General features: G+C 71.5%; 382 protein-coding genes, 2 tRNA genes, 1 other RNA gene, 3 pseudogenes and 1 riboswitch (2 of these 389 cut by a window edge). Of the genes and pseudogenes, 154 read left to right on the top strand and 234 right to left on the bottom strand.

Annotated elements, in window-relative coordinates:
- On the bottom strand, positions 1-263 hold the start of the coding sequence (locus ACGFIS_RS04315) for an SAM-dependent methyltransferase (protein ID WP_392900708.1). Its footprint begins 541 nt before the window's first position; the window shows 263 of its 804 coding nt (coding positions 1-263); it begins with the start codon at positions 261-263; its stop codon lies beyond the left edge, outside the window.
- Between the two features lie 320 nt (positions 264-583).
- Here ACGFIS_RS04315 and ACGFIS_RS04320 point away from each other — a divergent pair, with 320 nt between their 5' ends.
- The 6 genes from ACGFIS_RS04320 to ACGFIS_RS04345 all read left to right on the top strand — a co-directional run bounded on the left by ACGFIS_RS04320 (position 584) and on the right by ACGFIS_RS04345 (position 10,623).
- The gene (locus ACGFIS_RS04320) at positions 584-3,751 is read left to right on the top strand and encodes a glycosyl hydrolase 115 family protein (RefSeq protein WP_392969474.1); all 3,168 of its coding nucleotides are present in this window, start codon (positions 584-586) and stop codon (positions 3,749-3,751) included.
- A complete protein-coding gene (locus tag ACGFIS_RS04325; RefSeq protein ID WP_392969477.1) occupies positions 3,748-5,136 on the top strand; it encodes an endo-1,4-beta-xylanase in 1,389 nt (462 codons plus the stop codon). Before ACGFIS_RS04320 ends, ACGFIS_RS04325 begins: the two co-directional genes overlap by 4 nt.
- A 149-nt stretch (positions 5,137-5,285) precedes the next feature.
- Positions 5,286-7,091 carry a glycoside hydrolase family 15 protein gene (locus ACGFIS_RS04330; RefSeq protein ID WP_392969480.1) on the top strand — a complete coding sequence of 602 codons (1,806 nt, stop codon included), beginning with the start codon at positions 5,286-5,288 and terminating at the stop codon, positions 7,089-7,091.
- 18 nt (positions 7,092-7,109) lie between these two features.
- Positions 7,110-8,162 carry a glucose 1-dehydrogenase gene (locus ACGFIS_RS04335; protein WP_392900696.1) on the top strand — a complete coding sequence of 351 codons (1,053 nt, stop codon included), beginning with the start codon at positions 7,110-7,112 and terminating at the stop codon, positions 8,160-8,162.
- A 100-nt stretch (positions 8,163-8,262) separates the two neighbouring features.
- On the top strand, positions 8,263-9,534 hold the full coding sequence (locus tag ACGFIS_RS04340; RefSeq protein ID WP_392969483.1) for a cation:proton antiporter: 1,272 nt from the start codon (positions 8,263-8,265) through the stop codon (positions 9,532-9,534).
- A gap of 126 nt (positions 9,535-9,660) precedes the next feature.
- Positions 9,661-10,623 (top strand): DUF5954 family protein, encoded by a 963-nt coding sequence (locus tag ACGFIS_RS04345; protein WP_392900690.1) that lies wholly within the window; start codon positions 9,661-9,663, stop codon positions 10,621-10,623.
- A gap of 21 nt (positions 10,624-10,644) precedes the next feature.
- Here the strand turns inward: ACGFIS_RS04345 and ACGFIS_RS04350 are convergent, their stop codons facing one another.
- Positions 10,645-11,028, bottom strand: coding sequence for a hypothetical protein (locus ACGFIS_RS04350; RefSeq protein WP_392900687.1), 384 nt, complete (start codon positions 11,026-11,028; stop codon positions 10,645-10,647).
- Between the two features lie 168 nt (positions 11,029-11,196).
- Here ACGFIS_RS04350 and ACGFIS_RS04355 point away from each other — a divergent pair, with 168 nt between their 5' ends.
- Positions 11,197-13,323 (top strand): tetratricopeptide repeat protein, encoded by a 2,127-nt coding sequence (locus ACGFIS_RS04355; protein ID WP_392900684.1) that lies wholly within the window; start codon positions 11,197-11,199, stop codon positions 13,321-13,323.
- On the opposite strand, the gene ACGFIS_RS04360 is transcribed toward ACGFIS_RS04355, so the two are convergent.
- The 3 genes from ACGFIS_RS04360 to ACGFIS_RS04370 are packed head-to-tail and all read right to left on the bottom strand — an operon-like array spanning position 13,268 to position 16,147.
- Positions 13,268-13,765: a hypothetical protein gene (locus ACGFIS_RS04360; protein ID WP_392969486.1), complete on the bottom strand. Its 498-nt coding sequence runs from the start codon at positions 13,763-13,765 to the stop codon at positions 13,268-13,270. The genes ACGFIS_RS04355 and ACGFIS_RS04360 overlap by 56 nt on opposite strands.
- Positions 13,765-15,000: a hypothetical protein gene (locus tag ACGFIS_RS04365; RefSeq protein ID WP_392900678.1), complete on the bottom strand. Its 1,236-nt coding sequence runs from the start codon at positions 14,998-15,000 to the stop codon at positions 13,765-13,767. The genes ACGFIS_RS04360 and ACGFIS_RS04365 overlap by 1 nt, the downstream gene beginning before the upstream one ends.
- A 1-nt stretch (position 15,001) precedes the next feature.
- Positions 15,002-16,147 (bottom strand): hypothetical protein, encoded by a 1,146-nt coding sequence (locus ACGFIS_RS04370; protein ID WP_392969489.1) that lies wholly within the window; start codon positions 16,145-16,147, stop codon positions 15,002-15,004.
- Positions 16,148-16,376: 229 nt separating this feature from the next.
- Between ACGFIS_RS04370 and ACGFIS_RS04375 the strand changes: the two genes are divergently transcribed.
- Positions 16,377-19,514, top strand: coding sequence for a tetratricopeptide repeat protein (locus ACGFIS_RS04375; RefSeq protein ID WP_392969492.1), 3,138 nt, complete (start codon positions 16,377-16,379; stop codon positions 19,512-19,514).
- A 618-nt stretch (positions 19,515-20,132) separates the two neighbouring features.
- Here ACGFIS_RS04375 and ACGFIS_RS04380 read toward each other — a convergent pair.
- Positions 20,133-20,540 (bottom strand): ATP-binding protein, encoded by a 408-nt coding sequence (locus ACGFIS_RS04380; RefSeq protein WP_392969495.1) that lies wholly within the window; start codon positions 20,538-20,540, stop codon positions 20,133-20,135.
- 196 nt (positions 20,541-20,736) lie between these two features.
- Here ACGFIS_RS04380 and ACGFIS_RS04385 point away from each other — a divergent pair, with 196 nt between their 5' ends.
- Positions 20,737-21,552 carry a helix-turn-helix transcriptional regulator gene (locus ACGFIS_RS04385; protein WP_392969498.1) on the top strand — a complete coding sequence of 272 codons (816 nt, stop codon included), beginning with the start codon at positions 20,737-20,739 and terminating at the stop codon, positions 21,550-21,552.
- On the top strand, positions 21,549-21,740 hold the full coding sequence (locus tag ACGFIS_RS04390; protein WP_392900665.1) for a DUF397 domain-containing protein: 192 nt from the start codon (positions 21,549-21,551) through the stop codon (positions 21,738-21,740). The genes ACGFIS_RS04385 and ACGFIS_RS04390 overlap by 4 nt, the downstream gene beginning before the upstream one ends.
- A gap of 47 nt (positions 21,741-21,787) precedes the next feature.
- Here ACGFIS_RS04390 and ACGFIS_RS04395 read toward each other — a convergent pair whose 3' ends face one another.
- From ACGFIS_RS04395 to ACGFIS_RS04430, 8 genes are read right to left on the bottom strand one after another with little or no spacing between them, the layout of a single operon-like run.
- On the bottom strand, positions 21,788-22,783 hold the full coding sequence (locus ACGFIS_RS04395) for a glycosyltransferase family 2 protein (RefSeq protein ID WP_392969501.1): 996 nt from the start codon (positions 22,781-22,783) through the stop codon (positions 21,788-21,790).
- Positions 22,780-24,027 carry a glycosyltransferase family 4 protein gene (locus ACGFIS_RS04400; protein ID WP_392969504.1) on the bottom strand — a complete coding sequence of 416 codons (1,248 nt, stop codon included), beginning with the start codon at positions 24,025-24,027 and terminating at the stop codon, positions 22,780-22,782. Before ACGFIS_RS04400 ends, ACGFIS_RS04395 begins: the two co-directional genes overlap by 4 nt.
- Positions 24,024-25,325 carry a lipopolysaccharide biosynthesis protein gene (locus tag ACGFIS_RS04405; RefSeq protein WP_392900655.1) on the bottom strand — a complete coding sequence of 434 codons (1,302 nt, stop codon included), beginning with the start codon at positions 25,323-25,325 and terminating at the stop codon, positions 24,024-24,026. The genes ACGFIS_RS04400 and ACGFIS_RS04405 overlap by 4 nt, the downstream gene beginning before the upstream one ends.
- Positions 25,322-26,077, bottom strand: a complete 756-nt coding sequence (locus tag ACGFIS_RS04410) for an NTP transferase domain-containing protein (RefSeq protein ID WP_392969507.1) — start codon at positions 26,075-26,077, stop codon at positions 25,322-25,324. Before ACGFIS_RS04410 ends, ACGFIS_RS04405 begins: the two co-directional genes overlap by 4 nt.
- Positions 26,074-26,703 carry an HAD family hydrolase gene (locus tag ACGFIS_RS04415; RefSeq protein ID WP_392969510.1) on the bottom strand — a complete coding sequence of 210 codons (630 nt, stop codon included), beginning with the start codon at positions 26,701-26,703 and terminating at the stop codon, positions 26,074-26,076. The genes ACGFIS_RS04410 and ACGFIS_RS04415 overlap by 4 nt, the downstream gene beginning before the upstream one ends.
- Complete coding sequence (locus ACGFIS_RS04420) at positions 26,700-27,914, bottom strand: 2-phospho-L-lactate transferase CofD family protein (protein WP_392900646.1); 1,215 nt, start codon at positions 27,912-27,914, stop codon at positions 26,700-26,702. The genes ACGFIS_RS04415 and ACGFIS_RS04420 overlap by 4 nt, the downstream gene beginning before the upstream one ends.
- On the bottom strand, positions 27,911-28,708 hold the full coding sequence (locus tag ACGFIS_RS04425; protein WP_392900643.1) for a glycosyltransferase family 2 protein: 798 nt from the start codon (positions 28,706-28,708) through the stop codon (positions 27,911-27,913). Before ACGFIS_RS04425 ends, ACGFIS_RS04420 begins: the two co-directional genes overlap by 4 nt.
- Before the next feature lie 15 nt (positions 28,709-28,723).
- Positions 28,724-29,452, bottom strand: coding sequence for a hypothetical protein (locus ACGFIS_RS04430; protein ID WP_392969513.1), 729 nt, complete (start codon positions 29,450-29,452; stop codon positions 28,724-28,726).
- 280 nt (positions 29,453-29,732) lie between these two features.
- Between ACGFIS_RS04430 and ACGFIS_RS04435 the strand changes: the two genes are divergently transcribed.
- From ACGFIS_RS04435 to ACGFIS_RS04455, 5 genes are all read left to right on the top strand, one after another.
- Positions 29,733-31,277, top strand: a complete 1,545-nt coding sequence (locus ACGFIS_RS04435; protein ID WP_392969516.1) for a TIGR02677 family protein — start codon at positions 29,733-29,735, stop codon at positions 31,275-31,277.
- A complete protein-coding gene (locus ACGFIS_RS04440) occupies positions 31,274-32,437 on the top strand; it encodes a TIGR02678 family protein (protein WP_392900634.1) in 1,164 nt (387 codons plus the stop codon). The genes ACGFIS_RS04435 and ACGFIS_RS04440 overlap by 4 nt, the downstream gene beginning before the upstream one ends.
- Positions 32,438-32,454: 17 nt before the next feature.
- Positions 32,455-36,510: a TIGR02680 family protein gene (locus ACGFIS_RS04445; RefSeq protein ID WP_392969519.1), complete on the top strand. Its 4,056-nt coding sequence runs from the start codon at positions 32,455-32,457 to the stop codon at positions 36,508-36,510.
- Positions 36,507-37,724 carry a TIGR02679 family protein gene (locus tag ACGFIS_RS04450; RefSeq protein WP_392900628.1) on the top strand — a complete coding sequence of 406 codons (1,218 nt, stop codon included), beginning with the start codon at positions 36,507-36,509 and terminating at the stop codon, positions 37,722-37,724. Before ACGFIS_RS04445 ends, ACGFIS_RS04450 begins: the two co-directional genes overlap by 4 nt.
- A 78-nt stretch (positions 37,725-37,802) precedes the next feature.
- Positions 37,803-38,270, top strand: a complete 468-nt coding sequence (locus tag ACGFIS_RS04455; RefSeq protein ID WP_392900625.1) for a hypothetical protein — start codon at positions 37,803-37,805, stop codon at positions 38,268-38,270.
- 5 nt (positions 38,271-38,275) lie between these two features.
- On the opposite strand, the gene ACGFIS_RS04460 is transcribed toward ACGFIS_RS04455, so the two are convergent.
- Both ACGFIS_RS04460 and ACGFIS_RS04465 read right to left on the bottom strand, forming a co-directional pair.
- Positions 38,276-39,316, bottom strand: coding sequence for a phosphotransferase (locus ACGFIS_RS04460; RefSeq protein WP_392969522.1), 1,041 nt, complete (start codon positions 39,314-39,316; stop codon positions 38,276-38,278).
- Positions 39,313-40,287, bottom strand: a complete 975-nt coding sequence (locus tag ACGFIS_RS04465; protein ID WP_392900620.1) for a hypothetical protein — start codon at positions 40,285-40,287, stop codon at positions 39,313-39,315. The genes ACGFIS_RS04460 and ACGFIS_RS04465 overlap by 4 nt, the downstream gene beginning before the upstream one ends.
- Positions 40,288-40,452: 165 nt before the next feature.
- On the opposite strand from ACGFIS_RS04465, the gene ACGFIS_RS04470 reads away from it, so the two are divergent.
- The 3 genes from ACGFIS_RS04470 (at position 40,453) to ACGFIS_RS04480 (ending at position 43,544) form a co-directional block, all read left to right on the top strand.
- Positions 40,453-41,271: an SAM-dependent methyltransferase gene (locus tag ACGFIS_RS04470; RefSeq protein WP_392900619.1), complete on the top strand. Its 819-nt coding sequence runs from the start codon at positions 40,453-40,455 to the stop codon at positions 41,269-41,271.
- Between the two features lie 246 nt (positions 41,272-41,517).
- Positions 41,518-42,648 (top strand): acyl-CoA dehydrogenase family protein, encoded by a 1,131-nt coding sequence (locus tag ACGFIS_RS04475; RefSeq protein WP_392900616.1) that lies wholly within the window; start codon positions 41,518-41,520, stop codon positions 42,646-42,648.
- Complete coding sequence (locus tag ACGFIS_RS04480) at positions 42,645-43,544, top strand: acyl-CoA dehydrogenase family protein (RefSeq protein WP_392969525.1); 900 nt, start codon at positions 42,645-42,647, stop codon at positions 43,542-43,544. The genes ACGFIS_RS04475 and ACGFIS_RS04480 overlap by 4 nt, the downstream gene beginning before the upstream one ends.
- On the opposite strand, the gene ACGFIS_RS04485 is transcribed toward ACGFIS_RS04480, so the two are convergent.
- Positions 43,528-45,108, bottom strand: coding sequence for a FadD3 family acyl-CoA ligase (locus ACGFIS_RS04485; protein WP_392900610.1), 1,581 nt, complete (start codon positions 45,106-45,108; stop codon positions 43,528-43,530). The two genes, ACGFIS_RS04480 and ACGFIS_RS04485, sit on opposite strands and share 17 nt — an antisense overlap.
- A 193-nt stretch (positions 45,109-45,301) precedes the next feature.
- On the opposite strand from ACGFIS_RS04485, the gene ACGFIS_RS04490 reads away from it, so the two are divergent.
- Positions 45,302-46,930: a Coagulation factor 5/8 type domain-containing protein gene (locus ACGFIS_RS04490; protein ID WP_392900607.1), complete on the top strand. Its 1,629-nt coding sequence runs from the start codon at positions 45,302-45,304 to the stop codon at positions 46,928-46,930.
- Positions 46,931-46,963: 33 nt separating this feature from the next.
- Here the strand turns inward: ACGFIS_RS04490 and ACGFIS_RS04495 are convergent, their stop codons facing one another.
- Complete coding sequence (locus ACGFIS_RS04495; RefSeq protein ID WP_392900604.1) at positions 46,964-47,734, bottom strand: TioE family transcriptional regulator; 771 nt, start codon at positions 47,732-47,734, stop codon at positions 46,964-46,966.
- 58 nt (positions 47,735-47,792) lie between these two features.
- Here ACGFIS_RS04495 and ACGFIS_RS04500 point away from each other — a divergent pair, with 58 nt between their 5' ends.
- On the top strand, positions 47,793-49,043 hold the full coding sequence (locus ACGFIS_RS04500; protein WP_392969528.1) for an erythromycin esterase family protein: 1,251 nt from the start codon (positions 47,793-47,795) through the stop codon (positions 49,041-49,043).
- A 4-nt stretch (positions 49,044-49,047) separates the two neighbouring features.
- On the opposite strand, the gene ACGFIS_RS04505 is transcribed toward ACGFIS_RS04500, so the two are convergent.
- Both ACGFIS_RS04505 and ACGFIS_RS04510 read right to left on the bottom strand, forming a co-directional pair.
- Positions 49,048-49,413 carry a DUF1330 domain-containing protein gene (locus tag ACGFIS_RS04505; protein ID WP_392900598.1) on the bottom strand — a complete coding sequence of 122 codons (366 nt, stop codon included), beginning with the start codon at positions 49,411-49,413 and terminating at the stop codon, positions 49,048-49,050.
- Positions 49,414-49,846: 433 nt separating this feature from the next.
- The gene (locus tag ACGFIS_RS04510; protein WP_392900595.1) at positions 49,847-50,098 is read right to left on the bottom strand and encodes a hypothetical protein; all 252 of its coding nucleotides are present in this window, start codon (positions 50,096-50,098) and stop codon (positions 49,847-49,849) included.
- 296 nt (positions 50,099-50,394) lie between these two features.
- Between ACGFIS_RS04510 and ACGFIS_RS04515 the strand changes: the two genes are divergently transcribed.
- Entirely contained in the window at positions 50,395-50,817 is a 423-nt protein-coding gene (locus ACGFIS_RS04515) for a hypothetical protein (protein ID WP_392969531.1), read from the top strand.
- Positions 50,818-50,819: 2 nt separating this feature from the next.
- On the opposite strand, the gene ACGFIS_RS04520 is transcribed toward ACGFIS_RS04515, so the two are convergent.
- The 6 genes from ACGFIS_RS04520 to ACGFIS_RS04545 form a co-directional block, all read right to left on the bottom strand.
- The gene (locus ACGFIS_RS04520) at positions 50,820-52,640 is read right to left on the bottom strand and encodes a WD40 repeat domain-containing serine/threonine protein kinase (protein WP_392969534.1); all 1,821 of its coding nucleotides are present in this window, start codon (positions 52,638-52,640) and stop codon (positions 50,820-50,822) included.
- Entirely contained in the window at positions 52,640-54,637 is a 1,998-nt protein-coding gene (locus ACGFIS_RS04525) for a WD40 repeat domain-containing serine/threonine protein kinase (RefSeq protein WP_392969537.1), read from the bottom strand. Before ACGFIS_RS04525 ends, ACGFIS_RS04520 begins: the two co-directional genes overlap by 1 nt.
- 37 nt (positions 54,638-54,674) lie before the next feature.
- Positions 54,675-54,854 carry a hypothetical protein gene (locus ACGFIS_RS04530; protein ID WP_392900583.1) on the bottom strand — a complete coding sequence of 60 codons (180 nt, stop codon included), beginning with the start codon at positions 54,852-54,854 and terminating at the stop codon, positions 54,675-54,677.
- Positions 54,855-54,932: 78 nt separating this feature from the next.
- Positions 54,933-55,724 (bottom strand): SDR family NAD(P)-dependent oxidoreductase, encoded by a 792-nt coding sequence (locus tag ACGFIS_RS04535; RefSeq protein ID WP_392900579.1) that lies wholly within the window; start codon positions 55,722-55,724, stop codon positions 54,933-54,935.
- A gap of 138 nt (positions 55,725-55,862) precedes the next feature.
- The gene (locus ACGFIS_RS04540) at positions 55,863-56,492 is read right to left on the bottom strand and encodes an HNH endonuclease family protein (protein ID WP_392900576.1); all 630 of its coding nucleotides are present in this window, start codon (positions 56,490-56,492) and stop codon (positions 55,863-55,865) included.
- A gap of 327 nt (positions 56,493-56,819) precedes the next feature.
- Positions 56,820-57,365, bottom strand: a complete 546-nt coding sequence (locus ACGFIS_RS04545; RefSeq protein ID WP_392900573.1) for a DoxX family membrane protein — start codon at positions 57,363-57,365, stop codon at positions 56,820-56,822.
- 189 nt (positions 57,366-57,554) lie between these two features.
- Between ACGFIS_RS04545 and ACGFIS_RS04550 the strand changes: the two genes are divergently transcribed.
- A complete protein-coding gene (locus ACGFIS_RS04550) occupies positions 57,555-57,788 on the top strand; it encodes a hypothetical protein (RefSeq protein ID WP_392900570.1) in 234 nt (77 codons plus the stop codon).
- 106 nt (positions 57,789-57,894) lie between these two features.
- Here the strand turns inward: ACGFIS_RS04550 and ACGFIS_RS04555 are convergent, their stop codons facing one another.
- From ACGFIS_RS04555 to ACGFIS_RS04585, 7 genes are read right to left on the bottom strand one after another with little or no spacing between them, the layout of a single operon-like run.
- Positions 57,895-59,070, bottom strand: coding sequence for a lipid-transfer protein (locus ACGFIS_RS04555; protein WP_392900568.1), 1,176 nt, complete (start codon positions 59,068-59,070; stop codon positions 57,895-57,897).
- Positions 59,067-59,492: a MaoC family dehydratase gene (locus ACGFIS_RS04560; RefSeq protein ID WP_392969540.1), complete on the bottom strand. Its 426-nt coding sequence runs from the start codon at positions 59,490-59,492 to the stop codon at positions 59,067-59,069. The genes ACGFIS_RS04555 and ACGFIS_RS04560 overlap by 4 nt, the downstream gene beginning before the upstream one ends.
- A complete protein-coding gene (locus ACGFIS_RS04565; protein ID WP_392900563.1) occupies positions 59,489-60,553 on the bottom strand; it encodes an acyl-CoA dehydrogenase family protein in 1,065 nt (354 codons plus the stop codon). The genes ACGFIS_RS04560 and ACGFIS_RS04565 overlap by 4 nt, the downstream gene beginning before the upstream one ends.
- Complete coding sequence (locus ACGFIS_RS04570; RefSeq protein WP_392969543.1) at positions 60,553-61,524, bottom strand: bifunctional MaoC family dehydratase N-terminal/OB-fold nucleic acid binding domain-containing protein; 972 nt, start codon at positions 61,522-61,524, stop codon at positions 60,553-60,555. The genes ACGFIS_RS04565 and ACGFIS_RS04570 overlap by 1 nt, the downstream gene beginning before the upstream one ends.
- On the bottom strand, positions 61,521-62,684 hold the full coding sequence (locus tag ACGFIS_RS04575; protein ID WP_392900558.1) for an acyl-CoA dehydrogenase family protein: 1,164 nt from the start codon (positions 62,682-62,684) through the stop codon (positions 61,521-61,523). Before ACGFIS_RS04575 ends, ACGFIS_RS04570 begins: the two co-directional genes overlap by 4 nt.
- A gap of 34 nt (positions 62,685-62,718) precedes the next feature.
- Positions 62,719-64,398 carry an AMP-binding protein gene (locus ACGFIS_RS04580; protein ID WP_392969546.1) on the bottom strand — a complete coding sequence of 560 codons (1,680 nt, stop codon included), beginning with the start codon at positions 64,396-64,398 and terminating at the stop codon, positions 62,719-62,721.
- The gene (locus tag ACGFIS_RS04585) at positions 64,391-65,587 is read right to left on the bottom strand and encodes an NADH:flavin oxidoreductase (RefSeq protein ID WP_392969548.1); all 1,197 of its coding nucleotides are present in this window, start codon (positions 65,585-65,587) and stop codon (positions 64,391-64,393) included. Before ACGFIS_RS04585 ends, ACGFIS_RS04580 begins: the two co-directional genes overlap by 8 nt.
- A gap of 207 nt (positions 65,588-65,794) precedes the next feature.
- On the opposite strand from ACGFIS_RS04585, the gene ACGFIS_RS04590 reads away from it, so the two are divergent.
- On the top strand, positions 65,795-67,390 hold the full coding sequence (locus ACGFIS_RS04590; RefSeq protein ID WP_392969551.1) for a class I adenylate-forming enzyme family protein: 1,596 nt from the start codon (positions 65,795-65,797) through the stop codon (positions 67,388-67,390).
- Positions 67,391-67,475: 85 nt separating this feature from the next.
- On the opposite strand, the gene ACGFIS_RS04595 is transcribed toward ACGFIS_RS04590, so the two are convergent.
- The 7 genes from ACGFIS_RS04595 to ACGFIS_RS04625 all read right to left on the bottom strand — a co-directional run bounded on the left by ACGFIS_RS04595 (position 67,476) and on the right by ACGFIS_RS04625 (position 75,207).
- Positions 67,476-68,288 (bottom strand): SDR family oxidoreductase, encoded by an 813-nt coding sequence (locus ACGFIS_RS04595; RefSeq protein WP_392969554.1) that lies wholly within the window; start codon positions 68,286-68,288, stop codon positions 67,476-67,478.
- A gap of 111 nt (positions 68,289-68,399) precedes the next feature.
- Positions 68,400-69,401 (bottom strand): LysR family transcriptional regulator, encoded by a 1,002-nt coding sequence (locus ACGFIS_RS04600; RefSeq protein ID WP_392969557.1) that lies wholly within the window; start codon positions 69,399-69,401, stop codon positions 68,400-68,402.
- A gap of 51 nt (positions 69,402-69,452) precedes the next feature.
- Entirely contained in the window at positions 69,453-70,151 is a 699-nt protein-coding gene (locus ACGFIS_RS04605) for a Crp/Fnr family transcriptional regulator (protein ID WP_392900540.1), read from the bottom strand.
- Between the two features lie 331 nt (positions 70,152-70,482).
- Positions 70,483-71,253 carry a succinate dehydrogenase/fumarate reductase iron-sulfur subunit gene (locus ACGFIS_RS04610; RefSeq protein WP_392900537.1) on the bottom strand — a complete coding sequence of 257 codons (771 nt, stop codon included), beginning with the start codon at positions 71,251-71,253 and terminating at the stop codon, positions 70,483-70,485.
- The gene (locus tag ACGFIS_RS04615; protein WP_392900534.1) at positions 71,250-73,268 is read right to left on the bottom strand and encodes a fumarate reductase/succinate dehydrogenase flavoprotein subunit; all 2,019 of its coding nucleotides are present in this window, start codon (positions 73,266-73,268) and stop codon (positions 71,250-71,252) included. The genes ACGFIS_RS04610 and ACGFIS_RS04615 overlap by 4 nt, the downstream gene beginning before the upstream one ends.
- Before the next feature lie 12 nt (positions 73,269-73,280).
- A complete protein-coding gene (locus tag ACGFIS_RS04620) occupies positions 73,281-74,111 on the bottom strand; it encodes a hypothetical protein (RefSeq protein ID WP_392900532.1) in 831 nt (276 codons plus the stop codon).
- Between the two features lie 451 nt (positions 74,112-74,562).
- On the bottom strand, positions 74,563-75,207 hold the full coding sequence (locus tag ACGFIS_RS04625; RefSeq protein ID WP_392900529.1) for a DNA-binding protein: 645 nt from the start codon (positions 75,205-75,207) through the stop codon (positions 74,563-74,565).
- A 132-nt stretch (positions 75,208-75,339) separates the two neighbouring features.
- Between ACGFIS_RS04625 and ACGFIS_RS04630 the strand changes: the two genes are divergently transcribed.
- Genes ACGFIS_RS04630 through ACGFIS_RS04640 form a run of 3 tightly spaced genes read left to right on the top strand, consistent with a single transcriptional unit; the run spans position 75,340 to position 77,638 of the window.
- Positions 75,340-75,915 (top strand): hypothetical protein, encoded by a 576-nt coding sequence (locus ACGFIS_RS04630; RefSeq protein ID WP_392900526.1) that lies wholly within the window; start codon positions 75,340-75,342, stop codon positions 75,913-75,915.
- Between the two features lie 5 nt (positions 75,916-75,920).
- Entirely contained in the window at positions 75,921-76,478 is a 558-nt protein-coding gene (locus ACGFIS_RS04635) for an OmpA family protein (protein ID WP_392969560.1), read from the top strand.
- 14 nt (positions 76,479-76,492) lie between these two features.
- Positions 76,493-77,638, top strand: a complete 1,146-nt coding sequence (locus ACGFIS_RS04640; RefSeq protein ID WP_392900520.1) for an OmpA family protein — start codon at positions 76,493-76,495, stop codon at positions 77,636-77,638.
- Between the two features lie 136 nt (positions 77,639-77,774).
- Here the strand turns inward: ACGFIS_RS04640 and ACGFIS_RS04645 are convergent, their stop codons facing one another.
- Positions 77,775-78,623, bottom strand: a complete 849-nt coding sequence (locus ACGFIS_RS04645; RefSeq protein WP_392900517.1) for a serine/threonine-protein kinase — start codon at positions 78,621-78,623, stop codon at positions 77,775-77,777.
- Positions 78,624-78,817: 194 nt separating this feature from the next.
- Between ACGFIS_RS04645 and ACGFIS_RS04650 the strand changes: the two genes are divergently transcribed.
- Positions 78,818-80,614, top strand: coding sequence for an LCP family protein (locus tag ACGFIS_RS04650; protein ID WP_392969563.1), 1,797 nt, complete (start codon positions 78,818-78,820; stop codon positions 80,612-80,614).
- Positions 80,615-80,619: 5 nt separating this feature from the next.
- Here ACGFIS_RS04650 and ACGFIS_RS04655 read toward each other — a convergent pair whose 3' ends face one another.
- The gene (locus tag ACGFIS_RS04655) at positions 80,620-81,231 is read right to left on the bottom strand and encodes a prepilin peptidase (RefSeq protein ID WP_392900511.1); all 612 of its coding nucleotides are present in this window, start codon (positions 81,229-81,231) and stop codon (positions 80,620-80,622) included.
- Between the two features lie 300 nt (positions 81,232-81,531).
- Here ACGFIS_RS04655 and ACGFIS_RS04660 point away from each other — a divergent pair, with 300 nt between their 5' ends.
- From ACGFIS_RS04660 to ACGFIS_RS04680, 5 genes are all read left to right on the top strand, one after another.
- The gene (locus ACGFIS_RS04660) at positions 81,532-81,933 is read left to right on the top strand and encodes a hypothetical protein (protein ID WP_392969566.1); all 402 of its coding nucleotides are present in this window, start codon (positions 81,532-81,534) and stop codon (positions 81,931-81,933) included.
- 379 nt (positions 81,934-82,312) lie between these two features.
- Entirely contained in the window at positions 82,313-83,731 is a 1,419-nt protein-coding gene (locus ACGFIS_RS04665; RefSeq protein ID WP_392969569.1) for a hypothetical protein, read from the top strand.
- Positions 83,732-83,773: 42 nt separating this feature from the next.
- Positions 83,774-84,172 carry a DUF3592 domain-containing protein gene (locus ACGFIS_RS04670; RefSeq protein ID WP_392900502.1) on the top strand — a complete coding sequence of 133 codons (399 nt, stop codon included), beginning with the start codon at positions 83,774-83,776 and terminating at the stop codon, positions 84,170-84,172.
- A gap of 46 nt (positions 84,173-84,218) precedes the next feature.
- The gene (locus ACGFIS_RS04675; RefSeq protein WP_392969572.1) at positions 84,219-84,866 is read left to right on the top strand and encodes a hypothetical protein; all 648 of its coding nucleotides are present in this window, start codon (positions 84,219-84,221) and stop codon (positions 84,864-84,866) included.
- 21 nt (positions 84,867-84,887) lie between these two features.
- A complete protein-coding gene (locus tag ACGFIS_RS04680) occupies positions 84,888-85,304 on the top strand; it encodes a hypothetical protein (protein WP_392900496.1) in 417 nt (138 codons plus the stop codon).
- Positions 85,305-85,650: 346 nt separating this feature from the next.
- Here the strand turns inward: ACGFIS_RS04680 and ACGFIS_RS04685 are convergent, their stop codons facing one another.
- The 8 genes from ACGFIS_RS04685 to ACGFIS_RS04720 form a co-directional block, all read right to left on the bottom strand.
- Entirely contained in the window at positions 85,651-86,847 is a 1,197-nt protein-coding gene (locus ACGFIS_RS04685; protein ID WP_392969574.1) for a C40 family peptidase, read from the bottom strand.
- 105 nt (positions 86,848-86,952) lie between these two features.
- Positions 86,953-87,342 (bottom strand): hypothetical protein, encoded by a 390-nt coding sequence (locus ACGFIS_RS04690; RefSeq protein ID WP_392969577.1) that lies wholly within the window; start codon positions 87,340-87,342, stop codon positions 86,953-86,955.
- 41 nt (positions 87,343-87,383) lie between these two features.
- A complete protein-coding gene (locus tag ACGFIS_RS04695; protein WP_392900487.1) occupies positions 87,384-87,989 on the bottom strand; it encodes a hypothetical protein in 606 nt (201 codons plus the stop codon).
- 15 nt (positions 87,990-88,004) lie between these two features.
- The gene (locus ACGFIS_RS04700; protein WP_392900484.1) at positions 88,005-89,486 is read right to left on the bottom strand and encodes a hypothetical protein; all 1,482 of its coding nucleotides are present in this window, start codon (positions 89,484-89,486) and stop codon (positions 88,005-88,007) included.
- A 145-nt stretch (positions 89,487-89,631) separates the two neighbouring features.
- Positions 89,632-90,054: a DUF3592 domain-containing protein gene (locus ACGFIS_RS04705; protein ID WP_392969580.1), complete on the bottom strand. Its 423-nt coding sequence runs from the start codon at positions 90,052-90,054 to the stop codon at positions 89,632-89,634.
- Between the two features lie 52 nt (positions 90,055-90,106).
- Complete coding sequence (locus ACGFIS_RS04710) at positions 90,107-90,802, bottom strand: hypothetical protein (RefSeq protein WP_392900478.1); 696 nt, start codon at positions 90,800-90,802, stop codon at positions 90,107-90,109.
- Between the two features lie 25 nt (positions 90,803-90,827).
- A complete protein-coding gene (locus tag ACGFIS_RS04715) occupies positions 90,828-91,727 on the bottom strand; it encodes an ImmA/IrrE family metallo-endopeptidase (protein ID WP_392900475.1) in 900 nt (299 codons plus the stop codon).
- Positions 91,728-91,913: 186 nt separating this feature from the next.
- Entirely contained in the window at positions 91,914-92,345 is a 432-nt protein-coding gene (locus ACGFIS_RS04720; protein WP_392900473.1) for a hypothetical protein, read from the bottom strand.
- A 157-nt stretch (positions 92,346-92,502) separates the two neighbouring features.
- On the opposite strand from ACGFIS_RS04720, the gene ACGFIS_RS04725 reads away from it, so the two are divergent.
- Positions 92,503-94,107, top strand: a complete 1,605-nt coding sequence (locus ACGFIS_RS04725; protein WP_392900470.1) for a serine/threonine-protein kinase — start codon at positions 92,503-92,505, stop codon at positions 94,105-94,107.
- Here ACGFIS_RS04725 and ACGFIS_RS04730 read toward each other — a convergent pair.
- The 14 genes from ACGFIS_RS04730 to ACGFIS_RS04795 all read right to left on the bottom strand — a co-directional run bounded on the left by ACGFIS_RS04730 (position 94,088) and on the right by ACGFIS_RS04795 (position 109,900).
- On the bottom strand, positions 94,088-95,329 hold the full coding sequence (locus ACGFIS_RS04730) for a glycosyltransferase 87 family protein (RefSeq protein ID WP_392900467.1): 1,242 nt from the start codon (positions 95,327-95,329) through the stop codon (positions 94,088-94,090). The two genes, ACGFIS_RS04725 and ACGFIS_RS04730, sit on opposite strands and share 20 nt — an antisense overlap.
- 14 nt (positions 95,330-95,343) lie before the next feature.
- Entirely contained in the window at positions 95,344-96,813 is a 1,470-nt protein-coding gene (locus tag ACGFIS_RS04735; RefSeq protein ID WP_392900464.1) for a hypothetical protein, read from the bottom strand.
- Positions 96,814-96,945: 132 nt separating this feature from the next.
- Entirely contained in the window at positions 96,946-98,352 is a 1,407-nt protein-coding gene (locus ACGFIS_RS04740; RefSeq protein WP_392969583.1) for a hypothetical protein, read from the bottom strand.
- Between the two features lie 2 nt (positions 98,353-98,354).
- Entirely contained in the window at positions 98,355-99,899 is a 1,545-nt protein-coding gene (locus ACGFIS_RS04745) for an OmpA family protein (RefSeq protein ID WP_392900458.1), read from the bottom strand.
- 137 nt (positions 99,900-100,036) lie between these two features.
- On the bottom strand, positions 100,037-100,267 hold the full coding sequence (locus ACGFIS_RS04750; protein ID WP_392900455.1) for a hypothetical protein: 231 nt from the start codon (positions 100,265-100,267) through the stop codon (positions 100,037-100,039).
- A 171-nt stretch (positions 100,268-100,438) separates the two neighbouring features.
- Positions 100,439-101,185 carry a response regulator gene (locus tag ACGFIS_RS04755; protein WP_392900452.1) on the bottom strand — a complete coding sequence of 249 codons (747 nt, stop codon included), beginning with the start codon at positions 101,183-101,185 and terminating at the stop codon, positions 100,439-100,441.
- Between the two features lies 1 nt (position 101,186).
- The gene (locus ACGFIS_RS04760; protein ID WP_392900449.1) at positions 101,187-102,365 is read right to left on the bottom strand and encodes a sensor histidine kinase; all 1,179 of its coding nucleotides are present in this window, start codon (positions 102,363-102,365) and stop codon (positions 101,187-101,189) included.
- A gap of 10 nt (positions 102,366-102,375) precedes the next feature.
- Positions 102,376-103,263, bottom strand: a complete 888-nt coding sequence (locus ACGFIS_RS04765) for a type II secretion system F family protein (RefSeq protein WP_392900446.1) — start codon at positions 103,261-103,263, stop codon at positions 102,376-102,378.
- A gap of 7 nt (positions 103,264-103,270) precedes the next feature.
- Entirely contained in the window at positions 103,271-104,209 is a 939-nt protein-coding gene (locus ACGFIS_RS04770) for a type II secretion system F family protein (RefSeq protein ID WP_392900443.1), read from the bottom strand.
- A 25-nt stretch (positions 104,210-104,234) separates the two neighbouring features.
- The gene (locus ACGFIS_RS04775) at positions 104,235-105,578 is read right to left on the bottom strand and encodes a CpaF family protein (protein WP_392900441.1); all 1,344 of its coding nucleotides are present in this window, start codon (positions 105,576-105,578) and stop codon (positions 104,235-104,237) included.
- A 3-nt stretch (positions 105,579-105,581) separates the two neighbouring features.
- Positions 105,582-105,962 carry a TadE/TadG family type IV pilus assembly protein gene (locus tag ACGFIS_RS04780; protein ID WP_392900438.1) on the bottom strand — a complete coding sequence of 127 codons (381 nt, stop codon included), beginning with the start codon at positions 105,960-105,962 and terminating at the stop codon, positions 105,582-105,584.
- A gap of 5 nt (positions 105,963-105,967) precedes the next feature.
- Positions 105,968-107,548, bottom strand: a complete 1,581-nt coding sequence (locus tag ACGFIS_RS04785) for a CpaE family protein (RefSeq protein WP_392900435.1) — start codon at positions 107,546-107,548, stop codon at positions 105,968-105,970.
- A gap of 7 nt (positions 107,549-107,555) precedes the next feature.
- The gene (cpaB, locus tag ACGFIS_RS04790; RefSeq protein WP_392900432.1) at positions 107,556-108,230 is read right to left on the bottom strand and encodes a Flp pilus assembly protein CpaB; all 675 of its coding nucleotides are present in this window, start codon (positions 108,228-108,230) and stop codon (positions 107,556-107,558) included.
- A 68-nt stretch (positions 108,231-108,298) separates the two neighbouring features.
- A complete protein-coding gene (locus ACGFIS_RS04795; protein WP_392900429.1) occupies positions 108,299-109,900 on the bottom strand; it encodes a hypothetical protein in 1,602 nt (533 codons plus the stop codon).
- A gap of 709 nt (positions 109,901-110,609) precedes the next feature.
- Between ACGFIS_RS04795 and ACGFIS_RS04800 the strand changes: the two genes are divergently transcribed.
- From ACGFIS_RS04800 to ACGFIS_RS04820, 5 genes are all read left to right on the top strand, one after another.
- Positions 110,610-111,101 carry a DUF4282 domain-containing protein gene (locus ACGFIS_RS04800; protein ID WP_392900426.1) on the top strand — a complete coding sequence of 164 codons (492 nt, stop codon included), beginning with the start codon at positions 110,610-110,612 and terminating at the stop codon, positions 111,099-111,101.
- A gap of 12 nt (positions 111,102-111,113) precedes the next feature.
- Complete coding sequence (locus ACGFIS_RS04805; RefSeq protein ID WP_392900423.1) at positions 111,114-113,471, top strand: protein kinase; 2,358 nt, start codon at positions 111,114-111,116, stop codon at positions 113,469-113,471.
- Entirely contained in the window at positions 113,468-114,610 is a 1,143-nt protein-coding gene (locus ACGFIS_RS04810) for a response regulator receiver protein (RefSeq protein WP_392900420.1), read from the top strand. The genes ACGFIS_RS04805 and ACGFIS_RS04810 overlap by 4 nt, the downstream gene beginning before the upstream one ends.
- Positions 114,611-114,714: 104 nt before the next feature.
- Complete coding sequence (locus ACGFIS_RS04815; protein ID WP_392900417.1) at positions 114,715-116,646, top strand: AAA family ATPase; 1,932 nt, start codon at positions 114,715-114,717, stop codon at positions 116,644-116,646.
- A gap of 68 nt (positions 116,647-116,714) precedes the next feature.
- Entirely contained in the window at positions 116,715-117,392 is a 678-nt protein-coding gene (locus ACGFIS_RS04820; protein ID WP_392969586.1) for a 4Fe-4S single cluster domain-containing protein, read from the top strand.
- Here the strand turns inward: ACGFIS_RS04820 and ACGFIS_RS04825 are convergent.
- Positions 117,296-118,261: a hypothetical protein gene (locus tag ACGFIS_RS04825; protein ID WP_392969589.1), complete on the bottom strand. Its 966-nt coding sequence runs from the start codon at positions 118,259-118,261 to the stop codon at positions 117,296-117,298. The genes ACGFIS_RS04820 and ACGFIS_RS04825 overlap by 97 nt on opposite strands.
- On the opposite strand from ACGFIS_RS04825, the gene ACGFIS_RS04830 reads away from it, so the two are divergent.
- Positions 118,247-118,732, top strand: coding sequence for an FHA domain-containing protein (locus ACGFIS_RS04830; protein ID WP_392900408.1), 486 nt, complete (start codon positions 118,247-118,249; stop codon positions 118,730-118,732). The two genes, ACGFIS_RS04825 and ACGFIS_RS04830, sit on opposite strands and share 15 nt — an antisense overlap.
- A 139-nt stretch (positions 118,733-118,871) precedes the next feature.
- On the opposite strand, the gene typA is transcribed toward ACGFIS_RS04830, so the two are convergent.
- Entirely contained in the window at positions 118,872-120,725 is a 1,854-nt protein-coding gene (gene typA / locus ACGFIS_RS04835; RefSeq protein WP_392900405.1) for a translational GTPase TypA, read from the bottom strand.
- 192 nt (positions 120,726-120,917) lie between these two features.
- Positions 120,918-121,052, top strand: a riboswitch (cyclic di-AMP (ydaO/yuaA leader).
- A 7-nt stretch (positions 121,053-121,059) separates the two neighbouring features.
- Here typA and ACGFIS_RS04840 point away from each other — a divergent pair.
- Positions 121,060-122,073, top strand: coding sequence for an NlpC/P60 family protein (locus tag ACGFIS_RS04840; RefSeq protein ID WP_392969592.1), 1,014 nt, complete (start codon positions 121,060-121,062; stop codon positions 122,071-122,073).
- A gap of 284 nt (positions 122,074-122,357) precedes the next feature.
- On the opposite strand, the gene ACGFIS_RS04845 is transcribed toward ACGFIS_RS04840, so the two are convergent.
- Together ACGFIS_RS04845 and ACGFIS_RS04850 are read right to left on the bottom strand one after the other, a co-directional pair.
- Positions 122,358-122,750 (bottom strand): (deoxy)nucleoside triphosphate pyrophosphohydrolase, encoded by a 393-nt coding sequence (locus tag ACGFIS_RS04845; RefSeq protein WP_392900400.1) that lies wholly within the window; start codon positions 122,748-122,750, stop codon positions 122,358-122,360.
- Positions 122,751-122,781: 31 nt separating this feature from the next.
- A complete protein-coding gene (locus ACGFIS_RS04850) occupies positions 122,782-123,558 on the bottom strand; it encodes a Mut7-C RNAse domain-containing protein (RefSeq protein WP_392900397.1) in 777 nt (258 codons plus the stop codon).
- A gap of 138 nt (positions 123,559-123,696) precedes the next feature.
- Here ACGFIS_RS04850 and ACGFIS_RS04855 point away from each other — a divergent pair, with 138 nt between their 5' ends.
- Positions 123,697-123,819: a hypothetical protein gene (locus ACGFIS_RS04855; RefSeq protein WP_392900395.1), complete on the top strand. Its 123-nt coding sequence runs from the start codon at positions 123,697-123,699 to the stop codon at positions 123,817-123,819.
- Positions 123,820-123,843: 24 nt separating this feature from the next.
- Here ACGFIS_RS04855 and ACGFIS_RS04860 read toward each other — a convergent pair whose 3' ends face one another.
- From ACGFIS_RS04860 to ychF, 8 genes are all read right to left on the bottom strand, one after another.
- Positions 123,844-124,902, bottom strand: a complete 1,059-nt coding sequence (locus ACGFIS_RS04860) for an NlpC/P60 family protein (protein WP_392900393.1) — start codon at positions 124,900-124,902, stop codon at positions 123,844-123,846.
- Positions 124,899-125,531 carry a hypothetical protein gene (locus tag ACGFIS_RS04865; RefSeq protein WP_392969595.1) on the bottom strand — a complete coding sequence of 211 codons (633 nt, stop codon included), beginning with the start codon at positions 125,529-125,531 and terminating at the stop codon, positions 124,899-124,901. The genes ACGFIS_RS04860 and ACGFIS_RS04865 overlap by 4 nt, the downstream gene beginning before the upstream one ends.
- Positions 125,532-125,573: 42 nt before the next feature.
- The gene (locus tag ACGFIS_RS04870; protein ID WP_392900389.1) at positions 125,574-128,099 is read right to left on the bottom strand and encodes a type IV secretion system protein; all 2,526 of its coding nucleotides are present in this window, start codon (positions 128,097-128,099) and stop codon (positions 125,574-125,576) included.
- Complete coding sequence (locus tag ACGFIS_RS04875; protein ID WP_392900387.1) at positions 128,096-130,585, bottom strand: ATP-binding protein; 2,490 nt, start codon at positions 130,583-130,585, stop codon at positions 128,096-128,098. The genes ACGFIS_RS04870 and ACGFIS_RS04875 overlap by 4 nt, the downstream gene beginning before the upstream one ends.
- Before the next feature lie 157 nt (positions 130,586-130,742).
- Complete coding sequence (locus ACGFIS_RS04880; RefSeq protein ID WP_392969598.1) at positions 130,743-133,595, bottom strand: TcpE family conjugal transfer membrane protein; 2,853 nt, start codon at positions 133,593-133,595, stop codon at positions 130,743-130,745.
- 56 nt (positions 133,596-133,651) lie between these two features.
- Positions 133,652-133,930: a hypothetical protein gene (locus ACGFIS_RS04885; RefSeq protein WP_392900383.1), complete on the bottom strand. Its 279-nt coding sequence runs from the start codon at positions 133,928-133,930 to the stop codon at positions 133,652-133,654.
- Between the two features lie 62 nt (positions 133,931-133,992).
- Positions 133,993-135,021, bottom strand: coding sequence for a conjugal transfer protein (locus ACGFIS_RS04890; RefSeq protein WP_392900381.1), 1,029 nt, complete (start codon positions 135,019-135,021; stop codon positions 133,993-133,995).
- 484 nt (positions 135,022-135,505) lie between these two features.
- Positions 135,506-136,597: a redox-regulated ATPase YchF gene (gene ychF / locus ACGFIS_RS04895; RefSeq protein WP_392900379.1), complete on the bottom strand. Its 1,092-nt coding sequence runs from the start codon at positions 136,595-136,597 to the stop codon at positions 135,506-135,508.
- 154 nt (positions 136,598-136,751) lie between these two features.
- Here ychF and rmuC point away from each other — a divergent pair, with 154 nt between their 5' ends.
- Together rmuC and ACGFIS_RS04905 are read left to right on the top strand one after the other, a co-directional pair.
- A complete protein-coding gene (gene rmuC / locus ACGFIS_RS04900) occupies positions 136,752-138,134 on the top strand; it encodes a DNA recombination protein RmuC (protein WP_392969602.1) in 1,383 nt (460 codons plus the stop codon).
- Between the two features lie 125 nt (positions 138,135-138,259).
- On the top strand, positions 138,260-138,757 hold the full coding sequence (locus ACGFIS_RS04905; protein WP_392900375.1) for a DUF6542 domain-containing protein: 498 nt from the start codon (positions 138,260-138,262) through the stop codon (positions 138,755-138,757).
- Positions 138,758-138,780: 23 nt separating this feature from the next.
- On the opposite strand, the gene ACGFIS_RS04910 is transcribed toward ACGFIS_RS04905, so the two are convergent.
- Complete coding sequence (locus ACGFIS_RS04910) at positions 138,781-139,746, bottom strand: 4-hydroxy-3-methylbut-2-enyl diphosphate reductase (protein ID WP_392900373.1); 966 nt, start codon at positions 139,744-139,746, stop codon at positions 138,781-138,783.
- Between the two features lie 184 nt (positions 139,747-139,930).
- Between ACGFIS_RS04910 and ACGFIS_RS04915 the strand changes: the two genes are divergently transcribed.
- On the top strand, positions 139,931-141,010 hold the full coding sequence (locus tag ACGFIS_RS04915; protein ID WP_392900370.1) for a hypothetical protein: 1,080 nt from the start codon (positions 139,931-139,933) through the stop codon (positions 141,008-141,010).
- 73 nt (positions 141,011-141,083) lie between these two features.
- Here ACGFIS_RS04915 and ACGFIS_RS04920 read toward each other — a convergent pair whose 3' ends face one another.
- Positions 141,084-141,503, bottom strand: a complete 420-nt coding sequence (locus ACGFIS_RS04920; protein ID WP_392901433.1) for a MarR family winged helix-turn-helix transcriptional regulator — start codon at positions 141,501-141,503, stop codon at positions 141,084-141,086.
- Positions 141,504-141,553: 50 nt separating this feature from the next.
- Here ACGFIS_RS04920 and xseA point away from each other — a divergent pair, with 50 nt between their 5' ends.
- Positions 141,554-142,810, top strand: coding sequence for an exodeoxyribonuclease VII large subunit (gene xseA, locus ACGFIS_RS04925; RefSeq protein WP_392900368.1), 1,257 nt, complete (start codon positions 141,554-141,556; stop codon positions 142,808-142,810).
- A 50-nt stretch (positions 142,811-142,860) separates the two neighbouring features.
- Positions 142,861-143,097: an exodeoxyribonuclease VII small subunit gene (locus tag ACGFIS_RS04930; RefSeq protein ID WP_392900366.1), complete on the top strand. Its 237-nt coding sequence runs from the start codon at positions 142,861-142,863 to the stop codon at positions 143,095-143,097.
- A 6-nt stretch (positions 143,098-143,103) separates the two neighbouring features.
- Here the strand turns inward: ACGFIS_RS04930 and ACGFIS_RS04935 are convergent, their stop codons facing one another.
- The gene (locus ACGFIS_RS04935; RefSeq protein ID WP_392969605.1) at positions 143,104-143,787 is read right to left on the bottom strand and encodes a DUF4245 domain-containing protein; all 684 of its coding nucleotides are present in this window, start codon (positions 143,785-143,787) and stop codon (positions 143,104-143,106) included.
- A gap of 20 nt (positions 143,788-143,807) precedes the next feature.
- Positions 143,808-144,473, bottom strand: a complete 666-nt coding sequence (locus ACGFIS_RS04940) for a TetR/AcrR family transcriptional regulator (RefSeq protein WP_392900362.1) — start codon at positions 144,471-144,473, stop codon at positions 143,808-143,810.
- Between the two features lie 191 nt (positions 144,474-144,664).
- On the opposite strand from ACGFIS_RS04940, the gene glpX reads away from it, so the two are divergent.
- The gene (glpX, locus tag ACGFIS_RS04945; RefSeq protein ID WP_392900360.1) at positions 144,665-145,699 is read left to right on the top strand and encodes a class II fructose-bisphosphatase; all 1,035 of its coding nucleotides are present in this window, start codon (positions 144,665-144,667) and stop codon (positions 145,697-145,699) included.
- On the opposite strand, the gene ACGFIS_RS04950 is transcribed toward glpX, so the two are convergent.
- Positions 145,696-146,274 (bottom strand): DUF1707 domain-containing protein, encoded by a 579-nt coding sequence (locus ACGFIS_RS04950; protein WP_392969608.1) that lies wholly within the window; start codon positions 146,272-146,274, stop codon positions 145,696-145,698. The genes glpX and ACGFIS_RS04950 overlap by 4 nt on opposite strands.
- Before the next feature lie 126 nt (positions 146,275-146,400).
- On the opposite strand from ACGFIS_RS04950, the gene ACGFIS_RS04955 reads away from it, so the two are divergent.
- From ACGFIS_RS04955 to ACGFIS_RS04965, 3 genes are all read left to right on the top strand, one after another.
- Complete coding sequence (locus tag ACGFIS_RS04955; RefSeq protein ID WP_392900354.1) at positions 146,401-147,357, top strand: ABC transporter ATP-binding protein; 957 nt, start codon at positions 146,401-146,403, stop codon at positions 147,355-147,357.
- Positions 147,358-147,514: 157 nt separating this feature from the next.
- Positions 147,515-148,312: an ABC transporter permease gene (locus tag ACGFIS_RS04960; RefSeq protein ID WP_392900351.1), complete on the top strand. Its 798-nt coding sequence runs from the start codon at positions 147,515-147,517 to the stop codon at positions 148,310-148,312.
- 98 nt (positions 148,313-148,410) lie between these two features.
- Positions 148,411-149,640, top strand: coding sequence for an MFS transporter (locus ACGFIS_RS04965; RefSeq protein WP_392969611.1), 1,230 nt, complete (start codon positions 148,411-148,413; stop codon positions 149,638-149,640).
- A gap of 95 nt (positions 149,641-149,735) precedes the next feature.
- Here the strand turns inward: ACGFIS_RS04965 and ACGFIS_RS04970 are convergent, their stop codons facing one another.
- Complete coding sequence (locus tag ACGFIS_RS04970; protein WP_392900345.1) at positions 149,736-149,966, bottom strand: hypothetical protein; 231 nt, start codon at positions 149,964-149,966, stop codon at positions 149,736-149,738.
- 29 nt (positions 149,967-149,995) lie between these two features.
- The gene (locus tag ACGFIS_RS04975; protein ID WP_392969614.1) at positions 149,996-151,471 is read right to left on the bottom strand and encodes a PLP-dependent aminotransferase family protein; all 1,476 of its coding nucleotides are present in this window, start codon (positions 151,469-151,471) and stop codon (positions 149,996-149,998) included.
- 312 nt (positions 151,472-151,783) lie between these two features.
- Here ACGFIS_RS04975 and ACGFIS_RS04980 point away from each other — a divergent pair, with 312 nt between their 5' ends.
- From ACGFIS_RS04980 to ACGFIS_RS04990, 3 genes are all read left to right on the top strand, one after another.
- Positions 151,784-153,424, top strand: a complete 1,641-nt coding sequence (locus ACGFIS_RS04980; RefSeq protein ID WP_392969617.1) for a fumarate hydratase — start codon at positions 151,784-151,786, stop codon at positions 153,422-153,424.
- Between the two features lie 150 nt (positions 153,425-153,574).
- Positions 153,575-154,834 carry a serine/threonine-protein kinase gene (locus ACGFIS_RS04985; protein ID WP_392900337.1) on the top strand — a complete coding sequence of 420 codons (1,260 nt, stop codon included), beginning with the start codon at positions 153,575-153,577 and terminating at the stop codon, positions 154,832-154,834.
- A 98-nt stretch (positions 154,835-154,932) separates the two neighbouring features.
- The gene (locus ACGFIS_RS04990; protein ID WP_392969620.1) at positions 154,933-156,327 is read left to right on the top strand and encodes a class II fumarate hydratase; all 1,395 of its coding nucleotides are present in this window, start codon (positions 154,933-154,935) and stop codon (positions 156,325-156,327) included.
- A gap of 64 nt (positions 156,328-156,391) precedes the next feature.
- Here ACGFIS_RS04990 and ACGFIS_RS04995 read toward each other — a convergent pair whose 3' ends face one another.
- From ACGFIS_RS04995 to ACGFIS_RS05015, 5 genes are all read right to left on the bottom strand, one after another.
- A complete protein-coding gene (locus ACGFIS_RS04995; RefSeq protein WP_392969623.1) occupies positions 156,392-157,225 on the bottom strand; it encodes a lytic transglycosylase domain-containing protein in 834 nt (277 codons plus the stop codon).
- A 636-nt stretch (positions 157,226-157,861) separates the two neighbouring features.
- The gene (locus tag ACGFIS_RS05000; RefSeq protein ID WP_392900329.1) at positions 157,862-159,277 is read right to left on the bottom strand and encodes a PhoH family protein; all 1,416 of its coding nucleotides are present in this window, start codon (positions 159,275-159,277) and stop codon (positions 157,862-157,864) included.
- A gap of 159 nt (positions 159,278-159,436) precedes the next feature.
- A complete protein-coding gene (locus tag ACGFIS_RS05005; protein ID WP_392969626.1) occupies positions 159,437-160,261 on the bottom strand; it encodes an isoprenyl transferase in 825 nt (274 codons plus the stop codon).
- A 202-nt stretch (positions 160,262-160,463) separates the two neighbouring features.
- Positions 160,464-161,021 carry a hypothetical protein gene (locus ACGFIS_RS05010; RefSeq protein ID WP_392900324.1) on the bottom strand — a complete coding sequence of 186 codons (558 nt, stop codon included), beginning with the start codon at positions 161,019-161,021 and terminating at the stop codon, positions 160,464-160,466.
- A gap of 186 nt (positions 161,022-161,207) precedes the next feature.
- Entirely contained in the window at positions 161,208-161,729 is a 522-nt protein-coding gene (locus ACGFIS_RS05015; protein ID WP_392900322.1) for a hypothetical protein, read from the bottom strand.
- A gap of 97 nt (positions 161,730-161,826) precedes the next feature.
- Between ACGFIS_RS05015 and ACGFIS_RS05020 the strand changes: the two genes are divergently transcribed.
- Positions 161,827-162,462: a TetR family transcriptional regulator gene (locus ACGFIS_RS05020; RefSeq protein ID WP_392969629.1), complete on the top strand. Its 636-nt coding sequence runs from the start codon at positions 161,827-161,829 to the stop codon at positions 162,460-162,462.
- Positions 162,463-162,466: 4 nt separating this feature from the next.
- Here ACGFIS_RS05020 and ACGFIS_RS05025 read toward each other — a convergent pair whose 3' ends face one another.
- The 4 genes from ACGFIS_RS05025 to ACGFIS_RS05040 all read right to left on the bottom strand — a co-directional run bounded on the left by ACGFIS_RS05025 (position 162,467) and on the right by ACGFIS_RS05040 (position 168,208).
- Positions 162,467-163,642, bottom strand: coding sequence for a C40 family peptidase (locus ACGFIS_RS05025; RefSeq protein WP_392900317.1), 1,176 nt, complete (start codon positions 163,640-163,642; stop codon positions 162,467-162,469).
- Between the two features lie 210 nt (positions 163,643-163,852).
- Positions 163,853-165,838, bottom strand: a complete 1,986-nt coding sequence (locus ACGFIS_RS05030) for a thioredoxin domain-containing protein (RefSeq protein ID WP_392969632.1) — start codon at positions 165,836-165,838, stop codon at positions 163,853-163,855.
- 50 nt (positions 165,839-165,888) lie between these two features.
- Positions 165,889-167,247 (bottom strand): dihydrolipoyl dehydrogenase family protein, encoded by a 1,359-nt coding sequence (locus ACGFIS_RS05035; RefSeq protein ID WP_392969635.1) that lies wholly within the window; start codon positions 167,245-167,247, stop codon positions 165,889-165,891.
- Positions 167,240-168,208 carry a ribonuclease Z gene (locus tag ACGFIS_RS05040; protein WP_392900308.1) on the bottom strand — a complete coding sequence of 323 codons (969 nt, stop codon included), beginning with the start codon at positions 168,206-168,208 and terminating at the stop codon, positions 167,240-167,242. Before ACGFIS_RS05040 ends, ACGFIS_RS05035 begins: the two co-directional genes overlap by 8 nt.
- An 84-nt stretch (positions 168,209-168,292) precedes the next feature.
- On the opposite strand from ACGFIS_RS05040, the gene ACGFIS_RS05045 reads away from it, so the two are divergent.
- Complete coding sequence (locus ACGFIS_RS05045) at positions 168,293-168,772, top strand: pyridoxamine 5'-phosphate oxidase family protein (protein WP_392900305.1); 480 nt, start codon at positions 168,293-168,295, stop codon at positions 168,770-168,772.
- Between the two features lie 81 nt (positions 168,773-168,853).
- Here the strand turns inward: ACGFIS_RS05045 and ACGFIS_RS05050 are convergent, their stop codons facing one another.
- The 3 genes from ACGFIS_RS05050 to mca are packed head-to-tail and all read right to left on the bottom strand — an operon-like array spanning position 168,854 to position 170,617.
- A complete protein-coding gene (locus ACGFIS_RS05050; protein WP_392900302.1) occupies positions 168,854-169,459 on the bottom strand; it encodes a tetratricopeptide repeat protein in 606 nt (201 codons plus the stop codon).
- A gap of 46 nt (positions 169,460-169,505) precedes the next feature.
- A complete protein-coding gene (locus tag ACGFIS_RS05055) occupies positions 169,506-169,763 on the bottom strand; it encodes a hypothetical protein (RefSeq protein WP_392900299.1) in 258 nt (85 codons plus the stop codon).
- The gene (gene mca / locus ACGFIS_RS05060; protein ID WP_392901431.1) at positions 169,754-170,617 is read right to left on the bottom strand and encodes a mycothiol conjugate amidase Mca; all 864 of its coding nucleotides are present in this window, start codon (positions 170,615-170,617) and stop codon (positions 169,754-169,756) included. The genes ACGFIS_RS05055 and mca overlap by 10 nt, the downstream gene beginning before the upstream one ends.
- Before the next feature lie 178 nt (positions 170,618-170,795).
- Here mca and ACGFIS_RS05065 point away from each other — a divergent pair, with 178 nt between their 5' ends.
- On the top strand, positions 170,796-171,179 hold the full coding sequence (locus tag ACGFIS_RS05065; RefSeq protein WP_392900296.1) for a DUF4307 domain-containing protein: 384 nt from the start codon (positions 170,796-170,798) through the stop codon (positions 171,177-171,179).
- A gap of 238 nt (positions 171,180-171,417) precedes the next feature.
- On the top strand, positions 171,418-171,918 hold the full coding sequence (gene greA, locus ACGFIS_RS05070) for a transcription elongation factor GreA (RefSeq protein WP_358461839.1): 501 nt from the start codon (positions 171,418-171,420) through the stop codon (positions 171,916-171,918).
- An 84-nt stretch (positions 171,919-172,002) separates the two neighbouring features.
- On the opposite strand, the gene ACGFIS_RS05075 is transcribed toward greA, so the two are convergent.
- Positions 172,003-172,488: an Lrp/AsnC family transcriptional regulator gene (locus ACGFIS_RS05075; RefSeq protein ID WP_392900292.1), complete on the bottom strand. Its 486-nt coding sequence runs from the start codon at positions 172,486-172,488 to the stop codon at positions 172,003-172,005.
- Between the two features lie 128 nt (positions 172,489-172,616).
- Between ACGFIS_RS05075 and hppD the strand changes: the two genes are divergently transcribed.
- From hppD to ACGFIS_RS05100, 5 genes are all read left to right on the top strand, one after another.
- Positions 172,617-173,705 (top strand): 4-hydroxyphenylpyruvate dioxygenase, encoded by a 1,089-nt coding sequence (hppD, locus tag ACGFIS_RS05080; protein ID WP_392900290.1) that lies wholly within the window; start codon positions 172,617-172,619, stop codon positions 173,703-173,705.
- 105 nt (positions 173,706-173,810) lie between these two features.
- Complete coding sequence (locus tag ACGFIS_RS05085; RefSeq protein ID WP_392900287.1) at positions 173,811-174,707, top strand: RDD family protein; 897 nt, start codon at positions 173,811-173,813, stop codon at positions 174,705-174,707.
- A 76-nt stretch (positions 174,708-174,783) separates the two neighbouring features.
- Positions 174,784-175,626 (top strand): RDD family protein, encoded by an 843-nt coding sequence (locus ACGFIS_RS05090; protein ID WP_392969639.1) that lies wholly within the window; start codon positions 174,784-174,786, stop codon positions 175,624-175,626.
- A 59-nt stretch (positions 175,627-175,685) separates the two neighbouring features.
- On the top strand, positions 175,686-177,257 hold the full coding sequence (locus ACGFIS_RS05095; RefSeq protein ID WP_392901429.1) for a M1 family metallopeptidase: 1,572 nt from the start codon (positions 175,686-175,688) through the stop codon (positions 177,255-177,257).
- Positions 177,258-177,510: 253 nt separating this feature from the next.
- On the top strand, positions 177,511-178,932 hold the full coding sequence (locus tag ACGFIS_RS05100; RefSeq protein WP_392900282.1) for a M1 family metallopeptidase: 1,422 nt from the start codon (positions 177,511-177,513) through the stop codon (positions 178,930-178,932).
- Positions 178,933-179,001: 69 nt separating this feature from the next.
- Here ACGFIS_RS05100 and ilvA read toward each other — a convergent pair whose 3' ends face one another.
- The 3 genes from ilvA to ACGFIS_RS05115 form a co-directional block, all read right to left on the bottom strand.
- Positions 179,002-180,240 carry a threonine ammonia-lyase gene (ilvA, locus tag ACGFIS_RS05105; RefSeq protein WP_392900280.1) on the bottom strand — a complete coding sequence of 413 codons (1,239 nt, stop codon included), beginning with the start codon at positions 180,238-180,240 and terminating at the stop codon, positions 179,002-179,004.
- Between the two features lie 79 nt (positions 180,241-180,319).
- Positions 180,320-181,333, bottom strand: a complete 1,014-nt coding sequence (locus ACGFIS_RS05110) for an ROK family protein (RefSeq protein WP_392969642.1) — start codon at positions 181,331-181,333, stop codon at positions 180,320-180,322.
- Positions 181,330-182,493, bottom strand: a complete 1,164-nt coding sequence (locus ACGFIS_RS05115) for an FIST N-terminal domain-containing protein (RefSeq protein WP_392900275.1) — start codon at positions 182,491-182,493, stop codon at positions 181,330-181,332. The genes ACGFIS_RS05110 and ACGFIS_RS05115 overlap by 4 nt, the downstream gene beginning before the upstream one ends.
- A gap of 241 nt (positions 182,494-182,734) precedes the next feature.
- Here ACGFIS_RS05115 and ACGFIS_RS05120 point away from each other — a divergent pair, with 241 nt between their 5' ends.
- From ACGFIS_RS05120 to ACGFIS_RS05130, 3 genes are read left to right on the top strand one after another with little or no spacing between them, the layout of a single operon-like run.
- Positions 182,735-184,171 (top strand): sigma 54-interacting transcriptional regulator, encoded by a 1,437-nt coding sequence (locus ACGFIS_RS05120; RefSeq protein WP_392900273.1) that lies wholly within the window; start codon positions 182,735-182,737, stop codon positions 184,169-184,171.
- A 37-nt stretch (positions 184,172-184,208) separates the two neighbouring features.
- The gene (locus ACGFIS_RS05125; RefSeq protein ID WP_392900270.1) at positions 184,209-186,326 is read left to right on the top strand and encodes a VWA domain-containing protein; all 2,118 of its coding nucleotides are present in this window, start codon (positions 184,209-184,211) and stop codon (positions 186,324-186,326) included.
- Between the two features lie 25 nt (positions 186,327-186,351).
- Positions 186,352-186,885, top strand: coding sequence for a hypothetical protein (locus tag ACGFIS_RS05130; protein ID WP_392900267.1), 534 nt, complete (start codon positions 186,352-186,354; stop codon positions 186,883-186,885).
- A gap of 95 nt (positions 186,886-186,980) precedes the next feature.
- Here the strand turns inward: ACGFIS_RS05130 and ACGFIS_RS05135 are convergent, their stop codons facing one another.
- Entirely contained in the window at positions 186,981-188,090 is a 1,110-nt protein-coding gene (locus tag ACGFIS_RS05135) for an alpha/beta hydrolase (RefSeq protein WP_392969645.1), read from the bottom strand.
- A gap of 48 nt (positions 188,091-188,138) precedes the next feature.
- The gene (locus ACGFIS_RS05140) at positions 188,139-189,296 is read right to left on the bottom strand and encodes a cystathionine gamma-synthase (RefSeq protein WP_392900260.1); all 1,158 of its coding nucleotides are present in this window, start codon (positions 189,294-189,296) and stop codon (positions 188,139-188,141) included.
- A gap of 169 nt (positions 189,297-189,465) precedes the next feature.
- Here ACGFIS_RS05140 and ACGFIS_RS05145 point away from each other — a divergent pair, with 169 nt between their 5' ends.
- Positions 189,466-191,622 carry an MMPL family transporter gene (locus tag ACGFIS_RS05145; RefSeq protein ID WP_392900257.1) on the top strand — a complete coding sequence of 719 codons (2,157 nt, stop codon included), beginning with the start codon at positions 189,466-189,468 and terminating at the stop codon, positions 191,620-191,622.
- A 151-nt stretch (positions 191,623-191,773) separates the two neighbouring features.
- Here ACGFIS_RS05145 and ACGFIS_RS05150 read toward each other — a convergent pair whose 3' ends face one another.
- Positions 191,774-193,165: a cystathionine beta-synthase gene (locus ACGFIS_RS05150; RefSeq protein ID WP_392900254.1), complete on the bottom strand. Its 1,392-nt coding sequence runs from the start codon at positions 193,163-193,165 to the stop codon at positions 191,774-191,776.
- Between the two features lie 189 nt (positions 193,166-193,354).
- Between ACGFIS_RS05150 and ACGFIS_RS05155 the strand changes: the two genes are divergently transcribed.
- From ACGFIS_RS05155 to ACGFIS_RS05165, 3 genes are all read left to right on the top strand, one after another.
- A complete protein-coding gene (locus ACGFIS_RS05155) occupies positions 193,355-194,359 on the top strand; it encodes an SGNH/GDSL hydrolase family protein (protein ID WP_392900252.1) in 1,005 nt (334 codons plus the stop codon).
- A gap of 395 nt (positions 194,360-194,754) precedes the next feature.
- Positions 194,755-195,975, top strand: a complete 1,221-nt coding sequence (locus ACGFIS_RS05160) for an acetyl-CoA C-acetyltransferase (protein WP_392900249.1) — start codon at positions 194,755-194,757, stop codon at positions 195,973-195,975.
- Between the two features lie 203 nt (positions 195,976-196,178).
- Positions 196,179-196,406: a DUF4287 domain-containing protein gene (locus tag ACGFIS_RS05165; protein ID WP_392900246.1), complete on the top strand. Its 228-nt coding sequence runs from the start codon at positions 196,179-196,181 to the stop codon at positions 196,404-196,406.
- A 324-nt stretch (positions 196,407-196,730) separates the two neighbouring features.
- On the opposite strand, the gene ACGFIS_RS05170 is transcribed toward ACGFIS_RS05165, so the two are convergent.
- The 4 genes from ACGFIS_RS05170 to ACGFIS_RS05185 form a co-directional block, all read right to left on the bottom strand.
- Entirely contained in the window at positions 196,731-197,348 is a 618-nt protein-coding gene (locus ACGFIS_RS05170; protein WP_392969648.1) for a Bax inhibitor-1/YccA family protein, read from the bottom strand.
- Positions 197,349-197,638: 290 nt separating this feature from the next.
- Positions 197,639-197,714 (bottom strand) — tRNA-Leu (locus tag ACGFIS_RS05175).
- Positions 197,715-197,731: 17 nt separating this feature from the next.
- Positions 197,732-199,156 carry a class I SAM-dependent methyltransferase gene (locus ACGFIS_RS05180; RefSeq protein ID WP_392900240.1) on the bottom strand — a complete coding sequence of 475 codons (1,425 nt, stop codon included), beginning with the start codon at positions 199,154-199,156 and terminating at the stop codon, positions 197,732-197,734.
- 57 nt (positions 199,157-199,213) lie between these two features.
- On the bottom strand, positions 199,214-200,575 hold the full coding sequence (locus tag ACGFIS_RS05185) for an NAD(P)/FAD-dependent oxidoreductase (RefSeq protein ID WP_392900238.1): 1,362 nt from the start codon (positions 200,573-200,575) through the stop codon (positions 199,214-199,216).
- 243 nt (positions 200,576-200,818) lie between these two features.
- Between ACGFIS_RS05185 and ACGFIS_RS05190 the strand changes: the two genes are divergently transcribed.
- Positions 200,819-201,535, top strand: a complete 717-nt coding sequence (locus ACGFIS_RS05190; protein WP_392900235.1) for a DUF4232 domain-containing protein — start codon at positions 200,819-200,821, stop codon at positions 201,533-201,535.
- Here the strand turns inward: ACGFIS_RS05190 and ACGFIS_RS05195 are convergent.
- The gene (locus ACGFIS_RS05195; RefSeq protein ID WP_392900232.1) at positions 201,532-202,353 is read right to left on the bottom strand and encodes a uracil-DNA glycosylase; all 822 of its coding nucleotides are present in this window, start codon (positions 202,351-202,353) and stop codon (positions 201,532-201,534) included. The two genes, ACGFIS_RS05190 and ACGFIS_RS05195, sit on opposite strands and share 4 nt — an antisense overlap.
- Positions 202,354-202,491: 138 nt before the next feature.
- Here ACGFIS_RS05195 and ACGFIS_RS05200 point away from each other — a divergent pair, with 138 nt between their 5' ends.
- Entirely contained in the window at positions 202,492-203,292 is an 801-nt protein-coding gene (locus ACGFIS_RS05200) for a DUF2510 domain-containing protein (protein WP_392900229.1), read from the top strand.
- A 35-nt stretch (positions 203,293-203,327) separates the two neighbouring features.
- On the opposite strand, the gene ACGFIS_RS05205 is transcribed toward ACGFIS_RS05200, so the two are convergent.
- The 4 genes from ACGFIS_RS05205 to eno all read right to left on the bottom strand — a co-directional run bounded on the left by ACGFIS_RS05205 (position 203,328) and on the right by eno (position 206,731).
- Positions 203,328-204,278 (bottom strand): exopolyphosphatase, encoded by a 951-nt coding sequence (locus tag ACGFIS_RS05205; protein WP_392900226.1) that lies wholly within the window; start codon positions 204,276-204,278, stop codon positions 203,328-203,330.
- Positions 204,275-204,844 (bottom strand): DUF501 domain-containing protein, encoded by a 570-nt coding sequence (locus ACGFIS_RS05210; protein WP_392901428.1) that lies wholly within the window; start codon positions 204,842-204,844, stop codon positions 204,275-204,277. Before ACGFIS_RS05210 ends, ACGFIS_RS05205 begins: the two co-directional genes overlap by 4 nt.
- A gap of 82 nt (positions 204,845-204,926) precedes the next feature.
- Entirely contained in the window at positions 204,927-205,448 is a 522-nt protein-coding gene (locus ACGFIS_RS05215) for a septum formation initiator family protein (protein WP_392900223.1), read from the bottom strand.
- Positions 205,448-206,731 carry a phosphopyruvate hydratase gene (gene eno / locus ACGFIS_RS05220; RefSeq protein WP_392900220.1) on the bottom strand — a complete coding sequence of 428 codons (1,284 nt, stop codon included), beginning with the start codon at positions 206,729-206,731 and terminating at the stop codon, positions 205,448-205,450. The genes ACGFIS_RS05215 and eno overlap by 1 nt, the downstream gene beginning before the upstream one ends.
- 304 nt (positions 206,732-207,035) lie before the next feature.
- On the opposite strand from eno, the gene ACGFIS_RS05225 reads away from it, so the two are divergent.
- The gene (locus ACGFIS_RS05225) at positions 207,036-208,409 is read left to right on the top strand and encodes a sensor histidine kinase (protein ID WP_392969651.1); all 1,374 of its coding nucleotides are present in this window, start codon (positions 207,036-207,038) and stop codon (positions 208,407-208,409) included.
- 49 nt (positions 208,410-208,458) lie between these two features.
- On the opposite strand, the gene ACGFIS_RS05230 is transcribed toward ACGFIS_RS05225, so the two are convergent.
- From ACGFIS_RS05230 to mfd, 6 genes are all read right to left on the bottom strand, one after another.
- A complete protein-coding gene (locus tag ACGFIS_RS05230) occupies positions 208,459-208,719 on the bottom strand; it encodes a hypothetical protein (protein WP_392900215.1) in 261 nt (86 codons plus the stop codon).
- A 58-nt stretch (positions 208,720-208,777) separates the two neighbouring features.
- Entirely contained in the window at positions 208,778-209,722 is a 945-nt protein-coding gene (locus ACGFIS_RS05235) for an NADP-dependent oxidoreductase (protein ID WP_392900212.1), read from the bottom strand.
- 129 nt (positions 209,723-209,851) lie between these two features.
- Complete coding sequence (locus ACGFIS_RS05240) at positions 209,852-212,353, bottom strand: penicillin-binding protein (RefSeq protein ID WP_392969654.1); 2,502 nt, start codon at positions 212,351-212,353, stop codon at positions 209,852-209,854.
- Between the two features lie 82 nt (positions 212,354-212,435).
- On the bottom strand, positions 212,436-213,491 hold the full coding sequence (locus ACGFIS_RS05245) for a MazG family protein (RefSeq protein WP_392900207.1): 1,056 nt from the start codon (positions 213,489-213,491) through the stop codon (positions 212,436-212,438).
- Between the two features lie 5 nt (positions 213,492-213,496).
- Positions 213,497-214,153 (bottom strand): hypothetical protein, encoded by a 657-nt coding sequence (locus ACGFIS_RS05250; RefSeq protein ID WP_392900205.1) that lies wholly within the window; start codon positions 214,151-214,153, stop codon positions 213,497-213,499.
- A gap of 79 nt (positions 214,154-214,232) precedes the next feature.
- Complete coding sequence (gene mfd / locus ACGFIS_RS05255) at positions 214,233-217,877, bottom strand: transcription-repair coupling factor (protein ID WP_392969656.1); 3,645 nt, start codon at positions 217,875-217,877, stop codon at positions 214,233-214,235.
- 218 nt (positions 217,878-218,095) lie between these two features.
- On the opposite strand from mfd, the gene ACGFIS_RS05260 reads away from it, so the two are divergent.
- The 5 genes from ACGFIS_RS05260 to ACGFIS_RS05280 all read left to right on the top strand — a co-directional run bounded on the left by ACGFIS_RS05260 (position 218,096) and on the right by ACGFIS_RS05280 (position 223,609).
- On the top strand, positions 218,096-219,052 hold the full coding sequence (locus tag ACGFIS_RS05260; RefSeq protein ID WP_392969659.1) for a class I SAM-dependent methyltransferase: 957 nt from the start codon (positions 218,096-218,098) through the stop codon (positions 219,050-219,052).
- 119 nt (positions 219,053-219,171) lie between these two features.
- Positions 219,172-220,653 (top strand): adenylyl-sulfate kinase, encoded by a 1,482-nt coding sequence (gene cysC / locus ACGFIS_RS05265; protein WP_392969662.1) that lies wholly within the window; start codon positions 219,172-219,174, stop codon positions 220,651-220,653.
- A 150-nt stretch (positions 220,654-220,803) separates the two neighbouring features.
- Complete coding sequence (locus ACGFIS_RS05270; RefSeq protein ID WP_392900194.1) at positions 220,804-221,733, top strand: sulfite exporter TauE/SafE family protein; 930 nt, start codon at positions 220,804-220,806, stop codon at positions 221,731-221,733.
- Positions 221,734-221,858: 125 nt separating this feature from the next.
- Entirely contained in the window at positions 221,859-222,770 is a 912-nt protein-coding gene (locus ACGFIS_RS05275; protein ID WP_392900191.1) for a hypothetical protein, read from the top strand.
- Complete coding sequence (locus ACGFIS_RS05280) at positions 222,770-223,609, top strand: phosphatase PAP2 family protein (RefSeq protein WP_392900188.1); 840 nt, start codon at positions 222,770-222,772, stop codon at positions 223,607-223,609. Before ACGFIS_RS05275 ends, ACGFIS_RS05280 begins: the two co-directional genes overlap by 1 nt.
- Here ACGFIS_RS05280 and ACGFIS_RS05285 read toward each other — a convergent pair.
- Both ACGFIS_RS05285 and ACGFIS_RS05290 read right to left on the bottom strand, forming a co-directional pair.
- Positions 223,587-224,633, bottom strand: coding sequence for a hypothetical protein (locus ACGFIS_RS05285; protein ID WP_392900185.1), 1,047 nt, complete (start codon positions 224,631-224,633; stop codon positions 223,587-223,589). The two genes, ACGFIS_RS05280 and ACGFIS_RS05285, sit on opposite strands and share 23 nt — an antisense overlap.
- An 89-nt stretch (positions 224,634-224,722) precedes the next feature.
- Positions 224,723-226,672, bottom strand: coding sequence for a hypothetical protein (locus ACGFIS_RS05290; protein WP_392969665.1), 1,950 nt, complete (start codon positions 226,670-226,672; stop codon positions 224,723-224,725).
- A gap of 437 nt (positions 226,673-227,109) precedes the next feature.
- Between ACGFIS_RS05290 and ACGFIS_RS05295 the strand changes: the two genes are divergently transcribed.
- From ACGFIS_RS05295 to ACGFIS_RS05315, 5 genes are read left to right on the top strand one after another with little or no spacing between them, the layout of a single operon-like run.
- On the top strand, positions 227,110-229,041 hold the full coding sequence (locus tag ACGFIS_RS05295; RefSeq protein ID WP_392900180.1) for a Wzz/FepE/Etk N-terminal domain-containing protein: 1,932 nt from the start codon (positions 227,110-227,112) through the stop codon (positions 229,039-229,041).
- A 24-nt stretch (positions 229,042-229,065) separates the two neighbouring features.
- The gene (locus ACGFIS_RS05300; RefSeq protein WP_392969668.1) at positions 229,066-230,634 is read left to right on the top strand and encodes an O-antigen ligase family protein; all 1,569 of its coding nucleotides are present in this window, start codon (positions 229,066-229,068) and stop codon (positions 230,632-230,634) included.
- Complete coding sequence (locus ACGFIS_RS05305) at positions 230,597-231,802, top strand: hypothetical protein (protein WP_392900174.1); 1,206 nt, start codon at positions 230,597-230,599, stop codon at positions 231,800-231,802. Before ACGFIS_RS05300 ends, ACGFIS_RS05305 begins: the two co-directional genes overlap by 38 nt.
- On the top strand, positions 231,795-232,670 hold the full coding sequence (locus ACGFIS_RS05310; protein ID WP_392900171.1) for a sulfotransferase domain-containing protein: 876 nt from the start codon (positions 231,795-231,797) through the stop codon (positions 232,668-232,670). Before ACGFIS_RS05305 ends, ACGFIS_RS05310 begins: the two co-directional genes overlap by 8 nt.
- Positions 232,667-234,238 (top strand): oligosaccharide flippase family protein, encoded by a 1,572-nt coding sequence (locus ACGFIS_RS05315; RefSeq protein WP_392900168.1) that lies wholly within the window; start codon positions 232,667-232,669, stop codon positions 234,236-234,238. The genes ACGFIS_RS05310 and ACGFIS_RS05315 overlap by 4 nt, the downstream gene beginning before the upstream one ends.
- A 30-nt stretch (positions 234,239-234,268) precedes the next feature.
- On the opposite strand, the gene ACGFIS_RS05320 is transcribed toward ACGFIS_RS05315, so the two are convergent.
- From ACGFIS_RS05320 to glmU, 11 genes are all read right to left on the bottom strand, one after another.
- Positions 234,269-235,084: a WecB/TagA/CpsF family glycosyltransferase gene (locus tag ACGFIS_RS05320; RefSeq protein WP_392900165.1), complete on the bottom strand. Its 816-nt coding sequence runs from the start codon at positions 235,082-235,084 to the stop codon at positions 234,269-234,271.
- Positions 235,081-236,019 (bottom strand): glycosyltransferase family 2 protein, encoded by a 939-nt coding sequence (locus ACGFIS_RS05325; protein ID WP_392900163.1) that lies wholly within the window; start codon positions 236,017-236,019, stop codon positions 235,081-235,083. Before ACGFIS_RS05325 ends, ACGFIS_RS05320 begins: the two co-directional genes overlap by 4 nt.
- Positions 236,016-237,035, bottom strand: a complete 1,020-nt coding sequence (locus ACGFIS_RS05330; RefSeq protein WP_392900160.1) for a sulfotransferase — start codon at positions 237,033-237,035, stop codon at positions 236,016-236,018. The genes ACGFIS_RS05325 and ACGFIS_RS05330 overlap by 4 nt, the downstream gene beginning before the upstream one ends.
- Before the next feature lie 104 nt (positions 237,036-237,139).
- The gene (locus ACGFIS_RS05335) at positions 237,140-238,447 is read right to left on the bottom strand and encodes a sulfate adenylyltransferase subunit 1 (RefSeq protein WP_392969671.1); all 1,308 of its coding nucleotides are present in this window, start codon (positions 238,445-238,447) and stop codon (positions 237,140-237,142) included.
- Complete coding sequence (cysD, locus tag ACGFIS_RS05340; RefSeq protein WP_392900154.1) at positions 238,447-239,364, bottom strand: sulfate adenylyltransferase subunit CysD; 918 nt, start codon at positions 239,362-239,364, stop codon at positions 238,447-238,449. The genes ACGFIS_RS05335 and cysD overlap by 1 nt, the downstream gene beginning before the upstream one ends.
- A 124-nt stretch (positions 239,365-239,488) precedes the next feature.
- Positions 239,489-240,433 (bottom strand): inositol monophosphatase family protein, encoded by a 945-nt coding sequence (locus ACGFIS_RS05345; protein WP_392900151.1) that lies wholly within the window; start codon positions 240,431-240,433, stop codon positions 239,489-239,491.
- A 102-nt stretch (positions 240,434-240,535) separates the two neighbouring features.
- Entirely contained in the window at positions 240,536-242,011 is a 1,476-nt protein-coding gene (locus ACGFIS_RS05350; protein WP_392900148.1) for a sugar transferase, read from the bottom strand.
- Positions 242,012-242,251: 240 nt separating this feature from the next.
- Positions 242,252-242,842 carry an aminoacyl-tRNA hydrolase gene (gene pth / locus ACGFIS_RS05355; protein ID WP_392900145.1) on the bottom strand — a complete coding sequence of 197 codons (591 nt, stop codon included), beginning with the start codon at positions 242,840-242,842 and terminating at the stop codon, positions 242,252-242,254.
- 138 nt (positions 242,843-242,980) lie between these two features.
- Complete coding sequence (locus ACGFIS_RS05360; RefSeq protein WP_392969674.1) at positions 242,981-243,604, bottom strand: 50S ribosomal protein L25/general stress protein Ctc; 624 nt, start codon at positions 243,602-243,604, stop codon at positions 242,981-242,983.
- A 521-nt stretch (positions 243,605-244,125) separates the two neighbouring features.
- Positions 244,126-245,106 (bottom strand): ribose-phosphate diphosphokinase, encoded by a 981-nt coding sequence (locus ACGFIS_RS05365; RefSeq protein WP_392900139.1) that lies wholly within the window; start codon positions 245,104-245,106, stop codon positions 244,126-244,128.
- 165 nt (positions 245,107-245,271) lie between these two features.
- Positions 245,272-246,711 (bottom strand): bifunctional UDP-N-acetylglucosamine diphosphorylase/glucosamine-1-phosphate N-acetyltransferase GlmU, encoded by a 1,440-nt coding sequence (gene glmU, locus ACGFIS_RS05370; protein WP_392900136.1) that lies wholly within the window; start codon positions 246,709-246,711, stop codon positions 245,272-245,274.
- 240 nt (positions 246,712-246,951) lie between these two features.
- Here glmU and ACGFIS_RS05375 point away from each other — a divergent pair.
- Positions 246,952-247,022, top strand: a tRNA-Gln gene (locus ACGFIS_RS05375).
- Between the two features lie 319 nt (positions 247,023-247,341).
- Here ACGFIS_RS05375 and ACGFIS_RS05380 read toward each other — a convergent pair.
- Positions 247,342-247,491, bottom strand: coding sequence for a helix-turn-helix domain-containing protein (locus ACGFIS_RS05380; protein ID WP_392969677.1), 150 nt, complete (start codon positions 247,489-247,491; stop codon positions 247,342-247,344).
- A 458-nt stretch (positions 247,492-247,949) separates the two neighbouring features.
- Between ACGFIS_RS05380 and ACGFIS_RS05385 the strand changes: the two genes are divergently transcribed.
- Together ACGFIS_RS05385 and ACGFIS_RS05390 are read left to right on the top strand one after the other, a co-directional pair.
- Positions 247,950-248,903: an acyl-CoA desaturase gene (locus ACGFIS_RS05385; RefSeq protein ID WP_392900129.1), complete on the top strand. Its 954-nt coding sequence runs from the start codon at positions 247,950-247,952 to the stop codon at positions 248,901-248,903.
- 53 nt (positions 248,904-248,956) lie between these two features.
- Positions 248,957-249,709: a TetR/AcrR family transcriptional regulator gene (locus tag ACGFIS_RS05390; protein ID WP_392900126.1), complete on the top strand. Its 753-nt coding sequence runs from the start codon at positions 248,957-248,959 to the stop codon at positions 249,707-249,709.
- 244 nt (positions 249,710-249,953) lie between these two features.
- On the opposite strand, the gene ACGFIS_RS05395 is transcribed toward ACGFIS_RS05390, so the two are convergent.
- Positions 249,954-250,754, bottom strand: coding sequence for a trans-aconitate 2-methyltransferase (locus tag ACGFIS_RS05395; protein WP_392900123.1), 801 nt, complete (start codon positions 250,752-250,754; stop codon positions 249,954-249,956).
- Between the two features lie 102 nt (positions 250,755-250,856).
- On the opposite strand from ACGFIS_RS05395, the gene ACGFIS_RS05400 reads away from it, so the two are divergent.
- Positions 250,857-251,717: a patatin-like phospholipase family protein gene (locus tag ACGFIS_RS05400; protein WP_392900120.1), complete on the top strand. Its 861-nt coding sequence runs from the start codon at positions 250,857-250,859 to the stop codon at positions 251,715-251,717.
- On the opposite strand, the gene ACGFIS_RS05405 is transcribed toward ACGFIS_RS05400, so the two are convergent.
- Genes ACGFIS_RS05405 through ACGFIS_RS05415 form a run of 3 tightly spaced genes read right to left on the bottom strand, consistent with a single transcriptional unit; the run spans position 251,686 to position 255,763 of the window.
- Positions 251,686-252,345, bottom strand: a complete 660-nt coding sequence (locus tag ACGFIS_RS05405) for a response regulator (RefSeq protein WP_392900117.1) — start codon at positions 252,343-252,345, stop codon at positions 251,686-251,688. The genes ACGFIS_RS05400 and ACGFIS_RS05405 overlap by 32 nt on opposite strands.
- Positions 252,342-253,562, bottom strand: coding sequence for a sensor histidine kinase (locus tag ACGFIS_RS05410; protein ID WP_392969680.1), 1,221 nt, complete (start codon positions 253,560-253,562; stop codon positions 252,342-252,344). Before ACGFIS_RS05410 ends, ACGFIS_RS05405 begins: the two co-directional genes overlap by 4 nt.
- A 5-nt stretch (positions 253,563-253,567) precedes the next feature.
- A complete protein-coding gene (locus ACGFIS_RS05415; protein ID WP_392900112.1) occupies positions 253,568-255,763 on the bottom strand; it encodes an MMPL family transporter in 2,196 nt (731 codons plus the stop codon).
- A 130-nt stretch (positions 255,764-255,893) separates the two neighbouring features.
- On the opposite strand from ACGFIS_RS05415, the gene ACGFIS_RS05420 reads away from it, so the two are divergent.
- Positions 255,894-256,397 (top strand): MarR family winged helix-turn-helix transcriptional regulator, encoded by a 504-nt coding sequence (locus tag ACGFIS_RS05420; protein ID WP_392900109.1) that lies wholly within the window; start codon positions 255,894-255,896, stop codon positions 256,395-256,397.
- Between the two features lie 77 nt (positions 256,398-256,474).
- Here ACGFIS_RS05420 and ACGFIS_RS05425 read toward each other — a convergent pair whose 3' ends face one another.
- The 7 genes from ACGFIS_RS05425 to ACGFIS_RS05455 form a co-directional block, all read right to left on the bottom strand.
- Positions 256,475-257,605 carry an amidase gene (locus ACGFIS_RS05425; protein ID WP_392900106.1) on the bottom strand — a complete coding sequence of 377 codons (1,131 nt, stop codon included), beginning with the start codon at positions 257,603-257,605 and terminating at the stop codon, positions 256,475-256,477.
- Between the two features lie 42 nt (positions 257,606-257,647).
- Positions 257,648-259,489, bottom strand: coding sequence for an ABC-F family ATP-binding cassette domain-containing protein (locus tag ACGFIS_RS05430; RefSeq protein ID WP_392969683.1), 1,842 nt, complete (start codon positions 259,487-259,489; stop codon positions 257,648-257,650).
- A gap of 399 nt (positions 259,490-259,888) precedes the next feature.
- The gene (locus tag ACGFIS_RS05435) at positions 259,889-260,080 is read right to left on the bottom strand and encodes a hypothetical protein (protein ID WP_392900100.1); all 192 of its coding nucleotides are present in this window, start codon (positions 260,078-260,080) and stop codon (positions 259,889-259,891) included.
- A gap of 125 nt (positions 260,081-260,205) precedes the next feature.
- On the bottom strand, positions 260,206-261,126 hold the full coding sequence (locus ACGFIS_RS05440) for a 4-(cytidine 5'-diphospho)-2-C-methyl-D-erythritol kinase (RefSeq protein WP_392969814.1): 921 nt from the start codon (positions 261,124-261,126) through the stop codon (positions 260,206-260,208).
- Between the two features lie 76 nt (positions 261,127-261,202).
- Positions 261,203-262,318: a glycoside hydrolase family 26 protein gene (locus ACGFIS_RS05445; protein ID WP_392900097.1), complete on the bottom strand. Its 1,116-nt coding sequence runs from the start codon at positions 262,316-262,318 to the stop codon at positions 261,203-261,205.
- Positions 262,319-262,517: 199 nt separating this feature from the next.
- Positions 262,518-263,399: a 16S rRNA (adenine(1518)-N(6)/adenine(1519)-N(6))-dimethyltransferase RsmA gene (rsmA, locus tag ACGFIS_RS05450; RefSeq protein ID WP_392969686.1), complete on the bottom strand. Its 882-nt coding sequence runs from the start codon at positions 263,397-263,399 to the stop codon at positions 262,518-262,520.
- 17 nt (positions 263,400-263,416) lie between these two features.
- Positions 263,417-264,226 (bottom strand): transglycosylase family protein, encoded by an 810-nt coding sequence (locus ACGFIS_RS05455; protein ID WP_392969689.1) that lies wholly within the window; start codon positions 264,224-264,226, stop codon positions 263,417-263,419.
- Between the two features lie 264 nt (positions 264,227-264,490).
- On the opposite strand from ACGFIS_RS05455, the gene ACGFIS_RS05460 reads away from it, so the two are divergent.
- Entirely contained in the window at positions 264,491-265,465 is a 975-nt protein-coding gene (locus ACGFIS_RS05460; RefSeq protein WP_392900088.1) for a hypothetical protein, read from the top strand.
- A gap of 26 nt (positions 265,466-265,491) precedes the next feature.
- On the opposite strand, the gene ACGFIS_RS05465 is transcribed toward ACGFIS_RS05460, so the two are convergent.
- Together ACGFIS_RS05465 and metG are read right to left on the bottom strand one after the other, a co-directional pair.
- Complete coding sequence (locus tag ACGFIS_RS05465) at positions 265,492-266,316, bottom strand: TatD family hydrolase (protein ID WP_392900085.1); 825 nt, start codon at positions 266,314-266,316, stop codon at positions 265,492-265,494.
- Positions 266,313-268,115 carry a methionine--tRNA ligase gene (gene metG / locus ACGFIS_RS05470; RefSeq protein WP_392900082.1) on the bottom strand — a complete coding sequence of 601 codons (1,803 nt, stop codon included), beginning with the start codon at positions 268,113-268,115 and terminating at the stop codon, positions 266,313-266,315. The genes ACGFIS_RS05465 and metG overlap by 4 nt, the downstream gene beginning before the upstream one ends.
- A gap of 131 nt (positions 268,116-268,246) precedes the next feature.
- Here metG and ACGFIS_RS05475 point away from each other — a divergent pair, with 131 nt between their 5' ends.
- Complete coding sequence (locus ACGFIS_RS05475) at positions 268,247-269,890, top strand: ArnT family glycosyltransferase (protein ID WP_392900079.1); 1,644 nt, start codon at positions 268,247-268,249, stop codon at positions 269,888-269,890.
- On the opposite strand, the gene ACGFIS_RS05480 is transcribed toward ACGFIS_RS05475, so the two are convergent.
- A complete protein-coding gene (locus ACGFIS_RS05480) occupies positions 269,887-271,743 on the bottom strand; it encodes a hypothetical protein (RefSeq protein WP_392969692.1) in 1,857 nt (618 codons plus the stop codon). The genes ACGFIS_RS05475 and ACGFIS_RS05480 overlap by 4 nt on opposite strands.
- Before the next feature lie 41 nt (positions 271,744-271,784).
- Complete coding sequence (locus ACGFIS_RS05485; RefSeq protein ID WP_392900073.1) at positions 271,785-273,173, bottom strand: glycosyltransferase family 2 protein; 1,389 nt, start codon at positions 273,171-273,173, stop codon at positions 271,785-271,787.
- A gap of 641 nt (positions 273,174-273,814) precedes the next feature.
- On the opposite strand from ACGFIS_RS05485, the gene ACGFIS_RS05490 reads away from it, so the two are divergent.
- Positions 273,815-275,401 carry a hypothetical protein gene (locus ACGFIS_RS05490; protein ID WP_392900070.1) on the top strand — a complete coding sequence of 529 codons (1,587 nt, stop codon included), beginning with the start codon at positions 273,815-273,817 and terminating at the stop codon, positions 275,399-275,401.
- Positions 275,402-275,443: 42 nt separating this feature from the next.
- Here the strand turns inward: ACGFIS_RS05490 and ACGFIS_RS05495 are convergent, their stop codons facing one another.
- Together ACGFIS_RS05495 and rsmI are read right to left on the bottom strand one after the other, a co-directional pair.
- Positions 275,444-275,746, bottom strand: a complete 303-nt coding sequence (locus tag ACGFIS_RS05495) for a hypothetical protein (protein ID WP_392900067.1) — start codon at positions 275,744-275,746, stop codon at positions 275,444-275,446.
- An 85-nt stretch (positions 275,747-275,831) separates the two neighbouring features.
- Entirely contained in the window at positions 275,832-276,665 is an 834-nt protein-coding gene (gene rsmI, locus ACGFIS_RS05500; protein ID WP_392901425.1) for a 16S rRNA (cytidine(1402)-2'-O)-methyltransferase, read from the bottom strand.
- Between the two features lie 82 nt (positions 276,666-276,747).
- Here rsmI and ACGFIS_RS05505 point away from each other — a divergent pair, with 82 nt between their 5' ends.
- On the top strand, positions 276,748-278,352 hold the full coding sequence (locus tag ACGFIS_RS05505) for a dolichyl-phosphate-mannose--protein mannosyltransferase (RefSeq protein ID WP_392900064.1): 1,605 nt from the start codon (positions 276,748-276,750) through the stop codon (positions 278,350-278,352).
- Positions 278,353-278,391: 39 nt separating this feature from the next.
- Here the strand turns inward: ACGFIS_RS05505 and ACGFIS_RS05510 are convergent, their stop codons facing one another.
- The gene (locus ACGFIS_RS05510) at positions 278,392-279,594 is read right to left on the bottom strand and encodes an MFS transporter (protein WP_392900061.1); all 1,203 of its coding nucleotides are present in this window, start codon (positions 279,592-279,594) and stop codon (positions 278,392-278,394) included.
- A gap of 136 nt (positions 279,595-279,730) precedes the next feature.
- On the opposite strand from ACGFIS_RS05510, the gene ACGFIS_RS05515 reads away from it, so the two are divergent.
- From ACGFIS_RS05515 to ACGFIS_RS05530, 4 genes are all read left to right on the top strand, one after another.
- On the top strand, positions 279,731-280,825 hold the full coding sequence (locus ACGFIS_RS05515; RefSeq protein WP_392900058.1) for a LacI family DNA-binding transcriptional regulator: 1,095 nt from the start codon (positions 279,731-279,733) through the stop codon (positions 280,823-280,825).
- A 22-nt stretch (positions 280,826-280,847) separates the two neighbouring features.
- Positions 280,848-281,936 (top strand): magnesium transporter CorA family protein, encoded by a 1,089-nt coding sequence (locus tag ACGFIS_RS05520; protein WP_392900053.1) that lies wholly within the window; start codon positions 280,848-280,850, stop codon positions 281,934-281,936.
- Positions 281,937-282,043: 107 nt separating this feature from the next.
- Positions 282,044-283,027, top strand: a complete 984-nt coding sequence (gene bla, locus ACGFIS_RS05525; protein ID WP_392900050.1) for a class A beta-lactamase — start codon at positions 282,044-282,046, stop codon at positions 283,025-283,027.
- A 7-nt stretch (positions 283,028-283,034) separates the two neighbouring features.
- Entirely contained in the window at positions 283,035-284,459 is a 1,425-nt protein-coding gene (locus ACGFIS_RS05530; RefSeq protein ID WP_392900046.1) for an MFS transporter, read from the top strand.
- Here ACGFIS_RS05530 and ACGFIS_RS05535 read toward each other — a convergent pair.
- Complete coding sequence (locus ACGFIS_RS05535; RefSeq protein WP_392969695.1) at positions 284,386-286,035, bottom strand: penicillin-binding transpeptidase domain-containing protein; 1,650 nt, start codon at positions 286,033-286,035, stop codon at positions 284,386-284,388. The genes ACGFIS_RS05530 and ACGFIS_RS05535 overlap by 74 nt on opposite strands.
- Positions 286,036-286,172: 137 nt before the next feature.
- Here ACGFIS_RS05535 and ACGFIS_RS05540 point away from each other — a divergent pair, with 137 nt between their 5' ends.
- From ACGFIS_RS05540 to ACGFIS_RS05550, 3 genes are all read left to right on the top strand, one after another.
- Positions 286,173-287,216 carry a LysR substrate-binding domain-containing protein gene (locus ACGFIS_RS05540; protein WP_392969698.1) on the top strand — a complete coding sequence of 348 codons (1,044 nt, stop codon included), beginning with the start codon at positions 286,173-286,175 and terminating at the stop codon, positions 287,214-287,216.
- Between the two features lie 104 nt (positions 287,217-287,320).
- Complete coding sequence (locus ACGFIS_RS05545; RefSeq protein ID WP_392969702.1) at positions 287,321-288,247, top strand: serine hydrolase; 927 nt, start codon at positions 287,321-287,323, stop codon at positions 288,245-288,247.
- A 198-nt stretch (positions 288,248-288,445) separates the two neighbouring features.
- Positions 288,446-291,517 (top strand): AAA family ATPase, encoded by a 3,072-nt coding sequence (locus ACGFIS_RS05550; protein WP_392969705.1) that lies wholly within the window; start codon positions 288,446-288,448, stop codon positions 291,515-291,517.
- 23 nt (positions 291,518-291,540) lie between these two features.
- Here the strand turns inward: ACGFIS_RS05550 and ACGFIS_RS05555 are convergent, their stop codons facing one another.
- Positions 291,541-292,827 carry an amidase gene (locus ACGFIS_RS05555; protein ID WP_392969708.1) on the bottom strand — a complete coding sequence of 429 codons (1,287 nt, stop codon included), beginning with the start codon at positions 292,825-292,827 and terminating at the stop codon, positions 291,541-291,543.
- A 667-nt stretch (positions 292,828-293,494) separates the two neighbouring features.
- Between ACGFIS_RS05555 and ACGFIS_RS05560 the strand changes: the two genes are divergently transcribed.
- Both ACGFIS_RS05560 and ACGFIS_RS05565 read left to right on the top strand, forming a co-directional pair.
- Entirely contained in the window at positions 293,495-295,882 is a 2,388-nt protein-coding gene (locus ACGFIS_RS05560) for a phosphoketolase (RefSeq protein ID WP_392900028.1), read from the top strand.
- 74 nt (positions 295,883-295,956) lie between these two features.
- On the top strand, positions 295,957-297,024 hold the full coding sequence (locus ACGFIS_RS05565) for an acetate/propionate family kinase (protein WP_392900025.1): 1,068 nt from the start codon (positions 295,957-295,959) through the stop codon (positions 297,022-297,024).
- Positions 297,025-297,135: 111 nt separating this feature from the next.
- Here the strand turns inward: ACGFIS_RS05565 and ACGFIS_RS05570 are convergent, their stop codons facing one another.
- Positions 297,136-297,429 carry a hypothetical protein gene (locus ACGFIS_RS05570; protein WP_392969711.1) on the bottom strand — a complete coding sequence of 98 codons (294 nt, stop codon included), beginning with the start codon at positions 297,427-297,429 and terminating at the stop codon, positions 297,136-297,138.
- 32 nt (positions 297,430-297,461) lie between these two features.
- Positions 297,462-297,857, bottom strand: coding sequence for an ATP-binding protein (locus tag ACGFIS_RS05575; RefSeq protein ID WP_392900019.1), 396 nt, complete (start codon positions 297,855-297,857; stop codon positions 297,462-297,464).
- A gap of 207 nt (positions 297,858-298,064) precedes the next feature.
- Between ACGFIS_RS05575 and ACGFIS_RS05580 the strand changes: the two are divergent.
- The 5 genes and pseudogenes from ACGFIS_RS05580 to ACGFIS_RS05600 all read left to right on the top strand — a co-directional run bounded on the left by ACGFIS_RS05580 (position 298,065) and on the right by ACGFIS_RS05600 (position 302,407).
- Positions 298,065-298,876 (top strand): annotated as a pseudogene (locus tag ACGFIS_RS05580) (helix-turn-helix domain-containing protein).
- Positions 298,867-299,052: a DUF397 domain-containing protein gene (locus ACGFIS_RS05585; RefSeq protein WP_392900016.1), complete on the top strand. Its 186-nt coding sequence runs from the start codon at positions 298,867-298,869 to the stop codon at positions 299,050-299,052. The pseudogene ACGFIS_RS05580 and the gene ACGFIS_RS05585 overlap by 10 nt, the downstream one beginning before the upstream one ends.
- Before the next feature lie 569 nt (positions 299,053-299,621).
- Complete coding sequence (locus ACGFIS_RS05590; protein WP_392969713.1) at positions 299,622-300,884, top strand: DUF222 domain-containing protein; 1,263 nt, start codon at positions 299,622-299,624, stop codon at positions 300,882-300,884.
- 30 nt (positions 300,885-300,914) lie between these two features.
- Positions 300,915-301,613: pseudogene (locus tag ACGFIS_RS05595) on the top strand (IS3 family transposase); the annotation flags it as partial.
- A gap of 356 nt (positions 301,614-301,969) precedes the next feature.
- A complete protein-coding gene (locus ACGFIS_RS05600; RefSeq protein WP_392969715.1) occupies positions 301,970-302,407 on the top strand; it encodes a cytidine deaminase in 438 nt (145 codons plus the stop codon).
- Positions 302,408-302,790: 383 nt separating this feature from the next.
- Here ACGFIS_RS05600 and ACGFIS_RS05605 read toward each other — a convergent pair whose 3' ends face one another.
- From ACGFIS_RS05605 to galE, 9 genes are all read right to left on the bottom strand, one after another.
- The gene (locus ACGFIS_RS05605) at positions 302,791-303,576 is read right to left on the bottom strand and encodes an enoyl-CoA hydratase/isomerase family protein (protein WP_392900010.1); all 786 of its coding nucleotides are present in this window, start codon (positions 303,574-303,576) and stop codon (positions 302,791-302,793) included.
- Complete coding sequence (locus ACGFIS_RS05610; protein WP_392969718.1) at positions 303,576-304,736, bottom strand: acyl-CoA dehydrogenase family protein; 1,161 nt, start codon at positions 304,734-304,736, stop codon at positions 303,576-303,578. The genes ACGFIS_RS05605 and ACGFIS_RS05610 overlap by 1 nt, the downstream gene beginning before the upstream one ends.
- Entirely contained in the window at positions 304,733-305,941 is a 1,209-nt protein-coding gene (locus ACGFIS_RS05615; RefSeq protein WP_392969721.1) for an acyl-CoA dehydrogenase family protein, read from the bottom strand. Before ACGFIS_RS05615 ends, ACGFIS_RS05610 begins: the two co-directional genes overlap by 4 nt.
- A 23-nt stretch (positions 305,942-305,964) precedes the next feature.
- Positions 305,965-306,990, bottom strand: a complete 1,026-nt coding sequence (locus ACGFIS_RS05620; protein WP_392900002.1) for a phosphotransferase family protein — start codon at positions 306,988-306,990, stop codon at positions 305,965-305,967.
- A gap of 118 nt (positions 306,991-307,108) precedes the next feature.
- Complete coding sequence (locus ACGFIS_RS05625; RefSeq protein ID WP_392899999.1) at positions 307,109-307,687, bottom strand: enoyl-CoA hydratase/isomerase family protein; 579 nt, start codon at positions 307,685-307,687, stop codon at positions 307,109-307,111.
- A gap of 131 nt (positions 307,688-307,818) precedes the next feature.
- Positions 307,819-308,403 (bottom strand): TetR/AcrR family transcriptional regulator, encoded by a 585-nt coding sequence (locus ACGFIS_RS05630; protein ID WP_392899997.1) that lies wholly within the window; start codon positions 308,401-308,403, stop codon positions 307,819-307,821.
- A 4-nt stretch (positions 308,404-308,407) separates the two neighbouring features.
- Positions 308,408-309,667: an acyl-CoA dehydrogenase family protein gene (locus ACGFIS_RS05635; protein WP_392899994.1), complete on the bottom strand. Its 1,260-nt coding sequence runs from the start codon at positions 309,665-309,667 to the stop codon at positions 308,408-308,410.
- A gap of 101 nt (positions 309,668-309,768) precedes the next feature.
- Complete coding sequence (locus tag ACGFIS_RS05640) at positions 309,769-310,266, bottom strand: Lrp/AsnC family transcriptional regulator (protein WP_392899991.1); 498 nt, start codon at positions 310,264-310,266, stop codon at positions 309,769-309,771.
- 250 nt (positions 310,267-310,516) lie between these two features.
- On the bottom strand, positions 310,517-311,536 hold the full coding sequence (galE, locus tag ACGFIS_RS05645) for a UDP-glucose 4-epimerase GalE (protein WP_392899988.1): 1,020 nt from the start codon (positions 311,534-311,536) through the stop codon (positions 310,517-310,519).
- A 367-nt stretch (positions 311,537-311,903) separates the two neighbouring features.
- On the opposite strand from galE, the gene ACGFIS_RS05650 reads away from it, so the two are divergent.
- The 8 genes from ACGFIS_RS05650 (at position 311,904) to ACGFIS_RS05685 (ending at position 322,371) form a co-directional block, all read left to right on the top strand.
- The gene (locus tag ACGFIS_RS05650) at positions 311,904-312,566 is read left to right on the top strand and encodes a response regulator (protein WP_392899985.1); all 663 of its coding nucleotides are present in this window, start codon (positions 311,904-311,906) and stop codon (positions 312,564-312,566) included.
- Positions 312,567-312,762: 196 nt separating this feature from the next.
- Positions 312,763-314,256, top strand: a complete 1,494-nt coding sequence (locus ACGFIS_RS05655) for a hypothetical protein (RefSeq protein WP_392969724.1) — start codon at positions 312,763-312,765, stop codon at positions 314,254-314,256.
- Positions 314,257-314,260: 4 nt separating this feature from the next.
- Positions 314,261-315,409: a DegT/DnrJ/EryC1/StrS family aminotransferase gene (locus tag ACGFIS_RS05660; RefSeq protein WP_392899979.1), complete on the top strand. Its 1,149-nt coding sequence runs from the start codon at positions 314,261-314,263 to the stop codon at positions 315,407-315,409.
- Positions 315,410-315,411: 2 nt separating this feature from the next.
- The gene (locus ACGFIS_RS05665; RefSeq protein WP_392899976.1) at positions 315,412-316,626 is read left to right on the top strand and encodes a polysaccharide biosynthesis protein; all 1,215 of its coding nucleotides are present in this window, start codon (positions 315,412-315,414) and stop codon (positions 316,624-316,626) included.
- Between the two features lie 54 nt (positions 316,627-316,680).
- Positions 316,681-317,928, top strand: coding sequence for a glycosyltransferase (locus ACGFIS_RS05670; protein WP_392899974.1), 1,248 nt, complete (start codon positions 316,681-316,683; stop codon positions 317,926-317,928).
- Positions 317,925-320,687, top strand: coding sequence for an O-antigen ligase family protein (locus ACGFIS_RS05675; protein ID WP_392969727.1), 2,763 nt, complete (start codon positions 317,925-317,927; stop codon positions 320,685-320,687). Before ACGFIS_RS05670 ends, ACGFIS_RS05675 begins: the two co-directional genes overlap by 4 nt.
- Before the next feature lie 2 nt (positions 320,688-320,689).
- The gene (locus ACGFIS_RS05680) at positions 320,690-321,433 is read left to right on the top strand and encodes a sugar transferase (protein WP_392899969.1); all 744 of its coding nucleotides are present in this window, start codon (positions 320,690-320,692) and stop codon (positions 321,431-321,433) included.
- Positions 321,434-321,453: 20 nt separating this feature from the next.
- The gene (locus tag ACGFIS_RS05685) at positions 321,454-322,371 is read left to right on the top strand and encodes a hypothetical protein (RefSeq protein WP_392899968.1); all 918 of its coding nucleotides are present in this window, start codon (positions 321,454-321,456) and stop codon (positions 322,369-322,371) included.
- Between the two features lie 15 nt (positions 322,372-322,386).
- Here ACGFIS_RS05685 and ACGFIS_RS05690 read toward each other — a convergent pair whose 3' ends face one another.
- Positions 322,387-322,545, bottom strand: a complete 159-nt coding sequence (locus tag ACGFIS_RS05690) for a hypothetical protein (RefSeq protein ID WP_392899965.1) — start codon at positions 322,543-322,545, stop codon at positions 322,387-322,389.
- Positions 322,546-322,782: 237 nt separating this feature from the next.
- Positions 322,783-324,336, bottom strand: a complete 1,554-nt coding sequence (locus ACGFIS_RS05695) for a Rieske 2Fe-2S domain-containing protein (protein WP_392899962.1) — start codon at positions 324,334-324,336, stop codon at positions 322,783-322,785.
- A gap of 296 nt (positions 324,337-324,632) precedes the next feature.
- Here ACGFIS_RS05695 and ACGFIS_RS05700 point away from each other — a divergent pair, with 296 nt between their 5' ends.
- The 5 genes from ACGFIS_RS05700 to ACGFIS_RS05720 all read left to right on the top strand — a co-directional run bounded on the left by ACGFIS_RS05700 (position 324,633) and on the right by ACGFIS_RS05720 (position 329,001).
- Positions 324,633-325,442 carry a sensor histidine kinase gene (locus tag ACGFIS_RS05700; RefSeq protein ID WP_392899959.1) on the top strand — a complete coding sequence of 270 codons (810 nt, stop codon included), beginning with the start codon at positions 324,633-324,635 and terminating at the stop codon, positions 325,440-325,442.
- Positions 325,439-326,086 (top strand): response regulator, encoded by a 648-nt coding sequence (locus ACGFIS_RS05705; RefSeq protein ID WP_392899956.1) that lies wholly within the window; start codon positions 325,439-325,441, stop codon positions 326,084-326,086. The genes ACGFIS_RS05700 and ACGFIS_RS05705 overlap by 4 nt, the downstream gene beginning before the upstream one ends.
- A gap of 114 nt (positions 326,087-326,200) precedes the next feature.
- Positions 326,201-327,553, top strand: coding sequence for a sensor histidine kinase (locus ACGFIS_RS05710; protein ID WP_392899953.1), 1,353 nt, complete (start codon positions 326,201-326,203; stop codon positions 327,551-327,553).
- Positions 327,554-327,620: 67 nt separating this feature from the next.
- Positions 327,621-328,286 (top strand): response regulator, encoded by a 666-nt coding sequence (locus ACGFIS_RS05715; RefSeq protein ID WP_392901423.1) that lies wholly within the window; start codon positions 327,621-327,623, stop codon positions 328,284-328,286.
- 103 nt (positions 328,287-328,389) lie between these two features.
- Positions 328,390-329,001 carry a two-component system response regulator gene (locus ACGFIS_RS05720; protein WP_392899951.1) on the top strand — a complete coding sequence of 204 codons (612 nt, stop codon included), beginning with the start codon at positions 328,390-328,392 and terminating at the stop codon, positions 328,999-329,001.
- Positions 329,002-329,013: 12 nt separating this feature from the next.
- Here ACGFIS_RS05720 and ACGFIS_RS05725 read toward each other — a convergent pair whose 3' ends face one another.
- Genes ACGFIS_RS05725 through ACGFIS_RS05735 form a run of 3 tightly spaced genes read right to left on the bottom strand, consistent with a single transcriptional unit; the run spans position 329,014 to position 334,422 of the window.
- Positions 329,014-330,501, bottom strand: coding sequence for a serine/threonine-protein kinase (locus ACGFIS_RS05725; protein ID WP_392899948.1), 1,488 nt, complete (start codon positions 330,499-330,501; stop codon positions 329,014-329,016).
- A 22-nt stretch (positions 330,502-330,523) separates the two neighbouring features.
- On the bottom strand, positions 330,524-332,245 hold the full coding sequence (locus ACGFIS_RS05730) for a serine/threonine-protein kinase (protein WP_392969730.1): 1,722 nt from the start codon (positions 332,243-332,245) through the stop codon (positions 330,524-330,526).
- On the bottom strand, positions 332,245-334,422 hold the full coding sequence (locus tag ACGFIS_RS05735) for a serine/threonine-protein kinase (protein WP_392969733.1): 2,178 nt from the start codon (positions 334,420-334,422) through the stop codon (positions 332,245-332,247). Before ACGFIS_RS05735 ends, ACGFIS_RS05730 begins: the two co-directional genes overlap by 1 nt.
- Positions 334,423-334,766: 344 nt before the next feature.
- On the opposite strand from ACGFIS_RS05735, the gene lysX reads away from it, so the two are divergent.
- Complete coding sequence (lysX, locus tag ACGFIS_RS05740; protein ID WP_392969817.1) at positions 334,767-338,018, top strand: bifunctional lysylphosphatidylglycerol synthetase/lysine--tRNA ligase LysX; 3,252 nt, start codon at positions 334,767-334,769, stop codon at positions 338,016-338,018.
- Positions 338,019-338,030: 12 nt separating this feature from the next.
- On the opposite strand, the gene ACGFIS_RS05745 is transcribed toward lysX, so the two are convergent.
- From ACGFIS_RS05745 to ACGFIS_RS05770, 6 genes are all read right to left on the bottom strand, one after another.
- Entirely contained in the window at positions 338,031-338,531 is a 501-nt protein-coding gene (locus tag ACGFIS_RS05745) for a hypothetical protein (RefSeq protein ID WP_392899940.1), read from the bottom strand.
- A gap of 89 nt (positions 338,532-338,620) precedes the next feature.
- A complete protein-coding gene (locus tag ACGFIS_RS05750; protein ID WP_392899938.1) occupies positions 338,621-339,712 on the bottom strand; it encodes a winged helix DNA-binding domain-containing protein in 1,092 nt (363 codons plus the stop codon).
- Between the two features lie 106 nt (positions 339,713-339,818).
- Positions 339,819-343,811, bottom strand: coding sequence for a hypothetical protein (locus ACGFIS_RS05755; protein ID WP_392969736.1), 3,993 nt, complete (start codon positions 343,809-343,811; stop codon positions 339,819-339,821).
- Between the two features lie 156 nt (positions 343,812-343,967).
- On the bottom strand, positions 343,968-344,171 hold the full coding sequence (locus ACGFIS_RS05760) for a PspC domain-containing protein (protein ID WP_392899928.1): 204 nt from the start codon (positions 344,169-344,171) through the stop codon (positions 343,968-343,970).
- A 188-nt stretch (positions 344,172-344,359) separates the two neighbouring features.
- Positions 344,360-345,073: an HAD family hydrolase gene (locus ACGFIS_RS05765; RefSeq protein ID WP_392969739.1), complete on the bottom strand. Its 714-nt coding sequence runs from the start codon at positions 345,071-345,073 to the stop codon at positions 344,360-344,362.
- On the bottom strand, positions 345,070-345,720 hold the full coding sequence (locus ACGFIS_RS05770; protein WP_392969742.1) for an MBL fold metallo-hydrolase: 651 nt from the start codon (positions 345,718-345,720) through the stop codon (positions 345,070-345,072). The genes ACGFIS_RS05765 and ACGFIS_RS05770 overlap by 4 nt, the downstream gene beginning before the upstream one ends.
- A gap of 120 nt (positions 345,721-345,840) precedes the next feature.
- On the opposite strand from ACGFIS_RS05770, the gene ACGFIS_RS05775 reads away from it, so the two are divergent.
- From ACGFIS_RS05775 to ACGFIS_RS05785, 3 genes are read left to right on the top strand one after another with little or no spacing between them, the layout of a single operon-like run.
- The gene (locus tag ACGFIS_RS05775) at positions 345,841-346,908 is read left to right on the top strand and encodes a phosphotransferase family protein (RefSeq protein ID WP_392969745.1); all 1,068 of its coding nucleotides are present in this window, start codon (positions 345,841-345,843) and stop codon (positions 346,906-346,908) included.
- Entirely contained in the window at positions 346,905-348,005 is a 1,101-nt protein-coding gene (locus tag ACGFIS_RS05780; RefSeq protein ID WP_392899916.1) for a hypothetical protein, read from the top strand. Before ACGFIS_RS05775 ends, ACGFIS_RS05780 begins: the two co-directional genes overlap by 4 nt.
- Before the next feature lie 22 nt (positions 348,006-348,027).
- Entirely contained in the window at positions 348,028-348,228 is a 201-nt protein-coding gene (locus ACGFIS_RS05785; RefSeq protein ID WP_392899914.1) for a hypothetical protein, read from the top strand.
- A gap of 110 nt (positions 348,229-348,338) precedes the next feature.
- On the opposite strand, the gene ACGFIS_RS05790 is transcribed toward ACGFIS_RS05785, so the two are convergent.
- From ACGFIS_RS05790 to ACGFIS_RS05800, 3 genes are all read right to left on the bottom strand, one after another.
- Entirely contained in the window at positions 348,339-348,638 is a 300-nt protein-coding gene (locus ACGFIS_RS05790) for a Fe-S cluster assembly protein HesB (protein ID WP_392899911.1), read from the bottom strand.
- A 198-nt stretch (positions 348,639-348,836) separates the two neighbouring features.
- A complete protein-coding gene (locus tag ACGFIS_RS05795) occupies positions 348,837-349,811 on the bottom strand; it encodes an LLM class F420-dependent oxidoreductase (protein WP_392899909.1) in 975 nt (324 codons plus the stop codon).
- Positions 349,812-349,821: 10 nt separating this feature from the next.
- Positions 349,822-350,589, bottom strand: coding sequence for an SDR family oxidoreductase (locus ACGFIS_RS05800; RefSeq protein ID WP_358452659.1), 768 nt, complete (start codon positions 350,587-350,589; stop codon positions 349,822-349,824).
- A gap of 246 nt (positions 350,590-350,835) precedes the next feature.
- On the opposite strand from ACGFIS_RS05800, the gene ACGFIS_RS05805 reads away from it, so the two are divergent.
- Entirely contained in the window at positions 350,836-351,285 is a 450-nt protein-coding gene (locus ACGFIS_RS05805; RefSeq protein ID WP_392899906.1) for a Zn-ribbon domain-containing OB-fold protein, read from the top strand.
- Positions 351,282-352,472: a lipid-transfer protein gene (locus ACGFIS_RS05810; protein ID WP_392969748.1), complete on the top strand. Its 1,191-nt coding sequence runs from the start codon at positions 351,282-351,284 to the stop codon at positions 352,470-352,472. Before ACGFIS_RS05805 ends, ACGFIS_RS05810 begins: the two co-directional genes overlap by 4 nt.
- A 72-nt stretch (positions 352,473-352,544) precedes the next feature.
- Here ACGFIS_RS05810 and ACGFIS_RS05815 read toward each other — a convergent pair whose 3' ends face one another.
- The 7 genes from ACGFIS_RS05815 to ACGFIS_RS05845 form a co-directional block, all read right to left on the bottom strand.
- Positions 352,545-354,170, bottom strand: a complete 1,626-nt coding sequence (locus tag ACGFIS_RS05815) for a serine/threonine protein kinase (protein WP_392899900.1) — start codon at positions 354,168-354,170, stop codon at positions 352,545-352,547.
- Positions 354,171-354,586: 416 nt separating this feature from the next.
- Positions 354,587-355,066 carry a MarR family winged helix-turn-helix transcriptional regulator gene (locus ACGFIS_RS05820; RefSeq protein WP_392899897.1) on the bottom strand — a complete coding sequence of 160 codons (480 nt, stop codon included), beginning with the start codon at positions 355,064-355,066 and terminating at the stop codon, positions 354,587-354,589.
- A 272-nt stretch (positions 355,067-355,338) separates the two neighbouring features.
- Positions 355,339-356,925 carry an acyl-CoA synthetase gene (locus ACGFIS_RS05825; protein WP_392899894.1) on the bottom strand — a complete coding sequence of 529 codons (1,587 nt, stop codon included), beginning with the start codon at positions 356,923-356,925 and terminating at the stop codon, positions 355,339-355,341.
- Between the two features lie 20 nt (positions 356,926-356,945).
- A complete protein-coding gene (locus ACGFIS_RS05830) occupies positions 356,946-358,103 on the bottom strand; it encodes a thiolase domain-containing protein (RefSeq protein ID WP_392899892.1) in 1,158 nt (385 codons plus the stop codon).
- Positions 358,100-359,134 carry a thiolase domain-containing protein gene (locus ACGFIS_RS05835; RefSeq protein ID WP_392899889.1) on the bottom strand — a complete coding sequence of 345 codons (1,035 nt, stop codon included), beginning with the start codon at positions 359,132-359,134 and terminating at the stop codon, positions 358,100-358,102. Before ACGFIS_RS05835 ends, ACGFIS_RS05830 begins: the two co-directional genes overlap by 4 nt.
- Positions 359,134-360,078, bottom strand: a complete 945-nt coding sequence (locus tag ACGFIS_RS05840) for a Zn-ribbon domain-containing OB-fold protein (protein ID WP_392899888.1) — start codon at positions 360,076-360,078, stop codon at positions 359,134-359,136. The genes ACGFIS_RS05835 and ACGFIS_RS05840 overlap by 1 nt, the downstream gene beginning before the upstream one ends.
- Positions 360,068-361,627, bottom strand: a complete 1,560-nt coding sequence (locus ACGFIS_RS05845) for an acyl-CoA synthetase (protein WP_392899885.1) — start codon at positions 361,625-361,627, stop codon at positions 360,068-360,070. Before ACGFIS_RS05845 ends, ACGFIS_RS05840 begins: the two co-directional genes overlap by 11 nt.
- Positions 361,628-361,798: 171 nt before the next feature.
- Between ACGFIS_RS05845 and ACGFIS_RS05850 the strand changes: the two genes are divergently transcribed.
- Together ACGFIS_RS05850 and ACGFIS_RS05855 are read left to right on the top strand one after the other, a co-directional pair.
- Positions 361,799-362,611, top strand: coding sequence for a crotonase/enoyl-CoA hydratase family protein (locus ACGFIS_RS05850; protein WP_392969751.1), 813 nt, complete (start codon positions 361,799-361,801; stop codon positions 362,609-362,611).
- Positions 362,612-362,700: 89 nt separating this feature from the next.
- The gene (locus ACGFIS_RS05855) at positions 362,701-363,120 is read left to right on the top strand and encodes a hypothetical protein (protein ID WP_392899881.1); all 420 of its coding nucleotides are present in this window, start codon (positions 362,701-362,703) and stop codon (positions 363,118-363,120) included.
- 96 nt (positions 363,121-363,216) lie between these two features.
- Here ACGFIS_RS05855 and ACGFIS_RS05860 read toward each other — a convergent pair whose 3' ends face one another.
- The gene (locus ACGFIS_RS05860; RefSeq protein WP_392899878.1) at positions 363,217-364,329 is read right to left on the bottom strand and encodes an NAD(P)H-dependent flavin oxidoreductase; all 1,113 of its coding nucleotides are present in this window, start codon (positions 364,327-364,329) and stop codon (positions 363,217-363,219) included.
- 167 nt (positions 364,330-364,496) lie between these two features.
- On the bottom strand, positions 364,497-365,603 hold the full coding sequence (locus tag ACGFIS_RS05865) for a DUF3068 domain-containing protein (protein WP_392899875.1): 1,107 nt from the start codon (positions 365,601-365,603) through the stop codon (positions 364,497-364,499).
- Between the two features lie 243 nt (positions 365,604-365,846).
- Here ACGFIS_RS05865 and ACGFIS_RS05870 point away from each other — a divergent pair, with 243 nt between their 5' ends.
- Both ACGFIS_RS05870 and ACGFIS_RS05875 read left to right on the top strand, forming a co-directional pair.
- A complete protein-coding gene (locus ACGFIS_RS05870) occupies positions 365,847-366,638 on the top strand; it encodes a class I SAM-dependent methyltransferase (protein WP_392899872.1) in 792 nt (263 codons plus the stop codon).
- Positions 366,635-367,873 (top strand): acyltransferase family protein, encoded by a 1,239-nt coding sequence (locus ACGFIS_RS05875; protein ID WP_392899870.1) that lies wholly within the window; start codon positions 366,635-366,637, stop codon positions 367,871-367,873. The genes ACGFIS_RS05870 and ACGFIS_RS05875 overlap by 4 nt, the downstream gene beginning before the upstream one ends.
- 1,837 nt (positions 367,874-369,710) lie before the next feature.
- On the opposite strand, the pseudogene ACGFIS_RS05880 reads toward ACGFIS_RS05875, so the two are convergent.
- The 8 genes and pseudogenes from ACGFIS_RS05880 to ACGFIS_RS05915 form a co-directional block, all read right to left on the bottom strand.
- Positions 369,711-372,158: pseudogene (locus ACGFIS_RS05880) on the bottom strand (alpha-(1->3)-arabinofuranosyltransferase family protein); the annotation flags it as partial.
- Positions 372,159-372,210: 52 nt separating this feature from the next.
- Positions 372,211-373,455 carry a glycosyltransferase family 4 protein gene (locus tag ACGFIS_RS05885; RefSeq protein WP_392899868.1) on the bottom strand — a complete coding sequence of 415 codons (1,245 nt, stop codon included), beginning with the start codon at positions 373,453-373,455 and terminating at the stop codon, positions 372,211-372,213.
- Positions 373,456-373,517: 62 nt separating this feature from the next.
- Positions 373,518-374,369, bottom strand: a complete 852-nt coding sequence (locus ACGFIS_RS05890) for a glycosyltransferase (protein WP_392899866.1) — start codon at positions 374,367-374,369, stop codon at positions 373,518-373,520.
- Positions 374,370-374,382: 13 nt separating this feature from the next.
- The gene (locus ACGFIS_RS05895; RefSeq protein ID WP_392899863.1) at positions 374,383-374,514 is read right to left on the bottom strand and encodes a hypothetical protein; all 132 of its coding nucleotides are present in this window, start codon (positions 374,512-374,514) and stop codon (positions 374,383-374,385) included.
- The gene (locus tag ACGFIS_RS05900; RefSeq protein WP_392899860.1) at positions 374,514-376,241 is read right to left on the bottom strand and encodes a hypothetical protein; all 1,728 of its coding nucleotides are present in this window, start codon (positions 376,239-376,241) and stop codon (positions 374,514-374,516) included. The genes ACGFIS_RS05895 and ACGFIS_RS05900 overlap by 1 nt, the downstream gene beginning before the upstream one ends.
- A 39-nt stretch (positions 376,242-376,280) precedes the next feature.
- A complete protein-coding gene (locus ACGFIS_RS05905) occupies positions 376,281-378,464 on the bottom strand; it encodes an acyl-CoA dehydrogenase (protein WP_392899857.1) in 2,184 nt (727 codons plus the stop codon).
- A gap of 54 nt (positions 378,465-378,518) precedes the next feature.
- Entirely contained in the window at positions 378,519-379,700 is a 1,182-nt protein-coding gene (locus ACGFIS_RS05910) for a hypothetical protein (RefSeq protein ID WP_392899854.1), read from the bottom strand.
- 75 nt (positions 379,701-379,775) lie between these two features.
- Entirely contained in the window at positions 379,776-380,615 is an 840-nt protein-coding gene (locus tag ACGFIS_RS05915; RefSeq protein WP_392899851.1) for an EI24 domain-containing protein, read from the bottom strand.
- Between the two features lie 66 nt (positions 380,616-380,681).
- Between ACGFIS_RS05915 and ACGFIS_RS05920 the strand changes: the two genes are divergently transcribed.
- Both ACGFIS_RS05920 and ACGFIS_RS05925 read left to right on the top strand, forming a co-directional pair.
- Positions 380,682-381,548: a TIGR03619 family F420-dependent LLM class oxidoreductase gene (locus ACGFIS_RS05920; protein ID WP_392899848.1), complete on the top strand. Its 867-nt coding sequence runs from the start codon at positions 380,682-380,684 to the stop codon at positions 381,546-381,548.
- Between the two features lie 26 nt (positions 381,549-381,574).
- Positions 381,575-382,009: a nuclear transport factor 2 family protein gene (locus tag ACGFIS_RS05925; RefSeq protein ID WP_392899845.1), complete on the top strand. Its 435-nt coding sequence runs from the start codon at positions 381,575-381,577 to the stop codon at positions 382,007-382,009.
- 337 nt (positions 382,010-382,346) lie between these two features.
- Here the strand turns inward: ACGFIS_RS05925 and ssrA are convergent.
- The 6 genes from ssrA to ACGFIS_RS05955 all read right to left on the bottom strand — a co-directional run bounded on the left by ssrA (position 382,347) and on the right by ACGFIS_RS05955 (position 389,234).
- Positions 382,347-382,720: a transfer-messenger RNA gene (gene ssrA, locus ACGFIS_RS05930) on the bottom strand.
- Positions 382,721-383,054: 334 nt separating this feature from the next.
- Positions 383,055-384,935, bottom strand: coding sequence for a penicillin-binding transpeptidase domain-containing protein (locus tag ACGFIS_RS05935; RefSeq protein WP_392899842.1), 1,881 nt, complete (start codon positions 384,933-384,935; stop codon positions 383,055-383,057).
- A 54-nt stretch (positions 384,936-384,989) separates the two neighbouring features.
- A complete protein-coding gene (gene smpB / locus ACGFIS_RS05940) occupies positions 384,990-385,481 on the bottom strand; it encodes an SsrA-binding protein SmpB (protein WP_392899839.1) in 492 nt (163 codons plus the stop codon).
- 226 nt (positions 385,482-385,707) lie between these two features.
- Positions 385,708-386,613, bottom strand: a complete 906-nt coding sequence (gene ftsX / locus ACGFIS_RS05945) for a permease-like cell division protein FtsX (RefSeq protein ID WP_392899836.1) — start codon at positions 386,611-386,613, stop codon at positions 385,708-385,710.
- Positions 386,614-386,830: 217 nt separating this feature from the next.
- Positions 386,831-387,520 carry a cell division ATP-binding protein FtsE gene (ftsE, locus tag ACGFIS_RS05950; RefSeq protein ID WP_067453578.1) on the bottom strand — a complete coding sequence of 230 codons (690 nt, stop codon included), beginning with the start codon at positions 387,518-387,520 and terminating at the stop codon, positions 386,831-386,833.
- 655 nt (positions 387,521-388,175) lie between these two features.
- Positions 388,176-389,234 (bottom strand): hypothetical protein, encoded by a 1,059-nt coding sequence (locus ACGFIS_RS05955; protein ID WP_392899832.1) that lies wholly within the window; start codon positions 389,232-389,234, stop codon positions 388,176-388,178.
- Between the two features lie 199 nt (positions 389,235-389,433).
- On the opposite strand from ACGFIS_RS05955, the gene prfB reads away from it, so the two are divergent.
- A complete protein-coding gene (gene prfB / locus ACGFIS_RS05960; RefSeq protein ID WP_392899830.1) occupies positions 389,434-390,543 on the top strand; it encodes a peptide chain release factor 2 in 1,110 nt (369 codons plus the stop codon).
- A gap of 209 nt (positions 390,544-390,752) precedes the next feature.
- Entirely contained in the window at positions 390,753-391,733 is a 981-nt protein-coding gene (locus tag ACGFIS_RS05965) for a hypothetical protein (RefSeq protein WP_392899829.1), read from the top strand.
- Between the two features lie 136 nt (positions 391,734-391,869).
- Here the strand turns inward: ACGFIS_RS05965 and ACGFIS_RS05970 are convergent, their stop codons facing one another.
- Positions 391,870-396,747 carry an NAD-glutamate dehydrogenase gene (locus ACGFIS_RS05970; protein WP_392899826.1) on the bottom strand — a complete coding sequence of 1,626 codons (4,878 nt, stop codon included), beginning with the start codon at positions 396,745-396,747 and terminating at the stop codon, positions 391,870-391,872.
- Between the two features lie 257 nt (positions 396,748-397,004).
- A complete protein-coding gene (locus ACGFIS_RS05975; protein WP_392899823.1) occupies positions 397,005-398,672 on the bottom strand; it encodes a serine/threonine-protein kinase in 1,668 nt (555 codons plus the stop codon).
- 239 nt (positions 398,673-398,911) lie between these two features.
- Here ACGFIS_RS05975 and ACGFIS_RS05980 point away from each other — a divergent pair, with 239 nt between their 5' ends.
- Positions 398,912-399,508, top strand: a complete 597-nt coding sequence (locus tag ACGFIS_RS05980) for a hypothetical protein (protein ID WP_392969755.1) — start codon at positions 398,912-398,914, stop codon at positions 399,506-399,508.
- A gap of 79 nt (positions 399,509-399,587) precedes the next feature.
- Positions 399,588-400,244 (top strand): Uma2 family endonuclease, encoded by a 657-nt coding sequence (locus tag ACGFIS_RS05985; RefSeq protein ID WP_392969757.1) that lies wholly within the window; start codon positions 399,588-399,590, stop codon positions 400,242-400,244.
- Positions 400,245-400,247: 3 nt separating this feature from the next.
- Here ACGFIS_RS05985 and ACGFIS_RS05990 read toward each other — a convergent pair whose 3' ends face one another.
- The 7 genes from ACGFIS_RS05990 to ACGFIS_RS06020 all read right to left on the bottom strand — a co-directional run bounded on the left by ACGFIS_RS05990 (position 400,248) and on the right by ACGFIS_RS06020 (position 408,233).
- Positions 400,248-402,203 (bottom strand): acetoacetate--CoA ligase, encoded by a 1,956-nt coding sequence (locus ACGFIS_RS05990; RefSeq protein WP_392969760.1) that lies wholly within the window; start codon positions 402,201-402,203, stop codon positions 400,248-400,250.
- Between the two features lie 241 nt (positions 402,204-402,444).
- Positions 402,445-403,155 carry an HAD family hydrolase gene (locus ACGFIS_RS05995; protein ID WP_392969762.1) on the bottom strand — a complete coding sequence of 237 codons (711 nt, stop codon included), beginning with the start codon at positions 403,153-403,155 and terminating at the stop codon, positions 402,445-402,447.
- Between the two features lie 135 nt (positions 403,156-403,290).
- Positions 403,291-404,922, bottom strand: coding sequence for an L-glutamate gamma-semialdehyde dehydrogenase (gene pruA, locus ACGFIS_RS06000; RefSeq protein WP_392899811.1), 1,632 nt, complete (start codon positions 404,920-404,922; stop codon positions 403,291-403,293).
- Positions 404,923-405,069: 147 nt separating this feature from the next.
- Entirely contained in the window at positions 405,070-405,579 is a 510-nt protein-coding gene (locus tag ACGFIS_RS06005) for a DUF6912 family protein (protein WP_392899808.1), read from the bottom strand.
- Between the two features lie 40 nt (positions 405,580-405,619).
- Positions 405,620-406,255 (bottom strand): HAD family hydrolase, encoded by a 636-nt coding sequence (locus tag ACGFIS_RS06010; RefSeq protein ID WP_392899806.1) that lies wholly within the window; start codon positions 406,253-406,255, stop codon positions 405,620-405,622.
- A 95-nt stretch (positions 406,256-406,350) separates the two neighbouring features.
- A complete protein-coding gene (locus tag ACGFIS_RS06015) occupies positions 406,351-407,238 on the bottom strand; it encodes an N-acetylmuramic acid 6-phosphate etherase (protein ID WP_392899803.1) in 888 nt (295 codons plus the stop codon).
- Positions 407,235-408,233, bottom strand: coding sequence for a MurR/RpiR family transcriptional regulator (locus ACGFIS_RS06020; RefSeq protein WP_392899800.1), 999 nt, complete (start codon positions 408,231-408,233; stop codon positions 407,235-407,237). The genes ACGFIS_RS06015 and ACGFIS_RS06020 overlap by 4 nt, the downstream gene beginning before the upstream one ends.
- Before the next feature lie 61 nt (positions 408,234-408,294).
- Here ACGFIS_RS06020 and ACGFIS_RS06025 point away from each other — a divergent pair, with 61 nt between their 5' ends.
- The 3 genes from ACGFIS_RS06025 (at position 408,295) to ACGFIS_RS06035 (ending at position 412,192) form a co-directional block, all read left to right on the top strand.
- Positions 408,295-409,611, top strand: coding sequence for an N-acetylglucosamine kinase (locus tag ACGFIS_RS06025; RefSeq protein WP_392899797.1), 1,317 nt, complete (start codon positions 408,295-408,297; stop codon positions 409,609-409,611).
- Between the two features lie 343 nt (positions 409,612-409,954).
- Complete coding sequence (locus ACGFIS_RS06030) at positions 409,955-411,598, top strand: glycoside hydrolase family 3 protein (RefSeq protein ID WP_392899794.1); 1,644 nt, start codon at positions 409,955-409,957, stop codon at positions 411,596-411,598.
- Between the two features lie 66 nt (positions 411,599-411,664).
- Positions 411,665-412,192, top strand: coding sequence for a hypothetical protein (locus ACGFIS_RS06035; RefSeq protein WP_392899791.1), 528 nt, complete (start codon positions 411,665-411,667; stop codon positions 412,190-412,192).
- Between the two features lie 51 nt (positions 412,193-412,243).
- Here the strand turns inward: ACGFIS_RS06035 and ptsP are convergent, their stop codons facing one another.
- The 7 genes from ptsP to nagA form a co-directional block, all read right to left on the bottom strand.
- Complete coding sequence (gene ptsP / locus ACGFIS_RS06040) at positions 412,244-413,926, bottom strand: phosphoenolpyruvate--protein phosphotransferase (protein WP_392899790.1); 1,683 nt, start codon at positions 413,924-413,926, stop codon at positions 412,244-412,246.
- Positions 413,927-413,929: 3 nt separating this feature from the next.
- Positions 413,930-414,202 (bottom strand): HPr family phosphocarrier protein, encoded by a 273-nt coding sequence (locus ACGFIS_RS06045; RefSeq protein ID WP_392899788.1) that lies wholly within the window; start codon positions 414,200-414,202, stop codon positions 413,930-413,932.
- A 70-nt stretch (positions 414,203-414,272) separates the two neighbouring features.
- A complete protein-coding gene (locus tag ACGFIS_RS06050) occupies positions 414,273-414,950 on the bottom strand; it encodes an HAD family hydrolase (protein WP_392899786.1) in 678 nt (225 codons plus the stop codon).
- 39 nt (positions 414,951-414,989) lie between these two features.
- Entirely contained in the window at positions 414,990-415,439 is a 450-nt protein-coding gene (locus ACGFIS_RS06055) for a PTS glucose transporter subunit IIA (protein ID WP_392899782.1), read from the bottom strand.
- A 48-nt stretch (positions 415,440-415,487) separates the two neighbouring features.
- Positions 415,488-415,721, bottom strand: a complete 234-nt coding sequence (locus ACGFIS_RS06060; protein ID WP_131952497.1) for a glucose PTS transporter subunit EIIB — start codon at positions 415,719-415,721, stop codon at positions 415,488-415,490.
- Between the two features lie 49 nt (positions 415,722-415,770).
- Positions 415,771-416,811, bottom strand: coding sequence for an SIS domain-containing protein (locus ACGFIS_RS06065; protein ID WP_392969765.1), 1,041 nt, complete (start codon positions 416,809-416,811; stop codon positions 415,771-415,773).
- A complete protein-coding gene (gene nagA / locus ACGFIS_RS06070) occupies positions 416,808-417,968 on the bottom strand; it encodes an N-acetylglucosamine-6-phosphate deacetylase (protein ID WP_392969767.1) in 1,161 nt (386 codons plus the stop codon). Before nagA ends, ACGFIS_RS06065 begins: the two co-directional genes overlap by 4 nt.
- A gap of 436 nt (positions 417,969-418,404) precedes the next feature.
- Here nagA and ACGFIS_RS06075 point away from each other — a divergent pair, with 436 nt between their 5' ends.
- The 3 genes from ACGFIS_RS06075 to ACGFIS_RS06085 all read left to right on the top strand — a co-directional run bounded on the left by ACGFIS_RS06075 (position 418,405) and on the right by ACGFIS_RS06085 (position 421,289).
- Positions 418,405-419,145, top strand: a complete 741-nt coding sequence (locus tag ACGFIS_RS06075; RefSeq protein ID WP_392899772.1) for a GntR family transcriptional regulator — start codon at positions 418,405-418,407, stop codon at positions 419,143-419,145.
- A gap of 25 nt (positions 419,146-419,170) precedes the next feature.
- A complete protein-coding gene (locus tag ACGFIS_RS06080) occupies positions 419,171-420,559 on the top strand; it encodes a PTS transporter subunit EIIC (RefSeq protein ID WP_392899769.1) in 1,389 nt (462 codons plus the stop codon).
- Positions 420,560-420,803: 244 nt separating this feature from the next.
- Entirely contained in the window at positions 420,804-421,289 is a 486-nt protein-coding gene (locus ACGFIS_RS06085) for an Rv3235 family protein (protein WP_392899766.1), read from the top strand.
- Between the two features lie 65 nt (positions 421,290-421,354).
- Here the strand turns inward: ACGFIS_RS06085 and secA are convergent, their stop codons facing one another.
- The gene (secA, locus tag ACGFIS_RS06090; RefSeq protein ID WP_392899763.1) at positions 421,355-424,225 is read right to left on the bottom strand and encodes a preprotein translocase subunit SecA; all 2,871 of its coding nucleotides are present in this window, start codon (positions 424,223-424,225) and stop codon (positions 421,355-421,357) included.
- 182 nt (positions 424,226-424,407) lie between these two features.
- Here secA and ACGFIS_RS06095 point away from each other — a divergent pair, with 182 nt between their 5' ends.
- Positions 424,408-424,746 carry an HGxxPAAW family protein gene (locus ACGFIS_RS06095; RefSeq protein ID WP_392899761.1) on the top strand — a complete coding sequence of 113 codons (339 nt, stop codon included), beginning with the start codon at positions 424,408-424,410 and terminating at the stop codon, positions 424,744-424,746.
- Positions 424,747-424,865: 119 nt separating this feature from the next.
- On the opposite strand, the gene ACGFIS_RS06100 is transcribed toward ACGFIS_RS06095, so the two are convergent.
- From ACGFIS_RS06100 to mtrA, 7 genes are all read right to left on the bottom strand, one after another.
- Positions 424,866-426,167, bottom strand: a complete 1,302-nt coding sequence (locus tag ACGFIS_RS06100; protein ID WP_392899758.1) for a winged helix-turn-helix domain-containing protein — start codon at positions 426,165-426,167, stop codon at positions 424,866-424,868.
- 55 nt (positions 426,168-426,222) lie between these two features.
- Positions 426,223-426,879 carry a response regulator transcription factor gene (locus ACGFIS_RS06105; RefSeq protein WP_207933348.1) on the bottom strand — a complete coding sequence of 219 codons (657 nt, stop codon included), beginning with the start codon at positions 426,877-426,879 and terminating at the stop codon, positions 426,223-426,225.
- 496 nt (positions 426,880-427,375) lie between these two features.
- A complete protein-coding gene (hpf, locus tag ACGFIS_RS06110; protein WP_392899754.1) occupies positions 427,376-428,032 on the bottom strand; it encodes a ribosome hibernation-promoting factor, HPF/YfiA family in 657 nt (218 codons plus the stop codon).
- 736 nt (positions 428,033-428,768) lie between these two features.
- Complete coding sequence (locus ACGFIS_RS06115) at positions 428,769-429,521, bottom strand: ComF family protein (protein ID WP_392899751.1); 753 nt, start codon at positions 429,519-429,521, stop codon at positions 428,769-428,771.
- Positions 429,522-429,648: 127 nt separating this feature from the next.
- Positions 429,649-431,427 carry an LpqB family beta-propeller domain-containing protein gene (locus ACGFIS_RS06120; protein ID WP_392899748.1) on the bottom strand — a complete coding sequence of 593 codons (1,779 nt, stop codon included), beginning with the start codon at positions 431,425-431,427 and terminating at the stop codon, positions 429,649-429,651.
- Entirely contained in the window at positions 431,424-433,049 is a 1,626-nt protein-coding gene (mtrB, locus tag ACGFIS_RS06125; RefSeq protein WP_392899745.1) for an MtrAB system histidine kinase MtrB, read from the bottom strand. Before mtrB ends, ACGFIS_RS06120 begins: the two co-directional genes overlap by 4 nt.
- A 46-nt stretch (positions 433,050-433,095) precedes the next feature.
- A complete protein-coding gene (mtrA, locus tag ACGFIS_RS06130; protein ID WP_392899741.1) occupies positions 433,096-433,773 on the bottom strand; it encodes an MtrAB system response regulator MtrA in 678 nt (225 codons plus the stop codon).
- A 442-nt stretch (positions 433,774-434,215) separates the two neighbouring features.
- On the opposite strand from mtrA, the gene ACGFIS_RS06135 reads away from it, so the two are divergent.
- The 5 genes from ACGFIS_RS06135 (at position 434,216) to ACGFIS_RS06155 (ending at position 439,635) form a co-directional block, all read left to right on the top strand.
- Positions 434,216-435,331, top strand: coding sequence for a hypothetical protein (locus ACGFIS_RS06135; RefSeq protein WP_392969770.1), 1,116 nt, complete (start codon positions 434,216-434,218; stop codon positions 435,329-435,331).
- On the top strand, positions 435,328-436,041 hold the full coding sequence (locus ACGFIS_RS06140; protein ID WP_392899735.1) for a DUF4129 domain-containing protein: 714 nt from the start codon (positions 435,328-435,330) through the stop codon (positions 436,039-436,041). Before ACGFIS_RS06135 ends, ACGFIS_RS06140 begins: the two co-directional genes overlap by 4 nt.
- Positions 436,035-437,282, top strand: a complete 1,248-nt coding sequence (locus ACGFIS_RS06145; protein WP_392899732.1) for a DUF4350 domain-containing protein — start codon at positions 436,035-436,037, stop codon at positions 437,280-437,282. The genes ACGFIS_RS06140 and ACGFIS_RS06145 overlap by 7 nt, the downstream gene beginning before the upstream one ends.
- A gap of 92 nt (positions 437,283-437,374) precedes the next feature.
- A complete protein-coding gene (locus tag ACGFIS_RS06150; protein WP_392901418.1) occupies positions 437,375-438,343 on the top strand; it encodes an AAA family ATPase in 969 nt (322 codons plus the stop codon).
- The gene (locus ACGFIS_RS06155; protein ID WP_392899729.1) at positions 438,343-439,635 is read left to right on the top strand and encodes a DUF58 domain-containing protein; all 1,293 of its coding nucleotides are present in this window, start codon (positions 438,343-438,345) and stop codon (positions 439,633-439,635) included. The genes ACGFIS_RS06150 and ACGFIS_RS06155 overlap by 1 nt, the downstream gene beginning before the upstream one ends.
- Before the next feature lie 22 nt (positions 439,636-439,657).
- Here ACGFIS_RS06155 and ACGFIS_RS06160 read toward each other — a convergent pair whose 3' ends face one another.
- A complete protein-coding gene (locus ACGFIS_RS06160) occupies positions 439,658-440,653 on the bottom strand; it encodes a stage II sporulation protein M (RefSeq protein WP_392899726.1) in 996 nt (331 codons plus the stop codon).
- A 72-nt stretch (positions 440,654-440,725) separates the two neighbouring features.
- Between ACGFIS_RS06160 and ACGFIS_RS06165 the strand changes: the two genes are divergently transcribed.
- A complete protein-coding gene (locus ACGFIS_RS06165) occupies positions 440,726-441,817 on the top strand; it encodes an RDD family protein (RefSeq protein ID WP_392899723.1) in 1,092 nt (363 codons plus the stop codon).
- A gap of 37 nt (positions 441,818-441,854) precedes the next feature.
- Here ACGFIS_RS06165 and ACGFIS_RS06170 read toward each other — a convergent pair whose 3' ends face one another.
- The 3 genes from ACGFIS_RS06170 to ACGFIS_RS06180 form a co-directional block, all read right to left on the bottom strand.
- Positions 441,855-442,634, bottom strand: a complete 780-nt coding sequence (locus tag ACGFIS_RS06170; protein WP_392899720.1) for an enoyl-CoA hydratase/isomerase family protein — start codon at positions 442,632-442,634, stop codon at positions 441,855-441,857.
- A 176-nt stretch (positions 442,635-442,810) separates the two neighbouring features.
- On the bottom strand, positions 442,811-443,956 hold the full coding sequence (locus tag ACGFIS_RS06175) for an acetyl-CoA C-acetyltransferase (RefSeq protein WP_392899717.1): 1,146 nt from the start codon (positions 443,954-443,956) through the stop codon (positions 442,811-442,813).
- A gap of 140 nt (positions 443,957-444,096) precedes the next feature.
- Entirely contained in the window at positions 444,097-444,498 is a 402-nt protein-coding gene (locus ACGFIS_RS06180) for a hypothetical protein (RefSeq protein WP_392899714.1), read from the bottom strand.
- A gap of 102 nt (positions 444,499-444,600) precedes the next feature.
- On the opposite strand from ACGFIS_RS06180, the gene ACGFIS_RS06185 reads away from it, so the two are divergent.
- Positions 444,601-444,768 carry a hypothetical protein gene (locus ACGFIS_RS06185; protein WP_392901462.1) on the top strand — a complete coding sequence of 56 codons (168 nt, stop codon included), beginning with the start codon at positions 444,601-444,603 and terminating at the stop codon, positions 444,766-444,768.
- Positions 444,769-444,976: 208 nt separating this feature from the next.
- Entirely contained in the window at positions 444,977-445,819 is an 843-nt protein-coding gene (locus ACGFIS_RS06190) for a class I SAM-dependent methyltransferase (protein ID WP_392899710.1), read from the top strand.
- Positions 445,820-445,823: 4 nt separating this feature from the next.
- Here ACGFIS_RS06190 and ACGFIS_RS06195 read toward each other — a convergent pair whose 3' ends face one another.
- The 5 genes from ACGFIS_RS06195 to pdxH all read right to left on the bottom strand — a co-directional run bounded on the left by ACGFIS_RS06195 (position 445,824) and on the right by pdxH (position 452,381).
- Entirely contained in the window at positions 445,824-446,819 is a 996-nt protein-coding gene (locus ACGFIS_RS06195) for a zinc-dependent alcohol dehydrogenase family protein (RefSeq protein ID WP_392899707.1), read from the bottom strand.
- 5 nt (positions 446,820-446,824) lie between these two features.
- Entirely contained in the window at positions 446,825-449,212 is a 2,388-nt protein-coding gene (locus tag ACGFIS_RS06200; protein WP_392899704.1) for a SpoIIE family protein phosphatase, read from the bottom strand.
- Between the two features lie 213 nt (positions 449,213-449,425).
- The gene (locus tag ACGFIS_RS06205) at positions 449,426-450,130 is read right to left on the bottom strand and encodes a metal-dependent transcriptional regulator (RefSeq protein WP_392899701.1); all 705 of its coding nucleotides are present in this window, start codon (positions 450,128-450,130) and stop codon (positions 449,426-449,428) included.
- A 236-nt stretch (positions 450,131-450,366) separates the two neighbouring features.
- Positions 450,367-451,674: an MFS transporter gene (locus ACGFIS_RS06210; RefSeq protein WP_392969820.1), complete on the bottom strand. Its 1,308-nt coding sequence runs from the start codon at positions 451,672-451,674 to the stop codon at positions 450,367-450,369.
- Positions 451,671-452,381: a pyridoxamine 5'-phosphate oxidase gene (pdxH, locus tag ACGFIS_RS06215; RefSeq protein ID WP_392899697.1), complete on the bottom strand. Its 711-nt coding sequence runs from the start codon at positions 452,379-452,381 to the stop codon at positions 451,671-451,673. Before pdxH ends, ACGFIS_RS06210 begins: the two co-directional genes overlap by 4 nt.
- A 126-nt stretch (positions 452,382-452,507) precedes the next feature.
- On the opposite strand from pdxH, the gene ACGFIS_RS06220 reads away from it, so the two are divergent.
- Entirely contained in the window at positions 452,508-453,614 is a 1,107-nt protein-coding gene (locus ACGFIS_RS06220) for a citrate synthase 2 (protein ID WP_392899694.1), read from the top strand.
- Positions 453,615-453,736: 122 nt separating this feature from the next.
- Here ACGFIS_RS06220 and ACGFIS_RS06225 read toward each other — a convergent pair whose 3' ends face one another.
- Positions 453,737-456,622 carry an ABC transporter substrate-binding protein gene (locus ACGFIS_RS06225; protein WP_392969773.1) on the bottom strand — a complete coding sequence of 962 codons (2,886 nt, stop codon included), beginning with the start codon at positions 456,620-456,622 and terminating at the stop codon, positions 453,737-453,739.
- A gap of 180 nt (positions 456,623-456,802) precedes the next feature.
- On the opposite strand from ACGFIS_RS06225, the gene ACGFIS_RS06230 reads away from it, so the two are divergent.
- On the top strand, positions 456,803-457,180 hold the full coding sequence (locus tag ACGFIS_RS06230) for a hypothetical protein (protein WP_392899690.1): 378 nt from the start codon (positions 456,803-456,805) through the stop codon (positions 457,178-457,180).
- Between the two features lie 10 nt (positions 457,181-457,190).
- Positions 457,191-458,327 carry a phosphoserine transaminase gene (gene serC / locus ACGFIS_RS06235; protein ID WP_392969776.1) on the top strand — a complete coding sequence of 379 codons (1,137 nt, stop codon included), beginning with the start codon at positions 457,191-457,193 and terminating at the stop codon, positions 458,325-458,327.
- A gap of 19 nt (positions 458,328-458,346) precedes the next feature.
- Here the strand turns inward: serC and ACGFIS_RS06240 are convergent, their stop codons facing one another.
- The gene (locus ACGFIS_RS06240) at positions 458,347-459,273 is read right to left on the bottom strand and encodes a hypothetical protein (protein ID WP_392899687.1); all 927 of its coding nucleotides are present in this window, start codon (positions 459,271-459,273) and stop codon (positions 458,347-458,349) included.
- A gap of 247 nt (positions 459,274-459,520) precedes the next feature.
- On the opposite strand from ACGFIS_RS06240, the gene ACGFIS_RS06245 reads away from it, so the two are divergent.
- A complete protein-coding gene (locus tag ACGFIS_RS06245; protein WP_392899685.1) occupies positions 459,521-460,603 on the top strand; it encodes a hypothetical protein in 1,083 nt (360 codons plus the stop codon).
- Between the two features lie 100 nt (positions 460,604-460,703).
- Positions 460,704-461,373, top strand: partial view of a hypothetical protein gene (locus ACGFIS_RS06250; protein WP_392969779.1) — the beginning only. It continues 1,529 nt past the right edge of the window; only the first 670 of its 2,199 coding nucleotides appear in the window; its start codon is at positions 460,704-460,706; its stop codon lies off the right edge, out of view.

A 461,373-nucleotide genomic window follows, 5' to 3' on the forward strand; every position in this document is an offset into this window, starting at 1 on the left:
ACGTTGCGCTGGGTGGGGAGCCCGGCGCCGATGTCGAGGAACTGCCTGACCCCGGAGTCCACCAGGTGGCGGACGGCGCGGCGCAGGAAGGCGCGGTTCTCCTGCGCGATGGCGCGCAGTTCGGGCGCGGCCTCCAGGGACGCTTCGGCGGCCACGCGGTCGGCCTCGTAGTTGTCTTTTCCGCCCAGGTAGTAGTCGTACATCCGGGCGGGGTGAGCGACGTCCGCGTTGAGGTCAACGTGGGCCTGCTCGTCGTTGGTCACAGTCCGGGCCCTCTCGTGCGCTCGCCGACCCACCACCGCGAGAGATCGCGGCCACCTGCGACAGAGCCTAAGCGTTCAGATCTTGTAGCGAAATATGCGGACTTTGCCGTGCCCGGCACCGATGTGATCGCCCGTTCCTCCCTCGAAATGTTTCGAACGACGGGCCGCGACCGCAAGCGTCCAGATCAGAGCGCTTTGCCTCAGACAAGGGTGAAAGAGGTGGTTGACGAAAGAGGTTCCTGGGGTTACTTTCCTGTCGGCTCTCGAAATGTATCGAAATATTTCGAAGCCGCATTGCTCCCGCAGTGAGGAGACAGCCGATGGGCAGACCGCATCGGACATGGACGTTGCTCCTGGCCCTGATACCGACCGCCATCGCCTTCACCGCCCAGCCCGCCGCCGCGCTCCCCACCGCCCACGGAGGCCACGGCTGGGACAGGCCCGCCGACCCGTCCTCCTATATCTCGTTCCGGGACGGACGCGGATACTTCCCGCTCGTCGCCGGCGGAAAGGCCGCACCGCTGGTGGTCAGCGACGCCGACCACCCCGGCGTCGTACGGGCCGCCGGAGACCTGCGCGCCGACATCGAGCGGGTGACCGGCGAGCGCCCCGCGCTCTCCACCGGCGGCGACGTCCCGTCCGGACGGACCGCCGTCGTCATCGGCACGATCGGCGAGAGCCCGCTCATCGACCGGCTCATCGCCTCCGGGAAACTGGACGTGAAGGGCATCGCAGGCAAGTGGGAGACCACCCTCGAACAGGTGGTGGACCACCCCGTGCCGGGCGTACGCCGCGCGTTCGTCATCGCCGGCAGCGACCAGCGCGGCACCATCTACGGCGCCTACGACGTCTCCAGGAACATCGGAGTCTCCCCCTGGTACTTCTGGGACGACGTCCCGTCGCGGCACCGGGACGAGGTGTACGTGAAGCCGGGCCGCCACACCCAGGGCACACCGGCCGTGAAATACCGCGGCTTCTTCATCAACGACGAGAACCCCGCACTGAACCGGTGGGCGCCGAAGTTCTTCGGTGAGGGAAAGGCGCCCGGCCATCCCAACGGCTTCAACCACGAGTTCTACGCCAAGATCTTCGAGACGATGCTGCGGCTGAAGGCCAACTATCTGTGGCCGGCGGTCTGGGGACGGGCGTTCGCCGAGGACGACCCGCAGAACCACGCGACCGCGAAGAGGTACGGCGTCGTCATGGGGACGTCCCACGAGGCGCCGATGATGCGCGGCATCGAGGAGTGGAACCGGCACGCCGTCCCGGCGGAGCGCGACGAGGACGGGAACATCACCAAGCCGGGCCACGACCCGTACGGCGGGACGGGCGAGTGGAGTTTCCGCCGGAACTCCGAAGCCGTCAAGAAGTACTGGCGTGACGGCATCGAGCGGATGGTCGAGGACGACTTCGAGGGCGTCGTGACCATCGGCATGCGCGGCAACGGCGACGTCGGCCTGCCGGACGGCGACGGCATCGAACTGATGCAGAACATCATCGCCAATGAGCGCGACATTCTGGAGGAGGTCACCGGTAAGGAGGCGTCCGCCACCCCGCAGGTCTGGACCCTCTACAAGGAGGTGCAGCGGTACTGGGACCGGGGCATGCGCGTCCCCGATGACGTGACCGTCGTCTTCACCGACGACAACTGGGGGAACATGCGCAAGATGCCCGAGCGGGGGCTGCCGGAGCGCGCCGGCGGATACGGGCTCTACTACCACTTCGACTATGTGGGCGGCGGCCGCAACTACAAGTGGGTCGACACCGCGCAGCTCGGCAACACGTGGGAGCAGCTGCACCAGTCGTACCGGTACGGCATCCGGAACCTGTGGGTCGCGAACGTCGGCGACATGAAGTCGAATGAGCTGCCCTTGCAGTTCTTCCTCGACTACGCCTGGGACCCGGACCGCTGGCCGCTGCACAAGCTCGGCGAATGGGAACGGCTGTTCGCCGCGCAGAACTTCGGTTCCCGGCACGCGGACGAGATCGCCGAGGTGCTCAACGCCTACGGCGACCTCCAGGCGCTCCGCAAACCGGAACTGCTCAACCGCCGCATCACCGTCGACCCGGAGAAGGACCTGTCCACCGACCCGGCCGCGGTCGTCTACGACGACAAGGAAACGCCCTTCTACCTGAACCGGTACCGGGAGATGGACAGGGTCACCGCACGATGGCGGCGGCTCGCCGAGAAGGCCGAACGGATACGCCGGCGATTGCCGGAGGAATACCAGGACGCCTACTACCAGCTCGTCTACTACCGGGTGAAGGCGACGGCCAACCTGTACGAACTGCGTGAGGCCGAGTTCACGAACATCCTCTACGCGGAGCAGGGCCGGGCGGCCACCAACGACCAGGCCGAACTCGCCGAGGCCAGGTTCGACGAGGACCAGGCGATGTCGGACCACTACGACAACGGACTGGCCGGCGGTAAATGGAACGGCTTCCAGAGCCAGCCGAAGATCGGCTACGGGGACGTGGAGCGCTACGGCCCGAACGCGCCCTGGCAGCAGCCCGAGAAGGACTACATCGCCCTGCCGGACAAGATCTTCCCCGAGCTCAGGCGGATCGAGATACCGGACGGCTCCGAGATGGGCGTCGCCGTCGACGGCTCCGACAAGTGGTGGCCGAAGGAGGAGTCAGAGGCCGTCCTACCGGAATTCAGCCCGTACCAGTCGGCGCCCCGGCAGTACATCGAGGTGTTCAACCGAGGCTCCGATCCCTTCGACTACCGGATCTCGCCCGCCGAGCCGTGGGTGAAGGTCACCCGTGCGAGCGGCCGCGTCGACAAGCAGGTGCGGGCGACGGTGCGGGTCGACTGGCGGCAGGCGCCCAAGGGGACCAGCCGCGTGCCCATCGAAGTCTCCGGAGCCGACGGCCGCACCGTGACCGTCCAGGCCGTCGTCGACAACCCGGAATCGTTCAAGCCCCGCGGTTTCCTTGAGGCCGGCGGCTACGTCTCCATGGACGCCGACGGCTACACCCGCGCGACCCGCACGGGCGACGCCCACTGGAAACGCGTCCCGGGCGTCGGGCGGACGGGCGCCGGAATGGAGCCGTTCCCCGTCACCGCGCCCGGCCAGGAGCCCGGTGAGGGCCCGCGCCTCGAATACGACATGACGCTGACGACGACCGGACCGGTGAAGGTCTGGGCCTACCTGTCGCCGAGGAACAGCGTCCTGTCGGCCGGGGGCCTGAAGTACGCCGTCTCGATCGACGGCGACGAGCCGCAGGTCGTGAACATCACCGAGGCGACCGGCGCGAACGACACGACCATGAACAAGCAGTGGGAGAGGAACACCTCCGACAACGTCAACCGGACCGTCACCACGCACACCGTCACCGGACCGGGGACGCACACCCTGAAGTTCTGGATGGTCGACCCGACCGTCGTCCTGCAGAAGATCGTGGTCGACACCGGAGGACTCAGGACCTCCTATCTCGGGCCCCCCGAAAGCAGGCACCACCCCCAAGGAGGATCGAAACCATGAGAAGAGCACTCACCGCGGTGCTCGGAGCGGTCACACTGCTCCTGGCGATGCTGGTGGCCGGCGCGCTCCCCGCGTCGGCGGCTCCCACCACCCTGAAGGAGGCGGCCGCCGCCAAGGGCATCGTCTTCGGCACCGCCGCGGCTCAGAGCCACATGGGCGAGTCGGCGTACGTGAACACGCTCAACCGCGAGTTCAACCAGCTCACCCCCGAGAACGAGATGAAGTGGGAGACGACCGAGCCGTCCCGGAACTCGTTCAGCTACGGCGCGGCCGACCAGCTCGTCAGCCACGCCCGGTCGCAGGGCATGGCGGTGCGCGGGCACACCCTCGTCTGGCACAGCCAGCTCCCCGACTGGGTCGAAGGCATCTCCTCGCGCACCGAACTGCTCGACGTCATGAACAACCACATCTCGAACGTCGCGGGACACTTCCAGGGCGACATCGAGTACTGGGACGTCGTCAACGAAGCGTTCCAGGACGGGTCGGGCGCGCGGCGCGACACCGTCTTCCAGCGCGTCATCGGCGACGACTACATCGAGCAGGCCTTCCGGGCGGCCCGCCAGGCCGACCCCGGCGCCGAGCTCTGCTACAACGACTACAACATCGACGGCCGGAACGCGAAGAGCGACGCCGTCTACGCCATGGTCCAGGACTTCAAGGCCCGCGGCGTCCCGATCGACTGCGTCGGACTCCAGGCGCACCTGATCGTGGGCAGCCTCCCGGGTGACATCCAGGCCAACATCCAGCGCTTCGCGGACCTGGGCGTGAACGTCTACATCACGGAGCTGGACATCCGGATGCAGACCCCGCCGGACAGCTCCAAGCTCGCCCAGCAGGCCGCCGACTACCGCGCGGTGACCTCCGCGTGCCTGGCCGTGCCGCGCTGCAAGGGCATCACCGTCTGGGGCGTGACCGACAAGTACTCCTGGGTTCCGGACGTCTTCGAGGGCGAGGGCGCGGCGCTGCTCTTCGACGACGCCTACGCCAAGAAGCCGGCGTACGACGCGACGCTCGAAGCTCTGGGCGGCACCCCCGGTGACGGAGACGGCGACGGCGACGGAGATGGCGACGGGGACAACGACGGCACCGTCACCTGCACCTACACCCGCACCGCGCAGTGGAACAACGGGTTCAACGGCCAGGTCACCATCACCGCCGGCAGCGGCGCGGTCAGCTCGTGGACGGCCGTCCTGACCATGAACTCCGGCCAGGACCTGCAGGCGATCTGGAACGGCAGCCCGACGGAGAACGGCGACGTCATCACGGTGAAGCCGGTGGGCTGGAACTCCAGCCTGGCACCGGGGGCGTCCGCCTCGTTCGGGTTCACCGTGAGCGCCCCGGGCGGGAACGTGGCCGACCCCGCACTCACCTGCAGCACGCCCTGACCCCGACCCCACCCCCTGACAACCGGCACGGCGGCAGCTCCCAGGTCGCCGTGCCGGTGCCTTTCTGCGGGAAGCGCCGACCGGCGCTACATACATCCACTATCACGGGTACTTCGCAGGAGTCGGATGGGACGAGAGCGGGGTGCGCCTTGGCGTTGCGGATCGAGGACTACGGGCTGCTGGGGGACACGCAGACGGCGGCACTGGTGGGGCGGGACGGGTCGATCGACTGGCTGTGCCTGCCGAGCTTCGACTCCCCCGCGTGCTTCGCGTCCCTGCTGGACGACGAGAAGGCGGGGTTCTGGCGGCTCGCGCCCGCGGCGGGCGGGCTGTGCACGCGGCGCCGCTACCGGGACGACACGCTGATCCTGGAGTCGGAGTGGGAGACGCCGGAGGGCACCGTCCGGGTGATCGACTTCATGCCGCCGCGCGGGGAGGCGGCCGACCTCGTCCGGATCGTGGAGGGCGTCAGCGGGCGGGTCCCGATGCGCATGGCGCTGCGGCTGCGGTTCGACTACGGGCGGATCGTGCCATGGGTACGGCACCGCGAAGGGGAGCACAACGCGATCGCGGGCCCGGACGCCGTCTGGCTGAAGACGCCCGTCGAGCTGGAGGGGCGCGACCTGACCACGTACGGCGACTTCACCGTGGCGGCCGGCGACCGGGTCCCGTTCGTCCTGACGTACCAGCGGTCGCATGAGCGGCGTCCGCAGGCGGTCGAGGCCGAACGGGCGCTGGAGGAAACGGAGCTGTTCTGGTCGGAGTGGATGCGCGGCTACGACTACGACGGGCGGTGGGACGAGGCCGTCCGCCGGTCCCTGATCACGCTGAAGGCGCTCACCTACGCGCCCACGGGCGGCATCGTCGCCGCCGCGACCACGTCCCTGCCGGAGCAGCTCGGCGGGCCGCGCAACTGGGACTACCGGTTCTGCTGGCTGCGCGACGCGACGTTCACGCTGCAGGCCCTGCTCGGCACCGGGTTCGTCGCCGAGGCGAAGGCGTGGCGGGAGTGGCTGCTGCGCGCCGTCGCCGGCGACCCCGCCGAGCTGCAGATCATGTACGGCATCGACGGGACGCGCCGCCTCACCGAGTTCACCGTGGACTGGCTGGCCGGGTACGAGGGGTCGTCGCCGGTCCGGGTCGGCAACGCGGCGTCCGACCAGTTCCAGCTCGACACGTGGGGGGAGGTGCTGGACGGCCTGCATCTGGCGCGGGAGGCCGGCATCGGGGCGGACGAGAACGCCTGGGACATGCAGCTCGCCCTGATGGACTTCCTCGAAGGGCACTGGAGCGACCCCGACAACAGCCTGTGGGAGGTGCGGGGCGACCGGCGCCACTTCGTCCATTCCAAGGTGCTCGCGTGGACGGGCGTCGACCGGGCCGTCCAGGCGGTCGAGCGGTTCGGGCTGGACGGGCCCGTCGACACCTGGAGGGCGCTGCGCGAACGGATCCACGCCGACGTGTGCGAGCACGGCTACGACGCGGACCGCGGAACGTTCACCCAGTTCTACGGCTCCCGCGGCCTGGACGCGGCGCTGCTGCTCCTCCCGCAGGTCGGCTTCCTGCCGTGGAACGACCCGCGCGTCGTCGGGACGGTCGACGCGGTGCAGCGGGAGCTGTACAGCGACGGGTTCGTGCTGCGCTACGACACGGGCTCGGACGGCGGCGTCGACGGGCTGCCCGGAGACGAGGGCGCGTTCCTGGTGTGCACGTTCTGGCTCGCGGACGCCCTGCACGGCATCGGCCGGACCAAGCAGGCCACCGACCTGTTCGTCCGGCTGCTGGATCTGCGCAACGACCTGGGGCTGCTCAGCGAGGAGTACGACACGGCCGCGGGACGGCAGGTCGGCAACACCCCGCAGGCGTACTCCCATGTCGGGCTCGTCAACACCGCCCGGCATCTCAGCGGGACGCGCCCCGCCTGGCTGGAACGTGCTCAGGCATCACGCCCGTAGTCGTGGAAGGAGAGCGCCATGCGCGCCTTGACCGTCCTGCCGGGCAAGCCCGGCTCGCTCGCCGTCACGGACGCCCCCGACCCGGAGCCCGCCGAGCACGAGCTGCTCGTGGACGGGCTCGGCGTCGGGGTGTGCGGCACCGACAAGGAGATCGTCGCCGGCGAGTTCGGCTCCGCCCCGCCCGGCCGCGAGCGGCTGGTCATCGGGCATGAGTCGCTGGGCCGGGTGCGGCACGCCCCGTCCGGCAGCGGCTTCTCCCCCGGCGACCTCGTCGTCGGGGTCGTGCGGCGGCCGGACCCGGTGCCGTGCGGGGCGTGCGCGCACGGCGAGTTCGACATGTGCCGCAACGGCCGCTACACCGAGCGCGGCATCAAGGAACTCGACGGCTTCGCGAGCCGGGTGTGGACGGTGGAGGCGGACTACGCCGTCGCGCTCGATCCGCGGCTGGCGGAGGTGGGCGTGCTCATGGAGCCGGCCACGGTCGTCGCGAAGGCGTGGGACCAGATCGAGAAGGTCGGCGGGCGGGCCTGGTGGGAGCCGCGCAGGGCGCTGGTGACGGGCGCGGGCCCGATCGGGCTGCTGGCAGCGCTGCTGGGCGTGCAGCGCGGCCTGGACGTGCGCGTCCTCGACCAGGTCACCGACGGGCCGAAGCCGCGGCTGGTCGCCGATCTCGGCGCCGCCTACCATCACGACGGCCTGGAGAACGCCGTCGCCGGGTGGGTGCCGGACGTGGTCATCGAGGCGACCGGCGCGTCCGAGCTCGTGCTCGGGGCGGTGAGGTGCAACGCCGCCTACGGTGTCGTGTGCCTGACCGGGGTGTCGTCGGCCGGCCGCCACGTGGCCATGGACGCGGGCGGCCTCAACCGCGACATCGTCCTGGAGAACGACGCGATCATCGGGTCGGTCAACGCCGGCTTCGGCCACTACGAGGACGCGGCGCGGGCCCTGGCGCGGGCCGACCTGGACTGGCTCGGACGGCTGATCTCCCGCCGCGTTCCACTGGAGGACTTCGAGGACGCGTTCACGTCCAGGCCCGACGACGTCAAGGTCGTCATCACCCTGGACGAATGACCGATTTACATCTGTAGAGGCCGGGCCGTTAAGATTTCGGCCGGTGCGCCGGGAGCATTCGGTCCGCGGCACGTTCGCCGATCTGTGAAAGGGCCCGGTGATGACGAACCTCCTCCTGGTGTTCGCCGCTCTGCTGCTGCTGGCCGTGCTGGTGTCGAGCCTCGCGCACCGCACCGTCCTGTCGACCGCGGCGCTGTTCCTCATAGGCGGATTCCTGCTGGGCGACGGCGTCAGCGACGTCATCACGCTCAGCCCGGACGACGAGATCGTCAACACGCTGGCCGAGCTGGCGCTGTTCGCGGTGCTGTTCACCGACGGCATGCACGCGGGCTGGAAGGAAGTGCGGAGCGCCTGGCGGCTGCCGGGACGGGCACTGGCGGGGGGCCTGCCGCTCACACTGATCATCACGGCGGCTCTCGCGCACTACGTGGTGGGTCTCGGGTGGATCGAGTCGCTGCTGATCGGGGCGGTGCTCGCCCCGACCGACCCGGTGTTCGCGGCGGCGCTGATCGGCAACGAGAAGGTGCCGCCGCGGCTGCGCCGCCTGCTGAACGTGGAGTCCGGCGTCAACGACGGCCTCGCGCTTCCGTTCGTCATCGTGTTCCTGGCGATCGCCCAGGGTTCGGGCGATCTGCACATCGACGACCTGGCCCTCGAACTGGCTTTGGGGGTGGCCATCGGCGTGGTGATCCCGCTGGTCGCGCTCATGCTGGAACGCACCCGGCTGTTCGCGGTCGCACCGAAGTTCGAGCCGCTGAACGCCCTCGCGATCGGGCTGCTCGTGCTCGCGGTGGCGCAGGCCACGCACGGCAACCTCTACCTCGCCGCGTTCGCGGCCGGTGTGACGGTCGCGACGGTCGGCGACCACTACAAGGAGCAGTTCGAGGAGTTCGGCGAGTTGATCGCCGAGATGTTCAAGCTCGCGGCGCTCCTGGTGTTCGGCGCGCTGCTGTCCCCGGCGTTCCTCGGCGACGTCGGCTGGTCCGGCTGGGTGTTCGCGGTGCTGGCACTGGTCGTCGCGCGGCCGGTGGCGATCTGGGTGTCGTTCCTGCGGTCGAAGCTGACCGCCCGCGAGCAGGCCGCGGTGATGTGGTTCGGCCCCAAGGGGTTCGCCTCGGTCGTCTACGGGTTGATCGTCCTGAAATCGGGGATCTCGGCCGGCGACCAGATCTTCCACCTCGTCGCCGCGACGATCGCGCTGTCGATCTTGGCGCACTCGTCCACCGACGTCCTCGTGGCGCGCGGCTTCGACACCGAACGCGAGGTACCCGCGTGGTTCGATCATCCGGGTGACTCCGGCGGCGAGACGGACGACGGGCCGCCATCCGAACAATCCGAATCGTCCGAACCACCGAAATCGTCCGGGCGCTGAGCCGGCGGACGTCCCCGGCAAGAACGGACGTCGCACAAATCTCCTTTTCCGGTTAATTGCCGCGGGCGGTCGGCGGATCTCGCGAAAATCATGCGGGCATCCCGGCCGTCCGGCCAGGATGCGGGCATGACCTTCCCGCTGATGCACGGGTACGACTACATCAATGTGGTCGCCGAACTCGATCCCGTCGCGGCGGTGCGCGACCGGGAACTCGGTGAGCGAATTCTGCGGTACCCCAAGATTCTTCCCGCCGGCTCCCCCAGTTTTGGGCATGCAGTACAAATGGGAAAAGAGTGGCGAATTGGATCCCTGTGCTCCGATGATCCGTCCGCCGCCCGGTACGGCCTCGCCATGGACCTGCGGTCGGGAGCGGCCGAGGAGCAGGACCCGGAGACCGCCGAGGCCATGCTGGCGGCGGCCGCCCGGCTCGACCCCGAGGAGGGCGAGCAGCTCGCCAAGGACGAGTGGGAGATCGCCGACCGCCGGTACCGGATCATCCGGGTCGAGAAGTTCGTCCTGATCGGCGACCGGGTCATGGAGCCGCCCCGCTCCACCGACGCCGACCTCGCCGGAGACGACTTCCTCCGCGGCCACCTGCTCGACCCGCCGGCGCCGTGCGGGCAGTGGGAGGCGCAGCTCCGGCTGAACCTCGTCGCGCGCATGCCCGTCCCCGGCACCGTCCCCGACATGGTGCGCGCGGAGGCGCACCACGCGATCCAGACGCACCCCGGGGTCGTGCTGCTCCCGCCCACCTTCGTCGTCGTGGAGATCGACGGCGGCTCCTGGGCGCCCGTCACCGGCGGCGACGATCCCGCCGAGGCCCGCGACCGGCTGGCCCGGCACTTCACCGACCTTCTCCCCCGGCTCCGCGAGTTCCAGGGCGACCCCGCCACCCCCGCCGAACTCGCCGAGTGGACCGCGCTCGCCGCGGACATCCGGTCGGCGCCCGGCCACCACATCACCGCACGCGGCCGCGAGTTCCGCACCGTCCGCGTCTCCCGGATGCTGCGCCTCGGCCGCGACGGCCCCGAGGCTCCCCGCCCCTGCGACCAGGAACGCTACGGCCTCACGGGTGCCACCGAAGCCTGACCTCCCGCCCCCGAACCCGCGTCAGCCGAGGTTCACGTCTCCGTGCACGTCGCGGAGCTGAACGACCCGGCCCGCCTGGCCGTTGAGCACGTTGACCACGCCGTCGCCCGTCGCGGCGGCGTTGGTCTGCGCCTGGTTCCAGAGGCTGCGCGCCTCCGCCCCGAACCCTGGGTCGTCGGCCAGGAGGTGCTCGATGGCGGAGGCGAGGGTCGCGACCCTCTCGGGCGTCGGGTCGCCGGCGGCCCTCTCCAGGGCCTCCTCGTCGGACGGACGCCCCCGGAGACGCTCGCGGACCCGCCGGGACAGCTCGGCGACGGCGGCCCGGACCGGCTCGCCCGCCACCTCCACGGCCTTGCCGGCCATGGCGGTCGCGATGGCGACGGTCATCGGATCTGTCACCGCCATAGTTCATCACGCTGGGACAGGTGCGAACAATCTCCATTCTGACCCGTACCCCATAAATGGCATGGCCGAATTGCAATTACCATCTATGTGACTTGAACCGGACGTCCGGGTACGTTAACCGTAAAGCGGGCGATCAACGCGCCACCGAACCAATGGGATGGATAGAACGTGCAGTCTCCCGACGAGCGGGACCGGTGGACCAACGAGCTGACGGGGCGGATCGCGGGTTCCAGCGTTCAGGCCGGGTCCATCGCCGGCGGGGTGCACATCACCGCGCCCGCCGCGACGCGTCTTCCCGCCCCCGCGCAGCTGCCGCCGCCCGGACTGTTCGCCAACCGGCTCAGCGAGCTGCGGCAACTGTCGGCGCTCGCGGAACACCCGGGGCCCGTGGTCCTCACCGGGCCGGGCGGCGTCGGCAAGACCACGCTGGCATCGCGGTGGCTGCACGGCATCAAGGACCGCTACGAAGGCCAGCTGTTCGTCGACCTGCGCGGCTTCTCCGGCGCCGAGCCGCTCCCGCCCGACGAGCCGCTCGAACGCTTCCTGCGCGCCCTCGGCGCTGCGCCGGAGAGCATCCCGGCCGGCGCCGACGAGCAGTCCGCGCTGTACAGATCCATGACCACCGGGCGCCGCCTGGTCGTCATGCTCGACAACGCCGTCTCGGCGGCACAGGTCCGCCCGCTGCTGCCCGGTGCCGGAGCGTCGCTGGTCGTGGTCACCTCGCGCCACCGCCTGACCGGGCTCGTGGTGGACGGCGCGCGGTTCCTGGACGTCGCCCCGCTCGGCGAGCCGGGGGCACTGGAACTGCTGGAGCATCTGATCGGGGCGGACCGGATCGGAGCCGAACGCGATCACGCCCGATCACTGGTCGCGCTCTGCGGCACCCTGCCGCTGGCCGTCTGCGCGTCCGGCGCCCGCCTGGCGGCGCGGCGGCGCCGGCCGATCGCCCACGCGGTGGCCGAACTCGGCGACGAAGCGAGGCGGCTCTCCGCGCTGCGCACCGGCGAGGGCGACATCTCGGTGAGCGCCGTCTTCAACACCTCCTACCAGGCGCTCGACCCGGAGCACGCGACGGCCTACCGGCTGCTCGGCGTCCATCCGGGGCCCGATCTGTGCGCCGCCGCCGCGGCGGCCCTCATCGGGACAGGGGAGGAGCGCGCCGCCGAACTCCTGGACGGTCTGTTGGACGCCAGCCTGCTCCTCGAAGTCCCCGGCGACCGGTACGGCTTCCACGACCTGGTGCGCCTGCACGCGCGGGACGCGTCCCTCGCACCGGCCCCGGCGCCGGACCGCGGGGCCGCGTTCGCGCGGCTCGCCGGCTGGTACCTGACGACCGCCGTCGCCGCCGACCTCACGCTGATGCCGGGACGGTGGCACCTCGGCGAACGGTACGCGGCGCCGCCGGGCGACCTGTTCGCGTCCCGCCCGGCGGCACTGGAGTGGCTCGAACGGGAACGGCCGAACCTGGAGGCGGTCGCACGGCAGGCACACGAGAACGGGCTGCACTCCATCACATGGCAGCTCTCCGAGGCGATGTGGCCGCTCTTCCTGCAACGCAGGCACTACCCGTCATGGATCCGGATGTACGAGCTGGGGCTCGCCGCCGCCGAGTCCGACGCCGACTTCAAAGCACAGGCACGGATGCTGGAGGGGCTCGGGGTCATCCGCCTCAACCTCCAGGAGCACGCCACGGCCGCCGGCCACTACGAGACCGCCCTCGCCATGGAGCGGCGGGCCGGCCACCGGCTCGGCGAGGCGTCGGCGCTCGAAGGACTCGGCGTCGTGGCGCTCGCCACCGGTGCCCCGTCCCGCGCGACCGAGCTGTTCGTCCTGGCGCGGGACGTGCACGCCGATCTCGGACGTCCGCGCGGGATCGCGCTGATGGACCGGCACATCGGCGAGGCGCTCAGTGCCGCCGGCCGGCACGCCGAGGCGGAGTCGACGCTGACCGGCGCGCTGGAGACGTTCACCCGTCTGGACGAGCCCTACCACCGGGCGCGGACGCTGACGTGCCTCGGCCAGGCCCGGCTGCGGTCCGGACACCCCGACGAGGCCGCCACCGCCCTCCACGAGGCGCGGGACGTCGCGCGGGAGATGGACGCACCGCATGTTGAGGCCGACACGCTGCGCGAACTGGCCCGGATCGCGCAGTACCGGGGTGATCCGGCGGCCGAGCGCCCGCTGCTGGAGCGGGCACTCGCCCTCTACACCGCGCTGGGGTCGCCGCAGGCGGCCCAGGTCACAGCGCGGCTCGCCGATCTTCCGGCCGCACCGCCCGGCGATGCCGGACCCTGACCAACGTGGCCGTGTTGCCGCGGACGAGGGTGAGCCGGGTGAGCGCGCCCACCGGCCGTCCGCCCGCCACGAGCCAGGCGTGGAGGGCGGACGCGTACAAGACCGCGTCGGCGGGTGGGCATATCCCGCCGAGCACCGGGTCGAGCCGCCCGTACAGACCGCCGGCCGCGACCAGGCAGCCCCGCCCGGTGACGGTCGCCGCGACGAGGCACCCCGGGTGGGCCGCCAGGAGGCGGGACGGGTCCCCCGCCCGGCCGACGATCACGTCCGCGCACGCCCGCCAGGCCCGCGAGGTCTCCTCCTGCCGTGCGACGAGATGCTCGTCGCACGGCGGCAGCTCGCGCCCGTCGGCGGGCGAGCGCCGCAGTGCCAGCGTCCGCCCGCCGACGAGCACGCGCACCGGTCCCGGCTGATCGTCCCAGACTCTGACCAGCGTGACCATCACGCCGCCCTCGGAAGGCCGGGGACCGGGAGCGGGACGGGCTCGACGTCCGGCGGGCGGTCCCGGTCGGGCAGCCGCAGCAGCCTGTACATCTCCCCGCGGATGAGGCGGGCCGCCTCCCCCGGCCGGGAGCTGATGGCGCTCCGCATCGCGGCATGGACCCGTCCGGAGAAGGCGTGCACGGCCTCCTCCAGTTGCGGGGCCAGCGGCCGGTCCCAGTCGACGCGCGGCGCGAACGCGCCGAGCCCGGCGACATGGGTCCCGGGCGCCACGGCGTCCTCCGGGAAGGCGCCGAGCAGCACCGGTACCCCGATCGCGGCGCCATAGCAGGTGACGGACCCGTGATCACCGAGCAGCACGTCGGCGGCGACCAGCCCGGCGCGCCACCCCTCCTCCGGCGGGAACAGCCGGACACCGAGCCGCCGGCAGTCTGCGTTCCAGGCCATGACCTGGCGCTTTCCGTAGAAGGACCACACGTTCGGGTGCAGCGCGGCGACGACCTGGTACCTGTCACGCGGGAGCCCCGCCGCAACGCGCAGTAGCAGGTCGGGATGGCGGCCGAGCAGCGAGTCCTCGTTCCATGTGGAGCTGACGAACACCAGCCGCCGGCCGGGCCGCACGCCGAGCGCGCGGCGGTACTCCTTCCGGTAGGGCAGGCTCGCCACCAGCCGGTCCAGGCACGGGTCGCCGCCTGCGAACGCCACCGGACGCGCCTCGGGGCACTCCTGTTCGAGCATCTCCAGGTGCCGGTCGTGCGGCAGGACGATCGACGACGGCACGACCCGCCCGCCGACGACGAGCCGTTCCCTGATCAGGCCGCTGACCGAACGCGCGGCGGGCGGTCCGGAGCCGGCGTTGCGAGGATGGAGCTTGCCCGGACCGGCGCCGTGCGACACGGTCATGACCGGCCCGTGCAGCTTCTCCAGCATCCCGTGGCCCGCCGCAACGACGAGGTCCCACCTGGTGCTGATCGCCTGCCGCCAGGGCAGCACCAGCCCGCCGAGGTCGCGCAGATGCACGTCCAAGCCGCCGGTGTTTGCCGACGCCGGCGCGGCCGTGTACGCGACCGCGACCCGCCGGTCGGTCTCCAGCAGCGGCATGACGTCGGCAAGCCGGGTCGCCGCCGTCACGTGGTGCGCGACGGCGAGAACCGCCCGTCCCGCCTGCACCGTCGACCCCTTCAGGGCGTCCAGCCCGAACGGGCCCGGCACCCACCCGTCCCCCGGGAAGCTCACCTCAGCCTCCCCGGGTGAGGTGGCCGAGCGGCTCCCCGTCCCGGCAGCCGATGCGGAACGGCGGCGAGACCGGGTCCGCCACGGGGATCGTGGCGGGCTGCGGCAGCCGCATCAGCCCGTACATCAGGCTGCGGATGTTGCGGTCGAACCGTCCAGGCTCGGACGTGATCCGGCCGGCGACCGGCCGGACCCGCTCCGGCCGCCACCGCGCCGCCGCCTCGGCCAGCTGCGGGTGGACGGGCCGATGCGCCGTGAACCGGACGGCCAGCAGGCGCAGCGCGTCCCCGGGCGGCGGCCCGGTGATGAGCACCGGGACCCCGATGATCGTCCCGTATCTCGTCACCGGGCCCGGCGGCCCGATGATCCAGTCGGCGGCGACGAGGGCGGCGCGCCAGTCCGCATCGGGCGGCATGAGGCCCAGGCCGGCCCGCAGGTGGCCGACGAGCCCCGGCCCGCTCGAGCACCGGTCGCCGCCCGGCTCGGGAACGCCGAGAACGTGGTACCTGTCGGGCGGCAGTTCGGCGAGCAGGCGGCGCACGACGTCCAGGGACCCGCAGCGGGTGCACGGACCGGTGCCGCCGGCCGCGGGCAGGGCCACCACGACGAGCCCGCGCCGCCCGCCGACGCCCAGCGCGCGCCGGTAGAAGTCGCGCAGCGGCAGGCTCGCCACCAGCCTGTCGTGGTCGGAGTCGCCGACCACGACCGCATGACCGCCCCCGGCATCGGGGGGACGGTCCAGGTGGTGGGCATAGGTGTACACGGCGGGCGCGGGCCGGTGCGCGACCCCGGCCGGGATCGTTCCCGGCAGCGCGATGAGCGGCGCACCCGGCGGGCACGCGGGTATCCGCTGCGCGGCGACGACCAGGCCGACATCACCGTCCGCGATGTCGGACCAGCGCAGCGGTGCCGCGCCCGCGTCCCTGAGCATCATCTCCACGGCGGCCGAGGACGACCCGGGGGCCGCTGCGAAGAGCACGCGCAGCCGCGGGTCGGTTCCCGCGAGCCGCGCCACGTCCAGTGCGGGCTGCCCCGGTACGGGCGAGCCCACCACAACCAGCACTGTGCGCCGGTCCCCCAGCCGTCCCCACCAGCCGGGGTCGAACCCGGTCAGGGCCCGACGCCATTCGAAGCCGGTCATTGCCGTCAACGAACCCCCTTTGACCTTGGATGCGAACATCCGTCCCTCCGTCGCAGATCGAAATGACCTGCCTCCGGAATCGAGTGTCGATCGGAAATCTTGACGAAAGCTTGCAATCGTCCTGACTCGGTGAGTAGTGGGACACGGGGAAGCCGCGGGAAAAACGCCCGCGCTCTGGCCATTCGGTACGCATGATGCCAAAATCGGCTCAGGAGGATATTTTCACAAAGGGGAACCGGTGGAGTTCCGCATCATCGGCCCCGTCGAGCTGTGGATTGACGGCCGGCGGCGCGACCTCGGAACGCCCAAGGAACGGTGCGTGCTGGCCGTGCTGCTCCTCGGCCGGCGGCAGCCGGTGTCCACCGAGACCATCATCCGCCGGGTCTGGGACGACGCCCCGCCGGCCAAGGCCCGGCAGGGCCTGCAGGTCTACATGACGCGGCTGCGCCGTCGGCTGGAGGACGCGGAGGGCGCCGCGTTGATCTCCCGGCAGGGGTCTTATCTGCTCGATGTCGACGATGAATCGGTCGACCTGCACCGGTTCCGGCGGCTGCGCGACCAGGCCCGGGCGATCGCCGAAAGCGGCGACGACGAATACGCCCTCGACCACCATCGCCAGGCGGCGGAGCTGTGCCGGGCCGAACCGCTCGCCGACCTGTCCGGGGGCTGGGCTGAACGCGCCCGGCACACTCTGGAGCAGGAACTGCTGTCCGCCGCGTTCGCACGCATCGACCTGGAACTGAAGTACGGCAACCACACCGACGTCCTTCGCGAATTATCGGACCTCACCGATCGCCATTCGCTGGACGAACGGCCCGTCGAACGGCTCATGATGGCGCTCTACCGCTGCGGGCGGCAGGCTGAGGCACTGGAGGTCTACCGGCGCACGCACGACCTCTTCGCGGCGGAGTCGGGAACCGACCCGGGCCCCGGGCTGCGGCGGCTCCAGCAGCAGATCCTGCGCGGCGACCCGGAGCTGCTGCGGGTCCCCGGCACGCAGCTGAGCGTGGACCGGCGCCCGCACACCCTGCCGCACCACGCGCGGGTGTTCGTCGGACGCGACGACGAGATGCGGCAACTGATGGACACGGTGCCGGGCATCGCGGGTCCACCGGCCGGTGACGCGGTGACCGTCGTCGCCATCGACGGCATGGCCGGCGTCGGGAAGTCGGCGCTCGCCGTCCACCTCGCGCACCGGCTGGCCGAGCACTACCCCGACGGCGCCATGTACCTGGAACTGCACGCGCACGACGCCCGGCAGAAGCCCGTCGACCCGGCGGACGCGCTCGACATGCTGCTCCGCACGATCGGCGTCCCGGTAACGCGGGTACCGCGGGCGCTGGACGAGCGCGCCGCGCTCTGGCGGTCCGAGCTGGCGGGCAGCCGCGCGATCATCGTGCTGGACGACGCCGCAGGACGCGACCAGGTCGAACCGCTGCTCCCGGCCTCCCCCGGCTGCCTGGTGATCGTGACCAGCCGCCGCCGGCTGACCGGGCTGCACGACGCCTGGCCGCTGTCGCTGGAAATCCTGCCCGTCCGGGACGCGATCGTCCTGTTCACCGGCATCGCGGGCCCCGGCCGCGCGGAGGCCGACACCGACGTCGCCGCGGTGGTGGAACGCTGCGGACGGCTGCCGCTCGCGGTGAGCATGGCGGCGAGCCGCCTGCGCCACCGCCGCGCCTGGGACACCCGCGACCTGCTGGCCCGGCTGACCGCCGACGACCGGCGGCTGGACGAGCTGCGCGGCGAGGACCGCGAGATCACCACCGTGTTCGAGGTCTCCTACCGCGGCCTCCCGGCGGCACTGCGGGATGCGTTCCGCGCGTTCGCCCTGCACCCAGGCCCCGACCTGACGGCACTCGTCGCGGCGGCCGCCCTGGGCCGTCCCGTCCGGGAGGCCGAGCGGATCCTGGAGGACCTCCTCGACCGCCATCTGATCACCGAGCCCGCCCGGGGCCGCTACCGCTTCCACGACCTCGTCCACGACTACGCCCGCCGCCTGGCCCGCGAGATCGACACCGACGAGGAGCGGCGCCGAACCGTCCACCGAATCCTCGACTTCTACCTCGCGGCGGCCGACCACGCGAACCACGTGCTGTCCCCGCACCGCCCGGACAGCATTGAGCCCGACCTACCGCCGGACTTGCCGCCCCTGGCTGACGAGGGGGAGGCCGCCAAATGGTTCGCCACCGAGCACGCCTGCCTCCTGAACGCTGCCGCCGAGGCCGACCGAATCGGCTCAGCGGCGCACACCGCCCGCTTCTCCCGCATACTCGCCGGACATCTGGAGTCGCGCGGCCACTGGGACGCCGCCGCGCGACTGCACAGCATGGCGGTCGAGGCGCTCCAGGGCCTGGACGACGATCCGGGCACCGCCCGCGCCTTGGCCGAGTTGAGCCATATCCGTTTCCGTGTCGGCGACTACGACACCGCGATGGAAGAGGCGGAAAAGGCGCTGGCAATCCAGCGTTCGACTGGTGACCGTCACGGAGAGGCCCATATTCTCGGCCGCATAAGCCTCATCCACTGGCACCGGTCCCGCTTCCCGGAGGCATTGGCCCGCGGCCGGGAGGCGCTGGAGATCCACCGCTCGCTCGGCAACCGGCACGGCGAGGCCGAGAGCCTCGACCGCATCGCGATCATCCTGGAGTTCACCGGCGGCTACCGGCGGGCCGAACGACTCCGCCTCGAAGCACTGGCGATCCTCACTGAGATCGACGCCCCGCACCTCCGGACGATGGCGCTCAACAACATGGGCGACCTGATGATCCGCATGGGCGACGTCGACCGCGCCGCCGAGTACTACGCGCAGACCGCCGGCGTCGCCGAACTGAGCCGCCAGCACGAGGCCATCGTGCTCATCAACACAGCCAACGTCCACCGCCGGTACGGCGCTTACGAAACAGCTCTGATCAATTACCGCGCGGCACTCGCGATAGCGATGGAATTAGGCGATCGGCGAACCCAGGTCGACACTCTCATCGGCATCGGCGCCGCCTTCCACGACACCGGGCACTACGGTGAGGCCATCATTCACCACGAACGCGCTCTGGCCATTTCGCGCTCCATCAGCGAGCGTTATGAGGAGACAGTTGCCCTCCGCCATCTAGGCGAAGCACTCACCGCCTCCGGCCGCTACCCAGCCGCTGTTGAGCACCTCCGGCAGGCTTATGCCCTATCCACCGAAATAGATGTTCCCGACGAGATGGCAAGAACCTTGGCAAGCCTGGGCGCAGCTCTCCTCCACGTCCAGGGCAGCGAGGCCACCCGCCGCCCGTGGGAGGAGGCTCTCCGGCTCTTCACCACCCTGAACCTCCCGGAGGCGCAGGATCTGAGAGCCCGGCTCCAGTCCCTCGACCACGCCACCGGAACCTGACCCTGCACTGGAACCGATTTCATTTTCCGCCGGACACATCCCTCGAACACCTTGCCGTACAGCGCCGAACATCAGATAGGAAACCGGTTCTAATCTGCAGCGCACCGCGCGCATGCGTGCCACCGAACCGGACGTGCCGGCTCCGCCCTCCCGCACAATGCAGCATCTCGGTCTGCCGACTACGAGATTCGCGGATGTTGCCACACAGAACCATCCGGGCTTATAGGCTCTCTCACCAGAAATCCGGACGGACCGGGTTGTTTGCCGTCTAGTGGATGGGGTTTACATGACCCGTCTTTTGTATAGAGCCCTGGGCCCCGCCCTGGTGGTCGCCGTGGCGCCGATCGTCCTGGTGGTGTGCATTCACATGACCGGGTGAGGTCGTGATAAGGGGTCAGGTGGGCCAAAGGAGGCCCAGCCGACCCGCCGCTCGCAGAGGCGCCGCATCAGCGGCGCCTCTGTCGCGTTGTCGACCGGGAACAACAGGGCGCCCGGTGCTCTTGGCGGTGGAGTGACTTTGACACCGGGTCGAGCTGGTCGCCGCCCGCCCTGCGGGCGTTGGGAAACCCACCGCGCTGGGGGAGCCGGTGGGGAGGCGCTCCGCAGGGCGGGGGCAGTCTATGCGTGCAACTGCGCGCCTGGCCTGTTCACGTGACGAAGGGGCCCGACGATCGGACAGCCCGCCCTACGTGCGGCACCCAACATGTATCCGTGGTCGATCGCGATCCGCGCCCACACGACTTTGCCCTCGTACAGCTCGAACCACCCGCAGCCGCCGGACGCGAACGCCTGGACGAGGATCAGACCGCGTCCGGACGTGCAGAACTGGTGGGGCTGCTGGATCACGGGCCGGCCGGGGTGGTCGTCCCACACGCACATGTCGACACCCTGGTCGATCCGGCTGATCCATACGCGGATGTGCCTGCCCTCGCAGAGCCGGGCCGCGTTGGACGCGATCTCGCTCATGATCTGCACGGCGTCACCCTCGAAGGCGCCGAGCCCCCAGGAGGCGAGTGCGCTCTTCACGAGTTCGCGTGCGAGATAGACGGTTTCGGGATAAGCCCGAAAGGTCTCACTGAATATATTCTGTGGGTTTGTGTCCATTATGGGTGTCGCGAACATCGGCTGGCCTCTCGCGGTCTGCGTTTTCTATCCACAGCGTGAGCGCCGGCGACTACACTTGTCTCCTTTCGTTCATGAATATCAAGGTTAAGGATCTTGAATGGCGAAGGCCGACCGACTCGACCCGGACAACAACCCATGGCATTGGCTAGCTGTTGATCTGCGGATATGGCGCATCGAACGCAACCTTTCACAGGCGCAGCTAGCCGAGATCTTGAGGGTCGACAACTCTACGGTTTCGAACTACGAATCGGGCACCTCAAAAGTGCCCGAAAGCAAGACCGAAACTCTTGACCAGCTTTGGCGTACTCGCGGCCACTTCTCCCGAATTCGCCGGTATGCCGAGTCAGCTCATGACCCGGACTGGCGCCATCAGAACGTGGAGAACGAAGCAAAGGCGTCTGTCATCAGGGCCTACGAGAGTTTGTGGGTTCCTGGCCTCATCCAGACGGAGGGATACGCGCGGGCCGGGTTCAGCTCCGCGGGCATCAGCAGCACGGAAGCGGACGAGCTATGGGAACAGCGGTCGGCGCGCCAGGCGATCCTGAATCGCCCCGGCCCACCACAGCTTTACGTATTGCTTGATCAGGCAGTGATCGCCCGCCGTGTCGGCGGGCCGGACGTCATGCGTGATCAGCTCGCCCGACTCCTGGAGGTTGCCGACTGGCCGCACGCCATGGTGCGCATCATCCCTTGGGAAGCCGGGGCGCATATGGGACAAGACGGCTCGTTCAAGCTGATGACAGTCAGAGCGAGCGACGTGGTCTACATCGAGGCTGCGATCGAGGGAAGATTGATCACTGACCCGGCAAAGGTCGCTGATGTAGGGCTACGGTGGGAACGGATCGGGGCGCGGGCGCTGCCCGAGCCCCTGACCCGTAGGTTAATCGCCGATCAGATGGAGACCACGCGATGACCGAACCCGCCTGGCGTAAGGCGAGCCGCTCCAGTTCCACGGGCGGTGACTGCGTCGAGGTCGCGAGCCTCAACACCGTGATCGGTGTGCGTGATAGCAAGGCCCCCGGCGCCGGACACCTCGCGCTCTCCCCGGAGGGTTTCGCCCGGCTCGTCACCGCTGTGAAGCGGGGAGAGCTGCACCTGTAGTCCCTGCCCCCACGAGAACGGATCGGCCTCGCCTTCGGGCGGGGCCGTCACCACGTCTCCGGGGAGGGCGGGGGCCGCCGCAGGCCCGGGAGGAGGCGGAGGGACCCGAAGGCCAGTCCGGAGACCAGCACCACGTGGACCGCGAGGTGCACCGCCACGAAGTAGGCGGTGAACGCGGGCCCGCGGTGCCGGTGGACGAAGCGCAGCAGGCCCGGGTCGGCGGCGGCGAAGCAGACCAGCAGGGCGAAGGGCAGCGCGACGAGTGCCGGGTGCAGCAGGCCCAGCGGCAGGGAGGCCATCGCCAGCGCGCACGCGAGGATGCCGGCGGGACGGTTGGCGTGCTCCGGCTGCCCGCCGCCGCGCCTGGACGCGGTGAGCGCGAGCGGAATGAGCGGGACTGCCCGGCGCCACTGCTCGGCGAGGATCGGCAGCAGGCGGCTCGCGTCGTCGTGGCGCCCCCGCACCTCGTCGGTGAGGACGACGCGGCACGTGCCCGCGAGCCGGCCGCCGTATTCGACGTCCTCGCAGTCGCGCAGCGTCTCGTCGAACCCGCCCACGGCGCGCAGCACGTCGCGGCGGATGGCGGCGAGCGCGAACACGACGCCGGTGACGTCGCCGAGATGGCGGCGGCGCCAGTACGCGGCGTGCAGGACGCGGTACCACTCGGCCGGCCCGTCGTCGATGAGGGGCTCGGGTTCGTAGACGCCCTGGACGCATCCGCATTCCGCATCGCCTTCCAGGATCCGCAGCGCGTTCGCCACCGCGTCGGGGCGCAGTTCCACGTCGGAGTCGAGGAAGAACACGACGTCCCCCGTGGTGGCGCCGACGCCCGCGTTCCGGGCGGCCGAGACGCCGCGGTTCACGGGCAGCCGCACGACACGGCAGCCGAGCCCCGCCGCGATCGCGGCGGAGTCGTCGCCGCTCGCGTCGTCGACCACGACGATCTCGTCCGGGCGGCGCGTCTGGGCCAGCACCGCCTCCAGGCACGGCCGCAGCGTCTTCGCCGCGTTGTAGCAGGGGACGATCAGCGAGACGGTCGTCATGGCCGGCCGCCCAGCGCCGCGCGGTAGACGTCGAGGGTCTCGCGAGCCGTCCGCGCCCAGCTCAGCCGTTCCCGGACGAGCCGTTCCCCATGCTCGGCGAGCGCCGCCCGGAGCTCCGGGCCGGTCAGCACACCGGTGACGGCGTCGGCGATGGCGTCCGGGCCGGTGCCGTCGATGAAGCGTGCCGCGGACCGGTCGGCGTCGCCGAGGAAGACCCGGGAGAACCCGGCGCCGAGGACCGTCGGCTTGCCCATCGCCATCGATTCGGTCGCGACCAGGCCGAACGGCTCGAAGAGGGAGGGGAACACGCAGGCGTCGGCCATCTCGTAGTACTCCAGCAGCGCCCGCCCGCCGACGAACCCGCCGGAGGTGAGGACGTGCCCGTGCAGTCCCGTCTCGGCGACGATGCGCGCGACCACCGCGTCGTCTCCCTCCCCGACGAGCACCAGGCGCACCCCGGGGACGTCCTTGCGGATGCTCCGCATCGCCTCCAGCAGCTCGTAGATCCCCTTCTGCCGTTCGAGGCGTCCGACGAAGAGGAGAACCGGGTCCTGCGCCGGGATCGCGAGGCGTGCCCGCAGGGCGGCGGCGCCGAGGCGCAGTTCGTCCCGGTCGAGCGCGGTGTCGGCGAGGACCTGCTCGAACGTGCCGCCCAGGCACACGACGTCGATCGGCGTGCGGTCCCAGCCGGCGGCGGTCAACTGGTCGCGCACCTCCGGGGTGGGGACGACGACACGCCGCGCGACCCGGGCCAGCCACCGCTCGACCGCCGCGAACACGTTCAGCGGATCGGTGATGCTGCGCTGCGGGGCCACCCCGTACTCGGTGGTGTGGACGTGGAGCACGACCGGCAGCCGCAGCACGTAGTGGCAGAGCAGCCCGCACAGGAAGTTCGTCGTGTCGTGGACGGCGACCAGGTCGGGCCGCTCGTCCGGGCCGAGGCGCCGCAACCGCAGGAAGTACCGCCAGTTGCTCACCACGACGTTCAGGGTGAGCAGCAGGAACTCGATCCCGCGGGTGCGGTTGAGCCGCCGCCGGCGGCCGACCGCGCCGAGGACGCGGCCGGACGGCCGGTACACGGTGACCGTTCCGCTCCCGTGGTGCACGGGCTGCCGGCCGTCGTTCAGCGTGCACACGGCGAGCCGGTGCTCGCGCGCCAGATGCGGCGTGATCAGCTCGGCGTACCGGCCGAGCCCGGTGGCGACGCTCGGCGGGAACTGGTTGACGATGTACGCGATCCTCACCGCTGCGCCTCCACGCGTTCGGTTTCCGCCGCTTGCGCGGCGTGCCGCCGGGATGGGCCCGGCGGCCGGTACGTCCTGGCCGCGGCGGCGCCCACCACCGCCACGAGGACCGCGTTGCCCAGCGCGAAGCCGGCCAGCGCCCCGGTCAGCCCCCACCAGGCGGTGCACGCCGCCAGGCAGGCGAGCGCGGCGGGCGTGCCGGCCGCGAGGCAGCGGACCAGGAGCCGCGCGCCCCGCACTCCGTCCATGGACAGGGCGACGGAGTACAGGTTGAAGACGGTGTGCACGCCGATGCCCGCCGATGACAGCGCCATCAGCCCGAGCGAGTACGGGTACCCGCCGCCCAGCAGGACGAAGAACACGGTGCTCGCCGCGAACGACACGGCCGCCGTCCCCGCCGCGACCAGCGGCGCGATCCGCGCGATGCGCCGCATCACGGCCGGTTTCTCCGCCACCGCCAGGGCCGGCAGCAGCACCAGTCCGATCCCGTCGGTGAACAGCACGCCGAGCAGCCGTTTGGGGAAGCCGTTGTAGACGGAGTACACGCCGACGTCCCCCTTCCCCGCCCAGTGGTTCAGGAAGATCACGTCGATCCCGAAAAGGACGCCGGTCAGCGCGGCGATCACGGTCATGTAGGCGCCGAGCCGGTACTGCGAGCGCGCCGGCGTCCACGACCACGAACGCGGGACGATCCCCAGGCTCGGCACCGCCACCAGGACGAAGACGACGTTCGTGGCGATCAGCGCGAGAAGGTAGACCTCGGCGTCGCGGATGCCGAGGACCAGCAGGCAGAACGACGAACCGGCCAGGTACGCCACGGCGACGGCCAGCTTCAGGGTGGCCACGAACGCGTACCGCTTCAGCCCGCGCAGGAGGCCGTCGGTCAGCTGGTTCAACGCCAGAGACAGCCCGAGCGCGAACGAGAAGCACAGCGTCCGGGCGTCGACGCCCACCGGAACGGCGAGGACCGGGGAGAGCAGGGCCCCGGCCGCGGTGAGGCCGCCGCCGAGCGCCAGCGTGGACAGGAACGCCGTCGCCACCAGGGCCGGACGGTCCGCGGGCTCGGCGCGCGGCAACTCCTGGAGCATCACGTAGTGCAGGCTCATCAGCATGCCCACGGCGACGATCAGCGCGATCGTCAGGACCAGGGTGAAGTGCCCGAACTCCCGCGGGCCCGCGCCCCGGGCGATGACGAGCGTGGTGCCCGCGGCCGTGCCGCTGGCCAGGCCGCTCAGCAGCGTCGGCCCGGCCGCCCATCCGTGCCCGCCGAGCAGCGACCCCGCCCGCGCGAACTTCACCCCGCACGCCCCGCGTGGACCCGCCGGGCGAACGCCAGGTCCTCCGCGGTGTTGATGCCGCGCGCTTCGTCCGGATCGTCCACGTGCACCGGGTTGACGTCGCGGCCGCGGACCTGCGACAGGTAGGCGAGGAACGGCAGGAAGTTGACCTCTCCGGTCACCGTGCCCCGGGCGGCGCCGGCGAGGTAGTCCCGCCAGGCCGTTTCGAGCCCGTCCGTTCCCAGGCAGAACACGCCGACGTCGCTGAGCCCGCCGGGACGGCAGTCGTCGCCCTCGCGGGACTGCCGTACCCGCAGCAGCCGGCCGCCCGCGAGCTCGTACTCGACGTACGGATCGGGCATCGGCACGAGCGGAACGGTGAGGCCCGGCACCCGCAGGTGGGCGTCCACGACGCGGCGCACCGTCGTCTCGGACAGGTTCGCCTGGTCGCCCCAGACCACCAGGATCCCGTCATGGGACTCCCAGTACCCGGAGGCCCCGAAAACGGCGTCGCCCATACCGGTCGGCTCGTGCTGGACGCTCACGGACACGGTGCCGCGGCCGATGTCGCCGGCGGCCAGGCGCCGGAACGGCCCCTCCGCCTCGGGCGCCACGATCACGTGGACGTGGCCGGTGGACGGCCGCAGCCGGCGGTGCAGCAGATGCCACACGGTGACGCCGTCGGCGACCTCCAGCATGATCTTCGGAACGTCCAGTCCGAGGCGCGTCCCGCGTCCCGCCGCCGGGATCACCGCGCAGACCGAGCCGGTCACCGCCGGGCCGCCATGTCGGCGAGGGCCGCGAGGTCGTCGAGTCCGCCCACGGAGACGGCGCCCGGGGCGGCCTCGGCCGCGTGCACCTGGTACGTCACCAGCCCGGCTCCGACTGCGGAGGCGACCCCGTGGACGGAGTCCTCCACGGCCGCCGCATCGGCCCGCCCGATGCCCCACCGTTCGCAGGCGTGCAGGTAGAACGCCGGATCCGGTTTGCTCACCGGGACGTCGTCGCCGGTGAGGACGCCGCGGAAGCACCCGTCCAGCGAGCAGGCCGCCAGCACCCGCTCCACCGAGCCGCGGCTGCCGCTCGTCACCAGGTACACGGGGTGACCGCGCCGGGCCAGCACCGCGAGGAACCGGTGCGCCCCCGGGAACACCGCCACCTTCCCCGCGTCGACGTGGGCGCGGTAGTGCCGCCGCTTGCTCCGGATCAGCCGCCCGGCGTCATCGGCGCCGAGCCCCAGGACGGCCGCGACCTCGTCGGTGCCCGCCCCCGCATGGTCGTCGTACCGGAACGAGCCCAGCAGGTCGGGGGCGATCTCCGCGAGTGCGGCGCGGAAGGCCGCGTCGTGGGCGGGGGCGGAGTCGACGAGCGTCCCGTCCAGGTCACAGAGCCAGATCATCCGGCCTCCTCCAGCGGCGTTTCGGCGGGAATGCCCGCCAGGGCGGTGAGGACGTCCACGGTGCGCCGCCCGCTGTGCGTCCCCGGACGCGCGGAGTCCTCCAGGTCCGCGCTGATCCACCGGGCCCTCGCCCGCGCGCCGCCCTCCGGAACGTCCACCGGCACCGCCGGGACGCCCGCCGCCGCGTTCTCATGGCACAGGACATGGGTGACGGTCCGCCGCTCGTTGAACGGGTCGCCGAGGTGGAGCAGTGCGCGGCCGACATGCCCCGACGCGCTCAGCCCCCGGACGTCGTGGTCCTCCCGGATGTTGACGACCAGCACCTTCGCCGCGGCGCGGCTCGCCGCGACGGCGTCCGCGACGCCCGGCGTCAGGTAGCTCGGAAACAGCGACGAATGCGGGGTGCCGGGCCCGTACACGATCAGGCGGGCGTCCCGGATCGCCTCCAGCGCCTCCGGGTTCGGCGACACCTCGGCGCGGCGTCCGGCCAGGACCCGCCGCAGCCGCCCGGTGGGCATCGCCTCCAGCTCGTCTCGGTCGCGGACCGGCTCGCGGAGCAGGAACAGGCCGGTGATCGGCGACGGGTCCTGCGGCGCGACGATCTCCGCCTCGTCCGCCAGCAGCCGCCCGTCCTCCTTGAGCGCCACCAGGTGGGCGTTCTCACCGCCGGTCACGTTCAGCATCCGCACCGGGGACCCGAACGTCCGGGCGCACGAGCGGACCGCCGCGTTGAAGTCCTCCCCCAGCCGCAGGTAGGCGCCGGCGAACACCAGGTTGCCGAGCGCGCAGTCGGCGAGGTCGAAGCGTCCGGCGCCGGCGCCGAGGCGGTCCAGGAAGACCGCCAGGTCCCGGGCGATCGCCAGGCGCGGCCGCCGGGGCAGCGCATGGCATCCCTCGACGAGGTCGACGGCGAGCCCGTCGACGAGCTCGGCGAGATCGCGGGGCGTCGTCCCGTCCGGGAGGCGGTGCTCCAGGACGGAGGCCAGCGCCGCCTGCTCCGGATGGCGGGGGTCCAGATGCAGCAGGAGGTTCTTGCGGAAGTCCGACGGCCCGAGCATCCCCGGCAGGTAGCGGCGGAGCGCGCCGGTGGACATCCCGTTGTCATAGCCGTTGATCAGCAGGGACAGCCGGATGCCGGGCGTGCGCAGCAGCCGGCGGGCGATCGCGGCGCCGCCCCGCCCGCCGCTGAACATCGCGACCGCGGTGGTCACCGGGCCTCCCCGGCGGCCCGCCGCTCCGGCTCGACGGCGGACGGGGCGCGCAGCACGCCCCGCCGCTGCAGCCAGTGCCGGTAGCCGAGGTAGCCGACGAGCAGCGCCCGGTCGCGGGCGCCGCGCCAGTACCGCCAGCCGCGTCCGCCGCCGGCCCGCGCCCGGTGCTCGATCGGGATCTCCACCCAGGTGCGGCCGAGTTCGACGACCCGGGCGGTGATCTCGGTCGAGCAGTTCATCCCGCCGGCCTCCAGCGGCAGCGCGCGCAGCAGCGGGCCGTGCACCAGCTTGAAGATCGAGTTGAAGTCGCGGTAGCGGGTGCGGTGCAGCACGTTGCTGACCGCGCCGCTCGCCGCCGAGCCCCACCGGTAGGCGGCGCCGTCGGCCTTCCGGATCCGGGCGCCGGAGAAGGCCGTCCCCTCCCCGGCCCGGACGGGTCCGAGGAACCGGTCGAGGTTGGCGATCGGGAACTGGCCGTCTGAGTCCAGGAGCAGCACCCACTCCATCCGCGTGTGCGCGATCGCGGCGCGGATCGCGGCGCCCGCCCCCCGGTTGCGGTCGAACCGCACGACGACCAGTTCGGGGCAGTCCCGGCGCAGCTCCTCCAGGATGTCCCCGGTCGCGTCGGTGCTGCCGTCGTCGCAGACGACGATCTCCCATGCGGCGATCGCCGTGTCGCGTTCCAGGTAGGTCCGCCATTCGGTCACCGCCGCGGCGATGTTCTCCGCCTCGTTGTAGGCGGGCGCCGCCACGGAGATCTCGATGGCGGCGGACGCGTCCCCGTACGTAGGCATGGTGTCCCTTCCCGCTCAGGTACGGACCCGTCCGGTGCCGAGCAGGCGCCCGATCCAGCGGTCCAGAGGCAGCAGGTTGAACCCGGCGATGATCGGAAGATGGGCCAGTGCGAAGACGACCGTCGCGCCGAACGAGATCGGGCCGCCGGTGATCAGGTTGATGTGCGGGGCGTCGATCTCCTGCGGGATGCCGATCGGGTTGACGACGTACCACATGAGGTCGAGGAAGCCGGAGAAGATGATGAGGATTCCGGTGAAGACGACCTTCAGGCACCGTCCGGGCGTCCCGCCGCCGAGCCGGTACGCGGCGGCGATGGTGAGTACGACGCCCGGATAGAGCAGCAGGTAGAGATGGGTGTAGAAACTGTCGCCGTGTGCCCGTTCGCCGTCCAGATAGTAGAAGCCGCTGATCCGCGGAACGAGGTAGCCGGTAAAGAAGAGGAACGGCGCGTACAGCACCCAATGGGGAAGCTTGGACGGCCAGGGGAACAGCGCGATTCCGCAGGCCAGGCAACCGAAGACGAGCAGCTTGACCGGCAGTTCCCACACCGCCCCGATCTCGCGGCCATGGGGCAGGAACAGCCACACGGCCGATGCGCCGGTCACTCCGGCGGCAAAGGCGATCCACCACAGGTGAGCGCCCCACCGGCCCGGTGGGGCCTGCACCTCGTCATCGCCCGCCGAGCCCGGCCCACCGTCGCCGGATGGCGCCTCAGAGAGCGACGCCCCGCCACTTACGGTCATTGCCCGACACCTTTCCCACGGCATCACGCGAAGGCGGACACCGAGCCCAGTGATCCCATTTTCGACTAGTCATGGGAGCGCTCCCATACCGCACGAACGTGACGGCGGCCATTATTTTTGGGAGCGCTTCCAGTAGATTGGACGGCGTCTATTCATGTCAAGGCGAAACCCGAAAACAGGGCCCCAGGGCCCAGGCCCGCCCGGCGGCCGGATGCGGGCACGGCGTCCCGGCCGTACCGGATCGGCCCTCTCACTCCCGACGAGGCGTCAGAATGGTGCGGTGACGGATCTGGACTCGGGGGCTGACGGACCGCAGCCGTTCGCCCATCTCAGCACTCCGAACGCGGCGCTCTACCGGACGGTGCTGCTGTCGTTCGCGAGGGCCAAGGAGCGGTTCATCGTCCATCTGCGTCCCGAGGACGTGGCCGCCGAGCTGCGCCGCGACAGCGACGAGCAGCTCGCGCAGACGCTGGACAAGCTGGTCGAGTGGGGCAACCTGCGGGCCGACGCCGACACCGGGCGCGTCACCACCGTCGAGGACTTCCACCGCAAGCGGTTCCTGTTCCAGCTCACCGCGGCGGGGCAGGCGGCCGAGCAGGCCATCGCGTTCTACGAGGAGGCGATCGGGCGCCGGGGCGTGCTGCAGTCGGTGGCACTCACCGACATCGCCGGGCATCTCGCGGCCCTGTCGGCGCTGGCGGACGAGGACGACCCCGACCCGGGCAAGGTCCATCTGCTGCTGCTGACGCTGGCCGAGCGGTTCTCCTCGCTCGCCGACAACGCGCAGGCGTTCATGGCATCGCTGCGCAGGGCGATCGACTTCTCCGACGGCGACGTCGAGGGCTTCATCGCCTACAAGGAACGCCTGATCGACTACATCAACCGGTTCATCGCCGACCTCGCCAACTCGGGGGCGCGGATCGCGGCGCTGCTGGACGAGGTGGAGTCGCGGGGCCATGAGCGGCTGCTGACCCTCGCCGCCCGGCGGGAGGCGTCCGACGCGGTCCCGGCGGGGACCGACGCCGCCGAGGCGTTCGCGCGTGCCGAGGCGGGCGCGCTGGAGTCGTGGCGCAACCGGTGGCGGGGGCTGCGGGACTGGTTCGTGTCCGCGGGGACCGGGCGCCCGTCGCAGGCGAGGCTGCTGCGGCAGTCGGCGGTGACGGCGATCAAGCAGCTCGTCGACACGGTCGGGCTGCTCAACGAGCGTCGTTCGGGCCGTTCGGACCGGTCGGCCGACTTCCGGGCGCTGGCCCGCTGGTTCTCCGAGGCCCCGGACGACGCGGCGATGCACCGGCTGTGGCGGGCGGCGTTCGGGCTGACCCCGGCGCGGCACCTCACCGTCACCGCCGCGACCGTGGCGGCCTGGGAGGACGAGGCGCCGCAGGGCGTGCCGTGGGCGGAGGCGCCGCCGGTGCGGATCTCCCCGCAGCTGCGCCGCACCGGCTCCTACGAGCGGCGCGGCAAGCCGAACCGGGTGCGGGACCGGACGGAGATGCGCCGGCTGCTGCGCGAGCAGACCGACCGGGAGGCGGCCGAGACGGCGGCGGCGCGGGCGCGGCTGCGCACCGGCGGCCCCGTCCTGCTGTCCGAGCTGGGCGTCCTGGACCCGAAGGCGTTCCGGCTGTTCCTGGCACTGCTGGGCGACGCGCTCGCGGCGCGGCTGCCGGGCGACACCGAGGTGAAGGCCATCACGGGCGACGGGTCGATGGAGGTGCGGCTGTCGCTCGTCCCGGACAGCGGTGAGGTGCGGATCGTGACCGAGGACGGCGTCCTCACGGGACCCGAGCACCTCATCGAGATCACCGACCTGGTGGGGAGCCTGTGAACGACGAGGATGCGGCGCGGCGGCGGGCCGCGTTGCGGACGTTGCTGCGGCGCCCGCTGCTGACCGCCGAGTCCGACCCGCAGGACCTCGTGCTCGTCCGCCGGCACCAGGCGGAGCTGCGCGACTGGCTGAGCCGGGAGACGGGATGGCGGCTGCAGGTGGACGCCGAGACGGCCCGGCTGTTCAAGACGGCGCCGACGCTGGACGACGGGACGCATCCGGCGCGTGGCAAGGCCGGGGAGCCGTTCGGCCGCCGCCGCTACGTCGTGCTGTGCCTGGCGCTGGCGGTGCTGGAACGCGCCGACGCGCAGACCACGCTCGGCAGGCTGGCCGAGGAGGTCCTGAACGCGGCCGCCGAACCCGACCTGGCTTTCCCGTTCACACTGGACGGCCGGGCCGAGCGCGCCGACCTCGTCGCGGTGGTGCGGATGCTGCTCGGCTGGGGTGTGCTGCGGCGGGTGTCGGGTGACGAGGAGTCCTACCTGTCGGCGACCGGGGACGTCCTGTACGACGTGCGCCGGGTCGTCCTCGCGGCGTTGCTCACCGGGGTGCGCGGCCCGTCGACGGTGACCGCGGCGGGGTTCGAGGACAGGCTCGCCGAACTCACCGACGAACCCGTGCCCGACACCGACGACCTGCGCAACCGGGCGCTGCGGCGCAGCCTGACCCGGCGGCTGCTGGACGACCCGGTCGTCTACTACGAGGACCTCGACGACACCGAACGCGCCTATCTGGTATCGCAGCGCGCCGCGATCACCCGCCGGATCGAAGAGGCGGCCGGCCTGGTCCCCGAGCTGCGGGCCGAGGGCGTCGCGATGGTCGACCCGGACGACGAGCTGACCGATGTGCGGATGCCCGAGCAGCGCACCGACGGGCATGTGACACTGCTGGTCGCCGAGTACCTGGCCGGCCGGGCCGAGGCCGGATGGGACGAGCTGGCCGCTTTCGTCCGGGACGCGGCGGCGCGGCACACGTCGTACTGGCGCAAGGGCGTCACGGAGCCGGGCGCCGAGAAGGAGCTTCTGGCCGTCGCGCTCGGGAAGCTGGCGGCGCTGCGGCTGGTGGAGGTGCTGCCGGACCGGGTCCGGGCACGTCCGGCGATCGCGCGCTATGCCGTGGAGGAACCGACCATCCGCGAGACGAGGAAGGCCGTGCAGTGAGCCGGGAGTCGACTTCGGTGCCCGTTCCGACGTCCGAGCGCTGGAAGCCGCTGCGCGCCGGGCTCGTCGACATGTTCTACTACGACGTCGAGGAGTTCCGGTTCCATGACGGGCGGCTGCTGCTGCGCGGCAACAACGGCACCGGGAAGTCGAAGGTGCTGGCGCTGACGCTGCCGTTCCTGCTGGACGGCGAGCTGTCCCCGCACCGGGTCGAGCCGGACGGCGACCGGCAGAAGCGGATGGAGTGGAACCTGCTGCTCGGCGGCAAGCACCCGCATCCGGAGAGGCTCGGCTACACGTGGCTGGAGTTCGGGCGCGTCCACCCGGACGGGACGCACGAGTACCGGACGCTGGGCTGCGGGCTGAAGGCGGTGAAGGACCGCGGCATCGTCCGGCACTGGTTCTTCGTCACCACGCGCCGCATCGGCGTCGACCTCGCCCTGGTCTCGGAGGGCGGCGTGTCGCTGACGAGGGAGAAGCTGCGTGAGGCCGTGGACGGCCACGGCATGGTCTACGACCGGGCGACCGACTACCGGCGGGCCGTGGACGAGGCGCTGTTCGGGCTGGGCGAGCACCGCTACGAGGCCCTGGTCAACCTGCTGATCCAGCTCAGGCAGCCGCAGCTGTCGAAGAAGCCGGACGAGCGGCTGCTGTCGCGTGCGCTGACCGAGGCGCTGCCGCCGCTCAGCCCCGCCCTGATCACGACGGTGGCGGAGGCGTTCCGGGGCCTGGACGAGGAACGGGACGCGCTGCGTGCCCTGGAGGAGGCGCACAAGGCCGCCACCGACTTCCTCGGGCACTACGTCCGGTATGCCCGGATCGCCGCGAAAAGGAAGGCCGCCGGGCCGCGCCTCACGCAGAGCAAGTACGAGCATCTGAACCGGGACCTCACCGAGGCGGAGGCGCGGTTCGCCGCAGCGGAGACCGACCTCGCGGAGACCGGCCGGCTGCTGGCCGATCTGGCTGCGGACAAGATCCGGCTTGACGCGCGCCGGCAAGCCCTGGAGGCCAGCCCGGAGATGCGCGACGCCAAGCGCATCGAGGAGATGGGCGAGGAGGCGCGACGCCGCGACGCGTACGCGACGCGCCTCGAACGCGACCGCGACGGCCTGTCCGGCGAGGCCGCGCGCAAGCAGTCCCGGGCCGAGACGACACGGACGCGGGCGGATGAGGCCGATGCGTCCTTCGGCACCGTCCGAGACCGTTCGGCGGCACTGGCGTCGGCCGCCGGATGCGGGTCCGCCCACGCGGAGGCCATGGCGGGCTGGGAGACCGATCCCGCCGGGGCGCGCCGCGTCACCGGTGCGCTGGCCGACGACCGGTCCCGCGCCCTCGCCGAACTGGACCGGCTGATGGCCGCGGTCACCGCCGCGCGGGCCCGGCTGGAGACCGCGACCGCCGAAGCGGAACGCCTGCGCGGCGAGTTGCAGGCGGCGGCCGAGCGGATCAGCGCGGCAGAGGCGCAGACCCGGGCCGGCGCGGCGGAACTGCTGGAGGAATACGTCGCCTACCTGGCGGGTCTGGCCGAGATCCGGATGGACGACCCGGACGCGGTGCTGGCGAAGCTGGACGAATGGGCCCAGACCGCCGAGGGACGCAACCCGGCCGCGACCGCCGTGGACGACGCCGCCCGCGAGGCCACGGCGGCGCTCGGCGGCCGGGTCGCCGACGCGGAGTCGCGGCTGCGGGCCGAACACGCGGCCGAGACCTCGCTGCTGGAGGAGATCGAGCGGCTGGAGTCGGGCGGGCACGACGTCCCGCCCGCCCCGTACACGCGCATCGCCTCCCGCGAAGGCCGGCCGGGCGCTCCGCTGTGGAAGGTCGTCGACTTCACCGACGCCGTGCCGGACGACCACCGGGCCGGGCTGGAGGCCGCGCTGGAGGCGTCCGGCGTCCTGGACGCCTGGGTGACGCCGGACGGCACGCTCCTCAGCGCGGACGACACGTTCGTACTGACCGGCGAGCCCGTCCAGGGGCCGGCGTGCACGCTGCTGCTGCGTCCCGCGATCGACCGCGCCGACCCCGGAGCCGCCGCACTGTCCGACGACGCGGTGCACGCCGTCCTCGCCGGGCTGGGCCTCGGCCCGGGGGCGCGGACCTGGGTCGCGGTGGACGGCCGCTGGGCGAACGGCGTCCTCGGCGGCTCCTGGCACAAGGTCAGCGCCGACTTCATCGGGGAGGGCGCCCGCGAGGCGGCCCGCCGCACCCGCATCGCCCGGCTCCGCGCCGACCTCGCCGAGACCCGGTCCCGGATCGCGGCACTCGGCACGGAACTGGACGGGCTGGCGGAACGCCGGAAGGCGCTGACCGGCGAGCACCGGGCCGTCCCCCGCGACACCGCACTGCGCGAGGCCCACGTCCGGCTCGCCGGGGAGCACCGCAGGAGGCGGGAACTGGACGGTGAGCACACGAGCGCGCAGGAGATCGTGACACGCCGCCGCGCCGAGGTCACGGACGCGGCGGAACGGGCCGCCGAGTTCGCCTCCGACGTCGGCCTTCCGGACGGCGAACCAGAACTCGCGCGCGTGCGCGAGGCGGTCGGCGGCTACCGGCTGGCACTGGCCGAGCTATGGCCCGCCGCGCAGTCCCTGCTGTCGGCGCGGGAGGCGGCCCGGGACGCGGCCGAGGAGCTGACGCACGTCCGGGAGCGGCTCGGCGAGGCGGCGGAACGGGCCGCGGAGGCGCGCGGGCAGGCCGACGCCGCCGCCGAGGAGCACCGGGCGCTGCTGGAGACGGCGGGAGCCGCCGTCGACGAGCTGTTCCGGCGGCTGGAGGAGGTCAAGCAGTCGCTCGACGACCGGGACGGCGCCGAATCCCGGGCACGCGACCGGGAACGGTCGGCGCTGGAAGAGCGCGGCAAGGCCGAAGGGGCCCGCGACGGGCTGCACGAGCAGATCACCGAGGCGGCCGAGGTCCGGGACAAGGCGGTGGCGGAGTTCCGCGCGTTCGCCGCCACCGGCCTGCTGCCCGTCGCGCTGCCGGATCTCGACGTCCCCGACCCGTCCGAGGAGTGGGCGGCCAGCCGCGCCGTCCTCCTGGCCCGCGCCGTCAACACCGAACTCGACACGGTCGACGACGGCGACGGCCCGTGGGACCGCGTCCAGAAGAAGGTCACCGAGGAGCACAAGCTGCTGTCGGACGCGATGTCCCGGCATGGGCACTCGGTCGGCCTCACCCTCCGCGAAGGGATCATGGTCGTGGACGTGCTGTTCCAGGGCCGTACCCGCGACGTCCCCGGCCTGGCGGACGCGCTCGATGCGGAGACCGGGCACCGGGCGCACCTGCTGTCGGCCCGCGAACGGGAGATCCTGGAGAACCACCTGCTGAACGAGGTCGCCGGCACCCTCCAGGAGCTCATCGCCGCAGCCGAGGACGAGGTGCGCGAGATGAACACCGAACTGACGTCCCGCCCCACCTCCACCGGTATGCGGCTGCGGCTCGTCTGGAAGCCCGCGCGGGACGCTCCCGAGGGGCTCGACCGCGTCCGGGAGAAGCTGCGGCAGACCATCGACGCCTGGTCGGTCGACGACCGCGCCGCCGTCGGCCGGTTCCTGCAGGAGCAGATCGCCCGCGAGCACGCCGACAACCCGGCGTCCGGCTGGACCGAGCAGCTCACCCGCGCGCTGGACTACCGGTCCTGGCACGCGTTCACGATCCAGCGCCTCCAGGACGGCCAGTGGCGTCCCGCGACCGGCCCGGCGTCCGGCGGCGAACGCGTCCTCGCGGCCTCGGTCCCCCTGTTCGCCGCCGCGTCCGCGCACTACAAGTCGGCGGGCAACCCTCACGCGCCCCGCCTGGTCGCCCTGGACGAGGCGTTCGCGGGGGTGGACGACGACTCCCGCGCCAAATGCCTCGGCCTCCTCGCCACCTTCGACATGGACGTCGTCATGACGAGCGAACGCGAATGGGGCTGCTACCCGCAGGTGCCGGGCCTGTCCATCTGCCAGCTGTCGCGCCGGGACGGCATCGACGCCGTCCTGGTGACCCCGTGGCGATGGGACGGCCGCGAACGCACCCGCGCCGACCTGCCCGAACCCGAGCCCGCGTCCGGGCAGGCGGACATCTTCGGATGACGGACGACCGCCTGCGGCGCCTGCTGGGCGGGCCGGACACCGCCTGGCTCGTCCAGCGCGTCCGCTCCCGCCTGGAACGTGGCGGCTCCCCCACCGGCAAGGTCACCCTGCCCGAGGCGACCCCGTCCCAGCGGCGCGCGATCGAACTCCTCCTGGGCCGCCGCGCCGGTACCGGGACGTCCCTGTCGGTGTCGCTGGACGAGGTCGACCGCGTCCTGCGCACCAGCGGCGCGTCCCCGCACGGCCTCGCCGCAGCCGTCGAGTTCTTGGACGGCCCCGTCCGCGACCTGACCCGGGAGAACGCCGAGACCGCCGCCGCCTGGGCCTCGGCCTTCACCCCACTGGACGAGGCCGTCGCCTCCCGTCCCGAACTGGCCGAGTGGCGCGCCTGGCTGGACGCGACCGGCCTGGTCCGCCGCCTGACTTCCGGCCCCGCCGAAGCGGCCGAGATCCTCCATCACCTCGCAGCCGTGGTGAGGCGCCTCCCCTCCCCCGACATCCCCCTCGGCCGGTTCGCCGCGGAAACCGGCGGACACGCCCACGCCCTGGACGACGGCCCGCTCGCCACCCTCGCCCTCTCGTCCGCCCGCGCCCTCACCGGGCTCCCTTTCCCCTCTGACGGGGGCGCCGAGTCACGCCGCGAAACCTGGGCCATGGTCGGCGTGCATCTGGACGAACTGTCCTCCACCGTCCTGTGCCTCGGCCTCCTCGGCGATGCGGACACCCCCACCGGCAGAATGCTCGCCGCGATGCACGGCGAACCCGTGTCGCTCACCCTGCGCCAACTGCGCCGGCACGCCGCCCCCATGCGAAGCACCTTGGTCCGCATCTGCGAGAACCCCGTCGTAGTGGCCGCCGCAGCCGACGCCCTGGGACGGGACTGCCCTCCCCTGGTCTGCTGCAATGGCCGTCCATCCACAGCCGTGTGGCGCCTCCTGGAACTCCTCGCCGAAGGCGGCGCCGAGTTCGCCTACCACGGCGACTTCGACTGGGGCGGCGTGGCGATCGCCGCCGCCGTCCACGACCGCATCGGCTGGCGCTCCTGGCGCTACGACGCGGCCGCCTACCGCAAGGCGACCTCGGACACCCCCCTCACCGGCCGCCCGACCCCCACCCCCTGGGACCCGCCCCTGGCCACGGCGATGAAGGACCGCGCAGTCCGCGTGGAGGAAGAACAGGTCCTCACCGACCTCCTCACCGACCTGGCCTCCTGACTACGGAGCTCGACGTTGCGCCGGGACCGGTCCCGGGCGGGATGCGCGACATTGGCCTTGTCAACGGAAAGGAATCCCATGGCCCGGCCACCGCTCCTCGCCACCCTTGCCCTGCTCCCCGCTGCCGCGATGACGCTCGCGGCGTGCGGGAGCGACGACGCGAACCCCTCGGCGGCCAGGACGACTGCGTCCGCCAGTGCCACGCCGGCGGCCACGACCTCCGCGCCGCCCCCACCCCCCGCGGCCGAACCGCCGTCGATCGCCACGGCAGCGGACGGGAGGAAGCTGTCCGCCTGCAAGGACGGCGAATGCGAGGTCATCGTCGAGGAAGGGGACGTGCTCCGGTTCGGCGACGCGGTTCAGGCCGAGCCGGAGATCGACCGGCTGACGGTCGTCGGCATGGGCGAGGCAGGCCCGGTACTCGCGCTCCCCTCCGGCATGACCACCACCGCCAACGGCGGCATCGAGATCAACGGCGGGCTCAGCATCGAAAGCGGCGTGCCTGAGAAGGGCCGTGTCGCGATCAGGATCTCCCGGATCGGCTAGCCGGTTCAGGCGGTGAGGGTCAGGGACTCCAGGTCGCGGGCGTGGTGGGCGTGGCGGGTGGTCATGGTGCGGAACATCTCGTCGCCGCGGTCGGTTCGTTCGACGATCATGGAGGCGCCGATCGCCATGACGATGCCGTGGAAGGCGTGGCGGCGGTAGGCGTTCCAGCAGTCGTCCCAGGTGAGGGTGACGCCGCGGGCGGTGAGGGCCCGGTGGTAGCGCTCGACGAGTGCGTGTTCGTGGGTGCGGCGGGACTCGGTGGGGAGGCTGGAGCCGAGGAGGTAGGCGAGGTCGGCCGGACCCGGGCCGTAGGCGCAGGTCTGCCAGTCCAGGACGGCGGTGCGCGGCCCGCCGAACAGGAGGTTGTCGGCGCGGAAGTCGCCGTGGAAGAGGGTGGACGGGCCTTCCCGGTCGGCCAGGTAGGCGCCGATCGAGGGGAGGAAGTCCTCGATCAGGGTGACGACGCCGGGGTCCAGGTCGGCGGCGTAGCGTTCCTTGAAGCCGTCGTACAGGCCGGTGACCATCGCGGCGGTGAAGGCGGCCGAGTCGGCGTCGTGGCGGTTGAGCCAGGGCAGGGCGGCGAGCGCGGGGTCGTCCCAGCCGGCGGCGTGCAGCGCGGCCATCTCGTCGATCGCGCCGGCGGCGTCCTCGGGGGTGATGCCGGCGAGCTGGTCGCCCGGCAGCGCGGGCGCGAGGTCCTCCAGGAGGACGGCGTACTCGTCCGGTTCGGGGTCGTAGGCGGCGAAGTAGCAGGCAGGGATGCCCGCGTCGAGACGGCCGGCGATCTCGGCGTAGAAGCTCGACTCGACCTCGTAGGTGCGGATGGCGCGGGCGGCGGCGCGGCTGGACGGGTCGGCGGCGGGGACCTTGGCGACCATGGTGGCCGGGAGGTCCGTGGGGCCGGCGTAGGTGAGGAAGAGGCGGAGGCTGTCGGACACCTGGCCGGTGCCGACGGGCTCGGTGCGGACGGCGGTGACCTTCGTGGCGAGGGCGTCGCTCAGCCAGGACGCCGTCAGGTCGCCGGCGCCGGAGACCGGTCGGGTCATGGGTTCTCCTGGACGAGATGGGACCAGCCGTGGTCCTGCCAGCCGGGGGGTTGGTGCCATTCCGTCCAGCCGTGGCCGGTGCGGCCGTCCTCGGTGTCGAAGCGGCACAGGGCGCGGGGAAAACGGGCGGGGCGGCCGTCGGGCGAGGTGACCGCGACGGGCGCGAAGGCCACCGGGGTCACGGTCGTGGGGGCGCCGGGGAAGCGCAGGCCGGAGCGGGCGGGCAGGCCGCCGGCGAAGGTCGTCTCGGCGGAGAAGCCGTCGCGGTGCTCGATCTCGCCGCCCGGCGGGACGGCGAAGCACGGCCAGGGGATCGGGAAGCCGATGTTGGCCTGCATGCCGTGGACGAAGGTGCCGTCGCCGAGGCGGCCGGACGTCCAGAGCCAGGACACCTTCCACCAGTCGCGTTCGCCCCAGCTGTGGTCGCGTTCCCCGTGGGCGTCGATCGCGAAGGTCTCGCCGCCGGCCGTGACGGTGCCGGAGACGGTGCACGGGATCTCGTAGCGCGGGATGTCCTTGTAGGGGTAGGCACCGCTGACCGTGTCCCATCGCAGGTCGAAGGTGAGGGGGGTCGTTTCGGCGGCGCCGTGCTCGCCGTAGGCGGCCGCGGGGTCGGGGAGTACCGAGGCCGTCGCGTCCAGGGTGATGAGGGCCGGGCCGAAGGGCTCGGTGATCCGCTGGGTCGCCGTGTAGGCGTCGGCGCGGACGTCGGCCGTGCCGGGCCCGGGGAGCGGTGCGTCGTTGTCGGCGACGAGGATGAGCGGACGGCCGGGGCGGACCAGCGCGGCCCAGTACCAGGCGCGGTCCCAGTTCGGGTACAGGCCGAGCCGCACGTAGCCCGCGATGGAGCCGTCCGGCGCGGCGAAGTCGAAGTAGTACGACTCGTTCCACAGCAGTTCCGGGCCAGGGTCGTGCAGGTCCTCGTCGACGGGTTCCAGGTGCCAGGTGCCGTGCTCGATGATCTTCGCCATGACCCCTCCGGCACACCCGAATCGGATTCTAGATCGCGATCCTAGCCCCGGTCCGGCCGCTTCGGCAGGGGTGCCGGCCGGAAGACTGCGCATCCGACGGAAAGTCAGCACGGCGGAAAGTATGATCACCCACAGACCGCGACAATCTCGGCATTGGAGGGTCCCATGGCCGGGCAGCCACAGATCGACTCGTCCGTCCCGCATTCGGCGCGCATCTGGAACTACTGGTTGGACGGCAAGGAGAACTACCCCGTCGACCGGGAGGTCGGCGACGAGTTCCTGCGGATCTTCCCGGGGCAGGCGGACATCGCCCGGCACTCGCGGGCCTTCCTCGGCCGCGCCGTCCGGTATCTGGCGGGCGAGGCCGGTATCCGGCAGTTCCTCGATGTGGGCACCGGGCTGCCGACGGTCGACAACACGCACGAGGTCGCGCAGCGGGCCGCGCCGGACGCGCGGATCGTGTACGTCGACAACGACCCGCTCGTCCTCACCCATGCCCGCGCGCTGCTCACCTCCTCGCCGGAGGGCGCCACCTCCTACATCGACGCCGACATCCGCGAGCCGGACGTGATCCTGGCCAAGGCCGCCGAGACGCTCGACTTCGGCCGCCCGGTCGCGCTGCTGCTGCTCGGCATCCTCGGGCACCTCACCGACGAGGAGGACCCGGAGGGCGTCCTCGCCCGGCTGGTGGCGCCGCTCGCGCCGGGCAGCCACGTGGTGATCAACGACGGCACCAACGTCTTCGGGATGCCGGGGGGGGACGGTGTGGACGACACCGCCCGCGCCCGCGCGATCGCCCGCTACGTCGAGGCGGGCGGCGTCGCCTACAACCTGCGCTCCCCCGACCGGATCGCCGGCTTCTTCACCGGCATGGACCTGGTGGAGCCGGGGGTCGTCACCGTGTCCCGATGGCGCACCGAGCCGTCCCCGTTCGCCGAACCACCCGAGCTCGACGCCTTCTGCGGCGTGGCGAGGATCCGCTAGCCCCCGAGCGGACGATCACGAAAGTCACTACATCGACGGCCACGGCCGCGCCGGTGACGGCACCGTGGACGTCCCGTCCACCCATCGGGAGGCGGTCGCGGTCGCCTCGGCGCGGTGATCGGGCGCGGCAGGTGACGCCGCATTCCCGGGGAACGCCGGCGGATCCGACTGGGCGGGACGCCGTGGCGGCGGCGGGCGGGAGAACCGTTACTCTACCAAACAGTTGTTAGAAAGAAGGGAGGCGAGATGGATCTCGAGTTCGGGCCGGCGGACGAGGCGTTCCGCGCCGAGGTGCGGGCATGGCTGCGCGAGCACGTCCCGGCGGAACCGCTGCCGTCGCTGGAGACCGAGGAGGGCTTCGCCGCGCACCGGGAGTGGGAGCGGGCGCTCGGCGCGGCACGGCTCGGGGTGGTCTCGTGGCCCGAGGAGTACGGCGGGCGCGGCGTCTCCGTCCTGCAGTGGCTGGTCTTCGAGGAGGAGTACTACGCGGCGGGCGCGCCGGGGCGGGTCAGCCAGAACGGCATCAACCTCCTCGCGCCGACGCTGCTGAAGCACGGCACGCCGGAGCAGCTCACCCGGATCCTGCCGCCGATGGCCGCCGGGGAGGTCATCTGGGCGCAGGCGTGGTCGGAGCCCGGCGCGGGCAGCGACCTGGCGGCGCTGCGCTCGACCGCCACCCGGACGGACGGCGGCTGGCTGCTGAACGGGCAGAAGACGTGGAGTTCCCGGGCGGCGTTCGCCGACCGCGGTTTCGGGCTGTTCCGCTCCGACCCGGAGTCGGCGCGGCACAAGGGGCTGACGTACCTGATGTTCCCGCTGGACGCGGAGGGCGTGACGGTCCGTCCGATCGGGCGGCTGGACGGCAAGCCCGCGTTCGCCGAACTGTTCCTCGACAAGGTGTTCGTCCCCGACGAGGACGTCATCGGGGCGGCCGGGGACGGGTGGCGCGTCGCGATGGCCACCGCCGGCAACGAGCGCGGCCTCACGCTGCGCAGCCCCGGCCGGTTCACGGCCGCGGCCGGGCGGCTCGTCGAGCTGTGGCGGGAGCGCGCCGACCCGTCCGACACGGCGCTGCGCGACCGGGTCGCCGACATCTGGATCAGGTCGCGGGCCTACCGGCTCAAGGGCTTCGAGACGATCTCGCGGAGCGAGGACGTCGGGTCCGAGTCGAGCCTCAACAAGATCTACTGGTCGGAGCTGGACGTGGCGCTGCACGAGACGGCCCTCGACCTGCTCGGCGCGGACGGCGAGCTGGAGTCGGAGTGGCTGGAGAACTACGTGTTCTCGCTCGCCGGCCCGATATACGCGGGCACCAACGAGATCCAGCGCAACGTGATCGCCGAGCGGCTGCTCGGCCTGCCGAGGGGGTCCCGGTGAAGTTCGTTCTCTCCGCCGAGCAGCGGATGTTCGGCGAGACCCTGCGCAAGCTCCTCGCCGAGGCCGGTACCGCCAAGATCGTCCGCGCCTGGGCCGCGGGGGACACCGGTCCGGGGTGCGCGCTGTGGTCGTCGGTCGCCGAGGCCGGCGTGTTCGCGGTGGCCGTCCCCGAGACGCACGGCGGCGCCGGCCTCCTGCCGGTCGAGCTGGTCGTCGCCGTCGAGGAGCTGGGACGCGCCGCCGCGCCCGGCCCCTACGTCGAGACACTCGCCGCCGCCGAACTGCTGGGCGACTCCCCCTGGCTCTCCCGGATCGCGGAAGGGGAGGCGATCGTGTCGATGGCCGTCCCGCACGCGCTGGACGCCGACGTCGCCGACCTGGTCCTCACCGCGGACGGCACCGAACGCGAGACCGGAGAGCGCCTCACCTCCCTCGACCCGGCCCGGCGGCTCTTCCGCGTCGAGGGCGGCGGCGGGTTCACCGGATTCGGTGCGCTGCTGTGCGCGGCGCAGCAGGTCGGGGTCGGGCAGGCGCTGCTGGACGTGTCCGTGGAATACGCCAAGACGCGTGAGCAGTTCGGCCGCCCGATCGGCGAATACCAGGCGATCAAGCACCATCTGGCGAGCGCGCTGGTCGAGCTGGAGTTCGCCCGCCCGCTCCTGTACGGGGCGGCGCTGTCATACGGGACGCCGGACTTCGCGCGGGACGTGTCGGCCGCGAAGGCCGCCGCGTCCGAGGCGTCCTACGGGCTGGCGAAGACCGCCCTGCAGGTGCACGGCGCGATCGGCTACACCGACGAGTACGACCCGTCGCTGTGGATCCGCAAGGCGCGGGCCCTGTACTCGGCGTGGGGCTCACCGTCCGAGCACAGGGCGCGCGTCATGTCCGGTCTGTGAGTTCCGCCGCGTCTTTGAGCTCGACGCGGCGGACCTTGCCGGACGCGGTCTTCGGGAGGTCGTCCACGAAGACGATCTCCCGGGGGACCTTGAAGTTGGCGAGCAGTTCCCGGCAGTGCGCGATGAGGTCCTCGGCCGTGGCCTCCCGCTCCGGGCGCAGCCGGACGTAGGCGCGGCCCACCTCGCCCATCCGGGCGTCGGGGACGCCGACGACACCGGACTCGGCGACGGCGTCGTGGCGTGCGAGGACGTCCTCGACCTCGGCCGGGTACACGTTGAACCCGCCGACGACGAACATCTCCTTCGTCCGGCCGGTGATGGCGAGGTTGCCGCGCTCGTCCAGGCGTCCGCGGTCGCCGGTGTCGAGCCAGCCGTCGCGGACGGCCTCGGCCGTGGCCTCCGGGTCGTCCAGGTACCCGGCCATCACGTTGTAGCCGCGGACGAGGACCTCGCCGTCCGTGCCCGCCGGGACCCGCTCGCCCTTCTCGTCGACGATGGCGACCTCGACGTCCGCGATCGGCCTGCCGCAGGTGGTGGCTATGGTCTCGGCGTCGTCGTCCAGCGAGCACGCGGTCACCGTGCCGGACGACTCCGTCAGCCCGTACGCGGTGACGACCTGCGGGAACAGTTCGGCCTTGATCCGCTGCACCAGCGCGACGGGCACGTCCGCCGCGCCGGTCACGGCCAGCCGCAGGGACGACAGGTCGCGCTCGTCGCGGCCGGGGGCGTCCAGCAGCGACGTGTAGATCGTCGGCGGGCCGGGCAGGACGGTGATCTTCTCCTGCTCGATCAGCCGCAGTGTCTCCGGGACGTCGAAGGTCCGCTGGAGCACCATCGTGGCGCCTTTCAGCACGCACGCCAGCACGCCCGCCTTGTAGCCGAACGAGTGGAACATCGGGTTGACGATGAGGTACCGGTCGCCGGCCCTGACGCCCGTCCGTCCCGTCCACGCGTTGTAGGTGCGGACGTTCTGCTCGTGGGTGCACATGACGCCCTTGGGACGCCCGGTCGTCCCGGACGTGAACAGGATGTCGGCGACGTCCCCGGGCTTGACGGCCGCCGCCCGGGCGTCGGCCTCCTCTTCCGAGGCGGCCCTGCCCGCGAACTCGTCCCAGGTGATGACGCCCGGCCGCGCCGCCCCGTTGAACGTGACGACCGCCTCCAGTTCGGGCAACCCGGGGATCGTGCCCGCCTCGTCCAGGCCGAGCATGGCCGGGTAGTCGATGCCGAGGAACCCGTCCTCGACGAACAGCATCTTCACCTGCGCCTTGGACAGCGGCCACCGGGCCTCGTCCCCCTTGAACCGGGTGTTGAGCGGCACGAGCGTCGCCCCCGCACCCAGGGCGCCCAGCACGGTGACGATCCACGACAGGCTGTTCGGCGCCCAGATCGCGATGCGGTCCCCCGGCCCGACGCCGGCGCCGATGAACGCGCCCGTCGCCTCGCGCACCCGATTCCGCAACTCCGCGTAGGTCACCCGGACGTCTCCGTCCACGACGGCCTCCATGTCCGGAGACTCCTCGGCGGCCCGCGCCAGCACTCCCGCGATCGTCAGCTCGCTCATAACCCTCCATAGTGGCCACCGCGCGCCCGTATGGGCCACACCGTCCCGCTCATCGGTACCGCCCCGGCGGACCATCCGGCGGCTGGGGCCGGACCCGGACGAATAACGTGAAGTTCGTTCAGTTTCAGGCGGGACCGGGCATATAGCAGGCACCTCAGCCCCCGACGACCGCTCCCCCCGCGCGAGGTGCCGGATGTCCCTCCCCCACCCCCTCCGGCGTTCGGCATCACTGCCGCTCGTCCTCCTCCTCATCGCCTCCTTCCTGACACCCGCCGCACACGCGGCGGCACCCTCCGGTGCCCCGCCCACCCCGACGGCCACCGACGGCGAGGTACGCGGCTATATCGACGCGCACACCCACCTGATGTCGTACGAGGCGTTCGGCGGGCAGCTGATGTGCGGCAAGCCGTTCGACCCGCGCGGGATCCAGGAGGCGCTGCGCGACTGCCCCGACCACGCGGGCAACGGGGTGCTCGCCTGGTTCGAGAACTTCACCAGGCACGGCACACCGTTCGGCACCCACGACCCCACCGGCTGGCCCACGTTCAAGGACTGGCCCGCATGGGACTCCCGCACCCACCAGCAGGCCCACTACACCTGGCTGGAACGCTCCTGGCGCGCCGGCCAGCGCATCCTCGTCAACCACCTGGTGGCGAACCGGCAGCTCTGCGACATCTACCCGCTCAAGCGCAACCCGTGCGACGAGATGGACGTCATCCGGCTCCAAGCGCAGCGGATGCGGGAGATGGAAGAGGGCATCGACCGGCGCAGCGGCGGACCCGGCGAGGGCTGGTTCCGGATCGTGCGCGACTCCGCGGAGGCCCGCCGGGTGATCGAGGCGGGCAAGCTCGCCGTCGTCCTCGGCGTCGAGACCTCCGAGCCGTTCGGCTGCCGTGTGATCAACGGTGAGCCGCAGTGCACCCGCAAGGACATCAACCGGGGCCTGGACGAGATGAAGCGCCTGGGCGTGTCGTCCATGTTCGTGTGCCACAAGTACGACAACGCGCTGTGCGGCGTCCGCTTCGACGGCGGCACCACGGGCGCGTTCGTCAACGCGGGCAACTTCCTGGGGACGGGACGCTTCTGGCAGGCCGAGACCTGCACCGGTCGCGCCCACGACCACACCATCGAACCGGCCGGCGCGGTCAACGACCAGGTCGCGCGGCTCCTGCGCCTGCTCGGGCAGGCGGGCATCACCCTGCCGCTGTATCCGGAGGCGCCGCACTGCAACGTCAACGGACTCAGCGACCTCGGCGAGCACATGGTGCGCGGCATGATGGAACGCCACATGATCGTCGAGATCGACCACATGAGCGTCAAGGCCGCCGACGAGACCCTGGGCCTGCTGGAGGAGGCGCGCTACCCGGGCGTCATCTCGTCCCACAGCTGGATGGACGACACCTACAAGCCGCGCGTCTACGCCCTCGGCGGCATGATCACCGGCTACGGGCACGCGGCGGACGGCTTCGTCCAGCAGTGGAGGCGTAACAAGGCCCACCACGCCCCGGGAACCGCCTTCGGCTACGGCTACGGCCTCGACGCCAACGGCATGGGCGCCCTTCCTCCCCCGCGCGGCGACGCCGACGACCCGCTGCGCTACCCGTACACCTCACCGTTCGACCCGGCCGTGAAGCTCGACCGCCTGCGCACCGGGACGCGGACCTGGGACCTCAACACCGACGGCGTCGCCAACTACGGCCTCGTCCCCGACTGGCTCGCCGACGTCGGCACCGTAGGCGGCCAGGAGATCATCGACGACCTGGCCCGGGGCGCCGAGACCTACCTCCGGATGTGGCACCGCACCGAAACCGGATCGGGGTGACAGGGCAGGCCGGCCGCAGCCCGGAGGTGCATGTCATCCGCGTTCGCGCAGGTAGGCGTCCAGCTCGGCGGCCCCGGCCAGCATCGCGCGCCCGCGGGCGGACAGCCGGCCGTGCCAGTCGCGCAGGGCGGCCTCCAGCGGCTCCAGCCCGCCGGCCGCCCGCACCTGGGCGATCAGCGGGGCGATCTGCTCCAGCAGGTAGCCGCCCCTCCTCAGCTGGTGGGCCAGCCGGGCGTCCCGCACGTCGGATTCGTCGTAGACGCGGTAGCCGGTCCGCGGGTCGCGGCGCGGGCGCACCAGCCCGGCACCCTCCCACTTGCGCAGCGTCGCGGGCCGGATTCCGAGCCGGTCCGCCAGCGGCCCGATGAAGGTGCCACCGGGTTCGGACGCCGCGTCGCCGGGCCCGGACGCCGTGGTCCGCTCGGACGCCGTGGTGCGCCCGGACGCCGCGCCGGGCTCCAGGTCGCGGAGGGCGCTCTCCACGGCCCGGAGGGTCCGGCGGTCGTCGAGGAGCTGGGCGTGACTCATGTCGATGAGGCGGAACGCCTCCTCGGCCGCGTCCTCGTTCACCGCCCGCATGATCGACGTCGCCGTCTGGTGGCCATGGCCGGGCACCAGGGCGAGGAACGCGCTCAGGGCCTGCGCGTGCAGCGGCGTATAGGTGCGGTAGCCGTGGGCCGTGCGAGCGGCGGCGGGGAGGATGCCGGCCTCCTCATAGTTCCGGATCGCCTGCGTGGACAGACCGTGCCCGCGCGCCAGGTCGATCGGCCTGAGCCGCACACCGTTTTGAAGGTTTCGTCCCATAATCCTGCCGATATCGCGGTGAAGTTTAACCCGAAGGTTCAACGATACCGTTGAAGGCATGGCAATCGGTATCAAGGACAGCACCCACCCCGTCGAAGCCGCCGCCGTCATGAGGCTGCTTCCGGCCCGGCCGCGGCTCCTCGCCCTGGGCGAGCCCGCCCACCGCGAGGACACCCTGCTCGACCTGCGCAACGAGCTCTTCCGGCAGCTCGTCGAGCAGGAGGGCTACCGGTCGATCTCCATCGAGAGCGACTGCATGATGGGCCTGGTCGTGGACGACTACGTCACCTCGGGCACCGGCACCCTCGACGAGGTCATGGAGCACGGCTTCAGCCACGAGTGGGGCGAGCAGGCGGGCAACCGCGAGCTCGTGCGCTGGATGCGAGCCCACAACGACGGCCGGCCCGCGTCCGAGCACGTGCGCTTCGCGGGCATCGACGGCCCGCTGGAGTACTGGGCCGCGAGCCCCAGGCAGGCACTCACCGCACTCCACGGCTACCTCGCCGCCCAGGTGGAGCCGGACCTGCTCCCCTGCACCGCGGAAACGCTCGACCGCCTCCTCGGCGGCGACGACCAATGGTCCAACCCCGCCACGGTGATGGACCCGTCCCAGTCCATGGGCCGGTCGACCGAGGCCAGGCAACTGCGGGTACTCGCCGACGACCTGGTGGCGCTGCTGGACGCGCAGACGCCGCACCTGATCGCGTCGACCTCGCGGCACGACTGGGACCGGGCGCGCCTGTACGGCCGCACCGCCACCGGCCTGCTCGGCTACCACTTCTGGATGGCCGACACGTCCCCGGCCCGCGTGACGCGGATGTGCGCCCAGCGGGATTCGATGATGGCCGCCAACCTCCTCGCCGTCACCGAGTGGGGCCCGGCGCTGGTCCACGCCCACAACAGCCATCTCCAGCGGGACAAGAGCTCCATGCGGATGGGCGACCTGCCGCTGGAATGGTGGAGCGCCGGCGCGATCGTCAACTCGCACCTGGGCGAGGAGTACGCGTTCGTCGCCACGGCCCTCGGCACGATCCGGCACCAAGGCGTGGACGCCCCGCCACCGGACACCCTCGAAGGGCTCCTGTACGCGCTCCCGGAGGACCGCTACGTCGTCGACGCCGGCCGTCTGGCCGCCGCCCTCGGCGACACACTCCCCGCCGCCCGCGTGTCGCCCTGGTTCGGCTACGCCTCACTGGACCCGGCCCACCTGACCGAGATCGACGGGCTCGTGTTCATCAAGGACGTCCGGCAGAGCCAGACCCCTCAGCGGCACAGCGGGGCCGGGCGACGACCCGGCAGCGCTTCATGAACCGTCAGCCGACGGGGATGGTCGCCTGGAGGACGGCGTCGCTCAGCGCCTCCGTGCGGAAGTGCGCGACGGCCTGGAAATCGGGATCGGCGACCATCTGGGAGAACACCTCCCGAGACGGGTAGCGCACGAGGAGGACGGCGTCCCAGCCCCGCCCGTCCTCCGCGACGAGCGCCGTCGAGCCCTTGCCGTAGAACAGCACCTCGGAGCCGTACCGCTTGAGAATCGTCTCGCTGAGCACCCGGGAGTACCGGGCATAGCTCGCCTGCCCGCCCTCACGGAAGCGCAGCAGGTTCAGCATCACCACCGGGCCCCCGGGGTCTTCGGCGAGATACCGCTTCATCCCGTCACCGGTCGGATCGACCGCCATCCGGCCACCTCCCCTTCGCAAGCGTGGCCCCCGACTCTAGGGCCCGCCCGGCAGGCCATCGAGAGAAAGAGCCATCGCCTCGCCCCGACCACCGGAACGCTGTGCGGCTCGACACTCAGCCCTTATGCCGACTGTCGACTAACACAATCCTTAGCCTCGTGCCCCACTATTCGCCGCAGCTCGACGGGGTGTTCGCCACCCTCGGCGACCCGACGCGCCGCACGGTCGTCCGGCCGCCGTCCTCCGGACCCGCCGATGGCCGCTGACCGGCGCGGGCACCCCGGCCGGCCTCCGCCTGCTCCACCACGAGGCCACACCGAACGGCCTGCTCCTTCTGGAATACGGCTTTGACCGGCGACGCCCGCCAAGCCGAAGACCGAGGCGTCGCCGCCGTCATATGAGCAACGCTGCCGGGACCCGGCGGCCTCAAGTGTCAGGTGAAGATCTCGTCGAGGGATGAGGCGGTCGCCGCGTGCCGGGCCCAGGTGTGGATCTGTTCCAGGTCCTGGCAGGAAGTGACACGGCGGCGAAGGTCATCGTCGATCGTGAAGCCGCGCGACTCCAGGACGATGAGGAGCAGCTCGATCTCTCCCTCGACCTTTCCTTCGACCTTGCCCTCGATCTTGCCTTCGGCGATGTGCTTGAGGGCGAAGTCGCTCTGCCATTCGTAGACGCCTGCTTGCATGATCTCCTCCAGGCAGTGTCGTGCGGCTTGGGGGGTGAAAGCTATCGGCAATCGTTCAGTCACGGAGGGTCAAAGACGTTACGTCAGACTATGACTGAGGTGTTCGGATTGTCTGCATACCGACCCTCAAGGCGTCGATGCCGCACCGTTGTGCGGCCCTTTTGCCTGTTAATAACGGTGCACGTTCTCCCAAATCACCCTTAAAGAGGCAGTTGATCCGGGTTTGCACCCTCCCTGCAAAGGGGGAGCTTTCGGTCACCGAGTTGGCGGCCCAGGCCGCCAAGAGGGGGGTTTCGATGACGACAAAGATGGCCCACGGCTCTGCCTCAACGCGGCAGCGCCAAGGCACCTCGGGGTGGCTGACCTTCGCCGGCACGCTCGCCCTGGTGGTCGGCGCGTTCAACGTCATCGCCGGACTGGTTGCGCTGTTCAACGACGACTATTACCTCGTCGGCGAGAACCAGATCCTGGTGTTCGACTTCACGGCCTGGGGCTGGATCTGGCTCATGCTGGGCATCGTCCAGATCGCGGTCGGCGCGGGCGTTGTGGCGGGCCAGATGTGGGCCCGCGCGGCCGGCGTGCTCTTGGCCGTCCTGGCGGCGATCGGGCACCTGGCCTTTCTCCAGGCGTTTCCCATGTGGTCGGTGCTCACCATCGCCCTGTGCGTGCTGCTGATCTACGCGCTCACCGCTCCGCCGGCCGGAGCGAGGGGCGACTGAATTCATCGGTAGCTCCAGAGGCGGGTCGCTCCGCTTCCGGAGCCCGCGGCGGCGGCGAGCATCGTGCCGTCGGGTGCGAACGCGACCGTGGAGACTTCGGTGGTGTGGCCGCTCAGGGTGCCGATGGGCTCGGCCGTCCGCGTGTTCCATAGGCGGACGGAGTTGTCTTTCGAGCCGCTGGCCAGGACCCGCCCGTCCGGGCTGAACGCCAGGCTCAGGACGGCGCCTTCGTGGCCCTCGAGAACGGTGGGCGACTGTCCGGCTTCCACGTTCCAGAGATGGACGGCCCAGTTGCCGTCGTCGACGCCCGCGGCCAGCGAGCCGTCCGGGGAGAACGTCACGGTTTCCGTCGTGCCGCCCGACAGCGTGCCCGCCGGCCGGCCGGACGCCGTGTCCCAGAGGTTCGCGACACCGCCGCTGTAGCGGTTCACGGCCGCGATGAGCCGTCCGTCCGGGCTGAATTCCAGGGAGGTGGGGTCGGTCTCTCCGTAGGCGATCTCGCGGACGGCCCGGCCCGTGCGGGCATCGAGAATCCGGATCTTGCCCGCGCCCGCCGTGCCGACCCTTCCGGCGTCGTGGCTGAGGCCGAGAGCGTAGAAGCCGGCGCCGACCTTGATGACGCCGGTGACGCGGCCGGTCGCGGCGTCCCGGAGTTCGATGCCGGCGTCGCTCTTGACGGCGACGACCCGTGCGTCCCCGCTCAGCCCCGCGTAGTCGCGTCCCCTGAGCGCTTCGCCGACCTCGGTGGAGCCGCCCTTTCCGGTGGTGAGGTCCCAGCGCCAGAGGCTCTCGAACCCGACTCCGACGAGCGTCCGGCTGTCCGGGGTGAAAGCGATGTCGAACATGTCCACCGGGCCGCCCGGCAGGAGGCGGGACGCGCCGGGGACGTCGAGGGGCGTGGGCGGGAAGGTCTTCGCCTTGCTCTCGCCGGACGGCCACAGCAGCACGGCCGCCGGGGCGGCGATGGCGGCCACCGCGGCTCCGGCGGCCCCCGCGATGACCGCGCGGCGGGGGACGCGGCGGGGCGCGGCGGTGAGGCCGGCGCCGATCTGCGGGAGGGGCGGGCGTGCGGCCGGATCCTTGGCCAGGCACGGGACGATCGCGCCCTGGAGGCCGGTGTCCATGCCGCCCAGGTCGGGTGGGGAGGACGTGATGCGGTGCACGATCGCGGGGATGGAGCCGGCGTCGAACGGGCCGCGGCCGGTCGCGGCGAACACGAGGACGCAGCCGAGCGCGAACACGTCCGCGGGCGGGCCGGCCTCGTCGGCGCGGATCTGCTCGGGCGCCATGTACGCGAAGGTGCCGACGGCCGCGCCGGTGGCGGTGAGCGTCGAGGCGTCGGCGGCGCGGGCGATGCCGAAGTCGATGATGCGGGGACCGTCCGGCGACATGATCACGTTGCCGGGTTTGAGGTCGCGGTGCACCAGCCCGCACGCGTGGATCGCCGCCAGGCCCTCCACCAGGCCCCGGCCCAGCGACCGGACGCCGCCGGGGTCGAGCGGTCCCTCGCGGGTGACGAGTTCCCGCAGGGACGGGCCGGGGACGAACGCCGTCACCATCCAGGGCTCGTCGGCCGCCGGGTCGGCGTCCACGACCTGCGCGGTGTAGAAGCCGCCGACCTTGCGGGCGGCGTCGACCTCCCGCGCGAACCGGGCCCGGAACTGCGGGTTGCCGGCGTGTTCGGCGCGTATCAGCTTCACCGCCACCTGCCGGCCGCCGGGCGTCGAGCCGAGGAACACCTGCCCCATGCCGCCCTCGCCGAGCCGCGCCTCCAGCCGGTACGGGCCGACCTGCCGGGGATCTCCCCGTCGCAGCGTCTCCATCAGGGCAGCCTCCACAGTCGCACGGTCGTTTCACCGGAGACGCCGCTGCCGGCCGCCACGGTCGTGCCGTCGCCGCTGATCGCGACCGACGAGACGAGGCCGTTGAGCCCGCTCAGGACGGCGGTCGCGCGGCGGGCGGCGACGTCCCACACCCGGATCTCCCGGTCCTGGCTGCCGCTGACGAGCGTGCCGTCCGCGCTGAACGCGACCTGGGTGATCCTGGCGGCGTGGCCGGGGAGGGAGGCCACGATCTTGCCGGACGCCACATTCCACACCGTGACCTCCGCGCTCTTGCAGCTGGTGGCGACGGTCCTGCCGTCCGGGGCGAACGCGAGCGACGACATGGCGCCCTCGGGGCTGCGGAGCACGCCGATGCGGCGGCGGGTCGCGGCGTTCCACATCCACACGGCACCGCGGTTGCCGGAATCCCCGGCCCCGTCGCAGGCGGCGGCGACGATCTTCCCGTCGCGGCTGAACCGCACGCAGCGGACGCCGGACGCCTCCCTGTCGAACCCGGCGACGAGCCGGCCGGTCCGGACGTCCCAGAGCCTGACGTCGGGGTTGCCCGCGGCGAGGATCCGCCCGTCCGGGCTGAAGTCGACCGAGCCGACGTTGAACGCCTCGACCGGAAACGTGCGGATCCGGCGGCCGGTCGCGACGTCCCACACCGTGGCGCTCGCGCTCATGTTCCCGGTGGCGAGCCGCCGCCCGTCCCGGCTGAACGCGACCGCGGCGGCCCCGCCCTCGACCCGCAGCGTCCGGTGCCGGGCGCGGCGCCCCACGTCCCAGATGAACACCTTCTCGTCGTTGAGGGAGACGCTGGCGGCGAACCGGCCGTCCCGGCTGATCGCCACCTCCTCGATGCCCGCCTCATGGCCGCTGAGCGTGGCGAACGGCGCCAGCGGCGCGTCCGGGGCGGGGGCGGCGGCGTTCGCGGGCGGGGGCTCCTCGTCGCCGTCGCCGCGCAGCAGGAGGACGGCGGGGACGGCGGTCATGGCGGCGGCGGCCGCGCCGGCGGCGCCGAGGACGACGGCGCGCCGCGACACCCGGCTGCCGGGCGTGCTCGGGGACGTCACGTCGCCGACGCCCTCCGCCTTGGTCACGGCCATCGTCCCGCGGAGCCGCGTCGGCGCGTCGGGAGCGGCGGGCGGTGCCGGGACGGCGGCGTGCGCCGTGGCGTCCGGCAGCGGGTTCCCGGCGGGATCGGCGAGGTGCTCCAGGATCGCGGACGTCGCCGGGCGGGCCGCCGGGTCCTTGGCGAGACACGCGGTGACGAGCGTCCGCAGATCGTCGGCCACTCCGTCGAGCCGCGGTTCCTCCTCCAGGACGCGGTGCACGATCGCCGGGATCGTCGTCGCGTCGAACGGGCTCCTCCCGGTGGCGGCGAACGCCAGCACGCAGCCCAGCGCGAACACGTCGCACGGCGATTCCGCCTGGTCCCCGAGGACCTGCTCGGGCGCCATGAACGCGTACGTGCCGATGACCGCGCCGTCCGACGTCATGGGCGCCGCGTCGGCGGCGCGGGCGATGCCGAAGTCGATGATGCGGGGGCCGTCCGGCGAAATGATCACGTTGCCGGGTTTGAGGTCGCGGTGCACCAGCCCGCACGCGTGGATCGCGGCCAGGCCCTCGGCGAGCGCGGCGCCCAGCGTCCGCACCCGGTCCGGGGGGAGGGGGCCGCCGCGGATCACCTCGTCGCGCAGGGACGCGCCCGGGACGAACGCGGTCGCCATCCAGGGCGTCGCGGCTGCGGGATCGGCGTCGACGACCTGGGCGGTGTGGAAACCGCCGACCCTTCGCGCGGCCTCCACCTCCCGCGCGAACCGTTCCCGGAAGCGGGCGTCGCCTGCGTGCTCGGGGCGGATCAGCTTCACCGCCACCTGGCGTCCGCCGGGCGACTCCCCCAGGAACACCTGGCCCATGCCGCCCTCGCCGAGGCGGGCGCCGAGCCGGTAGGGGCCGATCGTGCGGGGGTCGTCGGGACGCAGAGGGGTCATGTGTCACCTGTTCGTCGGGAGCCGGGGAGTCAGGGAGTCAGGGCTGGAGCGACCGCCAGATGCGGGGCGGGAGGACGTCGGCGGCCTCGTCCAGGTCGATGGCGGGGTCGCACGACAGCCAGCGGCGGGCGGTCTCGGCGACGGGGCCGATGAGGAGCATCTCCATCGTCGCGGGCGAGAGCGGGGCCACCTCACCCGCCTTGATGTGCGGGACCATCCATGCGACGAGACGCGCGATGCGGGGTGCCTTCAAGCGTCGAGGACCCGGGCGACGGTCTCGTCCGTGCCCTGGTGCCTACGCGACATCGACGGCCTTCACGGCGTCGTCCCAGAGCCGCCGGGCGAGGGCGGTGTCGCGGGCGACGGGCTTGAGCCGCTGCTCCTTGCGCCCGTGGAAGTACCGGCCGGTGCCTTCGGCGGTCAGCAGGTTCACCACGGGCTCGGCGCCTGCCTCGGCGGACTTGAGCGTCCGCTTGACGGTCCGCAGCAGCAGTCCTTGGAATCCGCCGCGTTCGCCCAGGCCGGTCCGCAGGACGCCCGGGTGCACGGCATCGATCGTCACACCGGCATCTTTCCACCTCTCCGCGAACAGCGGCACCATCAGCAGGTTGGCGAGCTTGGTGTTGGCGTAGGTCCTGGTGGCGCTGAAGTCCGCGCCGGCCGGGGTCCGCTCCGGATCTGCCCTCCCCATGACGTACAGGCCGGCGCTGACCTGCACGACGCGCCGCAGCTGCCGCTCCAGCAGCCGGTTCAGCAGGAACGGCGCGAGATGGTTGGTGAAGAACGCCTGCTCGTATCCGTCCTCGTTGACGTCGCGGCGGCTGGGCCAGACCGCCGCGTTGTGGACGAGCGCGTCGATCGCGGGGACCGCCGCGGCGATCTCCCCGGCGGCGGCCCGCGCCGTGCGGAGGCTCGACAGGTCCCCGACGACGAGTTCCGCGCCGATCTCCCGCGCGGCGGCCCGTCCCTCGTCCGGCCGCCGCGCCATGATCGTCACCCGGTGGCCGCGCCGGACGGCCTCCGCCGCCACGGCCCGCCCCACCCCGCGGTTCCCACCCGTCACCACCACGTTCAGCGCCTCGTCCACGGCACGGGAGCGTAGCGTCCCACGAGAAGCTCTCTAGAGAGTTTCTCTAGAATTCACCGAGCGGCGGGCAGCGCGGCCGTCATGTCGGGACGGACCCGCCGCCCCGCCCGCGTGGGAACGGGGCGGCGGTGTCCGCACTCAGCAGGTGCCGAGCATCCCCGAGAGGGCGCTCTTCTCGGCACTGTCGACGGTGAGGTCGTAGTACCACTTCACCTGGATCCAGGCGCGGGCGTAGGTGCAGCGGAACGCGGAACGCGGCGGCTGCCATTCGGCGGGGTCCTTGTGCCCCTTGGCCTGGTTGACGTTGTCGGTGACGGCCCACAGCTCGGGGCCGCCGAGGTCGTTGGCGTAGGTCTGGCGGCGGGACGTCGACCAGGCCCAGGCGCCCGACGCCCACGCCTCTGCGAGGGGCACCATGTGGTCGATGTCCACGTCGGACGCCGCGTACCACGTGGCGCCGTCGAACGGCGAGTACCAGGAGCCGGACGTCGGGTAGCAGGAGGAGTTGGTGGAGACGTTCCGGCCGTCCCGCTTGAGGACGGTCTCGCGGGTGTTGCACGACCCGGAGATCGTGATCCAGTGCGGGAACAGGTCGCGGTCGTAGCTGCCGGCGTGCGACTCGGCGGCGACGGTGAGCGCGGCCAGCCGGGACGCGGCGGTGGAGGCGGACGGGATGTTGGGCGGGGTCGCGGACGCCGGCGCGGCGGGAACGCCGATCAGCGCCGCGGCCAGCACGGCGGGTAGCAGGAGCAGGAACGGTCGTCGCATCGGGGGGAGCCCTTCTGCGGCCGTTCCCTGCCAGGGCCGGGAGCGCCCTGAGCGGGGCGGGAACGGCGGCACTGCGACGGTGACATTTGGAACAAATCCCAATAAATGTCACGCATTGCCCAGCCGCGCCCCCGCCTTTGGTCGGAAGCTGCCGTCCGACCCCGCCCCACCCCCCTCTGGCCTGCCATGACGGCGCGGGCGGCGGACCCGTCGCGGCAGATGAAAACTCACTGAACCCCGTCCGGACCCGAGGAGTCGCACCTCCGAACGCCCGGGCCGGGCCGGGCCGGCCCGGGCGTGTCCGGGTTCAGGCGTCCGCGCCCACGGTCAGGACACCGGGCGGGACACCCGTTCGGGCGGTGACGAGGGCAGGGCGGACGCGGCCCGTCCGGCAGGCCCCACCCCCACCGCGCCCGGCGCCCGGCGTGCCTCCCGCGCGTGGTGCGCGACCACGGCGAGAGCGGCGGCCAGGAAGATCACCTGCATCGCGGTCCTGGGGGCCAGGCGGTCGTCCCACGGGATGTCCGTCCCATTGAGGGCCAGGTGCACGTTCGCCGGGAACATCCCGACCAGCATCAGGCCGAGCCCGCCCGCGGCCCACGGCGCGGTCCGCCCCCAGAGGAGCCCCGCCGCGCCGGCGAGCTCCAGCACGCCGGTCACGGTCACCAGGAACCCCGGTGCGGGCAGCGCGGGCGGAACCATGTCGATCAGCTCTTGGCGCATGCCGACGAAGTGCGCGATCCCGGTCACCGTGAACATCAGGGCGAGCCCGGCGCGCAGCGGCACCGGCCACCGCCGCAGCCGCCGCACGCCCAGACGGCCCGCCACCAGCCCGGCCAGCGTGCCCCCGATCAAGAACATCAGTGGTGCCATGTCGATCCCCCTTGAACTTGTCACTGTCAAGTTTCGCCCCGCACGGCCATCTTGTCAATGCCTAGTTTCGATCCGGCCGGAAGTCGGCGTGGCCGCGCCGGCACGTACGTGGTTTCCCGGATACCGGCCGCAGACCCTCCGAGCACACACTGCAGTCGTACGACCACTCAGAGTAATCAGGGAGGAATCGTGAGAATCAGGAAAGCCGCCCTCGCCGCCGTGGTCGCGGGCTCCGCACTGACCGTCGGCGCGACCGCCACCCCGGCGCTCGCCGCGTCGTGGCACAACACCGGCCAGACCTTCTACTGGTACTCCAGCTGCGCCGCGGCGGGCAAGGCCGGGGTGGCGTCCGGCTGGCAGGCCTACGACTGCAAGGGCAGCTCCGCACCGTGGGCCACCTACGAGCTGTGGGGCCTGTACTGATCAAGCACTGATCGAGTACCGGACGAGTCCGGACGGCACGACACCGCCCCCGCCCACCGCGGCGGGGGCGGTTTCCATGCTCCGCCAGGGCCTCGTTGGCCTCCGGTCACGCGTCGGCGCCGAGGAGCAGGCCGCTGGTCGGGACGCCCGTGCCCGCCGTGACGAGGACGTTGTGGACGTCGCCCGGCTGGTTCACCGACGTTCCCCGCACGAGGCGGACGCCCTCGGCGATGCCGTTCATGCCGTGGATGTACGCCTCGCCCAGCTGACCGCCGTGGGTGTTGAACGGGAGGCGTCCGCCGAGTTCGAGGTTGCCGTCCGCGACGAAGTCCTTGGCCTCGCCCCTGGCGCAGAAGCCGAGTTCTTCGAGCTGCGGCAGGACGAGCGGCGTGAAGTGGTCGTAGAGGATCGCGGCCTGAACATCGGCGGGGGTGAGGCGTGACTGTGCGTAGAGCTGCCGTCCCACCAGGCCCATCTCCGGGATGCCGCTGATCTCCGAGCGGTAGTAGCTCGTCATCATGTGCTGGTCGTTGCCGGATCCCTGCGCGGCGCCCCAGATCAGGGCGGGGTGGTGCGGGAGGTCGCGGGCCCGTTCGGCGGAGACGATGACCAGGGCCTGGCCGCCGTCGCTCTCCTGGCAGCAGTCCAGGAGGCGGAGGGGTTCGGCGATCCAGCGGGACGCCTGGTGGTCCTCCAGGGTGATGGGGCGGCCGTAGAACCACGCGGCGGGGTTCTTCGCGGCGTGCGCCCGGTCGACGACGGCGACGCGGCCGAAGTCTTCGCTCGTCGCGCCGTACTCGTGCATGTAGCGGCGGGCGAACATCGCGACCCACTGGGCGGGGGTGGCCAGGCCGAACGGTGTCATCCACGAGTAGGCGGCGCGGTCGGCGCTGACGTCCATCGGGCGGTCCGCCTGGCCGAGGCCGTAGCGGACGCCGGAGCGCTCGTTGAACGCGCGGTAGCAGACGACGACGTCGGCGACGCCGGTCGCGACGGCCATCGCGGCCTGCTGGACGGTGGCGCAGGCGGCGCCGCCGCCGTGGCCGATGCGGGAGAAGAACGTCAGCTCGCCGATGCCGAGGTTGCGGGCGATGTGGATCTCGGAGCTGGTGTCGGCGGTGAACGTCACCATGCCGTCCACGTCGGACGGCTGGAGCCCGGCGTCGGTGATGGCGGCGAGGACCGCCTCGCAGGCCAGCCGCAGTTCGCTGCGGCCCGACTCCTTGGAGAACTCGGTGGCGCCGATCCCGGCGATCGCGGCGGCCCCTGGGAGCACGCTCATGAGTCCCCTCCATGCGGTTGGAGAACGGGCAGTTGGACGACGACCGTGCCCGTCACGTGCGGGCCGAGGGCGTTGGCGCCGCGCACCGAGATCTCGACGCGGCCGTCGTCGTGCTTGGCCTTGACGGTGCCGGTGAGGACCATCGTGTCGCCCGGGTAGTTCGGCGCCCCGAGCCGGATCTTGATCGCCTTCACCACGGCGGCGGGCCCGGCCCAGCCGGTGACGTACCGGTCGACGAGCCCGTTGGTCGTCAGGATGTTCATGAAGACGTCCTTGGAGCCGCGCTCGACGGCGAGCGACGGGTCGTGGTGGACGTCCTGGTAGTCGCGGCTGGCGAGGGCGGTCGCGACGATCATCGTGCGGGTGAGCGGGATGCTCAGCTCGGGGAGCTCCTCCCCCACCGCCACGTCGTCATGGTTCACAGTCTCGCTCCGAGGAGGTCGAGGTCGAAGGAGGCACCGCCGAGCGTCCCGGAGATCTGCTTGCCCCACAGGAAGTGGCGGTGCACCGGGTAGTCGACGTCCACGCCGATGCCGCCGTGCAGGTGCTGGACGCGGTGGACGACGTTCAGCCCGCCCTGGTCCGACCACCATTTGGCGACCAGGACGGCGCTCTCGGCGTCCTCCCCTGCGGCGATCAGGGAGATCGCGTGCCAGAGGCAGACGCGGAGCGCGTCGATCTCGATGTAGCAGTCGGCGAGCTGGTGCTGCACGGCCTGGAACGTGGCGAGCGGCCGTCCGAACTGCTCGCGTCCGGTGAGGTGGTCGGCGGCCAGGCGGAGGGCGCCTTCGGCCACGCCGATCTGGACGGCCGCCAAGGAGACGCGGGCGAGCCGGAGCGCGGTCGCCAGGGCCCCGTCTCCGAGGGGCCGGCCGGGGGCGCCGTCGAGGGTGAGGTGCCCGGCCTTGTCGCGGGTGGTGGTCTCGGCGCGTTCCCAGGACGTCCCGGCCGCTGAGGTCTCGACCAGGAACAGGCCGGGGCCGTCCGGGGAGGAGGCCGCCACCAGGACGTGGCTCGTCCCGGACGGCGCCGGGACGACGGCCTTCGTGCCGGTCAGCAGCCAGCCGTCCCCGTCGCGGACGGCGGTGCAGCGCGGCGCGGCGGGGTCGGCCGCCCCGAACTCCTCCAGCGCGACGGTCAGCCGGGCCGGCCCGGCCAGGACGTCCCGCTGGGCGGGCGTCCCGTGCTCGGCGATCGTCAGGGCGGCGACGACGGACGGCCAGATCGGGACGGGCGCGACCGTGCGGCCCTGTTCCTCCAGCAGGACGGCCAGCCCGGCGGCGCCGAGCCCGGCCCCGCCGGCGTCCTCCGGGAGCGCGACGCCGAGCAGGCCCGTCTCCCCCAGCTCGGCCCACAGGCTCTCGTCGAACCCCGCCTCCGACTCCTCGGCGGCCTTGATCCGCGCCTGCGTGGCCCGGTCGGCGAAGATCTGCCGGGCCAGATCGCGGACGGCCTCCAGCTCTTCGCCCAGTGTGAAGTCCATCAGCGCTCCTTGGCCTCGGCCGGGCGGAACGCCGGCAGCGACAGGTCGGGGTCCGGGTCGATCCAGTCGAGGACGACGGGCATGCCGACCTCGACGTCCTCGGGCGCGACCCCGGTCATGTTCGTGATCAGCCGGGTGCCCTCGGTCAGCTCGATCAGCGCGACGACCAGCGGGTAGTCGAACGCCGGGTGGCGCGGGTGGTGGTTGACCACGTAGCTGTGGACGTGCCCCTCGCCCTGTGCCTCGATCGTGTCCCAGTCGAACGAGCCGCACTGCGGGCAGCACGGGCCGGGCGGATGCCGCAGCGACTTGCAGTCGGCGCACCGCTGGATGACGAGCCGGTGCTCGCGGGCCGCGTCGAACCAGAACGCGTTGTCGGGGTTGATCGCGGGCCTCGGCCGCAGGGCCTTCGGCGCGGGTTTCCCGGCGGGACGGAAGCGGAGCAGCCGCCACCTCTGGGTGGCGACGATCTCGCCGGACGCGTCCCGGTACGTCTTGACCGTGCTGACGAAACGTCCCGCGCCGAGCGCCGTCCGCTTCTCCGGGGAGATCGACTCGACGGTCTCCTCGACGCTGACGTGGTCGCCCGGCACCAGCTCGCGGTGGAACTCGAACTCCGAGTCGGTGGCGACGACGGAGGTGTACCCGCCCTCGGCGAGCAGCGCGGTCAGCTCGTCGGGGCCGGCGGGATCCTCGTCCGCGCGGACGGACGCGGCGTACCCGCGCATCACCCACGCCTGCATCATCGACGCGGGCGCCACGACGCCGTCGCGCCCGTTCGCCCTGGCGGCCTCGTCGTCCAGGTAGACCGGGTTGCCGTCCGCCATCGCCTCGACCCAGTGGCGGATCATGGGGACGTTGACCGGGTCCGGTCCGGGGCGGCGCCCGACCAGTTCCCGTCCCGCCCAGGCCCGCAGCCTCGCCTCATAGTCGTCCGAGACTGCGGAGTCGTCCGGGAGTGCGTCGCTCATGATCGCCTCGACCTCGGCAGTCCCAGCCCCTGGACGGCGACCATGTCGCGCAGCACCTCGTTGACGCCGCCGCCGAAGGTGTTCACGATGCCCTGCCGCGACAGCTGCTCGATCTGCCCGTACAGCACCGCGCCCGGCGACTCGGGACGGATCCGCCCCGCCGCGCCGAGGATGCCGGTCAGCGTGCGCTGCACGTCGATGTGCGTCTCCGTCCCGTAGGACTTCGCGGCCCCGGCCTGCGCGCCGGTCAGCGTCCCCGCGTCGACGGCCATGGTCATCTTCCAGTTCATCAGCCGCATCGCCTCCAGCCTGGCGTGCGTGCGGGCGAGGTCGGCGCGCACCCACGGCAGGTCGATGGCGCCGTTGTCGCGGGCCCAGTCCCGCACGTCCTCCCACAGCCGGATCATCCGGCCGCCGAGCGCGGCGAGCCCGATGCGCTCGTGGTTGAGCTGGGTGGTGATCAGGCCCCAGCCGCCGTCGACGTCCCCGACGACCGCGGACGCGGGCACCCGGACGCCGTTGTAGTACGTCGTCGTCACGACCATCCCGCCGACGGTCTGGATCGGGCTCCAGGAGAACCCGTCGGCGTCGGTCGGGACGATCAGGATCGAGATGCCCTTGTGCTTCGGCGCGTCCGGGTTCGTGCGGGCGGCGAGCCAGACGTGGTCGGCGGTGTTGGCGCCGCTGGTGAAGACCTTGCTGCCGTCGACGACGAACGTGTCGCCGTCCCGGACGGCCTTGGTCCGCAGCGACGCGAGGTCGGTGCCGGCGTCGGGTTCGGTGTAGCCGATCGCGAACACGATGTCGCCGGAAAGGATGCCCGGGAGGAACCGCTTCTTCTGCTCGTCCGTCCCGAAGCGCATCAGCGTCGGGCCGACCGTGTTGACGGTGACGAACGGGAACGGCAGCCCGGCCCGCTGCACCTCGTCGAAGAACACGTACTGCTCGGCGATCGACCTGCCCTGCCCGCCGTACTCCTCCGGCCAGCCGTAGCCGAGCCAGCCGTCGTTGCCGAGCATCTTGACGATCTCGCGGAACCGGTCGCCGCCCACGCCCTGCTCACCGGCGCGGCGCCGCACGTCCTCGGGCAGCAGGCCCGCGAAGTACGCCCTCAGTTCCGCGCGCAGCCTGCGATGCGCGTCGGACTCACGCAGATCCATACATGCCCTTTCCTTGTCAAGGGAGGAAGCGGATTCATGGGAGGAAGCGGATGCGGCCGGCGGCGGCGAACTCCTCGCGGAGCGCCGCCTTGTCCGCCTCGGTCATCAGGACGTACTCGGGTGCGCCCCGCACCGCGCGGCCCGCCCACCGGTACACGGGGTCGGTGGTCCGCCAGCCTTCGAGCTGCATCTCCTTCTTCCTGAGCTTGCCCGAACCGGTCGTCGGCAGCGCGTGCGAGACGCGCACGAAGCGCGGCGCGCCCTTGGTGCCGAGATCGTCCTGGGCGGCGAGGAACGCCGGGAGGCCGAGGTCCTCGAACGTGACGCCCGCGGGGGTCTCGATCGCCGCCATCACCTGGTCGCCGGAGCGCGGGTCGGGGACGCCGAACGCGACCGCGTCCACGATCTTCGGATGGCGGCGGACGACGTTCTGGGTGAGCAGCGCGGAGATGTTCTCCGAGTCGACCCGGATCCAGTCGCCGGACCGGCCGCCGAAGTACAGGAACCCGTCGACGTCGACGTAGCCGAGGTCGCCCGTCCAGTACCAGCCGTGCCTGACCCGCTCGGCGTCGGCGCCGGGGTCGTTGTAGTAGCCCTCGAACTTCGCGGCGCCGTGCACGTCGACGATCTCGCCGACGGCGGCCTCGGCGTTGGTGACGCGGCCGTGCTCGTCCAGGATCGCGGGGGCACAGGTCTCCCGGGTGTCCGGGTGGACGATCCGGACGCCGTCGTGGGCGGGGCGCCCGAACGCGGTCGGCGGTGCCTCCGGGTCGCGTTCGATCATGCCGGCGCTCTCGCTGGAGCCGTAGCCCTCGACGAGCTCCGCACCGAAGCGTCGCAGGAACCCGGCCTTGTCCTCCGGGGACGCCTCCGTCCCGAAGCCGTGCGTGAGCGTGTTGTCGCCGTCGTCCGGCCGCTCCGGCGTGGCGAGGACGTAGCCGATCGCCTTGCCGACGTAGGTGAAGAACGTCGCGCCGTAGAACCGCACGTCCGGCAGGAACCCGGACGCGGAGAACTTCGGCGCCAGCACGACGGTCGCTCCGGCGGCGAGCGCCGGCGCCCACAGCGCCATCAGCGCGTTGCCGTGGAACAGCGGCATCGGGCAGTAGCAGACGTCGTCGCGTTTCACGTCGTACTTCGCGCTGTTGTTGCGGCCCAGCTCGGCGAGCCTGCCCTGCGAGCAGCGCGCCGCCTTCGACTTCCCGGTCGTCCCGGACGTGAACAGCAGGAGCATCTGCGTGACCGGGGTGATCGACTCATCGGGTTTCGGCTCGCACACGCGGTCCGCGACCTGTGCCGCGTAGCCGTCGTCGTCGATCAGGAGGAACCGGTCGCGCGGGACGCCGATGTCGAGACCGTCCAGCAGTTCCAGCCCGGCCCGATCGGTGACGAGAAGCTGAAGGTCGGTGTGCCGGACCTCCTGCTCCAGGTAGGCGCCGGTCCGGGTCGAGTTGATGCCGACGATCGTCGCGCCGCTCAGCGCCGCCGCCCCCAGCCACAGGACGTACTCCGGGACGTTCTCCAGCAGCACGCCGATGTGGAACGGCCCGTCCCGGCGCAGGTCGCGCGCCAGCGACGCGCGGGCGGCGCTCTCCCGGACGACCTCGTCCCACGTCCAGGTCCGTTCGCGGCTGCGCAGGCCCGGACGGTCGTCGTTCAGCCGCGCCAGCAGCAGACCGGCGATCGTCTCGTCACGCCCGCGCGCATCAGGCACCGGCGCTCCCCCAGGGCGGTTCGGTGGACAGGACGCAGTGGGTGCCGCCGTAGATCGCGGTCATGCACTTGTTGCAGTGGATGCACAGCGACCCGGTCGCGGGCTCGTCCTTGATCCGGTTGATCAGGTCGGGCTCGCGCAGCAGGGCGCGGGCCATCGCGACGAACTCGAAGCCCTCCGCCATGGCGGTGTCCATGCCGGCCTTGTCGGTGACGCCGCCGAGCAGGATCATCGGCAGCTTCACCGCGGCGCGGATCTGCCGGGCGTCCCTGAGCAGGTAGAGGTCCTCGTATGGGTAGGACTTCAGGAAGTGCCTGCCGACGAGTTTGATCCCGAGCTTCGTCGGCTGCTTCATGACGGCGGCGAACTCGTGCAGCGGCGCGTCACCCTTGAACAGGTACATGGGGTTGAGGAGTGAACTGCCGGCGGTCATCTGGAGGGCGTCGACCGAGCCGTCGGCCTCCAGCCAACGCGCGACCTGGACCGCCTCGTCCACCCAGAAGCCGCCGGGCACGCCGTCGTCCATGTTCAGCTTCGCGGTGACCGCGATGCGGTCGCCGACGGCGTCGCGGACGGCGCGGCCGATGTCGCGCGCCAGCCGGGCGCGGTTCTCCAGCGACCCGCCGTACTCGTCCTTGCGGTGGTTGACCTTCGGGCTGAGGAACGCGCTCGTCAGGTAGTTGTGCCCCATGTGGATCTCGACCGAGTCGAAACCGGCCTCGATCGCCATCCGGCCCGCCTGGCCGTGCGCCTCGACGACGCGCGCCAGGTCCGCGTGCGTGGCGGCCCTGGCGACGGTCTGCGTGGTGAGGTGGAAGCGGCGGCTGGGCGCGAGCGCGGGCAGCTTGTTGCTCTTGGGGTTCGCGACCGGGCCGGCGTGCCCGATCTGCGCCTGGACGGCGGCCCCCTCGGCGTGCACGGCGTCGGTCAGCTTGCGCAGGCCGGGCATCGCCTCGTCCCGCCAGTAGATCTGCCTGCGGTCGGTGCGGCCCTCCGGCGCGACCGCACAGTACGCGACGGTCGTCATCCCGGCGCCGCGCGCGTGCCGGACGTGGAAGTCGATCAGCGCGTCGGTGACCTGGCCGTTCTTGGTCAGCCCCTCGTACGTCGCCGCCTTGATGATGCGGTTCCGCAGTGTGACCGGCCCCAGCCTGCCCGGGGCGAACACGTCGGGCTTCTGGTTGTTCATTCGAAGTCCTCCATCATGACCAGACGTTAATCAGCGGGATGTCCGGGCACTCCGGACATCCCGCTGACCGGGAGCACCCCACCGCGTTGATCTGCGGCGTATCGCCCTGTCGAGGGGCGGGCCTCCGCCGTCCCGCTGAGCGGAATGTGCTGGTGGCGCCCTCGATGGGCCGCGGAGAATGGGCCGTCGGCGACGAGGAGGGGTTCGATGGACATCGAGAAGCTCACCGGCCCGGGCGGCGACTTCGAGTTGCGGGAGGAGAACGTGCTGGGCACCCGGCTTCCCGTGTTCGCCAACCGCGCCCGCAGCCTCGGCGAGGTGCTCGCCCGCTCGGCGTCCCACGGCGACCGCGACTACATCGTCACCGCGTCCCGCCGCATGAGCTTCACCGGGCACGCCTCCGCCGCCGCGTCCATGGCGAAGGCGCTGCGGGACGACCTGGGCGTGCGGCCCGGCGACCGCATCGCGATCAACGCGGCGAACTCCCCCGAATGGATCGTGTCGTTCTGGGCGGCGGTCGCGGCCGGGGCCGTCCCGGTCGGCTACAACGCCTGGTGGGCGCCGCAGGAGATCGAGTACGCGCTCGGCCACACCGACCCGAAGATCGTCATCGCGGACGAGAGGCGGGCCGCGCTGATCTCCGAGGACGTGCTGACGGCCGAGAAGGACGTCCCGTCCCTGATGGGGCGCTACCCGGGCGCCGAACTGGACATCCCGGACGTCGCCGAGGACGACCCGGCGGTCATCCTCTACACGAGCGGCACGTCGGGACGCCCCAAGGGCGCCGTCCACTCCCACCGCAACCTGACCTCGGTGATCGAGTACCACCGGTTCAACGACGCGATGATGGAGATGTTCGGCATCGATCCGTCGACGCGCCGGTACCTGCTCGCGCTGCCGCTGTTCCACATCGCGTCCCTGCACAACCTGGCCGTCCCGCGGCTCGCCACCGGCACCGCCGTGATCATGACCGAGGGCGCGTTCGACGTGGACAAGGTGCTCACCCTGGTCGAGAGGGAACGGGTGACGAACTGGGGCGCCGTCCCGACGATGGCGAACCGCATCATGGAGCACGGCGACCTGGCGAAGTACGACGTGTCGTCCCTCACCGCGTTCGCGCTGGCCTCCGCGCCGTCGTCGCCCGTTTTCAAGGAGCGGCTCCGGTCGGTGTTCCCGCCCGCGCGCGGCGCCCTCGTCGACAGCTACGGGCTGACGGAGTCGTGCACCGCCATCTCCGTCGCCACCCCCATGGACCTCGCCGAGGCGCCGGGGACGCTCGGCCGCCCCAACCTCGGCGTCCAGGTGGAGATCCGCGACCCCGAGGGCAGGCCGGTCCCGGAGGGCGTCGAGGGCGAGGTGTGCGCCCGCAGCGCCTACAACATGACGGGCTACTGGCGGGACCCCGAGGCCACCGCCCGCACCATCGGCGACCGCTGGCTGCACACCGGCGACATCGGCGTCATGGAGCAGGGGCGGCTGCGGCTCACCACCCGCCGCTCCGACCTGATCATCCGCGGCGGCGAGAACATCTACCCGATCGAGATCGAGAACGTCCTCGCCGAGTATCCGGGGCTCCGGGAATGCGCCGTCGTCGGCGTCGCCCACCCGGATCTGGGCCAGGAGGTCGCGGCGGTCGCCGTGTTCGCGGGCACGCCGCCCTCCGCCGAGGAGCTGACGGCGTACGCCCAGGAACGGCTCGCCTACTTCAAGGTCCCGTCACGCTGGCATGTGACGACCGACCCGCTTCCCCGGAACGCGACCGGCAAGGTGCTGCGCAGGCAGGTCGAGACCGAGATCTCCTAACGCGCGCCCCCCTCAGGCGGTGGACGGGCGTTCCCGGACGTGAACGAGCCCCGGCCACGACCGGGGCTCGATGAGCGGGTGGGGTTCAGCCGCTGCCGGGCGACAGGCTGTGGGCCGGCGCTCGTGTACTCCCCGCCTGCCCGAGCCGCTCGTCCAGGAAGTCCTCCCAGGTCCGGGTCCCGTGGTCGGCGCCGTCCAGGGCCAGGTTGTCGCCGGCGCGGTAGGCGCGGCCGGCCTTTCCCGGTATGCGGACGGGCATCATCGGGCGGCGCCTGCCGCGCGCCCCGAGGTATCCGCGGACCAGCTCGTCCATCCCGTAGACCTTCGGGCCGGCGAGGTCGGGGACCCGCCCGGCCGGCTCACCGAGCACCAGTCCGGCGATCCGCGCGGCGACGTCGCGCGCGTCGACCGGCTGGAACCGCAGACCGCCCGGGTTCGGGACGACCGGGAACTTCGCCATGCTCTGCACGGCCTTCAGGACGAGGTCATGGAACTGGGCAGCACGCTGGATCGTCCACGGCACGCCCGAGTCGATCACGGCCTGCTCCGCGTCCGACTGCGTCTTGAGCCACGACAGCGGGACCCTGTCGGAGCCGATCACCGAGATGAACACCAGGTGCTGCACGCCCGCCCGCGCCGCGGCCCGCACCAGGTTCCGGGCGGCCTCGTCGTCGCCCTTGGCGCCGCCCGCGAGATGGACGACGATCCCGGCGGCCCCGATCGCCTCCTCGATCCCCTCGTTCTTGAGCAGATCACCGGTCACGTACTCGACACCGTCCGCGGGCTCACGACCGCGCCGGCTGAGCACCCGCACGTCACGTCCGGCCTCGCGCAGCAGCGGGACGACGTGCCGCCCGAGCGTGCCCGTACCGCCGGTGACCAGGATGGGTGATGCCATGACTCCTCCAAACGCGCCCGGCCCGAAAGCCGCATGAGCTTGTTTCCGCATGTGCCCTCACGACTCCCGGGACGCCTGGAACGTGACATCGCCGGCGCGGCCGCCGCGGACTCAGTCGTGGACGAGGGTCTCCACGCCGGGCGGGAGGCTGCCGGCCAGGCCCGCTTCCACGAGGAAGGTCTCCAAGGTGTCCTGGAAGGCGCGGGCGGCGTGGGTCAGTTCGACGTCCTTGCGGTGGGCGAGGGCGATCGTGCGGAGCAGGCCGGGGCCGTGGCGGCCGCGGCGCGCCTCGTCGTCGGCCAGGACGAGCGGGGTTCCGCGCAGGCCGGGCCGTCCTGCGAGAACCATGCTCGGGACGACCGCGATGCCGAGACCGACCTCGACGAAGCGCAGGACGGCGTCCATTTCGCCGCCCTCGACCGCGAACCTGGGCTCGAACCCGGCGGCCCGGCATGCGCTGATGGTCGCCTCACGCAGGTCGTAGCCGGGACGGAACATCACCAGCGGGCGGTTCCGCAGGTCCTCGATGCGCAGGTACGAACGGCGCGGCAGCTTCGCCGGCTTCAGGGAACCCTCCGGGACGGCCGGGTCGGCGCCCGTCGGGGAGGCCACCACCAGGAACTCGCGCAGTATCGGGGTCGTGTCCAGCGGCGGGTCGCCCTGAAGCGGGAGGATGACCAGGGCCATGTCCAGGGAGCCGCGGGTCAGCTCCCGGACGAGGTCGCGCGAGCCGCCTTCCTCGACGAGGAGCTGAATCCCCGGGTACGCGTCGTGGAAGCGGCGCAGGACGTCCGCCAGCAGGCCGGCGCAGAGGGACGGTGTAGCGCCGAGCCGTACCCGGCCGCGTCTGAGCCCGGCGAGCTCCTGCACTTCCAGGCGGGCGGTGTCGACGTCGGCCAGTATGCGTTTGGCCAGTGGCAGCAGGGCCTCACCCGCGGGTGTCATGGTGATGTTCCCCCGGGCGCGGCTGAACAGGGAGACGTTCAGCTCCGCTTCCAGCGCGCGGATCTGCTTCGACAGCGAAGGCTGCGCCACCCGCAGAATCTCGGCGGCCTGCGTGAAGTGGCGTACCTCCGCGACCGCGACGAAGTAGGCGAGCTGCTGCAACTGCATCCTGCACAGGGTACGCATCACCGTTCTGCGCGCTCGCACGCGCCCGCCCGGTCAGCGGGCGTGGCGGCGGAGAGCCTGCAGGTCGTGGACGATCAGGCGCCGCCGTCCCGTCTCGATCCAGCCGTGCGCACGCAACGTCCGCAGCGCCTTGCTGACCGCCTCACGGGACGCGCCGACCCAGCCGGCCAGCTCCTCCTGCGACAGGTTCAGCGTGATGCGGACGCTCTGGCTCTCCTCCCCCGTGCCCGTCCGGCGGTCGTACGGCACCCCGAACCGCTCGGCCAGCTCGACGAGGCGCTGCGCGACGCGGCCGGTGGCGTCGAACATGCCGAACTCGGCGCGTTTGCGGTCGGCGTCACGCCAGCGCTGGCACAGCATCCGCATGATGATGATGGAGACGCGGCCGTGGGCCTGCAGGAACGCCATGAACTCGTCCGCCGTGACCGCGATCGCCCGCACCGGTTCGAGGGCGGCGACCGACGCCGAGCGCGGCAGCCCGTCGATCGCGGCGACCTCCCCGAGGAGCGCCCCCGGCCCGCGCACCGCCAGCAGCGCCTCACCGCCCTGCTCGCGGTAGGAGAACGCCTTGACCCGGCCCTTCAGCAGGACGGCGACCCAGCCGGGCTGCTCCCCTTCGACGAAGAGCGTGTCCCCCCGTTCGAAGTCGCGGACGCGGCCACGGGACTCCAGGTCCGCACGTTCCGCCGGGGTGAGATCGGCAAGGAACGAACCCTGTTCGAGGGCGCTCATGTCCACCACGCTAAAGGGCCCCGGGCTTTACGGGGCCCCGGGAAACAATCACGAATCCATCACGCGTTGTGTGCACTATTCCCTGTTCGCATGGCGGGGAGTGCATGAGTGTTGGTCGCGGCGTGTGCGGTCGGCAGGCCGTCCAGCGTCCACGGCGTTCATGGGAACGGCGGAACGGCGGGCGGCGGTCCGGGGGCACGCCGCCCGCCGTGTTCGGGGAGCGCCGCTTGCCAGAGCGCCGTTTCCACGGCGGAACGTGAACGTCCCCCACCGCGCGGGGCGGTGGGGGACGTTCACGAAAGCGCCGGGGCCGGCCGGGGCCGGGAGCCCGTCAGGCAGACGGGGTGTCCTGGCCCTTCTTGACGATGCCGAGCTTGCTGCCGAGCCACACCACCGGGTCGTACTTGCGGCCCGCGACCCGCTCCTTCATCGGAATCAGGGCGTTGTCGGTGATCTTGATGTGCTCGGGGCAGACCTCGGTGCAGCACTTGGTGATGTTGCAGAAGCCGAGGCCATGGTCGTCCTGCGCGATGTTGCGCCGGTCGGCCACGTCCGCCGGGTGCATCTCCAGCTCGCTGATCCGCATCAGGAAACGCGGGCCGGCGTAGTTCTCCTTGTTCTCGTCGTGGTCACGGATGACGTGGCAGACGTCCTGGCACAGGAAGCACTCGATGCACTTGCGGAACTCCTGCGAACGCTCCACGTCCACCTGCTGCATGCGCAGCTCACCGGGCTTGACATCGCCCGGGTCGAACGACGGGATCTCCCGCGCCTTCTGGTAGTTGTACGACACGTCCGTGACCAGGTCGCGGATGACCGGGAACGTCAGGACCGGCGTGACCGTGACCGTCTCGTCCGGGTCGAACGTCGACATCCGGGTCATGCACAGCAGCCGCGGCCTGCCGTTGATCTCCGCGGAGCACGAGCCGCACTTGCCCGCCTTGCAGTTCCACCGGACGGCGAGGTCGGGGGCCTGCGTGGCCTGCAGCCGGTGGATGATGTCGAGGACGACCTCGCCCTCGTTCACCTCGACGGTGTAGTCGACGAGTTCCCCGTCGCCGTCGTCACCGCGCCAGACCTTGAACTTGGCCTCATAGCTCATCGGTCGCCCTCCTCGTCCTTCTCCTCGGTGGCGTCCGCGGCGGTCGCGGCGGTCGCGCCGGACCCGGCCGCGGCCTCCGCCTCCTCCGTCTTGACCTCATCGGCCAGGGCGGCCGGCAGCTCCTCGGCGGTCAGGTACTTCTTCAGTTCGTCGTTCTCGAACAGTTCGAGCAGGTCGTCGCGCATCGGCATCATCGGCTGCCGCTTCAGCTCGACGTGCGGGGAGGACGGGTCGCCGGCCAGCGAGCAGACCAGGTTGACCTTCCGCCAGTCCGCCGACATCTGCGGGTAGTCGTCGCGGGTGTGGCCGCCGCGGCTCTCCTGCCGCTCCAGCGCCGCCTTGGCGACCGCCTCCGACACCAGGAGCATGTTGCGCAGGTCCAGCGCGAGGTGCCAGCCCGGGTGGTAGCCGCGCCCGTCGTTCACCGCGACGGGGTCGACGCTGACGTTCGCGACCCGCTCACGGAGCTTGCCGAGCGCCTCGAGCGCCTGCTTCAGCTCCTCTTCCTTGCGGATGATGCCGACCAGCTCGTTCATCGTCTGCTGGAGCTCGGCGTGGACGGCGTAGGGGTTCTCGCCGCCCTCCCGCTCGAACGGCGCGAGCGCCTCCGCCGCGGCCGCCTCGATCTCGGCGTCGGAGGCGGCGGGACGCGCCGGCAGCCCGTCCACGTACTCGGCCGCGCCGAGCCCCGCCCGCCGGCCGAACACCAGCAGGTCCGACAGCGAGTTGCCGCCGAGCCGGTTCGAGCCGTGCATGCCGCCGGAGACCTCGCCCGCGGCGAACAGCCCCGGCACCAGCGCCGCCCCCGTGTCGGGGTCGACCTCCACGCCGCCCATCACGTAGTGGCAGGTCGGGCCGACCTCCATCGCCTCCTTGGTGATGTCGACGTCCGCCAGCTCCTTGAACTGGTGGTACATCGACGGGAGCCGCTTGACGATCTCGGCGGCGCCGCCCGGCATCCGGTCGACGACGGTGAGGAACACCCCGCCGTGCGGCGAACCCCGCCCGGCCTTCACCTCCGAGTTGATCGCGCGGGCCACCTCGTCACGCGGCAGGAGCTCGGGGGGGCGCTTGTTGTTCGCGGGGTCGTCGTACCAGCGGTCACCCTCCTCCTCGGTGGTGGCGTACTGGTCCTTGAACACCTCGGGGATGTAGTCGAACATGAACCGCTTGCCCTCGGAGTTCCGCAGGACGCCGCGGTCACCGCGCACCGACTCGGTCACCAGGATGCCCTTGACGGACGGCGGCCAGACCATGCCGGTCGGGTGGAACTGCACGAACTCCATGTTCAGCAGCGTCCCGCCCGCCAGCAGGGCCAGCGCGTGGCCGTCCCCGGTGTACTCCCACGAGTTGGACGTGACCTTGAACGCCTTGCCGATGCCGCCGGTCGCCAGCACCACGGCGGGCGCCTCGAACACGACGAACTTGCCGGTCTCGCGGACGTAGCCGAACGCGCCGCAGATCTTGCCGTCGTCGTCCTTCAGCAGGCGGGTGACCGTCGTCTCGGCCCACACCTTGAGGTTGGCCTCGTAGTCGCCGTGCTCGGCGTGGTCCTCCTGCTGGAGGGCGACGATCTTCTGCTGGGCGGTGCGGATCAGCTCCAGGCCCGTCCGGTCGCCGACATGCGCCAGCCGCGGATACTCGTGCCCGCCGAAGTTGCGCTGGCTGATCTTGCCGTCCTTGGTGCGGTCGAACAGCGCGCCCCACAGCTCCAGCTCCCACACCCGGTCCGGAGACTCCTTGGCGTGCAGCTCGGCCATCCGCCAGCTGTTCATGAACTTGCCGCCGCGCATCGTGTCGCGGAAGTGAACCATCCAGTTGTCGTTGGAGTTCACGTTGCCCATCGCGGCCGCGGCGCCGCCCTCGGCCATCACCGTGTGCGCCTTGCCGAACAGCGACTTGGAGATGATCGCGGTCTTCTTGCCCTGGAGGCGCGCCTCGATCGCCGCGCGCAGCCCGGCACCGCCGGCGCCGATCACCACGACGTCGTACGAGTGCCTCTCGATCTCAGTCATGATTCCTTGGCCTCAGTTGAAGATACGCAGGTCGGAGATGGTCTCGCTGGCGACCAGCATCACGTAGAGGTCGGCCACCACCAGCGAGCCCAGGGTGATCAGCGCGTAGGTGCCGTGCCGCTCGTTCATCTTGGACACCCAGCCCCACATCCGGTACCGGAACGGGTGCTTGGAGAAGTTCTTCAGCCGCCCGCCGACGATGTGCCGGCACGAGTGGCACGACAGGGTGTACATCCAGAGCAGGATCACGTTCCCGACCAGGATGAGCGTGCCGAGCCCGATGCCGAACCCGCCGTCCTTGCCGTGGAAGGCGAGGATCGCGTCGTAGGTGTTGATGAGGGAGATCAGCACGGCCGCCATGAAGAAGTAGCGGTGCAGGTTCTGCCCGATCAGCGGGAAGCGCCGCTCACCGGTGTACTTGCTGTGCGGCTCCCGCACGGCGCAGGCGGACGGCGACGCCCAGAACGAGCGGTAGTACGCCTTGCGGTAGTAGTAGCAGGTCAGCCGGAACAGCAGCAGGAAGGGCAGCGAGATCGCCGCGAACGGGATCCAGCCTCGGGTGCCCGCCGGGAGGAACGTCCCGAACTCCGCGGCGCTGCCGGTGTGGCCGTTCACCGTGACGTTGTTGCAGATCTCGTTCAGGCACGGCGAGTAGAACGGCGTCAGATAGTGGAACTCCGGCACGTAGAACGCGGCCCCCCAGAAGGCCCGGACGGTCGCGTACACCACCCACGCGGTGAAGATCACGAAGATCGACACCGGATACAGGCGCCAGTTGTCCTTGCGGAGCGTACGTTCCTTGAACTGGGCGCGCGATTTCGCCGGCGCCTCCACAGTGCTCATCGATCGCTCTCCTGAGCTCGGGTCGTCGTGGCCCCGTACCACGGTCTGAGCGCACTCGTTCGGCCGTCGCGCCCGACCGCCGACCTCATGCGCGTGAGCCGCCGGCCCATGCGCCAGAGCCGATGGCCATGCGTCCGGCCCGGGCCACCCACCGGCGGCCGGAAGCCGTGCCGCATGCGGGCGGTGACGCCTCGTGTGCGCTTCTAGCGAAGCGACCCTACGCCACCTTCAAGCAGCTGTGACATACACAACAGCAAGACCCGCATGTGAGCCTGACCACAGACTTTAGCCCCCGGACCGCCCGGTGGCACCGTCCGCCATCCATAACCAGTTGTTATGGCCCAGCGGAATCGAGACGAGTGCACTGCGGCATGACCGCCCCCTACCGCCGATCACCACCATCCCGACCGGCGAGCTCCGGTCACGGATCGTGTGGAGCGGGCGTCCGGGACTACACCTGGCCGAGGATCGTCCGGACGAAGTGGGCCTCGGCCTCGCTCGCACGGCCGTTGCCGTACACGCGCAGCACCTCCGCGAGATCCGGGTAGCGCTCGGCGATCAGCGCGGCGGCGGCCTCGATCTCGGCCGCGGAGGCGACCTCCCGCAGGACGGTCTGGACGAGCCGGGCCGACTCGGCGGGCCTCCGGGCGCCCGCGGCAGGGTCGCCCGCCGCCCCCTCGCCGGAGGCGCGGGGACGCTCGCCGGAGGCCGGGGGGTGCTCACCGGTGCCGGGACCGGACGGGACGCGCTCGGGAGTGGTGAGTCGCAGCCCGGTGGTGGTGGCCGCGGACTCGCCACGGATCTCCTCCAGGCGCTCCTTGATCTCGGCGGCGGTCATCGCGCCGAACGCGGGCCCGGCGACCAGCTCTTCGACCGCCATCAGCCGGTGCAGCACGGCAGGGTTGCTGATCTTCGCCCGCTGGCCGGACATCAACTGGGAGAGCATCGGCGCGGACAGGCCGAGCACGCCTGCCAGACCGGACTGCGAGAGCGCGAGCCGGTCGAGGAGCGGGCGGACGCGGTCGCCGAGCGGCTCGCCGTACCACTCGGTCTGCAGCGCGCGGTTCCGGACCACGGTGTCCTCGGCGACGGCCAACCTTCATCAACCCCCTTGACGATTCACAAGTGCAAACACTATATTCGCGAACGCACACACGTTGCGGTGGTCACTGCCATGGTGCCACGGAAGATAACGTTTGCATATGCGACAAACCAGGAAGGACCGAACATGCGCCTCTCCCATCGCCTGGCGACCGCCGCGGCCGCGGCACTGCTCGTCACCGGGCTGACCGGCTGCTCCGTGCTGGAGGGCGGCTCCGACTCCACGTCCGCCGGAGGGCAGGCCGAAAGTAAGGCGGACGAGACCGTCGAGGGCGGCAAACCCGGCTTCGACGCCGCCGGCGAGCCGGTGACCAAGGCCACCTTCGACTCCCCGATCGCGGCCGGGGCCAAGGTCGACATCGCGATCATGGGCATCAAGGTCAGGGGCAGGCTGGCGACCCTCACCGCGCAGTTCACCCCGCACATCCCGCCCGGCGGCGAGGACAATCCCAACCCGTACGAACTGAACGGCAGGAACGCTCTCGGCACCTCGCTGATCGACCCGGTGAACCTCAAGCGGTACGTGGTCGTGAAGGACTCCAGCGGCGACGAGATGGAGACCGACGACATCTTCACCCACATCGCCAACAACCAGACCGGCAGCTTCTTCTTCAACTTCGCCGCCCCGCCGGAGAACGTGAAGTCCGTGGACGTGCAGATCGGTTCATGGCCCACCTTCCGCAACATCCCGGTCGAGCGGTGACCGGTATGCGGCGAACGATCCTCGTCGCCGGCGTCCTCGGCCTGGTGCTCGCCGTCCCGGCGGTGGCCGGAGCGGCCCCGGACGTCCCCGACTCCAACATCGCCAAGTCCGTGCGCACCGTCGATACGGCCAAGTCCGTGCGCGACATCGACCTGGCCAAGGCGGTCATCCCGCTGGAGACCGAGGAGGAGGACGGCCGGCACGTCACCGTGCGCATTTCGGCGGACGTCCTGTTCGACTTCGGCAAGGCGACCCTCACCGACGCCGCCGAACGGCGCGTCACCGAACTCGCGAAACGGTTGCGCGACGTCAGCGGCACCGTCCAGGTGTCCGGCCACACCGACTCGGTCGGTTCCGACGACTACAACATGACCCTCTCGAAGCAGCGCGCCGAGGCGGTCAAGGCCGGGCTGCAGCGCGCTCTGAAGGGGGCCGGCCCGCGCATCGAGGCCGAGGGCCGCGGCGAGACCGAACCCGTCGCGGACAACCAGAAGGGCGGCAAGGACGACCCCACAGGCCGCGCGAAGAACCGCCGGGTCGACATCACCTACGAAAAGGGCTGACCAACGTGAAGCGCGTGTCACGAATCCTCGTCGCGGCGGTGGCGGCCGGCCTGGCCGTCTCCGCGTGCGGCCTCGGGGACGGTGGCGATCCGAAGAACACGGCGGGCGGCGCGTCCACGGGCACCGCGCAGGTCTCCACGCCACCGCCCTCCCCCGGGCCTGAGCCGACGAGTTGCCCGAACGGCGGCCGGCTGATCGAGGCCGTCGACATCCCCGCCGTCCACGCCGACCCCGTGCACATCCCCGCAGCGACGGTCGGCGGCCAGAAGATCCCGGCCGTGACGATCCCGGGCGTCGACATCCCGGCCGACCACATCCCGGCGCAGTGCGTCGAGCGCAAGCCGGCTCCCGGCGGCTGCCTCGGCGCGGTCTCCATCCCGGGGACGTCGATCCCGGGCACGGCCATCCCGGCGGCGCGGATCCCCGGCGTCCAGGGCGCGAGCATCAATGCCGAGCCGGTGGAGGAACCGGCGGTGACACAGGCGGCGGTCACCCAGGCGGCGGTCGCGCAAGCGGAGGTCTGTCAGGGCAAGCCCTCCGAAGAGGGGCAGTACGTCGCCTCCGTGTACCGCCCCTCCGTCTACCGGCCGTCGCTCTACCGGCCATCCCTTTACCGGCCCGCGCTGTACCGTCCGCGCACCTGCAACGACAAGGGGGAATGCATCCCGTCCATCTCCGTCCCCTCCGTGTCGGTCCCGCCGGTCAGCGTCCGCTCGGTGAGCGTCCCGTCCGCATCCCTCAAGTCGTACGTCGCCGGCCCGGGCCAGGTCATCAAGGGAGGGGACAAGATCGCCTACAACATCGAAGCGGACGTCCTGTTCGACTTCGGCAAGGCCGGCATCAAGCCCGACGCCGCCGACGGGCTCGCCGAGGTGGCCCGGTCGATCCGCAAGGAGGTTCCGTCCGGCGCCCCGGTCCAGGTGGACGGCCACACCGACTCCAAGGGCGACCCCGCGTCCAACAGGACGCTCTCCGAACGCCGCGCGCAGGCCATCGTCGACTGGCTGGCCACCAAGGGCGGCATCGACCGCTCCCGCCTGAAGGCCACCGGCTACGGCGAGACCAAACCGGCCGCTCCCAACACCAGACCGGACGGCTCCGACGACCCGGAAGGCCGCGCGAAGAACCGCCGCGTGGTCATCTCTGCCGCCCACTCCTGACCCCGCCCCGCCACGGGCTCGACGAGCGCAACACCCACCGCCGGCACCGGCCGGCGGCTCAGCAGAGCGACGGGTCAGCGCGGTGGCGGGTCAGCGCGGTGGCGGCTCAGCGCGGTCGCTGCTCCAGCGCGACGAGTCAGCGCGGTGGCGGGCCCAGATGGTCGAAGATCTGCAGGCGCTCCCCGTCCAGCGTGCGGACGGGGAACTGCAACTGGAGGCCGCATGCGGCCAGCGGCCGGCGCGCGGCGTCGGCGTCCGCGGGACGCTGGGCCGGGTCGGCGGCGCACAGATGCGCGACGACCGCCCACAGCCTGGGCGGAACCCCGGCGGGCGGCGCCCCCACCCGCTGCCGCGGTTCGGGGTCGCCCGCACCGGTCAGCATCCGCCAGCAGACCATGCCGGCGGCGTACAGGTCCTGCCGTGGCCCCGGACGGTTCCAGTCGAGCACCTCGGGCGCCAGGTATCCCGGCGTGCCCACGGTGAAGCCCGTCGTGGTGAACCGCATCCCGTCGTTCCCCAGCGCGATCCCGAAGTCCGCCAGCCGGACATGCGGTGCCCCGACCGGGCTGGGCTCCAGTAGCAGGTTCGCGGGCTTCACATCCCTGTGCACGACGCCCGCCCCGTGGATGTGACTCAGGGCGGCCAGCAACTGGTCCAGAACCTCCGCCGCGTACGCCGGGGGAAGCCGGCCGTAGTCCCCGAGGAGCGTCTCCAGCGAGCCGCCGCTCACCAGGTCCATCGCCAGGAGCACGTCGTCGTCCGCCATGCATGACGCGTACGGTGTCAGCACATGCGGATGCGCCAGCCGCAGCGCCCGTTCGCGGACGACCCGCAGCATCGACGTGGGACCCCGCTCCCGGACGAGCTTGGCCGCGCAGTAGCGCCCCGCCCCGTGGTCGTACGCTCGCCACACACGGCTCGTCCCCCCCATCCCGATCCGGTCGAGCATGGTGAACCGACCACCGATCACCCACCCCGCGTTCACGGCAACGATCGTACGGAAATCCTCCGGCCGGCACCGCCCCCGCTGTCCAGTTTCCGCCTCTATGTGAACACATTGGGGGTGTCGCGTGTCCAATACGTGAAGGTGCACGCCCTCGTGGATCCCGCCGCCTTCATAGACTGACGAACCACGCAAACCACGCGCCCTGGACAGGGGCCCGCGCCGAGACGGGACCGATGAGCGACAACGAACCCGGCCGCGACGATCTCGCGGGGGACAAGGCCGCCCACACCACTCCCGGCGGCTCCCCGGCGGACTCCCCTCTCCCCGAATCACCGGCCGCCGACGACACGCCCCCGTCCGACCGTGACACCCCGGATCCGGAAAAGGGGAGCCCACAGCAGACCGACGAGAACGCTTTCCCGGACGGTGACGGTGAAAGCGCGCAGGAGCTGGGCGGTGATGCGGGGGCGAGCCCGGGGAGCAGCGAGGAGGCCGCCATCGGGAACTCGTCCGATCGGGGTGGCAGTGTCGGGGGGGCGGGGAACGGTGCCGGGTCGGTCAATGCGGCGCGGGCCGGTGACGCCGAGCCTGAGGACGGTGACGCCGAGCCTGAGGACGGTGACGCCGAGCCCGAGGACGGTGACGCCGGGCCCGAGGGCGGCGGGAAAGGGAAGCGGAGGTCGCGGCGGCGGAAGGTGCTGCGGCGGACCGCGCTCGGCTTGGCCGTCGTCATGCTGCTGGGAGGGGCGGGGGCCGCGTGGCTCTACCGCGATCTCATGGGCGGGATCGAGCAGAAGGACGTCAGCGACCAGCTCGGCGATGACCGGCCGGTGAAGCTGAACAAGTCGCTCAACATCCTGCTGCTCGGGTCCGACAGCCGGGAGGGCGACAACGCGGAGTACGCGACGGCCGGGATGTCGGGGGCGCGGTCGGACACGGCGATCCTGCTGCATCTGTCGCCGAACCGGGACCAGGCGGTCGGGATCAGCTTCCCGCGCGACTCGATGGTGAAGATCCCCGAGTGCAGGAAGGAGAAGGACGGGACCGTTCCAGCGAGGTTCGGAATGCTGAACTCCGCGTTCGCGTACGCTGGCCCCACCTGCACGTGGAAGACGCTGGAGTCGCTGACCGGCATCCACATCGACCATTTCGTGCAGATCGACTTCTCCGGGTTCAAGCGAATGGTGGACGCGCTGGGGGGCGTCGAAATCTGCGTCGACAAGCCGGTGAACGACCCGAGGGCCGAGCTTCATCTGAAGGCGGGCAAGCAGACCGTCAAGGGCGACCAGGCCCTCGGCTACGTGCGGGCCCGCTACTCGCTGGGGAACGGGTCCGACCTTGAGCGGATCGAGCGCCAGCAGAAGTTCATGGCCGCGGTCGTCGAGAAGGCCACCGATTCCGTTCTCGGTGATCCTGCGAAGACGTACAAGTTCCTCAAGGCCGCGACCAAGTCGATTACGACCGATGACGAACTCGACCTGTCGGCGATGCGGAAACTGGCCGACGGGCTCCGCGGGATGAGCGCGGGACAGGTGCGGTTCGTGACCGTCCCGGTCGAGCGGTACGCGCCGGACCCCAACCGCGTCCAGTGGAACCGGGAGCGGGCGAAGCCGCTGTTCGAGGCGCTCCGGCACGACAACGACCTGCCGGCGGAGCCGGTCGCACCCGTCCAGGCCAAGCAGGCGCCGCCCTCACCGGACGGGGTGAACGTCACCGTCGTCGCCGCCGGGGGTAAGGACGCGCTGGTCAAGCGGGTCGTGAAGCAGCTTGGACGGCGCGGTTACAAGGTGGCGAAGAAGGTCGAGAAGGCGGCGGCGGTGCCCGAGAGCCGCATCGTGTACGCGGGGCCGGCCGAGGCGCAGGCGTCCACGCTCGCGCGCGACGTCCCCAACGCTCTGCTGACTGCCGACGCCAAGGCCCCCGCGGGCGGTGTGCGGCTCGTCATCGGCGAGAACGGGCTCCGTCTCTCCCCACCGCCCATCAACAAGATCGGCGGGGGCGTCAAGGCCGGAGAGGACCTCTGCGACTGAACGTCTCAGCCGGCGGAGAACGAGAGAACGGCGATGAGCGCGCCGGCGAGCATGTAGGGGCCGAACGGGAACTCGCCCTTCCGGGTGCGGCGGACGATCATGATGCCGACGGCGACGAGTCCGCCGAAGAAATAGGTGGCCAGGAGGCCCAGCACCCAGGCGTCCTGGCCGAACCAGCCGAGGTAGAGGCCGAGGACTCCGGAGAGCTTCACGTCCCCCATCCCGATGCCGGAGGGGGCTATGAACGCCTGGACGAAGTAGAGGACGAACAGCAGCGCCATCCCGATGAGCGCGTGCTGGAAATGCCGCAGGCCATCGTCGGTGAAGGGGGCGGCCGCGGCCAGCAGCGCCGCCGCGATGCCGTACGAGGGCAGCGTGAAGCGGTCGGGCAGCCGTTTGACCTCGACGTCGATGAAGCCGAGCAGGGTCCCGATCGACGCGAGGTACAGCAGCGCCACCAGGACGGGCTCCGGCCCGACCCGCCATCCGAGGATGCCGTAGACGGCCGCGGTGACCAGGCCCATCAGGATCCGGCGGCGGCGCGGGACGTCGCCGACGAACGGTGCCGCCATCGGCGCCAGGAGCAGGCCGACAACGAGCCCCACGGGGAGCAACACCAACCCGACCATCGAACCTCGCCTTGATCCGGCACTGACTCCGGCACCATAACCCGGCCGGACCCGTACGGCGGGTCGCGATCCGATGGGCCGATCGTGCGACCGTCACAGATCACGTCGGGCTGCACAATCTCCGGCGTGGACTGTACCTGCGGATTCGTAGTAGAGCCAAGGGTCCTGGGACCCAGTTCGAGGCCCCCGAGTTGACGTGGGCCGGGTTGCGAACTCGCGCCGGCCACCCTTTTCGAAAAATGATCGCACCATATTCAGCCGACAATAGAACTTGGATATGATGATGGCGTGGGCTCCACAATTCTGCTGATCTCGGCCGAGCAGCCCGATCCCGAGACGTTTCTCGACCTGATCGACGATCTAGGCGGGGAGCGGCGTCCCAACGAATGGGTGAACGGGCATATTCGCCGGGACGACGCGCATATCTGGGTCACCGTCGATCCCGATTCGGTGCCCGAGATCGAGGCGGAGCACCGGCTGGAGTACGAGGAGAAGCTGGGGGTCACACCGCACGGGGTGGTGGAGGTGCGGATGTCGGGGGGCGTCCGGGCCGACGCCATCGCCATGGAGATCATCGAGGCGGCGGCGCGGCGTTGGCGTCTGATCGTCGATGACGATCACGGCGGGCTGCACACCGTGGCGGAACTGCGCGGATATCCCGAGGGCAAGCTGCCGTTCGGCGGTAAGTGACGCTCGGCTCGATAGTCGGCGGATCAGTTCAGGGCCGTGCACAGGAGAACGATTCCGAGGGCGGCGAAACCGACATCGCGTCAGCGCACCTTGATGTCCCATCCACCCGGGGCACATGGGCCCCAGGGCCCACTTGGAGCCGCTCCCCGGTTCGCCTGAGCGACCCGGCACCGGTGGGCCCAGGTCGGGGCGGCGGGGCCAGGCAGGGTCCGCGCTGGGTCTCCGGGCCCACCGAGAAGCCCGGCCCCCCGAATGCCACGAGGATTTCGAGCCCGAATGACTGGGCCTTTGATTTAGGTCTCCGTGCCCTGGCCCCTCCACCGGCCGGCGTCGTATCTTCGCACCTTCTCGACTGAATTATCGGTGAAGGGTGGCCGCGGTGGAACTCCCGCGCGAGCGACGTTCTGACGCCGGTGCGAGCGCCAAAGAGTACGCCGCACTCATCGCCATCGGGGCGCTGATGCTAGGCGTACTGTTCAGTGTCGTCTCGCCCGGCACGTTCGGGGCCGATGTCGAGTACGCGCTGTGCAAGTTGTTCACGACGGACGACAGCCAGTGCGAGTCGCGGCACGATCTGGCGCTCAAGCCGAAGTGCCTGGCCGGCCTGTCCAGTGACAGCTACGGCGGCTCCATCGATGTGGCCATCTTCTCGGTCGGCCGCGACTACGGGTTCTTGAAATACACCACGATCGGCCCCGACGGGAAGAAGACCATCAAGGTCATCGCCGTCAAGGGCGTCAGCGGCGGTGTGGGCACCGGAGTCGGCGTCGGCATCAACGCCGGGAAGGTCTTCAATGTCGGCGCGGACGCCAGTGTGGACGCCACACTCCGGGTCGGCGCGGGCGACGGCTGGGTGTTCGAGGGCCCGAACGCCGAGGACGACGCCAACGCCTTCATGAGCGACATCAAGGAGCAGTACTCCATCGATGCCGTGAAGGAGAACGGCGGTCTTCTCGGCTCGATCGGCGGCAACATCTACGACACGTTCGCCGGACCCGACATCCCCGAGTCGGAAATCGAGCGTTACGAGGGCCAGCTCGACGTCAGCGGCTCGCTCACCGCCGGCCTCGGCATCGGCCCCAAGGACAAGCCGGAGTACCAGGGCAGGCACCGCAAGGAGACCTGGCAGGACAAGGTCCCCGACTCCCGCGGCAGCAACGGGGTCACCCCCAACTTGAACGCCTACGTCGGCATCAGCGGCACCGAGAAGGTCATCTACGAGGACAACAAGAAGACCGGCGACACGTCCATGACCTTCATGCTGACGGGCGAGGTCAACTACGGCGAGAACCACCTGGTGCCCGGCGCGCAGGGCAGGGCGAACGCCACCGGCGCGATGACCATCACCAAGGACAAGAACGGCAAGATCAAGAGCGCCTCGTTCACCCAGGTCCACATCGTGAACGGCAAGGCCACCTCGATCACCACCACTCTGCCGATCACCAATGACGCCGAGCGCGCGGTCCTGGCCGAGTATCTGCTCAACCCGTTCAACACCGGCGGTCCCGGCGGCCAGGCGCTCAGCCTCACCTGGGACGACATGGCCCCGACGGACCCGCCGGGCGAGGGCGCCCACCCGTTGCAGCAACTGCTGTACGAGAACGGCAAGACGTCCAAGGTGACCTACGACTACGACCAGTCCGACGCCTCGTACGGGGCGAACGTCAAGCTGGGCCTCAAACTGGGCGCCAACTACGCCATCTCCAACTCCAACAGGGACGTCACCGAAGCCGAGTATCTGGGCGCCGAAGGTCCGGGGGGAACGAGAGAGTGGAAGGATTTCGAGGAGTGCCACTGACGCGCACGGCCACCGGCCGCACCCCACCGGAAGGTGAGAACGATGGGCAACCTGATCGGCGTCCTTCTCGGAGTCGCGCTCGTTGGCGGCGGCGTCTACGAAGTGGTGAAGCGGCTGCGGCTGCAGAGCCGGATGCTCCGGGCCGCCGGCGTCTTCGTCGGGCGGGACGATGTGCTGGGCCCGGGCGGTCCGAGCACCACGAGCCGCGTGGGGCGGTTCCGGTTCACCACCGCGCAGGGGCGGCCCGTCGAGGCCGGCAGCTCGCTGTACTCCTTTCCCGGCCCCAAGCCGGGGAGGTCCGTGACGGTGGTCTACGATCCCGCCCAACCCGAGGAAACAGCCGAGCGCCTCGGCGTGCACTACCTGCAACTGGTCGCGATCGGGCCGCTCCTCATGGCTGTCGGCGTCGCCGTGGCGGCGGTGAACGCGGCCGCTCTGTGACGATCGCGGTCTCCGGGTGCATGAGCTTCAGCCGTCGGGAACGACCATGAGAAAGCGGGCAAGGATGAACTCGGGTTCGGGCCGGCGAGCCGGCGGGCGGCGGGGGCCGTGCGTCGTACTGGCGGCCCTCCTCGCGACGACCGCTGCCGCCGGGTGCGCAGGCGGCGAGTCAAAGGACTCCGCGAAACCGCCGGCGTCCTCCTCCAAGACCGCGCAGGCGCAGGTTCCCCCCGGGTTCACCCGGGCCGCCTCGGGCGCGGTCAGGCTCGCCCACCCGTCCGCCTGGAAGCCGGCGAAGCCGCCGAAGGGCTGGTCGTTCCTGGCCGAGCTCACCGCCGAAGGCGAGGTCGAGGCCCGGATCGGCGTGATCACCGACGTGCCGCAGATTCCGAACGCCAAGCTGGTCACCGAGTCGGCGATCACCGTCGTCCAGATCAACCTGGGCAAGGTGCAGCGCGGCCCGAACCAGAAGATCGACGTCCCGGGGGCCGACGAGGCGTACCGCGTCGACTACTCCTACCCCAACCCCCAGGCCGTCGCCGGGACCGCCGCCGACGCGCCGGTCAGGGGCATCGACATCGGTCTGGTCATCGGCGACCGCCAGGCGGCCATCGTGCGGCTCACCGGGCTGCAGAGCAAACTCCCCCCGGCGCTGGTGGACCAGATCGTGCGCAGCGTCGCGGTCAAGGCCTGACCCCGAACGACGGAGACGGACATGGATCTTGTGAAAGCGTGGACCGCGGCCATCCTGGTCTTCGTCGTCGGCAGCATCGGCACCGCCGGAATCGCCGTCAGCGCGATCGTGTCCGAGGACGACCTGGAGTCGGTCACGGGCACGCTCCTGTGGACGGCCTTGCCGACCTTCATCGTTTTCGCGCTGATGGCCCTCGTCAGCGCGATCCTGCACCCCCTCCCGCAGCGGGAGAACACCGGCCGGCATGCCCTCGCCGTGCTGCTCGTCCCCGGCCTCGCGACGCTCCTCGGCATCGTCCTGGGTGTCGTCCAGAGCTCCCCCGCCCAGACCACCGCGGCCGGCGCGGCCGCCGGCCTCCTCGGCGCGATCCCGACGTGGTGGCTCCTCACCCGCCGCCGTGCGGGCAGCACCGCCAAGAACAGCTACACCGGCTACTGATCAACGCCACGACCTCGTCCTCGACTCGCCGCCAGGTGGGCCGGACGGGGTGTTGTGTCGTGCGGGTTCTCGCCGATCAGGCCCACGTCGACGCTCCCGCCAGGCACCCGCCCAAAAGCGTTGGACGACTACGCGCCCGCGCAGCCGACGACCCCGTGTTGAACGCCGCGCCCTGGACAAGGTCGAGCCCGCCCAGCGGCGACCCCCCGCATTGAGCGACGCCCCCCGAACGACTTGGCCTCCCCGTCCCAGCGGCGGCCCCTCGCGTGGAGCGCCCCGGGGTTTATCGGCCGTTCCGGGACGTGCCACGGGCCGGGGGCGCGCAGGTTCGATGGGCGACGTCCCGTCAGCCGAATCTCCGGGCGGCGTCCACTGTCCGCAGCGGGGAGATCTTCACGACGTCGCCGGTCTGCGGGGCCTCGACCATCTTGTTGTCGCCGTAATAGATGGCGACGTGGTGTGTCGGATTACCGAAGAACAGCAGGTCGCCCGGCTTGAGCTGGTCTGTCGGGACCGCCGTGCCCCGCGGGTCGGCGATCTGGTTGCCGGTGTAGTGCCCGAGCGCGATCCGTCCCCTGGACGCCTGGTAGACGGCGTACAGCGTCAGGCCACTGCAGTCGAAGCCGAAGTAGTTCCGTCCGTCATATCCGCCGGGTGAGCAGCAGATGCCTTGCGTGGGCCCGCTGTAGTTGCCGCCGCCCCACGCGTAGGGGGTCCCGAGCCAGCACAGCGACCAGGCGACCACCGCGGCGCCGAAGCTCAGATCCTCCGTCGGGGTCTTGCTCTCGTCCTTGGCGCAGTGGTTGACGACCGCGCCGCTGCCCCCGGACGTGAGCCCGTTCGGTGCCCCGTTGTAGGCGATCGGGTCCTCGTCGTCGACGAGCCGGATCTTGAACAGCCGGGTGACGCGGGCGCGGTCGCCGCTCGGGAAGACCTGCACGCCGTCGCAGACGACCCGGCGGACGGGGCCGAGGCCGGTCGCCTGCTCGACGGGGTCCCAGTAGTAGACGACGCAGTCCGGCGCGAACATCTTCGCGACGGCGGTCGCCGTCCCCGAGCGGCCGATGCCCTCTTCGCCGGTGCTGTCGGTGCACAGGTTGCGCCTGTTGCGAAGGTCCTCCTTCTCCTTCGCGGTCAGCTCGTCCTCGTTCTTGAGCTGGCACCATTTCGTGGCGGCCTTCACCATCGCGGTGTTGCCGGTCATGCCGCTGAGCCGGGTCTTGGTCACGCGTACGTTGTTCTCGTCGGCGAACTTCTTCGCGGCCGCCTCGGGGGGCGCGCCGACCGACCAGTAGCCCGCCGCCGACGGGTCGATGCCGCTCAGCGCCAGGTTGACGGCCTGGTCGCGCAGGGGGGCGAGGGTGCCGAGTGCCGCCGCGTCCGCGCCGATCTGGGCCTGGTTGCGCATGTCGCCGGCCTGGGCGATCCGGCCGAACGCCAGAAAGCCCGCGGCGAGGACCACGGCCATGCCCATGACCAGGACGGACGTGGCGACCCCCGCGTCGCCTCCGTACCTGCCGGCGGATCTGATCCGTTGCAGCATCTACGCCCCATCGTCACGAGATCGCGAATTTTCCCCGAATGAGGATTCTAAGGATCACTTGAATCAAGTGACAGGGCCCTGAGACCCAATTGAAAAATGGCGTTGTCAGCCGTAGGCCCACGTGGAGGTATGCGCCTTGGGTGTGATGCGCTTTCGATGCAGGACGACGGCGAAGCCGCCGCCGAGCGCGGCCTGAGCCGTCCACACCGGCAGTCCCAGAACGTCGCCGAGGCTGAATGCGGCGTTACCGCCGAGTGCGGCGAGCATGACCATCAATGATAGGAACAGCACGTATCCCACGGCGCCGGCGATCGCTCCGGCACCGGCCACCCGGCCTCTGCCGCCCGTCCGGATGCTCATGCGCGCGGCCACATAGCCGCCGACCGCCCGGATGATCGTTCCGAGAGTCCACGAGAGCGCCTCGGCGGCGCCGCCCGGTTCGGTCTCGGGGTCCTGCGCGAGGCCGAAGGCGACGATGAGCAGCAGCGTTCCCACGAATGTGACCGCGGCCCCGACCAGAACTGCCTTCCGCGGGATCACGAGCCGCCCCCGGAAATCCTCGCGGACGAGATGATGCGCTGCGCTCCCGCCTCGTCGAAGGCGGACTGGAGTCCTCCGTAACGAATGGTGTACTGGGGCCCGGCCGCCGTGCCGATGACGACATCGAACTGCTTGGAGGAAGCCCCTGGGTAGAGCGTCTCCATCACCACGGCCTCGGCCGCCCCCTTGATCTCGACCTCGCGTTTGGTGATCAGGGCGTCAGGCGCGTCGGCCTTGATCCGGCCTTCGATGAGCCCGACTCTGATGCTCACGTTGGCGAGATCCCGTCCGCCCTGGAACACCTGGACTCCGGGCGGCGGGACGTCCTGCCCCGGGTTCTCCGTCGCTCCGCCGACGGACATCTCCAGGACCACGTCCGCCTCCGTCGGCTCGATGCGGGCCATGCGGTCGGGCGGCACGAACGAGAGGGTCCCGACGGTCACCGCCCCCGGCTGCTGCGAACCCCGCGAGGCGTGCGCGCTCGCCGCCGGCTTCTCCGCCGCGGGCTCGCCACCTCCTCCGCAGCCCGCCGTCATCAGGACGGCTGTCACGAGGGCCGGCACGAACGCCTTGCGGCCCAGGATCACGCCAATAGAAGCCATTTCTGTGCCTTTCGGTCAGCCCTGGGGGCAGTTCGCCAAGGTCTGCCAGCCCATCTGCGGCGCCCTGTTGTCCCGGTACTTCCCGGAACGGTATTTCGCCCATGTCCGCTCATGGGTCACACCGACGCCGAAGCCTTTCCTTTTGAAACCGGTCTCATCGTTGGCGCCCGCGCCCTCGATGGTGTTGCCGCTCGTGTCGTACTCGAAATGAGCGATCTGCCCGTTCTTGGCGAACGCCCGGCCGTACTGATCAGCGGCGTCGCTCAAGTTCCCCGGAGTCTGCGGCCTGGGCACCGCCACCAACCCGCCGATGGTCATGTACATGCGGTCGAAGGCCGCACGATTCTCGGGCTGGTTGAGATCCAGGCTGTACAACGTGCTGGTCTTGTGCCCTTGCACCGCCTTGCCCTTCACCTTTCCCCCCTGGTTCTCCTTCCTGTTGCCCCCCACCGTGGTGGACAGACCGCCCTTCCATTCCTTGTCGAGCTGGATGGTGAACCGGATGGGTTTGCCGTTCCGGTCGAAGGTCACCGTCTGCGTCCCGGCGATGCCCGCACCGCCCTCCGCGGCGAGTTTGGGTCCGCCCTCCCACTCGCGGGGAAGCATCCTCTTGAGATCGAGACCGCCCTGAATCTTCCCGTTCGCGTCGAGCGTGAACTTCTGGGTGAAGATGCGCATGCCATTGTTCTCGGGCTTCTTCTTGTCGTCGACAACGATCGTGACATCGCCGGACGTGGTGGCCTTCCCCTCCGCGCCGACCTCGAGCCCCAGGTCGGCCTTGGGCTTGTTCGGGTTCTTGTCGTCGAGCCCCTTCCTGCCGCTCCACTTCCCGCCGACCATCGCCTCGCCCCCGACACGGAGGGTCACCGCCGAGGGCGTCAGGCCCTCCTTGTCGAGCTCCTTCGAGTCCTTGCCGCGCAGCCAGTTCCATCCCCGCTTGACGCCGTTGACCGCCGTGGCGATGCCGTTCTCCGCCGCTTGGCCCTGCGTCCCGCCGAGGCCTGCCAGCGGGCGCTTCCAGAGCCCTCCGCGCCGGCCGTCGAGGAACTTCTCCGCCCGGCGGTAGGGGTCGCCGCCCTCGGACTCATTGAAGTCGTACCGGAAGCCGAGTTCGTTGTTGAACCCCGCGAAGGCCGACATGTCGACCTTGCCGTTCTGACCGACCTTGAGCTTGTCGTTGAGGCCTTTGATGTTCCGGTCACCGGTCTCGACTCCCAACCCGCCCTTGCCGGTCAGAGTCACCTGTGCGCTCTTCTCACCCGTGGCCGGATTGATCTGGGTGACGATCTGGTCCTTCCCCCCCAGGTCACCCCTGATCCCGCGGAACACGGCGTTGAACCCCATGGAACTGTTCGCGTCGTTGACGTTGCATTTCGTCCAGTCGAGCGGTCTGGCCGTCTGCGCGGGCTGGCAGTCCCCGCCGAAAAGGCGGCACAGTCCGGTCTTTACTCCGTTATCGAACGTGCCGAGAACGGAGACCGCCAGAATGGCGGCCACGAGGGCCCCTACCGCGATCGCCGCACCGTACTCTACGCCCGACGCTCCACAGTCACCCCGTAAGCGAGAAAAGCGCCTTGTCATGGCCTTGAACCGTAGAACGCCCCCAATCCCGGTAACAGGGTCTCAGGACCTAAAAGGGGTCTCAGGACCTAAGAACGAACCACCAGAGGACGAAGGCGGCTGCGGCAGGGGCGAACAGCAGCATGAGCACCGCCAGGCCGGCCCCGCTCCCGCGGAACCCGGTCAGCCGGAAGTGCTCAGGCTGGGCCGGGTTGTACTTGACCTGGGCAGACTCTCCCATTTTCAAGATCAGGCCGGTCGACCAGTCTCCAAGGAGGTCATGGATCCGGCGACCGTCATGTGTCCAGAATTCAATAACCGGCGAATAGAGGATGTCGCGGCGGCCGTCCCGGTAGCGCGACTGCTCTCTGATCTCCACGGCAGTACCAGTCGTCTCCGGCCAGCGGCGCGATGGCCACATCCGTACGAAACCCACTAGGCAACTGACCCAGCCGGCCATGAACGCCGCCGCGATGAGGAACGCTAGTACCTTGAGCACAACCACAACCGGTTCCTTCCACAGAGGGCCGTGACGTCTCTGTGTACACCGTTCAGGATCAGAGTGTGTAGGGGACGGGGAGGTCGGGCACCAGAGTCTTCACGTCGTCCTCCACGGCGCCGTTCGGGGAGATCTTGATGACGTGGCGCTGAAGGGCCTCGCCCTTCACCGAGTAGACGGTCGCCGTGAAGCCCTTCCCGCCCGCGACGGCGGTGGGAGCCTTGATGCGCGGACGGTACTCGGCCACGATCGCGTCGCGCTGCCGGGCGTCGTCGCCGGTGATGCCGGGCCGGAACTTGATGTCCTCCACCCGCCCGACCACGTACGTAAGGATGCCGCTGGGACGGGTCGTCTCGACGTAGACGCGCGCCAGCGCCGCCGCGGCGGCGGCGTCCTCGACCGTTCCCCCGTCTGCGGCCATCACCTTTCCGAACGCCTTCGGTGAGCCGGTCAGCAACTCGACCTGGCCATGTGCGGTGGCGACGTGCAGCAGGACCGGATGGGAACTCTGCCGGTACACCACGCGGTAGATCTTCCAGTTCCCCAGGAAGGGCGCCTCGACCCGGCTCAGTCTGCTGCCGCCCAGCTTGACGATCCGCGCCTCCTCGCGCTTGCCGCTCTTCAGCAGACCCTCGCTGATCGTCTGGCGGGTCCCCTCGTCCGGCCGCGTGTTGCGCTCGGGCGTGCCGCCCGTTCCGGAGGCCGACGCGCACCCGGTGAGGAGCAGCGCCACGAGCGCCAGCGCCACGCCCATGGCGACGCGGCGAGAACGACGCCGGTCAGCAGAAGATCCACAGGAAACAGTCATGTGCGTCATCCCATGCCTCCCCATAGTTGTCGCCGTAGGTGTTGCCATCGACGGACGAAACGACCTCTCCGTTCTCGAATGCCTGCTCGACCCTCTCACGCCCCGCACGCTCGCCGACCTCGCGCGCGGCCTCGGCATCCAGCGCGGGAAGCCCGGCGGCGGAACGTGCGCGGTTCGCATCTGCGATGGCACTGTCATAGGCATCTTCGTACTCCTGCTGCAGCAGGGTATCGGGGGGGTTGTTCCCGCCCCTGTTCTGCTGCAGTTGCTGATTGTTCAAAATCGCCTCGACCGTTCCCTCGACCTCTTCGTCGATGGACTGCTCGATGAAGTCCTCGCGGCTGAGGTCGTCGATATCGGGCTCATCGCGGTGTTCGGCGTGGTTGACCTCGTGCACGAAGGTGTTCGCGCGCTCTTCCGGGGACTGGTTCGTGTCAACGTAGAAGACATTGGCGTCGCCGTCGTAGTAGGACCCGCCGCCGGCCCGGTAGACGACCCGGACACCGTGATCCTCCACCCATTCCAGCGCATCCCGGCCGAGCTGCGTCTCATTGAGCGCGGCCTCGGTCTCGAGTTCCTCCTGGGACGGCTCCGGCTGCGGGACGGGCGGCCCCGGGCTGGGACTCGGCTCCCTCGGCTGCGACTCCTCGCCGCCGCCGGCCGTGTTCCGGGTCTCGTCCCCGCACTCCGAGCCGAACAGACCGCATATCGCGCTCTGAATACGCCCCTCGGCGGTCGTGGAGATGAGCGACCCGAGCACGCCCACGGCAAGCGCCGCGACAACGACAAGGGCAGCGTATTCCAGGCTGCCCGCACCTCGGTCCCGACGTCTGCGGGCTTTCAGCGCGAGTCGTGAACGGTCGATCAGCATTTCTTGAAATTAAGGGCGCGCTGACCGCCGCGCCCAGAGTCCCAGGTCCCGCACCAGGCCTAATCTGTGGCCAATCGCCGATTGGGCCCCCACGCGGCATGGCGCCCGTGATTGGGCCCCTGGGCCAAGGCATGAGGGCCCATGGGCTCAAAGGAGACCCGGGCCCGCCGCGAATGCGCATTTCCATCAGCGGTTCTTCCGCCATTCGCCCCGTTCCCTGGCTTCGGCGCCTCCCGCGTCCCATCGCTGGGAGAGGGCCTTGGAAAGGGCCAGTCCGAGGATGATGCCGAGCACGGCCTCGATCAGGTGGAGGATCAGGCCCACCGGAGTGTCCGACGACGGGACGCCGACGAAGGCCGCGGCGAAGCTGCCGAGCACGGGGGCCGGGAACGCCACGAGGGCGAGCCCGAGTCCGCCGATCCGGTCCCGGACGTAACTTCCCGCGGCGACGGTCATGAGGACGCAGAACACCAGCCAGGGCAGATGGACGCGCATGACCTGCGCATACTCGTCGACCGGCCCGCCCCGTCCCTCCGCCGGCGCGAGCGCCTTCAGCGCGAGGAGGGCCATGACGGCGAGGGCGCCCGATGTCAGCCAGGCCGAGAACACAGCACGCATGGCCCAGCACGGTAGGTTTTGTGTCCGGAATTACCCAGGGTCCCCGGACCCCGGCCGAACCGCGTTCTCATCACGCACGATGGGTCCCTTCCTGGGCCTTAAGACCCATATCGGACGCCACTTGCCGCACCCTGCGAGCCTGGATAACGTCGACCGCATGACTTCGGCGGATACGGACGATGCCGCACTCCCCGGCCGCCAGGTCGGCCCTTACCGGCTGCTGCGCGAGCTGGGCAGAGGCGGAATGGGGACGGTCCATCTGGCCGAGGCCCCGGACGGCCGCCGCGTGGCGATCAAGATCATTAACCGGGAGATGACGGGTACCCCCGATTTCCGTGAGCGTTTTCGCCGGGAAGTGACCGCGGCACGCCAGGTCCGCCCGTTCTGCACGGCCCCCGTCCTGGACGCGAACATGGACGGCGAGCCTTTCTACGTGGTCACGGAGTACATTCAGGGCCCCACCCTGGAACGCGTCGTCTCCTCCCACGGACCCCTCAGCGGATCGGACCTGGACGGCCTGGCCGTCGGCGTGGCGACCGCACTGGCCGCCATCCACAGCGCGGGCGTCGTCCACCGCGACCTCAAGCCGGAGAACATCCTGCTGTCGCCGTTCGGGCCGCGCGTCATCGACTTCGGGATCGCGCGGAGGCTCGGCACCGACCACCGCATCACCCGCGCGGGCCAGAGCATGGGGACGCCCGCGTTCATGGCACCGGAAGGGCTCGTCGACGAACCGATCACGGCCGCGGCCGACGTGTTCTCCTGGGGCAGCGTCATGGCCTACGCGGGAACCGGGCGGCTTCCGTTCAACGGCGAGAACGTGGGCGAGGTCCTCTACAAGACCGTCTACGGGGAACCCCGCCTCGACGGCCTGAAGCCGCCTCTGCGCGACGTCGTCGCCCGCGCGCTGGCCAAAGACCCGGCGGCGCGTCCCACGTCGTCGCAACTGCTGCAGGACCTGACCGGCCAGACCGACACCGAGCAGGCCGCCCAGTCCGTGGGAATGGTCGGGCCGACGCTCCCGGAGTTCCCCAGGAGTGGGCCGACCCCGCCGTCGGACGGCCTCACCCGCCGCCTGAGACGCCTGCACGGGACCCGTTACCGGCTGGCCCTCGTGGGCGCCGTGGCGGCGCTGGCCGTCGCCGGAGGCCTGACCGCCGTCCTCTGGTCCGGCCAGGACGGTGCCTCGGGCGGCCTGCTGAAGGACGACTTCTCCGACCCGCAGTCAGGTTGGAAGACCGGCCACGTGAACGAAGAATACGAAGAATACAAAAACGGATCCTTCGCCGTTTCGCAGGTCGCGCACGGATACCACCAGGTTCAGCGGGCGCCCGTGTCGAAACCGCCGGAGAACGTCCAGGTCGCGGCCACGGTGCGCGTCGAGTCGCAGGACCCCGCCGACGAGGCCGGCGTGTTCTGCAGGAATGCCGGGCGGAGGCGCTACGACGTGCTGCTCATGCGGAACGGGCTGGTGAGGATCAGGAAAGGGGACGCGCGCTCCGGCACCGAACTGGCGAGGACCACGTCGCCGGCCGTCCCGGACGCCGGCTCCGGCGCGCGGATCACCGCGGTCTGCACGACGTCCGGATCGGGGGTCGAGATCAAGGCGCTGGTCGGTGGAGCGCAGGTGGCCGCGGCGACGGACGGCGATGACCCGCTGCCGTCCGGCGATGTGGGAATCGTGGCCGGCCGTGAAGGACGCCTGTCCACCGAACCGGCCACCCTGGCGACGTTCGACGACTTCAGCCTCGGCCGGCCCTGACCTCGTCCGCGCCGCTCGCCGCGCCGCTCGCCGGGCCGCTCGCCGGGCCCGCCCACAGCCTGCGGATCGAAACGGCGAGCGCGGCGATCAGGACGAGGTCGCGCACCGTCACGATGCCGATCGCCAGCGGATCACCGTCGCGGGCCGCGTGCCAGGCGATCGGGAACTCCAGATGGGTGATCGCGACCGCGGCCAGCACGAGCACCGCGACGGGACGCTGCCGGGTGTCGCGGTGAACGAGGCAGACGGCGGCGACACCGATGATCCAGATCATGTACTGCGGCGACAGGACACGGCTCGTGACCGTCACGATGAGCGTCGCGGCGAGCGCCAGGTCACAGCCGAACGCCGGGGTCCAGGCGTCCGGACGGCGCCGCCAGGCGATGACGGCGGCGAACGCCAGGCCGGCCAGCGTCAGTCCCATGCTGACTTCCCCGGCCGTCCGGACACCGGGGCCGAGCAGTTCCCAGGACCCGTACCGGTATTCGATCGACCCCGACCAGCCGAAGAGCCTCGCCACGTGGAACGGGACCGCCGGGACGGCCTCGATCTCGATCCCGCGGCCGCTCTGCCCTTGCAGAAAGCCCCACTGCCCGTCCGCGACCAGAGAAACCGCGCCCACGATGCCCGCGGCCGTCAACGCTGACGCGATGACGGCACGGAACCCGGACCTGTCACGTGGAAGGGACATGAGCAGGATCGCAGGCCAGACCTTGATCAGCACTCCCACCGCGACCACCGCGCCGAAGACCCGCGATCGCGCGATGACCAGCAGTGCGCACACCGCGACCGCCGTGACCAGCAGATCGAAGCGGAAGTAGCCGACGGGGCCGAGGAGGAACAGGCCGGCGGTCCAGTACCAGGCGCCCTTCGCGGCCCGGCCGCCACGGAGCAGAAGCCGCAGGACCAGCAGGTCGAGCAGCACGGCGAACAGCATGAACCAGAACGCGTAGGCGGTCCCGGGCAGATGCGGCGGGACGATCATCAGCGCGGCCAGCGGCGGGTACTGCCAGCGGTCGTCGTCCACGGGGAACTGCCCCGTGACCATCTGCTCGGCCCACTGCCGGTACAGCGTCGTGTCGCCGGTGACCGGGTCGGCCGGGTAGGCGGGCAGCAGGAGGATCACGAACATGGACAGGCGCGTGAGCGCCCAGACGATCGTGACCTGCCGCGGATGCGCATCGTCGAGCCAGGCCGGCGCCCGGCGTGCCCGTGTCAGCACCCGGCGTGCCCGTGTCAGCGCTTGACGAACACGGTCGCCTGCCGATCGCGGTAGATCCGGCGCCATCCCGGGTCCTGCGAGACCAACTCCGTCAACGGGGTCCCCGTCTCCCACATCACCACGGTCACCCGATACCGGTCGAACATCCCCCGCCACTCCGGACCCCCATCACGAACCTTCATGTACTCCTTGGTGAACGCCACCGGATACATGTCGTAGCGGTCGTCCATGAAGACTTTCTGACGCGGCCAATAGGCATGGATCACGTAAGCGTTCCATGTGTGCGTGGTGAACAGCCGCTGCCCCAGAAGGCCGTGCCGCTCGATCGCCTGCATGGCCCGGACCGGATATTCGTCGAAGGCGAACGCCGGTTTCGACAGGGTCGTACTGGAGAAGAGCGCCACCACCGTGAGAACCGCAGCGATGATGGTCAGATCGGTTCTTCCGCGCCGCGCCTCCCGCTCGTCCGGAACCGCGAGCAGGCGGGCGGCGATCGGCAACCCGACCAGCGGCGCGAGCGCGATGTTCCGCAGCGCCCAGAAACCGAGCAGCAGGAACGGGACGGCCACGACCAGGTCCCGCCGGGACGCCCTGCCGGGCGCCCGTGCGAGAACCGCGACGAACACCGCTATCCAGACGGCGAAGGTGACGCCGAGGGTGGACCTGAAGTCGGGTGACTGCCATTCCTGGACGTTCCTGAGGACCTCGCCCCTCGACAGCAACTCCACCGGGAAGAGCAGCAGGCGGTATCCGTAAGGATTGATGAGACAAGCCGCGACCCCCAGTACCGCGGCCAGGGTCAGATGACGTTCCCTGCCTTTCCACGGCGCCGCGCCGTCCAGCCGCCTACCGATCAGGTGCAGCGCGATATAGGTGAACCCCAGCGCGAAAGAGCCGTGGACGTTCACCCAGAGACACATCAGGACGGGCACGGCGACCAGTGGACGCCGCCCTGCCCAGGAATCGGGGACTTCGACGATCCACAGCAGGACGAGCATCGCCAGAACACCGAAGAGCAGCGGACGCTCGACCCAGAAATGCAGCGACACCGTGAGCGCCGGCAGCACGATGTGAGCGGTCCGCCCGCCGCCGCGCAACCGGTCGGCCAGCGCGAACGCCAGGTAGGCGAGGGCGGCGTTCACAAGGCCGTCCAGCACCAGAATGCCCGCCGGCCCGGTGACGTTGTCGAGCACCGCATAGAGCACCTCGACCAGCCAGGACTGGGCGATCCACGACGTGCCGGACGCGGTGTAGGAGTAGACATCCTCCCGCGGGATCCCGTGGTCGAGAATCCAGTGCCCGGTCCGCAGGTGCGTCAGGAAGGAATTGTCGTCGAGCGGATCCAGGCCGCTCATGAAAGCGAGCGCCATCCAGAGGACCGCGGAGCGGGTACGCGCGGACGGCAGCCGCAGACGCGGCCTCCACGCGCGCTCGTGACCACCGCCGGCGTCCTGCCGTTCGTCCTCCGAGACAAGCACATTCACCGCTCGCGCCTCTCACGCGGCCGGACAAAGAGCGGGCCAGTGAGTCAGCCCCCGCATGGCCACCGAAACTAACAACAGCGCTTCCGGCGGGAACAGGGCCCTGGGACCCAGGACGGGGCCCGACCTGCCCGTTTACCGGCGAATGAACACCGTGGCCTTCCCGTCCGCGTGCAAGGACCGCCAACCCGGGTCTGCGCGAAGAGTCTGCGTGAGCGGCTCATTCGTCGGCCAGACGACCACGTCGATCCGATACCGGTCCTGGAGAGAACGCCATTTCCCGGGCTGTTCCCGCGCCTGCAGATAATCCTCGATCAACGCTGTGGGGTACATGTCGTAACGGTCGTCCAGGAACACCTTCTGCCGATGCCGGTAGGCGTGGATGACATAGCCGGCCCACTGATCGGTGGTGAACAACCGGCGCCCGAGCAGTCCGTTGTCCGCGACCGCACGCATCGCGGCGACGGGATAGTCGTCCACGTTGTACGCCGGGCGTGTCAGATGACCCACCGTCCATTGCGCCGCGACGAGAAGCGCCACGGCCGCGAGCGCGAGAGAGAGGCGGCTCCGCGCGTCCTCGCGCCGCTCGGTCTGGAACATCCGGGCGGCGATCGGCAGGCCGATCAGCGGCGCGACCGCGATGTTCCGCATCGCCCACAACGAGATCAGCAGCGAGAACCCGAGGAGCAGGACGTCACGGCGGGACGGGCGGGTCCGCGCGAGGCCGAGCGCCGCAACGATCACGGCGATCCAGATGGCGAACGTGATGCCGAGCGGAGTGTGGAAGTCCGGGGACCTCCATTCGACGAGCTGCCCGAGGATGTCGCCCCTGCCGAGGAGCTCGACGGGGAAGAGCACGAGCGCGGGCCCATAGGGATTCACGAAAGCGGCCGCCGATCCGAGAACGGCCCCCTGCGTCAGACGCAACTCCCGGCCGCGCCACGGCGGATGGCCGTCCAGCCACCGTCCGGCGAGATGGACGAACACGTACGCGAGCCCCAGCATGAATGATCCGTGCACGTTCGCCCACACCCACATCAGGGGCGGCAGGAACGGCAGCGGCCGGCGACCGGCACGCGAGTCGGGGATCTCCACGATCCAGACGAGCGCGAGCATCGCGAGGACGCCGAAGAACAGCGGGCGTTCCACCCACAGCCGCGTCGCCGGCGCCAAGGCGGCGATGACGAGAAATGCCGACGCCCCGCGATCCCGCTGCACGCGATAGGCGAGGCGGTAGGCCAGCAGCGCAATCAGCCCGCCGGTCGCCATGTCCAGCAACTGGACGCCGTGCGGGCCCACCGACCGGTCGATGGCGGCGTAGACGGCCTCCGCGAGCCACGACTGGGCCACCCACGAAACACCTGGGGCGGTGAAGGAGTAGAGGTCCTCCCGCGGCACCCCGTGGTCGAGAATCCAATGCCCGGTCGCCAGGTGCACCATGAAGGAGTTGTCGCTCAACTCGCTGAACCCGAGCATCCATCCGAGGATGAGGAACAGCACGGAGAACAGCTCCGCCACGCCGGGAAGAAAGCGAGTGTCCACCTCTACTTGATCGTGAGTCCCTTCACGACGGCGTCGGCGCCCCGGTCCCACGGAACCTGCATTTCGAGGTTGGCCGCGTTCGCCGGCGGTTTATAGGCGTTCCAGTAGACGATGCTCTCCCCCGGCCCGATCACCTTCCGCGCCTCGTCCTCGCCCACGATGCTGCAGACGCAGGGACCGGTCTGAATGCTCAGCGAGTTGTAGCGGACCTGGTTGGCGGAGTCGAAAAGCATCACGCCACCGGAGCTGCCCAGCCTTCTCGGCTGCGGATCGGCGCCGTGAACGGGGGCGGTCTTCTCGAACTTCTGGCCGACGTCCGGCTTGCCCTGCCCGGTGTTGCGCAGCGTCCACACCAGGATCGTCAACCCGGACGAGTCGCGGTGCAGGCTGTTGACCTCGACCTTGAGGCCCTTGGCCTCGGCCGCCTGGAACGTCGCGGAGCCCAGCACGGCCGAGGAGCCTCGCTTGTACGGCTCACCCGTGGCGGGCGGCGGCGCGGGCGCCGGAGGGCGCGCGAACGTGACCGTGACCCGCCGGTTCTTGCGGCGCCCCTCTTCGGTGCCGTTGCTCGCGACCGGCTCCTTCGAGCCGTGCCCCGCCGGCTCATAGGTCACGCCCTGCCGGGTCACCAGGCTCTTCAGCCGGTCGGCGACCGCCTTCGCGCGGCGCTCCGAGAGCGGCTGGTTGATCGCGTCGTTCCCGGTCTTGTCCGCATGCCCGTCGACCTTGACCGTGGTGCCCTTGGAGGCGTCGATCTGCTTCGCGACCTCCTGGAGAAGCTGACCCGCCCGCGGGGTGAGGTCGGCCTTGTTGATGGCGAACAGGACGTCGGCGGACAACCGCACCGACCGGTCGTTCGGGTCGTCGTCCACCGACTTCTCGGTGCCCTCGGTGAGACTGCGCACGTTGAGGGCCCTCGGCTGCTTCAGTTCGACCTTGGTCGGGTCGGTCTGGGTCTTGAGCGGCTCGACGGGAGCGTCGGTGATCGGCACATCCGTGAAGGGAACGGAGAGCGGGACGATCAGCGTGGCCTTCTGGACGTTCGCTGGAGGCGACGGGAACGTCGCGTAGACGTTGATGTACCCGCCCGGCTTCACCGGGTTGTTGTGCAGCCGCGTGCAGACGCAGTTGTCCGAGTTCCCGTTCTTCTGCAGCGGGAAGTACATCTTCTCATTCCGGGCGTCCAGCAGCCCGATCCCGCTGGCCGACAGCGAGTCGCCGAGATTCGGGTCGTCGGACGGCCCGGGTTCGTTGAGGCTCGTCGTCAGGTCGATCGGGTTGTCCCCGTCATTGACGATCTTGAGCCGGGCGGTGACCGTGTTCCCCCCGGTCCGGCTCAGCGCGAGCAGATCGACATGCGCGGGACCGTCCTTGTCCTGCAATGGCATCGAGGCGATCGGCTTGAGTTCGCCGCCCGGCGTCGTCTTTCCCGGCGGCGGCGTCGATTTCCCGGCCTTGGGCTTGTCGTCGCCGCCGCAGCCGGAGAGGGCGAGAATGAGAGCGAGCGGCACCGCAGCATAACGAGCGGTGCGCCTTCCCGCGGTCATGCGATAAATCATGATTCCTCTCTAACAACGTGGACATGCGTCAACGCCCGATGGGGAGAACCGCAGTGGCTGCGGTTCTCCCCATCGGGCGTTGACGGATCGCTTCAGGCCGGTCCAGGCTCGCGGCCCCTCCAGGATCAGCTGGAGCCGCCACCCGGGTTGAACAGGTCGGAGATCGCCGTGGAGACCTTCTCCTTGACGGTGTCGTTGATGAGGCCGTACAGGATGCCGACGACCAGCGCGGCGACCACGATGAGGGCGCCGTACTCCAGCGCGCTGACACCCCGGTCGTGCCGGTCCTTGAGCTGCTGGGCGCGGTCCTGAACGAAAGTCTGGAGGGTGATGTAGAGAGGGATCAGCGAGTTCATCTGGGGCCTCCCGGCTGTTTCTGTCTCGCCCTGACACAGACAACATTAGGGAATCCAGATCGCCTTCCCCAGGGCCCAGCGGCCCAATTATGGCCACCTCTCGGACCCAACCGCGATGGGGTCTCTGGGCCCAAGATGACCGGCCCATTCCGATCGCGGCGACGGCCGGCATCACCCGTCCCCCTCTTCCGACGTGCCCATCCATTGGGCGATCGCCGCGGCCCGCGAGGTGACGCCGAGCTTGGCATAAATGCGGTTCACATGATTCTTGACGGTCTTCTCGGCGAGGAACAACTGCTGGGCGATCTGGCCGTTGGAGCGTCCCCGCGCGATGAGGCGCATGACATCGGCCTCACGGGCGGACAATCCGAAGTCGCCGGCTTTTCTCACCGCCGGAACGAACCTCTCGCGTGTCGGCGCATCCGGCGTCTGCCCGGGCCGCGAATCCTGCCCCGCCCGGGAGGGATCCCGGGCGCTCTCGGAGTCGCGGGCGCTCTCGGAATCGCGGCGGACCGCGCCGACCAATGCCGAGACCGCGGCCGGGGAGAGCGGGTTCGAGCCGTCCACCACGCCGTGGACGGCGGCCGTCAGTTCCTCGGGCGTGAAGGAGCCGTGCACCAGATAGCCGACGGCGCCGTTCCCGATGGCGGCCCTGACGACCTTCGGGTCTTCGGTGTAGGTGAGCATGATGACCCGCGTCTTGGCGCTGAGGACCTGGGCCGCGGCCACCCCGTCCATCAGCGGCATCTGCACGTCCAGCAGCACCAGGTCCGGATTCAGCCGGTCGACCAGCTCGATGGCCGTGCGCCCGTCCCCCGCCTCGCCGACGACCTCGGCGCCGGACGCCTCCACCAGGGAGACCAGGCCCGAGCGGACGACCACGTTGTCGTCGACCACCACCACGCGCGGAACTCCCATGTCAGCTCACCTCCGCCAGACGAACATCGCCGGACACGTCCACGGGAAGCCGGACGGAGACGGTGGTACCGGCCCCCGGCTCGGAGGAGATCGTCACCGTGCCGCCGACACGCTGGGCGCGTTCGTGCAGGCCGATCAGGCCGTAGTGACCTTCCCTCGCCAGGTCCGTCAGCTGCCGGGGCCGGAAACCCGCGCCGTCGTCGACGATCGTCAGCACGAGGTCATCCTGTTCCTTCACGAGCCTCACCTTCACCGAAGCCGCTTTCGCGTGCCGCTCGACATTGGTCAGCACTTCACGGAGAATCGCGACCGCCTCATGGCGCATGCGCAGCTCCGGCTCGACGCCGGCGTCGAGATCGCAGGTCACCGTGGTCCCGGACTCCTCCGCCCAGCGGTCCGCGGCCTCCCGCAGGGCCTCGTGCAGGGACCGTGTGATGGCATCGTCCCGCAGTTCCGTGAGCAGATCGCGCGCCTCATGGGACGCGACCGCCGCGGCGGTCGCGATCTGCTCGGCCTCCAACGCGGCGCGCGCCTGGTCCCGGGACGCCCACACCGGCAGCGCGGACGCCGCGAGCGCGATGCCGCGGAGCGTTTTGGCCAGGGAGTCGTGCATTTCGCGGGCGAGCCTGGCCCTCTCCTGGGACGCCGCCGCGAGGACCTGGGCCTGTCGCAGCGCGGCGTCCTTGGCCGCGTAATCGTCCAGCAGACGGCGAAGCGCAACCCCGGCGAATCCCGCGAGCGGGTAATAAAGGGGCTGGCCCAGCAGCGCCTGGAAGGTCATCTCTCCCACCTGGGACGCGGTCAGCGCGTACGTCAGGTAGTAGACCAGAATCTGGAGACCGGCCACGGCCAGCATTCCCTGCCACCGGTAAAGAAGCCCGGCCACGGTCGCCGTGGCGACGGTGGACAGGAAGTACGGGCCCGCTATCCCGCCGACGCTCAGGACCGCGAAGGAAAGGAACATGTCGAGCGTGTAGAGGGAAGGGTGGGCGGCGACGCGCGGGGCGACGACACGCCACTGCCGCGCCGTCCCCCAGGACAGCAGGACCATCGCGAACATGAGGACGAACACGCCGGCCGACAGGTTCTCACGTGGCAGCAGCAGCATGCTGAGCGCCGTGATGAGCATCCGGATCTCCATGAGCATCCGGAAGGCCGATCCGACGCGTTCAGGGAACACCCCGCCCCCGCTATCCGAGGATCCCACCTGCACCACCCATTCCCGAGCCGATGAACAGGGCACCGAGAACGACCATCATCAGTGCCGGGAGCGTCATCGACATCGTGATGGCGGTGATCTTCGGTGTGGTCCGCTGCGCCTTGCGCTTGGCCCACTGGGCGGCCTCGCGCCGCATGTCGCCGCCGATGTCGACCAGCGCGGTACCGAGGGGCGCGCCGAGTTCCTCCGCCTGCAGGATCGCCGTGACGAACAGGTTCACCGCCTCGGAGCTGTTGCGGTTCCGCAGGTCCTCGAACGCCTCCCGCCGTGGCGTGCCCAGTTCCATCTGCCGCAGCGCCACCATGAACTCCTCCGACAGCGGCCCCGGCATGCTCTCCGCGACGCGTGCCAGCGCCAGGCGGAAGCTCAGGCCCGCGCTGACCGTGACCGCCAGCACGTCCAGGAAGTCCGGCATCGACCGCTGGATGTTGTCCTGCCGCGCCACCCGCTTGCTGTAGAGGATCAGTTCCGTCTGCAGGCAGCCGAGGAAGGCGAGGATCCCGAACGGGACCTGGCCGTTGGCGATGAGCCCGAGGCCGAGCAGCCCGAACAGCATCGCGTAGCCCGCGGTCCGGCGGGCGTAGGTCTCCACGGTCATCCCGCCGGGGCGGCCCGCCGCGTCGATCCGCTTGCGGATCTTCAGCCGCCACGGGCCCAGCAGCTCCATCGTCATCCGGGCGAACGGGTTGCCCAGGAAGTCGGCGATGACGTCCAGGATGAACGTCTCGTCCTTGTCGGGCTTCTTGGCCAGCGGCACCGCGGACGTGGCGACCCGGTCCCCGGCGGTCAGCTGGGCCAGCCCGACGACGCCCATGAGCACGCACAGCGCCCCGCCGGCCGCCATTGCGTAGATGGCCACGTTCACCTCACACGTCGATCCGGGTCATCCTGCGGATGATCAGCAGGCTGGTGATGAACAGGCCGGCGGCGACGCCCAGGATGATCTGGCCCACGGGTTTGCCGCTCATCACCCGCAGCGCGTCCGGCATGATCACGTTGACCATCGCCAGCCCCGCGATCCCGAGCAGCCCGATCGCCCAGTTGGTGACGACCGCCTCACCCATGATCGTCTTGACCTCGCGGCGGATCTCCTTGCGTTCCTCCAGCGTGGCCGCGATCGTGCGCAGCGCGGTGACCAGGGAGCCGCCCGCCCGCGCGGACACCAGCAGGGTGCTGATCAGCACCCCGAGCTCCCGGGACGGGAGGCGATCGCCGAGGTCGCGGAGCGCGTCGTCCACGGGCTGGCCGAGCCGCAGCGCGTCCGCGGTGCGGCGCAGCTCCTCGCCGGCGGGGTCCGCGAGCTCGTCCGCGGCGATCTCGATGGCGGTGCGCATGACCAGGCCGGCATGGGTGGCGTTGGACAGCACCCGGGCCAGCTCCGGCAGCTGGGCGATGAACTCCTCCCGGCGCCGTTCCTCCCGCCGCCGGACATAGGACAGGAACGCGAAGGCGACACCGATCGCGGCGGCGATCCCGAAGATCGGCGCCATCCACCGGCCGATCAGGAAGATCGCGGCGACGCCGGTCGCCGTCATCAGCGTGAGGAACGTCGACACCCGGATCCGCATACCGGAGGCGGTGAGGCGCCGCGCGAGCGTCTTGCCCAGGGACGTCCGGCGGATCACGACGTCCAGCCGCCACATCAGGCCGCTCATGCTGTCGTCGGAGACCAGCGCGGAACGGGCGACCAGGCGGCTGCGCTGCCCCCACCCGATCATCAGGTCGCCGACGCCCCAGACGGCCAGCGCCAGGGTCGCCACCAGCATCAGCAGAATCACCGGCAGTGGCAGGCTCACAGCGGACACCCCCTCGTCTCCTCGTCGATGCGGCTCATGGGCCCACCCGCGGCCCGTGGCCGTTCGTCCCGCCGCCGCTCACGCGATGGGCGAACGCCGGCGGGACGCTCTCGCCCGCGTGGAACAGCCTGGTGAGCAGCGCGTCCGGCAGCGGCAGCGGCCGGAACACGCCCCGGACCTCGCGGTTCGGGCCGATCGGCTCCGACTCGAACCGCATGACGGGGCACAGCGCGGACGCCTCCCGCCGGGCCGGGTCCACCACCGCGACCTCCGTGATCCGGCGGGACCCGTCCGGGCCCCGGCTCAGCTGGACCACCGCGTCGACGGCGCTCGCGATCTGGTCGCGGATCGCCTCGAACGGCAGCTTGACGTCGCTCATGCTCGCCAGCGTCTGGAGGCGGTGCACGGTGTCCTCGGTCGAGTTGGCGTGCACCGTCACCAGCGAACCGTCATGGCCGGTGTTCATCGCCTGGAGCATGTCGAGCGTCTCGCCACCGCGGACCTCACCGACGATGATGCGGTCCGGACGCATGCGCAGCGCGTTGCGGACCAGGTCGCGGATCGTGATCGCGCCCTTGCCCTCGATGTTGGCCGGGCGCGATTCGAGCGGGATGATGTGCTCCTGCTTCAGCTGGAGCTCCGCGGAGTCCTCGATCGTGATGATGCGCTCGTGGTCCGGAACGAACGCCGACAGCGCGTTCAGCATCGTCGTCTTCCCCGTGCCCGTACCGCCCGAGATGACCAGGTTGAGCCGGGCCCGGACGAACGCGGCCAGCAGCATGCCGCTGGCCTGGTCCATCGACCCCATGCCGACCAGTTCCTCGACCGAGTACGCGCGGGGGAAGCGCCGGATCGTCAGGATCGGGCCGACGAGCGACAGCGGCGGCACGATGACGTTGACCCGCTCGCCGGTCGGCAGGCGCGCGTCCACCATCGGGCTCGACTCGTCCACACGCCGGTTGACCTGCGCGACGATCCGGTCGATGGTCTGGTAGAGCTGCTCCTCGCTGGCGAACCCGGTGTCCAGCCGGTGCACCCGGCCGGCCCGCTCCACGAAGATCGAGTCGGGGCCGTTCACCATGATCTCGGTGACGTTCGGGTCGGCGAGCAGCGGTTCCAGCACGCCGAGGCCGAGCGCCTCGTCCACCACCCGGCGGATCAGGTTGGCCCGCTCCCCGGCGGCGAGGACGGGCCCCTCCCGCGTCACCAGCAGCCCGACGACCTTCTCCAGCCGGGCACGCCGCTGCGCCATCGTCAGGCGCGCCATCTCGTCGAGGTTGATCTCCTCCAGCAGCCGCTGGCGCCAGTGCTGGACGGTGTTCTTACTGGTCCGGTCGTTGGCCGACCGGTCGTCTTCGAGGCGATCCTTGAGTGCCATCGCTCACCCCAGCGGCATCGTGACGGTGCGCTTCACGGTGTAGTCCAAGGGCACGCCCTTGAAGAGGAGCGGGAGCTTCGCCTCCACGTGGCAGTAGACGGCGTCGGCGCCGTCCACCGTGGTGGTTCCGCCCTCGATCTTGTAATCGTTCAGCCATGCGGGCCGGACGCTGTTGGCGTACGCGACGCACAGTCCCGGCTCGTACCGCTGGCTGGCCTCGCGGGCCCCGGTGCGGGCGATGTTCTCCACGCGCGACACCGTGGTGAAGGAGATGTAGGCCTGGAAGGAGAGGAAGATGATGAAGAACGCGATGGGCACCGAGCCCGCGAACTCCAGCGCCACCGCTCCCCTGTCGCGCCGGCGCCGGGAACCGCGCGCCGCCATGCCCCTCACTCCGAACCCTCGTCAACGATCTTGGTTCTGGTCTCGATCCCCCACGAGCTGCGCAGCCCCGGGATGAGGATCGGGGTGTCGATGGTGACGACGGCGTAGCCGTTCACGACATTGATCGTCAGATGCTCGCGGTCCTTCCAGTCGCCCTTGATACGGCTGATCGCGCGGCGCCGCACCTCCTCCCGGTTGGCCCTGGCCTCCGGGGTGTCGCGCTGGTCGTAGCCGATCACCGCCACCGCGCGGGCCGCCTCGTTCGCGGCGTGGCTGGAGTAGGTGGAGGTCAGCCCGATCAGGACGACCTGCCACACCAGCAGGAAGACGAGCGCGATGAGCGGGAGGATCCCGGCGAACTCCACCGCGACCGCGCCCGCGTCGCCCTGCTTCTGCGGGGGCGGTTGCGGAACGGCCTCCGGCTGCGGCACTGTGCCGAGCAGGCCCAGGTCGGCGGCGGCCCTGCCGACCGCCTTGCGGAAGTCGGAGTTCTTCACCGCCGTCGGCGAGCCGGTGTTCGCGGCCTCCTCCAGCGCCCGGAACACCGCCGGCACCACCACGCCGCGCAGCGGGGAGCCGACCATCTTGCGCGCCAGGTCGGGCTGGATCTCGTTGCGCTTGTCGTGCCGCGTGAGCAGGACGCTCATGTCCTCCTCCTTGCGGATCGCGAGCCGCGCGAACATCCGCGCCAGCCGCCGCGCGGACCGCAGCGACGGCACGTCCGGCGTGGCGACGATGACCGCCTCGTCCGCGAGTTCCACCGCCATCGCGTTGGCGTCGGCGACGTGCGTGCCGCCGTCCACGATCACCACGTCGTACCGGGACCGGACGACCGTGAGGATCTGCCGCACGGCCCGCGCGGAGATCTCCTCGGCGTCCTCGCCCTGCCCGGGCGCCAGCAGCAGGTGCGGTCCCGACGGGTGGACGAACAGCGCCTCGGCGACCACCGCCCCGTCCAGGTCGCCGGCCGCCGCGGCGAGGTCGGCGATGCTGTGCCGGTGCTGGACGTCCAGATAGCCCGGGATGTCGCCGTTCTGCAGGTCCATGTCGATCAGGCAGACCGTCTGCCCCGCGCTGGACGCCGCGATCGCGAGGTGGATCGCCAGGGTGGTCGTGCCGACGCCGCCCTTCGCCCCGCACAGGGTCACCAGCCGCGCCAGCCGGCCGCCCTGCCCCGGCGCCTCCGCGGAGGTGAAATGCCGCCGCATGGTGCGCGACCACTCCGACGCCTGGTGGACGCGGTTCTGCAGCTCCGACAGGGTCGGCTCGTTCGAGATGACCCCGCGGGCGCCGGCCGCCATCGCCCCCGACAGCGTCTCCGCGGTCGCCTCGTCGGCGATCAGGATGACGGCGAGCTGCGGCTGGCGGACCACCATGTCGCGGATCAGGTCGAGCGCCGGCAGCGGCCCGAGGCCCTGATGCACCAGCACGACGTCCAGTTGCGGGACGGTCGTGACCGTGCTCGCCAGATGGCTGGACGTCGTCTCCACCGCGATGACCTTGATGTCGGCCAGCTCGCGGAACTGGCCGGTCAGTGAGGCGGCGAGGTCGCGGTCCTCGATGCCGAGCAGGACTTGGATGGTCATCGCGGGTTCACCTCGCCGGGATCGTCTCGCAGACCGGGGGCAGCTTGACGCCGTCCACGCCGGTCCCCGATCCGCCGATGAGCGCGAGCCTGATCTTGTTCGCGAAGCTCTCCTCGCGGGTGAGCTTCAGGCTGTCCGCGGCGCTGAGCGCGAACGTCATCGGCACCTGCGACTGGGTCGCGGAGGAGTTCCGGTCGTCCTTGACCTTGGTCTCCTGGCCGATCTGGATGACCCGGGCCGCCCGGACGATCCGCGCCGCGCAGGACTGCTGCTTGTTGCCGTCCTGCTTCTGGTAGGTCGCGTAGATGTCGACGGGCATGCCCTCGTGGACCTTGCCGGCCACCCCCGTCTCGGCGTCGATCATGATGGCGATCTCGCGCTGGCCGGGCTGCAGCGTGGGGCCGGGGACGAGCATGCCGGTCTGCAGGTGGGACCCGGCCGGGAGGTCGGCCGCGGCGACCTTGCCCTCGAGTTGCGCGACATCGGTGACCATCGTGTCCGGTGACCACTTCTTCGGTACCCGGATGCGTTCGAGATCGTCCCCGGTGATCGGGGTGAACGCCTCGATAGGCCGTTTGAGCTTGAGCACGTCGGTCTTCACGCCGACCTCGGCCCGAACGGACCCGACGTAACCGATGATGCTGACGAATACGGCAACGGCGCCGAGCGCAGCCAAGATCATCAGCAGAACTCCACGACGCTGGCGCGGGTTCATGGGACTCCGTTTCTCTGGTCCGGGGGTCGGGAGGCTTAGCGGGGGTGCTGCGGACGGAACGTGACGGTGTCGGCGCGCGGCCAGTCGTCGTCGTCCGGCGCCGTCCGGGACATCCGCTCGGGGTCGGGTGGTTCCGCCTGCCTGGAGGCGGCACCGTTGAGGAGGCGCCCGATGGACGACGCGCCCTCGGACGGGGGCGCCTCGCCGGTGTCGGCCTCGGCATCGGCGGGTTCGGCGGGTTCGGCGGGTTCGGGAGTGTCCGTGGGGTCTTCGGGTTCGGAGGGACCGGCGGACGGGACCTCGTCGCCGGTCCGGCGGGATTCGGGCGTGGCGGGGTGATCCGGCGGGGCCGGATGGTCGGGTGAGGCGTTGCCCCATGAGTTCGGCGGTGTCTGTGCGCGCGTCCGGACCGGTGCCGCCAGGACGGGTTCCCGGCGCGTCGGCGGCGCCGGCGCCTCCTCCGCCTCCGAGACGGGCGTGACCGTGTGCGGGTCGTGCGGGTGCAGGGAACGCGGCCACTGGGGCCGCTGGGGCGCGCCCTCCTGTGGCTGCGGGATCTGCGGTCGCGTCGGCGGGGCCTCCGGGTACTCCGGCCGGGTGCCTTCCCGCGGGGGGACCTGCGGCGCGGGCGGCTGAGGCCGGGCGGCCGGCGCCTGAACAGGCTGCGGTTGCACGGCCGGCGCCTGAACGGGCTGCGGCTGGACGGGGTGGGAGTGCGGGCCCGGCTGCTGAGGACCCGGCTGCTGAGGGCTCGGCGGCTGAGGGCTCGGCGGCTGCGGCCGGCCACGGGAGGGCTGGGCGGCGGACGCGTGATCGTCGCCCCGCTGGACCATGAAGCAGAACGGGCACTCGGGGAGGGCGGTCGGCTCGCCGCACCATCCGCAGGGCCGGTAGTCGGCTCCGGCGAGCAGCCCCTGCAGCGCCTGCGGGTGCCCGCTGAAGGCCACGAACTCGGCGTATTTCTTGGCGCCCCAGTATTCGGCGCTCATCGGCTGCGCGGCGACCGGGGTCATCGAAACCGCCGCGATCGCCGGACTCAGCTTGTGCTGAAGCCAGTCGACATCGCCGTTCTCGTGGCTGAACAGCATCAGCACGGGATCGGCCGGGCGCGAGGGCGGCTCGGGGGCGGGCTTGGCCGAGGTGATGCGGTGGACCGCGGGCCGGGGCCCCGCCGACACCGAGAAACCGTTGCCCGGCAGATAGGACGACACATGCGCCGCGAGTCCGGTCTTGATGTGCTCCAGGCGGGCGACACTGTTCACCCAGGCCCCGGCGTAGACGCTCTCGCACAGTCGCGGGGCGAGGCTCGCGAGAACTCCGGGCCGGGCGTAGGAGGACGCGAACGTCAGCTGGTCGGCTATCAGCGAGAGTGCGAGCGGGGGAACGTCGAGCGGCATGCCGGCGATGCGGTCGGTGAGCAGGGCGGAGCGGGCCAGCCTGACCAGCCGGCGCGCCTCCGCGCCCTTCCACGACGGGTAGATCACCAGGACCGCGTCCCGGTGGCCGAGCGCGTACGCCATGTGATCGATGAAGGCGGGCGGCACGTCGCCGCCGCCCCCCAGGCCGAACCGCTGGGCCTCGGTGGCCTGCAGGATGCCCGTGCTCGGAAAGTCACCGGCGAGTACGACCGCTGTCACGGGCGCCTCGGCTCATTCTCGGGCCTCACCGGGCCGCCCCCTCCTGTTCTCCACAGCGGACGATCACCCGCGACCGCTTTCCGGTTGCGGGTACGCTGACGTTAGTCACCGCGGTTGTCACGACTCAAGCGATTACCCCTTCCGCGGGCGAATCGCAATTGAACCGTGGCACCGCATTCTTCGATGGCGTCCGCATTCCCCCGGTTCCACTCGCCCGGCAACAAGTTCGAGGAATCTCGATGCGGCCACGTGGCCTGGGGAGATGCCGGGCGCGGGACAGGCCGGAGCAGTCGGGGGACGGCGTCCGCGGGCTCTCTCGGTCACCAGCGGCAGGTACCTGACGTCCACGGTCACCTCCCGGGAGTGACACAACCCCAGAGCATTGTCCCGGAACGGGCGGAAATGATCAACATTCAGGCAGAAGTCCACAGTCGGCCAAGAAAATAGGTCCCAGGGCCCTGGACGTGAGCACACAGCGAAGTTCTCGCCACAATTAATTGAATAGTGGACCACTATGGTGCAGGTGGGGCGGTCGCGTCCCGCCGTGTGCCAGTGACAGAGCGTGCGGGGTGTGCGGCTGGGGCTCTTGATGCGGGGGCCGGGAACCCCGGTCTCCGTGGACGCCGTCGCCGCGCGGCTCGTTCCGGCGCGGGGCCGGGCGCAGGCTCTAGAGTCTCCTTGTAGGCGGCCCCAGACTGGAGCGACGGAGATGACGAACCCACCCGACCCCGGTTACCCACAGCGCCCGCCGGCGCCCGAGCAGCCGGGGGGCCCGGGTGGCCAGTACGGCCCGCCGCCCCAGCCGCAGCAGCCGGGCGGGATCCCCGGCCCCCGGCCGCCCGGCCCGGCGTACGGGCCGCAGGACCAGCAGCAGGGCTGGACGCCTCCCCCGCGTGATCCGACGGACAAGGGCGTGTTCGCGGCGTTGTTCGACATGAATTTCGACCACATGATCACCACCAGGCTCATCAAGATCGTCTACGTGATCGCGCTGGCCCTGATCACCCTGGTGGCGCTCTCCGTGGCGGGGTACGGGCTGGCGTGGCTCGCACAGGGCGCGACGTTCCTCGCGCTCCTGCTGCTCGTCGCGGCTCCGTTCCTGTGGGTGCTCCAGCTGCTGGCGGTCCGGATCTTCATGGAGTTCATGATCAACCAGTTCAAGATCAGCGAGTATCTGCGGGCCATCAAGGACAAGGACTAGACGGAGCCGACGGTGGGCGAGTTCGACGGGACCGGGCCCGGTGGCGGTCCCCCACCACGGGACACGCGGCGCGACGCCGGAGCGACGCGGCGCGAGTCGCGCGTGCCCGGGCCGCGCCCGGCCTCGGAGACGTGGCGGGACGGGGAGGCCGCCGGCGGTTCGCTGATGCGGCTCCCCGCGGTGCTCGGCGAGCGCTACGAGGCGGTCGCGGAGCTGCCGGTGCAGGGCGCCGAGTCGGATCTGCTGCTGGTGCGGGACGCGCGGGGCGACGAGTACGTGGCGAAGATCTTCCGCCGCGGGTACAACGCCGACCGGGAGGTGTGGGCCAAGCTGCCCGCGCTGGAATCACCGCACGTGCTGCGGATCCTGGAGACCGGGCATGCGGACGGGCGCGACTACGAGGTCGCCGCGTACGCGCCGGACGGCAATCTGCGGGCGCTGATGCAGGAGGGGCCGCTGCCGGCAGGGACGGCCGGTGAGATCGCGGCGCAGCTCGCGGCGGGGCTGACGGCGCTGCACCGGGCGGGCATCGTCCATCGTGACCTGAAACCGGAGAACGTCCTGGTGCTGGGCACCGAGCCGGTGCGGCTGGCGATCGCCGACTTCGGGCTGAGCAAGGTGCTCGACCAGAGCGTGGTGTTCGCGTCGTCGTCGCGGACGCTGGCCTACGCGGCGCCCGAGTCGCTGTCGGGCCAGGTGTCGCCCGCCCGTGACTGGTGGTCGCTCGGCATGATCGTCCGGGAGCTGGCCACGGGCCGGGCGCCCTTCGAGGGCCTGAGCGAGACCGTCGTGGTCGACCATCTGGCGACGCGTCCGGTGAGCGCGGACGACGTCGGCGACCCGAGGCTGCGGCTGCTGTGCCGGGGCCTGCTGGCCCGCGACCCGCGCAGAAGGTGGACGGGCGAGCAGGTCGGCGAGTGGCTGGACGGCGGTTCGCCGCACGTCGCCGAGGAGAGCGTCCAAGCGGAGGCGGGCAGCGGCCTCCCGTTCAGGGGACACCGCTACACCCGCCGGGACGAGCTGGCCCGCGCGCTCGTCGAGCACTGGGACCACGCCGCACAGTACTTCTTCGGCCGCGGAGAGTCGGGCGAGGCGTGGCGGAGCCTGCGCGAGTGGCTCGCGGAGATTCCGGACGACGGCCGCATCGGGCTCGTCGACGGCTACCTCATGACGGCTCTGCCCCCGGACGTGAAACTGCTGCATCTGGTGCGGTGGCTGGATCCGGCACTCCCCCCGCATTTCCTCGGGCGGCGGCTGACCGCCGGCGACCTGTCCGGCCTCGCCGTCCTCGCCGACGATCGCCGCCATGCCGACCATCGCACCGCCTGCCTCATCGGGCGGGCGCTCTGGGAGCACCACCTCCTGCACGTCCTGGCCGGGTTCGAGACCGGGGAGGACCTGGCCCGGGTCGACGACCAGTGGCGCGCCCATGTGTCGGCCTGGAACGATCTGGCGCGCTGGCTGCGCGACCAGGACTCGATGCCGCAGGGCCTCGCGAGGCGGCTGCCCGACGCCGGGTCCGAGGAGCCGCCCGCCGTCCTGCTCACGCTGCTCGCCCTGGCCGCGCGTCCCGCCGAGACGCACCGGCTCCTCGCCGAGGGCGCGGCGCGGGCGCGCGAGTCGATCGCCGAGCCGGTGCCGTGGTTCACGTGGCTGGCGGACGGCGCGGGCGACGATCCGCTGCGGCTGCTCGCGGTGACGCTCGCCGCGGCCGAGGCCGCCGTGGAGACCGAGGCGCGGGCACGCGAGCGGAGTGCCGCGCGGCAGCGGGACGAGGCGCTCCGCGCGCATTGGGAGGAGCGGGAACGGCAGCGGCTCGCCGGACGCGGTTCGGCGGTGACGCGGGCCGTGCTCTGGACGGTGCCGTTCCTGTTCCTCTGGCTACTCGGAAGCTGGGTGGTGGGCTCCCTGTTCGGCGGCGGCGGCGATGAGGGAACGGCCTCCGTCGGACTGCAGAAATCGTCCTCGGGCGTCTCGTTCGGCGTCCTGGCCGTCTTCTCCGTGCTCGCCTGGGCGGTCCACTGCGGCAGCGAAGTCTTCTTGGCGCGCGCGCAGGGCACGGACTATCTGCCCCAGGGGCCGTGGTCCATGATCTCCGGTTTCCTCGGCGCGAGCGGCCGCGGCCTGTCGAAGGCGTCTCAGACGATGACGGGCGCGGCGCAGAGCACCGGGCGGCGCGGTTGCGGGTTCCTGCTGCTCGCCGGGACGATTCCGCTGCTGCTGCTCTTGCTCCTGTTCGGGGCGCTGTCGTCCATCGCGAGCATGCTGTGGCTTCTCCTGCTCATCGTGGGGCCCGCCGCACACGCCGTGGGGGCGGGCGTCCGGCTGCACCAATGGCGCCAGGCGCGGACGACCGGAGGGACCTCGTGAGCAGCGGGATCGAAGCGGAGGTCGTCCTGGACGCCGCGGTGGTGCTCAGCCTGGGCATGAACCGTGTTCTCGGCGGCGGGGCGGGGCTGGCGGGGCGGGGCGCCGAGGCGCTCGCCGCGCTCGCCGCGGGACGCGCCGAGGCGCGGGCGGCGGCCCTGGCCGAGGTCGAGACCCACGAGCGGGCCCTGCGCGAGGTCGTGGAGCGCAACGCCCGCATCGCGGCGCTCGCCGAGACCGGTGCGAAGATCGGCGCGGAGGTGGCGCTTCCCGGGCGGCTCCAGCCCGGCGAGCAGTCCGCCGAGGAGCTGACCGCCTGGTGCGCCGCCACGGACCCCGTCCTGGACGCGGCCGAACGGAGCCTGTCGGAGCATCTCGCCGCCCAGGTCACCGCGCAGATCTTCACGGCCCCCGCCGAAGGCCTCCGGGCCGACACGGAGCGGAGCGCGCCGCCGCCGTCCCCAGAGGACGACGTCCGGGCGGACGACATCCGGACCGACCTCGAAAGGATCATGACGCGGCTGCTGCCCGACGTGGCCGAGGCGGAGCGGCGGGCGGTCGCGGAGGCCGCGGGGCTGCTCGCCGGGATCGGGACGGCGGAGGAGGCCGAGGGCGTCCTGCAAGAGGTGCGGCTGCGGATCCAGGCCGCCAACCGCCGCACCGAGGAGCACCGGGAGCAGGAGCGGCGCCGGGCCGCCGAACGCGACGCCGCCGAGCAGGCGGAGGCCGAGCGCCGCTACGTCCTCGACTCGATCACCACGGCGTTCGAGGACATGGGGTACGAGGTCCAGGCCGGGTTCGAGACGTTGACGGCGGAGGACGGCACCCTGACCCTGACGAAGGGCGGCTGGCCCGACCACAGCGTGCGGATGCGGGTCGACGACGCCGCGCACGTGCGGGCGTCGATGGTGCGCGAGCGGCCCGCGGAGAGCGAGGACGACCGGCGGGTGGACGTGGAGCGGGAGCAGGAGTGGTGTGAGGCGTTCGAGGCCGCCAGGGGCCGGCTGGCGGACGCCGGGGTCCGCTCGGACGTGGCGTGGCGGCTGGAGCCCGGGGTCCGCGAGCTGCCCGTTTCGGCCGGGCCGGGGCAGACTAGGGGCCGTGCGGGCCAACGCGAACGCCACCGGGAGCGTCACAAGTGAAGTGCCGGAACACGCCCGGGGGCGTGATCGGAGCGGAGCGGAGTTTCGGATGAGCGGTGTGAACCGGGGGGTGCGGGGGTTCGTCACCCCGCGAGGGAGTGTGCATGAGCATTGAATCGCCGACGCTCGGGGGGCGGCTGCAGGGCTGGCCGCCGTTCATCCGGGAGCTGGACGCGACCCTTTCGGTGCACTCCCAGTACGTCCTGTCGGGCAACCTGTACGACAGCTTCCTCGCGCCGCCGCTGGAGGGCGGCGGGGTGGCGCGGCTGCTGCCGCTGCGCATGCTTCTGTGGGAGACGCTGCGGTCCAGCGGCGCGGACTGCATGATCGTGTACGACCCGGTGGACGGCCTGCAGGTCTATCCGGGTGGCGGCGACGTGGGCGCGGACGATGCGGCCCAGGCGGCCGAGCGGCTGCTCGGCAAGATCAAGGCCGATGACAAGCCGTCGCTGGAGGGGCTGACCCGGCATCTGGCCGCGGTGGCCCGGCCGAAGGAGAACATCCGCGCCGCGTTCGTGATCGACTCGGCGTCCCGGATCGCCCGGAGCCCGACGGATCTGGAGCCCGCCGAACGCGACTTCTTCCGCGTCTGCGCGAAGCTGTCGCGCAGCGCCCGGCCCGTCCGGGTGACGGGGCCGCGGCCGAAGCCGCTCTACAACCCGATCGTGTGGCTGGTGGAGCGGCCCGGTGACCTGCCGCCGTGGCTGACGACCGACAACGAGTCCATCCGCGAGATCACGATCCCGCGCCCGCATCTCGGTGACCGGCAGGAGACCGCGCGGCTGCTGGCCCGTGCGTTCGGGGTGAGCGACGTCGGGGCGGACGAGGTGGCCGCGGCGGCGTGTGACGCGTTCGCCGAGCAGGCCGACGGGCTCACCCTCCAGTCGATGATCGAGGTGACCCGGCTGGCCAAGGAGCGGAACGTCGACCTGGCCGATCTGCCGGACGCGGTCCGCACCTACAAGCTCGGCGTGCTCGACAACCCGTGGAGCCGCGGCCACCTGCGGCGCCGCGTGCTGGAGGGCGAGAAGCGCGTTCCGGATCGGGTGATCGGGCAGCCGCAGGCGGTCACCAAGACCCTCGACATACTGAAGCGGGCGGTGCTCGGGCTGTCGGGCGCGCAGGCGACCCGGTCCGGCAGCCGTCCGCGCGGGGTGCTGTTCTTCGCGGGCCCGACCGGTACCGGCAAGACGGAGCTGGCCAAGGCGATCACCGAGCTGGTCTTCGGGGACGAGTCGGCCTATCTCCGGTTCGACATGAGCGAGTTCTCCGGCGAGGGCTCCGGCGACCGGCTGATCGGGTCGCCGCCCGGGTACGTGGGCCACGAGGCGGGCGGGGAGCTGACCAACGCCGTCCGCGAGGACCCGTTCCGGGTGATCCTCTTCGACGAGATCGAGAAGGCGCACCCGCGGATCCTGGACAAGTTCCTGCAGATCCTGGAGGACGGCAGGCTCACCGACGGGCGCGGCAACACCGTGCACTTCTCCGAGTCGATCCTGATCTTCACCTCGAACCTCGGGATGTTCGTCCCCGGCCGCGACCTGACGACCCGCGACGCGCCGGCGCACGGTGCGGCCGACAGGTTCTCGGTGGACAGAGTGCAGAACATCACACCGGGAATGTCGTACGAGGAGGTCGAGCAGCGCATCAAGAGCGCCGTCGCCGACCATTTCACCGAGGTGCTCAACCGGCCGGAGCTGCTCAACCGGTTCGGCGACAACATCGTGGTGTTCGACTTCATCTCCGGCGAGGCGGCACAGAAGATCTTCGACCTGCAGTTCGCGAACATCTGCAGGCGGGTGACCGACGAGCACCGGCTCGTCCTCGCCGTGAAGAGCGAGCCGCTGGAGACGCTCCGGGGGTGGTGCACCGAGGAGCTGGCCAAGGGCGGCCGCGGCATCGGCATGGCGCTGGAGTCGCACTTCGTCAACCCGCTGGCGCGCGCGCTGTTCGACCGTGAGCTCGTACCGGACGAGAAGGTCACCGTGACGGGAATCCGGCGCGAGGGCAGCATCGTCCATCTGGATCTCCAGTGACGTCCGGCCGTCCGGTGGCCGGAGGCGGCCCGGAGGAGACGCTGCTTCTCGCCAAGGCGCACTATCCGGTGACCACACTCGGCCCGGGTACCCGCGCGGGCATCTGGACGCAGGGGTGCACGCTGCACTGCCATGGCTGCCTGTCGCGGGACACGTGGGACGCCGACCCGGGCAGGGCCGTCCCCGTCGAGGCGGTGCTCGGCTGGCTGGACTCCCTGCCGGGACCGGTCGATGGGGTCACCGTCTCCGGTGGTGAGCCGTTCCAGCAGCCGGGCGCGCTGGCGGCTCTGCTGAGGGGGATCCGCGCGTGGCGAGACGACCGCGACCGTGAGACGATTGAGGTGGACATATTGGTTTACAGCGGATATGTCTACTCTCGGCTCGCCCGCATCGGAGAGACGCGCGAGATCCTGGGCATGTGCGATGCCGTGATCACGGGCCCGTACGTCGACCGGCTCAACCCTGGGGGGCGACACCCCGAGGGTGGCTCTCTACTCTGGAGAGGGTCGGCTAACCAGCGCGTCGTACCGCTGTCCTCACTGGGACGCGAACGGTACGGGGCACTGGCCGACATCGGGAAGACTGGAGATGAAACAGGGCCCCGAGTACAGGTGTCCGTGGACGAAGGGCCGGAGGGAAGGCGGGTGTACTACATCGGGATCCCGCGAAGGGGTGACATGGAGCACCTCACGTCGAGGCTCGACCGCGCCGGGGTGCGCTCGGGGGATGTGTCATGGCGACCTTGAACTGTCCTGTCTGTGACGAGCCGTTCCAGCAGGGAGACCTGCTGTGCATGAGCTGCGGGGCCAACCTGGCCCGCGCCGGCGGCGGCGCCCACCGGCAGGCACCGGGCGGGTACGACGACCAGCAGCGGCAGGGCTACCCGCCGCAGGGGGCGCAGGGCGGCCAGCCGTACGGAGCCCCGCCGCAGCACGGCCAGCCGTACCAGCAGGCGCCCCAGCACGACCCCTACCAGCAGCAGGCGCCCCAGCAGCAGGCCCCTCACCAGCCGCCGGGCCCGCCCGGCCAGTCGCAGGACCCGTGGGGGCCGCCGCAGCAACAGCAGCCGCAGCAGGACCCGTGGGGAGCGCCGCCCGTGCCCCAGGCTCCCGATCAGCACGGGCAGCCCCAGCACGGTCAGGCTCAGCACGGTCAGGCTCAGCACGGTCAGGCTCAGCACGGTCAGGCTCAGCACGGTCAGCCCCAGTACGGTCAGGCTCAGCACGGCCAGCCCCAGAACCAGCAGCACGGGGGTCAGCCGCAGCATGGCGGCGGCCAGCCGCCGATGCCGCAGCAGCAGGCGCCCGGGGACCCGTGGGGAATGCCCCAGCAGCAACCGCAGCAGCAAGACCCGTGGGGGCCTCCGCAGGGGCAGCAACAGCAGCCTCCGATGCCCGACCAGTACCAGCAGCCGGAGCAGCAGTACCCCCCGCAGGACCAGCAGTTCCCACCGCCCCAGGACCAGTACCAGCAGCGAGAGCCGCAGTACCCGCCGCAGGACCAGTACCAGCAGCAGGACCAGTACGGTGTGCCGCAGCCCGGCCCGGCCGACCACCAGTTCGGCCAGCCGCCTCAGCAGCACGGCGGCGGACAGCCGCCGATGCCGCCACCGCACGGCCGTGAGGCGACGCTGCTGCCGCCCGACCACAACCAGGGCCAGCAGCGTCCACCGGCCCCGGACAGCACGGCGTTCATGTGCCCCTACTGCGAGGCGGTGCTGAGCAACCCCGGCGCCGCGCAGTGCGACTCGTGCCTGCGCCCGCTGCCGCAGAAGGGCACGCCCATCCTGCGTGTGATGTTCCCCACGGGCGAGCTGAAGGTCTCCGTCGGGCAGCACCTGGTGCTCGGCCGGGACGCGGGCCAGTCGCCGGTGGCGGCCACGTTCACGCAGTACGACAACGTGTCGCGCCGCCACTCCACCGTGTGGCTCGACCCGTCCGGGACTGCGTGGGTGCGTGACGAGGGCTCCACCAACGGGACGTTCGTCAACGGCGAACGGCTCCCGCGCGGCGTGGAGGCCCCCCTCCGCAACGGGGACCAGCTTCGCCTGGCCGCCGACGTCACCGGGACCGTCCAGCTGAACTGAGCAGCACGGCAAAGGGCGGCCCCGCGGTTCTCACGACCGCGGGGCCGCCCTTTGTCTTCCGCCTGCCCGTCGCCTCGCCGGACCGCCGTGCTGCGCGACCGCCGCGCCGAGGGACGCCGCGCCGAGGGACGGAGACGAACTAGCCGGCGCGCTTGGTGCGGGCGCGCGTGCGCTCGCGCTCCTTCGCGGCCAGCACGACCTTGCGGATGCGGACGGCGCCCGGGGTGACCTCGACGCACTCGTCCTCGCGGCAGAACTCCAGGGCCTCCTCCAGCGACAGCAGCCGCGGCGGGGTGAGCCGCTCCAGCTCGTCACCGGTGGACGACCGCATGTTCGTGAGCTTCTTCTCCTTGGTGATGTTGACGTCCATGTCGTCGGCCCGGGAGTTCTCCCCGACGATCATGCCCTCGTACACCTCGGTCGTCGGCCCGACGAAGAACGTGCCGCGGTCCTGCAGGTTCGTGATCGCGTACGCGGTGGCGGCGCCGGAGCGGTCGGCGACGAGGGAACCCGACGGACGGGTGCGCAGCTCGCCGAACCAGGGCTCGTACGCCTCGAACACGTGGTGCGCCATGCCGGTGCCGCGGGTCTCGGTCATGAACTCGGTGCGGAACCCGATCAGGGCGCGCGCCGGAACCAGGAACTCCAGCCGGATCCAGCCGGTGCCGTGGTTGGTCATCTGCTCCATGCGGCCCTTGCGGACCGCCAGCAGCTGGGTCACGGCGCCGAGGTGCTCCTCGGGAATGTCGATGGTGAGCCGCTCGACCGGCTCGTGCTTCTTGCCGTCGACGACCTTGACGACCACCTGCGGCTTGCCGACGGTCAGCTCGTAGCCCTCGCGGCGCATGTTCTCGACCAGGATCGCCAGGGCCAGCTCGCCGCGGCCCTGCACCTCCCACGCGTCCGGACGCTCGGTCGGCAGCACCTTGATGGACACGTTGCCCACCAGTTCGCGCTCCAGCCGGTCCTTGACCATCCGGGCGGTGACCTTGGTGCCCTTCTCCCGTCCCGCCATCGGCCCGGTGTTGGTGCCGACCGTCATGGAGATCGCGGGCTCGTCCACGGTGATCAGCGGCAGCGGGCGCGGGTCGTCCGGGTCGGCGATGGTGTCGCCGATCATGATGTCGGGGATGCCGGCGATCGCGATGATGTCGCCGGGCCCCGCCTCCTGCGCGGGCTTGCGGGTGAGCGCGTCGGTCATCAGCAGCTCGGTGATCTTCACCCGCTCGATGCTGCCGTCGTGCCGGCACCAGGCGACCTGCTGGCCCTTCTTGATCGTCCCGGCGTGCACCCGGCACAGCGCGATGCGGCCGAGGTAACTGGAGGCGTCCAGGTTGGTGACGTGCGCCCGCAGCGGGACGTCCGGGTCGAAGGACGGCGCCGGGATCGTCTCGGTGATGACCTTGAACAGCGGCTCCAGGTCGTCGCTGCCGGGCATGGCGCCGTCGGCGGGCTTGTCCAGCGACGCCCGCCCGGCGCGGCCCGACGCGTACACGATCGGGAAGTCGATCTGCTCCTCGTCGGCGTCGAGGTCCATGAACAGCTCGTACGTCTCGTCCACGACCTCGTCGATGCGGGCGTCGGGACGGTCGGTCTTGTTCACGACCAGGATCACCGGCAGCCGCGCGGCGAGCGCCTTGCGCAGCACGAACCGCGTCTGCGGGAGCGGGCCCTCGCTGGCGTCCACCAGCAGGACGACGCCGTCCACCATGGACAGCCCGCGCTCCACCTCACCGCCGAAGTCCGCGTGCCCCGGGGTGTCGATGATGTTGATCGTCAGCCCGTTGTGCCGCACGGCGGTGTTCTTGGCGAGAATGGTGATCCCCTTCTCGCGCTCCAGATCGTCGGAGTCCATCACGCGGTCGTCGACGGTCTGGTTCTCCCGGAAGGCCCCGGACTGCCAGAGCATGGCGTCGACCAGCGTCGTCTTTCCGTGGTCGACGTGGGCGACGATCGCGACGTTCCGGAGGTCATCGCGCGTGGTGATGGGCATGCGGGGCTCGCCTTGGGGTGAGAGTTCGGGATCCGCCGCAGAACACGGCATCGGCCATTCTACTTGCCCGTGCCCGCAACCCGTTCGGCGAAGGCCTCCCCACCGGTCACAGGGACCCCGATTCGCCAACTTTGCTCGTTCTTTGTAATCTTTCCGAGATCCGGTCGTCCGAGGCCCCCTCTCCCCGGGGCTGCGACCGGAGCGCCGAATCTCCCGCGAACGGGAGAGCCGGGGACCCAGGTCCCTGGGGTGAATCGACACACGTCGTAGGGCGACTCCTGGCCCGAACCCGTCAGCTAACCCGGTAGGCGCGCGAGGAGAGGAGAACACCGGCTTGGCACCGGCCCCCCGACGGTGGCGGCGCGTCACGCCCGCCGCCACGGCCACGATGCTCCTGATCGGCCTCGGCGCCACCGCGCCCGTCGCCGCCCACGCCACGTCGCCGTTCCAGCTCGCCGCCGCGACCTCCCCGACCCCCACTCCGACGACGGAGGAGGGGCTGCGCAAAAGCCTCGACGCGCTGAACGAAGAGGCCGAGATCCTCACCGAGAAGTACAACAAGACCCGCGTCGACCTGGGCAAGGCCAAGAAGGCCGAGCAGGCCGCCGCCAAGGAGGCCGCGGCGTTGCGCGCCCAGGCCACCCCCGCCCGCGAGCGGCTCGGACGGATGGCGGCCGCGAACTACATGACCGGCGCCCCCGACGTGATCTTCGGTGCCGACGGCTCGGCCGAAGGGCTGGCCGAACGCGCCTACCTGACCCAGAGCCAGATCACCACCGTCCAGGCGCTGCAGAAGCAGATCGAGCAGGCCGAGACCGCGCAGCGCACCGCCGAGGCGAAGAAGGCGCAGGTCGAGAAGGCCGCCGCGGACGCCGAGAAGGCCCGCGAAGCGGCCAGGCAGAAGGTCGCCGAGGTCACGAAGCGGCTGGACAAGCTGACCACCACCCGGGTCAGCGACCCCCGCAGCGGCCTGCGCGCGACCGTGAAGGGATCGGGTGCGCCGGCCGACATGGCCCGCAAGGCGCTCACCAAACTCGGCTCGCCGTACGTGTGGGCCGCCGCCAGGCCGAACAGCTTCGACTGCTCAGGGCTCGTCGTCTGGGCGTACGCCCAGATCGGCAAGCGCGGGCTGCCGCACTACACCGGCGCCCTGTACGGACTCGGTTCCAAGGTCCCCCGGAACCAGCTCCGCTCCGGCGACCTGGTCTACTTCGGCGGCAGCCTCCACCACATGGGCATCTACCTCAGCGACGGCAAGTACCTGCACGCCCCGCAGACCGGTGATGTGGTGAAGATCTCCAAGATGTCCGACCGCTCCGACTACGCCGGCGCGAATCGCATCTCCTGAGAACGTCGGGGGCTTCCCGCGGCGCGGCGGGAAGCCCTCGTCCTTTTTTTGCAGTGCCCTTGGCGGTCGGGCCCTGGAGGGCCCTCCCTTCGGCGGGCACTGCGTGCGATCGCTGCATCGCTCCGGCTCGCCTTGCGGCTCGCTGCGCGATCAGGTTTCTTGCTTCGCTCGAAGCCTGCCTTCGGACGCGATCGCGACGGTTTGGGTCGTCGCGGGGTCGGGGTGGGGGCCGGGGTCGTCCGCCCCTTCGGACGGCGGGCGTCTTGCTTCTGCGGCGGGCCGTCTCAGGTGAGGCCCTGGTGGGCGAGGGCGTCGATTACGGGGAGGTCGCCGGGGAGCCAGGCGACGTCGTACAGCTCGTCCGGGGACAGCCAGCGGAGCGCCAGGTGTTCCAGGGCCTGCGGTTCGCCCTCGGTGATCTGCGCCGTCCACACCCGGAGCACGGCCTGCCCGCTGAGCCGCCAGTCGCCGCCGATCCGGTCTTTCAACCGGATCTTGATGGCGAGCTCCTCGTGGCACTCGCGCACCAGCGCGTCCTCGTCCGTCTCGCCCGGGTCGACCTTCCCGCCGGGCAGCTCCCAGCCGCCCGCCATGTGCGGCGGCTCGGCACGCTGGGCGCTCAGCAACCGCCCGTCGGAAATGATCGCCGCCCCGACCACCACGAGATCGTTCGCCACCGGCTCCTCTTCCCTGTCGTCCCCATCGGCGTCAGACGGCGCTTCCGGCCCGTCCGGTCTCCCGGATGGACTCGACCTGGCGTGTCGCGTCACGGACGATCTCCTCCAGGTGGCCGCCGTGCGCGCCGCGCCAGTAGAGCTGACCGCAGTCGGCGCAGCGGCCGTAGACGTCGTAGCTGCGGCGCGTGCCCAGCTCAAGGTCGCCTTCGATCTCCTGCTTGTCGACCGGGACGAGTTCACCGTTGCAGGCGGTGCAGCGCGTCCACGGGCGGAGCACGGGCGCGAACCGGTCCAGGAGGTCGCGGAGCTGGTCGTCCGGGCGTGAGCCGCGGACGTACGCGCCGAACCACAGTGCGCGGCGGCGGAGGAGCCCGCGGTCCTGGGTGAGCAGGACGCGGCGTTCCTCATTGGCCTGGACGACCAGCGCCGGGTCGTCCATGTCGTTGTGGTAGGCGGTGTCGAGGCCGAGGAGGCGCATCCGCCGGGCCAGCGTGCCCAGGTGCACGTCGAGCAGGAAGCGCGGGGCGGCCTGGCCCGGCTCCAGCGGGACGGGCTGCGGGCGCGGCACCGCCTCCACCCCCACCTCGGCGCCGGGGTCCGGGCGGGCGGCGGGACCGGCCGGTTCACCGTCGACGGTCATCGGACCGGCCTCGGGCAGCGGGACACCGAGCGACTCCACGAGGTGCCCCAGCGTCGAGGTTCCGTCGTAGGCCAGGCGGCTCACGGGCTCGCGCCGCGCGGCGGGCAGGAACATCAGCAGCTCGCCGGCGACTCGGATGGTTATCTCGTGCTCCACGCCGATCAGCATGCCACGCGTCCCGGCGGTTCCCCGCCGCATTTATCGCGTCAGAGGGCCGGGTACGTCGAGCGGGAGGCCAACACGGGGGACGCCCGAAGCCGCTTCGTCCAGCTCACCGAGGAGGGGCTGAGCGTCACCGGGCGTGCGATGGCGGCGTCGCGCGTGGCCCATGAGGAGATCATGGCGGGCGTGCCGCCCGAGGACGTCCGGGACGCCGCCGACGCGCTCCGGGACATCGTGCTGGTCGTCGGCAGGCGCCGGTTCCGGTGACGTCGCCCCGGGCAGGCCGGCGGATCAGCCGCCCGGCCGCCGCGCGGCCAGTTCGCCGACCTTCTTCTGGAAGTCGGGCCGGGCGAGGGGCCGGGTCACGCCCACCCAGTCGGAGCGCTTGTAGGGCTTCACGCCGATCGCCGGGACGCACGTCGAGCAGCTCGCCACGATCATCTTGTTGTCGGCGATCACCATCCCGACATGGCCGGGACTGTTCGACGAGGTCCCCGGACCGGAGTTGAAGAACACCAGGTCGCCGGGCTGCTCGTCACCCTTGTCGATCTTCACGCCGAACGGCCACTGCTGGAAGGTCGTGCGCGGGATGTCGAGGCCGACCTTCCGGTAGGCGGCCTGGAGGAGGCTGGAGCAGTCCCATGCGTCGGGGCCGTTGGCGCCGAACACGTACGGCTTGCCGCGCTGCGCCATCGCGAAGGAGATGATCTGCTTGACGATGTCGCCGGCGTTCGCGGGCAGCTCGTTGTCCTCGCAGTTGACGCCGGTCGCCTGAACGACTTTGAACTCGCCGCCGACGTACCGCTCGGCCCACTCCAGGACGAGGTCGACGTAGTCCCACGAGTGGTTGTAGGCGAAGATCGCGGTCCGCATCCGGTCCGGCGCGCCGGAGTGCTTGAGGTAGTTGGCGGCGGAGGGAATCGCGTCCTCCGGGTCGTAGCGGTCCTTGCGGCCGTCCTCGTTCCCGTCCACCGCGAACGACTTGAACGTCGCCGCGAGGAACTGCATGGGCCCGCCGGCGCCCGCGTAGTTCTCGCCGCTGCTCACGCCCGGGAGCGTCGACCGGCCATGGTCGGTCTCGACCTTGCCGACGGCCGCCAGCACGTTCCACGGAATGCGGTACTTCTCGCCCGCCTTCCGGTAAAGGTCCAGGTAGTTCGAGGGGATGGCCTGCGCGTCGCCGGCCGCTTCGGGCTGCGCCCCGGCCTCGGAGACGTCCACGCATCCGGCGCTCCCGCCACCGAACATGAACCGGTTCGCGCCGAACAGGATCGGAACGAAGGCCAGCCCCGCGAAGAGCGTCGCGGCGACGCCGAGCGCCCCGACGAGCAGCATGCGGCGGACGGTCATCCCGTGTCCCCCGCCTGGCCCACGTCCGCCGGCTGGAAGGCGTACACCCTCAGCGAGCCGCCCTCCCTCGCCACGGTCACCGCGTACCGCTTGCTGTCGCTGCTCTCGGTACCGCCCTCGGTGATCTGCTGCCGGCCGGTCACAACGAACACGATCGAGTTGGCCTCGATGTTGCGCACCTGGTCGATGGTGGCCGTGCTCTCCGCGACGACCTGGTCCCGTCGCCGGTCCTCCAGCAGCCCGGGCGTCGCCGCGTCCCGTTCGAGCTGCGCCTGCAGGTCGCCGGTGACCAGGCCCGACAGCCGCCCCGTGTAGGCCTGGGGCGTCTCGTCGAAGCGGTACGTCCCGTACTCGGCGACGAAGCGGCGCGCCAGGTCGGCGGCGGTGGCGAACTCCGCCCGGGAGAACGGCAGCAGCCGGTAGATGTCGAAGTCACCCGCGTCGACGGTGCCCTCGATCCCCGGTGGCGGTGACGCCGAGCCGGTCGAGGCGCCCGTGGCGGCGGGACTCGGGTCCGGATCGTCCGGCCCGCCCCCGGGCCCGGCGACCGTCAGGTAGACGCCGACGGCGGCGAGCACGACCACGAGCCCTCCGAAGAGAAGCCTGCGCCGGCGGTCGTTCAGGTTCATCGCTGAGTCTTCTTCATCCTTGGGAGGGCTGGTGGGTGAGACTCACTCGTCGTCCCGCTCACCGGACGGCCGGTCCGGTGGACGCAACCAGAACGGAAGCGGCGGGCCCTCCTGCGACTCTCGCCTGCCCCACAGCGGCGGAGGCTTCTGCCGTTCGCCCTGCGGCCGGGACGCCGAGGGTGCGCCGCTCGCATCGGCACGCGGCCGGGGGACGTTCGACCCGCGGTCGCCGGACCGGCCGGACCCACCGCCCGAACCACCCGATCCGCCGCCGGAACCACCGGAGCCGCCACCGGAACCACCGCCCGAGCGTCCGCGTCCGCGGTCGGCGGGACCGGACGAACGCCCGCCGCCACCGAACCAGCCGCCACCACCGGCACCCTTCCCGGAGCCGTTGCCGCCGGACCCGCCGGACGGGCCGCCGGAACCGCCCGAGCCGCCCGATGGGCCGTTGCCGCCAGAGCCGCCAGAGCCGCCAGAGCCTCCGCCTCCGCCTCCGCCGGTGATGCCGCCGCCACCGGTTCCGCCGCGTCCCGTCCACGAGGTCGGGCGGGCGGTCCCCGTGCCGGAGCCCGCACCGGGGGACTTCCTCCCGCCGCCGCCCGCTCTGGCACCGGCGACGCCGCCCGCGACGCCGCCCGGCCGTGCCGCCGCGTCCGCCGCGGCACCACCCGCGGCGCCGCCGTCCGAGCGCTGGTCGCCGAGCGCACCCGCGCGGGACGGCAGGTTCAGCGGAGGAGCACCCCGCCGGGAACGTCCCGCCTGCGCCGCCGCGGCACCCGCGCCGCGCGGCTTGGCCGCGAGCACCGGCGCGTCCTCCGGCGACGGGCCCTCCCCCTCGCCGGCGCCGCCCCGCCGGTCGGCCGCCACCGCCGTTCCCGGAGCCACATCGCCCTGCGTGGCCGGGGCCACCGCCTCGGAGGTCGCCTCCCGCCTGGCCCAGCGGGCCAAACCGGCACCGGCCGCGGCCGGTGCCGCCGAGGCGACCGCCATCGTGCTTCTCCGCGCCTCGGAGACGGACCTGTTGAGCTGTGCCTCGCTCTTCTCCCGCGCCCCCACCGCGCCGTATCCCACCGCGGAGAACAGATGCTGGAACGGCCTGCGGTAGACGAACGCCGCGAACGTCACCAGCGCGATGAGCAGGATCTGCAGACCCCACGGCAGTGCCTCACCGAGGATCAGCCCGTACGCCCACAGCAGCAGCGACAGCACGCCGATCAGCGCCGCCTGTTTGAGCAGCATGGACAGCAGCAACTCCAGCCATCGGATGGCGATCACCCGTCCGATGCCGGGATGGATTCCTATCCCGAGGAAGATCGGCCCCGCCACCAGCAGCAGCAGGAACGCGATCTTCACCACGATCAGCGCGATGGCGATGACCATGATGAGGATGCCCGCGATGAGCGCCGCGAACAGGCCGCCGAACGCGACCGCCAGCCGGTTCTCCCAGTTCTTGCCTTGGAAGAGCGCGTATGTCTCGGGATGCTCCTCCTTGATGTTCGCGGCCACGTCCTTGTATGCCTCGGCCTTCTTCCCGAGGTCGGCCTCGTTGTTGGGGCCGTGCGTCTCGGGCAGGTCGACCGCCTGCGACCAGAGGAGCTTGTCGGCGTTCTCCTTGACGATCTTCGCGTTGGGATCGGTGGTGCCGAACTCACCCTGCAGCCACGGCTTGCAGACCAGGGCCACCCAGAGCCTGTTCGCGTTGCGGGATGTCTCGTCCAGGTTCTCCGACGTGGCCGGATCCGGTTTGCCGTCGGGTCTCGGGATGCATATTCCGCCCTCGGTGTTGCTCTGCGGCAACGCGGCGTTGAACGCGGCGCTCGTCGCCTCCGACGTCTGCGTCCCGAGCGTGGTGAAGTCCGACGGCCGCGCGATCAGCCAGACGAGCGCCACCATCGCGACGACCATCCAGATCACGCCCTCGGTGACCTTGCTCGCCCGCTTGCGGACGAGGCCCCACCAGGCCAGCCACATCGCACCGAGGATGACCACCCAGGACCAGTAGCGCGCGTTGAACGTCTCGCCCATGTCGCTGATGACGCCGTCGACGGTGTCCTTCAGCCAGTCGAGCAGCGACGGCGACGCGGCCGCCTGGTAGACGCTGATCGTGGTCCGGTCGACCGCCCGGACGAGCGTGAACACGGTGTTGGCGATGGCGTTGCCCGTCATCGCCATCGCGTCCGAGCAGCCCATGTCGACCGCGTACCAGGACTGCCCGGCCATGCCGTACCGGTCGTAGTAGGTCAGGTTCTCGACCGGGGTGTTCCGCAGCTTCTCGCTCGGGTAGTCCGGCGGCTTGATCATGCCGTCCGTCCCCGAGCCGTACCGCTCCGGCGCCGGGTTGTCCGCCGGGCTGCACAGGTCGTTCGGAGTCCACGGGTCCGGGATCGACGCCGACGCGGGCGACAGCGGGCCCAGCATGAACAGCGACATGAAGAGCAGGAGCATCACGGAGCGGCGCGTGCGCGGGCGCCGCCGGCGCCGGGTCCGGCGGTCGAGGACCGCGCGGTCGAGCCCTTCGCCGGGTGAGCGCTGCAGGCGCGCCATCCGGCCGCGGGGACCCCTCATCGACTGACCTCCTCGACCTCGGCCCCCGCGGCGGTGAGTTCGGACGGACCCGGATGCGACCGGGTCGGGTTGGTGTCCAGCCAACGCTGCAGTTCCTCGGAGATCAGGTCGACGCCGATGCGCCCCGCTCGGCCGTCGAGGTCACGGAAAACGCACTCGCCGTTGCCGAGGTTGCGCAGCACGGCCTTGTGCTCGTCGGACGCCTCCACGCCGAGGAGCGACATGACGTCGCCGACCTCGACGCGTTCGGTGGAACGGAAGCAGAAAACCGACGACAGGCAGTTCGTCACCTGCTCGTTCAGCAGGTCCCCCGCGTTCTGGGAGACCAGGATCAACGCGGTGTTGCGGGACCGTCCCATCCGCGACACCTCGGGCACCAGCTTGGCGCCCTCGGGCGTCGCGGTGATGGCCCACGCCTCGTCCAGGAAGATCGCCTTGGGCAGCCGCCGGTCGAGCCCGTGCATGAGCCGCCGCGCGAACTGCGACACCAGGTACATCAACGCCACCGACAGCCGCTGCTCGTAGGAGTAGTCCTCCCGCGAGATCGCCACGTCCGGGAGGGTCAGGCCGCCGAGCGTGAACACCGTCGTCCACCCCGCGGTGTCGATGCGCTCGCCGCCGGACGGGTCGAAGCACAGCCGCGCCAGATGCATCTCCGACATCGAGCGGAGCACCGCGCCGAGGTTCTTGGACGCCGGATCGTCCATCGCCTCAAGATGGTCGACGACGCGTCCGAGCGAGGGCCGTTCCGCGTTCGCGACCGCGCTGACCGCCTGGATCATCGCGGACTCGCGCTCCTCCGACATCCTCGGCAGCAGCAGCCGCAGCGTCTCGGTCGCCATCATCTTCTTGGTGGCGAGGTCGTCGCCGAACGAGAACGGGTCGAGCAGGCCGGGCGCCGCCGAGCCGAGCGGCAGGATCCGCGCCTGGCGGCCCCGCGACTTCAGCAGCTCCACCAGCGACTCGGCGTCGCCCTTCGGGTCGATCGCCGCGATCGTCACGCCCCGCAGCGCCATCTGGTAGATCAGCAGCAGCGCGAGCGTGGTCTTGCCGCCGCCGGGCTCACCCGTGATCGCCACGGCGGTCGGACGGTTCCGCGCCGCGGCGACGAGCGGGTCGAAGTGCACGATGGCACGGGCCCGGCCGAGCGTCTCGCCGATGTACGGGCCGATCCAGCCCTCGTCGTGCTCGTCGGGACGGTCGCCCAGGTCGACCGTCGCGATCGGCATGCCGCCCGCGATCGTCCGCAGCGGCTGGCGCTGCGCGTAGGCGTTCAGCCTGATCTGGTCGCCGGGCAGCGACTCCAGGAACAGCGAGAACTGGTCGCCGGTCGAGTTGACCACGTCGATGCCGATGTCGCGGTAGTGCTCGACGACCGCGTCCACCCGCTGCGCGAGCAGGTCCTCGGTCGGCGCGGACACGATCAGCCGGTGCCACCCGTACACGAACGGCAGCCGCTCCTTGGTGATGCCGTGCTCCAGCATCCGCGCCGCGTCGATCTGCTCCGCGAGCGCGATCGGCGCCTCCGCGCCCGCCTCCCGGATGTGCTGGTCCATGTCGCGGGCGTGCGCCAGCTTCCGTGAGACGTCCTTGGACGCCTTCGCCGGCGGGATCAGCTTCATCCGCGCGCTGATCTCCACGGGGAACGGGAGGGCGTCGGCGTAGTGGAGCCACGGCTCGCCGTCCGGGAACGGCATCAGGTCCGGGAAGCGCGCGAACGACAGGTACGCGACGTACGACGCGGCCGTGGCGCCGCCGCCCGCACCCGTGAAGTTCGGCTGCTCGACCCTCAGGTAGGAGCGCCCGTTGTGGATGGCGCCCTCGACGAGCGACTCGATCTCGCCCTTGCCCCACGTCCGGCGCGGCACGGCGGACGGCGGCGGATCGGCCAGCGACCCCGACACCGCGTGCTGGAACAGCCACGCCACTTCGGTGGAGGTGGCGTGCCTGGCGTACAGCGCCGATCCGCCGAGTGCGCGCCCGACCCGCTCGGCCTGCTCCGTCCAGCGCGCGATCTCCTTCTTGTCGATCGCGTCGTCGTGGACGCCGAGGACGTTCTCGCTGCGCTTGTAGAAGCCGAGGAACTGCGACAGCACACCGCCGGACAGCTGCGCGCCCATGCCGCGCGGCCCGAGCCGGACCCCGAGGTAGACCTCTTTGGTCCAGAAGTCCTTGGCCCACACATGCGCGTAGGTTTCCTCCAGGTACTCCCGCCACCCGGGCCCGGCGTCGGACGTGCGGTCCAGCGCCAGTGCCCAGTCCGCCGCCGGGTACGTCCGGTGCGCGATCCGCAGATGCACCTCGGCGTCCTGCATCCGGATGCCGGCGAGCGCGATGGTGATGTTGGTGGCGAGCGCCTCGCGCTCCTCCCCGGTGGTGAACTCGTACGACACCGTGGGCAGCCGGAAGTACGTCCAGGCGGCGGTGTCGGTGAACAGTACGCGGTCGTCGAAGTACCGCACGGCCAGCCTGCTGGACTTGCTCACGCCCTCACCCCCACCGCGGTCCATTGTCCCGGTGCGCCGGCGACCGCGCAGGGTTGCCGGAGAGAGTCTTTCCCGTCCGGGCGGTCATCCAGGTCAGGCGCGCCCGCCAGCCGCGCCCGGCCCGTCCCGGTCTCCGCTCGATGCCCGCGAGGGGCGCTCATCGGGTGGCCTCCTGCTCCTGCTGAAGCTCCTGGTAACGCTCGGGCATGACGGTGAAACCACCGGCGACCACGCCGGCGAGCGCAAGATAGGCACGCCGCGTCGGCGTCCGCAACGACTTCAGCTCGTTGCGCGGGGCGCGGTCCATGCTCAGATGATCGTCCCATGGAATGCGCACCAGCGCCCGGCAACGCCCCCGCGCCACGGCCTCGGCCTGCTCGACGTCGTCCATGCTGCGGCGGCTCACCCCGTTGATGACCGTCACCGCACGGGACCGCAGTTCCTCGTAGCCGTGCCCGTCGAGCCACTCGAACGTCATCGCGACGGCGCGCGGCGCGTCGGCGCTGGCCGGTGCGACGAGCACGATCTGGTCGGCGTACGGCAGGACGCGCGCGACCACCGCGGCCGCCGAGTCGAGTAGCGTCACCGAATAGAACTTGTCGATGGTGCGGATCGCCAGCGCGTAGTCGCGGTCGTCGAGCGCCTGCAGCGGGTTCTTGCCCGCCGCGATCACATCGAGGCCCGACTTGGCCTGCGAGGTGTACCGGCGCATCGCGGTCAGGCTGCCGACCTGGTCGGCGCGCGTGATGAGCCCGGTCAGCGTCTCGTTGGTGTCGCTGCGCGTCCGGCGCGCCAGCGCGCCCGGCCCGGGGTTCACGTCGATGGCGACGACCGGCTCGCCGTTGTGCTGCGCGAACGTGTGCCCGAGCATCAGCGCGGTCACCGTCTGCCCCGCGCCGCCGGTGCACCCGAGCACGACGACGTGCCGCGTCCCGTGGAACGGCTGCTGCAGCCGCTGCTGGTACTCGGCGTCGACGTCGCCGTGCCCGCCGCCGACGGCGTGGAACAACCGCCGCAGCCCGCCGCCGCTGACCTCGTGCTCGGGATCCGGCGGCGTGATCGCCGGCCCGGACGGCGGCGGCGCGGGCGGCGGCGGCAACGGCCGCGGCCGCATCGGTGAGGCCGGCTGCGACCGCACCTCACGCGGCGGCGCCTGCTCCTCCGCCGGCGGCGGCTGCTCGACGGGGACGGGCCTGGTCTCCGGCGTGTGCCCCGTCTCGGGGGCGGAAGGCCACGCGGAACCGTCCGCCGACGCGGGGCGCGGCGGCTTGGACAGCCCCTCCGACCACGGCCTGGGCGCCTCCATCCGAGGCGGTCCGGGCGCAGGCGGCGCGGGCGGCGGCGCAGCCGCGGGCGGCGGTCCGGCCGCGGGCGGTGGTCCGGCCGCGGGCGGCGGCACAGCCGCGGGCGGCGCGGCCGGGCCGCTCGGCCGCGACCCGAAGGCCCCGGGCACCATGGGAATGTCCGGCCGGGTCGGCCCCGGAACCTGCGGCCGCACCGCAGGCGGCCGCTCGCCCTCCCGCCCGGTCTCCCGCTGCGGCGGCGCCCAGGGCCGCGGCAGATCCCGCCGCGTCTCCCGCACACCGCGGTCGTCGGACGGCGCCTGAGCCGCCGCGGGCGGAACGACCTGCTCCGGCTCCCGCCGCGGAGTGGACTTCTTCTCTCCGGCGACCTTCTTGTCACCGGCCTCACCACCGGACCGCCGCGCCGCGGGCACGCCGTCACCGGAACGCCCGCCGTCCCGGCTCCGCCGCTCCTCGGCCGCGGGCGTCCCCGACTCCTGCCGGACGTCCCGCCGCGGCTCCCCCTCCGACCACACCGGCTCACGACGCTCACGTCCGGCCGCACCGTCCGCGGCCTCAAGCTCACCCGGCTGCCCGGCGTCGCTCACCGGCACATCTCCACCGGAGGCAGGCGGCGGAACCTGGTGCGGCCGCCCGGCGCCGCTCACCGGCGCACCTCCACCCGACGCACGTCCGGGCACCCGGGCACCCGGCTCCTCACCGGAAGCAGGAGGCGGAACCCGGTGCGGCTGGGCGGGGCGGCTCGGTGCTTCTTCGCCGGGCGTTCGCCCGGCCGGCGGGGAGGCCTGGTCTTCACCGGACGCGGGAGGTGCGGGTGTGCCGTTCGCTATCTCCTCGGCGGCCCTGCGGACGTCGGCGCGGGGCCGCTGGGGGATGTCGGGTCGAGTGGGCTGCGGGTCGGCCTGCCAGAACTCGGCGGGGGCGCCGGGGCGGCGGATCCCGGAGGCCAGGGCACGCTTGCCGGACGGCGGGACCTCCAGCCGCGGGGTCGCCGGGGGGTGGTCGAGTTCGGCGGGGACCGGCTGGACATCGTCCTCGTGGGAGATGTCGCGCGTGGTGCGGCGCCACGCTTTGGGCGGTGCCCCCGGGGCCTCGGGGGCGGGGGACGCAACGTCAGGAGCGGGCACGTCGCGGTGGGCGGCGTAGTCGACCAGGGACGGTGGCGCGGAGGCGGTGGTGGGGCGCGCGAGCATGGCCGGTACGGGCATCGCGGCCAGCTGCACTGCGGCCGGCTGGACTGCGGCCGGCTGGGCGGCGGCCGGCTGGGCGGCGGCGGCCTTGCGCTTGCGGCGGGACTTGATCGCCGCACGTTCCACGGCTGCGACGGGGGCGGGGGCCTCGGCGCGGCGCCAGACACGGGCGACGATGACGACCTCGCGGGGTTCCCGGATCGGGGTGAGGCGGCACCAGGTGCGGGGCTCAGCGAGGTAGCGGCTCTGGGAGAGCAGCAGTTCGGTGAGCCTCTTGCCCTCGATGACCGGACGCGTGGCGAGCCAGGTCAGCACGCCCGGCGGGACGATGTACAGGACGTGCCAGGGGGATTCGAAGGGGATCCCGAACAGCCTGAGCAGCAGGATCCAGGGCACGAACACGCCAAGGAACACGCCGATCTGGACGAGCGGCAGCGGCATGGGCAGCCGCAGGTCGTACAGCTTGTACAGCCGCTTCTCGATACGCCAGATGTTCGTGTACGTGGGTAGATCCAAGCCCCTACTCCCCTAACTGCGCGAGCACGGGTCCGTCCGCCGACACCGGTCCGGGGTCAGGTGACGTCCACGCCGAGGGCCGTGGCTATCGCCTTGGCCGTGGTCTCGATGATGTTGGGCACGTAGAAGACCACTCCGATTCCGATCGCCAGCACGATGAACTGGACGAAACGCGTGATTTCGCGGGTGAACAGGAAGAAGATCGCCACAATGGAGACGATCACCAGGAAAAGCGGACCGAATATCTGCCGCAGCCAGTCGGCGAGCTGATCGGTCTTGAGTTCATCGGCCGCAAGGAGTTCGTAGGGAATAGACGCCATGATGTGGTTCAGCATCGACGGCTACCTTCCTTGGTCGGCGGATTCGCTGGGGGTCGATTCGTTCAAACCAGGGCCTTTCATGATGCGTTAGGTTGGGTGGTGCCGCGAATATCGCGGACGAGCCACTTGTTGCCCTTCTTCACCATGGCGAGCTGGTAGGTCTGCTCCAGCTCACCGCCGCCGCCCGCGGCCGGCTGCCATACGACGGTCGCGGTGACGGTGCGCTCGCCCGAGGATCCCTTCGGCGCGACGACCTCCTTGACCTGCATGAAGGTCACGGTGTTGGCCAGGCCGGCGATGGCCGCCCCGTCGGAGAAGCGCGACAGGGCCTCCTGGTTGCCGGTCGCGTACTCCTGGAAGAAGGTGCCGAGGAAGGGCTGGAGTTCGGTTTCGAGCGCGGAGTCGCGGTTGTCGACGCCACCCGGAGGAAGCTGCGCCTTGGTCGGCGGGGGAAGCAGCGCGGGACGGGCGGACACGACCAGGGAGCCGCTCTTGTCCGCGTACACGGGAACGGCGAGGCGCAGCCACTTGTCGGACGTGCTGGCGAGCAGCGTCACGGTCGCGTTGTTGGCGTCACGGGCGTCCACTCCGGCCACCTGGACGGACTGCACCTGCATCTTGCCGACGCCGTTCCAGCCGAATTGGGGGTCGGCGCCGTCGGGCAGGAACGTCCGCAATTGGGTCTCGCGGGCGGGGGCGTTCTTCTGGTCGTAGTTGAGATAGACGTTGGCGAACTGGATCGCGAACGCGCCGGCCGCGCTGCTGGGGAACGCCGCGCCCTTCGGGGGCTTGGCCCCGGGCGTGGTCCCCCCGGAGGTCTCTTCGGCGGTGAAGCGCTCGAACGGGGCGCGGACGCCGTTGACGAGGATGACGATGATCAGCGCCCAGAGCACGGCGCGTCCGGCCCACACCCACCAACGCCCGCCGGAGCCGCCCCAGCGGCCGCCTCCGCGGCCGCCGTCGCCGCCGCCCGAGCGCCCGCGGCGCTGGTCGCCCGCAGGCAGGTCCCACGGGTCGACGGCCGACGAGAGCGCCCTCCCGGGCGCCACCGTCTCCTCGACTACGGCGGTGTCACGGCCGCGTCGTACGGCCGACCTGCGAGCCATCCTGCCTCCGCTCGCGCCTCGCCCCCGGTCGGCGCGGTCATGTGTCCGGTCATGGTGCCGGTGGCCTTTTCTGAACCCACCTCGGGCCCAGCGTAACCACGAGCGTCAATTGTTCCAGCGCATCCCGGCGAAGCACAGCCCCGGCGCGCGGTTGTGGATAATGCAATCCACCTCAGCAGGAACGGGGAGGATTGCCAAACGGTGACGATCCCCTATCCAAGGCTCCGAACAGTGCGCAGGTCCAGGTTCCGGACAAGCGGCACGAGCCGGGAGTCATTTGGTTACCGGGTGACGGCGGCGACCGCACCTTGTTCCCAAAAGAAACCGTCATACTGTCAGATTCGGGACATCTGCCGACAGAACGCCCAGCTCAGTGGCCACTTCGCCACCTCTGGCACCTGCTGTTGCCAAAATCACACAGGTCACGGCACTGTCCGATTCCCGGCAGGGCCCGGACGCCGCGGCATCGCGGCTCCCGGCACGGTCAGACGTTGAAGCGGAACTCCACGACGTCGCCGTCCTGCATCACGTACTCCTTGCCCTCCATGCGGACCTTGCCGGCCGTGCGGGCGGACGCCATGGAGCCGGTGGCGGTGAGGTCGTCGAACGAGACGACCTCGGCCTTGATGAAGCCGCGCTGGAAGTCGGTGTGGATGACGCCGGCGGCCTCCGGGGCGGTGGCGCCCTTGCGGATCGTCCAGGCCCGCGCCTCCTTGGGGCCCGCCGTCAGGTACGTCTGCAGGCCGAGGGTCGCGAACCCGATTCGCACGAGCTGCGACAGCCCCGACTCCTCCTGGCCCATGCCCTGGAGCAGCTCCAGCGCCTCGTCGTCCGGCAGCTCGATCAGCTCGGCCTCGATCTTGGCGTCCAGGAAGATCGCCTCGGCGGGGGCGACGAGGTCGCGCAGCCGCGCGCGCATCGCCTCGTCGGTCAGCTCGCCCTCGTCGAGGTTGAAGACGTAGAGGAACGGCTTGGCGGTGAGCAGGTGCAGTTCGCGCAGGAGCGCCAGGTCGATCCCGGCCTTCTCGGCGCCCGCGAAGAGCGTGACGCCGTCGTCCAGGAGCTTCTGCGCGGCGTTCACGGCGTCGACGACGGCGAGCTTGTCCTTGTCCTTTTTGGTGCGGGCCTCCTTGTCGAGACGCGGCAGCGCCTTCTCGATCGTCTGGAGGTCGGCCAGGATCAGCTCGGTGTTGATCGTCTCGATGTCGCGGGACGGGGCCACCTCGCCGTCCACATGGGTGACGTCGGCGTCCTCGAAGGCCCGGATGACCTGGCAGATCGCACTGGTCTCCCGGATGTTGGCGAGGAACTTGTTGCCGAGGCCCTGCCCCTCGGACGCGCCCTTGACGATGCCGGCGATGTCGACGAACTCCATCGTCGCGGGGATGATCTTCTGCGAGCCGAAGATCTCCGCCAGCACGGCCAGCCGCGGGTCGGGCACCCCGACGACGCCGACATTGGGCTCGATCGTCGCGAACGGGTAGTTCGCGGCCAGTGCGTCGTTCTTGGTCAGCGCGTTGAACAGGGTGGACTTGCCGACGTTGGGCAGCCCAACGATTCCGATGGAGAGGCTCACGGCCGCCAAGTTTATGACCGTCCGCGGACCCCTCGGGCTGCCCGGATCGTCCGGCGGGCCACAAGCTGGTGAACGCTGAGCCAAATGTCCGGTGCCGTGGGGCGTCCCGGCGCGTCGCGATCGCTGTTCCGCGCCGCGCTGTCACGATGAACGGATGGACCTCGCGCTGTTCACCGGCCTCCTCATCGGAGCCGTGTTCGGCGCCGTCGCCGGGTACGCGCTCGCGACGGGCCGGCAGGGCGCGCTGATCGCGCGGGCGAGGGCGGCCGAGGAGAAACTCGCCTACGCCGAGGAGCGGATGGCCGAGCATTTCGAGAACCTGTCCGCGAAGGCGCTGGACGCCAGCAACCAGCGGTTCCTCGAACTGGCCGACGCCCGGCTCAAGGCGGCGGGGGTCGAGGCGGCGGGCGAGCTGCAGCGGCGGCAGCAGGCCGTCGAGCATCTGGTCGCGCCGCTCAAGGAGACGCTCGCCAAGGTGGAGGAGCAGCTCCGGGAGGTCGAGACGGGCCGCCGGGAGTCGCACGCGATGCTGGCCAAGCAGGTCGACTTCGTCCGGCAGAGCTCCGACCAGCTGCGCCGCGAGACGCAGTCGCTCGTCCGGGCGCTGCAGCGGCCCGAGGCGCGGGGGCGCTGGGGGGAGCTCCAGCTCCGCCGCGTCGTGGAACTGGCCGGGATGGCGCACCACTGCGACTTCGACGAGCAGGCCAGTTCCCACACGGTCGATGGCACCGTCCGTCCCGACATGGTGGTGCGGCTGGCCGGCGGCAAGAACATCGTGGTCGACTCCAAGGTGTCGCTGGCCGCGTACCTGCAGGCCGCGGAGAGCGGCGATCCGGTACGGCTGGACGCGCACGCCCGCCATCTGCGCGACCACGTCGACCGCCTGTCGGCGAAGTCGTACTGGCAGGCGTTCAGTCCCGCGCCGGAATTCGTCGTGCTGTTCATCCCCGGCGAGGCGTTCCTGGCGCCCGCCCTCGACCGCGACCCCGGTCTGCTGGAGTACGCGATGCGCCGCCGGGTGCACATCGCCACGCCCACGACCCTCATCACGATGCTCCGGACGGCGTCGTACGCCTGGCAGCAGGCCGCCCTCTCCCGCAACGCCCGCGCGGTCTTCGATCTGGGCAGGGAGCTGTACGAGCGGCTGGGCACGATGGGCCAGCACGTCGATGAACTGGGCCGCGCGCTCACCGGCGCCATCAAGTCCTACAACCGGACGGTCGGCTCGCTGGAGACACGCGTGCTGGTCAGTGCGCGCAAGCTGAACGAACTGGGCGTGGTCGACGACGACCTGGACGGCCCCCGCCCCGTCGAAGAAGGCCCCCGCTCGCTCTCCGCTGCCGAACTGACCGGACACGACGAGCCCTTCGAACCCCCTCTGGACGACCGTCACGTCCCCCTGCAGGACGACCACGACCCCGATGATGAGAGGTCTCAGCCTGACTCGGCCGCGGAACCGGTAGGTTTCGGCGGACGGGCCATCCCCGAGCAGATTGACCGGTTCGATCGGCGAGATCGGCGAAAGAGGTGGCCATGAGTTCATCGTCGGTACGCGACGCGCCCAGCGGGACGTCGCCGGCATCTGGGGGTCCAGTGCGAGGTCGGCGCGGCGCGTTCTCCCCGCGAGAGCACTCCCCGCGACCGCACTCGGCCGCCTCGCCGGTGAGCCCGATCACCCTGACCGGACGCGGCGGCATCGTCGTCATGTTCGGCACCGGGGTGGTGTGCGGGCTGCTGTCGCGCTGGTTCGGCGTGCCGCTGCTCGCCGGCGCCGGGTTCGCGATCGGCTGCGCGCTCGCCGCGTTCGCGACCCGTCCCGCCGACCTGCTCACGCTCGTCGTCAGCCCGCCGCTGGTCTTCTTCGCGGCGGCGTTCGCGGTCGAGTTCGCCACCACGCTCGGGAACGGGTCGCTGGTGCGCGGCATCACCGTCGGCCTGCTCACCACGCTCGCGTCGACGGCGCCGTGGCTGTTCTTCGGCACGCTGCTGGTGGCGGGGATCTGCCTGGCCCGCGGGCTGATGACGAACGTCAGAGAGCTGCGGGACAAGCTCGCCGGGATCCGTCTCTTCGAGAAGGAGGAGAACGAGAACCCCGTCCGGTGGGACGAGTCCCCCACCACGACGCAGGAGCGCCGCCTCCACCACGGCGACGTGGACTGACCCGCCGGATGCGGACCGGCCGTTCAGACCGGGGTGATCCGGAGGTCCTTGCGGAGTTCCTTCGGGAGCGAGAAGCGCATGTGCTCCTCGACGGACTCGATCTCCTCCGCCTCGCCGAAGCCCCGCTCCGACAGCCAGGCCAGGACGCCCTGGACCAGCTCGTCCGGGACGGAGGCGCCGCTGGTGACGCCGACAGTGGTGACGCCCTCCAGCCAGGCGGGGTCGATCTGCTCGGCGTAGTCGACGAGGTGGGCGTCGTCGGCTCCGTGCTCCTTGGCCACCTCGACCAGGCGGACGGAGTTGGACGAGTTCGTGGAGCCGACCACGATGACGAGCTGGGACTGCGCGGCCATGTCCTTCACTGCGGTCTGCCGGTTCTGCGTGGCGTAGCAGATGTCGTCGGACGGCGGGTCCATCAGCTTGGGGAACCGCTCACGGAGCTTCTCGACGGTGGCGATGGTCTCGTCCACCGACAGCGTGGTCTGCGACAGCCACGCCACCTTCTCGGGGTCGCGGACGTTGACGTTGGCGACGTCGCCGGGGCCGTCCACGAGGTGGATGTGGTCGGGGGCCTCGCCGGTGGTGCCGATGACCTCCTCGTGGCCCTCGTGGCCGATCAGCAGGATGTCGTAGTCGTCGGCGGCGAACCGCACGGCCTCCTTGTGGACCTTGGTGACCAGCGGGCAGGTCGCGTCGATGGTGCGCAGGTCCAGGCCCCTGGCCTCTTCGTGCACGGACGGCGCGACGCCGTGCGCGGAGAAGACGACGATCGCGCCCGCGGGGACCTCCTCGGTCTCGTCCACGAAGATCGCGCCGCGTTCCTCCAGCGTCTTGACGACGTGGACGTTGTGGACGATCTGCTTGCGGACGTAGATCGGGGCCCCGTACTTCTCCAGGGCGATCTCGACCGTCTCCACGGCGCGGTCGACGCCCGCGCAGTAACCACGCGGCTTTGCGAGCAGGACACGGCGCTGGCTGTTGGCGGTCATGCCTCTATCGTACGAGTGACCGCCGGGGGGCCGTACACGCGTGTGACCCACCGCACGCGGCTTTTGGACAGAAATCCATTAACCCGAGGTGACCGCACTCGCACCATGGGGCAGAGTGAGGTTCGACGAGACGAAGCCGCATGACCCGATCCGGTGATCAGGACGGCAAGGAAGAGGAAAGACGATGACGAGATCGCCGCGCCGCCTCAAGCAGCAGGTCCAGGACACGGTGGGCGAACAGGTCCGCGACCTTCCGCTGCACGCCGTCCGGCTGGCCATGTTCGGGGTCGGCCGGGCGCTGCTGCTCGGTGACCGGGTGACCCGGGACTACAAGGAGATCACCGAGGGCGGCGGCGTGAAGCCGGTGCTCGGACGGCTGCGCGACGACGTGCAGAACACCGCCGAGAACCTGTTCGGCCGGGTGACGGAGCGCGTCCGCGGCGAGGAGGCCGAGCCCGAGCCCGTCCGCCGGAGCCGGCCGGGGACGGCGACCGCGCGGAAGGCCGGCGAGGAGATCACGATCGGCAAGCCCGGAGCCGCGGCGCGCCACACGCCCAAGCACACCCGCCCGGGGCCTCCGCCGAAGCCGCCGAAGCCCGCCGCACCGGGCAAGCACCGGGCGGAGCCGGGCGTCCCCGCGGACGCGAACGGTGTTTCCAACAAGACAGGCGTTGCCGACAAGACCGACCCGGCGGACAAGGCCGGCCCCTTCGCCGAGCCCGCGCCGAAGCCCGCGCCGGCCGAGCCGAAGCCGGAGCCCGCACCGCAGGCTCAGCCCGCGCCGAGCCCGAAGGCCGCCGAGCCCGCCAAGCCCAAGCCGGCCGAGAAGCCCGCCGGCCGGCCTGCGGCCGAGCCGAAGGCCAAGACGAAGCCCGAGCCCAAGGCGAAGCCCGAGCCCAAGGCGAAGCCCGAGCCCAAGGCGAAGCCCGAGCCCAAGGCGAAGCCCGAGCCCAAGGCGAAGGCGGAGCCCAAGGCGAAGGACGACGCGAAGACGAAGGACGCGGCGAAGGCCGGGGACGACGCGGCGTTCGAGCCGAAGCCCGAGTCCAAGCCCGCCGCGCCCGCCGAGGCCGAGCACATCGCGGAGGACCTGCCCGTCCCGGACTACGACAGCGCCACGCTGCCGCAGCTGCGGGCACGCCTGCGAGGCCTGACCATCGACCAGGTGAAGCTGCTGCGCGAGTACGAGCGCAAGCACGCCGCCCGCGAGGACGTCATCCGCATGTACGAGCGCCGTATCGCGAAGCTCAACGGCCTCCGCTGAGCACAACGACCTGAGAAGGGCCCCCGGCAGACCGGGGGCCTTTCGCATGCGTGGGCGGCTCCCGCCCACGGGTTCACGGCGTGCCGAAGAGCTTGCCCAGGGCGGGCAGCGCCTCGGCGACCGCCGCACGCTCCTCGTCCGTCAGGTGCGCGAGCCGTTCCGCGAGGAATCCGATCCTGCGTTCGCGCCCGGCGGCCAGCCGGTCGCGTCCCGTTTCGGTGAGGCCGGCGGTGACGACGCGGGCGTCGGCGCCGTCCCGGCCGCGCGTGACGAGCCCGTCGCGCTCGAGCCGGTTGATCTGGGCGGTCATGGTCGGGAGCCGGACGCCGTGCTCGGCGGCCAGTTCCGTCATCCGGCGCGGCCCGTTCTCCAGGGAGCCCAGAACGGACAGCTGCTGGCTGGTGATCGGCTGGTCGGCGCTGACCCGGCGCAGCATCAGCACGACGTCGCGGAGCCGCTGGTTGAGCCCCTCGGCGAGCTCACGGTCGGACACGGTCAAGGTCACTCTCCTCGGAGTCACGGACATCACCGTAGGCTGCCCGCATGGCAATGGAGACCTCGGCCGAATCGCCCGTTCCCGTGCGGACGGTCCTGCAGGCCGTGAGCGGCTGGATCGGCAAGCTCGGCCGCATCTGGGTCGAAGGCCAGATCACCGACATCAACGCCCGCGGCGGAACGGTCTATCTGACGCTGCGCGATCCCGTCGCGAACATGTCGGTGCGGGTCGTCGGCCCGCGCGCGGTGTTCGAGGCGGCCGAGCTGGTCCCCGGCGGGGGGACGGCCCCCAACGCCCGGGGCGGACCGGTGGTGACCGACGGCGCCCGCGTCGTCGTGCACGCCAAGCCCGACTTCTGGATCAACCGGGGGACGTTCTCGCTGAGCGCCCTGGAGGTCAGGCCGGTCGGCGTCGGCGAGCTGCTGGCCCGGCTGGAGCGGCTCAAGCGGGTGCTGGCCGCCGAGGGCCTGTTCCGCCCCGAACGCAAGCGGCCGCTGCCGTTCCTGCCCGGCAGGATCGGGCTCATCACCGGGCGTGACTCCGACGCCGAGCACGACGTCCTGGAGAACGCGCGGCGGCGGTGGCCGGCGGTGGCGTTCCGGGTGGAGAACACCGCGGTGCAGGGTTCGTACGCGGTCGGCGAGGTGATGGAGGCGCTGCGGGCGCTGGACGCCGACCCCGAGATCGACGTGATCGTCATCGCGCGGGGCGGCGGCGCGATGGAGGACCTGCTGCCGTTCTCGGACGAGGCGCTGGTCCGCGCGGTCGCCGCGGCCCGCACACCGGTGGTCAGCGCGATCGGGCACGAGCAGGACGCGCCGATCCTGGACCTGGTCGCGGACGTGCGGGCGTCCACCCCGACCGACGCGGCGAAGAAGACCGTCCCGGACGTGCGTGAGCAGCTTCAGCTCGTCCGGCAGCTGCGCGACCGCGGGCGGCGCTGCCTGGCGGGCGGCGTGGAACGGGAACTGGCATGGCTGAAGGCGATCCGGTCGAGGCCGGCGCTGGCCGACCCGGTGCGGGAGGTCGAGCGGCAGTCGGAGCAGGTCCTCGCGCTGCGCGACCGGACGCGGCGCTGCCTGTCCGGCGCGCTGGACCGGGCCGGGGACGAGTTGTCGCACACCCGCGCCCGGCTGCTGGCCCTGTCGCCCGCCGCGACGCTGGAGCGCGGGTACGCGATCGTCCAGCGGGAGGACGCGTCGGTCGTGCGGGAGTCCGCGGCGGTCAAGGACGGTGAGCGCCTCCACGTCCGGCTGGCGGACGGCCGTCTCGGCGTCACGGTCGCCGACCGCGACGCGTCCTGAACGCTTCCGGGGATATGGGGGTTGTCCCCCAAGGATGAAAGGGTGGGGCGATGGCGGACGAGAAGGCGGCGGCGGACAAGCCGTCGTACGAGCAGGCACGGGACGAGCTGGCCGATGTCGTCAAGCGGCTGGAGACCGGCGGGCTGACGTTGGAGGAGTCCCTCGCCCTGTGGGAGCGGGGCGAGAAGCTCGCCGCGATCTGCGAGGAGTGGCTGGAGGGCGCGCGGGCGAGGCTGGCCGCGGCGATGGCCCGGCCCGGCGAGGACGAGGCCGGAGCGCCGTTCTGAGCCTCGTCAGGAGCGCGGCGTGGCCGCGCCCGAGGGGACGAGAGGCGTGTCCTTGCCGGTCTGCGGCTTGAGCGAGCCCGCCAGGATCGCGAGTTCCTGGTAGGTCGCCGTGCCGGTCACCACCAGGCTCGGCCCGTCCGGCAGCGTGAGGGCAAGGGAGTTGGCGTGCTTGTCCTTGCGGTGGTACTTGGTCCACGTCTGGCCGTTCACCTGCATCGTGCCGGTCGGCTTGCTGCTGTTGGCCATGCGCGGGACGAAATCGGACGCCTTCTCGTCGCTCTGCTCCAGCGCCGCGTACTGGTCGCCGGGCGTCAGGAACCCGAGGTGCCAGGCGACCGGCTCGCCGCCGCCGTCGCCGAGGCCGTGCAGCCGGGAACTGGTGGGACGCCAGGTCGCGGGGAGCCCCTCGGGCGCGTACGCGGTGTACGGCGCGTCGTTGGCCATCGCCCACAGCTGCGAGCTGTAGTCGACGGTCGGCAGGACCTCCTCGTCGCTGCGGGGCGTGACGGCGTAGATCGCCAGCACGAGCACCAGGCATGCGGCCATCGCCAGCGCGAAGCCGCCGAGCCCCGTGGTCAGCCGCTTGTGCACGGCGGGACTCACCTGCACCACGGGCCGCCCCGCAGGCACGTCCTGCTCGTGCGGGCTGTCCTCGGCTTCCGGGACGGAGGATGGGGTCTTGTCGGTCACCCCTCCAGGATCCCGCACGCTCAGCGCTGCTCGGTACGGGGGTTCCTGATCGTGCCGACGATGCTCATGATCTCGTCGGCGAGCTTGCGGGCGGCGTCCTCGTCGTCCATCAGCGAGATCTCCGACACGGCGCCCGCCATCGCGCCGGTCAGCACCATGACCAGGGCCTCGTCCACACCGCCGTCGGCGGTGTGGAACAGGGCGGCGTTGCGGCGCGCCCACTTGTTGAGCCGCTGCCGCATGACGCGGTCGAAGCCGGGCGGCCCGTCGCCGGAGATGAAGAGCCGGGCGACGTCCCGCTCCTCCAGGCAGCCGTTGAGGTAGGCGCCCGCACCGGCGATGAACTGCCGCATCGGGTCGGTCTCGCCCGCGTCCCGGACGGCGTTGATCGCCTCGCGGGTCCGCTCCTGCTGCCCGGCCTGGAACTCCTCGAACAGCGTCAGGTACAGGTCGGCCTTGCCGTTGAAGTGGTGGTACAGGCTGCCGACGCTGGCGCCCGCCTTGGCGACGATGTCGGTCACCGCGGCCTGGGCGAAGCCCGACTCACAGAAGACGTCCCTCGCCGCGGCCAGGAGGGCGCCGCGCGTGGCGGCCCCGCGGTCGGAGGTCCTCGCGGGGACGTCGGCGGGCCGCGCGTCCCCGTTCTGCGTCACCCCGCCGGACGGGACGTCGATGTGGCTGCTCATGACGCCTGAGATTACGCCCTCTCCCATGGGGAAACGATCCCCTGCCCGTGGGACCGTCAAATCTCGCCCTCACGCGGTACATGTTCACCGGCCGGAACGACCCGCGGCCCGGTTGGTCTGGTCCAATTTGTGGCAGGGCGTCCGGTCCACGGAGAATCCGAGTCACGACCGACCGAAGGGGCTACCGCGTCATGTCCGATGAGACCACCGTTTCCTCTCCGCTCACGACCGAGCCCGAGGCCCCGGACCGCAACCTGGCGATGGAGCTGGTCAGGGTGACCGAGGCCGCCGCCATGGCCGCGGCCCGCTGGGTCGGCCGGGGAGACAAGAACGGCGCCGACGGCGCCGCCGTCAACGCCATGCGCCAGCTGATCAACACGGTGTCCATGAAGGGCGTCGTGGTCATCGGCGAGGGTGAGAAGGACCACGCGCCGATGCTGTTCAACGGCGAGCAGGTCGGGGACGGCTCCGGCGCCGAGTGCGACGTCGCCGTCGACCCGGTGGACGGGACGCGGCTGACCGCGCTCGGCATGAACAACGCGATCGCGGTGCTGTCGGTGGCGCCGCGGGGGTCGATGTTCGACCCGTCCGCCGTGTTCTACATGGAGAAGCTCGTGACGGGCCCGGAGGCGGCCGACGTGGTCGACATCGAGCGTTCGATCGCCGACAACATCCGCGCGATCGCGCGGGCCAAGGGTTCCTCGCCCAACGACGTGACCGTCTGCATCCTGGACCGGCCGCGCCACGAGGGCATCGTCAAGGAGGTCCGCGAGGCCGGGGCCCGGATCAAGTTCATCATGGACGGCGACGTCGCCGGCGCGATCATGGCGTGCCGTCCCGGCACGGGCGTGGACCTGCTGCTCGGCATCGGCGGCACCCCGGAGGGCATCATCGCGGCCTGCGCGATCAGGGCGCTGGGCGGGGTGATCCAGGGCCGGTTGTGGCCGCAGGACGACGAGGAGCGGGAGAAGGCGGCGGCCGCCGGCCACGAGCCGGGCCGGGTGCTGACCACCGACGACCTGGTGACCTCGGACGACGTGTTCTTCGCCGCGACCGGCATCACCGACGGCGAGCTGGTCGACGGGGTCCGCTACGACAAGGGCACGGCGGTCACGCATTCGCTGGTCATGCGGTCCCGCAGCGGGACGATCCGGTCGATCTCCAGCGAGCACAAGCTGAACAAGCTCCGCGCCTACAGCGCGATCAACTTCGACACGGCGGTCTAACCGTTCCGCCCGCCGCGGGTGAGGCGGTTGCGGAAACGTGTGCGCAGCGGGAGCCGGGGGGCGCGGGCGCGCACGGAGCCGAAGACCATGGTGCCGGCGACCTCGATGGTCGGGCCCTCGGCCGCGGGGCGGGCGCGCACGTCCCGCGTGGTGAGGATGGTGCGGCCGGTGACGTCCACGCGGACCCCGTCGGGGACGAGGATGCGGATCCGGCCGCCGAGGATCAGGGAGTCGACCACGATGTGGCGGCGCTGCAGGACGGCTTCTCGCAGGTCCAGCTCGACCGTTCCGAACAGGGCGACCAGCGGGAGTTTCACCGGGACGACCCAGCGTCCGTCGCGGCGGGTGCGGCCGAAGAACACCGAGACCGGGCGGTCGTCCACGAGGATGGGCTGCGCCTCCTCGGGGCTGAGGTCGCCGGTGAGGCCGGTGAGTTCGCCGAGGGTGCGGGCGGCGTACGCGAGGGAGGTGCGGTCGCCGTGCTCGTCCATGGTGAGCCTGCCGTCCGCGAGGGCCTCGCCGAGGACGGCGACGACGCGTTCCCGGTCGGCGTCGGACGCGCGCAGGTCGCGCACGCGTGTCACCTTTTCGGCGGCCGGGCGATGGGGGACGTCCACACCTAGAGATTAACCGCCGGGCGGCGTGGCCCCGCCCGGAAAACCGTTGGGGTCGTCTCCGGCTTTCTTCGTACTGTGAGGGTTATGACGTTGCAACGTGCCCAGGTCGAGCCTGCCCGGCAGGATCCCGGCGCGGCGCCGGCGATCAGCCTTCGCGGCGTCGTCAAGCGCTTCGGCGACTTCACCGCCGTCGACGGGCTCGACCTCGAGGTGGCCGCGGGGGCCTGCATGGGGCTTCTCGGCCCGAACGGCGCCGGGAAGTCGACCACGATGAAGATGCTGACCGCGCAGGCGATCGCCGACGAGGGCGCCATCCGCGTGCTGGGCTTTCAGGTTCCGCGGGAGTCCAAGCGCGCGCGGGCCGTGATGGGCGTCGTCCCGCAGCAGGACAACCTCGACGAGGAGCTGACGGCCCGGGAGAACCTGGAGGTGTTCGCGCACCTGTACCGGGTGCCGCGCCGGTCACGGCGCCAGGCGGTGGACGACGCGCTGGCGTTGGCGCACCTGACCGGGAAGCAGCGCACCAAGGTCGACGACCTGTCCGGCGGCATGCGGCGGCGGCTGCTGATCGCGCGCGGGCTGGTGCACAGTCCCGCGCTGGTGCTGCTGGACGAGCCGACCGTCGGGCTCGATCCGCAGGTCAGGGCCGAGCTGTGGGGGCTGATCGACGGGCTGCGCGCCAGGGGCACGACCGTCCTGATGTCCACGCACTACATCGAGGAGGCCGAGCGGCTCGCCGACGAGTGCGCGCTGATGTCCCACGGCCGCGTCATCGCCCGGGGCTCCCCGTCGGCGCTGGTGGCCGAGTACGCGGGCGACCGGGTCGTCGAGCACCACGGGCCGCCCGACCGGCTGACGGAGGTGGAGCGGATCGCCAAGGGCGCCGGGCTGTCCACGCGCCGCACCGGCCCGTCGGTGTCGGTGCTGAAGGCCGAGACCATCCCGCCGTCCCTGGAGGACGAGCTCGGCCCGGACGGCGTGCGCCGCGCCGCCAACCTCGAAGACGTGTTCGTCGTTTTGACCGGGGAGCGTGTGGAATGAGCGGAGCGAACCGGGGGGCGCGGGGGGTCGCCCCCCCGCAGGGAGCGGGAATGAGCGGAGCGAACCGGGGGGCGCGGGGGGTCGCCCCCCCGCAGGGAGCGGGAATGAGCGGAGCGAACCGGGGGGCGCGGGGGTCGCCCCCCCGCAGGGAGCGGGAATGAGCGTCCAGGTGGAACGGGCGCCGCGGCTCCGGCGCTTCGAGTTCGCGCCGGTGGCAGGTATCTGGCGGCACGAGCTGGCCCTCTACAAGCGGTACTGGAAGTCGCAGTCGTTCGCCTCGATGGTGGAGCCGACGTTCTTCCTGCTCGCCTTCGGCTACGGGTTCGGCTCGATGATCGCGGTGATCGGCGACTACCGGTACCTGGACTTCGTCGCGACCGGCGTCGTCGGTGTGGCGGCGCTGTTCACATCGGTGTTCCCGGGCATGTTCAACGGCTACATCAGGCGCGTGTTCCAGCACACCTACGACGCGATGCTCACCACGCCCGTGGACGTCCACGAGCTGGTGACGGCCGAGGCGCTGTGGATCGCGGCCAAGTCGGCGGTGTACTCGTGCACGCCGCTCGTGGTGGCGCTGTTCTTCGGCCTCGACCCTTCGTTCGGGATGCTGCTCGTCCCGTTCGTGACGTTCTTCACCGCGCTCGGTTTCGGGCTGTTCGGGACGTGGACGTCGTCGGTGGTCCCGTCCATCAACTCGTTCGACTACGTGATCACCGGCGTGGTGACGCCGCTGTTCCTGATCGCCGGGACGTTCTTCCCGGTCGACGCGCTGCCGGACTGGGCGCAGAAGGTCTCCTACTTCAACCCGCTCTACCATTGCGTCGAGCTGGTCAGGGACGCGGTGTTCGGCCTGGACCCGCTGGCCGATCTCGGGCACCTCGGCGCTCTGGTGCTCTTCGCGGCCCTGATGTGGGTCATCGCCGTCCGCGGCATGCGCAAACGCCTCATCGACTGACGGGCGGGACGCGACGACCCGCCATTGACCAGGGACGTCCGCTGTCTCTACGCTGACGCGAATCTTCCTCACGTTCGTTGGCGCAGAGGAGCCGGGCCATGAGCAAGGGAATCACCGCGCGGGACCGGCAGGCCCGGTTCGCCGCCTACACGGCGTTCGCCGTCCAGGGGCTCTGCTTCGCGTCGCTCGTGACGCAGGTCCCGCAGATGCAGAAGGCCCACCACCTCAGCGACGCCACGCTCTCGCTGGTGCTGCTGATGGTCCCGCTGGTCGCCGGGGTGGGCAGCGTCGCGTCCGGTGCCCTGTTCCAGCGGTTCGGCAGCGGGCCGGTGCTGCGGGTGTCGCAGCCCGCGGTCGCCGTCACGATCGCGCTGATCGGTCTCACCGGCGACAACGACGTCGCCCTGTACGTCGCCGTCGCCGCGTTCGGCCTGTTCGTCGGCGCGGTGGACGCCTCCATGAACGCGCAGGCGGTCGCGGTCGAACGCCGGTACGGGGTCAGCCTGATCACCGGCTTCTACGCGGTGTGGAGCGTCGCCGGCATCCTCGGCGGCCTCTGGGCGGCCCTCTCCAACAAGATCGACCTGCCGCTGTTCGCGTGCTTCACGATCGCCGCCGCCGTCGCGGTCGCCGCCTCCGCCGCCACCGGCCACCGCCTCTACCGCCGCGCCGAGGAGGGCGACGGGCCGACCGCCGCCGAACTGAAGGCCGCGGGACGCAGCGTCCCCTGGCGTCCGATCCTCATCGTGGGCGCCGCGATGGCCGTCGCCTACCTCGCCGACGCGGCCATCTCCAACTACGGCGCCATTTACATCGACGACGAACTGTCCGGCGCCGACTGGGTCGCGCCGCTCGGCTACGTCGCGTACCAGGTCGCCATGGTGATCAGCCGCGGCGTCGCCGACCTCGCCGTCCGCCGCTCGGGTCCCGTGCGGGTCGTGCGGCTCGGCGGCGCGGTCGGCATCATCGGCATGGTGGGCGTGGTCGCCGCGCCGAACGCGGCGTTCGCCATCGCCGCGTTCGCGGTCGCCGGGCTCGGTCTCAGCGTGATCGCCCCGGTCTGCTTCACCGCCGCCGGGCGGGTCGACCCGACCGGGCTGGGCGTCGCCGTGGCCCGCGTGAACATCTTCAACTACGTCGGGTTCGTCCTGGGCGCCGCCATCGTCGGCGCCATCGCCCCCCTCAGCGCCGACAACGGCCTGCGCCTGGCGTTCATCGCCCCCACGGCCCTGATCCTCGTCGTATTCGTCACCGCGAAGGGCTTCGCCCCGGTTCCGGTGAAAGGCGCCCGACCGGACGCCCCCGCCATGGAACGCCCGACAGTCTGAACGTCAGCACAGTCTGAACGTCAGCACAGTCTGCACGTCAGCACAGTTTGAACCTCAGCCACCGGTGAACGGGCAGACGCGCGCCCCCTGGAGGATCAGGCGTCCTCCATGGCCGTGATGGCCTTCTCGCCTTCGGTCATGGCCTGCTCCGGGGTCAGGTCCTTCAGGGCGCGGCTGAGGGCGACTTCGGCGGCGTCGGCCGCGGCCCGGAGGGTCACTGCGTGCTCCTGTGCCCTTTCGAGGTCGCCAAGGCCGACACAGTCGAAGGCCACCTGCGCGTCGTGGCCGGCCATCTTCAGCTGCCGCGCGGCCTCTTCCAGACTCATGCGTACCTCCTACACGGGGAATGCTTGTCCTACCCCTCAGCACCGTGAGTAACCGCTTGACCAAGGAGTTCCGCGGCCTCGACCAGGCGGGTTTCGGTGAGCCTGGCGTAGCCGAGGACGAGTGCCGGCGGGGCGTGGCCCGCGCGGGCCGCGGACCACATGGGCCTGGCGCCCGCGACGGACACTCCGGCTTGTGCGGCGCGGGCCACGATCTCGTCCTCGCCGCGTCCGGCGGGTAGTTCCACATAGAGGTGGATGCCCGCTGAGACGCCGTGAACCGTGGCGCCCGGCAGGTTTTCGTTCAAAGCGGCGGCGAGGGCGTCCCGCCGGGTCCGGTAGCGCCGCCGCATCGTGCGCAGGTGCCGGTCGTATCCGCCGCCGCGCAGGAACTCGGCGAAGGCGTACTGCTCCAGGACGGGTCCCCCGAGGTCGGTGTTCTCGCGGTGCTCACACAGGCGCGCGGCGATGGCCGGTGGCGCGACGGCCCAGCCGAGGCGCAGTGCGGGGGCGAGGGACTTGCTCACCGAGCCGAGCAGGACGACGCGGTCCGGGTCGACTCCCTGGAGGCAGCCGACGGGCTCGCGGTCGTAGCGGAACTCGGCGTCGTAGTCGTCCTCCAGGATCAGGCCGTCGACGCCTCGCACCCAGGCGATCAGTTCGGCGCGGCGGGCCGGGGACAGGACGACGCCGGTCGGGTACTGGTGCGCGGGCGTGACGAGGACGGCGCGTGCCCCGGTGCCGGCGAGCGCGTCGACGTCCACGCCCTCGCCGTCGACGGGGACGCGGACGATCCGGAGGCCGGACGCCTCCAGCATGGGCACCTGCCGGACGCTGGTCGGGTCCTCGACGGCGAGGGTCGTGTGGCCGCCGGCGCGGAGCAGGCCCAGTAGGGCCGACAGCCCGTGCGCCACCCCGTTCATGATCACGACGCGGCCGGGGCCGGTGTGGGCGGCGCGGACGCGGGCGAGGTATCCGGCCAGTTCGGCGCGCAGGGCCGGCACGCCGCCGGGGTCGGGGTAGGTGAGCACGTCGTGCGGGAGTGTGCGCAGCGCGGCGCGGGCGGCGGCGATCCAGCGTTCGCGGGGGAAGGCGGACAGGTCGGGCCGGCTCGGCCACAGGTCGTACGGGAGCGCGGCCTCCGGCGGCGGCTCGGGCGACGGGGGCGGCTCGGGCGACGGGGGCGCGGCTCCGCGCGGCCGTGGCGCGGCACCGTCGCCGAGCCCGGCCGGCGGCGCGACGGGGGCGCCGTCGTCGGGCCTTGCCAGCGGCGCGATGCGGGTGCCGTCGCCGCGCCGCGCGATCAGGAAGCCCTCGGCGGTCAGCTGTTCGTAGGCGGCGACGACGACGCCGCGGGAGACGTCCAGGTCGCGGGCCAGGTCCCGGCTCGACGGCAGCCGCGTCCCCGCGGTCAGCCGGCCGGACCGCACGGCCGAGCGGAAACCGGCGGCGATCTGGGCCGCCAGCCGTCCGGTGGCCCGGTCGAGGGGGAGATGAAGGTCGGTCACATGACACTCAGCGCCGGGAGGGAGGCCGCGCGTCACGGGAATCTCATTGGTCCGGGTTCGCGAGGTCGAATTGGCTCTGTTTACAGTACCAAGCGGGTCATAGCGTCCCTTGTCATGAACCTGATCGCCACTCGCCCGCCCGGCGGGCTCGGTACGGCCGGCCCGGACCGGCGGATCTGGCCGGGGCCGCGCTGGTCGCGGCGGGGGTCGCGGTGGGCCTGCGCACCCGCGTCGCCCCCCGTCCGCCCGCGGCCGGCGAGTGCGTAACCTGTGATCCGGCCCCCATCGGAATCGCGCGAGGATCTGCCTGAGATGCCTGAGTTCTCCTACACCGACCTGCTGCCGCTCGGACCCGACGAGACCGACTACCGGCTGCTGACCTCCGGCGGCGTCTCCACGTTCGAAGCGAACGGGCGGACGTTCCTGCAGGTCGAGCCGGAGGCGCTCCGGCTGCTCACCGAGACCGCGATGCGCGACATCGCGCACCTGCTGCGTCCCGCGCACCTGGCGCAGCTCCGCCGGATCCTGGACGACCCGGAGGCGTCCCCCAACGACCGTTTCGTCGCGCTGGACCTGCTGAAGAACGCGGGCATCGCGTCCGGCGGCGTCCTGCCCATGTGCCAGGACACCGGCACCGCGATCGTGATGGGCAAGCGCGGCCAGCACGTCCTGACGGACGGCGGCGACGAGGAGCACATCTCCCGCGGCGTGTACGACGCGTACACGAAGCTGAACCTGCGCTACTCGCAGATGGCGCCGGTGACCATGTGGGACGAGAAGAACACCGGCAGCAACCTGCCCGCGCAGATCGAGCTGTACGCGACGCCCGGCGAGGCGTACAAGTTCCTGTTCATGGCCAAGGGCGGCGGCAGTGCGAACAAGTCGTTCCTCTACCAGGAGACCAAGGCCGTCCTGAACCCGACGCGGATGATGTCCTTCCTGGAGGAGAAGATCCGCTCACTCGGCACGGCCGCGTGCCCGCCCTACCACCTGGCGATCGTGGTCGGCGGCACGTCCGCCGAGCACGCGCTGAAGACGGCCAAGTACGCCTCCGCGCACTACCTGGACACGATGCCGACCGAGGGCTCGCCGCTCGGCCACGGCTTCCGCGACCTGGAGCTGGAACTCCAGGTGTTCGAGCTGACGCAGAGGCTCGGCATCGGCGCGCAGTTCGGCGGCAAGTACTTCTGCCACGACGTGCGGGTGATCCGGCTGCCGCGGCACGGCGCGTCCTGCCCGGTGGCCATGGCGGTGTCGTGCAGCGCCGACCGGCAGGCCCTCGCCAAGATCACCGCCGAGGGCGTGTTCCTGGAGCGGCTGGAGACCGACCCGGCGCAGTACATGCCCGACACCACCGACGATCATCTGGACGACCAGGTGGTCGCGATCGACCTGAACCGTCCCATGGCCGAGATCCGGGCCGAACTGACCAAGTACCCCGTGAAGACGCGGCTGTCGCTGACCGGGCCGCTCGTCGTCGCCCGCGACATCGCGCACGCCAAGATCAAGGAGCGGCTGGACGCGGGCGAGCCGATGCCGCAGTACATGCGCGACCACGCCGTCTACTACGCGGGACCGGCCAAGACGCCGGAGGGCTACGCGTCCGGTTCCTTCGGCCCGACCACGGCCGGGCGGATGGACTCCTACGTCGAGCAGTTCCAGGCCGCGGGCGGCTCGCTGGTCATGCTGGCCAAGGGCAACCGGTCGAAGCAGGTCACCGACGCCTGCAAGGAGCACGGCGGCTTCTACCTCGGCTCGATCGGCGGCCCCGCCGCCCGGCTCGCCCAGGACTGCATCAAGAAGGTGGAGGTCCTGGAGTACCCGGAACTCGGCATGGAGGCCGTCTGGAGGATCGAGGTGGAGGATTTCCCCGCGTTCATCGTGGTGGACAACAAGGGCGAGGACTTCTTCGCCGACACCACCGGGCCCGTCCTCACCATCGGCAGGCGCTGACGATCGGCAGCGGCTGACAGCCCCGCGGGAGGGCCGTCGGCCGCCCATTCCCTATGTTTCTGGCCGGTAGGTCACATTATCGGCCCAAAATCCAAGTTGGTAACGAGGTCTCCCCGATGACCGCCTGGCCACTCCGGTATCTTTTCCGCCATGTCACAGTCAGAGCGCCTCGTTCTAGCGACGCGCTACCGGCTGGTCTCGGAAATAGGTCAGGGCGCCAACGGCACGGTCTGGAGAGGGCATGACGAGCTCCTCGATCGGTCCGTGGCGGTCAAGGAGCTGCGCCTCCCCGAAGACCTCTCCGAGGACGACCGGGTGGTCTTCTACCGCCGTACCCTCCGAGAGGCGCGCGCGCCCGCCCAACTGCGCACGCACTCGATCGTCGAGGTGTACGACGTGGTCATCGAACAGGGTCGTCCCTGGATCGTGATGGAGATGATCGAGGCGCCCAGCCTCGAACACCTCCTCGAACGTTCGGGGCCGCTGCCGCCCGAACGCGTCGCGCACATCGGCCGTGCCCTCCTGGACGCCCTCAACACCGCGCACAAGGCCGGCATAGTGCACCGCGACCTCAAGCCCAGCAACGTGCTGCTGGACGGCGACCGCGTCGTCCTCACCGACTTCGGCCTCGCGTTCTCCTCGGGCTCGGCCAGCCTGACGAAGACGGGCCACTTCATGGGCTCGCCCGCGTACGTCGCGCCCGAGGTCGCCGCCGGGGAGAAGGCCACCCCGCGGTCCGACCTGTGGTCGCTCGGCGCGACGCTGTTCGCCGCGCTGGAGGGCCACCCGCCGTTCGAGCGCGACAACGTCATGGCGACGCTGAGCGCCCTGGCGAACGAGTCGACCCCCTCCCCGCAGAACGCCGGCGCGCTCGCACCGGTGATCATCGGGCTGCTGGAGAAGAACCCGACCCGCCGCCTCAGCCACGCCCGCGCGGTCGACCGGCTCGAACGCGCCCTGGCGGGTCCCCGGTCGGGACGCCGGCCGGCGACGCCGCGCTACCGGCTGATGGTCGTGATCGGGCTCATCGGCGCGACCGTCGCCTCCTGCGGCATCGGCGCAACCGCGCTCATCGTCGGCATGATGAAGGAGGGGCCCGGCCCCTCCCCCACGGCGACGACGTCCAGTCCCGCGGGCGGCGGCGCGCAGGCCCCGCCCGGCGTCGCGACCAACACGCTGGTCGTCCGGGCGCGCACCGACGCGTGCAAGATCTTCGTGTCGGTGCCGGGCGACGCGATGACCGTGCTCAGCGACGAGACGCTGAAGAAGAACGAGGCGCGGCAGTACGACCAGCCGCGCATCAACGCGGTGATCTACGACGCGTCCGCCTGCGACGTCTGGGTGAACGGAGAGCAGAAACCCGTCGGCCAGCCCGGAGAACGCAAGAACTACACCCTGAACAAGGAGTGACCCCGGTCCCAGATGCCTCCGCGCGGGAATCGGGTAACCCCCTGAGAAGCTGCCATGGAAGACGGCGGTGATGGTTTCCGGTTCGGAGGTGGCGTGCCATGGGTGAGCAGGAGTTCCGGGTCGAGCGTGACTCCATGGGTGAGGTCCGGGTACCGGCGGCGGCGAAATGGCGGGCGCAGACGCAGCGCGCGGTGGAGAACTTCCCGATCTCGGGACGGACGCTGGAGGCCGCGCACATCGCCGCGCTGGGCCAGATCAAGGCCGCGGCGGCGACGGTGAACGCCGAACTCGGCGTGCTCGACAAGGACCTCGCGGGCGCGATCACCGACGCCGCGCGGGAGGTCGCGGACGGCCGGTGGGACGACCAGTTCCCCATCGACGTGTTCCAGACCGGGTCCGGGACGTCGTCCAACATGAACGCCAACGAGGTCGTGGCGACGCTGGCGGCGGAGCGGCTCGGCCGTCCCGTGCACCCGAACGACCACGTGAACGCCTCTCAGTCGTCCAACGACGTGTTCCCGTCGTCCATCCACATCGCGGCGACCGGGGCCGTCCTGAACGATCTGATCCCCGCGCTGCGCCATCTGCGGGACGCGCTGGCACGCAAGGCGGACGAGTTCCGGGCGGTGGTGAAGTCGGGCCGCACCCACCTGATGGACGCGACGCCGGTGACGCTGGGCCAGGAGTTCGGCGGGTACGCGGCGCAGATCGGGCACGGCGTGGAACGGCTGGAGGCCGTCCTGCCCCGGCTGGCGGAGCTGCCGCTCGGCGGAACCGCGGTCGGCACCGGGATCAACACCCCGGACGGCTTCGGCGGCCGCGTCATCGCGGAGATCGCGCGGGTCACCGGGCTGCCGCTGACGGAGGCCCGCGACCATTTCGAGGCGCAGGGCGCGCGGGACGGCCTGGTCGAGGCGAGCGGCGCACTGCGCACCGTGGCGGTGAGCCTCACCAAGATCGCGAATGATCTGCGCTGGATGGGCTCCGGGCCGCGCACCGGGCTGGCCGAGATCCGGCTGCCGGACCTGCAGCCCGGTTCGTCGATCATGCCGGGGAAGGTGAACCCCGTGCTTCCCGAGGCGGTCACGCAGGTCGCCGCGCAGGTCATCGGCAACGACGCGGCGATCGCGTTCGGCGGCGCGTCCGGCAGCTTCGAGCTGAACGTGATGCTGCCGATGCTGGCCCGCAACGTCCTGGAGTCGGTCACGCTGCTGGCGAACGTGTCGCGGCTGTTCGCCGACCGCTGCGTGGACGGCATCGAGGCGGACGTGGAGCGGATGCGCGAGTACGCCGAGTCGTCGCCGTCGATCGTGACGCCGCTGAACCGCTACATCGGCTACGAGGAGGCGGCGAAGGTCGCCAAGCAGGCGCTCAGGGAACGCAGGACGATCCGCGAGGTCGTGCTGGAGCGCGGTTACGTGGACGACGGGAGACTGAGCGTCGAGCAACTGGACGAGGCCCTCGACGTGCTCGGGATGACGGGCTCGTCGTGACATGACGTCCAGCGCGCCCCAGGGCCTCACACGGCGCCTGGGACGCGTCCGCGACTCAGTCGACTCAGTACCAGCCGACGTTCTGGGAGTGCGACCACGCGCCGCACGGAGTGCCGTAGCGGTTCTTGATGTAGCCGAGACCCCACTTGATCTGCGTGGTGGCGTTGTTCTGCCAGTCGGGCCCAGCGGTGGCCATCTTGGAGCCGGGATTGGCCTGCGGGATGCCGTACGCCTCCGACGACGGGTTGTCGGCGTGGACGTTCCAGTGACTCTCCTTGTTCCAGAGTTTCACCAGGCAGCCGAACTGGCCGTCGCCGGTGAAGCCGAAGCTCGGCATCAGCTTCTTGGCGATCTCCTGCGCCTCACCGGCCGGGACCGGGTCGCCGGACGGGCCGCCGCCGCCACCGCCGTCGTCCTTCTTCTTCTCCGGCTTCTTGGTCGGGAGCGGCTCGCCCTTCGGGCGCAGGGCCGGTCCCTTGCCGTCGTCCGCGCGGGTCTCGCGGGAGGCGCGTTCCAGGGCCAGCCTGCGCCTCTGCTCCTCCAGGACCTTCGGGTCGACCTTCGGCGCGGCGTCCGCCGGCTGCCGGGTCGGCTTGACGGTCGCCCCGTCGTCGCCGGAGCCGCCGGTCAGCGCGAACGCCGCGACGGCGCCGCCGCCGACGGCGACCGCGGCGCCCGCGAGGACCGCGGCGACCCGCATGCCGTTGCGCCTGCCGGCGCCTCCCCGCGAGGCGGCGCCGCGCGGCGCGCGGTGACCGGACGCGACCTCGTCGCGGGGGGCCCCGGCGGGGGCGCCGGCGTGGGGCGGCGCGGCCTGGGGGGCCGGGGCGGCCTGGAAGCCGAGCGTGTCACCGGCCGACGTGCCGACGCGGGTCCGGTCGTCGCCGGCGACCCTCACGTCGTCCCCGTACGGTTCCGGCTGCGCGACCGCGGGCTGGGGCGCCGTGGGCTGGGGCGCGGCGGCGAACGGGTAGGGCGCCTGGGCCGGGTTCTGTGGGGCGGCCGCGGCGGGCCACGGCTCCTCGGGGGCAAAGCTCTGTCGTTCGTCTCGCCTAGGGGACCCGGGACGGTCTCCGTACAAGGCGGCCCTTCCGACGGTCGCACGCGCATGGGCACGCGGGCGAACTGTTTCCACCCCCGGTCCGGCCGGCCGCCCGCAGGCGGGGCGGTCTCCGGACCCGGGCGGGCGCCGTGTCCGTCGCGCGTGTTCAAGGGGGACGCGCTCGGGCCCGGCACCTTCCGGGGGGTGCTTACGGGGAGCCACAATGCCTGAGGCCGAGGGATGCTCCGCAACCGAAACGAGACAATTGCTGCGGGTGAGACACGTGTCAACTTGACCGGAACATTGCCGAAACCCCGCGGGACCAGGGGATCTTCATCATCGGGTGAGCGAATGTGACCTTCGCCACAAACCTACGGTACGGGGTTTAACGATCACTTTCCGTAGAGATTCCGGCGATGCCCCGGCGGCGCGAACCCGACCACGGCGAACCCCGGCGGCGCATCGGCCGCCGGAGTTCGCTGCGAACTCCTCTCAGGCCCCGACGTCCCCGAGCATGTCGGTGACCAGGGCGGCGATCGGCGACCGCTCCGACCGCGTCAGCGTCACGTGCGCGAACAGCGGATGCCCCTTGAGCCGCTCCACCACCGCCGCGACACCGTCATGCCGTCCGACCCGCAGGTTGTCGCGCTGCGCCACGTCATGGGTCAGCACCACCCGCGACCCCGTGCCGATCCGCGACAGGACGGTCAGCAGCACGCCGCGCTCCAGCGACTGCGCCTCGTCCACGATCACGAACGCGTCGTGCAGCGAACGTCCGCGGATGTGGGTGAGCGGCAGGACCTCCAACATGTCACGGTCCACGACCTCGTCGATGACCTCCGGTGTGGTCACCGCCGACAGGGTGTCGTAGACCGCCTGGCCCCACGGCGACATCTTCTCGTTCTCCGTGCCCGGCAGGTAGCCGAGCTCCTGCCCGCCGACCGCGTACAGCGGGCGGAACACCACGACCTTGCGGTGCCACCCGCGCTCCATCACGGCCTCCAGGCCCGCGCACAGGGCGAGGGCCGACTTGCCCGTGCCCGCCCGCCCGCCGAGCGAGACGATGCCGACGTCCTCGTCCATCAGCAGGTCGAGCGCGATGCGCTGCTCGGCGGAGCGGCCGCGCAGCCCGAACACCTCCCGGTCGCCCCGCACCAGCTTCACGGACTTGTCCGGCTGCGTCCGGCCGAGGGCCGAGCCCTTCTCCGACAGCAGCCGCAGCCCGGTGTGGCACGGCAGGTCCCGCGCCTCCTCCATGTCCGCGGTGCCCGTCTCGAACATCTCCTCGACGAGGTTCGCGGGCACCTCCAGCTCGCGCATTCCGGTCCAGCCGGACTCCACGACCGCCATTTCCGCCCGGTACTCCTCGGCGGCCAGGCCGACCGAGGACGCCTTCACCCGCATCGGCAGGTCCTTGGAGACCAGGACGACGTCGCGGCCCTCGTGGGCCAGCCACGCCGCCACCGACAGGATCCGGGTGTCGTTGTCGCCGAGCCGGAAACCGTCCGGCAGGACGCTCGGGTCGGAGTGGTTCAGCTCGACGCGGAGCGTGCCGCCCTGGTCGCCGTGCGGCCCCTCGACCGACACGGGCTCGTCCAGCCGGCCGTGCCGCAGGCGCAGGTCGTCGAGCGTGCGCAGGGCCTGCCGGGCGAAGTACCCGAGCTCGGGGTGGTGACGCTTGGCCTCGAGCTCGGAAATGACGACGATGGGGAGTACGACCTCGTGCTCGGCGAACCGGGTCATCGCCCCCGGGTCGGCGAGCAGGACGCTGGTGTCGAGGACGTACGTGCGCCGGTCCGATTCGCTGTGGGGGGACGACCCCCCACACCCGCCGGAAACACCCGGAACGTTCCTTCCGGAGGTGTTCTCGGAGGGGTTGCCGGGACGGCGCGCGGAGGTTGTGGCCACTCGATCTCCCTGACTATGGGGGACGTACCGGTGGCGCGACGGCCCCGGCCGCACTGCCCCGCAGGGCCCGGGGAACGGTCCCCCCGGAAGCGGCACGCCCCCACGCGGCCGGTCCCCCCGCTCGGGGAACGGCCGGGAGCGGTGATCGGAGGTCGGCGGTCAGGAACCGAAGCGCCGGTGCCGCGCGGCGTATGAGCGCATCGCCCGGAGGAAGTCCACCTTGCGGAAGTCCGGCCAGTGGACCTCGCAGAAGTGGAACTCCGAGTGGGCGCTCTGCCAGAGCATGAAGCCGGAGAGACGCTGCTCCCCCGAGGTGCGGATGACCAGGTCCGGATCCGGCTGGCCGCGCGTGTAGAGATGCTCCGCGATGTGCTCCACGTCGAGGGACTCGGCGAGTTCCTCGATGCTGGTGCCACGGCTCGCCTGCTCGACGAGCAGAGAGCGCACCGCATCAGCGATCTCACGCCTACCTCCATACCCAACGGCGACGTTCACAATCAGGCCGGGAGCACCAGATGTGGCCTCACCCGCATCTTTAAGGACGCGGGCGGTCTTATCGGGCAGCAGGTCGAGGGCGCCGACGGGCTTGACGTTCCAGCCGTCGGCGGCGAGCTTGCCGACGGTGTTCTCGATGATCTCCAGCAGCGGCTCCAGCTCGACCGCCGGGCGGTTCAGGTTGTCGGTGGACAGCAGCCACAGGGTGACGACCTCGACCCCCGCCTCCGCGCTCCACTGCAGCAACTCGGAGATCTTCGCGGCGCCGCGCTGGTGCCCCGAGTTGATGTCGGCCAGGCCCATCGCCCTGGCCCAGCGCCGGTTCCCGTCCAGTATCACGCCGACGTGCCGCGGCGTGACGTCGGTCGGCAGCGACGCCTCGACCCGGCGTTCGTACATCCGGTAGACGGCATCGCGGACGGCCGCGTACGGGCCGCTGCGGCGGACGGCGGTGGTGAGCCGTCCCCCCTCGGAAGGGCGGCGGCGCACGCCGTCCCTCCGAACACCGCGCGGCATCCCGCGCGGCTTTCCCGTACGCCGAACCCCCATGTGGGCTTCCCTTCGAGCGACCGTCTCTGACGGAAAGACGCTCAATTATGGCCCGAGGTTCGTACTTCTCCGCTCCGCCTTCCCACTTCCGCCTTCCGGTTCCGCCTTCCCGGTTCCGCCCTCTCCGCTCCGCGACGCCGGGTCAATGCGCGGGTGGCGCCGGGCGGACGCTCCGGCCCGCTCCGGCCCGCTCCGCCTCGGCGAGCACATCGGCGAGAAAGCGGGCCAGGTCGGCGGAGGTGAGCACGGCGCGGACGCCCCGCCCGCCCGCGCCCCACGCCTCCAGGACGGCCCGCCGTGCGACACGCCATCGCCCGGCGGCGGACTGCTGGCGGCCGACCCACATCGAGGACGTGCGGAGCGCGCAGCGCAGTTCGCCGGTGCTGACCACGTCACCGCGGTCGCGGTACCGGAACGCGAACAGCTCGGGTTCGCGGGCCGGGTCGCCGGGGGCCGGATCGGGGAACCGGTCGTCGGGATCGGGCCAGCGGGCGGCCTGCGGCGAACCGTCGGCCCGGGCGGCGGCCACCCGGGCGGCGAGGCCGGCCAGGAAGTAGCCGCATCGCTCCCCCACGGCGCCGAACGAGTCGCCGTCGCGCCACAGCTCCAGCGTGACCTCGAACGGGGTGCCGCCGCGGTCGAGGGACGCGACCGGCACGACCGCGAGGTCGGAGCCGTCCAGGCAGCGCAGCCCCCTCACCGCCGGCCACCCCCTCGCCGCGTCCCGTCCGCCTCCATGACGGCCTTCCAGGCACAGTAGGCGAGGCAGGCCCCATGATCACACCCGGTGATCATCGAGATCCGGTAATGATCGCGGCCGGACGCCGGACGCCGGACGGTGGCGCGGTGGCGCGGTGGCGCGGTGGCGCGGCGCGGGGGTCCTCGGTCAGGCCTGCGGGCCGGCGGCGCGGGCGCGTTCGACGTACTGCAGCGCGGTGCGCAGTTCGGCGAGCCACTCGTCGGTGTTCTTGCCGACGAGCCGCACGCACCAGGCGAGCGCGTCGCTGCGGCTGCGCGCGACCCCGGCCTCGACGAGGGTGTCCAGGACGCGTCGCTCCGGCTGCCGCAGCCGCGTCATGACCGGTACCGACAGCGTGGTGAACATCTCCCGCTCGCCGCCGCACTCGGCGCCCCAGGAGACCTTGTGGCCGAAGCGGTGCTCGGCTTCGCGGGCGATGCGGATGCGACGCTCGCGGGTCTCCTCGCGGAAGCGCTGGATGTGCCCGGCGATCACGCCGGCCCGCTCCGCCCCGGACGCCTCCGCCGCGGCGGCGGGTTCGGGCAGGCGGCCGACGACGCTGACCTCCTCGCGGTCGAGGACGACGTCGGGCGGGCCCTCGAACCACTCCTCGGGCAGCCGTCCGGAGAACCACCCGCGTAGCTGCTCCGCCGCTTCACTCGTATCCATGTAATCAAAATTACATCCCAAGGACGCGTTATGCCAGCCTTCCAGCCGGACGCGCGCGAAGATGCGGCTCCTGCCGCCGATGCCGGAGAATCGGCACATGAGCACGTCCAACCCTGAGCATCCGATCGACCGGCTGCAGGACCGGCTCTCCCGGCTCCCGCTGCGCGAGCGCAAGAAGCTGAGGACCCGGAGGGCCGTCCAGGCTCACGCGCTCCGGCTCTTCGGCGAGCAGGGCTACGATGCGACCACCGTCGAGCAGATCGCGGCGGCGGCGGAGATCTCGCCGAGCACGTTCTTCCGCTACTTCCCGACCAAGGAAGACGTCGTCATCACCGACGAGTACGACCCGATCATGGCGGAGGTGTTCCGCGACCAGCCGGCGGACCTGCCGCCCCTGGAGGCGCTGCGCGCCACGCTCCGCGAGATCCTCCCGCAGATGTTCGACGAGGACCTGGAGGTCATCAGGACCCGGATGCGGCTGGCCGCCGAGATCCCCGCCGTCCGGGCGCGCATGTTCGAGTCGATGAGCAAGGGCACCCACGCCGTGCTGACGGAACTCGTCTCCGAACGCACCGGAAGGCGCCGCGGCGACCCCGCCGTCGAAGCGTTCTGCTGGGCCGTCCTGGGCGTACTACAGGGGGCGATCTACCGGTGGCTGGACGCCCCGGGCAACGGCCTGGCGGACGTCATCGACCACGACCTGGAGTTCCTGAGCCGAGGCTGCCCGCTGTAGCCGCTCACCGGTTCCTGGAGGCCAGCAGCTTGGGGCTGACCCGGACGGCGCCGCGCATGTTGCGGGTGTAGACGTCCTGGACCTGCACCACGGTGCCCCTGCGCGGGGCGGCGATCATCTTGCCCTTGCCCAGGTAGAGGGCGATGTGCGAGATGTAGCCCGGCGCGGTCGGGTCGTTGGCCCAGATCAGCATGTCGCCCGGCTCGGCCTTGCTGTAGGGGATGACCCAGCCCGTCCGCGCCTGGTCGGCGGCGACTCGCGGCAGACGGATCCCGGCCTTGGCGAACGCGTACTGCATGAGGCCGGAGCAGTCGTAGCCGCCCTCGGCCTCGGACTCGCCGCCCCACACGTACGGCCAGTCGATCCGCGTGTAGGCGGCCTTGATCACGGTCCGCACCTGCTGGGCGGTCATGACCTGGCCGTCCGCGGTGGGCACGTCGCCGGCCGCCGGGAAGTCGATCTCCGGGTTGACCGCGACCGCCTTGGCGCCCTTCGGCAGTACCTTGCCGAGCTTCTTGATGAACGTCTTCGGCTCGGCCTTCGGGACGCTGATCAGCATCGCGTTGCCGGTGGGCATGCCGAGCGCCTGCGCGGTGGAGTGCGAGATGACGGCGTCGACGTCGCTGATGCCCATCGTCGCGTACGCGCCGACGCGCAGCCGCGACTGCTCCAGCTTGCCGCCGACGGGGACCTGGCTGCCGAGCTGGACGCCGCCGTCGTGGCCCATCGTGAACGAGATCGCCACGTCGCCGGACGCCACGTTGCGCCACAGCGCATCCGACTTGGCGGTCGGCTTCGGCGTGTAGTTGCGGAACGTGGACGGGTTGACGCCCATCAGCCCGACCTGCTTGCCGGCGACCATGCCCTGCACGGCGTCCACGACCTCGACGCCTTTCACGCCCTTGGCGCCGCGGACCTTCTGGACCAGGTCGGCGGGAAGCGTGGAGGACGCCGCGACCAGCACGTGCGGAGTGAGCCGCTTGCCGAGCGGCGTGATCGCGGCGGGCGACACGCTCGTGCTGCCGGACGCCGCCACGTACCGGGCGCGCTGCTCGCCGGGCGTCGTGGTCTCCGGGTCGTCGCCGCCTCGCGCGACCAGGACCGCGACGTTGGCGGCGAGGGTCGTGACGAGGGAGATGCCGATGATCGTCGGTAGAATCCGGCGGTTCGGCTTTCCCACTGCCACACTCCCTCGACGGTCGCCCTGCCCGCATCCCGGCCCGGCCTGAGACACGACTATGACTCAGTCGGCGGGCCATCGTCCAGATACCCGGCCGGACCACCCGCCACCCTCGCCTGCCGCGCCCCATAGGGTCAGCTCAAGCCCTGCTACTCAGTGGTAACACCAAGCGACGACGAGATCAAGGTCACACTGCCACAAAGTGGACCCTCAGTCCAATTGCGCACGTAGTTCGCGGGTCAGCTCCGACGTGGACGTCACGGGCAGCCGGCAGACGAACCCTCGGCACACGTACGCCGCCGGCACCTCGTCCACGAGACCGCGCCCCTCCAGCAGCGGGACGCCCTCCGCGTCCGGCGGGCCGACGCTCACCACCGCGCCCGGCGCGACCGCCATGAGCGCGGTCCGGTGCAGAGCCCGCGTGCGCTCATCGTCCCGGTCGCCGATCACCGCGATCTCCACCGGGCCCGTCGCGTGCGCCTCTGCGACGGCCAGCCCCCAGCCCGCGAACCGCGCGTGCTTGTCGGCCAGCGTCCCCGCCGGGCCGAGCGCCGCCTCGGCGGCCTGCCGGTGCCGGTCCGACGCGGTGAGAGCCGAGAACGACAGCAGCGCGCCCGCGGCCGCGAACTGCCCCGAAGGCGTCGCGTTGTCCGTCGGGTCCTGCGGACGCCGGAACAGCCGCTCCGCGTCGTCCGCGGTGTCGTAGAACCCGCCGGACCCGTCCCCGAACCGTTCCAGGACGGTGTTCAGCAACTCGCCCGCCAGCCGCAGGTAACGCGGATCCCCCGTGACACCGTGCAGGGCGAGCAGGCCCTCGGCCACATCGGCGTAGTCCTCCAGGACACCGGCGTTCGCGCCCGCCGCCCCGTCCTTGGACGTACGCGCAAGCCGCCCGTCCCGCACATGCACATCGACCAGCAGCCGCGCCGCCTCCTCGGCGGCGCGGACGAGGTCCGGCCGGTCGAACAACGCACCGCACTCGGCCAGCGCAGCGATCGCGAGCCCGTTCCACGCGGCGACGACCTTGTCGTCCCGAGCCGGAGGAACCCTGTGCGCGCGCGCCGACAACAAAGCCGTCCGCACGCGCTCGTACCGCTCAACGTCCTCGGGGTCGTGCAGAAGCTGCAGGACGGACGCCCCGTGCTCGAACGTCCCCGTCACCTCGAACAGGCTCGCCGCGAACGCCCCGTCCTCATCACCGAGCACCTCACGCAGCTGCTCCGGCGTCCACACGTAGTACTTGCCCTCGACGCCCTCACTGTCGGCGTCCAAGGCGGACGACAGGCCGCCCTCGTTCGTCCGCAGGTCACGCAGCATCCAGTCGCACGTCTCCAGCGCGACCCGCCGCGCGAACGGCGACCCGGCCAGCCGCCACCAGTGCGCGTACACCCGCGCCAGCAGCGCATTGTCGTAGAGCATCTTCTCGAAATGCGGGACGACCCATTGCGCGTCCACCGAGTACCGGGCGAAACCACCTCCGAGCTGGTCGTACAGCCCACCCCGGGCCATCGCCTCCAGGGTGTGCCCCGCCATCGCGAGCGACTCCTCATCACCCGTCCGCGCATGGTGCCGCAGCAGGAACTCCAGTGCCATCGACGGCGGGAACTTCGGCGCACCCCCGAACCCGCCGCGCACCGCGTCGTACGACCCGGCGAGCACCTTCACCGCATGGGCGAGCATCTCCTCACCGGGCGCCCGCGTCCCCGCCAGCCCCGAATCCCGCGAGGTGAGCGCCGCGACGACCTGCTGCCCCTGCCCGACCACGTCGTCCCGCTGCTCCGTCCACGCCTTGTGGACGGCCTGCAGCAACGCCCGGAACTGCGCCCGCGGAAAATACGTCCCGCAGTAGAACGGATGCCCCTCCGGCGTCATGAACACCGTCATCGGCCACCCGCCCTGGCCCGTCATGGCCTGGGTCGCCTCCATGTAGACGGCGTCGATGTCCGGACGTTCCTCCCGGTCCACCTTGATGTTCACGAACAGCTCGTTCATGATCCGCGCGGTCCCGTCGTCCTCGAACGACTGATGCGCCATCACATGACACCAATGGCAAGCCGCATATCCGACAGAAAGGAGAACTGGGACATCTCGCCGTCGCGCCTCGGCGAGCGCCTCGCCGCCCCACTCCCACCAGTCCACTGGATTGCCGGCGTGCTGCAGCAGGTACGGGCTTGTCGCGTCCTTGAGCCGGTTCATGCCACCGATCCTGCCCGATCCGGCTGCCGCCTCACTCCCCCTGACCGGGATCAGTCGGTGAGGTTGGTGAGGGCGGTTTCTATGGCTCGGTGGAAGGTGGGGTAGGCGTACATCATTTCGCGGAGGGCGGTCGTGGGGGCCTCGGTGTGGACGGCGACGGCGAGGGCGCCGAGGATTTCGCCGCCGGACGGGCCCACCGCGGTCGCGCCGACGAGGGTGCCCCATTCGGTGTTCTCGACGAGCTTGATGAAGCCGTCGTTGCCGGCCTTGTGGATCCAGCCGCGCGCCGACTCGGGGAGCTTGGCGATGCCGGTGCGGACGGGGAGGTTCTGGTCGCGGGCTTGGGCCTCGGTCAGGCCGACGGACGCGATCTCGGGGTCGGTGAAGGTGACGCGGGGGACGGCGCGGTAGACGGCGGGTGAGCCCTCCTGGCCGAGGATGTCGCGGACGGCGATGGCCGCCTGGTACATGGAGACGTGCGTGAACTGGCCCAGGCCGGTGATGTCGCCGATCGCCCACACGCCGTCGGCGGCGCGCATGTGGCCGTCCACCTGGATCTGGCGGGCGTTCTCGTCCAGGCCGACGTTCTCCAGGCCGAGGCCCTTGAGGTTGGGGCGGCGGCCGGTCGCCACGAGAAGGCGCTCGGCGCCGAGGGTCTCCTCGCCGAGGTTCACGCTGAACTCGTCGTTCTCGTGGGTGACGGCGGTGACGTTCACGCCGGTGCGGACGCCGATGCCCTCGCGTTCGAAGACGTCGCGGAGGACGGCGCTGGACTCCGGTTCCTCGTTGACGAGGACGCGGTCGGCGGCCTCGACCACGGTGACGCGGCTGTCGAAGCGGGAGAACACCTGCGCCATCTCGGCGCCGACGACGCCTCCGCCGAGGACGATGAGCGACTCGGGGACCTCGGTGGCCTTGACGGCTTCGCGGTTCGTCCAGAACGGGGTGCCGGCGAGGCCGTCGATGGGCGGGGCCGTGGGGGCGGTGCCGGTGTTGAGGACGATGCCGCGGCGGGCGTGGAAGACCCGGTCGTTCACCGTGACCTCGCGGGGGCCGGTGATGCGGCCCTCGCCCCGGACGAGTTCGGCGCCCTTGCCGGTGAGGCGGTCGGCCGCGACCTTGTCGTCCCACGAGTCGGTCGCCTCGTCGCGGATCCGGGCCGCCACGGGGGCCCAGTCGGGGCGGACCGCCGAACCGCCCGCCATCCCCGGGACGCGGCCGCCTTCGGCCAGGAGGCCGGCGGCGCGGACCATCATCTTCGTGGGCACACAGGCGTAGTACGGGCATTCGCCGCCCACCAGCCGGGACTCCACGGCGACGACGGACAGGCCCGCCTCGGCCAGCCTCCCTGCCGCGTCCTCTCCCCCTGGGCCCGTACCGATCACGACGACATCGACTTCATCAGCCATGCTGGGTGTCCTGCCCACCTCGCGATGCGGTTAGGCGGCGCGGTGGCATCGGAATGCGATCGAGGTCGTGAACGAGGGTGATGTCGCCGTCGAACACGGCGGACGCCTCGCCGGTGAACCGCGGCTCGTCCTCGGCGCGGTACCGCTCCGAGAAGTGCGTCAGGACCAGGTGCCGGACGCCGGCCTCGGCGGCGACCGCCGCCGCCTGGACCGAGGTCAGGTGGCCGTACTCGGCGGCCAGGGCGGCGTCCTCGTGCAGGAAGGTGGACTCGATGACCAGCATGTCCACACCGTCGGCCAGTTCCCGGACGCCGTCGCACAGGCGGGTGTCCATGACGAACGCGAACTTCTGCCCGGGACGGGGGACGCTGCACTCCTCGAGCGTGACCGTCCGGCCGTCCGGTGCGGTGACCCGGCCCTCCTCCTGGAGCCGCCTGACCAGCGGCCCCCGCACGCCTCGCGCGGCCAGTTCGGCGGGCAGCATCGTCCGGCCGCCGGGTTCCTCCAGCCGGTACCCGTACGCCTCGACGGGGTGCGACAGCCGCCGCGCGACCAGGGTGAACGGGGCGTCGCCGGTGTCGAGCGGCATCCGCTCACCCGAGACGGGCCGTTCGCGGATCACGTCGGTGTCGCGGAAGACGGCCGCGTTCCTCAGCCGTTCCCAGTAGCGTCCGCCGCTCGCCGGGAACGCCGCGTCCACCGGGTGCTCGACGCCGTCGCGGGCGATGCGCTGGACGACGCCGGGCACGCCGAGGCAGTGGTCGCCGTGGAAGTGGGTCACGCAGATCCAGGTCACGTCGGTGGCCGAGACCCCGGCGTGCGTCATCTGCCGCTGGGTGCCCTCGCCCGGGTCGAACAGCAGGCCGTGGCCGTCCCAGCGCAGCAGGTAGCCGTTGTGGTTGCGCGTTTTGGTGGGCACGGCGCTGGCGGAGCCGAGAACGATCAGATCGCGTACCGACATCCCCCCATGGTGCCGGTACCGAGCCGTTGCAAGCGCTTGGTTATTGTGGGCGCGTCGCAGGCGAGCAGCATCAGGGAGGGCCCGTTGGCCGGAAGCAGCAAGCGCGAGAAGATCAAGATGACGCCGGACGAGGTGGCGTCCTACCTCGCCTCCAATTTCAAGGTCCAGGTCGCCACGGTCGGCAAGGACGGCGAGCCGCACCTGGTGACGATGTTCTACGCGCTGCTCGACGGCAAGATCGCCTTCACCACGTACAAGTCATCGCAGAAGGTGCTGAACCTGCGCCGCAACCCCACCATGACGTGCCTGGTCGAGGACGGCGTGGAGTACAACGAGCTGCGCGGCGTCGCCCTCTACGGCCGCGGCCTCGTCATCGAGGACCCCGAGCCGAGGAGCAAGGTCGGCATGGTCGTCGGCTCCCGCATGGCGGGCCTGCCCGTCCCCGAGATGGGCGCCCCGGTCGACCCCGTCATCGCCGAGGGCATCGAGCAGGCGCTGGCCAAGCGCGTCCTCGTCATCATGGACCCCGACAAGGTCGTCAGCTGGGACCACGGCAAGGCCTGAGCCCTCGGGGCGCCCCCCGAACCCCCCGGCCGCGCGGCACGCGTCTCGCTCCGGTCGCCGGCGCTCGGGGTTCCACTCGCGTCAGCGGGCGAGGGTGGCGCGGCGTTCGGCCAGGGGGGCGGCCTCGGGGCTGGGAATGGACTCGTAGAGTTCGACGGCGCGGTCCAGTGCGGCGCCCTCGGCTGCGTGGTCGCCCCGCTGCCGGGCCGCGTCGGCGATGTGGACGAACATTCCGGCCTGCTGGTCGACGGCGTTCTCCTTGCGGAGGATCTCCAGGGCCTGGCCGAAGAAGTTGATGGCCGCGACGGGACGCCGCGCCCGCAGGTACGCCTCGCCGAGGCTCGACAGGGCGCGGGCGCGGTTGGCCTGGTCGGGTTCGGGGAGGGCGGCGAACTCGTCCGGGAGCGGGCCGAGCAGCTCGATCGCGCGGCCGGTGTCGCCCGTCCGGGTCAGTGCGCGGGCGAGGTTGTGGCGGGCCACCAGGACGGCGTGGCGGTCGCCGCCCTGGACGGCGAGGCGCAGGCCCTCTTCGAGGACCTCGGCCGCCTCGCTCCAGCGTTCCCGTTCCAGGAGCGCGAGGCCCTCGGCTTCGATGTCCCCCTCGCCGGCGGCCGCGGCGGCGAGATGGCCGTCGAGGGCGCGGTGGAGCGCGGCGTCCCGGTCGGAGTCCTCGAAGTTCACACGCACGTCGAGGGTCCTCCCCGGACGCGGCCGGATCCAACCGAGCCGCAGGTCAGGCTTCGTCGGCTGGCGGCGCCTTGGACTTCGCCGCCTTCTCCGCCTCCGCGCGCTCCCACTCCTGCTGCACCAGGTCGGCCTCCCGGGGCGCCTGGATCCTCTTCATCTGCTTGCCCATCGAGCGGATGAGGAAGACGGTCGCGACCACGAGCGCGAGGAAGACCGCGAACCCCAGGAAGCCCGGGCTGACCGTGTCGTCGTTGAGCGGGATGGCGCCGACCTGCACTGCGGTGAGCGAGAGCACTACAGACACACCTTCTCCCGGATGCCGGCGAACAGGTCGTCCTCCGGCAGTTCGGTGTCGATGAGGGACCTGGCCAAATGGTAGTCCTCGGTCGGCCATGCCTCGCGCTGGACGTCCAGCGGGACGACGAACCAGAAGCCGTTGGGGTCGATCTGGGTGGCGTGGGCGAGGAGGGCGCGGTCCCTGGTCTCGAAGTGGTCGGCGCAGGGGACGCGGGTGGTCACGTCCCACTTCGCGCGCTTGTCGCTCTCCTCGTCGAAGCGCTTGATCCAGTCGTTGTAGGGGGATTCCAGGCCGGCCTTCTCCATCGCGTTGTGCAGGGCGAGGATGCGTTCCTTGTTGAAGGTCAGGTGGTAGTAGAGCTTGAGCGGCTGCCAGGGCTCCCCGGTGCCGGGGTAGCGGTCCGGGTCGCCCGCGGCCTCGAACGCCTCCACCGACACCTCGTGGCATTTCACGTGGTCGGGGTGGGGGTAGCCGCCCTTCTCGTCGTAGGTGAGCATCACGTGCGGGCGGAAGTCGCGGACGGCGCGCACCAGCGGTTCGGTGGCGCTCTCCAGCGGCTCCAGCGCGAAGCAGCCCTCCGGAAGCGGCGGCGGCGGGTCGCCCTCGGGGAACCCGGAGTCGACGAAGCCGAGCCAGCTCTGCCGGACGCCGAGGATCTCGCGGGCCCGCGCCATCTCCGCCTCGCGGACCTTGCCGATGTCGGCCTTGACCTCGGGACGGTCCATCGCCGGGTTCAGGATGTCGCCGCGCTCGCCTCCCGTGCAGGTGACGACGAGGACCTCGACGCCTTCGGCGACGTACCGGGCCATCGTGGCCGCGCCCTTGCTGGACTCGTCGTCGGGGTGGGCGTGCACCGCCATGAGGCGCAGCGGCTCGTCGCCGCCGCAGGGTCGTTCGAGCGTCGTACCGTCGATGACCTCGGACACCTGGGGATCTCCTTGTCGGGCCGTGATGAGCGGACCCCGGTTCGAGGCACGCGCCATGACAGACGAGAATTGTCCCTGACAACGTCCGCACACCGCACGGAGATTCCCCGCCATGACGACGAGCGTGCCGAAGACAGCGGCTCCCGCAGGGCCCCGGCAGGGCCGGCTCGGGCTGGTGGTCATCGGTGTGCTGGTGGCGCTGGCCGCGGGCGGTTTCGGGATCCTCGCGATGAACACCGGGCAGACGCCCGGGATCGCGGCGCAAACGGTCACCTATGACATCACCGACACCTCGGTGGAGATCAACTTCCAGGTGGCCAAGGGAGAGGACGACGAGGTGCGCTGCACGGTCGACGCCTTCGACAAGAATTTCGAGGTGCTCGCGGCGAAAGAGGTGGTCGTGCCGGTGGGGACGTCCGGCATGAAGGGGACGGAGACGCTGCAGACGGCGCGGCGGGCGACCGGGGCGAGGATCCGCGACTGCCGCGTGGTCTGACGCGCCGGCCCGGCACCATCCGGCCCCGACCGGTATCGGCGCCGGCCGCGGCCACCTGGCCGCCGATACGCCGGGTGAATGCCAAAATACGATTGGCGGATTGCAGACGCCGAGTTCAGGGAACCTTTACCCGCACACACCGGATAGGCTAGAGGTTTCACCCGGCCGCACTTCATGTCGATGTAACACCCGTCTGCCACGGGCGGGCTAGATCGCAACATGTGGATGAGGAGTACCCGTGACCGAGACCCGCGCTGACAACGTCACCTGGCTGACCCAGGAGGCGTACGACCGGCTCAAGTCCGAGCTGGAGCATTTGTCGGGCCCGGGCCGCATCGAGATCGCTCAGAAGATCGAGGCGGCGCGGGAGGAAGGCGACCTGCGCGAGAACGGCGGCTACCACGCGGCCAAGGAGGAGCAAGGCAAAATCGAGGGCCGCATCCTCCAGCTTCAGGGCATCCTGGAGAACGCGCGCGTCGGCGAGGCGCCGCGCACCGAGGGCGTCGTCGGCCCCGGTATGACCGTCACGGTCTCGTTCGAGGGCGACGACGAAGAGGTCACGTTCCTGCTCGCCTCCCGCGAGGAGGTCGGCGCTCCCATCGACGTCTACTCGCCCAAGTCGCCGCTCGGCGCCGCCATCAACGGCAAGAAGGTGGGCGACAAGGCCACCTACTCGCTGCCGAACGGCCGCGGCATGACGGTCGAGATCCTCGACGCCACCCCCTACGGGGCCGCGTAGCCTCCGGAGACGTCCGAGAGCCTGTGGGGACGGGGTGCTGCCGGGCACTCCGTCCCCGGTTCAGTTCGGGGGGTGTTCCCCGGGTCAGGCGCCGGCCGCGGCGAGGACCAGCGGGAGGGTGCGGTAGGGGACCTGGGTGGCCAGCGAGATCACCGAGGACGCCCGTTCCACGCCCGCCACGTCCACGATCACGTCGATGACGCGCTGCAGGTCGGCGTTGCTGCGCGCGACGACACGGCACAGCATGTCGCCGGGGCCGGTGATGGTGTGCGCCTCCATCACCTCGGGCACCTGCGCGAGCCGCGCGGCGACGGGGTCGTGCCCGCTCTGCCCCGGCCCCCGGCTCTGCCGCAGTTGCAGCGTCACGAACGCCGTCACCCCGTAGCCGAGCGCGGCCGGGTCGATCTCGGGGCCATAGCCTGCGATGACGCCGTCGCGGGACAGCCGGTCCAGCCGTGCCTGGACGGTGCCGCGCGCGACCCCCAGCCGCCGGGACGCCTCCAGGACGCCGACGCGGGGTTCGGCGGTGAACAACGCTATGAGCCGGCCGTCCAGTTCGTCGATCGGCATGCCACCCTCCGGCGGTCATGGTCACCATGTACAGGGCGACCGGTCGGTATCGCGGTTCACTGTACAGATTGCCCAGTGTTTTAAGACACTCTTGCGCAGCTTGTAGGCGCCTGTCCAGATTGGGTGGCATGGATGAGTTTCCGGTCAAGGGCATGGACGCCGTCGTCTTCGCCGTCGGCAACGCCAAGCAGGCGGCGCACTACTACTCGACCGCGTTCGGCATGCGCAGGGTCGCCTACCGCGGCCCGGAGAACGGCAGCCCCGACGAGTCGGTGCACGTACTGGAGTCGGGCGGCGCACGGTTCGTGTTCCGGGGTCCGGTGAAGGCGGGAACGGAGATCGGCCGGCACATCGCCGAACACGGCGACGGCGTGGTCGACCTCGCGCTCGAGGTTCCCGACGTCGAGGCCGCCTACCGGCACGCGCTCGCGAACGGCGCCGCGGGCGTGCAGGAGCCGCAGGTCTTCGAGGACGAGCACGGCAAGGTGACGGTCGCGGCGATCGCGACCTACGGCGAGACCCGCCACTCGCTGGTCGACCGCTCCAACTACACCGGCCCGTACCTGCCGGGATACGCCCCCGCCGGCCCCGTCGTCGAGCCGGGCGAAAGGTTCTTCCAGGCGATCGACCACTGCGTCGGCAACGTCGAGCGCATGGACGAGTGGGCCGACTTCTACCACCGTGTCATGGGGTTCACCGACATGGCCGAGTTCGTCGGCGACGACATCGCGACCGAGTACTCGGCGCTGATGTCCAAGGTCGTCGCGGACGGGACGCGCAAGGTCAAGTTCCCGCTGAACGAGCCGGCGGAGAGCAGGCGCAAGTCGCAGATCGACGAGTACCTGGAGTTCTACGGCGGGCCGGGCGTGCAGCACATCGCGCTCGCCACGGGTGACATCCTCGCCACGGTCGACCGGATGCGGGCCGCGGGCGTGGAGTTCCTGGAGAGCCCCGACTCCTACTACGAGGACCCGGAGCTGCGGGAGCGCATCGGCGAGGTGCGCGTCCCGATCGAGGAGCTGCAGAAGCGCCGGATCCTGGTCGACCGGGACGAGGACGGCTATCTGCTGCAGATCTTCACCAAGCCCGTCCAGGACCGGCCGACGGTGTTCTTCGAGTTGATCGAGCGCCACGGCTCGCTGGGCTTCGGCAAGGGCAACTTCAAGGCGCTGTTCGAGGCGATCGAGCGGGAGCAGGAGCGCCGCGGCAACCTGTGAGACGCCCGCCGCCCGGGGATCCGGGCCCCGGACGCGCTCGCGTCCAGGGCCCGGGCCTGAGCATGGGGTGACCGTGCGCCCCCGGTAACCGGCACACTGTGGCTCATGAGCGAACCGCCGCAGAACCCCCAGCCCGCGGGCGGCGACTGGCAGGCCCCGGACCCGCAGGCCGCCGACACCCCCGCCCCCGACGCCCCGGACGCCCCCGCAGTTTCGAATGCCGAAGACGTCTCGGACGCCTCCCCCGAACGTCCGCCGCCGTACCAGGGCACTTACGGCGCCCAGCCCGGCCAGGCTCCTCCCGCTCCCGCGCCCGGGGCCGGTTACGCCCCGCCCGGACAGCCACAGCCCGGCTACGGACCGCCCGCACAGCCCGGATACGGACCTCCCGGATTGCCCTATCCCGGCTATACGCATCCGGGAGCGGGCGGCCCGCAGGACATGCTGGCGGGCCGCTGGGCGCGGCTCGGCGCCGGAGTCCTCGACTCCCTCATCCTCAGCTTCGTCGCCACGCCGGCGGTCCTGCTCTCCATCCGCTGGGACAAGATGCAGGAGTCCATGACGTCCGGTGAGCCGATCATCAACCCGATGGACCTCTACAACATTCCGCGACTGCTGGCCGGGTACGCGGTCGTGTTCCTGCTGGGCTTCGTGTACTTCACCGTCATGCACGCCAAGTGGGGCCAGACGCTTGGCAAGAAGGCCCTCGGCATCCGGGTGGTGAGCGCCGCCGACCAGTCCGCGGTGAGCTGGGGCCAGGCGATCGGCAGGCAGGCGTTCGTCTACGCCATCACGATCTCGACGGCTCTGGTCAACTTCCTGGTGCCGGCCGGGGCCCTCCTCGGCATGGTCGGCATGCTCGACAACGCCTGGATCCTGTGGGACGACCGGCGCCAGGCCCTGCACGACAAGGTGGCCGGGACGCTGGTGGTGAAGGCGCAGCCGTGGATGCCGAACCCGTACGCCCGGCCCGAGGCGCCCGCCGATCCCGGCAAGCTTTGATCATCCGCGGGTAAACACTGCAGGCCCCCCGGACGCGGCGAGGTTTGGACGGCAACGCTGCGGCCACCCTTCCGGCATGACGCAACCGCCGAACGACCCCGCGTCCGGGGGAGAGCCGGAAGACCGGCCGCACGGGCACCGGCCGCAGCCCGAGCAGCCAGGGCCGTACGGCGGCCGGCCCCCCGGCGGTCAGCAGCCCCCCGGACGGGAGGAGCCGTACGGGCAGCAGCCGGGATACGGACAGCGGCAGCCGGGATACGGGCAACAGCCTTACGGGCAGCCGCCCTACGGACAAGAGCAGCCCTACGGGCAGCAGCAGCCGTATGGGCAGCAGCCGGGGTACGGGCAGGAGCTGCCGAAGTACCCCGGACAGGGCGACCAGAGCGGATACGGTGCGGCGCCCGGTTACGGCGGCGGCGGGATGGGCGGCTACGCCGATCCGTCGCAGGGGCTCGCGAGCCGCTGGGCACGGCTGGGCGCCGCCCTCGTGGACCTCATCCTCGTCGGAATCGTCACCGGCCTGCTGTCGCTTCCGTTCGTCGACTGGAACCGCGTCTTCAACCCGGAAACGGGTGAGTCGATGTACAACGGCGCCCAGCTGTCGAGCAACGCGATCGGTGTGGTGCTGGGCTTCCTCTACTACTGGCTGACGCACGCCAAGTGGGGGCAGACGCTCGGCAAGAAGCTGCTGGGGATCCGGGTCGTCCGGCAGGACGACGGGCAGGCGATCACCACCGGCCAGGCCGCGGGGCGTTCCGCGTTCTACAGCGTGCTCGGCGGCATCTGCGGCTGCATCGGGCTGATCAACATCCTGTGGATCCTGTGGGACCCGCGGAAGCAGGCACTGCACTGCAAGGTGGCGCGGACCGTCGTCGTGAAGGCGGGCCCGCACGTCCCCGATCCCTACGCCCATCGCTGACCGGGGCCCATTGGAGTTGCTCTGCGCACCCCCTGCCGGGCAGGCTTGGCGGCGTGCATATGGCCGGAAAGTCCCCCAGCCCCCGCCGCCACGGCTCGCGGACGGCGTTCCGTGGTGCCGCGGGCCTGGCCGCTCTCGCCGTCGCGGGGTCGCTGACCGCGAGTTGTCAGCTGTCCCCGTTCGACGACCCGGAGCCGTCGGGTCCGGGCTCGGGGTCGGCCGCGTCCGGCCCGGTGGGGCCCACCACCGCGGGTGACGACTATGTCCCCGGCGACGGCAACGGCGGCTATGACGTCCAGCACTACGGGTTGAAGCTGAACATCGACCCGGACGGCGCGCAGCAGTTGGACGGCACCGCGACCATCACCGCGAAGGCGACCGAGCGGCTCGCCCGTTTCAACCTCGATCTGACCGGCCTCGAGGTCTCGGCGATCAAGGTGGACGGCAAGCCGGCGCGGCAGCAGCGCGGCGGCAGCGAGCTGGAGGTCACCCCGGCGCAGCCGCTGAAGAAGGGCGCGAAGTTCACCACCGTGGTCGAGTACGCGGGGACGCCGGAGCCGGTGTCGGACCCGGTGCTCGGCACATACGGCTGGATCCGCACCTCCGACGGCGTGTTCGTGGCGTGCCAGCCGAGCGGCGCGCACACCTGGTTCCCGAGCAACGACCATCCGAGCGACAAGGCCACGTTCGACTTCGAGATCACGGTGCCGGCCGGGTTGACGGCGATCGCCAACGGCGAGCCGGAGACGCCGCCCACCGGTTCCGGCGGCGGGACGCCCGGCCGGCCGGGCGTGCCGCCCAGCACGGGCCCGGGCGGCCCGCCGAGCACGGGACTGCCGGGAGTCGAGCCGATCGGGCATCGCGCGCAGACGACGTCGAAGTGGCACGTCAAGGCGCCGATGGCCACCTACCTGGCGACGGTCACCGTCGGCCGGTTCGAGGTGCGGACGAGCCGGACGCCGAGCGACGTCCAGGTCATCACCGCCGTCGACCCCTCCGTCTTCGCGGTGGACCTGGGCACCTTCCACAACCTGAACTCCAAGATCACCGAGGAGTTCGCGACGCTGTTCGGCCCGTACCCGTTCACCTCCTCGGGCGGGCTGATCGACAACGCGGAGGTCGGCTTCGCGCTGGAGACGCAGACCCGGCCGGTGTACGGGTCGTTCGGCCTCCAGCCGACGATCGTGGCGCACGAACTCGCGCACCAGTGGTTCGGCGACAGCGTCAGCGTCACCGAGTGGAAGGACATCTGGCTGAACGAGGGCTTCGCGACTTACGCCGAATGGCTGTGGGAGGAGAAGACGGGCGGCCAGACCGTCCAGGCGCAGTTCGACCAGCGCTACGAGAGCGGCGCCGCGAGGGAACTGTGGGACAACCCGCCCGGTGACCCGGGCCGCAAGCAGATGTTCGGCCGCTCGGTGTACGACCGCGGCGGGATGACGCTGGTCGCGCTGCGCGACAAGGTCGGCGAGGACACCTTCTACGACATCCTCAAGACGTGGACGAAGGAGCGCCGGCACTCCAGCGGGACGACGAAGCAGTTCATCGCGACGGCGAACAAGGTCTCCGGCAAGAAGCTCGACTCGTTCTTCGACGACTGGCTGTACGAGAAGGGCCGTCCTTCGAAGTAGCCGGCCAGGCTTCGACCAGGCCCCGGCCAAGGCGGGCAAAAGCCGGGGACCGCCCGGCGGGTCGGCGTGCCCTCCGGCCGTGCCCGCGTCACCATCGGGCGGCCGGGTGCCGGATCCGGCCACAGATTCCACCCCGTATCCACGGATTTGAGACCGGATCGCGCTTGAACCGGCCCAGATCACAGGAAAGTCTTGATCACGGCCGTCGCAACTTACCGGCGGCCGTCACCGAGGAGCACCGAGGACGAGGCCGATGAGCAGAACCCCCAGAGCCCTCGCCGCCGTGGCGCTGACCGTCACCGCGGCCCTCGCCGTGTCGGCGGCGCCCGCCGGCGCCACCGCGCGGTTCACGCCCGGCGCGCCGGGAGCGGGCGACGCCTACTTCCCCGACATGGGCAACGGCGGCTACGACGTCGCCCACTACGACATCGGGCTGAAGTACGACCCGGACACGAAGGGAATCCGGGCCGTCACCAAGATCAAGGCGCGGGCGACGCAGAACCTGTCCCGGTTCAACCTGGACTTCCTCGGCCCGCTCACCATCTCGTCGCTGAAGGTGGACGGGCACCGCGCGTCCTACGAGCGGACGGGTGCGCAGGAGCTGGTCATCACCCCGCCCAAGGGGCTGCGGAAGCACCGGCACTTCACCGTGACCGTCGCCTACTCCGGCGTCCCGCAGACGATCAACGACGCGACGCTGGGCACGTCCGGCTGGGTGCCGACGCCCGACGGCGCGGTGATGGTCAACCAGCCGTTCGGCGCCGCCACGGTCTTCCCCGTGAACGACCACCCGACCGACAAGGCGACGTACACGTTCACGCTTTCGGCGCCCAAGGGCACCACCACGCTGTCCAACGGCGACCTGCGCGGCACGTGGACCCGGGACGGCTGGACGACCACGCGCTGGGTCGTGCGGCACCCGATGGCCAGCGAGCTGTCGATGCTCGCGATCGGCAAGTACGACGTCCTCACCGGGCGGACGGACGGCGGTGTGCCGAACCTGACCGCCACCGACCACGCCATGGCGATCAAGCCGGAGGACGCGGAGAAGTTCCACCGGCAGACCGCCGAGGTCACCGACTTCCAGTCGTCGCTGTACGGCCGCTACCCGTTCACCTCGACGGGCGGGATCGTGGTCAACGGCGGGTTCCGGTACGCGCTGGAGACCCAGGGCCGCCCGGTGTACGACCTCGGCAGCCGGCTGGGCCGGATCCCGAGCGAGGCGCTCCTCGCGCACGAGCTGGGCCACCAGTGGTTCGGGGACTCGGTGTCGCCCGAGCGGTGGGCCGACATCTGGATGAACGAAGGCTTCGCGACGTACTCCGAATGGCTGTACGCCGAGAAGGTCGACGGCACACCCGTCCAGGACAGCTTCGACGCCGTCTACGCCACCCCGGCGGGTGACGACCTGTGGAAGGGCATCGTCTCCGACCCCGGCCGCGACCACATCTTCGACGGTCTCGTCTACGACCGCGGCGCGATGGCCGTCCACGTCCTGCGCACGATCATCGGTGACGAGACGTTCTACCGGCTGCTCAAGGCGTGGCCGGCCGAATACCGCTACGGCAACGCCTCGACTGAGGACCTCGTCCGCTTCGCCGAGCGGCTGTCCCACAAGAAGTTGGACGGCTGGGCCGATGCGTGGCTCTACTCCGAGGGCAAGCCCGCCCTTTGACGTCGGCCTGCGGCGTGTCGCCCTTGTGGAGCGTTTCATGAGGGCGACACGCCGCAGACGTCCGGAGGTTCAGCTCAGCGTGAGGGTGTAGCCCTTTTCGCGTAGGCGGCCTATCACGTCCTCCGAATGGCCGGTGCCGCGCGTCTCCAGGTGCATGAGGACCTCGGCCTCCTCGACGTGCAGGCGGGCCGCGACCCGCTCGTGCATCACGTCCAGGACGTTCACGCCCAGTTCGGCGAGTTCGCTGAGCAGCGTCACGAGGGCGCCGGGGCGGTCCTTCAGCCGGCAGCGGACGACGAGGTAGCGTCCAGCGCCCGCGAGGCCGTGCCGCAGCACCTTCGACAGCAGCAGCGGGTCGATGTTGCCGCCGGAGAGCAGCACCACCACGGGCGGCTCGACCGCGTACGAGTGCTCCAGGACCGCCGCCACCCCGGCGGCACCGGCGGGTTCGACGACCTGCTTGGCGCGTTCGAGGCACAGCAGCAGCGCCTGGGAGATGGACTCCTCGGTCACGGTGACGACCGCGTCGACCAGGTCGGTGAACATGTCGTAGGTCAGGTCGCCCGGGCGGCCGACGGCGATCCCGTCCGCCATCGTCGGCTCGATCTCGACCTGCACGGGCTTCCCGGCGGCGAGCGAAGGCGGGAACGCGGCTGCGCGCTTGGCCTGCGCGCCGAGCGTCTTGATCTCGCGCCCGCCGGTCTCCGCCGCCACGCCCTTGACGGCCGCGGCGATGCCGGCCATCAGGCCGCCGCCGCCGACCGGCGTCACGATCGTCCGGACGTCCGGGCACTGCTCCATGATCTCCAGGCCGATCGTGGCCTGCCCGGCGACGACGTCCGGATGGTCGAACGGGTGGATGAACACCGCGCCGCACTCGTCGGCGTACTCCTGCGCGGCGATGAGGCAGTCGTCGACGGTCGGTCCCGGGAAGACGACCTCGGCCCCGTAGCCGCGGGTCGCGGCGATCTTGGGGAGCGGCGCGCCGACCGGCATGAACACCGTCGCCTTGCAGCCGAGCATGGACGCGGCGAGCGCGACGCCCTGCGCATGGTTGCCGGCGCTGGCCGCGACGACGCCGCCCGCGCGTTCGGCCTCGCTCAGCCCGGCGATCCGCACATAGGCACCGCGGATCTTGAACGAGCCGGTGCGCTGCAGGTTCTCGCACTTCAGCAGGACGGGCCCGCCGATGTGCTCCGACAGCACCCGGGAGGGGATCATCGGCGTGGGAACGACCACGTCGCGGAGCAGTTCCCGGGCGGCGCGGACGTCGTCGACGCTGACGGCACTCACTCCGCGTTCGGTCATACCTGCCTCCTGTGGGGGGACGACCCCCCACACCCCCCGGTTCGCTTCGCTCATTCTTGGATCCTCGCACCCCCCGCGCTCAGCCCGCACTCCAATAGCGATCTTGTGCGAAGACCAGGGCGGCGGCGCCGACGAGCCCGGCGGTCTGGCCGAGCGCCGCGGGGACGATCCGGACACGGCGCGCGAACTCCATCCGGGCGTGCATGCGGAAGGCGTCCTCCAGGGGGTCGAACAACAGCGCCCCCGCCTGGGACAGGCCGCCGCCGATCGCCGCGACATCCAGGTCGCACAGGTGCGTGGCGGACGCGATCGCGACGCCGATGGCGTGCCCCGCTCGTCGCATGGCGGCGACGGCGACCGGGTGCGCCCGGCGGGCGTCGGCGGCCAGTTCGACGCCGGTCACGTCCCGGTTCCCCTGCCGCCAGCCCTGCTCCTGCGCCCAGGCGACCAGCCCGGGCCCGCGCGCGATCGCCTCAAGGCAGCCGCGGCCTCCGCACGCGCAGGGCGGCCCGTCGGGGTCGACGATGACATGCCCGATGTGCCCGGCGTTGCCGGTACCGCCGTTGATGAGCCTGCCGCCGAGGACGAGCCCGCCGCCGACACCCGTTGACACCACCATGCCGAGGACGTTGTCGCGGCCGCGTCCCGCACCGCGCCAATGCTCACCGACGGCGACGCAGATCGCGTCGTTGTGGATGCGGACGGGCAGGCCCGGATAGCGGTCGCGGAGCCTGGCCCGCAGCGGGAAACCGTTCCGCCACGCCGGGATGTTGAGCGGGGACACCTCGGCGGCGGGCCAGGTCATCGGCCCCCCGCAGCCCGCGCCGACGCCCGCGAGCGGCGGATCCCCCGCGTCGGCGACAAGCTTGGCGAGCAGCGCCTCCAGCGTCCTCCACAGCCCGTCGGCGTCCAGCCCGGGGCCGCTCGGCGTGGCGACGCGGTCGTAGGCGGCGATGCGCCCGCCGGGTTCGACGAGCGCGGCGGCCAGCTTCGTCCCGCCGACGTCCACGGCCAGCACAGGCGCGGCGTCCGCCGAAACGGTGTCCGGCCCGCTCAGGGCATCCGACTCGCTCGGGGCTTCCGGCCCGCTCAAATGGGATCCCCCGCCCTTCCGAACGCGAGGATGGACGCGGTGAAGCCGTGGACGTGGTTGCGCCCGGCGACGGGTCCGATCTCGCCCGCGCCGAAGAAGCCGCCGACCCCGGCGGGGCCGAACGCGCGGTCGAGGACGCGGGCGTCATGGTCGGAGTCGGGGAACATCGCCTGGCCTCGCCCGTTGCAGGAGAACAGCAGCGCGCCCTCGACCGGCGCCATGTCGAACCGGTCGAGCAGCGCGGCGAGGTCCTCGTCGGCGGCGCCGGCGTCGCGGACCTGGAACCGGACGGTGCGGCCCACGTCCACCACGTCGCCGATCGCGATGGCGCCGCTGTCGGTGTCGGCGCCCACCACTCCGCGGACGAGGAAGTCGCCGTGCTCGTGCTCGTCGGCGTACTCGTCCATGGCGACGCCGATCAGGAGCCCGCGCCCGGCCAGTTCCTGCTCGTCCTCCGGCAGTTCGAGGACGATCTGCTCCAGCTTCTCCAGTGCGGGGACGCCCGCCAGCTCGTACAGGACGTTCTCGTCGGCCCTGGTCACCACCATGTCGGGGCCGATCGGCCGGGCACCCTGGCTGACCACCGTCGCGGCGGCCACGGACCCGCCGATCACGATGCCGACCGCGCCGTCCTGGTAGACCTCGCCGCCGACGAACAGCCGCGCGTCGCCGCGCTCGCGGCCCTCCGCGAGGCCGCCGACCAGGGGGAGGCCGGGCAGCGCGTCGTCGGAGCGCTCGACGAACGCGTCCACCGGGAAGCTGTACGGGTCGGTCAGCAGCACGCCGACCACGTCGTCGGCCTGCGCCTCGGGCATGCCGACCACGATCAGGCGGTCGTCGGCCTTCAGCGTCTCCAGCCGGAAAGGGTCGAGCCGCGCGCCGGGCAGCACCGCCGCCCACGCGCTGACCGCGCCGGCGTCCTCCACGCCGCGCCCGGCGCCGATGACCCCGGACGCGGTGCAGCCCAGCAGTACCGCGGGCCCGGCCGCATGCGCCGCGGCCAGCGCCGCCGCCTCGAACGCCTCCGGGTCGTCGCCCGTCATGAAGACGCAGACCAGGTCGGGTGCCGCGCTGAGCGGAGCGAGCGCCTGCTCGACCGCCGAGACGGCCGCCTCACACAGGTCGGGTCCGAGGGCCAGGCCATCACCGAAACGCGCCATCGGCGCCGCCTCCCTCACTGGATATCGCCGGGTGCATCACACCCCCAGTCTCCCCCGCCGCGCGCCCTCCACCCAAACAACGCCCGATCCACGCAGGCCGGGACACGCCCGGACGAATCCTCCGGCGATTCCTGCGGCGATCCACCGGCGATCGCTGCGGCGATCGCTGCGGCGATCCAATCCTCCGGCGAATGCTCCGGCGGGGTGCGATTCCGCGTACCGGCGACGTAATGTCGATCGCGTGCGTTCATCCACACCGCGTGAATCCCCACCCAGCGAGACCACACTGGGCGAGCTGCGCACCAGTGGTCACGTCCAGCGCTCGGTGAAGGCCGAGATCCGCCACAACCTGCTCGTCCGGCTGCGATCCGGGGAGCCGCGCTTCCCCGGGATCCTCGGGTTCGACGACACCGTCCTGCCGCATCTCGAACGCGCCCTGCTCGCCGGGCACGACCTGGTGCTGCTGGGCGAGCGCGGTCAGGGCAAGACGCGGCTGATCCGCACCCTGGCCGGGCTGCTGGACGAGTGGACCCCCGTCGTGGCCGGCTGCGAGATCAACGACCACCCGTACGAACCGGTGTGCGTGCGCTGCCGCCGGCTGGCCGCCGAGACGGGCGACGACCTGCCGGTCGAGTGGCGGCACCGCGGCGACCGGTACGGGGAGAAGCTCGCCACACCCGACACCAGCGTCGGCGACCTCATCGGCGACGTCGACCCGATCAAGGTGGCGGAGGGCCGCACGCTCGGCGACCCGGAAACCGTCCACTTCGGGCTCGTCCCGCGCACCAACCGCGGCATCTTCTCCATCAACGAGCTGCCCGACCTGGCCGAACGGATCCAGGTGGCGCTGCTGAACGTCCTTGAGGAACGCGACGTGCAGATCCGCGGGTACGCGCTGCGGCTGCCGCTGGACGTGCTGCTCGTCGCGTCCGCCAACCCGGAGGACTACACCAACCGGGGCCGCATCATCACCCCGCTGAAGGACCGCTTCGGCGCCGAGATCCGCACGCACTACCCCCTGGAGCTGGACGCCGAGCTGGCGCTGATCCGCCAGGAGTCCGACTTCGCCGACCTGTCCGGCCTGCCCGCCGAGGTGCCCGACCATCTGGTCGAGATCATCGGACGTTTCACCCGCCTCGTCCGGGAGTCGACGGCGGTGGACGCCCGGTCCGGGGTGTCGGCGCGGTTCGCACTCGCCGGCGCCGAGACCGTCGCGGCGGGCGCGGTGCGGCGCGCGGCGCTGACCGGCGAGGAGCACGCCGTCGCGCGGGTCTGCGACCTGCCCGCCGTCGTCCCGTCGCTGATGGGCAAGGTGGAGTTCGAGGTCAGCGAGGAGGGCCGCGAGCAGGAGGTGCTGGAGCATCTGCTGCGCCGCGCCATCGCCGAGACCTACCGGCGGACGCTGGGTCCCGCCGACCTGAACGGGCTGCTGGACAAGTTCGACTCCGGCGAGAGCGTCGAGTCGGGCGAGCTGGTGGCGGCGACGGAACTGCTGCGCCGCATCGGCCGGGTTCCCGGCCTCGCCAAGATCATGGAGCGGCTCGGCATGAGCGGGGAGTCCCCCGGGCAGGCCGCGGCCGCGCTGGAGTTCGCCCTGGAGGGGCTGTTCCTCACCAGGCGGCTGTCCAAGGACGCCGCCGAGGGACGCTCCGACGGGACGGCCACCTACCGGACCTGATGTCCGGACCTGAATTCTCCACGCGCAAGGAGATTCGATGAGCCGATACCGCTACGGCGCCTACGAGGACGGGCCCGACCCGCTCGCCCCGCCCTACGACGTCCGTTCCGCCCTCGACGCGATGGGCGACTCGGTGCTGGACGGCACCCGCCCGGACGAGGCGCTGCGGGACCTGCTGCGGCGCGGCCTGCCGGGCGCGCAGGGCCGCCTGCCGAACAGCGGGCGGGGCCTCGACGACATGCTCCGCCAGGTGCGGGAGCGGCGCCGCGCCCTGCGCGACCGGGGCCGGCTCGACGGGACGCTGGAGCAGGCCCGCGCGCTGCTGGACACCGCGATCGGGCAGGAGCGGGCCGAACTGTTCCCCGATCCGAGCGACGAGGCGCGGCTGCGCGAGGCGGAACTGGACACCCTGCCGTCCGACACGTCCCAGGCGATCCGCCGCCTGTCGGACTACGACTGGCGCTCCGACGCCGCCCGGCAGACGTTCGAGCGGCTGAAGGACCTGCTGCGGCGCGAGGTGCTGGACGCGCAGTTCCAGGGCATGAAGCAGGCCCTGGAGAACCAGGACCCGGCCGCCATGGAACGGGTCAAGAACATGATGGGCGCGCTGAACCAGATGCTGGAGCGCGACGCCCGCGGCGAGCACACCCAGGACGACTTCGACCGCTTCATGGGCGAGTACGGGGACATGTTCCCCGACAACCCGCAGAACCTGGAGGAGCTGGTCGACTCCCTCGCCCGCCGCGCCGCCGCGATGGACCGCCTGCTCGCCTCGCTCAGCCCGGAGCAGCGCGCCGAGCTGGGCGGCCTGATGGAGCAGGCCATGCAGGACGCGGGCCTCGCCATGGAGATGACCCGGCTCGGCGACGCGCTGCGGACCCGCCGTCCCGACCTCGGCTGGGGCCAGTCCGAGCAGATGACCGGCGAGGACCCGCTCGGCATGGGCGACGCCACGACCGCGCTGGCGGAGCTGGCCGACCTCAGCGAGCTGGAGGCGGCGCTCGGGCAGGAGTATCCGGGGGCGCGGCTCGACGACATCGACGAGGACGCCGTCCGGCGGGCGCTCGGCCGGCAGGCCGTCGACGACCTGGCCGCGCTGCGCCGCATCGAGGCGGAGCTGGAGCGGCAGGGCTACCTGCGGCGCAACCGCGGCAAGCTGGAGCTGACCCCGAAGGCGGTGCGGCGGCTCGGTGAGACGGCGCTGCGCCGTGTGTTCGCGCAGCTCACGTCCGGGCGGCAGGGCGACCACGACCAGCGGGACGCCGGCCAGGCGGGCGAGCTGACCGGGGCGAGCCGGGAGTGGCGGTTCGGCGACGAGCAGCCCCTCGACGTGGTCCGGACGGTGAGCAACGCCATCCGCCGCAGCGCCATGGACGGCGGCGCCGCGGGTGTCGTGACCTCGAAGGTCGTGGAGCCGGGCACCGCCGACGTCATCGAGATCAACGGCACTGGATCACGGAGTCCCGATGGCGTGAAACCCGATGGTCTGAAACCCCGTGGCGTGAAACCCCGTGGTGTGAAACCCGGTGGCGTGAGACTCGGCGTGGACGACTTCGAGGTGCACGAGACCGAGCGGCGCACCGGCGCGGCCGTCTGCCTGCTCGTCGACCTGTCCTACTCGATGGTGCTGCGCGGCACATGGGCGGTCGCCAAACAGACCACCCTCGCCCTGCACACGCTCGTGACCAGCAAGTTCCCGCAGGACGCGATCCAGATCATCGGGTTCTCCAACTACGCGCGGGTCCTGCACCCGACGGAGATGGCGGGCCTGGACTGGGACATGGTGCAGGGCACCAACCTGCACCACGCCCTGATGATCGCCGGACGGCACCTGGACCGGCATCCCGACTTCGAGCCGATCGTCCTCGTCGTCACCGACGGCGAGCCGACCGCGCACCTGCGTCCGGACGGCCGCTCGCTGTTCGACTACCCGCCGTCCACCGACACGCTCGTCCTCACGCTCGCCGAGGTCGACAAGATGACCCGGCGGGGCGCCTGCATGAACTTCTTCATGCTCGCCGAGGACCGGCGCCTCGTCTCGTTCGTGGAGGAGGTCGCGCGGCGCAACGGCGGCCGTGTGTTCGCGCCCGACGCCGACCGGCTCGGCGAGTACGTCGTGAGCGACTACCTCCGGGTGCGCCGCGCCCGCCGGTAGAACGGGAGGGGCTAGGGTCGGCGTCATGTCGACTTCCGACCACCTGCTGCTGTTCTTCCACATCGGATTCGCGATCTTCACGCTGGGGCCGCTGACCGCCGCGACCATGTCCACCCCGCGCTACATCCGCAAGCGCAACGTGGTCGTGGTGCGCTACCTCCACCGGGTCACGCAGATCTACGGCGTCGCCACCCTGGGGATCTTCCTGTTCGGGCTGCTGCTGGCCCAGGGCGACCTGGCGGAGGTGTGGCTGTCGGCGTCGATGACGCTGTTCATCGTCGCGCTGGTGCTGCTGCTGATCGTCGAGCGCGACCAGCGCAAGGCGGCGCATCTGCTGGAGGTCGCCGCGGCCGAGGAGGCGGCCGTCCCGGTCAAGCCCGCCGCGGCGGTGGACAAGGACGGCAAGGACCGCGAAGACGGCGGCGGGGCCGAGAAGAAGCGGCCCGCCGCGGCGGACGGCGACATCGCCCAGGTGGAGCGCGGGAGGCTGGCCGCCATCTCCGGCGTCGTCGCGCTGATCTGGCTCGTGATCCTGCTGCTGATGGTCTGGAACGGCTGATGGTCTGGAACGGCTGACGGTCCGGAACGGTCAACGGGCCGGAACGGCCGGCGGTCGGAAGGGCCGGGCGCCGGCCCGGCCGCCGGCGCCGCCGGCTATTCGGGGGGGCCGGCCTTCAGGCGGTTCTTGAGCCAGCTCAGGATCGTCGGGTAGGTGTTCCCGTCCTCCAGCAGATGCGCGGCGTGCCCGCCGCCCTCGATGGTCTTGACCGTCACCGGGACGCCCGCGGCCCGCAGCCCGCCCGCCAGCCCGGCGCTCTGCGCGGTCGGAATGAAGTCGTCGCTGCCGTGCATGAGGAGCATCGGCGCGTCCCCCGCGGAGACGTGGGTGGAGGTGTCGGCGTCCTCCAGCCGGTCCCAGCAGTCCTTGGAAGCGGCGCCGGGGACGCACTGGACGAGGTCCACCACGGCCTGCCGCAGCTTCTGCTGACTGGGTGTGGCGGCCGGCTTCCCGCCCGTCTGGTAGGCCAGGTACGGGCTGATCGGCGGCGACATCGCGATCACGCCGCGGACCTGCGCGGTGCCCGTCCCGAACGTGCCGAGCTGCGTCGCGAGGTGCCCCCCGGCCGAGGAGCCGATCACGGCGATGCGCCGCGGGTCGACATTCCACGTCCGGGCGTGCTGCTTGATGAAGGTGAGGGCGGCCAGCGAGTCGACGCGCTGCGCCGGCCACTGCGCCTTGGGGGCCAGCCGGTAGTTCGCCGACATGACGACGAAGCCCTCTTCGGTGAGCCGGCGCGCGAAGTACTTCCAGCCGCCGCCCTTGTCGCCCGACAGCCAGTAGCCGCCGTGCAGGATCAGCACGGCCGGACGCGGCGTGGCCCTGGGCCCGGCCTCGCGCCAGTAGGCGTCGACCCGCTGGCTCGGGCCCTTGCCGTAGGCGTACGTGCGGAACTTCGGCAGCTCGGGGGTGACCATGACCGCCTGCGCCGTGACGGTGCCGTCGGGCTCGCCGTCCGGTGCCGCCTCCCCCTCGCGGGGATGCGACGTGGAGGACGTGGAGGGCGACTGCGACCCGGGGCCGCCGGCCGGGGGCGCGTCGGAGGGTGTGGTCGTCCCGGGCTCCCCGGTGGGCGGCGCGGACGGGACGGGCGACGACGTCGGCGGTGTCGGCGCCGGCGTCGTCGCCTGGGCTCCGCCCGGAACGGCTACGGCGGAGACACACGTCGCGGCGAACGCCGCACCACAGACCAGAATTTTGCGCACCCCGGGCCCCTTCTTTACGAACCTGGCGCGCTGAGTATAGATGTTTGATCAAGTGGCGTGGGGCAGAGCCCGCTCAAGATCCCGGAGAAGATCGTCGACGTCCTCGATCCCGACCGACAGCCGCACCAGGTCACCGGGGACCTCCAGCGGCGATCCGGCCGCCGAGGCGTGCGTCATCCGGCCCGGGTGCTCGATCAGCGACTCGACGCCGCCGAGCGACTCGCCGAGCGTGAACAGCTTCGTCCGCTCGCACACGAGGACGGCGGCCTCCTCCGACTCCATCCGGAACGAGACCATGCCGCCGAACGCCTTCATCTGCTTGGCGGCGACGTCGTGCCCCGGATGGCCGGGCAGCCCCGGGTACAGGACCCGCCGGACGGCCGGGTGCCGCTCCAGCATCTCGACGATCCGCTCCGCGTTGGAGCAGTGCCGGTCCATCCGCACGCCCAGCGTCTTGATCCCCCGAAGGGTGAGCCAGGCGTCGAACGGGCCCGCGACGGCGCCCATCGCGTTCTGGTGGAACGCAAGCCGCTCGCCCAGCTCCGGGTCCGACACGATCAGCGCGCCGCCGACGACGTCGGAGTGGCCGCCGATGTACTTGGTGGTGGAGTGGACGACCACGTCCGCGCCGAGTTCCAGCGGGCGCTGGAGATACGGGGAGGCGAACGTGTTGTCGACGACCAGCAGTGCGCCGGCGTCGTGGGCGACGGCCGCGAGCGACGCGATGTCGGCGATGCCGAGCAGCGGGTTCGTCGGCGTCTCCACCCAGATGATCTTCGTCTCGGGGCGGACCGCCCTCCGCGCGGCCTCGACGTCCCCGAGCGGCACCGAGTCGAACGCCACACCCCACGGCTCGGCCACCTTGGCGAACAGCCGGTAGGTGCCGCCGTAGGCGTCGTCCGGGATGATCACGTGGTCGCCGGGGCGGCAGACCGCGCGCAGCAGCGCGTCCTCGGCGGCGAGCCCGGAGGCGAACGCCAGCCCCCGCGAGCCGCCCTCCGCTTCGGCGAGGCATATTTCGAGCGCGGTACGGGTCGGGTTCGCCGACCGGGAGTATTCGTAGCCGCCGCGTAGGCCGCCGACACCGTCCTGTTTGTACGTTGATACCTGGTAGATCGGCGTGACGACCGCACCGGTGGTGGGGTCGGGCTCCTGCCCGGCGTGGATGGCCAGGGTCTCGAAGCCTCTCTGAACTTCGTTGTCCATGGGTACGAGGCTATCCACCCCGCTCCCCTCCTCGAGGAGGAGGCGCTCCCCCGCAGGTATCAGCCTTTATTTCAGCGCAGCGGGTGACCCCAACGCCCCATCCGTTCTCTACCGTTTTACACATACCCAATCGACCTTGATTCCCATCACCCTGAACTGAGGAAGCCCCATGTTCGCTCGGCTCGCGCGCTTCGTCGTGAGACACCCGTGGTGGACGATCGCGGCCTGGCTCGTGACCGCGATCCTCGTCATCACCCTGTCCCCCAAGCTCACCACCGAGTCCGACCAGGGCGAGTTCCTGCCGTCCGGCTACGAGTCCGTCCAGGCCGCCGAGATCGCCGAGAAGGCCTTCCCGGAGCAGGCGGGGCTGACGTCCCTGATCGTGGTGCAGCGCACCGACGGCGGGAAGATCACCCCGGCGGACAGCGCCAAGATCGCCGAGACGGCCAAGAATCTGACGGCCAAGAAGTACCCGACCGTCCAGGGCTTCATGACCGGCCCCGACGCGGTCGCCCCCAACAAGAGCATCCAGCTCATCAGCGTGCCGATGGAGATGGTCGCCGGGGACGCGGCCCTGGATCAGAGCCAGGCCATCAAGGACATCCGCACCGAACTGCCCAAGCAGCTCGGCGGCGGGCTGGAGGCCAAGGTCGGCGGTGAGGTCGCGGCGTGGGTGGACAACGAGGACTCCTTCACCCAGTCCTTCGCGCTCATCACCATCGCCACCTTCGCGCTGATCATCGGGCTGATCCTGGTGATCTTCCGGGCGCCGCTGGCGGCGATCCTGCCGATCATCGTGATCATCGCGACCGAGCAGATGGCGATGGGGCTGATCGGCGCCGCGTCCAAGGCGCTGGACTTCTCCGGTGACGACAGCCTGCAGATCATCCTGACCATCGTGATGTTCGGCGTCGGCGCCGACTACTACCTGTTCCTGCTGTTCCGCTACCGGGAGCGGCTGCGCGCCGGCGAGGACCGCAAGACCGCGCTGATCTCCGCGGTGGAGCGGGTCGGCGAGGTCATCACCTCCGCGGCGGCCGCGATCGCGGTCACGTTCCTGGTGCTGATGCTGGCGTCGTTCGGCATCTTCGCCGCCTGGGGCCCGTCGCTCGCCATCGGCGTCGTGGTGATGGGCATCACCTCGCTGACGCTGTTCCCCGCGATCCTGTCGCTGATCGGCCCCGCGGTGTTCTGGCCGTCCAAGTCCTGGAAGAAGCAGCCGAAGGCCACGACCTCGGCCCGGCTCGGCCGGATGGTCGGCGCGCGTCCGGCCCTGGTCGCGCTCGGGGCCGGCGCTCTGCTGGTCGCCCTGGCGTCCGGCGCGATCGGCTTCAAGTCCGATTACGACTTCCAGTCCAGCTTCCCGCAGGACACCGAGTCCGCCCAGGCCACCGAGGACATGAAGAAGGGCTTCCCGGCCGGGCAGAGCACGCCGGTGCAGGTGATGGTCCGCTCCACCGACGGGCAGCCGCTGACCGAGGCCGAGCTGAACGCCTTCGGGCAGCAGGCCAAGTCACTGCCCGGCGTCGGCGGCGTCGCACCGGCGCAACTCAGCAAGGCCGACCCGAAGCTGGGCCAGGTCGACCTGATCCTGAACGGCAACCCGGCCAACAACGAATCGATCAACCTGGTCAAGAACGACCTCGCGCCGGCGGTGCACGACATCGCGCCACAGGGTTCCGAGGTGTTCGTCGGCGGCGAGACCGCGATCTACAGCGACATCAACAAGGTGGTCAACCGGGACCTGTCGGTGATCCTGCCGGTCGCCGGGGTGCTCATCGCGCTGATCCTGCTGATGCTGCTGCGCTCCGTGGTCGCACCGCTGTACCTGGTCCCCGCGGTGCTGCTGGGCTTCGCCGCGACCATGGGATCCGCGGTGTACGTCTTCCAGGGACTGCTCGGCCAGCCCGGTGAGATCTTCCACCTGCCGATCATGCTGTACCTGTTCGTGCTGGCCATCGGGACCGACTACAACATCCTGATGACCGCGCGGCTGCGCGAGGAGGCCAAGGAGGGCCACGAGCCGCGCAAGGCCGCCGCGCTGGCGGTCCAGCACGGCGGGCCGACGGTCGCCGCGGCCGGGCTGATCCTGGCCGGCACGTTCTCGGTGATGCTGCTGGCCAAGGTGTCGATGCTGCAGCAGATGGGCTTCTCCATCGCGCTGGGGATCGCGCTGTCGGCCTTCATCATGGCGATCTTCCTGGTGCCGGGCATCACCGCGCTGCTGGGCCACAAGGCCTGGTGGCCGGGGCACGGGGACGAGCCGAAGAAGACGCTCAAGCCCGCCGACACGCGGGAGGACTTCATCCCGTCCGGGCAGCGGTAGCCCGGACATCCCACAGACGTCGGGTTGCGGAGCCCGGCCCGAAATGCCGCCCACCGGCCGGGCCCCGCAACCCGACACCCTTCCGCACAGAACGAGGCGCCGGAGACCGCAGCGGTCTCCGGCGCCTCGGCTCGTCCGGCCGCGGCGTCCGTCAGGGGGTGGACGCGGCCAGGAAGGCGAGGAGGTCCTGGCGGGTGACGAGGCCCTTGGGCTTGCCGTCCACGAGGACGACGGCCGCACCGGACTTCTCCAGCACGCCGACGGCCTTGCTGACCGGCTCGCCGGACCCGAGGGTCGGCAGCGGCTCCGACATGTGCATCTCGACCGGCTCGGCCAGCTTGGCGCGCTCCCTGACGAGGATGTCGAGCAGGTCGCTCTCCACCACGGAGCCGACCACCTCGGCCGCCATGACCGGCGGCTCCTCCTTCATCACCGGAAGCTGCGACACCTCGTACTCGCGCATGATCGAGATCGCGGTCTGCACGCTCTCGTGCGGGTGGACGTGCACGAACTCCGGCAGCGTCCGGCTCTTGCGGGTGAGCACCTCGCCGACCCGGGCCTCCTCGGTGGACGGAATGAGGAAGCCGTAGTCGGCCATCCACTCGTCGTTGAAGATCTTCGTGAGGTAGCCGCGGCCGCCGTCGGGCAGCAGCACCACGATCACCGCGTCCGGGTCGGCCTGCGCGGCGACGCGCAGCGCGGCGACGACGGCCATCCCGCAGGACCCGCCGACCAGCAGCGCCTCCTCGCGGGCCAGCCGCCGGGTCATGTTGAACGAGTCCTTGTCGGACACCGCGATGATCTCGTCGCAGATGTCCCGGTCGTAGGTCTCGGGCCAGATGTCCTCGCCGACGCCCTCGATGAGGTAGGGGCGGCCGGTGCCGCCGGAGTACACCGATCCCTCGGGGTCCACCCCGACGATCTTCACCCGCCCGCCGGAGACCTCCTTGAGGTACCGCCCGGTGCCGCTGATCGTCCCGCCGGTGCCGATGCCCGCCACGAAGTGCGTGACGCGGCCGTCGGTCTGCTCCCAGATCTCCGGCCCCGTCGTCTCGTAGTGCGAGCGCGGGTTCTCCTGGTTGGTGTACTGGTTCGGCTTCCACGCGCCGGGGATCTCCGCGGCCAGCCGGTCCGACACCGAGTAGTAGGAGTCGGGGTGCTCGGGCGACACCGCCGACGGGCAGACCACGACCTCCGCGCCGTACGCGCGCAGCACGTCGATCTTGTCCTTGGCGACCTTGTCGGGGCAGACGAAGACGCAGCGGTAGCCGCGCTCCTGCGCCACGATGGCGAGCCCGACCCCGGTGTTGCCGGACGTCGGCTCGACGATCGTGCCGCTGGGCGCGAGTTCGCCGGATTTCTCGGCCGCGTCGATCATGCGGACCGCGATGCGGTCCTTCACCGAGCCACCGGGGTTGAAGTACTCCACCTTGGCGAGCACCTGCGGCCGCCGGCCGCCGGTCGTGCTGTCGCCGATCACCTTGCGCAGTCGAACGAGCGGGGTGTTGCCCATCAGCTCGACGAGCGAGTCGTGTACGTGCACCGCGACATCCTTGTCGTTCAGTGTGTCGATCTGAGCGTCGCGTCCCTGCTCAGCCCGCCTGTTCGGGCGGGATGCCGGGCGCGGGGTCCGGATGGTTTCCCTCCTCCCGACGGTATCCGAGTCCGGTACCCGCAGGCATCAACCCCCGGGGCCGCGGGTAGGAACTTAATCACGGAGGGTCAGCGGAACATGTTGAGAGCATTCACGGCACGCCGGATCGCGGCGGCCGCGGCGTACGGGGGCGGGGGCATCACGGCCCTCGGCGGCATCACGTTCGGGCTCGTCGTGATGGAGGCCAGACTCGCCCGAAGAATGATCACGGCGACGCCGAGCGGCGACCCGCCGGTGGCCGACGGCCTGTACGGCGGGACGCTGGGCGGCGACCCGCTGTCCCTGGTCATGATCGGTGACTCCACCGCCGCCGGCCTGGGGGTGCACACCCCGGACGAGACCCCCGCCGCCCTTCTGGCGGCCGGGCTGTCGGCGATCGCGGACCGTCCCGTCCGGCTGACGAACGTCGCCCGCTCCGGGTCCCGCTCGCAGGCCCTCCGCGGCCAGGTCGACCGGGCGCTGCGAGCCCGCCCCGACATCGCCGTCATCATGATCGGCGGCAATGACGTGACCGCTCGGGTGCCGGCGGCCGAATCCGTCCGCCATCTCGCGGACGCCGTCGAACGGCTCCGTGCCAGGGGCAGCCACGTCGTCGTCGGCACCTGTCCCGACCTCGGCACCGTCAAGCCGCTGATGCAGCCGCTCAGGTTCATCGCCCGCCGCGCCAGCCGGCAGCTCGCCGCCGCCCAGACCATCGCGGCCGTCGAGCGCGGCGCCCGCTCGGTGTCGCTCGGCGACCTGCTCGGCCGCGAGTTCGCCGCCGACCCTCGCTCGATGTTCAGCGAGGACCGCTATCACCCGTCCGCCCGCGGGTACGCGTCCGCGTGCGCCGCGGTGCTGCCGTCGATGGCGTCCGCGCTGGGCCTGGAGCCCGACGTCGGCGACCTGCTCGGCGACGGCGTCCTGCCGGTCTACCTGGCCGCGGCCGAGGCCGCGGAGGTCTCGGGCACCGAGGTGAGCGGCGCCTCCGTGGAGGGCAGGGAACGCGGCCCCCGCGGCCGCTGGGCCACTCTGCTCCGCCGCCGCACCGTCCTGGCCGGTGATGCGCTCCCCACCCCGGCGACCAGCGACCCGGCCAAGTAACCCCCGAACAGGTAGCCCCCGCTCGTCGCGGCGGAAGAACAACCGGGGCCCGTCCGGTCACCGGTGACGAGCCCCGGCCGACTTGGTGGCCACCGGGCCGGCCGCCGCCCGCGCTTGCGGCGGCCGAGGCCGGTGGCGTGAGGTTCAGGGTCCGGCGGTCGCCGTCCCGCCCACATGGGACGGGTGTCATCACCGGTCCGGGAATCCGCAGGTCGATGAGTAAGTCAACACTTATTGTACTCATTGTCAACACTGTGCGGGGGCACATTGTACGTCGGCGGGGGCGGACGGTTAGATTGCTGGTGACCGGCGAGTAACAGCGTCACGGGAACACGCGTCCCGCGGACACGCTGCCCGCTCGCCGAAGAACGGCCGCTGAGACAGGAGACCCGCACATGCCCGAGGCAGTCATCGTCGCAACCGCGCGCTCGCCGATCGGCCGCGCATTCAAGGGGTCGCTCAAGGACATGCGGCCCGACGACCTCACCGCCCAGATGATCACGGCCGCGATGGCGAAGGTCCCGCAGCTGGACCCGAGCCAGATCGACGACCTCCTGCTCGGCTGCGGCCTCCCCGGCGGCGAGCAGGGCTACAACATGGGACGGGTCGTTTCCGTGCTGCTGGGCTGGGACAGCGTGCCCGGCGCCACCGTCACCCGGTACTGCTCGTCCTCGCTGCAGACGACCCGGATGGCGCTGCACGCGATCCGCTCGGGGGAGGCCGACGTCATCGTGTCGGCGGGCGTCGAGACCGTCAGCCGCTTCGCCAAGGGCAGCAGCGACGGCCTCCCCGACACGCAGAACCCGAAGTTCGCCGACGCCGAGGCCCGCACCGCGAAGGCCGGCGAGGGCGGCACGCCCGTGTGGCACGACCCGCGCGAGGACGGCAACCTGCCCGACATCTACATCGCGATGGGCCAGACCGCCGAGAACGTGGCCGGGATGCGAGGGGTGTCACGGCAGGCGCAGGACGAGTTCGGCGTCCGCTCGCAGAACCTCGCCGAGAAGGCCCTCGCCAACGGGTTCTGGGAGAAGGACATCACCCCGGTGACGCTGCCGGACGGCACCGTCGTCGCCAATGACGACGGCCCCCGCCCCGGCACCACCTACGAGAAGGTCTCGCAGCTCCAGCCGGTGTTCCGGCCGGACGGGACGGTCACCGCGGGCAACTGCTGCCCGCTGAACGACGGTGCGGCCGCGGTCGTCATCATGAGCGACACCAAGGCCGCCGAACTCGGTATCACCCCGCTGGCCCGGGTCGTGTCGACCGGCGTCACCGGCCTGTCCCCCGAGATCATGGGCCTCGGCCCGGTCGACGCGTCCCGCAAGGCCCTGGCCAAGGCCGGCATGACCATCGGCGACATCGACCTCGTCGAGATCAATGAGGCGTTCGCCGCGCAGGTGCTGCCGTCCGCCGAGGACCTCGGCATCGACATCGACAAGCTGAACGTCAACGGCGGCGCCATCGCCATCGGCCACCCGTTCGGCATGACCGGCGCGCGCATCACCTCCACGCTCCTCAACGGCCTGAAGTTCCACGACAAGCAGTTCGGGCTGGAGACGATGTGCGTGGGCGGCGGCCAGGGCATGGCGATGGTCCTGGAGCGCCTTTCCTGACGTCCTCCGCGGTGGCCTGCACGGCACTCGCCCGCCCACGATCACAGGGCGGCCGTCGTGCGGGCCACCTGCGCGTTTCCGGAGAACATCCCCGTTATTTGCGATCTACGTAACGTAATAGATAGGTGGCCGTTAGGGGGTTGTCACATCCGTTCTCCTGTTGCAGAGTCAGCAGGAAGAGCCCCGCGACCTGGAGGTGCCAATTGTCACTGAACCACTCGCCGGAGACGCACAGCAAGCTGCTAGCCCGCATTCCGCAAGTCACAGGACGTGACATCCCCGAGTGGTTCACCGCCATCGAGAACGGCCCGTCGTTCACCCGCTGCGAGGAACGCAGCTCCTGGCTGGCCGACGAGCACAACCTCTCCCACGGCTACGCGTCGGCCCTCGTGCGCGAGCACGAGCGCACCCGCCGCGCGCGGCACTACTGAGTCGCCCTCCGGCGCGTTCCGCCGATCGGCCGGCCCGCCGAGGCTGAGGACGACTCACCGAAGAACTTCATACGGACCTTCCTCATATGAATCCGCTTCATATGACCTGGTGGGATCCCGCCAACGGATGCCCCCGCCGTCGTGCCGCCATGCCGCGCCACGACCCTGGCGCAGAGATCCCACGCAGATCAGCCCCGCGCCGGACGGCGCGGGGCTGATCTGGGTCCCGGGGCGAGCGGCGCCCCAATGGCTGGGGCGCCCCAATGGCTGGTCCGTGCCGACTGGTCCGTGCTGGCTGGTCCGCGGGGGGCCGGTCGGTGGCGGCTAGTCCCTGCCTCCGTAGATGTAGCTGAGCAGCCGCAGCATCTCCAGGTAGATCCACACCAGGGCCAGTACCAGTCCGAACGCGCAGTACCAGGCGAACTTCTCCGGCGCCCCGGCGCGGACGCCCTCCTCGATCGAGTCGAAGTCCAGCAGGAGGAAGAAGCAGCCGACGAGGATCGCGACGACGCTGAACACGTAGGCGAGCGGGTTGCTCGGGTCGCGGATGCCGAGCCCCGCCTCGGAGCCGAACATGTTCATCAGCAGGTTGATGATCATCAGGCTGATCAGCGCCACGGCCGCCGCCATCGTGAACTTGGCGAACTTGGGCGTGACCCGGACGATCCGCAGCGCGTAGACGGCGAGCGTGGCGGCGAACGCCAGCGCCGTACCGATCACGGCCTGGAAGACCACGCCGTGGAAGAGGTCGTTGTAGGCGTGGCTGACGATCCCGACGATGACGCCGTAGACCGCCGCGAACGTCAGGACCGTCAGTGCGTTGGCCTTGCGGCCGAACGTGATGAACGCCCAGATCCCGAGTTGGGCGATGAACGCGACGACCAGAACGGGAATCGCGATGCCGGATGGCACCAGCACCCAGGCCGCGGCCGCGGCGAGCACGAGGGTGACCAGGTCATGAACCCGCGGACGACGACGTCGTCCATGGTCATCGGCCTGGTACTCGGTAGCGCGTAGCCCGGCGCCGGGTAACCCGCGCCTCCCTGCTGCTGCGTGCCGTACCCCGGGGCACCGTAGACCGGCGCGCCGTAGCCCGCGCCTCCGGCCCGCTGCCCGAAGGCGTTACCCCGGAACGCCGGGTTCCTGCTCTCCATCAGAGCCTCCACATTCGGCCGACCTGACCTTGCAGTCTATGCGTGGAAGCCCTTCACGATCAGCCGGACCCGCCGCAATGGTGCCCCTGGTCGGACTCGAACCGACACGTTGGCTCTTTTAGGGAGCCCGCCTCTGCCATTGGGCTACAGGGGCGGCGTCATCATATCGAGTCAGCGGCTCGTCACGGTGGGTCCCAACGCCCGGTCCATGCCCGAACGGGTGCCGCGGTCCTGGCGTTTCGCATGAATCTCATGCCTGCCGATCCGGCCGTTCTCGCAGGCCAGCGCGGACGTGACGAGGTACAGCAGCCAGACGCGGGCACGGCCGGGTCCGGCCAGCTCCGCACATTCGGCCCAGTGCCGCTGTAGGCCGGCGGCCCAGGCCCGCAGCGTCCGCGCGTGCTGCTCGCGCAGCGCCGCCACACCCCGCACTTCGAGGCCCGCCTCCTCCAGTTCGTCGGCGAGCGCGCCGAGCGGCCGCGGCTCGCCCTCGTCCGGGAACATGTAGCCGCTGGTGAACGTGCGCCGGGCCCGGGGCGGGCCGGGGCGGCGCACCGGCTGCTGGAGGACGAGTCGCCCGCCCGGCGCGAGCAGTCCGGACAGGCGGGCCGCGGGGCGGTCGAGGGACGCCACGTCCGCCAGCCCGACGATCGCGTCGTAGGGCCCGTCGCCCGCCTCGGCCAGGTCCCAGCCGCGGGCCTCGACGCCGGCTCCGGTGCCGGCGGCCATCGCGCGGACGTGGTCGGCCTGTTCAGAGGTGCGGGTCAGCCCCACGACCCTGGCGCCGTGCCGGACGGCGGCGTGCCGGGCGAACGCGCCCCAGCCGCAGTTCAGGTCGAGGAGCCGGGCGCCGGGATGCAGCCCGAGCCTCTCGGCGACGGCCTCGTGGGCGGCCGACTGGGCGGCGTCCAGGTCGCCGTCCAGGTGGCCGTGCGGGTCGGTGTGCGGGCCGGGGGGCGGGTCCCACGATCCGGTGCCGTGCGCCAGCCCGTCCCCGAAGAGCCGGGCGAAGAACGCGGCGGGCTCCCTCATTGGCCCCGCGTGCCCGTCCAGCCCGGTGCCCTGCCGTTCGGCGCGGCCGGGCGCCGACTCCTCGGGCGGCGGCTTCGGCTCGGGCCCGACGGCGCCGAGGGTGACCGCGGTGCGCACGATGTCGCGCTTGTCGTCGCCGCTCAGCCGGATCGGCTCGGCACCGCCGCCCATCACCCGCTGGACGGTGTCCAGAGCGGCGAAGACGTCCCCTTCGATGTCCAGCTCACCGGCGACGTAGGCGCGGACGAAGCCCAGCTCGCCGGGCTTCCACAGCAGCCGCCGCAGCGCCCGCCGGTGCTTGATGACGAACGCGGGGGCGCCGGGCGGGCCGATGGTGCTGCCGTCCCATGCCCGGACCCGGATCGGCAGCCCGTCCACCGGCTCCCGCCCCTCAGGCCCCCGCGCCCCCGGCACCATGATCTTGATGAGCAGGGGCGCCAGCCGGGCGGCGACCCCGGCCGCGCCGCCCGCCTGCCCGGCCTCCGCGGGCGGAGGCTCCGCGGGCGGGGCCGCGGCCTCGAGTTCCGCTCGCGCCTCGTTCCAGGTGGCATCTCCGTCGTGCATGGTGAGGGCACGCCTCCTCCGCGGACGGTGCCGGCCGGACGAGGGCCGGCCTTGCGGTCACTGGTCGCGGCGCCGGCCGGCGGCGAGCTCGAACTCATGGCGGGGCCGCTCCAGCTCGCCGAGCGAGACGATCTCGCGCCGGAAGAAGAAGGCGAGCGTCCAGTCCATGGTGATCCGGAGCTTGCGGTTGACGGTCGGCATCCGAGACAGATGGTAGGTGCGGTGCATGAACCATGCGGGGAGGCCGCGCAGCTTGATCCCATAGACGTTCGCCACGCCTTTGTGCAGGCCGAGGCTCGCCACCGAGCCGACGTAGGCGTGCACGTACCGCTTGCGGGGCCTTCCGCGCAGATCCGCCACGATGTTGTCACCGAGGCGCCTGGCCTGCCTGACCGCGTGCTGGGCGTTCGGCGCCGTGAACTCGCCGGAGTCGGTGAGGTCGGGGACGGCCGCGTTGTCCCCCGCCGTGTAGACGTGCTCCAGTCCCTCGACGGTCAGTTCGGCGGTCGCCTTGACGCGCCCCTTGTCGTCCAGCGGCAGGTCGCTGTCCTTGAGGACGGGGTGCGGTTTCACGCCGGCCGTCCACACGAGCGTCCCGGCGTCGAACGCGTCGCCGTCGCTCAGCACGATGTGCCGCCCCTCGGCGGACTCCAGCAGCGTGTCCAGCTTGACCTCGATTCCGCGGCGGCGCAGCGCCTCGGCGGTCCAGCGGCCCATCTCCGGCCCCACCTCGGGCAGGATCCGGCCGGTCGCCTCGACCATCAGCCACCGCATCTCGCCGGGGTCGATCGTCGGGTACCACTTGCAGGCGTCCCGTGCCAGGTCCTCCAGTTCGGCCATGGCCTCGACGCCCGCGAACCCCGCCCCGACGAACACGAACGTCAGCGCCCGCCTCCGCACCCGCTCGTCGCCCGCGTTGGACGCGGCGATGTCGAGCTGGTGCAGGACGTGGTTGCGCAGGAAGATCGCCTCTTCGACGGTCTTGAAGCCGATCCCGCATTCGGCGAGGCCCGGGATCGGCAGCGTCCGCGAGATGGAGCCGAGGGCGACCACGAGCATGTCGTAGTCGACGTCCCGCTCCGGAACGCCCGCGCTGTCCGTGCCCGCGGGACGCACCGTGACCCGCCTGGCGGCGTGGTCGATCCGCGTCACGTACCCGTTCATGATGCGGCAGCGTCCGAGGACCTTCCGCAGCGGCGCGACGACATGGCGGGGCTCCAGGTTCCCCGCCGCGGCCTCGGGGAGGAACGGCTGGTACGTCATGTAGGACTGCGGGTCGATGACGGTGACGGCGACCTCGCCGCGGCGCAGTTCGCCACGCAGCTTCCGCTGCAGGCGCAGGGCCGTGTACATGCCGACGTACCCGCCGCCGATGATCACGATGTGCTTCGCGGAGTCCGCGGTGCGCTCGGATGGCATGTCGAGGGCGATACCCGCATATGTGGCTCGCTCACCACTTCGCCCTATTCACGAACTTCATCGTCCGGTCTCGCATCTCACCCGATGTATCACCGAAGACGGTGGGACAGGGCCGGACGGGGGCGTCAAGCGGCCCTGGGCGGCGGGACCGGCAGGGGGCCGACCGCCGCCCGGGCCGCTCGGCCAGGCCCTGCCCCGCCGTCTGCGGGTTCACGGGGAGACGCGAGGACGGGGAACGCTCGAATGCCACGGATCATCTGGGGGACGCTGGCAGCAGCCGCCGTCACCGTCACGCTCACGGGATGCGGCCTCACCTCGAACGCGGGACCTGCCGCATCCGAGGTCGGCAGCTCGACGACACCGACCAGCACGGCGACGGCCGGAACCCAGGGATCGGCCACGGGATCGGACTCACCCGGCAAGGGATCGCCCTCCACCGGCTCGCCGGGCACCGGAAGCGGCACGGGGACCGGCACAGGGACGGAGACCGGCGAATCACCTGGAGGCGGGGTCGGCGGAGACGGTGCGGCGGACTATCCGCTCTGCACCAGCGCCGTGCTCAACGCACGCCTCTCCAACAGAAGCTTCGTGGAGACCAACCGCTACGTGACGCTCATCCTGACCAACACGTCCAAGACCACATGCAAACTCCGCGGCTTCGCCAGCCTGCAGCTGATCAACGCGGACGGGCTCGTCGAGACGAGGGTCAGCCGCCACGGCACGCCCCGGACGGTCACGCTCCGGGGCCACGACTGGGCCTACGAACGACTCCACTGGACGTCGGAGCCCGACGGCGGCGAGAGCGGCACCGGCCCCTGCCAGCCCACCGCGACCACCCTGCAGGTCTACACGCTGTACCAGACCCAGCCACTCACGGCGTCCTGGACCAACGGCCCGGTCTGCCACCACGGGAGGATCTGGCTCACCCCCATCACGCCGAACACGACGCCCGGCTACTAGCGATGGTCGCGGGCGCGGACGAGAACGGCGTCCAGCATCTCCTCCGTGACCCGCCCGGTGAAGGTGTTCTGCTGGCTCGGGTGGTAGCAGCCCAGCATCAGCACGGGGTCGCGCCGCGCCACCACAGGCGGCGGCACCAGTTCGACCTCGGCGCCGTGGCCGAACTTCGGCCGGGGACGCGGCACCCCGTACCCGGACTGCTTCAGCGCCGGCCACACGCCCTGCCAGGCGAACCCACCGAGGCACACGATGCAGCGGACGCTCGGCGCGACCATCTCGACCTCGCGGGACAGCCACGGCAGGCACGTCGTGCGCTCCAGCGGCGTCGGCTTGTTGTCGGGCGGGGCGCAGCGGACGGTCGCCGCCATCCGGGCGCCGATGAGCCGCTGCCCGTCGCCCGCGCGCACGCTGGTCGGCGACGCGGCGAGGCCGACCCGGTGCAGCGACGCGAACAGCCAGTCGCCCGAGCGGTCCCCGGTGAAGATCCGCCCGGTGCGGTTGCCGCCGTGCGCGGCCGGGGCCAGCCCGACGATCAGGATCCGCGGCTCCGGATCACCCCATCCGGCGATGGGACGGCCCCAGTACTCCTCGTCCGCGAACGCCCTGCGCCGCTGGACGGCGACCCTCTCCCGCCACTCCACCAGCCGGTCGCAGGCGCGGCACACCGACTGCCGGGCGCACAGCTCGTCCAGGTCCGGCGCCTTGGCCGCCAGCTCGACGACGTCGCCGGTGCCGTGGGCGACGGGGGTGTCCGGGGCGGCGGGATCTTCGGGCCACCCGGAGCCGGGCGGCACGAACGGGGCGTTGGCGGTCGGCATACCACCGATCGTCGCACGCCACAGGCGGTGGCCGGGTTCCGCCCATGTCTCTGCGGAACCGGTCTCGGTCGGTACGATGCGTTCGCCGGTCGGGGAGGCGGGTGTCCGGCACGCCGAAGGCGAATCGGAGGCAGGCAGTTGTCGCAACCGGGCTGGTATCCAGACCCCTACGGCACTGGCAGCCTGCGCTGGTGGGACGGCCAGAGCTGGACGGAGCGGCTCAACCCGGAGCCGTCCCGCCCGCCGCGGGTGCGGCTCCCCCGGCAGGAACAGCGTTCGCGGGGCCACGAGGAGCAGGAGCCGTGGACGATCTACGCGGCCCCGGAGCAGGCGAGCTGGGGCACCCGGCCCGCCGTCCGGCCGCTGGACGTGAACGTGCGCGGCCTGCACCTGCACGCCGACGACCAGATCGTGGCGTACGGGGGCACCTCGCTCGCCTGGCCGCATGTGGAGTGGGTGGCGTACTGGGCGGCGGAGCGACCGGCCGGATACGGCCACGTCCCCGGCACCCAGTGGGTCTTCCAGGCGGGCCGGTTCCCTTTCCGCAGCGGCCCCCGAGTCGAGGTCGTCATCGAACCGGACGCCCTGTCCCCGGGGACGAGCGGTCAGGCCGCGGCCGGGCAGGGCGAGCCCGAGTACGTGTGGGGCCGGCTGATCCAGCTGTGCCAGGAGCACGCCGAGCACCGTCTCGTGGCGGAACTGGCGAAACGGGTCCGGGCCGGCGAGTCGATCGACGTGGCGCAGGGGCTCACCGTCCATCCGGGCGGCGTCCGCGGCAACCGGGTGTCGCTGAGCTGGTCGGCGATCTCCGGCGCCACGGTGGACAGCGGCCGGGTGTGGATCCAGCAGTCCAGCAGCGCCTCGCCGATCCTCTACGTCCCCCAGCAGAACCCGAACGCGGTCCTGATCCCGGCCCTGCTGGCGCAGCTGAAACACTGAGCACCCGCGGCGGACGGCGGGTCACACCAGCGGGGTCACACCAGGGACCAGGCGATTCCGTCCAGGATGTCGTGTTCGCTCACGACGACGGCGCCGAAACCGTACTCCCGCATGATCCGGTCGAGGATCAGGGCGCCCGCGCCGATCACGTCGACCCGGCCCGGGTGCATGACGCCGAACTCGGCGCGTTCGGCGCGGGTGGCGTGCAGCAGCCGCCGGGTGACCTCGTGCACCTGGGATGCGGTGATCCGGGACAGGTGGATGCGGGACGCGTCGTACTCGGGCAGGTCGAGCGCGATACCGGCGACGGTGGTGACCGAGCCGGCGAGGCCGACGAGCGTGCGCGCCTCGTCCACCGGGACGGTCTCGCGGACGGTGGCGAGGGCCGTGTCGATGTCGGCGGCGGCGTTCGAGATCTGCAGCGGTGACGGCGGGTCGCCGTCCCTCAGGTGCCGCTCGGTCATCCGGACGCAGCCGATGTCGATCGAGCGGGCGGCGTCGGCCGACGAGCTGCCGACCACGAACTCGGTGGAGCCGCCGCCGATGTCGACGACCAGGTAGGGGCGGGCCGGGCGGAGCTCGGCCAGTTCCCGGGTGGCGCCGAGGAACGACAGTCCGGCCTCCTCGTCCCCGCTGATCACCTCGGGGACGACGCCGAAGATGTCGACGACGCCGTTGACGAAGTCGGCCCGGTTCTCCGCGTCGCGGGTGGCGCTGGTCGCCACGACCCTGGTCTTGACGGGGCCCTGCCGGGCGGGGGGTCCGTGCCGCTCGATCAGTTCCGCGTAGCCGCGCATCGCGGTGAAGGTGCGTTCCAGCGCGGCGGGCGACAGCCGCCCCGTCTCGTCGACGCCCTCCCCGAGCCGGACGATCTCCATCCGGCGTTCGACGTCGGTGAGCGTCCCGCCGCCCTCGCCGGGGACGATGTCGGCGATGAGGAGGCGGACGGAGTTCGTTCCGCAGTCGATGGCCGCGACACGCGTCACCGTGCCTCCCCCGCATCGGTGCCCGCGTGATCCGCCTGACCCGTCTGATCCGCGGGGACGCAGGGGCCGGAGCGCCACCATTCCGGGAGCGCGTCCAGCGCCTCGCGCCCAAGCGGGTTCACGCCGGGCACGGCCAGCTCGTGGGCGATGAGGGCGTGCAGGCATTTGACGCGTTCGGGCATGCCGCCCGCGCTCTGCATGTCCTCGGGCAGCGGCTCGAGGCCGTCCTCGCGGGCCGCCTCATCACGGCGGCGCAGGTAGTCCTCGTGGGCGGCGGTGTAGCGGGCCTTCAGCTCCGGGTCGGCGGCGAGCCGGTCCTGCATCTCCCGCATGAGGCCGCCGCCCTCCAGGGTCCCGATGGCCGAGGCGGCCTTCGGGCACGTCAGGTAGAACAGCGTCGGAAAGGGCGTCCCGTCGGGCAGCCTCGGCGCCGTCTCGATCACGGCGGGCCGCCCGCACGGGCAGCGGCTCGCCACGCCGCGCACGCCGCGCGGCTCCCGTCCGAGCTGAGCCGCTATCGCGGCCCGGTCATCGTCCCGTGCCACCCGGTCACCTGCCTGCATCATCTGCGTCCCACCCGCGGATCTCACGTCCGGCCCCTCCCGCCGGGCGTGTCCGGCATCGTCTCGCCGCGAGCCGCGCGACGGGTCAGCGCGGCCTGTCTGCCGCCTCCACCGACCGCCACAGCGTCTCGTACCACGGCGGCCTGCTCGTCGGCCCGCCCTTGCGGGCCTGCCGGCCGTCGCCGTCGCCACCGTCCAGCACGATGTAGCACTTTACGTCAGGACGGCAGTAATGGAGTCTTCGCGTCGCCTCACGCTCAATGTACGACTTATCCCCGAGTTGCTGCTTGCGTTGGGCGAGAATCTCCACCTGGCGGCGCGCCACCGCCTCCTTCTGCCGGAGGTCGGCGATCTCCTTGCGCTGCGCGATGTACTCCCGGACGGGATAGGCCAAGCTCAGCGCGATCGCGCACACCACCACGGCCAGGATGGCCGCGCGGCTGGTCAGCGCCGGGTTGCCGCGGCGCATGCCGCTCGCGCGGCCGTCCCGGTGGTCGTCGGCACGGTGGTCGTCGGCACGGTGGTCGTCGGCACGGTCGTCATCGGCGTCGCCGTGCCCTTCTCCGCGCCCGGCTCCGGGGCCCGGCCGGTGCTCGCCCCGCGTCATCAGTCCTGCGCGTCGAAGCGCGGGAACGCGGAGGCTCCGGCGTAGCGGGCGGCGTCGTCCAGCAGCTCCTCGATGCGCAGCAGCTGGTTGTACTTGGCGACGCGGTCGCTGCGGGCGGGGGCACCGGTCTTGATCTGGCCGCAGTTGGTGGCGACGGCCAGGTCGGCGATCGTGGTGTCCTCGGTCTCGCCGGACCGGTGGCTCATCATGCAGCGGAAGCCGCTGGTCTGCGCGAGCGAGACGGCGTCGAGGGTCTCGCTGAGCGTGCCGATCTGGTTGACCTTGACCAGCAGCGCGTTGGCGGCGCGGGCCTTGATGCCGCGGGCGAGCCGCTCGGGATTGGTGACGAACAGGTCGTCGCCGACGATCTGGACGCGCTCGCCGATCGCGGCGGTGAGGCCCTCCCAGCCGGCCCAGTCCTCCTCGTCGAGCGGGTCCTCGATGGAGACCAGCGGGTACTCCGAGACCAGCTCGCCGTAGTAGGCGGCCATGTCGTCGGAGCTCCTCTTGGTGCCCTCGAAGGTGTACTGGCCGCCCGCGTGGAACTCGCTGGCGGCCGCGTCCAGCGCGAGCGCGATGTCGCGTCCGGGGACGAAGCCGGCCTTGCGGATCCCCTCCATGATCAGGTCGAGCGCGTCCCGGTTGCTCGGCAGCTCGGGCGCGAACCCTCCCTCGTCGCCGAGGCCGGTGTTCAGGCCCTTGGCCTTCAGCACCGACTTCAGCGCGTGGTAGGTCTCGGCGCCCCAGCGCAGCGCCTCGGCGAAGGTGGCCGCGCCGATCGGCGCGATCATGAACTCCTGGATGTCGACGTTGGTGTCGGCGTGCGCGCCGCCGTTCAGGATGTTCATCATCGGGACGGGCAGCAGGTGCGCGTTCGGCCCGCCCACGTAGCGGAACAGCGGGAGACCGGCGGAGTCGGCGGCGGCCTTGGCGACGGCCAGGCTGACGCCGAGGATCGCGTTGGCGCCGAGCGCCGACTTGGCGGGCGTGCCGTCGAGGTCGACCAGCAGCCGGTCGATCAGCCGCTGGTCGGAGGCCGGGTAGCCGACGAGCTTCTCGTCGATGGTCTCGTTGACGGCCTTGACCGCGTTGCGGACGCCCTTGCCGCCGTAGCGCTCACCCCCGTCCCGCAGTTCGACGGCCTCGAACTGGCCGGTGGAGGCCCCGCTCGGCACGGCGGCGTGCGCCTCGGTCCCATCGGCGAGCAGGACCTCGACCTCGACGGTCGGATTGCCGCGGGAGTCAAGGATCTCCCGGGCGAGTACGGCCTCGATCGACGACACGGGGAACCCCCTGGTGGTGCGAGTGGTCTGGCATGCAGCGGTCTGGTGCGATCACCGAGCCTATCCGCGCGGCCCCCGCGCCGCCCAACTGGCTCGCCGTCGTCCGGCGGGACGGCCCACATATCGGACACGGCCGGGGCCGTCGGACACGGGCCTGCCGGACACGGGACGGGGCGAACTGAACGATCTTTTACCCGCCACCCACGGTCGTGTTTGCCCCGTTCAGGCAAGAAAACACGGGTACTGGCAGGAACGTGAGCGCACCCGGGAGGTCGTCATCCGCGTCCGGTCCCGCCGGCCGCCCGTGCAGCTGAGCCGCTGGATCTGGCGGGCCGTCCTCCGCAATCCCGAGATCCGGGTGCGCATGACGGTCACGGCCGTGCTGTTCATGCTGTTCCTCTCGACGGCATTGTGCGTGGCGGTGTTGGTCCAGGCCAGGCGGCAGGTCGCCAACGACGTAATCCAGGAGCTGTCGAGAGACGGCCGCAGCGTGATGAACGCTTACCACGCCGGCCAGCTGGATCAGGAGATCGACGCGCCCAACGACGAGCTTGAGCAGGTGGTGGACCGGCGGGGCCGGGTGATCGCGGCCACACCGCGAATGCAGGGCCGGCCGGCCGTGCCGTTCCCGCCTCCGCGCAGGGGCGCCGACCACCGCGAGGGCCGGATCTGCGGCATCGACTTGCCGGGCGGGGACTGCTTCCTCGTCGTCGTCAACCAGATCGGCCTCGGACAGTCCGCGCTGTTCGTCTACACCCTCGCACCCGCGCCGGGACTCTTCCCGCGCCCGCTGATAGCGACGCTGCTCATGCTCAGCATCCCGTTCTTCTCCGGCTTCGTCGGCTACGGAACGTGGCGTGCGGCGACCCGCACCCTGCGACCGGTCGCCATGATCCGCCGGGAACTGGACGAGATCACCGCCACGGACCTGGAACGCCGGGTTCCGTACCCGCCGCGCCGCGACGAGGTGGGGCTGCTCGCCGAGAGCATCAACGCGACCCTCGACCGGCTGGAGCAGGCGGTCGCGCGGCAGCGCGGGTTCGTCACCGACGTCTCCCACGAGCTGCGCAGCCCGCTCGCCGCGCTGCGGATGGAGCTGGAACTCGCGCTGTCGGCACCCGAGGAGACCGACATGGCCGAGACGCTGCAGGCCATCCTGGCCAACACCGACCGGCTGGCGGCGGTGGTGGACGACCTGCTGGCGCTGGCCCGCCTGGAAGCCGACAGGAACTTCCAGCGCGAGACGGTGGATCTGACCGAGCTGACGGATCAGGAGGTGCTGAGCCGTCCCCGCCGCGCCCAGGTGACCGTCCTGTCGGAGGGGGCGGTGACGGTGCAGGGCGGGCGCAGCGAGCTGGCGCGGCTGCTGACGAACCTGATCGACAACGCCGTCCGGCACGCGTCCCGCGAGGTCACGGTGATCCTCCGCCCGGAGTCGCCCACGACCGCGGTCGTCGAGGTGATCGACGACGGCACCGGCATCGCGCCGGAGGACCGCGAGCGGGTGTTCGAGCGCTTCACCCGGCTGGCCGAGGGCCAGCACCGCGACGCCGGCGGCACCGGCCTCGGCCTGGCGATCTCCCGCGACATCGCCGAGGCGCACCGCGGCTCACTGATCCTCACCGACCGCGTCGACGGCGTCCCCGGCGCCCGCTTCGTGTTGCGGCTGCCGCGGTGAACGGTCGTTCCCGTCCCCGGCGCGGCCCGCCGGAGACGGGAACGGTCCGTCAGGAGATCCCGAGGTCGGCGCGGAGTCGTTCGCGTTCGGACTCCAGGAGCTCGATCTGGCCTTCCAGCTCCTCGCGGGCGGCGAGGTACTGGCCGGAGTCGGCGAAGTCCGTGGCGTCGCCGGGCGGCGCGGGAAGTTCGGCGCGCAGCCGGGCGAGGGTCTCGTCGAGGTCGCGGAGCCGGGTCCGCCGGTCGTCGCCGCCGGCCTCGTTCATGCCGCTCTGGCTCATGTCGCCCTGATTCATGCCGCTCTGGTTCATGTGGTCCTCCCGTGGGTCTGCATGCCCGTGACGCGGTGGTCCTCACCCCAGCACGCGATCAGATGCGGATCACGGTCTTGCCCCGGGCGCCGCCGGCCCGGTTGGCGGCCAGCGCGTCCGGCGCGTCCTCCAGCGGCACCTCGCGTTCGACCCGGACCCGCAGCTCACCCGCGTCGATCAGGTCGGACAGCCGGTCCAACAGCTCGGCCGTCGGGTCGCTGTCGAGGTTGACCCCGCGCAGCCCCTGGGCCTCCATCGAGTCGGGGTTCACCGACCAGACGGAGCTGACGTACGTCCCGCCGGGGCGCAGCAACTGTGCGAGGACCTCGGTGCCCGCGGTGTCGCCGACCATGTCGAGGACGGCGTCGATCCCGCCGTCGTGGACGGCCAGCACCTGGGCGTTGAGGTCGCCCTTGGAGTGGTCGACGGTCTCGTCCGCGCCGAGCCTGCGCATCGTCCCGGCCATGTCGGCGCGGGCGGTCGCGATGACCTTCGCGCCCTCCCGCGCGGCGAGCTGCACCACGCCCTGCCCGACGCCGCCGGTCGCCCCCACGACGAGGACGGTCTGCCCGGCGTCCACCCGCGCCTCCTCGACGATGCCGAGCGCGGCCGTGCTCGCCGTCGGCACCGCCGCGGCATGCGTGTAGATCATGCCCTCCGGGATCTTGGCGACGGGGCCGTCGTCGCGGGCGAGGGCGTACTCGGCGAACGCGCCGAGGCCGCGGTCCTCCATGGCGAAGGTCCCGTAGACCTGCTCACCGTGCCGCAGCCGGGTCACGCCCTCGCCGACCGCCTCCACGACCCCGGCGCCGTCATGGCCCAGGATCAGCGGGAAGGACGCGTCGACGGAGTCCTTGAACATGCCGTCGGCGATTTTCCAGTCGGACGGGTTCAGCCCGGCCGCGATCATCTTCACGAGGATCTCGCCGGGCCCCGGCTCCGGACGCGGCAGGTTCATCGGCGCCGGCGTGGCGCCGTACTCGGACACGGCGATGGCTCGCATGACGATCGTCCCCCCGAACGGCTCAGCAGGGGCCCGACACCCCGCCACGTGATCTACCCGGCCGCCGGACGATCACACAGGCGATCACACCGACCCTCACACAGGCGATCACACAGGCGATCACACAGGTCAAGCGGGTTCCTGCTGCGCCGGGTCGGCGGGGGGCGGCGGGAGCGTCGGCGTGTTGGTCGGCCGCGGTGGGAGCGGTGGCGGCCGCTCGCCGTCACCGCCGCCCCCGCCGCCGTCGTCGCCGCCGTCGCGGCCGGGGCCCTTGCTGACGCGCAGCGTGATGGTGGCGCCGGGTTCGGCGGAACCGGGGCCGGGCGACATCTCCGCCACGGTGCCCTCGTCGTACTCGCGGGACTCGACGCGCCCGCCGACATCGGTCCGGAAACCGGCGCCGCGGAGCTTGCCGATGGCGTCGCGCAGCTTCATCCCGCGCACGTCGGGGATTTTGATCCGTTCCTCGCCCGAGCCCTTGCTGAAGTAGAACGACGGCGGCCGGCGGAACGAGGACGCGTCCGTGCCCTTCAGCGCCCCGCGCATGCTCTGCTGCCAGATCGGCGCGGGGATCGTCGCCCCGTACACGGCGCCGTAACACCGGCCGTTCATGCACAGGCTCGTCATCGGGTGCTTGTAGCCGCCGCGCGGGTCGCCGACCCACACCGCCGAGGCGAGGTCCGGGGTGTACCCGGCGAACCATGCGGCGGAGAAGTCGTCGACGGTGCCGGTCTTGCCGGCGGCGTCGCGGCCGAGGCCCATCCCGCGTGCGGTGCCCTTGGTGATGACGCCGCTCAGCACGTGGTTGACGGCGTCCGCGACGCCCTTGTCCATCACCTGCTCGCAGTCGCGCGGCGGGACCTTCAGCTTCTTCCCGGACGCGTCGGTGATCTCCTTGATGGCGATCGGCTCGCAGTACTCGCCGCGGGCGCCGAACGCCGCGTAGGCCGCCGCCAGCCGCAGCGGGGAGACGGCGTTGAAGCCGAGCGTGAACGCCGGATACTGCTCCAGCGGCTTGCCGCTGGCCTGCGTCATCCCGAGGCGTTCGGCCATCTTGACGGTGTCGCAGAGGCCGACCTCCTTCTCCAGCGCGAGGAAGAAGGTGTTGACCGAATGGTGGGTCCCCGTGACGATGCTGAACTGCTTGCCGCCCTCGCCGTCCGCGGCGTTGCCCAGCGACGCGGTCGGGTCGCCGACCTTCTCGCCGTCGCAGTTGCGGAAGCCGACCGGGGTGTACTCGCGCGGCGCCATCAGGCGGGTACCGAAAGGCATGCCCTCGTCCAGCGCCGCGGCCAGCGTGAACGCCTTGAACGTGGATCCGGCCTGCATGCCGATGCTGGAGCCGTGGCTGGCGTCGGCGGCGAAGTTGATCCAGGTCTTGCCGCGCTCCTCGTCCGGGCCGAGCTCGCGGTCGACGACCATGGCCTTGATCTCGCCGGTGCCGGGCTCGACCATCGCCTCGGCGGCGGCCTTGTGGGCGGAGTTCTTGGGCGGGACGTGCTCGTCCACGGCGCGCTGCGCCGCCTTCTGGGCCTGCCGGTCCATCGTGGTGCGGATCGTCAGCCCGCCCCGTTTGAGGAGTTTCTCCCGCTCCTTGGCGGTCTCGCCGAACACCGGGTTGATGAGGATCTCGCGCTGGACGTAGTCGCAGAAGAACGGGGCGTCGCTGGACACGCAGCCGCTCCGGACGTTCTGGACGTCCAGCTTGACGGGCTGCTCCTTGGTCTTCTCCGCCTTGCCGGGGTCGAGCCAGCCGAGCTCGGCCATCCGGTCCAGGACGACGTCGCGGCGCTGCCGGGCCGCGTCGGAATGCCGGGTCGGGTCGTAGGCGTAGGGGTAGCGGATGACGCCGGCGAGCAGCGCCGCCTCGGCGAGGTTCAGCTCGGAGGCGTGCTTGGAGAAGTAGTGCCGGGACGCCGCCTCGATGCCGTAGGCGCCGTCGCCGTAGTAGGCGATGTTGAGGTAGCGCCGCAGGATCTCGTCCTTGGTGAACCGCTCCTCCACCGCGACCGCGTACCGCAGCTCGCGGATCTTCCGCGCGGCGGTGATCTCCTTGGCCCGCTTGCGCTCCGTGTCGGAGTCGGCCTGGGCGAGCAGCAGGTTCTTCACGTACTGCTGGGTGATGCCGGAGCCGCCCTGCTCCACCGAGCCGTGGCTGAGGTTGCTGGCCAGCGCCCGCAGCGTGCCCTGCACGTCGATGGCGCCGTGCTCGTAGAAACGGCTGTCCTCGATGGCCAGGACGGCCTTCTGCAGGACCGGTGCGATCTTCTCCAGCGGGACGTCCACCCGGTTCTGGTAGAAGAACGTGGCGATGGTGCGGCCGTCCTCGGACAGAATCCTGGAGCGCTGCGGGACGCCGGAGGTCGTCAGCCCGTCCGGTTCGGTCTGGAACCAGTCCGCGGCGTCGCGGGCGCCGACGCCGGCCGTGCACGCGGTGGGCAGCAGCATGAGCGCGACGATGAAGCCGGCGAGACCGCCGAGCGCCCCCAGCCCGCGGACCGCGCGGGCCTTCTCTTCGCGCGTGGTGGACGCGGTGAGGATCCGGCGGGGGTGGCGAGGCCGCGCGGGACCGCCGAGGGGACCCTCTCCTGCATCCGGATTCCCTGCGTCATCTTCGGCCCCAGCCAGCACGCGCTTAGCGTAAACGTGCATCTCCGGCCGGACCACCCCATCTTCGATGTTCCGGTCGAAATCGCCCAGATTGCCGCCCGGGTCAGTCGTGCGGCGCTCGTCGCTCCCAGGCTCGGACACGATCGCGGAATACCCGAGATACCGCCCGCAATTCGGACTCCGGATCGAGTCCCCGCTCCGCGGCCTCCCGGACGAGCTCGAAAAGCCGGACGCCCAGGTCGGCCCCCGCGCCTTCGCCGTTCCCCGGCACGCCTCCGCCGTTCCCCGGCACGCCTTCCGGGGTGCCTTCGGACGCGCCGCCGGGGTCCGCCGCCGCGAGGTCGGCCGCGAGTCCGGCCGGGGCCTTCATCCGCGCGGCGCGGCGCTGGAGCTGCGCGGCCAGCGACAGCGCGGGCTGCCCCATCGGAACGCCGTCGAGCGCCGACGCCTCCGCGCCGCTCTTCTCCGCCCGCTCGGCCGCCTTGATCTGCTCCCAGTTGGCGTTGACCTCGTCGGCGCCGGAGACCGTCACGTCCCCGAACACGTGCGGATGGCGGCGGACGAGCTTGTCGACGATCCCGCCCGCCACGTCGTCGATGGTGAACGCGGTCTCGTCGTCGCGTTCGGCGGCCACCACCGAATGGAACGCGACCTGCATCAGCACGTCGCCCAGTTCCTCCCGCAACGCGCCGAGGTCGCCGGACTCGACGGTGTCGAGGACCTCGTACGCCTCTTCCAGCAGGTACGGGACGAGCGTGGCGTGGGTCTGCTTGCGGTCCCACGGGCACTCGCGGCGCAGCGTGTCCATCACCGACACCAGGTCGAGCAGCCGCGCGCCGGGCAGGTCGTAGGACCCGTGCAGAACCTCCACGTCCAGCGGGTCGTTCACGACCAGGGTGCCGATCTCGCGCATCAGCGGCTCGTCGCCCTCCGGCGCGGCCACCCACACGACGTCCCCGCTCCGCGCGTCCGCCACCAGCCGGGACGCGTCGGGCGCGTCGACCACCTCCGGGACGATCCCGGCGTCGAGGAGGGGCGCCAGCAGCGGGTGCCCGTCACGGAGCCGGACGGCACCGGCCGACCGGAGCGCGTCCCAGGCACGCCAGGTCAGCAGGCCCGGCGCCACCCGGTGCGTGGTGGCGAGCAGTGTCAGGCTCATTCGCCTCAGATACCCGAATCGGGGCTGGACAGCCGGTGCTCCGCAGGGTTGACCTCGAACTTGCCGGGGTCGTAGCTCCCGTACCGCGGGCTGATCTCGATCTTCATGCCGTCCGCGGTGCGCCGGAACAGGTCGTTCCACTTCTGCCCGGCCTGCTGCGTAGCCGGGTCGAACCGGTTGTTCAGGTTCGCCCCGAAGCGCTCCATCACCGCGATCTGCGTGGCGACCAGGCGCGCCAGGTCGCGGGTGCGCTCACGCGGCAGCCCGCTCGCCAGCGTGACCGACTCGGCACCGCCCTGCCGGTTCAGGCCCTCGACGGCCTGGTCGACCCGTCCCCGGGTGATCTCGACGCCCGTCTCCTCGGCCACCTCCTCGGCGACCCGGAAGTTGATCAGCAGGGTGAGCGCGCCCCGCAGGTCGGACTCGGAGTCGCCGGCGAGCTGCGGCGCCGGGTTCGCCGGGTTGGCGCGCAGCTCGTTGGCGGCCGGGTCCGTGCGGAACTGCTCCCGCCAGTCGCGGACGGTCTGGCTGAGGTCGGTGACGGTGATGCGGTCGCCGTCGACGAGGGCGGCGGTCCCCGCCTTCGGCGTCCCGCCGCAGCCGGCCAGCGCGCCGGCCGCCACCACGGCGGCCACCGCGACCTTCACGGACTTACCGAACACGGAAATTCCCATCTCATCGATCGATCGTCGGGGGCGCCTGAACACTACCGCCGTTGCCGGGGGGCGTCCCCCGGAGACGCTACCGCGCGGCGGTGGCCGGTGACGCCTCCAGGAACAGGGCCTCCACCAAGTCGGTGGCCCATCTCAGCAGTTCCTGGTCGCGCAGCGGCCGGCCGCCGAGCGGCGCGGTCTTCGGCGCCGGCACCAGCAGGGTGTCGGTCGCCGGCTTCAGGATGCTCTTCGGGTACAGCCGCTGCAGCCTGACCTGCTTGGAGTCGGCAAGGTGCACCGGCGTGAACTTGATGAAGCTGCCCTGGACGGTGACGTCGCCGAGCCCCGCCCTGCGCGCCTTCGCCCGGAACCGCGCCACCTCCAGCAGGTTCAGCACCGCGACGGGCAGCGGCCCGAACCGGTCCTTCAGCTCGTCGTGCACGGCGCCGATCTCGTCCTCGGACGTGATCGCGGCGATGCGCCGGTAGGCGTCCAGCCGGAGCCGCTCCCCCGGCACGTACTCGTGCGGCAGGTGCGCGTCCACGGGCAGCTCCACCTTCGTCTCGACGGCCTCCGGCTCCCGGCCGCCCTCCTTCAGGTCCCGGACGGCCTCCCCGACCATCCGCACGTACAGGTCGAACCCGACGCCCGCGACATGACCGGACTGCTCGGCGCCGAGGATGTTGCCGGCGCCGCGGATCTCCAGGTCCTTCATCGCGACGTACATGCCGGCGCCGATCTCGCTGTGCTGCGCCAGCGTCGCGAGCCGTTCGTGCGCGGTCTCGGTCAGCGGCTGCTCCGGCTGGTAGAGGAAGTAGGAGTACGCCCGCTCCCGGCCGCGCCCGACCCGTCCGCGCAGCTGGTGCAGCTGCGACAGCCCGTACATGTCGGCGCGGTCGACGATCAGCGTGTTGGCGTTCGGCACGTCCAGCCCGGACTCCACGATCGTCGTCGCGACCAGGACGTCGTAGTTGCGCTCCCAGAAGTCGACCATGACGCGTTCGAGTTCCTGCTCGTTCATCTGGCCGTGCGCGATGCCGATGCGCGCCTCCGGGACGAGGTTCGCCAGGTTCGCCGCGACCTTGTTGATCGAGCGGACCCGGTTGTGCACGAAGAACACCTGGCCCTCGCGCAGCAGCTCGCGGCGGATCGCGGCGGCGATCTGCTTCTCCTCGTACGGGCCGACGAACGTCAGGACGGGATGCCGCTCTTCCGGCGGGGTCAGGATCGTCGACATCTCACGGATGCCGGTCAGTCCCATCTCCAGCGTCCGCGGGATCGGCGTCGCCGACATCGCCAGGACGTCCACCTGCGTCCGGAGGCGCTTCAGCTCCTCCTTGTGCTCGACGCCGAACCGCTGCTCCTCGTCGATGATCACCAGGCCGAGGTTCTTGAACCGCGTCTGCGACGACAGGATGCGGTGCGTGCCGACGACCACGTCCACGGTGCCGTCCGACAGGCCGCGCAGCGTCTCCTCGATCTCCGTGCCGGACTGGAACCGGCTGATCGGCTTCATCACGACGGGGAACGCCGCGAACCGCTCGGTGAACGTCGACATGTGCTGCTGCACCAGCAGCGTCGTCGGCACCAGCACCGCGACCTGCTTGCCGTCCTGGACGGCCTTGAACGCGGCGCGCACCGCGATCTCGGTCTTGCCGTAGCCGACGTCGCCGCAGATCAGCCGGTCCATCGGGACGGGCCGCTCCATGTCCTGCTTCACCTCGTCGATGGCGGCGAGCTGGTCGGGCGTCTCCACGTAGGGGAACGCGTCCTCCAGCTCCCGCTGCCACGGGGTGTCGGCGCCGAACGGGTGACCGGGGCTCGCCATCCGCGCCGAGTACAGCCGGATCAGTTCCCCGGCGATCTGCTTGACGGCCTTGCGGGCGCGGGACTTGGCCTTCTGCCAGTCGGCGCCGCCGAGCCGGTGCAGGCTCGGCGCCTCACCGCCGACGTACCGGGTCAGCTCCTCCAGCTGGTCGGTCGGGACGAACAGCCGGTCGCTCTTGGCGTACTCCAGGATGAGGTACTCGCGGGTGGCGCCCTGCACCGTCCGGCTGACCATCTCCACGTACCGTCCGACGCCGTGCTGCTCGTGCACCACGTAGTCGCCGGCCTTGAGCTGCAGCGGGTCGATGCCGCCGCGCCGCCGCGACGGCATGCGCCGCGCGTCCTTGGTGGACGACTTCTGCCCGGACAGGTCGGTCTCGGTCAGCACGGCGAGCTTGACCGACTCCCAGATGAACCCGGTCTCCAGCAGCCCGGTCGCCACGTTGACCAGGGACGGCTCGGGCGGCCCGGCGACGTCGGTGAGCCGCGCGCCGAGGCCCTCCTCCCCGACGAGCTGGACGAGCCGCTCGGCGGGCCCGTGCCCGGCGGTGACCAGCACGACGCGCCAGCCGCCGTCGATCCAGCCCTTGAGGTCACCCACGACGCGCGTGGTGTCGCCCCGGTAGGCTTCCGCCGCCTGCACCCCGAGGTTCAGCGCGTCGCCTGTCTCTTCCAGGGGGGACGCCCCCCCTGACCCCGCCGTGCTTTCTTCGCCCCGCATTCCGGGGTTCAGAGCCGTCACGCTCCACCGCGGCAGACCCAGCTCCGCGCTGTGCGCGCGGACGTCCTCCAGTGACCGGAACGCGGCGGCGCCGAGGTCGATCGGCGCCTCTCCCCCGGCGGCGGCGTTGACCCAGCTCGCCTCCAGGAACTCCTGGCTCGTCCGGACCAGTTCGGCGGAGCGCGTGCGGATGCGCTCCGGCTCGCACACCAGCAGCACCGACCCGTCCGGGAGCAGGTCGGTCAGCAGCTCCATGCCCTCCGCGAGGACGGGCGAGAACGCCTCCATGCCCTCCACGGTGTCGCCGTCGGCGATCCGGCCGAGGATCTCCTCCAGGGCCGGGTGCTCCCCGGCGAGCCGCTTCGCCCGCTCCCGCACCTTCGCGGTCAGGGGCAGCTCCCGGCACGGAGGCGCCCACAGCCCGCCTTGCGCGACCTCGAGGGAACGCTGGTCGGCGGCTTTGAAGTAGCGGATCTCCTCGACCGTGTCGCCCCAGAACTCCACCCGCAGCGGGTGCTCCTCGGTGGGCGGGAACACGTCCAGGATGCCGCCGCGCACGGCGATCTCGCCGCGCTTCTCCACCAGGTCGACGCGGTGGTACCCGGCGTCCACGAGGTTCCGGACGGCGTCGTCCATGTCGGCGTCCTCGCCGGTCGCCAGCCGCACCGGCTCAAGGTCGGCGAGCCCGGACACGATCGGCTGGAGTACCGCGCGGATCGGCGTCACGACGACGTCCAGCGCGCCGCCCTTGCCGGTGTCCGGGGAGTCTCCGGCGGCGCCTGTGCGGGATGCGCCTGTGTGGGATGCGCCTGTGTGGACCGCGTCCGGGTGGACGAGGCGGCGCAGGACCGCCAGCCGCTGCCCGACCGTGTCCGACCGCGGCGACAGCTTCTCGTGCGGCAGCGTCTCCCACGCCGGGAAATGCGCCACCCGGCCCGGGTCGAGGAGGCTCGACAGCGCCGCCGTCAGGTCCTCGGCCTCGCGGCCGGTCGCGGTCACCGCGAGCACGGCGCCGCTGCTCGCCGGGGCGCCACCGCGTGCACGGATGGCACGGGTCAGCGCCGCGGCCAGGATCGGCCACAGGGAGGGGGGCGCGACGACCTCGGTGTCCACGCGCACCTGTTCGAGGGCGCGCTCCAGACCGGGATCGGTGCACGCAAGGTCAACAAGTCCAGAAAGCGTCATCTTCGCCCGCTAATTCGCCATTCACCCCGTAGCAGGGCAGCCCGAAAACCCGGAAACCCAGCCGGGCCCCCGGTAACCGCCTACCAGGGTACGCGCCCGTGGGCGCGTATGTTCAGGCGACCGTGCAGAGCACGGGGGTGCACGCAGGGCGACACGGGCGTTACCAAGGATAGGCAAATAGCAGACGGAGCGCAGTCAGGCGATTACGCTGCGAAACTGTGACCGAACTGCGTACGCCGCCGGTCAACGACGGCGATCTCTTCTCAGAACGCGCTCGCCAGTACGCCCTAGAGAAGCCCCTGCAGCGGATCCACATCCTGGAGGCGGGCTGCGGCTGGGGGACGAGCCTGGACCTCGGCGACCGCGAACACCACGTCACGGGGGTCGACATGGACGTCCCCGACCTCCGCGCCTACACCTGCGAGCGGCCCGACCTGGACGCCTGGCACCTCGGCGACCTGCGCACCGTCCCGCTGCCGCCGCGCACCTACGACATCGTGCACGCCTCTCACCTGATCGAGCGCATCCCGCACGCCGAGCTGGTGCTCGACCGGTTCGTCGCCGCGCTGAAACCCGGCGGGCTGCTGCTGGTGCACCTGCGCGACCGCAACACCGCGTTCGGCTTCCTGGACCGGGCGCTCCCGCGGTGGCTGCACGTCTCCGGCCGCCGCCGGCGGCGCACCCGTCCCGGACGGGGCCCGCGCGGCGCCCACGCCCGCATCGCGTACACGACCGGGGACGGCGTACCCGGGAGCGGGGGCAGCGCGTCCGGAGGCGGCGCATCCGGGAGCAGCGCACCCGGGAAGGGCGCTTCCGGGCACGGCATGTCCAGAGGGGGCGCCGAGCGCGGTGCCGGGCACGCCGAGATCGCGGGCACCGAGACCCCCGCACGGCCCGTGACCCGGCCGGCGGTCCGGACGAGCCCGCCCCCGGCCACCTACGACCGCGTCGCGTCCCGCTCGGGCATCCAGTGGTACTGCGTGATGCGCGGGCTGGTGATCTCCGAGGAGTACACGTCCCGGCAGGCCATCGACGCGCTCGGGGCCGGAACCGGCCCCGCCGAGCTGCTGTGCCGCCTGGTGTCGGCGCTCAGCCGGGGGCGCCTCACCGCAGACCACAGCGAGGTCACGTTCGTCATCCGCAAACCCGAGAACCGTTTCGCCCGGGTCATCTGAGCCCCCGCACGCGCGGGGCGAAGGTGCGTACTCCCAGGCCGGCGCAGTATTTTCCCTGCGGAGACTCCCATGCACACGGACCAGCCCGGCCTCCGCGCCGGGCGGGATCGGAGATCGCGGTGACCGCCGAAGCCGGCCTTTCCGACACGCTGCGCGACCTGCCCGTCTGGACACCGGATCCGGTGGAGCTCGCCGACCTGGAGCTGATCCTGGCCGGTGTGTACCGCCCGCTGACCGGCTTCCTCGGCTCGTTCGACGCCGCCATGGTGATCGCCGGCGGCCGGCTGGCCGACGGCACCCCGTGGCCGGTCCCGGTCACCCTGTCGGTCCCGAAGGAGCTGACCGAACACGAGCGGGTCGTCCTGCAGGACCCGGAGGGCGTGCCTCTCGCCGTCCTGCGGGTGGCCGAGGCGTGGCAGGACCCGACGAGCCAGGCCTGGCGGCTCGCCGGGCCGCTGGAGGCACTCCGCGCCCCCGCCCACGGGCCGTTCCACAGCCTGCGCCGCCGCCCCGACGAACTCACCCCCCGCGAGGGCACGGTCCTCGGAGTGGCCACCCGCGGCTTCCTGCACCGCAAGCAGCTCGGGCAGCTCCGGCAGGTCGCCGAGCGGCTCGACGCGGAGGTCCTCGTCCTGGCGATGCTGAGCGGCGAGCACGACGAGTCCCTCGTCCGGGCCCTGCTGGGCGTCCGCAGGGAACTGCCGGACGGCGCCCGGATCATCCCCGTTCCGCTCCCGGCCCGCGGCGGCGCGGACGTCCAGGACGAGCGCGACGTGCTCCTGCACGCGCACATCGCGGCCGCGTACGGCGCCACCCACCTGCTCGCCGACCGCGAGATCGAGGGCACCGCGATCCCGGTCGCGGTACCCGAGCCGTGGGCCTACGACGCCGACGTGGAGGTCTGGCGGCCGGTGGCGCGGATCGAGCCCGACCACGTCCAGGCGGAGCTGACGCCCGGGCGGCTCGGCGAGCTGCTGGACGCCGGTGAACCCGTCCCCGACTGGTTCACCCCGCCCGCCGTCGCGGCCGAACTGGCGCTGGCGCGTCCCCCCAAGCTCTCCCGCGGCATCACGGTGTTCTTCACCGGCCTGTCCGGCTCCGGGAAGTCCACGGTCGCGCGCGGCCTGGCCGACGCCCTGATCGAGCGCGGCGGCCGGACGGTCACGCTGCTGGACGGCGACGTCGTGCGGCGGATGCTGTCGGCGGGCCTGACCTTCTCCCGCGACGACCGGGACCTCAACATCCGGCGGATCGGTTTCGTCGCCGCGGAGATCACCCGGCACGGGGGCACCGCGATCTGCGCACCGATCGCGCCGTACGCGGCGACCCGCGCGGAGGTGCGCCGGATGGTGTCCGCCGTGGGCGACTTCATCCTCGTGCACGTCGCGACGCCGCTGGAGGAGTGCGAGCGCCGGGACCGCAAGGGCCTGTACGCCAAGGCGCGCGCGGGCCTGATCCCGGAGTTCACCGGCATCTCCGACCCCTACGAGGAGCCCGAGGACGCCGACCTGACCCTGGACACCTCGCGGCTGGCACCGGACGAGGCGGTCGGCAAGGTCCTCGATCTGCTGGTGGAGGGCGGCTGGGTGCGGCCCGCCTAGCGCCCCGGCCGCCCCGGCCGCCCCGGCCGCCCCATCGGACGCAGATCGTCCGACCCGTCCCGTTTGCACCTCCGAGCCCGGGTTACGACACCCGGGTCAGGTGCTTTAGGGTATACGCGAGTTTTCCTACATATCTGGTAGGTCATGCCGATGGACTTCGATTGGGCGATGGCGCTGGGCTCGTTCCTCGTCGCCATCATCGTCGGGCTGACCGGTATGGGCGGCGGCGCCCTGATGACGCCGATGCTCGTGACGTTCTTCGGCGTCAGCCCGCTTGCAGCCGTGTCCAGCGACCTGGTGGCCGCCGCGGTCATGAAGCCCGTCGGCAGCGCGGTGCACTACCGCCAGGGCACCATCGACATGCGGCTGGTCGGCTGGCTCTGCGCCGGGTCCGTGCCCGCCGCGTTCTCCGGCGTCCTGCTCGCCAAGGCCCTGGGCCGCGGCGGCTCGGTCGAGGACGTCATCAGCATCGCGATGGGCGTCGCGCTGATGGTCGCGGCGGGCGGGCTCGTGCTGCGCGCCTACATGTCCCACCGGCGGCGGGGCGAAGCCCCCGACGAGAAGGGGGAGGCCCCCGAGATCGAGGTCCGCCCACTGCCGACCCTGCTGGTCGGCCTGGTCGGCGGGCTCGTCGTCGGCATCACCTCGGTCGGCTCCGGCTCCCTGATCATCGTCGCGCTGCTCGCCCTCTACCCGGCGCTCAAGGCCAACCAACTCGTCGGCACCGACCTCCTCCAGGCCGTCCCGCTGGTCTTCGCGGCCGCCATCGGCCACCTGCTCTTCGGCGACTTCCGGATGGAGGTCACCACCGCCCTGCTCGCCGGCTCCATCCCCGGCGTCTACCTCGGCTCGAAGATCTCCGCACGCGCCCCGAGCACCCTCATCCGCCGCTTCCTGATCCTGGTCCTGGTCGCGTCCTCGCTGAAGATGTTCGGCATGGGCGCCGTCCCAATGGGATGGACCCTCCTCGCCCTGGTCACCGCCACGGTCGCCGCCCGGCTCTACCTGCGACGCCGCACCCCCGCCCCGGCCACCGGACCCACCGGGCCGCCGCGATCGCAATCACCCGCCGTCCGCTGAGGGCGGTCGATTTCCGATCGCGGGCGCCCGTCCGGCCGGGCAATGGCACGAATCGGCGATCGCACGGACGGCAAATCCGTAGAATCGCCCCATCAGCGCTGTTCATCCCCATCAGGAGGCCGTCCGTGCAAGCCCTGCCGGTCCGCCGCGTCGCGATCGCGATTGCGGCGGCGGCTCTACTTACGCCGCTGGGCGCCCCCGGCGCCGTCGCCGCGGCGCCTAGCGGCATCGATCTCGAGGACGTGGTCGTGAGCCTCGCCGAGAACGGCGGGCTCTACATCGCCCCCGGCGTCCAGGACCTCAGTGACGTCCAGCTCGACAAGCTGCGCAGCCCATTGGAGAGCGCCGACCTCCCGGTGTACATCGCGATCTTCCCAGCCGGGACGATCCCCGACCGGGCCACCGCCTACAACCGGCTGATCGTGGACATCCACGATGAGGTCAAGCGCAAGGGCACCTACGCCGTCGTGGTCGGCGGGAAGCTGCGGGCCTACTCGTGGAGCGTCCCGCCGCGCACGACCGCGAAGGCGTGGGCGGGCGCGAAGAAGAACGGCGGCGGGAGCCTGATCAACGAACTCTCGCTGTTCGCACGCAACGCGGGCGGCGCGAAGCCCGGCAAGCCCGGCCCGGGGCCGGACATCGGGACGGAGAGCCCCATGGCCACGCCCATGCCCGAGCTCGGCGAGGAGGTCACGGACAAGCCCGGCAGCGCGTCGGGGCCGATCGGCGAGGAGGGCGGCGCCCCGGTCGGCCTGATCGCCGGCGGCACGGCGGCCGTGGCCGCGGCCGCCGGCGGCGCGGTGTTCCTGCTCCGCCGCAGGCGGCGGCCGGCCGCGGCCGCGGCGGGCGGGCCCGCGCCCGGCGCCGGCCAACCGGGCGGCCCCCCCGGCACGCCGGGCCGGGACGGCACGGGTGGCCCCGATGCCGCCGCGCAGGCGCCGCCCGCACCGGGCACCGTGCCCCCGGACGCCCCGCGACCCGCCGGCCCCGCCTCCGGTGGTCCCACTACTGGCGACGACCTTCCGCCGACCGTCTGATGGCCGCGCTCATCGCCTTATGCGCCCTGGGCGTGGTCCTGGCGTTCGTCATCGGGTACGCCTGGGCGAGCCGTCCGTGGGGCACCCAGACGGCAGCGGCCGTGCGGCTGCGCGACGCCCGTACGCAGCTCGACGAAACCCTCGGCCCGATCGGCTCCTTCGTCGCCTTCCTCGGCGCGGGCGCGTTCCTGGTGACCGCGGCATCCCTGCTTCTCGGCGAGCTGTGCCAGCGGCTCCTCTCGGCTCATGACGTCCCGATGTTCAACCTCGCGCAGCGCACCGCCCGGTCCGGCGCGTGGACGGACGCGATGGAGGTCATCACCCAGTCGGGGAACGTGTGGCCGACCCGGTACGTCGGGTTGGCCGGGGCGCTCGTCCTCACGCTCGTCGCCATCCGGACGCGCCGCCGCCCGTGGGTGCCGATGCTGCTGATCGGCACGGTCATCCTGGTGGAGCGCTTCCAGCAGACCGCGCTCGGCGCACTGGTCGACCGCGGCCATCCGCCGACGACGTTGGGGACCTACCCGTCGGGCGGATGCGCCCGGCTGATCTCGATCTACGGCACGATCGTGCTGATGACGCTGTGCTACCTGCGGGCGGGTCCGCGGGTGCGCGCCCTCGTGTGGGGCATGCTCGCCGCCTTCGCGTTCCTGGAGGGGTACACGCGCTGGTACCTCAGCATGCACTGGATCACCGACGTGTACGGCGGCTGGATCTACGGCTACGCGCTGCTGGCCGTGGCCATGTTCGCAGGCCGGTCGCTGCTCGCCGAGAACGCGGACCGGGAGCCGTCCGGGCACGGCGAGCGCGAGCCGGTCAGGGCGGCGTCAGACGATTGAAGTCCGGCATTTTGGCGACCTGCCGAAATGCATGCGCCGAGGCGCCCGTGGTGTTCCACCTCGTGTCCCCCACGGGCGTCTTCGGCGACTCGAAATACAGGAGACCCTTCAGCCGCGGATAGTCGGGAAGCTGGCGCGGGACGGACGCGAAGAAGCGCCGGCTGAAATCGGGATCGTTCTTGCGGTTCACAGTGCCCCACTCGGCGAGCATGAGCGGCTTCGTCGGGAATCGCACCGACGCCCACGTATAAAATCCCGGCCATTTCGGATAATCCGGGCGCGTCTTGTTGACCAATGTCGCAAAATCGCTCACCCACTTGTCCGCGTACAGGTCGGCGGCCACCCAGTCGATCACGTCGTCGCCCGGATAGAGGTCGTTGAACCAGGGCTGCGACCCCCAGTTAGGGACCCCCATGTAGGCCATCACGGTCACCGCGTTGTCCGCGCCTCCGGCCCGCAGCCGCTTGATCACGTGCCGGACCATGGCGCGGTAGTCGCCGGCGGTGTACCCCGACCCGCGCGACGGCCGGACCTCCTCCTCGGGCTCATGGTGGACGGCGAGGAAGAACCGGTGCGGATGGGCGGCGCGGATGCGGCGGGCGATGTCGTCGATGTGCTCGTCGACCACCGGGTCTCCGGCGGCGACCTGCGCCCAGGTCCTCCCCATCTCGGGCTTCCAGTTGAGGAACAGCAGCCGGCGGCGGCCGCCCTCGCGCGCCATCGCGATCTCGCGGTCGGTCGGGAAGATCTCCCCGTCCCGATGGTACAGGTGCACGGCGTCGGCGGGGTGGCGGGTCTTGTCCTCGAAGTCGGCGAGGGCCTTCTCCGTCGACTTGTTCATGAAGACGCCCGGCGCGACGCCCCACCACCGGCCGCACTCGGGGACCAGCCGGTCGGAGACCGCGCAGCCGGGATCTTCGGCGGAGTCACCGCCGATGGAGACACCGATCCCGACGCCCGCGGCCAGGACGACCGCGCCCGCACCCGCGCCGAGCGCCCAACGCCCCATCCTTGTCATGGCCATCAGAAAACAGACTCCCCCCGTCGAACGCGAAGGCCAGGCGTCCCCCGTATTCGGGGGACGCCCGGCCCTGGATCACTGCCGCGCTCAGGTCAGCCGACGAAAAGACCGCCGCCCCGCCAGTCTGCTGTACTGATCACGGTGGAACTTCCGCTCGGGGCGCCGTCGACGAACTTCACCGTGTTCAGCTTGCCGTCGCTGGCGACGTAGTAAAGCTTATCACCAGAAACAAACATCCCTCGGACATTTGTCCAGCCAGAGGACGCCGCGGTGTACTCAATGGCGCCGAGGACTCCGCTTTCCGGTGTGAAGTAGCGGTAGTACAGCGCCGAACTCCCGGACCTGGTGTAGTACATCCGGCCGTTGTCGAAGAACATCCCGAGCGTCCGGCCACCCGACGTCGAGCTGTAGAACTGCGGCTCGTTGCCCTTCCAGCGCGGCTCATCGGCATCCCATTCCGCGTCGGCGTAGGGGTTGGCGAGCTGCTCGGCGCCGACGGACGTGCCATCGAACGTGCGCTTGTACAGCTTGCCGTCGGACTTGGCGTACCAGAGGGCGCCGTCGATCAGCATCGTGCCCCGCACGTCCGACCAGTCCATGCCGCCCGAGACCGACTCGGTGACCGCGTCGCCGGCCGTCGTGCCGTCGAACGTGCGCGAGAGGAGCTCGTTGCGCTGCACGAGCGTCCCCGGCGCGGCGACGTAGACCTTGCCCGGGAGCTGCCCGGTCGCGTCCGCGGGCAGTGTCTTCCCGCCCTCGAACGGGAAGAAGCCGATCTTCCCGCGGAACTTGTGCGACGACGGCGGCAGGAAGTAGTTGGTGTCGCTGCCCACCCACAGGCCCTCGGAGGTCACCAGCAGCGACCACGCGCCGTCGCCGCGGGGGTCGCGGCCCGGGTTCCAGGAGAGCGGGACGCCGTTGCGCGGGTCGAGGGCGGCCAGGCCGGGCCGGGTCACCGCGCCGGGACCGGCGCTGTCCCTGCCGTAGGGGTTGTTGGACCAGCGGGGGTGCCCCCCGGCGAACACGGCCGATGCGGAGACGGTGACCGAGTCGATCGTGTCGCCGCCCGTCCAGTTCACCCATGCCGGCCGCACGTCCGAGCCGGTGGTGTCGTTGTCCCAGCGGGTGACGCTGTCGCAGAGCTGGGACGTGCCGTACGGGCCGCCGGTCGTGCCGACCACGACGAACTTGCCGTCCGGCGACATCGCCATGTCGCGCACGTAGCTGTTGAAGACGGTGTTGCACGTGGTGGCGAACCCGCTGGTCTTCCAGGTCGTGTCGAGCGAGTCGGAGGAGTCGCCGAGGTTGAGCCGGGCGAACTGCCGCCGCTCCTCACCGCCGGCCGTGCGGAAGTTCCCGATCGCGTACATCTTCTCGCCGTCCGGGGTGGCGGCGATCCGCCGGACGCGCGTGATGCCGCCGTTGTGCACACCGGTGAACGGGACGGTGCCGTACTTGGTCGACAACCCGCCCGTCGTCGGGCTGAGCGCCGCGAAACCCTTGCGCTTGATGCCCGCGATCTTGGTGAACTGCCCGGCGATGTAGAGGCGCCCGTGCGCCAGCTCGATGTCGTAGACGGCGCCGTGGCGGACCCCCGGCGTCCTCCAGGTGCCGTTGGCGACCTCCTGGCCGGTGCTCACGTCGATCCGGGCGAGCTTGGGCCTGGCATTGCCGTTGACCGTGTTGAACTTGCCGCCGACGAACACCGACTTGCCGTCCGGCGCGGGCTCGAGCGCCTCGACCACGCCGTCGAGCTGCGGCCGGAAGCTGGTGTCGAGGTGCTTGTTCCGCACGTCGATCGCCAGCAGGTTCGTCACGGGGTATGTCGTCGTGCCCTGCTTGACCGACTTGAACTTCCCGCCGACGATGATCTTGTCGCCGACCTTGGCCATCGCATAGACCACGCCGGCCCAGCCGCCCTGGTTCGGCTCGATGTTCGGGGTTCCGCCGTAGGGAATCTCACTGGGCATCTTCCCGGCGGTTTGCGCGGCACTGGCAACTGCCGCGACCTGGTGGTCTCCGGCGAACTGCGGGATGGTCACTAGACCGATCCCAGCCAATACCGTCGCCACGACCGCCGTATCACGACGCAGACGCGACACTTATGCCTCCTCGGCGGGGAATCCTCAGAAATCAGAAGTATTGACCAATGCGCCCATCGTGTCGCGGGGTACGGCGTCATGGGACGAGAGTTACCCGACTGATACTTATGGGGGGAGCCTGCGGTAGCATAGCGGTGGGTCGGCTCGACCACCAGGCCGCACCCCGTACGCGAACGGCACGGCGCGACGGTCTCCGGTCCCCGTGCACCGGTTCCACCACTGATGCCCACCGGCACGGAGATTGTCTGAATCACGTCGTCGCTCGCTATAGTGACCGCGACGCCACGCCCCCATCTCACCCGGCGACTTCCGGCCGCCAGCTCTGGCAGCCCGGCGGTCCGCGCGGCGTCGGGGGCGGTGACCGCGAAGGGACTGAAGTGTCGTCTAGTCCAGCACCCGCCAAAGAGTTCGTCGACTACACGGGGTTGATACGGCGGCGTTGGGGGATCATCGTGTGCTGCGCCTCGCTCATCTTCGCCGGCGTCGCCGCGTACACGTTCACGGTGGCCAAAACCTACACCGCCGAGGCCCAAGTCCTCGTGGCGCCCACCGGGTTCGACGACTCCGCCCCCGCGGCGTCCAAGAGCAAGACGGACGTCAACCTCGACACCGAGGCCCAGGTCGCCAAGTCGCTCGAGGTCGCCAAAGAGGCCAAGCGCCTGCTCAAGTACGACGACACCGAGAACCACCTGCTGTCGCACGTCACGGTCTCAGTCCCCCCGAACTCGGGCGTCCTGACCATCGCTTACACCGACGACAACCCCCGTGGCGCCGCGAACGGCGCGAACCTCTTCGCGCAGGCGTACCTGAACCAGCGCACGGCGTCCGCGCAGGCGAACCTGACGGACCAGATCAACATCATCAGCAAGAAGATCGAGGATCTCAGCAACAAGAACAAGATCCTGCTGGACCGGATCCCGCAGTACAGCGGCGCCAACCGCACCTACGCCCGCAGCCAGCAGCAGGTCATCAGCCGCCAGATCACTGCGCTGACCGGCCGCGTGAACTCCCTCAGCACCACGACCATCAACCCCGGCCGCATCATCAGCAACGCCTCCACACCCACGCAGCCCAGCGGCCCGAACGTGCCGCTGTTCCTCACCGGCGGCCTCATGGCGGGGCTACTGGCCGGGTTCGGCGTCGCCGCCACCCGCGACCGCCTTGACACCCGCCTGCGCAGAGCGGCGGACGTGGAGCGGATGCTCGACATGCCCGTTCTGCTGGAGCTCCACCCGGCCGGCAAGGGCGACCGGCTCGGGCTGCTGCCCGCCCGCAGCCGCAACGGGCAGGAAGTGCACGAGCTGAGCCACCAGCTCAATGCCGTCCTCGGGCACGGCAACCACGTGATCCTGGTGACGAGCGCCACCGACGGGCCCGGCGCGGGCCTGTCGGCCGCGAACCTGGCCGCGGCGCTCGCCCGCACCCAGTCCCGCGTGGTGCTCGTCTGCGCCGACCTGCACTCCCGGGAGTCGGCGCGGCTGACGGAGGCCCCGGCGAGCCCTGGGCTCGCCGAGGTCCTGCTCGGGGCGCGCCCGCTCCGCGAGGCGATGGTCCGCTCGCCCGTGCAGAAGCGGCTGTGGGTCGTCCCGCCCGGCATCGACACCGACCTCGCCTACGAGCAGCTTCAGACGCGGCAGATGGTCCATATCGTGGACCAGCTCCGCTCCAACACCGACTACGTCGTGATCGACGCACCGTCGACCAGCGCCAGCGCCGACGCGCAGGCCATCGCCGAGGCCGCCGACACCGCGCTGGTCGTCGTGGAGGTCCCCCAGGTCAGGCGCAAGGACGTCGAGGAGTCGGTGCGCGCGCTCGACAGGATGAGCGTCACGGTGCTCGGCATGCTCGTCGTCCCGGCCCAGCCGCACTCCGACACCGCCCACCCGCAGCCGCGCCGCGCCGCGCGGCCCGGGAAGGCCCCTGGCGCGGCGGCCGGCTCGGCCAAGTCCGGCGGCGTGGACCTCGAGGCCTTCGGAACCGGACCTGCGGACCGCACCATCGTCGATCTCAAACCGGTCACCCCACCGGTGCTCGACTTCGACGCGGAGCCCGGCACGAACCGGGAGACGGGCTCCGCCCCGGGTTCCGGCGCCGGCCGGGAGACGGGCCGGAACACGGGCCACCGCGCCAACACCGGTGCGGGTAGGACGAGCCGCCGCGCCGCACGGCCGGGCGGGCCCGCCAAGTCCACCACTGACTCGGACACCGAGCACCACACAAAGACCAATGGCGATGAGCCGGACACGACGTCGGTGATACCCCGCTACGGTTTGCACTCCGACCCGGAAGACCAATCCGACCGTCCCTGAACCGTTCCGCCGCGATCCGAGTCGATGCCGTTGCCCTCCCTTTCCTCCACGAGTTGCGCGCTGAGCGGTCCCGTCCCCCCGTCACGGGCCGACGAACCGCTCCCGGCACGCCTGCGCGACCTGCCGCACACGACGTGGCCGCTGATCGCGCTGCTCGTCGGCTTCCCCATCTGGTGGATCGTCGGCCTCGGCGTGTTCAGCTTTGTCATCTGCGCGGTGCCGATGGCGCTCATCCTGCTCAACCGCCGCCCGCTGCGGCTCCCGCCCGGCTTCGGGCTATGGGTGCTGTTCCTGGTCTGGTACCTGGTCAGCCTCACCATGCTGGACGAGAACCCGGCGGGCGCATACGGCGATCTCGATTTCGGTCGGATCGTCTCGGTCGTGGTGCGGCTGGCCATCTACCTCGCGTCCGCGGTCATCGTGCTGTATGTCGGGAACCTCAGCGAGCGGGAGCTGCCGCGGCTCGCGCTCCTGCGGATGCTCGGGGCACTGTTCGTCACCACCACGCTCGGCGGGCTGCTCGGCGTCGTGTACCCGGACTTCCAGGTCCCGCCGCTGCTCGGGATGCTGCTGCCCGGGCGGATAAGCGGCAACCCGTTCGTGCAGAACATCATCGATCCCACCGCGGCGCAGATCACCTGGGTCGGCTCGGTCAAGGCGATCCGCCCCGAAGCCCCCTTCGAGTGGGCCAACACCTGGGGGAACAACTACTCGATCCTGCTGATCTGGTTCGTCCTCGGCTGGTGGGTGTACGCCTCGCGCAAGCGCCGGATGCTGGGCGCGGCGATCCTCGCGCTCTCCTTGGTCCCGGTGGTCTACGGGCTGAACCGCGGCCTGTGGGTCGGGATCGGGATCAGCATCGTCTACGTCCTCGTCCGGCTGGCGCTGCGCGGCCGGGTCATGGCGCTCGGCGTGGCGGCCACCGGGCTGGTGCTCGGCGGCGCCCTGTTCGCGATGTCGCCGCTGTACGCCCAGGTCGAGACCAGACTCGACAACCCGCAGAGCAACGGCATCCGCGCCTACACGCGCGCCAAGACGATCGAGGCGACGCTCACCTCCCCCATCATCGGCTACGGCAACACTCGGTACGCCGTCGGGAGCGACAAGACGGTCGTCACCGGCAAAACGGAGGCGTGCCCGGAGTGCAAGCACCCTCCGCTCGGCTCCGACGGCCAGCTGTGGCTGCTGCTGATCTCGCAGGGTTTCGTGGGGGCGGGCCTGTACATCCTGTTCTTCCTGAACGCGATGCGGCGGTACTGGCGGGATACCTCCCCGATCGCGACGGGCGGCGTCCTGACGATGCTGCTCGTGCTCTTCTACATGACGATCTACGACGGGCTCTACACCCCTATGCCCCTCTACCTGCTGTCCTTTGCGGTCATGTGGCGCAACGGCATGGACCTGAGCCCGCCGCGCCTCGAACCGGTCGCCGAGCGCGCCCTGCGGGCACGCGGTAGGACGCGTGCCGCCGCCCGCAGACGCCGGCTGCTGGAGACGAAGACACGTCAGGCCGCGCGGATGAACGGCGCGGCCATCAGGATTCGGGAGGGACAGCGTGAGCGACACGGCGGACCGGCTGACGGCGCTGAGTGAAACGACCCGGCTGCTCTGGCCCGAACCCGCACGCGTCACCTTCGGCTCCGGTGACCGCCTCCTCGCACCCGGCGCCCGTCGGCCCAGGATCCTGCTGCCCGCCGACCGGGCGGCCGCCGTCGCGGCGCTGCGCGCCTACGGCCGGGTCGAATCGCGCGCCGCGCGGCTGGTGACGGCCGGGCTGATCTGGTCGCTGCGCGGCGGGCTCGGGCACGCGGTGCTGCGCCGAGGCGTGCGCGTGGAAGTCCCGGACGGGGCCGAGACCGTGGAGACGTACCTGACCGCGGCCCTCGGGCGTCCGGTGTGCGCCGCGCTGTACGCGCGGCCCGCCGGCCGCGCCAACGACAAGCCTGTCCTGCAGGCGCTGTCCCCCGGATCGGACGGACCGCCGATCGCCTTCGTCAAGGTGGGGGTGGACGAGCTCACGGGGCGGCTCGTGCGGGCCGAGGCGGCGGCGCTGGCGCGGCTGCCGCGGACGGCGGGTGCCGTGGTGCGCGCGCCGGAGGTGCTGCACCACGGTTCGTGGCGAGGCCTGGACGTACTGGCGCTGACCCCGCTGCCGACGTGGGAGCCGGGCCGTCCCGTCACATCGCAGCTGCTGGCCGATGCGCTGCGGGAGATCGCCGCGGCGGCCGGGACACGGCGGCTCCGACTGGCGGCCTCCCCCTACTGGGCGGCGCTTCGCGACCGCGCCGCCGCGCTACCGGGCGGGGCGGCGGACCGGCTGCGCGCGGCACTCGCGGCGATCGGCGAACGGCACGGCGACGCCGAGATCGTCTTCGGTTCGTGGCACGGCGACTTCACGCCGTGGAACACCGGCGGCTCGGACGGCGGCCTGCTGGTGTGGGACTGGGAGCGGTTCGCCACCGGCGTCCCCGTGGGTTTCGACGCGCTGCACCACCTCCTCCAGCGGGCGGTCTCCGACCCGGCGGCCGACCCGGCGCGGGCGGCGGCCGACTGCGTGCGCGGCGCGGCCGGCGCGCTGGCCCCGTTCGCCGCCGAGGCCGCGCACGCCCGGCTCGTCGCGCGGCTGTACCTCGCCGAACTCGCCGCACGCTACCTCGCCGACCGGCAGGCCGAGGCGGGCGCCCGCCTCGGCGACGTCGGCGCGTGGCTCCTCCCCGCCCTCGCCGAGGGCGCGCAAGAAACGAAGGAAACGAATGGCTGACAAGCACCAGGCGGCGCGTCCCCCCAGGCACAAGCGGCTGGCCCAGGCCGCCGCCGTCACCGCGGGCAAGGCCACCCACCGTGCCCGCATCCTGCCCGGGTTCCTCATCGTCGGCGGGCAGCGCTGCGGCACGACGTCGATGTACCGGACGCTCAGCCAGCACCCGGCGCTGCTCAAGGCCCTGTGGCACAAGGGCGTCCACTACTTCGACACCGGCTACGGCAACGGGCTCGCCTGGTACCAGGCGCACTTCCCGCTGCGCGCGACGGCCGCGCGCGTCGAACACCGGTATGGAGTGGAACCGCTGGCGTTCGAGTCGTCGCCGTACTACGGGTTCCACCCGCTGGCGGGCGCGCGGATCGCCGCCGACCTGCCCGGCGTGAAGCTGCTGATGCTGGTGCGCGACCCGGTGGAGCGGGCGTACTCGGCGCACTCCCACGAGATGGGGCGCGGCTTCGAGACCGAGCCGTTCGAGCGGGCGGTGGAGCTGGAGGAGCAGCGGCTGGCGGGCGAGGCCGAGCGCCTCGCGGCCGACCCGTCCGCGACGAGCCGCGCCTACCAGCACAACGCCTACCTCGCGCGGGGACGCTACGTCGAGCAGATCGAACGGCTGGAGGGGCTCGTGGGCCGCGACCGCCTCCTCGTCGTGGACAGCCACGAGTTCTTCACCGAGCCTGAGCCCGTGTACAAGGGCATCCTGGACTTCCTGGACGTCCCGCCTCTCGGCTCTCCGGTGTTCGAGCGGCACAACGCGCGCAGCCGCTCGCCGCTCCCGGACGCGCTGAACGAGCGCCTCGACGAGTACTTCCGCCCGTACGACGAGCGGCTCGCGGAGTGGCTCGGCCGCACCCCGTCCTGGCGCCGATGAGCGCACCCGCGACCGGCGCGGCCGAGCCCGCGGCGAGAGGCGGCGCCGGCTCGGGATCGATGGGGTCCGACGTCGGCGCCCTCGCCCGCGGCGGCGCCCTGAGCATCGTGGGCGCGGCGATCTCGGCGCTGACCCAGCTCGCCGTCGTCGCCGTCATCACCAACGCGTTCTCCCAGGACGAGGCCGGCGTCTTCTTCGTCGCGACCTCCGTGTTCCTGCTGTTCGGCGCGATCTCCGAACTCGGTACCCAGACGAGCCTGGTTTACTTCATCGCCCGGTTCCGCTCGCGCGGCCGCTTCGAGCGGATCGGTCCGCTCGTCCGGCTGGCGCTGCGGCCGATGGTGCTGTTCTCCGCGGTGCTCGGCATCGCGCTCTTCACGGCGGCGCCGTGGGTGGCCGATGCGATGGTCCGCGGCGACCCTGGGGACGGCGCGACCTACCTGCGCGTGCTGGCGGTGTTCCTACCGGTGATGAACCTGTCGGGCGGGGCGCTGGCGGCGACTCAGGGGTTCCGGCGCATGCGGCCGTCGGTGCTGGTGGAGAACATCGGCCGCCCGGTGACGCAGCTCGCCGCGGTCGGCGCGGTGGCGGTCGCCGGGGCATCCGGGCTCGTCGCCGTCGCATGGGTCGGGCCGTACGTGCCCGCCGCCGTGCTGGCCGTGCTGGCGATGCTCGCGCTGGTCCGCCGCACCGCACCGGAAGGCGACGCCGCCCCGGATATCCCGCCCGACCTCGGCCGCCGGTTCTGGCGCTACGCACTACCGCGCGGCCTCGCGGCCATCACCCAGATCCTGCTGCAGCGCATGGACATCCTGCTGGTCGCGTCGATGCTCGGCGCGCGCGACGCGGCGATCTACACCGCGGCGTCCCGGCTGCGCGTCGTCGGGCAGCTCGCCAACCGGGCCATCTCGCAGGCGGTCCAGCCGCACCTGTCGGAGGTGCTCGCGCACGATGACCGGCGCTCGGCCAACACCCTCTACCAGACCGCCACGAGCTGGCTGATCCTGACGAACTGGCCGCTGTTCCTGCTTTCGGCGCTGTTCGCCGAGCAGCTGCTGCGGATGTTCGGGAACGGCTACCACAGCGGTGCTTCGGTGATCGTGGTGCTGGCGGCCGCGATGGTGCTCCGCGCAGGCACGGGCATGGTCGAGGTCGTCCTGATGATGGCGGGCAAGACCACCTGGAACCTCGGGAACATCGTGCTCGCGCTCGGCGTGAACGTCTGCGTCAGTGTGCTGCTCATCCCGCACATCGGGATCATGGGGGCGGCGCTCGGCAGCGCCGCCGCGCTGCTGACCCGCAACGTCATCCCGCTGCTGCAGCTGCGGCTGAAGCTGGGCCTGCACCCGTTCAGCCGGGGCTCACTGGCGGCGGCGGCGCTGACCGGCGTCTGCTTCGGCGCGGTGCCGCTGCTCGCGCGGCTGGCGGCGGGCCACGGGCTGTCCGAGCTGGCGGCCGCCGCAGTCGGTGCCGCCGGGTACGTCGCGGGCTGCTACCTGCTGCGCCGCCCGCTGCACCTGGACGAGGCGGCGCGCTCGATCCTGCGCCGCGGCCAGCCGCGGCGCTGACCGGCCGGCGCTCACACCCCGGCCGCGGGCCTAGCGGCGGTACCGGTCCAGCGCGCATCCGGTGAGAAACCGCGCCGCGAACGGAAGGTCGTGGAGGATGTAGCGGCTGAACAGGCGGCGGGGCTCGCCCGCCAGACGGTGCAGCCACTCCAGGCCCGTCCGCTGCATCCACTCCGGGGCGCGCTCCAGCTCGCCCGCCGCGAACGGGATCGCCGCGCCGCACCCCACGAACCACGCGCCGGGCAGCTCGGGCCGCAGCGCGGCGATGAGCCGGTCCTGGCGGGGGAACCCGAGGCCGACGAACACCAGGTCGGGCTTGCGGGCCGCGAGATCGGCGGCGATCGCGGCGACCTCGCGCTCGTCGCGGTCGAACCCCATCGGCGGCGCGGACGCCCCCGCGACGCGCAGCCCCGGATACCGCTCGGCGAGCACGGCGCCGGCGCGTTCGGGAACGCCGGGCGCGCCCCCGCCGAGCAGGTAGACCGACCGGCCGTCGCGTGCCATCGCCTCGCTCAGCGTCCAGATGAGGGACGCCCCGGTGACACGGGCGGGCAGCGGCCGGCCGGCGAGCCGCGCACCCCACAGGATCGGCGTCCCGTCGGCGACGACGAGAGCGGCGCCGGTGACGAGCGACCGCCCCTCACCGTCCCGCCGGGCGTGCCGCACGATGTCGATGTTCGGCGTCACCAGGTGGCCGCCCGCGCCGCGCGCGAGGCTGGCGGCGACGTGCTCGACCACCTGCGCCTCGGTCAGCGCATCGAACGGCACACCGCGCAGCACGACGCGCGGCGTGCCACCAGGGGCCGCGGCCTGCGCCGCGGGACCGGCCGCGATCTCGCCCGTCATATGCCGTGCCCCCGCGCGTGCAGGGTCCGCAGCACCCGTTCGTCGGAAACGAGCCCGGAGGCGACCGCCAGCGCGAACGGCACGCGCCGCTCCCGCCAGTTGGCGCGCAGAGCCCGCCGCGACCAGCTCAGCGCCTCCCGACGGCGGCCGAGGCCCGCGTTCCAGAATGCGATCTGGCCGTAGACGCGGGCCGCCCCGACCGGGTCCCCGGCCAGCTCCGGGTGCCGCCGCAGCATCCACCGCAGCCCGTCGATCTTGGTGTCGTACTCGCCGGCGAACAGCGACGTCCGCCCCCACAGCACCCGCACCAGCGGGCGGTCGACGTTCACGATCGGGTGCCGACGGGCGGCCCGCAGCGCGAGGTCCCAGTCCTCGTTCTGGCTCGCCGGGATGGTCTCGTCCACCAGCCCGATCCCGTCCCGCCCGGTCAGCGCCGCGCGGCGCACCAGGTACGTGGAGGAGTGGACCATCACCATCCGGGACCGCACGAGGTCGGCGTGGGTCACCTCCGCGGCGCCCGCGAGCCTCGCGTTGTCGCCGCCGCGGAACTCCACGAGGATGCCGCAGCTCGCCAGCACCGCGTCCGGCCGCGCCGCGAGCGCGGCCGTCTGCGCGGTCAGCTTCTCCGGCAGCCACCGGTCATCGTCATCGCAGAACGCCACCAGCTCGGTGTCCAGCGCGAGGATGCCGGTGTTGCGCGCCCCCGCCAGGCCCGGCGTGCGGTCGTTGGCGAGGACGGTCACGCGGCCGTCCGCGCCGGGCACGTCCGCGAGCGACGGGTCGGGCGCGGCGCGGTCGAACACGACCGCGACCCGCAGCCCGCCCGGATAGTCCTGGGCCAGGACGGCGTCCAGCGCCGCCCGCAGCAGTTCCGGACGGTCGTGCGTGGGGATCACCACGCCGACGGACGGGTGTCCACCCGGCTCCTCCGTCATACGTCGCCTCCTAGATAGCTGTAGTGGCGCAGCAGCGGCAAGGTCATGGCGGTGACCCTGCGCTGGTCGGCGGCCGGCAGCGCGGTCCGCCACCGGTCGTCGGACCGGACGTCGATGCGTCCGGTGCGGAAGCGCATCGGGTTGCCCGACGCCGTGTGGTTGACCGTCAGCTCCGCGCGGCCGTCGCCGACGAAGGCCAGCGCGGCGCCGTCGGCGGGGAGCCCCGCGAACCGGGCGATGTCGCGGAGCCGGGCACGCGGATCGGCGACGAAGTCCTCGTAGCGCATCCGCCGCACCCGCACGCCGCGCCGGGCGAGGAGCTGGTAGGCGCCGTTCTCGGCGTTCCAGTGGACGGCGGTGCGGGGGGGCGACCACTGCGTCATGTGCTCGTCGCCGCCCGCGTCGGCCTCCGGGCGCCGCACCTGGCGTGTCCACGAGTAGGCCACGCCGCGGCTGTCGCGCACGACGTGCAGCACCCGCAGGTCGAGGCGGCCGACGCGGGCCGCCCAGCGCAGGCAGAATGCGAGCGACGCCTGCTTGCTGGAGTCGATCAGGACCGTGGCGCCGGCCTCCGCGGCGACGGCGCGGTACAGGCGCAGGTAGTGCTCGACGTACTCGACGACTTGCGGCGCCCGGTCGGCCGGGAGCCGGTCGCGGGCGAGCATCGGGATGTGGCGGGTGCGGTCCACCGCGGCGCGCAGTTCGGCGAACCTGTCGAGGTCCACCGCGTCCCAGCCGCCGAACGCCGCCTCCCCGACTCGCCGCCAGACCGGGCACTCGCCGAACGGGACGCCGCAGCCGCAGCGCTCCCCCTCATGGACACCGCGCTCCCACAGATGGATGACCTCGCCGAGCGCCATCGCACCGGGCAGTTCACCGAGCAGGCGCTCGACCAGTGTTGTGCCGCTGCGGCCCAGTCCGCCGAGGAACAGGACGCGGGGCGGCGCCGTCCCGTCCGCGGGCCCGGCCGCACGCTCAGCGGACTCGTCCGCTCTCCGGTGGGGGACAGGCGTCATCGGCTGGACCTCGCGGGCATTCGGGGGATGGTGGTCCGGGGGTGGTCGGGAGACCACTGTTCCGCACCTTAGAGGACGTGACCGGCGCTCGCGGCGCCACCGGCCTACTTCACGCCGGTGATCATGCCGGCGGCGACGGTGTTGTTGGTGGCCTCGTCGACGAGGATGAAGCCGCCGGTGAGGCGGTTGCGGCCGTAGTCGTCGACGAACAGCGGCTGCGTCACGCGCAGGGAGACGCGGCCGATCTCGTTCAGGCCGAGCGCGTCCGCCTGCTCGTCGCGGTGCAGGGTGTTGACGTCCAGCCGGTAGTGCAGGTCCTTCACCAGGACCTTCGCGGTCCGGGTGGTGTGCTTGATCACCAGCTTGGAGCGCGGGGTGAGGGTGCGGTCCGGGGTCATCCAGCAGATCATCGCGTCGATGTCCTGCGCCACCTCGGGACGGTTGTTCGGGCGCGCGATCATGTCGCCGCGGGAGATGTCGATGTCGTCGGCGAAGCGGAGCGTCACCGACATCGGCGCGAACGCCTCGTCGACGGGACCGCGCGGGCCGTCGATCTGCGTGATCCGCGTGGTCAGCCCGGACGGCAGATGCACCACCTCGTCGCCGGGCTTGAGGACGCCGCCCGCGACCTGGCCGGCGTAGCCGCGGTAGTCGTGCAGGTCCGGGTCGGTGGACGCGTGCGGCCGGATCACGTACTGCACCGGGAACCGCACGTCGATCAGGTTCCGGTCGGACGCGATGTGCACGTGCTCCAGGTGGTGCAGCAGCGAAGAGCCCTCGTACCACGGCATGTTCACGCTGCGCTCCACGACGTTGTCGCCGTGCAGCGCCGAGATCGGCACGAACGTCATGTCCGTCACGGCGAGCTTGGAGGCGAACGCCGTGAACTCGTCCACGATCCGCTCGTACACGCTCCGGTCGTAGTCGACCAGGTCCATCTTGTTGACCGCCACGACCAGGTGCGGGACCTGCAGCAGCGTGGCGAGGAACGCGTGCCGCCGCGACTGCTCCAGGATGCCCTTGCGTGCGTCCACCAGGATGATCGCCAGGTCCGCGGTGGACGCGCCCGTCACCATGTTGCGGGTGTACTGGATGTGCCCCGGCGTGTCCGCGATGATGAACTTGCGGCGCGGCGTCGCGAAGTAGCGGTACGCGACATCGATCGTGATGCCCTGCTCCCGCTCGGCGCGCAGCCCGTCGGTCAGCAGCGCCAGGTTCGTGTACTCCTCGCCCCGCTCGGTGCTCGTCCGCTCCACCGACTCCAACTGGTCCTCGAAGATCGACTTCGAGTCGAACAGCAGCCGGCCGATCAGCGTCGACTTGCCGTCGTCGACGCTGCCGGCGGTCGCGAAGCGCAGGAGGTCCATGCTCTTGCCCGGGTGCTGGGCCTGGGCGGGCTCGTTCGCGGCCATCAGAAGTAGCCCTCCTTCTTGCGGTCCTCCATCGCGGCCTCGCTGGTGCGGTCATCGGCGCGGGTCTGCCCGCGCTCGGTGATCCGCGTCGCCGCGATCTCCTCGATCACCTCGTCGAGGGACGAGGCGCTCGACTTCACCGCGCCCGTGCAGGACGCGTCCCCGACCGTCCGGTACCGGACCGTCGCCTCGAACTCCGGCTCGTCGTCGCCGCGGTTGGCGAACCCGGTCTGGGCGTCCAGCAGCAGCCCGTCGCGCTCGAACACCCGGCGGGTGTGCGCGAAGTAGATCAGCGGAAGCTCCAGCTCCTCCCGCCGGACGTAGTCCCAGATATCCAGCTCCGTCCAGTTCGACAGCGGGAACACCCGCACATGCTCGCCCTGGACGATCCTGGTGTTGAACAGGTTCCACAGCTCCGGACGCTGGTTCTTCGGATCCCACTGCCCGAACTCGTCCCGGAACGACACCACCCGCTCCTTCGCCCGCGCCTTCTCCTCGTCGCGGCGCGCACCGCCGAACGCCGCGTCGAACTGGTGCTCCTCGATCGCGTCCAGCAGCGGCGTGATCTGCAGCCGGTTCCGCGACGCGCGCCGCCCCTTCTGCTCCACCACCCGGCCGCTGTCGATCGCGTCCTGCACCGACGCCACGACCAGCCGGACGCCCAGCTCCGCGACCCGCCGGTCACGGAACTCGATCACCTCGGGGAAGTTGTGCCCGGTGTCGACGTGCATCACCGGGAACGGGATCGGGGCGGGCCAGAACGCCTTCTCGGCCAGGCGCAGCATGACCAGGCTGTCCTTGCCGCCGGAGAACAGCAGCACCGGCCGTTCGAACTCGGCCGCCACCTCCCGGAAGATATGGATCGACTCCGCCTCGAGGACGTCCAGCTGGGACAACAGATAATCGGAACGCTGCATGGTCTGGGGCTTCTCTCCACGCTTTCTGGCAGATGCAACCGGTGGCACGCGACGGGCGCACGCCTCCCACCGGATCCGAACGTCGGCACGCCTCGATCGAGTCCCGCCGGGTCTCCGGGCAGGATCAGGGCAGGGCTCCACGCACTTCCCGTATGCCGGTCAGCAGCGTCGGCGCCGACACAGGGTGACACACCAGGATATCCGGCAGCCGCGGGTCCTTCCGGTTGTACTCCAGAACCGACCCGTCGATCCGGGACGCGTGCGCCCGCGCGGCGAGCGCCACCGCCGCCGGCGCGGCCGAATCCCACTCGAACTGGCCGCCCGCGTGCACGTACGCGTCGACCTCACCGAGCAGCACCGCGGAGATCTTCGCACCCGCCGACCCGATGGGCACCAGCTCCACGTCGAGTTCCATCCGGTCCGCCATCTGGCGCACGAACTCGGGCGGGCGCGTGCGGCTCACGGCGATGCGGAGCTTGCCCGCATCCGGTGCCGGGACGTGCAGCGGCACCTCGCGCGGCAGCGCCCCGCGGGCCGCCGCCGGCCCCGCCGTCACCGGGTCGGGCTCCCCCGGATCCACCCGGACGAGCGACGCCCCGCCCGTCGCGTCCGTCCGGAGCGTCAAGCCCTGCGCCGGAAGCGCCACCGCCCCGGCCGCCAGCCGTCCCCCACCGGACGCGTCACGCTCCCACAACGCCACATGAACGGCCCAGTCGCGGCGGCCCTCCTCGGAGAACTCACGGGTGCCGTCCAGCGGATCGACGATCCACACCCGCCCGGCCGTGAGCCGCTCGGCGTCGGCGGTGTTGCGGGTCGGGGCACGGTCATCACCCCGCGACCGCTTCCCCGCGACCGAGGAACGACCCTCCTCGGACAGGACGGCGTCACCGGGACAGCGCTCCGCCAGCGCCTCCATGAGGTACTCGTGCGCCCGCAGGTCGCCCGTGTCCTTGAGGACCCGCGCATCCGCGAACCCCACCTCGTCCCGCACCCCCAGCAGCAGCCGGCCCGCCGCACCGGCGAGCTCCGCCGCGAGCGCGTGGTCGTCCGCCGCCACTCCCGCTGTCATCCCTTGATCACATTCCCGACTCGACTGGTCTGTTCGGTCCACTTTCTCATGCGGCCCGCCCGCGCCCGCGGGCCAGGGTGCCCGCCGGCCGGTACCCGTCGCTCAGTAGGCGCCGGAACCGCGGAACACCGCCGACCAGGTCTTCCACATGATCTGCAGGTCCATGGCGAGCGTCCAGTTGTCCACATAGCGCAGGTCGAGCCGCACGGACTCCTCCCACGTGAGGTCCGAACGGCCGCTCACCTGCCACAGCCCCGTCAGGCCCGGCTTCACCACCAGCCGCCGGTACACGTCACCGCCGTACTGGGCGACCTCCTCCGGCAGCGGCGGACGGGGCCCCACCAGCGACATCTCGCCGCGCACCACATTGATGAGCTGCGGCAGCTCGTCCAGCGAGTACCGGCGCAGCCACCGCCCCACCCGCGTCACCCGCGGGTCCGCACGGATCTTGAACAGCACGCCGTCGTTCTCGTTGTTGTCCAGCAGCTCGACCTTGCGGGCCTCGGCGTCCTGCACCATCGTGCGGAACTTCAGCACCGTGAACTCCCGGCCGCCGCGTCCCACCCGGGACTGCCGGAACATCACCGGACCCGCGCTCGTCACCTTGATCAGGAACGCGACGACCAGCAGCAGCGGGCTCAGCAGCGCCAGCCCGGTCAGCGCGGCCGCGCGGTCGAACAGGCCCTTGAACACCTTCCGGCTGCCGTCCAGCTCCGGATGCTCCACATGCAGCAGCGGCAGCCCCGACACCGGCCGGATCGAGATCCGCGGGCCCGTCACGTCCATCAGCGCCGGCGCGACCACCAGCTCCACGTCGTCCCGCTCGATCTGCCATGCCAGCCTGCGCAGCGCCACCCCGTCCATCTCCGGGCACGCCAGCACCGCCACCGAGTCCGCGCCGATCCGGTCCGCCACCGCCGCCGCCTGGGAGAAGTCGCCCAGCACCGGCACGCCCTCCACCTCGGCGACCGCGTCGTCGCCCGACGCCATCGCCGGCGGCAGGCACACCGCGGCGATGTCCATCCCGTGGTACCGCTTCTTGCGAAGCAGCTTGATCAGATCCTCCACCGACGTGCGGTGCCCCACCGCGACCACACGCCGCATGCACTCGCCGTTCCACCGCTTCTTGTGCAGCCACTTGCGCAGCCGGTACCGCGCCACCAGATTCAGGAACGTCCCGAGCGGCAGCGCCATCACCACGTACCCGCGCGCCACCTCGGTCTTCGTCGCGTACGCCACGATCGCGACCGTCGCGGTGAGGATGAACCCGGCCCGCAGCACCCGGTGGAACTCCTCGTACCCGACGCCGACGTATCGCGGCTGGTAGGCCCGGCACAGCATCAGCGTCGGCATCCACACCACCGGAAGGACCACCGTCAGCGCCACGTACGGGGCGTTCAGCTCGCCCGGCACCCCCGGAAACCGCAGCACGAAGGCGATCACGCCCGCCATCAGCATGCTGAGGAAGTCCAGGCAGCGCGCCAGGCGGCGATAGGATCCGCTCCAGTTCTGCGACCCCGAGCGCTTGGGCTCATGGCGGATCGATGACTCGGCCTGGACCTTGTCAACGACTGCCATAGACCACTCACCAATCCCCTGTAACGCGCGCACCAACTGCGCGATTCACATCGAAGACGGTTGAACGCCACTTGAGGTTCACACACAACATGAACCTCACTCGGGGAGCATCCTACGATCTCTTTGCCGTGGTCACGGGCCGAACCTCGGCATGCACAGGACAACACCGGCGAACCTGGGCGAAACATCGCACGTCGGCATGATCACCCGCTCTGTACGGCACCTTCTGGCCGGATCCGGTCAACCGGCATGGAAGACGTTCTGCGCCGTGCCCAGCCCATCGGCGATCAACGCCTCCGCCGCGTCCGCGGCCCGGTCCACCTCCAGCTCCAGAACCTTCCGCTCCGCCGCCGAGAAGTCCTTCAACACGAACGCCGCCGCGTCCATCCGCCCCGGCGGCCTCCCCACCCCGAACCGGACCCGCAGATAGTCCCGCGTCCCCAGCGCACTCGTCACCGAACGCAGCCCGTTGTGGCCGTTGTCACCACCACCCCGCTTCAGGCGCACCGCGCCGAACGGGATGTCCAGCTCGTCATGGACGACGATCAGCCGCTCCACCGGGACCTTGTAGAAATCACACAGCCCCTTCACCGGCCCACCCGACACGTTCATGAACGAACGCGGCTTCGCCAGCACCGCACGCGCACCCGCCAAGCGCCCCTCAAGCACATCCGCCCGCGCCCCGAAGGCCTTCGAGCGGTGCGACTTGAACGTCCCCCCGACCCGGCCGGCCAGCACGTCCAGCACCATGAACCCCGCGTTATGCCGGTTCTTCGCATACGACGGCCCCGGATTGCCCAGCCCGACCACCAGCCAAAGATCAGCGCTCACCCGAACTCCTCCACCACGACCCCGCCGACGACCCTCGGAAACCAGCACGGCCCCCGCCGGTGCACACTGACTATGCGCACCCGCGGGGGCCATGGAAGAACACTGCGGCCGGCTACCCGGCGAACATCGGCGCCACCGTCACTCGGCGGCGCCCTCGCCCTCGCCCTCGGCGCCCTCCGCCGCGGCCTCGGCGCCCTCCGCCTCGGGCTCCGGCTCCGTCGCCGCGGTCGCGTCGAGGATCTGCAGAATCAGAATGTCCTCGTCCGCCGCCAGCGTCGTCCCCGGCGGGAGCCTCAGGTCCTTCGCCAGCACCTGGCTGTCGACCTCCAGCCCGCTGATGTCCAGCTCCACCGACTCGGGGATCTGGGTGGCCTCGGCCTCCACCGAGATCTCCACCGCGGTCTGCGCGACCTGACCGCCCGGCACCACGTCGCCGACCAGCTGCACCGGCAGCTCCACGACGACCTTCTCACCGCGCTTCACCAGCAGCAGATCGACGTGCTCCAGGAACCCCCTGATCGGGTCCCGCTGAACGTCCTTCGGCAGCGCCAGCTCCGCGCCGTTCCCGAGCCCCTCGATCGTGAGCAGCACGTTCGGCGTCTTCAGCGCCAGCATCAGAGCGTGACCCGGCAGCGAAATGTGCTGCGGGTCGGTGCCGTGACCATAGAGGACGGCGGGCACCTTGCCGGCCCGGCGGGTGCGCCGCGCGGCACCCTTACCGAACTCGGTGCGCGGCTCGGCGGCAATGCGTACCTCGGACACGGCGAAAACTCCTCGTTGTTGCGATCCACGGCCGTCCGGCACTGGACGTCCGCTACGGACAGAGCGAATCAGGCGATGCTCGATGCGGCAGGCGCCTCGAAGATTCTTTGCGTTCCCCGGGGAATGCGGCTCCACTACCGGCACCGCACTGACGACCCAGGCATACGCGGGTTAACCGAGTCTAGCAGTATTCATGGCAGTGCCCTTGGCGTCGGGCCCTGGATGGCCCTCCTTCGGCGGGCACTGAGTGCGATCGCTGCATCGCTTCGGCTCGCCTTGCGGCTCGCTGCGCGATCAGGTTTCTCGCACGCTCGGAACCTGCCTTCGGACGCGATCGCGATTCTTCAGGTTGCTGCGGGGTTTCGGTGGTGGCTGGGGTCGTCGGGGTCGTGGGTCACGAAAGTCCCCCGGGGGGTGACTGAGAAGGACTTGGGGTGCCTGAACCTCGCGATGCCGGGGGGTGCCCGGGCATCGCGACCGGAGGGGGTGCCTTATCTCACGCTCCCGGGGCTCGCCGGTGGTCAGCTGTGGCCGCCGAAGAGGCTCGTCACCGAGCCGTCACTGAAGACCTCGTTGATCGCACGGGCCACCAGGGGGGCGATCGACAGGACGGTCAGCTTGTCGAACTGCTTCTCCTCCGGGATCGGCAGCGTGTTCGTCAGCACCACCTCGGAGATCCGCGAGTTCTTCAACCGGTCCACAGCCGGGCCCGACAGCACACCGTGCGTCGCCGCGACCACCACCCGGCTCGCACCCTGGTCGAAGAGCGCGTCCGCCGCCTTCAGGATCGTGCCGCCGGTGTCGATCATGTCGTCGACGATCACACAGGTGCGGCCCTCGACCGCGCCGACGACGTCGAAGACCTTCACCTCGTTCGCCACGTCCGGGTCGCGCTTCTTGTGAATGATCGCCATCGGGACGCCGCCGAGCCGGTCCGACCAGCGCTCGGTCACCCGCACCCGTCCCGCGTCCGGCGCCACGACCGTCACCTGCGAAGTGTCCAGCCGGCTCTCGAAGTGCTGCGCCAGCAGATCCAGCGCGAACAGATGATCCACCGGGCCGTCGAAGAAACCCTGGATCTGAGCCGTGTGCAGGTCGACGGCCATCAACCGGTCCGCCCCCGCCGTCTTGAACAGATCCGCCATCAGCCGCGCCGAGATCGGCTCACGGCCCCGGTGCTTCTTGTCCTGCCTCGCATACCCGAAGAAGGGCGCCACCACGGTGATCCGCTTGGCCGACGCGCGCTTCAACGCGTCCACCATGATCAGCTGCTCCATGATCCACTGGTTGATGGGAGCGGTGTGGCTCTGGATCACGAAGGCATCGGAACCGCGGACCGACTCAAGGAACCGCACGAACGTCTCACCGTTCGCGAAGTCGTATGTGGACGTCGGCGTCAGTTCGACGTGGAGACTGTCGGCCACCTCCCTGGCCAGCTCCGGGTCGGCTCGGCCGGTGAAGAGCATCAGCTTCTTCTGGCCGCTCGCTTTGATCCCACTCACCTCTGACAACTCCCCCTCAATGGAACTGTGCTTCATGTGGGTTGTCGTCCCCACTCCCCGCGCACCACAAGACTCGGGCGCACGGATGCTCGGTTGTCCGCGGAGGACGACGCTGTCCTCCACCTCCCCGCCCTGCGGCGGGGCAGTCTCATCGGGCGCGCCGCGCTACGGCGCGTCCCCGTCCCGCGCCCGGCGAGCCGCCTCCGCCGCCGGCGAACCCGCCCGCCTGCGCTCCACCCAGCCCTCGACGTTGCGCTGCCGCGCCCGCGCGACCGCCATCGCCCCCGGCGGGACGTCCTGGACGATCACCGAACCCGCCGCGGTGTAGGCCCCGTCGCCCACCGTCACCGGCGCGACGATCATGTTGTCGCTGCCGACCTTCACATGCGAGCCGATCACGCTGCGATGCTTCTCGACACCGTCGTAGTTCACGAACACCGAGCTCGCGCCGATGTTGGAGCCCTCGCCGATCTCCGCGTCGCCCACGTAGGTCAGGTGCGGGACCTTCGTGCCCTCGCCGATGTCGGCGTTCTTCGTCTCGACGTAGGTACCGATCTTGGCCTTGCGCGCCAGGCGCGTCCCCGGCCGCAGATACGCGTACGGACCCACCGACGCGTCCGGGCCGATCTCCGCCTCCACGCAGACGGCATTGATCACGGACGCGCCTTCACCGACACGCGTGTCCGTCAGCGTGCAGCCCGGCCCGACCCGAGCGCCCTCGCCCAGGTGCGTCCGGCCGTGCAACTGCGTCCCGGGGTGGACCTCCGCGTCCTGATCCGCGGTCACCTCCACGTCGATCCACGTGGTGGCCGGATCCACGATCGTGACCCCGGCCCGCATGTGCGCCTCAAGGATCCGGTCGTTCAGCTGCCTGCGCGCCTGCGCGAGCTGGACCTTGTCGTTCACACCCTGGGTCTCCACCCAGTCGGCCGCGAGATGCGCGCCGGTCCGGTGACCGTCACCGCGCAGAATCGCCACCACATCGGTGAGATACTCCTCACCTTTGGCGTTGTCGGTGGTCACCCGCTTCAGCGCGTCCGCCAGCAGCGCGCCGTCGAAGGCGTACATGCCGACGTTGATCTCGTTGATGGCCCGCTGCTCTTCGGTGGCGTCCTTGTGCTCGACGATCGCCGTGACGCTCCCGTCCGCCGCCCGGACCATCCGCCCGTAACCGGTCGCGTCCGGAATCTCGGTCGTCAGGACGGTCGCCGCGTTCCCCTCGGCCTCGTGCGCCTGGACGAGCGCTTGGAGCGTCTCCCCCCGCAGCAGCGGATGATCGCCGTTGGTGACGACGACGGTCCCGTCCAGCGCGCCGGTCTGCTCCAGCGCCATCCGCACGGCGTGGCCCGTCCCGCTCTGGCGCTCCTGCACGGCCGCCTCGGCGTCCGGCGCGGTCTGGGCGAGATGCTCGACGACCTGCTCGCGCCGGTGCCCGACGACCACCACGAGCCGCTCGGGCTCCAGTTCCCGCGCGGCGGCCAGGACATGGCCGAGCATGGTGCGCCCGCATAGCTCATGCAGCACTTTCGAGGTGCGGGACTTCATCCGGGTGCCCTCGCCCGCGGCGAGGACGATGACGGCGGCCGTGCGGCTCGCAGCACTCACAAGGAGGCTCCTCGGCATCGCGGACGGGATCGGTGACGAGCGCGCCCACCTGCACCATCACGACATGACAGGCCCGGCGCACCCGACACGGGCAGGATACCGCCCAACCCCCACCTGTCACCCCGCCGCCCACCCCGGCCCGCACACCGCGTCAATGATGTGGGGTTCACGCCTCCGGCTCGGTATCGTTGCCTTCGGTGAAACGGGCGTTCACACCGGAGGGACGTCCGATTTGCCCCATCCCGGGTCGTCTAATGGCAGGACTGGGCGTTTTGGTCGCTCATATGGGGGTTCGAATCCTCCCCCGGGAGCACGTTTGCCCGAAGTTGTCGGACGCTGTAGAGCCTGACTCACTGAGACGGCGTTCGATCCGAAGCCGCCTCATCGCATCCTCTGAGCGGGCGGCCAGGCGAGCGAGGGCAGCCTCCTGGCCCAGCATGGCAGCGAAGGCCCACCCTTCGATTCGTCGATATAGGTCCGCACTCTGGTTGACGGTGATGAGCAGGCAACCCCCTCACCAGATCGGCCGTCTCGTGGATGTGCAACCGGAACCGGATGTGCCTGGTGGGTGCTCCGGCCACCCACAGGAAGCGAAGCATGCCGCCCAGGCGTGTAGGGACGACGAGGCGGTCAAGGAAGGTTCCGTAACCACAGCGAACAGGTGCTTTTAGAGATGCCGAGCGCCTGCGCGATCTCGGGATAGGTCCAGCCTGCCAGGCGGAGCTGGACGGCCTTGGGCTTGAGCTCGTTTCGGACCTCGTCCGACATTGGTCCAGCCATTAGGTGACCATAGCACTTTTTTACTCTTTGTGCTTGATCCGCTACTTATCGCAATGCCGCGGGTCGGCAGTTATGTCCGGGATCGGTTTAGAACGTCTGGTACGGGCAACTCGTCTTGCGTGGTGCCCGGCCCGCGGCCGGGGTGCGGGCGGCACACCGGCGTCCACGGGGACGTGCCGGTTGACAGCACCAGTTGAAAGCAGGGGCCGTTCGCGGGAGGCGGCGCCGGCCGGTGGGCCGGCGAGCGAACCTTCGTCGAGCGTCGAGCGTTGATGCTGGTGAGGGCCATTTCGTCACCCTTCCGCGACGGTCTGAGATTCATCTGTTCCGCAAGAGGGTTTTGTGGCCCATGAGGCAGTTTCCCACTTAATTTACGGTTCGGCAGGTGCTACCTACGGTTCCGTAGGTTACGTTGGCGTAGGTAAGACTGCCCCTAGTCGCACAGGAAGTGGTGACGCATGACAACGGCTCCAGCCATGGATCCCCCTCGTCCACAGCGGCGTCCAGAGATCGAACCCGAGCCCAGAGGCAACGCCGAACGCCTGCTCATCGCCGTGTTCACCGGTGTGCCGTTCCTGGCCTTGTTCGCGGCCGTGCCGCTGGCCTGGGGACACTTCCTCGGCTGGACGGACGTCGTGCTCGTCGCGGTGTTCTACGTGCTGTCCGCCGGGGGGATCACGGTCGGGTACCACCGGCACTTCACCCACGGATCGTTCAAGGCCAGGCGCGGCCTGAAGATCTTCATGGCGGTGGCGGGAAGCCTGGCCATGGAGGGGCCGGTCATCACGTGGGTCGCGGATCACCGGCGTCACCACAAGTACTCCGACAAGGAGATGGACCCGCACTCGCCGTGGCGGTTCGGCACCGACTGGAAGGCGCTGGCGAAGGGGCTGGCGTGGGCGCACTACGGCTGGCTGTTCGACGCCAACCGGACGTCCAAGGAGCGGTTCGCCAAGGACCTGCTGAACGACCGGGACCTCAAGCGCATCCACCTGGCGTTCCCCGGGCTGGTGGCGGTGTCGTTCCTGCTCCCGGCGGCCATCGGGGGCCTGGTGACGATGTCGTGGGCCGGGTTCCTGACGGCGCTGTTCTGGGCGGGTTTCGTGCGGATCACGCTCGTCCACCATGTCACGTGGTCGATCAACTCGATCTGTCACACGTTCGGCAATGAGGACTTCGAGGTTCGCGACAAGTCCCGGAACGTGTGGTGGCTGGCGATTCCGTCGCTGGGCGAGTCGTGGCACAACCTGCACCACTCGGACCCGACGTGTGCGCGTCACGGCGTGCTGAAGAGGCAGGTCGACATCAGCGCGCGCATCATCTGGGCGTTCGAGAAGCTGGGTCTGGCGTACGACGTGCGGTGGCCGAACGACGACCGGCTCGCGGCGAAGCGCACCAAGCAGGCGGTTTGACCGCCACAATTGATCCCGTGACGGAACCCGCCCCCAGGCCCCGCAGAAAGCGGATGACCGGCAAAGAACGCCGTGAGCAGCTCCTCGACATCGGCCGGGCGCTGTTCGCCGAGCGCGGCCTGGACGGCACGTCGGTGGAGGAGATCGCCTCCGCGGCCGGTGTGTCGAAGCCCGTGGTGTACGAGCACTTCGGCGGCAAGGAGGGGCTCTACGCGGTCGTCGTCGACCGGGAGTTCGAGAGCCTGCTGAGGCTCGTCACGGACGCGCTGAACTCGGCGATCCATTACCGGGGGAAGCTGGAGAAGGCCGCCCTGGCGCTCCTGGAGTACATCGAGGAGCATCCGGACGGGTTCCGGATTCTGGTGCGGGATTCTCATGGCGGGACGGGTACCGGCAGTTACGCGAGCCTGCTGAGCGAGATCGCCGGCGAGGTCGAGCATGTGCTCGCCCAGGAGTTCGACCGGCACGACTATGACGACAAGTTCGCGCCGATGTACGCGCAGATGCTGGTCGGCATGGTGGCGATGACGGGCCAGTGGTGGCTGGACGTCCGGAAGCCGCGTCGTGAGGATGTGGCGGCGCATGTGGTGAATCTGGCCTGGAACGGTTTGGCGGCGTTGGAGCCGAGGCCGTCGCTGGATCCGCGGCGTCGCCGCAAGGAGTTGGAGCGCCGGGAGCGGCGCGCGGAGAAGGCGGCCGCGAAGGCGGAGAAGGCCGAGGAGAAGGCCGCGGCGAAGGCGGAGAGGGCGCACCGCAGGGGCCGCCGCGAGGTCGAAATGGACGGTTTCGCCGATCCGCCGGTGTGATCCGTCAGTGTGATCCGTCAGTGTGATCTATCGGTGTGATCTATAGGTGTGACGAGGGGCCCGGTGGGACGGCGGCGCCGATGTGGCAACCGGTGGCCGCCCGGAGTTCGTCCGGGCGGCCGCCGGCCAGGGGTCGCCGGCTTCGGGTTGCGAGGCCGGGATTCGCCGGAAGCCGCCCGCCCGTCCGAGCTGGCACACCGCAGGGGAACGAGTAGCTTCCCTCGGCGGGCGGGCGGCGTCCCGTCTATGGGGTTGTCCGTCTGGCGATCACGAAGATCCTCCGGAACGGGTACACGGTGCCGTAGGGAGCGGCGGGGTAGGCCTGCCGCAGTGCTTCCCCGTAGGCGGTGAGGAATTCGGCTGTCTCGCCGGGGTCGAGGGCGGTGAGGACGGGGCGCAGCGTGGTGCCTTTGACCCACTCCAGGACGGGGTCGTCGCCGTGGAGGACCTGCGTGTAGGTGGTCTCCCAGGCGTCGACGGCGTATCCGTGGCGGGTGAGGAGGTCGAGGTAGCCGGCCGGGTCGAGGACGGGGGCGTCGTGCTGGAGGGCGCCCAGTTTGCGGCGCCATCTGTCCGAGCGGCCCAGTTCGCGGAGCAGGACGTGGCTGGGTGCGTCGAAGTTGCCGGGGACCTGGAAGGCGAGGCATCCGCCGGGTGCGAGGGCGCCGGCCCATCGGGGCAGGAGGTCGGTGTGCTCGGCAATCCATTGCAGGGCGGCGTTGCTGACGATGAGGTCGACGGGGCGTTCGGGTCGCCAGGTGGTGATGTCCGCGACGCGGAACCTGAGCCGTCCGGGGATCTCGTGTTCGCGGGCACGGGCGATCATTTCGGGTGAGCTGTCGAGGGCGTCGACGGCGGCGTGGGGCCATCGTCCGGCGAGGGTGGCGGTGAGTTCGCCGGTTCCGCATCCGAGGTCGGTGATGCGGGCGGGGTCGGTGCCCGCGGCGCCGAGGCGCGCGGTGAGTTCGGCGAACGGCCTGGCCCGTTCGCCGCCGAAGGCCCCGTACTGGGCGGGGTCCCATACGGCCGCGGCTTGTCTCGACATCAAGAGAGAGCATGCCCGACGTATATCTTGATGTCAAGAATTCTTGGGTCTAGGTCGAATGACGGATCCCTCGCCGGTGGGGGCGTTCGTAAGGTCGGTCTCATGGAACTCGGAGAAGGCGGATGGGCGCTGGTGCTCGGGCCCGGCGGGCCGGTGGGGACGGCGTGGCTGACGGGCCTCGCGGCCGGGCTGCGGCGGGCGGGCATGGATCCGGCGGCGGCGGATGTGATCGTCGGGACGTCGGCGGGCGCGATCGCCGGGGCGGCGATCGCCACCGGGCGTGACCTGGCGGAACTGGCGGAGCTTCCGCTCTCGGACATCCCGCGGGCGGCGCCGGACGGTTCGGTGATGGCCAGGGTGTTCGAGATCGGCCGTGCCTCCGATCTGGACCCGGACGAGATCAGGCGGCGGATCGGGCGGCTGGCCCTGGAGGCGGAGGCGCTGACGGAGGAGCGGCACCGGGCGAGTATGGAATTCCTGGTGGGCCGATCAGCCGTGGCCGGGCAGCCCGGAGGGGCGTCGCCCCGGAACCAGACGGACGAGTGGCCCTCGGGGCGGCTGCTCATCACTGCGGTGGACGTCGAGTCGGGCAAGCCGGTCGTGTGGGACGGGACGAGCGGTGTCCCGTTGACGGCGGCCGTGGCGGCGAGCAGCGCCGCGCCCGGGTTCGCGGAGCCGGTGACCATCGGTGGCCGGCGGTACATGGACGGCGCGTTCGGCGGCGGGTCCAACGTGGGTCTGGCGAAGGGCGCCGGCGCGGTGGTGCTGGTCGAGCCCATGGCGCACATGTCCGGCGGCGCGGAGGCCGACGTGCGAATCGTTCCCGATGAGGGGGCGCTGGAGGCGTTCGGGGAGAACGTCGGTGACCTGACGCGGTGGGCACCGGTCTACCGGGAGGGGTTCCGGCAGGCGGCGGAGGCGGCGGAGCGCATCAGGCCCGTGGCCGGTGTCCCGGGCGGGTGATGAGCCCGCGGTCGAGGGCGACGATGACGGCGTGGGTGCGGTCGCCGACGTCGAGTTTCGCGAAGACGCGCAGGAGGTGGGTCTTGACGGTGGCCTCGGCGATGACGAGGCGCCGGCCGATGTCGGCGTTGGAGAGCCCGTCGGCGACGGCGTTCAGCACGTCGATCTCCCGGGCGGTCAGCGCGGGCGCGGCGGGCCGCCGCATCCGGGCGACGAGTTTCTCGGCGACGCGGGGGGCGAGGACGGTCTCGCCGCGCGCGGCGGCGTGGATGGCGTCGACGAGCTGGTCGCGGGTGGTGTCCTTGAGGAGGTAGCCGATGGCGCCGGCCTCGATGGCGTGCTCGATGTCGTCGTCGGTGTCGTAGGTGGTGAGGACGAGGATCCGGGTGCCGGTGGTTCCGGCGGCGATCTCGGTGGTGGCGGCGACGCCGTCGAGGACGGGCATGCGCAGGTCGAGGAGCGCCACGTCGGGGCGGAGGCGTTGGACGAGCGCGATGGCCTCGCGGCCGTCGCCCGCCTCGCCGACGATGTCGATGGTGGGGTCGGCGGCCAGCAGCGCGACCACGCCGGCGCGCATGACGGTGTGGTCGTCCACGACGATGATCCGGACCCTGCCGCCGCCGGTCATGCGGTCTCCTCTGCGGTCTCCTCTGCGAGGACCTCTGCGCGGATCTCTGCGGGGATGGTGGCGAGGATGCGGGTGCCGTCGCCGGGTGAGCTGGTGACGGTGAGTTCGCCGCCGAGTTCGGCGAGGCGGCGGCGCATGCCGTCGAGGCCGAAGCCGCGGGAGTCCTCGACGGAGAATCCGCGTCCGTCGTCGGTGATCTCCAGTTCGATGCCGTGGGGGTGGCGTTCGAGGACGACGCCGACGGTGCCGGCGGCGGCGTGTTTGCGGACGTTGGCGAGGCTCTCCTGGGTGCAGCGCAGGAGCGCGATGCGGGTGGTCCGGTCGCAGTCGATGTCGGAAAGGTCGGCGGTGACGGTGAGCCCGGTGTCCTGGGTGAACCGGTCGAGGGTGCGGCGCAGCGTGCGGGCGACGGAGCCGGAGGCGACGCTGTCCTGGGCGGCCGAGCCGACGAGGACGCGCGCCTCGGCGAGGTTCTCGCGTGCGGTCCGCTCGATCGAGGTGAGCTGCTGGGCGGTCCTGCCGGGTGCGGTGGCGAGGCCGTTCCGGGCCGCCTCCGCGAGGACGACGATGGACGCGAAGCCCTGCGCGAGGGTGTCGTGGATCTCGCGGGCCAGCCGTTCGCGTTCGTCGGCGGCGCCCTGGCGGCGCTGCGCCTCGGCGAGCCGCCGCTGGGCGTCCTCAAGGTCGGCGGCCAGGAGGCGGGCGCGTTCGTCGCGCTGGCCGACGACGCGGTGCATCCAGAGTCCGAGGAGGACGGCGGCGGCGTAGCCGATGAGGGTGGCGATGGAGTTGCCGGTGAGGAGTTCGGCGAGGTGGCCCCGCCCGGCGGTGTCGCCGGCGACCGCGGCCGCGGCGGCGGCGCCGCTGAGGGCGACCGCGCGCCGCGGGCTCCCCGCGAAGATCCAGAAGTGCGGGAGCGACACGATGAGGAGGGAGGCGGCGCCGTCCATCAGGTAGGAGACGCCGCCGATGCCGGCGATGAGCAGGGTGAGGAACGTGTGGCGGCGGATCCCGGGGCGGCCGGGGAGCGTTCCCGTGATCGGGTAGCCGAGGGCGAGCACGGACAGCAGCGCCAGCGTGGTGGACCGGGTCGGGGCCGGCTGGTCCCAGACGCCGATGGCGGACGGGATCAGTCCCAGGAGCACCCAGAGGGCGGCGTACCACCGGATGAGCGCCTGTGTCTGGAGCCGGTCGCCGGGCTGTGGCCGTTGCTCCATGGAGGTCAGCCTACTTTTTCGAGGGGCGTCCCGCCCGCGGGGGATCCGGCGGTGGTGCCCGGTGCCGGGCGGGACGGCCACCAGCTCCTGTCGCCGAGGAGCAGCATCAGCGACGGCAGGATCACGATCCGGATGACGACGGCGTCCAGCAGGACGGCGACCGCGAGCGCGAAGCCCATCTGCTTCATCTCCAGGATGTGCAGGGGGACGAAGCTGGCGAACACCGTGACCATCACGAACGCGGCGCTGGTGACCACGGCGGCGGAGCCGCGGATCCCGCCGAGGACGGCGTCGCGGGTGGGGACGCCCCGCCGGGCCGCCTCCCTGATCCGGCTGATCACGAAGACCTGGTAGTCCATCGAGAGGCCGAACAGGATCACGAACAGGAACAGCGGGACCCGGGAGCCGATCGAGCCGGTGGAGGTGAAGTCGAGCAGGCCCTCCGCCCACGTTCCCTGGAAGACGAGGGTGAGCACGCCGAGCGACGCGCCGGCGGACAGGAGGTTCAGGACCACGCCGACCAGGCCGAGGGCGATCGAGCGGAACGCCAGCACGGTCATCGCGAACGTCGCCAGCAGCAGCGCGCCGACGACCAGCGGCAGCTTGCGTTTCTGGTGGTCGGGATAGTCGGCGTAGCGGGCGACGTCGCCGGTGACGGCGGTCTCCACGTCGAGTGTCCCGAGGGCTGCGGGCACGTGGTCGTGACGGAGCGTCTCCAGGGACGACTGCGCCTCGGCCGAGCTCACGTAGTGGGGGACGGCGAGTTCCAGGAGGCTGATCCGGCCGTCCGGTGAGGTGCGCAGCTCCGAAGTGCCGGCGAGCCGGGCGTCGTTCCTGGCGTGCCGGGCCAGGTCGCGGAGGGCGGCGGTCACCTCGTCCGTGCGGTCCGGGCCGGAGCGGACGACGATCTGGTGCATGGCCTTCAGGTCGGGGAACGCCGCGGTCAGCCGGTCGTAGGTCCGCATGGCCGGGATGTCCCGGGGGTGGGTTTCGCGGCCCATGTCGGTCAGGTTGATGCTCAGCAGCGGCGCGGCGAGGGCGAGCATCACCGCGACGCCGGCGAGGAGTGTCGCGGCGGGGTGCCGGCCGACGGGCCGCAGCATCGCGGACGTGATGCGGCCGCCGTCCTTCGACTTCGGCGCCCGGGCGGTCTTGCCCCGCCGGGCGCGGCGTGCGGCGCGGCGCTCCGCCTGCCGGCCGAGCACGGCGAGCAGTCCGGGCAGGACGGTCAGGGAGCTGACGACGGCGACGAGGGTGACGACGATGGCCGCTGTGGCGATGGAGGAGAAGATGACGTCGTCGGCGAGGTAGAGGGTGGCGCTCGAGACGGCGACCGCGAATCCTGACAGGACGACCGCCCGCCCGGACGTCGCCGCGGCGAGTTCGACGACGGCGCCGGCTGAGAGCCGCCCGCCGGACCGGACCCGTTCCTCCCGTTCCCGCTTGAGGTAGAAGAGGGTGTAGTCGACGCCGACGGCCATGCCGATGAGGAGGATGACGCTGGTGCCGATGCCCGCGTCCGGGAAGACGTGCGAGGCGAGCATCGACAGCCCGACGGCCGCCGTGATCGAGGTCAGCGCCAGCAGCAGCGGCACGGCGGCCAGCGACACCGACCCGAACACGACCAGCAGGGTGATCAGCGTGACGGGGAGCGCGATGACCTCGGTGCGGGACAGGTCCTCGCCGCGCAGTTTCTCGACGCCCTTGCTGATGGACGGGCCGCCCGTCTCCTCGACGCGGACGCCGGGATGGGCAACCTGGACCTCGGCGGTCTGCGCATGCAGGAGGTCGACGTGGTCCTTGCCGTCGAGTTCGGGGCCGCGCAGGGTGACCTCGACGCGGACGGCGGTCCCGTCGCCGGCCCGGACCGGCGCGGACACCGACTCGACCTCGGGCAGCCGTTCCATGCGGGCCGCGGCGTCGCGGGCGGCGGCGTCGGCGGCGGACGCGTCCAGGGGCCCGGTGCCGGGGCGGGCGGTGATCAGGATCTGCTCGACGGGCCTGCGCTGCAGACCGCCCTCGGCCGCCATCGCCTCCGCCCGGCCGGCCTCGCCGATCCGGAAGTCCTCGGTCGTGGCGGCCTGGCCGCCGATCGAGATGCCGGCGCCGAGGCACAGCGCCACGAACAGGAACCACCCGGCGATCGCTCGCCAGGGATGCCCGGCGCTCCACCGGGCCATGCGCACAGGAAGGTTCGTCATGACGTAAATGCTGGTCGCGGGGTCATGCCGACCGGCAGGCTCGTCCGGTTGAACCTGGTGTCCACCGATCGGTGGACATCGCCCCCGGTCGGGCAGTGTTTCTCGATATCAAGACAGGTAGGGTGTCGGCATGCACGATGAGGTGGACCGGCTGGTCGAAGCGTGGAACACCGAGCGTCCGGACCTTGACGTCCGGCCGCTGCAGATCCTCAGCCGCGTCTCCCGGCTGGCCCGGCACCTCGACCGCGCCCGGCGGGCGGTGTTCGTGGACCACGACCTGGAGTCGTGGGAGTTCGACGTCCTCACCGCGCTGCGCCGGGCCGGGGCCCCCTACCAGCTGAGCCCGGGGCGGCTGCTGCGGGCGACGCTGGTGACGTCCGGCACCATGACGAACCGCATCGACCGGCTCGCGGCGGCGGGCCTCGTCGAGCGGCACCCCGACCCGCAGGACAAGCGCGGCGTCCTGGTCCGCCTCACCGACGCGGGCCGGACGCGGGTGGACGCCGCGTTCGCCGACCTGCTGGGCCGGGAGCTGGCGATACTGGAGAGCCTGAGCCCCGACCAGCGCGACGTCCTCGCCGGCCTGCTCCGCACCCTCCTCATCCCGTTCGACAAGGACACCGAACGCCACTAGGCGGCGGCACCACGAACGACGGTGCACCCCGAACGACGGTGCACCCCGAACGACGGTGCACCCCGAACGGCGCGGCGTCATGACGCCAGGGCGGTCTCCAGGGCGGCGGCGAGGCCGCAGAGGCGTTCCTCGCCGCCCGCGGGGCCGATGAGCTGGACGGACGCGGGCAGATGCGACCCCGGCACCGGGACCGGCAGCGCGAACGCCGGGAGGCCCGCGACGTTGATCTGGCCGGTCAGCGTGGTGAGCAGAAGGTCGGAATGGTCGTCGTCGCCGGGTTCGGGCGTGACGACGGGCAGGACGGGCAGGGCGATCGCGGAGTGCCGGGTGAGGATCGCGTCCAGCTCCGCCCTGATCGACTCGCGGACGCCGGCGGCCCAGCCGAGACGCCCGGCGGTGGCGACGTCGTGCAGTTCGTGCAGGCGCCGGTGGATGCGTCCGCTCATCTTCGGCGGGTCGCCGACCAGGTGGCCGTTCTGCCGCCACCCCTCGTCGGCGACGTAGAACCCGTTGGCCGCGGCGGCGTCGTGGTAGTGCTCGGACGTCACGTCGGTGATGGGGCCGAGGCGGCGCAGCGCGTCGTCGACGGCCGCGTCGATCGCGGGGTCGATCTCGAAGGCCGGGCCGCCGAGGCGCAGGCGCGCGACGGTCATGGACGCGTCGTACGGGACGGGCGCGAAGCCCGGCTCGATGAGGCTCATTCCGAGGACGACGGCGGCGACGTCGCGTCCCATCGGCCCGACCGTGTCCAGCGTCGGGGACAGCGGGTAGACGCCGTCGAGGGAAACGCGCCCGCTCGTGGTCTTGAGGGCCGCGATGCCGCAGCACGCGGCGGGAATGCGGACGGAGCCCGACGTGTCGGTGCCGAACGCGACGTCGGCCTCACCGGTCGCGACGGCGACCGCGGACCCGCTGGACGACCCGCCCGGGACGCGGGACGGGTCGAGCGGGTTCACCGGGGTGCCCGTCCACGGGTTGACGCCGTCGGCGGCCACGCACAGCTCGTTGAGGTTCGTCTTCCCGGCGACGCGGGCGCCCTGGGCGCGGGCGGAGGCGACGACGGGCGCGTCCGCGGCGGCGGGTTCGGCGCGTTCCGCGACGGCCTGGCAGCCCGCGGTGGTCGGCAGCCCGGCGACATCGATGGCGTCCTTGACCGCGAGCCGGGGGCCGTCACCGGGCTCGTCCGTCCTGATGATCCATGTCGTCATCCTGGGATCATCCCCGGTCTGACCTGGGAATTCCAGTCGGGGTCAGCCGATGTCCTCGGCGAGCATCAGCCACTCCTCCTCGACCCTGGCGGCCTCGGCCTGGATCTCCTTCAGCCGGCCGTCCAGCTCCTGCAGCTTGGTGTAGTCGGTGGCGTGCGCGGCCAGCTGCTCGTGCAGGCCGGCCTCCTGGCCGGCGAGTTTCTCCAGGCGGCGTTCGAGCCGGTCGAGCTCCTTGCGGGCCTTCCAGTCCTGCCCGCCGGCCTTCGGCTTGGCGGACGCGGACGCGGGCGCGACCGTGTCCGCGACTCTGCCCGCGCCCCTGCCCGCAGGGGCGGCCGTCCGCTCGGGTGCGGCGGGCCGGTCGGGACCGGCCGGCTTGGGGGCGGTGCCGGCGGCGCGGCGTTCGAGGTACTCGTCCACGCCGCCGGGCAGGAGCGACACGCGGCCGTCGCCGAGGAGCGCCACGACATGGTCGGTGATGCGCTCCAGGAAGTACCTGTCGTGGCTGACGACGACGAGCGTCCCCGGCCAGCCGTCCAGGAGGTCTTCGACCTCGGTGAGGGTCTCGATGTCGAGGTCGTTCGTGGGCTCGTCGAGGAGCAGGACGTTGGGTTCGCCCATGAGTAGGCGGAGCAGCTGCAGGCGGCGCCGCTCGCCGCCGGACAGGTCGCCGACGGGCGTCCACTGGCGGTCGCTCTGGAAGCCGAGGCGTTCGAGGAGCTGGCTCGCCGTCCAGTCGCGTTTGCCGACGGTGATGCGGCGGCGGATCTCCTCCACCGACTCCAGGACGCGGCGGGACGGGTCGAGGTCCTCGAGGTTCTGCGACAGATGCGCGAGCTGGACGGTCTTGCCCTGGACCACCTTTCCCGAGACAGGCGGAACGGACCCGTCGAGCAGGCGCAGCAGGGTGCTCTTGCCGCTGCCGTTGACGCCGACCAGGCCGACCCGGTCACCCGGGCCGAGCCGCCACGTCATGCGTTCGAAGATGGTGCGCTGGGCGTCGCCCTCCCCGAGCTCGACCGTCGCGTCCTCCACGTCGTAGACGGTCTTGCCGAGCCGCGCGGTCGCGAACCGGGTCAGCTCCACCGAGTCGCGCAGCGGCGGCTCGTCGGCGATCAGCGCCTGCGCGGCGTCCACCCGGAACTTCGGTTTGGACGTGCGGGCCTGCGGGCCGCGCCGCAGCCACGCCAGCTCCTTGCGCAGCAGGTTCTGCCGCTTGGCCTCGGTGGCGGCGGCGATCCGGGAACGCTCGGCCTTCGCCAGGACGTACGCGGAATAGCCGCCCTCGTAGCGTTCGACGCGGCCGTCGACGACCTCCCACGTCCGCTCGGTCACCTCGTCCAGGAACCAGCGGTCGTGGGTGACGATGAGCAGCGCGACCCTGCGGCCCTTCAGATGCCGGGCGAGCCAGTCGATCGCCTCGATGTCGAGGTGGTTGGTGGGCTCGTCCAGCAGCAGCAGATCGGACTCGGGGACCAGGAGCCGCGCCAGCGCGACGCGGCGGCGCTCACCCCCGGACATGCCCGCGAGCGGCGCGTCCAGGTCGAGGTCGGCGATCAGGCCGGCGAGGACGTCGCGGGCGAGGACGTCGCCCGCCCACTCGTGCTCGGCACGGTCGCCCAGCACGACGGACCGGACCGTCGCGTCCTCCGGGAACTCGTCCCGCTGCGCCAGGATGCCGAGGCGCAGGCCCCGCGCATGGGTGACGCGCCCGGCGTCGGGTTCGGTCTCCCGCGCGATGACGGACACCAGGGTGCTCTTGCCGCCGCCGTTGCGGCCGACGACGCCGACGCGGTCCCCCTCGTCCAGGCCGAGGGAGACGGCGTCGAGCAGCGGCTGGGGCCCGTAGGCCTTGGCGACGTTCTCAAGGTTGATCAGATTCACGACGCCACCCAGCCTATTGGCCCGGGCGAGCCGATCGTGCGGGCGGTCACGTGCGGGCGGTCACCGTGCGGGCGGTCACCGTGCGGGCGGTCACCGTGCGGGCGGTCATCGTGCGGGCGGTCACGTGCGGGCGGTCAAGGCCCGGGCGGCGGCCCCGGCGGGGGCCCCTGTCCGGGCGGCGGGCCGTATTCCGGTGGGACCTGGCCGGGCGGACCGTATCCGGGGGGAGGGTTCCCGGGCGGGCCGTATCCGGGCGGGAGGCTCTGGTTCTTCCTCCGGCCCGAGGACGTGGCGACGGCGATCACCACGACCACGACGGCGAGCACGAGGACCAGCAGGGCGACTACAGCCAGCAGCGTGGCGAACGAAAACAAACGGGCCTCACAGATCGGGGGGAGCTCAGCGCACGGCAGGGGGCGACGCCGGCCCGCCCTCGCTCCGTGCCCCAAGAGTAGTGGCCTGCGGCCGCCGCGCCACCACCGAACCGGGCGCGTTGCGGCGGAGGGCGCGGTCGCGGCGCACGGCCAGCAGGACGAGCGTCGCCAGCATCGCGACCGCCACGAGAGCCAGGAGCCCGGACAGATACGTCATCGGTCCTCCTCGTCGGAGGGAATCGGTGTCACGGGTACAAGACGTCCGCCGCGGGCACGAAGTTCGCTTGTGTGACGAGCGCAGCTACCGCCGCCGTCACACCACGACCCGTCACACCACGAGCGTCACACCACGGTCGCGCCCGGGACGGGACCGGATGCCCGCAGCACTTGCGCGGCGACGCCCGTGGCGTCCAGCGCGACCGCGAGACCGGCCGCGTCCTCCTCGGTCTCGGCGAGGAACGCGCAGGTGGGCCCGGAACCGGAGACGACCGCGCCGGCCGCGCCGAGATCATGGCCGGCGCCCAGGACGCGGCCCAGCGACGGCCGCAGCGACAGCGCGGCGGCCTGCAGGTCGTTGGTCAGGGCGGCGCCGAGGCCCTTGGCGTCGCCGGTGGCGAGCGCCGTCATGAGCTCCTCGGACACGCTCGGCCGCGGCGCGCCCTCCCCTGCGGCCTCGCGGATCCGGTCGCATTCGGCGTAGACGGCGGGGGTGGACAGGCCGCCGTCGGCGGTCGCGAACACCCAGTGGAAGGTTCCGCGGGTGAGGGCGGAGGTGAGACGCTCGCCGCGTCCGACGCCGACCGCGGTGCCGCCGAGGACGGCGAACGGCACGTCGCTGCCGAGTTCCGCGCCGAGTTCCATCAGGTCGTCCCTGGCGAGGACGGGCTGCTCCCGGTCGTCCCACAGCCGGGCGCAGGCGACCAGCGCGGCGGCGGCGTCGGCGCTGCCGCCCGCCATGCCGCCCGCGACGGGGATGGCCTTGCGGATCCGGAGCGCGACGTGCGGCTCGACGTCCAGCCGCGCGGCGACCAGCCTGGCGGCCCTGACGGCGAGGTTGTCGTCATCGGCGGGGACGCCTTCGACCGCGACCCGCGAGTGCGGGGCGGCCTGGACGCGCACCTCCAGCCGCCCGGCGTGCGCGGCCGTGACCTCGTCGAACAGGGACACGGCGTGGAACACGTTGACGAGGTCGTGGTAGCCGTCATCGCGGGTCGGCCCCACGCCGAGCTGAAGGTTGACCTTGGCGGGGACGCGTACGGTCACTGCGCTCACGCCCGAAACCCTACGGCCTGTCGGTATCTCCGGTGACGTCCCCCCGGGGCCGGCGCCGCCGCCGGGGTCAGTCGCCGCTGGTCACCGGGAGGTTGCGGGGATTGAAGTAGGGGGTCGTGGCGAGCTCGCGGAGCGCGGAGAAGGCCTGCTTGTCGCCGGTCACCGAGTACGCGTGGCGCTTGTCGCGGGCGTTGTCGGCCAGCTCGTCGGAGTTGAAGTAGATGACGGCCTTGACCTGCGGGTCCTGGAGCGTCTTGGCCGCCTCACGGAGCCATTCGGCGCGGCGCTCACCGTAGGACTGCGGTACGCCGAATTCGGCGATCATGATGGGTTTGGGGCGGTCCCGTGCCCACTCCGTGAACGACTTCAGGTCCTCCGACAGGTCGCGGTAGTCGGCGCCGCCGCGCAGGGCGTCGGCGCAGATCCAGTCGACATGGTCGTCGCCCGGATAGAACGCGCCGGCGCCGGCGGTACCGCCGAATCCGCGGGCGGTGGGGCACCACACCCAGGCGACGTTGCGGACCTGCTCCTGTTCGAAGATCCGCCGCAGGTGCTTCCACGCCGCGATGAAGTCGTCGGGCGAGTGGACCTGTTTCCTCGCCGACGCCGCGTCCATGTTCCGCGACCAGCGCAGGAAGATCGGCTTGCCGAGGTCCTTGACCGCGCGGGCGCGCCGCTGGATCAGCTCGTCGTACTCGCCCTGGACGACCTTCCTGGTGTCGGCGCCGCCCCAGGTGAGCAGCAGGTAGCGGTTGCCGTCGACGACGGACTTCTCCAACCCCGCCGGGAAGTCGGACTTCCAGCCGCGGTAGCTGTGCACGACGTCGAGCCGCCGCCCGAGTTCCCCCTCGAAGCCGACGATCGGCGCCATGCCCGGCTTGCCGGCATCCTCACCGGACGGCGAATTCTCCGGCGAGCCGGAAGGGGACTCGGACGGGGACTCGGACGGGGACTCGGACGGCTTCGCGGACTCCTCCGGCGGCACCCAGGCCCCGAAGTAGGCGCCCTCCCCCGGCGGGACCGGCGCCACACCCGCCCGCGCCGTGGTCGTGATCTTCGGTGCCGCGCCCGCGCCGCCCCCGCAGCCCGCCGCCACCGTCGCGATCATCGCCGCGGTGGCGAGCAGGGCCGTCCCCGCGATCGGCAACCTCGCCCGCGCCGTCCGCGAACGCGCCTTCACCATCGACCTCCGCTCGTACCGATTCTCGGTGTCCCCGGGGCGATGTCCGCCCAGTCCACTCCGTCACACACCGGCTTCGTCCCACCTGCCGTACAGACACCGGCCGTGAAGACACCGGCGAAACACACCGGCGAAACACACCGGCCGTGAAACACATCCGCCGCGAGCACACCCGCATCGAACGCACCCGCATCGAACACACTCAGGGAGCCTCGGGATCAAATGCCCGGACTGAAGGACCATACTCGGCAATGCGGGCGAAGGCGGCCACGTCCAGAGCTTCGCCCCGCGCGCGCGGGTCGACGCCGGCGGCGCGCAGCGCCTCCTCGGCGGCGGCCGGGGACCCGGCCCAGCCGGCGAGGGCCGCCCGCAGCGTCTTGCGGCGCTGCCCGAACGCGGCGTCGATCACCGCGAACACCTGCTCGCGGGTCGCCGTGGTCGTCGGCGGCTCACGGCGGGTGAACGCGACGAGCCCCGAGTCCACGTTCGGGGCGGGCCAGAACACCGCGCGCCCGACCGCCCCGGCGCGGCGCGCGGCGCCGAACCAGGCGAGCTTCACCGACGGCACGCCGTAGATCCTGCCGCCGGGTGGCGCGACCATCCGGTCGGCGACCTCGGCCTGCACCATGACCAGCGCGGACCGCAGCGACGGCAGGGTCGCCAGCAGGTGCAGCACGACCGGCACCGCGACGTTGTAGGGCAGGTTCGCGACGAGCGCCGTGGGTTCCGGCCCCGGCAGGTGTGTGATCTTCATCGCGTCGGCGTGCACGACCTCCAGCCGTGCCGCGAGGCCCGGGGCTCGCGCCTCGGCCGTGGCGGGCAGCTCGGCCGCCAGCGCCGCGTCGATCTCCACCGCGACGACGCGCCGTACCGCCGGCAGCAGCGCCAGCGTCAGCGACCCCAGACCGGGCCCCACCTCGATGACGACGTCGCCGGGGCTCAGCCCCGCCGCCCGGACGATCCGCCGGACGGTGTTGGCGTCGATGACGAAGTTCTGCCCGAGCGTCTTCGTCGGCCTGATGCCCAGCCGCTCGGCCAGCTCCCGCACGTCCGCCGGCCTGAGCAGGCTCGATGTCTCCCCCACAAGACAAGTGTTCCAGCTCAGGAGAACAGGAACTTGCCGCAGTTGGGCCACTGCCCCTGCCAGCGGCCGTCCACCTTCTTGTAGAGGAGCTGCGCTCGGTAGGTCTGCTCGCCCGCGCTGGCGTCGGACGGCCTGCCCGTGCCGCCGACCGACTGCCACGTCGCCATGGAGAACTGGTAGAGCCCGTAGTACCCGGCCGGGTTCACGGCCTTCGGGTTGTTGCCGGACTCGCATTTGGCGAGCCCCTGCCAGTTCAGCCCGGCGGCGGCACCGCCGCCCGCCGACTGCGGGCCGACCGCGAGGATCCGCGCGACCGGCTTGCGCTTCACCTTCTGCGCCAGGACCTTCTTGACCTTCTTGACCTTGCCGTTCTTGCCCTTGCGCGGAACGTACGCCCACTTCACGATCTTGATGCCGGACTTGCCCTCGCGCAGCACCTTCTCGCTGAACGGCGGCACCGAGGAACTCTTCTTGCGGATCGTCTTGGCGGGCGTCTTGACGGTCTTCAGCTTCGGAGCCGACAGCAGCCGCATGATCTTCACGATGTCCCCGGCGGGCTGGTCGACGGCCGGTTTGACCAGGTCGTACCGACCCAGCGTGATCTTGGCCTGGTCGAGGACCTGCTGGACGGTCGCGCCGGTCGTCATCGTCTGCGTCTTCTCGCCGTCGACCACGATGAGGACCTGGCGCGGCGCGGGCGCGCTGGTACGGGGCGCGTCCGCGGCGGCCATGCTCTTCGGGTCCGTCCCGCCTCCGCCGCAGCCCGCCGCCATCAGCGCGGCCGCCACCAGGACGGGGACGGCGGGGGCCCGGGGGCCGCGACGCACGGAATTCCAAGACAAGAGGTTCCTCCAGGGGGCCGGGCTCGGGGGCGCCCGCTCAACGGCCAGAGATTAGAGCCACCCGCCCGTCCTCCGCCACCTCATCACCCACATGCGCCCCCGTCGCACCCAGAAATCGCCACAAAACGCGATCACTCGGGAACGGAACGCCAAGGTACCAGGCCCGTGATCCGTTGGCCGCCGACGGTCGGAAAGCCGCACATCCGCACCTCCGCGGAACCTCCGCTTGAGAGGACACGTCCCACGACCATGCGCCGCCGAATTCTGATCATCGGGCTCATCGCCATCGCCATCTGCGCTTGGGCGTTCTATCCGGCCGTTCTGGCGTACACCTTCGCCGAGGGCGAGCGGGCCACCGCGACCGTCGCCGAATGCGTCGCCGGCTCGGGTCGGGGGGGCCGGGCGACCTGCCACGGCACCTGGCGCACCGAGGACGGAGAGCACGGCGAAGGCGAGATCTACGGACTCGACTACGAGCAGACCCATGGGCGCGACGACGACGCCGTCCCCGTCCGGATCGGCCCCCTGGGCCCCTACGCGAACGGGTGGGGCGGCTCATGGGACTACTTCCTCAGCCTGGTGCCGGTCCTGTTCTTCGCGTTCCTGTTCGTCTGGATCCGCCGGCGGTTCATCCTCCCCGCCCGGAGGCTCGCCGAGTCGCTGCTCGCCGCGTCCGGCGACGTACTCGTGATCTCCGAAAGGGAAGGCGTCCGCCGCCCGGACGGCTCCCCGTACGCCACCGTCACCACGAGCCTGGAGCCCCCGCCCGGCCACCGGCGCCTCGAACTGCCGGGCCGCCCCGCGAGCACCCGTGACCAGCCGACGCTGGGGTCGCGCGACAGCCTGCACCGGTTCCAGTCCGTGGTGGACGCCGCCGGCCGGCCGCTGATGCACCTTGAGCACCGCTCGGACCGCGGGCTGCACCCCGAGCACGTGCTGCTCGACCCGTCGGGCGCCCCGAGGCTGCTCATCCGCCCGGACACCGAGCGGGGCCCCTTCTTCCACCTGCTGCTGGACCCCGCCGGCGCCGGTCTCGGCACCTCCGGGCCCGCCGAGAACCGCAACATGACGACGCTGGAGGTCCGCGATGCCGGCGACAGGCCGGCCGCCACCGCAGCCAAGCTCCGCCGCCGGCGAGTGCTGCGGATGGAGGACGGCGTGCCGCCTCTCCTGCGGGACGCCGCCATCGCACTCGTCCTCATCCAGCTGATCAACATCGACTGACCTGGCCGCCCGAGAACCGGCCGGGCTCACCAGGGGCCGAAGACGCGTTCTCCGTTCGCGGCGATCGCGGTGCACAGCTCCGCCACGTCCACGCCCTTCACCTCCGCCATCGCCCGCACCGTGTGCGGGATCAGGTACGAGGCGTTCGGCTTGCCCCGGTGCGGGATCGGCGTCAGGAACGGCGCGTCGGTCTCCACCAGCAGCAGGTCGAGCGGGGCCGCCCTCAGGGCCTCGCGGAGCGGCTCGGCGTTCTTGAACGTGACGTTGCCGGCGAAGCTCATCACGTAGCCGTTCTCGGCGCAGACCTCCGCCATGGCGGCGTCGCCCGAATAGCAGTGGAAGACGACCCTGTCGGGCGCGCCCTCCTCGCTCAAGATGGCCAGCACGTCGTCGTGGGCGTCGCGATCGTGGACGACCAGCGCCTTGCCGGTCCGCTTCGCGATCGCTATGTGCGCGCGGAAGGCGCGGTGCTGGTCGTCCTTCGGCGCCCAGTCGCGGTAGTAGTCCAGGCCCGTCTCGCCGATGGCGCGGACCTTCGGGTGCGCCGCCAGCCGCTCGACGTCGTCCAGGACGGCGCCGGAGACCCCGGTCGTCTCGTTCGGGTGGATCGCCACCGCCGCGTACACCTCGTCGAACTCGCCGGCGGCCTCCACCGCGAAACGCGACGACGGCAGATCGCAGCCGATCGTGACGATCCGGGCGACTCCCGCCGCCTTCGCCGACCTGAGCTGCTCCTGCACGGGCGTGTCGACGATGTCGAGGTGGCAGTGGCTGTCGAACACGTCGACCGGCAGGCGTTCGGGAAGCGGCGGGAACGAGCGCGAGCTCTGCCCGTCCCCGTCGCGGCTCACCGGTTCTCCAGGCGGGCGAGTTCCTCGTCGACGACGGACGAGTCCAGCTTCGTGAACAGCGGAGTCGGCTTGGTCAGCGGAACGCCCGGCTTGACCGGTATGGACTCCCAGCGCGCCTCGGTCGCGTAGTCGCCGGTCAGGATGCGGTAGTCCGGGCCGCCCTCCTCGGAGACCGTCTTCAGCTCCGGCATGCCGCTCCACACGCCCCGCCCGCCGAGCATCTCGTACACCTTCTGCGACGAGTTGGGCAGGAACGGCGTCAGCAGCGTCTTGGCGTCGTCGACGACCTGCAGCGCGGTGTGCAGGATCGACTGGACGCGTGCCGGGTCGTCCTTCAGTTTCCACGGCGCCTGGTCCGACAGGTACCGGTTGGCGTCGCGGACGACGTCCAGCGCCTCGGTGATCGCGTTCTTGAACCGCGACCGCTCGAGTTCGGCGCCCACCGCCCGGAACGCGTTGCGGCTGCGCTCCATCAGCGCCCGGTCGGCGTCGGTGAGGTCGCCCGCCTCGGGGACCGCGCCGAAGTTCTTCGCCGCCATGTTCACCGAGCGGTTGACGAGGTTGCCCCACGCGGCGACCAGCTCGTCGTTGTTGCGGCGGACGAACTCCGACCACGTGAAGTCGGTGTCCTGGTTCTCCGGCCCGGCGATCGCGACGTAGTACCGCAGTGCGTCCACGTCGTAGCGCTCCAGGAAGTCCTGCACGTAGATGACGACCTGGCGGGACGAGGAGAACTTCTTGCCCTCCATCGTCAGGAACTCCGACGACACGACCTCCGTCGGCACGTTCAGCGCCCCGAGCGAACCGGCCGTGCCGCCCTTGTCGCCCTGGCCGGAGTAGCCGAGCAGCATCGCCGGCCAGATCTCCGCGTGGAAGACGATGTTGTCCTTGCCCATGAAGTAGTACGACAGGGCGTCCGGGTCCTGCCACCAGGCCCGCCACGCCTCCGGGTCGCCCGCGCGCCGCGCCCACTCGACGGACGCCGAGAAGTACCCGACGACCGCGTCGAACCACACGTACAGCTTCTTGGCCGGGTTGTCGCGCCAGCCGTCCAGCGGGATCGGCACGCCCCAGTCGAGGTCGCGGCTGATCGCCCGCGGCTGCAGGTCGTCCAGCAGGTTCAGCGCGAACTTCAGCACGTTCGGCCGCCACGCCAGCGACCCGCCCTGCTTGCCGCGCAGATACCGGCCGAGGACCTCGGTGAACGCGGGCAGGTCGAGCATGAAGTGCTCGGTCTCGACGAACTTCGGCTTCTCCCCGTTGATCCGGGACACCGGGTTGATCAGGTCGACGGGGTCGAGCTGGTTGCCGCAGTTGTCGCACTGGTCGCCGCGCGCCCCGTCGTACCCGCAGATCGGGCACGTGCCCTCGATGTAGCGGTCCGGGAGCGTCCGGCCGGTGGACGGCGAGATCGCGCCCATCGTCTTCTGCGGAAAGATGTAGCCGTTGTCGTACAGGCCCTTGAAGATCTCCTGGACGACCGCGTAGTGGTTCAGCGTGGTGGTGCGGGTGAACAGGTCGTAGGACATGCCGAGGCCGTGCAGGTCCTCGGCGATCACGCCGTTGTAGCGGTCGGCGAGCTCGCGGGCGGTCACGCCCTCCTTGTCGGCCTGCACCTGGATCGGGGTGCCGTGCTCGTCGGTGCCGCTGACCATCAGGACCTTGCTGCCCGCCATCCGCTGGTAGCGGGAGAACATGTCGGCGGGCAGCGCGAAACCGGAGACGTGCCCGATGTGACGGGGCCCGTTGGCGTACGGCCATGCGGGCGCGGTCAAGATGTGACGGCTTGACGAGGACATGAAATCAAGGGTAGTCGCGTCACAGGGGCCCGTGTGCGCGAGTAGCCTGGTCCGGCGTCCCGGCGGCAGGACGCTCCCCCGCCGTGCAGCGTCCCCGTAACAGCAGGCTCCGTAGAAGGCAGAAGCGAAGCATGGCCCACACCACGGCCGACGAGCAGGGCGTCGAGCAGGCGGCGGGAGACGAGGGCACCGAATCGGATCGGCCGGGCCGGCCCGGCCGCGCGGCGGCCGCACGGGTGGTCTCCCGGCTGCGGCGGACACGGCGGGTGGTGTGGCTGACCCTGCTGGTGGCGGCGGCCACGGTGCTCGTGCAGTGGGTGATCATGACGCCGCCGCTGTACTTCGACCCGTACTACGTGTGGCTCGCCGCCCGATCCTGGCCCGACATCCCGCTCACGACGTGGCCGTACGACGAGGTCCCCCACCAGGTCACCCGGATCGGTCTCGTGCTTCCCGCGCGGCTCGTCCAGGAGATCCTCGGGCCCGGCGAGACCGCCTACTTCGTCGTGGCCGCGCTCGGCGGCTGCGCGTTCTTCGCCGGGACGTACCTGGTCGTCCGGTCCCTGTTCGGGGACGTGGCGGGGCTGGCGTCCGCGGCGATCCTGCTCGTCCACCCGTTCTTCACGCTGACGAACCCGTACGGCCACGAGATCACCTGGTCGACCGGGGTGGTGCTGCCGGACATGCCGGGCGCCGGGCTGTTCGCGACCGGGATGGCCGGCCTGGTCGTCGCGAGCCGCAGGACCGGGCGGGCCCAGACCCGCATGCTGCTGGCCGCCGGGGTGTTCCTCGGCGCGTCGTTCCTGGTCCGGGAGTTCCTGGCGTTCCTGTTCCTCGCCATCCCCGTGTACCTGGCGCTGCTGCGGATCCCGTGGCGGCGCAACGTCACGGTCGGCGCGCCGATGCTCGCGATCCTGGTGCTCAACCTCGTCCACAACCAGCTGGTCTGGGGGACGCCCCTCGCCGGGCTGGCGTCGGCCGCCACGCACGGCGGCCAGTCCCGCGACTACGTGACGCGCGAACTCGCGCTCCGCTCCTTCACGCGCGCGATGCACGACTGGCATCCGCTCGGCCTCGTCTTCACCGCCGCGCTGGCGCTCACGATCGTCGGCTGGGCGGTCACCCGCGACCGGCGGCTCGCGCTGGTCCTGGTGTGGTTCCTCACCCTCGCCGTCCCGCTGACGCTGTTCTCCGGCGTCCTCGACCCGAACGACATCAAGCTGCGGGCGTGGCTGCAGCGGTACTGGTTCGCGGTGCTGCCCGCGCTCCTCGCCGGCGGGTTCGGGTCATTGACCCTGATGGTGCGGATGCTGCCCGCCGGGCTCACGTCCCGGCTGCGCCCGCTCGCCGTCGTGCTCGTCGGCGCCGTACCCGTCGCGCTCGGCGGTGCGTACGCGGTCGCCGCCGTCCGCGCCGTCCCCGACCTGCCGCGCGACAAGGCGTGGGACGAGCTGCGCGGCTACCTCGGCGAGCACCGCGAGATCACGCTGATCTGCGCCGACCGGCGGCTCGCGCAGACCCTCACGTTCTACACGCGGGACGTGTGGGGCGACCCGGTGTGGCGCGGCGAGATCCGCGACTTCCCGCACTATCTGCCGAAGGTCCCGAGGAACGCGACCGAGGGGCCGATGCTCTACACGCGCTGGCGCGGCATGGAGTCGCAGATCGGCGGCGGCTGGCAGCCGTCCACCGAGCGGGGCTGGACCCTCATGTGGCGCTCCTCCGACGGCGTCCTCCAGATCTGGAACCCTCCGGCTCCGCCTCCGGGGAGCTAGCGGGACCAGGCGACCCAGTCGCCTTCGATGGTGCGGCGGCTGTCGACGACGCGCCAGCCGGGCGGGGCTCCATGCGGCCAGGACGCGGTGTCGGGGACGTCCTTCGGCCACGCCAGGACGACGACGTCCACGTTCTGCGGCGGCGGGGTCCACCGGGCGTTGAAGACGCTGCCCTCGCTCCACCACGCCCAGTAGTAGTGCGAGAGCCGGATCGTCCACGGGACGTTCCAGTCGATGGCGATGGACCGCCGGCCGCGCAGGTCGATGCTCTGCCGGATGTCGGTGTGCGCGGTCGCGTCGCGCACCAGCGGGCGGGCGATGCGGTCGGTGGCGGTGAGGCACATCCCCACGGCGACGACCGCCAGCACCACCGCGAGCAGCAGCGGGCCACGGCGCCGCAGCCGGACGAGCACGACGGACGCGATGAGCAGCACGAGACCGGCCAGGGTGGCGTGCCACAGGCGGAACGACGTCCAGTCCCAGGTGAGGAACGCCGTCTCGGGGAAGTCGTAGGCCGTGTAGGTGTACCGGGTGAGCAGGTCGCCCGCGTACCACTGGACGACGCACGCGGCGGTGAGGATCAGGGTGGCCGCCGCGGCCGACGCCCACAGCAGCGTCCGCTGCGACGCGCGCAGCAGGACCGCGACACCGGCGATGAACAGGACCGGCGTGATGCAGGCGAGGTAGCGGCCGTACACGTAGTTGCCGATGCGGTACTCGACGGGCAGGGCAGCCGAGGTGGCGAACGCGATGCCCGCCACGATCGCGACGACGGCGAGTGCGAGCGCCCGCGTCCGCCCGGACGTGCCGTACGCGCCCGGTGTGCCTGGTGTACCCGACAGGGCGGACTCGGCGGCGGAGGGGCGGATCGCGGCGAACGCGACGGCGACGAGGCCGACCGCCGCCATGCCGCCGGTGGCGACGGCCTGGTACCAGACCTGGCCGGTGCCGAGCGACAGAATCCACGCCCACCCGTCCTCGCCGGTGAGCCGCCGCGCGACGTTGCCGCCGAGGTCGTTGTCGCCGTGCGGGTACATGTGCGGCAGCAGCGACCGGTTCAGCAGCGTCCCCGCGGCCGTCCCGGCGGCCGCGGCGAGCGCGGCGACGGACACGCCGCGCCACGACCGCCACCGGCACACCAGAGCGACCGCCAGCAGCGCCGCGTGCACGGCCAGCAGGATCGCGCCGCGCGAGTGGCAGGCGTAGGCGTAGGCGGCGAGGAGCGACGCGCCCGTCCCGGCCAGGTGCAGGCGGGAGGCCGCGCGCCGGTCCGCGGGGGGTGGGGCGTTCAGCCAGGTGTGGACGAGCAGCAGCCAGCCGGTCAGGATCAGCGGCAGGACCGCGTCGGTCAGCACGAACCCGGAGTAGAACAGGACGCACGGCAGCATCGCCGTCACGTGCGCGAAGACGTACGACCATCGCCCGCCGACCCGCAGGCGGCGCAGCAGCAGGAAGGCGAGCGGCAGCATCGCCGCGCCGACCAGCGCGTTGATGACCAGGGCGGCGCGGTAGACGCCGACCGGTTCGTCGCCGAACCAGAACGCGGGCGTCAGCAGCAGCGGATACCCGCCCCGGTAGATCGTCCCGAACGACATGTCGGCGTCGGGACCGCCGGTCAGGACGCGGGCGGCGAACAGGTAGCCGGACTCGTCCGGTGTCGCCACCGGCACCGTCTGCCCCGAGCTCAGCCAGAGCCGCACCGCGACCTGCGCGAGCCAGCCGAGGCCGAACAGCCAGGCCCAGCGGCGTCGGCTCGCCCCGGCGTGAACGGCGCCCGGGTCGGCGGGGGCGACCGGTGGTAGTGCGACGGCCGGGGACGTGGTCTCGGCGTCCGCCGGTATTCGCGTGCTCATCGACGTACGGGCCCCCCGGGCACGGGCTGGCGGGCCGGCCGTCAACTCCCGGCCGAGCCGTCCTCGTCGACGTCGCCCTCGGACGCCTGCACCCCCGCCTTCACAGAGGCCGCCTTCGCAGGGGCCGCCTTCGCGGCGGCGCGACCTGCGGGGATCTTGTCCGCCTCGGTCTTCTCGGCACGCCCGGCGGCCGTCTCCGGCTCCTCGGCCTCGCCCCGGGCGACCTTCTGCGCGGCGGCGTCCACGACCCCGGCGGCCTCCTCGGCCGCGTCGGTGAGCGGCGGGTGCTGGCGGCGGCGGATGCCGAGGATGCTGACGAACAGCGAGGCGAAGATGGCCTGGAAGCTCATCACGAGCGCGGTCGCGGCGGGGACGACGATGCGCAGCGACTCACGCGGGTCCAGTTCGCCGAAGCTGTTGACCCGCCAGTGCAGCAGCGACGCGACGAGACCGGCCAGACCGGCGGCCGCGAGCAGGCCGCCGAGCAGCAGCCCGCGCTCCAGGCTCCACCAGTCGATGATCTTCTGGACGCGGCCGTCGTGCGGCAGGAATCCCTCCTGCATCGCGTACACCTTCGTCAGCAGCGCGAACAGCACCGCCTGGAAGCCGATGACCAGTGCGGCGCCGGCGCCGACCAGGGTGTCGACGTCGAACGCGATCTCCCCGACCGTGACCGGTCCGGTCGACAGCGCGACTCCGGCGACCAGTCCGAGAGTCATGAAGACGAGACCGGGGATAAGGAACAGCCAGCGCGGGCTGTAGAGCATGAGGAAGCGGAGATGACGCCACCCGTCACGCCAGGTGTTCAGATGCGGGGCGCGCGTCCGCCCGTCCGGCGAGAGCGTCGTCGGGACCTCGCGGATGTCGTATCCCTGCAGGGTCGCCTTGACGACCATCTCGCTGGCGAACTCCATGCCGCCGGTCTGCAGCCCGAGCCGCAGGATCGCCTCCTTGTCGAAGGCGCGCAGCCCGCAGTGGAAGTCGCCGCTCTTGCTGCCGAAGAACAGCCGGCCGACGAAGCTGAGCACCGGGTTGCCGAGGTAGCGGTGCAGCGGCGGCATGGCCCCCTCGGCGATGCCGCCCTTGAAGCGGTTGCCCATGACGAGGTCGGCGCCGTCGCGCAGCTCGTCGAGGAACGGCCCGAGGGTGGTGAAGTCGTAGGAGTCGTCGGCGTCGCCCATGGCGACGTACCTGCCGCGCGCGGCGGCGATCCCGCCCATCAGGGCGTTGCCGTATCCCTTTTCGATCACCGGCACGACCCGCGCTCCCGCGTCGCGGGCGAGCTGCTGGCTGCCGTCGGTGCTGCCGTTGTCGGCGATGACCACCTCGCCGTCGATACCCTTGTCCTCGAAGAAGCCGATCGTCTTGCGGACGCAGGTTTCGACCGTCTCGGCCTCGTTCAGGCATGGCATCACTACGGAGAGTTCCACGCGATCTCCTTCGTTACCCCTGGTGACCGTCTGCGGTGTTTTCCACTAATCTCTTGGGTTCCGCGGGGCGGCCCGTCGTCGGTTCATGATGCCTGCCGGGGACGGGTAATGATGGCCGCTCTCGTCAAGAGCACCCGTATCGTGTTGCGCACTTGCAACCGAAAGACCCTCTCCGCCACGGTCGCGGGCGGCAGGCTAGGACGTCAAGCATACGGGCACAGCGGCCCGGAAAGGTTGGGTCGGCTGTGACGCGCGACGGGGAACGCAGTGCCACCGGACCGGGGGCCGGACACCGAAGGGGAGGTGCGGCAGTGGCGGGCGAATCGCCGCAGGGCACGGCGCTCGGCACGGCGCCGGGCAGGGCGGCCGACGATGCCGCGTCGGACGGGGCCGCGTCGGACGGGGCAGCGCCGGGCGGGACGGCGCCGGGCGGGACGGCGCCGGGCGGTGCCGCGGGGGGCGCCGGCGACGCGGGCGCGGGGGACGGATCCGCCGAGGTCACCCCCGCCGGGCGGCCGGGCGTGGCGGGCACCGCGGCACGCCGCGACACGCCCGGTGGGACGAAAAGCGCCGGAAAATCGGCCGGCGACATTAAGGACGGGCCGAAATCCGGCACATCGTCTGTCTCAAAATCCGGTCCGGTGCGTACGGCCGACACCGCCGACAGGCCCGGCCGAGGCGACGAAACGCCTGATGAGAGCGTCGATTCCGGACGCCGGCGGCGCGCCCGCGGGCTGTGGACGCTGGCACGCCGCCATCCGGCCTTCAGTGTGATCATTGCCATAGCGGCACTGCTCCGGGTCATCGCGATGCTCGGCTACCAGCCGGTGATGTTCTTCAACGACAGCTTCGACTACCTGCACGTCGCGACCGACCCGTACCCGCACCCGCTGCGTCCCGACGGCTACGCCTTCCTGCTCATCCTGCTCAAGCCGTTCCACAGCTTCGCGCTCGTCGCCGCCGTCCAGCACCTCATGGGCCTGGCCATGGGCGTGATGATCTACGCGTTGCTGCGGCGCAAGTTCCGGCTGCCCGGCTGGGGCGCCGCGCTCGCCGCCGCGCCCGTGCTGCTGGACGCCTACCAGCTGCAGCTCGAGCACCTGGTGCTGTCCGACACGATGTTCATGTTCCTGGTGATGAGCGCGGTCACGCTGCTGCTGTGGCACGACCGCCCGTCCTGGCGGATCGCGGCGGCGGTCGGGCTGATCATCGGGCTGTCCTGGCTGACCCGCTCGGTCGGGATGCCGGTGCTCCTCGGCGTGCTGGTGTACATGCTGATCCGGCGCAGCGGCTGGAAGCTGATGGGCGTCACGCTGGCGGCCTGCATGCTGCCCGTCCTGTCCTACATGGGCTGGTACAAGCTCGACAGCGACAAGTTCGCGATCACCGAGAGCAACGGGATCTTCCTGTACGCGCGGGTCTACAAGTTCGCCGACTGCCACCAGATGAACGATCTGCCGGTCCGCGAATACCCGCTGTGCACGGAGCCGGCGAACCGGCTGCCCAACTCACAGGACGGCATCTGGAACGCCCAGTCCCCGCTGAACCGCTACACCGGCACACGGTTCGGCCCCGAGAACAACGCGCTGGGCAACGACTTCGCCAAGCGGGCGATCATCGCGCAGCCCGGCGACTACCTGCAGGTGGTCGCGTACGACTTCTTCCGGGTCTTCCGATGGGAGCGGACGACGTTCCCCGACCCGGACACCTACAAGCAGTACGAGTTCCGCAAGACCACCAGCAGGACGCTGCCCGACTGGAAGATGGACGGCAACTCGATCGCGTCCGCCGAGGCGAAGGCGTACGAGAACGGCGACGCCGAGACCCGGGTCGTCGAGCCGTTCGCCGGTGTCGCCCGCGGCTACCAGGACGTCTTCTACCTGCGCGGGACGATGGTCGGCGGCATCCTGCTCATCGGCCTCGCCGGGCTCGTCCCGCTGTGGCGCCGCTTCGGCGGCCAGGCGCTGCTGCCGTGGACGCTCGCGACCGGGCTGCTGCTGGCGCCGGCGGCCACCGCCGAGTTCGACTACCGGTACGTGCTGCCCGCCGTCCCGCTGGCGGCGCTCGCCGCGGGGATGGCGTTCACACCGGAGGTCCGCGGTGCGGTCGCCGGGTGGGGACGCCGGCTGCGGCGCGGGGACGGTTCGGGCACGGCCGCCCCGACGGACACGTCGGAGGTCCCGGCCGAACCCGCCGAGCCCAAGGTCCCGGAGGTCGCGGCCAAGTAATCAGGCCGCGTAGCCAGGCCGCGGCAAGTAGTCAGGCCGGGGTCACCAGGCGTGCAGGCGGCGGAGGTGGAACACCATCGCGACGTCGTCGCCGCTGCGCGCCTTCGGCACCTCGTCCCGCCTGCCCCGTACCGCGGACAGCGCCTTCACGTTCTGGCTCTGGCAGCGGGGGCAGCAGCGGTCCATCCAGGGCGTCGTGCAGGGCTGCCCGCCGCGCTCGTAGATGACGGCCTCGTTCCCGTGCCCGTCACCGCAGTGGCGGACCTCCAGTTCCTCGTTCCAGGTCGTCGAGCAGTTCAGACACTCGAAGACCCACGCTTCATGGCTCGACCATGCGTCCCGCACGGCGATCACCCCCCTCGGTGACGCCCTCCATGCGCCGCTGCCCCGGGTTATTCCCCGGACGCGCCGGTTGCATCGCCCGGCGGGTTTACTTCTTCGCCTGGACGACGGCGTCGTAGACCACGCGTTTCGGGGTGCCGTTCTCCTTGGCGACGTCCACGATGGCCTGTTTGCGGGGCGTCCCGGCGTCCACCCGCGCGGCGACGGCGGCGGCGAGGTCGGCCGGATCCGAGAGCCCTTCAGGCTCGGGCGCACCGCCGACCACCAGCGTGATCTCGCCGCGGACGCCGTCGTCCGCCCACGCGGCCAGTTCGCCGAGCGTCCCGCGGCGGACCTCCTCGTACGTCTTGGTCAGCTCCCGGCAGACGGCGGCCGGACGGCCGGCACCGAACGCGTCCGCCATCGACGTGAGCGTGTCGGCCAGCCGGCGCGGCGACTCGAAGAACACCATCGTGCGGGGCTCGGCGGCCAGCGCGGCCAGCCGCCGGGACCGCTCGCCCGGCTTGCGCGGCGGGAAGCCCTCGAAGCAGAACCGGTCGGTGGGCAGGCCCGACACCACCAGCGCGGTCGTGACGGCGGACGGCCCGGGCAGCACCGAGACCGGGACCCCCTCGGTGACCGCCGCGCGGACGAGCCGGTATCCGGGGTCGGACACGCCCGGCATGCCCGCGTCGGTGATCACGAGGACGTCCCGTCCGGACAGCAGTTCCGCCAGCAGTTCGGCCGCCCTGGCCTTCTCGTTCTGGTCGTAGTACGACACGATCCGCGCGGTGACCTCCACGCCGAGGTCGCCCGCCAGCCTGCGCAGCCGCCGGGTGTCCTCCGCGGCGATCACCGGGGTGCCGGCGAGCGCCGCCCGCAGCCGGGCGGAGGCGTCCTCGGCACGCCCGATCGGCGCCGCCGCGAGCAACAGGGTCCCCATCACGCACCCATTCTCCCAGCGGAGCGACCCATGGAAGCCAATGAGGCGCCTTGCGGCCTGAGTAACGCAATAAACTCCCAAGATGGCGACAACGGATCTGGTCCCCGCCCCGGCCGTTGGGTCCCGGCGGATGCCGCCCCCGCTCCGGGAGTGGATGGCGCCCGCGATCCCGGGCAGCCCGCTGCTGTCCTGGCTGGGCCCGCTGCTGGTGACGCTCTTCGCGGGCTACCTGCGTTTCGACCGGCTGGGGACGCCGAAGACGGTCGTCTTCGACGAGACCTACTACGCCAAGGACGCCCTGGCGCTGCTGGAGTTCGGCTGGGAGCACAACACCGTCGAGAACGCCGACAAGATGCTGATCGCCGACCAGAACGCGAACATCTGGGGCGAGGGCGCCGCGTTCGTGGCGCACCCGCCGTTCGGCAAGTGGATGATCGCGATCGGTGAGTGGATGTTCGGCGCGACACCGTTCGGGTGGCGGTTCATGCCCGCCCTCGTCGGGACGCTGTCGGTGCTGATCCTGTGCCGGGTCGCCCGCCGGATGACCGGCTCGACGCTGCTCGGCTGCGCCGCCGGGCTGCTGCTGGCGCTGGACGGCCTGCACTTCGTGACCAGCCGGGCGGCCCTGCTGGACATCTTCGTGATGTTCTGGGTCCTCGCCGGGTTCGCGTGCCTGGTGGCCGACCGGGACCGGTCCCGCCGCGTCCTCGCCGAGAAGATCGAAGGTGGGACCACGTCGGTCCACGGGCCGTTCCTCGCGCACGGCTGGCGGTACGGCGCGGGGATCTGCCTCGGGCTGGCCTGCGCCACCAAGTGGACGGGCCTCTTCTATGTCGCCGCGTTCGGGCTGATGGTGGTGCTGTGGGACTACGGCGCCCGCCGCGCGGCCGGGGTCCGCGCGCCGTTCGCCGGGACGATGCTGCTGGAGGCCGTTCCCGCGTTCGTCCAGATCGTCGTGGTGGGGCTGGTGACCTACGTGGCGACCTGGTGGGGCTGGATCTTCCGGCCGGGCGGCTGGGGACGCGGCGACGTGTCCGGCAATCCGCTGTGGCGGCCGTTCGAGGCCCTGCCGGACCTGTGGCGCTACCACGGGCAGATCCTCGGCTTCCACAGCGGGCTGGACGACAAGCACCCGTACCAGTCGTGGCCGTGGGACTGGCCGATACTGCGGCGTCCGGTCGCGTTCTTCTACACCGAGCCGAAGAACGCCTGCGGCGATGCGGGGCGCTGCTCCCGCGAGATCCTCGGGATCGGGACGCCCGCGCTGTGGTGGGGTGCGCTGGTCGCGCTGGTCGCCGTCGCCTTCATCTGGATCATGCTGCGGGACTGGCGGGCGGGGGCGATCCTGCTCGGGTTCCTCGCCGGCTGGCTGACCTGGTTCCCCTCGGCGTTCAGCGAGCGCACGATGTTCCTGTTCTACGCGACGCCGCTGATCCCGTTCATGGTGCTGGCGGTCGTCCTCGTGCTGGGGTTCCTGATAGGGCCCGCCCCCGCCAGAGTGGGCGGCGCGCACGGGCCGGAGGTCGCCCAGGCGGCGGGGACGCGGCGGCTGGTCGGCGCCGCGGCCGCCGGGGCGTTCCTGCTGGTGGTGCTGGCGAACTTCGCGTACTTCCATCCGATCCTGACGGCCCAGACGATCCCCTACGACGACTGGCACGAACGGATCTGGTTCCAGTCCTGGGTCTGACCGCCGCCCGCTCCTGGGTCCGACCTCCGGCGGCGGGGTTCAGGCCGGGGCTTCGGCGGTGAGGGCGGGCGCGGTTCGGGGACGGAGCGTCCGGGCGCCGAGAAGGCAGAGCACCAGGGCGAGGACACCGCCGACGCCGGCCCCGGCGAACGCGCCCGGGACGCCGGCGGCGTCCTGCCCGACGCCGGAGACGAAGGAGCCGAGGGAACCGCCCGCGCCGATCGCCGCGACGACCCACGCGAACGCCTCGGTGACGGTCCCGCTCGGCGCGAGCCGGTCGACGAGCGCGAAGCTGCACGCCAGCACGGGCGCGAGGGAGACGCCGCTGACGAACGCGAGCACCGACATGACCGGCAGGCCGGGCGCGAGGACGAGCGGGACGTACCCGGCGGCGAGCGCGGCGAGCAGCCACGCCAGCCGCCGGTGCGGCTCACCCGCCCATGGCCGGGCACCGTAGACGAGTCCTCCCGCCAGCGCACCGCCCGCCATGCAGGCCAGCAGCAGCCCGGACGCCAGGTCGCGGCCGTACCGTTCGGCGTAGGCGACGACGGCGACGGCGTAGACGCCGAGCGCGATGCCGGCGCAGGCGAGCGACAACAGCAGGATCCGCAGCCCCGGGGAGCGCAGCGGCCCGGCCCAGTCGGCGGCGCGCGGCTGCCCCCGCCATCTGCGGGACGGCCCGGACAGCGTGACGACCAGCGTCCCGGCGATGCCGAGTGCGCCGGTGAGCAGCAGCGCCGTCTCGGTGTTCACGACGGCCGCGGCGACGACGAGCAGGGGGCCGACGGTGAAGAGGATCTCCTGGGCGGCGGCGTCCAGCGCGTACGCGGCGTCGACCTGTTCCTGGCCGTCCAGGACGTCCGGCCACAGGGCGCGGAGCCCGGCCTCCAGCGGCGGGGTGGCGAACCCGGCGATGACCGCCGCGGTGACGGCGGCCGGCAGCGGTTCGGCGCCGACGGCGGCGAGGAGTCCGAAGCCGGCGGCGGCGGTGCAGGCGGCCGGCAGCAGGACGCGCGGCTGGCCGAGCCGGTCCATGGCGCGGCCGAGGACGGGCTGCCCCGCGGCCGTCGCGAGCCCGAAGATCGCGGCGAGGGTTCCGGCGAGAGGGTATCCGCCGCCGTCCGCGCGGATGTGCAGCACGACGGCGAGCATCCCCATGCCGTTGGGGAGCCGGCCGAGCAGGGTGCCGCCGAGCAGCCTTCCCGCATACGGCCTCCGCAGGAAGACGACATAGCCGCGCATCGATGGCTCCCCGGAGATTGAGTCATACGTATTACTCGCAAGGTCATACGTACCACTTCGGAGGTGTTCGGCTCTAGTCTGAATTGGTCCCGATCAAGTCCGCGTTGGTCCCGGAACACTCCACAGGGAGGCGCAGGTGCCCTTAGTCGGCCGCCCCACCAGCAAGGACGTGGCTCAGGAGGCCGGGGTCTCGCAGTCCACGGTCTCGCTCGTGCTCGGCGGCAAGTGGCGGGGCCGGGTCTCCCCCGCCACCGCGCGCAGCGTGCGCGGCGCGGCCGAGCGCCTCGGCTACCGGCCCAACCAGGCGGCCCGGAACCTGCGGCTCGGCACCACCCGGACCGTCCTGCTGATGGTCCCGACCCTGACCGCGCCGTTCTTCGGCCCCGTCTACACGGGCGCGGCGAGGGTCGCGGCACGGCACGGGTTCGGCGTCGTCGTCTCGACGTGGCCGGACGACGCGGCCGGGCCGGCCGACGGCCCGTTCGCGGCGCCGGACGAGGCGATCGACGGGATCCTCGCGTCCTCGATGGCCGTGGAGGCGCTCGGCGAGTTCCGGGAGACGCCCGCGGTGATGCTCGACAGCGGCCCGGCCCCCCGCGCCGGCGGCTCCATTCCCACGGCAGGCGCCCCCACGGCAGGCGCCCGCGCGGCCGGCGCTTCCACGGCCGCGATCCCCACGGTCGACTTCGGCGTCGCCGACGGGATGCGCGCGATCGCCGATCACCTCGCCGGCCTCGGCCACCGCCGGATCGGGCATGTGGCCGCCGCCGTCGACCAGTGGACGTTCCACGCCCGCGCCGCCGCCCTCGCCGCCGCCGTCGCCGCACTGCCCGGCGGCCGCCTGACCCGGTCCACGTGCGCGATCGACGTCGCCTCGTCCAAGGAGGCCGCCGGGCGGCTGCTGGACGGCCCCGGCCGGCCGACCGCGCTCGTCTGCGACGACGACCTGATCGCCGCAGGCGCCTACAAGGCGGCGCGGGCGCGCGGGCTGGACGTCCCGTCCGACCTGTCGGTCACCGGGTTCGACGACGTGCTGCTCGCGATCGCGCTGGAACCCGAGCTGACCACCGTCCGGCTCCCCGCGGAGGAGCTGGGCGCGCAGGGCATGACGGCTCTGCTCGACCTCCTCGCCGGCGGACGCCCGGGTCCCCGCGTCCTTCCCGGCGAGCTGATCGTCCGCGATTCCACGGCGGCCCCGGCGACCGGGCGCCCGTCGTCCTCGCGGACCTGAGGAGGACGGGTATAAGGGGCACATGGAAAGCCCACCGTCCGAAACCGGGCCACCGTCCGAAACCGGGCAGCCGTCCAGAACCGGGCAGCCGTCCGAAACCGATGTCGAGGGGCATCCGGAGAACCGCATCGGCACGGCGGCGCCCCGGACCCGGGCCTGGCGCAGCGGCAAGATCGAGGCCGAGGGCTTCCCCGTCCACCGGATCCGCGAGTATCTGCGGCGGCCGGACGTCGTCGTGTGGCTCGACGTGTGCGGGCCGCGCCAGGAGGACCTGCACGTCGTCGGCGACGAACTGGGGCTCGACCCCGTCGCGGTGGAGGACGCGGTGTCCCGTCACGAGCGGGCGAAGCTCGACCGCTACGAGGGGTACTCGTTCCTCAACATGTACGTCCCGCTGGTGGACGACGCCGAGCTCACGATGCACGAACTGTCGGCCTTCCTCGCCGAGCGGGCGCTGGTCACGGTGCGGCAGGACGGCGGCTTCGACGTCGACGCGCTCATCCGCCGCTGGGACGAGAGCCCCGGCGGCGAACTCGGCGAAACCGGCGCCGCGTTCCTGCTGTACGGGATGCTCGACCTGGTCGTGGACATGCAATTGGAGGCCGTCGAGGCCCTCGACGACGAGGCCGCCGTGGTGGAGGAACTGGTCTTCGGCGAGACGTTCCCGGTCAAGGAGATCCAGCACCGCAGCTACCGGCTGCGCAAGAATCTGGCCACGCTGCGGCGGGTCGCGCTGCCCATGCGGGAGGTCGTGGACACGCTGCTCCGGCGCGACCTGCGGCTCGTCGCACCGTCGCTCGTGCCCTACTTCCAGGACGTCCACGACCACACGCTGCGCGTCGCGGAGTGGACGGACGGGCTGCGCGACCTCGTCGCGGACCTGATCGAGACGCGGCTGGCCCTGCAGAGCAACCGGATGAACGAGGTGATGAAGAAGGTCACGAGCTGGGCGGCGATCATCGCGGTGCCGACCGCCGTCACCGGTTTCTACGGGCAGAACATCCCCTACCCGGGTGAGGGGGAGTATTCCGGTGTCGTGGCCAGCACCCTCATCATCGTCATCTGCAGCGTCGGCCTCTATGTGATCTTCAAGCTCCGCGACTGGCTGTGATACCGCCCATATCCACAGGTCACCGTGGATTTATATGTCAACGCATATCGGTGTTTCTCCAATATCAATATTGGACATCGCCGTCGCGGCTCTGGTCTGCTCGCTGCATGCGAACGAGATCAACCCGCCTAGGAACCGTCCTCGGGGCCACCGGCCTGACGCTCTCCCTCCTCCTCTCCGCCGCCGGATGCGGCGGCGGAGAGGAGACCGGGACCGCGACCGCGACACCGCAGAGCGCCACCGCTCCCCTGCCCGTGGTGCCGGACCGTCCGGCCTCGTCCCAGGGAACGGTCAACACGCAACTCCGCGCACTTGAGAAGACCCGTCAGGTGCGGATCGGAGCGTATGCGATCGACACCGGCAGCGATCGTGCCGTCGGCTATCGTGCCAACGAGCGTTTCCCCTTCCTGTCCACGTTCAAGGCCGTGGTGTGCGGCGCGGTCCTGCAGAAGGCCCGCCGCTCCGATCCCGGCCTGATGGACCGCGTCATCCGCTACAAGGAAACCGACCTTGTCGACTACTCCCCCGTCACCGAGAAGCACGTGAAGACCGGCATGACCGTCGCCGAACTGTGCCACGCGGCGATCACCGTCAGCGACAACACCGCCGGGAACCTGGTGCTGAAGCAGATCGGCGGTCCCGCGGCGCACACCGCGTTCTTCCGCTCGCTCGGCGACCGGCTCAGCCGGCATGACCGCTGGGAGACCGCGCTCAACGACTGGAAGCCGGGCGAGCGACGCGACACGCTCGTGCCGCGCACCTGGGCCCGCAGCCTCCGGGCGCTCACCGTCGGGGACGCGCTGGCGCCCGCCGACCGGGACCGCCTGACCGGCTGGATGAAGGCCTCCGAGACGGGCGCCGACCGCATCCGCGCCGGGCTGCCGGACGGCTGGACGGCCGGCAACAAGACCGGCACGGGCGGCACCTACGGCACCGCGAACGACGTCGCGATCGCCTGGCCCCCGTCCGGCGGAGCACCGCTGATCATCGTGGTGACGACCAACCGGCGGACGCCGGACGGCGCCGCCGACGGCGCGGCCATCGCCAAGGCCACCGCCATCCTGGTCCGCGCCCTCCGGCCGGCCGGCTAGAGGCACGATGGTCCCGGGCCGCACCACCGCCTCCGCGCGTCCCCTCCCGGCCCGGGACCCGTCCCCCGGCGGCCCGGAGACCCCCGGCCCGGAGACCCCCGGCACGGAGACCCCCGGCACGGAGACCCCCGGCACGGAGATCTCCGGCACGGGGACCTCTGGCGGGCGATCCGCCGACCGCCGGACCATCCTGGTGATCGCCGCCATCCAGGTCGCCATCGGCCTCGGCTTCTACGCCGTGTTCGGCCACGTCGTCGCCCATATGCGCGACGGCGTCGGCCTGGCCGCCGGGACGATCGGCCTGGTGCTCGGAACCCGGCTCCTCATCCAGTACACGCTGCTGCTGCCGGTCGGTGCGCTGACGGACGCTCTGGGCGCGCCCCGGGCCGGGACGCTCGCATGCGTCGTCCGCGCCGGCGGATTCGGGCTGCTGGGCACGGCGGACGGCATCGCCGGGCTGGTCTCCGCCGCGGTCCTGCTCGGCGTCGGCGGCGCCCTCTACCATCCGGCCGCCCAGTCGCTGGTCGCGGGACTCTCACCCGCACGCCGGCCGGGCGGCTACGCGACCTATCTGATCAGCGGGCACATCTCCGCGGTGATCGGCCCGCCCGCCGGGCTGGTGCTGCTGGCCGGCGGAGGCTTCCCCGTTCTCGCGGCGGCCGCGGCGGCCGCCTGGGGCGTCGCCGCCGCCCTCTTCCTGCTGCTGCCTCCGGCCCCGCGCGCGCCCGGCGCCTCGGCGCCCCGGACGCTGACGCGGAGCCTCGGCGAGGTGGGCCGGGACCGCCGGTTCCTCCGGTTCGCCGTGGCCGTCGCCCCCTCCACCCTGCTCGCGAGCACGACCACGACCGTCGTCCCGCTGAAGGGCTTCGACTCCGGCTGGGCGACCGTGTTCTTCTGCGTGGCCGCCGCCGTGATCGCCGCCGTCCAGCCCTGGTGCGCCACCGGCGGGCGGGCCGGCCGGCCCCGTGTCCTGCGGGCCGGGCTGCTCCTGTCGGGCACCGGGTACCTGGCACTCGTCCCGCTGGACGGATCCCAACTCACCGGTGGCGGGGACGCCGCGCAGGTCGCGGGGCTGCTGGCCGCGGCCGTCCTCAGCGGGCTGGGGGCGGGCCTCCTGCAGCCGTCGATCTTCCAGGTCGTCGCCCGGCACGCGCCGCCCGGACGGGTCGGCGCGTATCTCGGGACGTCGTCGTTCCTCGCCGGGATGATGGCCTTCGCCGGCGGCCTGGCCGTCGGCGCGCTCTTCGACGCGGGGCCCGCCGGCGCGGCCACCGCGCTCACCGGGCTGGGCGTCCTCGCGCTACTGTCCGCCGTCCGCCTGAGCCGGACCGCAGACGGTGCCGTGACCCCGTCCCCGGTCAGAGGGCCTTCAGGAACTTCGCGGCGATGGGCGCGGCGGCTTCGGCGCCGGTGCCGCCGCCCTCGACGATGACGGCGAAGGCGACGTCCTCGCGGTAGCCGATGAACCAGGCGTGGGTCGGCGGTTCCTCGCCCGACCCGTACTCGGCCGTCCCCGTCTTGCCCGCCGTCCCGGACGGGAAGCCGACGCCGGACGCGGTCCCCTCGCTGACCACGGCGGGCATCAGGGCGTGCAGGGCCTTCTCGACCGCCGGCTCCAGCTTCTTCGGCGGCACGGGCTTGCGGCCGCCGGCGTCGGCGGCCTGCGAGGCGACCGCCGCGTCCACGATGCGGGGCGAACGCCAGGTGCCGTCGGCCGCCGCCGCGGCGACGCTCGCCATGTTGAGCGGGCTGGTCAGCACCTTGCCCTGGCCGAAGGACGCGGACGCGAACGCGGTGTCGTCCTTGTTGCCGGGGAACGCGGCGCGCACCGCCGGGAGCCCGGCGATGATCGGGACGTTGAAGCCGAACTGGCCCGCGACCTCCGCGAGCCGCTTCTCCCCGAGCTTGTCCACGGCGAGCCGCGCGAACGTGGTGTTGCACGAGTGCGCGAACGCCTCACGGAACGGGATCGTCCCGAAGTCCTCATGGTGGTAGTTGTGGAACGAGCGGCCGCCGACCGTGGTCGTGGCCGGGCAGGCGACCTTCGTTCCCACGCCCACACCGTCCGCGACGAGGGCGGCGGCGGTGACGACCTTGAACGTGGAGCCGGGCGGGTACTGGCCCATCAGGGCGCGGTTGTACCCGCCGGGCTTGTTCGCCACGGCGAGGATCTCGCCGGTGGACGGACGCAGCGCCACCATGGAGGCGGGCTCGCTCGCCTCGCCGAGGGCTTTGCCGGCGGCGGCCTGCACCTTCGGGTCGATCGTCGTCCTCAGGGGCTCGCCGTCGGCGCCGCCGAAACGCTGCAGGGTCTTCACCGCGTTGTCTTCGGCGTCGACGATCTGCACGCCGAGAGCGGGCGTTCCGGCGAGGCGGCGCTCGTACTGCTGGTGCAGGCCGCCGGTGCCGACCGCGTCGCCCTCGCGGTAGGGCGCGCCGAGCTTCTTCGCGGCCTCGGGGGACGCGACCCCGAGCTGCCCGGCGAGCTGGCGGGCCGACCCGGACGGTGAGGTGCTCAGCACGCTGCCGTCCGCCGCGAGGACGGCGGCGCGGTCGGGCCAGTCGCGGGCCACGCGCAGCCGCTGCCCTTCCTTGAGCCCGGGATGCAGGAGTTGCGGCGACCACCGGACGAGCCACTCTCCGTCCCGCTCGACGAGCGGCAGAGCCCCGTCGTACTTGAAGGTCCGGTCACCGGCGAGCGTCAGTTCGGCCGAGTAGGACCCGCCCGCCCTGCCGTCGTCCGGATCTCCCACCGAGGCGACGGTGTAGCGCTGGCGGACGACGCCCAGGTCGTCCCGCATGCCGGAGACACGCTTGTCGAAGTCGGCGGGCGCGCCGTCGGTCAGGGCCTTCATCGCGGCGAGGTCGCCGCCGCTCCAGGCCGCGAGGTAGCGCTCCGCCGTGTCCCTCGGGTCGTCCCCCCGGTGCACGAACCACACCGCCCCCGCCCCCACGATCACGACCACCACCGCGACCGCCGCCGCGACGATCACACGGGATCGGTGCATATCGAACTCCCTTCCCTTGACCGGGCCCCGCCCCATGGTCGGGCACGGTCGGGACACAAGAACACCAGCCACACCCCGGAATGTCCAAGATTGATATCGGTGTCACAGAGATACGTTGATTGATATCGTCGCTGGTCGTGAACGTCGTGGGGCATCTGCGGTGCTTCGTCGTCGTGGCCGAGGAACTGCATTTCGGCCGCGCGGCGGAGCGTATCGGCATGGCGCAGCCGCCGCTGAGCCAGCGGATCCAGCGGCTGGAGCACGAACTCGGCGTGCGGCTGTTCGACCGGTCCAGCCGGAAAGTGGAGCTGACCGCGCCGGGAAGGCTGCTGCTGGACGAGGCCCGTGACATCCTCACCCGCGTGGAACGCATCTACTCCGTCGCCGAGCGCGCCCGGCTCGGCGAGGTCGGCACGGTCCGGGCGGGCCTGCCGAGCGACCTCGGCGGGCCGATCGTCGCGGCGCTCATCGCCGCGTTCCGGGACCGCCGCCCGGACCTGCGGCTCGACCTCCGGGAGACGGGGACGGCCGAGCAGGTCCGCGCGCTCGCCGACGGCGCGCTGGACGCCGGAATCGTGCGCCACCCGTGCGACTCCCGAGACCTGGAACTCGGCCCGATGCTCTCCCAGCCACTCGGCGTCCTGCTGCCCACGGCCCCTCTCCCCACCGACCCTCCACCCACAGCCCCTCTCCCCTCTTCCCCTGGTCCCTCTTCCCCTGGCCCCGCCGGTGCTCCCGGCCCACTCGGCGCGGCCGCCGAGGTGCATCTCGCCGACCTCGGCGGACGTGACCTCGTGGTGTCCCCGCGTGAGGAGTCCCCCGGCGCCCACGACGAACTGCTGGCGGCCTGCCGCAGGCACGGCTTCGCGCCCGCCGCCGTCCACGAGGCGCGGCACCCGCAGTTCGCGCTGGGACTCGTCCTCGCGGGGACGGCCGTGGCCCTCGTTCCCCGCGTCGACGACACGGCGGGCGTGACGTGGCGTCCGCTGGTGGGCGAGCCGCTGGCGTGGCGGACGTCGTGCGTGTGGCGGCGGGCCGCCGACCCCGAGCACGCCCGCGCGATCGCCGACTTCACCGCCGTCGCGACCACCGTCCTGCGCAGTGAGGCCGGAATGACTCCGCTGGACGGCACGCCGGCCCGCCGCGTCGTCCCGCGGCCGTCGTCGGGGTTCCTGGCATGAGCGAAGCGAACCGGGGGGCGTGGGGGGTCGCCCCCTCACAGGAGACAGGCATGAGCGAAGCGAACCGGGGGGCGTGGGGGGTCGCCCCCTCACAGGAGACAGGCATGAGCGAAGCGAACCGGGGGGCGTGGGGGGCGCGGGACGTCCGGGAGGACGTGGCGGAGCGCATCGAGGCGGAGTTCCGTTCCGCCGGCGTGACCGGTTTCCTGCACGTCACGGACATGGACACCGGACGTGAGGTCGCGGTCCGCGCCGATGACCCCGTCGTGCTGGCCTCGGTGTTCAAGGTGCCGCTGCTCGTCGCGTTCCACCGGCAGGCCGCCGACGGGCTCCTCGACCCGGCCGAGCCGGTCACGCTGCGCTCGCGGGACCGCACGGAAGGCCCGACCGGGATATCGGCGATGCTGGACGACGTCCGCATGTCCCTGCGCGACCTGACCCTCCTGATGATCACGGTGAGCGACAACGCGGCCGCCGACGTCGTCCTCGACCGGGTCGGCCGGGACGCGGTCAACGCGACGGCCGCCGCGCTCGGGCTCCGCGACACCGTCGTCGAGGTCAGTGGGCGTGAACTGCACGAAACCCTGCTGGCGGACGCCGGGGCCGCCACCTTCGCGGACGTGTGGACCCGGCTGGACGAGCCCGGCGTGGCGGCGCGGCTGCGTGCCCTCGACCCGCTGCGCACGAGCCGCAGCACGCCCCGCGACATGACCCGGCTGCTGTCGATGATCTGGCGGGACGAGGCCGCGCCGCCCGACGGATGCGCGGCGATGCGGCGGCTTTTCGGGCTCCAGGTCTGGCCGCACCGCCTGTCGTCCGGGTTCCCCTACGACGACGTGGTCGTGAGCGGCAAGACCGGGACGTTGCCGACCCTCCGCAACGAGGTCGGCGCCGTCGAGTACCCGGACGGTGGCCGGTACGCCGTGGCGGTGTTCACCCGGTCGCTGCTGCCCATCGCCGTCCTGCCGCAGGCGGACGCCGTCATCGGCACCGCCGCCCGCATGGCCGTGGAGTCGCTCCGCCGCCCCTGAGCCGCCTCCGCCGCGCCCCCGAGCCGCCTCCGCCGTGGCCCTGAACCGGCTTCGCCGCGCCCCTCAAGCGGCTCCGCCGCGCCAGTGAGCACATTGCGATCGGTCCAATACCGTCGGATCCGCATGACCGCTAAGCCAGCACTCCCTCGGTAAACATAAGCTATACCCCGGCTTGGACCAGACTTGGGGAGAATTTCGTTGCGGCTGCCGGATCATCTGGAGCTACTGCTCACCGACGAGCCGGTGCTCGACGTCTACTCGCACGGTCCATGGCGCGTCCCGGACGGGCTGTTCGAGGAGATCTCGGCGCGGATCGACGGCCTGGCGGCCGACCCGCGGGCCGCGGAGCTGACGACCGACGAGCACAAGCGGCTCACGCTGCCGGCGCCCCTGGTCACCGCTGAGATCTTCGGCATCCTGGCGTTCTTGCCCGGCGGCGGCGCGATCAAGGCGGGCTCGTGGTCGCAGCTGCCCGAGCGGCTGCTGTACCGGCACCTGCTCAACCCGGGGCCGCTCAGCACCCGGATGACCCGCTGGGACGCGCCGGGCGGCCGGTGGCGTCCGCCGGTGGGCTGGCTGGACGAGGCCCCCGACCGGGAACTCGCGATCGACCTGGCGCGCGACTGCCTGTCCGTCCTGGAGGGCATCGAGCCGCTGGAGGAACGGCGCAAGGCGCTGCTTCGGCTGTACGACGACGCGCCCGTGTGCGACGTGAACCTGCCGAAGATGGAGCTGCGGGAGCATTGGCACGCGCACGCCGGCGACGACATCGTCGCGGCGCTGCCCGAACTGCTCGGCCCGGTCGGCTACCTGGAATGGGTGTGCGCGGGGCTGCTCGCGTCCTACGAGAAACTGACGGAGGCGGCGCCGCGCGATGAGAGCGTGGAGGTCCACCTGATCCAGCTGCTCCTGCAGGGCAGCATGGAGCACGTCCCGGCGGAACTGTCCGTGGCGCTGGGCGAGGACCGCTACCACGAGCTGCAGCAGCGCTTCGCCGTCGAGCGCCGCGGGTTCAAAGCGGGCGCCTGGCAGGAGCGGACGCGGGCGTGGCTCGTCCGGGCGATGGTCGCGGGCGCCGCCGACGCCTGCCGGGGCTGGCTCGACATGGCGATGCGGTTCTGCGCGATCGTCCAGGGCCTGCCCGGCGACCCGGGGTTCCCGAGGGCCGAATGCATCCCCGTCGGCCAGTTCCAGACGGACCTGCGGCGCCTGTACGCGCCGCGGCGCCGCGTCGTCAACCCGCTCACGGAGACGCTGAAGAGCGTCCCTGAACCGGCCGGGGACGCCGCCGTGCGGCAGGGCGGGCGGGCCGCCGCGCGGGCGGAGATCGCGACGTCGCTGGTCGAGCAGCCCGAGGTGGTCGAGGCGCTGGACGAGCTGACCCGCGGCAACGAGCCCGTCCGGCTGCTGCTCACCGGGCCCGACGGCACCGGCAAGCGCGACGCCGCCCAGGAACTCGGCAGGGCCCTGGCGCTCGGCCGCGACCCGCACTGGGTCACCGACAACCTGTTCACGGGCCAGCGGCTGTCGGACGCCGTCGCCAAGCTTCACGTCGACGCCCGCGACTGCGCCGGCGACCGGCTCCTCATCATCGAGGGCCTCGACGGCATCGTCACCGACCCCGGCAAGGGGGAGGCCATCGCCGCCGAACTGTACCGGCTGCTGGCCGTCCACCCCGACCTGCACCTGGTGGCGCTGTGCGACACCGACGGCGAGGAACGGATCCGCGACATCAATCCCGTCCTGCCGCAGCGGTTCCGGATCGCGCGGACCCGGCCCTTCACGGCGCAGGGCCACGCCGAGCTGTTCCGCCGCGCCCTGAACGCCCGCGGCGCCCGCGGCACCCGGCAGGCGGTCGAGGCGGCGGGCGAGCTGCTGGCCGCGACGCCCCCGATGCAGACGCTCCGCAACGCCCGCCTCGCCCCCCACCTCGCCGACCAGGTCGTCGCCACGGCCAGGGCACGCATGACGCCGGACGCGGACTCGGCGGACGCGGCGAACACCGCGACACCGGACGCCGCGACATCGAAGGCGACGTCACCGACAGCCGCGACACCAAGAGCCGCGTCACTAACGGCAGCGACTCCAAAAGCCGGGTCACCAAAAGCCGGGTCACCAAAAGCAGCGTCACCAAGAGCAGCGGTGCCGGACGCCGCATCGCCCAATGCCGCGACACCTGAAGCAGCGTCCTCGGAAGCGGTGACGCTAGAAGCGGCGGCCCCGGCAGGCAGGCTGGTCATCCGCAAACAGGACATCCCGGAGACGCTGGACACCTCGCTGGCGACCGGCAACCCGCTCGCCGAGCTGCGCGACCTCACCGGGCTGGAGGCCGTCAAGCACGAGATCGCACTGCTCGTCGCCGGAACGCATGCGGCGAGGCTGCGCAGCGAGTCCGGGCTGACGATCACCCCGCCGACCCGGCACATGGTGTTCACCGGCAACCCCGGCACCGGCAAGACGATGGTGGCCCGGCTGCTCGGACGCATCTACAAGAGGCTCGGGGTGCTGTCGTCCGGGCATCTCGTCGAGGCGTCCCGCGCCCACCTCGTCGGCGAGTACATCGGGCAGACCGCGCCGCGCACCCGCAGGCTGGTGGAACGCGCGATCGGCGGCGTCCTGTTCATCGACGAGGCGTACACGCTCACCCAGTCGCCGCTGAAGGGCGACTACGGGCATGAGGCGATCGCCGAGCTGGTGAAGCTGATGGAGGACCACCGCGACGACCTCGTGGTGATCGTGGCCGGGTACGAGCAGGAGATGGCGGAGTTCCTGGTCGCCAACCCGGGCCTGGACTCCCGCTTCCCCAAGCAGATCCACTTCCCCGACTACACCGACGACGAGCTGATCACAGTGTTCGGGCAGCTCGCCGCCGCGGACGGTTTCCGGCTCGCCCCCGGCACCGAGGACCTCCTGCTGACGATGCTGCGACGCGCACCGCGAGGCCCGTCGTTCGGCAACGGCCGCCTGATGCGCAACATGCTGGACGTGGCCGTCGCGAACCAGGCCGACCGCGTGGCGTCCGCCGCCGTCAAGGACGGCAGCGCAAAGGACGGCAGCGCTAAGAACGGCGGCGCGAAGGTCCACGGTGCGAAAGGCCACGGTGCGAAGGGCGGCGAGGACGGGCGGGGCGCCAAGGGCCGCAAGCCCGCAGGTTCTCCCAAGAAGGCCCCCGTCAAGGCCCCCACCAAGAAGGAACTGATCACGCTCACGGCCGACGACCTGCCCCCGCTCCTGGAACATCCCGAGGAGTTCTTCGGTCTGTACCTCTGACTCTGAGCGGATATGACGCGGCCTCAGTGTGCGAGGCGGGCGGCGGCGTCGAAGAGGAGGGTTTCGGCGCCCGGACGCGTGATGAGTTGCGCGCCGACCGGCAGGCCGTGGACCGTTCCGGCGGGGATGCTCAGCGCCGGCAGTCCCAGCACGTTCCACGGGCACGTGAGGCTCACCAGCGTCGGCACGTGCGGGCCGAGCGGCCCCTCCGTCTCGCCGATCTTCGGGGCGGTGATCGGGAGGGTGGGCATCGCCAGGTAGTCGTAGCGGTCCAGCAGCGCGGCGACCTCCCGGGCGATCCGTTCCCGTTCGCGGACGGCGCGGAGGTACCGCCAGCCAGGCGTGCGGCCCGCGTTCTTCAGGCGCTCAAGCGTCGGCGCCTGGTACAGGCCGGGCGCCTCCGCGACGCGCTCGGCGTGCACGTCGTACGCCTCGCCGTCCTGGATGGCGCGGAAGACCTGCCGTATCCCGAGGAGGTCGATCCGCTCGGACGGCGCGTCCGGGAACAGCGCCCGGACGGTCCGCTCCACGTCCGGGTCGATCGCCGACGGTTCGATCCACGCGACGCGCCCATGCGGTGCGCTCTCGTCGACCGGCGACGGGACGGCCTCCGCGGGGCCGGTCAGCGCGTGGTAGGCGATGCGGCAGTCGGCCGCGGACCCGGCGAGGACTCCGACATGGTCGAACGACACCGACAGCGGGAACACGCCCTGCGTGGGGATGGCGTCGTACGGCGGCTTGAAGCCGGCGATGCCGCAGAACGCGGCGGGGATCCGCACCGAGCCGCCCGTGTCCGTGCCGAGCGCGAGCGGGACCATACCGGCGGCGACGGCGACGGCGCTGCCGCTGCTGGAGCCGCCCGACATCCGTTCCCGGTCGTGCGGGTTGCGGACCGGCCCGTTCACCGACACGTCGCCGGTGCCGCCGTACGCGAACTCGTGCGTGCCGGTCTTGCCGACGATCACGGCACCGGCGTCCCGCAGCATGGTCACGCAGGCCGCGTCGGTCTCGGCCACATGCCCGTCGAAGTGCGCCGAGCCCATCCCCGTCGGGAGGCCGGCGACGTCGATGAGGTCCTTCACCGCGACGGGGACGCCGTGCAGCGGCCCCCGGTCGACGCCGGCCGCGAGTTCCTCGTCCGCCCATCTGGCGGCGGCCTCGGCGCCCTCGGGGTCGAGGGTGACGAAGGCGTTCAGGTCCGGGTCGACCGATTTCAGGGCCCGCGCCAGCAGCCCGGTCGCCGACTCGTCGCCCGCACGCAGGTCGCGGCCGATGTCCGCGAGCGTCCGCCCCGTGAAGAACCCGCCCATGTAGCCTCCCGTCCGTCCAGCCTTCCGGTCTGCGTAGCATGACAGACCGGCGGCGGTGCGGGCCGACCCGCTCGTCGCTCTCCGTCGTCCGCCGGTCTCCGAGTGTCGGCTCCTCGTCGCGGAAACACGACCGCCGATCGACCGCCCACCCGGACACGTGAACCTACGCGCGAGTAGGCGGCAGGCTTCAACGCACCCAATGGAGACGCTCCCACCGGTTCGCTGGGGGGCGGGGCGGAGACCGCGCCTGCTTCCGGACGCGGCCGCCGCCCCTGTAACCGGTGACGTCCACATCCAGGTGGGGGGACAAGGCCACGGCGGCACGCACACGCCGCCGTGGCCTTGCTGTGTCTCGTGGCGACGGATCGCGGCGGATCGCGGCGGTGGGTCGTGGCGGTGGGGCGCGGCCGGGGGACGTGGTGCTGGGCCGTGGCGGTGGGGCGCGGTCGGGGGGACGTGGTGCTGGGTCGTGGCGGTGGGCCGTGGCGGTGGGGCGCGGTCGGGGGGACGTTCGGCCCTAGGGGCGCGATCCCTTTGGTGATGGGCTTTCGGTGATGGTTGAGGAGGCCGATCCAGGGGACGTGATGCTGCCAGGACGGTACCGACATACCGGGCCAGGCACCGGCCCCGGCACCGGCCCCGGCACCGAAGGGACAAGGGACGCGCCATGACCGAGTCCGTCGCCATGACCGACGACGAAGTACGCCGGATCGACGCCTACTGGAGGGCGGCCAACTACCTGTCCGTCGGGCAGATCTACCTGCTGGACAACCCGCTGCTCCGCGAGCCGCTCGAACGCCGGCACATCAAGCCGCGCCTGCTCGGGCACTGGGGCACCTCCCCTGGCCTGAACTTCTGCTACGCGCACCTCAGCCGGGCCATCAAGGCGCGCGACCTCGACATGATCTACATCATGGGCCCGGGGCACGGCGGCCCGGCGGCCGTCGCGAACGCATGGCTTGAGGGCACCTACAGCGAGGTGTATCCGGACGTGTCGCTGGACGAGGAGGGCATGCGCCGCCTGTTCCGGCAGTTCTCGTTCCCCGGGGGCATCCCCAGCCATGTGGCGCCGGAGACGCCGGGCTCCATCCACGAGGGCGGCGAGCTGGGGTATTCGCTGGCCCACGCCTACGGGGCGGCATTCGACAACCCTGATCTGGTCGTCGCGTGCATCGTCGGGGACGGTGAGGCGGAGACCGGGCCGCTGGCGGCGAGCTGGCACTCCAACAAGTTCCTCGACCCGGTGAAGGACGGCGCCGTCCTGCCGATCCTGCACCTGAACGGGTACAAGATCGCGAACCCGTCGGTGCTCGCGCGGATCCCCGAGGAAGAACTCGTCCAGTTGTTCGACGGCTACGGATACCAGCCGTTCCTGGTGAGCGGCGACGAGCCCGCGTCCATGCACCGCAAGATGGCCGCCGCGCTCGACCAGGCGCTCACCGAGATCGGCGACATCCAGCGCGGCGCCCGTGAGGGGCGGACCTCCGGGCGGCGGCGCTGGCCCATGATCATCCTGCGGTCCCCGAAGGGCTGGACGGGCCCGAAGGAGGTCGACGGGCAACCGGTCGAGAACACGTGGCGCTCCCACCAGGTCCCGCTCGCCGGAGTGCGCGACGACCCCGCGCACCTCGCGCAGTTGGAGGAATGGCTGCGCTCGTACGGCCCGGAAGAACTGTTCGACGACGAAGGACGTCCCGTCGCGGAGCTCCTGGCGTCGGCGCCCGCGGGGGAACGCCGCATGAGCGCCAGCCCGCACGCCAACGGCGGGGTGGTGCTGAAGCCGCTGCGGCTGCCCGGCTTCCGTGACTACGCGGTGCCGGTCGACAAGCCCGGCACGACGTCCACCGAGCCCACCCGGACTTTCGGGACGTTCCTGCGCGACGTCGTGAAGGCCAACCCGTCCAACTTCCGCATCATGGGCGCCGACGAGACCGCGTCCAACCGGCTCGGGGACGTCTTCGAGGCGACCGACCGCGTCTTCCAGGGCGAACGGCTCCCGACCGACGAGCACCAGGGGCCGTCCGGCCAGGTCATGGAGGTGCTGAGCGAGCACCTGTGCCAAGGCTGGCTGGAGGGCTACCTCCTCACTGGACGGCACGGGCTGTTCAACAGCTACGAGGCATTCATCCACATCGTGGACGCGATGTTCAACCAGCACGCCAAATGGCTGAACGTCACCCGCCATCTGCCGTGGCGGCGTCCGATAGCGTCGCTGAACTACCTGCTGTCGTCGCACGTGTGGCGGCAGGACCACAACGGCTTCACCCACCAGGACCCCGGCTTCCTCGACATCGTCATGAACAAGAAGCCGGAGATCGTCCGGGTGTACCTGCCGCCGGACGCGAACACGCTGCTGTCGGTCGGCGACCACTGCCTGCGGTCCCGCGACTACGTCAACGTGGTCGTCGCGGGCAAGCAACCCGCCCTGAACTGGCTGCCGATGGACGAGGCGATCGCGCACTGCACCCGCGGCATCGGCATCTGGGAGTGGGCGTCGCATTCTCCGCCGCGGCCGGCCAGCACCGCCGAAGAGGGCACCGAGCCCGACGTGGTGCTCGCCTGCGCGGGCGACATCCCGACGCTGGAGACGCTCGCCGCCACCGACCTGCTGCGGCAACTGTTCCCCGATCTGCGCGTCCGGGTCGTGAACGTCGTGGACCTCATGCGGCTCCAGCCGTCCAGCGAGCATCCGCACGGGATGCCGGACCGCGACTACGACGCGCTGTTCACCACCGACAAGCCCGTCATCTTCGCGTTCCACGGCTACCCGTACCTCATCCACCGGCTCACCTACCGGCGCGCCGGGCACCACAATCTGCACGTCCGCGGCTACAAGGAGGAAGGCACGACGACCACGCCGTTCGACATGGTCATGCTGAACGACCTGGACCGCTTCCACCTGGTCATGGACGTCATCGACCGGGTCCCCTCACTCGGCGGACGCGTCGCCCACATCAGGCAGCAGATGGCCGACCGGCGTATCGCGGCGCGCTCCTACACGCGGGAACACGGCGAAGACGCACCAGAGATCCGCGACTGGACCTGGCCCTACTGATGGCCGCCGAACCAAGGCCAACCGAACCAAAGGCAACCGAACCAAAGGCAACCGAACCAAGGACGTCCGAACCGATGCGGGTCCTCACGGTCAATCCCGGGTCGAGCAGCCTGAAGGTGAGCCTGCTCGACCTCGACGGCACCGTCCTCGCCGTGGAGTCGGGCACCGGCCACGAGATGGCCCCGATGGTCACGGACATGCCGAAGCCCGACGCGATCGGCGTGCGGTTCGTCCACGGCGGCACCGAGTTCACCGAACCCGTGCTCATCGACGCCAAGGTCACCGAACGGCTGCACGACCTCGCCGACCTGGCCCCACTGCACCAGCCGGCGTCGCTGCACGCACTGTCGGAGATCACCAGTGCGCTGCCCGGCATCCCCGCCGTCGCGTGCTTCGACACCGCCTTCCACGCCACCCTGCCGGACGCCGCCGCCACCTACGCGCTCCCGGAAGAATGGCGACGGCGGTTCGGGCTGCGGCGGTTCGGCTTCCACGGGCTGTCGTTCTCCTACGCCGTCCGCCGCACCGGCGAACTTCTCGGCACGACCCCGCCCCGGATGGTCATCTGCCACCTCGGCTCAGGCGCGTCCCTCTGCGCCGTCGCCGAAGGCCGCTCCGTCGACACCACCATGGGCTTCACTCCACTGGAAGGGCTCGTCATGGCGTCCCGGGCGGGCAGCATCGATCCGGGCATCCCGCTGTGGCTGATCAAACACGGGCTCTCCGCGCAGGACGTCAACTCCGCTCTCGACCGCGACTCGGGGCTACGCGGCCTCACCGGCACCGGCGACATGCGCCGCATCCGCGAACTGGCCGGCGAACGCGACGTGAACGCCCTCGCCGCCCTGGACGTCTACCACCACCGCCTCCGCGCCTGCGCCGCCGCCATGACCGCGTCCCTCGGCGGCCTCGACGCGCTCGTGTTCACCGGCGGCGTCGGCGAACACGACCCGTCCGTCCGCATGCGCCTGGCCGAGGACCTCGCCTTCCTCGGCGTCTCCGTCGACCCCGACCGCAACACGGAAGCGGACGGCGACGCCGACATCACCTCCGACGACGCCTCCGTCCGCACCCTGGTCGTCGCCGCCCGCGAAGACCTCGAAATAGCCGTCGGCACCCGCCGAGCGCTCGTCGGCGTATAAGCGCTCGCCGGTAGATGAGCGCACTGTCGTCGGCTACCCCGTAGGTCATCCGATTGCGTGAGTCACCTGGTTCCGTCAGCTATCCGATCGTGCAGCCATCCGATCGTGCAGCTATCTGAAAGCGTCAGGCATCCGATCCCGCAGAACATCGCTCAGGATGTTCGCCACTGGAATGACCGCCTCACACGGGTACTCGATCAACCGCGACGTCTGGAAAACCCACTGTCCGCCGGTGTTCGTGGCCGCGATGCTCAATGCGGACTCCTCGTTCCCGTCCGCGTAGACGAACAAGACCGGCGGCGACTCCACATACAGTTTGAGCCGCGCCCAGCCGCGCGCCTGCATCTCCCCGGCCAGAGCGTCCAGATGTCGTTCCGCGATGCGATGCCGATAGCGGACGCGCACCCACCAAACCCCGAGCCGACTCCGTGGGACCCTCACTCGCCCAGCCGCGCCCACGTCACCTTCCCGCCGCCGGCCAGCGTCCGAACACCCCAGGCCTGAACGAGCAGCGACATCATCAGCAGCCCTCGCCCGGACTCAGCCAGGTCGCCCTCTGCGCCGCCCTCCACACCACCTTCTGCGCCGCCCTCCGTGTGGACGAGTGGGAGGCCATCGGAGCGGTCCTCCACCTCCACCACCGGATGGCCGTTCTCCAGAAGAAGACGTACGGGAATGAACTCCGTGTCGGTGTGCCTGTGGACGTTCGTGACCAATTCAGTGACGACCGTACGTCCGATGTAGTCGTCCCCAAGCCCCCACTCCTGGAACACACCTGCAAGCCATCTACGAGCCATCTCCGGCGCGCGCGCGGAAGATTTGAGCGAGATCACCCCTATCTTCGTGGCGAGTTTGAATCGATCACGGAAAACGACCTCCAGAACCGATGTTGTTCGCGAAATCCGGTGGCCAAATCATCTCCCTCATGTCACTCTGTGCACTGGAATTTGCACGAAGAGTGCACATGGACTGCCCTTCCGCGGCAGCCGCCACACATGGCCGGTCATCACCGGCCGTCCACGATCAAGGGAGACGGAGCAATGGGACAACGTCCGAACGATCTACGACCCTGGGAGTCACCCAACGCGCTGTTCGGCTCCGAACTGCGGCGTTACCGGGAAGCCGCGGGCCTGAGCATCGCCGGCCTGTGCGACCTGATCCAGGACGGTGCGCCGTACTCGAAGAGCACGATCGGCTCCGTGGAACGCGGGGAGTCACGCCCCGACCGGCTCCTCGCCGTCCACGCCGACCGCGTTCTCGACACCCGCGAGGCGCTGACCCACATGTGGGACGGCCTGTTCAAGGGCGCCAACGCCGTCCCGGCATGGTTCGCCGACTGGGCGATGCAGGAACCGAAGTTCGACGCCATCCGCAGTTACGAACCGCTGGTCGTCCCCGGTCTTCTCCAGACCCCCGCCTACGTCGCCCACCTGCTCGACAACAACGAACCCGCCGTCGAGGCCCGCCTGGCACGGCAGGAGTCCTGGCCAGTGACACGGCACCACACCTGATGTACGTGCTGGACGAGAGCGTGCTCCTCCGCGACGCGGGCAACCCCGACGTGATGCGCGACCAACTCCAGCACCTGCTGACGGTCTCCTGCCGTCGTATCCGCATCCAGATCGCCCCGCTCCGCCTGCACGAGGGCATCGGCGGAGCCTTCGCCATCGGAACGCTCCCGGATGGAGGCGAGGTAGGGTACAAAGACAACGCAATCAGCGGCGACACGACCACCGATCGCCTCGAAATCAAACGGCTCACCGGGCTGTTCGCGTCAATTCAGTCCGCCGCGTACCCCGTGGACCAGTCCCTCGAACTGATAGCAAAGGTGGCGAAGGAGAAATGGACCTGAGCATCGCCACATGGCGCAAGGCAAGCCGTAGCTCCAATAACGGCGGCAACTGCGTCGAACTCGCACGCGTCAGCGACACCGTCGCCATACGCGACAGCAAGGACCCCCGCGGACCCCAACTCCTCCTCACCCCCCACGACTTCAGGCAACTGACCCAGAGCCTGAAGAACGCCTGATCCAGAACAGCGCCTGCCGCTTCAATCTCGAGTGCTGGCCCGGGAGCTCGTAGCCCAGTGGCTCATAGCCCCGTGCTATAACCCAGCGGCTCGTAGCCCAGTGCTCGTAGCTCGTAGCTCGAAGTTCGTGAATCGGCGTTGTGCGGTGGGGGCGGCGCTGCGTACGGGGCCGCCCCTCCAAAGTCAAGGGCGCCTTCGGCGTCGCTTCGCGATGGGACTCCGTCCCACCCTTGACTTCGGAGCCTCTGCGGCCCCTGAGTGCAGCTTTCGTCGGGCAGGCTCCGCCTGCCCTCTGCCCGACGCACCGCCCCCACCGCCGGCCAAGAAGCTTCACCGTCACCCCTTTAAAGGGCACCAGCTATTTTGAATCCGTTCTGATGGGATGAGACGGCACATTGCCTATGGGACCATGCAATCTTGTGGAACGATGCATTCCCTGTGGGGCGATGCCCGATTTTTCGGACTCGTTCCTTTGTTAAATACCGCCAAACTCCGACGTGGCGCGGTGGTGACAATATTGGAGCCTGATATGGACTGCGATTGGGGGTGAGGGGCGTTAGAATTGAGTTATGGGAACAGTCGCGGTCGATCTGGCGGGGGCGTCCACCATGGAATTGGTGAACGCCGCGTCCGCGATCGCGGCCGAACTCGCCCGGCGCGAGCCGCCCGAATCGGCGGCCGCCTGCCTGGAACTCACCGAAATTCTTTCCGCGGCCGGTGACATGAACGAGGCCGCCCTCGCCGGGTTCGTCTCCGTCGTGGACACCGGTCGTGAAGTGCAGCGGTGGGGGTTTCCCTCAACGCAGTCGTGGCTGCGCAACCGGCTCGGCATGCGCGATACCCGGGCCAGGGAACGCCTCACACTCGCCCGGCAGCGGCACCGGCTCACCCAGGTCACGAGGCGGTGGCGCACCGGTGACCTGTCGCTCGGATACGCCGCCACCATCGCCGGTGCGGTCGCCCGGCTGGACGATGAGGACTGCGGCGCCGCCGAAGAGATCCTGCTCAGCATGGCCGACCAGGACTTCTCAGCCGGGAAGGTCGCCTCGTTCGGCAAGCGGATCCGCGACGTCATCGCCGAGCGGGACGGCACCGAACAGGCACCCCGCGACGCCGAACGCGGCTACGAGCGGTCCTGGATCGATTCGACGCGATCCCTGGACGGCGGCCGGTACATAAAGGGGTGGCTGAACGCCGAGGACGCCGCCATCTGGGACGGCACCCTCGGGCCGCTGGCCAAGCCCGCCGGGGCCGACGACGATCGTGACCTGCCCGAGCGGGCCGCAGCGGCGTTGTCCGCCGTGCTGTCGGGCGGGCATAGGGCCACCAAGGTCACCGTCATCTGCGACCTGGACACCCTCACGGGTGGCGCCGCCCCTGCGAGGTTGACCGACGGAACACCGATCCCCGCCGAGCAGGCCCGGCGGATCGCTCTGGCGGCCGGAGTCTCGCCCCTGCTGCTGGGACGCAGTCACGTGCCGCTCTACCTTGGATACCGGGAACGGTTCGCCACGCCGGGACAGCGACGCGTCCTTGAGACCCTCTACCCCACCTGCGCCGTCGTGGGCTGCGAAGTCCCCGGGACGTTGAGCGAGGTCGACCACGTTCACGGCTGGGCCCTCGGCGACAGCCCCACCGACATCGACCAACTCGCCCTCACCTGCGGATTCCACAACCGGTACAAGGCGGCCAACCCCAACCAGATCACCATCCGCCGAACAGCCGACGGCCGCTACACCTACCGCCTTCAACCTCCCAGACCCGACATCGGGAGCGAAACACGGGAACCCGCCGCGACAGGTCGCCCACCCCCCTGGCCTCAAGCCGCATAAGGCTCTGCCCACCTTGCGCGATCGCTACGGGTAAGAGCGTCACGGTCCGGGTGTGCCGCCGGGCGGCTGGCGCGGCGGCGCGCCGATGAGGGACCTGGCCACCAGGATCCGGCGCATCCACGCCGAACTGGACGGCGCCTACGGGTCCCCGCGGATCACCGCCGAACTGCGCGACCAAGGGCTAAGGGTCAACCACAAGCGGATCGGGCGGGTGGCGCGCGTTCGGGGATCGCCGGGCTGCGGCTGCGCCGCAAGATCCGCACCACGCTGCCCGCCCCCGACGCCACACCCGTGCCCGACCTGATCAAACGAGACTTCACCGCCCCGGCCCCCGGGCAGCGGTACGTCGGCGACATCACCTACCTGCCGGTCGCCGACGGGGAGTTCCTCTACCTGGCCACCGTGCTGGATCTGGGCCCGCGCCGGCCGGCGGGCTGGTCGATCGCCGACCACATGCGCACCGACCTGGTGACCGACGCACTACAGGCGGCCGCAGCGGCCCGCGGCGGACGCCTGGACGGGGCGATCTTCCACTCCGACAACGGCGCCCAGTACTGCAGCAAGGACTTCGAGCGGGCCTGCCGCCGGCTCGGGGTCACCCAGTCCCGCGGCGCGGTCGGCACCAGCGCCGACAACGCCGCCGAGTCTTTCAACGCCACCCTCAAACGCGTAACACTGCAAGGAGCCGCCCACTGGCCCGACGCCCGCACCGCCCGCCAGGCCGTATTCGTGTCCACATTTCGGGGGAAGCCCCCTCTACCCGCCCGAGGCCCGTATCGCGATCGTCTGCGACGTCGCCCCGCACCTGACCACGAAGAAGTGCCAAACGGGTCGGCACCTGGGCGACGACGAACAACGTCGAGATCGCCTACACCTTTACCAACAGCTCCTGGCTCAACCGCGTCTCGGGCCAGTTCACCGCCCTGCGCAATTTCACCCTCGACGGCACCGACCACGATGGCCACAAGCAGGGCAGCGTGATTTGCCGCTACATCATTTGACGAAACCGCCACGCCGACGACCGGCGCCTATGCTCTGTCGTCGACAGGGCCAACGTCGCCCGACCGTGCAAGAGGGCAGAGAAGATGACCACACAGACCGACCGTGTCGACCACGAACTGATCCGGGCAGCAGCGCACGTCGCGGTCACACGCTGCCGGGGCGATGACCACACCATGGCCGCTGCGGCCCGCACCGGGGACGGCCGGATCGTCACCGCGGTGAACGCTTATCACTTCACCGGAGGCCCCTGTGCAGAGCTGGTCCTGATCGGCACTGCTGCCGCCCAGGGCGCCTATGACCTGGACACCATCGTCGCCGTGGGTGACCGCGGCCGAGGTGTCGTGCCCCCATGTGGCCGCTGCCGCCAGGTCCTTCTTGATTACTTCCCAGCACTCAAGGTCATCGTCGGGACTAACGACGGCCTCCGGATGGTGCCCGTCACCGACCTGCTTCCCGAAAGCTACATCTGGGCCAACCACCAGCTCGATGCTGAGGAGAGCGCTCCACTCGGCACGAGCTGACGCGCCAGGCCGTTACAGGGCGAACGTTGCCTGCTGTGGCACCAGCAATCGTGCCGGGCGGGACGAGCGCGTATTCCGGCCGAGCGCGTATTCCAGCCGATTCGCCCGTGCACCCGCATCCTGGTCGTCCGCATCTCAACCTGACGGGCAGGCATTTAGAAAAGTACCGATACCTGTCGATGCCGTTGGGCCGCCCAGCGCGGAGCCCCTGGTTACCGGGTCGCCGACCGTCGTCATTTGCTCCATCGCTTGAACGGCGCCGTGTAACGTGCCGTCCTCCCGTCACCGTGGCGGTCTCCGCGAACCCCGGCAGGAACCGCACCCGTCGGCAGCTGCCGACGCCTGCGAGGTCCGGGAGAGCCCGGGTGCCCGGGGGGTGAAGGTCAGTCGATGGCCCATTCGCCGGTGAAGGTCGGTTCGCGTTTCTCGTTGAAGGCCTCGAACGCGGCCGGGGCGTCGGCGGTGGCGAAGTTGACCGTCTGGGCGCGCGCCTCGTTGGCGAGGGCGTCGCGGAATGAGCTGTTCGCGCCCTCGGTCAGCAGGGCCTTGCTCTGCGCCAGCGCCACCGGTGGCCCGGCGGCGAGGCGTCCGGCCAGGTCGGTGACGAACGCGTCGATCTCGGCCGGGTCGACCACCCAGGTCACCAGGCCCAGCCGGTGAGCTTCTTCCGCGTCGATCATTTCGGCGAGCAGTGCCAGGCGTTTGGCTTGTTGCAGGCCCACCAGCTTGGGCAGGAGCCACGAACCGCCGAAGTCCAGGGACAGGCCGCGGCGGGCGAAGATCTGGGAGAAGCGCGCCTCGGGGGTGGACACCACCAGGTCGCAGCCGAGCGCCAGGTTCCAGCCGGCGCCGACCGCCACGCCCTCGACCTTGGCGATCGACGGGACCGGCAGTTCGTGCAGGAGCAGCGCCACGTCGTTCACCGTGCGCATCCGGTTCAACGGATGTCCGGACGCGACGCCGCCGGACAGGTCGGCGCCCGCGCAGAACGCCCCGCCGGCTCCGGCGATCACGACCGCGCGGACGGCGGGATCGTTGCGGGCGGCGGTGAGTTCCTGGTGCAGTGCCGCCCACAGGTCGGCGTCGATCGCGTTCCTGCGGTGCGGGCGGTTCAGTGTGAGGGTCAGGACATCGGTGTCGCGGGTGACGAGCAGGACGTCGGTGGCCATCACAGGTCCTTCGGGTCGTCGGTCGGTATGTGGTCGGTCGGTATGTGGTCGGTGATTACAAGGGCGGCCAGGCGGGCGCGGTGGTCGCTGGGAGGGCCGAGGAGCAGTTCGCTGCTCTTGGCGCGCTTGTAGTACAGGTGGGCGTCGTGCTCCCAGGTGTAGCCGATGCCGCCGTGGTAGTGGACCATGGCGGCGGCCGTCTCGAAGAACGCCGGGCCGATGTAGGTCTGCGCGAGTGAGGCCGCCGCCGGGAGGCCGGGGCGGTCGTGGTCGGCCGTCCATGAAGCGAAGCGCAGTACGGACACCGCCTGCTCCCAGGCGCTGTACATGTCGGCGCAGCCGTGCTTCACGGCCTGATAGGAGCCGATCGCGCGGCCGAACTGCATGCGCGCCTTCGCGTACTCGACGGTCAGCTCCAACGCGCGTCCCATTCCTCCGACCTGTTCGGCGGCCAGCGCTACCGCCGCGAGATCCGCGACGGTCTCCAGCGCCGCTCCGGCGTCCGGTACCGACAGCGGACGGGCCGGTGTGCCGTCGAAGGCGAGTGCGGCGAAGCGGCGGGTCGGGTCGAGGCCGGTCAGGGCGGTACGGGTGAGGCCGACCGCGTTGCCCTCGACGGCGAACCAGCCGGGGCCGCCCGGCGTGCGGGCGTGGACGAGGACCAGATCGGCGGAGTCGCCGGCGAGGACGGGCGTTTTGACGCCGTCCAGCCACCATGTCCCGTCGTGTACGGTCGCGGTCGTCGTCCCGCCGGCGCGGTCCCAGGAGCCGCCGCCCTCGGCCGCGGCGACGGTGCCGGCCAGTTCGCCGGCGGCCAGCCTCGGGAGCAGCGCGGCGCGGGCGGGTTCGTCCGCGTCGAGGGCGAGGAGGACGTCGGTCGCGAGGACCGCCGAGGCCAGGAACGGGGAGGGTGCGAGCGCGCGGCCCAGTTCCTCCATCACGACGGCGCGTTCGGTGTGGCCCGCGCCGGAGCCGCCCAGGTCCTCCGGGACGACCAGGCCGAGGACGCCGAGATCACCGAGCGTCCGCCACAGGTCGGGGTCGTAGCCGAGCTCCGAGTCCATGACCTCGCGGACCTTCGCGGTCGGTGAGCGGTCGGTCAGGACTTTGCGGACGGTGGCGCGCAGTTCTTCCTGTTCGGCGTCCAGGACGAGTTTCACCGGCCGCCCTCCTCACGCTGGGTGCCGACCTTGAGTTCGCGGAACGGGACGTCCCGGTCGACCTGCGGTTCCTTCGGCAGGCCGAGGATGCGTTCGCCGATGATGGTGCGCTGCACCTCGTCGGTGCCACCGGCGATTCCGGACGCGGGCGCCGCGTTGATACCGAGCGCGAGGCCGTCGCCGTGGACGTCGCCGGGCTCCCAGGCCACCGCGTTCGCGCCCGCCAGCTCACCGGCCACCGCGATCGCACGGCGCAGCTGGAGCGCGCCGGCCAGCTTGGCGACGGAGCCGCGTGCCCCCGGCGGCCGGCCCGCGGCGGCCTCCTGCCGCATCCGCGCGTTGAGCAGGTCGAGTGCCCGCTCGTGCGCGTACAGGTCGGCGAGGCGTTCGCGCTGTGCCGGGACGTCCGTGGCCCCTTCGCGGCGGGCCAGGTCGAGCAGCGCCGCGAAGGTGAGCGCGCTGTTGCGCGAAGGACGCGATCCGCCGATCGACACCCGCTCGTGGCCGAGCATGGTCACCGCGGCCCGCCAGCCGCCGCCGACCTCGCCGATCACCGCGTCCGCGGGGATGCGCACGTCGTCGAAGTACACCTCGTTGAACGGCGCCTTACCGGACATGTCCTTGAGGGGACGGACGGTCACGCCCGGCGCGTGCATGTCGACGATGAACATGGTGATGCCCGCGTGCTTGGGAACGTCGGGGTCGGTACGGGCCAGCAGGGCGCCGAAGTCGGCCCATTGGGCGTTGGTCGTCCACACCTTCTGGCCGTTCACCACCCAGCCGTCCCCGTCGCGGACGGCCCGGGCCTGGAGGCTCGCCACGTCTGATCCGGCGCCCGGCTCGGAGAACAGCTGGCACCAGATCTCCTCGCCGCGCAGCAGGCCGGGCAGGTGGCGCCGCTTCTGCTCGGGTGTGCCGAGGTCGACGAGGGTCGGCCCGCACATGCCGAGGCCGACGATGAACGGGTAGGTGGGGAGGTCGTACTCGGCGGCCTCCTCCGCGAAGATCTGCTGCTCGGCGGTGCCGAGCCCCCGACCGCCGGCCTCCTCGGGCCAGGTGATCCCGGCGTACCCGGCGTCGTACAGCGCGGCCTGGAACTCCTTGGCGCGGCGCAGATGCTCGTCGGGGGTCGCGTCCGGGTCAGGCGCGGGCGCATGCGCGCGCAGCCAGGCGCGGACGCCGGCCCGGTAGTCCTGTGATGTCATCGGCTGTTCCTTCCCCTCGCTCGTCATGCCGCCAGGCTGCGGACGGCGTCGCGGGCGGCCTCGGCCAGGCGGATCTCCTGGTCGGCGCGGGCCTGCGCCTCCTCGCGGTAGCCGTCGTCGGCCATGTGCCCGGCCGCGTAACGGGCCCGGACGCCCACGCTGATGCAGGCGGAACGCCACTGGGCGAACGCGACCCAGTACGGGACGTCCGACACGTCGCGGGACGACAGCCGCTCATACCGCTCGACCAGGTCCGTTCTGGACGGGAATCCGGGCACGACGGTGGGGCCAGGGGTGCCCACCGGCTCGGGGTCGTCCGGTTCCTGCCAGGTCGCCACGAGGTAGCCGACGTCGGCCAGCGGTTCGCCCGAGGTCGCCAGCTCCCAGTCGAAGACGGCGCGGACCGTGCCGTCGGGACCGAACGCGAGATTGCCGGGACGGTAGTCGCCGTGGACGATCCCGGTCCGCTGCGCCGGGACGTGCGAGGCGAGCAGGTCGTGCGTCTCGTCGAGCAGGGCGAGATGCGCGACCTCCGACTGGCGGATCTGGCGGTGCCAGCGCCGCAGCTGCCGCTCGGCGTACCCGGTCGAGCGCACCATCGCGTCGAGGCCCTGTTCGTACGGGTCGAGGACGTGCAGCGCGACGAGCACCTCGACGAGGCTCTCCCCCGCCCGCGCCCGCGCCGCCGGTTCCAGGCGCGCCGCCGCGTCGGCGTCGGCGAGCACGAGTCCGTCCACGAAGCCCATGACGTAGAACGGGGCGCCGGCGACGCCGGTGTCGTCGCAGAACGCCAGCGGCGGCGCGACCGGGACGCCGGTGCCCGCCATCGCCGTCATGAACCGCCACTCCCGTCCCATGTCGTGCGCGGTCTGCAGGACGCCGCCCATCGGCGGGCGGCGCAGCGCGTACGCGGCGCCGGCGGCGTCGGTGACCCGGTAGGTGAGGTTGGACCGGCCACCCGAGACCAGTTCGAACTCGACCGGCGCGATCAGCCCCTCGACGTTCGCGGCTAGCCAGCGCCCGACCCGTTCCCGATCGATACCCGGCAAGGGGTGAGCATCCCCGGGCTCAGCACCGCCCGATCGGACGCCGCCCGATTGGACGCCGCCCGGCTGGACGCGGTCAGGTTGGACGCCGCCCGGCTGGACACTGCCGGTGGGACGGGGCTCAGCGGCCGACATAGTTCGGTTCCCTCTTCTCCAGGAAGGACCGGACGCCTTCACGGTGGTCTTCGGTGGTGAACAGTTCCCCGAGCGTGGTGGTCACCCACACGCCGAGGTCGTCCCAGTCGGGATCGAGGGCACGCCGCAGCCCGCGTTTGACGAACAGCTCACCGAACCTCGCGCGGCGCGCCGCGACCCTCAGGTCGGCCAGCAGCGCCAGCTCCATGCCCCAGCCGACGGCGGGCCCGTTGACGGCGGCGATCACCGGGACATCGGTGTCGAGCAGCGCACCGGCGGCCGGTGTGAGCCGGGGTCCGGGCCTCGCCGCCGCGCCGCCCGTGTCACCCGCAGTGCCCGTGTCACCCCCTGTGTCCGTGCCGCCGGTCATCAGTTCGCGGACGTCGTCTCCGGAGCAGAAGGAGCGGGCAGCGCCGGTCACCACCAGTGCCCGTGCGTCGGTCGTGCGCACCAACTCGGTCAGTTCGTCGTAGGTCTGCCGGCGCAGAACGTTGTGGACCTGCGGCCGGTCGAGCGTCACGATGCCGACATGCCCGTCGGTGTCGTACCTGACGTCCCGTTCCATACTGTTCCTCCCTGGTCGGCTCGCCGGCGCTGGGACGGTGGTCTCGGCGGGGCCGGTCTTGGTCGATGACCACGCTTTTCCGCAAGATTTCCTGTATGAACGTTAGGTCCGCCCGCATCCTCCGAGCGGTGTCAGGGTCGGCGTGCGCCCACCATGTCGAGCGCGAGCCGCCGGTAGTTCCGGGCGACCTCGGGCCGGCCGAGCGGACCGTCCGGCGAGAACCAGGCGGCCACTCCGGTGCACATCACGACGATCGCCCTGGACGCCTCCAGCGGGATCGGCGTGGTGAAGACACCGAGTTCGGCGCCCTGCGTGATCACACCGTCGAACAGCCGCTGCTGCTGGTGGCGCTTGCCGATGTGCCTGGTGCGGACCGGTTCGCCCAGCGCGCGCAGTTCGCTGGTGCCCAGCATGGTGCCGCGCTGGTCCCGGAGGTGGAACAGCACGTGCGTCTCGACGAGCGCCCCGAGCCTGCCGGCGGGGTCGTCACCGGCGGCGGCGAGCGCCGCGCGGCTGTCGCGGAGCAGGGCCTCGATCCCCCGCTCCATGATCGTCGCCAGAACCTCCTGCTTGGACTCGAAGTGGTAGTAGAGCGCGGGCGGGCTGATCCCCGCGCGCATCGCGATGTCCCGGACCGAGGTGCCGTGGTAGCCGTGCTCGGTCATCACGGCGATCGCGGCCTCCAGGATCCCCGCCTCGCCCGGCCCCTGCGCCATCCGGCTAGTCCCTCGCCCTGTTCGGGCCGGCGAAGCCGAACAGGTAGCCGGCGACCTTGCGCATCTGGATCTCCTCGGAACCCTCGGTGATGCGGTACCGGCGGTGATGGCGGTAGATGTGCTCGAACGGCGTGTGCCGCGTGTAGCCGAGACCGCCGTGCACCTGCATCGCGCGGTCGGCGGCCTCGCAGACGAACCGGTTGGCCCGGTAGTTGCACATCGAGACCCGGTCGCTGATCTCCATGTGCGGCAGCCGGTCCAGTTCCCAGGCGGTCTTGCGGATCAGCCCGCGCAGCATCTCGGCCTCGGTCTGCAATTCGACCAGCGGCCACTGGACCGCCTGCCGCGTCGCCAGCGGACGGCCGAACGTCACGCGCCGGCGGGCGTACTCGACGCTGCGGTCCACGCAGTACTGCCCGGCGCCGACTCCGGAGGCCGCCTGCCGGATCCGGTTCTCGTGGACGAACGTCTGCGCCACGGCCAGGCCCTCGCCCTCGCCCCCGAAGACCGACGAATGCGGTACCCGCACGTCCCGGATGGTCACTTCGGCGTGGTCGGTGGGCATGTTGAACGTCCACCAGTGGAAGTCGACCGAGAAGCCCGGCGCGTCGGTCGGGACGAAGAACGCGGTGATCCCCCTGGCGTCGCCCGGTTCGCCGCTCGTCCGGGCGAAGACCACGTCGTGGGTGGCGGAGTGCATGCCCGAGTTGAACCGCTTGGCGCCGTTGATGATCCAGTCGCCGCCGTCGCGGACCGCGGTGGTCTCCATCCAGGTGGCGTCGCTGCCGTGCTCGGGTTCGGTCAGGCCGAAGCCGATCCGCTTGTCCCCTGCGAGCATCGGCTCCAGGTACTCCTGTTTCTGCTCGGGCGTCCCGAACTCCAGGAGCATGTGCGCGAACGGGAAGTTCCCGACGACGGACGCCTCGTTCTGCAGGTCGTTGTGCAGGCCCAGGCCCTTGTGCGCCAGGTGCTCGCGGATCACCGCCATGTCGAGGTTCGTCCCGTCGGAGCCGCCGACCTCCTTGGGCAGCCCGTAGCGCAGCCACCCCGCCGCGTCGGCGCGCCGGAACATCTCGCCGAGCAGTTCCTCCCACTCGGGACGGGGCACCCCGCCGTTCTCGAAGTCGGTGCGCGCGTACTCGCGGCGGTGGTCGAAGAAGCGCTCGTTGTCGTCCTGGGATTGGAGCGGAGCGATCTCCCGTTCGATGAACGCGTCCAGCTCGGCGAGCCTCCGGGTCAACTCAGCCGGAAGGTGGAAATCCATAAAATCTCCTTAACCTTTGTTCAGGCAGGATGCCACCGGTACCGGCCCGGAAGGAAGAGACGGGGAGGAAGGGGGCGGGGAGGGAAGGGGCCGGGAGGGCGTCAGCGTCCTGGTTTCTGGTCCTCGCGGGCTCGGCGTTCCTCGTCCTCCAGGAGCGGGCCCACCCGGAACGGGACCTGGTGGGTGAGGACGATCGAGGTGGTGCTGCGGCGGACGCCGGGGCAGGCGAGGATCGAATCGATCACCTCGTGGAGTTGCTTGCCGTTCGGCGCGACCGCGCGGACGAGGAGGTCGCCCTGTCCGGTGATGCCGAGGACCTCCAGGACGCGCGGGATCGCGGCCAGCGCGGCGGCGGCTTCGCGGAGGCGGCCCTGGGCGACTTCGAGGGTGACGAACGCGGTCAGCTCGAAACCGATGGCGCCGAGGTCGACCTCGCGGCCGCGGTGGCCGATGACGCCGTCGCGTTCGAGCCTGTCGACGCGAGCGTGGGCGGTGTTGCGGGCGATGCCGAGCCTCGCCGCCAGTTCGGTGATGCCGATGCGGGGCTGCTCGACGAGGCGGCGAAGGATCTGCAGGTCGAGGAGGGTGGTACGGGTCACGAACGCTCAGCTCCGGCAAGAAGTCAGATCGAACCTGAGCAATCTGCTCAGATATCGCCCCATCATCTTGCACGACGCTCATCCGGGATGGCCGCCCCCGCGGAGCCGGCGCCCGAACGCGACGGCAGGGCCCGTCCCGTCCTCCCGTCGCGTCGATGGCGCCGGGAGGCCCGGACGGGCCCGTGCGGGCGGAGGCTCAACGGCCTGAAGCCCGGCCGTCAGCCGGGGTGGGCCGGGGCCGTTTCGCGGGTCAGGTGGCCTGGGGTTCGAGGACGTCCAGCCGCCGGCGGCGTTCGGACCATTGGAGTGAGTGGCGGATGGCGTCTTCGATGTTGTACTCGGGTTTCCAGCCGAGCAGCTCACGTGCCTTGGCCGGGTTGACGTAGGCGCCGACGACGTCGCCGGGGCGGGCGGGGGCCTCCTCGGCCTGGAACGAGTCGCCGACGACCTCGCGGAAGGCTTCGACGAGTTCGCGGACGGTGGTGCCGTCGCCGGTGCCGAGGTTGATGACCTGGTAGCCGGACCGGCCGCCCAGCGGCGGAATGAGGGAGTCGAAGCGGAGCGCGGCCTCGTAGAAGGCGCGGGCGATGTCCCAGACGTGGATGTAGTCGCGGATCGCCGTGCCGTCGCGGGTCTCCCAGTTCACGCCGGTGATCTTGAAGGGGACGCCGAGTTCATGGCACTCGATCATCTTGCCGAGGGCGTGCGTGGGTCTGCTGCTCTGCAGTCCGGTGCGCAGCTGCGGGTCCGCGCCGATCGGGTTGAGGTAGCGCAGCGAGATGACGCGCAGGCCCTGGGCCTTGGTGAGGTCCTCCAGAAGGAGCTCGGCCATCATCTTCGAGCGGGTGTAGGGGTTCTGCGGTTCCAGGGCCGACGTCTCGGAGACCGACAGGTCCGGCTCGGGGCGGTACATCCCGGCGGTGGACGCGAAGATCATCCGGTCGCAGCCGTTGCGGACGAGGTGACCGGCGAGGTCGAGGGTCCTGCTGAGGTTGACCCGGTAGTAGCGCAGCGGGTCGGTCATCGAGTCGGGCACCACGATCAGCGCCGCGCAGTGGACGGTCGCGATGATGTCGGGGTGGTCGCGGAAGATCTCGTCGACCAGGTCCCCGTCGCCGATGTCGCCCTGGTAGAAGATCTTGCCGTCGGCGAACTCCGGCCGGCCCGTGATCAGGCTGTCGAGCACCACGGGCGTCACCCCGCGTTCGGCGAAGGCGGAGGCGATGGTGCTGCCGATGAACCCGGCTCCCCCGGTGATCAGGACTTTCATGTGGCATCCCCCAGATGGCCAGTGCGTCCCCTGAACGGTCACGCACAGGATCAGCAGGGGAACCCGGACGGTCAACGTCCCGCACGCCGGGTGACCGGCACCGGACGCCGGTGAACCCGCGGGGACGCCGGAGCGTCCGCGCACGAGTTCTTCCGGGCCGTCACCAGCGAAGATCGCCGAGCGTGGCCGCACGACATACGGATGTCCCAAACGGGCGCCGTCCGAACGGGCGCCGTCCGAACGGGCGCCGTCCGAACGGGCGCCGTGCGAACGGGCGGCGTCCGGGAGGGGCGTCCGGGAGGGGCGTCCGGCGCGAGTACAGCGTTTGCAGGATCCGCTCGGCGCCGGCGCCGGTCATCGTCGGTGGATGCAACCGATCCGCGTCCTCATCGTGGACGATCACGCGCTGTTCGCCGAGGCCCTCGCGGCGCGGCTGGGCCGCGAACCCGATCTGGTGATCCTGCCGATCGCCGACGACGTGCGGCGCGCACTCGCGCTGACCGCCACCGAGCGCCCCCACGTGCTCGTCCTCGACCTGACGCTCGGCGCGGAGAGCGGCCTGGACGTCCTGGACCGGGTCCGCGAGTCGAGTCCGGACGTCCGGGTCGTGGTGCTGACCGCGATGAGCGACCTGGACGCGCTGGTACGGGCCGTCCGGCGCGGCGCCGTGGGCTGGCTGGAGAAGACCGAGAGCGCCGACCTGGTCGCCCGCGTGATCCGGTCGGCGGCGCGGCGGGGCGGGTGGATCCCGCCGGACGTGCTGGGCGAGGTGCTGCGCCGCCTCATGCGGGACGACGGGGAGCCGAACGGCAGCGCACGGCTGCTCGCGGGGCTGACGCCGCGTGAGCGGGAGGTGCTGCAGTGCATGGTGGACGGCCTGGGCCGCGCGGAGATCGCCGAACGGCTCGGCCTGTCGGCGAACACCGTCCGCACCCACACGCAGAACCTGCTGGCCAAGCTCGACGTGCACTCCGCCCTGGAGGCGATCACCCTCGCCATGCGGGCCGGCATGCGGCCGTCGGATCCCTGACCTGCGCGGTGCGGTCCCGGGGGCGTGCCCTGGGTCGTGCCCTGGTCGTCCCTGGGTCGTCCCTGGGTCGTCCCTGGGTCCCTGGTGCAAACGGCGTAGGCCGGGGTCGTCTTTTGAGCGATTGCTCCGGTAACGGGCCTTCTTACGCTCGCCGTGACAAAGCCGGAGAAGCCCGCGACGTGCCGGAGGGAAGCTCGTGGAGATCGACGAAGTCGCGGCGCGGGTGGTTCGCAGCTACTGGGCGGTCCTGCTGGTCATGACGGTTCTTCCGCTGACGCTGGTGGCGCTCCTGATGAGCACGCAGCAGCCGCCGTCGGTCGCGAAGACGCGGCTGCAGGCGGGCGGCGAGGTGACCGACGCGGCGGCCGGGGACGCGGGCGTGAGCATCGTGGTCAGCCAGGTGAAGGCGTTCGCGACCGGCGACACCCTGCTGCGCGAGGTGCTGCGGCGGCAGCGGGTCGACCGGTCGGTTCCGAAGCTCGCGAAGGCCATCGACGTGTCCGGGCTCGGGACGTCCACGGTCGTGGAGCTGTCGGTGAAGGACGCCGACCCGGTCGTGGCGCGGAAGCTGGCGGACGCCATCGGAACCGAGGTCGTCAGGGAGATCAACGAGTCCAACCAGAGTGCGATCAGGCAGCGGCTCGACGAGATCGGCAAGCGCCTCCGGCAACTGGAGGGCCGGCTCGGGCCGCTGTCGCGGCGGGCGGCCGGGCCCGTCCCGGACGTCGAGGCCGCGAACGAGCGGGAGCGGGTGCAGTCGGAGCTGACGGACCTGCGGTCGAACCGCTCGGATCTGCTGACGCAGCTCACGTCGGCCGGGACGGCGTCGGTGGTGCAGCCCGCCGTGCTCGCCCCGAAGTCGGACCCGATGGTGATGATGTCGGCGATCGCGGGGCTGGTCGGGCTGGTCGGCGGGATCCTGATCGCGGTCGTGGCGGAGATGGTCCGGCCCACGATCCCGGGGCAGCGGCGGGTCGCGCGGCGGCTCGGGGTGCCACTGCTCGGCTGGGCCGACAAGGGGCCCGCGCAGCTCGCCGACCTCGGCCGGCGGGTGCGGCTGGCGGCGAAGAAGGAGGACGTCGGACGGGTCACGCTGGTCGGCGCACCCGGGCCCCTGCCCGCCGAACTGGTGTCGGCGGTGGCCTCGGCGGTGTACGGGAACGAGACGAAGCTCGTCACGGCCCGGCCGGAGCGCGGCGGACCCGGCGAAGGCGGCGGGGGCGGCGGCCCCGGCGGGGGCGGTGAACCCGGCGGGGGCGGGTCGCCCGGCGCGGACGGCGGTGGGCCGTCCCTGAACAGCGGCGGGCACGGCGGCCGGAGCGGCACGTCGGTGGTCCGCGGCGGCGGTGGCGCCGCCGTCATGACGAAGAAGCCCGGCGAGGCGTCCCCGTCGGAGATCACTCAGCCGGTCCCGGTCCGCCGGCTGTGCCACGTGCACGCGTTCGAGGACATCGACCCGGGCGCGGACGACGCGGTCGGCGTGGTCGTGGCCGTCGGGCCGGTGACGACGGTGTCCGGGCTGGAGACGGTCTGCGACCTGGTCGCCGCCTCCGGCTGGCCGCTGCTCGGCGTCGTGGCCACATCACGCAAGGCGACATCCCACAGGCCCGCGAGGGCGCAGAAGACCGCCAAGGGGCGGAAGGCCGCCAAAGCGCGGAAGGCCGCCCGAGCGCGAAAGAACAAGGAGTAGCCAGATGAGTCCAGCCGTTCCGTTCTGCGTCCCGCCGCTCACCGACGGGGTGCCCGACGCGGTCGCCAAGGTGCTCGACTCCCGATGGCTCACCACGGGCCCGGAGACCGCCGCGTTCGAGCAGGAGTTCGCCGACCACCTCGGCGCCGCGCACGTCGTCGCGGTCGCCTCGTGCACGAGCGCGCTGGAGCTGAGCCTCCGCGCGATGGGCCTGCCGCCGGGGTCGCCGGTGCTGACGCCCAGCCTGACGTTCTGCGGCGCGATCAACGCGATCCTGCACGCCGGGCACCGTCCCGTCCTGGTCGACATCGACGAGGAGACGCTGGTGCCGAGCCCGGAGACGGTCGCCGCGGCCGCGGCCCGGGTGAAGCCCGCCGCGATGGTCACCCAGAACCAGGGCGGCTACCCGGTGGACGTGCCGGCCCTCGCCGCGGCGGCCGGCCTCGACAGGACGCGGGTGGTGGAGGACACCGCGCACGGACCGGGCGCGGCGCGCGGCGGCGCCCCCGTCGGGTCGGCCTCCCATGCGGCGTGCTTCTCCTTCTACGCGACGAAGAACATGCCGATCGGCGAGGGCGGCGCGGTCGCGACGAACGACGAGGAGTTCGCCGACCGGGTCCGGTCGCTGCGGCTGCACGGGATGAGCAAGGACTCGTGGAAGCGGTACCTGCCGGGCGGAAGCTGGCGGTACGACGTGAAGGCCATCGGGCTGAAGGCCAACATGACCGACTCCCAGGCGACGATCGGACGCGCCCAGATCCGCTCGCTGCCGGGCTGGCAGCAGGCCCGCGCGGAACTCGTCGCCCGCTACGACGAGGCGCTGGCCGGGCTGCCCGGGGTCGTCCTCCCGCAGCGCCGCAGCCTCGACGGCGTCCAGCACGCCTGGCACCTCTACCAGGTGCGCGTCCCGGACCGCGACGCGGTCGGCGACGCGATGCAGGCGGCGGGCGTCGGGACGTCCGTCCATTTCATCCCGGCGAACCAGCTGACCGCCTACCGGGCGCTCCTCGGCGAGGAGGAGTGCGGGCTGCTGCCCGTGACCGACCGCGTCGGGGAGGAACTGCTGTCGCTGCCGCTCTACCCGGGACTGACGGAGGACGGCCAGCACCGGGTCGTCGCCGCCCTCGCCGAGGCACTGCGGACCCGGAACTGACCGTGCGCTGGTACTCGCCGCACCGGCTCCGCCGGATCCTGGGCGCGACGTGCGCCGGACCCGCCGCGGCCGCCTCGGCCGCGCCGGCCGCCAGCCCGCTCGCCCTGCTGCTGGACCGGGACGAGATCGTCCTCGCCGACCCGCGGGGGCAGCGCCTCCTGCGCGGCAGGCGGGTGCTCGTCACCGGCGCCTGCGGGACGGTCGGCGGCGCGCTCTGCCGGCGGATCCGGCGGCTCGGCCCGGACGCACTGTGCCTCGTCGACAAGGACGGGCGCGGGCTGGAGCGGCTCGCCCGCGAGCTGGCCGGGAAGCCGGGCGGCGACCCGGACGTCCGCGTCACCGTCGCCGAGGCGGACGTGCGGGACGCCGACCGCGTCGACGGCCTCATCGGGGACGCGCGGCCCGAGCTGCTCTTCCACGCGGCGGGCCAGAACCGGCTGTCGGCGGTCGAGGACGATCCCTGCCGCGGCGTCGCCGACAACGTGCTCGGCACCCGGCACGTCGTCGACAGCGCGGTGCGGCACGGGGTGCGGCGGCTCGTGCTCGTCTCGTCCGACCGGGCGGCGGAGCCGACGTCGGTGCTGGGCGCGACGATGCGGCTCGGGGAACTGCTGCTGCAGACGGCGACCGGCGGCCCGACATGCTTCGCGGCCGTCCGCGTCGGCGACGTCATCGGCGCGCCGGCCGCTCCGCCGGGCGCGCTCGGGACGCCCGGCCCGAGCGGCCCGCTCGCGCACCGCATCGCGGCCGGTGAGGTCATCACCCTCACGCATCCGGAGGCGGCGCGGCACGTCATGACGGTGACGGAGGCGGCGGGTCTGCTGATCGAGGCGGCGGCGCTCGCGGAGGAGGCGGAGACGTTCGCGCTCGACATGGGCCGTCCCGTCCCGGTGCTCGACCTCGTACAGCGGTACGCCGCGCAGCTCCGCACGCCCGCGGTGACGGTCAGGTTCAGCGGGCTCGGGCCCGGTGAGAAGCTCACCGAGAAGGCGTTCGCCGACTCCGAGCGCCGCATCCGCACCGCCCACCCGAAGATCTGGGGAACCCGGCCGGTGCCGCCGCCCGCCGGGCTGCCGCGGCTGCTCGACGCGCTCGCCGCGGCGGCCGAGGCGGGCGACGCGGCGCAGGTGCGGCTGCTGCTGCGCCGCCTGCTGCCGGAGTACCGCCCGGCCCGGCGTCCCCACCCGTCCCGTGAGGTGACCCGTGACCAGAGGTGACCCGCGACCAGAGGTGACCAGTGACCAGGGGTGACCCGTGACCAGAGGTGAGTCGTGAGTACAGCCAGGAAACTGCGAGTCGCGCAGGTGATCACCCGCTTCAACGGCGGCGGCGGCCGGGTGGCGCTGAACGGGGCCCTGGCGCTGCCGGACGGCACGTACGAGCGGGCGATCGTCACCGGCGGCGTCGGCATGGACAGCGAGCCCCTCTCCGGCGGCGGCACGACCGCCCGCGGCACCGTGCTCCACGGCGACGAGGCCGTCGCCAACGCCGCCGCCGGGGACCTCACGCCCGCGGCGCACCGCGCCGGGATGGAGATCGTCCAGGTGGGGCCGCTGGTGCCGCAGATCTCGCCGCGCGACGACCTCGCCGCGCTGTCCACCCTCACCAGGGTGCTGGCGGAAGGCCGGTACGACGTCGTCCACACCCACTCGTCCAAGGCCGGCGTCATCGGGCGGCTGGCGGCGGCACGCGCCGGCGTACCCCGCATCGTGCACACGTGGCACGGGTTCCCGTTCAACGAGTTCCAGTCGTGGGCGCGGCGCACCGCCTACATCCGCCTCGAACGCATCGCCGCCAAGCACACCGACGCGTTCCTCGGAGTCGGGACGGACACGGTGACGACCGCGCTGCGGCTCGGCCTCACGACGCCGGAGCGGGTACGGCTGTCGTGGCCGGCCGTGGACGTCGACGCGTACGCGACCGTCCCCGGGGCCAGGGCGCAGGCGCGCCGCCGCCTCGACCTGCCCCTCGGCGTGAAGGTCGTCGGGTCGATCGGACGGCTCACCTTCCAGAAGGGCCCGGAGATCTTCGCGAGGGCCATCGCCCGGTTGCCGGACGACGTGTTCGGGCTGTGGGTCGGCGGCGGCCCGATGGCGGACCGGCTGGCGAAGCTCACCGCGAAGCTCGGCGTCGAGGACCGGATGCGCTGGCTCGGGCACAGCGACGATGTCGCCGCCGTCCTGCCCGCGTTCGACCTGATGGCGATGGCGAGCCGCTGGGAGGGCCTGCCCTGCGTGCTGGTCGAGGCGATCAGCGCCGGGATCCCGCTCGTGGCGACGGCCGTCCCGTCCAACCAGGACCTCGTCCTCGCCGGGGAGACCGGCCTGCTCGTCCCGCCGGAGGACCCGGAGCGGCTCGCCGGCGCCATCGCGGCGATGCTGGACGACCCGGCCGCCGCCGACCGGATGGCCGAACGCGCCCGCGGCCGGATCGGCGAGTGGTTCACCCCCGCACACCTCGGCACGGTGCTGGACGAGACGTACCGGGGCACTTCCAGGCGGCCCTACCAGCGGTCATGACGGCGACAGCGACCAAGGCGGCGGGACGGCTCGCGACCGTCCCGGCCGGGGCGCCGGGGGAGGCGGCGGCGCCGCCGGGGGCCCGGCGGCGGTGGCGGCCGGAGGCGGTCGCCCTCGTCGCCGGCATCGCGTCGCTGCCGATGCTGATGCCCGCCGGGCTCGCTCCCGGGCCCGGCAACACGGCGCTGCCCGATGTAGTCCTGGTCCTGTTCGCCATCACGACGTTCCTGTGGGCGGGGACGCGGAAGCTGCCCGTCCGCTGGCCGTACCTGCTGCCCACCCTGCTGACGGTCCTCGCGGGCGGCATCGCGGCGCTCGCCAACGACGACGTCGGGGCGCTCACCCTCGTCAAGGACCTGTTCGTGCTGCTGTGGGCGGTCTGCGTCGCCAACCTCGGCCGCGACCCGTCCCTGCTCCGCGTCGCGCTGCGCGCCTTCGTCTGGATCGGCACGGTCTACGCGCTCGTCATGATGACCGGCTTCGCGATCGGGAACGACGCGGTCTCCGGCAAGCAGGTCGACGGCGAGCGCCTGATGTTCACCTTCGGCGACGCCAACTACGCGGCCAACTGGTTCATCTGCGTCTTCTTCATCGCGCGCGCGACCCGCTTCCCGGAGGGGAGATGGCGGCGCCGGGCCGTGTGCGGGATCCTCATCGCCGCCGAACTGCTGACCGGCTCGAACGGCGGCCTGCTCGCGCTGTGCTGCGCGCTGCTGCTCGGCTACGTGTTCCGGCTGTTCCGCGAGGGCAAGGCCCACCACGCCGTCGCGGTCGGCGCCGCCGCCGTGTTCTTCGGCGGCGGCGCGGTCGCCGCGGTCACGCAGATCGACGTCCAGCCGGCTCTGGACCGCGCCAGCGAGATGTCCCCGATCATCCGCGACTCCATCGGCCGGACCACCGGGGAGAGCACCGAGTCGCGCGGCGCCGTCTTCACCACGACCTGGCACATGATCGAGGCGCAGGACCACCCGTGGGGCATCGGCGCCGCGCAGACCGAGAGGCAGATGCTCGTCCGGCAGGAGACGTACGTCCGCGAGGCGCACAACGACTACATCGCCTCCATCCTGGAACGCGGGTTCATCGGCGGGGTCGCGCTGATCCTGATCGTGTCGGTCCTGGTACTGAGGTCGGTGCGGATCGCGCGGCGGGACGCGCTGAAGCCCGAGTACGCGCGGCTCGTCCCGCATCCCGAGCTCTTCGGGGCCCTCCTCGCCGTGTTCCTCATCTGCGCCCTGTTCTACGAGGTCCTGCACTACCGGCACGGCTTCGCCTTCTTCGGCCTCATCGCCGCCCTCGACCTCTTCGGCCGCCGGACCGGCACCGCGCTCCCCGATACCGGCACCGCTCCTCGCGAACCGAGAACCGCGCCCCCCGAACCGAGAACCACGCCCCCCGAACCGAGAACCACGCCCCCCGAACCGAGAACCATGCTTCCCGAAGCAGGCTCCGCGCCTCGCGGAACGGATACCGCGCCTCCCGAGACGACCGGCGCGCCGCCCGAGTCCAGGGGCGAGGCGGTGAAGTCGGTGCGCAAACGGCTCGTGTCGCTGGTCGCCGGGAACATGGCGGCGCGGGTGGGGGCGCTGGCGTCGCTGGGGGTCGCGACGATCCTCGTCGCGCGGGTCGGCGGGCCGGAGCTGGTCGGGGCGTTCACCCTGGTCCGGATTCTGCCGGGGCTGCTCTGCCACCTGTCGAACGCGGGGCTGCCGGCCGCCGCGCCCTTCTTCCTGGCGCGCGACGACCGCGACCAGAGCCGGGTGCGGCCGACGCTCGCCTGGCTGACGGTCATCGGCGCGTTCCTGGCGTGCCTGAGCTGGCTCGCGCTGAGCCCGCTGCTGTTCCTGGTCTTCTTCAAGTCGTTCGGCGTCTGGGTGACGCTCGCCGCGGCCGTCCCGTCGTTCACGCAGGGGTTCGTCTCCGTCGGGAAGGGTCTGCTCCAGGGGACGGACGACCCGAACGGCGCGAGCCTCGCCATCGCCGTCGAGGAGTTCGTGTTCCTGCCGATCTACGTCGCGATCCTGCTGGGCTGGCACGGGCCGGGCGCTCTCGTCGCCGGGCTCGTGCTCGCCGACATCGCCGCCGCGGCGTGGATCGCGCGGCGGCTGAGGCGGCGCGGGTTCTTCCGCGGCTGGGGCCGGCCGGACGCGCGGCTCGGCAGGTCGATCGCCGGCTACGGGTTCCGGGGCTACGTCGGCCAGCTCATCGACCTCCTCCAGCTCCGCTTCGACATGGCGCTGCTGGGCGCGCTCGCCGGGCCGAAGGTCCTGGGCGTCTACACCGTCGCGAGCAAGTTCGCGGAGCTGGTGCAGCTGCCAGGCCTCGCCGTGAACTACGTCCTGTACCCGGACTTCGCGAGGGAGGACAAGAGGAGCGCCGCACGCCGTACCGCGGCCCTCATCCTGCCCGCGCTCGGCATCTCCGTGCTCGCCGCGCTGCCGCTCGCGCTCATCGCCGGGACGGCGCTGCCGTGGGTGTTCGGCGACGTGTTCGAGGACGCGGTCGTGCCCACCTACATCCGTCTCGCCGGCGTCGTCACGTTCGGTGTGACGGGTCTCATCATGGCCTACCTGTACGGGGTCGGGCGGCCGGGCGCCGCGTCCACCGGGCAGGGCATCGGCCTGCTGGTGGTCGTCGTGCTCGGCATCGTCCTGATCCCGGCGCACGGCGCGGGGGGCGCCGCGGTCGCGACGTCCGTCTCCTTCATCGCCACCACCGCGGCTCTGCTGGCGTGGTTCCAGCACGTGAGGAACAAGGGGTGACCATGTCCGAGGATCTCATCGCCCGTCCCGTCGACCCGTCCGAGGGCATCCCGCCCTCGCGCGGGCGGCGGGCGCTGGACGTCACCGGCGCGCTGGCGGGGCTGCTGCTGTTCTCCGTCCCGCTGGTGCTCATCTACGCGCTGGTGCGGCTGACGAGCCGGGGTCCGGGGATCTTCCGGCAGACCCGGGTCGGGCAGGGCGGCCGGCCGTTCACCATCCTCAAGTTCCGGACGATGCGGCGCGACGTCGGCGGCATCAAGGTCACCGCGACCAGCGACCCGCGGGTCACCCGGCTCGGCCGCGTGCTGCGCCGCTGGTATCTGGACGAGCTGCCGCAGCTCGTGAACGTGCTGCGCGGCGACATGACGCTCGTCGGGCCGCGCCCCGAGACCTACGACCTCGCGGTGTACTACGACGCGCGCTGGCGGTGGGTCTTCGATCACCGGCCCGGGATGACGGGGGTGTCCCAGGTCAGGTTCCGGGACTCCGACGTGCTCCCTCCCGGTGAGGAGGTCGACCTCGCCTTCTACGTCGAGCGGCTCGCGCCGGCGCAGGCCGCCGTCGACGCGGTGTTCCTGAGCGACCCGTCGATGCGCGCGACGCTCCGGACACTGGCCCAGACCGTCTGGTACGTCCTGGGGTTCACCGTCCCGCCGCTGCGGGTATCGGCGGACGGGACGGTGACGGAGGTGGCGCAGCCGTCCGAGACCGCGCATCCCGCCAAGGAGCCCGGGTCGGCCGCCTAGCGGCGGCGGGAAGGTACGGCATGCATACGGGGAGCGTCCAGTTCAGGGTCGCGGCCGTCGCCGCGGCGGTCGTGCTGGCCGCGGGGCTCCTGTTCCATCAGCGTGCGGAGCCGTCCAGCCGGGAGCCCTACCCGGGGCCGCTCGCCTCGCCCGGCACGCCCGCGGCGGAGCCGGGCGGGACGCGCCGCATCGCGCTGAACACCGAGCCGTCCGACTACCCGCGCCTCCGGGCACTCGGCTACGACCTGGTGGACGTCAAACCCGACGCGTCCCTCGTCGCCGGCGTCCCGCCGGGCATGCAGGCGTTCCTGTGGGTGGGGAACTTCCACTGCGAGGACTTCGAACTCGGCTTCGAGGCGTTCAAGGACGCCGTCCACCGGTTCGGACGCGACCCGAGGGTCTACGGCTGGTACCTGTCGGACGAGCCGAACACCGGCGAATGCCCGGAGATCGTCAAGGACATCCGCCTCCGCGCCGAGTACATCGGACGGCACGCACCCGGGCAGCTCTCGTTCATCTCGCTCACCGACTTCCCGATGAAGCCCCTCACACCCGAGCGCGTCGGCGTCGACCTGTTCGGCCTCGACCCCTACCCCTGCGAGGGCTCGGCGGAGGCCCGCGAACACTGCGACATCGGCGCGATCGACCGGATGGTCCGCCTGGCCGACGACGCCGGCATTCCGCGCGCCAGGATCGCCCCCGTCCTGCAGGCGTTCGGGCAGGGCTGCTCCGACGGCGACAAGCAGTACTGGCTTCCCACGCAGGCCCAGTTCCGCAGCATCCTCGCCCGCTGGGACGTCCTGGCGCCGCGCCCCCGGCTGGAGATCTCCTACTCGTGGGGCCACCAGGACGAGTGGGCCTGCCCCACCCTCGCCGACGCCACCGGCGGCGACCACCCCGATCTGCAAAGCATGATCAAGGCCCGGAACACCCGCTGACGTCCGCCTCGCGGGCTAGTCGTCCTGTCCCTGGCTGTCGGCGACGGCCGGCTGCTGCTGGGGACCGGCGGGGAACGGGACCTCCATGGACCCGAGTTTCACGGCCAGAACCTCCATCACTCCGACGACCAGAACGAACGCGACGGCCATAAGGCCGAGCCTCTTGCGGTCCACCCCGCGCACCCCTTCAAACCCCAGTTAAGCAGGCAAAAAACGTAACACATCACGATGTGTAGGCCCGTACCGGACACACGAAGTGCTCGCATCGTTACAACTCGGCCCGCCCACCCCGAGAGCCGCAAACCCACCGTGCCCAGACCGAAACACACCCGACGGCACCGGTCTCCGCGCTCAACCGCCCGCGCCGCGAGAACGCGGCGCGGGCGGGCGTGGCGGAGGGGTGACTCCCGATCAGGACAGGCGGCTTGTCAGGTTGGCGGCCCGGGCGTTGACGCATTCGCCGGTCGCGAGGTCGAAGGCGAAGTTGTGGGCGAGGCAGTGGATCTGGCCGTCGCGGACGACGGCGCCGACGGAGAGGTCTTCGCCCGCGTGGGGGCAGTAGCGGGGGATGTCGTAGCGGCTGCCGTCGCATTCGACGGTGATGCGTTCGCTCTCGTCGCGTCCGGTCTCGTAGTCCTCGACGGCCATCAGGGCGGGCGCGTTGGCGTGCTTGAGGAGTCCGACGAGGTAGTCGTTGTAGACGTCGGGGTCGCGGTAGAGGCTGACGCGGAAGGAGATGAGGAGGTCCTCCCAGGCGAGGCGGCCGGTGAGGATGCCGTCGATCCAGCGGCCCGCGGCGGTGACGCGGTAGTGGGGACGGACGTCCGGGGAGGCTTCGGACACGGTGACACCGTCAGGGGAGAAGTCCACGTCCCAGACGCCGCCGTTCGGGCCGGTGACCTCGAAGCGGACGGTCATGGCGATCTGGCGGAGGAAGTAGTCGCTGAGGCCGCCCAGGTACTCGAAGTGGGCGACGAACCGGTCGTAGAGGTCGGGGCCGGGGTCGGGATGGCCGGCCACCACCTCGGCGATGGCGGGGGCGCGGTCGGCGGCGTAGCGGTCGAGGTATTCGGCGGCGTCGGCGAAGGAGAACTCGGCGGAGACGGGGTCGCGGGTGCATTCGCCGGTGTCGAGGTCGACGACGTCACCGGGTTTGAAGTAGTCCCAGCGTTGCTGCGGGAGGTGCTCGCGCAGCCAGGCGGTGGAGACGTCCGGGTCGCAGAACGCGCCTTCCCGCTGGTCGAGGACCCAGTTGAGGTGGCGGACCTCCGCGTCCAGGAAGCAGGGCGGGCCGGCGAACGGGACGGCGAGCTCCGGCGCGGTCTGCCGGACGAGGCGCTGCACGGCACGGAGCTTGGACACCCGCTTGTCCATGGAGACCCTGGCCATCTCGGCGGGCGGGTATTCGTAGCAGATCGGATGCCAGGACGCGCCGGACGTCTGCACGGCCATCAGGTCGAGCCGGCCCGCCAGGTGCTTGGCGCGGCGCGCCTGCGCGGCAGTGAGGCGGGCGTCGTTGCAGTGCAGGATTCCGCGGCCGTCGGCGACGATGAGAAAGGCGGCGTCATGGCACATCGGGGAGAGTTCCGGAATCGCGGTGATCCAGGAGCCTCGATTGTCGAGCGGGAATTTCTCCCACGAAGTCAACTCGATTACCTGGCGTCCGCCCGCGGCGGCCGTCATCCGTTCCCGGAAGGCCGGTCCCGGATAGCGCGGAATGAGGATTCTGGTCCGTTCCGGAAGCCGGTCGAGGACCCATGGATCGAAATGATCTAGATGCTCGTGCGAGACCGCGACCCAGTCGGCGTCCAGCAACGCGGCGACATCGAGGTGATCGTTTCTCGGATACTGGTGCCAGGCACCGAGAAACGCCCCGTCCGGCGCGAGCCACGGGTCCGCGAGCAGGTGGAACGCGGCGGCGTCCACCGCGACCCCCGCATGTCCGAGAAATGTGACCTTCGGCATGTGGAGACTGTCTCTCCACGGGCGCGCCGGCACACCCGCAGGAATACGCAAAGCGACTACGCCGTAGGCATGAAAGAAAGGCGAGGACAGAAATCGACTATCCCGGCTGAGACGCCTCAACAATGGGAAAAGTTTGCGCCGCCCAACTGCATGTCCAGAAGTGGACATGCACTGGTCTGTTGTGGTCAATTCTCTGGACATCCGCAGGTCGCAGGGGTGACCGTCTAAGACGGGTGCTGGAATAGCAGACGGGGGTTCTCATGAACAACGGGCGGTCTCGGTCGTCTCCGGCGGGCGTGGGGACGCTTGCGGATTCGGGTCCGCGGAGGGACCTCGGCGAATCGGGCGGGGCGGCCGCCGGCCACGGGGAGGACGTCCTGTGGCGGAGGCGGCTGCAGCACGACATCCGGCATGAACTCGGCACGATCATCATGCTGGCGTCGGCGGTCGTCGTCGCGGAGGACGTCGGCGACGGCAGCCGGGCGCGAGTCGAGCAGCTCCTCGGCGAGACCCGGTGGCTCGACCATCTTCTGCGGCGGCTCGACGAGGACGACGACCCGGACAAGGACGACTGCCGGCCGCTGCCCGGCCCGGAGCGCATCCGGGTCGACGACCTCACCGCGGAGGTCGTCACCGGGATGCGTCTCGCCACCCGGCACGAGGTGTGCTTCACCGGCGGTGAGGCTTGGGCGCACATGGATCCGGTCGCGTTGTGGCGCGCGGTCCGCAACGTCCTCGACAACGCGTGCCGCGTCGCCGAGCGGCGGGTGAACGTGCGGGTCGAGACGGACCGCGGCTGGATCGTCATCCAGGTCGATGACGACGGGCCCGGGTTCGGTGCGGTCCGGGAGACGCGTCCGGGCGGGGCCGCGCACGGCGGGCGGCGCGGCGGGCTCGCGTCGCTCGGGCTGGGCATCGTCCACGACCTCATCTCCGGCCACGGCGGCAGCCTGGAGATCCGTACGTGCGAGATGGGCGGCGCGCGGGTGCGGATGCGGCTCCCCGCGGCACCGCCACCGGACACCGCACCGCCGATGAACACCGCGCCGGCCGCGGGCACCGGGCCGGCCGAACCGCACGCCGACGACTGGCGGCGCCACCCATGAGAATGATCATCTGCGATGACCACGCGGTCTTCGCCGAGTCGCTGTCGCTGGTGCTGGCGGACGCCGGGCACAGCGTCGTCGGGGTGACCTACTCCCCCGCGGACGCGCTGCCCGCGCTGCGGGCCAGGCAGCCCGACATCTGCCTGATCGACCTGCAGTTCCCGTCAGGGACGGCACTCGACTGGATGCCGAGGCTGCGGGCGGCCTCCCCGCGCACGGACTTCGTCGTCCTCACCGGGTTCCTTGAGCGGCCGGTCCTGGACGCCGGGATCGCGGTGGGCGTGCGCGGGTTCGCCCACAAGGGCCAGCAGGCCGGCGACATCCTCACCGTGCTGCGCAGGGTCGCGAACGGCGAGGTCGTCGTCGATCAGGTGACCCGGCGCGGTCCGGCGCGGCCGCGCAACCAGGCGCAGCAGGTCGCCCGGTTCCTGACCCCGCGTGAACGCGAGGTGCTGACCCGGCTGGTGCGCGGCGAGTCGACGCAGGCGCTGGCGAAGGCGATGGGGGTGACGCGCAGCACGGCGCGCAGCCATGTGCAGAGCGTGCTGAGCAAGCTCGGTGTGCATTCGCAGCGGGAAGCGGTGATCGCGGCGGCCAGGAACGGCCTGGTCAGCGTGGAGACCGGGGAATGGCTCGCAGGCTGAGCACGGTGAGCGGGGACGTACCCGGACGGGCCGTCCGGGTACGTCCCGGGGAGTAGCGGCGCACACTCCCCACGTCCGACGTGAATCCGGATCCCGATGACTTAACGTGCAGGCATGAGCACTTCACCGCCGCACGGCCCGGTCCGGCCGCACTGGCCGCGTCCCGCCCTGTGGCCGGTGTGGGTCGTCCCGGTCCTCCTCGCGGTCTTCCAGATCTTCGGGTCGGTCGGCGCGGAGCACGGCGGCGACGGGCCGGGGGGCGGCGGGCGCGGGGGCGAGCCGTCCGGCCCGCCGTGGGCGGAGGGCGGCGGACCCGACATCGGCCACACCGATCTGGACCCGCTCGGCTACGGTCTCCTCCTGGCCGGCCCGGCACTGCTTCTGCTGCGCCGCCGGAATCCGGTGTTCACGCTGGGCGCGACCGCGGCGGTGACGGCCCTCTACCTGCTGCGCGCCTACACCTACGGCCCGGTGATCTTCTCCTTGGCCGTCGCGATGCTCGCGGCGATCGTCGCGGGGCACCGGCTGGTCACCTGGGCGGGGACGGGCATCGCCCTCGCCGCCTACTTCGCCCTGACGTCCCTGATCGGCGTCCCGGTGGCCGAACGCGGCTCCGGCGGGGCGTTCCCGGTGGAGGAGCCGACCTTCGTCGGCGCGACGTTCGTCACCGGCTGGGCGCTGGTGGTGCTCGTCACCGCCGAGCTGATCCGGATGCGCGCGCAGCGCGCCGCCGAGACGGCCCGCATCCGCGCCGAGGAGGAACGCCGCCAGGCCAGCGAGGAACGGCTGCGGATGGCCCGCGAGCTGCACGACGTCCTCGCCCACAACATCTCGATGATCAACGTGCAGGCGGGGGTGGCTCTGCATCTGATGGACGAGAATCCCGAGCAGGCCAGGACGGCGCTCGCCGCCATCAAGGATGCCAGCAAGGACGCGCTCACCGAGATGCGCGGGGTGATCGGAGCGCTGCGGTCGCAGGGCGAGACCGCGCCCCGGACTCCCACCGCCGGCCTCGACCGGCTGGAGGACCTGGCGGCCCGCGCCCGCTCCGCCGGACTGCGCGTCGAGGTGGAGATCACCGGGGACCGCCGTCCGCTGCACGCGGGCACCGACCTCGCCGCGTTCCGCATCGTCCAGGAGTCGCTGACGAACGTGACCCGCCATGCCGGGCCCGGCCCGGTGACGGCGCGGGTCCAGATCGCCTACGGTGAACACGAGATCGTGGTGCGGGTCGAGGACGACGGCCGGGGGGTGTCCCTCCTGGACGACCATCCGGGCGGCAGCGGGATCAGGGGCATGCGGGAGCGGGCGGCGGCTCTCGGCGGCGCGTTCGACGCCGGGCCGCGGCCCGGCGGCGGGTTCCGGGTGCACGCGCGCCTCCCCCTGACCGAGGAGCCGGCGGGCGACACCGCGGCCGGCGACACCGCGGCGGAGGACACCGCGGCACCCGGAAAGGGGACGCAATGAGCCATTCTCACCCTCGGAGGGGCTGAACATGCGGGTCTCTGGTGGAGCGCCGGATGAGGGCGGCTCGATCATCAAGGTCATGCTGGCCGACGACCAGGTCCTGGTCCGCGCCGGATTCCAGGCGCTCCTGAACGCGCAGCCCGACATCGAGGTCGTCGGAGAGGCGAGCGACGGCGAGGAGGCGGTGGCGCAGGCGCGCCGGCTGCGTCCCGACGTCATCCTGATGGACATCCGGATGCCGGGCCTGGACGGCCTGGAGGCCACCCGGCGGATCGCCGCCGACGACCGGCTCGACGGCGTCAAGATCGTGATCCTCACCACGTTCGAGCTGGACGAGTACGTGTTCGAGGCGCTGCGCGGCGGCGCGAGCGGCTTCCTGGTCAAGGACACCGAGCCGGTGGAGCTGATCCACGCCGTGCGGGCCGTCGCGGACGGGGACGCGCTGCTGTCGCCCAGCGTGACGAGGCGGCTGATCGCCGAGTTCGCCGCGCGGGCGAAGGAGCCCGCGCCGTCGCCGCGGCTGAACGCGCTGACCGAGCGGGAACGGGAGGTGATGGCGCTGGTCGGGGAGGGACTGTCGAACGAGGAGATCGCGGCCCGGCTGGTGGTGAGCCCGGCGACCGCGAAGACCCATGTCAGCCGGACGATGGTCAAGCTCCACGCCCGCGACCGCGCCCAGCTCGTGGTGTTCGCCTACGAGTCGGGGCTGGTCAAACCGGGCTGGCTGCCCTAGAAATTCTTACTCTGGGGCGATTCACTGTTGTCGTCCGCCGGGGCATGACAGGGTGGCATGACAGGGTCGACGGCACAGGCCGTCATGGACGCGAAGGAGTCCGGTGCCGAACGACACGAGGATCCTGGCCGTCGACGACCGGCAGGAGAACCTGACCGCCCTCGCGGCCGTCCTCGACGCCCTCCCGGTCGACGTCGTGCCGGTCACCTCCGGTCAGGCGGCTCTCAAGGAACTGCTGAACGACGACTTCGCGCTGATCCTGCTCGACGTCGTCATGCCGGAGATGGACGGGTTCGAGACCGCGCGGCACATCAAGTCCCGGCCGCGGACCCGCGACATCCCGATCATCTTCCTCACCGCGGGTGGAGCGTCCGGCGAGCAGGCGTTCCAGGGGTACGAGGCCGGCGCGGCGGACTATCTCACCAAGCCGTTCGACCCGTGGCTCCTGCGCGCCAAGGTCTCGGTGTTCGTCGACCTGCACCGCCGCCACCTGGAACTGCAGCGGCAGGCGAAGCTGCTGCGGCAGACCCACGCGGACGGTGAGGGCGGCGGTGTCCTGACGGGCTGCGACCGGTTCCTGTCCGCCCTCGACGAGCGCCTCCAGCGGGTCGAGGACGACGCGGCCCGGATACGCGCCGGCGAGCCGGCCGGCGACCTCGACGACCACGTCGCCGACCTGCGTCTCGCACTGGACGCCCTGTCCGCGGGCGGCTGACGGGCGCGCAGGTCACCGGGGCTGGATCACGGCCACCTGGGCCGCCGTGCCCGTCCTCAGCTTGCCGCGCAGGATGAACGCGCCCGCCAGCACGGCCGCCACGACGAGGATCACCGCGATCGTGACGACCAGGACCGTCTTGCGGCGCTCCACCCGGTCGCCCATCGGACCGTGGACGGGCGGCGGAGGGGGCTGCTGCCAGTTCGTGTACTGCTGCGGCTGCTCCCACGGCGGCGGGGTCTGCGCGGGAAGGCCCTGCTGAGACGGCTGCGACCCGGACGGCGGCGGCACCCACTCGGTCTCCAGGAACGTCCGTGCCTCCTGATCGCGACCGTGACGCGGCGGGGGCGCGTAGGCCGAGCCGTTCTCGTTCCGTCCCTGGCCGGCGCCCTGTCCCTGGCCGGCGCCCTGTCCCTGGCCGGCGCCCTGTCCCTGGCCGGCGCCCTGTCCCTGGCCGGGGCCGCCGAATTGGCCGGGGTCGCCGAACCGGCCGGGGTCGTCGCGGGTGATCGGTTCCGGCTCGCCCGGGTCGCGGCGGGTGATCGCGTTCAGCTCGTCCGGGTCGAGCACGGTCTCCGACGCGTCATCGGCCGGGCCGCCGGGCCGGTAACGGCCGGGAGGGTCGTCCGTCAGCGTCTCACCGGCCGGCGAGGGGAGCGGGCGGAACGAGCGCGGCGGAGGCGGCGGAGGCAGGTGCGCCACCTGGGTGAGCAGCGGCTGCGCCTGCGCCGCCGTCATCCGGTTGACCGGCTCGCGCGCCAGCAGCCCGTCCAGTACCCGTGCGAGGGGCCCGGCGTTGCGCGGCGGCGGGACCGGCTCGGTCAGCGCGGCCTGCAACGACGACATCGCGTCCGACCGCTCGTAGGGTGAGCGGCCCTCCACCGCCGCGTACAGGGTCGCGCCCAGCGCCCACAGGTCGGACGCCGGCACCGCACGCTCGCCCTGCGCCCGCTCCGGCGGAATGTAGGCGGGCGAACCCATGACCAGGCCCGTCTGCGTGAGGGTGGCGTCGCCCTCCACCTGTGCGATGCCGAAGTCGGTGAGCACGACCCGGCCCGCGTCGGTGATCAGCACGTTGCTGGGCTTGACGTCGCGGTGCAGGATCCCCTTCTCGTGGGCGTGCCGCAGCGCGCCGAGCATCTGCAGCCCGATGTCGGCGACGCGGCGGTGCTCCATCGGACCCCGGTCCAGCAGATCCTGGAGGGACGGAGCGAGGACCAGCTCCATCACGATCCACGGGCGGTCCGACTCCTCCACCACGTCGTGGACGGTCACCACCCCGGAGTGGTTCAGCCGCGCCGACGCCCGCGCCTCCCGGAACGTCCGCTCGTACAGGACGGCGCGTTCGGAGTCGTTGAGGCCCGGCGGCAGCAGGACCTCCTTGACCGCGACCTCGCGGTCGAGCATCACGTCGAAGGCGCGCCACACGGTGCCCATGCCGCCGCGGCCGACCACCGAGTCGAGCCGGTAGCGGTTACCGAGCAGACGTGCCTGTGCCATGGCTGGAGGGTCCCCCCGTCGGTCATCCCACCCCGGAGGGACGGAACGTGTCGAGCACATTGTTCACGAGTGCCTCGTTCTCGTTCCACTGGGACGCGGGTACCGCGACCACCACGGCGTACGGCCTGCCCTGGTGGACCACTCCGCGGTCGCGCGCCCGGGCGGCGCCGTCGCTGCGGGACCAGGTGAACTCGATGTCGGCGGCGGGCACGCCGGCGACGGTCGTGCGGGTGATCGAGATCCGGTTGAAGTTCGCCAGTTTCCCGTCGGCGATGGCCTGCCGCTCCCAGATCAGCCAGTGGTCGTACGGGTCGCCCGACCACGGCGTCCGGTCGACCTGCACGTAGGCGCTGCTCGCGGGGTCGTTCCAGACGACGCTGTTGCCTCGCACGGAACGCTGCCACCCGCGCGGGACGCCGATCGTGAAGCCGGGGCCGCGCGCCGGGACGAGCCCGTCCGGGACGGGCCTGCGGCCCTGGGCGCCCGACCTCGCCGGGGACGCCGACGGGGACGTGGCCGGTGGGGTGGGCGTGTCCGGCGCGGACTGCTTCGCGACGGTCGTCGGCTGCCGCGAGGCGCCCGGTCCACCGCCGGAGGTTCCGTCCGGCCACAGCAGGAACCCGGCCGAGGCCAGGATCACCGCAGCCACGGCGGCTCCGGCGAGGATCGGCGGCACGACCGACCGTTTCCGCCTCGTCCCGGACGCGGCCGGCGGCGCGGGCGGCGCGTGGCCGGGCGTCCACTGGGTGCCCGGTCCCGGCGGGTACTGCGCGGTCATTTCCGGGACCGGGCCTGGGACGGGCTGTCCCGGCGGCGGCTGCGGCCCGGCCGCATGGGGTGCGGCGGCGGCATGGGGTGCGGCGGCATCCGCGGCCGGGTCCGCCGTCGTCGCCTCGCCCGACGCGATCTGGGCGGCGGCCAGGCCGGCGGCGTGACCGGAGGCGATCGCCTTGAGGGCCTCCTCGGCGCGGTCGCCGCTCAGCCGCCGGACCGGGTCGCGCTCCAGCAGGCCGGTGAGGACGGGCGCGAGCGGGCCCGCGTTCTTCGGCGGCGGGACGTCCTGCGTCATCACGGCGGCGAGGACGGCCATCGCGTCGCTGCGATGGTGCGGCGCCCTGCCCTCGGTCGCGGCGTAGAGGGTGGCGCCGAGCGCCCACAGGTCGGACGCGGGGATCGCGGGGTCGCCGTTCACCCGCTCCGGCGACATGTACGCGGGCGACCCGATGATCAGGCCGGTGCCGGTGAGCGTCGCGTCCCCCGCCATCTGCGCGATGCCGAAGTCGGTGAGGACCGCCCGGTCGTCGTCCGCGACGAGCACGTTGGCGGGCTTGACGTCCCTGTGCAGGATGCCGATCGCGTGCGCGGCGCGCAGCGCCCCCGCGACCTGCCGCCCGATCGTCGCGACGCGGCCGGGCGGCAGCGGCCCGTCCTCGTCCACGATGTCCTGGAGAGAACGGGCCCGTACCAGCTCCATGACGATCCATGGCCGGTCGTCCTCGTCCACGACGTCGTGTACGGTCACGACGCCCGGATGGTTCAGCCGCGCCGACGCGCGGGCCTCGCGCAGCGTCCGGCGGTGCCGGTTGTCGCGCTCGTCGTCGCTCAGCCCGGCGGGCAGGACGACCTCCTTGACGGCGACGTCCCGGTCGAGGGTCTCGTCGCGGGCGCGCCAGACCGTGCCCATGCCGCCACGTCCGACCACGGACTCGAGCCGGTACCGGCCCGCCAGGACACGGCCTTCCATCAGTCGTCCGCGGGTTCGAAGAACCGGTAGACCGGCTGGAGATCGGAGAGCACCTTGTCCCAGTCCTTGTCGGGGGCGCGCAGCAGGATGGCGTAGCCGTGCCCGTCCGTCACGAAGCCCCGGTTGAGGATGTGCTGGCGGCCGCCTGCGCCGTCGAAGGTGAACTCCCAGTCGGCCGAGTCGTCGCCGTCGCCCGTGTCGGGGACGGGCGGCTCGTCGCCGGTCGGCTCGATCCCGATCAGGTCGTAGCCGGGCCAGCCGGAACCGCCGCGCTCCTGCCGCCGCCAGTCGTCGATCGCGCTGTCGCCCGGGTCGTCGGTCTGGTCGATCTGGATGTAGACCTTGCGGTCGGGCGAGTAGAAGTAGTCGCCGCCGTTCTTGCGTTCCGGCCCGCTCCAGCCCTCCGGGACGGGCACGGAGTAGCCGCTGCGGTCCTCGTGCATCGTGAAGCCGGCGGGCAGCCCCCCGCTCGCCGTGGCGCTCGGTTCCGCGGACGTCGCGGTGGCGGACACGTTGTCGCCGCCGGTCACCGGAGTCGTGGCGCCCTCGTTGCGGGCCTTCTTCCCGCCGTCGCCGCCGCCGTTCGCGAGGGCGATGCTCGCGACGACCACGATGACGATCAGCACCACCACGGCGATGACCAGCACGTTCCGGTTGGAGGCCAGGGCCGGGCGCCCGGTCGCGTGCGTCGTCGGCGGGAAGTGCGTCGCGGTCCCGTGGTCGAGGCCCCCGAGACCTGCACCCGCGTGACCTGAGCCCGAACCCGCGTGACCTGAGCCCGCATCGCCGGAGGGCCCGTGTCTCGGGGCGCCGTGGCCCGGCGACCCGTGGGCCGCGGGCACCGCGCCGCCGGTGGGCTTGGTCCGCCGGCCGGAGCGCCAGGACGAGACGCGGTCCGGGTCGGGCGCCGTCTCGCCGGGGCCGGCCTTCGCGCCGTCCCCGTCACCGGTGCCGCCTCCCTTGCCGGCGCCGCCGGGCCTTCCGGTTCTGGCGGACTTGCCGGCCGGGATGTCGAAGCTGGTCAGCTGGTCCGGGCGGGCTTCGGACGCCTCCGGGCCGGCCGCCCCACGGACCGGGTCGACGCTCGTGGCGCCGCCGGGGTCGTCCATCTCCCCGGGGATCGGCTGGTCGGGCGCGTACGTCTCCGGGTAGGGCTCGGCGTATCCCTCCGCATACGGCTGCGCCCCGTACGACTCCGGCCCGTGTGATCCCGGCCCGTGTGATCCCGGCCCGTGTGATCCCGGCCCGTGCGTTTCCGGGGCCGGGGCCGCCGGCTGGGCGCCGGGGAGCTCGTCCATGGAGAACTCGACGGCCATGGTGCGCTGCGTGTCGACGGTCTCCCGGCGGACGATCTCGTCCAGCAGGGCGCCGGCCTCGATGGCGTCCATCCGCTGGTCGGGGTTCTTGCGCAGCAGCCCGTCGATGACCGGGTTGAGCCGGCCGCCGTTCTGCGGCGGGTCGGGCTCGTCGGAGATCACCGCGACCAGCGCCGCCATCGGCTCGGACCGTTCGAACGGCGACTTGCCGTTCATCATCGCGTAGAGGGTGACGCCGAGCGACCACAGGTCGGAGGCCGGGCCGGCGACGCGGCCGCGGGCGCGTTCGGGAGCGATGTAGGCGGGCGAGCCCATGACCAGCCCGGTCTGCGTGAGGGTGGCGTCGCCGGAGGCGGTGGCGATGCCGAAGTCGGTGAGGACGGCACGCTCGCCCATCCGCCCCGTACCCGTGATGAGCACATTGCTGGGCTTGACGTCGCGGTGCAGGACGCCGGCGTCGTGCGCGGCGTGCAGCGCGGCGAGCATCTGCCGGCCGATCTCGGCGGCGCGGCGCGTCTCCAGCGGCCCGTCCTGCTTGATCACCTGATCGAGGGAGCGCGCCTTGATGAGCTCCATGATGATCCAGGGCCGGTCGTCCTCCTCGACGACGTCGTAGACGGTGACGACGCCGGGATGGCCGAGCCGCGCGGCGGTACGGGCCTCACGGAACGTGCGCTTATGGTGGACGGCGCGTTCCTCATCGGTGAGACCATGCGGGAGGATGACCTCCTTCACCGCGACATCACGACCGAGGACCTCATCGTGTGCCTGCCAGACCGTCCCCATTCCGCCCCGGCCGACCTGGGTCACCAGTCGGTAACGGCGGGCGAGCAATCGCTCACCGGTGGGTTCACTTGGCATATCCGCGACCATATCGACTTTTGCTGACAACCTTGGACCGAGCTTGCAAGCCACATCCCCCTACCCGTACGACGTCCGGCGTCACGCCGAGGTTCGCCGCAGTACCCACCCGTACGGACGGAAGCATGGTGGACGTGACACCCGCTACTGATGACCCCGCTGTGAACGACCCCGCTGTGAACGATCCCACTGCGAACGATCCCGTTGCTAATGACCCCGGTGCGAAGGACCCCGCTGCGAAGGACCCCGCTGCGAGCGACAGGACCGCGCCGCGCGGCGACCGGGGGACGGCGGCGGGGAAGGACCCGCAGGGCGGGGGCGGCCTGCGGGGCGAATGGGGGCGGCTGATCCAGTCCGCGCCGACGATCTTCTTCTGGTACACCCGTCTCTCCGGGATCCTGTCGCTGCTCGCCTGGGTCTCCTATGGTCTCATCCTTGAGATAGCCGATATCTGGGCGCTGCGCTGGATCGGGTACCTCGGCTGGTTCCCGAGCGTGCCCATCGGCCTCGTCTGGATCCTGCTGTCGATGGGGATCCGGCGGCGCAAGAAGGCCGCCTGGCGGATCCTCATCCTGATCTTCTGCCTGCCGACGGCGCTCGGCGTCACCGCCGTCCTGACGACGATCCTCAACCCGGACAAGGGCACCCCCGTCGGGCTGATCGTCAGCGCCGCCGTCTACCTCGCCGTCCTCGCCCTGCTGATCAGCGCGCGGGGGCAGTTCACCACGCTGCCCGACCGCGCCAACCGCCGGCTCGCCACCCTCGTCTTCACCAGCCTCCTGGTCGTGACCTGCGGAATCGGCACGCTCCTGGTCACCGTCACCGACCGGGACCTCAGCGGCGCCTTCTGGACGCAGCCGGTCTACGCGATCTCCCAGACCGTCCTCGGGCCGCGCGTGACGGGCAAGCCGATCGACGTCCACGTGCCGTTCTGGGTCGACGCGATCCTGTGGGTCCTCGGGACCGGGCTGCTGATCGTCACGTTCTGGGCGATGTTCCGGCCGGGCCGCCAGGACCCCGTCCTGAGCGCCCAGGAGGAGCTGGCGGCGCGCACGCTGCTCGCCGAGTACGGCGACCAGGACTCCCTCGGCTACTTCGCGCTGCGCCGCGACAAGGACATCATGGTCGCACCGAACGGTAAGGCGGCGATCGCCTACCGGGTGGAGGGTTCGGTCTCCCTGGCCAGCGGCGACCCGCTCGGCGACCCCGAATCGTGGGACCAGGCGATCGAGGCGTGGCTGGAGGAGTGCCGCGCCCACGCCTGGATCCCCGGCGCGGTCAGCGTCGGCGAACGCGGCGCGCACATCTACCGCCGGCACGGGTTCGACGCGCTGGAACTCGGCGACGAGGCCGTCGTCGACCTCACCGACTTCAACCTGGAAGGACGCGAGATGCGGCAGGTCCGCCAGGCCGTCCGGCGCGTCGAGCGGGCCGGGTACTCGGTGCGGATCCGGCGGCACTCGCAGATCCCCGCCTGGGAGATGGCCAAGCTGATCCGCAGCGCCGACGCGTGGCGCGGCGAGGACACCGAACGCGGCTTCTCCATGGCCCTCGGCCGCCTCGGCGACCCGACCGACGGCCGCTGCGTCATGGTCGAGGCGTTCGACGCCGGGGGCGACCTGCGCGGGCTGCTCAGCTTCGTCCCGTGGGGACGCGCCGGGCTGTCGCTGGACCTGATGCGCCGCGACCGGCTCGCCGAGAACGGGCTGAACGAGTACATGGTCGCCAAGCTCGCCGAGAAGGCCGCCGCCGTCGGCGCGCAGCAGCTCTCGCTGAACTTCGCGATGCTGCGCGCCGCGTTCGCGCGCGGCTCCCAGATCGGCGCCGGTCCCGTCGCGCGCCTGTACTACCGGTTCCTGTCGTTCGCGTCGAAGTTCTGGCAGCTCGAATCGCTGTACCTGTCGAACGCCAAGTACCTGCCCCACTGGCGTCCCCGCTACATCTGCTACATGCAGGGCCGTCACCTCGTCCGGCTGGGCCTCGCCTACGCCCGCGCCGAAGGGTTCCTGCCGAACCTGAACCGGCCCAAGCTGGACCGGGCCGCCGCCATGGCCCCGTCCGCCGACCTCGTCGACGAGATCCAGCGGATCGAGGAGGCCGCCGACGCGGCCCGCGCGCCGCAGCGCCGGCTGTCGGAGCAGGAGCGGGTCAGGCACGCCAAACTCGACCAGATCCGCGACGCCGGGATGGAGCCCTACGCGCTCGGCTGCGAACGCACCGACTTCGCCGCCGACATCCGCTCCCGATTCCCCGGCCTCGCACCGGACACCCGCACGGGCTGCCGCGTGGCGATCGCGGGACGCGTCGTCCTCGCCCGCGAACACGGCCGCCTCATCTTCGTCACCCTGCGGGACGAGACCGCCGACCTGCAGGTCATGCTGACCGCCGACGCCCTCGACGAGGAGTCCCTGCGCCACTGGAAGACGCTGATCGACCTCGGCGACCAGGTCGGCGTCCAAGGCGAGGTCGTCACGTCCCGGCGCGGTGAACTGTCGGTGCTGGCGTCCTCGTGGCGGCTCGCCGCCAAGTGCCTGCGGCCGCTGCCGAACAAGCGCGCCGGGCTGTCGGATCCGGAGGCCCGCGTCCGGCAGCGGTACGTCGACTTCATCGTCAACGACGAGTCCCGCCGGATGCTCCGGATGCGCGGCGACGCCGTCGCCGCCGTCCGCGACGGCCTCCGCGAACGCGGCTACCTCGAAGTCGAGACGCCGATGCTGCAGCCCGTCCACGGCGGCGCCACCGCCCGCCCGTTCACCACCCGCATCAACGCCTACAACATGCAGCTCTACCTGCGCATCGCACCCGAGCTGTACCTGAAGCGCCTCCTCGTCGGCGGCGTCGGCCGCGTGTTCGAACTGAACCGCAACTTCCGCAACGAGGGCGTCTCCCCCAAGCACAACCCCGAGTTCACGATGCTGGAGGCCTACGAACCCTACGGCGACTACGACACGATGGCCGCCCTGACCCGCTCTCTGGTCGTGGACGCCGCCCGCGCGGCCCTCGGCACCACCGTGATCGTCCGCGACGGCGTCGAGTACGATCTGGCCGAACCGTGGCAGGAGATCACCGTCTACGAGTCCGTCTCCAAGGCCCTCGGTGAGGAGATCACCCCCGACACGCCTGTGGCCACCGTCCGGTCGTTCGCCGTGAGCCTCGGCCTGAACTTCAACCCGCAGTGGGGCCAGGGCAAGATCGTCCAGGAGCTGTTCGAGTCGCTGATCGAGGAGGGGCTGACGGCGCCCACCTTCGTCCGCGACTACCCGGCCGAGACGTCCCCGCTCACCCGCCCGCACCGCGCGGACCCGCGTCTCGCCGAGAAATGGGACCTCATCGTCTTCGGCCTCGAACTCGGCACCGCCTACTCCGAACTGATCGACCCCATCCTCCAGCGGAAGCGGCTCACCGAGCAGTCGCTCCAGGCCGCCGGCGGCGACCCCGAGGCCATGGAACTGGACGAGGACTTCCTGCGCGCCCTGGAGTACGCGATGCCCCCGGCGGGCGGCATGGGCATGGGCATCGACCGCCTCATGATCACCCTCACCGGCCGCAGCATCCGCGAGACGATCCCGTTCCCGCTGGTCCGCCCCGGCTCCTGATCCCTCGCGGAACTAGAGCGCCCCTCGCGGAGCAGGCCGGAACCCCTGCCCGGCCAGCCAGCGCCGCGCCGCGCCCCGCCGCGCGTCCTCCCCCTCCGGCAGGGCGCACGGCGGGATCGGGATGCCGTCCTCCCCTTCGTCCAAGGGGAGGACATCGCCTCGCGCGACGTCCAGGATGTGCAGCCCGCCGTCCATGGCCGCCGCCACGGCCCCCAGGTCGGCGGTCAGCTCCACGAGTCCTGAACCGGGGTGGGCGCCCAGCGCGTCGGCGACCTCGCCGGCCAGCTCGGCGTCCCCCGGATGGTCCCGCCGGCCGAGCCGATCCACGCACTCACGGGCCAGGGACTCCGCGCCGGCCACGCGCTCGGCGAGCGCGGCCACGAGCACGTCCCCCGCGTACTGCAGCACCGGTTCGAGGGGGCGCACCCGGAGCAACTCGTATCCGGCTGCCCCGTCACCCCGGTGCGCGGCGGCACGCAGACCCGCCAGCGCGTCCTCGCCCCATTCGGTCACGCAGACATTTGTACAGACGAACACCGACACGACACACCGATTCAGCAAACCCGCTCCCCGCCATGCGGCCCGCTTCCCGGCGGGTTGGATCACGACCGGAGGTTGAACCGGACGGTGTGGGACGCGTCGGGCGCGGCGAAGTGCAGGAGGCGCGCGGCTTCCTCTTCCACGGCGGCACCGTCGGGAAGGGGGGCGAAAAGGTCGATGGCCAGGTCGGCGCGGTCGGCCTTCCTGTCGTGCTTCAGCGTCCACATGCCGTGGACGCGCCCGTCGATGAGGAGCGTGGGGTTCGTTATCGCACCCACGCAGACGGCCTTGCGCTGCTCGTCCGTCATCAGGCGTGTGCGGTCGGCGTAGGCGAGGATCAGGTTGTCGAAGTAGGGGAGGAAGCGGACGGGGGCGGGGACGTCGGGGTCCGGGAGGGGTGCGTCGGGGAGGTCGAAGAGTTCCACGCCGTTCTCGTCCTCGTAGACCTCCAGGGCCGGGCGGAGTTCTGCGAAGGCGGCGTCCATGCGGCGCAGGCCGGACCACATCTGGAAGTCCTTGACCGAGGCGGGCCCGAACGCGGCGAGGTACCGGCGGATCAGGCGGTCGGGGGCGGCGTCGTGGAGGGGCTGGCCGATCCACTCCTCCGCCAGGGCGAACGGGGTGGCGCCGCCGGTGTTCCAGGTGCCCCGGGGCGGCGGGTGGACGATGGGCAGCAGTGCCTGCGCCGACCACCCGAGGGCCTGCAGATCGCGGCCCGGCCAGAGTTCGGCGAGGCTCCGGGCGAGCTCGGGGCGGGTGAGGGTCCGGCCGTCCAGGAGCCTGCGGGCCTCGGTGGCCAGCTCGTCCAGGTCCCAGTCCTTGGTGACGCGCCCGTACGCGGCCTGCCGCCCGCGCAGGATGCTGTCGCCGATGAGGGGACGGAGCCACAGGTAGTCCTCGGCAAGCGCCATGTGCTGCGTCCCGCGGAGGATCGAGCCGCGCACGACGGAACGGTCGGTCATCAAGTCGGTGAGTTCGTGGTGGCGGAAACCGGCCAGCCTTGCCCACAGGCCGAAGTAGGGCATGTTGGTTTCCTGGGCCTGGATGGCGACGAGCCTCGCGACCGCGTCACGGACAGGCATGTGGGAGTGTTTCAGGAGGAGCTGCCGCTCCAGGGCCGCCCGGTTCAGCGTCCGGCGATCAAGTATCCGCATCACGACCCCAAAAGAGAACGAACTGTTCCGTTCCAATATACCAGAACGGAATGCTCTATTCCTATGGCTGGCCTTTACCCTCCGGCCGGTTCACTCCCATGGCCGGTCAGGCGTCGCCGGACTGTTCGCGGTACGCCTCCACGGCGTAGCGGAGCCGGGCGCCGACGAGGAGTTCCTCGTCCTCGGGGCATCCGAGGAGGCGTCGCACCAGCTCGATGATCTGTTCATCCGAGAGGTCCGGCTCGCGCGCGGCGATGCGTCCGACTATCTCGACCAGCTCGGGACGCTTGTAGGTGACGATCGACTGTCCGCGCCTGACCTGCGCGAACTCTGCCACGGGTTCGGGCGGCCGCGACTTCGGCGGCCTCGGTGGCTCGGGCGGCCCCGGCGGTTCCGTCCCGGGCCGCCCGCCCGGCCTACCCCAGAGAGCGGGAACGTTCGGGGGCTGGGCCGGGGCGGTGGGCGGCTGCGGTTCGCCCTGACCGGCGGTGTGGGGCGCGCCGCCGCGAGCGTCCAGCCGCCGAGGCGGCACCCGGGGGCCCGGCGCGGGCGGGCCCGGATCACGAGGCGTGGCGCCCGGACCGGAGCCGCGCTCCGGCCGCCGGGGTGGAACGTCCGAACCGGACGCGGGGGCGCCTTCACGCCGGGCGGGCGGCTCCGGCTCCGGGGTCGTGGCGGTTGGACCCTGGTTCGGAACCCGTGCGTTCCAGCGCGGAGCGTCCAGGCGGCGAGGCGGCAGGGCGGGACCCGCCGGTGACGGAGACGGAGACGGGGCTGTCGGCTCCGGTTTCGCGGTGCCGGGGTCTTGTCCGGGTGTACGCGAATCGCGGCCGCGGGCATCCGGCCGCCGCGGCGGGATGCCCGGGTCCGCCACGGGCCTGCCGCCACGCCGGGATGGCGCGGTAGGAGCGGGAGGTGCGGGGGGAGCGGGAGGAGCGCTGGGAGCGGGCTCGGCGGGCCTCGGTGCGGGCGGGGCCGCGGTCGGCTCGGGCGGGGCGGCTCCGGCCCGCGGGTCCCTGGCCCGTGCGTCCAGCCGCTGGGGCGGGGCGTTCGAGGCGGACGTGGGGATTCCCGGGTCCGGGGCGGTGTCGCCGGGTCGTGTGGATGCCGCGGCCCTGGGCGAGACCTCGGGCGCAGCCGGGACCTCGGACTCCGTGGGGACCTCGGACGCCGTGGGGACCTCGGACGCCGTGGGTTCCTCGAATGGCGGGGGTTCCATGGTCAGGGCCGTGAAGAGGGCGGTCGTGGGGGTTATCACGCCGTGGAGGTGGCGTGGGAGGAGCGTGGGCGGGGGCGGGCCCTCCAGCGGTGGCAGGTCCGGGCCGGGTGGGCCCACGAGGATGATCCGGGGGGCGAACCAGAGGAGGAAGAGGGCTTCGGCGCCGGCCTCGTGTTCGCCGTCCACGATGACGACGTCGAAGGAGCCGGGAGTGGGCGGGAGCGTCTCGGGGATGCGCCAGAGCGGGAGGATCCAGGCGGGGACGACGTCGGACGGGCCGGCGGGGGACGCGGGGACGGCGGCGAGCGCGGCGGCCCAGGCGCGGGCGGCCGTGAGGTCGGCGCGGACGGCCCGGAGGCGCTCCTCGGCCTCGGCCAGGGCGGTGCGGAGGCGTTCTTCGGCCGGGACCGTCTGCCGGGCCGCGGTGCGGGCCCAGGCCCAGGCCTCGTCCCAGCGCGGGGTGCGGGAGTGCCAGACCTCGTCGCCGTCGGTGGCGATCATGAGGTTGGCGAGGTCGGGGTGGACGGCTCGGACGCGGGCGAGGAGTTCCTCGCAGCGGATCTGGCGGGACCGTTCGTGCCGTGCCTCGGCGAGGGCGCCGAGGGCGCGGCCGTAGGCGGCGGCGTCGCGGGCGTCGATGGCGGCCAGGGTGGACCGGAGTTCGGAGGGATCGTCGTCGTCGACGGGGCCGATCGAGTCGCGGAGGGCGTCGAGGTCGGCGGCGGCCCGGCTGACGCCGAGGCCCTCCAGGGCGTTGCGGAGCGCGGTGACGTAGCCGTGCCACTGGTGGGGGTGGCCGAGGGGGATGGCGAGGCCGGAGCGGTCGAGGAGCTGCCTGGTCTCGTGCACGGCGGCCATGGCGTCGCGGATGCGGCCCAGGCGGGCGTGGGCGCGGACGAAACGCGCGACGCGTTCGGCGGGCGGGAGGTCCGCCGGGAAGGAGATGCCGGCGGCCTCCCACACGTACTGCAGCTCGCGGCAGGTGATCCGGACCATGAGGTCGGTGTGGACGAGGTCGAGCAGCTCCGGTGTGGTGGGCGCGGCGCCGTCGACCTTCACGCCGGCGAGGAGGGGCTCGGCCTGGCGCTGCGCGGAGGAGCGGAGCGGCCCGCGTTTGAGGGTCCCGCCGCCGGCGAGGTGGGCGCGCAGGTCGTGCGCGGCCGCGGCGAGGCCGCGCAGGTCCGCGTTGCCGGGGAGCTCGATGGTGTGGCCGCCGATCTCCCCCAGTGCGCCTTCCGCCCACCGGGCCCGGGCGGTCATCTCGGCGACCCGCGACCAGATGAGGGGCCGGCGGTCGGCGAGGGCGTCGCCGAACGCCTGGACGGCGAGGTCGGCGGGGTTCCAGCCGCCCGGGTCGCCGTCCAGGCCGAGGTCGCGGAGTGCGGCGGCGACGACGGAGGCGTTGCCGTCGAGGCGGGCCAGGAAGGTGACGTCGGTGTCGCGCAGCCGGCGGGACAGGTCGGTCTTGGAGCGCTCGGCGCGTTCGGCCGCCGCCGTCTCCGCCTCGATCAGCGTGCGGACGTAGGCGGCGCTGGGCAGCGCGCCGGGGTCGACGTCGCGCTGCGCGGTGCGGGCCTTGCGTTCGGCGGTCTCCTCCGCGAGGAGGACGACGAGTTCGGCGGCTTCGGAGCGGGAGATCGGCGGCCCCGGCGGCATCTCCGGCCGGACCGGCATCCATGCCAGGTCGGGCGCCTGCGCCCTCTCCCGCTCACGCGGCCCGTCCGGTTCCTGGCCGGTGCCGGCGCGGAGGCGTTCGCCGATCTCGGTGACCTCCCGGGCGGCGTTCTTCTCCCGTTCGGCCAGCGCGTCCACGTCGGGGGCGCCGGTGCGGGCGAGGAGCTCGTTCGCCGCGTCGCCCGCGACGGCCGGGTCGGCGACCGCGAGGCCGGCGAGGCCGGGTGGGAGCGCGGCGCGGATCGCGCCCGACGCGGTGGCGCCGGACGTGGCGACCAGCACGCGGTGGCCGCGGGCGAGCAGGCCGGCGAGCAGGTCCGGGACGGTCTCCGGCGCACGCTCGGGGACATGCATGACGTGCGTCTTCCTGGACGGCGACACGAGCCGCGCGAGCCCCTCGGGGACACCGCCGGACAGGAGGCCGAGGAGCCGGGCGTGGTGGTCGGCGACGGCGCGGCGGCCCGGCGGGCGGACGACGAGGGCGGGCGCGAGCCGCAGGCGCGGGGCGGGCGAGGCGGCGCCGGCGTCCGGCGCCCAGTCCTCGCGGTAGTCGGCGGGGGTGTTCAGCGCGGCGACGCACCATTCGCGCAGCACGTCGCCGGCCGAGGTGTTCAGCCCGAAGCCCTGCCCGGCACGGACGGCGTCCGACACCCGGTCCGCGGGACGGTAGCCGGGATGGCCGGACAGCAGTTCCCGGTCGCGCAGGCTCGTGCGCCCGGCGAGGACGACGTCGATGCGGTCGGTGCGCTCGTCGACGACGATGCGCACGGGCGTGTTCAGCAGATGGTCGTGGACGGCGGGGCGCCAGTCGAGCAGGCCCGTCGCGAGCACCACCTCCTGCCCGGCCAGGTCGCGGAGGATCCGGTACCAGTTGCGCAGGGCGAGCCAGCCGTCGAACTCGTCCAGGACGACCGGGGGCGTCAGCGGGATGACCGGCACGCTGAACAGGACGTCGCCGGGCCCCGCGTCCGTCTCCACGTAGACGTCGCCGGGCAGTTCGGACAGCCAGTGGACGTGGTCGTGGGAAGCCAGGTCGCGGGACGGTCGCCGGCGGGCCCGCGCCAGATCGCGCAGGAACCGCAGCAGCCGCGCCGCGTGCTCGGACTCGCGCGCGGACTCGTCCGCGGCACGGGGCAGCCCCCGGGGGGTGCGGGCGGGCGTCGCCCCGCCCGGAGACCCGCCGGGACCCGGGCCCTCGTCAGGCACCGTGGCTCCTTCCCTTCCCACGGGGGAACGAACCTCTCACATCCTCGGCCGTCGCACGGGCTGAGCCTGCCGCTCGGCCGGATGAAAAAGTCCGATGGTGGTGCCACGATCTAACACCTATGGGCGGGCCCGGCCAAGCACTATCAATGATCTTGCCTAGCGGGTGCTCGCCATGTAGCGGTCCTCGTTCGGCATCATCACCCAGAGCACGAGGTAGACGACGAACTGCGGGCCGGGCAGCAGGCACGACAGTACGAACAGCAGCCGGACGGTCCCGGGTGACATGCCGAACCGGTGCCCGAGCCCGGCACAGACACCCGCGATCATCCGGTTGTGGCGCGGACGATAGAGACCGTTCATGAGTTCTTCTCTCCCCGATTCGTCGAGCGGTGAACGTCGAGCGGCGGACAAGGTCGCGGAATTCGCGTCCATGCCCTCCACGCTACGAGCCGGACGAGACGCGTCACATCAGTCGCTCGAACCGTTCGCATCCCCTACTCCGGGATTAGGGGATGCCCCTTAAGGGCCTCGTCACGTTAAGGGCCTCGTCACGGCCGGCCGGTGTTGTGGCCGGCGACGAGATTCGGGAGGCCGGCCAGGTCGTCGAGGACGAAAAGGCAGCCGCGCAGGGCCTCGGCGTCCTGCTGGATGTGCCCCCAGGGGCCGCGCCGCAGGAACGCCGCCTGCATCCCGAGCGCCAGCGCGGGACGGACGTCGTTGTCGATGCGGTCCCCCACGTACAGGACGCGGTCGGGCGGAACGTCCGCGATCTGCGCGCAGCGCTCGAAGAACTCGTGCGACGGTTTCTGGACGCCCCACACGTCGGAGATCCCGACGACGTCGGCGTCCAGCCCGAGCGCCGCCATCTGCTCGGCCGCCTCCACCGGCTGGTTGCCCGCGATCCCGACGTAGAGGCCCTGGTCGCGGATTCCGGACAGGCAGGCGCGCGCGTCCGGGTACAGGTCGTCGGGCCCGAACCCGTTCGGGACGCCCGCCTCCAGGCGGCCGCGCTGCTCCACCTTCAGGTCGAAACCCGGGCGGAAGTACTCGAAGAGGTCCATGTGGGTGCCGCCCGTGGCGAGCACGGCACCCAGCTTGGTGAGGAACGTGTGCCGCGGCACGCCCAGCCAGTCGGCCCAGCGTCCGTAGATCTCCCCCTCGTTGATCAGCGTCTCCCCGATGTCGAAGAAGACGGCCTGAACGGGGCGGGGAGTCCGGAGGTCCCCGGTCAGGGGCGGGGTCAGGGGCGGGGGCGGCGTCACGGGCGGGCCAGGTCTGCCGAGGCGCCGGGGGCGAGGCGGGTGAACTCCTTGCCGAGTTCCTTCCCGGCCCCGGCGATGATGCGGTTCATGACGTCGAGGCCGATGTCGTTGAGCAGGCCGTCGTGGATGGCGAAGGCGCGCCCAGGGTCGACGGCCCGCGTGTACTCGTACAGGTCGACGGCCTTCATCCAGGGGGCGTTGCCGGGCAGGCACAGCGTGGGGACGGGCTCGGACGGGACGGTCAGCGCGTCCCCGGGGTGGAAGACCTCGCCGTCCAGCAGGAACCCGACGTTCGGGATCGGCGGCAGGTCGGGGTGCATGATCTCGTGGTCCTCGCCGTAGACGTGGACGTCGAAGCCCGCGACCGTGACGGCGTCGCCGTGGCCGACCTGGTGGACGCGCCCGCCGAGGTCGGCGAGGTTCCCGGCGACGACGCGGGACGTCCACACCTCCAGGGAGGGGCGCTCGGCCATCGCGGCGCGCAGCGCGTCGGCGTCGAAGTGGTCGAAGTGCTCGTGGGTGATCAGGACGGCGTCGGCGGCGGCGAGGGCTCCGGACGCCCCGCTGAACGCGCCGGGGTCGATGACGATGGTCCGGTCGTCCTTGGTGATCTGGACGCACGCGTGTCCGAGTTTGGTGAGAAGCATCAGGCGATTTTCCCACGCCGGTTTCCCACACCGGGTGCCCGGCCCCATTGACCGGGCCCGAACCCCGTTGATAGAACACGTTCTAATTCGGGGCGCGAACCGGTGCAAGGAGGCGGCGCTATGCCCGTTCCCGACCAACGTGACTCCGAGGTGACCCGGCGGAGCCTGACGGACTGGCTCGGCGGGCATCTGCCCGGCGTCCGGATCCCCCATCTGGAGACCCCGCAGACCAGCGGCTTCTCCAACGAGACCCTGATGTTCGACGCCGAATGGACCGGCGGCGACGGCACCGCGCACCGGGAGCCGTTCGTCGCGCGGGTCGCCCCGGTGAAGTACCAGATCTTCCCCGAGCCGCGGTTCGAGGAGCAGTACCGGCTGATGCGGATCCTGGACGAGCGGACCGGCATCCCGGTGCCGCCGATCCGCTGGTACGAGCCGTCCGCGGACGTGCTGGGCGCCGCGTTCTTCGTGATGGGGCGCATCGACGGCCGCGTCCCGACCGACATGCCGCCGTACCACATGGACGGCTGGGTGACCGAGGCCCCGCAGGACGAGCGGGCCGCGATGTGGTGGTCCACCCTGGAGATCCTCGCGGACCTGCACCGGCTGGACGTCGGCGAACTCGGCCTCGGGTTCCTCGACCAGCCGGCCTGGGGCGCCCCCGGCCTCGACCAGCGGCTCAACTACTACGAGCACTACCTGCACTGGGCCTACAAGGGTCCGCAGGAGACGGCGCTGAAGGCGCTGGAGTGGCTGAAGGCCAACCGGCCCGGCGAGCCGGACGACCCCGTCGCGCTGTGGGGCGACGCGCGCATCGGCAACGTGATCTTCCAGGCGGGGGTGCCGGCGGCCGTCCTCGACTGGGAGACGGCGGTGCTCGGCGCACCGGAGGAGGACCTCGCCTGGTTCATGTTCCTCGACCGCCACCACTGCGAGGGCGTGGGCGCGGCACGGCTGGACGGCTTCCCCTCCTACGCCGAGACGGTCGCCCGCTACGAGGAGCTGCTCGGGCGGCCGATGCGGAACATGGCGTACTACGAGATCCTGTCCGGCTTCAAATTCTCGGTGATCATGGCCCGGATCGGGCAGGCGATGATCGACTTCGGCTGGATCGACGAGGCCTCCGACTTCCCGTACGACAACAACTGCACGCAGCTGCTCGCCCGCATCATGGAAGGAGACCGGTGACGCTCTCGCCGCTCGACGACTACCCGATCCACCAGGCTCCCGAGGTGATGCGGCACGTCACGACGTCCGACCGCAACTTCTACGACCGCTACTACTTCAACGTCCACGCCTGCTCGGACGAGATGATGATGATCATCGGGATCGGGCAGTACCCGAACCTCGGGGTGATGGACGCGTTCGCGGTCGTGCGGCGCGGGCCGGTGCACAAGGTGGTCCGGGCGTCCCGCGAGCTGGGCGCCGACCGGATGGACACCACGGTCGGACCGTTCCGCGTCGAGGTGATCGAAGGGCTCAAGCGGCTGAGGGTCGTTCTCGACGGCAGCGAACACGGGCTCGCGTTCGACCTCACCTGGGAGGGGGCGATTCCCGCCACGCTGGAGCCCCCGCACTACCTGCGCTGGCAGGAAAGGGTCGTGTTCGACTCACGGCGCGTCGCGCAGACCGGCCGCTGGACGGGCAGCATCACGATCGACGGTGAGACCATCGAGGTCACGCCCGACCACTGGTGGGGCTCCCGGGACCGCTCCTGGGGCATCCGTCCCGTGGGCGAGCCGGAACCGCCCGGCATCCAGGCCAACAACGCGGGCACGTTCTACTGGCTGTACACGCCGATGCAGTTCGAGGACCACTCGATCCTCTGCATCGTCCAGGAGGACGAGAAGGGGCGCCGCATCCTGGAGGAGGCCACCCGGGTCTGGCCCGACCGCGAACCCGAGTTCCTCGGCCGGCCCGAGTACCTCCCGGTCTACGCCGAAGGCACCCGCGACGTGGTCACCGCCACGCTCCGGTTCGCGCCGCCGGGAGGTGAGCCGTTCGAGATCCGCGCCACGCCGATCCTGCCCGTCCACCTGATGGTCGGCACCGGCTACGGGCTGGAACCCGACTGGAAGCACGGCATGTACCAGGGCCCCGACCTCAAGGTGCAGGGCGTCACCTACGACACCCGCAAACCCGAGGACGCCGCCCGGATGTGGGGCATCGTCGACGCGGTCGGACGGTACGAGTACGTGAACGGCGCGCAGCCCACGGGCGTCACGACGGGGTACGGACTCTACGAGTACTGGGCGCTCGGCCCCCACCCGTCCTTTCCCGAGTGATCGGTCTGCCAGACTGGCGACCGTGACGACCCCGCCCTCGCCCGACCCCCCGAGCGAGGAACGGCCGTCCCGGGAAGAACTGGACCGGCAGGTGCGCGACCGCTACCGAAACTGGCGCGACCAGCCGCGTGGCCTGGCCTGCGCGGTGATCGGCGCCTTCATGATCCTCACCACCGCGGCGTTCGCGTTCGCGGTGGTGGCCGTCGTCATGGCGATGAGCTGAGAATCATGGCGAGCTGAAAATACGGCGATGAGCTGAAGCCGGGGCGCCGACCGGATCGGCGCCCCGGCTTCGCAAGCTCGGTTCAGGTTCGGAATCTGGCCGGCCGGGGCCTAGGCCGGGGTCCCCTCGGACCCCTCCGCGATGGTGAACGCCACATCGCCCTGCGGGTCGACCTGGGCGTCCAGGGTCTTGTCGTCCAGCATCTCGGCGACGGTGGGCTCCAGGTACACCTTGGCGCCCTCCTCCTCGACGACCTGGTCGCCCGCCTCGGGGGCCGGGGCGACGGAGAGCCGCAGGGCGTCCGAGCCGTCGAGCCCGGACTCGATGCGGATGCCGGTCTCGGGCGGAAGCTCCGGGTTCGCGGTCACAGTACGTATGACCTGGACGGCACCGCTGGTCAGCGTGAGCACGATCAGCTCCTCACGTCTCTATGTTTCTCGGATCGGATCTGCCCCACCCTCCCCGATCCTCACGGCGGTAAACCTCGGGGCGTGATCGCGCGGTGCCGTCCCGCCACCGCCGCCCGGCGCGTTGCCGGTGGGCCGCCCGGCGCGTTGCCGGTGGGCCGCCCGGCGCGTCGCCCGGTGGGCCGCCCCGGCCCTCCGCCGTCAGCCGGCGGCCGGGGCCAGAGCGCGGACGGCCTCGGCCTGGGAGAGGCCCCCACCGGGGACGATGGCCAGTACGGGCGTGGTGAGGCCGTTGTCCACGTACTCGCGGAGGCGGGCGCGGCACCGCTCCGGGGACCCGTGCACGATCAGGTCGTCGACGACCTCGTCCGGGATGACCTCCAGGGCCTTCTTCCGGTCGCCGGCCGCCCACGCCTCGTTCATCGGGCGCAGCGCCTCACCGCGTCCGAGCCATTCGTGGAACGCCCGGTAGACGGGGACCGTCATGTACGCGGCGATCATCCAGCGGCCGATCGCGCGGGCCTCGTCGGCGTCGTCGGTCGGGCAGACGAACAGCCGCGCGATCAGTTCGAGGTCGTCGCCGATCTCGCCGCGCACCGTCCGGACGTCCTTGGGCGCCAGCCAGTTGGTGATCGCGCCGTCGGCCTCCCGGGCGGCGAGCCGCAGCATGCCGGGCCGCAGGGCCGCGAGGACGATGGGCGGCGGCGTCGCGGGCGCGTTGTCCAGCTTGAAGCCCTTGACGGCGAAGGTGTCGTACTCCTCCTTCACCTTCTCCCCCGCGAGGGCCTTGCGGAGGAAGCGCAGCGTGTCACGGGTGCGCTTGTAGGGCTCCTCGAACGGGATGCCGTTCCAGCGCTCCACGATCGTGTCGGACGAGGTGCCGATGCCCAGCACGAACCGTCCGGGCGCGAGGCCGGCGAGCGTCGCGGCCTGCTGTGCCAGCAGCGCGGGGCCGCGCGTGTAGACCGGCACGATCGCGGGGCCGAGGCGCAGCCCCGGGTCCCACTGCGAGGCGAGCGCCAGCGGGGTGAACGCGTCGGTGCCGTTCGTCTCGGCGGACCAGGCGTCGGTGTACCCGAGCGCGGACAGCCCTTCGACGATCTCGCGGTGCTCGGCCAGCGAGAGCCCGGTCAGCGGAATGGTCAGTCCCCAGCGTGAGGTGCCCTTACTCGACATGCGCGCCTCCTCAGGCGATCGAGGCGCGGATGGTGGCGCCGCCGTCGACGACCATGGTCTGCCCCGTCATCCACGACGATGCGTCGCCGGCGAGGAACACCGCCGCGTTCGCGATGTCCTCGGGTTCGCCGAGGCGCCCCAGCGGCATGTGCTTGCTGATCTCCGCCTCGTTGGGCTCCCACAGCGCGCGGGCGAGGTGGGTCTTGACCAGTCCCGGCGCGATGCAGTTGACGCGGACCTTCGGCGCCAGCTCCATCGCGAACTGCCGGCTGAGGTGGATGACGGCGGCCTTGGTGGCGTTGTAGTACCCGATGCCGTGCTCGGTGATCATCCCGCCGACGGACGCGATGTTGATGACGGCGCCGCCGCGCTCGGCCAGGGACGCGCGCAGCGCGAGCTGGGTCCACTGGACGATCGCGAACTGGTTGACCTCGACGGTCTTCGCGGCGGCGGCGGGCTCGATGTCGGACATCGGCCCGTAGTAGGGGTTGGTCCCGGCGTTGTTGACCAGGATGTCCAGGCCGCCGAACTCGGCGACGGCGGCGTCCACGCAGGCGGCGGCCTCGTCGGCGTGGCCCACGTGCGCGGCCTTGGCGAGGACGCCGGCGTCCGGGTACGCCTTGCCGATCTCCTTGGCGACCTCGTCGAGCGCCTCCTGCTTGCGCGAGGAGAGCACCACGTTGGCGCCCTCGGCGGCGAACGCGGTGGCGATCGCCTTTCCGATTCCCCGGGAAGCCCCGGTGACCAGGGCGGTCTTGCCTTGAAGTCCAGTTCGCATCCGCGCTCTCCCTACGTGTCCGCACCCTGTGGGCAGCCTCGGCAGAATCCGACTCGGTCACTGTACCGGAAGTGACTGACGAGTCAGTTACCTGACCCCGCGTCGGTACGTGGTGGTTTCGTCCCGCTCACCGGACAGGCCGGGTTGGAGCGATCGCTTGGTTGTTACGCTGCGCGCGGTACCGGATGAGGGCTGTCCGGACGAGGGCTGTACCGGATGGGGCTGTCCGGACGAGGGAGGAGCCGCGTGACCACGACCAAGGAACGTCGTCCGGCGATCGAGGGCTGGTACACGGCCGAGGGCGGCGACGTCCGGCTGCTGGGCACCCGCTGCGCGTCGTGCGGAACGCCGTACTTCCCGCGCAACGAGCTGGCCTGCCGCAACCCCGGCTGCACCGGCCCGAAGGACGGCTCCGAGCTGGAGCCGTACGCCCTCTCCGGACGCGGCCGCATCTGGTCCTACGCGGACTCCCGCTACAAGCCGCCGCCCCCGTACGTCTCCCCCGAGCCGTTCGTCCCCTACACCGTCGCGGCAGTCGAACTCGAAGCCGAGCGCATGGTCGTCCTGGGCCAGGTCGCCCCCGGCCACACCGTCGACGACCTCGCCGTCGGCATGGAGGTCGAGCTGACCGAAGGCACCCTGTACGAGGACGACGAAGCCGAATACACCGTCTGGATGTGGAGGCCCGTGCGATGAGCCGCGATATCGCCGTTCTGGGTGCGGGGATGCACCCCTGGGGCAAGTGGGGCCGGAACTTCGTCGAGTACGGGCTGGCGGCTGCGCGGGCGGCGCTGGCCGACGCCGGGCTCGCGTGGCCGGACGTCCAGTACGTCGCGGGCGCGGACACCATCCGCACCGGGTATCCGGGGTTCATCGCCGGCGCGACGTTCGCGCAGGCGCTCGGCTGGTCCGGCGCGCGGGTGTCCAGCTCGTACGCGGCGTGCGCCTCGGGGGCGCAGGCCATCGACAACGCGCGCGCGCGGATCCTCGCGGGCCTGTGCGACGTGGCGCTGGTCGTGGGCGCGGACGCCGCGCCGAAGGGTTTCTTCAAGCCCGTCGGCGGCGACCGGCCGGACGACCCCGACTGGCTGCGGTTCCGGCTGCTCGGCGCGACCAACCCGATCTACTTCGCGCTGTACGCCCGCCGCCGCATGGCGATGCACGGCGCGACGCTGGACGACTTCGCCGCCGTGAAGGTGAAGAACGCGCGGCACGGGCTGGCGAACCCGAATGCCCGGTACCGCAAGGAGGTGACGCTGGAGGACGTCCGCGAGTCCGCCGTGGTCGCCGACCCGCTGCGGCTTCTGGACATCTGCGCCACCAGTGACGGCGGCGCCGCGCTGGTGCTGACGTCGATGGACTTCGCGCGGCGGCACGGCATCGCCGACCCCGTGCGCATCCCCGGGCTGTCCACGGTGACGCCGACGTTCCCCAAGACCGTCCTGGACCTGCCCGACTTCGCCACGGACTCGGCGATGGCGGCGGCGGAGCCCGAGCGTCCGTTCCGGTCCGCGATCGCGCACGCCGCCTACGAGGAGGCCGGGATCGGGCCGGACGACCTGTCGCTCGCCGAGGTGTACGACCTGTCCACGGCCCTTGAGCTGGACTGGTACGAGGACATCGGCCTGTGCGAGCCGGGCGGCGCGGAGGAACTGCTCCGGTCCGGCGCCACCGCGCTCGGCGGCCGCGTCCCCGTCAACCCGAGCGGCGGGCTCGCGTCCTTCGGCGAGGCGATCCCGGCGCAGGCCATCGCGCAGGTGTGCGAGCTGACCTGGCAGCTGCGCGGCCAGGCCGAGGGCCGCCAGGTCGAGGACGCCCGCGCGGGCATCGCGGTGAACCAGGGCCTCTTCGGCCACGGCTCCGCCACCATCGTCGTCCGGTAGCCGCACGTCGTCCGGTAGCCGCAAGCCGTCCGGTAGCCGCACTCCTTCCGGTGGCCGCACTCCTTCCGGCGACTACGCGGCCGTGAAGCCGTCGCAGCCGATGTAGTAGGCGTCGCCGTTGGGATGGACGTGCATCCAGACGATCGTCCAGACGCCCTTTCTCGCCAGAGGGCCCGTCCCGCCGCCGGATCCCTCCCACACGAAGTCGTCCGGGAAGGTGAGGTCGAGCCCGGAGGTGCCTGCCGGATACAGATGCGGCTTGCTGTGGACCCATCCCGGCCCCGCGCTGCCATGCGGCCCCGGCGGGCGGAGCTGGGCCACCACGTAGTAGTTGGACGGAGTCGCGTACTTGAAGCGCATGCCGAACTCGACGGACTCCTTCGTGTACGGCCGGCGCGGCGCCGAAACCTGCAACTGGCCGGAGAGGGTCTCGTCCTCGGAACGGATCGCGGGCAGGCACGTGAAGTCCTTCTGGGAGAACTCCATGGCGTGGTAGTCCGCGGTGGGCTGCTTCACCAGGATCTTGTCCGGCGGACGGCCGTCCTTCCGGGGCGTCCGCTCCGCGGGCGAGCCCGCCGATGTCGTGGGGGCGCCCGCCTCTCCGCCGCCCGTCTCTCCGCCGCCCGTCCCCTGTCCGTTCCGGGACGCGTTCGCGCCGCTCCGGCCGTCGTCGCCGTTCAGCACGGACCTGGCGACGAAGGCACCGCCCAGCACGACGGCGACCATCCCGGCGCCCGCCGCGATGACGGCGGCGCGCGACCGCAGTCTCGTCCCGCCTCCCGGTACCGTCCTCGTGCGGTCCGGCGGGACGAGACCGGACGCGGCGGCGTCCGCGAGGCCGGCGGGCACCGGCCGCGGGACGCCCACCAGCCGCCGGTAGCCGGGATCGGCGGCGAGAGCGACCGGGGACGCGGCCATCTCGATCAGCCGCTCCAGCGCAATCCGGGAGCCGGGCTCCTTCTCGGCGCAGAGCCGGACGAGATCGGCGACGCGCGGGTCGGCCCCGTCGAGGTCGATGTCGCCGTCGAGGGTCCGGTGGATGATGGCCTCGATGCGGCCGCCACCGAACGGCGGGCGTCCCGTGGCGGCGTACGCGACGGTGCCGGCGAGGGAGAACACGTCCGACGCGGGGACGGGCTCCTGCTCGCGGACGACCTCGGGCGCGACGTACCCGGGGGTGCCGTTCCACGCGCCGGTCTGGGTGATCTGCGTCTGGCCCTCGCCGCGGGCGATGCCGAAGTCGATCAGCCGGGGCCCGTCCGGGGCGAGGATCACGTTGCCGGGCTTGAGGTCGCGGTGCTGGACGCCCTGCCCGTGGATCTCCAGCAGCCCCTGGGCCAGGGCGGCCAGCAGCCGCAGGCAGGTGTCCGGCGGCGGCGGCCCGTGCTCGGCGACGGCCTGGCGGAGCGTCGGGCCGGGGACGTACTCGGTCGCGAGCCAGTACGGCGGCGCGTCCAGCCCGGCGCCGACCATCGCGGCGGCGAACCGGCTGCGCACCCGTTCGACGGTGGCGACCTCGCGGCGGAACCGGGCGAGCGCCTGCGGGCCCTCGAAGTCCTCGCGGATCACCTTGAGGGCGACGTGCCGGCCGGCGCCGGTGAGCCCCAGATACACCTGGCCCATGCCGCCCGCGCCGATACGGGCGACCAGCGGGTATCCGCCGATCTCGGCGGGGTCCTCGGGACGCAGCGGCTCCACGTCAGCGGCTCTCAGGTCCTACGCGCATGCCTTCATGATCTCATCGCCGGCGGTCCGGTGGCGCCCGAACGGACGGCTCTCAGCGGTCCTCGCGGGCGACCTGGATCGCCCGGCGGCCGTGGGCGGCCGCGAGAGCGTCGAAGGGGCCCGAAATGGCGCGGTGTGACCGAAGTCACCGTCCACAAGGTGTGTGACCTGCGACGTGGCGGTCATGGGCCTGTAGTCACGCGAACGTCGCCATGACGTTCCCGGCAAGCTCCAGGGACGGTCGCCGCGGCCGGGGGGACCGCCGCGGCCGTTCCTGGACCCGGTGCCGACCGGCTCCGGGACTGGCGGGGGCCGTCCCGGAGCCGCAGTCGGCCGCGTGGGAGGGCCGCCGCGACGGAGGTCCGCGTCAAGCTCGGGCCGAGGCGGCCTCAGATGGGGTCGGGCAGCTTTCTGACCTCCTCGATGATCTGGGGCATCGCCTCGTTGTTGCGGCGGATCCAGTCCAGCAGGAAGGCGACCTGCTCGTCGCTGTAGCCGTCGAGCCGATCACGGAAGAGACGCCTGATCGGCTCGAAGTACCGGGCGAACTCCACGACGTTGTCCTCGACGAGTTCGACGATCACGCGCCGGCGGTCGTCGGGGTCGCGGGTGCGCCGGACGTAGCCCGCCTTCTCCAGCCGGTCGATCACGGCGGTGATGGCACCCCCTGTCGTGATGCCCATCAGCTGGGCGAGCCGTCCGGGGGTCTGCGGCCCGTCGAGCGACAGCGCGTTGACGCACTGCGCGTCGGTGACGTTCATGCCCGCCTTGCTCGCGGTGGCATGGTGCAGCAGCACCGTGAACATGGTGCTGCGCTGCATCGCCATCTGCAGTTCGCCCGCCATCCGCTCCCGTTCCGGAGTCGTCACGCCTTACCCCTCCCCTTCTCTCCGCTGCAGAGAGACTCAATGCAAGAGTGACTCTTTGGAGGAGATTCTAGTGGGTCGGCATGCGTGCGGGCGCGGCGGATGCCCGCCGCGTGTGGCGAAGGCGACACCCTGGATGATCAGAGCACCCCGGGACGGCCCCTAGGATAATTTTATTAGGGCCACTAACAGAGGTCCGTCTCCAGGCCCCGAATCCCACGAAGGTTCGGGGCCGACCTCTACACCCGGGCGCTCTCCCTCCTCTTGGGCGCCCGCTACCCTCGGGCCTCCTCCGCCTCCTCGGCGATCTGCTTCGCCCACCGGTAGTCGGCCTTGCCGGCCGGGGAGCGCTTCATCTCGTCCACGAACGCGTAGACGCGCGGCACCTTGTAGCCCGACAGCTCCTTGCGGCAGTGCGCGTCCAGGTCCTCGGTCGCGGGCGGCTCGCCACCGCCGGACGGCTGGACCACCGCCGCGACCCGGTTGCCCCAGCGCTCGTCCGGGACACCCGTCACGACCGCGTCGTACACGCCCGGATGGCCCTTCAGGACGGCCTCGACCTCCTCCGGGAACACCTTCTCGCCGCCGGTGTTGATGGCCTGCGAGCCCCGCCCGAACACGGCGATCGCGCCGTCCTCCTCGACGGTGGCGATGTCGCCGGTGAGGAGCCAGCGCCGCCCGTCCACCACGGGGAACGTCTTCGCCGTCTTCTCCGGGTCGTTGTAGTAGCCCTGCGCGATGTACCCCGTCCGCGCGACCTGCCCGATGACGCCCGATCCCGGTTTGACCGGCTGGAGCGCGTCGTCGAGGACGGTGACGTCCTCCACGTCCGGCGCGAACCGCAGGCCCTTCTCCGGCGTCGACCCGGCCACCGCCTCGGCCGTCGAGCCCGACTCCGTCGACCCGAACCGGTCCAGGGTCATCGTGTTCGGCAGGAGCTCCTGGATACGGTTGCGGACGGTCCCGGTGAAGATCGCGCCCGTGGACACGAACGCCAGCAGCGACGACGTGTCATAGTCGCCGCGCGCCAGTTCCTCCGCCATCGGGATCGCCATGGCGTCGCCGGTGATGGTCAGCGAGTTGACCTTCTCCCGCTCGATCGTCCGCCACACCTCGGCCGCGTCGAACTTGCGCGTGTACACGAGCGTCGCGCCCATGAACCAGGCGATCCACGTGGCGAGCTGCGCGGCGCCGTGCATCAGCGGCGCGACCGGCATCATCACCAGCGGGCCGCCGTTGCGGGCGTTCTCGACGATGTCCTGCGGTCTCGACGGCCGCGGAAGCGACGGGTTCCAGAACGCGTGCAGAATCTGCTCGGTCGACCACATGACGCCCTTCGGCATCCCCGTCGTGCCGCCCGTGTAGATGATGTAGAGGTCGTCGGGGGAACGCGCCGGGAAGCCTCGCGTTCCGTCCGCGTCCCGCACCGCGTCGTCGTAGGCGACCGCGCCCGGTATGGACGGCGTGCCGCCCACCGCGATGAGGTGCCTCAGCTCGGGCACCTCCGCGGCGGTCGCGGCGACGCGGTCCTCGAACTCGACGTCGTACAGAAGCGCGACGCTGTCGGAGTCCCGGTAGATGTAGAGCAGCTCGCTCTCCACATACCGGTAGTTGACGTTGATGGGGACGGCCCGGATCTTCAGCACCGCCAGCAGCGCCGCCGCGTACTCGATGCCGTTGTAGAGCTGGACCGCGACATGCTGGCCGGGCCCGACGCCCGCACCCGCCAGGTGGTGCGCGAGACGGTTCGCGTGCTCGTCCATCTCGGCGTAGGTGAGTCGCCGGTCGCCGCACACCAGGGCGACACGCTCCCCGATCGCGTCCGCGACTCCCTCGAACAGATCAGCGTGGTTGTACTCCATCGGACGGCCCTTTCGGGGGGTCAGGGTTTGTCGCTGCCGACTATCCACATCGCGAAGAACTGGGCGCCGCCTCCGTAGGCGTGGCCCAGCGCGCGCCGCGCGCCGTCCACCTGATGGTCGCCGGCCAGCCCGCGCACCTGCAGCGCCGCCTCGGCGAACCGGATCATCCCGGACGCGCCGATCGGGTTGGACGACAGCACGCCGCCGGACGGGTTCCACGGGATGTCACCGTCCATCGCCGTCGCCCCCGCCTCGGTGAGCTTCCAGCCTTCGCTCTCGCCGCAGAACCCGAGGTTCTCCAGCCACATCGGCTCGTACCAGGAGAACGGGACGTACACCTCGGCGCAGTCCAGCTCGCGGCGCGGATCGCTGATCCCGGCCTGCCGGTACACGTCCGCCGCCGCGTCCTTGCCGCCCTGCGGGCTCACGGAGTCGCGCCCGGCGAACATCATCGGCTCCGACCGCATCGACGTGCCGTGCACCCACGCGGGCGGATTCGGCGCCTTCTTCGCGGCGTCCTCGGAAGCCAGCACCATGGCGCACGCCCCGTCCGACGACGGACACGTCTCCAGGTAGCGGATCGGCTCCCACAGCATCGGGGTCGACTCGACCATCTCCCGCGAGATGCCCGGGATCTTGAGGTGCGCGTACTGGTTCCGCAGCGCGTTCTCCCGGTCCTTGACCGCGACCAGCATCCCGATGTGGTCGGGGGCGCCCGACCGCCGCATGTAGGCGCGGATGTGCGGGGCGAAGTAGCCGCCCGCGCCCACGACCAGCGACGTCGTGAACGGCGAGTTCACGGTCAGCGCCCACGTCGCGTTCGACTCCGACTGCTTCTCCCACGCCACCGTGAGGACGCGCTGGTGCACGCCGCCCTGGATCAGGCCGGCCGCGACGATCGCCGTGGACCCGCCGACCGAGCCGGCCGTGTGCACGCGCATGATCGGCTTGCCCTTGGCGCCCAGCGCCTCCGCCAGGAACGTCTCCGGCATCATGACGCCCTCGAACAGGTCGGGGGCCTTGCCGACGACGACGGCGTCGATGTCCTTCCAGGTGAGGCCGGCGTCGTCGAGCGCCCGCCGGGCCGCCTCGCGCAGCATCCCCGCCATCGACACGTCAAGCCGCTTGGTCTTGTACGCCGTCTGCCCGACGCCGATGACGGCACACGCGTTGCTCATTCGCTCTCTCCCGACAGCACGCAGACGAGGTTCTGCTGGAGGCAGGGGCCGGACGAGGCGTGGCCGAGGGCCCTGGACGCCGTCCCGTCGTGGATGCGGGCGGCCGCCTCACCGATCCGGATCAGGCCCGCCGCCATCATGGGGTTGGCCGACAGCGCGCCGCCGGACGGGTTGACCGCCACGTCGTCGCCCAGGCCGAGGGCCTCGCGCAGGATGAGCTCCTCATGGCTGAACTGCGCGTGCAGCTCGGCGACCTCGACGCCCGCGGCGCCCGCCTTCTCCCCGGCGATGCGCGTCGCGTCCGAGCGGGTCAGGTCGCGGACGCCGGGCGCGTGCGCCTCGGTCCGGTGGTCGATCCCGGTGATCCACGCGGGGCGCTCGCACAGCTCCCGCGCCTTGTCCCCCGCCGCGAGGACGATCGCCGCCGCACCATCGGTGATGGGCGCGACGTCGTACGGGCGCAGCGGAGCCACGTCGTAGCCTTCGTCCTCAGGCTCCGGCAGGTGCAGCGCGAACGGGTTGTCCCGTCCGGACGCCCGGGACCGTGCCGCGACGGCGCGCAGGTCGTCCTCCTTGGCGCCCGACCGTTCCATGTAGGCGCGGGCCTGGAGCGCGGCCAGCGACACCTGGTCGATGCCGAGCGGCGCCAGGTGGTACGGGTCGAGCTGCTGGGTGAGGATCGTGCGCAGGTCCCCCTGCGACGACTTCCCGAACCCGTAGACGAGCGCCGTGTCGATCTCGCCGTGCAGCAGCTTCACCCACGCCTCGTACAGCGCCCAGGCACCGTCCATCTCGACGTGGCTCTCCGAGATCGGCGGCCACGCACCCACCGCGTCCAGCGCCGACACGAACGAGAACGGCGCGCCGGCGAGGTAGTCGCACGACCCGGAGCAGGTGAAGCCGAACTGCTTCAGCCCCGTCTTCTCCTTGACCTCGGTGATGACGGGCGCGAGCATCTCGATCTCCGCCAGCCCCTGGTCCTCGCCGGAGTGGCGGCTCTGCGTGAAGGCGACGACAGCGATCTCGCGCATCACATGAAGTCCTTGATCTCTTCGAAGGGGACGTCGGGCTCGTCGATGGGCTCGAACCACTTGATGTTGCTCATCGACCGCTCCCACTCCTCGCGGGGACGCCACGCCGCCCTGACCCGCATGCCCATCCGGACCTGGTCCGCCGGGACGCCCGCGACGAGCGTCAGCATCGTCAGCCCGGCGCCGTCCAGCAGCACGTAGCCCGACACGAACGGCACCTCGGGGGCGCGCGGGTCGGGGATGTTGTTGACGGCGAAGGTGGTGACGGTGCCGGTGTCGGGCAGCTCCACCTCCTCGGTGGTGGGGACGCCGTCGCGCGGGCACAGGCCCTTCATCGGGACGATGACCTGCTCGCACACCGGGCACCGGTGGCCGAGGATCCTGCCCTGCGAGATGCCCTCCAGGAACCGGCCGAGCGCCTGGCCGCCCTTCAGCGAGTACTCCAGCCGCGTCGGCGCGTTGATCACCGTGACCTCGGGGAGGAAGCACTCGATGTCGCCGATCCCGCCGGTGCGCTCCGCCCGCCACTTGGGCCGGACGCGCATCCCGGTCTTGAGGAACCTCGGCGGCTCCGCGCCCTCCTCGAAGACGCCGAGGTCGAGCGCGTGCAGGAGCGCGGTGTCGGCGCCGTCCGGCCGGATCAGCGCCCACGCGAACGGGCGGTCCAGCGGATGCTCCTTCGCCGGACGCGGCACCCACGACCACGTCGTGACCGTCCCGACCGGGCCGACCTCGACGAACTCGTCCGTCACGTCCTCGCCGGTGTCGGGGTCGTACTCCGACGGCGGGACGAGCACCCGGCCCTCCGCCGTGCGGACGCCGACGAGCCGGGCGTCGCGCAGATCGCTGAGGAACCGCCCGATGACGGGCCCCACCGAGCGCGTGTACCCGCCGGGGAACTCCAGGACGTGGTTGGGCTTAGATGGCGCCGTGTCAGATGGCACTGCCGCGGTCCTTCCAGTACGGGTCCCTGAGCCTGCGCTTGAGGAGCTTGCCGTTCGGTTCGCGCGGCATCGTCTCGATGTAGTCGATGGACTTCGGCCACTTCATCCTGGCGAGCCGGCCCTCCAGCGACGCGAGGATCTCCGCCGTCAGCCCGTCGCCGGGTTCGACGCCCTCGGCGGGCTCCACGACGGCCTTGATCTGCTCACCCCACTCCTCGTCCGGGATGCCGAACACGGCCACGTCCGCGACCTTCGGATGCATGGTGATCTCGTTCTCGATCTCGGCCGGGTAGATGTTCGCCCCACCCGAGATGATCATGTCGGCCTTGCGGTCGGACAGGAACAGGAACCCGTCGTCGGTGAGATAGCCGATGTCCCCGACGGTGAAGAAGTCCTTGAGGCGGTTCTTCTCCGTCTTCTCCTTGTCGCCCTTGTACTCGAACTCGACGCCGGCCATCTTCATGTAGATCGTGCCGTGCGTCCCGGCCGGAACGGGTTCACCGTCGTCGTCCACGATGAGGAGCTCGCTGATCGGCCAGGCGTTCCCGACCGTTCCGGGATGGGCGCGCCAGTCGGCCGGGCTGGCTATCGTCCCGCCGCCCTCGGTCGCCGCGTAGTACTCCCAGATGCAGTCGCCCCACCAGTCGAGCATCTGCTGCTTGATCGGCACCGGGCACGGCGCGGCCGCGTGGATCGCCCACTTCATGCTGGAGACGTCGTACCGGGACTTGACGTCCTCGGGCAGGCCGAGGAGCCGCTTGAAGTGCGTCGGCACCATGTGGGTGTTGCTGACGCCGTGTTCCTGGATCATTCTCAGGGTGTCTTCGGCGTCCCACCGGTCCGTGTAGACGAGGGTGTGCCCCATGTGCAGGGCCGTGCCGCCGAACTGGGTGACGGCCGTGTGGTAGTTCGGTGAGGTGATCAGATGGGCCTGCTGCTCGCCGCCCGCCGGGCGTCCCTGCGTGATGCCGAAGAGGGTCAGCAGGAACGTCATCAGTTCGGCGCTGTCGTCGGGATCGATGCCCATCAGCGCCCGCTTGACGCCCTTCGGCCGCCCGGTCGTCCCGGACGTGTAGTGCATCGTGGCGCCGTTGCTCCGGTCGTCCGGAAGGGTGTCGGGCCGCCCCTCGACGAGTTCGCCGTACGGGCGGAATCCCTCGACGTTCCCGAACGCGAACCGCCGGTGAGCCTCGATCTCCCCGGCGGCCGCCACGCCCTCGGCGGCGTACCGCTCATGGACGAAGAACGCCTTGGCCTCGGCGTCGGAGACGATGTACGCGATCTCCGGTCCGGCCAGATGCCAGTTGATCGGCGTGTAGTACCAGCCGGCCTGCAGCGCCGCCAGGTACAGCACCAGTCCGTCGACGCCGTTCGGAACGAGCCCGCAGATGCCGTCGCCGTTCTTGAGACCGAGTGCGCGCAGTCCGTGGACGAGTCTGTTGGAGCGGGCCAGCAGATCGCCCGCCGAGTACTTCGTCCCGTCCGGATCGACGGCCGCGACCCACTCGGGATCGGCCTGCGCCAGCCGCCAAAAGCCCAATGACCCCATCGGATCTCCCTACGTAGCACGATGAGCGCCGTCAGCACGGTGAGCGCCGTCACACGGCGACGCCCCGGCGACCAAAGTAGATCACGTTCTCGTTTTGCAGATCAACCCCTACCGGTAGGGCGACGGCTTAACTAGAATCTGTTCTCGTTTGCCATCTAAGCTGGAGGAACCATGGCGGAGCGGCTGCCGATCAGCACCGAGCACTGCACAGTCGAGCGCGACGGCCACGTCGTCATCGTCACGATGAACCGGCCCGAGGCGCGCAACGCGCTCAGCTCGTCCATGCTGGTGGGCCTCGCGGACGCCTGGGCCTACATGTCCGACACCCCGGAGATCCGCGTCGGCATTCTCACCGGGGCCGAAGGCACATTCTGCGCCGGCGCCGACCTGAAGGCCATGGGGCAGACGCCGTCCGACCCCCGCGTCCAGGAGCGCATGGCACAGATCCCCGACTTCCACTGGAAGGGCCTGCTGCGCGAGGGCCGGCCCACCAAGCCGCTCATCTGCGCCATCGAGGGATATGCCGTCGCCGGCGGAACCGAGCTCCTGGTCGGCACCGACCTGCGCGTCGTCGCCGAAGGCGCCACCCTCGGCCTGTACGAGGCGAAGCGCGGGCTGTTCCCCATGGGCGGCTCCGCGATCCGGCTCCCCCGCCAGATCGGCTACGCCAACGCGATGGACATCCTGCTCACCGCCCGCTCGGTGACCCCGCAGGAGGCCCTCGGCATGGGTCTGATCAACAAGATCGTCCCGGATGGCACGGCCCTCGCCGCCGCCCGTGAACTGGCCGGGCAGATCGCCGAATGCGGTCCGCTCGCCGTCCAGGGGATCCTGCGCACGTACCGCGAGACCGAGCACCTGTCCGAGGAGGACGCCCTCAAGATCTCCGACGAGATCGGCTGGCCCGTCATCGGCTCCGAGGACGCCAAGGAAGGCTCCCTCGCCTTCAAGGAGAAGCGCCCCGCCGCCTACAAGGGCAAATAACGGTCCGTCCGAAACCACGGCCCGGGTTTCCGGGCCTCTCTCCGTGGCACGGCTGGTCGCAACCGAGTCACGGAGGGACTGAGCAGGCCATGGCCTCGCACCTTGGACGCAGGCGGCACGAGACCACGAAGGAGGCACCCCGCAGGCGGCTCTGGCCCGGCAGAGCGCAGACGCCGCCGGCGGACGACACGGCGAAGACCGTCGTGGTCAAGCGCAGGCCGCGGCGGTGGCTGCGCAGCAGGCAGAACCCGGTCAGTGCGATGATCATGGCCGCGGGCTGGGCGGCCGCCGCGATCCTGGCCCTGGGGATACTTCTCACCTGGGGCGACGCCAACCCCGGGAACGTCCTGGTCGACGCCGTCCTCGACGCGGGCGGCTGGCTCGCCACGCCGTTCCACGACGTCTTCACCCGCACCGACCCCGAGCAGCAGCTCTACATCAACTGGGCCCTCGCCGGCGTGATCTACTACGTCCTCGCGCGAGCCCTGTCCTGGATGACGCGCTTCTGACCGCGGGTCCGGCGCCCGCCGGGAGCCGGGGGGCCCGACGTACGCGCGCCGCCGCGCCCAGGGGGAATTGGGCGCGGCGGCGGCGTTCGAGGAAGGTCAGTCCGATTCGGTGATGGTGTTGAGGCGTTCGATGGCCTCGACGTACTCCTCGATCAGCTCGTAGACGACCTGGGCGGCGGGCTTGACCTGGTTCATCGAGCCGACGATCTGGCCGACGGGGAACGTGACCAGCTCGCCGTCGCCCGAGCGGGCGATGCGGGGCAGGGCGTCCGCGATCAGCATGAACTGCATGGGCATCGGGAGGTAGCCGGGGGACTTCTCGCTCTCCCACGCCTCGGTCCACGCGGACTTCAGGAAGCGGGCCGGCTTGCCCGTCCAGGCGCGGGACCGGACCGTGTCCCGGGACGTCGCCTCGAGAAGCTTCGGCAGCGCGCGTTCCGGGGTGTCGGCCTCGTCGACGGTCAACCAGATCGAGCCGGTCCAGACGCCGTCGGCGCCGAGGGCCATGCCCGCGGCCATCTGCCGGCCCCGTCCGATGCCGCCCGCGGCGAGGACGATCGTCTCGTCGCCGACCGCGTCCACGACCTCGGGGATCAGCACCATCGTGGCGACGTCGCCGGTGTGGCCGCCTGCCTCGGTGCCCTGGGCGACGATGATGTCGACGCCCACGTCGACCTGCTTGCGGGCATGCCGGGCGTTGGAGGCGAGCCCGGCGACCTTGACGCCGTGCTCGTGCGCCTCCGCCACGATATCGGCCGGGGGCGGGCCGAGCGCGTTGGCCAGCAGCGCGATCGGATGGCGGAGCGCCACCTCGACCTGGGGCCGGGCGGTCTGGTCCGTCCAGCCGAGCAGCGCCTTGGTGGCGCTCTCGGTGGACGGTTCGACGCCGTGCTCGGCGAGCAGGTCCTCAAGGAACCTGCGGTTCTCCGCGGGGATCATCCCCTGCAGCTTGCCGAGCAGCTCCTCGGCGTCGCCCAGGTCGCCGCCCTCGTACTTGGCCGGCATCACCGTGTCGACGCCGTAGGGCTTGCCACCGACGTGCTCGTCGATCCATTTGAGCTCGAGTTCGAGCTCCTCGGGGGTGAAATGCAGGGCGCCGAGGACGCCCATGCCGCCTGCGCGGCTCACCGCGGCGACGACGTCGCGGCAGTGACTGAACGCGAAGATCGGGTACTCAATGCCGAATAGTTCGGTGACTCGTGTCCGCACAACCTCGACCCTAGGCCCGCCCAAGCGAAACTGCAACAGGTTCTAGTTAGGAAGATCCTTGCTGATCCGCTTTACAGCTCCATATAGAACACGTATCAGCTTGGGCGGGTGGGCAGGGCGACGCGGCCCGCGGTGACCCGGGCGGTCCGGTGCGGAAGGGCGGGACGTCAGCGGCGGCGGGTGGGGCCGGACGCCTTGCGCTGCTGCCGCTGGCTGCTCGGTGCCGGGCGGCCCTCCGGCGGAGCGGGCGGGGCCGCGGCCGGCGGGTTCGGCGGGCCGGCCGGGGCCGTGTCGCCGAACTTGCCGTCGGAGCGGCGCGGGGCCACCGGCGCCGGCGGGGCCGGGCGGCGGCCGAGCCCCAGAAAGCCGCCGACGCCCAGCAGGATCAGGCCGAGCAGGATCGCGCCGCCCGGAACGTAGCTGCGCATCGCGTCGATCTTCAAGGCCGTGCTGTCGGCCAGGTCGACCCCGGCCTTCTGGTCCTTGTCGACGGTGATGAGGTCGGCCTGCGCGACGATCATCTTGCCCTTGCCGTCCGGGGTCTGAACGGTGCTGCGGATGTTCTTGCGGTGCTTGACCGGGACTCCGGTGCGCGGATCGACCCAGACGGTGTTGTAGGCCTCGGTGTAGCGGTCCACCTTCTGGGCGCCAGCCTCCTCGGGGAGGCCGAGCATCTTGGCGGGCAGCTTGACGTCCATCGCGGCGGTCTTCGTCAGCGGGATGGACTGGGTGAAGCGGTAGGTCGTGAGGCCCTGGATCTCCTCGACGGCGTTGAACTCCATCGGCGCCGTCTGCTTGGTCGTCGTGTCGAAGACCGGGTAGTCGCGCTTCTGGACGTTCGCCAGGGGGAACAGCAGCCCGTAGCCCGACATCCGGACGGCGTTGTCGCCGTCGACGTGCGTGCCGCAGCAGTTGGTCAGGACGCTCGTCCGGCGGTCGAAGGCGATCCGGTACCCCTGGATCTGGACGGGGTTCTCCGGGTTGGCCTGGTCGTAGATGTTGGTCGTGGAGTCCCAGACGGCGATGTCGTTGTCGCCCTCGTTGGCGCGGACGTCACCGCGGACGGTGCTCTTGGCCATGAGGGTGACGCCCGTCTTGGTCTTGAGTTCGGCCTGGTCGAAGTACGTGGAGTTCTTCGATTCCAGAAGCGTCACCTGATAGCGGTTCAGTGGCGCGGCGATCACCTGGTCGGCCACGTAGAAACGAACCAGGGGCGCGAGCGTGAGAAAGAACGCGCCCAGGCCGATCAAGGCCAGTCCGACCGGTCGCCGCATGGATACCTCCGAGGAATGCCATCGTTCTCAGGCCAAGGGGCGGGAGTCCGGCATGTCCGGGTTACCCTACAGGGCCACTGAAATCATCAGTCCAGTAACAGTAAGCGCCGACTGCCGCAGGCAGAACACCATGAATCCGTGTTCTAAGCCTCAACAGCGAACGCTTACGTCCATAGCGTACTGGCCGGTAGGATCCGCTCGAACCGGACCCTGGACCGATCCCGAATCGACAGCGAGGTGGCGATGACCACGGCGCCCCCCAGGCAGGACTGGCAGCCGCCCGAGCCAGAGCGCGGCATCCCCCTGGAACACCGTGCCACGCTGGCCCGGTCAGTCCGGCTTCTGAGCGCGTTCCGGCAAGAGCGGAGCAACCCGGAGTACTTCTACGAACTGATGGCTCGTGACGCCGTCGCGCAACTCAGTTCGTACACCGATCTCGCCGGGGCGACCGTCATCGACGTCGGGACGGGCTCCGGTTTCTTCGCACGGACGCTGACGGCCGCCGGCGCCCGCTGTACGGGCATTGATCACGACCTCGCCGAATTGACCGCGCACAACGTCTGCGGGCCGAACACATTCGTCGCCAGCGCGCTCGCCCTGCCCTTCCGCACCGGCTCCGCCGACGTCTGCTTTTCGTCGAACGTGCTGGAACACGTCCCGTCTCCGTGGCGGATGGCGGACGAGATGGTCCGCGTGACCCGGCCGGGCGGGACGGTCTTCCTGTCGTTCACCAACTGGCTGTCCCCGTGGGGCGGGCACGAGACCTCGCCGTGGCACTACCTCGGCGGAGACCGGGCCGCCCGGAGGTACGAGCGCCGGAACGGCCGCCCGCCGAAGAACCGGTACGGACTCAGCCTGCACCCGGTGTCGGTGTCGGCGGCCCTGGGGTGGGCGCGAGGCCGCGACGACGTGCGCGTCCTGGACGCCGGTCCCCGCTACCATCCGCGCTGGGCCGCGGGAATCGTCCGGATTCCGGGGTTGCGCGAGATCGCCACCTGGAACCTGGTCCTGATTCTCCGGAAGAAGGGGCCTTGAAAACCGCCCCCCAGGTGGCCAGACCGACGCCGCCGCCCATCTCCGGGCGTCAGGACACGCTCGACGGTGTGCGCGCCGTGGCGGCACTGGGCGTCCTCGTCTACCACGTCGCCGCCACGGCGGGCTCCATCACCAACCCGGCCGGCGCGCGCTGGCTGTTCAACGGCGGCCAGGTCGGTGTGCCCATCTTCTTCATCCTGTCGGGCCTGCTTCTCTACCGTCCGTGGGCGGCGGCGGTGCTGAACGGACGTGACGCCCCGCGCATCGGCGAATACCTGCGCAAGCGGGTGCTCCGCATCATGCCCGCCTACTGGGCCGTGATCGTCTGCTTCATGCTGACGGCAGGACGGGACCACATCGGCGACCCCGTCTCGTGGGTTTCCCTGCTCACCGTCACGCATACGTACGTGCCCGGCGTGTGGTGGGACAGCGTGCTGGGGCCCGCGCATCTGGGGCAGCTGTGGAGCCTGGTGGTCGAGGTCGCCTGGTACGCCACGCTGCCCTTCACGGCGGCCGTCCTCGGCTGGTACGCGCGGCGGAAACGCACCCACGACGTGGGGGTGCGGGCCAAGCGGCTCCTGATCGGCATCGCGGTGTACGGGTCGCTGTCGTTCCCCTTCACGGCCGTGATGTTCTTCCCGGCGCGGCACACGCAGATGGGTCTGTGGCTGCCGCGCTTCTTCGTCTGGTTCGCGCTGGGGATGGCCCTCGCCGTGGTGACGGTGTGGGCGCGGCTGGACGGGCGCCGTCCCGTGGCGACGCTGTGCCGGACCGTCTCGGACTCGTGGGCGGCGTGCTGGGTGGCGGCCGCGATGCTGTACGTGGTGGCCGCCACGCCCGCGACCGGACCGCTCACCCTCCAGGAACCGGACGCGTTCTGGACGTCCACCCTGCACCTGGTCGTGGACGGGCTGTGCGCGGCGGCGCTGATCGCCCCGGTGGCGCTGGCCCCGGCCGGGCATCCGGCGCTCGGCGCGGTCCTCGCCAACCCGGTGATGCGGTTCCTCGGCCGGATCTCCTACGGCCTGTTCCTGTGGCAGCTGCTGATCATCGTCGGCTGGTATGAGGCGGCGGACCGGGTGTTCCGGGGGGACGTGGCGACGGACCTCCCGCTGATGGCGGCGGCGTCCATCGCAGCGGGGACTCTGAGTTACTACCTGGTGGAGCGTCCGGTTCAGCGGCTGACTCGCCGGGACCGTCCCCGCCGGGCCCCCGCTTCGGCGCCGTCCAGCTGAGCGGGATCCGGCCGCCGGATCCGCCGCCGGCCGGCCGTGGCCGCCACAGCTCCGCCGCGACCCGCCCGACGATCACGAGCCCGAGCAGCTGGGGTGCGATGTCGCCGAGCGGGCCGGACGGGGCGGCGAAGTTGCTGATCTTGTTGAGCCAGGCGCCGGCGGCAAGGCATCCCGTCCCGGCGAGCATGGCGATCGCGATCGTCCACGGTGACGCGACGGCGCGCAGGACGGCGGAGCGGCGGGTGCGCGCCCAGCCGCACCCGGCCGCGACCAGGACGGCGACGGCGAACCCGGGCGCACCGGCGATCCAGCCGCCGAGCACGGCGGCGAGCCCGACGGCCGCCCACGCGGGCCAGCCCGTTCCGGCCACCAGCGCGCGCGGCCGCTGCCGCGGATCGCGCCGGTTCCTCGATCCGCCCGGCCAGACGGCGATGATCAGCAGGACGAGGAGCATGTTGAGCCCGGCCACCACGGCGACCTGCTGTGCCCGGTCGGGGCCGTAGGTGAGTTCGACGATGCCGCCGGTGCCCGCGGGGACGAGCCAGCCCTGCTTCCACCCGTCCAGCCGGACGGCCCGCAGCTCGTGGCCGCCGACGGTGGCGCTCCATCCGTCGTTGAAGTTCTCGTTGACGGTGAGGAACGACGGCGTCGCGGCGTCCACCTTCAGCTTGCGGGAACTCGATCCCCAGCTGATGATCTCGACCTGCTCCGGCGGCCGTGCGGTGGTGGCCTGCCCCGGCTTGGCGCCGACCGTCACGGTGTCGATGCGGTAGGAGTCGAGGGGCGCGGTGGTCAGCCGGTTCTGGCCGGTCTTCAGCGTCGCCTGCTCGCAGCCGGCGAACCGCAGGGGGCGCCCGGCGAGCAGATCGCCGAGCGTGCCGGTGGCCTTCGTCGGGATGTCGGCGGCCTGGGTGCCGGCGGCCGGGGAGCCGGCGACCGGGGAGCCCGGCGGGCCGATCCGCAGCTTCGGCCCGTAACCGCAGGGCAGCTGCAGCGGGGAGCTGCGCACGTCCGGGAACGGTTTCACACCGGGGATGGTGAGGTCGGTCAGCTGAACCGGCTGGATCTGGGTTTCCCTGAAGAAGGTGAGCGTCAGCCTGTCGGTGGTCATCGGGGCGAACGACAGCCTGCCCTTGCGGTCCGACAGTCCCTCGCGGATCTCACCGTTGCCGCCCTGGATCCGCACGCGGATGGGCCCCGACACGGCCGGTGGACGCTGCAGAGTGATCCTGGACACAGGCTTGCGGCCCTTCCACCGGACGCCGTAGGTCGCCGTGTCGTCCTGCTCCGACGCGATCCAGGTCGTCGCCGGGTCGCCGTCGAACCCGGATCTCGGCTGGGCGGCGGGATGGTCGGCCAGCACCGAACTCGCCGTGACGGCCGGCTGCCCCCGGACGGCCGTGTACCGGTCGATCAACCGCTGGTCGGTGAGGACGGCCGTTCCGGTGACGGGGGCGCCGCCGCCCACCGCGGACGTGAACGTGCGGTCGAAACCGGCGCCTTCCTCGTCCTTCGACCCCAGGGTCGGCGAGCACACCCAGCGCCGGCTGCCCTTCATGCATTCGGCCGTCGCGCCGGGCCTCCGGCTCATCACGTACGTGGCCGGGCCGCCGATCCCGGCCGGCGCCGGCAGCGTGTACGTGCGGGTCGGTTGCACGCCGCCGATCGACACCTCCGACACCGCCACCCGCGCGAAGGCCTGGACGGGCGGATCCGAGGCGAGTTCGGTGATGCGCAGCCGCAGCCACCGGGTGGGGCCGTCCGGTGCGCGGAGCGGCTGCGCCGTGGCCGCCTGCCGGACGTCCTGCTCCAGCGTCCCGTTCTCGGTCTCGACCGCGACACGTGAGACCGGCGGCCCCAGGGAGGAGGTGTTCTGGACGAACGCGGCCGTCAGGCTCGTCACGTCCCGGGGGCGGTCGAAGTCGACGCGCAGCCACTGCCCGGACGGGCCCGTCCACCCGCCCGTCTCCCAGGCGGTGAACCGGTTGCCGTCGAACGCGGCGTACGGGGTCGCGCCGGGCTTGCGGTTCTGCGGGACCGCGTCATCGCCGGCCGCCGAACTGGACGCCGTGACGTCGCGGACACCGCCGCCGTAGGTCACGTGCGTGGCATACCGTTTCCAGTCCGTGTCCAGGACGTCGGTGGCCTCCCGGCGATGCCCGGCCGACAGCGTCGGGGACGTCTGGTGCAGTTCGCCGAAGTTGCGGCGGACGAGCCGGGGCGAGTCCGTCACGACCGGGGCGCCCTTGAGGTCGGGGGCGTCGTGGTCCAGCAGGACGGGCCCCGCGGGCAGCGCGCCGTCGTCCGCCATGGCCAGCAGCGACTCCGGTCCCCCGTACACGCGGACGGGGTCGGTGGCGTCGGCGAGGTTCGCGACGGCCGCGGCTCCCTCGACCTCGTAGACCTCCAGCGCGGGGTACCGCTGGTCCACGGACGACATCGCGTCATCCGCCTCCACACCCACGGGGCCGCCGAACGAGGCGACCCTGCGCATGCCGGCCGAGTCGTCCAGTGCCTGATGGACGCGGGCGGGCCAGGCACCGCGCAGCGTCTCGCGCCGCAGGTCGTTGCGGACCAGCACGTACCGGATGCCCATCCGGCCGAGGAACTCGCTCAGCCCGGGCGACCCCCGCCCCGACCGGACCTGCAGGTCGATCGCGTCCAGGGCGCGCGTGTAGCCGGGCGAACCGGCGGGGACGAGCTGCCGGACGCCCCACTGCGCCGTCAGCAGCGGCTGGACGATGTCGTCCATCGGGCGGCCCCACAGGTACTCGCCGAACGGCGCCCCGGGGACGGCCAGCACGCCCTGCTGCCCGGCCCGCGCGTTGATCCACGACGCCGCGTCCCGCCAGTACTGCGGGACCTGCTTGAAGTCGCCCGGCCCGCTCAGCCCGTTGGAGACGGCCGTGAGGCCGATGCCGCCGAGCGCGACGGCGGCGGCGACGGGCAGGCTGACCAGGCCTTTCAGCGTCCCGCCGAACGCCGTCCCGCCGGCGGGGCCGCCGACCCGGCCGCCCCGGGTCGCGCCGTCCCGGATCCTCCCTGTCGCGACGACCAGCAGGTGGGCCAGGCCGAGCGCGAGCGGCAGCCGGACGGCCGCGTCGAACTTGTGCAGGTTGCGGAGGGGCGCGAGCGGCCCGTCCAGCAGTTCGCGCATCTGGCCGGCGAGCGGGCCCGGGATGTCGCTGATGTGGCCGATGGACAGGATGGCGATCCCGGCCAGCAGTGTGACCAGTAGAAACGTCCGCTCCGGCAGCAGCCGGCCGAGCAGGCCGGCGAGTCCGAGCGCCGCGACCACGCCGGTGCAGATGACCGGTATCGGGCTGACCGACAGCTCGTACCCGACCGGCCACCACACCTGGCCGTCCACGAACAGGTAGTTGACCCAGCGTTCCGCGCCGCGCAGCACGTTGATCAGGCCGGTGGGGCCGGTCGTCGTCACCGCCTTCTCGGTGTAGGTCAGCCACGAGAACCCGTACGTCCCGGTCAGCAGCAGCGGGACCAGCCACCAACTCGTCGCCGCGGCCGTGGCCGCCGACCACCACGCGAGGAGCCGCAGCCGGAACGAGCCGCGCGGCCGCGTCACGATGTACAGGAACGGGACGACCAGGACGGCGACGGTGGCGGTCGCGTTGATGCCGCCGCAGCAGGCGATCGCCAGCCCCGACGCGGCGGCGGCCCGCAGCCGCCCGCGCTCGCCGGACGCCGCGGAGACCAGCGGCAGGACGATCCACGGCAGCATCGCGACCGGCATGTACTCCGAGGAGATCTGCCCGAGCGTGGCCAGCGCGTTCGGTGCGAGCGCGTACCCCATCGCGGCGAACAGGCGCGGGGTGCTGGACGAGGCGCCGTGGCCGCCGACGCCGAGCCGCCGCGCCAGCTTCCACATGCCGACGAACGCCAGGCACAGCAGCAGGGACGTCCACAGCCGCTGGGTGATCCAGGCGGGCATCCCGATCACGTCGCCGAGGGCGAAGAACGGGCCCATTGGGAACAGGTAGCCGACGGCCTGGTTCTGAATCTGGCCGAACTGCTCGGGATCCCACAGGTGCAGCGCCCGGCCGAGGAACCCGAGCGGGTTCACCGCCATGTCGATCTTCGTGTCGGCGAGGATGGCGCCGGGACGTGTACTGAACGCCAGGGCGGTGAGCGTCAGGCAGCACGCGAGGACGCGCAGCCGCTCCCGCAGCCGTTCACCGGTGTCCATGCCGTCCGGCGGCCCGCCGCCCGGGGCAGGCTGGTCGGGCACGCCGGCGCGGGGCGGATTCGCCTCTCCCACGGCCATGCTCGCGCTCTGCCCCTTTCTGCCCGCCCCGGTGTATCGGCCCGGGTGCCCGTCACGGTACCTCTGGACGGCGAGTGGACGGGCGCGCAGAGGCACGAGAGAAACCGGAACGAGAGAAACCGGCGCGGGAGGAACCGGCGCGGGAGGAACCGGCCCCGGCAGAACCGGCGCCGACGGCGGCGGTGAGGAGGAGGTCGCGCATCCGCTCGGCCGTCCGCGCCCAGTCGAACTCCCCGCCCCACGTCCGGCAGGAGTCGGCGATCTCCTCCCGGCGCGCGGGATCGTCCAGTTCCTTGAGGGCCCGTTCGACGACACCGGCCTGGTCGTCGCCGTGGTGGACGAGCCATCCGGTGACCGTGTCGCGCACGGCGTCGCGCAGGCCGTCCACGTCATGGGCCACGGTCGGGACGCCGAGCGCGGCGGCCTCGATCACGCTGAGGCCCCAGCCCTCGCCCTGGGACGTGCTGAGGTGCAGGTCGGCGCGGGCGACCAGGGACGCCTTGACCTCCTCTGCCACGTACCCGTGCGCGATGACGACGCCGTCCAGGCCCCGCTCGGTGATGCCCGCGGCCAGCGCGGGCGCTTCCGGCCCGTCCCCGACGATGTGCAGCCGCAGCCCGGGGCGGTTCTCCGCGAGCCGCTGCGCGAGGTCGAGGAGGAGGCCGAGGCGCTTGTGCGGGACGAGACGGGTCACGCAGACCAGATCCGGGTCTCCGGCGGGCTCCGGAACCATCCCGCCGGGTTCGGCGACCGCCGTTCCGTTGGGGATGACATGGGCGGGCCCTGTCCAGCCCAGCCGCTCCCTTACGGCGCGCAGCGTGGACGGCGAGACGACCACGAAGGCGTGCCGCCGATACGTCCAGCGGCTCACCGGGCCCTCCAGCATCTGCCCGAGCCAGGCCAGCCACCGCGGGAAGTACAGGTCGAACTGGGCGTCGTGCACATGGTGGATGACGCAGAACACCGGCACCCGGCGAGGGAGCACCCACGGTGTGAAGAAGGGGATGCCGTTCTGGCAGTCGACGACCGCGTCGAACGAGCCGGCCCGCCGTATGCGGTGAGCCAGCAGCCACAGCAGCACGAGGGGGTACACGGTGAAACGGCCGCCGAGGCGCACGAACTCCACGTTCTCGACGCGTTCCCTGCGCTTCTGGCCGCGCGCTCTCGACGTGACGTAGTGCACACGGTCCCCACGACCGGCGAACCTGCGCGCGAGCTCCCAGGCGTAGCGTTCGGCTCCACCCGCGGCCGGATGCCAGGGATCCCGCCAGTTGACGATCGCAAGCCGCAGGTCCATGGAGGTTGCGCCGGGCCCTGGAGGATCGGGCGCGGGAGGGTCGGGGGCTGGGGTACTCGCGTTCATCCCGACTTGGCGCTCGACGTCGACGGCAGGCCCTTCTCCAGCACGATCGCGCCCGGCTCCTGCTCGGCGAGCATCGTCCGGAAGGGCACGACCGGGATGATCGGGGCCACGGGCACGGACGGCAGCCGGAATCCGGCGCGCGCGCGGATCCGGGCCAGGTCGAACAGGCATTGCAGCGAATGCCGCCGCACCGAGAACGTCGAGCCCGGCCGGTCACTCCACACCACCGGGATGTCCGTGACGGACGCGCCCCGCCGCACGCAGTGGGCGAGGAGTTCGACGTCGAACGAGAAGCCCGCCGTGCGCAGATCCTCCGCCGCCGCGCGGGCCAGCGGCCCGTCGAAGAACTTGAACCCGCACTGGGTGTCGGCGATGCCGCCCACGAGGTCGCGGACGATCCGGTTGAACGTGATGGCGCCGAGCCGCCTGACGGGCACGGCGTAGCCCTCGACGACCGACCGACCGTGGCGCCTTGACCCGACCACGACCGGGCGGCCCTCGCGCAGCAGGACGATGGCTTCGTCCAGCGCGTCGAGGTCTGTCGCCATATCGGCGTCCACGAATCCTACATAGGGTGCGCGGGTCGCGAGCAGTCCCGCGCGGACCGCGGCTCCCTTGCCCCGGCGTTCGCAGTGCACCAGCCGCACGGGCACCGGCCCGTCCCACGATCGGACGATGTCGGCGGTGCCGTCCGTGCTGGCGTTGTCGACGACGATGACGTCAGCGCGCACGGGCAGCCCGGCGAGCTTGTCGCACAGCTCGCCGAGCCCCTCCGGAAGCCGGTGGGCCTCGTTGTAGGCGGGAACGACGATCTCCAGGAGGGCGGGGCCGTCACGCTGGGTCCCCATCAGGGCCTACGCGTCAACGGGAGCCGTAGTTGTACAACGGCTTAATGACTGGGTCCTGCTGGGAGGAGTTCACCAGCTGGACCGTGCCGAACGACGCTCCGGCGGCGAACAGGACGCCGACCACTGCGGCGATGGCAATGCGCATCAGGGGGTCCTTCGTCGGTGGGTTGAACTGCGGCCAATGATACTGCCGAGTAACGGAATGCTCAGAGTAGTGCCTGAAGCCCGAAATGACCAGAAAACGACAAGACTGACGATGGCCCACCCGGCGGCGACGGGCGCCGCCGGGACCCCGTCCGCCGCGACATGCGCGGCCCCATCGATCCGATAGACGGCCAGGTCAGGGCCACGCAGCACCTCGACGGCGGCGCCGGACGGACGGAGCGCGCCGATCTCGGCGTCGACCACGACGTACCGTACCCCCTCATCACGCAGCGTCGTCACGGGCGGGGAGCCCGTCCGGGCGGCGGGCGCCAGCCGGACCGCCCTCGGGTCCTCGGGCGCGACGGTCGTCCCCCCCACGGTGACGGCGTCGTCCACGATCACCCGGCGGTGCAGGTGGCGGGGCAGCGGATCGAGGACGCGGCGGCCGTGGTTCCACGGGTAGCTGCGATACGACGCCCACGGCAGCACCAGCACGTCGCCCTCGACCGGGTCGCCGTCGATGATCTGCCGGGCCCGCGCCCAGTCGTCCGGATAGCGGACGGCCCGCAGATCGCCCGCCGCCCCCCACGCCAGCGTCGGCAGCAGCATCACCGGCACGGCCATCGCCGCCGCCGGCACCGCCGGCCACCGCGCCTCGGCGGCCCGGTCGGCGGCCACCCCGAGCCCCACCGCGACCACGACGGCGAGCGGCGCCGCGTACTGCTGCCCGTCCCGCAGGACGGCGAACCCCGGCCAGAGGCCGATGAGCCCTTCGAGGACCGGTGCCGCCACCGCCCCCAGCGCCGCGACCGCGAACCCTGCCGCCGCCGCGGCGGCCGCGCCGCGCCGCCACCGGGGCTCCCGGCACCACGTCCAGTAGGCGGCCAGCGCGATGACCACCACGACCAGCCAGATCGTTGCGGTCACCGGTGCCCCGTACCCGTCCGGCACCGTCTCGCCGTTCCACACGCCGCCGAGCAGGAGCAGGCTTCCGAGCGTCCCGAACGGGGTGTCGGCCCGGGCGGCGAACAGGTCGACGGCCGTCCCGTCCCCCGGCACGCCCGCCGGCCGCAGCGCCCCCGGCACCAGCCACGGAAGGCTCAGGACCCCCGCGGCCCCGGCGACCCGTGCCGCACCGGCCGCCCGCGCCCGGACGGACGGGCCTCCGGCCACCAGGGCGACCACCAGAGCCGTCAGCCCCGACACCGCCAGGGCCGCGAAGCCGCCGACGGCGGCGGGGATCAGGGCTCGGACCAGCCGTCTCCCCCCACCGGGCTCGTCCGTCCGCGATGCCGCCGCGACCACCCAGGGGAGAGCCGCGTAGCCGAGGAGGAGCGCCCACTGGCCGAGCAGCAGACGCTCCGCGACGAAGGGGTTCCACGCGTAGCAGATCCCGGCGGCCAGGCGCGGCGCCGGCCGGCGGGACGGCACCAGCGAAGCCGCCGCCGTGCACGCCACCACGAAGATCGCCAGCAGGACGAGCTTCTGCACGACGTCCGCCGGGACGACGGTGGCCAGCGCCGTGATGAACGCGTCGCTCGGGACGTGCCGCGGCACGACCCCGGTCAGCCCGAACGTCATGGGGGTGAACGCGGGATCGGGCACGAACACCATGTCGTACGACAGCACGAAGCCGGGCGCGAGCCCCGGCCCCAGCGCCGCGAGCCCGAGCCCCAGCCCGGTCAGCGCGGCCGCCAGGTGCCGTGCCCGCTCGTTCAATCCGCCCAATCGTTCAGTACGGCCCACTCCCCCGTGTGCGCCTGGACGCTACCCGACCTGCTCCCTTGCGGGGGAACGGCCCTCCGCACCCCCCGGCCGCGCCGGGTCGGGGTCGCGGGGCAGGCCGAGGATGCGCTCACCGATCACGTTGAGGTTGACCTCGGTGGTGCCCCCGCCGATGCTCATCGCGCGCGACGCGAGCAGGTAGCGGGTCCAGCGGGCGCGCAGATCGTCCTTCCAGCCGCCGGTCAGCGCGCCGTCCTCGCCGAGCAGCGTGAACCCGAACTCGGTGACCTGCTGGCCGTGCTCCATCGCCACGAGCTTGCGGACGTTCGCCGTCGCGCCCGGGTCCGTGCCCGACAGCTGCTTGAGCGTGGCGCGGAGGCCGAGGAGGTTGAAGGAGTGCTCGTCGCAGGCCAGGCGGCCGAGGCCGTCGCGGACGACCGGGTCCCCCGCGACGTCGAGCCCTGCGGCGAGGTCGAGCAGCTTGGGCAGGTCGCCGCCGAGCTGGAAGCTGCTGGTCAGGCCGACGCGTTCGTTGGCGAGGGTGGTGCGTGCGACGCGCCAGCCCGCGTTGACGGGCCCGACGACGAGGTCGTCCGGGACGAACACGCCGTCCAGGAACACCTCGTTGAAGACGGCGTCGCCGGTGCATTCGCGCAGCGGTCTGATCTCGATGCCCGGCGACGCCATGTCCACCAGGAAGTACGTGATCCCGTCGTGTTTGGCTCGATCGGGGTCGGTGCGGGCGATGCAGATGCCCCACTGCGACTCGCGGGCCAGCGACGTCCAGATCTTCTGGCCGCTGATCTTCCAGCCGCCCTCGACGCGTTCGGCGCGCGTCCGCAGCCCGGCGAGGTCGGAGCCCGCGCCCGGCTCGGAGAACAGCTGGCACCAGATGATCTCGCCGCGCAGCGTCGGCGGCAGGAACCGCTCCTGCTGCTCCGGCGTCCCGTACTGGACCAGCGACGGGACGACCCACGCCGCGATCATCAGCGGCACCGGCCGCACCTTCGCCGCCTTCAGCTCCTGCTGGATGACGATCTGCTCCAGCGGCCCGGCGCCCCGCCCCCACGGCTTCGGCAGATGCGGGGTCACCCAGCCGCCCTCCGCCATCGCCGCCCGCTGTGCGAAGGGGTCCATCGCGGCGAGTTCGGCGACGCGGGCGCGGATCTCCTCGCGCACCGGCGCGGCGTCGTCGGGGAGGTCGATGTTCATGGGACGCCGGACTCCCGCGACGGTCAGCGCGGCGACGTCCGCCCTGTGCTTGCTCGCCCGTCCCAGGAGCGCGCGCAGCGTCAGCGCCCTCCGGTAGAGCAGGTGGGCGTCGTGCTCGTAGGTGTAGCCGATGCCACCGTGCACCTGGATGTTGCCTTCCGCGCAGGTGACGGCGGCGTCCGCGGCCAGCGCCGCAGCGACCCCGACGGCGTAGGCGCGCTGTTCCTCCGGCTCGTCCAGCGCGCGCGCGGCGTCCCAGACCGCCGCCCTGGCCCGCTCGACGGCGATGAGCATCCGGGCGCACTTGTGCTTGATGCCCTGGAACTGCCCGATCGGACGGCCGAACTGCTCACGGAGCTTCGCGTACGCCACCGCGTCGTCCAGGGCACGTCCCGCTACACCGCAGGCTTCTGCGCCTAGGAGGACGACGGCGAGCGCCTGCACGTCCACGTCGTCCAGGAACCGCTCGTCGGGGACGGTCAACCCGTCGACCGTGACCGATCCGACAGGGCGAGTGATGTCCAGAGATTCCAGCAACCCTAGGACGACCTCGTCCCGTTCAACGACGACCCAGCGTTCACCGGCCGGAAGCAGGAACACGTCGGCGAGCGGTGCGCCCAGCACGGGCCGCACAGTCCCGGAGACGGTGGAGCCGTTCACATCCAGGCTTCCGGACAGCCCCACCGCCGCCGTACGGGAACCGTCCGCCAGTCCGGGCAGCAACGTCGCCGCCCCGCAGGCGTGCAGGACCGCCGACGCCAGAACGGTCGGCGTGTACGGCCCCGGGGCGAGGACGCGGCCGAGTTCCTCCAGCGCGACCGCCTGCTCCAGGAGCCCGAAACCCTGCCCGCCCGCCTCCTCCGGCAGATGCAGGCCGGGCAGCCCCTGCGCGGCGAGCGCCGGCCAGAAGCCGGTGTCCGCGTCCCGGACGGCCTGCGCCGTGATGTTCCGCTCCGCGAACCCGCGCACGGATGCCGCCAGCGCCTCGTGTTCCTCGGTCAGTCCGATCGCCATGACCACACCCCTCCCTCGAAGTGGGCACAGCCTATTAGAACGCCATTCGGTTTGTCAGGCGGCGATCTTCAGCCCGGTGAAGAACGTGTTCACGTCCGGCCACATCTTCTTGTGCGTGTTCGGCAGCGACGCGAACACCACGGCGGGCGTCTTGCGGCCGGTGTCGACCACCGCGGTGGCGACGACCTCACCGGTCGCCCTCACCCCGTCCCGCTGGTAGGTCAGGTACGAGGCGATCAGCCAGCCGGGGCGCCCGTCCACGGTCAGGGGCTGCGAGGCCAGCGGCGCCGTCTTGTGCGGGAACGCGTAGTACTGCGCCTCGTACCCCTGGGCGACCAGCGCGGCGACGCTCTTGACGCTGTCGGGCCCCTGGTACGCGTTCTGCATGCTCGGGTGCAGCGTGCCGGTGAGCAGCTGCCCGTACCAGATCTGCCCGGCGCTCCGCTCCGTCACCAGGATCTGCTGGCCGGACCACCCGGCCGTGCCCAGCTTGTTCTGCTTGGTGGGCACCTTCCAGGGCGCGGCCAGCCGCGGGTACGCCAGCCCCGAATGAGGGTCGGCGACCCGCCCGAGCACCCGGCTCGGGGTACCGGCGAACGCCGTGAGCCGCTTGTCCGGCGGCAGTTCCACCTGCGGCGCCTCGGGCTGCTCCGCGGCCGTCCGGCCGGCGTTCCCGTTCGCCTCCGCCGGCTCGTCGCCGCCGCCCTTCAGGAAGTAGACGGCAGCGGCCGCGACCAGAGCGATGACCAGCAGCCCGACCCCGCCGAACAGCAGCAGCCGGGACCGGCCGCCGCCATCGTCCAGGACATCGCGCGCCGGCTTGGGCGAACCGCCGAGCTTGGCGTCGGCGGACGCCTCGTCCGCCATCCAGTCCGGCATCTGCCAGTTGCCGCTGCTCGGCTTGCCGGGTCTGGCCGGCCCACCCACCCCGGTGGGGACGGCCGGCGTGTACCGCTCGTCACCGGCGCCCTCGTCGAACAGGTCGCCCTCCCACTGCGGCGAGTCGTCCTCCGAGACGGGTGCCACCCGGACGTCGTCGTCCTCGACGCCGCCCCAGACATCGTGCGCCCCCGCGTCCTTCCCGGAACCCGGGGCGGGCAGGGAGCCCTCGGGCACCTCGGGCTCGGGGAAGGCCGTCTGCGGGCCGGTCGCATCGCCGGGCTCCGGGGACTCGTCCCGCGGCTCACTCTCGCTCATATCGGTCCAGCGCACACCGCGCTCCCCCTGATCGGACATGCGGCACACGTTACGCGAAGATCAGCACTTGAGTTTCGATGTGTAATCACGCTCCGGACACATCTTCCTATCGCCTCAGTGATGGCTCGCCGATCCGCCGTTTCCCGGTGTGACCAGCGTCTCCTCCGCCCGCGGATCGTCCGCCAGCCGCTCCCTGGCCAGCAGCGTCCCGCCCGCCACCGCACCCGGCATCGCGAGCACCGCGCCCAGCGGAATGAGGAACACCACAACGGTCGCGGCGCCGAAGCCGACCACCAGCGGCCGGTTCGCCCTCATCCGCCTGAACCGCTCCTTGCGGAGGATCCCGCGCCGCTCCAACGCGATCGACATCAGCTCGCCCGCCAGGAAGTACCCCGACACCAGCGCCGCGGTCACCGGCACGACCGTCTGCCCCACCACGGGCAGGAACCCGCAGGCGAAGAACACCACCGCGAACGCCAGCGCGACGGCCCCGAGCAGCAGCGTGTCCTTGACGGCCCGCCCGATCTGGACCATCAGCGGGACGTCCGGCTCCGGCGGCGCGCCGCCCTGCGACTCCTCGACCCGCACCGCGATGGCCTCATAGAACGGATCCCCGACCAGCAGCGTCACCGCCGTGAACGTGATCAGCGCCAGGAACAGGGACGCGCCGTAGATCGCGATCCCGGCGACCACCCGCGCCGACGTCCGCGGAGCGTCCGACCAGTCGTCCGCGAACCCCGTCACCCACCCGGCCAGGTCGTCGATCTGGAACGCCAGGAAGCTCAGCGCCGCCCCGTAGACGGCCAGCACGATCAGCGCGGGGATGAGGCCGAACAGCCACTGCGCCGGATGGCGGGCCGCCCACCCGATGCCGCGCAGCAGATAGCCGACACCGTTGAACAGATCCTTGAAACCGGACGGCTTGGGCGCTGGGGGGACGTGCGGTTGGCTCACGCAGCCAGACCCTATAGGCCGGGCAACCCCTGGTACAAAAGGTGGAACACGTTCTAGTATTTTTGGATGAGGTTCACCTACGCCGAGGCGATGACCGACCCGTCCTACTACCTGCCGCTGGCCAGGGCCGCCGAGGCGGCCGGGTACGCGAGCATCTCCGTGGCCGACTCGCTCGTCTATCCGAAGGAGTCTGACTCGGTCTACCCCTACACCGCGGACGGCAACAGGGAGTTCCTTGAGGACAAGGCGTTCATCGAGACCTTCACGCTGATCGCGGCCATGGGAGCCGTGACCAGCAGTATCCGGTTCACCCCGTTCGTCCTCAAGCTGCCGGTGCGTCCGCCCGTGCTGGTGGCCAAGCAGGCGACCTCGGTCGCGTGCCTGACCGGCGGACGGCTCGGCCTGGGCGTGGGCCTCAGCCCGTGGCCCGAGGATTTCGAGGTCATGGGCGTCCCGTGGGAGCGGCGCGGCAAGCGGATGGACGAGGCCGTCGACATCGTGCGAGGGCTGAGCGGCGGCGGGTACTTCGAGTTCCACGGCGAGTTCTTCGACATCCCGGCGATCAAGATGACGCCGGCGCAGCCGTTTCCGATCCTGGTCGGCGGGCACAGCGAGGCGGCCCTGCGCCGCGCCGTGGTCCGCGGCGACGGCTGGATGCACGCGGGCGGAGACGACCTGGACGACCTCCTGGCCAGGATCAACCGCATCCGCGAGGCCGAGGGCAAGACGGCGGACCCGTTCGAGATCCACGTGATCTCCATGGACGCCTACACACCGGACGGCGTGAAACGCCTGGAGGACAAGGGTGTCACCGACGTGATCGTCGGCTTCCGCATGCCCTACGTCAAGGGCCCCGACACCGAGCCCCTGCACAAGAAGATCGAGCACCTCGAACGCTTCGCCGAGACGGTCATCGCCAAGGTCGACCACTGAACGAGAACACGTTACAGTCCGGAGCCATGGACGCCATCGCCTGGAACGCCCCGGACGCCGACCACCCGGCCCGCCGGGCCGCCCGCGCCTCCATGACGGCCGTGATCGGCGGCCGCAAGGACACCTGGCTGAACCTCTTCGCCCCGGACGCCCTGGTCGAGGACCCCGTGGGCCCGTCGTTCCTGGACCCGTCCGGCAACGGTCACCGGGGCCACGACGGCATCGGCGCCTTCTGGGACACCTTCATCTCCACCATCGCCGGCTTCCGCTTCACCATCGCCGACTCCTTCGCCAACGGCGACTGCTGCGCCAACGTAGCGACGATCACCACCACCATGGCCGACGGCTCGACCATGACCATCGACTGCGTCCTCATCTACACGATCAACGCAGCCGGCCAGATCACCTCCCTGCGCGCCCACTGGGAACCCGACCGCGCCATGGCGACCCTCAAGAAATGAGGGCGTGCCCGCACGCACAGAGCGTCGGCGGCACAGGACGCGGTCATGACCTCCTCGATCGTGCCGCGTACGCCTCTCCGCACAGCGGAACGAGGTAGGCGAGCCCAATGAGAAAGCCCCGACCGGCGTCCCGGTCGGGGCGAAGCCACGCGGAGCGCGGCGGCATACGCAGCCCAGATGACCCCGCACGATGATCAAGACGAACAAGAACCCCGACCCACAAGGGGCGTGGGGCGGAGCCCCCACATCGGGGGTCTGGGGGTCGCCCCCCAGATAGACAGAACGGAACGACGCGGCGAAGCCACGCGCGAAGCGCGCGGCGAGCACACGTCGCCCAGAGTGGAGGTGGCGGGAATCGAACCCGCGTCCTTCGGTGATAAGTCAGGGCTTCTCCGGGTGCAGCCTGCTTGGCGCTTTCTCAGCCCCGGCACTCACGCAGGCGTGTCGCCGACGGGCTCAGCCGCTGTTTGTTTTTCCTACAGGTCCCGCGGCCGGGCTTGCAGGTGGAGTCTCCTTACGATGCCAGACCCCGGGTCGGAGACGCTCCCGGGCTGACAGAGTTGGCTACTCGCCTCAGGCGGCGAGTGCGAACTCGGACTGCTGCTTGTTGGCAGTTATTGGTTTGCTGTCACAGGATTTACGAGGTCACGACAGCAACCCTCGACCCGCTTCCCCTGGCTCGAACGACCGAAGTCGAAGCCGGTCACCCCCATGTTGAGTTGTCAAAGCGGATGTCCGGGGACGTCCGCACGATGACGTTACAAGGTTAACGTGCGGGACGGCAATGTGATTCCCGGGGACAGCCGTGAACCCCGGTGGGTGCGAGTGTGTCGCACCCACCGGGGTCGACCGGCAGGGTCGGGCCGGTCCGGACGGCAGAGCCTCCCCCGAGACGAGGCTCTGGTCTCCTCACGGCGACTGAGCCCGCAACCCCCCGAGCGGGATCTCAGTCACCCGTAAAGACGCTCGGGCGCGGCGGGTTGGTTGCCTCTCCCAGGCAAAGAGATCACAAAGTTGTCACGCGCCCGGTCGGACGGTGGTTCGGTCAGCGGCGGCCGAGGAACTCGGCGGCGATCCCGGCGGCGTTGGCGCGGCCTTCGACGGCGATGGCGAAGGCGCGGTCGTTGCTGGAGCCGACGAACCAGGAGACGGTCTTGTTGCTGTCGCCGTCCCGGTAGGCGGTGAGGGCGGCGACGCCGACGACGTCGCCGGAGACGCGGGCGCCGCGGGCGCTGCCGTGGGACGCGGTGCGGCCGAGGATCTTCTTGAGGCTCGCGATCGACTCGGGGCGGAGGTTCTGCGGCGGGGGCGCCTGAACGGTCTTCGGGATGTCCTTGAGGACGTACGGGGGCTTCCAGGTGCCGTTCTGTGCGGCGGCGGCGACGAGGGCCATGGCGAGGGGGCTCACCTGGACGTCGCCTTCCCCGATCATGGCGGCGGCCTTCTCGCCGTCGTTGGCGGGGGTCGGCACGGAGCCGGTGAAGGCGGGGATGGTCAGGCCCCAGTTCTTGCCGATGCCGAGCTGGGCCGCCTCGTTGACGAGGGTCTGCGCGTCCAGCTTGGTGCTGAGCTGCGCGAGGGTCGTCTTGCAGGACGCGGCGAAGTGGTTGTCGAAGGTGCTGTCGCGACGGGCCCTGTTGGTGAACGTCTCGCCGCCGACGGTGACGCTGCCCGGGCAGGTGGTCTCGGTGTCCTGGTTGATGCCGGCCTTGGAGAACAGGGCCTCGGCGGAGACGATCCCGAACGTCAGCCCGGGCGGGTACTTGCCTTCGAACGCGAGGTTCCGCCCGTTCGTCCCGTGGTTGGACACGGCGAGCACCTCGCCGGTGCTCGGGCGCACCACCACCATGGACGCCGGGTACCGCACGCCCGCGAGCGCCTTGTCGGCCTTGCGCTGGAAGGCGGGGTCGAGGGTGGTCTGGACCTCCTGCGGCTGCTGACCCTCCCAGGAGCGCAGTTCCTCGGTGTTCTTCCCGGACTCGTCCTGCGCCACGACGCGGACGGTGGGCGTGCCGGCGAGACGGCGCTGCTGGAGGAGCTGGATGCCGCTGACGCCGATCGTGTCGCCCGGCTGGTAGGGGGCGCCGACCTGCTGGAGGCGGTCGGCGGTGGCGGGGCCGAGGGTGCCGACCAGCTCGGGCGCGAAGGCGGGGGCGATCGGCGCCCTGACGCCGTTGAACTTCAGCCCGGGAATGTTGTTGAGCCGCCTGATGAGGGCGTTGTGCGCGGGGACCTGCAGGGTGAGCAGCGGCAGGAAGTCCTGCGGCGGGGCGGACCGGACGCGGCCGAGGAGGCGTTCGGCGTCCAGCCGGCGGCCACCGTCGATCTTGGTCTGTTTGGCGAGGAGGTCGAGGGTCTTCTTCGGGTCGGCGAGCTGCCCGGGGAACACCCCGACGTCGTAGGCGCCGACCTCGTGCATCAGGGAACGGCCGTGCGTGTCGGTGAGGGGGGCGCGCTCGGGTTCGTCGGTCACGACGGCGAGCCGCTGCCCGGGCTTCAGGCTCGTGTGGATGATCGAGGGGCTCCAGACGACCTTCCACTGGCCGCCGACGCGGCGCAGGTGCATCAGCCCGGGGTACTCCCACGGCTGGCCGTTCTCACCGAGGTCGATCTTCACGGTGAAGCGCGCGTCGGCCTCGTCGCCCTTCTTGATGATCTGGTCGACGTCGCTGTCGGCGACGCCCGTGCCGAGCGACAGCCGCAGGGACGCGGCGTCGAGTTGCCGGCGGACCCGGCTCAGCGCGTCCTCGACCTGCTTCCCGTCGGCGCCGACGGTGTTGCCGGCCGCGGCTTCGAAGTTGCCGACCTGCCAGGCGATCAGGAAGTCGCGGACGGCGGGCAGCGGGGAACGCTCGGCCCAGCATCCGGTCGTCATGCCCGCGACGAGGGCGCCGCAGACCGTCAGCGCGATCGCCCGGCGCCGCATCGCCCGGATCCCACCGGTCCCCCGCCTCCGGCCTCGGTTCGTCATCGACACCCTTCACCGTCTCCTGAACCGGGCCGCCGCCGCCTTCTGCATCTCGCGATCGGCTTCCCGCTTGGCGATGGCCTGGCGCTTGTCGTAGGCCTTCTTACCACGGGCCAGCCCGATCTCGACCTTGGCCTTGCCGTCCTTGAAGTACAGCGCGAGCGGGATCAGAGTCCAGCCCGGCTCCGACGACTTGGCGATGATCTTCTGGATCTCGCGCTTGTGCAGCAGCAGCTTGCGGCGCCGGCGCGGCGCGTGATTGGTCCAGGTGCCCTGCGTGTACTCGGGGATATGGACGTGTTCCAGCCACACCTCCCCGTCCATCACGTGCGCGTAGCCGTCGGCGAGGGAGGCGCGTCCGGCGCGCAGGGCCTTGACCTCGGTGCCCATCAGCACCATGCCCGCCTCCCACGTCTCGTCGACGTGGTAGTCGTAGCGCGCCCGTTTGTTCTGGGCGATGAGCTTGCGTCCGGTGTCCTTCTTGCGCCCGGTGTCGCGTGCCACGTCATCCGTCCTTGTCCGGCGTCTCAGTCGTTGCCCGGCGGTTCACCCGTCGCCCGGCTCTGTCGCGTTCAGGCCGCGCGGCACCATCCGGGCGCGCTGCTCGGCCGGTGCGGGCGGTCGGTCGCCGGGGCCGCCTCCCCTGGAGCGGCGCAGACCGGAACATGCGGCAAGTATAGGACGAGGTGAGCCGCCGGATCCGGTGCCTCCACCGGATCCGGTCACCACATCAGATCTTCAGATATCTGCGCAGTGTGAGGAACGACGCGACCGCGCACAGCAGCACACCGAAACAGATCGAGAGGACGATGACGGCTATCACCGTGCTCCAGCCGAGCTGGCTGACGAGCTGGACGTCCCCCGCCAATCTGTCGATCAGCAGCGTCTTGCTGAACACCAGCAGGATGGCCGAGAAGATCCCGCCGATCAGGCCGGCGATGGCGCCCTCCAGGATGAACGGCATCTGGATATAGGTGTTGGACGCGCCGACCAGCCGCATGATGCCGGTCTCGCGGCGCCTGTTGAACGCCGACAGCCGGACCGTGTTGCCGACGAGCATCACCGCGGCGACCACCTGGATCAGCGCGATCGTCAGCGCCGCCACCTGCAGGCCGTTGAGGATCCGGAAGAAGCGCTTCAGGATCTCCTGTTCGTTGATCACGGTGTCGACGCCCGGCTGGCCGAGCATCGCCTGCGCGACCGCCTTGTACTCCTCGGGGTTCTGCAGCTTGACCCGGAACGAGTCGGGAATGTCGCCCTCACGGGTGCTCTCCACGAAGCCGGGGGAGCCCGCGAAGTTGTCCTTGAACCTCTTGAACGCCTGCTGCTTGTCCTCGTACTCGACCGCGGAGACCTGCGGCATCTTCTCCAGTTGCGCCTTGAGCGTCTCCCGCTGCTGAGCGGTGACGTCCTGCTTCTGGCAACTGGGATTCGAGCTCGTCTTGGCGCACAGGAAGATCGAGACCTCGATCTTGTCGTACCAGTAGCTCTTGGACGAGTCGACCTGCTGTCTGAGGAGCAGCCCGGTGCCGAAGAGCGCCATGGCGATGGCGACGGTGATGACGAGAGAGATCGTCATCGTCATGTTCCTGCGGAGACCGATCCAGATCTCCTGGAGAACGAACTGTACGCGCATGCCTCGCTGTCCTTGATCGCCTGTGTCCCGCCGGACGCCTGGGTCGTCCCGCGTTGGAACGCGGGCCCGATGCGGGGCTTTCCTGCCTGTGGGCCTTCGGGGTGTCGTACGACCCGGCAGGAATCGATGGTTCAGATGGAAGTGCCATGGAGGGGATCCGGGCCCCGGCCCGGGTCATCGCGGGCGGACGATCTCCCGCACCCTCCGGCGAACACGTTTAGTAGGCCTGCCCGTACACACCGCGCGACTGGTCGCGGACGACGCGTCCGTCCTCCAGTTCGACGACGCGCTTGCGGAAGGCGTCGACGATCGCGGCGTCATGGGTGGCCATGACGACGGTGGTGCCGGTCCGGTTGATCCGGTCCAGCACCTTCATGATGCCGATCGATGTCGCAGGGTCGATGTTGCCCGTCGGCTCGTCCGCCAGCAGGATCATCGGCCGGTTGACGAACGCCCGCGCGATGGCGACGCGCTGCTGCTCACCGCCGGACAGCTCGTCCGGCATCCGGTGGGCCTTGCCCTCCAGACCGACGAGGTCGATGACCTCGGGGACGACCTTGCCGATGAAACGCCTCGGCTTGCCGATCACCTCGAGGGCGAACGCGACGTTCTCGAAGACGTTCTTGTTCGGCAGGAGGCGGAAGTCCTGGAAGACGCAGCCGATCCTGCGGCGCAGGTGCGGCACCTTCCAGTTGCTCAGCCTGCTCAGGTCCTTGCCCGCCACGTGAACGTGACCCTGGGAAGGACGCTCCTCCTTCAGCACGAGGCGCAGGAAGGTCGACTTTCCGGAGCCGGACGGACCCACCAGGAACAGGAACTCGCCCTTTTCGATGGCGACGTTCACGTGCTGCAGGGCGGGCCGGTTCTGGCTCGGATAGACCTTGGTGACGTTGTCGAAATGGATCACGGCTGCATCACGGCGGTTCGGTCTCTCGGGGTTGGGGAGCGGCCCGGCCCGCCGGCCACGGAATCGTCCGTGCCCGCAGGTCTGCGCCGCCCGGCTCCGCGACCAGGCGGGACGCGGTGCCTTCGAGCAGTGTAGAGGGGACGGTCAACTGTCTCGTCCCACTCGGCGTGGTGGGTGTGCCCGGGGCGGCCACATCGCCCGAACAGCGTGCGCCGTCCGATCAGTGCCATGTGAACCGTCTCCCGACGTCCGGCCGTTTCATACCTTCAAGCTCCCGGACTTGCCGGAACGACCATACAGTCCGGCTACGCTGGATGATGGCGAAAGATACCTAATAGGTCGACGGACACCAGACAGGTCGACGCTTCCCCGCACGGACCCGCGTGCCGTTCTCCGAGATTGGGGCCCACGACATGAGCTGCGAACATCTGATCTGCGCTCGGTGCTCGAACCCGGTGGTCGAGGGGCGCTGCCCCACGTGCCGGGAGGCTCGGTCGGAAGTGCACCGCCACGGCCTGTCCGGCTCGCCGGCCCTCGTTCTCGCGGCGCTCGTCGCCCTGCTGTTCGCCGCGCTGGTCCTGCAGCGGGTCTACGGCTGAAAGGCGCCCGCGGCCGAACGTGCGTCAGGGCTGCTCCGAGTCAGGACCGTTCCGCGTCAGGGCTGCTTCTCGAGCGGCGGGGTGGCGGCCTTGGTGATCGTGCCCTCGTCGGCGATGACGTGCGCCTTCGGCTGCTTGCCCTTCTCGGCGCGCGGAGGGTCGTACGCCGCGAAGTGCAGGGTCGCGGCCGTGTCGACCTGCTTGCCCTCGACGGTGCCGTCCAGCAGGTGCTCCGCCTCCTCCGGGATCTCCGGCTTGGGCGTGTCCGGGTCCTTGGCGATGAGCGAGGTGTTGCGGAACAGCGAGTAGACGATCAGGCCGCCGCCGTTCTCCGTCCGGACGCCGAAGTAGGGGAAGGGCGTGGCCGTGTGGACGACCTGGAGCGTGAGGTCCTCCTCCTTCGCCTTCTTCGTGTCACGCTTGGCGTCCTTGTAGAAACCGGTGGTGACGGGACCGGGCTTCATCACCTTGGCGGCGACGCTGCCGCCGCCCTCCGCGGCGATCGTCGCGTGGATGCCGATGACGTCGCGGGGACGGATCAGGACGGACGTGTCGTCCGTGCCGAGCGCCTCCGCGTAGCCGTCGTCGTCGATCGCGACCTCCGGTACCTTCGTCTTCCGCCGCATGACGGTCGTGAGCGTGAGCTTCCAGTGCTCGGACGGGTCACGCAGGATGAACGCCATCAGCACCCTGCGCTCACTCTTGCGCTTGCCGAGGACCGAGCGGTCCACCGACACCATGAACCACTGCGGATAGCCGGCGTCCTTCAGCTTCGGGACGTACAGCTCGGGCTCGCCATAGTCGAAGCGCCGCACCGGGTCGCCGTCGTAGGCGGCCTCGCGGAACTCCGCCGCGGTGAGCTGGGACTGGCCGTCGGACGTCCAGGTCAGCGCCAGCCGCTCGTCCCCGGCGGCCCTGGCCACGTCCTCGTCGGTGACGTAGGAGCGGAACGCCCGCTCCGCGACCTCGGGGGTCATCGCGACCGGCTCGGGCGGGGAGGTCGTGGGCATGCTGACGGTCGGCCGCGCCTCCGTCCTGCCCTCGGCGCAGCCCACGACGGCGACCGCCAGGATGAGCAGCACCCCGGCCGCGACCACCCGCGTGAACCTCTGCACAGACCATCCCCCGGACGGGCGTCCCCGCCGGCCGCTCTCCGGCCGGCTTCCTCGGCCCGTGATTCTGCCACCTACATGATATTGGCCGTGCGCTCCCGCCGGACGCGGATCAGCGCGCCAGGACGCGGCGGGTCGGCGGTGGGCGGCGGCAGAACGGCCGTGAGCATTGTAGTGCCCGGACGGCGATAGGCTCGGGAGCGTGGCAGGCATCGAACCCGAAGAGCAGCTCAAGGAGCTCGGCTCGACACTCACCAGCATCGAGCAGGTGCTGGACCTCGACGGCATGCGGCGCGACATCGCCGAGCTGCGCGAGCAGTCGGCCGACCCTGACCTGTGGAGCGACCAGGAGCGGGCTCAGTCGGTGACGCGCCGCCTGTCGTACCTGGAAAGCGAACTGGGGAAGGTCGAGGCCCTGCGGCAGCGGCTCGACGACGCCGCGACCCTGTACGAACTCGCCAAGGAGATGGACGACGCCGACACGCGCACGGAGGCGGACGAGGAGATGGCGGCGCTGCGCAAGGCCGTCCAGCAGCTCGAGGTCCGCACCCTCATGTCGGGCGAGTACGACGCCCGTGAGGCGCTGGTCACCATCAACGCGCAGGCCGGCGGCATCGACGCGGCCGACTGGGCCGAGCAGCTCCAGCGGATGTACCTGCGTTGGGCCGAGCGGCACAAGTACCCGACGGAGGTCTACGAGACGTCCTACGCCGAAGAGGCCGGGATCAAGTCCACGACCTTCGCGGTGAAGGCCCCCTACGCCTACGGGACGCTGCGCGGCGAGCACGGCACCCACCGGCTGGTCCGCATCTCCCCGTTCGACAACCAGGGCCGCCGCCAGACATCGTTCGCGGGCCTGGACGTCGTGCCGGTTGTCGAGCAGAGCGACCACGTCGACATCGACGAGAACGACCTCCGCGTGGACGTGTACCGGTCGTCGGGGCCGGGCGGCCAGGGCGTCAACACCACCGACTCGGCGGTGCGGATCACCCACATCCCGACCGGGATCGTCGTGTCCTGCCAGAACGAGCGCAGCCAGATCCAGAACAAGGCCACGGCGATGAACGTCCTGCAGGCCAAGCTCCTGGAGCGCAAGCGCCAGGAGGAGGCGGAGAAGATGTCCGCGCTGCGCGGCGAGGGCACCAGCAGCTGGGGCACGCAGATCCGCAACTACGTGCTGCACCCGTACCAGATCGTGAAGGACCTGCGCACCGGCGTTGAGGTGGGCAACCCGTCCGGGGTCCTGGACGGCGACATCGACGAGTTCATCGAGGCCGAGATCCGCTGGATGCGCCAGCAGGAGTCCGCGTAGTTTCCCGCAGGCTCGAAACCTGCCTTCGGACGCGCTCGCGACGGTTTTTGTCGTTGCGGGACCGGGGCGGGCCTTGGGTTGGTGCGTCCCTGGTCTCCACACAGGTCCCAGAAGATCTTCGGCTGGCTTTTGTGTTCGTAGCGTGACCCTATGGTCACTCTGCGAGGATGGCGGACGGTCCGGATCGCCGTCACCATTCGGGGGGCCGAATGCCCGCACGTACCGTCTCCGTCGCCCTGCTTCTCGTACCCAGCCTGCTCACCGCGGTGTTGAGCGCGGGATGCTCGGGTGACGCATCATCCGCCGACCCGGCGAAGCCGGCCGGGGCGCCACCGCTGAACAAGGAGCAGGCGCAGCGCGTACTGGCCTCCTACACCGACGCGGCCAACCGGGCGGGGCGGCGCCTCGACCGGAGAGTCCTGCACACGATCGAGACCGACCCGCAGCTGACCATGGACGCCGCGGCCTTCAAGCTCCGGCGTGCCGTCAAGCAGCCGCCACCGAAACTGCGGTACACGGACACGGCGTTCTACATCCCGCGGCTGACCGGCTATCCGCACTGGTTCGCCGTCGGCGCCGTCACCGGCCGGGGAAAGCAGGCGGTGCGGCACGCGATGCTGTTCACGCGGGCCAAGGAGGGGGCGCCGTGGCTGCTGGCCGCCGACCCCCACCCGGCGGACGCCGCGCTGAGCCGGGTGGCGCTCGACCCGGACGGCTACGCCACCCCGGTCGGCCCGGAGGTCAAGGACCTCGCCGTCCCACCCGGGAAGCTGCCCGCGACGCACGCGGCGCTGCTGACCGACGGGCCCGGCGCGGCGGGCGCGTCCGCCCTGGCGGACGGCCCGAGGACCAGCGATACGTACAAGGCGCTGAAGCAGGGCGAGCAGACCCTGGCCGGACGGGGTGTGACGCTGTCGTCCAGGTTCTCCGCCACCCCGTACACCGTCCACGCGCTGCGCACCAAGGATCGCGGGGCTCTGGTCTGGTATGTCCTGAAGCAGCACGAGGCGTACTCCGCGTCCCGGCGGGGCAGGCTGGCGGTAAGCGGTGACCTCGTCGGGCTGGCCCCGGCGAGGTCCGCACGGACGCGGATGGACACGACCGTCCTCGTGCAGTACCTGGCCACCGTTCCACCGAAGGGCCGCGCCACCGTCAACGGCATGTACCGCAAGGCCGTCGGCGTCAGGTGAACTGAGGAACTCCGATCTCCGTCGGATGCCGGGCGGTCCCGCTCTTCTGACCGCTGCAGCGGGAGCGTCCCGGCATCCGGCGGTGCTGTGCCGACGTGCGGCGTGCCGCCGGCCGGCGGCACGCCACACGTGAGTGTCAGGAATCCGTGGACGGGAGGGAACTGGCGGTGACGAGGGTGCGGATCGCGCCCAGGGCCACCGACAGGGTCGCCAGGTCGAAGCTGTCGCTCTCCCAGATTTCGCTGAGGGTCTGCTGGGCGCGCTGGACGGCGGGCTTGTTCTTGTCCGCCCAGTGGACCATGCGCTCCTCGGGGTTCAGACCGGGCTCGCTGGTGACGAGGACGTCCTGGGTGAGCGCCGCGTGCGCCGTGTAGAGGTCGTCGCGGAGCGCGGAGCGCGCCATCGAACGCCACTTGTCGTCACGCGGCAGCGCGATGATGCGTTCGCGCATCCGGGACAGCTGCAACCGGTCGGCGAGGTCGAAGTAGACCTCGGCGACCTCCTCCACCGGGCGGCCCGTGTCGTGGGCGATGCCCACCAGGTCGAACGTGGAGAACGCGGGGACGAACGTCGCGCACTGCTCGGCCAGATCGTCCGGGACGCCCAGCTCGGCGAAGCCGTCGCGGCGCTGCTCGAACGCGGCGAGGTCCAGCCCGACCAGCAGCTTCGACAGGTGGGTGCGCAGCGTGGCCGCGCCGCCGCCGAAGAAGTCGATGGTCTCGCGGATGTCGAACGGTGGCCGCCGCTTGTGCAGCAGCCAGCGGGCACCGCGTTCGGTGAGCTTGCGCGCCTCCAGCAGCATCGCGATCTGCGTGGACTGCGCGACCTGCTGCGACAGGCCCTCCACCGACTCCCAGAACCGCGGCATCCCGAACACGTCGCGGGCGACCAGGTAGGCGCGGGCGATGTCGGACGACGACGCGCCGGTCTCCTCGTTCATCCGGAACACGAACGTGGAGCCGCTCGCGTTGACCAGGTCGTTCACGACGGCGGTGGTGATGATCTCGCGGCGCAGCGGGTGCCGGTCCATGTAGCGGGTGAACCGGTCGCGCAGCGGCGTCGGGAAGTAGTCGACCAGCCAGGACTCCAGGTACGGGTCGTCGGCCAGGTCGGAGGCGACGAGGTCGTGGTCGAGGGCGAGTTTGGCGTAGGCCAGCATGACGGCGAACTCGGGGCCGGTGAGCCCGAGCCCCGACTGCCGCCGTTCGGCGAGCGCCTTGTCGTCGGGGAGGAACTCCAGGCGGCGCAGCAGCCGGCCTTCCCGTTCGAGCTTGCGCAGGTAGCGGGCGTGGATGTGCAGCATCGCGGGCGCCTGCGCGCGGGACGCGGCGAGCACCACGTTCTGCGCGTAGTTGTCGCGCAGGACGAGCCGTCCGACCTCGTCGGTCATCTCGTACAGCAGGTTCTCGCGCTGCTTGCCGGTCAGCTCCCCGTCCCGCACCACCTGGTCGAGGAGGATCTTGATGTTGACCTCGTGGTCGGAGGTGTCGACGCCCGCGGAGTTGTCGATGAAGTCGGTGTTGATCCGCCCGCCCGTCCTCGCGCCGGTGGCTGCGCCGCCCCGCCCGCCCTCGCGGGCGTACTCGATGCGGCCGAGCTGCGTCACGCCGAGGTTGCCGCCCTCGCCGACCACCAGGCAGCGCAGGTCGGCGCCGTTGACCCGGACGGGGTCGTTGGCCTTGTCGCCGACCTCGGCGTTGTTCTCCAGGGACGACTTGACGTAGGTGCCGATGCCGCCGTTCCAGAGCAGGTCGACGGGCGCCTTGAGGATGGCCTTGATCAGCTCGTACGGGGTGAGGGCCTTCACGCCGTCGTCGATGCCGAGGGCTTCGCTGATCTGGGGGGTCACCGCGATCGACTTGGCGGTGCGGGGGTACACGCCGCCGCCCTTGGAGATCAGCGAGGTGTCGTAGTCGGCCCAGCTGCTGCGCGGCAGCTCGAACAGGCGGCGGCGCTCGGCGAACGACGTCGCGGCGTCCGGTTCGGGGTCGACGAAGATGTGCCGGTGGTCGAACGCGGCGACGAGCCGGGTGTGTTCGGACAGCAGCATCCCGTTGCCGAACACGTCCCCGGACATGTCGCCGATGCCGACGGCCGTGAAGTCCTCGTTCTGGATGTCGGTGCCCAGGGAGTGGAAGTGGTACTTCACCGACTCCCAGCCGCCGCGGGCGGTGATGCCCATGCCCTTGTGGTCGTAGCCGACCGACCCGCCGGACGCGAACGCGTCACCGAGCCAGAAGCCGTACTCGGCGGCGACCTTGTTGGCGAGGTCGGAGAACGTCGCGGTGCCCTTGTCGGCGGCGACCACCATGTAGGTGTCGTCGCCGTCGTGGCGGACGACGTTCGGCGGCGGGACGACCTTGCCGTCCACGAGGTTGTCGGTCAGGTCGAGCAGGCCGGAGATGAAGTCGGTGTAGCAGGCGATGCCGGCCTTCTGCCACGCCTCCCGGTCCACGGACGGGTCGGGGAGCTGCTTGCCGACGAAGCCGCCCTTCGCGCCCGCCGGGACGATCACGGTGTTCTTCACCGCCTGCGCCTTGACCAGGCCGAGGATCTCGGTGCGGAAGTCCTCGCGCCGGTCGGACCAGCGCAGCCCGCCGCGCGCCACCGACCCGAACCGCAGGTGCACGCCCTCGACCTTCGGCGAGTACACGAAGATCTCGTAGGTCGGCCTGGGCTCCGGCAGGTCCGGGATGGCCTGCGGGTCGAACTTCATCGCCAGGTACGGCTTGGCCTGGTAGTGGTTGGTGCGCAGGGTCGCCTGGACGAGCGCCAGGTAGGCGCGCAGGATGCGGTCCTCGTCGAGGCTGGCGACGTCGTCCAGCTTGCCCTGGATCTCCTCGATGATGCCGGGGCTGCGCTCGTCCTCGCCGCCCGCGATCGACGGGTCGAGGCGGCTCTCCCACAGCCGGACGATCAGCCGGGTGATGGACGCGTTCCGCAGCAGCACCTGCTCGATGTAGCGCTTGGAGAACGTGGTGCCGGTCTGCCGCAGGTACAGGGCGTAGGCGCGCAGGATCATCGCCTGCCACCAGTGGAGGCCGACGTGCAGGACGAGGGCGTTGAAGCCGTCGTTCTCGATCTCGCCGTTCCACAGGCGGGTGAACGCCTCCTGGAACAGGCCCTTGATGGCGTCCTCGGGGACGCCGGCGGGCGGCACGTACCGCAGTCCCAGGTCGTAGATCCAGAACCGCTGTTCGTCGGACGTGTTGATCTCGTAGGGACGCTCGTCGATCAGCTCGACGCCCATGTTGTGCAGCAGCGGGAGCATCCGCGACAGCGCGATCGGCTCCCCCAGCCGGTAGATCTTCATCCGGCGTTCGCCGGGCTCGGCGCTGTACGGCTCGTACAGGTTGATGGAGGTGTCGGCGTCACCGCTGAGCTCTTCGAGGCGGCGCAGGTCGGCGACCGCCGTGCGGGCGGGGAAGTCGGCCTTGTAGGCCTCGGGGAAGGCGTCCCCGAACCGGCGGCCGAGCGTCCCGGACCGTTCCTCGCCGCACTGCTCGACGATCGCGTCGGCCAGGTCGTCGGCCCAGGAGCGGGTGGCGGCGGCGAGCCGCGACTCCAGGTCCGTGACGTCCACGTCGGGCAGCGGACGGCCGCGCTCACCGCGGACCACGACGTGCAGCCGCGCCAGCATCGACTCGGTGACGTTCGCGCTGTAGTCGACGCTGACGCCCTCGAACGCCTCCTTCAGCAGGTGCTGGATGCGCAGCCGGACCTTGGTCGTGTACCGGTCGCGCGGCAGGTACACCATGCACGACATGAACCGGCCGTACAGGTCCTTGCGCAGGAACAGCTTCAGCTGACGGCGCTCACGCAGCCGCAGGACGCCGAGCGCGATCGGCAGCAGGTCGTCGACGGAGATCTGGAACAGCTCGTCGCGCGGGTAGCTCTCCAGTATCTCGACGAGGTCCTGCCCGTCGTAGCTGTCGGCGGTGAACCCGGCGAGTTCCAGCACCTCTTCCAGCTTGCGCTTGAGGACGGGGATGTGCGCGATCGACGCACTGTAGGCGACGTGGGTGAACAGGCCGAGGAACCGCCGCTCGCCGATGACGGCGCCGGACCCGTCGAACTTCTTCACCCCGATGTAGTCCAGGTACAGGGGCCGGTGGACGGTGGAACGCGAGTTCGCCTTGGTGAGCACCAGGAGACGCTTCTCGGTCGCCTTCTCGCGCACCTCGGGCGGCAGCGCGGCGAAGCTGTCGGACTCGCGCTTGTCGCTGCGCAGGAGGCCGAAGCCGGTGCCCGGCTCGGGACGCAGCGCGGTTCCGTCCTCGGTCAGCGTGTATTCGCGGTAGCCGAGGAACGTGAAGTGGCCGTCCGCCAGCCAGTCGAGCAGCTCGACGCCCTCGTCGATCTCCTTGTCCGGCAGTGGCGGCGCGGTCTCCCGGATCGAGGCGGCGATCTCCCCCGCCCGGGACCGCATCTTCGGTTCGTCCTCGACGGCGACCCGCACGTCCTGCAGGACGCGCAACAGGTCCCGCTCCAGGTTCTCCAGGACGGACCGGTCGCTTGTGCGGTCCACCTCGATGTGGATCCACGACTCGTCGATGTCGGTGTCGCTGTCGAGCTTGCCGCGGAACGCCTTCAGGTGGCCGGCGACGTCGCGGTCGACGCCCAGCAGCGGGTGGACGATCATGTGGGTGGCCAGCTGGTGCCGGGTGAGCTCCATGGTCACCGAGTCGACCAGGTAGGGCATGTCGTCGGTGACGACCTGCAGGACCGTGTGGCCCGGGTCCCAGCCGTACTCCTCCAGCGACGGCGTGAAGACCCGCACCTTCGCGCGTCCCTGCGGCCGCTCCTCGCCCAGTGCCCGGTGCGCCAGCGCGGGACCGCAGATGTCGGCCGGATCCCGGTCGGCCAGATCCTCGCGGGCGACGTGCCGGTAGTAGAGCCGGAGGTAGGCGTAGGACTCCTCCACGTCTCCGCCGCGCGCTCCCTGGCGTCCCGCGCACGTCTCCGCGGCCCGCCGGAGCAGGTCGTCCTTCGCTGGATCGAGCATGCCGCCCATCAAAACTCCCCTAGAGACCCTTCGCCACCTCGTTGTGGCGCCGCTCACGCGCCAGCGTAGCCAGGAATCGCCGCAAAGCCGACCTGCCCGGCCGCGAGGTCAACGTGGCATTTCCCACCCTGCCAGCCCGTGCGGCACCGCCCGGGGAGATCGCCGAACCCGGTGCCGCGGCGTCCGCACGACACGCGCGGCGATGGCCGGAACGCCTCGCGGCGCCGGTTCCGACGGTCTGCCGGCTCCGATCGGCGAAGGAGGCGTCAGGGGCTGGTGCCCCCACCGGTGCCGGGGTCATCCGGGTCCGGCGGTGGGTCGTCCCCGGGAGGCGGCTCTTCCGTATCGGGGGGCGGATCGTCGCCGGGCGGCGGTGTATTCGTCGGTGACGTCGTCGGGCCGGTCGGCGTACCGCTCGAGGTGGGGCTGGTGGACGGCGACGGGCTCTCCGTCGGCGTCTCGCTGCCGGGCGGCGGGGTGTAGGAGGGGGCGACCGGCTTCTGCTCGACGGGCTCCTCGCTCGTCGCCGGCGGCGATGTGCTCGGCGCGACGGACGACGAGGGCGGGGCGCTCGGGTCGCTGACCTTCTGCCCCGCCTTGCCCCGGTCGCCGGCACTGAGGACGAGCACGGAGGAGATCACCACGATCGCGACGGCCAGCGCGGCCGCCCCGGCCAGCACGGCCGAGCGGCCCGAACCGGCGAACGTCCGCCGCAGGCCGCCTCCGCCTCCGCCGTCGGCGAGGCCGCCGGGCTGTGTGCTGTCGGCGGCCCAGTCCGCGGGCGTCGGGAGTGGTCCGGCCGCGAAGCCCCTCGGGTCGGTGCCGTCCAGGCCGGGGGCGCCGCGCCCGTGACCGTCCCGGTCGTCCGCCGCCGCGCCGTGGAAGGCGGCCGGGGCCGCCGGTCGCCCGAACCCGGGCTCCTTGCCGAAGGCCGGGTCGTCGCCGAAGGCGGGCTCGTCCTCGAAGACGGGGTCGTCGCCGAACACCGGGTCCGGCTCGAACACCTCGTCCTCGTCGCCCAGTTCCGCGGCCCGGACGGAACCGGCGGCGAGCATGGCGGTCGCGTCGGTGCCGCCGGACGCGCGCGCGTCGGCGGGGACACCGGCCGACGCCGACGCCGGGGACGCCTCCTCATGACCGAGCAGCCGCATCAGCACCTGCCGCGCGGCCGGCCGGTGCGAGGGGTCCTTCTCCAGGCAGTCGAGCACCAGGTCGCGCAGCGGCCCGCCCATGTCGCCGAGGTCGGGTTCCTCGTGCAGGATCCGGTTGATCACGGCGGGGATGGTGTCCTGGCCGAACGGGGGCTCCCCCGTCGCCGCGAACACCAGTGTGGCCGCCCAGCAGAACACGTCCGACGGCGTCCCGACCTCGTCGCCGCCGATCTGCTCGGGCGACATGTAGGACGGGGTGCCGATCACGCGGCTGGTGAGCGTGGTGCCGCCGCTGATCGCCCGTGCCACCCCGAAGTCGATGACCCGCGGGCCGTCCGGGCCGATCAGCACGTTGTGCGGCTTGAAGTCGCGGTGGACGATCTTCGCCTGGTGGATCGCCGACAGGGCCGTCGCGGTGCCGACCGCGAGCCGGTCCAGCGCCGCGCCGCCGAGCGGGCCGTCCCCCAGCACCTGCTGGTTCAGCGACGGTCCCCGGACGTACTCGCTGACGATGTAGGGGCGGTCGCCGTCCGCGTCGGCGTCGATCACCTGGGCCGTGCAGAACGGCGCGACCTGCTTGGCGACCTCCAGTTCCCGCAGGAACCGGGCGCGTGCCTTGTCGTCGGACGTCAGCTCCGCATGCAGCAGCTTGATCGCGACCTGCCGGCCGTCCTCGTCGGTGCCCAGGTACACGGTTCCCTGGCCGCCCTCGCCGACCCGGCCGATCAGGGCGTACGAACCGAGCCGATCCGGGTCACCGGACCGCAGCGCCCCAACCTCCATGCGTCGAACCGTCCCTCTCTTGATCGACCCGTCGCCGCCCCGGCCTGCCACGGGCCCGGATCACCCTCCGAAGTGTGACGCCCGAGACCCATGGGAAGTTCACCCCGTCATGCGTCAATACGGCGTGATCTGACCAACCGCTCACTTCGGACCCGTTTGGCCGGGGGACCAACCCTAATGCCGTCACATGTCCCAGCGGTACGACCGACCAACGTGTCACACAAGCGAGACTTGACGCCATGACGATGCTCGATGGCCGCCGCGTCTACACCCGCGCCGAACTCATGGAGGCGCACGGGCTGGGACGCAGCACGCTGGAGAAGTGGTTCCGTGAGCGCGCGTCCAACGGCCACCCCGAACCGGCCGGGACGGTCGGCTCCCAGCTCGCCTGGGACGCCGGCGCCTGGGACCGCTGGTACGCCGCCCGCCGCACCGGGGACGTCCCGCCGGGCCTGGTCACCCGCGACCAGCTGGCGGCACGCCACAACGTGAGCCGCCACCGCCTCAAGGAGCTCTGGGCCGGCCGCGCGTCCAACGGCCACCCCGACGTCGCACACCGGTCAGGCAAGGCCCTCTACTGGGACGAAGCCGCATGGACGGCCTGGTTCACCGCGTATGAGGAACGTCCTTCGGACGAAGACCCGGACGACCTCGTCACCCTCGCCGACGCCGCCCGCATCCTGGGCCTGGCCCAGACGAGCGTCACCGTCTACCCGAAACGTCCACCCGCGGGCTGGCCCGAGCCGGCCCGGGTGGAGCCCCTCGGCGGCGGCCGCGTCCGCCGCCTCTACCGCCGCCGCGACATCCTCGCCTACGCCGCCTCCCGCCCCGGCTGAATGCCGGCGTTCTCGGTACGCTGGTGCCGCCTCCACCCGTACGATGTCACCATCCGTCGCCAAGAGGGAGCACAGTGTCATGGGCGTCGCAGTCGCCAAGTACTACACGCTTTCGGACACCCCGTACGCCCTGTGGGTCCGGGGTGAACTCGCCGACGAACTCCACCTTCCGAACGACGGCAGCCGGGTCGAGGTCATCGGAGGAGAGATCGTCGTGTCACCCGCCCCCGCCTTCCGCCACAATCGCGTGGTGCAGGCCATCGACCGCGCCATGTACGCAGCGGAGACGGCTGATCCGGAGTTCCGTTGGGACTCCGTGCAGACGAATGAACTGAACCTGGTACCGGTGAAGGACGGGTACGTCCCCGACCTCATCATCATGGACAAGCAGTTCGCCCAGAAGGTCGATGACGAGGACCGCAGGCATGTGCTGCCCCACGAAGTAGAAGCGGTCGTTGAGATCACCTCGCTGTCCAACGCGGGCTACGACCGGCCGCCGCGGCTTGTGCAGGCACCGGGTACCAAGTGGAGCGCCTACGCCAGATCGGGCATCGCGTTCTACCTTCTCGTCGATCGCGACCCCCGCATGCCGGCGATCACTCTCTACGGTGAGCCGGACATCCAGGCGGGAACGTACGAGCCGCTCCACACCTGGAAGTTCGGCGAGGTCATCAAGCTTCCCGACCCGCTCGGCTTCGAGATCGACACCGAGCGGTGGAAGCCCTGGACGGCGTAGGTCCTACGGGGTGAAGTGGGTGAGGACCTCGGGGTTGGCCATGGAGTCGCGGTTGGCGGCCTCGTCGACCGGGGTGCCCTGGAGGATCTTGCGGACGGGGACCTCCAGCTTCTTGCCCGACAGCGTGCGGGGGATGCCGGGGACGGCGTGGATCTCGTCCGGGACGTGACGCGGTGACAGCGACGAGCGGATCTCGCGTTTGAGGCCGCCGAGCAGGTCGTCGGTGAGGGACGCGCCCTCGGCGAGCTGGATGTAGAGGAGCAGGCGGCCCTCCTGGCCGAGGCGGCCGGTGTCGATGACGAGGCTGTCGGTGATCTCCTCGAACGCCTCGACGACGCGGTAGAAGTCGGACGTGCCCATGCGGACGCCGCCGCGGTTCAGTGTGGAGTCGGAACGGCCGTAGATGACGCAGCCGCCGTCCGGAAGGACCTTGACCCAGTCGCCGTGCCGCCACACGCCCGGGTACATGTCGAAGTACGACTCGCGGTAGCGCTCGCCGTTCTCGTCGTTCCAGAAGAAGACCGGCATGGACGGCATGGGCTCGGTGATGACGAGCTCGCCGACCTCGTCCTCCACGGCCTTGCCGTCGTCGCCGAACGCCTCGACCTTGGCGCCCAGGCCGCGGCACTGGATGACGCCGGCGCGCAAAGGCAGCAGAGGCGACGGGCCGACGAAACCGGTGCACAGGTCGGTGCCGCCGGAGAACGAGCCGAGGAGGAGGTCCTTGCCGACGGCGTCGTACACCCAGGCGAACCCTTCGGGCGGGAGCGGCGAACCGGTGGAGCCGATGCCGCGCAGGCCCGACAGGTCGTGTTCCTCGCCGGGGCGGCGGCCCTCCTTGGCCGAGGCCGTGATGTAGGGCGCGCCGACGCCCATGTAGGTGACGCCGTTGTCGGCGGCGAGCGTCCACAGGTCGAGGGGGGCGCCGTCGTACATCACGATGGTGGAGCCCACCAGCAGGCCGCCGATGAGGTAGTTCCACATCATCCAGCCGGTGGTGGTGAACCAGAAGAAGACGTCCTCCGGGCCGAGGTCCTGGTGGAACGACAGGGCCTTGAGGTGTTCGAGGACGACGCCGCCGTGGCCGTGGACGATCGGCTTGGGCAGGCCGGTGGTACCGGACGAGTAGACGACCCACAGGGGATGGTCGAACGGGACGTCCTCGAATACCGGCGTGTCGTTGCCGGGACGCGGCAGGTCGCCGTAGTGCATGCCCACCCGCAGGCCGTCCGGGGTCGCGGCCGGGTCGAGGTAGGGGATCAGCACGGTGGCGGCCAGGCCCGGCAGCGCGGCCTCGATCTCGGCGACGACCTCACGCCGGTCGAACCGCTTGCCGTTGTAGGCGTAGCCGTCCACGGCGATGAGGACCTTCGGTTCGATCTGCGCGAACCGGTCGACCACCGAGGAGGCGCCGAAGTCCGGGGAGCACGACGACCAGACCGCGCCGAGCGACGCCGTGGCGAGGAAGCAGATCAGCGCCTCGGGAATGTTCGGAAGGTAGGCGGCGACCCGGTCCCCTCGGCCCACGCCCAGGTCGGCCAGACCCGCGCGGACCTCCGCGACGTGCATGGCCAGTTCCCGGTAGGACAGCATGCGGTGCCCGCCCGCCTCCGAACGGAAGATCACCGCGGTCTCGTCCGGGGTGTCCTCCGCGCGGCGCAGCGCGTTCGCGGCGTAGTTGAGGGTCGCGCCGGGGAACCAGGTCAGCCCGTCCACCGGCATGGGCCCGCCCGCCCGGACGGGGCCGTCACCGCGCTCGCCGACGACCTCGAAATACGACCAGATCGCGTCCCAGAACGCGTCGACCTCGGTGACGGACCAGCGCCACAGGTCGTCGTAGGTCTCCGTGAGGACGCCCCGGTCCCACAGCCAGTGGACGAAGTGGGTCAGCCGCGCGTTCGCGACGACCTCGTCCGACGGCTCCCACAGCGCCGAACCCTCAGAAACCTCACGGGTCATCTCTCTCCCTCCCCGCCGCGCCCCGGGCGCGGCCCTCCCAATATCGGCCCCGCCGCGCACACCGCGCAACTTCCCCGATCCGCATGCCGATACGCCTTGTGCCGCGTCCCATCGCAGGTCACAGACCCGCCCGGCGCAATCCCGGATCCTCACACACCGCCGCCCCGGATCATCCGCCGCCCACACATGGCCAGGGGCCCCGCCGACGCCGCGAAAGGCGGCGCCGCCGGAAACCGGTGGTTCAGATGCGGGTGAGGTCGGCGACGGCGCCGACGACCGCGTTGGTGTCGGAGAGGGTGGCCAGGACCCGTTCGGCGCCGGCGGCGCGGAGTTCGGCCTCGGTGGCGCTGCCGGTGGCGACGGCGATGATCGGGGAGCCGGCGATGTGCGCGGCCTGGACGTCGCGGGGCGAGTCGGCGATGTAGACGGTGGCGGATTCGGGATAGCGGGTGCCGTGGCGTTCGCCGGCGCGGGTGCGGGCGAGCTCCAGGAGGGCGGCCTTGCTGTAGACGCCGTTCTCGTAGCCGCCGGCATCGAGGTCGAGGCGGCCGCCGAGCCCCAGCTCGGTCACCTTCAGGTAGGCGTTCGGCTGGAGGGACCCGGTCAGCACGGACTGGACGACGCCGGGGACGTGGGCGAGCGCCTCGACGGCCTCGCGGGCACCGGCCAGGACCCGGCCGTCGGCGCGCAGGTCGGCGCGGCGGGTCGCGAACGCCTCGGTGAGCGCGTCGAAGAAGGCCGCCAGGTGATCGTCGGTGGTGACCACGTCGTTGAACGCGAGGGTCTCGAAGATGATCTCGGATTCGGTGCGGCCGGGGGTGGGTGCGAGGCGGACGAGGGGGCGGCCGATGGTCCGCTGGAACGCCTCGGCGTAGGCGTCCCGGGTGACCCGCCCGACGTCGACCAGGGTGTGATCGATGTTCCACAGCACCAGACGGTTCAGCGTCGACATCCCGTTCCCATGCGCGGTCGGTTGAACCTGGACGGGCGGCGCCCCGGCACCGGCCCGCCCCGCCGAAGCGGCGGGGCGAGCTTATCGTCCGGCCTCCTGCCCGCCCACCGCAACCATGCCGCCGCGCGGGCTCCGTCAGGTGTCCATGTGCGGGTAGCGGTGGTCGGTCGGCGGGACGAACGTCTCCTTGATCGAGCGGACGCTCGTCCAGCGGGTGAGGTTGAACACCGAGCCGGCCTTGTCGTTGGTGCCGGACCCGCGGGCGCCGCCGAACGGTTGCTGCCCGACGATCGAACCGGTCGGCTTGTCGTTGATGTAGAAGTTGCCGGCGGCGAACCGGAGCGCCTCGGTGGCGGCGGCGGCCGCGGCGCGGTCCTCGGCGATGATCGCGCCGGTCAGGCCGTACTCGGAGACGCTCTCCATCTGGTGGAGGACGCTGCCGTAGTCGCCGTCGTCATAGACGTGCACGCCGAGGATCGGGCCGAAGTACTCCTTCGTGAAGATCTCGTCGGTGGGGTCGAGGGACTCCAGCACCGTCGGCCGGACGAAGTAGCCCCGCGAGTCGTCCAGCTCCCCGCCGGTCAGGATCTTCATGCTGCCGATGCCGCGGGCCCGCTCGATCGCCGCGCGGTGCTTGGCGAACGCGCGTTCGTCGATGACGGCGCCCATGAACAGCGACAGGTCCTCGGCGACGTTGCCCATCGTGAGGGACTCGGTCTCGGCGCAGAACTCGTCGCGGATCGCGTCCCAGACGGAACGGGGGACGTAGGCGCGGGACGCGGCGGAGCACTTCTGCCCCTGGTACTCGAAGGCGCCGCGGACGAGGGCCGTCTTCAGCACGGCCGGGTCGGCGGACGGGTGCGCGACGACGAAGTCCTTCCCGCCGGTCTCGCCGACGATCCGCGGGTAGCCCCTGTACCCGGAGATGTTCTCCCCGATCGTCCGCCAGAGGTTCTGGAAGGTGCCGGCCGACCCGGTGAAGTGCAGCCCGGCCAGGTCGGGGTGGCGAAGCGCCACGTTCGAGACGGCCTGCCCGTCCCCCGTGACCAGGTTGATCACTCCGGGCGGCAGGCCGGCGGCCTCCAGCAGCCGCATCGTGTGGTGCGCGGCGAGCTGCTGGGTCGGGGACGGCTTCCACACCACGACGTTGCCCATCAGCGCGGGCGAGGTCGGCAGGTTCCCGGCGATCGCGCTGAAGTTGAACGGGGTGATGGCGAGGACGAAGCCCTCCAGCGGCCGGTACTCCAGCCGGTTCCACACGCCGGGGGGCGACAGCGGCTGTATCCCGTGGATCTGCTCCGCGTAGGCGACGTTGAACCGCAGGAAGTCGATCAGCTCGCAGGCGGCGTCGATCTCGGCCTGCTGCACCGACTTGGACTGCCCGAGGATCGTGGCGGCGTTCACCGTGGACCGCCACGGCCCGGCGAGCAGGTCGGCGGCGCGCAGGAAGATCGCGGCGCGGTCCTCGAACGCCATCGCCCGCCACGCGGGCGCCGCCTCCCGCGCCGCCGAGATCGCCTCGGCCACGTCCCGTTCGGTGGCGTTGCCCATCCGGCCGAGTACGTGCCCGTGGTTGTGGGGCTCGACGACGTCGATGGGCGTGCCGGCGCCCATCCGCCGGTCGCCTCCGATCGTCATGGTCAGCTCGGTCTGCTCGCCGCCGAGCTCCTTGATCCTGGCTTCGAGCGCGGCGCGTTCGAGGCTTCCCGGCGCGTGGCTTTTGACGGGTTCGTTCCTCGGTACCGGCACGGTGGTGACGGCGTCCATCTGACGGCTCCCTGCGAATCCGACGGCGTTGTCCGATCTGCCGGGGGACCTACCCGCCCGCACCCCACGAAATGCCGCCCCACGCGATTTGCCCGCCGGCCCAGGCCGCCCAGGCCGCCCGGGTCACTCGTCAGCCGAGGCCGCCCGTCAGTCGAGGAGGTGCGGCAACTCCTGCGTGGCGTACCAGAGGAGTTCGTGGCCTTCGGCGCCGTCCACGGTGAAGAGGGCGTCGTCGTCGCCCGCGTCGGCGGCGGGGAGGGCGTCCGCGGCGGCGGCGATGCCGGCGGCGGCGTCCGCGTCGTCCACATGGCCGGAGGCGATCTTCTTCCACGGGACGGCGGCGGACACCTCGACGAGCGCGCGGTCGCCGCTGCCCACCCCGGCGTCGCCGCGGGCCCAGGCGACCAGGTCGTCGGGCACCTCGGCGGCCAGCACGACGCGGCGGCGCGGGGCGGACGGGTCGGCGGCGAGCAGCCGCAGCGAGGCGCGGGCGGCGGCGGACAGCGCCGCGTACTCCAGCTCCTCCAGGTCGCCGCCCGCGTACCACTCGCGCAGCGCGGGCGTGACCGCATGCGCGGCGAGCGGCGCGGGACCGATCTCCCGGGCGGCGTGGACGCCGGCGAGGAGCGTGAGCGTGGACGGCAGGTAGACGCGCATGACGGTCAGCAAGTCTGCCAGACCGCCGCCCCGCCGGGCGTCAGGGCAGCAGGTTCAGCTCGCGCAGTTCGGCGATCGTGATGTCGGGCGCGGTGTGGTGGATGCCGCGGATGCCGAGCCGCTCGGCGGCGCGGATGTTGTGCTCGATGTCGTCGATGAACACGCATTCGGCGGCGTCCAGGCCGAGCAGGTCGAGGGCGTGCCGGAAGATCCGCTCGTCGGGCTTGCGCATCCCGACCTCGCAGGAGATGACGACGGCGTCGAACAGGTCGGAGAACAGGTCGTGGGGGTAGTCGTTGCCCCACGAGTTCGACAGCAGCGCGGTGCGGGTGCCGGCGGCGCGGGCGGAGCGGAGCGCGTCGTACATCGGCTCGACGGGAGAGAACGCCCCGAACATGCGGGCGATCAGCCCGGCGGCCTCCACCGGGTCGCCGTCGACGGTGAGCAGTTCGGCGGCCAGGAGCCGCTCGAACTCCGCGACGGCCATCGAGCCGTCCTCCAGCCCGTGGATGGGGTTGGTCCCGGCGCCGTCGTACGCCTGCTTCACCCAGGCGCGCATGACGTTCTTGTAATGCCCGACGTCGATGCGGTCGGCGGCGAGCCAGACGTCGATCGCGTCGGCCAGCGGGGACGTCAGGACGCCACCCCAGTCGGTGATCACAGCTTTGACGGTCACGGCCCCGATCGTAGGCGATTCCACCCCCAATCCCCGAATCCCGTTCTACCGCCCGGCCGCCACCGGCCCGCGGCGACCCGGGCCGCCGCACCCGTCTACAACCGCCGCAAAGCCTCCCGTACGCCGCCGTCGGTTTCCTCCAGCACCATCGTCGCCCGCGCCGCCGGCACCTCGCCGAGCAGCGAGACCAGCGCGACACGGGTGTTCCCCCCTGCTTCCGTCAACGCGTTCTCGCAGGTGCGAGCATCCATGCCCGTCGCCTCGGTGAGGATGCGCACCAGCCGGGCGCGCAGCTTGGAGTTCAGTGCGTTCACGCTGACCATCAGGTTGGAGTACGTGCGCCCCATCCTGATCATCAGCGTGGTGGAGAAGGAGTTGAGCACCAGCTTGGTCGCGGTTCCGGCCTTCATCCGGGTGGACCCGCTGATCACCTCCGGTCCGGTGGCCAGGCCGATGTGCACCTCCACCTCGTCCGCGTACGGGGTGTGCGGATTGCAGCTGATCAGCGCGGTGCGGGCGCCCGCCTCGGCGGCGGCGCGCAGCGCCCCCACCACATAGGGGGTGCGGCCGCTCGCCGCGATGCCGACGGCGACGTCACCGGACTGGACCTCGTGCGCGTCCCGGCGGCCGAGCTCGACGTCGTCCTCCACATCGGAGATCGCCTGGGACAGCGCGCCGGACCCGCCGGCGTGGTGGGCCACGACGCGGCCCCAGATGCCGAACGTCGGGGGCAGCTCGGCGGCGTCGATCACCGCGAGCCGGCCCGACGTGCCGGCGCCGAAGTAGTGGACGCGTCCGCCCGCGCGCAGCGAGTCGACCGACATGTCGACCAGCCGGGCGACCTCGGGCAGGACGGAGGCCACGACCATCGGCACGGTCGCGTCCTCGGTGTTGATCAGGCGCAGTACCTCCAGTGTCGGCAGCGTGTCGACGTCGAGGGTCCGGGGGTTGCGTCCCTCCGTGGGGAGCTCGCAATCGATCACCGACGCCTCCGGTCGGGTCGCACGGTCCGCCCGCGGACCGCCTCGAACGTGGCTTCCAGAGCCTTGCGGGTCGGCCCGTAGGTGCGCTGCGCCACTCCGACGAAGAGGCAGTCGACCACCGTGAGCTGAGCCAGCCGGCTTGCGGTGGCGCCGGAGCGGAAGGTCGTCTCCCGCGCCGCCGTCGTGAGGATCAGGTCCGCCACCTCCGCTATCGGGGATTTGGGGAAGTTGGTGAGCGCCACGGTCTTGGCCCCCCTGCTCTTGGCCACTTCCAGGGCGTCGATGGTCTCCACCGTCGCGCCCGTGTGCGAGATTCCGATCGCCACGTCACCGTTGGCCAGGACCGCGGCGCTGGTGAGCATGATGTGCGCGTCCGCCCATGCCGAGCAGACCCGTCCGATCCGGTGCAGCTTCTGCTGGAAGTCGGCGGCGACGAACGCGCTGGCGCCGACGCCGTAGACGTCGACCCGTTCCGCGCCGACGACGGCGTCGACGACCTGTTCGAGCATCTTGATGTCGAGCTGGGCGGCGGTCTCCTCGACGGCCCGGGCATCGGCGAACGTCACCTTCTCAACGATCTGTTCGAGTGAGTCGTCGGGGCTGATGTCGCTGCCGATGACCCGGCCGCCGGTGGCGCTCTGGGCCCGCCCCGCCTCGGTGGCGAGGGTCAGCCGCAGCTCTGGATAGCCATGGAACCCGATCGCCCGGCAGAACCTGATGACCGTGGTCTCCGAGGTGCCACAGGCCTGGGCGAGTTCGGTGATGGTGGAGTTGGCGACCCCTTCGGGGTCGTCGATGACGCGTTGTGCGACGCGTCGTTCGGCAGGGGGCAGCGAGGGCAGCAGCGAGCGGACCCGGACCACGGTGCTCAACGGCGTGGCGTCCCTCTCGCCCGGCTGGGCCGACCCCTCACCCCGTGACGCACCGGGCTCCCCCGTGATCCCCTGTTCGGGGCGCTGCTCAGGGCTCCGCTCGGAGCCGATGGGTTTCCTCATGGAGGAAATTTTCTTACGTGCAGGATGTCACGTCAACGGTAGAAAAGGCTACGGTCGCCATGTGTTGACCCATTTGGCCGGTCCTTACGTGGTCGGTATCGACGCGGGTGGCACGAAGACCCGCTGCGTCGTGCTGACGCTCGGGGGTGCCCTGGCCGGTTCCGGCACCGGCCCCGGGGCCAACCCCAACTCTGGAGGCGACACCGCCGGTGCGCTGACCACCGCCCTGCGGGAGGCGCTCGGGGACCTGGACCGCACCCACATCCTCACCGGCGTCTTCGGGATCGCCGGGGCGGGATCGGCCGGCCGGCCCGCCGCCGTCACGGCGGCGCGGCAGGCATGGCAGGCCGTGGGACTGCGCGGCTCGCCCGCGGTGGTGACCGATATCGCGGTGGCGTTCGCCGCCGGAACCAGCGAGCCCAAGGGCATCGTGGTGTTCTCCGGCACGGGCGCCGGCGCGGCGGTCATCAACGACGGGACGATCGTGCAGCGCGCGGACGGCTACGGCTGGCTCGTCGGGGACGAGGGTTCGGCGGTGTGGCTGGGAAAGGAGGCCGTGCGGGCGGCGCTCGCCGCCTACGACGGCCGCGGCTCCCCGACGCTGCTCACCGATTCGGTCCCCCGGGCCCTGCTCGGCGCCACCGTGGTCGCGGAGATCGACTCGGACAGGCGAAGACCCCGTCCCCCAAGGGCGCTGGCCATGGCCGGCGCCCCTTCGCCGTCACCGGGCTCCGCCGTCCTGTCGCAGGCCACCGTTATCTCCTCCGGCGGGGGTTCCCCCGGCGGAGGCGGTGGCCGCGTCCCGTCGAACGGCGCGGGCACGGTCGTGCTGTTTCCCGGCGCCTCCTGTCCACCGCCCGGAAACGGGCCCTATCCCCCGTCCGGCGGCGGCGCGCACGGGCCGCCCGGCGCGCACGGCCCGCCGGGCCATCCCGGGCCGCCCGGCCAGCTGGGGCCGCCGGGACATCCGGTGGTGCCCGGCCCTCCTGGACATCCGGAGGTGCCCGGGCCCCCGCCCGACCCCCGGCTCGCCCAGGCGATCATCAAGGAGGTGTACGGCCGCCCGCCCTCGGCCCTGGGCCGGCTCGGCCCGGTGGTCGCCGCCGCCGCGGCCGCCGGCGACCCGGTGGCCCGCCGCATCACCGAAGAGGCCGCGCAGTGGCTGCTCCGCGACGTGGACGCGGTGCGCCCGGCCTTGTCCGACCCCTCCGCACCGGTCGTCATGCACGGCTCGGTGCTCCGCGAGGGACCCGTCGCCGACGCCGTCCGTACCGGGCTGCGCGACCGCTTCGCCGCGGCGCCGCGCTGCGCGGGCGACGGCGCCGTCGGCGCGGCCGGGATGGCGCTGCGCCGCCTCGGCCACCCCCTGCCCGGCTGAGCCCTCCTCCCCGGCCCACCGGCCCCGGCCCGGCTGACCCGACCCGGCCCGGCCCCCCCGAAGTAGACGGCATCGAGGCCGTCAGGTTCATCGCGATGGACCCCACCAGATCAGCAATCTGCCTGCGGTCCTGGGGTCCATCGCGATTGATGTGTTACCACGGTGGAACCAGATCCGCCGGAGCGGTCCCGATGGGGCCGGGTCCGGTGGGACCACCGGCCCGGCCCGCGCGCCGGTCGCCCCCGGGCGCGGAAGGTCGGTTCGACAGCGGAGCGGGGAACGCATAACGTCACGACGACCGATGCGACCGAGGAACCGAGACCATGTCGGGGGGCCTGGTCAGGTGCGTGTTTCCACTCCACTCGCGTTCGCGGCGGCGGCGCTGGCCCTTGCGACGGCCGCGGGCTGCGGCGGCGGAGGCGAGGGCGGCAAGGGCGGGCGGACGTCGTCCGCCCCGTCCGGCACGCCCGGCTCGACCGGGACGCCGGCGCCGGACGCGTGGATCCCCGGCCGTGTCGCGAAGATGAGCGTGGCCGAGAAGGTCGGGCAGCTGTTCGTGCCGACGTTCTCCAGCCGTGCCGACGCCGTCGAGAAGATCAAGAAGTACCACGTCGGCGGGCTGATCTACTTCCCCGGCAACATCAGCACCCCGGCGAAGACGGCCGCGCAGTCGAACGCGCTGCAGAAGGCGTCCGGCATCCCGCTGCTGCTGGGCGTGGACGAGGAGCAGGGCATCGTCTCGCGGACCCCGTTCGTCACCCGGTTCCCCGGCAACATGGCCCTCGGCGCGACCGGCGACCCCGCGCAGGCCCGCGCCGCCGCCCAGGTCACCGGAGCGGAGCTCCGCGCGATCGGCATCAACCTCGACTACGCGCCGGACGCCGACGTGAACGTGAACCCGCGCAACCCGGTGATCGGGCTGCGCTCGTTCGGCTCCGACCCGGCGCTGGTGTCGAAGATGGCGGCCGGGGCGGTCGGCGGCTACCAGGCCGCCGGGATCGCGGCCACCGCCAAGCACTTCCCCGGACACGGCGACACCGCCACCGACAGCCACACCGGCCTGCCCGTGATCAAGCATTCCCGCAAGGAGTGGGAGCGGCTGGACGCGCCTCCGTTCAAGGCGGCGATCGCGGCGGGCGTCGACATGATCATGACGGCGCACATCGTCGTGCCGAAGCTCGACCGGTCGGGCGACCCGGCCACGCTGTCGAAGACCGTCCTGACCGGGCTGCTGCGCGACACGCTCGGCTACCGGGGCGTGATCACGACGGACTCGCTGGAGATGGCGGGCGTGCGCGAGAAGTACGGCGACGCGGAGGTACCGGTCCGGGCGATCAACGCCGGCGCCGACCAGCTGCTGATGCCGCCGAGCCTGCCGCGCGCCCACCGGGCGGTGGTGAAGGCCGTCCGGACGGGGAAGATCACGCGGAAGCGGCTGGACGCGTCGGTGACGCGGATCCTCACGCTCAAGCAGCGGCGCGGCCTGTTCCAGGAGACGCCCGCCGACCCGGCCAAGGCGGGCTCGGTGATCGGCACGTCCGCGCACAAGGCCACCGCCCGGCGGGTCGCCGAGCGTGCGGTCACCCTCGTCCGCAACGACGGCGGCCTCCTTCCCCTCAAGGGCAGGAAGGTCGCGGTCACCGGCCCGGAGAGCGACACGCTCCGCACGGCGCTGCGCAGGCACGGCGTCACGACGACGGCCCCGGGTTCGGCGGACGTCACCGTCCTGACCACGAAGAACGCGGGGCAGGCCACCGCCGCCCGGGTCCGGGCGCTCGGGCCGGGGCCGGTCGTCGTCGCGGCCCTCGGCCTGCCCTACGACCTCGGCGCCGCCGGGGGCGCGGAGGCGACGCTCGCCGCGTACTCGTCCAGCGCCGTCTCGGTCAAGGCGCTCGCCAAGGTGCTGAGCGGCGCGGCGAACCCGGCGGGCAGGCTCCCGGTCCCGGTGGCCGGCGAATCCGTGGGGCACGGCCTCCGCTACGGGTAGCGGCATGGACGTGAAGACGCCCCACCTGGGAGGATCGGCGCGCCTTCACGCCCCCAGGAGGTCCCCGTGCGCACCCGTCCGTCCTTCGCGGCCCCGCTTCTGGTTCCGGTGCTCCTGCTCGCGGTCCTCGGCGCCTGCGGCGGCGAGAACGAGATCACGATGCCGCCGCTCACTCCCGAGCCCGGCGACTCCCGGGTCGCCTCCGACGCCGGCGCGGCGTCGCCGGAGGAGAGCCTTCCCGCGCGGCTGACGCTCTACAAGTACCTGCGCACGATCGCCCTGGGGAGCACGGCGGCGTGCAAGTACACGTCGGACGAATTCGACCTCGCCCGGTTCGGCGAACGCGGCTGCGAGGCGGGCCTCGGCAGGGCCCGCGCGGGCCTCCGTCCCGAGGACGTCGCCGCGCTGCGCGGCGTCACGGTGCCGACCGCCGAGAGGGAACCGGACGGCGCCTACACCGTCCGGCACCGGGACCTGAAGTGGCGGGGCGAGCCGGCCCGGCTCCAGCCGGAACCGGGCGGCCCGCCCCACGCGTTCTTCCTGGACACCTACACCATCCGCCAGAACGGCGGGCGCTGGGTCCTCGACGCCTGAACCTCCCCCGCGCCCGGCTCCCCGAGCAGCGACCCCTCGGCCCGCCGCCCGTCACACCCCGAGGCCGGCCAGGGCGGGGAGGTGGCTGCGGGCGGCCTCGCGGGCCTGCCCGGCGGTGCGGGCGGTGCGCGCCGCCGCCGCGGCCTGGCGGCACTCGTCCAGCGTGTGCCGGGCGAGCGCGGCCCGGACCAGCGGAAGGGACGGGGCGCTCATCGACAGCGACGTCACGCCGAGGCCGACCAGGACGCACGCGAGCGCCGGGTCGGCGGCCGCCTCGCCGCAGACACCGCAGGGGACGCCCGCGCCGGCCGCCGGAGCGACCAGGTCGAGGACGGCGGGCTGCCACGGGTCCTGGAGGTGCGCGAGGCCGCCGACCTGCCGGTCGGCCGCGCACGCGTACTGGGTGAGGTCGTTGGTGCCGATGCTGAAGAACTCCACCTCCGGCGCGAGATCGTGGGCGCGGAGCGCCGCGGCGGGCACCTCGACCATGACGCCGGGATGCTCGATGCCCGCCTCCCGGCAGGCGGCGGCGAAGTAGGCGGCCTCGGCGGCGTCGGTCACCATCGGGGCCATGACCTGGAGCTTGGCCGTCAGGCCCGCGGCGGCGCGGGCGAGGGCGGCGAGCTGGGCGGCCAGGACGTCGGGGTGCCGGCGCATCATCCGCAGTCCGCGCTCGCCGAGCGCCGGGTTCGGCTCCTCGCCGGGAGCGGGCAGGAACGCGAGGGGCTTGTCGGCGCCCGCGTCGAGCGTCCGGACGACCACGCGGCCCCCCGGGAACGCCTCCAGGACCTTCCGGTACGCCTCCTCCTGCTCCTCGTCGGACGGGGGCGCCGCGCGGTCGAGGAACAGGAACTCGGTGCGGTACAGCCCGACGCCCTCCGCGCCGTTCGCCAGCGCCGCCTCGACGTCCTTCGGGCCGCCGATGTTCGCCAGCAGCGGGACCTCGTGACCGTCCTTCGTGACGCCCGGCCCGGTGGACTCCTCCAGCGCGGACGCGCGGGCTGCCGCGGCGGCTCGGGCGGCGGCGACCTCGTCGTCGGACGGGTCGGGCCGCACCGTCCCCGCGGCGCCGTCCACCAGCACGCGGGTGCCGTCGGCGAGGGACGTCGCGCCGCGCAGCGCCACGACGGCGGGGACGCCCATCGTCCGGGCCAGGATCGCGGTGTGGCTGGTCGGGCCGCCCTCCTCCGTCACGAACGCGACGACCTGCGCCGAGTCGAGGACGGCGGTGTCGGCCGGGGCGAGGTCACGGGCGACCAGGACGAACGGCTCGGCCGACTCCGGGACGCCGGGCACCGGCAGCCCGAGCAGCCGGGCGATCGCGCGGTCGCGGATGTCGTCCAGGTCGCTGACCCGGGCCGCCATGTACTCGCCCGCCCCGGCGAGCATCTCCCGGTAGAAGCCGAACGCCTCGAAGACGGCGCGGGCCGCCGCCGTCCCCTCGTCGATCTTGGCTCGGACGCCGTCGGCGAGGCCGGGGTCGCGGGCCATCAGCGCCTGCGCGTTCAGCACGTCCCGCCCGGCGGCGTTGCCGGCCTCGGCGGCGCGGCCGCCGCGTTCCTCCAGGTCGGCGGCGACGGCCTCCAGCGCGGCAAGGGCCGTGTCCCGCTCGGCGGCCGCGTCGCCGCCGTGCCGGGACCCGGCGGGCGGCTCCGGGACGGCCCCGGCGATGCTCCGCACGGGCCCGGCGCCGACGCCGGGGCTGACGCCCGCACCCTGCAATACGTCCGGCACGGCTCAGGCCCCCTCGGGCTCCGGCTGGGACAGCAGTTTCTCAAGGCTGTCGAGCAGCTCGTCCGCGCCCGCGCCCTCCGCGGACAGCGTGACCTCCTCGCCGTGCCGCGCGTCCAGCCCCAGCACCGCCAGGATGCTCTTGGCGTTCACCGGGTCACCGCCGCGCTTGGCCACGGTCACGTCCATCGCGGCCTGCGCCGCGGTCTGCACGAACAGCGCGGCGGGCCGCGCGTGCAGGCCCACCCTCGACTCGATCTTGACGTTGCGCACGCTCACTGCACACTCCTCATCGCTCATAGCGGTCACCGCTCATAACGCTCAACGCTCTCAACGGCGTTTCGGCTCTTCACCGTGTTCTCAGTCCGCGCACCCGCAGCGCGGGGCCCGGCACGACGTCCACTTCCTTGAAATCGGGCACCACGTGGTCGGCCCCGGCGAGCGCCCCGGCCGGCTGCGTGGTGATGACGCCCACGCAGGTCATCCCGGCGGACTTGACGGCCGCGACGCCCGCCGGGGCGTCCTCGAACCCGATCGTCTCCTCCGGCGGGACGTCCAGGTCGCGCACCGCGGCCAGATATCCCTCCGGATGCGGCTTGCCGGTGGCGACGTCCCCGGCGGTCACCACGATGTCCAGCAGGCCGCGGATTCCGAGCTCGTCCAGCAGGCCCTCGGCGTACGGGCGATGCCCCGAGGTCACCACCGCCAGCGGCACGCCGGCGTCCGCCAGCGACCGGACGAGGCCGACCGCACCGGCGACGGGCGCGGCCGGCGGCATCCCCGGCATCGCCCCGTAGGACAGCACCTGCTCGAACAGTTCCTCGACCGTCCGGCCGGGGAACAGATGCGCGAGGTCGCCGAGTACCTCCAGCCCGCGGCGCCCCGCGAACGAGGCGATCAGCGCCTCGTCGCGGGGGACGCCGTGCGCGTCGAACAGCCGCGACCACATCGCGCGGTTGCGCGGCTCGGTGTCGATGAGGGTGCCGTCGAGGTCGAACACCGCCGCGCCCAGGCCGATCACCGCCATGCGGCCGGCCCCCCGGTTCCAGCCGTCAGATCCATGCCGTCAGCTCCATGTGAACAGCTCGGCGCCTTTGGTCACCTCGCCCGACTCCACCACGTCCGACAGGGCGTCGGCGCCCGCGTCCAGCGCCACGACCGCGCAGATCGGCGAGCGTCCGCCGGCCTCGATGACCGCGGGGTTCCAGGCGACGACCGGCTGCCCGGCGGTGACCTCGTCGCCCTCGGAGAGGAGGAGCTCGAAGCCCTCGCCCTTCAGCTTGACGGTGTCGATGCCGAGATGGACGAGGACGCCGTGGCCCTCGTCGTCCACCACGACGTAGGCGTGCGGATGCAGTTTGACGATCTTCCCGGTGACGGGCGCGATGGCGTGGCCGGGTGCGCGTTCAGGGTCGACGGCCGTGCCCGGGCCGACCATGGCCTGGGCGAACACCGGGTCCGGGACGCCGGCCAGGCCGACGGCCCGGCCGGTCACCGGTGACATTACTCGGGTCATTGGAGGGGCCCCTCGTGTCAGTCGAGGACGGGTCGGTCGAAGCCGGGGTCAGTCGAGGATGTCTTCGATGTCGGTGGCGATGGTGTCGGCCTCGGGGCCCACGACGACCTGCACGACGGTGCCGCTGCGCATGACGCCGTGCGCGCCCGCCCTCTTCAGCGCGGCCTCGTCGACCTTGCCGGCGTCGGTGACCTCGGTGCGCAGCCGCGTGGCGCACGGCTCGATCTCGACGATGTTGTCGGCGCCGCCCAGCGCAGCGACGATGGCCTCGGCCTTGTCCATGTTCTTCTCCTAGTCGGGGTGGGCCCGGCGGGCCGTGACGGGGACGTGTTCAGTCTGTCTGGGTGACCTTGTTCAGGCCACGGGGGACGTCGGGGTCGATGCCGAGGCGGCGTGCCAGGTTCTCCACAAGGATCTGCCCGGGGACGATGAGCCCCAGCGGCGCGACCCATTCGGGCAGCGCGGGGCCGGGCAGCGCGGCCGAGCACGCCCCCGCCAGCTCCGTGCCTCCGCCGACGCCGTAGGCGTGGGCGCCCGCCCCCTCGACCCGCCGGGCCAGCGCGACGGTGCCGGCCAGCGTCGGGCCGGAGTCGGCGGCCACCAGCAGCGCGGGCGTCTGCGCGTCGACGACGGCGATCGGGCCGTGCAGCAGGTCGGCGTACGACAGGCCCATGGCATGCAGGTAGCACGCCTCCTTGATCTTCAGCGCGAGCTCCAGCGCGGTGCCGAACGCGATGCCGCGCCCGGACACGACCGTGCCCGGGACCTTCGCCAGCTCGTCGACGATCTCCGGCAGCGCGGGCGACGCCTCGGTCAGCGCGATCACGCGGGCCACCTCGTCCGGGATGCGGCGCAGATCGTCCAGGGCCACGTCCGCGCCGAGGCCGAGGCCGAGCACCGACAGCGCGGCGAGCTGGGTCGTGTAGGTCTTGGTCGCGGGGACGGCGACCTCGTCGCCGGCCTGGGTGATCAGCGCGACCTCGGCGGACTCCGCCAGCGGCGACCCTTCGCCGTTGGTGACCGCCACGGTGCGGGCGCCGCAGTCCCCGGCCCAGTCGAGCGTCTCGACGATCTCCTCGGTCTTGCCGGACTGGCTGATCGCCACGGCCAGCACGCCGTCCAGGTCCAGCCGGCGCCGGTAGGTCGTCGCGATCGACGGCGCGGCGAGCGTCGCGAGCCGGCCGGCGTGCGACTCGATGAGGTACCGCCCGTACACCGCCGCGTTGTCGGACGACCCGCGGGCGATGAACAGCACCTGCCGCGTCTGCCGGGACAGCGCCTCCAGGTCGGGCACGCGCGGCAGCAGCGCACCGATCGTGCGGGCCAGCGCGTCGGGCTGCTCACCGATCTCGGCGCGCATCTGACTGGTCATGATCCCCCTCCGAAGACTCTCTGCCCGCCCACCCACGTGGTCCGCGCCCGGTGGTCAGGGCCGAACCAGACCAGGTCGGCGGCGGCGCCGGGCGCGATCCGGCCGAGGTCGCGGCGGCCGATCAGGTCGGCCGGGACGCGGGTCGCGGCGTCCACCGCGGCGGCGGTGCCGATGCCGAGGCCGATCGCGTTGCCGACCGCCTCGTCCAGCCGGAGGCCGGAGCCGGCGATCGTACCGTCGGCGCGCAGCGGCGGGCCCTGCTCGGGCATGGTGATCGGCTCGCCGCCGAGGTCGTAGGTGCCGGGCGGCATCCCGGCGGACGCGGCCGCGTCGGTGACGAGCACGACCCGTCCCGGCGCGGCCCGGAACACCAGTGCGGCCACCTCCGGTGCGACATGGTGCAGGTCGAGGATGAGGCCGGGGCTCAGCCGGTCGTCGATCAGGGCCTGCACGGCCACGCCCGGGTCGCGGTGGTGGACGCCGGTCTGCGCGTTGAAGATGTGGGTGACCTTGCGGGCGCCGGCGTCGGCCGCGGCGGCGACCTGCGCGGCGGTGGCGTCGCTGTGCCCGACGCTGACCAGGACACCGGCCCCGGTCAGGGTGCGGATCGCCTCCAGCGCGCCGTCGCGTTCGGGCGCGAGGGTGAGCAGCTTGACGAGCCCGGTCTCCAGCAGCGCCGCGATGGCCTCGGGCGCCGGGTCGGTCAGGTGGACGGGGTTGTGCGCGCCTTTGCGCTTCTCGGACAGGAACGGGCCTTCGAGGTGGACGCCGAGGACGCGCGCCCCGTCCGGCAGGTCCGGCAGGAGGTCGCGGGTGCGGCGCAGGGCCTTGGCCTGCGTCTCGACCGGGGCGGTGATGAAGGTGGGCATGAACGCGGTCACGCCGGTCTCGGGGAGGCGGGAGACGACGGTGTGCCAGCCGGCCTCGTCCGCGTCGGCCATGTCGTGGCCGAAGTACCCGTTCACCTGGATGTCGACCAGGCCGGGCGCGAGCAGGCCGTCCGCCAGCTCGACGTCGGGCGTGCCGGGGGCGGGTCCCTCGCCGGCCTCGGCGATCACACCGTCGTGGACGCGGACGAATCCCGGGGAGAGCACCCGGGTGGGGGCGTCCGCGGGAGTGACGACCACGTCGGAGGCCGTGATCAGTAGTGATGCCATGGCTGTGCACTCTCCGCGACACGACGATCGCTGGTCGTTCCGGCCGGTTCTGCTGGTCTAGTCCGGACTAGACCAGTTCGTACCATACTCCACGAGACGAAGGTGGCCGCAAGACGCCGGACGAACCGGTTCGGAACCGCCCGTCCGGGGAGGGCGCCTCCGCTCTGACGGTCGGCGACGGGGTCTCACCACCGGCCCGCAAAGCGGACAGGGCATCCGAAAATCCGTTCTGACCTGGGAGTTCCTTCGATCTTGCGGGCGTCAGGACGTGATCCGGTCGTTACGAATTCGTGCATTGACATGACTTTCGATCCTGTGGTCTAGTCCGGCCTAGACCAGTACGTACGTCCGAAGACCGCCCGAAACTCCATCCACCTCATACCCGTCGAAACCCGGCGAATCCCATCGATTTGGCCGCCGGCCATCGAGGACCCTCGTGACGACCATCGATCCGAACAGCCCCGTACCGAAGTACTTCCAGCTCCGCGCCATCCTTCTCGACCTCATCGAGAGCGCGGAACTGCCCGTCGACGCCCCGATCCCGTCGGAGCGCGAACTGTGCGCCCGGTACGAGCTGTCCCGCATGACCGTCCGCCAGGGGGTCGACCAGCTCGTCTCCGAAGGCCGGCTCTACCGCGTCCCCGGCAAGGGCACGTTCGTGGCCCGGCCCAAGATCGAGATGCCGCTGCGGCTCGTCTCGTTCACCGAGGACATGCTGGCCCGCGGCCTGCGTCCCGGCGCGATCGACCTGGACCGCCGCACGGTCCCGGCCGACGCGCGCCTCGCCCGGATCTTCGAGATCGAAACCGGCACCGAGATCCACGTCATCGAACGCCTGCGCACCGCCGACGGTGAGCCCATGGCCGTGGAGCGCTCCCACCTCCTGGCCTCGCTCGCCCCCGACCTGCTCGACCGCCGCCTCGCCGACCGCTCGCTGTACGGCGTACTCGAAGCGGTGTACGGGCTGGTCTTCGACGCGGGCGACCAGACCATCGACGCCAGCCTGGCCGACGCCACCGACGCCAGGCAGCTGCAGATCCCCAAGGGCAGCGCCGTGCTGCTCCTGCAACGCCGCTCGTACACCGGAGGTGTGTGCGCCGAGCTGGGCGTATCGACCTACAGGGCGGACCGCTACCAGATCCATACGGCCCTCGGAAACCCCCCGCCGCACTCCTGAAAACCCCCTGAGGAGGAATCTCGCGATGACTTCGACGACAGTGGACTCCGCTCCACGGCGAGGATCGAGCATTCTCGCCGTGCTGCAGCGCATCGGCCGCAGCCTCATGCTGCCGATCGCGGTGCTTCCGGCCGCCGCACTCCTGCTCCGCTTCGGCCAGGCCGACATGCTCGGCGCCGACGGCCTCGGCTGGGATCGCGTCGCCGAGATCGTCGGTGAGGCCGGCAACGCGCTCTTCGCCGCCCTGCCCCTGCTGTTCGCGGTCGGCGTGGCGATCGGTTTCGCCAGGAAGTCCGACGGCTCCACCGCGCTGGCCGCGGTGGTGGGGTACCTGGTCTTCGACCGCGTGTCCAAGATCATGTTCTCGCACACCGACGAGCTCAAGGACAGCGTCCTGATCACCACGGTGGCCGACGGCGCCGAGACCCAGGTCATCAACTGGGGCGCCGCGAACCCGACCCAGGTGCTCGGCGGCATCCTCATGGGCGTCATCACCGCGCTGCTGTACCAGCGGTTCTACCGGATCAAGCTGCCGACCTGGCTGGCGTTCTTCGGCGGCCGCCGGTTCGTCCCCATCATCACCGCCGCCGCTGGCCTCGCGCTCGGCATCGCGATCGGCTTCATCTGGCCGGTGCTCGGCAGCTGGCTCACCGACTTCGGTGAGTGGATCACCGGGGCGGGCGCGGCCGGCGCCGGAATCTACGGCGTCATCAACCGGCTCCTGCTGCCGTTCGGCCTCCACCACATCCCGAACTCGCTCATCTGGTTCGTGTTCGGCACCTACGAGGGGCCCGAAGGCACCGTCACCGGCGAGATCAACCGCTACCTGGCCGGCGACCCCGACGCGGGCGGCTTCCTCGCCGGGTTCTTCCCCGTGCTGATGTTCGGCCTGCCCGGCGCGGCCCTCGCCATCTGGCGCGCCGCCCCCGCGCACCGCCGTCCCGCGGTCGGCGGAATCATGGTCTCCGCCGGGCTCACCGCGTTCATCACCGGCGTCACCGAGCCGATCGAGTTCGCGTTCATGTTCGTCGCGCCCGTCCTGTACGCGGTGCACGTCGTCCTCACCGGCATCTCGATGGCGATCCTGGAGGCCGCCGGGGCACAACTCGGCTTCGGCTTCTCCGCGGGCCTCATCGACCTGCTGCTGAACGCCCGCAAGGAGAACACCGAGGGGCTGCTGCTCATCCTCGGCATGGGCGTCCTGTACTTCTTCCTCTACTACTTCATCTTCAAGTTCATGATCGAGAAGTTCAACTTCGCGACACCCGGCCGGGAACCCGAAGGCGAGGAGTCGACGGCCGTCGACCCCGCCGCCGACCCGGAGATGGCCGGCGCCGCGAAGAGCAGCGCGAAGAAGGACCGCAAGGAGACGCCCCCCGGCGACGCCCCGGAGGAAGCCCCCTCCGGCGCCTGACCCGCTCCTCGGGGCGCCGCGGGCCCCTCATCCCCCGCGGCGCCCCCTTCCGGGCCGGTCAGCCCACCGGCCCGGCTCCCCCGAGTCCCGGACTCCCCGCACTGTCCGGGACTCGGCTCCCAGGCGGCGGGACGCTCCACAGGCGTCCCGCCGCCTTCGCGTTACGCGGCAGGCCGCATGCGGTCAGCGTGTATTTATCGCGCGTCTCGCGACTCCTGTCTTCAAACGAGCCAGGAGGTTTCGCATGCGTCAACGTCCAGCCACGTCCTCCGCCGTCCGGATCATCCGGTACCGCGCCGCACCGCCGTCCGGCGAGACGCGCGGAGCACTGGCGCTGCGTCCCGCGGCACCGCCCCCCGCACGGCCGCCGAGGCTGCGGCTCGTGCGCCCGTCGGACGGGATGGACGTCGAACTCCAGGCCGTGGCGGAAACGGCCGTACGGCTCGTCGTGGAGATCCTGGCGGGGACGCGCCCGCCGACACAGCTGTCCCTGATCGCCGTCCCCGCGGTGTGCCGGGACATGACCCGGCATCGGGGCAAGGACCGGCGCGCCGGACGGATCGTCCCGCCGAAGGTGCTGTCCACACGGCTGCAGCGACCCGCCATGGCGGTCGCGGAGGCGACGGCCGTCGTGGTCGTCTCCGGACGCGCCCACGCACTGGCGCTCCGCCTGGAGCACACCCGCGGCCGATGGCGCTGCACCGCCCTGGAGACCACCGCCACGGGCTGACACCCGCAGGCGGTGAGCAAAGCGAAAGCGGCCTCCCGGAATTCGGGAGGCCGCTTCGCAGGGTCCTACTTGTTCTTGTTGCGCGGGTCGCCGTGGCAGCGCTTGAACTTCTTGCCCGAGCCGCAGGGGCACGGGTCGTTGCGGTTGACGTCCGCGTACTCGTCCTTCGTCTCCTCGCTGTGGTGCTCGACGCCGCCCTCACCGTCGACGGTCGGGGCCGAGTACTCCAGCTTCTTCGGACGCGACGGCTTCTCCAGGCCCTTCGCCTTGATCGCCGGGACGTCGTCCGCCTCCTCCACGTCGTCCTCGGCGGAGGCCGAGTCCTCGGTGGCGGTCGCGGACTTGGCGACGGAGACGGGCTTGGCGCCGACGGCCGGAGCCTCCGGCTGGTCCTCGACCTCGACCTCGAGGTTGAAGAGGTAGCCGACCGACTCCTCCTTGATGCCGTCGAGCATCGCGTTGAACATGTCGTAGCCCTCACGCTGGTACTCCACCAGCGGGTCGCGCTGCGCCATGGCCCGCAGGCCGATGCCCTCCTGGAGGTAGTCCATCTCGTAGAGGTGCTCGCGCCACTTGCGGTCCAGGACCGACAGGACGACGCGGCGCTCCAGCTCCCGCATGACCTCGGAGCCGAGCTCCTCCTCGCGCTTGTCGTAGGCCGCCTCGGCGTCGTCGCGGATCTTCGCGGCCAGCGTCTCGGCGTCCAGGCCGGACAGCTCGCCGTCCGTCTCGTCGTCGACCAGGTCGTCGACCGTGATCCCGATCGGGTAGAGCTGCTTGAACGCCTTCCACAGCTTGTCGAGGTCCCACTCCTCGGCGAAGGCCTCGCCGGTGGCGCCCGCGACATAGCCCGCGACGACCTCGTCGATCATGCGGCGGACCTGCTCGTGCAGGTCGGCGCCCTCCAGCACCTTGCGGCGCTCGGCGTAGATGACCTTGCGCTGCCGGTTCAGGACCTCGTCGTACTTCAAGACGTTCTTGCGCATCTCGAAGTTCTGCTGCTCGACCTGGCTCTGCGCCGACTTGATCGCATTGGTGACGATCTTGGATTCGATCGGCACGTCGTCCGGGATGTTCAGCCGGGTCATGATCGACTCGACGCGGGCCGAGTTGAACAGCCGCATCAGGTCGTCCTCCAGCGAGAGGTAGAACCGGGACTCGCCCGGGTCGCCCTGCCGGCCGGACCGTCCGCGCAGCTGGTTGTCGATGCGCCGCGACTCGTGCCGCTCGGTGGCGAGGACGTACAGGCCGCCGACGTCGACGACCTCCTCGTGCTCGCCCTTCACGGCCTCCTGGGCCTTCTCCAGCGCCTCCGGCCACGCCGCCTCGTACTCGTCGGGCGTCTCCAGCGGGGACAGCCCGCGCTGGTGCAGCTCCAGGTCGGCGCGGAAGTCGGGGTTGCCGCCGAGCATGATGTCGGTGCCGCGTCCCGCCATGTTCGTCGCGACGGTCACGCCGCCCTTGCGGCCCGCCTCCGCGACGATCGCCGACTCCTGCTCGTGGTGCTTGGCGTTCAGCACCTGGTGCGGGATGCCGCGCCGCTTGAGCATCTTGCTCAGCTTCTCGGACTTCTCCACCGAGGTCGTGCCGACCAGGACCGGCTGGCCCTTCTCGTGCCGCTCGGCGATGTCGTCGACGACGGCCTCGAACTTGGCCTGCTCGGTCTTGTAGACGACGTCCGCGACATCGTCGCGGATCATCGGCTTGTTCGTCGGGATCGGCACGACGCCGATCTTGTAGGTCTTGTTGAACTCCGCCGCCTCGGTCTCGGCGGTGCCCGTCATGCCGGACAGCTTGCTGTAGAGGCGGAAGTAGTTCTGCAGGGTGATCGTGGCGAGAGTCTGGTTCTCGTCCTTGATCGCCACGCCTTCCTTGGCCTCGATGGCCTGGTGCATGCCCTCGTTGTAGCGGCGGCCGTGCAGGATGCGCCCGGTGAACTCGTCCACGATCAGGACCTCGCCGTTCATGACGACGTAGTCCTTGTCGCGCTTGTACAGCTCCTTGACCTTGAGCGCATTGTTGAGGAAGCTCACCAGCGGCGTGTTCACGGAGTCGTAGAGGTTGTCGATGCCGAGCCAGTCCTCGACCTTCTCCACACCCGACTCGGTGATGCCGACCGTGCGCTTCTTCTCGTTCACCTCGTAGTCGCCCGGGCCGTACTCGTCGACCTGCCCGGCCGTGCTGACCAGTTCGGCGCGCTTCAACCGGGGAGCGATCTTGGCGAACTCCGAGTACCACTTGGAGTTCTGCTCGGCCGGCCCCGAAATGATCAGCGGGGTCCTGGCCTCGTCGATGAGGATCGAGTCGACCTCGTCCACGATCGCGAAGTTGTGGCCGCGCTGCACGCACTCCTCAAGGCTCCACGCCATGTTGTCGCGCAGGTAGTCGAACCCGAACTCGTTGTTCGTCCCATAGGTGATGTCGCAGTTGTAGGCAGCGCGGCGCTCGTCCGGCGTCATCTGCGGGAGGACGACACCGACGTCGAGACCCAGGAACTGGTGAACGCGGCCCATCCACTCGGCGTCGCGCTTCGCCAGGTAGTCGTTCACCGTGACGATATGGACGCCGTCGCCGGACAGGGCGTTGAGGTAGGCCGGGAGAACGGCGGTCAGGGTCTTGCCCTCACCGGTCTTCATCTCGGCGATGTTGCCCAGGTGCAGGGCGGCACCCCCCATCACCTGGACGTTGAAGTGCCGCTGCCCCAGAACGCGCTTGGCGGCTTCGCGGGCGGTCGCGAACGCCTCGGGCAGCAGATCGTCCAGGGACTCGCCGTCAGCGAGACGCTCCCGGTACTTGTCGGTCAGCTCGCGCAACTCGGCGTCGCTCATCTCGAGGAAGTCCTCCTCGATCGAGTTGACCTGATCCGCGAGCTTCTTGAGCTTGCGCAGGGTTTTTCCCTCGCCCGCACGAAGGATCTTGTCGATGACTGGCGGCACTCTCGAAGGCTCCTTGCAGATCGTGGTTCACCGCTCCAGGCGGCACGCACACCACACGTACGATGCCCATCGTAGGCGAGACCCAGAATGGTCTAGGTCACTCCACAGCGCAATCCACAACGGGTCCCGTTTGATGTTCCGGGTCCCGGAGAGGATCTCTTCACGCCACGGAGGGAGACGCAATGTCCGAAGAGTCGCACGGATCGCACGCCGGCCGGCCCGGTTCGTGGGCCGCGGTCGCCATCATTTTCGCCGGCTTCGTCGTGGGCGGCGTCGCGCTCTGCCTGGGCCCGATGTGGATCATGTTCTGGGTCGGCGCCGGCATCATCGTCGCCGGCCTGCTGTTCAGCTGGCTCGTCCACCTGTTCTCCGACGTCGTCGTGGACGCGCCCCGGGTCATCCCCGAGATCGTCGACTACTCCCTGTTCGGCGGACGCTCCGGGAAGCGCCGCGGCGGTCGCGAGGGCGAGGTTCTCGACAGCCCCGTCGCCACCGACCCCCAGCAGACCCCGCACGGCTGACCCGAAGACCCCGCACGGCTGACCCGAACGGACCCCCCGCTCGTCACCCTGTGAAACACCGTGAAAACCGCGCCGGATTCCCCCGTCCGCCATCTCGGCGCGACGCGGACGCCTCGGGGTCAGGCCGGGGTGGCGCCGTTCAGGGCCGATCGGATCAGGGCGGGGGGCAGGTCGGTCCGTTCGATCCGGACGTCGTCGCAGCCGACCCAGGCGGCGGCGCGCCACAGTGCCGTGGCGAGGGCGGCGGCCGAGGTCTCCGTGCGGGACGGCGTGCGGGTGGCCCAGGGTTCCAGTGATGCCTGGCGGGCGATGAGGGTGCGCCCCTCCCTGGCGGGGTCGACTCGTCCGAGGAGGCGGCCGCCGGCCAGGAGCGGCATCGCGAAGTAGCCGTGGACGCGCTTGGCCTTGGGGACGTACGCCTCCAGGCGGTGGTCGAAGCCGAAGACGCGTGAGGCGCGGGCCCTGTCCCAGACCAGGGAGTCGAACGGCGAGAGCAGGGTGGTGACGTGCCTGCCGCGCGGCGGGGCCCCCAGCGCGTCGGGGTCGGCCCACGCCCGCTGGGACCACCCGGCGACCGTGACCGGGACGAGCCCGGTTCCGTCGATCACCCGGTCCACCTGGTCCTGCTTGATCCGGTAGTAGTCGGCGAGGTCACCGCGGGTCGCCACGCCGAGCGCGCGTCCCGCTCGCGCGACGAGGGCCGTCAGGCAGGCGTCGTCGCCGGGGTCCCGGGCGAGGAGATCGGATGGGACGGCCCGTTCCGCGAGGTCGTAGACGCGCCGCCAGCCGACGCGTTCGACGCAGACGACCTCGCCGATGTCCAGCAGCCACTCGATGCCGATCTTGTGGTCGCTCCAGTCCCACCACTCGGCGCTCGCCTTGGCGCCGCCGAGTTCCCTGGTGGTCAGCGGCCCGTCCGCCTTCAGGCGGTCGCGGATCTGGTCGCAGACACCCTCGGGCACCTTGTGCCAACGCCATCCGCGGCGCAGGTAGGCACGCCGCCGGAAGGCGAAGAGCGGCCAGTCGTCCATGGGCAGCACGGACGCCGCATGCGCCCAGTACTCGAACGCCCCACGCCCGGCCGCCTTCCGGCCGGGCCCGCCCTGACCGGACGTGCCCTGGCCGGACGCGCCCTGACCAGGGGTGCCCTGACCGGGGGTGCCCTGACCGGGGGTGCCCTGACCGGGGGTGGCGTTTGAGGGAGCGCCCCAGTAGGCGGCTTCGATGGCGTCGCGACCGACCAGGCCCAGGCGGGCGTAGGGGACCAGTTCGTGGGATCTGGCCAGGACCGAGATCGTGTCGAGCTGGACGGCGCCGAGCCGTTCCAGCATCGCCGGTACGCCGCCCTTCGGGCGCGCGCCCAGGAGTCCCTGGGCGCGCAGCTGGAGCCGCCGTGCTTCGTCCGCGCTGAGCTCTACCACGCCGGCGATGCTACGGCACAACACCGACAAAAGCCGATTGCCGGTCGCATCGGGCTCAGGTGATCTCCAGGAGCTTCTCCCGGACGGCGTAGACGACGGCCTCCATCCGCGAGTGGAGCTGGAGCTTCTCCAGGATGTTGCGGACGTGGTTCTTCACGGTGTTCTCGGAGATGAACAGCTCGCGCGCGATCTCCCGGTTGCCGAGACCGCGGGCGACCAGCCGCAGCACCTCCATCTCGCGTTCGGTGAGGCGCGGCGCGGGGACCTGCTGTGTGCGCTCCTCGCTGCGCTTGGCCAGCGCGGCGAACTCGGTGATGAGCTTGGACGCCATCGACGGGCTTATCAGCGACTGCCCGCCGTGCACGGCGCGGACCGCCTGGGGGACCTCGTCGATGGAGATCTCCTTCAGCAGGTAGCCGCTGGCCCCGGCCTTGATCGCCTCGAAGAGGTCCTCCTCCTCGTCGCTGATGGTCAGCATGACGATCTTCGCGCTGGGCGCGGCGTCCTTGATGGCGGTGCACGCCTCGATGCCGCTGCGGCGCGGCATCCTGATGTCCATCAGGACGACGTCCGGCAGCAGGTCACCGGCCATCTCGACGGCCTCGTGCCCGTCGCCGCCCTCACCGATGACCTCGATGTCGTCCTCGCCTTGCAGGACCATCTCCAGGCCTCTGCGGAACAGCGCATGGTCGTCGACGATGAGCACACGGATCGGATCGGCCGCTCCGGCCGCCTGTGCCGCCTCCCGGTCGGCGGGGGCGGCGCCGGCGTCGCGTTGCCGGCCCCCGGCTTGACGGGGTACCGCCGCGGCGTCGCGAGCCTCGGGATTCTCGCTCACCAGAGTCGCGGCGTGGAGGAGACGCCGCTTCCCCCCTTCACTATTCAGCGATCTGGAACTACCGGAGGGTTGTCTCCGACGGGTCGTCCTCGGGAACTTACGGGGTCCGGGGGCGAACCCGGGGGATTTCGGGCCGGGGTGTCCCCCGGTGAAACTATTGTGCGCCCCGGGAGGTTCCCGGGTGGATCGCCGCGGGCCGGAGCCCGGTGGACGTGCCGCCGCGGAGCGGTGACCGGGAGGGCCCGTGACGGCCGGGCGAGCGTCGCTCGCGCCGTACCGGATCCCCCCGGACCACCGCGTCCGCGGATCGGCCGGTAAGCCTTTTCAGATCATTACATGGTTCGGGTGGTGACGTGGTGCGAGTGCCGCATCACTCTTCGACGAGCCTGATGACTCCGTAGTCCCAGCCTCTCCTCCGGTATACGACCGAGGGGTGCCCGCTGGCCTTGTCTCGATACAGGAAGAAGTCGTGGCCGACGAGTTCCATCTCGAAGAGAGCCTGCTCGATGCCCATCGGCTCGGCCTTGTGGAACTTCTCGCGGACGACGAGGGGGCCGTCGCCGTCCATGGGGATCGGGACGAGGTTCTCGTCCGGCGAGACCTTCACCGGCTCTTCCTCGTCTACGGCGGGCTCCGGGACGGCCGCCGCGGGTTCGGGGACCGGTTCCGGGAGGGTGTCGGGGAGCGGTTCCATCGTCGCGAGTTTGGCGCGGCCCTTGCCGCTGTGGCCCTTGCGCCGTTCCGAGTCGCGGCGCAGGCGCGACTCGAGCTTGTCCAGCGCCAGGTCCAGGGCTCCGTAGCGGTCGTCGGCGGCGGCCTCGGCCCGGATCACCGGGCCTCGGGAGCGGATCGTGAGCTCGACCCTTTCGCGCTGATCGGCGAGCCGCGGGTTATGTTCCTCGGACACCTCCACGTCCACGCGGATGACCTTCTGGTCGAGCCGCTCGATCTTGGCCAGTTTGTTGTCGACGTGCCGACGGAACCTGTCGTTGACCTCGGTGTGCCGGCCCCTCACGGTGATGTTCACGCGGGACCCCCCTTCTCCCGGTTGCGGGTAGGCCCTGTCCGGGATCCCTGACTGCCCCGGACGGGCACCACAGGACGGTGGGTCGCACCCGCCCGGCCGACCTGGTCTTCGTCCCCACATCCGCCTGCTGAGGGGCTCGCGGCGCTCTCGCCACTACTGCCCTTCTCCCTGTTCGGGGGATGTCGGATCCCCCGGCGGGGCAGGACTTACCTCTAAGGCGCACCGTGATCGGTCGACGAGAAGTCGCCTTACGTGGGCCGTTTCGCCTGCGCCTGGCATCGGCTAGCCGGATCACTTGTCGTGCTCCTGACGAGCACTGCGATCCAACGCAACCACGGACCCGGGCGGGTGCCATGTCAGGAACGCTAACCCCTTACGCCACGAATGTCAGGAGGGTGGACAGTGGAAAAACTCACTGACCGTCATCGGAGCCTGCCGCAGCGGGTACCCCCGCCGCCTCACGGACGTCCCATCACATGCCGTGAACCCCCGTGTGCGCGGCAGTTGCGCCCCCGATACCCGCGCAGGTCAGATGGAACTGGCCATCCGGTGAGTTTGATGAATCTCTACTCCCCAGATGGCCCGGTGTGACCGGAATAACCCATCAAGCCGTGACAAAGCAGACCACCTTCCAGCTACTCCATGTAACTACCTTGCACCTCCTCCCCCGAACATGAAGAAAGTCACCCATCCCCGGCCGCGGATCAGCGTCCGCGAGGGTCCGCGGCCGTGGGGGTCAGCGGCGGCGAGGGGTCGCCGCGATGGTGGCGGCGGCCAGCGGTTCGGCTCCGGCCGCGCGCAGCGCCCTGGCCGCCTCGGTGAGCGAGGCGCCGGTCGTGACCACGTCGTCCACCAGCACGGCCCTGCGGCCCGCGACCTCGGTGCGGGGTCCGGCTTCGAGGGCGCCTCGCAGGTTGGCGGTGCGCTGTGCCGCCGTCAGCGCGGCCTGATCGGCGACCCGGCCGCGCTGCCTCAAGGCGTCCACGCCGATCACGGGCACGCCCGCGGTGTGCAGCCGCCGCACCGCGACCTCCACCACCCCTCGCAGGGCGTCGTGGCCGCGCCGCCGGACGGCACCGCGCCTCGACGGCACCCAGACCACCATCGGCGGGTCGTGACCCACGCGGAACTCGCGGTCGCCGCGCACGGCCGCTCGCCGGGACGGCCTCACACCCTGGTCTCCGTCGCGGGGACCAGGGGCGAAATGCGGTGCCAGGGCCGCATGGACGGCTGCGGCCAGGGCCTCGCCGAGTGGGACGCTGAGGGCCGTGCGGCCGTGTTCCTTGTAGGCCGCCAGGATTGGCCGCACAGGGCCCTCGTAGGCGGCGACCGTCCACGGGGGCGGCAGCCCGTCCAGCGTCGTCCTCACGGGCCTTGCAGGCGCTCGCAGCGGCATCGCGCAGGCGTCGCACAGCAGGACGGGAGCCCCGCCGCAGCCGGCGCAGCTTTCGGGGAGGACCAAGTCGATCAGGTCGGTGAGGAAGTTCATGACCCCGACGATGCGGCCGCGGGACGGCGGGCGTCCCGCTTTCGCGCACCTGTGGACAACCGCTTCACGACGCCGGCTCGCCTGCCCCCGGACGGGCCGGGACGACCCGCCGGGCCGGCCATCGGTGTCAGCGTGGGTAGCCGGGGTCCTTCGCGGGGGTCGGGCAGATCCAGGGGCTGTAGGAGTTGCTGGGGGAACGCTGGCGGCAGACCTGGTCCTTGCCGGACGAGCGGGTGCCGATGAGGATCGGGGCGCCGGGGGCGGCGGCGATCGTGCGGGGTTCGCCCAGGGAGCCGACGCCCAGGGACGTGATGGCACTGCCGCTGATCGGCATCAGGAACGGGAGGGTCTGCGAGTCGCGTTTGGCGCGGCCGAGGACGGCGAGGGTGTTGTAGTCGCGCCAGGCGAGGTCGATGGCGTCCTGCAGTTCCGAGCTCACGGGCAGGAACGAGCCGACGTCGAGGGAGCCGTCGGCGGTCTGGACGATGCGGCCGATCTGCACCTGGGGACGGCCGTCCACGCGGGCGATGACGGCGGCGCGGACGCCGTCGCGGGAGACGCGGAACTCCAGGACCTCGCGGCCGCCGAGGCCCCAGTGGGCGGCGCGGACGGGCTGGTGCCCGCGCCGGCGCACCCAGAGCCAGGAGGCATCCTCCTTGCTCTCCACGACCCACAGGGTGCCGTCGCGGCTCCAGGACGGAGCGGTGAAGCGGGCCCCCTCCCGCGCGGTCAGCAGAACACGGGGGGCGGGCGTGCCGGTGACGGGGGCGGCGGCGAGTACCTGGTCGGCCTCGGCGTTCAGCCCGGCGACCTCCTGGTAGTCGGGGGCGACGGCGGGGCGGGACATGCGGCCGGCGGCGCCGGTCACGACGGGCTGGGCGCGGTCGCCCTCCAGGACGCCGAGGAAACCGGACGGGCCGACCACATAGGCGTTCTGGTGGGTTTCGTCATGCGAGATCTGCCCGTCGGGGGAGTTGACCTCCCATGCGTGGACGGGCTGGGTGGAGTCCATGCCGTCGGGTGTGACGGTCTCGCCATCGATCTGCAGCCGCCACCGCTTGATCTCCGAGAGCTGCCGCATCGTCCAGCTGAGCTGTGCCGACATCCGCTCGATGTTGCCGCCGCGGGCCTCCTTGGTGAGGTCGACGGTGGCGACCTCCTTGTCGACCCGGACGCTCCGCTTCAGCCGGGTGTCCTTCGGGAAGGCGGTCTGGACGGCGCCGTTCAGCCAGGACGTCGGCCCGGTCAGGAGGGCCTGGACGAGCTGGGTCGGAAGTTTCTGCCTGTTCACCACCGGCAGGAAGATTCCGTTCGGGACGAGGGTGTGCCGGTCTGGGGCGAAGTAGAACAGGTTGACGGTGCGCATGGCGCGTTCGACGTCGTCCTTGGTGAGCAGAAGGCCGGACTTCTCGTCGCCGGGCAGGCTGGTGATGCGCCAGACGCCCTGCTGGGTCTTGGCGAGCTGGAACGTGGCGTCGAGTTCCTTCGGGGACGCGGTGTACTGGCCGTCGGAGGAGATGGTGCCGAGTTCCTCACCGGTGATCCTGACCGTCGCCTGGGTCTCGGACGCCTTGATCACCTGCGGGTCGGTGCGGCTCGCCAGGACGGTCACCGAGGGACGCAGCCCGGGGTTCCAGGTGTTCTGCCTGTTGAGGTAGAGCTTGGCGACCTTGTGGTCGTCGTCGAAGCTCGCGGACGCGGCGAGGAAACCCGAGACGATCTGCGCGGGGCCCCATTCGGGGTGCGGCTCCACCGGGATCAGCCGGACGTAGGGGTCGTCGACACGCTCGGCGCGTTCGGCTGGTTCGCCTGTCACGACCTGCCCGCCGCTCGGCACGGCCGCGCATCCGGCGCCGCCGAGGAGGAGGGCGGCGGCCGTCAGGAGGCAGTTGATCCGCCCGGTCACTCCTGGACCTCCAGCTCCGCGAACAGCGGGCGGGCGTCACCGGCCCCTGGAGGGACGAGCGGGAGCGGCGAGCCCCGGAGTTCGGCCCCGGCCGTGCGGGGCAGCGAGAGGCGGAACTGGGAGCCCACACCGGGCTCCCCCCACGCCTGCAGCCATCCGCCGTGCAGTTGCGCGTCCTCCCGGGAGATCGACAGGCCGAGGCCGGTGCCGCCGGTGGTGCGGGCGCGGGCGGGGTCGGCGCGCCAGAAGCGGTCGAAGACCATCTGCCCCTCCCCCGGTTTGAGGCCGACCCCGTGGTCGCGGACGGCGACGGCCACGGCGTCGCGGTCGGCGGCGACGGACACCACGATGTCCTCGCCGTCGCCGTGCTCGACGGCGTTGACGAGCAGGTTCCGCAGGATGCGTTCGACGCGGCGGCGGTCGACCTCGGCCATGCACGGCTCACCGGGCAGTTGCAGGACGACCTTGCTGCCCTTGCGTTCGGACAGCCCCTGGATGTCGCCCACGACACGCAGGACGAGGTCGCGCATGTCGAGGGATTCGGCGTCCAGTGTCGCCGCGCCGGCGTCGTGCCTGCTGATCTCCAGCAGGTCCGCCAGAAGGGACTCGAACCGCTCCAGCTGACTCTGCAGCAGTTCCGCGGACCGTCCCACTGAGGGGTCGCTGAAGCTGTCGCGGTTCTCGTAGAGCATGTCCGCGGCGATCCTGATGGTGGTCAGGGGCGTACGCAGCTCGTGGGAGACGTCCGAGACGAACTGGCGCTGCACCTGGGAGAGGTCTTCCAGTTCGCCGATCTTCTCTTGCAGGTTGGCGGCCATTTCGTTGAACGAGCGGGCGAGGCGCGCGAGATCGTCCTCTCCGCGGACCCTCATGCGCTCTTCCAGCCGCCCGGCGGCGAGCCTCTGCGCGCCCTGGGCGGCCAGCCGCACCGGTATGACGACCTGGCGCGTCACCAGCGAGGCGATCGCGGCCAAGAGCAGTACCAGCACGATGCCGACGCCGGCCAGGGACCGCCCCACGTTGGTCAGGGTCCGCTGTTCCTCCTCTAGCGGGAACAGGTAGTAGAGCTCGAACTGGCCCGTCTTGCCGCCCACGATGAGGCCGCTCTCCGACGGACGGTCACCGACGTAGGAGAGCTCGCCGTAGGTGTAGGCGCGCGTTCCCGCGGGCGCGTTCTTCAGTTCCTCGCGAAGCCGCGGCGGGACGCTCTCCTGACGCAGTTCATTGGTCGTGTACCCGTCGAAGTACTGCTCTGTGGTGTCGCGTATGTAGACCTCGTACAGCCCGGACGGGCCGCTACGGGACTTCAGCCGGTCGATCGTCGTGTTGAGCCTGCTGTCGTCCCCGGGTGAGTTGCCCAGGTCGCGCTGCACCTGCGCAAGGCCGTCGTCCAGCTGAAGGCGTGCCGCCTTGACCTTCCCGTCCATGAGCGCCGACGACACCTGCTGCATCAGGAACGCGCCGAGGATCACCACCACGATCGCCGAAATGAACAGTGTGGACGTGACGACACGTACCTGGATCGACCGCCGCCAGCGCGTGTAGCCGCTGCGGGCGGCGCTCCGCAGAGCGCGCTGAACGGCGCCCAGCCCACGCCGGACGAACCGCTTCGCCCTCTTCATGTCGGTGTTCATGAGAAACGCGGAGGTCACGTGGGACCGGCCGCGGTCAGGCCGGCCCCGCCTTGTAGCCGACACCGCGCACGGTGACGACTATCTCAGGACGTTCGGGGTCCTTCTCGATCTTGGCGCGGAGTCGCTGCACGTGCACGTTGACCAGGCGGGTGTCGGCGGCGTGCCGGTACCCCCAGACCTGTTCCAGCAGGACCTCGCGCGTGAACACCTGGCGGGGCTTGCGGGCCAGCGCCACGAGCAGGTCGAACTCCAGCGGAGTCAGCGGGATGTGCCGGTCGCCGCGTTTGACCGAGTGGCCGGCGACGTCGATGGTGATGTCCCCGATCTGCAGGGTCTCCGGCGCCGGTTCGTCGGTGCGCCGCAGACGCGCGCGTACGCGCGCCACCAGTTCCTTGGGCTTGAACGGCTTGACGATGTAGTCGTCGGCGCCCGACTCCAGTCCGAGGACGACGTCCACGGTGTCGCTCTTGGCGGTCAGCATGACGATCGGCACGCCGGTCTCGGCGCGGATCTGGCGGCAGACGTCGATGCCGTCCGCCCCCGGCAGCATCAGGTCGAGCAGCACGAGGTCCGGCCGGGTCTCCCGGAACGCCTCGAGCGCCTTGTCGCCGTCGTGGACGAACGATGGTTCGAAGCCCTCGCCCCTCAGCACGATGCCGAGCATCTCGGCGAGCGCCAGATCGTCGTCGACGACCAGTACACGTCCTCTCATGGCCCTCATCGTCACAAAGTCGGGGTTCGGTGGAGTAGTGAGTGCTTTTCGTCCTGGCCAGGGCTGACGGGTGCCGGCTCTCGCGATAGTTCGGATGAAAAGTACTCGGCGGCGCGATGCTCCGTCCCCACCTCGCCAGGGAGAGATATGCCTTGGCGTGCCAGGTTACCCGCGTTTGCGTCTTCCATGGCTCTCCCGGGATACGAGGGGGCGGCACGGAATTGTAGGGGCGGCACACGAAACCCGCGCAAGGCCGCCCGTGACCGGCGCGATTCGGCGTCCGCACCCTCCGTAGTACCCCAGACCGGCACGCTCCCGGCCGGTGACGGCAATCGCGGCACCGCGCCCGTGACAGGATGACCTGACCGGCGCTCGTTGAGGAGGCCCGGACGGGCCCCGGGACGCGCCGGGCCGACCCTCGCCAGAGATCGCAGGAGCCGAGATGCCGGGACCGGACGGCTGGGACGACGACGTGGACGCACTCGACGTGCAGGGCGTCCCGTTCCGCCCCATGTCCATCTCGGAGATGCTGGACGGCGCTATCGCCGGGATCCGGCGGCGTCCGCGCACGTCGCTCGGGCTGGCGGTGGCGATCAGCACGGTGATCCAGGTGGCGAGTTCGGTCGCCGCGTACTTCTTCATCGGCGACGACGCCCGGGACGAGGTCACCCCGGAAGTGCTGATGGAGTCGCTCGGCGCGCAGCTCACGCTGACGGTTCTGGGGCTCGTGCTGTCGGCGTATGGGATTTTGCTGCTGTCGGGAATGCTGGCACCGATTCTGGGCCGTGAGCTGGTGGGCATGCCGATCGCGCCCGGGCAGGCATGGCGGGACGCCCGTCCGAGGCTCGGCCGGCTGGCCGCCACCGCCGCGGCCGTCATGGGGATCTCGCTGGCCGCGCTGCTCTTGCCGGTCGTACCGTTCTTCCTGCTGATCGCCGCCGACGTGAATCCCGCGTTCATCGTGTCCGCCGGGATTCTGGGCTTCCCCCTCGGCATCGGGCTGATGATGTGGCTTTATCTTCTGTTCGTCCTGGCCGTCCCGGCGGTCGTCATGGAGCGGCAGACCGTCGGCGGCGCACTCCGCCGCGCGGTGACGCTGTCCAAGGGCCGCTGGTTCCGGACGTGCGGGACGCTTCTGCTGGCTTTGCTCATCACCGTCTTCATGGGGTTCTTCGCGCTGCGGATCCCGTTCCTGTTCGTGCAGCTGGTCTTCTTCGGCGACTCTTCCGGCGCGGATTCGACGATGGCCGCGCTGGCCGTCGACACGCTCGGGCGGATCGTGAGCTGGTCGGTGGTGCTGCCGTTCGACGCCGGCGTGATCGCCCTGCTCTACATGGACCGGCGGATGCGCCGCGAAGGCTTCGATCTGGAGCTGCGCACCCGGGGACGTTCCGCGGCGGCCATTTCGGCGGGCCCGGAAGGCCGGGTCGCCGACGGCCGCGACGGCACCGGCCGGGACGGCGCCGATGGGGACGGCACCGACCGCGATGAAGGCTTCATCGACCTGTGGCGGACCGGCCCGCCACCGGCACGTCCGCAGGCGGGGGCGCATCCATGACCGTGCTCACATCCATGACCGTGCTCACACCCATGTCGCTCGATCCGGTCGGCCGCGACGAGGCCCGCGAGATGGCCCGCCGCGAACTGGAGAAGCAGATCTACCAGCGCGACAAGCCGTCCTGGCTGGAACGCGCCTGGGACGACTTCTCCGAGTGGCTGCAGGATCTGCTCACCCAGGCGGCCCGCCCGGAGGCGCAGGGCAGCGGCGGCGGCTGGGTGTCGATCGTCGTCATCGTGCTCATCGTCCTCGCCGCGATCGCGCTGGTCGCGTGGCTGATGCGGGGCCGCTGGAACCCGCGCTCCCGGACCGACCCGCTGCTGGACGACGAGCCGTCGACGGCGCTCGACCACCGGGACGCGGCGGAACGGCACGCGGCGGCCGGCCAGTGGCCCGAGGCGATCCGCGAGCGGCTCCGGGCCATCGCCCGCGACCTCGAGGAGCGCGCGGTGCTGTCGGCGCGTCCGGGGCGTACCGCCGACGAACTGGCCGCCGAAGCGGGCGAGGCCGTACCCGAGCTGGCCGACGACCTGCGCACCGGCGTGCGGATCTTCGACGACGTCTGGTACGGCGACCGTCCCGGCACCTCCGAGGGGTACGCGCGGGTCAAGGACCTGGACGACAGGCTGCGGGCGGCACGGCCGAAACCGCTGGAGGACGACGACCTCACACTCGCCGGGGCCGGCGAGGACGGAGGCCCGCGATGGTGACGCAGACCCCGCCCCAGAGCGGACCGGCCGGACAGGGCGGACAGAGCGGGCAAGGCGGGCAGGGCGCGGAGCCGTCCGCGCGGCAGGTCGCGGGGCGCCGCTGGCGGTCGGCCCGCGGCGTGGTCGCGGTGATCCTCGCGATGGTCGTGATCGCCGTGATCCTGGCCGCGCTGCGGCCCTCGACGTCGCCGCAGGCGCTCGACCCGACCTCGCCGAAGCAGGACGGCAGCAGGGCCCTCGCGGAGATCCTGCGGCAGAACGGGACGTCGGTGTCGGTGGCCAGGGACGTGGACGACGCCGTCCGCCAGGCCGGTCCGGGGACGGTCATGGTGGTGACCCGCACCGAGCGGCTCACCAGCGAGGACCTGACCCACCTGTCGGGCGCGCAGGCCGATCTGCTGCTCGTCCGGCCCACGTCGTTCGCGCTCGCCGAGCTGGCCCCGCGGGTGCGCAAGGGCGGCTCGACCTTCGAGGACGCCGACGAGCCGGGCTGTTCGCTGCAGGCCGCCGCGCTTTCGGGCCCGGTCGCCCTCCACGAGTCCGAGACGTACGACGTGACCGGACCCGTCACGGAGTGCTACAAGACCGAGTACGGCAGTCCCAGGGTCGTCCAGGTCCGGAACGTCGCCGGCACCGTCACCGTGCTGGGCTCCGCCTCACCGCTGACGAACGAGCGCCTCACCGAGGAGGGCAACGCGGCGCTGGCGATGAACCTGCTCTCCACGACCGGCACCGGTGCCGCTTCCTCGGTCGTCTGGCTCGTCCCCGACATGCCGGAGAACGGCGCGGGCGCCGGGCAGCAGTCGCTCGGTGATCTGCTGCCGTTCGGCGTCAAGCTGTTCATGCTCCAGCTGCTGGTCGCGGTGCTGCTGGTCGCCCTGTGGCGGGGCCGCCGCCTCGGCCCGGTCGTGGCGGAGGCGCTGCCGGTCGTCGTACGCTCCGCCGAAACGGTCGAGGGGCGTGCCCGCCTCTACCGCGCCGGGCACGCCCGCGACCGGGCCTCGGACGCGTTGCGATCCGGGGCGCGCGAACGTCTCGTCCCGCTGCTCGGACTCCCCCGCAGCAGCGCGCAGGACCCCGCCGCCGCGCAGGAGATCGTCTCGGCGGTCGCCCACCGCTCGCCCTACGACGAGACGTACGTCGGCGCGGCCCTGTACGGTCCTGAACCCTTGGACGACGCAGGGCTCATCGCCCTCAGCGACGTCCTCGACGACCTGGAAAGGCAGGTACGCCAGTCTTGAACCACCCAGTAGAGCTCGGGAAGGACGACGTGCCCGGTGGCATGGGCGCCGGAAGCGGCGCGAGCGCCGTGAGCGGCCCTCCGCCGGGCGGGATGCCGGAGGAGGCGCGGCGGCAGGCCGAGACGGCCCGCGCGGCGCTCACGGCGCTGCGCGGTGAGATCGCCAAGACGGTCGTCGGCCAGGACTCCGTCGTGACCGGTCTGGTCATCGCGTTGCTCTGCCGCGGCCACGTGCTGCTGGAGGGCGTCCCAGGTACGGCGAAGACGCTGCTCATCAAGACGCTCTCGCGTGCCCTCGACCTGGATTTCAAGCGCGTCCAGTTCACCCCTGACCTGATGCCCGGTGACGTGACCGGATCGCTGGTGTACGACAACAGGACCGCGGAGTTCGAGTTCCGCGAGGGTCCCGTCTTCACCAACCTCCTCCTCGCCGACGAGATCAACCGGACGCCGCCGAAGACGCAGGCCTCCCTTCTGGAGGCCATGGAGGAACGGCAGGTCTCGGTTGAGGGCTCCGCGCGCGCTTTGCCCGACCCGTTCGTGGTGTGCGCGACACAGAACCCGATCGAGTACGAGGGCACCTACCCCCTGCCCGAGGCCCAGCTCGACCGGTTCCTGGTCAAGCTGAGCGTGCCCGTCCCCACCCGGGACGAAGAGATCTCCATGCTTCAGCGGCACGCGGCCGGTTTCGACCCGCGTGACCTGTCGGAGGTCCAGGCCGTCGCGGGCGCGGACGAACTCGCCGCCGGGCGGGCCGCCGTCAGGGCCATCCACCTCGACCCCAAGGTCGCCGCGTACGTCGTGGACCTGTGCCGCGCCACCCGGCAGTCGCCGTCGCTCCAGCTCGGCGTCTCCCCCCGTGGTGCGACGGCGCTGCTGGCCACGTCCCGTGCCTGGGCGTGGCTGTCGGGCCGCGACTACGTCACGCCGGACGATGTGAAGGCGCTGGCCCGGCCGACGCTGCGGCACCGCGTCCAGCTCCGTCCCGAGGCGGAACTGGAGGGCGCGACGGCCGACGGCGTGCTGGAGGGCATCCTCGCCCACGTCCCCGCCCCGCGCTGATGGCGCTGACCGGACGCCTGGGGCTGCTGGCACTGCTCGGCGCGCTCGTCCCGCTGGTGGCGCCGAGCTGGTGGACGCTGTTCGCGGTGTGGGGCGTCCTGCTGCTCGGCGTCGTCGCCGACCTCGCGCTGGCCGGAAACGTGCGGGCGCTGCGCTTCCACCGCGCGGGCGACACCAACGTCCGTCTCGGTGAGACGGCCAAGGTGTCGCTGATCGTGGAGAACCTGGGACGGCGGCGCTTGAAAGCGCGCCTGCGTGACGTGTGGCCGCCCAGCGCCGGTGCCACCCCGCGCATGGTCAAGGTGCACGTCCCGGCCGGGGAGCGACGCCGCGTCGAGATGACGTTGACTCCGACCCGCCGCGGCGACCGGAAGGCCGTCACCGTCGTGGTCCGCTCTGTCGGGCCGCTCGGGCTGGCCGCGCGGCAGCTTTCGCGTCCCGCGCCCTGGACGGTCCGTGCCCTGCCGGCGTTTCCGTCGCGCCGCCACCTTCCCTCCAAGCTCGCACGCCTGCGTGAACTGACCGGCGCGCACGTCGCCCTGATCCGCGGGCAGGGAACCGAGTTCGACTCGCTGCGGGAGTACGTGGACGGCGACGACGTCCGGTCCATCGACTGGCGGGCCACGGCACGCCGCGGCGACGTCGTCGTCCGGACGTGGCGTCCCGAACGCGACCGGCGGATCTACCTGGTGCTCGACACCGGCCGCACCTCCGCGGGCCGCGTCGGCGACATCCCCCGGCTCGACTGCTCGATGGACGCGGCGATGCTGCTCGGCGCCCTCGCGTCCCGCGCCGGCGACCGCGTCGACCTGCTCGCCTACGACCGGCGCGTCCGCACCCGCGTCGAGGGCGCCTCCCGCACCGACCTGCTGCCCGCGATGGTGCACGCGCTCGCGCCGCTGGAGCCGGAGCTGATCGAGTGCGACGCCGCCGGGATGGTGTCGACGCTGATGGCGCGCGTCCGGCAGCGGTGCCTGGTCGTCCTGCTCACCGAGCTGAACAGCGCCGCGATGGAGGAGGGGCTGCTGCCGCTGCTGCCGCAGCTCACCGCCCGGCACCTCGTCATGATCGCCGCGGTGTCGGATCCGCGGGTCGGGGAGATGGCGGCCGGACGCGGCGACCTCGCGTCGGTGTACGACGCGGCCGCCGCCGAACGCGCCCGCGCCGAACGCCGCCGCCTCACCGCCGAGCTCCGCGGGCACGGTGTCGAGGTCGTGGACGCCCCACCCGGCGAGATCGCCCCCGCCCTCGCCGACGCCTACCTGGCGCTGAAGGCCGCGGGCCGCCTCTGAGCCCGGACGCCCGGTGCGCCCGTCAGCCCGCCACCGGGGCCAGGTCGGGGCGCAGTTCGGCGTCGCCGGTCTCGCCCTGGCGGGTGGCGCGGCGGCCGAGGACGATCACGTAGCCGAGGAACGCGGCCTCGGCGACGACGCCGATGCCGATGCGCAGCCAGGTGATGTGCACCCAGCCGGTGACGAATCCCTCGATGAGGCCGGACACCAGCAGGACGGCGACGAGGCCGATCGCGATGCTGACGGCGGCGCGTCCCTCCTCGGCGAGTGCCTGCCCTCGCCGCCGCGGCCCCGGGTCGATGATCGTCCAGCCGAGTTTCAGGCCCCCCGCGCAGGCCAGGTAGACGGCGGTGAGTTCCAGCAGGCCGTGCGGGAGGATCAGCCCGAAGAACACGTCGCCCTTGCCGTAGGCGAACATCAGGCCGCCGGTGAGGCCGAGGTTGACCTGGTTCAGCAGCAGCACGTACACCGTCGGGATACCGAGCAGGATGCCGAATATCAGCGCGATCGCCGACACCCAGGCGTTGTTGACCCAGACCTGGAACGCGAACGACGCCGCCGAATGCTCGGTGTAGTAGTTCGCGAAGTCGTTCTCGACCAGTTCGCGGATCTCGTCCGGTGTGCCGATGCTCGCCTGCACTTCGGGGCTGTGCACGACCCAGATCGCCAGGGCAAGCGACACCAGGTTGCCGAGGACGGCGCTGCCGAGCCACCACCACCGCATCCGGTACGCGGCCGCCGGGAACGACACCGTCGCGAACCGGGTGACGTCCCGCCACAGCGGCGCCTGCGCGCCGGCCACCGCCGCCCTGCCCCGCGCCACGAGCGACGACAGCCGTCCTACGAGCTGAGGGTCGGGTGAACTGGACCGGACGACCGACAGGTGGGTCGCCGTCCGCTGATAAAGCTCGACCAGTTCGTCGGCTTCCGCGCCGGTCAGCCTGCGGCCGCGGTTGATGAGCCACTCAAGGCGCTGCCATTCGGCGTTGTGCGCGGCCACGTAGGCGTCGACGTCCACCCAGGGAGACTAACGTCTTCACCCAGGGAACCGGCAAAATGGACCCACCCCAGGCAATCGGAGGATCAGGACATGGCTGAACTCGTCACCGGCGAGGCCGTCGCGCTCGACATCCGGGTCGCGCGCCTGGCCAGCCGTGGCTGCGCCATGCTGCTCGACCTGATTCTCCAGCTGGTCCTGCTCAACGTCGCGGTCTACGTGACGGCGATGACGGCGCTCGTCGCCGACGAAGCATGGGCGGTCGGGCTGACGCTGCTCGCCGTCATCGCCGTCCTGGTCGGCTATCCGTGCGTGTTCGAGACACTGTCGCGGGGCCGGACGCTGGGGAAGATGGCCGTCGGGCTCCGGGTCGTCGCCGACGACGGCGGTCCGATCCGGTTCCGGCAGGCCCTCGTGCGGGCGCTGGCCGGGGTCATCGAGTTCTGGACGTTCTACGGCTCGCCCGCGCTGATCACCTCGTTCTGCAACCGGCGCGGCAAGCGCCTCGGCGACCTGTTCGCCGGGACGATCGTCATCCAGGACCGGGCCCAGTCGGCCTACTTCACCCCGTTGGCGGTGATGCCGCCGCAGCTCGCCTGGTGGGCCCGCTCGCTGGAGCTGTCGATGCTGTCGGACGAGCTGGCGATGACGGCGCGGCAGTACCTGTCGCGTTTCTGGGAGCTGCTGCCGGAGGTCCGCGACTCGCTGGGGCACCGGATCGCGTCGCAGGTCGTCGAGGTGGTGAGCCCGCCCCCGCCGCCGGGCGTGCGCCCGGAGATCCTGCTGTCGGCCATCCTCGCCGAGCGCCGCCACCGTGATGAGTGGCGGCTGGCGCAGCGCCGCGCCCGGCGCATGCAGCGCTTCGGCTGGACGGCCTGGGCCCCCGCCTCCGGCCCGGCGCCCGTCCCGGCCATGGCGGCGGCCGGGCCTCCGCCGGGCGGCCCGGTGCGGCAGGGCCCGCCGGCTCCGCCGCCGTTCAGCACTCCCACCGCGGGGCAGCCGCAGTTCCTGCCCCCGTCCGACTACGGCGCCGGCCCGTACCAGAACGTCCTGAACGCCCCTCGTCCGCCCGCCGCCGGCCCCTACCCGACAGGTTCCCACCCGGCAGGCGGCCCACCGCCGAACACCCCGTACCCGCCCGCTGGGGGCCCTCCCCCGCACCATCCGTATCCGCCCGGCCGCTGAGCACGAGCCGATGCCCCGGTGATCGACCGCGCGGTCGTCAGCGGCCTTGGAAATCGGGGGGGCGGTTCTCCAGGAACGCCGTGATGCCTTCCTTGGCGTCCTCGGTGGCGGCCAGTCCGACCAGTTCGCCCAGCAGGTGGGCCACCTGGTCCTCCAGCGGGCGGCCTTCGACGGCGAAGAAGGCGTCGCGTCCCCGGCGCAGGCCGAGCGGGCTCTTGGACGCGATGACACCGGCGAGTTCGCCGACGCGGGCGTCCAGCGACGCGCGGGGGACGACCTCGGTGACCAGGCCGATGTCGCGGCCCTCGGCGGCGGTGATGCGGGAGCCCGTGTAGTAGAGCTTGAAGGCGTGCTTCGGGGCGACGTTCCGGTTGATGATCGCCATGATCATCATGGGCCAGAGCCCGACGTCGACCTCGGGGGTGGCGAGCTTGACGTCGTCGGCGGCGATCACGAGGTCGCATGCGGCGGCCAGGCCCAGGCCGCCCGCCACGGCGTGCCCGGCGAGGCGGGCGATGATCGGCTTGCCGAGCTTCGGGAACGCGGTGAACAGCCGGAACGGGGCGCTCTCGCGGATCGCGTCGGGGGCGGCGAGACCGTTCTCGCCCAGGCCGCCGAGGTCGGCGCCCGCGCAGAAGGCGCGATCCCCCGAACCGGTGAGGACGATGACCCGGACGTCCGGGTCGGCCTTGGCCCGCTCGAACGCGTCGAGCAGGTCGTCGATCATCTGGACGCTGAGGGCGTTGCGCGCCTCGGGCCGGTTCAGGGTGATCCGGGCGACGCGATCCGCGACCTCGTACAGGATCGTTTCGTACATGCCTCAGCCCTTCCCGGCCACGCGACCACACCGGCCACCGGGAGCGCGTCGACCGCCCCTTGGAGCGAGCCGGAGGCGATGCTCCAAGGGGCGGATCGCGAAGCGATGCAGCGCTCGCCGCTTACGCGGTTCGGGTCCGGGCCGGCAGGCGGGGCCCCGAGGCCGCGGAATCAATACTAAACGCGCTCGATGATCGTGGCGTTGGCCTGGCCGCCGCCCTCGCACATGGTCTGGAGGCCGTAGCGGGTGCCGGTGCGCTCCAGCTCGTGCAGCAGCTTGGTCATCAGGATGCCGCCGGTGGCGCCGAGCGGGTGGCCGAGGGCGATCGCGCCGCCGTTCGGGTTGGTCTTCTCCAGGGAGGCGCCGGTGTCCTTGGCCCAGGCGAGCGGAACCGGGGCGAACGCCTCGTTCACCTCGAAGACGTCGATGTCGTCGATCTTCAGGCCGCCGCGCGACAGGGCCTTCTCGGTGGCGGGGATCGGGCCGGTCAGCATGTAGACCGGGTCCGAGCCGCACACGGCGAGGGTGTGGATGCGGGCGCGGGGCGTCAGGTTGTGCTGCTTGACGGCCTCTTCGGAGGCGATGAGCAGCGCGGACGCGCCGACGGAGATCTGCGAGGCGACGGCGGCGGTGATGTCCCAGCCCTCGCGGAGGGGCTTCAGGCCCGCCATCTTCTCCAGCGTGGTGTCGGGGCGGGCGCCCTCGTCCTTGGACAGGCCGGCGATCGGGGCGATCTCCCGGTCGTAGTAGCCGGCGTCGATGGCCTTGCTGGCGCGCTGGTGGCTTTCGAGAGCGAACTCTTCGAGGTCCTGGCGCTTGAAGCCCCACTTCTCGCACATCATCTGCGCGCCGCGGAACTGGGAGACCTCCTGCTGGCCGTACCGCTCTGCCCAGCCCTCGCCGTACGGGAAGGGCATGCCCTTCTCCAGGGCCATCGCGACGGAGGAGCCCATCGGGACGACGGCCATCTGCTCGACGCCGGACGCGACGACGAGGTCCTGGGTGCCCGACAGGACGCCCTGCGCGGCGAAGTGGATCGCCTGCTGGGACGATCCGCACTGCCGGTCGATGGTCACGCCGGGGACGTTGTCCGGCAGGCCCGCCGACAGCCACGCGGTGCGCGCGATGTCGAGGGACTGCGGGCCGACCTGCATGACGCAGCCCATGATGTTGTCTTCGACCGCTGAGGGGTCGACGCCGGTGCGGTTGACGAGCTCCTTGAGCACGTGGGCCCCGAGGTCGGCGGGGTGGACGTCCTTCAGGGCGCCCTTCTTGGTACCGACGGGGGTACGGACCGCGCCGACGATGTACGCCTCGGCCACTACGCCTCCAAATTGTGGGGTTCCGTCCCGAAACCGAGTGAGATTCGGTTAGTCAGTATGAGATTACATCGCTCGCGACGCAACGCCATGTGAGCTGAGTCTCGGGCGATGTCACTCACCCCGGACCGCCCGCTGCCGGGTCAGCCCGTGATGTCGCGGGCGACCTTCGCCGCCCCGAGCGCCGCCGCGCCCCCGGCGACGCCCACGGCCCCGGCCGTCGCCCACAGCGGCAGTCCCGGACGGGTCTTCACGCCGCTCACGAGGTCGAGGGAGTCGACGGCGAGGCCGAGCCGCGCCCACAGGCGGCGTCCGGAGTCGTCCCCGCTGAGCAGGTAGCCGGCGCCGAGCGCGATCTCCCGCGCGGCGAACATCCGGACCATGTAGTCGCGGCCCGGGTCGGCGCCGCCGCCCATCCCCATGGCCTTCACGGTCAGCTTGGGTGCGGCGAACGCCGCGAGGCCGAGGGCGATCCGCCCGCGCGCCAGATTGGTCATCATGCCGTCGAGCCGGTCCCGGCCGTCTGTTTCCTTCGCATCTGCCACAAGGGGGAGGTTATCGGTGCCCCGTCCGGACCGAACCCGCGGGTAACCCCTTCCTTACACGTCTATCGTTCAGGGAGGCGGCATTCCCCCGGAAGGACGAAGGTGACCATGGAAGGCATCCTCAGCCTGGTCGTCGTGTCACTGCTCGCCGCGTTCTGCGTGCGCTGGGCCGCGGTGCGCCTCCGACTGCCCATGCCCACCCGGATCGCGGTGATCACCGTGTTCGTGCTGGTCGTGCTGGCGCTGTACGGGCAGTACCTGAACGCCTGAATTTGTGTGCGGCGGGTACCGAACTTACCGCCTCGACGGAGAGTCATAACTGGCGAAACCGGCTTCACGCCCGTTCGACGCCCCCGCCGAGGCAGACGTGAGTCACCCGGATCGTCCGGGTGTATCTGGCCCTCCGGCCCTGGCCCCGCGCGGCGGACGCGAGCGACACCCCGTCCGGTGAAGCCGGCCCGAGCCGAGGGAGAACCCAGTGCCGCACCCGGCGCCCGCGATCCAGGAGACCGGCGGCACGATCGCCCCGCATCTGCGGCGGCTGCTGGAGTTCGTCGAACCCGCCCGCGACGACGTGTGCCTGGACGTCGCGCGCGGCCGCGGCCCGATGCCCGCCGCGCTCGGCCCGCAGGTGCGCCATGTGACCGCCGTGGACGCGATGCCCGCGCCCGCGCAAGGCGCGCACGGCGCACGCGACACGCGCGGGGCGCATGGGCGGACGTCCACGGTGGAGTTCGGGACGGGCCCTGTCCGGCTCACCGGGGACGACCCGCCGCCGGCGTCCGCGACGCGCGAGGACCGACGGCCGCATCCGGTCGGGCCGGACCAGGCCACGATCAAGGCGGACGCCACCGCGCTGCCGTACAGGGACAACGCCTTCTCCCTGGTGACGGCCCGGTTCTCGCTCTACAACCTGGGCGACCCCGACCCCGTGCTGCGCGAGCTGCTGCGGGTGTGCCGGCCCGGCGGACGCGTGATCATCGCCGACCTCGTCCGCGGCAACCTCACCGGTCCCGACCGGGACCGCATCCAGCGGCTCCGCGATCCCGACCATCCCGGGACGCCGTCCATCGCCCGCCTCACCGAGATGATCACCTCGGCGGGCGGGAGCATCCGCCGCCTCGACGTGTTCACCGTGGAACGTCCCGTGGAGCCGTGGCTCGCCGGGTCCTGCGACGACGCGACGGCCGACCGCATCCGCGACGCCCTCACCGACGAGGTCGACGGCGGCCCGCGCACCGGCGCGAAACCGCGCATCATCAGCGGCGAACTCTGGTTCACCCAGTCGTGGGCTCACGTGGCCGCCGAACCCATCCCCTGAATGGTCAGGGGACGAGGACGGCGGCGCCGGTGAAGCGGTCCGCGGCCAGATCCGCCAGCGCGCGGTCCGCGTCGTCCAGCCCATAGGGGTGGGTCGTGACGGCCACGTTGAGGCGGGCGGCCATGGTGAGGAACTCCTCGCCGTCCGCGCGCGTGTTCGCCGTCACCGACCGGATCTGGCGCTCCTGGAACAGGTGCCGCTGGTAGTCGAGGGACGGGACGTCGCTCAGATGGATGCCCGCGACGGCGCACGTCCCGCCGCGGTCGAGGCGTTCCAGGGCGGCCGGGACGAGTTCGCCCGCCGGGGCGAAGACGATCGCGGAATCGAGCGGGGCCGGGGCGGGGTCGAAGGAGTCACCCGCCCAGGAGGCGCCCAGCTCGCGTGCCAGCTCGCGGGCGGCGGGGCTGCGGGTGAAGACGTGCACGTCGGTGCCCTCCGCGATCGCGATCTGCGCGGCCAGGTGGGCGGAGCCGCCGAATCCCCAGATGCCGAGGCGCCCGCCGGGCGGGACGGCGGCGCGGCGCAGGGCGCGGTAGCCGATGATGCCCGCGCACAGCAGCGGCGCGGCCCGGACGTCGTCCAGCTCGGGCGGCAGCGCGTAGGCGTAGGCGTCCACGGCCAGCGCGTGCTCGGCGTAGCCGCCGTGGGCGTCCCAGCCCGTGTAGACCGAGGACGGGCAGAGGTTCTCGGCACCGCGGCGGCAGAAGCGGCACGCGCCGCACGTCCCGCGCAGCCAGGCGACACCGACCCGGTCGCCGGCGCCGTGCAGCGCGCCGGTACCGGCGGCGACGACCTCCCCGACGATCTCGTGGCCCGGCGTCACGCCGGGCAGGTGGACGGGCAGGTCCCCCTCGGCGACGTGCAGGTCCGTCCGGCAGACTCCGCAGGCCAGGACGCGCACGAGCAGCTCGCCCCGCCCGGGCGACGGAATGTCGCGGGCGGCGCGTTCGAGCGGCCCCGACGAGATCGGGGACGGGGTCCGCACCACCCAAGCACGCATGGCGGTCAGGGCGTCAGCGGTAGTTCGAACCAGACGGCCTTGCCGTCCGCGGTCGGCCTGGCGCCCCACCGGGTGGCCAGCTGGTCGACCAGGTACAGGCCGCGGCCGCCCTCGTCGGTCTCGCCGGCGCTGCGGATGCGCGGCAGCCGCATGTCGGAGTCGAACACCTCGACCCAGATGGCGTCGGCACCGCGCCGCAGGCGGAGCCGGAACTCCTTGGTCGGCGGCTCGCGGCGGCCGAGGTCGGCGCCGAGGTTCCAGTCGTCTTCAGAGAACGCGCCGTCGAACGAGTCGGCGTCGTATCCGCCCGCATCGTAGGAAGCCCTGTTGTACGGACCCGTGTCGTACGTGCCGGTGTCCTGCGGGCCGGAACCGAACTCGGTGTTGAACTGGACGGGCGGCGGGGCGCTGAGCGGCTCACCGCCGCGCCCGGGAGGCCCGGCCGTCACCGGAACACCCACCTCGCGGCGCGGGGCGGGCGTGGCGGTGGCGTGCAGCACGACGTTCGTGACGACCTCGGAGACCAGCAGGCACGCCAGCTCGGACTGCTCGTCCAGCATCCCCCAGGACGCGAACGTGTCGGCGGCCATCCGGCGGGCCTCCGACACCATGATCGGCTCGGCGGTGAAGTCGCGCTCCTCGACGGCCAGTTCGTCGCCGGCGGTGCGGATCACGACGATCGCCACGTCGTCGTCGATGTCGCCGGGCACCGCCTCGTAGGCGGCGTTGGCGACCGCCTCGACACCGCCGCGGGAGGCCTCGGCGACGGCGGCGCGGACCATCTCCCGCGACTCCTCGCGGGTGTAGTACTCGCCGTCGTCCTTGGGGCGCCGGTCGATGAGGCCGTCGGTGTACAGGACGAGGGTGGAGCCCGGTTTCAGCTCGCTCGTCTCCTCGTTGAAGAGGATCTCGCCGCCCATGCCGGGGGCGCGCAGGCCGAGCATGCCGCCCTCGCTCTCGAACGGCAGCTCGCCGACCTGGCCGTCCACGATCAGCATCGGCGGGTCGTGGCCGGCGTTGGCGAACTCCAGCACCCGCGACCACGCGTCGTACACGAAGTAGGTGCACGAGACGAGCGGCGGGCGGACGAGGTCGTCGCTGTTCCAGCCGGACCGCATCCGCTCCGGACGGGTCATCGTGCGGACCCACTCGTCCAGCTTGCGCAGTATGTCGGCAGGCGGCTTGTCGTCCTGGGCGAAGGCGCGCAGCGCGGCGCGGAGCTGCCCCATCACCGCTGCGGCGCGGGCGCCGCGGCCCTCGACGTCGCCGATGACGAGGCCGACGCGGCCCGCCGACAGCGGGATCACGTCGTACCAGTCACCGCCGACCTGCGTCTGGATGCCGTGCCCGTGCGACTCCAGCGGGCGGGCCGGCTCGTACCGCCAGGCGATCTGCAGGCCGTCCAGCGGAGGCGGCCGGTCGCCGGGCAGCAGGTGCTTCTGGAACGCCAGCGCGGTGTCGCGCTCCTCCTCGAACAGCAGCGCGTTGTCGACGGCGAGCGCGACGCGGCTGGCGATCGCGCCCATCAGGTCGCGGTCGAAGCCGTCGTAGTGCGGGTCGGGACGCTTGGTCAGGTTCGACAGCGCCAGGCTCATCACACCGAGCAGCTCGCCGCGCACCAGCAGCGGCGCCGAGATCACCGATGTGATGCCCATCTCGTCGCCGAGCCGCTTGGACGACTCGGTCGGCGCGGCGAACCGGTGCTGGATCATGTCCTCGACGAGGACGGCGTCGCGGCGGCTCATCGCCTTCTCGCTGAAGTGGCCGCGGGGGTAGGAGACGGGCTCGCCGACCTCCGCCCAGGTCCCGGGCGGCGGCTCCCAGCCGCCCGCGTGCCGCGACACCCGCCGGTACAGCCGGTCGCCGGTGTACAGGTCGATGAAGCAGTGGTCGGCGAACTGCGGGACGAGCGTGTCGGCGACGCGCCGGAGCGTGCTCTCCAGCTCCAGGGATCCGGCGAGCCGCTCGCCGATGCGTTCCATCAGGCCGTAGCGGTCCTGCTCGCGCTGGTTGGAGCGCAGCGCCTCCCGCGCGAAGATCACGACGCCGTCGACCGCGCCGGACGGGTGCCGCAGCGGCACCGCGTGCGCGCGGGTGTAGACGGTGGTGCCGTCGGCGCGCAGGTTGCAGAACGTGCCCTCCCACACACCGCCCTTGAGGACGTGCTTGGCCAGTTCGGTGGCCTGCTCGTGGTCCTCCTCGGCGATCCCCAGGGACAGGACGGAGTGACCGATGATCTCGTCGCCGCCGAACCCGAACAGCTGGCGGGCGAAGGCGTTGCCGTAGATGACGTTGCTGAAGCGGTCGCAGACGATGACCGCCATCTCCATCTGGTTCAGGACGGTCTCGGGCGGCAGATACGCCTCGTCAGGCGCTTCCCCCCAGTGGCTCATCTCCCCATCCCGGTACCAGTCGCGATCCCCGCCCGGGCCGCCGCCCGGCTGATCACCGGGCGTCGCGGCGCGGACATCGCACGTGTTCGTCTCGTCGTATTGAACGACGAAGCCGCCGCCGGGATACGCCCGAAAGGCGCGAAGCCACGGAGATCTTCGGTATAGACCTTCGAGACGGAGCCGCCCACGCCGCCGGCACGCATTCCCCGCGGGTCAGCGCCTGCTGACGAACACGTGCTCGGCGATGTCGCGCGGCAGTTCCGTCGCGGGACCGTCGGCCTCGTCCTCACTGATCACCCGCACCCCGTCATCGGTCGCCCGAAGAGTCACCTCTCGTCCCGGTTGTATCCCTATCTGCTTGAGTCTAAGCATCAGGTCGCTGTCGCTTTGCACCTGCTCGCTGATCCGGCGGATCACGGCGTCCGCGCCACCGGGGCTGGCCACCGCGGTCATCACCGACAGCGGCGAGGTGTCGGCGGCGACGCCGCCGGTGGCGCCGAGTTCGGCGAGGCCGGGGATCGGGTTGCCGTGCGGGCAGGTGGTCGGGTTGTCCAGCAGTGCGACGAGCCGGCGTTCGACGTCCTCCGACATCACGTGCTCCCACCGGCATGCCTCGATGTGGACGTCCTCCCAGGGCAGTCCGATCACGTTGACCAGCAGGCATTCGGCGAGGCGGTGCTTGCGCATGACGCGCGTTGCGAGACCGCGACCGTTCTCGGTCAGCTCGAGGTGCCGATCTCCCTCGACCCGCAGCAGCCCGTCGCGCTCCATCCGCGCGACCGTCTGGCTCACCGTCGGGCCGCTCTGGGAGAGCCGCTCGGCGATGCGCGCACGGAGGGGGATGATCCCCTCCTCTTCGAGCTCGAAAACCGTCCGGAGGTACATCTCCGTGGTATCGATCAGGCCGTGTGAGGTCACAGCTCCCTCCAGTCTTATGGGGCCGAGTCTACTTGCTCGGACCCGGCACCGCCGGGCCCCGCGAATATCCTCGTCAAGCCGGGTACGGGGGAACGCAAGATGAACGCTGAACCTTCCCCGGACGCGGAACCGTTCCTGCCCCGGACGCCCGAAGAGCGGGCCGATCTGGACGCGCTGCGCCGCGCCGGCGCTCGGCTGACGCGGCGCCGGGTGAGATGGAGCCGGGTGAGCCGGCGTCAGGGTTTGACGGGGACCGTCTCGGCGGTGCGGGTGTCGTAGCGCAGCAGCGCCGGGACGGCGAACGCCGCGATGACCACCAGGACCGCGCAGGCGAGGCCGCCGCCCACCCACGACGCGGTGGCGCCGGTGACGCTCGCGGTCGCGCCCGCGCGCACGTCCCCGAGCCGCGGCCCGCCCGCGACGACGACGGTGAACACGCCCTGGAGCCGTCCGCGCATCTCGTCCGGCGCGTAGGTCTGGAGCATCGACTGGCGGAAGACGGCCGACACCAGGTCCGCCGCGCCGCCGACGGCCAGCAGCACCACCACGAGCCACAACCGCCCGGACAGCCCGGCGGCCGCGACCGCGAGGCCCCAGATCACGATGGACGCGACGAGGGCGATTCCCTGGCGGTGCACCCGCCCGATCCAGCCGGACGACAGCCCGCCGAGGAACGCGCCGATCGCGATCGCGGCGAACAGGTACCCGACCGCCCCGTCGCCGCCGAATCGGGTCTCGGCGACCTCGGGGAACAGGGCGCGCGGCATCGCGATCGCCATCGCGATGATGTCCACGACGAACGACATCATCAGGACCGGCTGCGTGGACAGGAACCGGAGCCCGTCGAAGACCGACCGCAGGCCCGGCGCCCGGCCGGTGTCCGCGAGGGGCGGGATGGCGGGGAGCCGCAGCGCCGCGTACAGCGCGACCGTGAACAGCACGGCGTCCAGCGCATAGGCCGCGCCGTAGTTCCAGCGCGCGAGGATGACGCCCGCGAACAGCGGTCCGGCCAGCCCGCCGCCCTGCAGGATGGTGAAGTTCAGGGTGTTGGCGGCGGGGACGAGCGGCGCGTCGAACAGCCGGGGGATGATCGCGCTGCGGGTCGGCGAGGACACCGCGAACCCGACCGCCTGGACCGCCACCACCGCCATGATCAGGGCGAGGCTCTCGATGCCCAGCAAGGCCTGGGCCAGCAGAAGCAGGGTCGCGACCCACATGACGCAGGACGAGAGGAACAGCAGCCTGCGCCGGTCCATGTGGTCGGCCACCGCGCCGCCCCACAGCCCGAACACGATCAGCGGGACGAGGTTGACGAAGCCGAGCACGCCCACCCACAGCGACGACCTCGTCATGTCGTACACCTGGACGGGGACGGCCACGGCGGTGACCTGGAACCCGACGAACGATACGCCCTGCCCCAGCCACAGCCGCCGGAAAGCGGGCAGGCCGAGCGGCCGGGTGTCGATCGCCAGCCGGCGCAGCCTGCTCCCCCGCGCATTCGTGCGGGCCTTGCCGTCCTTCAGGGGTTCCTCCGGGGGCTTCAGGGAGACAGTCTCTCCATCACCCAGTCCCCTGAATCGTCCGGGGCGGAGCGACGATAGCGGATCCGATCATGGAGCCGGTCACGGCGGCCCTGCCAGAACTCGATCGACTCCGGGACGAGCCGGTAGCCGCCCCAGAAGTCCGGCAGCGGAACGGCATCCGCGTCGTCGGCGTCCGGCGACCCCGGGGGACGCCCCGAGGCGGGGTCCGGCCAGCGTTCGGCCAGCTCGGCGTAGCGGCGCTCCAGCATGTCCCGTCCGGGAATGACGCCCGACTGCCGCTCGCTCGCCCACGCACCGAGCCGCGACCCGTACGGGCGCGTCCGGAAATAGGCGGCGGACTCGTCCCGCGACAGTTCCTCCACGGGACCGGCGACGCGCACCTGCCGGTGCATCTCATGCCAGGGGAAGACGAGCGCCGCGCGGGGATTCTCCGCGAGGTCGCGCCCCTTGTGCGAGGTCAGGTTCGTGAAGAAGCGGAATCCCTGCGGCCCGTACCCCTTCAGCAGGACGGTCCGGGCGCTCGGCACCCCGTCCCCGGACGCCGTGGCCAGCACCATCGCGTTCGGTTCCGCGAGCCCGAAGGTGTGCACGTCGGCGAACCATGCGGCGAACAGCGCGAGCGGGTCGGCGGGGAGTGAAGTTTCCACCAATTCGCCCCCTTCGTAGGATCTTCGGAGCCGTGCGGGATCGGGCGTCGTGGAATCCACAGCGTCAGAGCCTCTCACCTGGGTCTTGTGCAACTCACATGGCCCCTGGGTACTGGCAAGTAAGGCGGACAGGGTTCAATGGCACGGCACCGCCTTATCACTCATGGGGACGAAAGGCAGGACGACATGTCCGACTTCAAACCTGGTCTCGAGGGGGTCGTGGCCTTCGAGACCGAGATCGCCGAACCGGACAAGGAGGGCGGCGCCCTCCGCTACCGGGGCGTCGACATCGAGGATCTCGTCGGCCGCGTCTCCTTCGGCGACGCCTGGGGCCTGCTCGTGGACGACAGCTTCGACCCCGGCCTGGCCCCGGCCGACCCCCACGTCCTGCCGGTCACCTCCGGCGACGTACGGGTGGACGTGCAGAGCGCGCTCCCCACCCTCGCCCCCGCGTACGGGATGCGCCCGCTTCTCGACATCACCGACGAGGAGGCCCGCGCCGACCTCGCCCGGGTGTCGGTGACGGCGCTGTCGTTCGTCGCCCAGTCCGCGCGCGGCATCGGCGTCCCGATGGTCCCGCAGGACAAGATCGACGCCGCCGGGACGATCACCGAGCGGTTCATGGTGCGCTGGCGCGGTGAGCCCGACCCGAAGCACATCCAGGCCATCGACGCGTACTGGGTCTCCGCCGCCGAGCACGGCATGAACGCCTCCACCTTCACCGCCCGGGTGATCGCCTCCACCGGCGCGGACGTGGCGGCCAGCGTGTCCGGCGCGATCGGCGCCATGTCCGGCCCGCTGCACGGCGGAGCCCCCGCCCGGGTGCTGCCGATGATCGAGAAGGTGGAGCAGCTCGGCGACGCCCGGAAGGTCGTCGCCGACATCCTCGACTCCGGCGACCGGCTGATGGGCTTCGGCCACCGCGTCTACCGCGCCGAGGACCCGCGCGCCCGGGTGCTGCGCCGCACCGCCAGGGAACTGGACGCGCCGCGCTTCGAGGCCGCGAAGGCGCTGGAGGACGCCGCCCTCGCCGAGCTGCGCGAGCGCCGCCCGGACCGCCCGATCGAGACGAACGTGGAGTTCTGGGCCGCGGTCATCCTGGACTTCGCCGAGGTCCCGACCGCGATGATGCCCGCGATGTTCACCTGCGGCCGCACCGCCGGGTGGGCGGCCCACATCCTGGAGCAGAAGCGCACCGGCCGCCTCGTCCGGCCGAGCGCCAAGTACACCGGCCCCGGAACGCGCGACATCAACGACGTCACCGGAGCGGCGAAGGTCCTCAAGGCCGGCTGAACGGCCGATCCCCCCGCCCCCGAACGTGCCTTGAGGCCCCCGGCCGATCCGGCCGGGGGCCTTGTGCAGTGCTCACCGCGACGCGCCGGTGCTCACCGCGACGGTGCTCACCGCGACGGTGCTCACCGCGACGCGCCGTGCCCGTTCCCGTCGCCGGGCGGGCAGGCGGCCTGGCCCTGCTCGCCCGCGATGAGGCGGCCGCACACCTGCTTGACCTCCGTCGTCCCGTCCGGGTTGATCGTCGCGAGGATCACCGGCTTGTCGAGCACCCGGTGGCCGGTGCCGCGGGAGCTGAACCGGATGACGCCGCTCGCCCCGTTCCGCAGGACGTCGTGGTCGGGGTCGTTCAGCGCCGCGAACACCGACCCCGCCGACGGCAGCGCCTTCTCCTGCCAGTACACCTTGCTCGCCACGGTCGCGACGAGGGTGGCCGCGTCGTAGGCGACGGCGGCGCGGGTGATGGACGGCCGCTGGCCCTCGTTGTTCTCGTCCGTCATCTCGCGTACGGCCGGGTCGTAGTCGGAGTAGAACGTCTGCGGCGCCTGGTCGCCGATCCACCGCCACGTCCACGCCTCCCGCGCGGCCAGCGGCGTGAAGTACAGGTCGAAGGTGTCCTTGCGGCCGATCTCGGCGGCGTTGTCGCTGACGTACTTGGCGATCTCGTCGTCGGCCATGACCAGGGGCCGCTTCGGGCAGGACAGCTCCAGCACGTTGATGAACGAGCGGAACTCGTCCGACCTGCCGGCGAAGTAGAACATGTCGGGCTGTTCCCGGCACGCCTCACGTACCGACTTGTCCAGCTCGCCGGGGTTCCCGTACGGCCGCATGCGCACCTCGCCCGGCCGGAACGCCTCCTGGAAGTCGGCGGCCAGGTTCCCGCTGTAAAGGTCGTCGGGGTCACCGTTGTAGACGACGACCGCGTCGTCCACCTTCGTGCCGCCGATGTGGCCGTTACGCGCCCAGTAGGCGGCATGCCGGGCGGTCCGCAGGTTCGGTGACGCCAGCCGGAAGTAGTACGGCGAGTAGCCCGCGTCGCCGTCGAGCAGGGCCGTCCCGTCGTAGCTGTTGGCCGTGCCGACCAGCGGCAGCGCCGACTTGGCCAGCAGCTTGATCGCCTCCTGCGTCTGCCCGCGGCTCTGCTCGAAGCCGATCACCGCGACGACGGAGCGGTCCTCCAGCGCCCGCTCGCGGATCTGCTCGGCGACGTGCCCGGCGTAGCGGAACCTGGCACCCGCGTTGCCGATCAGCACCCGCAGCCGCAGGTCGTCGCCCTCGGCGGCGTCGTTGAACCGCTGCTGCGCGATCGCCAGCCCGATCAGCTCGCCCTGGACCCCGGCGAGCAGGTCGATCCGGTGGTTCTTGATCGACGGGTCGGCGGTCACCGGGCCGAGGTAGACGACCGTCGCATACGGCTTGCCGGACTCCTTGACGTGGTCGTTCAGGTCCTCGATCCGGTCGAGCACGCGGTTCAGCCGGTTGTCGTTGTTCCGGCCGCCGGAGTCCTCGCCGAAACGGAAGGATCCGTCGGTGATGCCGACGCATTCGCCGTTCGCCATCCGCCTGATGCCGAACGGCGAGCAGTACTTCACCACCTGGACGGAGATCACCGTGATGGACGCCGCCGCGACCGCGACCATCGCGATCCACGGCAGCGCGGGATGGGCGATCCGGGGGCGTCGCCGCACCGGCCGGACGGGCGGGAGGTCGCCGCCCGGGTCGCGGGTGATGTCGACGCGCAGTTCCCGGCGCGAGCCGAGGGCGCCGACGCGCCGCTGCTCGCGCGTGTAGCGGTCCCACAGGCCGCGCGCGCCGATGACGCTCTGCGGCTCGCCCGCCGACACGTCCACGCGCACCGCCTGCGCGATCCGGTCGACCAGCCTCGGCCCGGACGGGGCGTTCGGGCCGTCGTCGGCGGGCGCGGCCGGGTCGACGCCGGCCGTGACGATGAGCGGGTCGAAGCCGGGGAACCGGTCGTCGGCCTGGCCGTCGGCGCGGACCCGCTCGGCCAGCTCGACGAACGCCACGCCGGGATGCCCGGCCGACAACCCCTCGAAGATCAGCACCGGGTAGCGGACCCGCGCCCACGCGGCCCGCCGGTAGTCGCGCCGGTAGTTGCGCCGCAGGTCCTCCAGGAACGCGGCGACGAGCAGCAGGTCGATCTGCTCGCCGTGGTCGTCCGGCTCGACGGGGCGCGGATCGAACACCCCGAGCGCGAACCCGAGGAACCCGGTGGAGTCGCGGTCCACGTAGGGCTGGCGGAGGAACCATCCGAAGCTGCGCACCCCGTACCAGCCGCGCGTCCTGGCGAGGATCTGCACGGCCACGAACGCCAGCCCGATCACGGCGGCGAGCACGGCGGCCGCGAGGTCGAGGGCCGCGGCCGTCCCGGCACTGACCAGCGCCACGACCGCGATCCCGATCGGGGCGATCTGCTCCAGGAAGGCCAGGAACGTCGCGGGACGGCCGCGCGGCGACTCGAGGTCGCGGAGGACGTCCCGTCCGCGCCTGCGGATCACCCGGTTCAGCTCGCGGCGGCGGGCGTTCTCGTTGTCCCCGACCGGTGGACGCGTCAGCCGCCGGACGAGCTGGTGGTTCTCCCGTTCGGCGGGCGAGGCGCCACGCGGCGGCGGGCGGTCCCCGGCCGCCCGGATCTCCCGCAGGTCGCGCAGCCACAGCGCCATCTCCAGCAGCGGGAACCGCAGCGGCGGCTCGCCTCTGGCGCGGCTGCTGGGCTGCGACAGCTCCCGCTTGGCCTCCCGCAGGACGCCCGCGACGTCGGTGGCGGGCGTGTCGGCGGCGATGTGCGACACCGGGGCCCGCTCGTCCTCGCACCGCGTCTTGAGCATCTCGGCGGCATGGGAGGTGGCGCGGCCGGGGCCGAGGAGCAGCAGCAGCGGCCGCAGGCGCTCCCGCCACCGCCACGGCGGCCGCTCCCGCAGCCGTTCGTACAGGTCGAGCACTCCTCGCAGCCGATCCTCGCTGAGGATCCGGTCGCCGTCGCCCGCCATGCGCCCCGCCTCGCTTCCCTGCTCGCCTCTCTTCTCCGGCCGTCCCCCCGGCCCGCCCGCCGCGCCCTTCGAGTTGGACGCGCCTTCGAGTTGGACGCGGCGGACCGTGAAAAGGATCGAAACTTTTCCATGAACACGCAACCGACAATGAAACTTGGCCACTTTGTCATCATTGGTGCCATGAGCGACAAACGTGCCGGTGCGGACGACGAGCCGCTCGACGGCGACATCGGCCCGGCGTCCGGCGCCGCGGCGGCCGGCACCGCGGCCTCCGACACTGCGGCGTCCGGCGCGCCGGAGGCCGATGCGGGCGAGGAGTTGCGGCGGTATGAGGCGGAACGCGAGGAGCGCCGCCGCCGCACCAACGCCGTATCCGGACGGGTAGCCGTCGTGGTGGCCGCCCTGTTCCTGGCGTTCCTGACCTACGACTCCGTCCGCACGGCCGTGGCGGCGCGTTCGAAGGGCGACGACTGGATCTACCCGCCCGCGGTCATCGCCGGGATCTGCGCGATCGCGCTGGCGACCCTGGTTACCTGGGCCGCACGGCGGGTGAAGTAGCCTTCTTCGAGTGACCGACAGCGCGAATCCAGCCATTGACATTCCCGCCGACCTGAAGCCCGCCGACGGCCGTTTCGGGTGCGGCCCGTCGAAGGTCCGTCCCGAGCAGCTCACCGCGCTCGCCGGGTCCGGCTCGACGTACATGGGGACCTCGCACCGGCAGAAGCCCGTCAAATCCCTGGTCGGGCGGGTCCGTGCGGGCCTGGCCGAGCTGTTCTCGCTCCCCGAGGGGCATGAGGTCCTGCTCGGCAACGGCGGCACCACCGCCTTCTGGGACGCCGCCGCGTTCGGCCTCGTCCGGCAGCGGTCGCAGCACCTGACGTTCGGTGAGTTCTCCAGCAAGTTCGCCAAGGTCACCACGGGCGCGCCGTGGCTGGGCGACCCGACCGTCGTCAGCGGCCCGCCCGGAACGCACCCGGAGGCGTCCGCCGAGGAGGGCGTCGACGTCTACGCCCTCACGCACAACGAGACCTCGACCGGCGTCGCGATGCCGATCAGGCGCCCGGCGGGCACGACCGCGCGCGAGGGCCTCGTGCTGGTGGACGCCACCTCGGGCGCGGGCGGCCTGCCCGTCGACGTGACCGAGACCGACGTCTACTACTTCGCGCCGCAGAAGTGCTTCGCGGCGGACGGCGGGCTGTGGCTGGCGCTCGCGTCCCCGGCGGCGCTGGAGCGGATCGACGAGATCGCCATGTCCGACCGGTACGTCCCGGAGTCCCTGAACCTGAAGACGGCCGCGGACAACTCCGCCAAGGACCAGACCTACAACACCCCGGCCGTGGCGACGCTGCTGCTGCTCGCCGAGCAGATCGAGTGGATGAACGGCCAGGGCGGCCTGGAGTGGACGACGTCCCGCACGGCCGACTCGTCCCGGCGGCTCTACACGTGGGCGGAGAAGACGGCGTACACGACGCCGTTCGTCGTCGACCCGGCGCAGCGTTCGCAGGTGGTCGGCACGGTCGACTTCAACGACGACGTGGACGCGGCGGCCGTGGCCAAGGCGCTGCGCGCCAACGGGATCGTGGACACCGAGCCGTACCGCAAGCTCGGCCGCAACCAGTTGCGCATCGGCATGTTCCCGGCGATCGACCCCGATGACGTGGAGGCCCTGACCGCCTGCATCGACTACGTGGTCGAGCGTCTCTAGGTCGAGCGTCTCAAGAAGGTCAGGCGGCGGCCGGCAGACCGCCGGTTCCGCCCGGCCGCGCCACCACGCGATGGCGGAGGCCGGCGCGGTCGCATTCCTCGTCGGCGCGGGTGAAGCCCGTCCAGACGCGGTCGTCCATGTCGGAGTCCCGGGCCGTCGGCAGGAAGCCGGCCCTCGCGAGCACGTCGGGCAGGTCGCGGCGTCCGGGGCGCCGCTCCATGCCGACCTTCAGGTAGGTGCCCTCGTGGAGCATGACGATGGTCGCGAACTCCACCCGCGTGTGCTTCTCCGCCTCGCGGAACCAGCGCGGGTTGGACGCCCAGTAGATGTTCTGCTCGGAGTCGACGGCCACGGTCAGCGGGCTCAGCGCGGCACGGGCCAGATGCACCTCGGTCGGGCGGTCCCGGTGGACCCAGGCCAGCGCGGCCCGGCCGACCACCGATTCGAGGACCCCGGTCACGTCGGACGTGTCCGCGCAGCCGGCGAGGAGCTGGAAGACGGGCTCGCTGTCGGTCGTCCCGGACGCGGGCGGCAGCGCGTAACGCGACCGCAGGTCACCGGCGTCGATGTCGCCGTTGTGCGTGGCCACCACCCCGGCGGCGACGGGGCCGCCGCCGATGGACGCGGCGCCGGGGACGACCATCGGGCTGGCGTTGCCCGGCTCGGCGGGCGAGCCCTGCGTCGCCCAGCGGGTGTGCCCGAGCGCGACCGGCGCGCGGTCGAGTTCGGAGATCAGCTCCGGCCGCCAGATCGCGGAGAAGCGCCCGCGGCCCTTCAGCACGCGGCAGCCGACGCCGCCGCCACCCGGCCCGCCGCCGAGCCCCGGCCAGGCGCCGAGGAGCGCCAGCCCCGCCGAGTCCGTGCCGCGTTCCTCTGCGAGCATCCCCAGCGTGACGAACACGTCCGACGCCGGTCCCGCGTCGGTGGCGAAGGGTGAACGCACCATCCCGAACAATCCGCACATGCTGGATGAGATGCAGATCATGGGCGGACGGTTCGACTCCACTGTGGGGACGAATAGGCTCGGAGGGTGAACCGCGCGCCCCGATGGCTGCTTCCCGCCGTGCTGACCGCGCTCGTACTGGCCGTGGTCGTCGGTGCGATGCTGAACTGACGGCGGTGCAGGACGGCGGTGCCGCGACGACGGCGCGGGTCATATGATCGACGGGGCGCGGAACGGGGATGATCAGGCCATGGCAGTGCGTCCGTCCCCGTGCCGCCGCGCGGCTCGCGGCGGTGCCGCACTCGGCCTCGCCGCCGCGTTCGTCTGCCTGCCGTCCGCCGCCGCGTCCGCCGCGGTGTCCGCCGCACCGGCCGGCCGCGCGCAGGCGACGGCCGCGGGCACGGACGACCGGGTGCTCTTCAAGATCAAAGATGAGCGGATCACCGAGTCCAGCGGCCTCGCGGCCAGCAGGCGGCATCAGGGCGTGATCTACACCCACAACGACTCGGGCGGCGTCCCGACGATCTACGCGCTCGGCATGGACGGACGGGTCGAGGCCACGCTGACGGTCGGCGGCGCGAACGCCCGCGACTGGGAGGGCATCGCGGTCGGCGAGGACGGGCGCGGACGTCCGGCGATCTTCGTCGCGGACATCGGCGACAATCTCGGCGGCGCATGGCCGTATGTGACCGTGTACCGGATCCCGGAGCCGTCCCGGCTGCGCACCCGGACGCTGCGCGCCACCAGCTTCAAGATCAAGTACGAGGACGGGCCGCGCAACGCCGAGACCTTCATGATCAATCCGCGGACCAACCGGATCTACATCGCCAGCAAGCTGTTCGGCGGCAAGGTGTACGAGGGCCCGGCGAAGCTGCGGACGAGCGGGTTCAACACGATGCGGAAGGTCGCCGACGCGCCCTCCATGGCGACCGACGGCGCGTTCGCCCCGGACGGCCGCACCTGCGTCATCCGCACCTACTTCGGCGCTCGCCTCTACTCGGTGAAGCCGGACGGCGGCCCCGGCGAGTCGCTGACGTCGATCGACGTGCCCATGCAGGGCCAGGGCGAGTCGGTGACCTACGCTCCCGACGGCAGGTCCATCCTGGTGGGGTCCGAAGGGACGAACCAGCCCGTCTACCAGGTCCCGCTGCCGGAGGACGCGCTGCCGTCGCCGTCCCCCGCGCCGAAGGACGCGGAGACGACCGGCAACGCCGAGGACGGGCGCAGGGACGCCTCCGGCCCGAGGATGGGACTGTTCCTCGCGCTCGCCATCGCCGGAGCCGTCGGCTATGGGCTGATACGCAGACGCGGGGGTCCGTGGGGAGGCAAGTGACGGAAGCGATGGGCCGACCTGACCCGCACGATGGAAGTCGGTTTCGCTGAGCGACCGGATGCTGGAAGGAGGCGACGGTCCCACGGGGACCCGTGTGAGGATGCGGACTGTGGAGCATGAGCTGGTGGGCCTCGCGGGTCCTGATGGCCGGTGGCGCCCCGTCGCCGCCGGCCCGTTCGCTCTCCTGGCGGTGGTGCTGGCACTGCTGCCGATCCGGCCGGTGTGGCTGTGGGCGGCGCTGATCGGCGCCGTCGCCGCCGTCCCCTGGATGCTCGGTGCGGCCCCGGAGGCGCGGCGGAGGCGTCCCCGGCCGTTCTGGCGGCTGTCGGCGGCCGGCCTCGAACGGGTCGGGCCGGGCGGGCTGAGCATGGTCTCCTACGAGCGGTCCCGGATCGACGCACTGGCCATCACGACCGGCGACGGCGTGCTGACGGTGTTCCACCGGTTCGGACGTACCGCGGTGGGCGGGATGACCGCGATGGGCCTGGAACCGCTCGCCGTGTTCGTGACGGCCCGCCGGCTGGGGATCCCCATGCACGTCCTGGACGGCGAGTCCACCGATCTGCTCGATCCGGCGCTCGACGAGGCCCTGCACATCCCGGGGCTGGACGACGACGCCCCGGGCGGAAGCGCCCTGCCACGCGACCACGCGGCGGAGAAGCGCCTCCTGGACCAGGAGGCGGCGCTCCTGGCCGCCGCCCACGAGCCGTCCCTTCAGGCGTCCCTGCAGGCGTCCGCTGAGCCGTCCGGCGAGCCCGCCACCGGAAGCG

Source organism: Spirillospora sp. NPDC048824 (genome assembly GCF_043198455.1).
In the GTDB taxonomy this organism is placed as follows: Bacteria; Actinomycetota; Actinomycetes; order Streptosporangiales; family Streptosporangiaceae; genus Spirillospora.

Excerpts from the sequence above, each read along its gene's own strand:
- ACGFIS_RS04320 (WP_392969474.1), top strand. The coding sequence starts at position 584 with ATGGGCAGACCGCATCGGACATGGACGTTGCTCCTGGCCCTGATACCG.
- ACGFIS_RS04325 (WP_392969477.1), top strand. The coding sequence starts at position 3,748 with ATGAGAAGAGCACTCACCGCGGTGCTCGGAGCGGTCACACTGCTCCTG.
- ACGFIS_RS04335 (WP_392900696.1), top strand. The coding sequence starts at position 7,110 with ATGCGCGCCTTGACCGTCCTGCCGGGCAAGCCCGGCTCGCTCGCCGTC.
- ACGFIS_RS04340 (WP_392969483.1), top strand. The coding sequence starts at position 8,263 with ATGACGAACCTCCTCCTGGTGTTCGCCGCTCTGCTGCTGCTGGCCGTG.
- ACGFIS_RS04345 (WP_392900690.1), top strand. The coding sequence starts at position 9,661 with ATGACCTTCCCGCTGATGCACGGGTACGACTACATCAATGTGGTCGCC.
- ACGFIS_RS04350 (WP_392900687.1), bottom strand. The coding sequence starts at position 11,028 with ATGGCGGTGACAGATCCGATGACCGTCGCCATCGCGACCGCCATGGCC.
- ACGFIS_RS04360 (WP_392969486.1), bottom strand. The coding sequence starts at position 13,765 with ATGGTCACGCTGGTCAGAGTCTGGGACGATCAGCCGGGACCGGTGCGC.
- ACGFIS_RS04385 (WP_392969498.1), top strand. The coding sequence starts at position 20,737 with ATGGCGAAGGCCGACCGACTCGACCCGGACAACAACCCATGGCATTGG.
- ACGFIS_RS04390 (WP_392900665.1), top strand. The coding sequence starts at position 21,549 with ATGACCGAACCCGCCTGGCGTAAGGCGAGCCGCTCCAGTTCCACGGGC.
- ACGFIS_RS04395 (WP_392969501.1), bottom strand. The coding sequence starts at position 22,783 with ATGACGACCGTCTCGCTGATCGTCCCCTGCTACAACGCGGCGAAGACG.
- ACGFIS_RS04415 (WP_392969510.1), bottom strand. The coding sequence starts at position 26,703 with ATGATCTGGCTCTGTGACCTGGACGGGACGCTCGTCGACTCCGCCCCC.
- ACGFIS_RS04425 (WP_392900643.1), bottom strand. The coding sequence starts at position 28,708 with ATGCCTACGTACGGGGACGCGTCCGCCGCCATCGAGATCTCCGTGGCG.
- ACGFIS_RS04430 (WP_392969513.1), bottom strand. The coding sequence starts at position 29,452 with ATGACCGTAAGTGGCGGGGCGTCGCTCTCTGAGGCGCCATCCGGCGAC.
- ACGFIS_RS04450 (WP_392900628.1), top strand. The coding sequence starts at position 36,507 with ATGACGGACGACCGCCTGCGGCGCCTGCTGGGCGGGCCGGACACCGCC.
- ACGFIS_RS04455 (WP_392900625.1), top strand. The coding sequence starts at position 37,803 with ATGGCCCGGCCACCGCTCCTCGCCACCCTTGCCCTGCTCCCCGCTGCC.
- ACGFIS_RS04460 (WP_392969522.1), bottom strand. The coding sequence starts at position 39,316 with ATGACCCGACCGGTCTCCGGCGCCGGCGACCTGACGGCGTCCTGGCTG.
- ACGFIS_RS04465 (WP_392900620.1), bottom strand. The coding sequence starts at position 40,287 with ATGGCGAAGATCATCGAGCACGGCACCTGGCACCTGGAACCCGTCGAC.
- ACGFIS_RS04470 (WP_392900619.1), top strand. The coding sequence starts at position 40,453 with ATGGCCGGGCAGCCACAGATCGACTCGTCCGTCCCGCATTCGGCGCGC.
- ACGFIS_RS04475 (WP_392900616.1), top strand. The coding sequence starts at position 41,518 with ATGGATCTCGAGTTCGGGCCGGCGGACGAGGCGTTCCGCGCCGAGGTG.
- ACGFIS_RS04485 (WP_392900610.1), bottom strand. The coding sequence starts at position 45,108 with ATGAGCGAGCTGACGATCGCGGGAGTGCTGGCGCGGGCCGCCGAGGAG.
- ACGFIS_RS04490 (WP_392900607.1), top strand. The coding sequence starts at position 45,302 with ATGTCCCTCCCCCACCCCCTCCGGCGTTCGGCATCACTGCCGCTCGTC.
- ACGFIS_RS04495 (WP_392900604.1), bottom strand. The coding sequence starts at position 47,734 with ATGGGACGAAACCTTCAAAACGGTGTGCGGCTCAGGCCGATCGACCTG.
- ACGFIS_RS04500 (WP_392969528.1), top strand. The coding sequence starts at position 47,793 with ATGGCAATCGGTATCAAGGACAGCACCCACCCCGTCGAAGCCGCCGCC.
- ACGFIS_RS04505 (WP_392900598.1), bottom strand. The coding sequence starts at position 49,413 with ATGGCGGTCGATCCGACCGGTGACGGGATGAAGCGGTATCTCGCCGAA.
- ACGFIS_RS04510 (WP_392900595.1), bottom strand. The coding sequence starts at position 50,098 with ATGCAAGCAGGCGTCTACGAATGGCAGAGCGACTTCGCCCTCAAGCAC.
- ACGFIS_RS04515 (WP_392969531.1), top strand. The coding sequence starts at position 50,395 with ATGACGACAAAGATGGCCCACGGCTCTGCCTCAACGCGGCAGCGCCAA.
- ACGFIS_RS04520 (WP_392969534.1), bottom strand. The coding sequence starts at position 52,640 with ATGGAGACGCTGCGACGGGGAGATCCCCGGCAGGTCGGCCCGTACCGG.
- ACGFIS_RS04525 (WP_392969537.1), bottom strand. The coding sequence starts at position 54,637 with ATGACCCCTCTGCGTCCCGACGACCCCCGCACGATCGGCCCCTACCGG.
- ACGFIS_RS04530 (WP_392900583.1), bottom strand. The coding sequence starts at position 54,854 with ATGGTCCCGCACATCAAGGCGGGTGAGGTGGCCCCGCTCTCGCCCGCG.
- ACGFIS_RS04540 (WP_392900576.1), bottom strand. The coding sequence starts at position 56,492 with ATGCGACGACCGTTCCTGCTCCTGCTACCCGCCGTGCTGGCCGCGGCG.
- ACGFIS_RS04545 (WP_392900573.1), bottom strand. The coding sequence starts at position 57,365 with ATGGCACCACTGATGTTCTTGATCGGGGGCACGCTGGCCGGGCTGGTG.
- ACGFIS_RS04555 (WP_392900568.1), bottom strand. The coding sequence starts at position 59,070 with ATGAGCGTGCTCCCAGGGGCCGCCGCGATCGCCGGGATCGGCGCCACC.
- ACGFIS_RS04565 (WP_392900563.1), bottom strand. The coding sequence starts at position 60,553 with ATGGACTTCACACTGGGCGAAGAGCTGGAGGCCGTCCGCGATCTGGCC.
- ACGFIS_RS04570 (WP_392969543.1), bottom strand. The coding sequence starts at position 61,524 with ATGAGCGACGCACTCCCGGACGACTCCGCAGTCTCGGACGACTATGAG.
- ACGFIS_RS04575 (WP_392900558.1), bottom strand. The coding sequence starts at position 62,684 with ATGGATCTGCGTGAGTCCGACGCGCATCGCAGGCTGCGCGCGGAACTG.
- ACGFIS_RS04585 (WP_392969548.1), bottom strand. The coding sequence starts at position 65,587 with ATGAACAACCAGAAGCCCGACGTGTTCGCCCCGGGCAGGCTGGGGCCG.
- ACGFIS_RS04590 (WP_392969551.1), top strand. The coding sequence starts at position 65,795 with ATGGACATCGAGAAGCTCACCGGCCCGGGCGGCGACTTCGAGTTGCGG.
- ACGFIS_RS04595 (WP_392969554.1), bottom strand. The coding sequence starts at position 68,288 with ATGGCATCACCCATCCTGGTCACCGGCGGTACGGGCACGCTCGGGCGG.
- ACGFIS_RS04600 (WP_392969557.1), bottom strand. The coding sequence starts at position 69,401 with ATGCAGTTGCAGCAGCTCGCCTACTTCGTCGCGGTCGCGGAGGTACGC.
- ACGFIS_RS04605 (WP_392900540.1), bottom strand. The coding sequence starts at position 70,151 with ATGAGCGCCCTCGAACAGGGTTCGTTCCTTGCCGATCTCACCCCGGCG.
- ACGFIS_RS04610 (WP_392900537.1), bottom strand. The coding sequence starts at position 71,253 with ATGAGCTATGAGGCCAAGTTCAAGGTCTGGCGCGGTGACGACGGCGAC.
- ACGFIS_RS04615 (WP_392900534.1), bottom strand. The coding sequence starts at position 73,268 with ATGACTGAGATCGAGAGGCACTCGTACGACGTCGTGGTGATCGGCGCC.
- ACGFIS_RS04620 (WP_392900532.1), bottom strand. The coding sequence starts at position 74,111 with ATGAGCACTGTGGAGGCGCCGGCGAAATCGCGCGCCCAGTTCAAGGAA.
- ACGFIS_RS04630 (WP_392900526.1), top strand. The coding sequence starts at position 75,340 with ATGCGCCTCTCCCATCGCCTGGCGACCGCCGCGGCCGCGGCACTGCTC.
- ACGFIS_RS04635 (WP_392969560.1), top strand. The coding sequence starts at position 75,921 with ATGCGGCGAACGATCCTCGTCGCCGGCGTCCTCGGCCTGGTGCTCGCC.
- ACGFIS_RS04650 (WP_392969563.1), top strand. The coding sequence starts at position 78,818 with ATGAGCGACAACGAACCCGGCCGCGACGATCTCGCGGGGGACAAGGCC.
- ACGFIS_RS04670 (WP_392900502.1), top strand. The coding sequence starts at position 83,774 with ATGGGCAACCTGATCGGCGTCCTTCTCGGAGTCGCGCTCGTTGGCGGC.
- ACGFIS_RS04675 (WP_392969572.1), top strand. The coding sequence starts at position 84,219 with ATGAGAAAGCGGGCAAGGATGAACTCGGGTTCGGGCCGGCGAGCCGGC.
- ACGFIS_RS04680 (WP_392900496.1), top strand. The coding sequence starts at position 84,888 with ATGGATCTTGTGAAAGCGTGGACCGCGGCCATCCTGGTCTTCGTCGTC.
- ACGFIS_RS04685 (WP_392969574.1), bottom strand. The coding sequence starts at position 86,847 with ATGCTGCAACGGATCAGATCCGCCGGCAGGTACGGAGGCGACGCGGGG.
- ACGFIS_RS04695 (WP_392900487.1), bottom strand. The coding sequence starts at position 87,989 with ATGGCTTCTATTGGCGTGATCCTGGGCCGCAAGGCGTTCGTGCCGGCC.
- ACGFIS_RS04710 (WP_392900478.1), bottom strand. The coding sequence starts at position 90,802 with ATGGGCGTGGCGCTGGCGCTCGTGGCGCTGCTCCTCACCGGGTGCGCG.
- ACGFIS_RS04715 (WP_392900475.1), bottom strand. The coding sequence starts at position 91,727 with ATGCTGATCGACCGTTCACGACTCGCGCTGAAAGCCCGCAGACGTCGG.
- ACGFIS_RS04720 (WP_392900473.1), bottom strand. The coding sequence starts at position 92,345 with ATGCGTGCTGTGTTCTCGGCCTGGCTGACATCGGGCGCCCTCGCCGTC.
- ACGFIS_RS04725 (WP_392900470.1), top strand. The coding sequence starts at position 92,503 with ATGACTTCGGCGGATACGGACGATGCCGCACTCCCCGGCCGCCAGGTC.
- ACGFIS_RS04745 (WP_392900458.1), bottom strand. The coding sequence starts at position 99,899 with ATGACCGCGGGAAGGCGCACCGCTCGTTATGCTGCGGTGCCGCTCGCT.
- ACGFIS_RS04750 (WP_392900455.1), bottom strand. The coding sequence starts at position 100,267 with ATGAACTCGCTGATCCCTCTCTACATCACCCTCCAGACTTTCGTTCAG.
- ACGFIS_RS04755 (WP_392900452.1), bottom strand. The coding sequence starts at position 101,185 with ATGGGAGTTCCGCGCGTGGTGGTGGTCGACGACAACGTGGTCGTCCGC.
- ACGFIS_RS04775 (WP_392900441.1), bottom strand. The coding sequence starts at position 105,578 with ATGGCACTCAAGGATCGCCTCGAAGACGACCGGTCGGCCAACGACCGG.
- ACGFIS_RS04780 (WP_392900438.1), bottom strand. The coding sequence starts at position 105,962 with ATGGCGGCGCGCGGTTCCCGGCGCCGGCGCGACAGGGGAGCGGTGGCG.
- ACGFIS_RS04785 (WP_392900435.1), bottom strand. The coding sequence starts at position 107,548 with ATGACCATCCAAGTCCTGCTCGGCATCGAGGACCGCGACCTCGCCGCC.
- cpaB (WP_392900432.1), bottom strand. The coding sequence starts at position 108,230 with ATGATCTTGGCTGCGCTCGGCGCCGTTGCCGTATTCGTCAGCATCATC.
- ACGFIS_RS04800 (WP_392900426.1), top strand. The coding sequence starts at position 110,610 with ATGACGAACCCACCCGACCCCGGTTACCCACAGCGCCCGCCGGCGCCC.
- ACGFIS_RS04815 (WP_392900417.1), top strand. The coding sequence starts at position 114,715 with ATGAGCATTGAATCGCCGACGCTCGGGGGGCGGCTGCAGGGCTGGCCG.
- ACGFIS_RS04830 (WP_392900408.1), top strand. The coding sequence starts at position 118,247 with ATGCCGCCACCGCACGGCCGTGAGGCGACGCTGCTGCCGCCCGACCAC.
- typA (WP_392900405.1), bottom strand. The coding sequence starts at position 120,725 with ATGCCCATCACCACGCGCGATGACCTCCGGAACGTCGCGATCGTCGCC.
- ACGFIS_RS04850 (WP_392900397.1), bottom strand. The coding sequence starts at position 123,558 with ATGCTGATCGGCGTGGAGCACGAGATAACCATCCGAGTCGCCGGCGAG.
- ACGFIS_RS04855 (WP_392900395.1), top strand. The coding sequence starts at position 123,697 with ATGGCGGCGTCGCGCGTGGCCCATGAGGAGATCATGGCGGGCGTGCCG.
- ACGFIS_RS04860 (WP_392900393.1), bottom strand. The coding sequence starts at position 124,902 with ATGACCGTCCGCCGCATGCTGCTCGTCGGGGCGCTCGGCGTCGCCGCG.
- ACGFIS_RS04865 (WP_392969595.1), bottom strand. The coding sequence starts at position 125,531 with ATGAACCTGAACGACCGCCGGCGCAGGCTTCTCTTCGGAGGGCTCGTG.
- ACGFIS_RS04870 (WP_392900389.1), bottom strand. The coding sequence starts at position 128,099 with ATGAGGGGTCCCCGCGGCCGGATGGCGCGCCTGCAGCGCTCACCCGGC.
- ACGFIS_RS04885 (WP_392900383.1), bottom strand. The coding sequence starts at position 133,930 with ATGCTGAACCACATCATGGCGTCTATTCCCTACGAACTCCTTGCGGCC.
- ACGFIS_RS04890 (WP_392900381.1), bottom strand. The coding sequence starts at position 135,021 with ATGGCTCGCAGGTCGGCCGTACGACGCGGCCGTGACACCGCCGTAGTC.
- rmuC (WP_392969602.1), top strand. The coding sequence starts at position 136,752 with ATGGACCTCGCGCTGTTCACCGGCCTCCTCATCGGAGCCGTGTTCGGC.
- ACGFIS_RS04910 (WP_392900373.1), bottom strand. The coding sequence starts at position 139,746 with ATGACCGCCAACAGCCAGCGCCGTGTCCTGCTCGCAAAGCCGCGTGGT.
- ACGFIS_RS04915 (WP_392900370.1), top strand. The coding sequence starts at position 139,931 with ATGACGAGATCGCCGCGCCGCCTCAAGCAGCAGGTCCAGGACACGGTG.
- xseA (WP_392900368.1), top strand. The coding sequence starts at position 141,554 with ATGGCAATGGAGACCTCGGCCGAATCGCCCGTTCCCGTGCGGACGGTC.
- ACGFIS_RS04930 (WP_392900366.1), top strand. The coding sequence starts at position 142,861 with ATGGCGGACGAGAAGGCGGCGGCGGACAAGCCGTCGTACGAGCAGGCA.
- ACGFIS_RS04940 (WP_392900362.1), bottom strand. The coding sequence starts at position 144,473 with ATGAGCAGCCACATCGACGTCCCGTCCGGCGGGGTGACGCAGAACGGG.
- glpX (WP_392900360.1), top strand. The coding sequence starts at position 144,665 with ATGTCCGATGAGACCACCGTTTCCTCTCCGCTCACGACCGAGCCCGAG.
- ACGFIS_RS04955 (WP_392900354.1), top strand. The coding sequence starts at position 146,401 with ATGACGTTGCAACGTGCCCAGGTCGAGCCTGCCCGGCAGGATCCCGGC.
- ACGFIS_RS04960 (WP_392900351.1), top strand. The coding sequence starts at position 147,515 with ATGAGCGTCCAGGTGGAACGGGCGCCGCGGCTCCGGCGCTTCGAGTTC.
- ACGFIS_RS04965 (WP_392969611.1), top strand. The coding sequence starts at position 148,411 with ATGAGCAAGGGAATCACCGCGCGGGACCGGCAGGCCCGGTTCGCCGCC.
- ACGFIS_RS04970 (WP_392900345.1), bottom strand. The coding sequence starts at position 149,966 with ATGAGTCTGGAAGAGGCCGCGCGGCAGCTGAAGATGGCCGGCCACGAC.
- ACGFIS_RS04980 (WP_392969617.1), top strand. The coding sequence starts at position 151,784 with ATGCCTGAGTTCTCCTACACCGACCTGCTGCCGCTCGGACCCGACGAG.
- ACGFIS_RS04985 (WP_392900337.1), top strand. The coding sequence starts at position 153,575 with ATGTCACAGTCAGAGCGCCTCGTTCTAGCGACGCGCTACCGGCTGGTC.
- ACGFIS_RS04990 (WP_392969620.1), top strand. The coding sequence starts at position 154,933 with ATGGGTGAGCAGGAGTTCCGGGTCGAGCGTGACTCCATGGGTGAGGTC.
- ACGFIS_RS05015 (WP_392900322.1), bottom strand. The coding sequence starts at position 161,729 with ATGGATACGAGTGAAGCGGCGGAGCAGCTACGCGGGTGGTTCTCCGGA.
- ACGFIS_RS05020 (WP_392969629.1), top strand. The coding sequence starts at position 161,827 with ATGAGCACGTCCAACCCTGAGCATCCGATCGACCGGCTGCAGGACCGG.
- ACGFIS_RS05030 (WP_392969632.1), bottom strand. The coding sequence starts at position 165,838 with ATGAACCGGCTCAAGGACGCGACAAGCCCGTACCTGCTGCAGCACGCC.
- ACGFIS_RS05035 (WP_392969635.1), bottom strand. The coding sequence starts at position 167,247 with ATGGCTGATGAAGTCGATGTCGTCGTGATCGGTACGGGCCCAGGGGGA.
- ACGFIS_RS05040 (WP_392900308.1), bottom strand. The coding sequence starts at position 168,208 with ATGTCGGTACGCGATCTGATCGTTCTCGGCTCCGCCAGCGCCGTGCCC.
- mca (WP_392901431.1), bottom strand. The coding sequence starts at position 170,617 with ATGGCGGTGCACGCCCACCCCGACGACGAGTCCAGCAAGGGCGCGGCC.
- ACGFIS_RS05065 (WP_392900296.1), top strand. The coding sequence starts at position 170,796 with ATGACGACGAGCGTGCCGAAGACAGCGGCTCCCGCAGGGCCCCGGCAG.
- ACGFIS_RS05075 (WP_392900292.1), bottom strand. The coding sequence starts at position 172,488 with ATGCCGATCGACGAACTGGACGGCCGGCTCATAGCGTTGTTCACCGCC.
- hppD (WP_392900290.1), top strand. The coding sequence starts at position 172,617 with ATGGATGAGTTTCCGGTCAAGGGCATGGACGCCGTCGTCTTCGCCGTC.
- ACGFIS_RS05085 (WP_392900287.1), top strand. The coding sequence starts at position 173,811 with ATGAGCGAACCGCCGCAGAACCCCCAGCCCGCGGGCGGCGACTGGCAG.
- ACGFIS_RS05090 (WP_392969639.1), top strand. The coding sequence starts at position 174,784 with ATGACGCAACCGCCGAACGACCCCGCGTCCGGGGGAGAGCCGGAAGAC.
- ACGFIS_RS05095 (WP_392901429.1), top strand. The coding sequence starts at position 175,686 with ATGGCCGGAAAGTCCCCCAGCCCCCGCCGCCACGGCTCGCGGACGGCG.
- ACGFIS_RS05100 (WP_392900282.1), top strand. The coding sequence starts at position 177,511 with ATGAGCAGAACCCCCAGAGCCCTCGCCGCCGTGGCGCTGACCGTCACC.
- ilvA (WP_392900280.1), bottom strand. The coding sequence starts at position 180,240 with ATGACCGAACGCGGAGTGAGTGCCGTCAGCGTCGACGACGTCCGCGCC.
- ACGFIS_RS05115 (WP_392900275.1), bottom strand. The coding sequence starts at position 182,493 with ATGGCGCGTTTCGGTGATGGCCTGGCCCTCGGACCCGACCTGTGTGAG.
- ACGFIS_RS05125 (WP_392900270.1), top strand. The coding sequence starts at position 184,209 with ATGAGCCGATACCGCTACGGCGCCTACGAGGACGGGCCCGACCCGCTC.
- ACGFIS_RS05130 (WP_392900267.1), top strand. The coding sequence starts at position 186,352 with ATGTCGACTTCCGACCACCTGCTGCTGTTCTTCCACATCGGATTCGCG.
- ACGFIS_RS05140 (WP_392900260.1), bottom strand. The coding sequence starts at position 189,296 with ATGGACAACGAAGTTCAGAGAGGCTTCGAGACCCTGGCCATCCACGCC.
- ACGFIS_RS05145 (WP_392900257.1), top strand. The coding sequence starts at position 189,466 with ATGTTCGCTCGGCTCGCGCGCTTCGTCGTGAGACACCCGTGGTGGACG.
- ACGFIS_RS05155 (WP_392900252.1), top strand. The coding sequence starts at position 193,355 with ATGTTGAGAGCATTCACGGCACGCCGGATCGCGGCGGCCGCGGCGTAC.
- ACGFIS_RS05160 (WP_392900249.1), top strand. The coding sequence starts at position 194,755 with ATGCCCGAGGCAGTCATCGTCGCAACCGCGCGCTCGCCGATCGGCCGC.
- ACGFIS_RS05180 (WP_392900240.1), bottom strand. The coding sequence starts at position 199,156 with ATGCACGACGGAGATGCCACCTGGAACGAGGCGCGAGCGGAACTCGAG.
- ACGFIS_RS05185 (WP_392900238.1), bottom strand. The coding sequence starts at position 200,575 with ATGCCATCCGAGCGCACCGCGGACTCCGCGAAGCACATCGTGATCATC.
- ACGFIS_RS05190 (WP_392900235.1), top strand. The coding sequence starts at position 200,819 with ATGCCACGGATCATCTGGGGGACGCTGGCAGCAGCCGCCGTCACCGTC.
- ACGFIS_RS05195 (WP_392900232.1), bottom strand. The coding sequence starts at position 202,353 with ATGCCGACCGCCAACGCCCCGTTCGTGCCGCCCGGCTCCGGGTGGCCC.
- ACGFIS_RS05210 (WP_392901428.1), bottom strand. The coding sequence starts at position 204,844 with ATGATGCAGGCAGGTGACCGGGTGGCACGGGACGATGACCGGGCCGCG.
- ACGFIS_RS05215 (WP_392900223.1), bottom strand. The coding sequence starts at position 205,448 with ATGACGCGGGGCGAGCACCGGCCGGGCCCCGGAGCCGGGCGCGGAGAA.
- ACGFIS_RS05230 (WP_392900215.1), bottom strand. The coding sequence starts at position 208,719 with ATGAACCAGAGCGGCATGAATCAGGGCGACATGAGCCAGAGCGGCATG.
- ACGFIS_RS05235 (WP_392900212.1), bottom strand. The coding sequence starts at position 209,722 with ATGCGAGCCATCGCCGTGTCCGAGTACGGCGCCACGCCGGCGCCGATG.
- ACGFIS_RS05245 (WP_392900207.1), bottom strand. The coding sequence starts at position 213,491 with ATGAGCCTGACACTGCTCGCCACCACGCACCGGGTGGCGCCGGGCCTG.
- mfd (WP_392969656.1), bottom strand. The coding sequence starts at position 217,877 with ATGACGCTTTCTGGACTTGTTGACCTTGCGTGCACCGATCCCGGTCTG.
- ACGFIS_RS05270 (WP_392900194.1), top strand. The coding sequence starts at position 220,804 with ATGGACTTCGATTGGGCGATGGCGCTGGGCTCGTTCCTCGTCGCCATC.
- ACGFIS_RS05280 (WP_392900188.1), top strand. The coding sequence starts at position 222,770 with ATGGCCGCGCTCATCGCCTTATGCGCCCTGGGCGTGGTCCTGGCGTTC.
- ACGFIS_RS05285 (WP_392900185.1), bottom strand. The coding sequence starts at position 224,633 with ATGGCCATGACAAGGATGGGGCGTTGGGCGCTCGGCGCGGGTGCGGGC.
- ACGFIS_RS05300 (WP_392969668.1), top strand. The coding sequence starts at position 229,066 with ATGCCGTTGCCCTCCCTTTCCTCCACGAGTTGCGCGCTGAGCGGTCCC.
- ACGFIS_RS05310 (WP_392900171.1), top strand. The coding sequence starts at position 231,795 with ATGGCTGACAAGCACCAGGCGGCGCGTCCCCCCAGGCACAAGCGGCTG.
- ACGFIS_RS05315 (WP_392900168.1), top strand. The coding sequence starts at position 232,667 with ATGAGCGCACCCGCGACCGGCGCGGCCGAGCCCGCGGCGAGAGGCGGC.
- ACGFIS_RS05320 (WP_392900165.1), bottom strand. The coding sequence starts at position 235,084 with ATGACGGGCGAGATCGCGGCCGGTCCCGCGGCGCAGGCCGCGGCCCCT.
- ACGFIS_RS05325 (WP_392900163.1), bottom strand. The coding sequence starts at position 236,019 with ATGACGGAGGAGCCGGGTGGACACCCGTCCGTCGGCGTGGTGATCCCC.
- ACGFIS_RS05330 (WP_392900160.1), bottom strand. The coding sequence starts at position 237,035 with ATGACGCCTGTCCCCCACCGGAGAGCGGACGAGTCCGCTGAGCGTGCG.
- ACGFIS_RS05335 (WP_392969671.1), bottom strand. The coding sequence starts at position 238,447 with ATGGCCGCGAACGAGCCCGCCCAGGCCCAGCACCCGGGCAAGAGCATG.
- cysD (WP_392900154.1), bottom strand. The coding sequence starts at position 239,364 with ATGCAGCGTTCCGATTATCTGTTGTCCCAGCTGGACGTCCTCGAGGCG.
- ACGFIS_RS05345 (WP_392900151.1), bottom strand. The coding sequence starts at position 240,433 with ATGACAGCGGGAGTGGCGGCGGACGACCACGCGCTCGCGGCGGAGCTC.
- ACGFIS_RS05350 (WP_392900148.1), bottom strand. The coding sequence starts at position 242,011 with ATGGCAGTCGTTGACAAGGTCCAGGCCGAGTCATCGATCCGCCATGAG.
- ACGFIS_RS05380 (WP_392969677.1), bottom strand. The coding sequence starts at position 247,491 with ATGGCTGGACCAATGTCGGACGAGGTCCGAAACGAGCTCAAGCCCAAG.
- ACGFIS_RS05385 (WP_392900129.1), top strand. The coding sequence starts at position 247,950 with ATGACAACGGCTCCAGCCATGGATCCCCCTCGTCCACAGCGGCGTCCA.
- ACGFIS_RS05390 (WP_392900126.1), top strand. The coding sequence starts at position 248,957 with ATGACCGGCAAAGAACGCCGTGAGCAGCTCCTCGACATCGGCCGGGCG.
- ACGFIS_RS05395 (WP_392900123.1), bottom strand. The coding sequence starts at position 250,754 with ATGTCGAGACAAGCCGCGGCCGTATGGGACCCCGCCCAGTACGGGGCC.
- ACGFIS_RS05400 (WP_392900120.1), top strand. The coding sequence starts at position 250,857 with ATGGAACTCGGAGAAGGCGGATGGGCGCTGGTGCTCGGGCCCGGCGGG.
- ACGFIS_RS05405 (WP_392900117.1), bottom strand. The coding sequence starts at position 252,345 with ATGACCGGCGGCGGCAGGGTCCGGATCATCGTCGTGGACGACCACACC.
- ACGFIS_RS05410 (WP_392969680.1), bottom strand. The coding sequence starts at position 253,562 with ATGGAGCAACGGCCACAGCCCGGCGACCGGCTCCAGACACAGGCGCTC.
- ACGFIS_RS05415 (WP_392900112.1), bottom strand. The coding sequence starts at position 255,763 with ATGACGAACCTTCCTGTGCGCATGGCCCGGTGGAGCGCCGGGCATCCC.
- ACGFIS_RS05420 (WP_392900109.1), top strand. The coding sequence starts at position 255,894 with ATGCACGATGAGGTGGACCGGCTGGTCGAAGCGTGGAACACCGAGCGT.
- ACGFIS_RS05425 (WP_392900106.1), bottom strand. The coding sequence starts at position 257,605 with ATGACGACATGGATCATCAGGACGGACGAGCCCGGTGACGGCCCCCGG.
- ACGFIS_RS05435 (WP_392900100.1), bottom strand. The coding sequence starts at position 260,080 with ATGACGTATCTGTCCGGGCTCCTGGCTCTCGTGGCGGTCGCGATGCTG.
- ACGFIS_RS05445 (WP_392900097.1), bottom strand. The coding sequence starts at position 262,318 with ATGGTGAAGGCGCGTTCGCGGACGGCGCGGGCGAGGTTGCCGATCGCG.
- ACGFIS_RS05460 (WP_392900088.1), top strand. The coding sequence starts at position 264,491 with ATGCGCCGCCGAATTCTGATCATCGGGCTCATCGCCATCGCCATCTGC.
- metG (WP_392900082.1), bottom strand. The coding sequence starts at position 268,115 with ATGTCCTCGTCAAGCCGTCACATCTTGACCGCGCCCGCATGGCCGTAC.
- ACGFIS_RS05475 (WP_392900079.1), top strand. The coding sequence starts at position 268,247 with ATGGCCCACACCACGGCCGACGAGCAGGGCGTCGAGCAGGCGGCGGGA.
- ACGFIS_RS05480 (WP_392969692.1), bottom strand. The coding sequence starts at position 271,743 with ATGAGCACGCGAATACCGGCGGACGCCGAGACCACGTCCCCGGCCGTC.
- rsmI (WP_392901425.1), bottom strand. The coding sequence starts at position 276,665 with ATGGGGACCCTGTTGCTCGCGGCGGCGCCGATCGGGCGTGCCGAGGAC.
- ACGFIS_RS05505 (WP_392900064.1), top strand. The coding sequence starts at position 276,748 with ATGGCGACAACGGATCTGGTCCCCGCCCCGGCCGTTGGGTCCCGGCGG.
- ACGFIS_RS05510 (WP_392900061.1), bottom strand. The coding sequence starts at position 279,594 with ATGCGCGGCTATGTCGTCTTCCTGCGGAGGCCGTATGCGGGAAGGCTG.
- ACGFIS_RS05520 (WP_392900053.1), top strand. The coding sequence starts at position 280,848 with ATGGAAAGCCCACCGTCCGAAACCGGGCCACCGTCCGAAACCGGGCAG.
- bla (WP_392900050.1), top strand. The coding sequence starts at position 282,044 with ATGCGAACGAGATCAACCCGCCTAGGAACCGTCCTCGGGGCCACCGGC.
- ACGFIS_RS05530 (WP_392900046.1), top strand. The coding sequence starts at position 283,035 with ATGGTCCCGGGCCGCACCACCGCCTCCGCGCGTCCCCTCCCGGCCCGG.
- ACGFIS_RS05535 (WP_392969695.1), bottom strand. The coding sequence starts at position 286,035 with ATGCACCGATCCCGTGTGATCGTCGCGGCGGCGGTCGCGGTGGTGGTC.
- ACGFIS_RS05545 (WP_392969702.1), top strand. The coding sequence starts at position 287,321 with ATGAGCGAAGCGAACCGGGGGGCGTGGGGGGCGCGGGACGTCCGGGAG.
- ACGFIS_RS05555 (WP_392969708.1), bottom strand. The coding sequence starts at position 292,827 with ATGGGCGGGTTCTTCACGGGGCGGACGCTCGCGGACATCGGCCGCGAC.
- ACGFIS_RS05560 (WP_392900028.1), top strand. The coding sequence starts at position 293,495 with ATGACCGAGTCCGTCGCCATGACCGACGACGAAGTACGCCGGATCGAC.
- ACGFIS_RS05565 (WP_392900025.1), top strand. The coding sequence starts at position 295,957 with ATGCGGGTCCTCACGGTCAATCCCGGGTCGAGCAGCCTGAAGGTGAGC.
- ACGFIS_RS05585 (WP_392900016.1), top strand. The coding sequence starts at position 298,867 with ATGGACCTGAGCATCGCCACATGGCGCAAGGCAAGCCGTAGCTCCAAT.
- ACGFIS_RS05590 (WP_392969713.1), top strand. The coding sequence starts at position 299,622 with ATGGGAACAGTCGCGGTCGATCTGGCGGGGGCGTCCACCATGGAATTG.
- ACGFIS_RS05600 (WP_392969715.1), top strand. The coding sequence starts at position 301,970 with ATGACCACACAGACCGACCGTGTCGACCACGAACTGATCCGGGCAGCA.
- ACGFIS_RS05605 (WP_392900010.1), bottom strand. The coding sequence starts at position 303,576 with ATGGCCACCGACGTCCTGCTCGTCACCCGCGACACCGATGTCCTGACC.
- ACGFIS_RS05615 (WP_392969721.1), bottom strand. The coding sequence starts at position 305,941 with ATGACATCACAGGACTACCGGGCCGGCGTCCGCGCCTGGCTGCGCGCG.
- ACGFIS_RS05625 (WP_392899999.1), bottom strand. The coding sequence starts at position 307,687 with ATGGAACGGGACGTCAGGTACGACACCGACGGGCATGTCGGCATCGTG.
- ACGFIS_RS05630 (WP_392899997.1), bottom strand. The coding sequence starts at position 308,403 with ATGGCGCAGGGGCCGGGCGAGGCGGGGATCCTGGAGGCCGCGATCGCC.
- ACGFIS_RS05635 (WP_392899994.1), bottom strand. The coding sequence starts at position 309,667 with ATGGATTTCCACCTTCCGGCTGAGTTGACCCGGAGGCTCGCCGAGCTG.
- galE (WP_392899988.1), bottom strand. The coding sequence starts at position 311,536 with ATGAAAGTCCTGATCACCGGGGGAGCCGGGTTCATCGGCAGCACCATC.
- ACGFIS_RS05650 (WP_392899985.1), top strand. The coding sequence starts at position 311,904 with ATGCAACCGATCCGCGTCCTCATCGTGGACGATCACGCGCTGTTCGCC.
- ACGFIS_RS05660 (WP_392899979.1), top strand. The coding sequence starts at position 314,261 with ATGAGTCCAGCCGTTCCGTTCTGCGTCCCGCCGCTCACCGACGGGGTG.
- ACGFIS_RS05675 (WP_392969727.1), top strand. The coding sequence starts at position 317,925 with ATGACGGCGACAGCGACCAAGGCGGCGGGACGGCTCGCGACCGTCCCG.
- ACGFIS_RS05680 (WP_392899969.1), top strand. The coding sequence starts at position 320,690 with ATGTCCGAGGATCTCATCGCCCGTCCCGTCGACCCGTCCGAGGGCATC.
- ACGFIS_RS05685 (WP_392899968.1), top strand. The coding sequence starts at position 321,454 with ATGCATACGGGGAGCGTCCAGTTCAGGGTCGCGGCCGTCGCCGCGGCG.
- ACGFIS_RS05695 (WP_392899962.1), bottom strand. The coding sequence starts at position 324,336 with ATGCCGAAGGTCACATTTCTCGGACATGCGGGGGTCGCGGTGGACGCC.
- ACGFIS_RS05705 (WP_392899956.1), top strand. The coding sequence starts at position 325,439 with ATGAGAATGATCATCTGCGATGACCACGCGGTCTTCGCCGAGTCGCTG.
- ACGFIS_RS05710 (WP_392899953.1), top strand. The coding sequence starts at position 326,201 with ATGAGCACTTCACCGCCGCACGGCCCGGTCCGGCCGCACTGGCCGCGT.
- ACGFIS_RS05725 (WP_392899948.1), bottom strand. The coding sequence starts at position 330,501 with ATGGCACAGGCACGTCTGCTCGGTAACCGCTACCGGCTCGACTCGGTG.
- ACGFIS_RS05730 (WP_392969730.1), bottom strand. The coding sequence starts at position 332,245 with ATGGAAGGCCGTGTCCTGGCGGGCCGGTACCGGCTCGAGTCCGTGGTC.
- ACGFIS_RS05735 (WP_392969733.1), bottom strand. The coding sequence starts at position 334,422 with ATGCCAAGTGAACCCACCGGTGAGCGATTGCTCGCCCGCCGTTACCGA.
- ACGFIS_RS05750 (WP_392899938.1), bottom strand. The coding sequence starts at position 339,712 with ATGCGGATACTTGATCGCCGGACGCTGAACCGGGCGGCCCTGGAGCGG.
- ACGFIS_RS05760 (WP_392899928.1), bottom strand. The coding sequence starts at position 344,171 with ATGAACGGTCTCTATCGTCCGCGCCACAACCGGATGATCGCGGGTGTC.
- ACGFIS_RS05770 (WP_392969742.1), bottom strand. The coding sequence starts at position 345,720 with ATGCTTCTCACCAAACTCGGACACGCGTGCGTCCAGATCACCAAGGAC.
- ACGFIS_RS05775 (WP_392969745.1), top strand. The coding sequence starts at position 345,841 with ATGCCCGTTCCCGACCAACGTGACTCCGAGGTGACCCGGCGGAGCCTG.
- ACGFIS_RS05795 (WP_392899909.1), bottom strand. The coding sequence starts at position 349,811 with ATGTCGAGTAAGGGCACCTCACGCTGGGGACTGACCATTCCGCTGACC.
- ACGFIS_RS05800 (WP_358452659.1), bottom strand. The coding sequence starts at position 350,589 with ATGCGAACTGGACTTCAAGGCAAGACCGCCCTGGTCACCGGGGCTTCC.
- ACGFIS_RS05810 (WP_392969748.1), top strand. The coding sequence starts at position 351,282 with ATGAGCCGCGATATCGCCGTTCTGGGTGCGGGGATGCACCCCTGGGGC.
- ACGFIS_RS05825 (WP_392899894.1), bottom strand. The coding sequence starts at position 356,925 with ATGGAGTACAACCACGCTGATCTGTTCGAGGGAGTCGCGGACGCGATC.
- ACGFIS_RS05830 (WP_392899892.1), bottom strand. The coding sequence starts at position 358,103 with ATGAGCAACGCGTGTGCCGTCATCGGCGTCGGGCAGACGGCGTACAAG.
- ACGFIS_RS05835 (WP_392899889.1), bottom strand. The coding sequence starts at position 359,134 with ATGCGCGAGATCGCTGTCGTCGCCTTCACGCAGAGCCGCCACTCCGGC.
- ACGFIS_RS05845 (WP_392899885.1), bottom strand. The coding sequence starts at position 361,627 with ATGGGGTCATTGGGCTTTTGGCGGCTGGCGCAGGCCGATCCCGAGTGG.
- ACGFIS_RS05850 (WP_392969751.1), top strand. The coding sequence starts at position 361,799 with ATGGCGGAGCGGCTGCCGATCAGCACCGAGCACTGCACAGTCGAGCGC.
- ACGFIS_RS05855 (WP_392899881.1), top strand. The coding sequence starts at position 362,701 with ATGGCCTCGCACCTTGGACGCAGGCGGCACGAGACCACGAAGGAGGCA.
- ACGFIS_RS05865 (WP_392899875.1), bottom strand. The coding sequence starts at position 365,603 with ATGCGGCGACCGGTCGGACTGGCCTTGATCGGCCTGGGCGCGTTCTTT.
- ACGFIS_RS05870 (WP_392899872.1), top strand. The coding sequence starts at position 365,847 with ATGACCACGGCGCCCCCCAGGCAGGACTGGCAGCCGCCCGAGCCAGAG.
- ACGFIS_RS05885 (WP_392899868.1), bottom strand. The coding sequence starts at position 373,455 with ATGGACCTGCGGCTTGCGATCGTCAACTGGCGGGATCCCTGGCATCCG.
- ACGFIS_RS05890 (WP_392899866.1), bottom strand. The coding sequence starts at position 374,369 with ATGGGGACCCAGCGTGACGGCCCCGCCCTCCTGGAGATCGTCGTTCCC.
- ACGFIS_RS05895 (WP_392899863.1), bottom strand. The coding sequence starts at position 374,514 with ATGCGCATTGCCATCGCCGCAGTGGTCGGCGTCCTGTTCGCCGCCGGA.
- ACGFIS_RS05905 (WP_392899857.1), bottom strand. The coding sequence starts at position 378,464 with ATGGCGATCGGACTGACCGAGGAACACGAGGCGCTGGCGGCATCCGTG.
- ACGFIS_RS05910 (WP_392899854.1), bottom strand. The coding sequence starts at position 379,700 with ATGTCCGATCAGGGGGAGCGCGGTGTGCGCTGGACCGATATGAGCGAG.
- ACGFIS_RS05920 (WP_392899848.1), top strand. The coding sequence starts at position 380,682 with ATGAGGTTCACCTACGCCGAGGCGATGACCGACCCGTCCTACTACCTG.
- ACGFIS_RS05925 (WP_392899845.1), top strand. The coding sequence starts at position 381,575 with ATGGACGCCATCGCCTGGAACGCCCCGGACGCCGACCACCCGGCCCGC.
- ACGFIS_RS05935 (WP_392899842.1), bottom strand. The coding sequence starts at position 384,935 with ATGCGGCGCCGGGCGATCGCGCTGACGGTCTGCGGCGCCCTCGTCGCG.
- ftsX (WP_392899836.1), bottom strand. The coding sequence starts at position 386,613 with ATGCGCGTACAGTTCGTTCTCCAGGAGATCTGGATCGGTCTCCGCAGG.
- ACGFIS_RS05965 (WP_392899829.1), top strand. The coding sequence starts at position 390,753 with ATGCCCGCACGTACCGTCTCCGTCGCCCTGCTTCTCGTACCCAGCCTG.
- ACGFIS_RS05970 (WP_392899826.1), bottom strand. The coding sequence starts at position 396,747 with ATGGGCGGCATGCTCGATCCAGCGAAGGACGACCTGCTCCGGCGGGCC.
- ACGFIS_RS05975 (WP_392899823.1), bottom strand. The coding sequence starts at position 398,672 with ATGGAGGTTGGGGCGCTGCGGTCCGGTGACCCGGATCGGCTCGGTTCG.
- ACGFIS_RS05980 (WP_392969755.1), top strand. The coding sequence starts at position 398,912 with ATGACGATGCTCGATGGCCGCCGCGTCTACACCCGCGCCGAACTCATG.
- ACGFIS_RS05985 (WP_392969757.1), top strand. The coding sequence starts at position 399,588 with ATGGGCGTCGCAGTCGCCAAGTACTACACGCTTTCGGACACCCCGTAC.
- ACGFIS_RS05990 (WP_392969760.1), bottom strand. The coding sequence starts at position 402,203 with ATGACCCGTGAGGTTTCTGAGGGTTCGGCGCTGTGGGAGCCGTCGGAC.
- ACGFIS_RS05995 (WP_392969762.1), bottom strand. The coding sequence starts at position 403,155 with ATGTCGACGCTGAACCGTCTGGTGCTGTGGAACATCGATCACACCCTG.
- pruA (WP_392899811.1), bottom strand. The coding sequence starts at position 404,922 with ATGGACGCCGTCACCACCGTGCCGGTACCGAGGAACGAACCCGTCAAA.
- ACGFIS_RS06005 (WP_392899808.1), bottom strand. The coding sequence starts at position 405,579 with ATGCGCGTCTACCTGCCGTCCACGCTCACGCTCCTCGCCGGCGTCCAC.
- ACGFIS_RS06020 (WP_392899800.1), bottom strand. The coding sequence starts at position 408,233 with ATGAGGAAACCCATCGGCTCCGAGCGGAGCCCTGAGCAGCGCCCCGAA.
- ACGFIS_RS06050 (WP_392899786.1), bottom strand. The coding sequence starts at position 414,950 with ATGGCGGTGATCGGCCTGGGCGCGGCGGTGTTCGACCTCGACGGCACC.
- ACGFIS_RS06055 (WP_392899782.1), bottom strand. The coding sequence starts at position 415,439 with ATGACCCGAGTAATGTCACCGGTGACCGGCCGGGCCGTCGGCCTGGCC.
- ACGFIS_RS06060 (WP_131952497.1), bottom strand. The coding sequence starts at position 415,721 with ATGGACAAGGCCGAGGCCATCGTCGCTGCGCTGGGCGGCGCCGACAAC.
- ACGFIS_RS06065 (WP_392969765.1), bottom strand. The coding sequence starts at position 416,811 with ATGACCAGTCAGATGCGCGCCGAGATCGGTGAGCAGCCCGACGCGCTG.
- nagA (WP_392969767.1), bottom strand. The coding sequence starts at position 417,968 with ATGGCATCACTACTGATCACGGCCTCCGACGTGGTCGTCACTCCCGCG.
- ACGFIS_RS06080 (WP_392899769.1), top strand. The coding sequence starts at position 419,171 with ATGACTTCGACGACAGTGGACTCCGCTCCACGGCGAGGATCGAGCATT.
- ACGFIS_RS06085 (WP_392899766.1), top strand. The coding sequence starts at position 420,804 with ATGCGTCAACGTCCAGCCACGTCCTCCGCCGTCCGGATCATCCGGTAC.
- ACGFIS_RS06095 (WP_392899761.1), top strand. The coding sequence starts at position 424,408 with ATGTCCGAAGAGTCGCACGGATCGCACGCCGGCCGGCCCGGTTCGTGG.
- ACGFIS_RS06115 (WP_392899751.1), bottom strand. The coding sequence starts at position 429,521 with ATGAACTTCCTCACCGACCTGATCGACTTGGTCCTCCCCGAAAGCTGC.
- mtrB (WP_392899745.1), bottom strand. The coding sequence starts at position 433,049 with ATGAAGAGGGCGAAGCGGTTCGTCCGGCGTGGGCTGGGCGCCGTTCAG.
- mtrA (WP_392899741.1), bottom strand. The coding sequence starts at position 433,773 with ATGAGAGGACGTGTACTGGTCGTCGACGACGATCTGGCGCTCGCCGAG.
- ACGFIS_RS06135 (WP_392969770.1), top strand. The coding sequence starts at position 434,216 with ATGCCGGGACCGGACGGCTGGGACGACGACGTGGACGCACTCGACGTG.
- ACGFIS_RS06140 (WP_392899735.1), top strand. The coding sequence starts at position 435,328 with ATGACCGTGCTCACATCCATGACCGTGCTCACACCCATGTCGCTCGAT.
- ACGFIS_RS06145 (WP_392899732.1), top strand. The coding sequence starts at position 436,035 with ATGGTGACGCAGACCCCGCCCCAGAGCGGACCGGCCGGACAGGGCGGA.
- ACGFIS_RS06150 (WP_392901418.1), top strand. The coding sequence starts at position 437,375 with ATGCCGGAGGAGGCGCGGCGGCAGGCCGAGACGGCCCGCGCGGCGCTC.
- ACGFIS_RS06155 (WP_392899729.1), top strand. The coding sequence starts at position 438,343 with ATGGCGCTGACCGGACGCCTGGGGCTGCTGGCACTGCTCGGCGCGCTC.
- ACGFIS_RS06165 (WP_392899723.1), top strand. The coding sequence starts at position 440,726 with ATGGCTGAACTCGTCACCGGCGAGGCCGTCGCGCTCGACATCCGGGTC.
- ACGFIS_RS06170 (WP_392899720.1), bottom strand. The coding sequence starts at position 442,634 with ATGTACGAAACGATCCTGTACGAGGTCGCGGATCGCGTCGCCCGGATC.
- ACGFIS_RS06195 (WP_392899707.1), bottom strand. The coding sequence starts at position 446,819 with ATGCGTGCTTGGGTGGTGCGGACCCCGTCCCCGATCTCGTCGGGGCCG.
- ACGFIS_RS06200 (WP_392899704.1), bottom strand. The coding sequence starts at position 449,212 with ATGAGCCACTGGGGGGAAGCGCCTGACGAGGCGTATCTGCCGCCCGAG.
- ACGFIS_RS06220 (WP_392899694.1), top strand. The coding sequence starts at position 452,508 with ATGTCCGACTTCAAACCTGGTCTCGAGGGGGTCGTGGCCTTCGAGACC.
- ACGFIS_RS06225 (WP_392969773.1), bottom strand. The coding sequence starts at position 456,622 with ATGGCGGGCGACGGCGACCGGATCCTCAGCGAGGATCGGCTGCGAGGA.
- ACGFIS_RS06230 (WP_392899690.1), top strand. The coding sequence starts at position 456,803 with ATGAGCGACAAACGTGCCGGTGCGGACGACGAGCCGCTCGACGGCGAC.
- ACGFIS_RS06240 (WP_392899687.1), bottom strand. The coding sequence starts at position 459,273 with ATGGTGCGTTCACCCTTCGCCACCGACGCGGGACCGGCGTCGGACGTG.
- ACGFIS_RS06245 (WP_392899685.1), top strand. The coding sequence starts at position 459,521 with ATGGCAGTGCGTCCGTCCCCGTGCCGCCGCGCGGCTCGCGGCGGTGCC.